Below are 460,116 nucleotides of genomic sequence, written 5' to 3' on the forward strand. Positions count from 1 at the left end.
CGCCAGGAACTTCTCCGCCTTTTCGGGCGAAACCGCGATGAGCAGCTCATAATCGCCGCCGCCGGCGAGAATGGCGTCCTGGACCTTCGGGTCGGCTGCAAGCGCGGCGCGCACAGATGACGACAACGGGATCACATCAAACTTCAGCGCGAGACCAAGCGGCCCGGCGAGGCGGGTCAAATCTTTCACCAGCCCATCGGAAATATCGAGCGCAGCCCGGGCATGGGTGCGAACGGCGGCTGCAAGCGCCGAACGCGGCCGCGGGCGAAGATACCGATCGAGCAGGAACTCGCGATCGGATTCCGACAACCGATCTTTGAACAGTGACGGCTCGCGGCGGAGCGCCAGCCCGAGGGCCGCGTCTCCGATCGTGCCTGTAATGAAAACATGATCTCCCGCTTTGCTTCCATGCCGGGGAACGAAGGCGCCGGATGGAACCGACCCGATGATCGTTATCCCGATCGACAACGGCCCCGGCGTTCGGTCCGTATCGCCACCGATCAGCTTGCAACCGAATTCCGTCTGCGCCGCGCGCAAACCCTTTGCAAAGTCTGCGATCCAGGCTCGTTCCGGCGCCTCGGGCAATGCAAGCGTCAAGAGATACGCCAAAGGCTCAGCGCCCTTTGCCGCCATATCGGAAACGTTGCAGGCGAGCGCTTTCCGCGCGATGTCGGCTGGCCGGTCGTCGGGAAAAAAGTGGACGCCTGCGATGATCGGATCGCTGCTGAAAACCAGATCGATGCCGGGCGCATGCGGAATGACCGCTGCGTCGTCTCTCAACCCAAACGCCCCGGGCATGCCTTCGGCAAGAGGCACGAGATAGGTCTGGATCAGCTCGGTTTCGCTCTCGACCCGGGGGCCGTTCTTATCTCGCTCGAAGGGCGTCCCCGGCATATCGGTCGCCTTGAGGTTAGGCGCCGCCTTGCGAAGGCGTTGCAGGTTTTCTTTCAAATTCGCTGGTTCTGAGCCGCCGCGCGAGCTTGTCGAGGATACCGTTGACCACGCGAGGTTCGTCTTCATCGAAAAAAACGCGGGCAACATTGACGTATTCACTGATCGCGACACGCGCCGGAACATCGTAACGATCGACGAGTTCGGCAACACCGCCCCGCAGTATAGCCCTTAGAATCGAGTCGACGCGCACCAGCCGCCAGCCGGCCGCAAGCTGCTCGTCGATCATCGGATCGATCTCGCGCTGGCGGCGCACGACGGCGCGCAAGATGTCAGCGAAAAATACGCGGTCTGCTCCGGCCAGCATTTCGTCACGGTTTTCGCCAGACAGACGTTCGTTCAGGAACTCCGCGATCACATCGTTGAGGTCCGTACCCGCGAGGTCCATTTGGTACAATGCTTGAACCGCGGCGATACGGGCCGCTGTGCGCGCCGTAATCTCGCTGGGGCCCGGCTTCTCCTTGGCCGTCATGCGGACGCTCCCCAGAAGGCGCGCTTCGTCTCGATGAGGCGCGCGCAGGCACGCACGGCATCGCCGCCCTTGCCTTTGATGCCGCCTTCGGCACGCGCGATGGCTTGCTCACGCGTATCGACCGTCAGAATCGCATTGCCGACCGGAACCTCGTTGCGCACGGCGATATCCATCAGCCAGTGGTTGGCGTTATCGCAAACGATATCGTAGTGGCCGGTTTCGCCCCGGATCACGCAGCCAAGCGCCACGGCACCGTCGAACGTCGTGCGTCCGGCTGCGCGCGCCGCCGCCGCGGCACCGAGAACCTGCGGTATCTCCAATGCTCCCGGAACGACGATGCGCTCATAAGTCATGCCGTGTCGTTCGCACTCGGCGACGGCACCTTCCCCAAGCAGATCGGAAATATCCTCGTAAAAACGCGCCTCGATGATGAGGATGTGCGCACGAATATGATGCGCACTCTGTTCATCGTTAGGTGCGCCTTGCGATTTCTGGACCATGTCGGTGCTACTCGATTTTGCGTGTGCCGGTGACGTGCAAGCCGAAGGCCTCGAGGCCGACGTAGACGTGCTGCGGCGACGTCGACAGCAACACCATGTCCTTGACGCCAAGATCGGACAGGATTTGAGAACCTATGCCGATCTCGACCTGCCGCCGCTCTTTGTTCAGATCCTGTCCCGAGCCCGGATCTTGACGTCTCAACACCCACTCCGACACGGACTTCGGCCGCAAATCGCGAATGAGAACGATAATGCCGCGTCCTTCGGCTTCGATGGCTCGCATGGCCTGGTCGACCGCCGTGCCTTCCTGCCCATGGCCGCCAACGCTCAAAACGTCGGAGAGCACGTTGACGGCGTGAACACGCACGAGAACCGGACCGCTCTTGGCAACGTCGCCTTTGACAAGCGCCAGATGCTCTCCAGGCTCAACCGTTGTCTCATACACATAAAGGTCGAAGGCGCCGGCTGCCGTCTCGACGGGCGTCTTGGCGATGCGCTTGACGATGCGCTCGTTCTTCAGGCGATAGGCAATCAGATCTTCGATCGATCCGATCTTGAGACCGTGCGTCTTGGCGAAGAGCGCGAGATCGGGCATGCGCGCCATCTTGCCGTCCTCGTTCATCACCTCGCAGATGACGGCAGCGGGGTTGAGGCCCGCCAGCCTCGCAAGGTCGATCGACGCTTCGGTATGCCCGGCGCGGATGAGGACGCCACCTTCGCGAGCGATCAGCGGAAAGACGTGGCCCGGCGAGACGATATCGTCGGCGCTCTTCGTCGGGTTGACCGCGGTCGCGATTGTGCGTGCGCGGTCGAAGGCCGAGATCCCGGTCGAGATACCCTCGCGCGCCTCGATCGAGGCCGTGAAAGCCGTGCGATTGCGCGAGCCGTTATTGCGAACCATGTAATCCAAGTTGAGCTCGCTGGCGCGCGCCTGCGTCAGCGACAGGCAGATGAGGCCGCGGCCGTACTTGGCCATGAAGTTGATGACGTCCGGCGTCGCCATCTGCGCCGGGATTATGAGATCGCCTTCGTTCTCGCGATCTTCTGCATCAACGAGAATGACAACCCGGCCATTCTCCATTTCCTCCACGATCTCCTCGATCGGCGACAGCACGCTGCCGCTTTGGGAGGCCGGAAGATTTGATGAGACCGACATCAGATACGAAACTCCATGAGGCGTGCAACGTAGCGAGCAAAAACGTCCACTTCGAGGTTCACTAAATCGCCGGGGTTTTTGCCGCCCCATGTCGTGACCGTCAAGCTGTGCGGAATGAGATTAACGCCGAAGCGGTCTTCCGAAACCTCATTCACGGTCAGAGACGTGCCATCGAGCGCGACGGACCCCTTGGGCGCAATATAGCGCGATAAATGCTCCGGCGCTTCGAAAAGGAAGCGTTTGCTGGCTCCGTCCTGAGTGATGCTGACGATCTTGGCAACCCCGTCGACATGGCCGGAGACGATATGGCCGCCAAGCTCGTCGCCGACCTTCAGCGACCGCTCCAAATTGACACGGCTGCCCGCGATCCAGTTGGAGAGCGTCGTTTTTGCGAGCGTCTCGTTGGAAACGTCGACAGAAAACTCGGCGCCATCAGCGAGCGGTTTTATCGACGTCGCGGTCAAACAAACGCCGTTGCAGCAGATCGAGATGCCGGCGTCTTCCGGCCGTAGCGCGTAGGCCGTGCGCAGCGTGAATTTGCCGTCCGACTTGCCGATGATTTCACCGACATCCGTGATCAATCCGGTAAACATCGCCTAGCGTCCTTCCTTTGCGTCACGCGCGGTGAAGCCGCCACATGGTATCGCTGCCCATCGGCCGCCGGTCGACGAGCGAAAGCGCCACAGGGCCGAGCCGACGGGCGACAGCATCCATCGCCTTCTTATCGGCGGGCGTACCGGCCATGTAGAGGATGACCTCATCGACGAGCGACGCGTCCGCAAACGAGCGCCATATCCGAGGCCCGCCTTCAACAAGGAGGCGCGTGATGCCGCGGCCGACAAGCGCTTCCATGATGGCAGGTAGCCACAGGTCTCCTCCGACGATCGGGATATCGTGAATTTCAACGCCGTGGGAGATCAATTGCACGCGCTTCTGCGGATCGCTTTCCGGCGCCGTCATCAGCCAGGTCGGAATGCCGGCCGCGCTTCGAACGAGCTTGGCGCCAGTCGGAATGTCGAGAGCGTGCGACAGGATGATCCGTGCGGGCGAGCGATCGAGGAGGCCCGGTAAGCGGCAGGTCAATTCCGGATCGTCGTCACGTACCGTGGCGCTGCCGACGAGGATGGCATCGAAATGCGCCCTGAGCAGCATTCCATGCACGCGAGCCGTTTCGCCGGTCACCCAGATCGGCGATACACCGTTGCCGCGCGCGATCTCTCCGGCAGGATCAAGCGCAAGCTTGAGCGTAGTGAAAGGCCGTCGCTCGGTGATGCGGACAATATGCCCGCGCGTAATCCTGCGGGCTTCAGCGGCTCCCACGCCCCTGACGACTTCTAGCCCGGCTTCGCGCAGGCGGTCGAGACCGCGGCCGGAGACGCGCGGATCGGGATCTTCAATTGCGACGACGGCGCGTTTCAGTCCGGCCGCGACGATCGCGTCGGCGCATGGTCCTGTCCGGCCGTAGTGCGAACAGGGCTCAAGCGTCACGTAGATCGTGGCGCCGCGCACCCGTTGGCCGGCTGCCGCGATGGCAACCGTCTCGGCGTGTGGCCGTCCACCCGGCGCAGTCACGCCGCGCGCAAGGATCTCACCGGTCGTCTCGTCCGCGATGACGGCGCCGACGGAAGGGTTCGGCGCCGTCGCGCCAAGTCCACGCCCGGCCATGCGGAGCGCAATTGCCATCATCTCGGCGTCGAATGCGCTGCTCTTCGGCTCCGCCATTGGTCTCAGTGCTTTTTCTGGATCGCCGCTTCGTCGCGACCGGAACCGAAGCGCTCGTCGCTGTCGAGTGGGTCGAGCGTGTCGGCCGCGAGTTCGCGAAGCACCGCGTGAAAATCGGCGGCGTCGCGAAAGTCGCGATAGACCGACGCGAAGCGGACGTAGGCAACGGGATCGAGTTCGCGCAGGGCCGCCATGACGAGTTCCCCTATCTCGGCGGACGTAATCTCGGTTTCACCCGAGCTTTCGAGCTGGCGGACGAGCCCTGACACGAGACGGTCGATTCGCTCCGGCTCGATCGGGCGCTTTCGCAGAGCCACCGAGATTGATTTCGAGAGTTTGTCGCGATCGAACAGCACTTTGCGCCCAGAGCGTTTGACGACGGTCAACTCTCGGAGCTGAACGCGCTCGAACGTCGTAAATCGGCCGCCGCAGTCGGAGCAAACGCGACGCCTCCTGATGGCGGCGTTTTCATCCGACGGCCGGCTGTCCTTGACCTGGCTATCCTCGCTTCCGCAGAACGGACAGCGCATGCGAATTGCTCCTCGTTTCCGTGCCTGGATCGTATAGCATGCGGGTTGCGCGTTATCCTTTACGGAAGCGCGCTTGTGAACCAGATTCGCATGGGCGAATTGACCATGGCGCCCCAAAACTCGGCCTTAGGTTAGCGATTGTTGATGCGTTCGCGCTTTTCGAATTCCTCGCGTGCTTCCTCAACTTCGGCGATATGCGCCTCGACCCACGAATCGAGCTTGCGGATCGCATCCGCGAGAGAGCGACCGAGGTCCGTGAGTTCGTATTCGACGCGCGGAGGCACCTCGAGGTAATCGATACGCCGCACAAGCCCGTTGCTCTCAAGCGTTCGCAGCGTCTGCGTCAACATTTTCTGCGAGACGCCCTCGATCAGACGCATCAGATCGCCGTTACGCATCGGGCCACGCCGCAGGGCGGGCATGATGAGAAGCGTCCATTTGTCCGCCACGAGCGCCAATAGAGCCCGGGACGGACAGGCTTCCGCATAGACGTTCGCAGCGAGCGGGCCGCCCCGCTTCTCCGCGTCTTCCTTGAACCGCTGCAGGGGATTCGTGGCAGGCATCGCAGTCAGCCATAGTTACTGAAAGGTGCGTACTTTACCGATAGTTACCTACATTATAAGCGGCACGGGAGGACCGCAAGAGTGGAGACCAACTCATGACGAACATCGCCGTGGTTTATCATTCCGGATACGGCCATACGGCCGTTGTTGCCGAGCACGTGACGAAAGGCGCAGGAGGTGTCTTGGGAACGGCGGCACGGCTTTACAAAGCCGACGACCTTGCCACGCCCGATGCCGGGCCGTGGGCCGAACTTGCCGCCGCCAATGCCATCATCTTTGGAGCGCCGACCTACATGGGCTCCGCGTCGGCCGGCATGAAACAATTCATGGACGCGTCATCGAAGGCTTGGGGCGAACAGGCATGGAAGAACAAGATCGCCGCGGGCTTTACGAATTCGGCCAGTTGGTCGGGCGATAAGCTTTCCACGCTTTCGCAGCTTGCCGTTTTTGCCGCTCAGCACGGGATGGTCTGGATCGGCACAGGAATGATGCCGGGCTACAATACGAAAGCCGGGTCGCCCGACAGCATCAATCGGCTAGGCTCTACTCTTGGCCTCATGACCCAAGCAAACTTCGACGAGGGTGCGGACGTGGCGCCGCCGCCGCAGGACAGAAAGACGGCGGAACTCTTCGGCGCTCACATTGCCGAAGCCGCCGCGCGCTGGACGAAGGGCGCGTGAAGGCAACCAGAAACGACAAGGGCCGCATGGCTGCAGCCAAGCGGCCCTCACAATGACTTTTATGCAGTTGCCGGGTTAGGCGTAGATCGGAAAGCGATCGCAAAGGGCCGTTGCCTTCGCCTTGACGGCTTCTTCGACGGCACCGTTGCCCTCTTCCCCGTTCTTCGCCAAGCCGTCGAGAACTTCGGAAATAAGACGGCCGATCTCCTGGAACTCGGCGACGCCAAAGCCGCGCGTCGTACCGGCGGGCGAACCGAGGCGGATGCCGGACGTCACCATCGGCTTTTCGGGGTCGAACGGAATGCCGTTCTTGTTGCAGGTGATGTGCGCCCGGCCCAGGGACTTCTCGGCCTTATTGCCGGTGATCTTCTTCGGGCGAAGATCAACCAGGATCAAGTGCGTATCGGTGCCACCCGAGACGAGCGCAAAGCCGTTCTGCACCATGACCTCACCCAATGCCCGGGCATTGTCCATTACGTTCTTGATGTAGACTTTGTACTCGGGGCGCAGCGCCTCACCGAAGGCAACGGCCTTGGCGGCGATGACATGCATCAGCGGGCCGCCTTGGATGCCGGGGAAGATCGCCGAGTTGATCTTCTTGGCGATCTCTTCGTCGTTCGTGAGAATCATGCCGCCGCGCGGACCGCGCAGTGTCTTGTGCGTCGTCGTCGTGACGACGTGGGCGTGCGGGAACGGGCTCGGAATGAGGCCGGCCGCCACGAGACCGGCGAAGTGCGCCATGTCGACGAGGAAGGTCGCGCCGACTTCGTCCGCAATGGCGCGGAAGGCGGCGAAATCGATCTTCCTCGGATACGCCGAACCGCCGGCGATGATGATGCGCGGCTTGTGCTCATGCGCCAGCTTCTTCACCTCGTCCATGTCGATGAGGTGCGTGTCAGGCTTGACCATGTAGTGCACGGCCTTGAACCACTTGCCCGACTGGTTGACCGGCGCGCCGTGGGTCAAGTGGCCGCCGGCTGCGAGCGACAGGCCGAGGATCGTGTCGCCGGGTTTGGCGAGCGCATTGAAGACGCCCTGGTTCGCCTGGCTGCCGGAGTTCGGCTGCACGTTCGCAAAGCCACAGTTGAACAGCTTCTTGGCGCGGTCGATGGCGATCTCTTCGGCGATATCGACGAACTGGCAGCCGCCGTAATAGCGCTTGCCCGGATAGCCTTCTGCATACTTGTTCGTCAGCACCGAGCCCGCGGCGTCGAGGACGGCCTGCGAGACGATGTTCTCGGAAGCGATGAGCTCGATCTCATGCTGCTGGCGGCCAAACTCTTTCTGGATGGCGCTGAAAATTTCGGGATCCGTTTCCGAAACGTGCGCCTTGAAGAAACGCGACGTCTGCGAAGTTCCAGCGGCCGGTGCGGTCGACATAGGCTTTCCTCTGAAAAGGGATGATTTTTTAGAATTCGGGCATCCCGGGCGATGGTCTCAGTCACCCGCATGCTTTAGACCATAGTACGAGGCAGGGAGCCGGCACTCAACTCCCCGATTGGGTAACTCGGTTCCCCAAAGGGTAATTTGGCCCGCGTAATAAAGGCGCGGGAAGCAGCCGGTTTGCGCGGCCAAGCCGGACCTCTGTGGCCCGCTCGCAGTTTCGCCAAGCTTAGCAATGGTCCCGCGGACTATTTGCGAATTGACCGAATGGCCGTCGCGGTCGATGACCCCTACGGCCACCGGCTATTCAGCGGCCGCGAGGCTTTCCATCAGCGCCATCGGACACTGCGACCAGAGTTCCGTCAATGCATTGACGAGATGCTCCATGTCGGCGTTCGTATGCTGCGGTGACGGCGTCAGTCGCAACCGTTCGGTGCCGCGCGGAACGGTTGGATAGTTGATCGGTTGGACATAGATGCCGTAACGGTCGAGCAGCACGTCCGTCAGCGCCTTGCAGCGGACTGGATCGGCAACGAGCACCGGCACAATGTGGCTCGGACCCGACATTACAGGGATGTCGGCCGCGGTCAGCATACGTTTCAGCGTCCGTGCACGCTCCTGATGGCGTTCGCGTTCGATGGAACTTGATTTCAGGTGGCGGATTGAGGCTACGGCACCGGCGACCACAGCAGGCGCAAGCGACGTCGTGAAGATGAAGCCCGGAGCGTAGGATCTGATCGCGTCGCAGATCGTGCGCGAGGCAGCGATGTAGCCACCCATGACGCCGAAGCCTTTGGCGAGCGTGCCGTTGATGATGTCGATGCGGTGCATGACGCCATCGCGTTCGGCGACGCCGCCGCCGCGCGGCCCATAGAGACCGACGGCATGGACCTCGTCGAGATACGTCAACGCGTTGTACTTGACTGCGAGATCACAGATGGCGCCGATCGGAGCGATGTGCCCGTCCATCGAGTAGACGCTCTCGAAGGCGATGATCTTCGGCGTCTCGCGCGGAACCTTCTTCAACTGCGCTTCGAGATCGGCGAGATCGTTATGCTGGAAAATATGCTTCGGGCCGCGGCCGTTGCGAATGCCCGCGATCATCGACGCATGGTTCTTCTCGTCCGAGAAGATGATGCAGCCTGGAAGAAGCTGGGCGAGCGTCGAGAGCGCCGCTTCGTTGGCGACAAAGGCCGATGTGAAGACAAGCGCGCCTTCCTTGCCGTGCAGATCGGCAAGCTCGTGCTCAAGCTCAACGTGATAATGAGTTGTGCCAGCTATATTGCGTGTGCCGCCGGAGCCGGCACCGACGAGGTCGATGGCTTCGTGCATCGCCGCGAGCACGGCCGGATGCTGGCCCATGCCTAGGTAGTCGTTCGAGCACCAGACGGTAATAGGTCGCGCGGCCTCGCCCTTCAGTACGTCGGCTCTCGGAAATGCGCCCCGGCGGCGCTTCACATCCGCGAAAACACGGTACCGACCCTCACGCTTGACGGCCTCGACGGCGTCAGCGAGCTTCTGCTCGTATGTCATCAGAAGGTTTCCGCTCCCAAAAAGCACAGCGTTCATTATTTTAGAACCTTTATGACTTGGCTCGACCACGAGTGCCAGTGCTCATTCGTCGCGCACATACGGAAATTGCGGCCTCGCATGGGCGTCCCCCGTGATTTCCTCTTTTGAATTCGGCCTTTCATGCCCCGCCGGGAAATGTCGTCGCTCCCCTGCAGCCTCGCGAAGATACCCAGAAAACAATGCCGATTCCAGGCCGGACCGCGAGCGACTCGCGGCTCGGATCTCGCCGAGACGCCGGCCCGGATCCTAGGTGACCATCGGGCGGAACTAATCACAGATTTTCGTGAGCTTGCGCGGCGCCATATCGACGTGAAAATGGTTGCGATGATCGGCATTGGCCTCCGGCCCAAGCGTCGTGCCGAAGAGATGGCATGCGGCGGCGTGAGCCTCATGCAGGAACGCCCGATCCTCGGTGCCGGGTCCGGACGCAGTCTCCTTGCTCACGGTTACCGGGGCCTTCCGCCGCGATTTTCCAGCGCGGGCTTTGTCGGGGCCGGGCGCCGGACCACCCAATCGCGCGGGCTCGCCGGCATTGGAAGCCATCTTCCCGGCACCGATCGACGCTCCCGGCAGCGTCACGGTTACTTTCGGCACGCCATCGACGATCGTCGAGCGCGCCAGCCCGGCGGCAGGGGCACCGAGATTGGAAGTCGTCGGGGCAACCGGCGGAGCGGCGGCTGCCGGCTTACCGCTGCTTGCGAGATTCGTCTGCTGGGCCTTCTCGGCCGCAACCATCTCGGCGGCCCGCTTTTCCGCGACAGCCTTTTCTTCCGCTATCTCGGCCAGTTCCCTTTGCGTCGTTCCCCAGTCGTCCAACACGGAAACCGATTTGGCGGACGCCGTCACGAAAGCCCCGATATCGATGGCATTCGCCAATCCATGCTCACTGAGCTTGGTCGCCTTGCGGCCGTAGGCATTGCGGCAGGAGTAGTCGCTCATCGTCTCGATCTTGATAATCGGCGCACCGAAATGCTTTCGGGCCAGCGGCTGCAAATCGTTTTCAAGCCAATTGACCAGGACTTCCGCAAGATCGCAGCGAACAACGGGCGGCGGTGAAAACGAGACCTCTGGATTTTGCCCGATGCTGATCAGCTCGATTGGCGCAGGCGCACCGCAAGCTCCCTCCTTGATCGGTTCATGCGCAGCATACACTGCATGGATACGCTGCAAGATGACGGCGCAATGGGCTTTTGCGTCCGCGATTTCCGCATCAGTCCAATTCTCGGCAGCCTTTTGCTTGGCACCTGGGTCGGAACCGTTCATCGAATTCGATGGGTGCTTTTGCGATTGGTCGGCAGTACCGTTGGCATTTGCGGCCTTATCGGCGCTTGTGGATTGCGCGCTCTCAGCGGGTGCCGGAGGCGCCAGCTTGTGCTTTTTCACCTTGGCTGCTGCTGTATCCATTATAAGCAGCGAGATGGCCGCTGTGGCTGCGAGGACGATTGCAGTCCGGCCAAGGTTGGTCACTGGCTTATTCCTTCTCGGCGTATCTCGACACGAAGGGACGAACAAATACTTGACGAATCCGGGGTGAGAAGACAAGCGCACCGCATAAAGCGGGGCGCATTCTCGCGCTTGATGCTGCATGCGTGTCATTCGCGCAAATGTGGCGAAACACGCTGGAACACGCCATACTTGGCAACAGATTTTGTCGAAGAAGCGCCAAAACATCGGATTCGCAGTGAACGAACAGCAAGCACAGACAGTGACGGCAGCAGCAAATACTCAGGATCTGAAAATCGTCGCCGAGCGAACGCAGGCGCTGCGCTCGTTCGTGCTCAACCGGCCGCAGGCGCTTAATGCATTCGACGACGAGATGTGCCGGGTTCTGAGCGATGCGCTCCCGCGCATCGCGCGCGATCCGGACACTTATATCGTCGCGCTCCTTTCCAGCAGCCCAAAGGCCTTCTGTGCCGGTGGCGATGTCGTGGCGCTGACGACCGAGGCCGAACGCGACATCGAGGGCGCCAAAGCAATCATGCGCAGAGAATATGCGCTCGATTGGCTGCTCGAATGTTTTTCGAAGCCGGCCGTCTCCTTCATCGACGGCGTGTGCATGGGATCGGGGGCAGGCTTGACGGCCTACAACACACACCGCGTTGCAGGCGAAAATTACAAGTGGGCGATGCCGGAGGTGAAGATCGGTCTTTTTCCGGATGTCGGCATCGCAAATGTCTTGGCGCGCTTGCCGTGGCCGATCGGGCTTTATCTCGGACTGACCGGGCGCACCGTCAGACGCGACGACGCGCAATGGCTCGGGCTCGTGACGCATTGCATCGCCGCATCGGAATTCTCCGGAATTCGCGCCAAGCTCGCGGATGCGACACCCGTCGACCCACTTCTCGATGGTTTGAGTGAGCCTCAATCGAAGGGCGCGCTACAAAAGGATTTGGGACTGATCCGGGACCACTTTTCGCACGCAACACTCAAAGAGATTTTCCAATCTCTTGCGAATGCGCAATCGGCGGGCTGCGAATGGGCGCGGAATACGCTTTCAGGACTTCGCAAAAACTCACCCGTATCGCTCGCAATAACCGACCGGCATATCCGCAACGCGCTCACGCTCGACATTCGCGAGACGCTGATTGAGGATTATCGCCTAGCCGTTCGCTGCCTCGAAGGTGCAGATTTCGCCGAAGGCGTGAGAGCGCTTTTGCGCGACAAAGATGGCGCGCCGAAGTGGTCGCCCGCGCAATTCGAGGATATTACGGCGAGTATCGTCGAAAAATATTTCTTGCCGCTCGGCGAAGATGAGCTCGACCTGCCGCTCCGGTCGGAAATGCAGGCCGCACGTGTCTGACCATTGAACCGCGATTTCAAATAATTTTATTCGGCGCGTTATCTCAATATTGACCATGCGCACAAAGTCAGGCGGCGGTTAGTTAAAATACCGTTCCGAATCCGGTACGGAACTGTTCTTTTACTATATCTATTTAGGCGAAATTCAGGGCTTCGCGTTATCTATTTGTCAAAACCCGGGGCAAACCGGGAGGCGTCAAACAATGTGAGGCAGCGTTATGAGTCTAGCGTATGAAGTGGTGCGCCCGCGCGCACCGGTACAGGAAGAAGGCTTTCGCGGCGAATATTTGCAGGCTCTGCGCCTGATCGAGCGACTTCATCGTCTTCTTCTCGACGTCATCAAGGACGAGTTCGATCGCCAGGGCGGCGCGGAACTCAATAGCGTCCAGGCCTTGTTGCTCTACAATATCGGCGAAAGCGAATTGACGGCCGGAGAGTTGAAGACGCGGGGCTACTATCTGGGCTCCAACGTCTCTTACAATCTGAAGAAGCTCGTCGACATGGGCTACATCCACTACAAGCGGTCGGATACCGACCGTCGGTCGGTGCGCGTCAGCTTGACCGAAAAAGGCCTTGAAGCTCGCGACGTCGTCAGCAAGCTTTATCTGCGTCAGCTCGGCTCCGTCCAAACGGTCGGCGAGGTATCAGGCGACGACGTCAAGGGTTTGAACAAAGCTCTCGTTCGCCTCGAACGCTTCTGGTCGGACCAGATCCGCTATCGCCTCTAGGACAACGCTTCACTGCTTCCTCAAAAAAGGAAGCCATTCGCGATCTTTGCGGGCCGCCCTGGAGAGCCCAGGGCGGCTTTTTTGCGCGTTCGGAGCCAAAATGTTGCCTGCAAGGCGCGCCGACCTCGAAACTCGTTGATCAAACTGAGAAATTGTCTCGTACCGGACACGAAGCGGCCCTAGAGTGCTTGCGCGCCGCCGGCAGCTCAGCCGGATGACGGCTCATTAACCAAACGCGCAGCCGCATTTTCAATGTACAAGCGCGGCAGAGGGTCAAGTCGCAGGATAAATCCAGACGGGGCGGGGATGATCGTGCACCGGTCTACAGAAGCAATGGACTTCGCGCAGCGCGCAGGGCGAGCATTTCTCGCCACCATGCTGGCGCTCGCTTTTATCATCGCATCAGGCGCGGGGTGCCTTGGATTCGGACGGGCGGCCGCGCAAAGCACGGCCTGGATTCAATTCGGACCCGTCGGCAATGGTCCAGGAACGACGAACACCTACGATCCGGATTTCGTTCGCGAGTGGGAAGCCAACCCGCCGAAAGGCTACGCAACGCTTTCGAAAGCCAACATCGCCGCAACGAAGAACGCGATCCAGCGCTATACGAACATCGTCGCCCAAGGCGGTTGGCCGCAACTGCCGGAGCCACCGAACAAGACTCCGCGCGACAGCCTCCTGCAGTATGGGATCACCGATCCCGCCGTCGGCCTGCTGCGCAAGAGGCTCGCGGCGTCGGGCGACCTGTCAGACAGCGATACGTCGTCAACGTATTTCGATATGAGCGTCGACAAGGCCCTGAAGAGATTTCAGGCGTCGAATGGCCTGACACCGACCGGCATTGCCGACAAGCGCACGATCGTTGCGCTCAACGTCCCTGCCGATGCGCGGCTGAAACAATTGAAGGCCAACGTCAGCCGCCTTGGGGAATTCGTGCCCAAGGCCGGCAAGAAATACGTGGTGGTCAACATTCCGGCTGCGCAGGTCGAAGCCGTCCAGAACGGCCAGATCGTAGCGCGCTACGCCGCCGTTGTCGGCAAGGCCGACCGGCCGACTCCTCTACTGCACACGCCGATCACCGATCTGAGCTTCAACCCGGTCTGGCGCCTGCCGCCGACGGTCATCTCTGAAGACCTCATTCCACGCGGGCGTGAAATGCAGGCGAAGGGCCAGAATGTCCTTCTGAAGTTCGGCATCGACGCCTACTCCAACGGCAAGAAGGTCGACCCGACGAAGATCAACTGGGACAACGTCAAACCCGGTACCTACACGTATAGTCAGCAACCGGGAAAAGAAAATCCGCTCGGCTTCCTGAAAATCAACTTTGACAGCGCGCACTCGGTCTACATGCATGACACGCCGTCGGACCGCATCTTCGGACGCAATTTCCGGTCGGCAAGCTCGGGCTGCATCCGCGTGCACAACATCGAGAATCTCGCGGCGTGGCTGCTCGCCGATCAGAGAGGCTGGGACGCCGAGCGCATCGCTTCGATGAAAACGACGGGCGAGCGGCTCGATCTGCGTCTCAAGAGGCCGGTGCAGCTTCTGTTCGTCTATATCAGCGCCTGGGCGACGCCCGACGGCGTCATACAGTTCCGGCGCGACATTTACCAGAAAGACGGTATCGGCGAGATCGCGTCGAATTATTGAATCTGCAAATCGCAGTCCGCGCATTACCCTCGCAATGGGGGTCTGGCGACTGCAATGCCGGTGCGATAACGACGACACTCCTCTAGCCTTGCATTGCCTTGGCGGGCGTGCCCAAACTCGTCGAACCATCCAAACCCTATTCCGCAGGCCTCGATGTCGACTCGTTCACGTCCCCCTTCCCTCGCCGCGCCGAATCAGAAAGCTGCGGGCGCAAGCGGCCGTTTTCCGTCGGTCCGGATGCGCCGCAATCGCAAGGCGCCCTGGACGCGCGAACTCGTCGCCGAGCATCGCCTTTCACCAAGCGACCTCATTTGGCCGATGTTCGTCATCGAAGGTAAAAATAGGCGCGTGCCTGTGGCGTCGATGCCGGGCGTCGAGCGGCTAAGCGTCGACCTGATCGTCGAGGCAGCGAAGGAAGCCGTCGCCCTCGGCATTCCCGCGATCGCACTTTTTCCTTCTACCGATCCGGCGAAACGATCGGATGATGCTAGCGAAGCCTTCAACGCCGACAACCTTGTGTGCCGTGCGACGCGCGCCATCAAAAAAGCGAAGCTCGATCTTGGCGTCATTCTCGATGTGGCGCTCGATCCCTATACCAGCCACGGGCACGACGGCCTCCTTGTCGGCCACGAGATCGTCAACGACGAAACGAATGCGGCGCTGATCAAGCAGTCCCTCGTTCAGGCCGAGGCGGGCGCCGACGTGCTGGCGCCATCCGACATGATGGACGGGCGCATCGGCGCAATTCGCGCAGCACTGGAAGCGTCTGGCTATAAGAATACACAGATCATGTCCTATGCCGCAAAATATGCGAGCGCCTTCTACGGTCCCTTCCGGGACGCCGTCGGATCGGCCGGTTTCCTCAAGGGCGACAAGCGCACCTATCAAATGGACCCCGGAAATACCGACGAAGCATTGCGTGAGGTCGCTCTCGACCTCGAAGAAGGCGCCGACATGGTGATGGTGAAGCCGGGTCTTCCGTACCTCGACATCGTGCGCCGCGTCTCGGAAACGTTCAAAGTGCCGACGTTCGCGTATCAAGTGTCGGGGGAATACGCGATGCTTGCGGGCGCATTCGAGAGAGGCTGGCTCGACGAGAACAAGACGATGCTCGAAAGCCTGCTCGCATTCAAACGCGCGGGAGCAGCCGGCGTGCTGACCTATTTCGCGCCGAAAGCGGCGCGGCTCCTCGGAGCGAAGGACCGCTAACGCCGGACGCGGCGGCGGAATTCCGGGGGCAGGTCGCCGCTGCCGCCATCGGCGGTCGGCGGTGGTGCGGCGGCCGTGGCGCTATTCCCCTGAGCCGGCGCTTGCGCGGGAGCAGGCTTTTGTTCGGCGACCGATCGAAGCGGCTTTTCGCAGCCTGTCAGCCACACGTCGTATGTGGGGTGCTCAAGGCCGTAGATGCCGGGGCTTTCCGCAAACATCCAACCCGTAAAAATTCGCTTTTCAGTACCGTCGAGCTGCGTTTCGTCGACCTCGACGAAAGTCGTCGTTTTCGGCTCCTCCGTCGGCGGACGCGAATAGCAGGCGCGCGGCGTTACTCTCAGCGCGCCGAATTCGACCGTTTTGTTGAGTTCGACCTCGAACTTCGAAATGCGAGCGGTGACCTTGTCGAGCGCGGAAAATACGGCGACGCGGTTTTCGATGCGATCGGCTTGTGCGGGCGACACCAAGCCCAACATGCATAAGACGGCGCCAAGAACAGACAAGCGCACAGCAAACGCAGCAGCACGACCAGCCCTTTCCGGCACATTCGAGAATGGCGTAAGCGGAGAGCTGTTCAATGCAGTTCCAATCGACGGAGCGTTCGTTCGCGACAGCTAGCTGACGCTAAAACCCGGCGTTTTTCTGATCACCGATCTATTGCGGCCGCCAAGCTTTATAATCCGTGGTCGATTTCGCCCGTTCGCCCTTGCCGAGAATCGAGCCTTTGGGCCGGTAGGCTTGCGCAGTGCCCGTCAGGTTCATCTGGTGACGCTTTTGCCAGTGCTTCGGCTGATAGCGCTCCTCCGTCGGAAGCGTGTCGACGGTATAATGCAGCCAACCGTGCCACTCGGGCGGGACCTGGCTCGGCTCGGAAAGTTTCGCGTACGTGACCCAGCGCGCCGGAACTCCCAGCGGCCCTACTCCGCTTTTCTGGAGATAATAGCGGTTACCGAACTCGTCCTCTCCGACGAGTCGCCCTTTACGCCATGTGAAAAAACGTGTGCCCCAGGTGTTGCCACCCCACCACGAGAAAATTTCACTGAACAAACCCATGGTCGCGGGTTCCTTTCATTCCATTCGGCTGCCTCGACTTAGCTGCACCGCACGCATGATGTCCAGACACCTAGGGGTCGATGTAGCTGAGCAACAGCCGCGGTACGGAATCGCACTAAGCTCACCTGACTCGGGCATCGCCAGAGGCAATATCCTGCCTCTTCCACACGGGCCCATGGCCTCCATCGGGCAGCAAAAACCAACAACATCGGACTTTGCGGCGGCAATACGGGCAAGTTGTCCACGCCACTACATCTAGTATCGGTTGCCGCTGCTACCGCAATATATATTTCAAAATCGATGACGGACGCTACGAATCGTCCTAGCTTTCCACCTGTGCGGCGGTCATGCGACGGCCGCGGCGCTGGTTGTGGACCGCCTGGCGCCGGACCCAATCAAAACGGTGTTGAGGGACGCCGGTTGTGGTTCACGGATTGCGTTCGGTTCACAAAGTCGAAGCACCTTCCTTTTGCGTCTGAGTAGCGCAGCAGCGCTTCAGGCCATCGGCCAGTTTTGGGGTCGGCAAACGCCGGCGTGAAGCGGTTTTGCAGCCGTCGTCGCGGGCGCGGGGAGAGTGTGTCCAAAGTGTAATGAAGTTTTAGTCGGCGTTCGCATTTCCATGCGCAGTTCCGCCCGGATCCATAGATCCGGCGGTTCGGCGATCAGACAACATACGGCGTTCGAACTCGTCTCGCTTACGTACGCCCCGCATGCCATGCAGGGGGTTCTATCCAATGAAGATCACGCGGCGTTTCACCGAAGCCGGCCTCTCTCCTTATGCCTCGATCCAGTTCCGGCGTGCGACGTCCGAGATCAAGAACCCAGACGGCTCCGTCGTCTTCAGTCTCAAAGGCTTCGATGTCCCAGAGCATTTCAGTCAGGTCGCGGCCGACATCCTGGCGCAGAAATATTTCCGCAAGGCCGGCGTCGCCCGCCGCCTGAAGCGATGTGAAGAAACGCAAGTCCCCTCGTGGCTGTGGCGCTCCACCCCGGACGACGCCGCGCTGCAGGATCTGCCGCAAGCCGAGCGCTTCGGCGGCGAAACCGACGCGCGCCAGGTTTTCGATCGCCTTGCCGGCACCTGGACCTACTGGGGCTGGAAGGGCGGCTATTTCTCATCGGAGGAAGACGCACAGGCGTTCTTCGATGAAATCCGCTACATGCTCGCAATGCAGATGGCGGCGCCGAACTCGCCGCAGTGGTTCAACACCGGCCTGCACTGGGCCTATGGCATCGACGGGCCCGGGCAAGGCCACATGTACGTCGATTTCCAGACCGGTGAACTCGTGCACTCGACCTCGGCGTACGAGCATCCGCAGCCGCACGCCTGCTTCATCCAATCGGTTGCCGATGACCTCGTCGGCGACGGCGGCATCATGGACCTCTGGGTCCGTGAGGCGCGCCTCTTCAAATACGGGTCAGGCACCGGCTCGAACTTCTCCTCGCTCCGCGGCGCCAACGAGAAGCTTTCGGGCGGCGGCCGCTCGTCGGGATTGATGAGCTTCTTGAAAATCGGCGACCGGGCTGCAGGGGCAATCAAATCAGGCGGCACGACTCGCCGCGCCGCGAAGATGGTCGTCGTCGATGTCGATCATCCGGACATCGAAGAATACATCACCTGGAAGGTGCGCGAGGAGCAGAAGGTCGCCGCTCTCGTCACCGGCTCGAAGATCTGCCAGAAGCGGCTGAAGGCCGTGATGAAAGCGTGCGTCAATTGCGAGGCGGAAGGTGAAGCCTGCTTCGACCCGCTGAAGAACCCGAAGCTCAAGCAGGCCATCCGCGAAGCCAAGCGCGACGGCGTACCGCAGAACTACATCCTGCGCGTCATCCAGTTCGCGCGGCAGGGATACAATGACATCCAGTTCGACACCTACGATACCGACTGGGACAGCGAAGCCTATCTGACGGTTGCGGGCCAGAACTCGAACAATTCGGTGCGCGTCACCGATGAATTTCTGAACGCGGTCGCGCAAGACAGGGGCTGGAACCTTCTTTCGCGGCTTGGCGGCAAAGTCACCAAGACGATCAAGGCGCGCGATCTCTGGGAACAGATCGGCTACGCGGCCTGGGCTTCGGCCGATCCCGGCATCCAGTTCCACACGACGATCAACGACTGGCACACCTGCCCGCAGTCGGGACCGATCCGCGCGTCCAACCCGTGCTCGGAATACATGTTCCTCGACGACACGGCGTGCAATCTCGCGTCGCTGAACCTCCTGCGCTTCCGCCGCGAGGATAAGTCGTTCGACATCGAATCCTACGAGCACGGCTGCCGGCTGTGGACCATCGTGCTCGAAATCTCGGTGCTCATGGCGCAATTCCCGTCGCGCCGTATCGCCGAGCTTAGCTATCGTTACCGGACGTTGGGCCTCGGCTTCGCGAACATCGGCGGCCTGCTGATGTCGGCCGGCATTCCTTACGACTCGGACGAAGGCCGCGCCATCTGCGGCGCGATTTCCGCGATCATGACGGGTGTCTCATACGCCACGAGCGCCGAGATGGCGGCCGAGCTTGGCGCATTCCCCGGCTATGAACCGAACTCGGCAGATATGCTGCGTGTCATGCGCAATCATCGCCGCGCCGCGCACGGCGAAGCGGAAGGCTTCGAGAAGCTCGCGACCGCGCCCGTGCCGCTCGATCACGCCTCGCTCAAGGATCGCCGCCTCGGCGAAGCGGCGAAGCGGGCCTGGGACCAGGCGCTCGAACTCGGCGAAAATCACGGCTATCGCAACGCGCAGGCGACCGTCGTCGCGCCGACCGGCACGATCGGCCTCGTGATGGACTGCGATACGACGGGCATCGAGCCCGATTTCGCGCTCGTCAAGTTCAAGAAGCTCGCGGGCGGCGGCTACTTCAAGATCATCAACCAGTCCGTGCCGGAAGCGCTGCGCGCACTCGGCTATCGCGAGAGCGAGATCGCGGAGATCGAGGCCTATGCCGTCGGTCACGGCTCGTTGGCGCAGGCGCCGGCGATCAACACGGCAACCCTCAAGGCCAAGGGCTTCACCGACGACGCGCTGGCGAAGATCGAGAAGGGCCTCGCGACTGCCTTCGACATCAAGTTCGTGTTCAACCGCTGGACGCTCGGCGACCAGTTCCTGACCGAGACGCTCGGCGTTCCGGCAGAAAAGCTCAATGACCCGTCGTTCGATATTTTCGCGCACCTCGGTTTTTCGAAGAAGGATGTTGAAGCCGCCAACGAGCACGTCTGCGGAGCGATGACGCTCGAAGGCGCGCCGCATCTCAGGGCCGCGCATCTGCCGGTATTCGATTGCGCAAACCCCTGCGGACGCAAGGGCAAGCGTTATCTCTCGGTCGAGAGCCACATCCGCATGATGGCGGCATCGCAGCCGTTCATCTCGGGCGCGATCTCGAAAACGATCAACATGCCGAACGACGCGACCGTCGAGGACTGCAAGCAGTCCTACATGCTGTCGTGGAAACTGGCGCTCAAGGCCAATGCGCTCTATCGCGACGGCTCGAAGCTGTCGCAGCCCTTGAACAGCCAGGTTCTGGGCGACGACGAAGACGACGCAGCCGATGCTGCGGACGCCCTGATGACGCAGCCGGTTGCTGCGCGTGCGGCGATCATTTCGGAAAAGATCATCGAGAAAATCGTCGAGCGCGTCGTCTACGTCGAGAAGGAGAAGAAGAAGGAGCGCGAGAAACTTCCGAGCCGCCGCAAGAGCTACACGCAAAAGGCGACGGTCGGCGGCCACAAGGTCTACCTGCACACCGGCGAATACGACGATGGGCGCCTCGGCGAAATCTTCATCGACATGCACAAGGAAGGCGCCGCCTTCCGCTCGCTGATGAACAACTTCGCGATTGGCATATCGCTCGGTCTGCAGTACGGCGTGCCGCTTGAGGAATACGTCGAAGCCTTCACGTTCACGCGCTTCGAACCGGCAGGCCTCGTGCAGGGCAACGAGACGATCAAGAACGCGACGTCGATCCTCGACTACATCTTCCGCGAGCTCGCCGTGTCGTATCTCGGCCGTCACGACCTGGCGCACGTCGATCCGCGCGAGATCGTCGGCGGAACGGGCCTTGGCTCAAGCGACAATCAGACGGACGAGCAGTTGGCGCTCGATCTTTCGGAAAGCGTGTCGAAGGTCGTTTCGAAGGGTCTCGTGCGCGGTGCCTCGGTCGTCCGCATCGCGGCGCGCTCAGCGGGCAAGACGTCGATTACCGAGACGTCCGCCAGCGTTACGACTGCGAGCCTCGATATCGGCGCGCGCTCAATCGACTCGACGCTGACGCACGGCGCCAACGCGCTGGCGTTTGGTGAGCATCCGGTCGAGATGCGCGGCGCGCCCGCTGCGGCGACGGCCGCTCCGATGAGCAAGTCCGAGCTCTTCAAGCAGCGTGCAACAGAAGCCAAGCTCCGCGGCTACGAAGGCGTCGCCTGCACCGAGTGCTACAACTTCACGATGGTCCGCAACGGCACCTGCCTGAAGTGCGACACGTGCGGCAGCACGAGCGGGTGCAGCTGAGGAGAAGCACTTGTGTGCTGAAATGCGATGCGAGAGCTTTTAACAAGCGTTTTCAACTCTACCGAGTTTTGGTCGACGATTGTCGGAGCAGTTGTCGGCGGGGGAATTGCTTTCTGCATTCAACTCGTTGCGTTGAAGGACGCGCGGCTTTTGCGAGAAACCTGAACGCAAGAACCGAACAGAAGCTCTCGCCAATGCATTGACGTTCAAACTTGTAAAGATCCATTCTATCACGAATGGAATTAAGAGACATTTTGATGAGTCCAAGTCCAAGGCAGACGCCGATGGGTTCGAGGGGGAACCTTGGCAAATTTTTGTAAGCGTGGCGAACACTCCGGAGCCAATAAGCTTTTCTAGTGAAGAAATGGCATTAGTGCTTTCATTAAAAAATGACGTCATTTTCAACGAACTGATGAACATTGATAATTGCCACGGCGCTTTGCTATCCGCGATCAATGCATTCAATCAATCGAGAGCCAAACTTGAAGAAAGTATCGGAGCAGTAGCAACGGCTATTGACGAACAGGGGCAACAGCTCAGCCACGCTATTCGTGGAAAAGATCTTGATCGCGTACGGCCTAAGATGATTGAGGTCAATGGTCTTGCTGAGGCACTAATGTCCGCAACCAATCTGGAATTGGCCAGGTGCGATTCTGTGCTCTTTGCCTTGAACAAGCTTCTTCGGGAGAAGTGCGGAGTAGCCTACAGAGTTGAGTCTGCTCAGCACAATAGTGCGTCATCCTCGAACGCGTGAGCGCAGCGATGCGCGTTCGGGGATCCAGCGTCAGACTCGGCGCAGCCGTCCGCACTTCCCGCAAGGCGCTTCCCTCGAAGCGCCTTGTTTGTTTTTGCACCTTCGGCGAGTTTTGCGCTGGATCCCCGCGCGTCGTTCGCGATGCTCACTTGCGCGAGGATGACGAAGGGGGCGTAGATGCGCGTCATCAAGCCGGCCGTTTATATTCTTGCAAGCAAGCGGAATGGGACACTTTACATCGGCGTCACCGGCGATCTCGCGTCGCGCGTGTCCGTTCATCAGCAGGATCTGTCGGACGGCTTCACGCGGCGATACGGCATGCACATTCTCGTTCATTACGAACATTTCGACACGATGCCGGAAGCCATCGCGCGAGAAAAACAACTAAAGAAGCTTTTGCGCTCCGCGAAAATCGCGCTGATCGAAACCGACAATCCGGATTGGCGCGATTTGACGTCCGACGTGCAGGCTTGGCGAAGCTAGCCGAGTTTTCGCAAAAACCTCCGCCCTCGCGCCTTTCTTTTTGCGATCAACGTGCGGGCAACGCGCCGCGTAAATCATCATTACGAAGGGTATGGTGCGTTTCACTGTTGACGGCCTTTTGAGTTTCGCAGAGCTTGTCCGCGTCGCGTACTCGGGGGGGACTGTCGTGAAACCGGAAGTTCTCGTTTGGGCTCTGCTCTTCGTCATCGCCGTCGGTCTTGCATACCGCTTCTTCGACCGGACTTTCCGCCGGATGAAGCGCACCGGCGAAGATCCTGCAGCGTTGCTGAAACCGTCTGCCAGGGCTGAGGCTGAACGGACAGCTCCAACTATTGAGGCCCGCAAGCCTGCGCGTTTCTCGGCTGCACCCGTGACGACTACGCCACCCCCTGCGCGGCCCGTTCAGGTCGTAGTTCCTCCACAGGCCGACGAAGCTCCGCCCGCTGTGTTGCCGAGACTAGTCCCTGCCGCTGAGGCGGCCGTCGCCACGCGCGGCCGGACGGTGATCGCAGCGCCTGACGTCAGGGCGACGCTTCCTCCGACTTTCGAGGTACCTGACGTCAGGGCAACGCTTCCACCGACGTTCGCGGCACCTGACGTCAGGGCAACGCTTCCTCCGACTTCCGCTACTATGGTGGCCGATACGGCGCCGTCACTTCAGCCAGCAACGCGGGCGCCTGATGCTGCTTCGGCGATTCCGGCAACGATCAGGCGGAGAGGCACCATGCTGCGCGCTCGCAGGATCGGCCTGGAGACGCCTCCACTCGATCAGCGGATCAAGGAATCGCGATCCCGCAAGCTGCGGCGACGATCAAAGGCGCGGCGCAAGCTCCGCACCCTACCGAAAAAACCGCGCAAGGCGCCGCCGCCACGGCGGATCGGCGCCGATCCCAAAGGCAGTGATGCATTCGCCTCGGCAAAAGCAATGACGAGAATTATCGGCATGCCGCATCAGGCGCTCCGCGTGCGTCGGGCAGCGGGCCGCTAAATTCCGAAAGCAACCGGCCATCAACACTCTGCGGAGCCTTCGACACAATCGCCGAAGCACGTCCACACGTTATCCTCATCCCTCCACATACGCGCACAGCCGGCGGCGGTGCCACTGGTCCATGACGCGCGAATCAGTCCACTTTCCGCCTGTCGAAGTTTGGGGATCGTGGAGTGGGCCATGTCTAAATATGCCGCATATGCCGCGCGGGCGCCGTTGTCCGTCTACCTCCTCGCCGATCACCTCGACAGCGCGCTGGCCGCCGGAGAAGACCTTGTCGCCCGCGGTCACGATTGGCGCGCGCTTGCAGAAGATCCGGGCGAGCCCTCCGAATTTCCGATGCGCCAACGACGGATAGCGGAGGATGTCCGAAGCTTCGAATTGATGCTCATTGCGCGCGTCTTAAAGGCGCGCACGCACGCGTTGTCGCTGGCCGAGGTCGACGATCGCTTTCGCGCAGTCGGCAACCTCTTTGCATCCGGAACTGCGATCCTGCACGACGCCGTGACGGAGTGCGGCGATGCGCGGGGCGAGGATTTTGAGACCGGCGACGATATCGTGTCCTACATTCGGAGCCGCGGTCTGATCGCACCCGATGCCGCGAACGTTCGCGGCGCCGCCGATCTTACGATCGACGACAGTTTCCTGGTCGCCAAGCGTATTGCGCTCGGACCGCTTCTCGACATGACATCGGCGTTCCTCGACGCACTTGACAGTCAGTACGAGCTCTTCGTTGAAGTGGAGCAGCCGGAACGTGCGACGCGGCTCAAGATCGAACTGGACGACAGAGACCGTCTCTCCCTGAACTGACACTCCGTCTCGCCGGTTCAGACCTTGCACGCGGCGGCTGTGTTCACAAGCCAAGCGCTGTTTTCAAAGTCGTCGCGGCTTCCGTCAACCGGACGGCATCCGCCGAGCGCAATACCAGGTCGGCAACCGGCTTACCGTCACGCAAGCGCGGATAACTCCCCATCGCCACATCGCGATAGCGTTGCTGATGCGCGGAAAAAATGTCGGCAATCTCGCTTTCGGGACGATCGACGGCGATCGTGACGGACAACATCTTATCGCCGGTTTCGAGATCGGGCGTGACTGCTTCGAGCATCGCCCGCATGATTTCCGGGACTCCGGCCATCACGATGACATTGCCGATGCGAAAGCCTGGCGCTCCTGACAGCGGATTGACGATCAACGAAGCACCGGCCGGAATCCGCGCCATCCTGAGCCGGGCGGGCGTCAAGGCAAGCCCGCGCCTCGAATAGTTTTCCGCGAGCAGCTTTTCGGCACGCGGGTCGACGTCGATCGGAACGCCACAGGCTTTTGCGATACTGTCGGCGGTGATGTCGTCATGCGTCGGACCAATGCCCCCGGTCGTGAAAAGGTAGTCATAACGTCCCTTGAGAGCATTTACGGCGGCACAGATCTCGGCCTCGTCGTCGGCGACAACGCGTACTTCTTTGAGCCGGATGCCGATGTTCGTCAGATGCTCGGCGATCACGCTGCTGTTCTGATCCTTGGTGCGACCGGACAGAATTTCGTCGCCGATAATCAAGACCGCCGCAGTTACTATGCGTTTGCCGCCCAACGCCCGCTCCTGTCCGATGTATTCCCGTTGCCGTCATAGCACTGCATTTCCCCCTTCGAAATACTTGCTCTCGCGCAGCATTGAGCAGATATGCGGAGCCATGAAATTCGCAACGCCCCTCACACCCGGAAAGCTCATTCAGCGCTACAAGCGTTTTCTCGCGGACGTTTTGACCGCCGGGGGCGTGACAGTGACCGCCACGTGCCCCAATACCGGCTCGATGCTTGGGCTGACGACGCCAGGATCGACGGTCTGGCTTTCGGAAAGCGACAGCCCGACGCGCAAATACCGCCATACCTGGGAAATGATCGAAAACGATCTCGGAGCCGGCCCGCACCTCGTCGGCATTAACACCGGGAAACCAAATGCGCTTGTAGCGGAAGCGATCGAAGCAGGCACGATCACTGAACTCGCGGGGTATCAATCGCTGCGCCGCGAAGTGCGATACGGCGAGAATAGCCGCATCGATCTTTTGCTTTCCGGAGGGCACGATCCACGCCCCTGCTATGTCGAGATCAAGAACGTGCATTTGATGCGGCAGGCGGGCCTCGCCGAATTTCCGGATTGCAAAACCGAACGAGGCGCCAAGCATTTGCGGGAACTTGCGGCCATGGTTGCTCAGGGTCATCGCGCCGTGACGGTGTTTCTCGTGCAGCGGGACGATGCGGAAATCTTCAGACTCGCGAGCGATCTCGATCCGGCATACGCGACAGCGTTTCAAACCGCGGCTGCTGCCGGCGTCGAGATGCTGTGCTATAGGTGCAAGCTGAGCCCAACGGAGATCACCGTCGAACGGCGGCTCGAGATTGCCGATCTGTTATGAACGATGCTCGGCTGGGGTGAAACGAAGTACCCTTCGGCGACGTACTCCTTTTCCAGCGCGCCAATCGCTGCGGCGCAATAAATGCGACCACCAAGGGAAAATGCCATGTACTCCCGCCGTGATTTCTCAAAACTGGGATTGGCCCTGGCCGGCGGCTTCGCCGGACTGAAGGGCGCCTCTACTCTCATCCAACCCAGTCAAGCCGACACGACCCCTGAAACATTCGAAGTGACGAAGACGGAGGAAGAGTGGAAGAAAATTCTCACTCCCGAGCAGTTCCAGGTCCTTCGCAAACACGGAACCGAGCGTCCAGGATCGTCGCCGCTTGACGCGAACGACGCAGCGGGCACGTATGTCTGCGCCGGCTGTGCTTTGGCGCTTTATTCGTCCGACACGAAATTCCACAGCGGCACGGGTTGGCCGAGTTTCTGGAAGCCGTTGGAAAACGCGATCGCGACCGCGCAGGACGACACGTATTCCATGATGCGCACGGAGGTGCATTGCCGACGATGCGGCGGCCATCTAGGACACGTATTCAACGATGGTCCGAAACCCACCGGCCTGCGCTATTGCATGAACGGCGTGGCGCTGAAGTTCGTCCCGAAAGGCGCGGCCTGACCCGCCGCGCGATACCTCAGGCGCTTCGTGCAAGCGCCGTGGCTTCGCTCGCGAGCAGGCTGGCCGTCTCGACTGCCGACAGCGGAGCACCAAGAAGCGCCCCTTGTCCATGCGATACGTTCAGCGCGAGCAAGTGTTGACGCTGCTCGTCCGTTTCAATCCCTTCGGCGACCACGGTGCAATTGAGCCGGTTAGCGAGTTCGGCGATCGAGCGTACGATCAGTTCGCTTTGCGCCGAGTGCCCGAGCTGGCTCACGAACAGCCTGTCGATCTTGATCCGGTTGAACGGGAATTTGACGAGGTAGCCGAGCGATGAGTAGCCCGTTCCGAAATCGTCGAGCGCTATCGATACGCCGATATCCTTCAGGCGCCGGAGAGATTCGATGGTCTCGTGATCGGCATGCATCAGACTTGCCTCCGTGACCTCGATTTCGAGTTCAAGGCGAGGTGCCGGAAAGCCTGTCGCCTTCAACGCCTTCTCGACAGATGCCGCAATGTTTCCGAATCCGACTCGCAGCGATGACATATTGATGCCGACGGGAACGTCGGACGGCCATTGGGCCGCTTGCCGGCATGCTTCCATGATGACCCAATTGCCGATGTCTTCCGCGATACCGATATCGATCGCGGTTGCAAGAAATTGGGCGGGCGTGAGCAATCCGCGAAGAGGATGCCGCCAGCGAACCTGGCACTCGAAACTCGTAATCATGTTCGTTTCGAGATTGCGGATCGGCTGATAGTAAAGCTCAAAGCCGTCGTTCAGGAGGGCGGCTCTAAGCCCAAGCTCAAGAACGCGGTGTTCTTCGGCCGATCGCTGCATATCAGCTTCGAAGATGCAGTACATGCCACGGCCTGCCCCCTTCGCGGCAAACATGGCAAGATCGGCTTGCTTCAGCAGCTGTTCGCCGCCGACACCGCTTTCGGACGCAAGCGCTACGCCGACACATGCGCCGATCTGCACTTTCTGACCTTCGAGGCTGTAGGGCTCGGAAAGCGACATTACGAGACGTTCTGCAAGCGAACTGGCGAAAGCTCGCTCGCAAATATTCTGCGCGACGATTACAAATTCATCGCCGCCGAGGCGGGCGACGAGATCTTCTTGACGCACCAAGTTTCCGATGCGCACCGCGACTGCTTTCAGAAGCGCATCGCCGACGCCATGGCCGAGCGCATCATTGACGGATTTGAAGCGATCGAGATCGATGTAGAATATGCTGTAGGCCATTGTGGCTGATGAGCGGCTATTCAACGCATTCAACCGAGCCATGAAGGCGCGGCGATTGGCGATCCCCGTCAAGCCATCCGTCATCGCGACACGTTCGGTTTTTTCGCGCGCCTCACTCAGGGCTGCGATCGTCTCCTCCAACCGGGCGACGGCCTCGAGTCGCTCAAGGAATAAGCGGCCCGTCGTTGCAATGAGACCGTAGAGGAACACAAGAAAGCTCAAGGCGAGCGCGCCGAGAACCACGTATTGATGGCCGAGGACGAAAATACACTTCAACGCCAGGGGCAAAAGGATGGTCGTGGCATAGATCACGGCAACGGCGGGTATCGGCGCCAGCAGAATGCTGCCGCTCGCCGCCATGCCCACGGCCAGCGCCATCAGGATCAGTTCGCTGTCGCCGTGAAGCACCCCGGCCCAGCGCGACGCCATGATCGCCCAGGGCAAGCCCAGGAGGAGCCCGAATAGCAAAGCGCATTTCGCGTCACGCAGCGGCGATTCCGGACCGGGCGCTGGAGATTGTCGCTTCAAGAAGCCGCGGCGGATGGAACGAATGCCAACGAACGAGCATATGGCGAGCGACATGGCTGCCCAGGCGGCAAGCTCGGCGCCGGGCACGAGGCCGTGAAAGGCAATGACAGCGATCACTACATTTACGGCATAGCCAGCCATCGCCGCGGGGGTAGCACGAGCTAGGCTCGCCAATTGGTCGAGGTGCACGCGGGTCAAGCCCGGCTGCTGAATGGCATGAAGTACGCTGAGCATCCGGCCTCGGCAGATTGGACAGAAAGTGCCATCTTAGGGTGCCGGGCTTAACGATTTGACACATGGAGCATTGAGACGTCGGCTTTCTACGAGGCAGCATTCCTTCCGGAGGCTCAAATAGTTAGCGGAGATAACGGAAATTCCCCCACCTCGACCTTGGCACCGGGCGGGCGGGCGTTTACCGAGGCGACGCGCCTTAAGGTTGCATCACCAATGCCTTCTATTTGCCGTTTGGCGAACGAACTGGGGCTATATTACCCACGGAAGCACCCGGCTTCGGTGGCAAGATCGTCGCGTAGATGGCTAAGGCAACGGCGTCTGCACCGGTTGCGCAACGGATTTACTTTGAAACCGCGTTTTCTGGTTCAGGGTCCGGCGACGCCCAAGCGTTTGCCCCTCGCCCCAATAGGATATGAGGGCGTCTCGTATCGGCAGGCCGATCAATCTGGAAACGAGCAAGAATGAGACTGCTGCGGTCAATCTTTACGCTTCTTGTCATCGGCGCGATCGGCGGCGGCGTCTACTACGTGATGCAGAACGGCACGCCAGGGGGCACCGCTAAATCACGCTTGGCTCGAAACGGCGGAGGTGCAGGGCCCGTCGCCGTCATCGCCAAGAGCGCCGAGACCGCAGATGTGCCCGTCTACCTCGAAGGCGTCGGCTCTGTGCGGGCGCTGAACATGGCGACGGTCCGGGCACAGGTCGACGGCATTCTGCTCAGCGTCAACTTCAAGGAAGGCCAGGACGTCAAGCGCGGCGATGTGCTCGCCAAGATTGATCCGGTCACCTATCAGGCCCAGCTCGACCAGGCCGTCGCGAAGAAGGCGCTCGATGAAGCGTTGCTCGCCAACACGAAACGGGATCTGGAGCGCTACCAGAAAGTTGGCACTCTTGCCGTCTCGCAACAGCAGATCGACACGCAGAAGGCCTTGGCGCAGCAGCAAGAGGCGCAGATCAAATCCGATAGCGCCGCGATCGAGAACGCCACGGCGATCCTCGGCTATACGACGATCGTGGCGCCGTTCGATGGACGCACCGGCATCCGGCTGGTCGATGAAGGCAACCTTGTCCACGCCGGAGACGCGGGCGGCATTGTCGTCATCACCCAGATTCAACCGATCTCCGTTGTCTTCACATTGCCGCAACAAGACCTTCCGGCACTGACCAAGGCCGACGCATCGGGCAAGCTTACGGCTCAGGCGCTCTCAACCGACAGTCAGACCGAACTCGATTCGGGCCTGCTCGAAGTGATCGACAACCAGGTCGACCAGCAGACCGGCACGATCCGTCTCAAGGCGAACTTCCCGAACGATAGGCGTCAGCTTTGGCCCGGGCAATTCGTGAACGTCCGCGTCCTCGTTGATACGCTTAAGAATGTCGTCGTAGCGCCGACAGAGGCTATCCAACGCGGCCCCGACGGCGACTATGTCTATGTCGTCCAGCCCGACAAAACCGTCTCGATGCGGCCGGTCAAGATTTCCCGCCAGGATGAAAAGCAGGCTGTCATCGCGGAGGGCGTCAAGCCTGGCGATACGCTCGTGGTCAGCGGTTTCAGCCGCCTCAAGGACGGAACCAGCGTCTCCGTCAGCGACGGTAAGATACCGCCAGCCGACACCGATGGAGCCGCAAAGCAGCAGCGTCGCCAAGGCGGAAAAGCCGCACACGTCGCCAACGAGGGCCAGCAGTCATCGGCCTCCGCGGCCGGTGTGCCGTTCGTCACAGGTTCAAACAACGATCCGACGCGGACGGTGGACAATACCAAACCCGATACACGACAGGACAGGCGGCATCATAGATCCACCAAGGATAACGGCACATCGCCATGAGCGTTTCGCGGCCCTTTATCGAGCGGCCCATCGCGACATCGCTGTTGGCGCTGGCGACAATCCTCGGCGGTATCCTCGGCTACCTTTCGCTGCCGATCTCATCGCTTCCGCAGGTCGATTTTCCAACGGTCGAGGTCACCACCGAACTTCCGGGCGCGAGCCCGGAGACGATGTCCACTCTCGTCACCGCATCGCTTGAGCGTCAGTTCGGCCAGATCCAATCGCTGTCGACAATGTCGTCGACGAGTTCGTTCGGATTGAGCCGCATTACGCTGCAGTTCAATCTTGATCGCGACATTGACGCGGCGGCGCAGGACGTGCAGGCCGCGATCAATGCCGCTGGCTCGACGCTGCCGAAGAATCTGCCCTATCCGCCTGTCTATTCGAAGGTGAACCCAGCCGATGCGCCGATCGTCACGCTTGCGCTGACATCCAATACGCTGTCGCTCAGATCGCTCTCCGACCTCGCCGATACGTTGCTGGCCCAGCGCTTGAGCTCGGTGTCGGGCGTGGGCCATGTCTCGATTGAAGGCGGCATCAAACCGGCGGTTCGCGTCGAAGCGGACGTGCGGCGGCTGGCGAGCTATGGCCTCAGCATGGCCGATCTCAGTGCCGCGATCAGCGCCGCCAACGTCGCCGGACCGAAAGGCTCGCTCGATGGCGACAAGCAGTCCTTCACCATCGCGGCGAACGATCAGATCGCGGATGCCAAGGCCTATAATGACATCATCGTTGCCTATCGCAACAATGCGCCAGTGCGCGTGAAAGACGTCGCGAAGGTCAGCGACGGCCTGGAAAATACGCGCGTCGGTGGCTGGTACCAGGGCAAACCCGCCGTCATTGTCGATATCCAGCGGCAACCGGGCGCCAACGTCATCGAAACGGTTTCTCGCATCAAGAACGAGCTGCCGCGCGTCGAGCGCAGCATGCCTGCCGGCGTCAATTTTCAAATCGTCAGCGATCGCACCGGCACGATCCGCGCATCCGTCCACGACGTCCAGTTCACGCTCGTTTTAAGTGTCGGGCTTGTCGTGATGGTCGTGCTGCTATTTCTGCGTTCGCTCCGGGCCACGATTATTGCCGGTGTCGCGCTTCCCGTATCTCTCATCGCCACGTTCGGCGTCATGTACTTCTGCGGTTTCAGCGTCGACAACCTATCGCTGATGGCTTTGACGATCGGAACCGGCTTCGTCGTCGACGACGCGATCGTGATGATCGAGAACGTCGTGCGCCATCTCGAAAAAGGCGAGAAGCCGATGAAGGCCGCGCTCGATGGCGCGCGCGAAATCGGCTTCACGGTCATCTCCCTGACGCTATCGCTGATCGCGGTGTTCATTCCGCTGTTGTTCATGACGGGACTCGTCGGACGCATGTTCCGCGAGTTTGCGCTGACGCTTACGATCGCGGTGGTCGTCTCAGCGGTCGTATCGCTGACGCTGACGCCGATGATGTGCTCGCGGCTTCTCAAGGGCGGCAGTCATGACGAAGGCGGTACCCGGCTCGGCCACCTGTTCGCCGGCTTCATGGATCGCGTGATCCAAGGCTACAAGCGCTCGCTGGAATTCGTGCTGCGTCATCAGACGGCAACGCTTTTCGTGGCGTTGCTGACGGTCGTCATCACGATCTGGCTCTACGTCATCATGCCGAAGGGCTTCCTTCCGGACCAGGACACCGGCGCGATTACGGCCGTTGTCGAGGGCGGACCGCAAATTTCGTTTACGGAAATGTCACGGTTGCAAAACGACGTTGCCAAGATTGTTGCCCACGACCCGGATGTGTCGGGCGTCGCCTCGATCGTCGGCATCGGACAGCTCAACGCGACGCAGAATGTCGGCAATCTCAAGATTCTCCTGAAGCTGCGCAGCGAACGCCAATCCAATGTCACGCAGGTAATCCAGCGCCTCAAGCATGAGGTGCGTTCCGTCGCCGGCACGACTGTTCATTTCCAACCCGTGCAGGACGTGCAGATTTCCACTCAGAGCAGCCGCGCGCGCTATCAGTATACGCTTGTGAGCACGGATGCCGCCGAGGTCTCGGAATGGTCGAAGCGGCTGGCGGAGGCGCTCAAGACGTCACCTTATTTGCGCGACGTGTCGTCAGAAGAGGTCGACGGCGGCCTGATTGCTAAAATCACGGTCGATCGCGTTCTCGCCGGCCGGTTCGGCGTTACGATGGCGGCTATCAACGACGCCTTGAGCAATGCCTTCGGGCAGCGCCAAGTCTCGACCATCTACGAACAGGCGAACCAGTATCGCGTGGTGCTCGAGGCGGCGCCCGAATATCGCAGCGACCCGTCGCGACTGAACCGTCTGTATGTTCCCTCGAGAACGACCGGAACGCAGGTTCTGCTGACCTCGGTTGCCTCGATGACCTACGAGACCGCGCCGCTCGCCATCAGTCACCAGGACCAATTCCCCGCGACCACGCTCAGCTTCAATCTTGGTCCGAACGCTTCCCTCAGCGACGCCTTACGGGCCATCGATACCGCCAAGAAGGAGATCAACCTTCCGGCGACCGTCAATGGCACGTTTTACGGCGACGCCGCGGAATTTTCGAAATCTCTGCAGGGCCAGCCCTGGCTCATTCTCGCGGCGATCGTCACGATCTACATCGTGCTCGGCGTACTCTACGAGAGCCTGATCCATCCGTTCACGATTTTGACGACGCTACCGTCGGCGGGCATCGGTGCGGCGCTGGCACTCGAGCTGACGGGGAACGACCTGTCGTTTGTTGCGCTGATCGGCATCATTCTCTTGATGGGTATCGTCAAGAAGAACGCTATCATGATGATCGACTTCGCGCTTGATGCGGAACGCGCGCGCGGCCTGTCTCCCGAAGCGTCGATCATGGAAGCCGCGCTTTTGCGTTTCCGTCCGATCATGATGACGACACTTGCCGCGCTTCTCGGTGCACTACCCTTGGCAGTCGAAAGCGGCACGGGCTCGGAGCTCAGGAACCCGCTCGGCATCACGATCGTCGGCGGGCTTCTGTTGAGCCAGCTTCTCACCCTCTACACGACACCCGTCATCTACCTGACGATGGAGCGGCTCCGCGCGCGCCTCACAGGCAAACGGGCCGACCGGATACCGCAACCTGCTCCGGCGGCCGACAATGCCGACGCTGAGCAAGAGCCGCGCCGTGGCTTCGAAGAAGCGGCCGAGTAATGCCATGAACGTCTCGCGCATCTTTATCGAACGGCCGATCGGGACAGCGCTTCTCGCTGTCGGCGTCTTCCTCGCGGGCGCCATGGCATACGTCTTTCTGCCGGTCGCCAGCATGCCGTCGATGGAATTCCCAACGATCCGGGTCAACGTCACGCGACCCGGCGCCGATCCCGCGACGATGGCCGCGAGCGTCGCGGCGCCGCTCGAGCGACGGCTGGGTGAAATTGCCGGCGTCACCGAAATGACATCGAGGAGCTCGCTCGGCACGACCGCCATCACGATGCAGTTCGAACTATCCCGCAGCGCGGACGGCGCGGGCCGCGACGTGCAGGCGGCGCTGAACGCCGCGACCGCCGATCTTCCGGGCGACCTGCCACAAGTGCCGACATTCAGGAAATACAATCCGTCGGGCGCACCGATCCTGATCCTGGCGCTGACGTCCGACACGATGCCGACGAGCGGCATCTATGACACCGCCGATACCATCATCGGCCAGCGCATTTCACAGGTCGACGGGGTGGCGGATGTTTCGGTCAGCGGCGCCGATCAGCCGGCGACTCGCATCCAGGTCGATCCGGCATTGACGGCCGCGATGGGCGTCAGCTTCGAACAGGTCCGCCAAGCCGTCGAAGCGGCGAACGATCTTTCTCCCATCGGCTCGATCGACGGCGGTTCGCAAAGCATCATCCTCGCGAGCAATCCGCAGATTCTCGATCCGGACGAATATAAAAACATTGTCGTCAAGAATAAGCCGAACGGCGATGTCGTGCGTGTGGGCGATGTGGCCAAAGTCATGCTTGCTACGCGCAACCGGCTGTCTTCCGCACGATTCAATAACAAGCCCGCCGTTCTCCTGATCATCACCAAGACGCCGGAAGCCAACGTCATCGACACGGTCGATCGTGTCAAAGCTTTGTTGCCTCAGCTCAAGCAATGGATTCCGGCAGGTGTCAATATTTCGGTCTTATCGGATCGCACCGGAACTATTCGCGCGTCCGTGCACGATATGCAGCTGACGCTCGGCATTACGATCCTGCTCGTGATGTCTGTCGTCTTTGTTTTTCTGAGGCGCTCGACGCCGACGATTGCGGCAGGCATTACCGTACCGCTGTCGCTTGCCGGCACGTGCGCTGCGATGTGGGCAGCCGGATATTCGATCAACAATCTGACACTGATGGCGTTCGCAGTCGCAGTCGGCTTCGTCGTCGACGACGCCATCGTCATGATCGAAAACGTCTATCGTAACATGGAGCGCGGAATGACGCCGATGCAGGCCGCGCTCGAAGGGGCGCGCCAGATCGGCTTCACGGTCATCTCGATTTCGGTATCTCTGATTGCGGCGTTCATTCCGGTGCTGTTCATGACGGGTATCGCCGGGCGGTTGCTGCATGAGTTCGCGATGACGCTGACGTTTTCGATCGTCATTTCGGCTATCGTGTCATTGACGGCCACGCCGATGATCTGCGCGCATTTCATCAAAAGCGGCGCGGAGCACCGTAAATATCTCGCCGACCGGCTGTTTGAAGGCGCCCTTGGGCTGATCGTCCGCACCTATGCGTTCACGCTCAGGATTGCGCTCCGCCATCAGGCGATCATGCTGACCGTGTTCGTCGCGACCATCGCGCTGACGATCCATTTCTATCAGGTTCTGCCCAAGGGCTATCTGCCCGATGACGACACGGGTCTCATCATCGGCGCGACCGAAGCCAATGCCGACACCTCCTTCGAGAACATGAGCAAGCTCCAGGATCGTGCGTTGAAAATCGTTCTCGCCGATCCGGCGGTCCAGAGCGTCGGCTCATCGATGGGCAGCAGCGGATTCAACCCCACGCTCAATCAGGGCCGCATGTACATCGGCCTCAAACCTCTCGCCGAACGTGACAATGTCTCGACGGCCGAGGTGATCGACCGGCTCCGCAAGCCACTCGGCAAGATTGTCGGATTGGCGACGCGCCTGATGCCGTCACGAGATATCCGTACCGGCGCACGCCAAGGAAAAGCCGACTATCAGTACACGCTTTGGTCCTATGACGATAAGCTTTACGATTGGGTCGCCAAAGCAGTCGCAGCCGTGCGCACGGTGCCGGGCGTCGTCGACGTCAGCTCCGATCGCGAACAAGGTGGCCTTCAGCTCAATGCCGTCATTAATCGCGACACGGCCTCGAAGCTCGACGTCTCGATCGCCGACATCGATACGGCGCTCGCAAACGCCTTCTCGCAGCGCCAGTTTTCGACGATCTACGGCGACCGCAACCAGTATAAGGTCATCATCGAGGTCGATCCAAAGCTCCAACGCGATCCGCGCGACCTCGACCGCATCTACGTGCCGAGCGCCAACGGCACCCTCGTTCCGCTTTCAAGTCTCGTGAAGCTCGAACGGGATATCGCGCCGCTCGTCATCAATCACCAAGGCCCGTTCCCGTCCGTTACGATCAACTACAGCCTACGGCCCGGCGTCAGCATGGACACGAGCCTGCGCGGTATCGAGAAAGCTCTTGGCGAATTGCACATGCCCGAGACGATCCGGGGCGAGCCTGCGGGTGACGCCAAGGCTTTCGCGGAGCAGGCCCGCATGCAAACCCTGCTGATCGTCGCCGCCCTCGTCGCCATCTACATCGTGCTCGGCGTGCTCTACGAAAGCCTTGCGCATCCGCTGACCATCATTTCCACTCTGCCATCAGCAGGGCTTGGCGCTCTGCTCGCGCTGCAGACGGCAAACATGGATCTCTCGGTGATCGCCCTGATCGGCGTCATCTTGCTCATCGGCATCGTCAAGAAAAACGGCATCATGCTCGTCGATTTCGCGCTCAGCGCTGAGCGCGAACGTGGATTGTCGTCGCAGGAGTCGATCTATGAAGCCTGCCTGCAACGCTTCAGGCCGATCCTGATGACGACGCTCGCCGCGCTGCTCGGCGCGGTTCCGCTGGCCGTCGCCATCGGCCCAGGTTCCGATATCCGCCGTCCTCTCGGCATCACGATCATCGGCGGTCTTGTCGTATCGCAGGCGCTGACGCTCTACACGACGCCGGTCATCTATCTGTTGCTCGAAAAGCTGAAGATCAGGGTGTCCCGCTGGCGTGGGAAGGACAGCAGCTCGCCCGTTTCGGCCTGAGCCGGCCGTGGATGAGGCCGGTCGTCATTGTCGTTCTCGGCCGCGCTTAGCGTACCGCACCGAATTTGCGTCGATCGAAAAAGGCGAGTGGCTCGCGGCGTAAAATTACTTTGCAATGGCCCTCGCGGAGCGCAAAAATTTCCGCGGTGGTGGGCTGGATGCGTCCTGGATATCCGCCGTGGCGTTGTTCTCGCCAAGGAGCCGCATGTCCCTTTTTTCGCACCACGACCTTCATCAGTTCATTGCCGACTACGGCTATTGGGCGATCGCGCTGTTCGTCGGCCTCGAAAGCATGGGCATTCCGTTGCCCGGCGAGACGATCCTGATCATTGGGGCGGGCTACGCCGGTAGCCATGGCGGCAGCCTGGCATTAGTGACCTTGAGCGCCGCGCTCGGCGCCATCATCGGCGACAACCTGGGCTATGTCGTCAGCCGCCAGCTCGGCACGAGATTTCTGCAGCGTTACGGATCGAAAATCGGCGTGACTCCGGCGCGCATCAAGCTCGGCCAGTATCTTTTCATGCGCTACGGCGGCAAGGTTGTCTTCGTCGGCCGTTTCATTGCGGTGCTGCGTTTCCTGGCAGCCTTTCTTGCTGGCACCAACCGCATGCTATGGCCCCGGTTCCTCGTTGCGAATGCCGCAGGCGCCATCGTCTGGGCGACGGTGGTTGCCGTTGCCGCCTATTCGCTTGGCCGAGGAATTCATGCGATACGAGGGCCGGTCGGATTGATCACTTTTGCCCTTGCCGTTGCGGCGCTTGTCGCAATCTTTCTTTATCTGCGCCGGAACGAAGCTGCGATGCAGGCAGCGGCAGAGAAAGCCCTGCCCGGTCCTGTTGTCTGAGTGCTTAAATCTTGGATTTCGTTCGTCCTCACTGCTGGCAGCGTCAGCGGACGAGGTTCGGGTTTCTCACCGTCGGATTGCGGAAGAACGGATTATAGTCCTTCTTGATGGGCTTGGGGTACATCGACGTCGTCGACGTTGTCGTCGGCACACCCGGGCCTTGCGGCGCGCTTAGGCTCGGCGGGTTTCTGATAATTGTCGGATTGGGAGGCGCGACGGGACGGCGCCGCACCGTCTGGGCATGCGCCGAAAGCGCGAAGGCCAGTATCGCCGCAATGGCAAGAATCGCTTTCATCACCCCCCGGCCCCCAAAAAGAATCGCGGCTTCCCCTGCCAACGCTAGCAGCGGATATATAGTCTTGAAATCCGTTACCGCCAAATCCGGCGCTTCATCAACACAAACCGGCGGGCCGCATCACTTCCGTCGGTAAAATTGCCTATTTGCATGTCGGGAGCCAATCGATGCCGATCACGCGCCTCACCAAGGTGGTTATGTGTTTTGCCCTCGGGCTCTTCTGTTTGCTGGTCGCGTTCGACAACGTCTTCGACTACGGAACGAACTATACGTTCGTACAGCATGTGCTCAGCATGGACACCACCTTCCCGGAGAACGGTCTCAAATATCGCGCGATCACGAACCCGCTTGCGTGGCAGGCGGCTTATGCCGCTATCATCGCGGCTGAAGGTTTTGCGGGTCTTCTGTTCGTGGCAGGCGGCATCAGGCTTTTACGCTGGCGAAATGCTTCAGCCGCCGACTTCAATCGCGAAAAAGGCTACGCAGTCGCGGGCGGCGCGCTTGCCTTTCTGATCTGGTTCTTCGGATTCACGGTCGTTGGCGGCGAATGGTTCGCCATGTGGGAATCGAAAGTCTGGAATGGACAGGAAGCGGCGTTCCGCTTCTACATAACCGCGCTCGCCGTTTTGATCTTTCTCAATCAGCCCGATAGCGAAATTCCAGACTGATCCTCCGTTGGAACTCGGTGCCATGCAGCTATCAGGCTCGGCGCCTCCGCCGTCGCCCATCAAGGCGACGATGACGTTTCGGATGTTTCCGACGTTCCAGACTTCTCAATGCCTGCATCCGGTGCGAGGCTTGGCACGACGCCGTCCTCCGCTTCGGTTTGCGTCACCGTCCCATACTTTTCAGAGTGGCTCGGCTGGTTGCCGAAGTCATAACCCATTGCCAACAGTGCCAGAATAGCCGCGGCTGCCGCAGCCAGCGGCAGGCGCCGCCATTCGTTATTGGGGCCTGTAATCCGCGGGTCGCCATCACGCATCATCATTGGATGCCCTCCACGAACATTGATTCCGATTAACGGAACAACGGGAGGTTTGGTTCCATCACGGCCTGACGGCGAGAACGTCTACGGCTCGATTCATCTTCGAGCCCAACCTCATCCGACGGCGTCTCCACTTTAAGTTAGCGACTGCTGCGAAGCGTCGCGCCCCCCCATTTCCTTGCGAGCCGGAGCTCCGCAGCAAGCGCCGATTTCGACTCACATCTCGACGATGACGCGTGCATGCCAGGCGATGCCGAATGCGTTCTCGCTTCCCTTCCCATTCGTTCGATTGCGCTTGATTTCATGTTGATAGCGGCATGTTTTCAATCGAGGAGCTGCGCGACTTCTATGACGCATCCATCGTGCTGAAAAAATGCGCATGACCTAGCTTTCTGCAAGCGCAGGCCTATACTTTCTCATACCCCCGCAAACGTTTTCCTAGTAATTTCATCAAGCCGTCTTTTGTCTAAGATCAAGACCAAATATAACGTATCACGATAGATCGAAAACGATAGCGCGAGTGAGCCAATCGATTGGTGATCGTCAATGCAAGTGTCCAGTTCTCGACGCATCTCGGTGTTGTTCGTTACTACATGGGCCTTCACGGCATGTTTCGCAGTCTGGATGATGTTCGGGGTGACGGGCATCCCTATCCGCACGCAACTCGGCCTTGATTCGACCGAGTTCGGCATTCTCACGGCGACGCCGGTTCTCTCCGGCGCAATTTTCCGGCTGCCGCTCGGCATCTGGACCGATCGCTTGGGCGGACGGCGTATTATGTTCGCTCTGCTGATTGGCTGCGCCGTTCCGGTTTGGATTTCGGCCTATGCGACGACACTCTGGCAATTCCTGCTTCTAGGGCTTGCACTCGGGCTCGTAGGCGCCGCGTTCTCGGTTGGAACGCCTTACGTCGCGCGTTTTTTCTCGAAAGAACAGCGCGGCTTCGCAATGGGCTTCTTTGGCGCCGGCACGATCGGGGCCGCGCTCAACATGTTCGTCGCCCCCTCCCTCATCACTGCTTATGGCTGGCAGATGGTGCCAAAGGTCTACGCGGTGGTCTTGATTGTCACAGCTGTGATATTCTGGATATTTTCCGCGCCGGACCCGGCCCGCACTGCAGCGGCGCCTTCCATGGTGAAGCAACTGAGCGTTCTCCGCGACCCGCGCGTCTGGAAATACTGCCAATACTACTCGATCGTGTTTGGGGGGTTCACGGCACTGTCGGTCTGGATGCCGCAGTATTTCAAGTCCGAATATGAGCTTTCGATTGCGCAAGCCGCGCTGCTCGCCGCCTGCTTCGCGCTCCCTGCCGGCGTATTCCGGGCGCTCGGCGGCTGGCTGTCGGATCGCTTCGGAGCCCATGCCGTGACCTGGTGGGTTTTGTGGGTAGCGTGGGTCTGCCTGTTCATCCTCTCCTATCCGAGGACTGACCTGATCGTACACACGATCCACGGCCCGGCAGGATTCTCGATCGCGCTGCCGAGTTGGCTGTTCACTGCACTGCTCTTCATCCTCGGCGTGGCTTTCGCCCTTGGCATGGCGTCGACCTTCAAATACATCGGCGACGACTTTCCGGACAACATGGGCGCAGTCTCGGGCATTGTCGGCATGGTCGGTGGCCTCGGCGGTTTTCTCTTGCCCATCATGTTCGGCGCCATCCTCGACCGGCTCGGTGTCAATTCCAGCTGTTTCATGCTGCTTTACGGCATCGTCTGGGTGTCGCTGATCCTCAATTATCTGACCGAAGTCCGGCGTACCCCCGTGATGGGCGAGACAATGGGAATTGAATTGCTCACCCCGGAAATGCCGCGATAGAATTAGGAAAAGGAGTGGCTACATGAGCCATTTTCTAGAACGCCTCACCTATCTCTCCCGTCGCCGCGAACCTTTCGCGGATGGTCATGGAGAACTTCGCGACGAAGACCGCATGTGGGAGGAAGGCTACCGGCAGCGCTGGCAACACGACAAGATTGTGCGCTCCACCCACGGCGTCAACTGCACCGGCTCGTGCTCGTGGAAGATCTACGTCAAGAGCGGCGTCGTCACCTGGGAGACGCAGCAAACCGACTATCCGCGCACTCGTCCCGGTATGCCCAACCATGAGCCGCGCGGCTGCCCGCGAGGCGCCTCCTACAGCTGGTATCTCTATAGCGCCAGCCGCCTCAAGTATCCGATGGTGCGTGGCCGCCTCGCAAAGGCTTGGCGCGAGGCACGCAGGACGCTCCCACCCGTCCAAGCTTGGGCATCGATCGTCGGCAACGAAAAGATCGCAAAATCCTACAAGGAAATGCGCGGGCGCGGCGGCTTCGTGCGTTCGACCTGGGAGGAAGTGGCCGAGATCATTGCGGCAGCCAACGTCCACACGATCAAGACATGGGGGCCGGACCGCGTCGTCGGCTTCTCGCCTATCCCTGCCATGTCGATGGTATCCTATGCCTCGGGCGCGCGTTATCTCAGTTTGATCGGCGGCACGCTTCTGTCGTTTTACGATTGGTATTGCGACCTGCCGCCATCGAGTCCGCAAACTTGGGGCGAGCAGACAGATGTGCCGGAATCGGCGGACTGGTACAATTCCGGCTACATCATTGCCTGGGGTTCAAACGTCCCGCAGACGCGCACGCCGGACGCACATTTCTTCGTTGAAGCGCGTTACAACGGCACCAAGGTCGTCGCGGTCACTCCGGACTATGCGGAAGTCGCCAAACTTTCCGATCTTTGGCTTCATCCGAAGCAAGGCACAGACGCCGCGCTCGCGATGGCGATGGGCCACGTCGTCCTCAAGGAATTCTTCCTCGATCGCAAGACGCCCTACTTCGAAGATTATTGCCGCCGCCTCACAGATATGCCGATGCTCGTCAAGCTCCGCAAAGACGGCGAACGCTTCGTGCCCGACCGCTATCTTCGGCAGAGCGACTTGCCGGGCGCATCGACCTCGCCGCGCGCCGACTGGAAGACCGTTGCCACAGCTGAGGAAAGCGGCGACCTGATCGTGCCGCAAGGTTCAGTAGGCTATCGCTGGCCGGCTGAAGATGAACGCGCGGGACGTTGGAATCTCGAAGAGAAGGACGGCGAGACGGGCAAGGAAGCCCGTTTGGCGCTCAGCCTCATTGACAGGCGCGATGATGTGCTGTCGGTCGCATTCCCCTATTTCGGCGGAACACTTCACGATCATTTCCCGCAGAACGATCAGGGCGGCGACGTTCTCACACGCAAAGTGCCGGTACGCCGCATCGCGTTGGCGGACGGCGAATCTTACGTTGCGACCGTGTTTGACCTTATGTGCGCCAACTACGGTCTCGACCGCGGTCTCGGCGGCGCGTGCGCCAAAAGCTTCGACGACAACGTGCCCTACACGCCCGCCTGGCAGGAGTCGATTACCGGCGTCCCTGCCGATAAGGCCATTGCTGTCGCGCGCGGCTTTGCCGAGAACGCCGAGAAGACCAAGGGCCGCTCGATGGTGATCATCGGCGCCGGCATGAATCACTGGTACCACCAGGACATGGGCTATCGCAGCATCATCAACTTCCTGATGATGTGCGGCACCGTGGGTGTGTCGGGCGGCGGCTGGGCGCATTACGTCGGCCAGGAAAAGCTGAGGCCGCAGACCGGCTGGACGATGCTCGCCTTTGCCCTCGACTGGGTGCGCCCACCGCGGCACATGAACGGCACTTCGTTTTTCTACGCGCACAGTGATCAGTGGCGTTACGAGAAGCTCAACGTCGACGAGCTGTTGTCGCCGCTTGCCGATCCGGCAGCCTATCGCGGCAGCATCATCGACCTGAATGCGCAGGCCGAGCGTATGGGCTGGTTGCCGTCGGCGCCGCAGCTTGCCGTCAATCCACTGACGCTCGCAGCCGAGGCGGAGCGCTCGGGCGTCGCCGTGAAAGATCACGTTATCGCGGGGCTCAAATCGGGTAAGATCGCGATGTCGTGCGAAGATCCCGACAACCCGACGAACTTCCCGCGCAACCTGTTCATCTGGCGCTCAAACCTGTTTGGATCCTCCGGCAAGGGCCATGAGTATTTCCTGCGCCACTTCCTCGGTACGCGTCATGGTCTGCAGGGCAAGGATCTCGGCGAGATGGGCGGGCAGAAACCCAAGGACGTGGTTTGGCGCGATCCGGTACCGGAGGGCAAGCTCGATCTTGTGGTCACACTCGACTTCCGCATGTCGACGAGCTGTCTCTATTCCGACATCGTGCTGCCGACCGCGACCTGGTACGAGAAGAACGATCTCAACACTTCCGACATGCATCCCTTCATCCATCCGCTGTCGGCGGCGGTGGATCCCGTCTGGGAATCGCGCAGCGATTGGGAAACCTACAAGACGATCGCAAAGCGCTTTTCGGAACTCGCGGCGGATCACCTCGGCGTCGAACGCGATGTCGTGCTGACGCCAATCCAGCACGACACGCCGGCGGAGATCGCTCAGCCATTCGACGTCAAGGACTGGAAGAAGGGCGAATGCGACCTCGTGCCGGGCGTCACCGCACCGCAGATTACGGTGGTCGAGCGCGACTACCCGAACACCTACCGCCGCTTCACCGCACTCGGTCCGCTTGCAGACAAGCTCGGCAACGGCGGCAAGGGCATCTCCTGGAATACCGATGTGGAGGTGAAAGGTCTCGGCGCGCTCAACTATCGGGTCAATGACGGCGGGCCGACACACGGTCGGCCGCGCATAGAAACCGACATCGACGCAGCGGAAACGATCCTCTATCTCGCGCCCGAAACCAACGGCGAAGTTGCGGTGAAGGCATGGGCCGCACTCGGCAAAGCAACGGGGCGCGACCACACCCATCTTGCTGAGACGCGCGAGGATGAAAAGATCCGCTTCCGCGATCTGCAGGCGCAACCGCGCAAGATCATCTCATCGCCTACCTGGTCCGGCATCGAGAGCGAGCATGTCAGCTACACGGCCGGCTACACCAATGTGAATGAGCTGATCCCGTGGCGCACGCTGACCGGCCGACAGCAGTTCTATCAGGATCATCAATGGTTCCGCGACTTCGGCGAGAGTTTCGCGGTTTACCGGCCGCCTATCGACACCCGCACCACCGCAGCCATGCTCGGCAAGAAGCGAAACGGCGAAAAAGAGATCGTGCTCAACTTCATTACCCCGCATCAGAAATGGGGCATCCACTCGACCTACACTGATAACCTCATCATGCTGACGCTGTCGCGCGGCGGTCCGATCGTGTGGATTTCGGAGATCGACGCAAAAGCAGCGGGCATCGTCGACAACGACTGGATCGAGCTCTTCAATCTGAATGGGGCGATCACAGCGCGCGCCGTCGTGAGCCAGCGGGTGAACGAAGGCATGTGTCTGATGTATCACGCGCAGGAAAAGATCGTAAACGTGCCCGGCTCACAGATCACCGGCCAGCGCGGCGGCATCCATAACTCGGTCACCCGTACCGTTCTGAAGCCAACGCACATGGTCGGCGGCTATGCGCAACTTTCCTATGGCTTCAATTATTACGGGACGGTCGGTTCGAACCGCGACGAGTTCGTGGTACTCCGCAAGCTTGCCAAGGTCGAATGGCTTGACCGTTCCAATCCTGTCGATCCGATTGCCGAGGAGGCCGCATCATGAAAATACGTGCGCAAATCGCGATGGTGCTGAACCTCGACAAGTGCATCGGCTGCCATACCTGCTCGATCACCTGCAAGAACGTTTGGACCTCACGGCAGGGGATGGAATACGCTTGGTTCAACAACGTCGAGACCAAACCCGGCATCGGCTATCCCAAAGACTGGGAGAACCAGAAGCGCTGGCAAGGTGGTTGGGAGCGAAAGAAGAACGGCAAGATCGCACCCAAACAGGGGGGACGCCTGTCGATCCTCTCCAAAATCTTCGCCAACCCTAACCTGCCTGAGATTGACGACTATTACGAACCCTTTACCTTCGATTACGAGCATCTTCAGAAGGCGCCCGAGCTGCCGACCTCACCCGTGGCGCGGCCGCTGTCGCTCATTACCGGCCAGCCGATGGAAAAGATCGAATGGGGACCGAACTGGGAGGAAATTCTAGGCGGCGAGTTCGACAAGCGCTCGCAGGACTACAATTTCGAGGCAGTGCAGAAGGACATTTACGGTCAGTTCGAAAATACCTTCATGATGTACCTGCCGCGGCTGTGCGAACACTGCCTCAATCCGAGCTGCGTTGCCTCCTGCCCCTCCGGTTCGATTTACAAGCGCGAGGAGGACGGCATTGTCCTTATTGATCAGGACAAGTGCCGCGGATGGCGCATGTGCGTCTCAGGCTGCCCCTACAAAAAAATCTATTACAATTGGACCTCGGGAAAGGCCGAAAAGTGCATCTTTTGCTATCCCCGCATCGAGTCTGGCCAGCCTACGGTTTGCTCGGAAACCTGCGTCGGACGCATCCGCTATCTCGGCGTGCTGCTCTACGACGCTGACGGCATCGAGCGTGCGGCTTCCGTCGGAGACGAGCAGGATCTCTATGAGGCGCAGCTTAAACTGTTCCTCGACCCCTATGATCCGGAGGTTGTGGCTAAAGCGCGCGCCGATGGCGTTCCGGACGCGTGGCTCGAGGCGGCGAAGCGGTCGCCAGCCTACAAGATGGCCGTCGACTGGAAGATTGCTTTCCCGCTGCACCCTGAGTACCGCACGCTCCCGATGGTCTGGTATGTGCCGCCGCTCTCACCGATCCAATCGCACGCCAACGCTGGTGCGATCGAGGCAAACGGCGAGATTCCGGACGTTCGATCGTTGCGCATTCCCGTCCGTTATCTCGCCAACCTGCTGACCGCCGGCGCGGAGGAGCCGATCATTGCCGCGCTCGAGCGCATGCTCGCGATGCGCGTCTATTTCCGACAGCGCCAACTCGGCGCGGGCGATGGGCAGGCGGTTCTCGATCAAGCAGGACTTTCCGTGGCTCAGGTTGAGGAGATGCACCGCTATCTCTCGATCGCCAACTACGAAGATCGCTTCGTAATCCCGACGAGCCATCGCGAGCAGGCCGAGGATGCCTATGGTCTGAAAGGCTCGTGCGGCTTCACCTTCGGCAACGGCTGCGATTTCGGACCGCCGCATTCAACGTTATTCGGTGGCAAGATGGGCCGCCGCAAGCTCACGCCCATCCGGCCGCTCGATACGTGAGGAGTTGATCATGCTTGTGTTCAAGGCGCTGAGCGCCCTCCTCTCCTACCCGACCGCCGAGCTGCGCGACGCGCTGCCCGAAATCGCAGCCGTCATCGCCGCGTCACCGCTCATCGCGCCAAGTGAGCGCAGTGAACTTCTCAGCCTGGTCGACGAGATAGGCGAGGGCAACCTTCTCGCGGCGGAGGAACGCTATGTAGATCTTTTCGATCGCGGCCGAGCGCTCTCGTTGCACCTTTTTGAGCACTTGCATGGGGACGGTCGCGATCGCGGCGAGGCTATGGTCGAACTGAAGCAGCTTTATGCCGCTGGCGGCTTCGACCTCGCGGCGCGAGAGCTCCCCGACTATCTGCCGGTCGTGCTCGAATATCTCAGCCACAGGGATATAGCAGAGGCGCGCGACATGCTGGCCGACTGCGCACATATCCTTACCGCCATCGGTCGCTCGCTGGTGGCGCGACGCAGCCGCTACGCCGCCGTTATGCAGGCGTTACTGGTCCTGGCCGGCAATGAACCCATTGACGCCACCAAGATTCCGCCGGTCCACGAACGGATCGAAAAACTCGATGAGGATTGGGCCGAGAAACCTGCTTTCGCCGACGCCGAACCTCGGCAAGCTGGATGATCGAAAAGGAGATTGCCATGCTCTCCAACGCATACGTCAATACGCTGCTGTTCGGAGTGTACCCCTACATCTGCCTCGTGGTGCTGCTGATCGGAAGCCTTATCCGCTTCGATCGCGAGCCATACACCTGGAAGAGCGACTCATCGCAGACGCTGCGGAAGCGCGAGCTTCGGCTCGGTTCCAACCTCTTCCATTACGGCGTCATCGTCGTGATCCTCGGCCACTTCGCTGGCTTTCTCGCGCCGCACTGGGCCGTCGACTGGGCGCTGTCGCCGGCTGCACACCAACTTCTTGCCATGGTGGTGGGAGGCATTGCCGGCACCATTGCAATCATTGGTCTGACGATTCTCATCCACCGACGGCTCACGGATCCGCGCATCCGGCTCAACAGTCGCAAGTGGGATATCACCATCACCTTTATGCTGTGGTTGCAGCTCGCGCTTGGACTGCTCACGGTGCCATTGTCGGCCTACCACATGGACGGCGAACTCTTCGAAACGTTATCGAGCTACGTCAAGGGTATCGTCACTCTCGACGGTGGCGCAGCAGCGCTGATGGTCGGGGTGCCGCTAACCTACAAACTTCATATCCTGCTCGGCTTCACGCTGTTCCTCGTCTCACCGTTCACGCGCATGATCCATATCTGGAGCGGCGCCGGCGCTCTCGCCTATCTTTTCCGGCCTTATCAGATCGTGCGCACCCCGAAGACCCGGGCCGAGGAGCCGGTGCGGTCATGATTTTATCGGTCAACGGTATAGCCGTGACAGTCGATCGCGATTCTTCGGCGGAAATGGCGGCCGCACGCGAGCTTCTCAGGCAGCGAGCCATCGATCTTGGTTTGCTCGATGCGGCAACCGACGACAACGCGACAGTCGAGGAGGCGATCGAGACCCTCCTCGACAAAGAGGTGACGACGCCTGTCGCGACGGAGGCGGAGTGCCGCCGCTACTACGAGCAGAACCCCACCGAGTTCGACAGCGGCGATCTAGTCTATGCGCGACATATCCTGTTCCAGGTAACGACGCAGGTAAATGTTCCGGAAATCCGCGCGCGCGCTGAAAAAACGTTGAACGATTTGCTACGTGAACCTGATCGCTTCGAAGAGCTGGCGCGCGAATTATCGAACTGTCCATCAGGACAACATGGCGGCAATCTTGGCCAGCTCGCCCGCGGCGACACCGTGCCAGAATTCGAAAAAGCCCTGTTCCAATTCGGAGCTTCCGGCATCTTGGGAGCGCTTGTCAAAACCCGCTATGGATTTCACATCGTCGCTGTCGATAAGCTGATACCGGGCGAAAAGGTGCCGTTCGAGCTGGTGCACGAGCAGATTGCCGAGCGTCTGCGTTCTAGGGTCGAAGAAAGGGCGTTGCGGCAGTACGTGAGCGTATTGGCAGGGCGCGCAGAGGTGCAAGGCGTAGATCTTGCGGCCAACGCCTCGCCGCTGGTTCAATGAGCGCGGAAAATTCGCTTTGTCGGCCCCGCCCCTGGCTAGGCTGCTGGAATCCATTTTCCCATGACGTAGCCGAAGGCAACGGCATCCGGATTTTTCTTGGCCGATCGCTGCAGCTCTTGCAAAGCTTCAATCTCGACCGAGGCATTACAGGTGCTGCACACCGCCTGCCGGTCAGTTAAACCCTCATGACCGGCGCGGTGTTTCGATAAACGCATCTCGAGATGCATATCGTAGCCGCTTACGAGAAAGACCTTCCTACCCGTAACTTCAACCGTTGGGCACGTCATAGCACCCCCATTAAGCGATTATTCTTACCGCATTTTGATCCGCAAAAATCGTTTTTTGGATAGGACGGCTTGCCTCACCATCGGGACGCAAGGGCGCTCCTTGCGCCATCATCAGCGCAATTCTCAAATCATCCGGTTTTGAAAATTCATCGGTAAAATTTTAACGATCACGAAGCAGAAGCACCACCATCGGCTCTAAGAATTTTCGATGGCAATGTGCGATGCAGCGAGTGAGTACCCTTGACATCGAGATTTATCGGAGCAAGCTCAGCCATTGTGGTGCCGTCGCTTCCAGATAAGCATGTAGCGCATACTGGAAAGTACCATTGGTTGAGAGGATTGGCGTCACATGGCTTAACAGCGAGTGGAGGAAGGATGACACCACCCGAGAGTCACCTTGGACCACGCCTTAGCGCTAGGTCCCGGCTCTGTGGCGAGCTAGCGATCTGATCAAGCCGACGGAGTCGAAATCGTATCAAAAATTGGCAGCTTCATGCGAGGGAGAGATCCAGGATCCGGATTTCAGAGCCTCGCCCTAGAAGTCCAGCTAATCTGGACTGGTCATCCAAGACAACAGCCCCGTTTGATGCAAAGCGCGCAGCGGGGCTTCATCTTGAATTCTCGCAATCAACGAACAGCTCTATCCGCTTCGACGCAAATGGACGCTGGTGAGCCACCATGGAAAATGAAAAATTCAATCTGTCGCTGCGCAAATTTTTGAAACACGTCGGTGTCACATCGCAGCAGGAAGTCGAACGTATCGTTCGCGAACGTCACCTCGAAGGTACGGGCAAGCTCCGGCTAAAAATGGTTCTCACGGCCGAAGGGACCAACCTCAACCACGTTATCGAGGACGAGATTGACCTCGGCTAAGGAAAGCGCGATAGCAGCGGTGGACCTCGGATGAGACCGATCAAATCCAGGTAGGCAGGACGTTGATCTCCACGCGCAGCAACCATTACGGCGAGAGAATGCTGCGGATGCGGATCGCGGTCATACCGGTAACACGATCGGCATCCATCCAGCCGCATTCAGCAGTTCGCTGAATTCCCACCAAGCATTGTCGCATTCGCCAGCTCGGCTTAACGAGAAGACCGACTTCACGCGGTCATCAGGAATTTTGCCTAGACTCAGGTTCTTTCTCGACGCGGAAGATCACTTCGTCATGCCCGCTCTGGTCGCTGTAGAGCGCTAGCGCCATCAGGGCTGTTCCGATCGACGTTGCCAGCAAGATACCGATTATCGTGCCGATAGCGGCGCCTACGCTGACGCCAGAAAAGACACCAAGACCCCACATCACGCCACAGGCCGCGACGGAAACGGCGAGACATAGCGACGAGAAAATCGTGATTGTCCGCATGAGAAAATATCCTTCGAGCGCGGGCATCCAACATAAACAATCATATTACATACATGATTATAGTGCCGCATCAACGGGGTGCGAGCAGACTGCGACAAAGTGGAAACGGAAATTGCTGCTTTGCGACGACCGGAAATTTCGGGATTGAACGCGCTTTCAGAAACTTGGATTGATCGTTGGTTGTCGCGCCTCCTCAGAACGAGCCAAAAAGCGAACCCAGGATAATGACGGCTACCAGCGCAACGACCGCGCCGACGATCGCAACTATTGCGAGGTCGCGATAGCTTTCGCGATGGTTTGTGCCGCATACGGCAAGCAGCGTCACCACGGCACCATTGTGCGGGAGACTATCGAGCGTGCCTGCGCTGATGACCGCAACACGATGCAAAAGCGATGGATCGATGCCGGTTTCCGACGCGAGACGCATATAAGTTTCAGCCAACGCATCGAGCGCAATCGTCAGACCGCCGGAAGCCGAACCTGTCAGGGCGGCCAAAATGTTGGTGGCCGTTGCGAGGGAAACGAGGGGTCCAGATCCGATCGACAGCACCCAGTCGCGGACAACGGCAAATGCCGGGAGCATGGCAACGACGGCGCCGAACCCCACCAAGCTTGCAACGCTGACTGCAGGCAAGACCGACGCATTGGCTCCCGCGTCAATGCTTGCGCGCAAATTCGGCAACCGCTCCCGGTTGAGGATGATGAGAAGTGCCGTTGCGGTCGCGAGCGCCACCACGACCGACCAGACACCCGCAACTGCCGAAAGAGACGTCGATCCCCACTTTTCCTCCGCCAAAAAGGAAAAGCCGAGCCGTGGCAGGACGAGCATAGCCATCAAAAAATTGACGCCCACGACGGTTGCCAACGGCAGAGCCGCCAGCGCTACGGGTGGAAGCACCTCACTTGCCTGACCGTGTTGAAGCTCTGCGGTATCGAACTCGCGCGCACTCGTTGCCCGCTCGCGGATGAACTGGTCGTCTGCAACGTCCTTCACCGGAGGCGTGTGCACGCCATCGTACCCCTCGCCTGCGCGTTCTGCAGCGGCCTGACTGCGCTTCAGCCACCACATGCCGAACGCCAACATGATGCCAGAAGCAATGATGCCGAGAATGGGGGCGGCGAACGGCGTGGTTCCGAAGAACGGCATCGGGATAGCGTTTTGAATTGCCGGAGTCCCAGGCAACGCCGACATCGTAAACGTCGATGTGCCAAGAGCGATCGCGGCGGGCATCAAACGGCGCGGAATGTTGGATGCGCGAAACAGCTCCTGCGCCATCGGCGCCAACACGAAGAAGGCCACGAACAGGCTGACGCCGCCATACGTAACCGCCGCGCCGGCAAGCACGACCGCCAATATGGCATGAGACGGGCCCATCCGTTCGCTCATGTAACGGGATATCGCCCTGACGGAGCCGCTGTCGTCCATCAGCTTGCCGAAAAGCGCTCCGAGCAGAAACAGCGGAAAGAATTGCGCAAGGAACTGCGCTGCACTGCCCATAAACGTCTGGGTCCAATGGGCAAGGAGCGGTTCGCGCGAGAAGGCCGCGGCCACGAGAGCCGCCGCCGGAGCCAAGAGAAGAATGGTCCAGCCGCGATACGACAACCAAATTAAGAGACCGAGACCGACTAGTATTCCCAGCAAACCCATTGCGCAGTACTCGGTTCAAAAGCACATCGAAATTGGCAGTAGGGGCAAGAATTTAGAAAAAAAGAAGAGGCGGACACCCGAACCACAGAACGGGGCTAATCTCCAAAACTGGCGTGAAGTGTGTTCTCATATTACCGGATGACGTCATTTCAATATACGTTTCAATATACGTTCCATTTTTTCCAAGTCGGCGCAATTGACCATCGTACAGCAGTTAATAGGTGGACAACTCTTACGCGCGAATATCTGCTGCGGCGCTCTTCTTTCGGACCATCCTCCGCGGACATGAACCGCGGCGAAAAAAATGAACGCTATCCATAATTAATTGAATGTTCGATGCGGATTGCTATCGTGTGCTGCGATTATGCAGACATAGCGCAGAACGCATGTCTTCACCCTTCACCAGCGTTAAGCCTTGGCCCCGTCTGCTCGCCACACGCAAAGAGGTTCAGCGTGTCCTTCAATCGCGATGTCGTTCTGATCGACCTAGCCTTGCAGGGCGGCGGGTCTCATGGCGCCTTCACCTGGGGCGTGCTCGATAGATTACTCGAAGAACCTGGGCTCAAAATAGAAGCCATATCGGGGACGTCGGCTGGAGCCATGAATGCCGCCGTATTGGCCGACGGCTGGACAGCCGGCGGAGCCGAAGGTGCGCGCGCGGCACTCAACAACTATTGGCGGCGTGTTTCACAAGCGGCGGCATTCAGCCCTCTGCAGCGATCGCCGCTCGACATCATTATGGGACGCTGGGCACTCGACACCTCTCCAGCCTACGTGGCGATGGATTTGATGTCGCGCGTGCTCTCGCCCTACGATCTCAACCCGTTGGGACTCAATCCGCTGCGCGCCATTCTTGACGAATGTATTGACTTCGCGCGTCTGCCAAACTCTCCGATCAAGTTGTTCGTGACGGCGACTAACGTGCGGACGGGCCGCGGGCGCATATTTCGAAACGCTCAAATTACCGCCGATGTGCTACTCGCTTCGGCCTGCCTCCCGACGCTCTTCCAGGCCATCGAAATCGACGGCGAGCCCTACTGGGATGGCGGCTATGCCGGCAATCCGACGATAACTCCACTTGTTCGCGAAAGCGATGCAAACGATACCATCCTCGTGCAGATCAACCCCAGAGAACGGGCCGAAACGCCGCGCACCGCAAACGACATTCTCAACCGACTCAATGAGATCTCGTTCAATTCTCCCTTAATGAAAGAACTGCGCATGATCGCCGTTTTGCGTCAGGTTGCCGATCCAGGCAATGGCGAAGGCGCTCGCTGGGCAAGGATGCGGATGCACCGGATTCTGACCGACATGCTCGCACATCTGGGCGCGTCCTCAAAGCTCAACGCCGAGTGGGCATTTGTTTCTATGTTGAAAGAGCAGGGCCGAAAGAGCGCCAATGAATTTCTTACCGCGCACAGCAATGACATCGGCGTGCGCTCGACTGCCGATCTCGATGTGCTTCTGGCCGAGTGCTGACACGCGTTCATGCAATTTCCCGGAAGACACCCTGGCATTTATTGATGCCTTGGCATTTCGCGGCAACCATTCCCAGATAATTGCTGCATTATCCCACCAGCAGAAGTCCGCCGCCATATGGTCGGCAACCAAGATGCTGTCCCAACTACGTCCGCTGATTGACGAAGACCAGTCAAAGTCGATGGAAGGGCGGCCGTAATCCGAGGCCCTTACTCTCCATGCGGATAGATACTCTGGGCACTTCTAGCGAGTGCGGCCCGTGAGTCCGGGCGGAGGTACATCATATGGCCGCCAGGAAGTAGATCGAGTGACAGCCTGCCCTGCGTGAGTTGGATCGGGAGGCGAGTTATCACATAGCGGCTCGTCATGTAGGGCGTTACGAGATCGGTCATGCCATGCACGACCGCTATCTTTAGGTTCGGGTTGAGCGCTAATCCCTCGCGAAGATCATCGTCGGCGCCAACCGCTTCTGAAGGATCGTCCCGTTCCCAGTTCCATTTTCGACTCACCTCTCTGTTGAGGAGAGCGTACGGTCGTTCCGTCTTGAACTTCAATTCGTCGCGCAGGTAGGCGACAAAGCTCGTCGTTAGCGGCGCAATGATATTCTCAAAGATCGGATCGGTGTCGCGGGTTTTCGGCGCTGACGGGTAAGGATCGGCGCCATCGACGGACCCATCATAGGGACTCGCGACGTCGCCCGTCTCATGATGAATTTCCTTAGTGAAAACGCTCACAGGCACGCGCCCATTCCACCTCGCAACTAACGACTCCGGCAGCCCGATGGTCTTAGCAACGGCGGCATATATGGAAGAGTTCTTGCTAGTGTCGGGGGGAGTTGCCGCAAGCGTCGTAAGATACTCGCCGAGCGCGAACTGCTCTACACTTTGAAGCGCTTCCGGGCTTAGCTTGTCACGTGACTCCAGGGCGACGGCGGCATAAGACGGCAGACGGAATGCCCAGGTCAGAGGGTTGAAATCGTCGTCGTCCAAAAGCGAGAATTTCAACACTGGAGAAATCAGCGTGGCGCCCGTTACCGCGATGCCTTGGTCGGCAGGAAGGTGCTTGATCAGCTTCGCCGTCCGAAATCCCCCGTAGCTTTCACCAGCCAGATAAACGGGCGAGCCGATGCGGTCGTGCTTAGCTAATATGAGCCAGACGCTCTTGCCAAGCGCATCGAGATCTTCGTTAACGCCCCAGAACGCCTTTCCGACGTCCTTGACCGAATTCTTCGCGCGACTGTAGCCGGTTCCCACCGGATCCACGAACACGAGATCGGTAAACGAAAGCCATGAATCAGGATTGCTGATGGCTTTCCCATCCGGCGTAATAGCTGAGCGGCCATTGCCGAAATCGAGCACACGCGGTCCGATGGCTGCCATGTGGAGATAGGCTGAACTCGCGCCAGGACCACCATTGAAAACGAAGGTGATTGGCCTTTTGGTCGGAGGCGTGCCCGAGAGAATATAAGATACGTAGAATATTTCGGCGGTCTTGCCGCCCTGGGCATCGGTCAATGTCACCGATCCTGCCGTGGCCGTATAGTTTATCTGCCCACCCTTATTCAGGATGAGGGTCTGGCTGGTAACCGCGTCTGGCGGCAAGACCGGCTCGGATGTGGATGGCGACTCCGTGGACTGATGAGCTTCCGCCGTCTCCTTGCTAGGCGTTTCGGCGGCCGGCGTTTGGATGATGTGTGCGAGAGCAGAAAACATGAGTCCGGCAACAAGCAGCAAAGACGTCCGTTTGGGTGACATTGAAACACCTCTTCTCCTCATCTATCGCTGGTTTTCTCGAACTAGGTGCACCTGACGCCTCGGGTACGTTCTCATGGTTGCTGGAGAGTACGGCCAACAACATACAAGCTAGTCAAATTGTCCATCGAAGCACGCCCCCTACTATTTCGAACTTATTTCGGAAAAATAGAGCCCTTCCTGTCGGCGGGTCCACCACTGGCCGGTCCGCGCGTGCGTGGCCGGATCGGCAAATCGATAGTCAAAGAGAAGCGCACGCACACGTTTGGGTGGATGATCGGGAAACGGGTTAGAACCCAGCAAGCCGAGAACGGGTGCACTGCCTTCGAGCAGGCGTCGAAGCAACCGTTCGAACCAAGGATTTTGCGCAAAGCTGCCGTAGGCCGCGAACCACATTTGCCAATCAAGCCGCGGCTGATGCGGGATATTCCACGACGGCCGCCGATCGACCGGTCCGGGCTTGTAGCGGAAGTCGTACTCGCGCCAGCTCTGACCGTCGTCCGACCCCTCGATAATGATCTCCGGTCGGTTCATCGTCGTCGTTGCGAACGGCCCATAGGCATTGACGACGAGCCATGGCGAAATCGCTCGGGTTAAGGCACCCACAACGGGCAGACTTGGCAATGCGAGTGCCTGCACGACGCGGTCGACACTAACCGGAACGACCAATAGCGTCAGTATGAGCGCGCAGGCCGTCGCGGCGTTGCCCGGCCGCGGCGCACGATTTTGGACCCATAGGCTCAGCTTTTGAGGAATAGCGTGTCGGATCGCGGCGTCATCGAACAGAAAAACGCAAAGTGCAATCGTCAGCAGGTTGAAAAATCCGTAGTTGCCCGTGAGCAAGATCAGGACTTGAAATGTCAGAATGCACAAAGCTGCCAAAGCACGCAGCCTGCGCGGCAAAAAGATCAGAAACACGAGAATGAGCTCAATGACGAGTGTCGCCGCGGTCCCGGCCGCGAGCATCCAGGGCGGCAGCTGAGCGGCGTACCACGCCAGCGGCGTCGGCAGAGGCTGGGACATGAAATAGTACTTGAGCGCCGTGAGATCATGCCACGTCGGCTGCGCGGAGACTGCTTTCACAATTCCGGACATGAAAAGATAGCGGAAGATGAGCCAGCGGTAGAGCCAGACGACGATGCGCGAACCCGCCGTCAGGAAAATTGCCAGGAAGCCAGATTCGAGCAACAGCAAATCCCACTGGTAGCTCATGAAGATCTGGCCGGCGTAGACGCACGACAGGTAAAGAACGAATAGGCCGACCAGCGCTGCACGGGTCCATATCCTGAACACGACGAGAAGACCCAGAAGAATGCCGAGACCGGTCGCCGCTATAAGCACGGCATCGTTGGCACTCAGCCAGAAGAGCGTCGGCATTCGCCAATAAGCCGACACGCCCCATCCCTGGCGCGCCGCATTCAGATATTCGCCAGCGGGAAGAATGCCACCCTCCCCGACCAATCCCAGGATTTGCACCACTAGGGAAGCGAACGCGATGACGTAAATGGCGCCGAGCAACCGCAGGAACAGCCATGAGACGAGCTCATAGCGTTCGCGCTCCAGGTGTGCTCCCCACAAGATATAAGAAAGCCGGGCAAGCAGTCCTCTGTGCCGTACCAGGAACGCGTAGGCCCATTCGCTCACGGCGGCAAATCCCGGGGCCCGTTCGTACATCCACCACCAGGCGGTGCGCCCCGGCGCGTGACGCAAGGTTCTGTAGGTTGCTGCCGCGGCCGCGTAGATCGTGCCGTCGGGTTCAATGAGTTGAATGGCGCGCGCGAAGCGTTGCCGTGGGATGGCGGGAAAATCCCCGGCCGCCTCTTGGTAAGGCCGGTAGACGACGCGGTCGCCGGTCTGCTGCTTCCAGTAGTCGACCCAATAACGACAGATCCCGCAGTCACCATCGTAAACCAATGTCGCGCGTCGTTCTGCGGGCATGATCGGAGGTCCTTAAGCCTCAATTCAATTGCCGTTCGAGACAGGACTTGGGAACCCCAGTCCTCTGAGTCCGGTTTTCTGAACAACCAGCGGATCTATGTTGGATTCCATGAGTAGCGTCACGTCTAGCAGACCCCTTCGGCAAAGCGAGGCTCCATCGAAGAGATGCAAGCGCGGATCGCCGATCTCGAAGAAAAACTTGCCCAGGCCGACCGCATCATCGTCAGCGCCCTCGCCACGTCCGTCAGCCTTGGCGACATGAGCAAGAAATTACAGTCCGCACATGCTGCCTTGAAGGACGCACTAACCAGCCGCGGCAAGCGCGTCGCTTAGGTTCATAGCCAGCGCGACACGCCCGCTTGCATTTTTGCGGGGGGCCAACCTGGAACCTCCCGATCCTACCCGGTTGCCCCTGACGGTGAGAAACCAGATCGAAGCGGGAACGTTCATTTGTCAGTTCTCCAACCGACGATGAAAAATGCAAAAGCAGACCATGCGCGTTCTCGTTGCCGGCGCTACAGGCGCGGTAGGCAGGCCGCTGGTGTCGGCGCTTGTCGCAGCAGGCTACACCGTGGCGGGAGTTACGCATACCGCCGCCAAGAAGGATATCATTCGGCGCCTTGGCGCAGAGCCGGTTTTGGCCAACGGCCTAGAGGCGGCGCAGGTCCAAGCCGCGGTGGACGCCATCAGGCCGGACGTCATCGTGCACGAGATGACCGATCTCAGCGGCGTCACCGATCTCCGGCACTTCGACCGCAGTTTCGCGAAAAGCAACCTGTTGCGGACGCATGGAACCGATGTCCTGCTCGCTGCGGCGCGCAGGGCTGGCGTCAAGCGTCTCGTCGCCCAGAGCTTCTGCGGATGGCCTTATGCGCGCACTGGCGCCCCCATCAAAACCGAAAAGGACAAATTGGATATCGATCCGCCGGCGGAACTGCGTCCGTCGTTCGACGCCATCTATCATTTGGAGCAGAGCACGATCACGTCTTCGTCGCCTGAGGGGATTGTTCTGCGCTACGGCACGTTCTACGGACCGGCCACCGGCGTGTTCGAACCCGCCATGGTGGAGCAAATTCGTCGGCGCCGCGTGCCGCTGATCGGCGATGGAGCCGGGTGGTGGTCGTTTGTGCATGTGGATGATGCGGCCGCCGCCACGGTTCGGGCGATCGAGCGCGGCGAGGCAGGAAATATCTACAACATCGTGGACGACGAGCCCGCTCAGGTTAGAGAGTGGCTTCCCGAACTCGCGCGCCTGCTCGGCGCCAAGCGGCCGCTGCGCCTTCCGGCCTGGATCGCACGCTTCCTCGCCGGAGATCATGTGGTGGCAATGATGACCGAGGTTCGGGCGGGCTCGAATGCCAAAGCGAGAACAGAACTCCTTTGGGAGCCCGCCCACCCCTCTTGGCGCAAAGGATTCGCCGATATCGCCGCACGTCTGCCCACACAATAATCAGATCGCTCCGCGTCTTTGCGGAGCAGGCGATCAGAGGAAAATTTTGCCCATCGGGCTACAAAAAGGCCCGACGCGTGACCTCGAGCCTTTTCAATGGCCGGGCTTTGATTGGCATCCGGCCTCGTTGGAGGTGGGTGTCCATTACAATGTGTAGTACAGTCCCCCCGCGTCGCTTTGGTTGTGCTGGGAGCTGGGCACCACGATGCCCGACAACGCTACGCCGCCGACGTCGCGGCTGGCTGCGATGTCGCCGAGCGAAAGGATGCCGACCAGCCTCTTGTCGCGGTCCATCACCGGCAATCGCCGCACTTGGATGTCGGCCATGTTGGCCGCGATCTCGTCGAGGTCCTGGTCCTCAAAACAATAGCAGACGCCGTTCGACATGACCGCCCCGACCGGAGTTTCGGGACCGCGCCCCGCCGCGATGGCGCGCACAGCAATGTCCCGGTCGGTGATGATCCCCACCAACCTGTCGTCCTCCGCGACAGGCAGACAACCGGCGTCGAGCTTGTACATAAGTTTCGCCGCTTCGCCGATCGTGTCGAATGGACTTATGAGCGGAACGTCCTGGGTCATGACCTCTCGAACCTGCATTGTGTGCTCTCCTCTCTGACTGATGACATCAACGGGCGCCATCTCAGGAAGCTGCGCGTCGCCTTTTGCTGCCCGGTTGTCCTTGGATGCATTCGGGGCCGTCAAGCACGCTCTTGCAGCTCTTCGTCTCCGTTGCCGCCGACTTCTTCGCTCGCGACTTCGGCAGTCCCATGATTTTATCCTTGCCGCTGAGCACGCTTACGCCGCCGTCCCTGATAGGCTTGGTGCGGATCTGTGCGTGAGGCATGGTCGTCTTTCCTTATCCTGGTGTTTCAAAAATCGGCATAGAGCAGATTCATTTGTTTGGAGTTCGGGTCGAGGTGCCTTCGTGTGTCTGGCCGGCGTCCGTACCGGTGTTGCCGGTGGAGCTTGCATTCGGCGTGCGGTTGGGGGCGGGATTCCCAGGCGTCCGGTCTGACGTCTTTCCGTGGCTTCCCGGTTCAGTATTCAACTGCGGTGCGCTCGATGACAAGGTGTCCGCGACGGCAAATGATGCGCCCATGGATAAAGCCAATGCACTCGCTGCCAGAGCTGCCTTTGTGAGTTTCATCATCATATGAACCTCCCTTTCTTGAGGATTTATGGGGTCTACGGCATTACCCGTGTGTGGTTCCAAAGCTTGCGGCGAACTGCGCAATTATGCAGGCCGCAACGGATCACAATCCCGCGACGGATGCGTAAGAAATGTTGAGTGCGGAACTTCTGAAATTCGTGCGGCGTTGCGCGGCCATGGATGATCTGACTGATGACGCCACGGAGGTCTACTTGTTCAGTAACTCGGAGGAGATGCTGAACGCGGTGACGCGCGACAGGAGCAGTGCAAACCTGCCTCTCCTGCGGGGCCCTTGGGATTTTCAAAAAGAAATCGTTCTCGCAAGAACCCTTCGGTGCGGGTATCGACCCCGAACCAGCGCTGCGCGGCATGCGCTCAGATGGATATTTTATTTGGAAGTCACCCCACATCGAACGAACCCTTCGGCGGCAGCCAATGATGCGCGTGCCTGGGCGAGTGCCTGAATGCCTGTTCATGAAACCGGAACGTTCCCACATCGTTTTTCCGTTGAGGGTGCAAGAGAAACCATGAGAGGAACAGGATGAAGAAAACCGCTCTGTTTTTGATTGCCAGCCTTGGCCTTTTGGCGCCACTCGCCACCGCCGCGTCCGCAGTAGAAGTCGGTATAGGCGACGGCGGCGTGTACGTGGATACTTACCGCCATCGACACTATCGCGGTTATGAGCGTGACTATTATCGTGGCTATGACCGGGATTGCTATTGGCGCCACGGCTATCGCCACTGCCGGTAATGGTTGAGAGTACATTGGCCACCGCGTTGATGAGGCGCGGTGGCCGTTTTTCGTGACTCGAACGTTAATCGGCCCGAGTGCAAATTGATTGGAAGAAACCGCGAGGAAGCCGTTACGATCGCACAGCGGCAGCTCGTGAAGTCTGGAAAGACTTGGTACACTGGCTGTTAGTGCACGCCTTGGACGTGGCCTGCCCGCCATACTTCGAATGCCCGTAGCGAAATTAGAATGCCCGTGACCCGGATTCACAAGGGCTCAAAATTGAATCCCTGCCGCAATTGACGTGCCAGTTTGACTCACGTGGTGGGAATACCTGGCGGGCCCAGAATCTCCATCCCAAATTCACTCGCTACGGATGCCAAGAGATTTTGATCAGGCAAGTGCGTTGAGGGCGGCGGAATAGTCAAAGTCTTGGCGGGCTGCCCGACCGCGCGCATGAACTTCTCGAAGCCGGCAGGCTCCTCAACCCCCAAATACAGCGCTTGCGGCGACCGGACTATGTAAGTGTGCGGAATATCGCGTGGTCCATAGATAAACGATCCTGCCGACACTTCGATAACGCGTCCGCCAACCCAGAATGTCATTTCGCCTTCCAGAATATAAAACCATTCATCCTCGCGGTGGTGAACATGGAGCGGTGAACCTGCGCCTTCGGGTGCGAGAATCTCGAACACCGTGACGCGGCCGTTCGTCATTTCTCCGGCCGCTTTAATGATCGCCAGCGAAGCGACGAACCAAAGGGCCTCACCCTGATTTTTTTCCAAGGCGATCGGACGTGTGGCGGCGCCATCAGAAACCATAAGAAGTCTCCTCGTCGCTGCTCCATGCGATAATTATCGCGAAGCAACGAGAAAGTTCCTGGCCGTCCTGATCGGCCGTCGACGTTTTTGGCCTACGAGCGATTGGCGCTCCAGACACCGGAGCAGAGACCCGAGGGCCCACGACCGGACCACGTACCGCTACCGTGAAGGTAGCTGAAGCGACCGGACCCGTGAGCGATGCGGGGGCCTGCAATCGCTTTCATTCTGGCTCGTCCGGAGCCCGAAACGCGGCCGCCCAACCGGATCGGATAAAAAGCAAACGATCCACCGGTCGAAGAAATGCGGCTGCCGCTTATTGCGAGTCCAACCGCGATAACTCCGCAATGACCGCGGGTCGTCTCGGCGACCATACTCCAGTTTCCGTCCAACCGGCCGGCCGTTGCTGAAGCGGAACCGATGATCGCGGAGGCGGCCGACAGGGCGATGATGCACATGCGATTGCCAAACATGGGAACCTCATAGGCGCGTTTACACAGGTGCCCCCGTCCAATCGGGCCCACCGTAGGGCCACAGTCGCAACTCTCACATCGGTGACCGGTTCCTGCGGTCCTGAAATTTATCCAGCCAATCGGTGCAGTGGTCGTTGTGGGCATCCGTGTGGATCGGCGGCAAGCGCTCCGCATCGGCGCCAGCGATCTCTGCGCGCTGCGGATGAATGATTTGAAGATCCGTGCCGACCATTCTTGCGTCGAGGCAAAGTGCGTAGTGCGGCAGCAGCTTCCGACGAGACGTTGCGGGCATCTAGGAAAGGGTAGCGATTGGCCCTTCTTGACCGCACTTGACTCTAAGAGGCACGATGGTCGAAGTCCAATTCCGCAGCCGTAAACCATCTGCAACGGGAAATTTCAGGCCGGCAGGCGTCTGCTTGAGTCGCGGGCGCGAAATTCTGAACATATGCGTTCGCGTTGGCTCTTTCATAAATCATATAGGGATATATGCTTCTCTCACTTTTATTCTGATGAGAATATCATGAACTCAAACCGGCAATTTGCGGATCTCGCACCTTGGTTGATAGCCGTGTGCGGAATAATTGCACCCGATGTGACGCTTGCGGCTGACGTGAATCTCAAGTGTGAACGCGCGGACGTATTCAATCCGAAATGGAATGCACCGCTCACCTTCAGGTTTTCCGGTGATACGCGCGGTACGCTCGCGGTGTCCGGCGTACTCGGCGAGTTTGCCATCCCAGCCACGCGCAAGCCCCTCACCATCGAACCTGTCATTCATGGGGAATCGATCGACGGAGTTGCCAAAGCCCACGTCGTCCTACCTGCTCTTGCCGACCTCGAGTCGTGCATCGACAGGAAGGCCGGTCAGGCCGCCAAACCGCCCTCCGACGACTATCTCAATGCGCATGCGGCATGCCTGCAAGAACTTGAGCCATCGCCCCAGGGAGTCGATGCCGTGGCCCAGATAAGGCTCGGCATTTCCCACGATCCCGAGGATACGAGCGGCGAGGACGCCTTCGTCGTCTTCAAGATCGAGTACGTCGGTCAAAGCAAAGCCCCGGACGGCAAGATGTTCGTAGAAATGTTTCCTGCAAAGTGCGTGCTAGAGAAGTAAGGCCGGCGTTCAATTCGCGACGTTCTGTGCATCCCGGGCGTTTTGAGCTTTCGCTTCGGAACGTTCAGTGGGCGTCACGCAAACACCGTCACCATCCCAGGCGTCACGCCAGACGTAGCCCGAGCGGCAACCGCCTGAGGCGGTAGCGTTATTCGGACCGTTTTCATTTTGCCGCCACGCAATCTTTCGTTCCGCGCGCGTCACGCAAACGACATCGGACTTGCCGGCATTCCTCGGAACAAAACCCGGTTTGCATCGTGAGGGCGAATTGGCCTGTTCCATGCCGCCGTCACCGCCCGTGCTGCGCAGGCCTTGCAATGCGTTTTGCGCCAGGGCGAGCGCCCGTTCGCCCTTCGTGACGCAGGTCACGTCCCCATCCCACGCCTCGCGCCAGACGTAGCCGGGCCGGCATCCGCCGGATTCGGTCGTATGCTGGGCAGCTTCCGCATTCTGTTTTTGCGTGAGCGCGCGCTCCGTTCGAGTCACGCAAATGAAGTCGTTGTTTTGCGGATCCCGCCAAACAAAACTGCTTTTGCAATTCGTTTTATTCCCATCACCGTCCGCATCCGTATGCTTGGAAGGTTTGGGTTCGGCGACCGGCGGCGGCGTTCCGGCGCCCGCGATACCGTTGCTCCGGCTGGCGCTCTTGATATTCTGCAATTTCGCAGCCGAGCGTTCCGCTGGCGTCACGCAAGTGCCGTCGCCATCCCAGGCGTCGCGCCAGACGAAACCTGATTTACAGCCGCCCGATGGCGTGGTCCTGCTTGCGGCGTTGGCATTCTGCTGCTTGGCAATTGCACGCTCGGTTGGCGTCACGCAGATGCCGTCGCCATCCTTCGCGTCACGCCACACAAAGCCGCTTTTGCAGAGATATACAGGGTTGGGCGGCCTGGGTTTGGCTGGCGGGGGAGCTGGTTGGACAGGAACGGCTACGCCGGCGTACTGGCTGCGCATTGCATCCTTTTGGTTCTGCACCTTGGCTGCCGCCCGCTCCGCCGGCGTGACGCAAACGCCATCACCGTCCCAGGCGTCGCGCCAGACGAAACCCGACTTGCAAGCGCCCGACGGTGTCGTGTGGTTTCTGGCATTGACGTTTTGCGTTTTGGCGGCGGCTCTCTCTTCCGGCGTAACACAAACACCGTCACCGTTCTTAGCGTCGCGGTATACGAAGCCGCTCAAGCATCCGATTTTCGGCGGCGATGCGGCTAGTGCCTCCCTGCCGATCGAGGTGATAAGCATGGCTGGCGCTGTGGCGATGAGTAAAGCTCGGAACATACATCATCCCAAAAAAAACGTTGCTGAGCACTACCTAAGCGGTCGGGAAAAGATCCGTAAAGCTGTGGGAACGAGTGGCGCCAACCATCCGGCGTGAACGATCTTGACAATATAGGTGTTTACCATCTCATTCGAATAAACTGGAATTGTCCACTACCATAGCAATTCAGAAAATTCAGGACAATCCCTTCTCTGTGCGGATGATTTGGAATGCACACGCGGATTGTGTCGGGCCCTAGTCAATTGCGACGCCGGCGGAGCATATGAAGAAAGTGTTGCATCCAAGTGTCGTTTTAGATTGGAGGCGCTTATTTAGTTCGCGCCGCAGCACAATCCGACGGCGCTCCATTTCGATCGTCTTTGCCGCTTTGGTGTCGAGCCTCTTCTCATTCAGCGCGCTTGCCGGTGATGCGTGCGTCGAGGAACAGGAACCGAACGAAAGTCCCGAGACCGCGCAGGCCGTCAGCGGTAACTTCTGTGTCCAGGGCACGATCTCCGATTCCGACCAGTCGATTTTTGCCTGGACAGTCGGTGCGGACGCTGCGAAGCGCCCCTGGACGGTCGACCTCGCCGGGCCTCACGGCCAGCAGACCAGAGTTCAGATCCATCGCCTCGAAGAACCGGCCGATGCCGACAATCCTGCGGTCGTGGGACCGGAGCTGAGCAGTCTGGTGACGCCGGACGGTGCCGATTCAGTTCAACGTTCAAACTTTTTCATCATACCGGGCGTTTGGCTCGTCGGCGTTTCGACGAGCGCCGGTCAAGGGGGCGCGTTCCATGTCTCGTTCCGTGCAGACGACGCATCCGCTGATCAAGCCGCCCCGGCCAGTGCGTCTGCGGAGCAGGCAGTTCAGGTCGCCGGCCAGTTCGCGCTCAAGGGCGTGCTCGTCAACGATAGCTGGTCTTCGTGGCAACTCTCCCCGATCGAGGCACGCAAGCGCTGGCTTTTGACCGCGACGGCACCCATTGGTGCGAACGTGGCGCTCGAACTGCAAAGCCAGGATGGCAAGCCGATCCTGACATCAACGCAGATTGCCGAAGGACGTCTCGAATTGGCCGATATCGGGCTCCCGGCCGGAACCTACCGCATTCACCTGACGAGCAACGATTCCAAATCCTATCCCTTTTCGCTCGCCTCCGCGTCGCAAGGTCCACGCAGCCCGGGTCGGGAAGAGGAGCCGAACGACAGCGTGCTTTCCGCCCGGCCCTTGATGCTCGGGCAGACCATGACCGGCCGCATCGCGCATGCAGGCGATGTCGACACTTATGTCCTGCCGACGACAGCTGCGGGTCAGCTGCTGAGCATTCGGCTCGGTGGACAGAGCCGCGCCATCACCCGATTGTGCATCGGCGGCGCCGACGGCGCAGTCCTTCAATGCCGCGAGGGGGTGATGCCGAGCCTCGACGATATCGTCATCACCGATGCGCATCGCTTCTTCATCGTCTCCGGCGGGCCGAGCCCCGACGCCACGTACGATCTCGCCGCGCATGTCATAGGCCAGCAATCGGCCGACGCGGAGAGCGAGCCAAATGACACGGGTGATTTGGCTAACACGCTCGCCGGACCGTTGATGCGCGGCCGCTTCGTCAACGCCGACACCGACGTCTTCCGTTTCAAGGCAACGGATTCCAAACCCCGCACACTGAAGTTGACGGGTGATGCGGCGACGTCGCTGGAAGTCACCGACATGCAGGCTCAATCGTCGGCGCGGGTGGAGCGCGCGACCGGCACGGACGGGAAGCCCGTTACGGGTCCCTTGCAGCTTTCAAACTTGACGCTCGCACCGGGTGACTATCTCGTCGTCGCGAAGGGCACGGACGGCGCCTATACGCTCGAGACAACCGTCTCTGCGGACGCGGCACCCGCGTCTGGCGCTTCAACAGAACGCGAGCCGAACGATGCGGTCGAGCAGGCGCAAGCCCTCCAAGAAGGAGAGCGCATCGCGGGCGTGATTTCGCCGGATGGTGATGTCGATCAATATCGTGTGTCGATCGTGACGCCCGAGGACATCATTATTCACCTGGACCCGGATCAGGGGTGTCCGGTCGTGTTCGCCTTGAATTGGGATAGCTGGTCGGGGTCGAAGCCGACGGCTACAATCACAGGAAAGAGTTTCGCTTATCCAGCCCGATTGCAACCGGGCGACTACACGATTTCCGTGCAGCACGAGTCGCAGTGTTCGACCGCGAGCCGTTACACGATCGGGTTCGACGCGACAAACCTCGAAGCATTCGGAGACATCGAACCCAACGACGCATTTGCCGGAGCATCTGCGATGCCGCCAAACCTGAAAGTCGAAGGCACGGTCGGGCAGTTTACCGACGGCGACTGGTTCAAGCTGCCGAAGGTTGAGAAGGACACAGGCGTTTCAATCGTCGCTACCGGAGAGGTCGAGGCCGCATTGACGGACGGCAAGCCGACGTCCTCCGCACAGATGGCCCAGCCGACGGTCATTGCGAGCGGCAGCCAGGGAGAGATCGTCAAAGGCACAGTTCCCGCTGGCGCGACCGCGGCGATCCGTGTGAATGGCCGGGGCGCCTATACGCTTGCCGTCACGATGGACGATCGCGCGACGGTCCCGACCGCCGGCGCACCGTCATCTCCTTCGTCCCAGGCAAAAAAGTCCGACGCACCACCAACGGTCGCCGAGCCTGCGCACCCAAGCAACGCTGCACCAAGTGCACTTAAAGCGGAGTTGGCATTCGCAACCGCAGAAATCGCGGCCTACTGGCATCGGGGCCAGAGGGTTCCGGGGAAGCTCAAGGTGATCAACGGCGAGAGCACGCCGGTCGAGGTGACGTTCGCGACGACGGGACTTCGGCCCGGCTGGCGCCTCGATCTACCCCCGACGGCCACCATCGCCGCCAATAGCTCGCTCGACCTGCCCCTCGCGCTCGAAGTGGCGTCCGACCCCTATGCGGCGCGCCCAACGAAGATCACCGTATCGCTGAGCAAGGGTTCGGGCACTCTTGCAAACGCCAGCGCAAGCATGGCAGCGTCAATCTCGGCGCAACCGGTCGGCGATCACCTCGCTTTCGAACTGCCGGATGAACTCCTCGGCGGTTTCAATGTCGCGTGGACCGCGCTAGGCGGAACGCTGCTGTCCCCCCCTGAAGGCGCCAATGATGAAAATGGCCTTTCGAACATCAACGATGGCCTGAGTTCCAATGCAGGGTACATCTTCGATGCGGCGTTGCTGCCCCAGACCACGACGGTTCGTTTCGGCGGCAACAAGACGTGGCCTGTAAGAGGGATCACGATCAATCCGCAAACGCCCGGCGTATGGCCGCCGGAATACATGGCAAACTTCGAGCTTCTTCTTTCTGCTGATGGCGAGACGTTCGAGCGGGTCTTGACTGGCGAAGTCAGCCAAGAACCCCGCGAGCAGTCGTTCGTCCTGCCGAAAGCCATCGAAGCGAAGGCTGCGCAGCTTCGCATTCTCTCCAACCACGATGGCAACCTTGGCCGCGTTGCGGTCAGCGAATGGAAGGTGATCGTTGATCCGCAGGTCGGTATCGGCGCGGAGATCGATATCGCAGACTCGCTTCGGGGCGGGCACGTCGTCTGGTCCGATCCGCTCATCTCGGCGGAAACACCGGTCGTAAAAGGCGTGCTCGAGGAGGGCGGCCCGGGTCCTGTTGTTTCGGTGCCTTCTGGCGTCGCGCCGCAGGTTACGATCGGGTTTCACGAAGATCGCGCCGCACAGATCACGGCGTTGGAATGGATCGACTCGGAACCGGCAAACGGCGCTGCGACGTTTCCCGGGGTCATGATCGACGCCTCGACCGAGACGCCGCTCGGTCCCTGGACAAGGGTCGGCGAATGGAAGCTCGGCGAAGGCAAGCCTTCGACCAAGACGTTCGATAAGCCCATCTGGGCGCGCTTCTTGCGCTTCACATCTGCCAGGAAGGCAGGCGAAGGAGGAGAAACGGTCCAGTTCCCGACGAAGCTGCGCATCCTGGAGCGAGCAAGCAACGCGAATTACCGATCGATTTTGGGCGAGTGGGGACAATACTCGGCCGCAAGCTTCTACGAAAAAACGCTGCCGGCGCCGCCGGTGGCGAAGCCCGAGAGTGACGATAACGACTCACGCGAAAAGGCCGAGCCGCTGGCCATGGATCAGCTCGTCTCGGGCCGGGTCGAAATCGGCCGCGATGAGGACTGGTTCAAGATCCTGCAACCCGAGGGCATGGACCGGCTCACGATCATGCTCGGCGGCGAGCCGACCATCGGAGCCGACATTTCGCTCGTCGATGACGCTGACAAGCCGGTCGTGCTCGTCGACACGGGCGGCACACCGCGCGAGGCGGATTTCGAGGCACGGGTCGTGCCGGGCAAGACATACTATCTGAAGGTCTCGCAACCCCCGCACTCGGTGATGATCGCCTACGACACGTCGGGGAGTCTGCTCGCCTTCATTCCAATTATCTACAACGCCCTCGAGGTGTTTGCTGCGGGAGTTCATCCGGGACAGGAAGCGGTGAACTTCATGCCGTTCGATCGTCCTGCGATGCTGCCGGATTTCAGCGACCAGCCCGCTATCCTGAAGCAGGCTCTCGCGAAAGATAGCCGTGAAAGCACGACCAGCGGCTTGGAGGGTACCTCCATCACCGCCATGCGGAATCTCTCGACGCGGCGAGGAACTCGGGCACTGTTGCTTGTGACCGACGCTGCGAGCTCGACGACCGAGGCGACCACCGATCTATGGAAAATGGTCGAACAGACGCGGCCTCGCATCTTCGCGGCGCACACCGGCTCGTTCGACGATCCCTTGCACGAAAAGCAGACGATGCAAGATCTTAGTCTCGCAAGCGGCGGGCATTATGCGTCGTCTCGGAGCCAGCCTGAGCTTGACGTCGCTTTCGACCGCGTCGCTGCGTGGCTACGCCGACCCGCGGGCTATACGTTGCTCGCCAAGGCCGGGAAGGCTGCGCCGCCGGAGCCCGGCCGCCTGGCCGTCGCCTCTGCCGCAATTCCGGTCAATAGCGAGGCCCCGCCTTCCGAAAAGCGGGAAGGAGGCCTGGAAATCGTCCTCGACGCTTCGGGGAGTATGTTGAAGCACATGGACGGCCGCCGCCGAATCGAGATCGCACGGACATCTTTAGCAAGACTGGTGAAGGATCATCTCAAGCCGGACGACCGCGTTGCGCTGCGAGTCTTCGGGCACGACAAGCCCGGCTCGTGCGAAACCACACTCGTGCAACCGCTCGGTACTCTCGATCCGGACGCGATGACGGCAACAGTGAATGGCATCGTTCCTCAAAACCTGGCGAAGACGCCGATTGCAGCCTCGCTGAGCCAAGTCGAGAGCGACCTCAAGGACGTGACGGGAACCAAGACGGTCATTCTGCTGACGGACGGAGAAGAAACGTGCGGTGGCGATCCGCGCGCTGTCATTTCCACGCTCGCTGCTCACGACATTCAGGTTCGCGTTAACATCGTGGGATTTTCCGTCGACGATCCAATGCTTAAGGGCGAGTTCCGCGAATGGGCTCGAATTGGCCGTGGCCGATATTTCGATGCCGCGAAGGCGCAGGATCTGGACAGCGCAATCGCGGCCGCCGCGGATGTGCCGTTCGCGGCTTACGACAACAATGGCAATGTCGTCGGCCAGGGCACCGTCGATGGCCCGGGAATTGCCGTTCCTGCCGGGCATTATCGCGTTGAGGTCGCGTCGACGCCGCCTCAGATATTCTCTGATGTGATGATCAAGGAAAGAGACGTAACCAGGCTGAGCGCCTCGAAGTAGTATTGCCGTCTGCGTGCCATGCAATCTACGTTTCGGCGCGTTTTTGACCGATGAGGATCTGAAATGCCATCCATACGGTCGAGGTTGAGAAAGGCGCTGACGCTGGTTCTCGCAGCTCAGTTCGCGCAAGCGTGGCCGCTCGCGACGATCGCGGCAACGTCGGTCTCAAACGACGTGACGCGCGCGACGACATACAGCGCTCAGATCGAACGGAGCTTGAACGCCATCGAGGACGGCCGCCGGCAAACGCCGCGCGATCGCTGGGATCCGCAGTACGTCGTGGACACGTATGGGATCGATCCCGCTGCGCTTTTCGCCTTCGTTCGCGACAACGTGACGTGGGTTCCTTATCGAGGATCGCTGAGGGGGCCCGTCGGCGTACTTATGGATCGCAACGCAAACTCCCTCGACATGTCGCTTCTGCTTGCCGACCTCGTGGCGCGGTCCGGACGTCAGGTCAGGCTGGCACACGGGACTTTATCGAACGACACGATCGAAACCCTGTGGCGGCGATTTGAACAAAACGCAGCCGAGACGCGGGCGCGACCGCGCGACGTTGAAGCTGGACTTGGCCAGGCGGTGGAGCCTCCGGCGCAAGAGGCCGTCTCGGCCCCAGTCGCCGCGACGCTTCCTCCATCGAACAAAGCCGCGTCGGCCCCGCCGCCAGCACCAATTCCTGTACCGCCTCCCTCGAAAAAACCTGCCCCCATGCCCGCCGCGGACTCCGGCGGCTCGGCGTTTTCTCCAATGGGTGGCGCTGGCTCAATGTTCGAGCAGCTCACGAAGCCTGATGCTCCTCCCGCCACCAACGCCGAGGCTGCTGAGCTTTACGAACTCGACAAAGCGGCTGCGGAACAGAAACTCGCAGTCGCAGCCTCGTCACGAGCGACCGATGCCAACGAACTGGATCGGCGCACGGTCGAGCAGGGCGACAGGCTGCTCGCGATGTTGAAATCCGAGGCAAGCGAAGCACGCAAGTCGAAGGAAAGCGAGCGAGCCAAAGCGGCGCTGCAAGATCATTGGTGGGTGCAGGTCGAAACGAAGGGCACGTGGATCGACTACGATCCGCTCAACCCTGACGGCTCACCCAACAAATCGATGACGGCGGCACAGGAAACGCTGTCGCCGAATTCCTTACCGCAGGACCAAAAGCATCACGTGCGGTTGCGGGTCATTGCTGAGCGGTTGCGGGATGGAAAGCTCAGTGAAAACTCCATCTTCGAACATGACTTCGATCCGTCTCAGGTCATCGGCAAGCGGATCGCGCTCCGGCATCTGCCGCTGTTGTGGCCATCCGACTGGGACGCGATTACGCCGGACGACGTGCAAGAGAAGCTTTTTGCCGCGTTGCTCACACAGAAAGAATGGATGCCGTCACTGACCGTCGATGGCGAGGGCTTCCAGCAGGCGAGCGTCCTCGACACAGGAGCTCTCAATCCCAACCCGCAGCCGCGCAGCAATCCGTTTCTGTCATTGGCATTCCCGGCAGCCGGAAAGGTCGGCCGCGTCGCCGACCTCTTCGATCAGATGCTGGCCGAGCAGGCGAGCCCGGAAGATCTCGAAAAAGAGAAAGAACCCGGCGAGAAGGCTCGCACCGAGGGCGAGCTGACAGCCGAGTGGCTCGAGTACACAATCGACGTTCCGGGAGAGCAGCCCAAAACGGTTCGGCGCGAAATTTTCGACATACTTGGCCCTGCACTGCGCCAGTCGGGCGAACTGGCCAATTTCCGCCTTGACGAAAAGAAGCGTCTGGCGCGCGCCGGCGGCGAGATGACCGAAACCGATCTCGTCATTCTTCCTTGCTGGCCCGCCGCGACGTATCTTGCCGACAAGACTGCCGAACTGGCCCTGGCGAACAAGTCGGTTCTGAAGGAATTGAGCCGCGATCCTTTCGGCAAGTCACCGCCGAATTCGATCGAGATGTTTTCCAAGATGACCGGGATGGCGGCACCGGCCTATCTCTATTCGGCGCTTCGCTCGGAAGTGCGCGCAACAATCGGTTCGGTATTCATCGACCGTCCGCAGATCGTCGCCCAGCACGGCGTTCTCACGCGTGTCGGCCCCGGCGAATTGACCGCAAAGGCGGCTCTCGATGTGATCGAGAATGGTGTTGGGGCCGATCCTTTCGGTGACGACGCGTTCAAATTGCGCATGCTGCAGGGCGTTGCCGATACGAATGCCGAGGCGATTGCATTGTCGGGCAACGGCGAGAACGTCGGCGAAGCGTTTAAGCTCGCAGGGGCGGCGAGCACGTGGACAATCTTCCGGCGGGAAGACCGAGATAAACTCAAGGCTCTGGGTCTACCGCCCGACCTGACGGCTCGACTGTTGAGCGACCTCGATGCGGGTCACGCCGTTGTGGCCCCTCCACCGAATGCTCCGGAAAAGGAACGCGTTGGATGGTGGCGTGTCGATCTCGCCACCGGCACGACCCTTGGGATGGGCAATCGAGGCTGGGGCCAAGACCTAGTCGAGTATGCGTTTCAACTAACGATCCAGGTGATGATGGCCCAGATCGCCTGCATGGCCTACACGGCTGCCGGAGAGGCGCGGGACTGGGGCCTCAAAAAGCTCGGCATCGACGGTGAGGACGAGCAGCCGCCATCGAAGAATTCGGATGATGACGGACACGAAACGAAGCCAACACGACGAAATCCGGAGACCACTCCGAACGATCGCGAGACCAGGACGCAGCCGAACGATACCCAGCCGCCGACCAATAATAATCAGCCGCCGCGCAACAATACGCCACCGCCTGCCCCAAAGAACACTCCACCGCCGCCGACCGCCGATTCCAACTCCGATACCGGCGGCGGACCGCAGACGACATCCAATCCCAGGCCTGCGCTGCCGTCCGAGCCGAACGACTCTTTGAACACGGAGCCGCGAAAGGACCCGTTCGAAACCGAATTCAAAGAGCTGCCGGGAGTCGGATTGCCGCAAAAACAGGAAGCCGGCCCCAAAAATCCGCAGAAGCCGGACGTTACGCACGTCGAGGTGCCGGCGGCGCAACCTTCCGCGCCACCGCCGGGTAAACGTCCGCCGCCGACGGCGCCGGTTCCAGCTCCAGCGCCCGAGGAAGCTGCTCCGAAGGAGTTCGCTAAGCCAGCGGAGAATGCCGGACGGCTCGATGCGATCCGAAAGCAGACTGATGACCGGAAAGCCGCCGACAGCGCCTATCGCGACGCGATCGTGCGCAGCGAAACCGAACCGAATGCGCAAAACCAGGCGGCGCTGAAAAAGGCTAAGGCCGATTATGATCGCGCACGCTCGCTCGAGGTCGAGGCGTGGCGTCGTGCGGGTGGCAAGGGTTCCCCGCCGGAAGACACGGGACAGCCGGCTCAAAGTCCCTCTGGCGCGGGAGGGATAACGACCCAGTCAATCGATACGCCTGCTACCGTTACGACGGGTAGAAGAGAGCGCCGTGAAGCGCTCCGACTTCTCGCCGCCAACACTGGCGGCGGCGGGACAAACGGCTCACAAAAAACGCAAGAGCAGAAGACCGAGGAGGGTCGCCAGAAGATCAAGCAGTGGGCACGCAACTGCGTCTCCCAGGCGTTGCTCGAATCGATCGCCGGACTGAGTACGTCCTGGATCCAGAGCCGCTTTATCGAAGGCGCAAAAATCCCAACATGGAACGACCGCGCCAAGAGCAGTGGAACCCACGCGCCCTCGCATCTGCCCCCAGGACCGCATAATACGCAGGCGTCGAACACGCAGCCTAATACCCAGCCGCACGGTGAGGACCACGGACCCACGCCGTCGAAAAAGCCGCCGCCCTCGAACCACGACGGTCCGTCCTCGCACAATCCGAATACGCCGCCCACGAAACCGCCGACGAACCCGTCCAACTCCGAAACGCCGCATTCGACGAACGGACCGGACCATGCCGGAGATGCACCACGGCCGAACGCGCCGCCGAAGAAAACGCAGCCTGGAAATTCGGAGGACGCACACGCCGACGGGCCGAACGCGCCGAAACCGGCTGGTGGCAAAGATTTAGGGACTGCCGACACAGCCATGCAGCCGTCTAAGACGCAGCCGATGGAGGGCGCTCCGAAGCCACCGCAGCAAACCCCGCCGCAGCCTTATTCGGACGAGCTTCAAGCCGCGGCGAAGCGCGAGTTCGACGCCTTCAAGGAGCTTCAGAAAGATCCGAAGTCGCCCGAAAAACAACAGGCCTTCCAGGAGGCGCAGCGCGCCGCCGACGAGCACCGCATCGAGGCGACGCGCGCCGAGCGCAATGCCCGCGTCGAAGCCGAAAAGCGCTACGGCGAAGCGGAAGCAGAGTTCGATGCCGCGAAAGCCGCCCGCGATAAGACGCCCGAAACAGACGCGGCGGCCCGCGCCGCGGCTGAAAAGCGCTATCAGGAGGCCTATAACAAACTCGACAAGGCGAACGACGACTACAATCAGGCTCACATGAAGGAGGTCGATGCCTGGAGCAAGGCGGGCGGGATGCGAGCACCTCCGAAAGACGTTCCAGTGAACTCGGCAGCGAACGCCGCGCCCGCGGAGCCGCCGATGGCCTCGCCGAAAGCCGGAACGCTCGACAGGGTCCAGGAGAAGCCCGTATCGCCCGCGCCAAAGTCGGACTTGGGGACGGCGGACACAGCAATGCAGCAGTCGAAGACCCAGCCGATGGACGGAGCGTCGAAGCCGCCGCAACCAGGCAGGGATCTCGGCACGGCCGGCACGGCGATGCAGCCGTCGAAAACGCAGCCAATGGAAGGCGCCCCGAAGCCGCCCCCGCAGGCGGGCAAGACGCAGCCGATGGACGCCGCTCCAAAAGGACAGCAGCAAAACGACGTCAGAAAATTCTCCGACGAGCACAATGCCGCGATGAATCGCGAAATCGAGGCGATGAAGGCCGCACAACGCGATCCGAAGTCACCGGAAAAGCAGCAAGCCTATCAGGATGCAAAGCGTGCAGCGGAGCCCTACAAGATCGAAGCGACGCGTAGCGAGCGTAACGCACGTGTCGAGGCGCAGAAGCAGTACGACGATGCTGTAACGAACTTCAACGCAGCGAAAGCCGCGCGCGACAAGGTCCCGGAGAGCGATACCGCAGCCCGCGCGCAGGCTGAAAAGAAATACCAGGACGCGTACGATCGTGTTGCCAAGGCCGACAGCGCTTACAACGAGGCGCACATGAAGGAGATCGATGCCTGGGCGAAGGCAGGAGGCACCGGCGGCATGCCGCCAAAGGATGTTCCGGGCGCTCCGGCTAACGCGAACGCCGCCGCGCGGCCCGGTGAGGAGACGAGCGGTGCTTCTGCCAACGGCGGAGGCCCCGGCGGCGCCAACGCCACGCTGGCGATGGGCCTGAGCAATCTCGCAAGCACCATTCAAAAGGGACCGTGACTGCGACGACTAGAAACTTTTGCCCCTGGTTCAGCCGATGCTGGTGCGCGTATTTTTCTGGAGCGTCTATCTGATCGTCTTGATAGGCGTGCTCAACGCCGTTTCATGGGTCGATCCGCCGGATCGCTGGAAAATGCTCGCGTTCTTCGGATCCATCCTTATTTTTGTCGCCTGGGCAGCTTTGCGCGGGAAAAACCGTGGGTAGGCCAGGCATCTGCGGATAGTCCGGGTGCAGAGCGCGAGGCACTCGCGCCTGCCACCGTAGCCGGGACGGTTCAACACTTGGGACGGCGCCACGACTGCTGGTGCCCATCCGGACAGGTGATATTGCCCTTGTGGTCGCAGAGCGCCCGGCAGTTCCCGTAAACGCGCCGCGCTTCGGCAACGGGATTTACCGCTTTGAGAAGCGGGGCACACTGCTTATGACAGGGAGCGACCTTGTCAACTGTGGTCGTGCTACCCAAGGGTTCGCAGCAATAGCGTTGCGACCCGGTCGTGCACGACCGCCGCTGTCCGGTGTAGTCCCAACCCTTCGGACACTGACCATCGCAGAACGGTTTCGTACCGAACCACCTGCAGTCTCGCGCCGCGGCTCCGTGCATGGGGAATAGGGTCAGGCAGGCGCCAAGAACCGAAAGTGCAAGCGTCGCAAATGCCGGCGACAAACTTCGGCCACTCATCGCTCGCGTTCCATTCAAAAGCCTACCTGGCTGCGTCCGGAAATGAGGAGCCGCTTTCGCGATTTTATATTCGCGACACGCTGTGATCATACGAGCCGCCCGCGTCTTGTCAACGAGCGCTGTGACTGCCGCTATCGGTTCGACGGCGCTTGATGGTTAAGGCGGCGCCACGCGACTCTGTTGGTGCTGCGGCGCCTCGGACGGCGGCGGCAACGGACCGGGATCGATGCCGCCGGCAAATGCGATCAGGGCCTGGATGCGCGCGTCGACCGATGGGTGCGTCGCGAAAAGATCGGCGAAGCCTGAACGGGGGTTGTCGACGCACAGCTCCATGACCGCCGAGGTCGCGCCCGGAAGTTCGCCGCGGTTTTCAATCTTGCGCAGCGCGGTAATCATAGCGTCGGGGTTTTTCGTCAATTCGACCGAGCCCGCGTCGGCGAGGTATTCGCGGCTCCGCGACAGGGCATAGCGGATGACGATCGAGAGCCCCCAGGCGAGCGCGATTATGAGGACGCCAAACACGATGGCGATGGCGGCGCCGCCACTGCCTTTGCCGCTGCCATCAGACGTCGACCGTTGCGACCGGCTCGAGCGGCCGCCCTGATCCCACAAGAATCGACCACGAAAGAACATCTCAGCGAAGAAACTGATGGCGCCGGCGATAACGACCGCGACGATCATCATTCTCACGTCTCCGTTGCGGATGTGGGTGAGTTCGTGAGCGAGCACAGCCTCCAGTTCAGCGTCGTCGAGGCTCTCTAGCAGCCCCGTCGTTACGGTAATAGCGTATTGACGCTCATTGAGACCGGTCGCGAACGCGTTAAGAGCGGAGGAGGTCATGACTTTCAGGCTCGGCATCGGCACGCCGCGAGAGATGCAAAGGTTTTCGAGGAGATTGTAGAGGCGAGGGTTCTCTGCACGCGCCACCGGGTGGCCACCCGTTAGGGCGTCGATCATGCGCTGGTGATATTTGTACGCGAGCGCGATCCACACCAGCGCCAGAACCGTCGCCATGGGGATGGCGTTCAGCGTGCGCTCCCAGGCGCGCGCAATTAGCCAGGAAGCCGAGGCGTCGTCGAAGGCCGCTTCTGCCAGCAACGCACCGGCAAAGACGAGCAGATAGACGAGGAAGAACAGCGCGCCGATCAGAAAAATCGACCGCCGCCGGTTCGCTTGGATGTGCGTGTATAGCCCGAAGGCTTGCTGCACCGCTCGTACCTATCGTGACGCTGAGCGGCCGCCGCTCGAGACCATCGGGCAGCCAACCGTTGCCCGCTCCTAGAATTTTACCGTGGGAAACCGCTCCATGTCCGCCCGGTTGTCTCCCGCGCTGAAGAACGGCAGCGAATGGAAGCCCAAGGCGGAGGCGAACAAGAGCGCAGGAAAGCGCTGCACAGCCGAGTTGAACTCCTGCGTGGCGCTGTTGAAAAAGCGGCGCGCGGACGCGAGCTTGTTTTCGACATCACCAAGCTCGCCCTGGAGTTGTTGAAACGAGGCGTTGGCCTTAAGATCGGGATACGCTTCACCGAGCGCAAACAATCTACCAAGCGCGCTGGTCAGACCGTTCTCGGCGGTAACCTTCTGTTCGACGCTCGGCGCGGCCACAGCCGCCTGCCTGGCTTTGATTACCGCGTCGAGCGTCTCGCGCTCGTGTGCTGCCGATCCTTTGACCGCTTCAACGAGCGCCGGAATGAGATCGTGGCGTTGTTTCAGTTGGACGTCCACATCAGCGAACGACTGGTTCGCACGCTGACGAAGTGTGACCAGTCCGTTGTAGATCGCGACTGTCCACAACGCGAGCGCCGCGAGAAGTCCAATGATTATCCAGCCTGACGTCATCGTGACCTCGCCCCGTGACCTTGCCCTACGCCTCGCAGTGAAGCGATCTAAGCCGACTGAGTTGAAACTAACGCGACGTCCGTGTGGCGGCAACGGCTTTCACAGTATCCCGCGCTCGTTCAGGTATGGGTCATCGAGACTAGCTGCCCTCGCCAGGGTGAGAAGAACCAGCGACGGAAGCTTGAAACGTCGTTGGTGGCGGCTTCGATGTGATCCGAGCCGACGCCGACGACAAGTCCGGCGGCAAAACCGCGAAAGTGATTGGCGTGAAATCGAGCGCCAAAAGCGCGTCGACTATCGTGCGCCGAGTCGAGGCGCGTTATATCTTGTGTTTGTTCTGAATCCGCACGCTCGCGGATCAATCACGAGCGAATGCCCGTGCTCTTAAGTGAGGAAGCCCAGTTCGAGATGTGGCTATCAGGAACGCCTGCAGAAGCCTTTGCGCTCGCTCGAAGTTTCGACCCAGCGCAAATAAAGATCGTGCAAAGCGGGAAAGACAAAGAAGACCTTTTGGGTCGAACAAACGCCGCGATTGACAACGGCCTCATGCCGCAGTGAAATGCTGATCAAGGGGTCCCGCGACGTCCCCGTGAGGCGACAGCCCAAAGTTCGCGTCCGATCAACCTTCTGATGAAGGAAAGGACGCGCTATGCCGTCACCCACTGAAATCACCGCTTCCCAACTTGCTCGCCTTATCGGCCTGCCCAACAGTCCGCTGCTCATCGATGTGCGGCCGGACGATGCTCTCGTCCGCGATCCGCACCTCATTCCGGGTTCCATTCCGCGACCTCACGTTGAGCCCGAGAGTCTGATCACTACCATCGGCAAACGACCAGCCGTTGTCGTCTGCGAGAACGGCTGCGCCTTGAGCCAAGGCATCGCAGCATGGCTGCGCCATTCCGGTGTAGTGGCTGAAACGCTCGAGGGCGGTGTCGTTGCGTGGCAGAAGGCCGGCCAGCCACTCATCACCACCAAGAATTTGCCGCCGCGCGACAACCATGGACGCACCGTGTGGGTAACGCGTGCGCGTCCCAAGGTTGATCGCATCGCGTGCCCCTGGCTCATCCGGCGCTTCATCGATCCCGAAGCGGTGTTTTTGTTCGTGGCAGCCAATGAAGTGCTGGGCACCGCCGAGCTCTTCTCCGCCACGCCGTTCGATATTCCCGATGTGTTTTGGAGTCATCGGGGCGAGAAATGTTCCTTCGACACGATGCTTGAGGAATTCGGCCTCTCGGTTCCGGCGTTGGATCGCGTCGCCACGATCGTGCGCGGCGCAGACACTGCAAGGCCGGATCTCGCGCCCGAGGCTGCCGGCCTTCTGGCTGCCTCGCTGGGGTTCTCGCGCATGTACCGCGATGACCTCGAACAGCTAACCGCCGCGATGGCGCTCTACGACGCGGTCTACCGCTGGGCGCGCGACGCCACCGACGAAACCCACACCTGGATCGAGGCCACAGGAGCCAAGGCCTGATGGACAAGCTGGTCTCTGAACTCCCCAAAGTAGCATCCTCCCATGATGTGAGCTTCGGGGAGGCCTTTTCGACGTTCGCCCGCATCGGCGTTCTGTCGTTCGGCGGCCCTACGGCGCAAATCGCGCTCATGCACAAGATCATCGTCGAGGAGAAGAAGTGGCTGGATGAGCAGCACTACCTCAACGCCCTGAGCTTCTGCATGCTGCTGCCGGGACCTGAAGCCATGCAGCTCGCCACTTATGTTGGCTGGCGTTTCCACGGCCTCAAAGGTGGCCTCGCGGGCGGGCTGCTGTTCGTGCTCCCGGGCGCCGCCGTCGTTCTGGCGTTGTCCATAATTTACGCCTACTTCGGCAATGTGCCGCTCGTTGATGCGCTGTTCCTCGGCATCAAGGCGGCGGTGCTGGTCATCGTCGTCGAGGCGTTGCTGAGAATTTCCAGACGTGCGCTGAAGCTCCCCGAACACTGGCTGATCGCCGCTGCGTCCTTTGTCTCGATCTTTTTCCTGGCGGCGCCGTTCCCACTGATCGTCTTCGCTGCCGCTCTCCTTGGCTACATTCGCACACACGGGCAAGCGCAGTTGCATCCCATCCCCGTCGGCGCGTCGGAGACTGCCAAGACCATAGCCGTGTGGTTGGTGGTATGGTTTGCACCGCTGCTTGCAATCGTCGGTATCTTCGGCTGCGATCACGTCCTGTCCCATCTCAGCGCCTTCTTTTCCAAGCTCGCCATGGTGACGTTCGGCGGCGCCTACGCGGTGCTGGCCTATATGGCGCAGGACGTGGTGACACGATACGGTTGGCTCGATACCGGTGCGATGATGGATGGGCTCGGCCTTGCCGAGACGACCCCTGGGCCACTGATCCTCGTCACAGAATTCGTCGGCTTCCTTTCCGCATTCCGGCATGGCGGCGAGCCTGTGCTGCTTCAGGGTCTGCTCGGCGCGTTCGTGGCGCTATGGGCGACCTTCGCTCCGTGCTTCCTTTGGATCTTCGCGGGAGCCCCCTACATCGCCTGGATCACGCATCAGCCCCGTTTGCGCGGCGCGCTGACCTGCATCACGGCGGCTGTCGTCGGCGTCATCCTCAACCTCGCGATCTGGTTCGCGCTTCATGTCTTTTTTCGCGACGTCGCTCTTCATCACGCGGGCCCGCTGCAGTTGTGGACGCCATCACTCTCGTCCGTGGATTGGCGCGTGGTCGGCTTGTCGGCCTTGTCGGCATACCTGCTGCTTGGCCGCCAGTGGTCCATCGCCATGACACTGGCGCTTACGTCGGCGGGCGCATTGGCGCTGCACGCAATTTAGGAAACTGCCCTATGGGCACTTGGCACTCACCCATCCTGGCCGCGATTCCTACCGTCTTCTTGGGCCTGTTAAACGCGCATGGAGGCGCGGCGGCGACGCCACTGGATACTTCTCCGCCGCTTGAACTCGAGGCAACAATACCGCTGACCGGCGTTTCCGGGCGCATCGATCATCTCACCATCGATGCCAAGCGACGCCGACTGTTCGTGGCGGAACTCGGCAATAATTCGGTCGATGTCATCGACCTCGACAAAGGGCGGACCGTCGGCCGGATAACAGGATTGCACGAGCCCCAGGGCGTCGGCGTCTCTGGAGACATGCTTGCGGTAGCGAATGGCGGCGATGGCATCGTCTCCCTTTACCGAAGTGACGACCTCTCACCGTTGGGTTCCATACCGCTGGGAAACGATGCCGACGATGTGCGGGTGGACCAAGCCACCGGCAGAATCTTCGTCGGGTTCGGACAAGGCGCGATTGCCGTCATAGATCCGGCCGCCCGTGCCAAAATCGGTGAAATCAAGCTCCCCGCTCATCCTGAAGGATTTCAATTCACACCAGGAGGTGATCGTGGGTATGTCAACGTTCCCGCTGCAAACCAGATCGCGGTTATCTCAGGTGGTCGCCAAATCTCATCGTGGCGCTCACCTGAAAGCCGATCCAACTTTCCCTTGGCGCTTGACGATGACGGAGGCACTGCGGCTGTAGTCTTTCGTAACCCCCCGTACTTGGCATTATTTGATACCCGAAGTGGCGTCCTCCGCGCGCGTGTTGCGACCTGTGCAGACGCGGATGACGCGTACTTTGATGGACGCCGTACGCAAATCTACGTGAGTTGCGGCAGCGGCGTGGTTGACGTGTTCGATGAACGTGAGACGTCGCCAAGGCGTATCGCCGAAATAAAAACGGCGCAAGGCGCGCGCACCTCCCTCTTCGTACCGGAACTGGATCGCCTTTTCGTGGCTGCCCGAAGCGGACGGCTGAATGGCGCGAAGATCCTCGTCTATCGGCCGCAGGATCGAGCGCCCCCAAAAGCAGAGTAGTGAAGGAGTACAACGATGCTGAAAACATCCCTCATCATTGGCGCATGTTTCTTGGCGCTTGCGCCGCATTCCATTGCGCGCGCGGATAACACTGCGAGGCTTGATACCGCCGCCATCGAAGCGGCAACCGGCCTCAAAGGTACGCTCAATAAGAAGGAGAACGTCTTCAAGGTCTCCAAGCCACGAACGGACGTGCCGACTAGCATAGCCGCGTGGAAGATCCCGCCATTCATGGGCCTCACATCTTGGGCGGCATTTACTCCAACTCACGATGGAATGACCGTGATGATGGGTGATACCGTCCTCTTTGAGGACGAGGTCAATCCGGTGATGAGCGTGGCGCTCGATAACGGCCTCGACGTGACGGCTCTTCACAATCACTTCTTCTTCGATCAACCGAAGGTTTACTTCATGCACATCGGGGGCACGGGAGACGCTGCCGCGTTGGCCGCCGCCGTCAAGAAGGTCTACGGCAAGGTCGCGGAAATCCGCACCGCGCATCCCGAGCCCCAAAACGACTTTGAGGGCGGCCACATCGGTTCTCCCAACCACATCTCCGGTGCGCCTTTGGAAAAAATCCTTGGCTATCACGGACAGGCCAAGGACGGCATGTTCAAGGTCGTGATCGGCCGCACAGCCGCGATGCACGACACCTCCATCGGCAATGAGATGGGCATCAACACATGGGCGGCTTTTGCCGGAACCGATGACCAGGCCGTCGTCGATGGCGATTTTGCAATGAAAGAAAGCGAGCTTCAGACAGTACTGAAGGCGATGCGCCACAACGGCATCAACATCGTTGCCATCCACCAGCACATGAGCATGGAGCAACCGCGCATTTTGTTCCTGCATTATTGGGGATTGGGGAAAGCTGAGGAGCTAGCGCAGTCCCTGACGAAAGTTCTGCAGGCACAATCGACGACATCGAATTGAGCATCATTCGATCGTCGCAGCTATAGGAAGATCCGACCAGGGAAGATGGCTAGAACCGGCTATTGGCAGATCATCCGCCATTCGGCTTGATGCGTGTCAGGATCTTCCACCTGCTCCGGAGCGCAAGTTGCGATTCCCGATGGTGGTGTCTGCGGAGTTCGGCAACGAGCATGCAGCCGACGCGCATACTTGAGGCCGATCGGATGGGTCATCGCAGATCGGCTGTGAGCGGCCATCAATACAGAGGCATTCGCAATCGGCGTAAGCGGCCATAGGTTTGCAGAAGTGTAACGCAGCTGCGATGGCCAGTACACCAGGGACTACAGTGATCCGGGTTGGCATCAATGGGCTCAGAGCTGCGCAGTCGAGCCTACGTCGGTATTGGCGGCGTAGCTTGCAATTACTTCGACGAGCTCCCCCTTCTTACGTTTCGGAAGGTTCTGACATGGAATGCTATTTTGCTTCACCACAACTCTAAGATCGTCCATTGACAGCCTTGCGAGTTTTTTTTTGCAGTGAGGCAGCGCCCTCTAGTTTATTGACGACGAGAGGATCAAGCGAGACATCGCTCAATCGGAATCGGATGGCTTCGACCAAGCGCTTGGCTATTGCTGGTTTCTCACCAACGACTTCAATGAGTTCTTGCAGCAGCGCCTGCACTATCTCCACGTCGCGAGCGGACATTTTTTGTGGTCCCCTTCAATACTGTTTTGACCTGAATTGGCTTACGAGCCCTCAGTCCCAAGCGATCCAAGACGGCGGCAGCAAGTGCTTTAAGATCAGCATCCACGGTTCCATATTTTTCGCGCAGCGTAGATCCATGTTCCGGGCTGAAGAGTTCACACTCACCAAATTTCTTGTTCTTCCGGACTTTTAGCTGAGAACTAAAGAGTCCTCTCATTCGGTCGAGCCAACCGCCCGCTGATGCTTCGTACTGCGTAGCAAGAACTAGAGTATCCGGTAGACGCACGTTTAACGCTTGGAGCGTTTGCTGGAGATGCTTTTGCGCTGCGCCAAACATCAGGAATGAAATACCTTGAGGCACCATCGGCACAATAAGGAGATCGGCAGCGCCCAGCGCCGCCTGTACCAACGTCCCAGGAGAGGGCGGTGCATCGATTACAAGGACATCGTATTCATTACCGACCGCCAGGTTTCTGTATGCGTCCATCAATGTCTTCACGAGCGCACGTTCACCAATGACCATCTTTTTTCCGGTGATGTGGTTTTCCGCGGCCAGTGTATCGAATGACCCCATCAGCAAATCGACTTGTCCGTGCCCATGGACCGTTCCACATCTTGGGGTGATGTACATTTGTGGGTCGGGAAAAGAGAACGTCGCCGATCGCGATTTCCCGTATATTTTGGCTTTGTGTCATTGGGATGAGCCCGCATCAGCGGCGCTCAATAGCCGCTTATTCAAGCCTTCCCAAGACACCGATTGCCATGAACCTATTCACCGGATCGTAGCCGAGTATTGCGCCGCGCAGTATCTCGCACGGCGCATTAGCGATCTTTCTGACCCTCTTTCCACTCGCCGCAGTTTTGCGCTTATCGCGCCTAATGGCGTTGTCAGAGATGAATTGCGCGGCCTGCTTGGATGGCTCGCCGCGCTCGGGGATGCGTCACTCCAAAAATCAGTGATCGAACTTGACCCCTACGCAGTCATCGCTAACGGCGACCCGGCTCAACTTGCCTCCCAATCCAAGAGGCTCCTCCTTCAGCGGCTAAAGGCGCTTGCAGCTAGCGATCCCTATTTCCGGCGCGCGGATGTGTGGCGGCCATTTAATGCCTCAGGTTTCTTCACATTAGATACTGTCGATGAGATCAAACTGCTTATTGGCTCACCATCTGATAGCTCGCATCTCCTCCATCTCATCTTGGAGCTTCTGCAAGGCGAGGAAGCAGTCGATAAGTTAGTGCCTGAACTGCGCGGTTTGATGCTCGATCCTGTTCAGGGGCTCACAGCGCGTTTGTTTGCACGGCGCCTTGCGTTTGAAGGGCAAACAGATCGCAATCAGATTTGGGAAACGATCTGTCTTTATCGATGGTCAGAACTCCATGCCGGGCTTGGCTTCACAGAGGGGGATGGAAAAGCCTTAGCAGATTACGGATTTCAAACCGACAATGTTGCCCTATGGAGCAGCTTCACGTACCCGCATGACCGATATACGACAACAAAGGGACCTGACCAATTTCGTGCCAGCCTCGCCTCAATATTGAAGGCGATGCCGACTGAATTAATCGGCTTCATCGATGTCTACGTGTTGGACTTGTCAAAGCAGAAGCATTGAGCCCAATGCCAAGCACGCGAAAGCGCCAGAGTGTCGTGGCGTCCGATGAATTCAGTTCAGATCGCCACGTCGCTCGCCAGCAGGGGAGAAACCCCGTTGTCGATTCATCGGTGCTCCATAGCTAGATCAAGTGCATAAATGCGGCCGAACTGGCTTATACAGTCGAGCCGCCAACTCCCAACGTTCCCGTTGAACCCGATCTGACGAAGTGCATCAAGGCACGGCCTTACCGAAAAGGAACCGTTTGCGAGTGCTTAGATCAGTCCGATTTGGGCGCAAGTAAATCACTCGACGTCGAGCGGATGCGTAGGTTCAAACCCTTCATCAACTAAGAATCAGATTCGATATTGCGTTGCAGTCAGCGTCAGCGCTCTTCATGTGTCGTATGACCGGCAGCTCTAGCGTCTGCCCGCGTAACCTGAATTCTGCAAAGCTCTGAGGCATTTCTCAAGCAGCTGATGGCGATGCGCTCGCATGCACGCTCGGAGTGCTGAACTTGGTGGAGAGGTTACCTTGTACGGACGGCAATAAGCTACGTAGTCGGACGAGCACGCATCCTTCAACGCATCACGCGCTGCCATTGCCACGTTAGGACAGACGAGAAGTGCGACGATCAAGACCATCAACTTCATGGTTGCACTCATAGGTTAGAAGCTAGACGACTCTTAAGCCCAAAAGAAATGGGGTCGCACTTCTGATGCTCTAGCAGTCCTCGCGCAAACCAGCGATCGCGGAATAAACCTATATCCAGCTCAGAGCGAGACTTTAGAGTTGTTTATAGTTTTTATGACGTATGCGAATTAACGCTAAGCCCTTGATTTTGGTGGGTGATGAAGGACTCGAACCTTCGACCCGCTGATTAAGAGTCAGCTGCTCTACCAACTGAGCTAATCACCCGCCGCGGCGCCGTAGCGCCATCTGACATGGCTCCAGGACGTCGAAGGGGCCCGAATGCGGGCCCCGTGGAGGGAGCGCATAGCATCGGCGCGCCGACCTGTCCACCCCCTCGCCGCCAGAGCCCGATCGGGCTCTGGCAAGCGGCTCGCAACTATGGAAAACCGCCCTTTATACGGCCTGCTGGGCCTGCGCCGTTTTTTGCCGCTTCACGATGAGCTTGTTGAGCGCGGCGACGTAAGCGCGCGCCGAAGCAACCAGCGTATCGGGGTCGGCAGAACGCCCGGTCACGATGCGCCCCTCCTCCTCGAGCCGCACGGAAACCTCGGCCTGAGCGTCGGTTCCCTCGGTCACCGCATGCACCTGGTAGAGATCGAGGCGCGCATTGTGAGGCAGAAGCTGTTTGATGGCGTTAAAAGTTGCATCAACAGGTCCATTGCCGATGCTTTGCACCGTTTTCGACTGGCCTTCGATGTCCAGCGTCAGCGTCGCGGACTGCGGTCCCATCGTGCCCGCAATCACCGTCAACGCCGTGACCTTGACGCGGTCGTTCATGTGGGCGACGCCGTCGTCGACGAGGGCTTCGATGTCCTCGTCGTAAACATGCTTCTTCTTGTCGGCGAGTGCCTTGAAGCGATTGAAAGCATCCTCCATCGCGTTGTCGCCGAGATTGTAACCGAGCTCCTTGAGCTTCGATTTGAACGCCGCGCGGCCCGAGTGCTTGCCCATGACGAGCGAGGACTTTCCGACGCCGACCGACTCCGGCGTCATGATCTCGTAGGTCTCGGTATGCTTCAGGACACCGTCCTGGTGGATGCCGCTTTCGTGCGCGAAGGCATTCCGGCCGACGATCGCCTTGTTGTACTGCACGGGAAAATTCGTGACCGCCGAGACGAGCTTTGAAGCGCGCGACAGCATCTCGGTCTTGACGCCGGTGTAATGCGGCAGGAGATCGTGGCGCGTGCGGACCGCCATCACGATTTCTTCGAGCGCGGCATTCCCGGCGCGCTCGCCGAGTCCGTTGATGGTGCATTCGATCTGACGTGCGCCGGCACGGACGCCCGCGAGCGAGTTTGCGACCGCGAGGCCGAGATCGTCGTGGCAGTGGGTCGAAATGACGACCTTGTCCATGCCCGGAACGCGCGTCTTCAGCATCGTGATGAGATCGAAGTATTCCTCCGGCAGCGCATAGCCGACGGTGTCCGGGATATTGATCGTCGTGGCGCCGGCCCTGATCGCCGCCTCGCAGACGCGGCAGAGATAATCGTGCTCGGTACGCGTCGCGTCCATCGCACTCCACTCGACATCGTCGGTATAACCGCGGGCGCGTGTGACGGAGGCGACGACGCGTTCGTACACCTCATCCTGCGAGAGCTGCAATTGATGTTGGCGGTGCAGCGGCGACGTGCCGATGAAGGTATGGATGCGGCTGCGCCTGGCGTGCTTGATCGCCTCGCCTGCGCGGTCGATGTCTGCGAAGTTCGCACGCGCCAACCCGCAGATGACCGAGTGCTTGGCAAGCTTGGCGATCTCCGTCACCGCCTCGAAGTCGCCTTCGGAAGCGATCGGAAAGCCCGCTTCGATGATGTCGACGCCCATATCGTCGAGAAGCTCGGCGACTTGCAGCTTTTCCTCGAACGTCATCGTCGCGCCGGGGCACTGCTCGCCGTCGCGGAGTGTGGTGTCGAAAATGACGATCTTGTCTTCTTCGCGCTTCGGCGCTGCCGGCGCATTGTCGGTAACCGACGTCATGGATTTCTATCCTTTGCCGGGCGACCGCTCGTGGGGGTCGCCGCTTGTCGCTCTACGCTCATTCGAAATGTCGTCCATCCCCTGAGCACAACCCGGCGGACAGCCGAGCTTCATGCGGCCCAGGGGCCCGTAAGCGGCAATAGAAAATCTTTATCGCACCAGGACATGCGTTCCCGCGCGCGCTCAACAGAAGGGGCACGCTGCTCATATGACCAAACCGGGAACGATACCTGTGTCATCGGGTCCTGTGGAACGCCAATCCCCCGCCGGTGTCAAGCCCATCGCGCCTTTAATTGGCCCAAAGCAGCCCCGAAATGCAAGAGCAGGGGAGGTGCGGCGCCTCGACCGGCCAAGCTGCCAGGGCGACCGTTGAGCCACATCAATGGATCGCCCCAGTTTTCCTTCAGACTTATGGTTGCCAATGCTTGGAGATACTTCTCATGAGTTCGATTGCCACGACCCCACCAACTCGCGAAACCTACACGCCGGCTCTCATAGCGATCCATTGGCTGACGGTTCTGCTGATCGCAGCCGTGTTTGCGACGATCGAGCTGCGTGAGTATTTCCCCAAAGGCAGTGAGACCCGCGACCAGCTTAAGGCGCTGCACTTCATGCTCGGCCTAACCGTCTGGCTGTTTGTGCTCGTTCGTCTGGTGCTGAGAAGCCGCGAGCACACCCCTCAGATCGTACCGCCGCCCAGTGCATGGCAGATGGCCGCGGCGCACGTCATGCACGCCCTGCTTTATGCGGTCATGATCGCGATGCCGGTGCTCGGCTGGCTGGTCCTGAGCGGGGAAGGAAAGCCAGTTCCCTTCTTCGGCCTTACGCTGCCGCCCCTCATTGCCGAGAACAAAGACCTGGCCCACCAGATCGAGGATGTGCACGTGTTCATCGGCGATGCGTTCTATTACCTCATTGGCCTTCACGCGCTTGCGGCGCTTGCGCATCACTATCTGACTAAGGACAACACGCTTACCCGGATGCTGCCATACATCCGCTGAGCGAGCGCGTTTCGTCAGAAGATGAGCGTGCCCTCGGCGACCCGGATTGCGTGGCCGCCGATGCGGACCGTCTCGAGCTTGCCGCGCCCGACCGTCATCGTCAGCGTGATGGTGCTCGGGCGTTCCATCTCGATGCCTTGCTCGATGGCGCGCTTATGCGTGCCATCGGGAAGCTCGTCGAATTCATTGACTACGTAGGCGAAGCCCGCTGCAGCCGAGCCTGTGGCCGGATCTTCCGGCACGCCGAGGTCGGGCGCGAACATGCGGGTGTGGAACGCCGACTGCACGCGCACCGACTGGCGCGTATAGAGATAGACACCATGTACGTCGCGGGCGGTGAAAACCTGCGCCCAACGCTGCGGTGCGACCTTCACCTTCGCCATGGCCTCAAGATTGGCAACAGGCACGAACGCGAAGTTGTTCGTTCCCCGCAGCAGCGTCGGCTTATGGTTTTCAAAACCGACCTCGGTCGGGATCAGTCCGACGGCGGCGGAAATTTCCTCAGGCTCAGACAGGCGCTCTAGCGTTTCGGTTGCTTTCGGCGCATCGAACTCGCCATAAGCGGCAGCCTGGGATCGCAACCTGACGCCGACGCGAACGCTGCCGATCTCTTCTTCTAGGGCAATGATCGCGTCCCGCTCGCCGTTGAGAAGCGGGGCTCGGAGCTCAGCAAGCAGCACCGCGGCGCCCAACGTCGGATGACCGGCAAACGCAAGCTCGCGGCTCGGAGTGAAGATACGGATGCGCGCCGTGTGCCCGGCGCTCGTCGGCGTCAGGACGAATACCGTTTCCGAGAGATTGAACTCGCGCGCGATCGTCTGCATGTCGGCGTCGGAGAGATTGTCGGCGTCGAGAACAACCGCCAAAGGGTTGCCGCCGAACGGCCTCTCCGTGAATACGTCCAGGACATAATAAGTAAGCGCCATCGTGCGCCGGTCTCCCCGCTGCCCAGCCAACCCACGCCCTATCAGCGGAGCGGCGGCACCATGCGGCAACGCGCTCCTGCCGCCAAGCACTTTTTGCATCGTTCGCGCATTGATCAGCCGTCGGCCAATATTGCCTCCAACAGCACGCGCATGTAACGCGGTGTCGGAAGGTCCTCGACGTCGTGCAGTCCGGCGATGGGAATGATCGCGTCAAGCTCCGAATTGGGCGAAGCGGCGATGTGCTGCTCGGCGCGGCGAACGAATTCCGCCGTCGTCATCCTGACGCGCAAAGGGACAGCCATCGAAAGCTGCGGCCCCAAGCGTGTCAGATAGAAACCGTCGTCTTTCATCAGTGCCGCAGGATCAATGCCGGTTTCTTCCGTGACCTCGCGGAGGGCCGATCGATCGATATGAATGACGCCTTCGGCATCGACGTCCTGCCCGTCGATGAATCCGGCGGGCGCATATGCCTGGCCGCCGTTGACGTTTCCGGCGCGCTGACGTCCAAGCATGATGCGCCCGTCTTGCGTGCGGATGAGTGCCGAGCCAAATCCATCGAGAACACCTGCGGCAGGAAAGCCCGCCGCCCGCCAATAGAGATAGCTCTTGAAATCCGTCTGCAGCAACGACGCCTTCAGCGCTCGATCAGAGATCGCGACGTCATCGACGAGATATACGATGCCGTTGAAGTAGTTCGGACTGGACCGTTTCGCTTCAACCCAATGCGCGTCGATCTCTCTGGCGTTCTCATCCGCAAACGCCCAGCGCGCGGAACTCACGCGCAACGCGCACGAAGAAAGTCGCGTGACGCCGTCAGGACAGTGGAACCATTTGCTCTCGAACAGGTTCTGCATGGTCAATCAGAGGGGCCAGCCACAATTAAGTCTCGATCTGACTAAAACCGCGAGCGATCATTTTTGAAACAATCCAAATGCTCCAAGCGCTGATATCATGGGAGGTTTTTGCGCGTGCGTGCTACACACAAAATTTTCTCGGCCATCTAATTTGCGAACTTCGGTCATGACGTCGACACGATTCCAATCGCATATCGCAATCACGACAGCGTCGCTGGGGGGCGACAGTCAAGATCTCCCAGCACCTCATTGCCGGTTCTAGTCCTGGTGTTGCATCAGGGTCCATTGCGGCGAGGTGTGAGATGGATCACCTGCCGCCCGATGGAAAAGCCATCGGGCCCACGCAGCAGCCGAGCTGCGTCGGAGCCCCATCATATCCGAGGAAGCCGCGTCAGCGGCAGAATTCGGAAACGGGCGGCAGAGGTCCCCGCTCCTCTGCCGCCCGCGTTAGTCCTGGCCACCCGTCCTGCGTTTTGGGCGACGGCTGGATATGACGTGGACCGCCCGCGCTGCCGCACGTAAACCCTCCCCAAGAGAGCGGCAGTGCGGGTTGGTTCACGGCCTGCTTATTTCCAGAAAATTGGATGTTTTGCATCCTCAAACCGACGTCTAGCCGGCTCGCGATGCGTGAGCCCTGCAAATCAGATTCCCGACAGCCTTTTGAAGGTCCAAGCTGTGGAAAGCGCGGCCGCTGAGACGTAGGCTGCCAATAGAATCCCAGCCCACATTCTATCGCTGCGTGCCACTTCTTTCACGTTACGTCCGTCTTCTCCGCTCCAGCTCGTCGCGATGACAGTACCTTCACGGTCAGCGCGCTGGCTCCTCTGCGTTGCAGAGGCTTATGCGGCGGAAGAGACAAAAACAAATCCGTCCGAAAGAAAGCGGAGGGAGAACACACGAAGCACCTGAACAAAAGATCACGCGGCGGATAGCAATCCGCCGCGTGATTTATTCGATTAGCCCTTATGCGCGTCGAGACGTGCGAAGATCAGTTCTTGCCCTTATCGACGAGCTTGTTCTTGGAGATCCAAGGCATCATGCCGCGAAGCTTGGCGCCGACTTCCTCGATCTGATGGCTGTCGTTCAAGCGTCGCGTCGCCTTGAAGCTCGGCTGGCCGGCTTTGCATTCGAGCATCCAGTCGCGCGTGAAGCGGCCCGACTGAATGTCGGCGAGAACCTTCTTCATCTCGGCCTTCGTTTCCGGCGTGATGATGCGCGGGCCCGTGCGGTACTCGCCATATTCAGCCGTGTTCGAGATCGAGTAGTTCATGTTGGCGATGCCGCCCTCGTAGATGAGGTCGACGATCAACTTCACTTCATGCAGGCATTCGAAGTAAGCCATCTCCGGCGCGTAGCCCGCTTCGACGAGCGTCTCGAAGCCGTTGCGGATCAACTCGACGAGGCCGCCGCAGAGGACCGCCTGCTCGCCGAAGAGGTCCGTTTCGCATTCCTCGCGGAACGTCGTCTCGATGACGCCCGAGCGGCCGCCTCCGATTGCGGAGGCATAAGAGAGAAAGAGATCGTGGGCGTTGCCGCTCTTGTCCTGATGCACCGCGATCAGGCACGGCACGCCGCCGCCCTTCTGATATTCGCCGCGCACCGTGTGGCCGGGGCCTTTCGGCGCCACCATGCCGACGTCGAGATCGTCGCGCGGCTCGATCAGATTGAAATGCACGTTGAGGCCGTGCGCGAACATCAGCGCCGCGCCCTTCTTCATGTTGGCGGCGAGATGGTCCTTGTACATGTCGGCCTGAAGCTCATCCGGCACCAACACCATGATGACGTCGGCCCACTTGGCGGCGTCGGCCACTTCCATGACCTTGAAGCCTTCCTTCTCCGCCTTCTGCGCGGAGGCCGAACCTTTGCGAAGCGCGATCGCAACGTCCTTGACGCCCGAGTCCCGAAGGTTCAGCGCGTGCGCATGGCCCTGGCTGCCGTAGCCGACGACGGCGACTTTCTTCGACTTGATGAGATTGATGTCGGCATCACGATCGTAATAGACGCGCATGGGCGGCCTTTCGGGTTCCCCGGTCGGAATCGACGGTCGGGCTGGGTTGAAGCGGGACGCGATAGATAGCGCCCAGAAATATGGCCGGAACCTACTCAGATCGCCCCGCCGTTTCAACGGGCATCGCGTGCGCGAACGGACGCGGGCGGCGCTCGACGGCGGATTTGAAAGCCCGGAAGGGCCGAGCAATCATTAACTGAAATCTTGTATAGGCCGGGACCTTGCTGGATGCTCCCTACTCAAAAATCTAGTGGCCTCCGGGACCGCGCCCGATGGCGGCGATGCCGGTACGGGATACTTCGGCGAGCCCTAGCTCGATCATGAGATTGAGGAAGGTCTCGATCTTCGACGGCTTGCCTGTCATCTCGAAAACGAAGTGCTCGGTCGAGGTGTCGACGACCCGGGCGCGGAAGATTTCGGCGATGCGCAGCGCCTCGATCCGCTTCTCTCCTTTGCCGACGACCTTGATGAGCGCCAACTCGCGCTCGATGGCATCGCCTTCTTCCGTCAGATCGCGCACGCGGTGCACCGGCACGAGCCGCTCGAGCTGATGCTTGATCTGCTGCAGCACGGCCGGCGTTCCACTCGTAATGACTGTGATCCGCGACAGATGCTTCTCGTGCTCGACCTCGGTCACGGTCAGCGAGTCGATGTTGTAGCCGCGCCCGGCAAAAAGGCCGATGACACGAGCCAGAACGCCCGGCTCGTTGTCGACGAATATCGACAGCGTACGGGAGACGACCTCCTGTTGGCGCGAAGGGCTTGGATAGTGGGATTGTTTCTGCGGCTCGGCCATGGCGATCATCTCGACGTCAGACGTAGCTTTCGATGAGCGTGTGTCCCACCGAATAATCCGGAATTCTCCAAGATTCATTGAATGCACTCGTGCGCCATTCAGTAAAGACCGGATGGGCGAGCATCGTATCCATGTAGGCGCGCGTCGCCTCGCGCACGGGGACGCCATAGGTCTCGAAGCGCGTGACGATCGGGAGGTACATGGCGTCAGCCCCCGTGAAGGTTCCAAAGAGATACGGTCCTCCGCCGCCGAAACGATTGCGGGCTCCGGACCAGATGTCTTCGATGCGGTCGATGTTGGCCTGGAGCGAGTCGGTCAGCGGGGGCGTCGCGAAACGCGCACCCAGATGCATCGGACAGGCTTGGCGCAGGGGCTGGAATCCGCCGTGCATTTCGTTTGCGATTGCGCGAGCGTGGGCGCGCGCCCTGACATCGCGCGGCCAGATGGCCCGATCGGGAAAGGATTCGGCCAGGTACTCGACGATGGCCATGCTCTCCCAGACGACGACGTCGCCGTCGACGAGGACGGGAACTTTGCCAGAAGGAGAGTATTCCAGAAGCCGTTCACGGCTGTCCGGCTGGCGCAGCGGAATGACGATTTCTTCAAACGGAATATCGAAGGCCTTCAGCACCGCCCACGGGCGCAGCGACCACGACGAATAAAGTTTGTTGGCGACGACGAGCTTCAGCATGTTCAGCGTGCATCCTGGGCGTCTGCATCGCCGGGTTTGCGTGGCGGAAACGCGGATTTGATGAAGATCGGCATGCCGTTCTTATCGACGAGCTTGCGGAATGCCTCGGCTTCCTTCGTCGATATGTTGTATTGCTTGAATGCAGCCACGAACCTTTGCCCCATGCCGTTGGCGATATCTTCCGGCGCCGGAACACCCATGCGCACGCGCTCGGCTTGCGGAATTCGTGCGTAGATTCGCGCCAGCACCTGGGAGTGCATGTAATCCTGGGCCATGCAGGACTCGAGGCCTTGCGTATATTTGCTCGACAGCATCTGCGTGCGATAGCAGGCATCGAGAAACTTCAAGACGCCCGCCGAACCCTCGCGCTTATGAAGATCGGCGAGCCGCTTCGCTGCATCCTTGACGTTGGCGACGTGGTCCCACGTCTCCTTGGCGAGCGAAGGAACCGGAGCCGCCGCGACCGCGCCGAATAAGAGCGCGGCCAGAAGACCCCAGAAACCGCAGCGTGTCGCGATGTGTTTCACACCAACACCTTGCCTTCATCACCGATTGCGCGCTCGACGTCTTCATCTGACACGTGTTCGCCGAGCAGCATTTCGTTATGAGCCTTGCCCGATGGGATCATCGGGAAGCAATTGGCGAGCTTCGCCACGTGGCAGTCGAAGATGACCGGCCCCTTCGTATTGATCATCGTCTCGATCGCGTCGTCGAGGTCGGCGGGATGATCGCAGCGCATGCCGGTCCAGCCATACGCATCGGCAAGCTTCACGAAATCCGGAAGGGCTTCCGTATAGCTTTCCGACAGCCGGTTGCCGTGCAGAAGCTGCTGCCATTGGCGCACCATGCCCATGTATTCGTTGTTCATGACGAACACCTTCACGGGCAGCCTGTACTGCACCGCCGTCGAGCACTCCTGAATGTTCATCAGGATCGAAGCGTCGCCCGCCACGTCGACGACGAGCGACCTCGGATGCGCAAGCTGCACGCCGATCGCGGCCGGCAGCCCGTATCCCATCGTTCCAAGTCCGCCCGACGTCATCCAACGGTTTGGCTCCTCGAAGTGGAGGAATTGCGCGGCCCACATCTGGTGCTGGCCGACCTCGGTCGTGAAGTATGTGTCGCGATCCTTCGTCAACTCGTAAAGACGCTGGCACGCATACTGCGGCATGATCATGTCTTTGGAATTTTTGTAGGCAAGCGATTTTTTTGCGCGCCAGCCGTCGATCTGCTTCCACCATGCCTTATGCGCCGCCTTGTCGAGCACCGGCGCTTTGGCTTTCCAGATCTTCAGCATCTCTTCGAGCACATAGGCGCAATCGCCCACGATCGGGATATCGACCTGGATATTCTTGTTGATCGATGAGGGATCGATGTCGACATGGATTTTCTTCGAACCCGGCGAGAATGCGTCGATGCGGCCCGTAATGCGATCATCGAAGCGGGCACCGATGTTGATCATCACATCGCAATCATGCATCGCGAGGTTGGCTTCGTAGGTGCCGTGCATTCCGAGCATGCCGAGCCATTGCTTATCGGAAGCGGGATAGGAGCCAAGCCCCATCAGCGTCGAAGTGATCGGGTAGCCCGTCATGCGCACGAATTCGCGCAGGAGCTGGCTCGCCTTCGGACCCGAGTTGACGACGCCGCCGCCCGTATAGAACACGGGTTTCTTGGCGGCTGCGATGACATCAACGGCTTCGCGCACGGCCGATTGATCCGGCTTCAGGTGCGGACGATAAGTCTTGTGCTGGATGTTGGACGGGCCGACATAATTGCCGGTCGCGAACTGCACGTCCTTCGGGATATCGACGACGACGGGCCCTGGACGGCCGGTACGCGCGATATGAAACGCTTCATGCAGCACGCGCGCCAGATCGTTGACATTCTTCACGAGCGTGTTGTGCTTCGTGCAGGGACGCGTGATGCCGACCGTATCGCACTCCTGAAACGCGTCGTTGCCGATCAAATGCGTCGGCACCTGTCCGGTAATACAGACGAGCGGAATCGAATCCATGAGCGCATCGGTCAGACCCGTCACCGCATTTGTTGCGCCCGGGCCCGAGGTCACCAGACACACGCCGACCTTGCCGGTCGAGCGGGCGTAGCCTTCGGCAGCATGCAGGGCGCCACCTTCCTGGCGAACGAGGATGTGGCGGATCTTCTCCTGCTGAAAAAGCTCGTCGTAGATCGGCAGGACGGCGCCGCCCGGATATCCGAAAATCAGCTCAACGCCCTGGTCCGCGAGCGCCGTCAGAACGATCTCGGCGCCCGTCATCGTACGTGCCATCTGGCAAACTCCTTCACCCGCCCGTCGGCCGGCTCTTTGAAGCCTTTGAAAGTTGCGGAAACGTATGCAAACGCAGCCTAGACCGTCAATGCTAACCCTAAATAAATGCGAAAATATCGCGGCTTTGACTTTCCATATATTGCTTTGTAACGTGTTTCCAAGAAATCATGTAACGTCGATGCCAAGTTTCCTGGCGTTTAATGTATTGGCGCGTCTCAGCCTTGGCGGCCTCGGCTGCAGCGCCCAGCGCGCTCTCGCCCTTGACGACTGACAGGAGCGGCCGAACGCCGATGGCACGCATAGCCGGCAAATCCGGATCGAGTCCCAGGGCCGCGAGCGCGCGCACCTCCTCGATGGCGCCCGCCGCTATCATCCGGTCGAAGCGCGTATCGGCGCGGGCGTAAAGCTCCGCACGGTCGAGCGTCACCAGAAACCGGACGGCCTCGGCTTCATTGACGACCGGCACACCCCGGACCTTCTGCCAGTGCGCGAGCGAGCGGCCCGTCTGCTCGAGCACTTCGAGCGCCCGCACGATGCGCTGCGTATCGGCCGACGCTAGGCGTTCCGCCATTTGAGCGTCGCGCGCCATGAGTTCGCCGTGGAGGTCAGCCGCTCCGCGCCGCTCGGCTTCGGCGCGCCAATGCTCTCGAATTTCGGGATCAATGGGCGGGATCGGCGACAGGCCTTCGATCAAGGCTTTGAAATAGAGCCCAGTACCGCCGACGATGACGGGCCGCTGTCCCGCCTCGCGCGCCTTGGCGATCGCGTCCGTGACATCGGCAATGAAGCGGCCGGTCGAGTAGGCCGCGGCGGCTGGCACGAAGCCGTAAAGCATGTGCGGGACACGCGCCTCTACGTCGGGCTGCGGCCGCGCCGTCAGAATCGAAAGCTCGCGGTAGACCTGCATGCTGTCGGCGTTGATGATGACGCCGCCGACGTACTCGGCGATCGCGAGTGCCAGCGCCGACTTGCCGCTCGCGGTCGGCCCGGCGATCAGGACAGGCGCGGATTTGTTTCTGGCGTCGCTCATGGAAACGCCTCCTAGCGCAGCCAGATAGACTTCACCACAAGGCGAGTTTCAAAAAAGGATCGTATCCGGCCGGGTTTAGTAACTGATCCTGGCGCGCGCTCCGAACACCGCCGCGTGGCCGACTTCCTGTACGGCTCCCGGATTCCAGAAGTACTGGAAGTCCGGCTGCAAGGTGATACCCGGCCTGATATGGGCCGTATAGTTGAGCTCCAGCACGGATTCGAACGTTCTGGAGAAATCGATCTCGTCCGGAGCGTATCGCAAGGCGTCGCTGGATATCTGGCCGTATCCGAAGGCAGCACCGAAGACATCCTTGGAGCGACCCGGCACGAACCCGGAGAACAGGATACCGGTATCGAAATACATGTCCATCAGACTGTGATTTTCAGGACTTCCGGAGACGCGGCCGAAGATGCTGACGCTCTGATTGTCGCCGTTCTTCCAGATCTGCTGATCGACGATCGCATAGAGTCCAGAATCCTGACTGACAGGTTCCTTGGTCCTGAAGTTGAAATAGATGCCGTCGGGGGCGTCGAACTGCCTCCAGCCGCCGACCTTAACCGTTCCCGGCAGGCCGACGTCGTATTTGAAGGCGCCCTCGACGAGCAACAAGGCGCCGTCGCCGAAGCGGAAGTCGACGCCGTGCCTGTTGCTCTTTTGAGGATCCGCGGCATCCGGGTTCGCGGGGCTGCCGTTGAAGATACCCGCCAGAATAGTGAGATTGTCGTTCGGGGTGTAGGCGACGCTAGCACCCATGGACGTCAGCGGATAGGAGGGACCACCCTGCACCATATTGGTCGCCAGAATGCCGGCCCAGCCGAAGGTGCCGTTGAAGAAGACGGCAGACGTATCGCTGATGAAGAACTCGGTGTCGGCAGCAATCGAGCCGAACCTGAATTTCAACTTATCGTCGAGCAGCGACTGTTCGAGCCACAGTTCGTCGAGGCGCAGCGCCTCAAGACCTTCAAGGTTGCTGACCGCAAATGCGCTGCCGGTGTTCGTCGTCGGGCCAATGCCGTGGACGTAGAAGGCGTTGGCGTGAATGGCCGCACCCTTCCAGCCGAAGAGCCTTTCGAGGTCGAGATCGACGTAGCCCTCAACAAGGCCGTTATAGGTCAAGCTGCGCGATACGCCGCCGGAAGCGACGTTGTAATATTCGCCGGTGTAGTTGATGCCGTACCTGATACCCGCGGCCGCCAAAGATGCACGAGCGGCGTCGTACGGTAACTCTTGCGCGATCGATTCTTCCGGAACGCCAGTGTCCGGCTTGTCTTCGGCCCGCGCCCCCGCAGCTGCCCAGAGCGACGCGAGCGCCACTGCCGACACGGCGCCAGCTTTCAACATCGACCTCATTCAACTCCCCCAATGCGCCTCGGCAAGGCACCGACTCAGACACTCAAGCTTCAATATCCGTCCAGGGACGGCAAGCTGCCCCAACGCTGTCATCCGCACAACAAATTAGTTTACCTTATCAGTCAACATTTGAGTGGCGAAATCGGCCGCCGTTGAAACTTCCGGTGGGAAGCTGTTGCCGCCTTGCAATAGAAGCGGGGATGCCGCCCATCCTCATACGCAGCTGGCGCGAAAATTCGCCAATTTGCCGCGGAGAATGGACGGCATTTAGCAGACGCGTACGCAGGCAGATAGCCGCTTATTCCCGCAGTACGCGAGGCAGCTCAAGGCCGGTCCACCGACGCCACCTGTCTGCGATGCGCGGTTTCATGCGTGCCCAAGCCCGCGTCAATTCGAGCTTGACGCGGGTTTTGACCATCCGCCCATAACGCCAAACCCACGACGCGCGAATTTGCGCGAACAGAGCGTCCTTCCACGGCACGAACCAGTCGTAGGCGCGCGCGAACCACGCGATCCGCATCAGGGCCGGCTTGGTCAGGATGAAGATGCGCGCAATCAGCGCGGTCGAAGCCAGCTTGGCTCCCAGGAACAGCAGCGTCGCCGTTGCAAAGTGATTGTTGGCCAATAACCAAACCGCGACGAACTTCAGCGGCAGCAGCAGCGTCGTCGGAAGCGCGATGGTGAAAAGCGCCGCATAGGGCGGCAGGCCTGCGACCCAGCGTTCGACGGCCGCGATGGGAGCGTATTTCGCGAGATGGGCGATGAAGTCCGAAAGCGGCCGCCATCCCCATTCTTCGAACAGGACGATCAGCGCGGCAATGACGTTCAGCGCAGTGATGATCGGCCCCCGCGCGATGGACCAAGCCGTCCGCAGCAGTTCACGAATCACCCACAGCACGATCACGGCTGCGCGCCGGATCGCGAGCCAGGCTCGTTTTGTCATTCCGATGAGATCTTCAGAGTGCAAGCGTTTGTCTTCCGTCAGGCTCAGTCATAGTCCGCAGTCTACCAGCGGCAAGAGCAGCGGGGATAAGTTTCCGCGAACTTTTTCCGAACGGCGGTATTTGCGTGCAGTCGGACCCGTCAATGGGAGCCACATAGGTTAGATCCCCCCGGTCGCGGGGTCACGACGATTGCACGGGCTCAAGCAAAGCGTCGTCTTCTGCGCGCCGTCGCTCACCTGCTTCCTCCAGTGCGAGCGCAAGTTCTTCGCGCGCTTTCTCCGCCTGACGCTGGCGTGCCCACAGACTTGCGTAAAGCCCGTGCTTGGTAATCAACTCGGCGTGCGTTCCCTGTTCGACGATGCGGCCGGCTTCGAGCACCAGGATCGTATCGGCGTGGATGATCGTCGAGAGACGGTGTGCGATGACGACCGTCGTCCGGTCTTTCGAAACGCGATCGAGCGCATCCTGAATTTCCTTTTCCGTATGGCTGTCGAGCGCACTCGTCGCCTCGTCGAGGATCAGGATCGGCGGCGCCTTCAGAATCGTTCGCGCAATGGCGACGCGCTGCTTCTCGCCGCCTGACAATTTGAGGCCGCGCTCGCCGACCATCGTGTCGTAGCCCTCGGGCAGCGTTTTCACGAAATCGTCGATCTGCGCCATCTTGGCGGCGGCGATGACTTCTTCGTCCGTCGCGTCGTGGCGGCCGTATTTGATGTTGTAAAAGATCGTATCGTTGAACAATACGGTATCCTGCGGCACGACACCGATGGCGGCACGCAGCGAAGCCTGCGTGACGTCGCGGATGTCCTGTCCGTCGATCGTGATCCGACCGCTCGTCACATCATAGAAACGCAGCAGCAATCGGCTGATGGTCGATTTTCCAGCGCCCGACGGGCCGACGATCGCCACCATCTTCCCCGCCGGCACCTCGAAGGAAACGTCCTCCAAAATCTGGCGCTCGGGATCGTAGGAAAAGCCGATGTGCTCGAAGCGGATCGTGCCGCCGTCGATTTCGAGAAGCTTCGCGCCCGGCCGGTCCGCAACCTCGGGATTCTGGTCGAGCACTTCCATCATCCGCTCGATGTCGGTCAGGCCCTGCTTGATCTCGCGATAGACCATGCCCATGAAGTTCAGCGGCATGAAGAGCTGCAGCATCAGCAGGTTCACCATCGCGAAGCGTCCGACCGTCGAACTGCCGGCGAGCACATCGTTGGCCGACATGACGAGGCAAATCGTCAGCGCGATGGTGAAGATGATCGCTTGGCCTGAGTTCAAGACGGCGAGGGTCGTGTAGGTTTTGATGCTCGCCTTTTCATACTGCGCCATCGATTTGTCGTAGCGCTCGGCCTCGCGCCGTTCGGCGCCGAAGTATTTCACCGTCTCGTAGTTCAGCAGGCTGTCGACCGCTTTCGTGTTGGCGTCCGTGTCGCTTTCGTTCATTACGCGGCGGATCTTCAGCCGCCAGTCGGTCGCGCGGATCGTGAACCAGAGATAGCAGACGATCATCGTGACGATGGTCACGATGTAGCGCCAGTCGAACTCGAAGGCGCAGACGATGATGATCATGAAAAATTCGACGATGGTCGGGATGAGCGTCATCAGCGCCATGCGGCTGATGTTTTCGATCCCCGTCCGGCCGCGTTCCAGAACGCGCGTCAGTCCGCCCGTCTTGCGTTCGAGATGAAAACGCAGCGACAGCCGATGCATGTGGTCGAAGGTTGCGAGCGCCAACGTCCGGACGGCGTGCATCGCGACGCGTGCGAACATTCCTTCGCGCACCTGCATCAGCAGCGACATCACGATGCGCGCCAGGCCGTAGAAGATGCACGCGAGGATCGGCGCGCCGATCAGCCACGGCAGCGTCTGGTTCGTCGGAACGTGTCCGCCCGTCGCGGCGACAAGGGCGTCGGTCGCCCACTTCAATGTAAACGGAACGCCGACCGTTACCGCCTTCGCCATGACAATCATCACAAGCGAGCCGACGACGGTGCGTTGCAGATCGGGCCGGTCGCGCGGCCAGATATAAGGCCACAGCGCTCTCAGAACCCGTCCCGTTTCGGTCGACGGCCTAAGGCGCGCAAAAAGAAATCCGCGGCCGGCGGCACCGTTGAATTGTCCTTGCTGCATCGCGTTGAAATAAGATCAGTACCCGCGAATGTCCATCATCGGCGGCGCGGAACGAAGATGCGCTGGCAGGGATAAATCAGGTTCGGATTACGAATAATCGAGCGATTGGCGTGATAGAGACGCCAGTAAAGCCGACCTGCCCGGTAATGCCGCCTCGAAATCCGCCATAGGGTGTCGCCGCTCTGAACCGTGTAATGCCCCGGCGGCATGATGCGTCGCCCCGCGAAGCGGCAGCGCGGCGCTCGCCTGATCCAGCGCCTGACGACCGGGCCACGTGCCAATCTGCGGGATGCGACCTTGATCCTGGCCGAGCGAGGCGGCGGCGCTTGTTTGAGGTCGGCGTCCGACTCCACTCCCGAGGTCGTACCGGGAAGTTTCTGCGATTCAGCCGAGCCCGGTTCGGGAACCGGCGGAGGCGCCGCTGAGGCGTCCGGCTGTTGCTGGGTCTTCTCCGCCTCGACAGCTGCCGTGCGCTGACGCTCCTCCGCGGCCTTCTCGGCCGCAAGCTTGGCGCGCTCGTCCTCAAGACGCTTCGCCTCATCCGCCTTACGTTGTGCTTCTGCCGCCTGACGCTGTGCCTCAGCGCGTGCGGCTTCGGCTTCGAGCCGCTCGCGTTCCTGTTTGGCTTCAGCCGCTTTGCGCGCTTCTTCGACTTGCTTTGCTGCCTCGGCTGCTTTGCGCTCGTCCTCGACGCGCTTTGCTTCTTCAGCCGCCTTGCGTGCTTCTTCCTCCCGCTTCGCCTCTGCGGCCTGCCTGGCTTCTTCGGCTTTACGAGCTTCTTCGATCCGTTTCGCTTCCTCGGCCTGTCTCGCCTCCTCGGCCAGCTTGCGTGCTTCTTCTGCGCGCTTTGCTTCCTCGGCAATTTTGCGTTGTTCTTCGGCCCGTTTTGCTTCTTCCGCGGTTTTGCGAAGGTCTGCTGCCTGCTTGGCTTCCTCCGCCTTGCGAGCCTCTTCGATACGTTTCGTCTCCTCGGCAGCCCTGCGCGCTTCCTCAGCCTTTTTGGCTTTCTCGGCCTTCAGCGCTTCTTCCGCGCGTCTCGCAGCCTCTGCGGCTTTCGCGTCCTGGTCTTTCACGTCCTCAAGCTTCCGGGCGATCGAGTCCTTGTCGACAGCCAAACCTCCGGGCACAGGCGTCGAGAGCCGCGGAATGACCGTCGCCTGGAATTCGCGATTGGCGCGCGCCAGCCAATCCTGAACGCGGTCGGCAATCCCGAGACCTTCGACCGGCTTGTCCTCACTGTGAGGTTTCGCAGTTTCGACCGGCGGCGCCGGGTTCGGCTTGATCGTCACGCCACCCGCGTCGGCCATCCTGACGACCGGTCCGGAGACCACCGCGGCGGCGGGGTCGATCCAGGCCGCTTCGACTTCTCCGACCGTCGCAATGTCGTCCTTGAAAAGCTGCGTTGGCAGTAGGGCGGCATCGAGGGGAAACGGCGTCAGAAGCACAACCAGGGCGGTCATGAAGAAGCCTCCCGCCCGCATGACCGCGGCGGCTGTTTTCTGCGTAGAAACGGCTGGTTGTCCGGATTTCATAACAGCGCCTTGCAAGTCGATTATCGAGCTAAGCACACCTCCGCGCCCGGAGCCAATACGGGACAGGAGTTGTTCGCACCCATTGTACCCGTTCGGCCACCCGCTACGCGGCAACGCATCAACCACGCCCCCAAAAAAGCCTCCATCGAAGCGCTGCGATGCTCTGGTGACCTCGGCACCGGCTTCTTAAATTAAGGGAATCGATGACTGAAAGCGGAATGCGAATGAACGGAATCATGAAAACGGCGGTGGATACGCCTGCCGCTGCCACCAAGCTTACCCTGGCGTCTCCCATCCAAGGCGTGTGCGTTTATTGCGGTTCAGGCAAGGGGCTCGATTCGGCTTATGCAGTTGCCGCGAGAAAGCTCGGAAAGGCGTTCGCCGACAACGGCATCCGCCTTGTGTACGGCGGCGGCAGCCTTGGCCTGATGGGCGAGGTTGCCCGCGCGACGCTCGGAGGCGGCGGCAAGGTGACCGGCATCATTCCCGATTTTCTCGGGGCGCGCGAAATGATGCTGAAGGACGTCGACGAGCTGATCGTCGTCGAGAGCATGCACGTGCGCAAGCAGCTGATGTTCGACCGCGCGGATGCGTTCGTTGCGCTACCCGGCGGGATCGGAACGCTCGAAGAGCTCGTCGAGCAGCTTACCTGGTCACAGCTCGGGCGGCATTCGAAACCGATCGTCGTTGCCAACATCAAAGGCTTTTGGGATCCGTTCCTGAAGCTGCTCGAACACATGAAGGGCGAGACGTTCATCCGGGCAGGTCTCGACGTGCACTTCAACGTCGTCGACCAAATCGAGGACGTCGTGCCGACGATCTTTGAGGCTATGGAGAAGCATCGCGCCAACGGAGCCGAGCCTCCGGTCCTGAAGCAGTTCTGAAGGCAGCCTTGCAAGCGGCTGTAGTGGATCTCAATGCCCGAGGCGGTCAGGGTACTGCCGTGGACGGTCCTGTGCCGGATAGCGTAGCGAGCGGCTTGCGATCGCCGGAAGCTTTAGCGCTGCCGTTCGAGGACGCATCGGAAAACACTTGCGCAATGATACCGCTGATTGCGGCGGCACCCGTGCGGTTCAAATGGTTCGTGTCGCGATAGAGCGGTGCACCGTCCTTGCTGTAGTGACACACCTTATCATCGCACAGCGCGCTGTGCGGATAGACGACGCGCACATTTGGAACCGCCTCCAGCCGCTGCAAGACGGGTAGAACGTGGCGCTGTCGATTGAGAAACATCGCAAGCGTCGGTTCCGGCGGCAAAGATTGCCCCCAGGCGTAATGACGAGCGAAGGCTGCGGCTATGTTGTCAGTCTGCTCGGGTATCGGGCCAAGCAGGACGACTTCCCGCCCCTTGGCAGCGATGCGCTTCACCGTTGCCTCAAGCAGCGCGGAAAAGACCGGTGCGTTGTCCGAGCGCGGACCAGGACTTAGAAGAAATACTTCTCTGCCGTCGTTCTCGCCCTCGGCATACATCGCCCATCTCGCGACTATGACGACACGGCGGACGTCCGGCGCCATCACCCGTTTCATCAGTTCGTCGACCGACGTATGGCAATGATTGTTTTTGGGAGCGCCGTAGAATACGGCGTCCGCCAAAGGCGGACAATTGAGATAGCTAGCAATGATGATGGCCCGATCGTGAGCGGCACCGTAGGCCGCGACGCTTGAGAGCAGCGCAGTTGCATGACTGTCGCCCCAAAGAACCGTATCGGCAGCGACGTCCGAAGCGCCGACTAGGCAAGCGGGAGCCGGCCAACCCCTCGCAACGCGATGAGAAGCGCAAGACGGACCCTTGCCCGTACCCCATTCGGCCAGGAGCGGCCGAATGTCATTCGGCCAATTATGAAACCACCCCGGGCGGTTCGTGAGCCAAAACGCGAGAGACGCCAGCAACGCGATCGACAATGCCGCCGAGGCGAAGGCTGATCTCGGCGGATTGCGGAGTCGGCTTTGGCGGAACGGCTGCTCGACAAACCGCCAGGAGAGCGCGCCGAGAGCGGTGCTTGCGGCTGCGAATGCCAGCCCGACCGAAAGATGCCCGGTGGCCTCGCCCTGCCAGACGTCCGGAAAGCGGTAGCGGACGAGCACCATCAGCGGCCAATGCCAAAGATAGATGGAATAAGATACGAGCCCGATGCCGACGGCCGGCGGCAAGGACAGGAAGCGCGCGACCACGGTCGGTGGCGCGCTCGTCTCGCTGCCTGCATAGATCACCAGCACCGCGCCGAGGCAAAGCGGCACGGCGGCGATGCCTGGAAACGGCGTCTGGTTGGTGAAGTAAAAATAGCCGAACAGGATGAGTGCGATGCCCGCCGCCGCCGCCGACTCGCGCAGCACGCGCGACGCGAAGCGAGGAGCCACGCCCAGTGCGAGGAGCACACCCGCGAGCAGCTCCCAGATGCGCGTCGGGGTCACGAAGAAAGCCCGCTCCGGACGGAGATCGACCTGGCGGACGCTGTAGGCGAAAGACAGAAGCGCGATGAGCACGAGAACCGCCACAGCGGCGTCGCGGCGCCAGCGATAGACGACAGCAAGCAACAGCGGAAAGGCGAGGTAAAACTGCTCCTCGACGCTCAGCGACCACGTGTGAAGCAGCGGCTTGCCCGTCGCGGGTCCGTTGAAATAGCCGGTCTCGTGCGCGAAAACGTAGTTCGATGTCGAGGTCGCGACACCGAGCAGACTACGGCCATAGGCCTTGAGGTCGACGGGAAACAGGACTGCCGCCGCGAACAGCGTCGTGACTACCGCCATGACGACAAGCGCAGGCAAAATTCGGCGGATGCGACGGACATAGAATCCGGCGAGAGAAAACGATCCGACATCGAGCTCGGATTTGATGATCCCTGCGATCAGGAAGCCGGAAATCACGAAGAATATATCGACGCCGCCGTATCCGCCGGGTACGCCAAGGCCGAAGTGGTAAGCGACGACGCCTGCAACGGCCAAGCCGCGCAGCCCGTCGATATCGAGGCGATGCGTTTTCGCTGCAAAGCTTCTGGTCTGGACGGTCCCCCGACCCCTGTTCGACATCCTTCATCCTGTATCCGCCGCCTGCCCTCGAAGTTGACACCGCGGCGACGGACATCCCCCCTCAAACGACTCCCATGTGGTAAAATACTCCGCAATAAGCCGCAATTTAGGCTCAGCCGTTGCACTTGCCCTCCTTCCCACTTATCAGCGCGTATGATGAAAACCGATGAGAAAACACTTGCCCCCGTCGCGCGCATTGCGGACGCCGATGTGCCGGGCATGATCGAACGCATGCGCAATGGCGAGCGGCGCGCCATCGCGAGCGTGATTACTGAGCTCGAACGCCTGTCGGCCGCGGCGCCGGCGCTGCTCAGAACGCTGCAGCCGCACCTGGGACACGCTCTCGTCATCGGCTTCACGGGTCCGCCGGGCGCGGGCAAGTCGACGCTCGTCAACGCGATCATCACGCAGCTCAGGAAGCACGGGCGGACCGTCGGCGTCATCGCGGTCGATCCGTCGAGCCCCGTCTCGGGCGGGGCCATTCTCGGCGACCGCATCCGGATGACCGCGGCGCTCGACGACGACGGCGTGTTCGTGCGCTCGCTCGCATCGCGCGGCTACCTCGGCGGTCTGTCGCCAGCGGCCGTGCGCATCATCGACGCGCTCGACGGCGCGGGCTTCGACATCGTACTGCTCGAAACGGTCGGCACGGGGCAGAACGAGATCGACGTTGCCGAAGTTGCCGATATCCGTGTCGTCATCGCGGCACCGGGGCTTGGCGACGACATCCAGGCCATGAAGTCCGGCCTCCTTGAGATCGCGGACGTGATCGTCGTCAACAAGAGCGACCGGCCGGGGGCCGAGCAGACGCTGCAGCAGCTCGTCGGGGCGCTCTCGATCCGTGCGACAATGGCTGAGAAAATTCCGGTCCTGAAGACGAGCGCCATCAACGGCGACGGCGTGCCGAAGCTCATCGAGACGCTGGATCAGCTCGGCGGCAAAGTCCGCACGCAGGAACCGTTGAACCGCAGGCGCCGCCGCGCCCGGTATCTGATCGCGCGCGCAGCTTCCGACATCGTCGCCAACCGCATCAAGGCGGGTGGCAAGGGCAGCCTCGACACGCTTGCCGATTCCGTTCTCTCCGGTACGATGACGCCGCACGCCGCCGCAACGCGCCTGCTCGAAGATTAGCGGCGTCGCGCGTGCTTCAAGCCATCGCAAGCTTGCTGCGCCGGATCGAGTAGCCGAAATAGATGACCAGCCCGACTGCGAGCCAAACGATGAAGCGCAGATGCGTTTCGTAGGGCAGGAAGGCGATCAGTGCGCCGCACGACAAGATACCCAGGAACGGCAGCATGATACCACCCGGCGTCTTGAACGGACGCGGCATGTCCGGGTGCGTGATGCGGAGCGCGATGACGCCTCCGCAGACGAGAACGAAAGCCGCCAGCGTGCCGATGTTGACGAGTTCCGCAAGGACTCCGAGCGGGATGAAACCGGCCATGATCGCCATCACGGTGCCGGTAATAACGGTCGTCCGCACGGGCGTGTGGGTTCGCGGATTGACTGCCTCGAAGAATGCGGGAAGCAGGCCGTCGCGCGAAACGCCGACGATGATGCGCGTCAAGGCATAATAAAGGACGAGCATCACGGTCGTCAGTCCGGCGACGACGCCGGTCGCGACGAGACCTGCGGCCGTGTTGTAGCCAATACGCAGCAACGCTTCCGATGCGGGCGATGGGACGTTCAGGACGCTGTAGGGCACGATGCCGGTCATCAACGCGGAGACGATGACGTAGATGAGCGTGCAAAAGATCAGCGCTGCAAGAATCCCGATCGGGACGTCGCGCTGCGGTTGATAGGCTTCCTCGACCGCCGTCGATACCGCGTCGAAGCCGACGTATGCAAAAAACACGATCGAGGCGCCTGCGAGAACCCCTATGGGCCTGCTGCCGTCGTGGCTGAACCACCCGAACGGCAGGAACGGCGACCAGTTGTCCGGATTGACGTTGAAGACAGCGACGCCGATGAAGATGGCAATCGCGATGAGCTTGATGACCACGGCCGCTGCATTGATGCGGGCGCTTTCCTTGACGCCTATGATCAGCAAAAGCATCAGAAGCAGGATAATGCTGGCCGCCGGCAGATTGATGATGCCGCCGGCACCGGCGCCCTTCACGTCTGGGGCATTCGGATCAAAGCCGAACCATTGCAGTGCACCTCCAAGGTGCTCGTTCCACGCCAGCGCGCTCGGGCCTCGCGTCAGGGCATCCGGCAGTCCGATGCCCATCGACGTCAGAGCGTTGTTGAAATAGCCGGACCAGCCGTTGGCGACGGCTGCGACCGAGACGCCGTATTCGAGGATCAGGTCCCAGGCGATGATCCAGGCGATGAGCTCGCCGAAAGCCGCGTAGCTGTAGCCGTAGGCGCTGCCGCAACCGCCGACGCTCGACGCCAATTCGGCATAAGACAGGGCGGCAAAGCCACAGGCGATCCCAGCGACGATGAAGGAGAGCACTACTCCGGGTCCCGATTGGACCGCAGCAGCGTGCCCGGTCAGCACGAAAATGCCCGTGCCGATGATGGCACCGACCCCGAGCAACGTGAGATCGAGCGCACTCAGGCATCGCTTCAGCCCGAACTCGGAATTATCGTAGGCGACGGCCTTTTTTCGAAAAAGATTGGCCATGTTTGCGCGCTCCCCTAATCCCTTCGCATTGCCTGGTACCGGCTGAGCGCCTTTTGGAACGCCGGCCGGTGCTGCGCCCTCCCGGCATCCCCCCGTAGATTCTGCGCGAGGGGAGCTTCGCGCAGCCATTAACGGATGTCCACAACTCGAGTGCTTACGATTGGGGCTGCGCCTAGAACCTGGGCATTCCCGCCCAATCGGGAAGCTGCCCGAGACAGCCCGTCCACTTGCCCGAGGCCGCCAAACCCGATAGCCACTTTTGAAGAGTTCAAAAACGCGCCGCTTCGCGGAGCGCTCCGAGGCGGCAGGGGAGGTTCAACGATGTCGGATGAGGCAATCGTCGCTCAAACGGGCCCGTACCAAGTCGAGCTGACAGAGGGTCAAGAGTACTGGTATTGCCGCTGCGGACGCTCGAAGACACAGCCGTTCTGCGACGGCTCGCACGAAGGCACAAGCTTCGTGCCCCTACAGTTCACCGTCGATCACACGGGAACTTTCAATATTTGCGGCTGCAAAGCGACCGACGACGAGCCGTTCTGCGACGGCACCCACAACGTTCTCTGACGCTCTCCACCACTTCGGCCCCGTTCACGACAACCCTGACCGGTTGCCATGATGCCGGTCAATCGGAGAACCCCAGAAGGCGACGCCCGGCTTGAGCCGAGCCACGCAGATTATTCCGTGCGCGCCGGAGTTCGAATGGAATGTATCAACGCCCTTGCGAGGCGTGCATGCATTCCGTCAGCAGACGTTTTTCCAGTCTCGACAGCTCGTCCGGTACAGCCTGCCCCGAGCGTCGAAATTCGGTAATCCGCTTTTTAACGAGTGCGTAGCATTGGCGAGGATCGTCGTCCGACTGTTCCATCTGGTGGACCAGCTCAGCGAAGTCGCCGCTGCCCATCTGTTGTGCCATATCCCTAGTGTCTCCCGCTCCATTTCCAGAAAGGCATTTCGAGGTTCCCAACTCCTCGACATTCCTTTCGACTCACTAGTCTTCAATTTAGGCGCGCCGATCCGCGAATTAAATGCGGTATTAAAGTGAATGATCGACGAATTGAGCGACTGTGACCTAGCTGCCGTGAATACAAGCTGAACGGACGACGGCAGTCCCCTGCGCCCAACGCGCGCATCTACCCAAGCGTTCGTGGCGGCAGGCTGGCGAGAATTGGATCCTGCTTTCACAAATTATTGCAGAGCATTAGCTGCGGAGCAGCGCACGGCCGCTCGCTGCGGACATCTATAATTCACCGAAAATCGGCTCAATTGATTGATGCACCGTTGCCGCTCTGCTACGCCTCCCGCGCCGCATCAAGGATTTACCTCTCATGATCCCACGCTACTCCCGTAAAGAAATGACCTCGATCTGGGACCCCGAAACGCGCTTTCGGATCTGGTTCGAGATCGAAGCACACGCTGCAACGGCAAGCGCCGAAATCGGCCTTATTCCGAAGGATGCGGCAAAAAAAATATGGGAAAAGGGCTCGGCCGCGGCATTCGACGTGGCGCGAATTGACGAAATAGAGGCCGTAACTAAACACGACGTTATTGCATTTTTGACGCACCTTGCGGAATTCGTCGGCCCCGAAGCTCGTTTCGTCCACCAGGGCATGACGTCATCCGACGTCCTCGATACCTGCCTCAACGTCCAGCTTGTGCGCGCCGCCGATATCATTATCGGCGACATCGATCGTCTGCTGGCGGCGCTTAAGACGCGTGCTTACGAATTCAAGGACACGGTCACGATCGGGCGCAGCCACGGCATCCACGCCGAGCCAACGACGTTCGGCCTCAAGCTCGCTTTTGCCTATGCCGAGTTTCAGCGCGCCCGGGGGCGCATGGTCGCCGCACGGAAGGAAGTCGCGACGTGTGCCATTTCCGGTGCCGTCGGCACATTCGCGAACATCGATCCGCGCATCGAGATGTACGTCGCACAAAAGATGGGGCTGACGCCTGAACCCGTCTCTACGCAGATCATTCCCCGCGACCGCCACGCCATGTACTTCGCGACGCTCGGGGTCGTCGCCTCGAGCATCGAGCGCCTTGCGATTGAAATCCGCCACCTGCAAAGAACGGAAGTTCTCGAAGCTGAAGAGTATTTCTCGCCGGGACAAAAAGGCTCGTCGGCGATGCCGCACAAGCGCAATCCCGTCCTTTCCGAGAACGTGACCGGTCTCGCCCGACTCGTCCGGGGTTACGCACTACCCGCGATGGAAAACGTGGCGCTGTGGCACGAACGCGACATCTCGCACTCGAGCGTCGAGCGGATGATCGGTCCCGACGCGACGGTGACTCTGGACTTCGCGCTGAACCGGCTCGCCGGGATCATCGAGAAGCTCGTGGTCTATCCCGAGAACATGAAGAAGAACCTCGACAAGCTAGGTGGCCTTCATAATTCCCAACGCGTGCTGCTGGCGCTGACCCAAGCCGGTGTCAGCCGCGAGGATGCCTACGCCCTCGTGCAGCGGAACGCGATGAAAACCTGGGAACAGGGCAAGGACTTCCTCGTCGAACTCAAGAACGACAAGGACGTCACGGCCAAAGTCCCGGCCGCAAAGCTCGAGGCGATGTTCGATCTCGATTATCACACCGCTCACGTCGACACGATCTTCAAGCGCGTCTTCGAGACAGGCTGAGGCGCGGCGCACGCTGATTTCCGTCGGCGCGTCCGCCCGGCAACGTCATCCAAGGTTTACCGAAATGTAGTGGAAGCGACACACCGATGTCATGTCGGCTGACGAGTTTGCGGGCCGATAGGGAGCGGTGGGGGCTGTTGCTATGTTGGCGCCGAAAGTCAGTTTCGGGCCGGAGGGCCATTGGGATGCTTACGAAACGGCGGAGCATCCTGCCGTTTCTGCCCATGCCATGATCAGAGGAGCGCTCTCAGTTGGCGCGGCTGCCCTCCTTCTGTTTCTCGTCGTACCTGGTCTCGATACGGCGGTCACGCGCGTCTTCTATGACGGCACACATCACTTCATCGGCAATAGCTCGCCGGTGTTTCGCACATCCCGCGACGTGTTCAATATCGTCCTTTATCTAACGTGCGCCGCGACCGTTATCGGACTCTTCGTGGCCTGGCGGTCAGCCGGGCCGTGTCTCGGGCTCGTGTTCAATAAATGGTTGTTCCTGGCGCTTTGCCTGATCATCGGGCCCCTCGTCGTGTCCAATATCGGGCTCAAGGACCATTGGGGCCGCGCGCGTCCGCGGGACGTCATTGAGTTCGGTGGCGCTAAAGCGTTCACGCCGGTCTTTCCGCCTTCAAACCAATGCGACTACAATTGCTCGTTCGTATCGGGCGAAGCATCGTCCATTTACGTCATATTTTTCGCGGCGGTATTCCTGTTGAGACGGCACGCTCGAAGGATGATTGCACTCGGTATCATCTTCGGCAGTCTCTCCGGGCTGACGCGCATTGCCCAGGGCGGGCATTTCCTTTCCGACGTCGTATTTGCAGGAGTTTTCATGGCGCTGACGGTCGCGTGCCTTCAGCTCCTTTTCGAGACAATCCGGGAAGCGGACGGCGCGGAGATCGCGGAGCCCGCGGCGTGACGCGATGTTTCCAGTCTGCCCCAACTGTGTTGATCTTCCAGGCGGTCGAGCGTAATCGGACGCACCACCGGCGTGCAGAGACCGCAGGCACAAGGACACGATCATGACGCCGCGGCCCAGACCGGACACATTCTCGACAACCGACGTCCGCGGTCCGACCCACGATGCGCCGGTCGGACGGCCGCGTCTTTCGATCGTCGTGCCAACCTACTGCGAAGCCGAGAACGTCGCTCCAACGATCACTGCCATCGATGCCGCGCTTACCGGTATTTCGTGGGAGATCATCTTTGTCGATGACGACAGCCCCGACGGGACGGTCGAAACCGTCCGGTCGTTCGGTGAGCATGACGGCCGCGTGCGCGTCATCCGACGCATCGGACGGCGCGGACTTGCGGGCGCGGTCATCGAGGGCATGCTCGCGTCCGCCGCCGATACGGTGGCCGTGATCGACGCCGATCTGCAGCACGATGAAAAGCTGCTGCCGAAGATGCTCGAAAACATCGAAGCGGACCAGGCGGATCTCGTCATTGCAACACGCTACGCGCAATCGGGCGCTGCGGATGCCGGTTTCTCGAAGCTTCGCCAAAACGCCAGCACGTTCGCGACGCGCCTGACGAACCTGCTGCTCAGAACCAACGTCAGCGATCCGATGAGCGGCTTTTTCATGATCCGGCGCGATGCAATCGACAAAATCGCACCCAACCTGACGACGGGCGGATTCAAACTGCTGCTTGATATTCTCGCCTCGGCGCCGGCAGGGCTGAAGATCGCCGAGGTGCCGTATCAATTCCGTCCGCGTCAACTCGGAAAGTCGAAGCTCGATGCCCTTGTGATCGCCGATTTCCTCGGACTGCTGCTTTCCAAGCTTTCGGGCAACAGCATCTCGCCGCGCTTCTTCCTGTTCGCGTTCGTCGGCGCCACGGGCCTCGTCGTGCACCTCGCAACGCTCAGGGCCGCTCTGACCACGACACACATTCCATTCAACGCGGCGCAGCTCGCCGCGGCCTTCGTTGCGATGACGTCCAACTTTTTTCTCAACAACGCGCTGACGTTCCGCGACCGGCGCTTGACCGGCATCGGGGCGTTCAAAGGTCTGCTGTCGTTCTATCTTGTCTGCAGCGTCGGAACGCTCGCGAACGTCGGCGTCGCGGAGCTCATTTACCTGCGCGATGCAAGCTGGTGGCGCGCCGGCATCGCAGGCGCCTTGATGGCCGCGGTGTTCAACTATGCGGTCAGCTCCATGCTGACATGGAGAAAATAGTGCGGGATCTGCTCGACGGCTCGTCCGGCATTTCGGCGGCAGATGTCACGCGCGATGATCGCGCCGACAATGTCCTGATCGCAGCGGCCCTCGGCCTCTTTGTTATTCACGTTGTCATGGCGGCCGTGATGGGGCTCGTCGACGACGAGGCCTACTATCGCATCTGGTCGCTTGCGCCTTCGCTCTCCTATTACGACCACCCGCCGATGATCGCCTGGATGATCGGCGCAGGGCGCGTGCTTCTCGGCGATACGACTCTCGGCGTGCGGCTCGTCGCGCCTTTCTGCTATCTCGTCGGCGCGCTGGTACTTTGGCGTACGGCCGCTCTGTTCTACGGGCGGGAAGTCGCACGGACTGCAGTCTGGATTCTGCTCGCGATGCCGCTGCTTGCCGTCGGCGGCATTCTGATGACTCCCGATCTGCCGTCCGTGCTGTTTGCGGGACTGGTTCTTTGGGCGCTTGCCGAACTCGACCATTCGAAAAACGCAAACTGGTGGCTGGCGGCCGGCGTGTTCGCAGGGCTCGGCCTCTTGTCGAAATATACCAACCTGTTTCTCGGCGCGACGATCGTGCTCTGGCTGATTGCGACGCCGGAAAATCGCAGATGGTTCCGATTCCCGCAGCTCTGGATCGGCGGCTTCATCGCCGTGCTCGCGGCGATGCCGGTCGTCGTCTGGAATGCCGAGCACGATTGGGCATCGTTCACCAAGCAGTTCGGCCGCGTCGGCCATAGCGGTACGCTCGGCGCGCCGATCTACTTCGTTGAATTCATCGGCACGTTCCTGGCGCTGGCAAGCCCGATCATCGCCGTGCTGGCGATTACCGGACTGGCCCGCGTGGCACGCTCCACATTGCGCAACCGCAGGAGCGGCGATCTCCTGCTTACGGCCGCCATACTGCCGATGCTCGTTTACTTCGCCGTCCACGCGCTTCATGACCGCGTGGACGGCAACTGGCCCGCGCCCATTTATCCGCCGCTCGCAATTTGCGCGGCGCTCGCCATTCACGCGATCATGCCGGAGCAACGGCGCAAGGCAGTGTTTGCGTCGGCGCTTGCGTTCGGCTTTCTCGTGACGGGAGCGATCTATGCCGACGCGCTGCATCCGCTCCCCTTGTCGGCGCGCATGAAAGCCCCGACCGAGCAGATGCACGGATGGAACGAGCTTGGCGATGCGATCGAGCAGAAACGCGTCGAAGCGGGAGCAAGCTGGGTGGCGACGTCAAGCTATGCCACGACGGGTCAGGTGGCGTTCGCGCTCAACGGGCGCAGCGACGTCGCACAGCTCGACCAGCGCATCCGCTACGAGTTTCTGCCGCCCCTGCCCCCGGCTCTACTTCAGAAGCCGGTGCTTTACGTAGAACTCCAGCGGCGAGTCGATCTTCCGCTGCTCAAATCGAAGTTCCGTAACGTCGCTGAGGTCGGAACGCTTACGCGCAAGAACGGCACCCCAGCGGGCGCGACCTATAGGCTTTTCCTCGCGTCCGATCCGCTCGCGCCGCCGCTTTGAGCAAAGAAGCTTACGCCGCTTCCTTATTCAGGCGGCTTTCGGCGAGCTTTGTCAGCTTGTCGTCGGCGCCGTACTCTTCCTTCAACGTCTTTTCAAGGATTGTCGCGACGTCCTTATGGCCGAGCAGTTTGGCCCACGACACCAGCGTGCCATAGCGCGTAATCTCATAGTGCTCGGCGGCCTGTCCCGCCGCGATCATCGCCGCGTCGCGCGCGTCGGCATCCTTGATGTGGGACATCAGCGCTTCGCCTTCTTTCAGAATGCCCTTGATCGCCGGACATTCGGTCGCCTGAGACTTGCGGCCCAAGGTTTTGAACACTTCATCGAGCCGAGTGATATGTTCCTTGGTTTCCTCGCAATGTCCCATGAAGACCTTTGCCAATGCGGCCGAGTCGCAAGCCTTCGCCATTTTCGGGAGCATCTTCACGAGCTTGTTCTCAGCGTAATAGACGTCTTCGAGGGTGTGATTGAACAGGTCTTCGAGATTAGCGATCTTCATGGGGCGCTCCTGCCGCGACGGGGGTTGTTGATTGATGCCAAAGGGCAACGCGACCTAAGTTCCGCGGTTCCACGAGGACCGCTCAAAACAGCGTCCACCTCTTCCCTAGCTTTCAGGGCTCGGCTAAGCACGTCGCCGATGAAAACATCCGAAATCGACATTCTCCTCGTGCCGGGTTGGCAGAACTCCGGCGACGATCACTGGCAATCCCGCTGGGAGAGGAACCTCAAGACGGCGCGCCGCGTCATCCAGGAAGACTGGGACAACCCAAACGTTGAAGCATGGGGCGACCGCATGGCGAAGTTCGCGAGCGGGGCGACGCAGCCGGTCGTTGCCGTCGCCCATTCGCTCGGCGTGCCGGCCCTCGTCTATGCGGCCGACAAATTGAAGCGCAGCGGCGTCATCGGCGCTTTTCTTGTGGCGCCCGCCGACGTCGACTATGCGCAATTCTGGCCGGATACCGGTGGCAAACGGTGGCCGCCCGAGAAAGGTGCCGGCGGATTCGAGACAATGCCGGAACGGCGTCTGCCCTTTCCCGCGCATCTCGTTGTCGCCAACAACGATCTCTATTGCAGTTACGCACGCGCCGAACACTTGGCCGACAAGTGGGGCGCAACGCTGAGCGACGCCGGCGAGAGCGGCCATATCAACATCGCCTCTGGCCACGGTCCCTGGCCAGAGGGCTTGCTGCAGTTCGGGCAGTTTCTGAAAAAGCTCGGGTAGGCTGGAGACGTGGATGGCCGCCGCGGGGGGCGGCCATGTCGCCACGGGAACGGGGCGTTGCAAACACCCCGCGTGACGCTCAACCCTTCGCCGACTCGAGGTCGACGACGGCCTTGGCAAGGGCGTTGGCCATGACCGAGCGGATTTCAGTGTCGTCGACGGCGATGCCTTTCGCTGTGAGATCGGCTTTCACCTTGCGAAACACATCCTCATCGCCCTTCTCGGCGAGATCGGCCTTGCGCACGTCTTTGACGTACGCTTCGAGCGCATCTCCAGTGAGTCCGAGCTTCGCTCCCGCCCACTCCGCGACAGCTTTATTGCGGCGGCTCTCGGCTTTGAATTTCAGCTCCGAATCGAGAGCGAATTTCTTCTCGAATCCCTCCTCGCGCTTGTCGAACGTCGTCATCTCTCAGTATCTCCCTTAGCTCCCGGGCCGGCCGCCGAATTGCAACCTCCGGATGTGATCATTTGAGAACACGCTCCGCGGACGCGTGTTGTATAGTTCCAGGGAAGTCCGCCGTTCACCAGAAATAGGGGGCACCCCGAATGAAATCAACAGGTTGGCCGCCACCCTCCTAAAAGCGCTGCGGCTCATGGTCTACATTGTGCCGCCTCCCGCGTTCGGCTAGTCTCCGGCCTAGGCTTTCGAGCGTGAAAAGGCGCACGGCTCCTTCCCCGACATGCAGAAAACAAGTTGGAAAATCAAGGCGTCAGCGTCTGACTACGAACTCGTGAGAAAATTCCCATCTACGTATGAGTGAGAGCAAGCTGTTGATCCTCAGAGGTCCAGGAATGAACAAGCGTCGGCGCATCTACGAGGGCAAAGCAAAGGTCCTCTACGAGGGTCCCGAACCGGGGACGCTCATCCAGCATTTCAAGGACGACGCAACCGCATTCAACGCGAAGAAGCACGCGCTGATTGAGGGCAAGGGCGTTTTGAACAACCGTATCTCCGAGTACATTTTTATGAAACTCGGAGAGATCGCCGTTCCGACGCATTTCATCAAGCGTCTCAACATGCGCGAGCAGCTGATCCGCGAAGTCGAGATCATTCCGCTCGAGGTCGTCGTCCGGAACGTTGCAGCAGGCTCGCTGTCGACGCGACTCGGACTTGAGGAAGGCTCGCAGCTCCCGCGCTCGATCATCGAGTTCTATTACAAGAAGGACGAACTCAACGACCCGATGGTGTCGGAAGAGCACATCACGGCTTTCGGATGGGCGACGCCGCAAGAGATCGATGAGATCATGCAGCTCGCGCTCAGGATCAACGACTTCCTCGTCGGCCTTTTCCTCGGAATCGGTATCCGGCTTGTCGACTTCAAGGTCGAGTTCGGCCGTCTCTACGACAACGAGCAGGTCCGCATCGTGCTGGCAGACGAGATCAGCCCGGATTGTTGCCGGCTGTGGGACGCGCAGTCGGGCGACAAGCTCGACAAGGATCGTTTCCGTCGCGATCTCGGCGGCGTGCTCGAAGCCTATCAGGAGGTCGCCCGGCGTCTCGGCGTTTTGACTGAAAATCCGCGGCCGCGTGGCGCGGGCCCGGTGCTCGTCGCGTCGAATCCCGTTAACGGAAAACCGAACTGAGGGATTAGGGACTGGGGGATTAGGGACGAAGACTCTATTCCCTAATCCCTAAAACCTAATCCTTAGAGCGAAGCGAATGAAAGCCCGCATCAAGATCACGTTGAAGAACGGCGTCCTCGATCCGCAGGGCAAGGCCATCGAAGGCGCCGTGAAAGGCCTCGGCATTTCCGGCGTCAGCGATGTACGCCAGGGCAAATACGTCGAAGTCGATTTGGCCGAGAGCGATCCGGACAAGGCACGCGCCATCGTCGAGCGGATGTGCAAGGACCTGCTCGCCAACATGGTCATCGAGAACTACAGCTACGAGATCGGCTGATCGATGCGCGCCGGGCTAGGTATCGCGCTAGCCGTCGCCGCGCTTGGGTCCAGCCAAGCGCTCTCCGCACCCGCTGCTGCTCCTCCTCCTCCGGACCTCGATTGCAGCCTGGGATTCGTCGCGCTTCATAACTGGTCGGCTTGGCTGCCCGGCGCCCAGCGCGAAAGCGGCGACAACCGGGACGTCATTACGTTCGCCAATCCCGACGTGTGGCGCGTCGAAATCAGGTTCACCAGGCCAGGCGAACCGGCGCACCCTGCCGTCACCCTTCGCAAGTTCGTGAAGCAGGTTACAGGCATCTGGACCGCGCAGAGCAAGGCCTGTGGCTATGGCGATCAGGCGCAATTCGATGCCCTGATGGCCGCGTTGAAGGCCGAAGATACACGCCTCACGAACGACTCGCGCGAGGACGTCGAACGCCGGAAGCGCGAGCGCTCGCCGCTTTCGCCAGTGCCGTGACCGGCCCGGCATTTTGCTTCTTTTCATTCCCTCCGCAGGCGAGTTGCCGCGAACGTCGGAAAGTGCGCTGATACTTCGATAGCAAGGCGGCTACATCACGCCGGACATTACCCCCACCCCTGACCCCTCCCCGCAAGGGGGAGGGGAAATAGGGCGGCGAACGCGTCTGCTGTTTCACTCGTCCCTGCAAGGAGGAAGGAATAGAGCGGCGAAAGGTCTGCTGCTTCTCCTCTTCCTGCAGAAGAGGAGAGCGGCGCGCGCGGCCGCGACGGGGCGGCGAGTGGACTTACGGGGCGAGTCTCGCTACCTGATACCTGTCAAGTATAAGTGGACTGAGCCGTGGCCATGGCGCTCGCGGCTGACAACCCGAGTTCTGAAAATGCTCCGCGCTTCCGTCATCGTCTTTCCGGGTTCGAATTGCGATCGCGACGTCAAAACGGCGATCGAGCGGGTGACCGGATTTGCGCCGAAGATGGTGTGGCACGGAGATGCCAGCGTGCCCTCGTCCGACGTCATCGTGCTGCCGGGCGGTTTCTCCTACGGCGACTATCTGCGCTGCGGGGCAATGGCTGCGCACTCGCCGATCATGAAGGACGTCGTCGCCAAGGCGAAGGCCGGAACGCCGGTCATCGGCATCTGCAACGGCTTCCAGATCCTGTGCGAGTCTGGGCTGCTACCCGGTGCACTGTTGCGCAACGCGTCGCTGCACTTCATCTGCCGAGACGTATTTCTGAAAGTCGAGAACGACCAGACGTTCTTCACGAAATGCTATCGCAAGGGCGAGGTTATCAAGGTTCCGATCGCGCACGGCGAAGGCAACTACTTTGCCGACAGCGAGACGCTGGATCGGCTCGAAGGCGATGGGCGCGTTGCGTTCCGGTACTCGGATGCATCTGGCACCGTGTCGCCGGAGACATGCCCGAACGGCGCCCAGCGTAACATTGCTGGCATCGTCAACGAAACGGGCCGCGTGCTCGGCATGATGCCCCATCCCGAGCGCCTCTATGAAACGGCGCTCGGCGGCACCGATGGCCGCCGCGTGTTCGAAAGCATTCTGCTTTCGACGCTCGAAGCCGCGGCGTAATCAAACTCTATCCGCGTCGACGCCAGTTGCCGAGCCGGGCAGGCCGACGGCGATTGTGATCTTTCGGTGGCATTTGCGAAACGCCCCTTGTCGGCGCGCAAAGCAAACCTAAATCAATTTGGATTGCGGGGCCGGGCCCCTCTGGCAGAACCAATGATGGCTCTGCGATGTCGGACCGCATCGGGTATGCCCGGTGCTTTTTTTCATGCCATCGCCGGACATGCCGCCAACTTCCGACCGGAGGAATGGATGTCCCGTCGTTTTATCACCCTGCTTGAGCGTTCCGCAGAAATTCGCCAATTGATCGAACGCGAAGAGAACTCGGCAGCGCCACGCTCGGTGCGGCTCATGCGGCTCAAGACATTGCAGTTGCAGCTATCCGAGAGTCTTCGCGAATTATCCGCCAAGCAGCTGATTGCAATGGCCTCGGCGCCCAGCTTCAAGCCGAAAGTCGTGTTTCGCGATGTCCGCTCTGCGCCGACCCTGTCGCGCGGCTGGCTTTCCGCATAACGAACTGCCGCCAAAGCGGACGGATGCAGTTGCATTCCGTCCGCAGCGGGGCCGGTCCTTCGAATCGGCGTTCATCGCATGGCCCTCTTGCGAAGACGCAACCACCACCGGTCGGTGCCCACGCGAGCCCGGTTTATCCGGCAACGCGTTGGCGAAAAACCGGGCAACAAAAAAGGGACCGCGAGGTCCCCTTCTTCGTGCAGTCGAACACGCCGCTGTTTAGCGGGCGTTCCCACGCTGCCGGCCGGAGCGAACATCCGCGGCGGGCGCGGACGAGAGCGCGTTCAGCACAGCAACAACGAGGGCCTTCATAACATCACCTTTGTTCAGCTCACCGGCGCGCCACACTACCCGCCGGCTCCCGGGATAAAGCCCCCGGGCCGCTTCGTTCTACAGTGTAGATATATGACGCGCCGCACGTCCGCCAGTGCGGCGTTTGGCTGCCGCCCATGCGTGCCGTGCAAGGCGTCAAATATTTTGCTAAGCAATTAATTTCATTAACGAATATATTCGTTAACGGCATTAAAAAAGGAAGGGAGCATGAGGTGGCTCCCTTCCTTGTTCGAACGACTTGCAAGCGTGGACTTGGAAGCGCCGAAACAACCCCGCTGCTAATGTTATTTCGCAGCTGCGTTATAGGCGACTCTCTGGACAAGTTGCATGGTCATTGCGGTCGCATCTGGGGCGCAACGGAAGACTGCCGAGCCCTCAAGCGCATCGACACTGCCGGATGCGCCTTCGCCGATCGTGAGATTGACGCGAACCGGCTCGGAAAACGATTTCTCATTGCCCGAGTAGGCATCCGACAACATCAGGGTTAGCCTGCAGGCGTGATCATCGTTCGTGTAATAGCCGACCGCGCGCTTTGAACCGACTGCGAAGGTGATGCCTTTCAAAGGCTTTATATGATAGGCAGCCGACTCGCCCGCCGAAGCTCCTGCAGCTCCGGAGAGCATGGCCAAACCAGAAATAAGCGTAACGCTTGCGAGTTTCGCGAAAGTCGTCATGACAGGATCTCCACTGTCCAAGAGCGCCGAGTTCAAGCCCGCGCACGATTGTCTGGGCATGACGTCTGCGCTGGATACGTAGATAAGCCCCTGACCCGCAGTGGAAAATCTATATTATTGCAATGCGGTAATGCTGATTGTGCAGCGCGGAACGGTCACAGCCCGAACGGGTGGGACCATTGTGTCACACTCATTGCGGGTGAACCGTCATCATGGCCCTGACCATCGAAACTCCGGGAACGGCTCATGAAGCAACTCGCTCGTCTTCACGTCGGCGTCGAGCACGCCATCGCCGAGGAGATCAAGTCCATGGATCACATGCACATGGACCGTTCGGGCACGGACATCGGCTCGTTCGCAAACGCCTCCTCGTCTGAAGCGTTAAAGGCGGCCAACCAAAAGATGTACGAGAACATGGGGCAATGTCTTTCACCGGCGATGCGGACGTCGATTTCGTAAAGGGCATGATCCGGCATCATCAGGGTGCGATAGAGACATGGCGAAGGTCGAACTCGCGTTTGGCAAGGACACCGAAATCCGCAGACTTGCGGGCGACGTCATCAAGGCCCAAGAGGCTGAGATTGCCGCCATGAACACATGGCTCGCGAAGCACGCGAAATAACCCCGCCCGCGCCTTGCGGCCGGCTCCCCGCAAGGCGCCAACCAAAAGAGCGACGTTTGGCCGTTGGGGGCCTCTGGCCGGAAGGGCGACAAACGCGAGCCAAGCCCATATAAGCGAACGCAATTCCAGCGCCCGACGAGATCCCGATGACTGAAACGACGACGCGAAAGATCACGCCCGAGATCGTTGCCGAGCATGGCCTCAAGCCGGACGAATACCAGCGGCTGCTCGAAATCCTCGGACGCGAGCCGTCGATCTGCGAACTCGGCATCTTCTCCGTCATGTGGAGCGAGCACTGCTCCTACAAATCCTCGCGCGTCTGGCTCAAGACGCTGCCGACATCCGGCGAAAAAGTCATCCAGGGACCGGGCGAGAACGCGGGCGTCGTCGATCTCGGCGACGGCGACGCGGTCGTCTTCAAGATGGAGAGCCACAACCACCCCTCCTACATCGAGCCGTTCCAGGGTGCTGCGACCGGCGTCGGCGGCATCATGCGCGATGTGTTCACGATGGGCGCACGCCCCGTCGCCAACATGAATGCGCTGCGCTTCGGCGCGCCGGATCATCCGAAGACGCGCCATCTCGTCGGCGGCGTCGTCGCGGGCATCGCGCACTATGGCAACTGCACGGGCGTGCCGACGATCGGTGGAGAAACAAATTTCGACGAAGGCTACAACAACAACATCCTCGTCAACGCGATGTGCGTCGGCCTCGCGAAGACCGACAAGATTTTCTACTCGGCGGCGAAGGGCGTCGGGCTGCCGGTCGTCTATGTCGGCTCCAAAACGGGCCGCGACGGCATCCACGGCGCCACGATGGCGTCGGCCGAGTTCGACGAAAAATCGGATGAGAAACGCCCGACCGTGCAGGTCGGCGATCCATTCACCGAAAAGCTGCTGATCGAAGCCTGCCTCGAACTGATGGCGACGGACTCGATCATCGCCATTCAGGATATGGGCGCGGCAGGACTCACCTCATCGACCTCAGAGATGGCGGACAAGGGCGGCGTCGGAATCGAACTCGATCTCGATCTCGTGCCCCAGCGCGAAACCGGCATGACGGCATACGAGATGATGCTGTCGGAAAGCCAGGAACGCATGCTGATGATCCTGAAGCCCGAGCGCGAAGAGGATGCGAAAGCGATCTTCACGAAGTGGGGCCTCGACTTCGCCGTCATCGGACATACGACCGATACGCAGCGGATGATCATCAAACACAAGGGCAACGTCGAAGCCGATCTTCCGGTGCCCGTGCTCGCGAACTCGGCGCCGATGTACAATCGACCCTATATCGAACCGAAGAGGCCCGCGAAGATTTTGCCCGAGTGGGTGCCCGCGCCGAACTCGATCCTCGGCACGCTGAAAGACATGATGGGCGGACATCATCTCGCGTCGCGCCGCTGGATCTGGGAACAGTACGATCACATGGTCATGGGCGACACCGTAGGCCGCCCCGGCGGCGACGCCGGCGTCGTGCGTGTGCACGGTACGCGGAAGGCAATCGCAGTCGCCTGCGATGTGACGCCCCGCTACGTTACCGCCGATCCTGAAGAAGGCACCAAGCAGGCCGTCGTCGAAACGTGGCGCAATTTGACCGCGACGGGCGCCGATCCGCTTGCCATCACCGACAACATGAACTTCGCGAACCCCGAGCGGCCCGAGATCATGGGCCAGTTCGTCGCCAGCGTGCGCGGCATGGGCGAGGCTTGCCGTGTGCTCGACTATCCGGTCGTGTCGGGCAACGTCTCGCTTTACAACGAGACGAACGGCGCCGGAATTCCGCCGACACCTGCGATCGGCGGCGTCGGGCTTATTCCAGATGCGTCGAAGCTTGCGGACATCCGTCTCAAGACCGAAGGCAACGTGCTGATCGTGATCGGGCGCGAGGAAGGCCATCTCGGCCAGTCGCTCTATCAGCAGCATGCGACGGGCAAGTTCGAGGGCGCGCCGCCGCCGGTCGACCTCGAAGCCGAGGTCAAAGCCGGGCGTCTCATTCGTGCGCTGATTCGTGAAGGGCGGGCGCTGGCCGTACACGATTGCGCGGACGGCGGGCTGCTCGTCGCGATTGCCGAGATGGCGCTCGCCGGCGGCAAGCATGGCCTGTCGCGCGAAGCGTCGGGAATCGGCGTCGAGCTTTACGCCTACGAAGGCAAGCTGCCGCCGCACGCGGTCTGGTTTGGGGAGGATCAGGGTCGCTACGTCGTCGAGGTGACGCCGCAGAAGGCCGAAGAAGTTCTGGAACGTGCGCGCCTGCTCGAGCTTCCGGCGCGCATCGTCGGCCGCGTCGGCGGCGATGCGATCAATCTGAAAGGCGAAACGGCTCTGCCGCTTACCGAACTGCGTGCCGCGCACGAAGGCTTCCTGCCGAAGCTGATGGGGGCTTGAATACTGATAGGCTAGTCCTGCTCGCCACGTCATGGCCGCCCTCCGAGGCGACCATCCAGGGCAACGCGACGGGGACCGGCGCAATTTGCTCTGGATGGCCGGGTCGAGCCCGGCATGGAGTTGAGAAGGAAGGGACCGCCATGCCTCGCTTGCCAACAGCAATTATCATTGCTGCAGCTATCGCAGTAAGCGGGGCTGTCCTCGCAAACAAACCCGCACTCGCACAAACGCAAGGATCGACCATGACCACCACATCGTCCGGCCTCCAATTCGAAGACACCGTCATCGGCACCGGCGCGGCACCTCAAACCGGGCAGACGTGCGTGATGCACTACACCGGCTGGCTTTATCAGGACGGCAAGAAGGGCGCGAAGTTCGACTCGTCGGTCGATCGCGGCAAACCATTTGAATTTCCGCTCGGCATGGGGCGCGTCATCAAGGGCTGGGACGAAGGCATCGCGTCGATGAAGATCGGCGGCAAGCGCACGCTGATCATTCCGCCCGCATTGGGATACGGCGCACGCGGCGCCGGTAGCGTCATCCCGCCAAACGCGACGCTGATGTTCGACGTCGAGCTGCTCGGCGTGAAATAGACAACCCCTCCGTCATGGCCGCCCTCCGAGGTGGCCATCCAGAACAGCACGATGAAGTTTTCCGTTTGGCACTGGATGGCCGGGTCAAGCCCGGCCATGACGTGGGAATGAAAATTCATACGTCGCGAAAAACCGCATCTGCTTTGTACTGAATAAATGAACTGCGTTCCGGATCAGAGAAGGCGTTCGCTTTCTCTGATCCCGACTTCAATTTCCTGCACTACGATCGTCGCAGGCGTTGCGTCACTTACGCGCGCCCGGATTGTCCATCATTTCCTTGCTGGAGATGGATCCGCTGTCCGGCTTTGCATTCGGAGTTGCCGTCATTCCCGTGGTATCGCCGTTCACGCCCGGCTGATTTTGCATCTGCTTTTCGGTCAGACTGCCGGAATCGGGCTTCGCCGTCGCACTTACAGTGCTACCGCCCATGGTGCCAGGATGATCGTGCATGGCTTTTGCCGTAATGCTGCCGTTGTCATCGGCAAATGCGATTGATGTCGACAGGACAAGCATCGTCGCTGCCAGAAATGGCTTAATCATGGAACGTCTCCGTATGGAATAGAGTTGAATTTTGTCGCTGCGAGGTAAGAGGATCACCCCGAAACGGCGATCCCTCAAACTCACAGAGGCGTCTACGGCGAGCGCTTCGCGTTCGTTTCACCGCCGACAAAATTCATTCCGATTAAATTTGGAGCGCTTCCTTAATGCTCTTTGTGCGGACCAAGGCGTCATTGCCCACTTCGCACCTGTTCCCTCCGAAACAGCGCCACTGCGCGAGAGCAAGCATAGCAATCGGATTACTATAAAAGGATCGTGTCATGCGCCGAGTTACAGTCATCGCATCCGCATTCGCCGTTTCGAGCTTGATTTCGGCGGCGATCGCAAGCGCGTCTGCCGCTTCCGATCCGACCGGCATCTGGATCAACGATACCGGCCGCGGCGCAATCGAGATCAAACCATGCGGTAACGCGCTTTGCGGCAACGTCGTCTGGGTAAAGGATACGGCCGACGCAAAGGGCTGCGGCAAGCAGATTATCGGCAACGTGGCGCCAGTCGGCGGCGGACGCTGGGATAACGGCTGGATCTATTCGCCCGAGAGAGGCCGCAAATATAACGTCGAGCTGAAGCCGCTCGCCGATGGCACTCTGCGCGTCACGGGCTATGCGGGTCTGAGGTTCCTGTCGAAGACGATGATCTGGACGCGCGCGCCTGCAGACCTCCAGCTCTGCGGCCAGCCTGAAAATCAGATCGAAGCGAAAGCGAGCCAACCGGCAGGCGCCAAACTCGATGCAAATTCGGCTGCAGCGGCATCAGCCGCCGGAACAGGCTCGACTGCATCCGCTGATGCAAACGCAAATTCGAAGCCGGCTGCGAATCCACAAGTCGCGATCGTCGCACCACCTCCGGCGCCCTCACCGAATACAACGCCAACGGATAAGCCCGCCGCGAAGGCGGCGAACGGCGATACAGCCTCGCCTGCACCGGGAACCGGCGCGAGCGATGCCTCAAAGCCCCAATCCGGGCCTCCTGCCGCAGCATCGCAGGATGCAAAACCTGATTCGCCGCAGAAAGATGAAGAGACGGCATCCGCCGACGATGGTGCCGGATCCGAACTCGAGCAGAAGCTCAACGGCCTCGGGCTTGGAAAAGTGTTCACGAAAACCAAGTCAGGGAAATGCAAGCTCGATTTGCCCTGGGTCAAGCTTACGGTCGATTGCGAACATTAAAAAAGTCAGGCGGCGCCGAGCGTGCATCCCTCATCTCGACGCCTCCAAAGCGCCCGTTGTCACTCCCTGCTGCGGGCACAAAAACGCGGTGGCAGAACCTCTGCCACCGCGTCAAATTCGAAGGAGACCGCCTTAGATGAGGTCAATCTCGGCCGGAAGGTACGAGGTAACTTCGAGGCCAACTTCCTGCTCACGAACGGCAGGCTTCGTCCAGGTCTTCATGGTGTCCTCCATTAGACTTCAGGAACATTACGTCCCTTACATTCAAATTTAACGATGCCGGTCGATAACGTCCAATCGCAATCGCGTGAGAATTTGATCAGAATATCTTATCACGAGCCTTGCTTCCGCTGATACGACGCGGCATAGATTCCGCGATTGCTTATATGTGCAAACATCTACCTCCCGGAGGCCACGAATGCCGATGCCCGCCCCTGAAATTGAGCGGCTGATCAAAGCGCGATTCCCGGACGCCAGGATCGAGCTTCGGGACCTTGCCGGCGACGACAACCACTGGGCGGCGCACGTCGTCTCGGCGGCGTTCAAGGGCAAAAGTCGCGTACAACAGCACCAAATGGTCTACGATGCGCTCGGGGGACGCGTTGGAGACATCCTGCATGCCCTGCAACTCACAACCGCAGTGTCCGCTGATTGACTTCGCCGGGCGTCTCGCTCACATCTCGCTTGAAATGGGGCGCCGAGGCGGCTGCCCCAGTACTCTTAGGAACCCAAGACATGGCTTCTGACCCAGTTCAGCAGAAAATCACCGATACGATCACCAGCAACGACGTCGTACTGTTCATGAAAGGCTCGAAGCAGTTTCCGCAGTGCGGGTTTTCCGCGACAGCCGTGAAGATCCTCGAGCATCTTGGCGTGCCGTTCAAGGATGTGAACGTGCTCGACGATCAGAGCATTCGCGAGGGCATCAAGGCGTTCTCGAACTGGCCGACCATTCCGCAGCTTTACGTCAAGGGCGAGTTCGTGGGCGGCTGCGATATCATGCGCGAAATGTATTCGGCCGGCGAATTGCATGACCTGATCTGCGCGAAAGGCATCCCGCACGCCCATCATCACGCCTGAGCTCAGACATTCGCGCAACGTTTCAAGGCGGGCCGATTTCCGGTCCGCCTTTTTTGTTTGCTCAAGCGTGCGGCGGTGTGGCGGACGCGGGCGTTGCGTTGCCCTTGCGCGACCGTCGCCATTCCTCGAAGCGTTGGATGACCACGAACATCGACGGCACGAAGATCACCGCAAGGCATGTCGAGGCGATCATGCCGCTGAAAACGGTGATGCCGATCGACTTCCGCGCGGAAGCGCCGGCGCCCGTAGCAAAAACAAGAGGCGCGACGCCAAGGATGAACGCGAACGATGTCATCAGGATCGGCCGGAAACGCGCTTTCGCCGCCTCGACAGCGGAGTCCATGATGGACTTGCCTTCCGCCCTCAGCTCGCGCGCGACCTCGACGATCAGAATGGCGTTCTTCGCAGAGAGCGCGATCAGCAGCACGAGGCCGATCTGAACATAGAGATTGTTGTCGATGCGCAGACCGAGCATGACGGCAACCGGACCGATCAGCGACAGCGGCACTGCAAACAGCACTGCGAGCGGCGTGTACCAACTCTCGTACTGGCCAGCGAGCACGAGGTAGACGAGCAGCATCGCCAGCGCGAAGACGTAATAAATCTGGCCGCCGACGAGCTTTTCCTGGAACGACAGCGCCGTCCATGACGAGCCGACCCCCGGTGGCAGCGTCTTATCGGCGACTTCGTCCATCAGCCGCATCGTGTCGCCGGATGAAAACCCTTTCGCCGGGACGCCGACAATCGAAGCCGATGGATAAAGGTTATACAGACTGATCAGCGACGGCCCGACGGTCGGCGTGATCGTGAGCACGGTGCCGAGCGGAATCATGTCGCCGTTCTGATTGCGGACCTTGAGGTTCAAGACTTCATCGGGCGTCATGCGGAAATTGGCGTCGCCCTGGACATAAATTTGAAAGACGCGGCCAAACTTGTTGAACTGATCGACGTAGCTCGATCCGAGGTAGGTCGCGAGCGTCTGGAATACCTGATCGGTCGTCAGCAGCAGCGTCTGCACTTTCTCGCGATCGATCGTGACCTTGTATTGTGGCGCCGCCGCGCGAAACGGCGTCGAGACGCGCTGGATGGCCGATTGGCTGCTTGCCGCGTGGATCACGGCATTGGTCGAGCTTTCGAGCTTGCCAAGGTCGAAGCTGCCGTCGCGAAGCTCGATCTGCATCGTGAAGCCGCCGGCGTTGCCGATACCCTGGATGGGCGGCGGCGGCAACACCATGACACTGCCATCCTCGATGGAAGACATCTTGGCGTTGAGGCCGGTATAGAGCGACAGGAGATCCTCGCCTTTGCCGCGCTCGCTCCAGTCTTTCAGCATGATGTAGGCGACGCCTGCGTTGGCAAGCGAGGCGCTGTTGTCGAGTGGCGAGATACCGGCAATCGTGATGACACGCTCGACGCCCGGGACGGCGCGCGCGATCTGCTCGACCTGCTCCAGCGATTTCTGCGTGCGACCCAGCGAAGCGCCGTCAGGCAGTTGCACGGCAGCGAGGAGGTATCCCTGGTCCTCGATCGGCAGGAAGCCCGTCGCGACGCGCGTCATGCCATAGATCGAGCCGCCGATGATCGCCGCCGCGATCAAGGCCATCAGACCGCTATGGTGCACCATTGCGCCGATCAGGCCGGTGTACCTGCGCTCCAGCCGCTCGTAGACGGCATTGAAGCCGCGGTAGAAAAAGTTCCGCTTTTCGGGCGGCACGGGACGGCGCAGCCACAACGCACACTGCGTCGGCTTCAGCGTCGCGGCGTTGATGGCACTGATCAAAGCCGTCGCGGCGATGACGAGTGCGAACTGCGCGTACATCTGACCGGTCAGTCCCGGCAAGAAAGATGCCGGCAGAAACACAGCCATCAGCACCAGCGTGATACCGATGATCGGACCCATCAGGGCGTTCATTGCGGCGATGGCCGCATCGTGCCCGGACATGCCCTTTTCGATGTTGTGAGCGGCGCCTTCGACGACGACGATCGCGTCGTCGACGACGATGCCGATGGCGAGCACGATGGCGAACAAGGTCGAAAGGTTGATCGAGAAGCCGAGCGCCGCCATTGCCGCAAAGGCGCCGATAATCGTCACCGGTACGGTCGTGGCGGGCACCAGCATGGCGCGCCAATCCTGCAGGAAGACCAGGATGACGATGAGCACCAGGATCGCGGCCTCGAAGAGTGTCTTGTAAACCTCGTCGATCGCCTGCTGCACGAAAATCGTCGTGTCGAACGGAATCGAATAGGCGACGCTTTGCGGGAATTCTTTCGCTAACGTCTGCATCTTCCTGGAAACTTCGCGCGCCACATCGAGTGCGTTGGCGCCCGGCGTCTGGAAGATCGCAAGGCCCGCAGCCTGCTTGCCGTTGAGATTGAAGACCTGAGCATAGGTCTGCGCACCAAGCTCGACACGCCCGACATCGCGCAAGCGCGTCAGGTCGCCGTTGGTGCCGGTCTTGACGATGACGTTGGCGAACTCGCTCGCATCGTTGAAACGGCTCGAGACGTCGAGCGTATATTGAAACGATTGGTCGCCCGCCGCCGGGGGCATGCCGATCTGACCGGCGGTCACCTGCTCGCTCTGCTGCTGCAGCGCGTTGATGACGTCCTGGGCATTGAGGCCGCGCGCCTGCATCTTCTCGGGATCGAGCCAGACGCGCATCGAATACTGTCCGGCGCCGAAGACGTTGACGTTGCCGACGCCGGGCAAGCGCGCGATCTCGTCCTTCAAGCGGATGGTCGCGTAGTTGCTGAGATAGAGGCTGTCGAACTTGTCGTCGGGAGACGTCAACGTCACGATCTGCAGGATCGAGGTCGATTTCTTCTGGACGACGACGCCCTGCACCTGGACCGATTGCGGCAGCGAAGCCATCGCGGCGGAGACGCGGTTCTGCACCAGAATCTGCGCGTTATCGAGGTTCGTGCCGATGTCGAACGTGACCGTCAGCGTATAGGTGCCGTCGGAGCCCGAATACGACTGCATATAGATCATGTTCTCGACGCCGTTCACCTGCTGCTCGATCGGCAGCGCGACGGTATCGACGACGGTGCGGGCGCTGGCGCCCGGGTAGCGTGTCGTCACCTGAACCGTCGGCGGAACGACATCCGGATATTGCGCGACGGGCAGCCGGAGCACCGAGACCGCGCCGATCACGACCATCAGGATCGCAATGACGTTTGCGAGAACCGGCCGCTCGATGAAAAATTTCGAGATCATGGGGCGGCTTCCGGCGGCGCTGCGATGGTCTTGGCGACGGGCTCGATCTTCTCGCCGGGCACAACCGACATCAAGCCCGAGATGACGACACGATCTTCTGGCTTCAGCCCTTTTTCGATGACGCGCAGGTCGCCGACCTGCTGGCCGAGCATGACCTTGCGTTGCTCAAGCTCGTCGTCCTTGTTGGCGACGAGGACGTAGCGCCCGCTCTGATCGCTGCCGATGACGCGATCCGGGACGAGCAGCATGTTCGGCTCTTCGGCTCTCGGCACGCGGACACGCACGAAATAGCCGGGCAACAGCGCGCGATCTTGGTTCGGCAAGACGCCGCGCACCATCAATGTTCCGGTCGCGGCCGTGACGCTCGGCGCGGCGTAATCGAGCGTTCCCTTGTGGGGATAGCCCTGCTCGCTCTGCAGTCCGACCTCGATGGGGACTTTCTTCAGATCGTCACGCGTCAGGCCGTTGGCGCGCATGCTCGACCTGATGTCCTGCACATCCGTCTCGCTCACGGCGAAATTCACGTAGATCGGATCGAGCTGGACGATGGTGGCGAGCGTCGTCGGACTTCCGGCGCCGACGAGCTGGCCCAGCGAAACCTCGCGCGAGGTCACGATGCCGTCGAACGGGGCTTTGACCTCCGTATAGCTCAGGTTGAGCTTGGCCTGCTCGATATCGACGTCGGACTGCTTCTGCTTGGCAACCGCTGCGTCCTTGGCGGCCGTGGCCTGATCGAGCGTCGCTTGGCTTGCGATGTTCTTCGCAGCAAGATCGACCTGTCGTTTGTAATCAGCCTCTGCCTTCTTCGTATCGGCAACGGCGCTCGATTGGCCAGCCTCGGCCTGCTCGAGCGAAAGCTGATAGGGTTTTTGCTCGATGATGAACAAGACGTCGCCGGCTTTCACCAGGTCGCCGTCGTTATATTTGATGGCCTGGATGAAGCCCTGAACGCGCGCGACCAGCGTCGTGCTGTTCACCGCCGCGGTGTTGCCCGTCGCATCGAGGTAGCGCGTGACCGTCTGCTTCAGAGGCTGGGCGACTTCGATCTTCGGAGGCGGCGGAGGAACGAACGCGTTCTTCTCACCGCAGGCCGACAGCATCAGCGCCAACGCCAGACCGCACGCCGTCCCGATACCGATTTTGCGTAGGCGCAGCGAAACCGCCATTGAGTTTCGTTTTGCGCCGGCATCTGCCGACGCTCGCGACTGCGTATCGCCACCCATGTGGAGCCCTGCCAGAGTTTGTAAGCGAATGAGACGTCCCGTGCGAACCGCAAGTTATGTCATTCCCGAGATATCGTACAAGCGCCCGTCGTCGTAATTTCGACTCCGATGCAAGCGCGAGCGCAATGTCGTCGCAAAGAGGAAACAACGAGGTGGTGAATATTCGGTAGCGCTCGGACGCGTTAAGATCGCGTGCCGTTCGCGCCGAATGCATGCAGCTACATTTGGCCAGGACCGCCAGCGAATGTCGGGCTGGCATCGGGATCGCCCTTGAAGGCGTAGTTTATCGTCGCGGGCGGTTCGGTCTGGCCACGCCTGCCGCTATACGGTCCCCAGCCTCCACCGTTACCGACACGGCGAGCAGTCTTCGTCGCCATATCGTGCGATGCGTTGCCCACAGTTGCAGAGGCAGCCCGCGCAGTCGACGCGCCTGACCAAAGCGCGCCCTGCGGCGATAGGGGCTCATTCGAGCAGCCCGACATCAATAATGCGGCCGAGCAGATCAGCGAAAGGGATGCGGGATTCAAGTTACGACTTCGCAGCAAGCACCGTGCTCCGGCGCATTCCATGACGAACGTCGAAGCTCCGGAAATTGCCACCACCTGCGTGCCCTCGCAAAATCCCGCTTCATATACGGACATTGACTGCCTGATGGAAGCGGAGAAGACACGGTAAAATGCGAGCCGGAAAAGCGGGAACCGATCCTGGGTAGATCCAACTGCTCTCCCAAGTGCGGCAACTCCGTCCAAATTTATGCTCATTGCCGGTGTTGCCTAGGCAGAGCGTCTCGGAGATGACTTTCCAGCGATTTGGGCGAGGCCAACCATGAGGCTCAGCGGACGGCGATTTTTTCTGTCGCTTACGATCCTGACCGCAAGCGTCTGCCTCGCGCTTGGCATCACGCTACCGATCCTGAAGCTCACGAGCTTCGGGTTCTGGACAACGGAACATTCGCTTCTTTCCACCGTCCAGGTTCTGCTCCACGACGGGCAGACGTTCCTGGGCCTGATCGTCGTCGTTTTCTCAATCCTGCTGCCGATCACGAAGCTTCTGTATCTGCTGCTTGTCTCGACGTTGCCGCCTGCCGAGATCGTGCGTCACCATCAGCGGCTCAGAGCACTCGAATGGCTCGGCAAATGGTCGATGCACGATGTGCTCGTACTCGCCCTGACGATCTTCTTCATCAAGAGCCAAGGCGTCTACGATGCGTCGAGCCTCAATGGCGTCTACTTCTTCACGGCGGCAGTCGTTCTGATGATCCTTTCTTATGCGTGGATCAGGACGGACGGCATGGCGGCGGCGCCGGAGATCGTTCCCGTCCTGCCGGAACCGGACGTCGGAACCGCCCAGCGCTCGTCCGGCTGGCGGAATTTCGGCTTGAGCTTTCTGATCATTCTCGCGACGGTCTTTTTCGCGCTCGGCATCATCATGCCGACGATCCGCTTCACGACGATCTATGTCTGGACGAATGAGCATTCCATTCTGACGATCATGTTCGCGCTGTTCGAGAACCAGGAATATTTTCTCGCGGGCGTCGTGTTCGCCGTTTCGGTGTTCTTCCCGTTCCTGAAGCTTTTCTATCTGCTGACGCTGATCACCTCGCACGATATGCCGGCGGACTTTCGCAAGCGCTCGATCGCGACGATGGAGTGGCTCGGACGCTATTCGATGACCGACGTGATGGTGCTGGCGCTGATGATCTTCTACGTCAATTCGTCGGGCTATACGGAAGCGCGCGTGCTGCCGGGCGTCTACTTCTTCGCGGCGTCGGCGTTGATGACGATGCTCGCCTATGGCTGGGCGAACGTCGATCCGCCGGTATTGCGACGGCGGCCGAGGCCTGCGATTGGCGGAAACCCGGCGATCTCGATCGCGCCCGATGCGCGTCCGCGACGGCGGCGGCTGGCCTGATCTCCCTCTCCCCGTTCCCTGTACTTCGAATGGGGAGAGGGTTGGGGTGAGGGGTAGCACAACATCTGAAGCAAGCGGCCGCCCCTCACACTAACCCTCTCCCCGCAAGCGGGGAGAGGGGATGAAGGGCTGCGATCGCAAATAAAAAGGCCGCTCGAAAGCGGCCTTTGAATTCGGAAAGTCTTCGGCCGCAGGCCGAGAGCCCGACCGGGCGACGGCGCAAGCGCCGCCCCCCGCGGAGCTGGCCCGCGCAAGGCGCGGCATAGCCAGCGCGAGCGAACTAACGCGAATAGAATTCGACGACGAGGTTCGGCTCCATCTGAACCGGATAGGGCACGTCCGAGAGCGCCGGAATGCGCGTCAGCGATGCCGTCATCTTGTTGTGATCGGCGTTGACGTAATCCGGCACGTCGCGCTCGGCGCTCTTGATGGCCTCGAGGACCAGCGCAAGCTGCTTCGCCTTTTCCTTCACCTCGACGACGTCGCCAATGCGCAGGCGATAGCTCGGAATGGTCACGCGCTTGCCGTTGACCGTCACGTGGCCGTGGCTGACGAACTGGCGCGCTGCGAACACGGTCGGGACGAACTTGGCGCGGTAGACAAGCGCGTCGAGACGGCGCTCAAGAAGGCCGATCAGGAGTTCCGAGGTCGAACCCTTGAGGCGGGACGCCTCATCATAGGCAGCGCGGAACTGGCGTTCCGAAATCGAACCGTAATAGCCCTTGAGCTTCTGCTTGGCTTTGAGCTGCTGGCCGAAGTCGGACAGCTTGCCGGAGCGGCGCTCGCCATGCTGGCCGGGACGGCTCTCGCGGCGATTGAGCGGGCTCTTCGGGCGGCCCCAGATGTTCTCGCCGAGGCGGCGGTCGATCTTATGCTTGGCGCGAATGCGCTTGGTCATCTTCTAGCACTCCATGAGTTGAGGCCCCGCAGGCCGGAATGACCGGCGCGGCCGTGGAGCGCCCCCTCCTCTACCCTCGTCAGAGGGCCGACAGGCATGGACCTTCGACAGTCCCGCCACGGGTGCGCGGAAATCAAACGCGGGCCTGAGGGCCCGCGCGGAATGGTTGATAGTGGCGACCGGCCGTCCCGTCAACGACCTATTCGCCGCTATTTCTTCTCGACGGCCGTCTCGCTGACCGAGCCGGTGGCCGTCGGGGCACCCTGGGCCTTCGGCTTGTCTTTATAGAGGTCTGCGATCGCGCTGACCGGAGGACTTGCCGCGACATAAGCCGTAATCAGCTCCTTAACCTTCTTTTTCTGCTCGTCGGTGCAGGTCTGGGCCGGCTCTTTCTTTTCATCGACGACAACTTCTTTGTCGCCCTGCTTCTCAACCAGCCGGATACGGCCGGTCAGCAGCATGACCGTCGTGAGGTGAAGCTGGCTGATGTAGACCATCTGCTGCGGCGTCCACTTCTTCTTCACCTCCTCGCGCCGCATCAGCGCCCGGTGGTTCTGAATCTGGTCGTCGCGAAGATCGCAAATCTGAGCGTGAGCCGAGAGACGGCCAGCCTTGATAACTTCGCGCGCAACGTCCAGCGGCACAAGGACCTGATCCTTCTTCGTCTTATCGATGACGATGACGGTCCCGTCCGGCTTGGAGAACTGTTGAGGCGTCAGCGACCAAGCATATTCCATGAACGATTTGACTGCATGTTCACTGAGATCCTGCGCGCCGGCCGACGCCACACTCCCCACAAGCGCCAGCGCAGCTACGCCCGCCAACACCACCCCCGCCCTAATGTTCATCAACATCTCCAGTTGAGCCTCATTCTTTTACCGGTTTCCGTCGAAAGCCGTCCGACGCGGCCTATCGATGCCACGTTGCATATCGCCAGTATGCCTTTTCCCTTGGCATCGCTCAGCCCAAAACATGTCCAGATCAAGGCGTCTCACTGGGCCCCTTTCCGAGCCTTTCCTTTGCCCTGTGCGAGCGTGGCAACTATGCCACGAAGCGTGCGAACTTCCTGTTCTGTCGCATTCATTCGTGTCAACAACGTACGGAGGTTTTGCGCCACGACGGCTTTACGATGAGCCGGATTGAAAAAGCCGTTGGCCTCTAATTCCCGCTCCAAATGCTCAAATAGACCAACGAGTTCTTCTTTCGTCGCGGGCCGGTCGCGGCCCATGTAAAGACCTTCGTTCAACGGCTTCTCGTAGGTTGTGACACGGCCAAGACTGCGGCCCGCGTCGCCGCGCATCCATTCGTAACCCAGAAGCAGCACCGCCTGCGCAAGGTTAAGAGACGCAAAGCGCGAGTTCACCGGAATCATGATCAGGGCGTCGGCGTTGGCGACCTCGCTCGTCTCCAGCCCATTGCGCTCGCGCCCGAAAAGGATGCCGCAGCGTTCGCCGCGAGCGATCCGGGTTCGAACTTCGGCGATTGCCTGCTCGGGCGTCAGGACCGGCTTTCGCATATCCCGCTGTCGAGCGGTTGTAGCGCCCACCCAATTCAGGTCGGCGATGCTGTCTTCGAGCTTCTCGAAGGGGCGGGCATCGTCGATCACGTAATTGGCGCCGGAAGCCGCAATGCGCGCCTTCTCGTTCGGCCATCCGTCGCGCGGGTTGACGAGGCGGAGGTCGTCGAGACCGAAGTTGGCGCAGGCGCGCGCCACCATGCCGATGTTATCGGCGAGCTGCGGCTCCATCAGAATGACAGACGGCGTCTCGCCTTCTCCGGCAACCGGCTCGCCTTTCATGTGAGCCCGGCGAAGTCCGTGACGCAGCTTGCGAATGACGCGTCGGGCCCAGAACCAGTAATTCTCGCCCGACCATTGCTTGGCGAGCGATTCCAGGCATGGCGTCTTGATCGTTTCCGTTCCCTCGCCCTTCAGGCGCACGCGCCCGTCGCCGACGACGATCTCTTTTTTACTCAGGATGAATTGATCGAGCGTCTCGATGCCCTGCGCTTCGGTGCGCCGTTTGCAGCCGGGACACGTCACACGGTCTTCGATGCACTTGAGACCGGCGCAATATTGCAGCACCGGTTCGAGCGTGAGGCGCGTCAACCCGGGGATGGCGAGGGTTTCAAGACCCTGATCGATCGAGACCGAATGGCACGCATGCACGACTTCCGCGACGCGCGTATCGCGAGCCCCAAGCACGGGTTCGCCTCCGGGGCCTATGCGCACACTGGCGGCCGTCCCGCGGTTTTCGGATTCGATACCGGCGTTCAAATCATTCTCCGTCTCGCACAGGCCACGTCCGGTCATACTATAGAACAACGCGCCACGATCTCCTGGGGCTTTCGCCCTTGCTAAACAAATGGGCGGCGCTTGCCCAGTCTTTGGTCTAAGCCCCGCAGGGCTTGAATCGTCTGGCGAACTGCCGCACGACTGCGGCGAAGGTTCGCTTCGCTGGCGCGCCACAGACCATTAAGGTCCCCCAAATTCGATCACCCTCCACTTTCTCCTGCGAGATCATCCCATGCAAAAAATCAAGGTTGAAGGCACCGTCGTCGAGCTCGACGGCGACGAGATGACCCGCATCATCTGGAAGCTAATCAAAGACAAGCTCATTCACCCTTATCTCGACCTCAACATCGCGTACTACGACCTCAGTATCGAGAACCGCGACAAGACGGACGATCAGGTGACGATCGACGCCGGTAACGCCATCAAGACGCACGGCGTCGGCATCAAGTGCGCGACGATCACGCCCGACGAGGCACGCGTCAAAGAATTCAACCTCAAGGAGATGTGGAAGAGCCCGAACGGCACGGTCCGCAACATCCTCGGCGGCGTCATCTTCCGCGAGCCGATCATCTGCAAGAACGTACCCCGGCTCGTGCCGGGCTGGACCGAGCCGATCGTCGTCGGGCGCCACGCCTACGGCGACATCTACCGCGCCACCGATTTCAGATTTCCCGGCAAGGGCAAGCTGACGATCAAGTTCACGGGCGACGACGGCGCGGTGATCGAAAAGGAAGTTTTCGACGCGCCGGGCTCCGGCATTGCTATGGCAATGTACAATCTCGACGATTCCATCCGCGATTTCGCGCGGGCGTCGCTGAACTACGGCATTGCGCGAAACTATCCCGTCTATCTTTCAACCAAGAACACGATCGCGAAGATTTACGACGGACGTTTCAAGGACATCTTCCAGGACATCTTCGACAAAGAATTCAAGGACGAATTCGCGAAGCGCAAGATCACCTACGAGCACCGCCTGATCGACGACATGGTGGCGAGTTCGCTCAAATGGTCGGGCGGCTATGTCTGGGCGTGCAAGAACTACGACGGCGACGTGCAGTCCGATACCGTCGCGCAGGGCTTCGGCTCGCTCGGCCTGATGACGAGCGTTTTGATGTCTCCCGACGGCAAGACTGTCGAAGCGGAAGCCGCGCACGGCACAGTCACACGCCATTACCGCGAGCATCAGAAGGGCAAAGAAACGTCGACGAACTCGATCGCGTCGATTTTCGCGTGGACCCGCGGGCTCGCCCATCGTGCCAAGCTCGACGGCAACGAGGCGCTGTCGAATTTCTGCAGGACGCTCGAACGGGTCTGCATTGCGACCGTCGAGTCCGGCTTCATGACGAAGGATCTGGCGCTGCTCGTCGGACCCGATCAGAAGTGGCTTTCGACGACCGGCTTCCTCGACAAGGTCGACGAGAACCTCAAAGCTACAATGGTGAAGGCGTAATCAGCGCGAGGGCGACTGTTCTTGGTTGCGCGTGGCGACTCGCGTTCCGCGAGCCGGCTGCCACGCGCAGCAGCAGAACTATTTCTTCTGTGCCGCGATCCTCTGATCGACCTCGGCCTGCATCTTGGCCGTCATGACGTTGAAGTCATTCTGTAGCTTGGCGCAGGCTTCCTTGTCGCCGTCGCAAACGACCGACATCGTGATGACGAGGTTGTCGCCTTGCTGGACAGGCTTGCGGCAGACGGCGGCGGGATGAGCCGGATTCCCCTTCACCGTGAACGTATACATTACGGAGCTGTTCTTATCGTCGTCGCTGTAGGCGACGTACTGATCGCTCTTGTAGATGCGCTTCAAGCCAGGCTTCGCCGAATAGCGTTCGATCAACTCTTCCGCTTTTCCAGACGGGTCGCCGCAGAAGGCTTGCGCAGCGACAACGGTCGGCCCCGACGAAGGCATCGGCGTCGGTGCGATCTTCACGAGCGGATCATTGGCCAGCGCCGGAAGCGTCATTGCCAGAAGCGCTGCGGTGAACGGAGCGACAAAACCCAAAGAACGCGTGCGATGCATATGCGATCAATCCCCAGCAGGAAGAATGCCGGGCCTATATACCCAAACTTCCCGACCGTCATCAGTGAATTCCCGGCAAGGTAACGACGCGGCGCGCCGAACGGATTTACCGCGCGAGTTCATCGATTCCCGGAGAGCAGCTAGGCAGACAAGCTCTCAGCTTGCGAGGCGGGCTTCGATGGCTTTCAGCGCATCACCGGCTTTGGCGCCGTCGGGACCGCCGGCCTGCGCCATGTCGGGCCGGCCGCCGCCGCCCTTGCCGCCTAATGCCTCGGCGCCTGCCTTCACGAGATCGACGGCGCTCCACGTCTTGATCAGGTCGTCCGTCACGCCGACGGCGAGGCCCGCCTTGCCGTCCTCAGTTACGCCGACGACCGCGACGATGCCGGAGCCGACCTGTTTCTTGCCATCGTCGATCAGGCCACGGAGGTCTTTCGGATTGAGACCCTGCACGGTGCGCGCGAGCAGCTTGACCTTGCCGACGCTGCGGATCGCATCGCCGCCGTCAATCGCGCCCTTGCCGCCACCACCAAGGGCCAGCTGGCGCTTGGCGTCGGCCAACTGCTTTTCGAGAACCTTGCGTTCCTCGACGAGATGTTTCAGCCGCTCAAGCAGGTCTTCGGGTCGCGTCTTCAAGATGCCTGCGGCTTCGCGGACGCGCGCATCCTGCTCGTCGAGATAAGCGCGCGCGCCTTCACCCGTCAGCGCTTCGATACGGCGGACGCCGGCCGCGCTGCCGCTTTCGGCAACGATGCGGACGAGGCCGATGTCGCCAGTGCGCGAGACGTGCGTACCGCCGCAAAGTTCAACCGACCATGCCTTGTTGGCGCCGGGGCGCGTCGAGCCCATCGAGACGACGCGAACCTCGTCCCCATATTTTTCACCGAAGAGCGCCATGGCGCCCGAGGCGCGTGCTTCATCGAGCGCCATCAGCCGCGTCACGACCGGGGTGTTTTCGAGGAGCACTGCGTTCGCCATGTCCTCGACGGCCTTGATCTCGTCAGCCGACATCGGCTTGGTGTGTGAGAAGTCGAAACGCAACCGATCGGGGGAGACGAGCGAGCCCTTCTGCGCGACATGCGTGCCGAGCACTTGCCGCAGGGCTTCATGCAGAAGGTGCGTCGCGGAGTGATTGGCGCGCGTCGCGGACCGGCGCGCGTGATCGACTTCAAGCTCGACGGCATCGCCAGCCTTGAAGTTGGCGGACTCGACCTTGCCGAAATGCACGAACAGATCGCCCAGCTTCTTTTGCGTATCCGTGACGCGGAAGAGCGCGCCCTTCGGCCCCTTGATGACGCCTTGATCGCCGACCTGGCCGCCGCTCTCGCCGTAGAAGGGCGTCTGGTTGAGGATGAGCGCGCCTTCGTCGCCCGCCTTCAACTCCTTCGTCTCTTTGCCGCCCGAGACAAGCGCCGCGACGATACCTTCCGCCGTCTCGGTATCGTAGCCTAGGAATTCGGTCGCGCCGACCTTGTCCTTGATCTCGAACCAGAGGCCTTCGGTTGCCGCTTCGCCTGAGCCTTTCCAGGCGGCTTTCGCAGCTTCCTTCTGCTTTTTCATCGCGACGTCGAAGGCCTTGGTATCGACGGTGATGCCACGCGGTTTGAGAGCATCTTCGGTCAGGTCGAGCGGGAAGCCGTAGGTGTCATAGAGCTTGAACGCGACGTCGCCGGGGAAGACCGCGCCCTTCTTCATGCTCGCGGAGCTTTCGCCCAGGAGCTTCAGGCCGTTGTCGAGCGTCTTTTTGAATTTCGTCTCTTCGAGCTTCAGCGTTTCGGTGATGAGCGGCTGGGCCCGCACGAGCTCAGGATAAGCGTCTCCCATCTCGCGCACGAGCGACGGCACGAGATGATACATCAACGGCTCGACGCAACCGATCTGCGCTGCATAGCGCATTGCGCGGCGCATGATGCGGCGAAGGACGTAGCCACGGCCTTCGTTCGAGGGCAGCACGCCATCGGCGATCAGGAAGCTCGTCGACCGCAAGTGGTCGGCGATAACGCGGCGGGCAACTTTCAGGAACTCGGGGCTGGCTTCGCCCCCCGTTTCCTTGGCGCCGACTTTGGCGGCTTCCTGCCGGATCGACTGGATCAGGTTTTCGAAAAGGTCGATCTCGTAGTTGTCGTGCTTGCCCTGCAGCACGGCCGCGATGCGTTCGAGGCCCATGCCGGTATCGATCGAGGGGCGCGGGAGATCGACGCGATCGCCGGGACCACGCTGCTCGAATTGCATGAACACGAGATTCCAGATCTCGATGAAGCGATCACCTTCCGACTCCGCCGAGCCGGGCGGTCCGCCCGGAATTTTGTCGCCGTGATCGAAAAAGATTTCAGAGCACGGACCGCAGGGGCCCGTATCGCCCATCTGCCAGAAGTTGTCGCTCGATGCGATGCGGATGATCCTGTCGTCGGAGAAGCCCGTAACCTTCTTCCAGATCGCGTAGGCTTCCTCGTCGGTGTGATAGATCGTGACGAGCAGCCGCTTCTTGTCGAGACCGAACTCTTTGGTCAGCAGATTCCAGGCAAGCTCGATGGCGCGGTCTTTGAAGTAATCGCCGAACGAGAAGTTGCCGAGCATCTCGAAGAACGTGTGGTGGCGCGCGGTGTAGCCGACGTTATCGAGGTCGTTGTGCTTGCCGCCTGCGCGCACGCACTTCTGCGAGGACGCAGCGCGCGGAATGGCACGCGTCTCCTGACCGGTGAAGACGTTCTTGAACTGCACCATGCCGGCGTTGGTGAACATCAGCGTCGGATCGTTGCGCGGCACGAGCGGCGACGACGGCACGATCTCATGGCCGTTCTTGCCGAAGTAGTCGAGAAACGAAGAGCGGATTGCGCTGACGCCAGCCATAGGGTTCTTTCAAGCCTTTTCGCGGACATAACCGCTTCGGAAACGCCTTCCGGAACGGCTCAAGGCCGCCGTTGTAGCGGCGGCCCTGGAGAGTGTCCAGAAACGGCAGGTGAGACTCAAATGCCAGTCCTACAGCACGGATAGTGGCCCCATCCCGTCACGCCCGCAAAAGTGGCATGACGGCCGTGGCCGGCATGCGCATCCGTCCGAGGATGACGATCACGCATGGCAAAGTGCGATGATTTTGCCGATCTTGCTCCTGGTGTTCACCCCACCCCTAACCCCTCCCCGTCAAGGGGAGGGGAATTCATCGCGGCGACGCGCGACGGGATTTGAGACTCGCCGTAGACGCGATAACGAGCCTCCAGCAGTTTCACGCTGGCTCCTCAAACGGCTTGCGGGCTCGCCGTTGGAGGATGACGGTATTTTCCAGTGTCGCTCCTCATCAGCGTTTGCCCTTGGCGACCTTCTTGGTGTCCTCGTCGGGGAGGACGCCGTCCTCATCCGGCTGCTCGCCGTCATCTTCGCCCGCGTCGGGGTTGGCCAGCATCTTTTCGACGATAAGGCCGGCACTAGCGCGGATGGCGTTTTCGATCTCGTTGGCGATCCTCGGGTTTTCCTTGAGATACGTCTTGGCGTTCTCACGGCCCTGACCGATGCGGTCGCCGTTGTACGACAGCCAGGCGCCGGATTTCTCGACAATGCCAGCCTTGACGCCGATGTCGATCAACTCGCCGACTTTCGAGACGCCCTCACCGTACATGATGTCGAACTCGACCTGCTTGAAGGGCGGCGCGACCTTGTTCTTGACGACCTTGACGCGGGTCTGGTTGCCGACCGTCTCCTCGCGCTCCTTGATCTGGCCGATGCGGCGGATGTCGAGGCGGACGGAAGCATAAAACTTCAGCGCATTGCCGCCCGTCGTCGTCTCCGGGTTGCCGAACATGATGCCGATCTTCATGCGGATCTGGTTGATGAAGATGACCATGCACTTCGATTTCGAGATCGATCCGGTGAGCTTACGCAGCGCCTGGCTCATCAGGCGCGCCTGAAGGCCCGGCAGGCTGTCGCCCATCTCGCCTTCGAGCTCGGCCTTCGGCGTCAGGGCAGCAACCGAGTCGACGACCAGCACGTCGATGGCGCCGGAACGGACGAGCGTATCGGCGATCTCGAGCGCCTGCTCGCCGGTATCGGGCTGCGAAATCAAAAGATCCTCGACCTTGACGCCGAGCTTTTTCGCATAACCCGGGTCGATCGCGTGTTCGGCGTCAACAAACGCACAGATGCCGCCGCGTTTCTGCGCTTCGGCCACGACGTGCAGCGCAAGCGTCGTCTTGCCCGAGCTTTCGGGCCCGTAAATCTCGATGATGCGGCCTTTGGGCAGGCCGCCGATGCCGAGGGCGATATCCAGCCCGAGCGAGCCGGTCGGGATCGCTTCGATATCGACCTTCTCGTTGGCGCCCAAACGCATGATCGACCCCTTGCCGAAGTTCTTGTCGATCTGCTGCAGCGCATGTTCGAGCGCCTGCTTCTTATCCATTTTGCCCCCTTCGAGCACAGTCCAATCCGGCCGTTCCATCGTCGTCATCCTCAATATGGCAAGCGCCCAGCGCCTTCAATTAATCATATGTGTACATGATTTGTTCCAACTCGGTCAATCACGTTTTGTTCTCGTTGTGCCTGAATAAGTGCAACTTATGGGGGAGACATAGGAGAGCTGGGCTATCGCTCCCCATACGGCATCAGCGCCGGACGATTTCAGAAAACCAAGACGAGGTATTTGGACATGAGCGCATCAAGCGGCCGTTTCGGAATCCGTATCGGTGAAGCCCTGGTCGCGGGCGGCCCCCCAGGCACCGCGGCGGAACCGGAAGTCGCGATCGGCGAAATGGACGGTCCCTTCGGCACGGCATTCGCGACGCTTCTCGGCGACCAGACCAAGGGCCACAGCAAGGTGCTGTCGCTGCTCAACACCGACGTCATGGTGCGTCCGCCGACGCTCTGCGTCAGCAAGGTGACGGTCGAGAACGAGCGCTACACGAATATCCTGATGGGCACTGTGCAGTACGCGACATCGATGGGCGTGCTCGATGCCGTGCGCTCCGGCGACCTGCCGCGGGACAAGGTCGATGATCTCGGCATCATCGTCTCGGTATGGCTCAATCCGTCGGTCGCCACGATCGAGAAGCTCGACCACAAGATCCTGTTCGACATTCATCGCAAGGCGACGGCGCTCGCCATTCACAAGGCGATGACCTATCAGCCGACGATCGACTGGCTGCTCGAGAACCAGGACAAGGTCATTCACAGGTATTTCGAGAAGGGTCTCAAGGGCGAGATCTGAGATATAGCGCCATCATTTGCGGAGACGCCTGCCATGTTCCCCTCCCCCCTTGCGGGGAGGGGGGAATTGGGTGCGGTGGTCATCCAAACGTTTTCAAGGAAAATCTGAGTCTGTTCGTCATCCTCGGACGGACGAGCCTGCGAGGCCGTTCGGGGATCCAGCGCAAGAGTCGTCGAAGACGCAATATTGAGCCTTCGGCGAGTCTTACGCTGGATCCCCGGCTTTCGCATACGCTCAGCCGAGGATGACGGTCACACGACCTACTTCGCCAGTTCTTCCTTCACCTTCGCGGCGAGCTGCGGCAGCGAGAACGGCTTCGGCAGGAATGCGAAGTTGTCGGAGCCCATGCTCTCGCGGAAGGCTTCGTTCGGATAGCCCGAAACGAAGATGACCTTGATCGACGGGTTGCGCTTCCTGAGTTCCTTGAAGAGCGCAGGCCCATCCATTTCCGGCATGACGACGTCGGACACGACGATGTCGATCTTGCCCTCGTTCGCAGCCATGATTTCGAGCGCTTCAACGCCGTCGGTCGCTTCGAGAACCTGATAGCCCTGGCGCTTCAAGGCGCGCACGGCGAACTGGCGCACCTCGACCTCGTCCTCGACCAGCAGCACGCGACCGGTGCCCGTCAGATCGGTTGCGCTCAGTTCCTTCCTGGCGGAGGCCATCGTTTGCGGACGCACCGCTCCTGCCTCGTCGCTGTCCTCGACGACGTAGCGCGGCAGGAAGATCTTGAAGGTCGTGCCTTTGCCGAGCTCGCTTTCAGGGAAAATGAAACCGCCCGATTGCTTGACGATGCCGTAGACGGACGCCAGCCCGAGGCCCGTGCCTTTGCCGATGCCCTTCGTCGTAAAGAATGGCTCGAAGATCTTCGCCATCACCTCGGGGCTCATGCCGGTGCCGGTGTCGGAGATTTCGAGCAGCACGTATTCGCCCGGCGTAAAGCCTGCGACTGCGCTCATGCGCTGGCTTTCGCGCTCGGTGACGTTCTGCGTGCGGATCGTCAGCTTGCCGCCGTCCGGCATCGCGTCGCGGGCGTTGCGCGCGAGGTTGAGAATGACCTGATAGAGCTGGTTGCTGTCGGCGCGGACATACCAGAGGTCGCGGCCGGCCTGGAACCGAAGGTCGATCTTTTCACGCACTTGCGTTTTCAGCATGGCGCGCATTTCCGACGCCAATTCGTTGATATCGAACACCGATACCTGCTGCGTCTGCTTGCGCGAAAAGCCGAGCAAACCGGCGACGAGGTTTGCTGCACGGTTCGCCGCCGATTGGATGTTCTTGATGTCCTTGTAGGACGGATCGCTTGGACGGTGCGTCTGCAGCAGCAGATCGGAAAAGCCGATGATGGCCGTCAGCACGTTGTTGAAGTCGTGGGCGATGCCGCCGGCCAGATTGCCGACCGCTTCCATCTTCTGGGCCTGAGCAACGCGGTTTTCGAGCTGCTTCTGCTCGGTCGCGTCGATGACATAGAGCGCTGCGGCGGCCCCACCCGACACGGCAGCGAGCGGCGACATGAAAACGCGGCACGTAAACTGCTTCTGATCGCCTGAAGTGATCTCGATCGGCTGCACGTTGCCGCGCCCGGCCAGGACTTCGGCAAGACCTTCTTCGATGCGTGCGCGCTCATCGGCATCGCCGGTTCGCCCCAGGGCTTGCGACGCCAGCACATCCTGCGCGGGACGGCCATCGAGCACGAGGCGCATGAATGCAGCGTTGCAGCTCGCGATCCGCCCCTCCCCGTCGATGGTTGCAATGCCGAACGGTGCCGACTGGAAGAATTGAGACGCGCGAACGTCCTGGTGCGAGCGATCGCCGAGCCCAGCCGTCAGCCGGTTAATCGCCGTGATCGTGAAGCCTTCATCCGGTTGATTGCCGGCGGGCTCGACGAGAAGCGTCAGCGGCACCATGCGCCCGTCCTGGCGCGTCAGATCGAGATCGACGACGCGCTGGTCGGCTTCCGGTATCTCGGCCATGTGCTCAAGAAGCCGAGCGCCATCGCCGCCTGCCAGCTCCGCCAAGCGAAGATGGTGCGTTCTGAGCGAACCGACCGGATATCCGAGCCACTGCTCGAACGCGGCGTTGACGTGCAGGATGGTGCCGTCGCCGGCGATCGACATGAATCCGGCCGGCATCGTATCGAACGCGGCGAGCGCCGCTTCGAGACCGCCGATGCGCTGCGCCTCGTGCGCTTTCTCTTTTGAAACATTCTTGATCCGCCAAAGAGCGAGACGCTGCCGGGTGGGGCTTCCGTCGAGATCGCGGCCTGTCGATGCAAAGGGGTGCACGGAAATTCTGGCCCAGGTCGGGCGCTGGCTCGGGCCCGGCCGCAGCTTCACGTCCTCGCTGCGCTTCTCGCCACGCTCGGCGGCGCGCGTCAGGCGAAAGAGGGCTTGCGTCGCTTCGGGCTCGCCGCTCATCACGGCTTCAAGCGCTGCGAACGGTCCTGCCTCGTTTCGGCCGAACATATCATCAAGCGCCGCATTGGCGTAAACGACCGTTCCATCGAGGTGGGCGAGGATTTGCGGCTCATCGCTGGCATCGGCGGCAGCTTTGAGCAAATCGCCAGCCGCGATGCGGGCGCCAATGCGAATGTGTCCGGCGGCAACACCGAAAATCAGGAACATGCCGAGCATCGCCAGAACCGCGATGACGGTCAGCAGAAACGGCTCGCCGGAGCTGCTCGCAAGCAGGCCGAAAACCAAGGCGCCCGCCGCCGCAACGATTAATGCTATAGGGAGGAACCCGCCGAACCCTTCCGCTGTGTTCAGCGGATCGATCGGCGCGGCATCGATCCTCAACGCCTCGCGATCCTTCATGGGCTCGGAATCTAGCTGATTCTCGATGGCCGGGGCGTCAGACTGGAGCATGGGAACTGGAACTCAAACGCAACTGCAACTGTGCCGCAACGAGTCGGCGCTTTTCTGTTGGCTAAGACTTCCCTCAAGAGAGTTAACATGCGGTCAACTCGAGTGTATCGATCGCTCCCTCTTGCAAGATTTCGATACGGCAGCATTCAGGCAAACCAAGCGCGAGGCAGGCATGCAAACTTATATTTTCTGGACGTTGCTGTTGGCTGTGCTGGCGCTCGCGAGCGCAGGCATTACGGTTTTCGTGCGCGCTTATTTGAACGGGACCAGCCCGTCCGCGGTGCTGTTCCGGCCGAAAGGCGAGCGCCGCCTCGAGGTCGTCGACCACGCCAATGTCGACAGCCGCAGAAGGCTGCTTCTGATCCGGCGCGACGGCGTCGAGCATCTCATCATGACCGGCGGGCCTGTCGACGTTGTCATAGAGACCGGCATTACGCCGCCGACGGCTCCGCCGCCTGCAGAAATCGCACCAGCGCGCGATCGTGGCGTTTTCCGGCGTCCACCGATGTTCGGCCGCAGTGGCCAGCGGTCCCCTGAGTCGGATGTCGGCCCTCAGTTTTAGGGATTGGTGACGAGGGATTGAGGATTGAGGCGAGCAGCGACGCCGCACACCTCGATCATGGCTGCAGGGCAGCGGGCAACATCACGAAATTTCCACGCGACTCTAGATGGCCGGGTCAAGCCCGGCCATGGAGCGGTGGTACTGTCGGCTTAAGCCGCCGTCGTTTCCATCGATGCCAGACGTCCCCTCTTCACGTCATGGCCGCCCTCCGAGGCGGCCATCCAGGACCGCACGATGAATGATCGTTTCTTCATCTACGTCATGACCGACAAGCGCAACGGAACTATCGGCGTCACAAGTAATCTTGCACCCAGAACCCGGGAGCATTGCGAAGGAACGTTGAAGGCCTCACTTCGCGGTATGGTCTGAAGATGCTGGTGTATTACGAGGTTTCCAATTCCATTTCGCTTGCCATACAGCGAGTGACGAGTCTCAAGCGATGGCCGCGCCGATGGAAGCTCGCACTCATAGAAAAAGATAATCCGCAATAGAAGGATTTGGCTGAAGAAGCTGCGTGGCGATATCTCAAAAGCTGCCCTGGATGGCCGGGTCAAGCCCGGCCATGGAGTGTAGGAGCGGGGGAGTGTAGGAGCCGGTTTAATTCAGCCAGCGGCATGGCGCGCTTCAAAGATCGGGCACAAGCATGTCGTGATCGCGACGGCGGCCATTCACGACACGTTTTCCGAATTTTATTGTGACCGCGCGGCACGGAACAATTGAAAAGTCCAAGCCTCATCAGGCTCACTTTTCTATCGCGAACCTCGTCAGCGCCCGAGTCGTATTAGCGCGGGTCTTCGACGTCGCCGAAGTCGGCCATCGTCAGCTTGCGCAGATCGAGCGGCTTGACGGCGCTGGCGACCCCATTGTGGCGAGCGAACTTTGTCGCGCGGACGGATACGTTTCGTGCCGCGGGGGCATTCCACATGGCCGGGCTTGCCATTGCATCCACGTAGGGGAACGTCTTAACCCACGATGCCGACGACAGCACGGCACTTGCCATCGTCGCTACAGCTGCTGTCGACAGCATTGACGAGACAGTAATCGACACGAGCGTTACCCCTCTTCAGACACGCGAGCTGCGGTGAGAGGAGTGTCGGCCTAATCCATTAATGGCCCGTAAAGTCGTGGCGCGAAATGGGGCGGCGGACCGCAAATAATAGCGCCGTCGCCTGCCTATTCCTCGCGGTAGACGCGTTCGCGGCGTTCGTGGCGCTCCTGCGCCTCGACCGAGAGCGTAGCGATGGGGCGGGCATCGAGCCGCTTCAGACCGATCGGCTCGCCGGTATCCTCGCAATAGCCGTACGTGCCGTCCTCGATCCGGCCGAGTGCCGCGTCGATCTTCGCAATCAGCTTGCGCTGGCGATCGCGCGTCCTGAGCTCGGTTGCGCGGTCCGTCTCGGACGTCGCGCGATCGGCAAGGTCTGCGTGCTGGGTCGAATCCTCATGCAGGATGGCGAGCGTTTCGCGCGTCTGACGCAGAATTTCGTCTTTCCAGTCGAGCAGCCGCTTACGGAAATAAGCCTTGTGCATGTCGTTCATGAAAGGCTCGCCATCCGACGGTTTGTAGCCCGGAGGAAGAACGATATCTGCAATCTTTACGCGCGGAGCCATCTTCTTGTTCGTACCCTCTGACTTCTTCGATGCCGGTTTCGGCGCTGCGGCCTGCCGCGCTGCGACGCCCGGTGCGGCAGGCTTCTGAACTGCCGGCTTGGCGGCGGTCGCGGTCTTCTCCTTGGAAGACTTGACCGGCGCCGGTTTTACTGCGGACTTTGCCGTTTTCTTTTTATCTGCGGCAGGCTTGCTTGCCGACGTTTTGCTGGCCTTCGCCGAGTGAGCAGCCTTGGCAACAGCCTTCTTGTCGGCGGATTTTCCCTTCGCCGCTTTTCCCGCGATCGTCTTGCTCATCGTCCGCCTCTCCTGAGGCTTATGCGCTCGAGCTGATAATCGTCACCGAAGGAGTCTGATCCGCAAAGAATCGAGCCCGTTTCCGGCCGACCCTTATCTATTCGGAGGCGGCCTTGAGTCAAGCACGTGCAGCGGCCAATCTGCGATCGCGACCGTCTTAATTATTATAACAATAACAGTAACTTGGCGAGAAAGCGAGGTCTACGCGCCAGCGCCTCTCAAGGATAGTTTCCCGCCGGTCGTGCGCTTCGGTCATCTTGCTCGTCATTTCGGGCGCCCCTTAGACTGAAAGAACGCAAACCCGAGGTCACAGCATTTCATGAAATTCGAGGGCACCTCCTCCTACGTCGCGACCGACGATTTGAAGATCGCAGTCAATGCCGCCATCCGGCTCGAACGCCCGCTTCTCATCAAGGGCGAGCCCGGGACAGGCAAATCGGTTCTCGCCGCCGAAGTTGCAAGAGTCCTCGGCGCGCCTTTGATCGAATGGCACATCAAATCGACGACGAAGGCGCAGCAAGGCCTTTACGAGTACGATGCGGTTTCGCGATTGCGTGACGGCCAGCTCGGCGATGAGCGCGTCAAGAACATCGCGAACTACATCAAGCGCGGCAAACTCTGGGATGCCTTCACGGCGGCCGAACGTTCGGTGCTGCTGATCGATGAGATCGACAAGGCCGACATCGAGTTTCCGAACGACCTTCTGCAAGAACTCGATCGCATGGAGTTCTTCGTCTACGAGACGGGCGAGACGGTGAAGGCCACAACGCGCCCAATCGTGCTCATCACGTCGAATAACGAAAAAGAACTGCCCGACGCGTTTCTCCGGCGCTGCTTTTTCCACTTCATCAAATTCCCGGATGCGGAGACGATGCGGCGCATCGTGGACGTGCATTTTCCGGGGCTCAAAAACCGGCTCGTCGGCGATGCGCTTCGGATTTTCTATGAATTGCGCGACGTACCGGGCCTCAAGAAGAAACCGTCGACATCGGAATTGCTCGACTGGCTGAAACTGCTTCTGCATGAGGATATCGATCCCGCCCTCATCCGCGAAAGCGATCCCAGGAAGCTCGTGCCACCGCTTGCGGGAGCTTTGATCAAGAACGAGCAGGACGTGCATTTGCTCGAGCGCCTGGCGTTCATGACGCGCCGGCGCAAGGAATAGCGTTCTCCATCTTCTCGCAATTGATCGCCTACTGATTATGGCAGCGGACTTCTCGCATCTGCGAAATCGCCAATCCTTTGCGTATAAAATTCAGAACTTTGTTCAGTCGCGTTTCTACAATCTGCGGCAACCAGCTTGATTTCGGCCAGAGGTTGCGCCTCTATGGCTCTATTCCTACTTTTCGAGACCATCGGAATATTTTTGCGGCTAGGGAGATGTGTGATGAGAAAGTTTCTAATTGCGTTGGCGGTGCTCGGCGCACTCGGCAGCGCGGCCTGCGATAGTCAGAAAAAGGCTGATACCGCTGCGGATAAAGCTACCACCGACCAGCCCGCGGCGGACAAGGCTGATGCCGAGAAACCCGCTGCTGAAACGCCCGCAACACCGGCACCGGCGCCCAGCGATAGCTCGACAACGACCACACCGCCGGCCAACGATAGTTCGACGACACAGCCAAGCCCGGCACCAGCACCGGCGCCCTAGGTATTTCCAGGCGTTACCGTCCGGCTCATTCGTTACAGGCTTGAAGAAGGTAGGCTATTCGGCGTAGCCGCCCTTTAGCTGCCTCTTGTGCGTTTTTGTCGCGAACGGTAACCACCATTCGGTGAAATGCTGGGCATATACGGGATCGCTGCGGAAACTCCGTTACCGCAGCGATTTGGTGTGCCAAGGTTGGCTCGCCTGGCTTTGCGGTGATGCGACCGCGATCTGATTCATCTGCGGCGCTTGCCGCAATCACTCCCCCATAAGAAAGCTTGGACGTTGTATGTGTGGCATCTTCGGTATCATCGATCTTAAAGGGCGCCGCACGGTTCCTGCTTCCGTGCTCAGACGCGCCGCCGATACGATGCACCACCGCGGCCCCGACGAGGACGGCTATCTGCAACGACCCGGCCTCGGCTTCGCGTCGCGCCGGCTCAGCATCGTCGGATTGGCCGATGGCCAACAGCCGATGTTCAACGAGGACAAGAGCGTCTCGGTCGTCTTCAACGGCGAAATCTACGACCACGACGACTGGCGCCGCGAGCTGACGGCGCAAGGGCACACGCTCAGGACGCATTGCGATACCGAAATTCTTCCGCACATGTGGGAAGAATATCGCGAAGACATGTTCGCGAAGCTCAACGGCCAGTTTGCATTCACGCTGTTCGACGAGCGCAAGCAGAAGTTCATTCTGGCGCGCGATCGTTTCGGTATCTGTCCGCTCTACTGGACACGCACGACACGCTTCGGAACCGACTGGCTGATTTTCGGGTCCGAGATCAAGACGCTGCTCGCGACCGGCATGATCGAGCCGAAGCCCGACCGGCGCGGCATCGATGCCGTTTTCAATTTCCTCGCTGTGGCGGGACCGTTCAGCTGCTTTGACGGCATCAACATCCTGCCGCCCGGCACGTTCCTGAAGATCGCACGCGAGCGCCCCGGAGAGACGGCCAAAATCAGCGAGCACACATATTGGTCGATGGACTTTCCCGATAAGGGAATGGAAGCGCGCGGACAGGATGAGCAGACGCTCGTCAAGGAGTTCGAAAGCGTTCTCTACGCAGCCGTGAAGCGGCGTCTCCGAGCCGATGTCCCCGTCGCATCGTATTTAAGCGGCGGCGTCGATTCCAGCACCGTCGTAGCGATGGCGCGGGACATTCTCGGCGCGGCGCCCGCGACCTTCACCGTCAAAATTCGCGATCCGAAGCTCGACGAGACCGAGCAGGCGGCGCAAATCTCAAGGCATCTCAATGCCGATCCCTATATCGTACCGTGCGGTTCAGAAGAGATCGTCTCGAACTATCAACGGCTGCTGGTCGCGACGGAAGCGCCGGTGACCGATACGTCGTGCACGGCGCTGATGCTGCTCGCGGGGAAAGTCCACGACGAAGGCTTCAAAGTTGCATTGACCGGCGAAGGCTCTGACGAATGGCTTGCCGGTTACCCCTGGTACAAGATCGATCGCGTGTTCGAGTGGCTCGGCGCCGTTTCCGGCGGCGCGCTCCATACGGCGGTTAAGAAGCGTTTTTTCAACTGGCTCGGCTGCGGCGAGGATGCCGTTGCATACCTCGAAAAATGCATTCCGACGGCCGGCGGACCGCATGCATTCCAACGCTTCTATGATCTGCTCGGCGCGTCGCGCTTCCGCTTTTACAGCCCCGACATGCTGAGCGACCTTGCCGATCACGATCCATATACGGATTTCGCGCCGGATCTCGGACGCGCCGAGCGCTGGCATCCGGTCAATCGCGCCATCTACTGGGCGGGCCGCATTCATCTTCCGGGACAGCTTCTGAGCCTCAAGGGCGATCGCATCGCGATGAGCCAGTCGGTCGAGATGCGCTATCCGTTCCTCGACAACAACGTCTTCGATTTCCTCTCCGGACTCGATCCGAATTGGAAGATCAAAGGACTCAAGGAAAAATATCTGCTCAGGCGCGTCGCCGAGAAATGGCTGCCGAAGCAGGTTGCGTGGCGGCCGAAGGCCATGTTCCGCGCGCCTCTCGACGGATTCTTCCTGCAGCAGCGGCTACCTTATGTCGACGAACTCCTGAGTGAAGCGTCGCTCAAGAAGTCGGGATATTTCGACCCTCAGGCCGTCGCGCTCTGGCGGACAAAGTACCGCGAACTGTCACCGCGGTTTTACCAGCGGAGCTCGATGGAGCTGGGACTCGTCGCCGTGCTTGCGACGCAGCTCTGGCATCACACCTTCATCGACCCGTCACTTGCGAGCCTTCCCGACTGGCGCACGCTCGCAGGCGTCGATAAAGATACGCGCGATCTGGGTTTCGCAATGCAAATGCCGGAGAGCGCCGCCGTCTGACGGTGTTCAACCGCCGTCCTTCGCACCATAGGCGGCCATAAACATCGTAACGGCCGACGTTACGACTTTGTCCATCTCCTGCGCGGTCGGCCGGTCTGTGATCGCACCATAAAGGCGCGGGCGGAAAATGAGCGACTGTACAAGTTCCAGGAACTGTGCCGCGGCCAAGTGGGAGTCCGGCACATTCAATCGACCCGCCGCGACGTGCTGATCGATAAACGCGGCCAGCGCGACGGTCATTCGCTTCGGTCCGGCCTCGAAAAACTCGGTTCCGATTTCCGGCATCCGCTCGGCAACGCCGATGACGATGCGATGGGCCGCAACGACAAAAGGCTCCGAGAGAAGCCGCATCATTTCGGTTCCGAAGTGAAGCAGCGTCTCCCTCGGCGGCTTTTCCGGATCGAGAAGCGCGATCAGCTCGGAAATATTGCGATCGCGGCGTTCGGCGCAGATCGACGTGAACAGATGCTCTTTGTCCTGAAAGTAGACATAGAGCGTCGCCTTCGAGACCCTCGCCTCGTGCGCCACGTCGTTCATGCTTGAAGCATCAAATCCCAGCGTCGAGAAGACGCGTCCGGCCCCTTCCAAAATCTGACGGCGCTTTTGCGGATCTGTACCCGCCGCAGGCCGGCCGCCGCGACGTTCCGACGTCTCCGGGGATGCTGAGGGTGATTCCATGGTTTTGATCCTACACGAGCCTTACCCGGCCCTGTTTGTTTAAAAGGGAAAATAGGTGAACCGAACGGTTCAGTTTTCTCTTGATATCGACCTTCGGAGGGTTTATGTCAAGCCTCAATATGAACCGTACAGTTCAGTTTGAATCTATCTTGATTAAGGACTACGGCCATGGCGAGAGAGGCATTGAACAGAATTCTCGCGACATCCCCGGATGACGGACCGCACGGCTCGGAGCCCGTGTCGACGGAAGAAGCGCGTCTGCATACCGTCACGGGTGCACCAAAAACCTCAAAAATCACTTCGGTGAATTCCGATTTCGCACCGCGCGCCGACTCCGGTGAGCCGGCCACGGCCCGCGAGCGCACGAGCGCGACGGCAGCGGCCAGCACGGAAACGACGAAGCCCCCATCCCGCAGAAAACCGGCCTTCATCGGCATCGGCGCCCTCGCCCTTCTGGCTGGCGTCTGGTTTGCCTATCACTACATCACCGTCGGCCGCTTCATCGTCTCGACGGACGACGCGTACGTCGGCGTCCATATGTCGATGATCTCGCCGAAGGTTTCCGCCTATGTCACCGACGTGCCGGTGACGGACAACCAGTTCGTCAAGGAAGGCGACGTTCTCGTCCGTCTCGATGACGGCGACTATCGGCTGGCGCTCAGTCAGGCGAAATCCAAGCTCGCGACGCAGAACGCCGCCATTGCGACGTTCGACGCGCAGATCAAGGCGGCCGAGGCCGCGTCGGCGCAGGCCCGCGCACAGCTTGAGTCCGCGAAGGCCAACGTCGTCAAGACCGAAGCCGACTATCAACGCACGAATGCGCTGACTGCAAAGGACTACTCGACGAAGGCTTCGCTTGATGCGGCGATCGCGGCGCGCGATTCGGCACGCGCGCAGGTCAAAGCCGATGAAGCCGCGATCCAGTCGGCCGATGCCAACATCACGCTTCTCCATGCCCAGCGCACACAGACGACGGAGGTCGCGAAGGAATTGCAGGTCGCTGTCGATCAGGCGGCGCGCGATCTGTCGTTCACGGTCATCCGCGCGCCGTTCGATGGCGTCATCGGCAACAGAAGCGTGCAGGTCGGCGACTACGTGACACCCGCCAAGCGCCTCGCTGCCGTCGTGCCGCTCGATAAGGTCTACGTCGACGCCAACCTCAAAGAGACACAGCTCGCGCCTGTCGTCGTCGGGCAGGAAGCCGACGTCGAAGTCGACGCGCTCGACGGCGCCGTGCTGAAGGGCAAGGTCGTCAGCGTTGCGCCCGCGTCGGGATCGCAGTTCTCGCTGCTGCCGCCTGAAAACGCGACCGGCAACTTCACGAAGATCGTGCAGCGCGTGCCGGTGCGCATCGAGGTGCCGGCTTCGGAAGCGAAGGGGCGGTTGCGTCCGGGATTGTCGGTCGTCGTCGACATCGACACGCGCACGACGCCCAAGACCCCGGTGCAACAGGCATCGAACTAATCCTGGAGATCGCGTTACCTTGAGGTGACCGGCGATGAGCAGATCAAAGATACCGACTTTCAATCCTCAATCCGACGTTCCGCCGGGTACGCTCGCGTGGATCGGCGTCACGCCGCGCCAGCTCGCGGGCTTCCTCGCGATGGTGTTCGGCATGTTCATGGCGATCCTCGACATTCAGATCGTGTCGGCGTCGCTGTCGGAAATCCAGGCCGGGCTTTCGGCAAGCTCGGATGAAATTCCGTGGGTGCAGACCGCCTATCTCATCGCCGAGGTCGTGATGATCCCGCTATCCGGATTCCTGGCACGGGCACTCTCGACGCGCGTTCTCTTTCTTTCGGCAGCCACCGGGTTCACCGCCGCCAGCGCGCTCTGCGCCACGGCGACGTCGATCGACCAGATGATCGTTTATCGGGCGCTGCAGGGCTTTATCGGCGGCGGCATGATCCCGAGCGTGTTTGCGGTCGCGTTCTCGCTCTTTCCGCCATCGAAGCGAAATATCGTGTCCCCGATCATCGGTCTTGTCGCAACTCTGGCGCCGACGATCGGCCCAACGGTCGGCGGCTATCTGAGCGATGCCTATTCCTGGCACTGGCTGTTCCTCGTCAACGTGGTGCCCGGCATTCTCGTCGCCGTCGCCGTGTACTTCCTCGTCGATTTCGACAAGCCCGATCATTCGCTCTTCGGCCGCTTCGATTTCGCAGGCCTCGCCGGCATGGCCGTCATGCTCGGCTCGCTCGAATACGTGCTTGAAGAAGGTCCGCGCTACGATTGGTTCGACGATCAGACCATCGCGACGTTCGCCGTTTTCACCGTCCTCGGCGCGCTCTTGTTCTTCTGGCGTGCGGCGACGGCAAAAGAGCCGATTGTCGAGCTCCGGGCGTTCCGCGATCGCAACTTCGCGTTCGGCTCGGCCTTCAGCTTCACGATGGGCATCGGCCTTTATGGCCTGACTTATCTCTATCCGGTCTATCTCGCGCAAGTCCGCGGCTACGATGCGCTGATGATCGGCGAGACGATGTTCGTGACGGGCGTCGCGATGTTCCTGACAGCACCGATCAGCGGGCGGCTGGCTAGCATTCTCGATCCGCGCGTGATGATGCTGATCGGCTTCACGGGCTTTGCGGTCGGAACGTATTTGACGACCAACATCACGTCCGATTGGGATTTTTGGGAACTCTTCATTCCGCAAATCCTGCGCGGCTCATCGCTCATGCTGTGCATGGTGCCGATCAACAATCTGTCGCTCGGGACGCTGCCGCCGGAGCAGCTCAAGAATGCTTCAGGCTTGTTCAACCTGACGCGAAACCTCGGCGGCGCGGTCGGCCTCGCGATGATCAATACGATTCTCAACAAGCGCCTCGACCTGCATCTCGAACGCCTGCACGAAAGCGTGTCGTGGGGCCGCGCGGTTGCGGAAGACCAGCTTCACAGCATGCAGCAATCCATGACGCAGGTTCTTCCCAATGGCGATATGTCGGCGCTGAAGCAGCTCGCGATGCTCGTTCGCACGCAAGCCAATGTGCTGTCGTTCGCCGACGTCTTTCTCGTTCTTACGCTGCTCTTTGCAAGCGCCGGCATCTTCACATTGATGATGCACAAGCCTTCGGCCATCCCTGCCGGCGCTGGAGGGCATTAGGCAGGTACACAGTTCCCTCTCCCGTTTCCTGCACTCCGAACGGGAGAGACCTGGAGTGAGGGGCGCCGTGCCTCCCCGTCGCGGCGTCCCTCACCCGCTTTGCCATTCACGACAAATAAGCGTCATGCCGGACTGAAACGCCCTACACGCGCGCCAAGGTGAACTGTCGGCGCGGGATATTCTCTCATCCAAGACGCGAGCGTTAACGGGAATTTGACTCTGTATGACGGCGGATCGCGAGCGGCGCGTGCTGTTCCGCTTGCGCTCGGCAACGATCTGACGCATTGCAACATCGCACGACTGACAACCAGATATCTGAAGCTACCTCGTCCACCGCCTTTCCCCCCAACTGGCCGATCGACGAACATGGCGAAGCAGAAACTCAATCGCGAGAAGAATGTGCTCGTGCTGCAAGGCGGCGGGGCACTCGGCGCTTATCAAGCCGGCGCCTACGAAGCTCTTTCCGAGTCAGGCATCGAACCCGACTGGGTGGCGGGCATCTCGATCGGGGCCATCAACGCCGCCATTATCGCCGGCAATCGGCCGGAGCATCGCGGGCCCCGCCTGAGAAAGTTCTGGGATATCGTCTCAAGCCGCCTGACGCTTGCGCCGATTGCGACCGACGACAACTCGCGCAAGCTCTTCAACGAAACGAGCGCCGCACTCGTCGCTTCGACGGGCGCACCGGGATTTTTCACGCCGCGTTATCCGCCGGCAATCTTCAATTTTCCCGGCACGATGGATGCTATCAGCCTCTACGATACATATCCGCTCAAGGAGACGCTGCTCGAGCTTGTCGATTTCGATTTTCTGAACTCGAGCACCGTTCAGTACAGCATCGGCGCCGTCGAAGTCGACACGGGCAATCTCAAATATTTCGACAGCCGGCGCGATACCATCACGCCCGAGCACATCATGGCATCGGGCGCTCTGCCGCCGGGTTTTCCGCCGGTTAAAATCGACGGCAAGCTCTATTGGGACGGTGGCATCGTTTCGAATACGCCGCTGCAATACATTATCGACGGCGGCCTGCCGCGCGACGACATGTGTATTTTTCAGATCGATCTTTTCAGCGCCCGGGGCACGATTCCGAAGACACTCTTCGATGTGCAGTCGCGCGAAAAGGAGATCCGCTATTCAAGCCGCACGAGGCTCAACACCGATTTCTTCAAAATCCTGCAGAGCTTGCGCCGGGCGGTGCGTCACATCGATGGCGTTCTGCCGGAGGAAATCAAATCGAGTTTCGACTGGAAGCTTTTATCCAGATTCAGTTGTAACGCCGCCATCACGATCGTGCATCTCATTCACCGGCGTGCGGCCTATTCCACGCAATCGAACGACTATGAATTCTCGCGCTACACCGTAAACGAGCACTGGCAGGCCGGGCGCGCCGACGTCGAAAGCACGCTCACTAGTGCGGCGTGGAAAAATCGAGAGATGCCGAAGGACGGCGTGCTCGTGCTCGATTGCACCAAAGAGCTCCAGCCACCCCCCATGGAGACGCGAAAATGAAAATCGCCGACGTCCGAAAAGCCGCCTATGCGATGCCCCTGACCAGCCCGGCGTTTCCTCCCGGGCCCTATCGCTTCGTCGATCGAGAATATCTGATCATCACCTATCGCACCGACAAGGATGCTCTTGAAAGAGTCGTTCCAGAACCGCTCACCTTCGATGACCCGATCGTCAAGTACGAATTCATCCGCATGCCGGATTCGACGGGCTTCGGCGACTATACGGAATCGGGACAAGTCATTCCGGTCCAATTCAACGGCGTTGCAGGCGGATACACGCATGCGATGTTCCTGAACGATGGCCCGCCGATCTATGGCGGCCGCGAGCTTTGGGGTTTTCCGAAGAAATACGCGCAGCCGTTGCTCGGGCCTGACAAGGACACGTTCGTCGGCACGCTCGACTATGGAAGCGTCCGCGTTGCGACCGGCACGATGGGTTACAAGCACAAAGCACTCGATCTCAAGGCGGTCGCCAAGTCGCTCGCGATCCCGAACTACCTTCTGAAAATCATCCCGCACGTCGACGGCAGTCCGCGCATTCTAGAGCTTGTCGACTACCGGCTCGAAGACGTCGTCATCAAGGGCGCGTGGAGCGGCCCGGCGGCGCTCGACCTCAGGCCGCACGCCTTGGCGCCCATCGCAGAGTTGCCGGTGCGCGAAGTCATCTCGGCGACCCACATCCTCGCCGACCTCACTCTCGGCCTCGGCAAGGTCGTCTACGATTATCTCGATCCGAAGAAGGAGCGCGCGTCATGAAACTCGACGGCAAAGTCGCCCTGGTCACGGGCGCAGCAAGCGGCATCGGCCATCAGATTGCGCGACGCTATGTCGAAGCCGGCGGACGCGTCGCCATCGCCGATCTCAACCTCGATGCTGCCAAAGCGGCGGCGAAAGAGCTTGGCGGCGAGACGGATGCGATCGCCGTTGCGATGGACGTCACGAAAGAAGACGAAGTCAACGCGGGCGTCGAGACAACCGTTTCCGCGTTCGGCAAAGTCGACATTCTCGTGTCGAACGCCGGCATCCAGATCGTGCATCCGATCGAGGACTTCCCCTTTTCGGATTGGAAGAAGCTCCTCGCGATCCACCTCGACGGCGCGTTCCTGACGACGAAGGCTTGCGTCAAGCACATGTACAAGCAGGGCTCCGGGGTCCTCATCTACATGGGTTCCGTGCACAGTCACGAAGCGTCGCCGTTGAAGTCCGCCTACGTCACGGCGAAGCACGGGCTTCTCGGTCTCACACGCACGATGGCCAAGGAAGGCGCCAAGCACGGTGTCCGCTCAAACATCATTTGCCCGGGCTTCGTAAGGACCCCACTCGTCGACAAACAGATTCCCGAGCAGGCGCATGAGCTCGGCATCACGGAAGAGCGCGTCGTCAAGGAAGTGATGCTCGGCGAGACCGTCGACAAGCAATTCACTATGACGACCGACATCGCCGAGGTGGCGCTGTTCCTCGCCGCATTCAAGACCAACGCGCTGACGGGCGAGAGCATTCTTGTCAGCCACGGCTGGCATATGGTGTGAACCGATCGCGCCTAGTAGGCGAGCGTACCGAACAGGCGGACATTGGCGCCGGGCTGCAGGGCCTCGTCCTTCTTGAACGATGCACTATTGCGGATGTCATCGTTCAGGAGGTTTTCGCCCTTGAGCCCGATGATCAGCTTCGGCGCGACGGCACCATCGCCGTTCAGCGCCATCGTGTAGCTCACCTCAGCATTGACCAGCGTATAACCCGCAGTCGGCGTTTCGTGCGGCGCGATCTCGTCCTGGTTGAAGGCGTAGAGTGAGGTGAACCTCGCCTGCCATGCATCGTCACGATAGTAGAGACCGCCGCCGATGCGATGCGGCGGCATGCGCGGCACGTATTCGCCATCGGAAAACTCCGCGTGCACGAAGTCGTATTGTCCGGACACGCCCCATATGCCGCGCCAGATGTGCGCGATGTCATATTCGGCCGCAAGCTCCACACCATAGAACGTCGCATCTCTTTGATTGAAGATGACCTCGTCGAGGTCGCCGCTCACGCCGCACGAGTCGATCGTGTCGTCGCACTTCCGGCCCGTGAGATCGCGGAAGATGTAGCCGTCGAATTTCGTATAGTGGGCGGAGGTGTCGAAGCGCCAACGGCCGACGGCTTTGTTGAAACCGAGCTCGATCGACTTCGATGTTTCGATCCCGATGTTCGGGTTGCCGATCTCGAAGGTTCCCGTCGCGTCGTGAGCACCCTTGGAGAACAACTCCTGAGCGACGGGCGCGCGTTCCGCATACTGCCCCGTCAGCCGTGCGACGACACCGGCCGGCAGATCGTACAGCAGCCCGAGGCTCGCGCTTTTCGGATCGAAAGCTTTGTTCTGCGACACAAGGTTCGACGACATCGGATCGGCGATGTCGTCGTACATCTTGCCATGAACGTCATCGTGCTCGATGCGAAACCCTGCCTGCAGGTGCAGCGGCTTCGTGATATGCAGGTCTTCGAACAGATAGCCGCCGATGCTGTCCGTCGTATTCGGCTCTAGCAGGCTGTCGCCCTCGAAGCTCACTCCAACGAGCTTGCGGTTGCTGACCTGTATGCCTGCAGTGCTCGTCAGAGCGCCGACAGCGGTCATGACGGGCACCGATTCCACTTCGAGGCGGCCTTCGGTGTATTTGTTCGTGAACCGCGAGCCGACGGTATCGGCGTTCTTGTCGGCGTCGAAATCGAGTTCGTTATGAGCATAGTTGTCCCAACCGAACCAAGCGCGTACCGCAGCGATGCCGAGTTCGGGCGTCCGCCATTCACCCCGGGCGGTGATCTTGTCCTGACCCATGTCGATGCGCGATTTCTCTTCCGCGGATTCGATTCTCGGAATGGCGTAGAGACTATCGAAGCGGGTGTAGCTCACGCCGAAGAAGCCATCGTGCCAGACGTAGGAGCCGCCAACCGAGGCGCCGTGGCTATCCACGAACGAATTCTCCTGCCGACCCTCGGGCGTATCGTAATCGCTGGCGTGGCGATCAAAGCCATCGGCGTGCATGACGAAGCCCTCTGATCCGGCCGTCACCTTGAAAGCGCCGTCGCTGCCGTCGTCGACCGAACTCAGACCGCCCATGATTTGCGCGGCAAACCTGCCCTCCGGCATGTATGTCGGGATGCGCTGATTTTCGGCACTGACGATGCCGCCGATGGCCTGCGAGCCGTAACGCACGGTCGCTGGACCGCGAGTGACGGTGACGCTATCAGCACTATAGGGATCGATCGGATAGGCATGGTCTTCGCTGATGTCGGAGACGTCGCCGGTCGCGACGCCGTTCTCCTGAATGCGCACGCGGTTATTGTCGAGGCCACGAATGATCGGACGGTTTGCGCCCGGCGCGAATGTCGATCCGCCGACGCCGGGCTGCCGATCGAGCGTGTCGGTGATCGTCGCGCCGTGGGTCGGCAGGATATCGCGCGCTGTCGTGATGGTCGTCGCGGCCGTACTCGTTTGCGAGCTGATCAGCGTGCCGGGCGGCGGCAGAAGCGTGGCCGCCGATAGAGCGCCATCGCCGCCGCTTTGCTGAGACGGTGTTGCCGGGATAGCCACAGGCTTTGCAGCGGCGGTCTTCTCGTCTCCCGACGGCGCATTCTTCTTTGCAACACGTTGTTTCTTTTTCGATGACGGCGGCTTCTTCGGCGCGATAACGACCACCGGCGGCAAAGCCGCTGCCGAAGATCCCGAACCCGATTGCGCCGCCTGACCGGTCGACGACAGCGGATGCGTCTGTTCCGTCTGCTGCGTCTGAGCCTCCTGCCCCACAGCCTGAGTTGCGGACCCCAAAACCACGGCAGCCGCCGTCAACCCGATGCACGCGCGCATTATTTCCATTTCCCCAACGACTTTTTCCCGAATGCGGCAGACCAAAATGCCATTCAAGCAATTTCGTATATTATAACATATTATTTATGTCGAGCGGCCTGCGTCTCGGCGCCCGGCCGCGTGACTTTCGGGCGACAGTTCCTGATGGGAAAAGGCGGCGCGGCGGCAGATTCCCCCACCGCAAGAAAATCGTGTGAACAGCGCCTGATCCCGTACGTTGTGACGACTCGCGGATGCGCTAAGCCTGCGCCCCAATTTTGAGCCAAGCGGTCGCTAGAAAGCTCCGCCGCAGCAAGCGCAGGACGCTTGAGATTTGAAATCAGGCACGCAGTTGCGACGGCCGATACGACAGCAATCGAGGGACTGACCACATGACATTCATGCTGTCCAATGGGCGCTCGTATCGTCTCGGCGTGGCCCTGACCGCGGCGCTCATTTCAAGCGCAGGATTTAACAGCGGGCCCTGCTGGGCCAAGCACAAATCCCAACTCACTATCCCAAGCGACCCGTGCGCCAAAATGAATGGCTATATGACCAAACGCGTCAACGACATGAAGGGTCTCAAGAAAACCATCGACAAGGAGCAGTCCGTTCCCAATACGGTCGCGGGCATCTTCGATCTGATGCAAGGCAAGCCCTACGTCGATCAACCCAAGACTCAAAAGCTTGCGGAGATGCGCCGCGAAGCCAACGACCTCAACGAGACCATGCGGGCCTCCGGTTGCACTGCCGTCAATATCGATGAGGAAATGGCCAAACCCGAAATCCCGACACTTCCCACTCCGACGCGAAAGGGTAAGGGAAAGGGGCAGGGAGAAGGGCTGGAAGCGGATATCCCGCTCCGATCCAACCGTTAACCTTTTGTTTACCCGAAGCACCTTGAACTCTCCCGGTAACTGTTTCTTGCCACCGGGCTGACCATCGTGAACCTTCCCCGACTTCTCGTCGTGACTGGGGTGCTCGCGGCAACGGCGTCCGTTGTTCCGGACGACGTCGCGGCCCAGAGCCTCACGATCGAAGAAACGATTTCCGTCCAATCCACATGGACGAGCGGATACATGGGCCTCGGCGGCGGCTTGGCGAAAGCGATGCCGAAGCACAGCGCTAAAAAGACTGTCTCGACGGTGCCGGAGCGACAGGGTGCGCGCCGGCCGGCAGCCCGCGTTGCGCGCCGCGCCTATGACCTCCGCACACCGATCGCGCTCGTTGCGGAAACGCTCGATCATACGGGCGAGAATATCGCGACGCTTGGGGCTCACGCCAAGTCGCGATGACCTTCACTCTCCGAGACTATCAGCCGTCTCGCGCCGAGCGGGCATTCGCGGCTCGACCGGGGAACGCGGTGACAACGATCGATTAACCGGAATGCCTCTCCCGCCTCCCCGTTTTCTATCGCCCAGGCTACGATTATGCCGATCGTGGTCGCGCCGGAGTTGGGTCATGCGGAACGCGGTAGCCTTTTTCGTTTTCGTGATGGCGCTCGGTTTCCTGTCGGCATCTCCCGGCGGTGCGTACGCCGGCTTACCGCTACCTGCTCTCGAACAAGATCGCGGACCGATTGTTGCGGTCAATCATCGATACGATGACATCTACGACGACGAGGACGATCTCGACGACCAGCCGCCACCGCGGCGTGCCGATCCCTATCCTCCGCCCCCGGACGCAGCTCCCGCTGTTGAATTTCTCCCGCCTCCGCGACCTGCGAATTGCGGCGAGTTCCGGTATTGGAATGGCGAATACTGCGCCGATGCGCGCGATCAGCCACCGTACACCGGACCGCGATGGTGACCCTCGCACCATTGTGAAGATCGCATCGAGGATGCACGCATCGGCCTAGGCCGAATGACTTAAGGCGGAATAAACCTGCATTTGCCGCATTATTGACCGGCGCGCTCAGGAGTGTCCGCAGAGAAGCAGCTTCGGCGAAGTGCCTCACGGCTGACACAAAGGGTCGGCGCGATGCCGCTGTGCCGAGTTTTCGAGCGCCTATTTGGCGCACCCGAACAAAACTGCGCCGAGCCGACGAAAATATAATTGCCCGCGCGGTATTTCCGCGAGCATTTCGAACCTTACATATCTACTGCCGTGCGATTTCGGCGTGGCGCATAACGGCGAAGGACCGCTACCATGGATTCACAGGAGCAACATCTCATAGAGGATCTGTTCGCGCGCTTAAGGAGCGCGAGCAGCGCAACCAAAGACCGGGACGCGGAGCAGCTTATCAGAGATCTCGTCTCCCGCTTTCCCGACGCCCCCTACTATCTGACGCAAAGTGTTCTCGTGCAGCAGCAGGCCCTCGACCGCGCCGACGCGCGGATAAGGGACCTCGAAGCATCGACCCAAGACAGGCGATTCAGCGAGCAGCGTGGCTCAACGAGTTTTCTCGGCGGGTCATCGGTGCCCCAGACAGGCCGCCGCTACGCCGATGCTCCCTCCGAAGCTCCCCGGCCGAGCGACAGCCCGTGGGCGCAGCAGCCATCGAGGACAGGCAGCTTTCTTGGTTCTGCGCTATCGACAGCAACAGGCGTCGCAGGCGGCATGTTCCTCGCCGACAGCATTCGCAGCCTTTTCGGTGGCGGCGGCCTTTTTCAGGGCGGCACGGCTTCCGCCGATCAAACCCAGGCGAAACTCGATCGTGCACAAGACGAAGCACAAGACGCAAAAGACGATGCCGAGCAGGCTCGCAAGGATCTCGCCGCCGACGATGCCGCCCTCGACGACATGCAGGACGAGCAGGATGACGGCTGGTCCGATGACGATGGCAGCATGGACGTGTGACCGAGGACGAAGCCCGCAGGCGATGCCTTAATGCCGACTTCGAAGGTATGGTGGACCCGGTTGGGATCGGGCCACCCTTTGATTAGAAGGCATGCACGGAGCCGGTAAATTTAATTCGTATTCTGACAGTTCAGAAAGCGTCTGCGGAACGAAGATTCAAATCCTAAGCCGGGGCGTCAGAACGCGAATTCTGGAGAAGCCGGCGAGCCGCCGCTTTTATGCGTGGTTCGCAATTGCTAGGGGCACACTCCGGACGGGATTACGATGCATCCAGCAGCGATACACCTTTGCGACCCGAAATGAGGACAGTACCGTCGCGTATCGCAGTCCCATGATGCCGCCAGTGAAATGACGTCTGACAATATAATATTTGTAGAAGTTCATTGGGAACTCTACGAGCAGGCGTGCGAATGTCAGGGAACGGTTCCGCGGACGTGCATGCGCCGCCGCAAGCGACATGCGCTCGTCAAGCTTCGTCCTCATGTGGTCGAAGGACCGGATGGAGTAGTGGTGGATGGGAGCCTTGAGGCGCCCGACGCTGTGGCCATCCGTTACGACTGAGTCATGGACGCAGGAATCCCGGAACCTGACCACGCTGCGATCGTACAGCCGCGCGTACCAGTTATCACGGGCCCACATCCGGGGTTTGTTCTGGCCCGGATAGACGATGTGGATGGGCATGCCGTACGCAACGTTTGCCGGTGCTCCAGAACGAAGTAGCGTAATGATTTCGCGCCGAAGGTCGGCGGGCACGACTTCATCGGCGTCCAGGTTCAACACCCAGTCATGCCGACATTGCTCTTCGGCGAACCTCTTCTGTCCTCCGAACCCGAGCCAGGGCTGCACGATGACGCGCGCTCCTTCGGCTCGGGCAATGGCGATCGTTCCATCCGAACTGCCGCTGTCAACGACAACGACCTCATCGACCCACGACCTGACAGACCGGATCGTTCTGGCGATCCGATCAGCTTCGTTTTTCGCGATAATGAAGCACGACAGAGGCAGCTTACGCATACACCAAGTTTCTCCGAAGAAACGCAAACCGGGCAGACGAGCGATTAGCAGATGCCCCATCCATCGCCCCGCTATGGTTAAAATTTTATGGCCCTTTCCGCGCGGTTCAATTTGAAATTGGACGCAGTAGCCCAAGCGCTACAGCACCTTTTATTCGAGAGCCCACAAAGAGCTAACCTGCTCTTGTCTCATAGGTTTCGTGCAGACAGCTCTCGCAAGAGGTGCTGTTTAAGGAGCGGCATCCGAGTTGCTTATCCACAGTTTTTCAAAGGGCGTGCGCGATACAAAGCCCCTCGATCTAGTTTCGCCGTAAGCGCCCAGAGATTGTACAGGTCGGCAAGCCCGATTGCCTGCTGAGAAAAGCCGGCGCCTATTAAGGCTTTCATCGATCTTGATGCGAACCGCCTGCAAGGTGCGAGAGTCGCCGCCTGATCGGCGCCGAATGGAATTGCTTTATTCGAGCGGCGTAGACGGCTTCGTTTCCAGGAAAAACCGCCAGACAGTTGCCAAGCCCGCGAGCGCGATGGCGGACATGGTGAAGAATGCCGCCGGGGCACCTGCCCCGTCGGCGATGTCACCGGTCAGTGTCGTGCTCGCTGCGGCGCCGAGGCCCATTGCGACTCCGACGACGCCGAGCGCCAGATTGAAGTGTGCGGTTTGCGAGGTCAGGTCTGCGACGCAGACAGCCACCAGGATACCGATGATTGCCGCCGCTACGCCGTCGAGGATCTGAATCATGACAAAGGCATAAGGATCGCGGCAAAAGCCGAACGCGAAGGATCTGGCGGCAAGGACGGCGAAGGCGGCGAGTAGCAACGGCTTCCGGCCGTGGATGTCGGCTTGCAATCCGACCCACGCTGAGCCTGCCGTCACGATGAGCTGAGGGATGATCATGCACAGCGCAACGAGCAGCGTCGCCGACTGCTCCGAGCGCATCGTTATGATGTTCGCGGCGAGCGGCATAAGGCCGGCGTTGGCGCAATGAAACAGGAAGACGCTGACCACCAGCACGATGATATCGCGCCTGCCGAGAAGTTCGCGCAGCGCGAGCACGACCGAGTCAGGCTCATTGCGCCGACGCAGCCGGGGCTCGTGGTGTAAATCGCGGGAGGAGATCAACGCGAGCGCCAAGAGCCCGGGGATGGTCATCACGGCCGCGATCAGAAATACCGCACGGCTGGAGAGATAGTAGCCGCCGACCCCCATCACGAACACGGCGAAGATGCTTCCAGCAGACGCGAACTGCGCATTGCGGCCAAGCCGCGCGCCAAGGTGCGCATGGCCGACGAGACCCAGGCTTATCGCTATAAGCGCCGGACCGACCAGAACGCTGGCGCCGATGTGAACGATCTGCGCCAGTAGCGTGAAGAGGAAGCGCGGAGAGATCGCGATCGCTAGCGCACTAAGGCCGATTCCAGCGACGGCGAAAGCAACGATCTGCTTTTTCTGCGGCGTCGCATCGATCACCGCGCCCGCCGGAATCTGCCCTGCGAGGCCGAGGAGACTTCCGACGGTCAGCAGCAGCCCGATGTCGGCATTTGCCCATTTCTCACTCGTCAGATAGACGACCATAAAGGGTCCGAAACCCGTCTGCACGTCCGCCAGGAAGAAAGAAAACCAATCAAGACCGCGACGGCTCGATTTGCTCGGGCCTCCTGGGACACGGGTTGAGGCTCTGGTTGGATCGGGCGCGGGCATATGCTGTCACCGAGACCCTTCCGCGCGCATGCTCACTCTTTCTCTTTTCGTGCTGGAGGCGGATGCGCGGATTTCGGCACCGCGCCGACGATGACGATGGGTTCGCCCGAACGATATTCGGGGGCGACCCGAAGCTGGTCCTTGCTCATATCGAGCACCGCACTCAACGCGGATTTGCCCTGAACGAAATGAAGCGCCGACCAGGCGACGGCAATCTTCCGAACGCCGACTCCCAGGAAGCCCCCAAGGTCGATGACTGCGGCGCGCACGCTGCCGTCAGCTTCAACAAGCACGTCCGTTATGCTGCCGAGCGTTTCGCCCGAGGATGTATGAATTTCCTTCCCCATGATGCTTTCGAGATGCTCGTTATCGACAAGCACTGCTGGCGTTTCCGTCTTCGCGGGAGGAGGATTTGGCAGCTTTTGCGCCGCGCGCTGATCTATGGTGGGGGGCTTGTCTTGCGGTTGGGCGTCTCGCGTATCGGCATGCGCGATCGCATCGCAGCTTCCGGCGCATAGCAGCGCGGCGATCAAAGCCCGTAAAGTGCCTCCGCTCATGTCGAAAGATCTCGAACCGCACTCCCGTGCCTTGCCCGGCGCCAATAGGAGAATACCCATCCATTGCGGGAACGTTCCGGGTGGCGGCAAAAAAGAAGGCACCAGCTTTTTCTTCGATACCGACCGATATTCGCAATCGGCAACGGCGGCGCCCGGCGATAGAATCACGGCGCCCACACGAGCAATACGCAAACCCTCCGCATCAATCCACGATAACGCGGGGGAAATTGCGGCACGATCGATGTACCGGATCGCGCCCGGCGATTTTCGCCGAAGAACGGAAAACAGCTAACGCCTTGATAAACATGGTGAGCCCGGTTGGGATCGAACCAACGACCCTCTGATTAAAAGTCAGATGCTCTACCGCTGAGCTACGGGCCCCCGAAGCGGTCCGGTTACCTGCCTTTTCGACGGAGCGCAAGTCTCGGGTCGCTTTGCGCGCGAAGATGATTGTATGCGGGGGCCGCAGAGTGGTGGCTTCGGGACAGATTTACGCACCTTACCGGCATTTCGAGCCCCGGACCAAACCCGAGCGCCGCGTGTAGTTGCGTCGCTTCGCGGTCGTGTGCGGCGTCGCCATAGCGATTGTGCGGCGATATGGTCAGGGTATCCAGACACGCTTACGCTTACAGACTCCGCTAACACTCTTTCCCCGCCAAGGTGCTCTGAGGCTCCGGTTTTCCCCGGGCGCCATAGCCTTGGCTTAGGATCATATCCGTTTCATTTGCGGCGCACCCATGCCTGACCGCCTAAAGGCCGTTCTCTTGATGTGCACGGCCGTCTCGCTCTTTTCGTGCCTCGACGCGACGGCGAAATATCTCGGCAGCTCCCAGGGCATTCCCACGTCGGAGATCGTGTGGGCGCGCTTCCTTGGTCAAGCCCTGCTGATGGTGGTGATCTGCGGGCCGCGCGCGGTTCCGGGCTGGTTCAAAACCCGGAGGCTTGGCCTGCAGCTTTTGCGGTCGCTTTTCATGGTGGCGACGACAGCATTCAACTTTCTCGCGGTCCAATACCTGCGCCTCGACCAGACGATCTCGATTGCGTTTCTGGCGCCGCTCGTCGTCGCGGCGCTGGCCGGGCCGCTGCTCGGGGAGTATGTGGGCTGGCGCCGTGCGATAGCGATCGTTTCGGGGTTTCTCGGCGTTCTGATCGTCGTCCGCCCCGGCTTCGTCGAATTTCATCCGGCGTTTTTGGCGTCGCTCGTCGCGATGACGGCCTATGCGCTGTTCATGATCGTGACGCGCAAACTCTCCGGCATCGATCCGCCGCTCGTTACGCTCTTCTATGCATTGATCGTAGGCGTCGTTGCGGGCGGATTTTTCGCAATTCCGGAATGGGTTTGGCCAACGGCGCCTTTCGATTGGCTACTGCTGCTGGCGACTGGCGCGCTCGGCGGACTAGGTCACTACCTGCTGATCCACGCCTACGGACTGGCACCGGCGTCGTCCGTCTCGCCGTTCCTCTATTTCCAGCTCATGAGCATGATCGCTCTGGAGTACGTCGTCTTCGGCGACACACCTGATCGTTGGACGCTGATCGGCTCCGGCGTCGTCATCGCATCGGGCATCTATCTCGTGCATCGCGAACGCATCGCACACCGCGAGAGCAAGGACGCGGCTATGGAGCAGCAGGCTGCCGTATGATTTGTGTTTTCGTCGCTTCGGCCCATTCTGCAAACCGGCCGTTCGCGATGGCTTCGCGCATCGCCGCCATCAACTCCTGATAGAAGACGGTGTTGACCCACGACAGGATCATCGCGCCGAGGAATTCGCCGGACTTGATCAGGTGATGCACGTAGGCCCGCGAATAATCGCGCGCGGCGGGGCATGAGCTCAGCTCATCGATCGGGGATGAATCTTCCGCGTATTTGGCGTTGCGCATGTTCAGCGCGCCGTTCCATGTAAACGCGTAACCGTGGCGGCCATTGCGGGTCGGCATGACGCAATCGAACATATCGACGCCGAGGCGAACCGACTCGATCAGGTCGAGCGGCGTGCCGACACCCATCAGATAGCGCGGTTTATCGCCGGGAAGTGCCGGAAGCGTTTCACCGAGCGTCGCGACCATCGCCTCGTGGCCTTCGCCAACCGCAAGACCGCCGACGGCGTAGCCAGGAAAATCCATCGCAACGAGCGCTTCCGCCGAGCGGCGGCGCAGTTCCGGATCGGTGCCGCCCTGCACGATGCCGAACAGTGCTTGGCCTCGATGCGCGCCGCCTGCCACGAGTTGCGCTTCAAAGGCGCGCTTCGAGCGTTCGGCCCAGCGCAGCGACAATTCCATCGCGCGCTCAACCTCGCGGCGCTCGGCCGGAAGCTCGATGCATTCGTCGAACTGCATCTGGATGTCGGAACCGAGCAGGCATTGGATTTCTATCGAGCGCTCGGGCGAGAGCATGTGACGCGAGCCGTCGAGATGCGACTGGAACGCGACGCCATCTTCCGTGATCTTGCGGATCTTGCCGAGGCTCATCACCTGGAAGCCGCCGGAGTCGGTCAGGATCGGCCCGTCCCAGCGCATGAACTTGTGCAGTCCGCCGAGCCGCGCAATGCGTTCGGCGCCCGGGCGCAGCATCAGGTGATAGGTATTGCCGAGGATGATGTCGGCGCCGGCGTCACCCACCTGCTCGGGATAAAGCGCCTTGACCGTCGCGACGGTCCCGACCGGCATGAACGCGGGCGTGCTGATCACGCCGCGCGGCGTCACGATCTCACCGAGCCGCGCCAAGCCGTCAGTTGTCTTGAGATGGAAGGCGAAGTGTTCGCCCAGTGAGAGTCTACTTTCCACGTCCGCCTTCATAAATCTTGCAGCGACCTTTCCTTCACCCCACCCCTACCCCCTCCCCGTCAAGGGGAGGGGGATTAAAGGAGGCACGAGGGCACTACAAATGGATTCAGCGAATGACATAGCGTGCTGAGCCAGATTTGGATGGGCCGCCCGTGGGGAGGGGAATTGAGGCGAGACGCTCCAGGTCCGACAGAACACACGTTGCAATCCAATTTACCGCCGACATCATCCTTTTCGCAGACCCACGTAGACATTCATACGGCATCATCGATGCGGTTTCTTAAACCCCTCCCCCTTGCGGGGAGGGGCTAGGGGTGGGGGTTTTCAGTTCTTGGATAATTGTATCCATTACACCGTCCACGTTTCTGAATACGTCGTCGTTTAAAAACCGCACAACGCGGAACCCCTGCTGGACGAGATATTGCTGCCGATCGCTGTCCTGCAATGTCTCACTTTCCGTACCGTGCGTTGCTCCATCGACCTCAACGATCAGGCGCTTCGCGAAACAAACAAAGTCGACGATGAAGCGATCGATGGGAGCTTGCTGACGGAATTTGAAACCCGCCTGCTTGAGTTCACGAAATCTCGACCATAGCTCGCGTTCGGCGCCGGTCCTGTTTTTCCGGAGACTTCTCGCGACCTCATTGGCCATTGCAGATGTTCGCCATTCACCCGACGCACGCCCCTTTTCCCTCACGACGAGGGGACCTTCGCCGGGAATAGCAGGCTGGCGTCGCCGTAGGAATAGAAACGGTAGCCAGAGTGAATGGCATGGGCATAGGCGGCGCGCATGGTGCCGAGTCCGGAGAAGGCCGCGACGAGCATGAACAGCGTCGAGCGCGGCAGGTGGAAGTTGGTCATCAGCACGTCGACGGCTTTGAAGCGGTAGCCGGGCGTGATGAAGATCGACGTTTCGCCCGACCAGGGCGCGATGGTTCCATTCTCGCTCGCGGCGCTTTCGAGAAGCCTCAGCGACGTCGTGCCGACGGCGACGATACGGCCGCCTCGCGCGCGCGTTTCGTTGAGCGCCGCCGCGGTCGCCGCCGAGACCTCGCCCCACTCGCTGTGCATGGCGTGTCCGTCGGTATCGTCGGTCTTCACAGGAAGAAAGGTTCCCGGACCGACGTGCAGCGTCACGAAATGGCGGGAGATTCCACGCGCGTCGAGTGCCGCCAATAGCTCCGGCGTGAAGTGCAGCCCTGCGGTCGGGGCGGCGACAGCGCCATCCTTCTTCGCATAAACGGTCTGGTAGCTTTGGCGGTCGCGATCGTCGGCGCCGCGCTTTAGCGCGATATACGGCGGCAGCGGCATCATCCCAACGGTGCGGATCGCGTCGTCGAGCACGTCGCCCGAAAAATCGAACGCCAGTTCAACCTCACCGGCCTCGCCTTTTGCCGAAACCGTCGCATCGAGCGCGCCTAGATAGCAGCTTTCGCCCGAGTGGCCGAAGTGGACGCGATCGCCGACCTCGAGACGTTTTGCGGGACGTGCGAAGGCGCGCCAGGAACTTTCGTTGACTTGCTTGGTCAAATTGAAATCGACTTTCGCCTGTGTCTCGCCGCGAATGCGCATGCCTGCCAGCGCCGCCGGAATGACGCGCGTGTCGTTGAAGACGAGCGCATCGCCCGGATTAAGCAAGCTCGGAAGATCGCGCACGCTCTTGTCGGCAAGATCGGCATCGTCATGCGCGCAGCCGCCCTTGACCGGATGCACGACCAGCAGGCGCGCCGAATCCCGCGGCTCGGCGGGGCGCAGTGCGATGGCGTTATCGGGCAGCTCGAAATCGAAAAGGTCGGTGCGCATTGCGACGTGTCCGCTCCGCCCGGCTCAGGATTGACGCCGGGCGCTGGCGATTGCGAGAACTGCTACGATGAGCCAACTCACGATCATCAGCGTGCCACCCGTCGGCGCGAGCATCTGGAACGAGGCATTGCCGTTCAGCGTGTGAAACGCAATCTCGCCAGCAAACAGCGATGCACCCGCAAGCATCAACAGGGCGACACCAAGCCAAAAACACGGCCGTGCGGCTCTGAAAGCGATCCCAACGATCCCGACAGCCGCGACGGCGTGAAGGGTCAGCATCATCGCCGCCATCGTGAGTACGGGGCTTTCAAATTTATGCGTCGCGGCAGCGGCGAGCGCAACTCCTGCGGCACCGGCCAGACCTGCCCAAGCAAGAATAAGAAAAGGCGCGCCGCAAAGCGCGCCTTTCGAAGCGTCACAAGCGTCCGCCATCACGCCGCATCCGCGGCGACGCGAACCTTGATCATCTTGTCCGGGTTCGCAGGAGGCTCGCCGCGATTGATCTTGTCGACGTTCTCCATGCCGGAGATGACCTTGCCCCAGACCGTATATTGCTTGTCGAGGAACGTCGCGTCGTCGAAGACAATGAAGAACTGGCTGTTCGCGGAATTCGGGTTCTGCGCGCGCGCCATCGAGCAGACGCCGCGGACGTGCGGCTCGGCGTTGAACTCGGCGGGCAGGTTCGGAAGCTTCGAGCTGCCCGTGCCACGGCCCTGCGGGCAGCCGGTCTGCGCCATGAAGCCGTCGATGACGCGATGGAAAACGATGCCATCGTAGAAGCCTTCGCGCGCCAGCGTCTTGATGCGCTCGACGTGCTTCGGCGCGAGATCGGGGCGAAGCTCGATCACGACCGGGCCTTTGCTCGTTTCGATGATGAGCGTGTTCTCGGGGTCTTTGTAGTCAGCCACTTCGGAGTTCCTTTCTGGTTTCTTTCTCTCTCCCCGCGAGCGGGGAGAGGGTCAGGGTGAGGGGCCGCTTATTCAGAGCGAGTTGCCGCCCCTCACCCCAACCCTCTCCCCATTCCAAGCGCAGAGGAATGGGGAGAGGGAGATTTGCTACTCCACGTAAACTTTCACCATCGTATCGGGATCCGCGACCGTGCCCGAGCCCGGCTCGCCGCGCTTGATCTTGTCGACGTTCTCCATGCCGGAAATGACCTGACCCCAGACAGTATACTGTCCCGTCAGACCGGAGCAGCCGTCGTCGGTGAAGCAGATGAAGAACTGGCTGTTGGCGGAATTCGGGTCCTGCGTGCGCGCTGCGCCGACGGTGCCGCGCTTATAGGGCTCCCGCGAGAATTCAGCGGGCAGATCGGGAAGCTTCGAGCCACCCATGCCGGTGCCTGTCGGATCGCCCGTCTGCGCCATGAAGCCATCGATCACGCGATGCCACTTGATGCCGTTATAGAAGCCCTGGCTCGCCAGCGTCTTGACTCGCTCGACGTGCTTCGGCGCGAGATCAGGGCGAAGCTGGATGACGACCTTGCCGGTCTTCAGCTCAATGACGAGTTTGTCGCCCGCGGCACGCGCAGGATTGCCAGCGAGAAACGTCATCGCGAACACGGACGCGACGGCAAGGTATAGAAAGCGGGTCATGGCGCTCCTCATGATGTCTTGGAGGTTTTCAGAGGCCGGCGGGTGCCGCTCTGTCGTTGCGGCGGGCAGTGTTGTCGCCCTTATGGCGATTTGACGGCCTGATCGCAACCCTTGGGAGGCCTGACCCTGCGTTTCCGCGGCTAAGGTCGCGATTTCATGCCGCGCGAGCGGCTGAGCGGCTGCGAGATTTGCGGAGGCGTCTCCGGCTGCTTGCGGCATTCCGGCAGAGCGTCGAGCGTCACGAGAAAGCGCGGCATGTCGTGCACGATGCCCGCCGGCAAAACTTGAACGCCCTCGCGCACGAGACGTGCGAACTGCTGATCGCGATGCGGCCCACGGCCGATGGCGCCGCCTTTCGCGACGACGCGGTGCCAGGGCACGAGATCGCGCTCGTCCTCGGTCAGATGCGCCAAGCGCGATTGGACGAGCGCGGGCGGCTCGCCGAGCTTTTTCGCCAGAATGTCGAACGTCGTGACGCGGCCGGTCGGAACGGTGCGCACGAGCGTCAATAGATCGGCTCTCTTCGACATAACGGTGAACGTAGCGAAACTCACTTAGACTTGGCGGACTTGGCCTTGAGGCGCTTCAGGACGTCGTTCGAAACGAAGGGCGAAGGATCGCCCCCCATCGAGACGACCGCGCGGACGAGGTTTGCCGCGATGTGGCGCACGCGCGGGGAAGCCGCGACATAGACCGTCTGGATGCCCGGCGCCATCTCGCCGTTCATGCCAGCCATTTGCATTTCATAATCGAAGTCCGTTCCGTCGCGCAGGCCGCGAATGATGACCGAAGCGCCGTGTGCTGCCGCAGCATCGACCACGAGCCCGGAGAACGTCACGACGGCAATCTCGGTTTTCGTGGCGTGCGCGATGGGGCGAACCTCGTCTTCCAGCATCGCGATGCGATCGTCAGTCGTGAACATCGGCGCCTTCCCTGGATTGACGCCGATGCCGATGACCAATTTGTCGAGCAGGCCCGCCGCCCGCCATATGACGTCGGTGTGCCCGAGGGTCACGGGGTCGAAGGAACCGGAATAAAAGCCTATGCGGGTCATACGCGCCTTTCGCTGCTCAATGGCTCCTCTGAATAGCGGCGCAGCCGATCCTTGCCCAGAGGATAGCGCACACTTTCGGATTAGTATGAACAACAGCGCATCCATAAAGCCTTTGGAACGCGCCCGGCGGGGCGGCGCAGCGCGTAACTCTAAATATGGCGCAAATAAAATGAGGCCCAGGTTCACCGGGCCTCAAGGTTCACGATTGCATCGTCGAAGGTGCGCGAGCGCTATTTGAGCGGCACCGCGGCCGAACGAGTTCCAAAGATATCGGACATGTTAAACCGGTATCCAAGGCCGACCGACACGATGAGCGGGTCGACCGTTACGTCTGCCTTGGCGGTATCTTTCCAAGACACATCCGTGTCGAGCCAGACCTTCTTGATGTCGGCGTTGAAGTACCAGCCCTGGCCGAGTTCCACATCGACGCCGGCCTGCAGCGCGAAGCCCCAGGAATCGTCGAGCTTGATTTTCGCTCCGCCGAGATCGCTTTTTCCGCCATCGAAATAGTGAATATATTGGACGCCCGCGCCAACGTAAGGCTTGAAGCCGCCAACCGGATCGAAGTGATACTGGAGCGTGACAATTGGCGGGAAGGCCCAGAAGCTCCCAAGATCCACTCCATTCAAAGACCCGCGGCCCTCGGCTTCAAAACGTGCAAAGCAGCAGAAAAGCTCCGCAGCAACGTTCTTGGTGAAGAAATGCGTCAGCGTCAGCGTCGGGATCACCTCGGTGCTGACGTCGGCATCGGCTGCCGGATCGATGTTGACCTTCGCGCTCGAGTCCGGAACGACGACGGTGCCTTGCACGCGCACCAGAGTGTCCCCACCATAATTTCCAGCTCCGGCCGGAGCTGCGGTTATTGATAATCCAAGCGCAAGAAGCACGCCGATCGCTTCTCTCTGCATTGACCAGTCCCCTTTTGCTTTCTGCCGGCGAATCTTGAGCGACTCGACGGGCCTATCGAGGGGGTTATCGATGCGCGTCGGCAGTATGCATATGGCGATGCTGCGCCGATTTCTGACGGAGATCAGACCTATGACGCGCTAATCGCGCGCGTGTCGTACGCGACACGGATTTATTGATTCAAGTCAAGGGCATGGCTGGCGGGCCGATAACAAACTTCCAAACGGAAGTGAGCCACATCACCATGTCATCTTACGAATCCGCAGCCAAAATCCGCGACCGCGTGCAATCGGGCATGGGGTTAAATGTGCTCGCGCGGCTGCAAGAACGTGCGCAGTTCGTCCGCTTCGGCAACCGGTGTGCCGCCACCTCTCTCGGCGCAGGTTTCGTTTATATCGTCGCGAAGGGTGTCGTCGGCATCGAGAGCGCCGCGCATCCCGATATCCGCGCCGTCACGGCGCTGCTCTATCCAGGCGACGTTCTCATCCCGGAGCTTCAGGCACTGCCCGATCTGGAGCTGACGTCCCAGCATTCTGCGGTATTCTGGAAGCTGACGATGACGGCGCTGGCCGAGGAAGCCGCGAAAGACCCACAACTCTGGCAGGCGGTCTTTTTGCGTCCGCTGGCGCAGCATGCGCGATCGCAGCTGCATATCGCGACCATGTCCGGACTAAATTCGGAAGAGCGGATCGCGGCCTTTCTCATCGAGATCGGGGTGCGCATCGGAATGCAGGCAGGCGGATCGATTTCCGTCGAGCTGCCGCTCACGCGCTACGGTATCGCAGATTATCTCTCGCTCAATGCCGACACGGTCTCGCGCATCCTGTCATCGCTCGTCAGCGAGGGGATCGTCAAACGCCGGGGCAGGTTCCAGATTCTAATCCGCGACTGGCGGGCACTCACTGCCAAATGTCCATTGAGCGAAGCGATCATCCTGCTGCACGGCGCAGGATAATCTCTGCTCGCTCGCTGACGGCTTCGCGATACTCGTCGGGCTCATCGGTGATGCGCGCAGCGGGAATAGACGGCGCAACCTATACGAGATCAAGTCGTCGCCGGTTCTTTGGAAGACGTCTTAACCGGACCCTTGATCAGTGCCGAGACGAGCGGCCACTTCCGCAAGACCGCCAATGCGCGCCGGCCTTCGCGCGTGCGGTTCCAGGGCTCCAGCGGGGGTATCCGGTCCGTCGCACGATAATAACGCTTGGCGAGGCTCAGGCTTACGATTGCGACTGCAGCCCCGGCGTAAATGTCGATGATGTAGTGGCCGCCGACCGGGACGGTTGAGACCAGCATCAGGACATTCAGCAAAATGCCGAACACGCCGATCACCGGCACGCTGCTCCAGGCGAACGCGAACAGGATCGCGGAGGCTGCGTGATAGCTTGGAAACTCGACGATGCCGCTGAACACCATCTCACGCGATCCGGCGCGCAGACCTTCGATGAACTTTGGCTGTTCCCAAGGCATGACATTGATCGCGTCGGGGAAATCGGCGGGCGTAAAATGGAAGTACCAATAGGGCCCCATCGCGGGAATGAGGAAAAATCCGAACATCGTGATGGCCAGCGTGATGGCCGATGCGGTGATCATCAGGCGCAAGCGTTCGGGATCGGCGAATGTCAACGCCAGCAGCAGCAACGCGGGCTGCCAGATGTTGCTGCCATAGACCGCGCACAGCACGCGTGAAAGCTCGGGGTGAGCACGGAACCAGAACGCTATTGCGACCCAATCAATCCCCATCCGCCGGTCGATCTCCGCCAACGCCGCATCCTGCAGGGGCATCGCCATGGCGGCCAAGATCGAGCACAGCGGAGGAACGACGAGGAAGGTCGCCGCGATGATCGCCGCAATCTCTAAAATCAAAGCCGGTCGGAGCCAGCCGGCGCCGGTCAATCCTACGGCGATCGCCAGCAGAATGGCGACCTGGGCGGCGATCAAAAACGGCGCATAGTGAAAACCCATCGCAAGACATAGGACCGCGAGCAGCACGGCGCATGCGATCATGATCATCCAGGCGAGCCGGCTCGAACGCTCCCATAGCTCGGGGAGGCCGACACGAAGGCAGACCAACACCCCTTCCCACATCGGTTTCGGAAGCGTGGCGAAAGACGCAATACTCATCGGGACAGCCCCACTACTCAACGGGGCCGTTCTGCCAGAGAAGCCTGAAAGTCGCGTTAAAGACGGGGGCGGCTTCCCTTCGTCTCTAAAATATACTCAAATCAATGTCTTATATCCGATGGAGCCATCGCGAAACTTTAGCTTTCGCCGTTGCCGTTCTGCTCCTCGTCGGAGTCTTCCTCGGTGATGCGCTCGACGGAGACGACTTTCTCCTCGGCTTCCGTCTTGAAGATGCGCACGCCTTGGGTGTTGCGCCCCGCGATCCGGATGCCGTCGACCGGGCAGCGAATCAACTGGCCACCGTCGGTGACGAGCATGATCTGGTCCTTTTCGTCGATCGGGAAGGACGCTAGCAGGCGGCCGTTGCGCTCGTTGACGACCATCGCAACGATGCCCTTGCCACCGCGGCCAGAGGTCCGGAATTCGAACGACGACGACCGCTTGCCGAAGCCCTTGCTCGAAACCGTCAACACGAACTGCTCGCCTGCCTGCATCGCTGCGAACCGTTCGGCACTGAGCGTCACGGCGTCGGCGCTGACATCCTCTGCGTCGGCATCGGCGACCGTCTCGACGTCCTCGGTTTCTTCCGAGCGGCGCAGGGCGTTCGCCTGCTTCAGGTAGGCGGCGCGCTCTTCGGCCGAGGCTTCGAAGTGATTGAGGATCGCCATCGAGATGACCTCGTCGCCGTCGCCGAGCCTGATGCCCCGCACGCCGGTCGAGTCGCGGCCCTTGAAGAGACGGACTTCGTCGCCGATGAGGAAGCGGATGCACTGGCCGTCGGCGCTCGTCAGCAGTACATCCTGATCGGGCTTGGCGATCGCGACCTGCACGATGCTGTCGCCTTCGTCGAGCTTCATCGCGATCTTGCCGTTGCGATGGATATTCTCAAAATCAGCCAGCGCGTTGCGCCGTACGTTGCCCGAGCGCGTCGCGAAGACCAGCTCCAGGTCACCCCAGGTCGAGGAATCCTCCGGCAACGGAAGAATCGACGTGATCGCCTCGCCCTCGGAGAGCGGCAACAGGTTGACGAGCGCCTTGCCGGGAGACTGCGGCGATGCGGGCGGCAAGCGCCAGACCTTCATGCGGTAGCACATGCCGCGCGAAGAGAAGAACAGCACCGGCGTGTGCGTCGACGTCACGAAGAGCTGCGTGACGAAATCCTCGTCCCGCGTCGACATTCCGGAGCGACCCTTGCCGCCGCGCCGCTGCGCCCGATAGGCGGCGAGCGGCACGCGCTTGATGTAGCCCTTGTGGCTGACGGTGACGACGCAATCCTCGCGCTGGATCAGATCCTCGTCCTCGACCTCGCCTTCGATATCGACGATCTCGGTCTTGCGCGGTGTCGCGAACTCGTCCTTGATCGCCTGAAGCTCGCCCTTGACGATCTCGACGACGCGGGCGCGCGACGCCAGGATCGCAAGGTATTCGCGGATTTCGGTTGCGATCTTGTTCAATTCATCGGCGATTTCGTCCCGGCCGAGAGCGGTCAGGCGAGCGAGGCGCAATTCCAGAATGGCTTTCGCCTGCTCTTCCGAAAGCCGGTAGGCCCCTGCTTCCGACACAGTATGGCGCGGATCGGCGATCAGCTCGATCAACGGGATCATGTCCTTCGCCGGCCAATCGCGGATCATCAACTGCTCTTTGGCTTCGGCAGGCGATGACGAATAGCGGATGAGCTTGATCACCTCGTCGATGTTGGCAACGGCGATTGCCAGACCGACAAGGACGTGAGCCCGGTCGCGTGCCTTGCTCAACAGATGCTTGATGCGCCGTGTGACGACGTCCTGGCGGAAGCTCGTAAACGCCGAGATGAAGTCCTTCAGCGTCAGGCTTTCCGGGCGGCCGCCGTTGATCGCCAGCATGTTGGCGCCGAACGTCGTCTGCAGATCGGAATACTTGTAGAGGTTATTCAGAACGACATCGGCGACCGCATCGCGCTTCAACTCGATGACGATGCGGATGCCTTCGCGGTTCGATTCGTCCCAGAGGTCGGAAATACCTTCGATCTTCTTGTCGCGTACAAGATCTGCGATCTTCTCGATCAGCGTACGCTTGTTCACCTGATAGGGAATTTCGGTGACGACGAGCGCTTCACGGTCCTTGCGAATGTTCTCGACCGTCACGCGCGCACGCATGATGATCGAGCCGCGCCCCTTGTGATAGGCGGAAAGAATGCCGCCGCGGCCTAGAATGAGACCCGCGGTCGGGAAATCCGGGCCTTGGACGATCTGCGAAAGTTCATCGATGCCGATTTCCGGATTGTCGAGATCGGCGATGCACGCATCGATGACCTCACCTAGGTTATGCGGCGGAATGTTCGTCGCCATGCCGACGGCGATGCCGCCGGCGCCGTTGACGAGCAGGTTCGGGAACTTCGCAGGCAGAACCGACGGCTCCTGAATGGTGCCGTCGTAGTTGTCGCGATAATCGACCGTATCGTTGTCGAGATCGTCGAGAAGGAAGCTCGCGATCTTGGCGAGGCGCGATTCCGTGTAGCGTTCGGCTGCAGGCGGATCACCGTCGATCGAGCCGAAGTTTCCCTGCCCGTCGACGAGCGGCACGCGCATCGAGAAGTCCTGCGCGAGGCGGACGAGCGCGTCGTAGATCGCGAGGTTGCCGTGCGGGTGATATTTGCCCATCACCTCGCCGACGATGCGCGCCGACTTGACATATTTCTTGTTCCAGTCGAGCCCAAGCTCATTCATCGCGAACAGGATGCGGCGATGCACGGGCTTCAGGCCGTCGCGTACATCGGGCAGCGCGCGCGAGATGATGACGCTCATCGCGTAGTCGAGATACGACTTCTTCATCTCCTCCGAGATGGAGACGGGGCGTATGTCGCTCGGCTCGCGGCCAGCCGGTCTTTCGTCGTCGCTATTGTCGGTCAAAGTCTCATCTTTCTTGGAGGCAAATCGCGGCTGCAGCGCAGATCGGCGCTGGCGCGGGAAGATGGCTTGAAGCATAGCGGAAACGCCGCCGAAATACTATCGGCGCGGCGACATGACGCGAATTCCAACAGGAAAATTTATTCTTTTGATTCAGCGTGTTGCACGGCGCAACGAACCGGCGGGGGTCGCCAGGGTGACTTCATGCGGACATACTCGAAAGCTACTGCCTTGGGCGTGCAGATTCGGGATTTTCGCGGGTCCCGTTTCTACCGGCGGCGCGGCGCCGCGATCAGCCCGTGCGTCACCTGAGAAGGACCACTAAATGACCCCCAGACTCTTCGCACTCGCTTTCCTCACGCTTGCCGTCGGCGCGATTCCGGCGCTCGCTGACGATATCTTTCTCACCGAACAGAAGCCGACGGAATATCTTGCGAAGGACCGCCTCATCGGCGTCAACGTCCACGACGGCGACGGCAAAGTGATCGGCGACATCGAGGATCTCGTTGTCGACAGCGACAACAAAATCGTCGGCGCGATCATCGGTATCGGCGGTCTCCTTGGCGTCGGAGAAAAGAAGGTTGCCGTCAGCCTGCCGTCGCTCAGCATCGAATCGACGGACAAAGGCGTCGTGATCACGATGCCCGCGGCGACGAAGGATGCGTTGACCGCGGCTCCCGCCTACAAGCGCGCGAACCCGCCAAAGGGCTGGCTGCAACGCGCTGCCGAGAAGGGCGAAGAGATCCGCGACAAGTCCGGCCCCGCTTACGAGAAAGCGAAAGCGGCGGCGAAGGACGCCTACGAGTCCGCGAAGGAAAAAGCCGGCCCTGCGCTTGAGAAGGCAAAGCAAGCGGCACAGCCGGCCGCGCCTGCCGACGCACCTAAGAACTGACGCGCAAAGCGGAAATTTCGCTTATCCCGGTTGCATTTACCCCGGCGCGGAACGGCGCCGGGGTTTTTTGCGTTCTTTTTCCATAGGCCGTTGCCCACGGAATTCACGAAATTCCTGGATGATGAATAAAGGATATTTCAATGCATATATTGGTCGTAGCCGCGGCGCTATTGCTGTCGGCGTCGCTTTCCGAAGCAGCTTCCGCGGCGGAGGATGTGTCGGGCGAGCAGCTTTTCAATAACAACTGCCGCACCTGTCACTCGTGGAAGGAAGGCGATAACCGCCTTGGCCCGAGTCTGCATGGTGTCGTCGGTCGCAAAGCCGGTTCGGTCAATGGATTCAATTATTCGCAATCGATGAAGCAAGCGAACCTGACGTGGGATGAAGGTACGCTCGACAAGTTCATCACCAATCCGGACGGTGTCGTTCAAAACAACAACATGAAGCCATTCACCGGAGTTGGCGATCAGGCGACCCGGCAGAAGATCATCGAGTTTCTGAAGTCGAAATAATCAAGTGCGTTACCTGAAATTCACCATGCCCACTCAAAAATAGCATGCATTTCCTCGCATGCCGGGTGAGCACGAATATCGCTATCGATGAAGCGGCAGACTTCGTCGGCGCGGGAAGGATGCCGCAGAAGCGTCTCGGCCGAAACATTCATCCCGCTCTCACGCGCAACTTTCGCGATCTCCACCGCGCGGCAATAGCGCGTCGACACCCACGATCCGCGTACAAGCTGAAAGTTACCGTCACATCGCGCTGCGTAACCCACGGATGGGATCAAGGCGAGACCAATGACGAGGATCAGGCGCAGGCGGTTCATGGCGTTCTCCAACCCTTCGTCTTGACGGCGCGCCGCAGCCCAATCGATTGGCTATGGGCTTTATGTTTCTCCCGGCATCGTGGCAAGATACGATGACACATTGGTGAAGGGGGAGAACGTGGAAGCCGGGGGATCAAAAGCAGTCGTTCTGATTGCGCTAGGGTGCAACCTTGGGATTGCGGCGGCGAAGTTCGTCGCGGCGGCGTGGACATATTCCTCGGCCATGCTGTCGGAAGCGATCCACTCCCTCGTCGATACGGCCAACCAGGGCCTGCTGCTTTTCGGTCTCGCGCGCGCCAAGCGCCCGGCCGACGATCAGCATCCGTTCGGCTACGGCAAGGAAATCTACTTCTGGAGTTTCATCGTCGCGATGGTGCTGTTCTCACTCGGCGCCGGGGTCGCGATCTACGAGGGCATTCAGAAGGTGCTCGATCCGCATCCTTTGCAGAACGTCGCGGTGCTTTACGCGGTGCTTGGTGTCGCGATGTGCCTCGAAGGCTATTCGATGATAAAGGCTGTCCGCGAATTCAAGGCACGGCCCGAATCGCGTCACGGATTTATCGAGGCGCTGCGGCGGTCGAAGGACCCGAGCCTCTTTGCGATCGTGCTTGAAGATCTCGCTGCGCTCACAGGATTGACAATCGCGCTCGTCGGCACGCTTGTCGCGCATCTCGGGGGGTTCGATAAAGCCGACGGCATCGCATCGATTTTCATCGGGCTCGTTCTGGCAGCCGTTGCCGCCTTCATGTCGACGGAGGTCAAATCGCTGATCGTCGGCGAGGCGGCATCGCGCGTCGTGCAGGTGGGGCTTCGCGAGATCGTCGCGAGCGAGATTGGCGCCGGCGGGCCAATCCGCAGAATCAACGACATCCGCACGATGCATCTTGGACCGCACGATGTGCTCGTCACGGCGAGCGTCGATTTCCTGGATGGCGTCAGCGCCAGGACCGTCGAGGACGTGACGGGTCGGCTGCAGAGCACGATCAAGGCGCGCTTTCCCGAAGTGCGCCACCTCTTTATCGAGGTGCAATCGGAAGACACGTTCAAACCCGCCGCGGTGACGCTGCACTAAGGCCGGTAATTACCTTCGTCACCCTCGAATGGACGAGCCTGCGAGAGAGCATTCGGGGGTCCAGCGCAAAAAGTGCCGAAGGCTCAATTTTGCGTCTTGGACGAGCCTTGCGCTGGATCCCCGGCCTTCGACGCAGCTTTGCTGCGCTCGGCTGAGGATGACGCTAGCGCCTGGCGGCCGGCTCGCAGAACGCGAGTCGCCAAGCGCAAATCAGAATGGAATTTCGTCGTCGAGGGCTTTGTCGAAGCTGCCCTTGGAGCCGCCGCCGGTCTTCGCGACGCGCCGCGGTTCGCCCCCGCCCGCACCCTGGCCGAAGCCGCCGTCGGTTCCGTAATCGGGCCCGCTCTCCTGCATGCCGACCGACGATCCGCGACCGCCAGCGGCGCCATCGAGCATCGTCAACGTGCCGTTGAAGCCCTGCAGCACGACTTCGGTCGAGTACTTCTCGGCGCCCGACTGGTCCGTCCATTTGCGCGTCTGCAGCGCGCCTTCGATGTAAAGCTTCGAGCCTTTCTTCACATACTGCTCGACGACCTTGCATAGCGGCTCGCTGAAAATGACGACGCGATGCCACTCCGTCTTTTCCTTGCGCTCGCCCGTCTGCTTGTCGCGCCACGTCTCGCTCGTCGCCAAGCTCAGGTTGGCAATCGGCCGCCCGTCCTGCGTGCGGCGAATTTCGGGGTCCTTGCCGACGTTGCCGACCAGAATGACCTTGTTGACCGAACCTGCCATGCGCAGATCTCCTTGAAACTTGGTTGAACTTCGGACACCCGTGCGCCCGCGCGGCCATCGTCTAAAAGAACGCGCTGCCGAAGCTTTGGTTGTATCGACGGCGCTGCCGCAGAATCTCCAAGCGACATTAGAGGCTAGACGCTGGAGCTGCCGCAGATCATTTGCTGTTGTCCACGTCTTTGCTCGCCGCCATGTTCTCTTAATGTTCTAACATAGAGAGGCGGCAGCAACAGCGCAAGGGAATTCCATGCCGATCCCCTTTCCACGCGGCGGGCGCCGCTTGACTGGCGAAGGCTATCGGCTAAGGCGATTGTCTCGATTCATATGCGCGCCTGCCGCGCCGCACCGGAGCATCAAAGCCGCAGATGGCTCACTATAATTGTTTGAAATGCCCGGGGTACTGTTGTTCGTATCCGGTCATCGCGCTCAACAAGCGCGACCTCGAACGCCTCGCCAAATATTTCAAGCTGACGTTCAACACGGCGAAGAAGCGCTTCACGCGCGAAGGCCACGGCCACAAATATCTGATGCGCCGCAAGGGCGACAAACATTATGGGCGCATCTGCCAGTTCTTCGATACGAAGGAGCGGCGCTGCACGATCTACAAGGCGCGCCCGCACGCCTGCCGCGAATATCCCGGCCACGGGCGCTGCGGCTACTATGATTTTCTGATGCACGAGCGCCGCTGCCAGAACGACGATACATTCGTCGCCATCACCAATCACAAGGACTGAGGGTGGCTTCCGCCCACTCGACGACAGCCGTGCCTGGCGGCCGACTCGCGGAACGCGAGTCGCCAAGCACAATTAAAAAAGCGAAACCCCGCCGCATCCTCGGATGCGCGCGGGGCCCACTAACCTTCGATGGCTTGCCCAGACTAAAACCGGGCTTTTGATGCGAGGCTCTGGTTCACCTTCACGGCAACCGCCCTCGTAAGATAGATCCAAATTGTAAAACCGACAGCTGTCATGGGCGCGGCCAAATTCTCGAGAGCGCCCGTCAAGCTGCTGACCTCGTGAACGTGAATCCTCGAGGTCCCGTCACATAGTCCGGTGGAGTCATCTCCTTCCTCGATTGTTTCGCCCTGTCACGCCTGCCGCCTTTTCCATCAGGCCCATGGACCCTTACACGCCGCATGCGCCTGACAGCTCGCCTCATCTATCACTGCTCATCGACCCCATCGGTCGAGACGCCTGTGTGATCGACAGCAACAGCAGCACCGTCACAAATTAAATCTGTGCCTCAAATGCAGTGTCGTCAAGACGTCATCTACGCGAGCGCGATCAAAAATATCGCACGGATTTACATTGGCTCTATGCGATATCCTCTGTCGTGCCGCGTTTTTTTTGCGCTATCGAACGGCAGTCAGCGAAACGATAAAAAAGGTAACATTCGTCATGTCTCCTCACACGACCGGAAGCTGTCTCTGCAAAGGCGTGGTTTTCGAAGTCGACGGAAAACTCAGTCCAGTCCTTGCATGTCATTGCTCGCAATGTGCGAAAACCAGCGGGAATTTTGCTGCTATGACCAGCTGCGCGAACGATAATCTCAAAATTCTTTCCGACGAGACATTACGCTGGTTTCAATCGTCGGAAACGGTCGAACGAGGTTTTTGCAATCGCTGCGGCGGCAATCTGTTTTGGAAGCAAACAGGCAGCAGCGACATTTACATTACTGCAGGCACGCTCGACAAACCTACCGGCCTCAAGATTGCCGAGCACATCTTCGTCGCCTCGAAATCGGATTTTTACGATCTCACCGACGGACTGCCGCAGAAAGACGAATGGTGACGGGATTTACTCCCGTCACGCGAGATCGCTCATTTGATCGGACATGCCTTGTCGCACGGTACCGTTTCGCTCTTCTCGACGGAACCGCGGAAAATCGACACCGTCTCGCGTACGCATTGGCCGCCCGATTGCACGACACGAATGACGTTGTCGCCCAGTTTAGCCTGGCAAAGAACGGACATGTCTTGCGCCACGTCAAATGCTTGGCCAGCGTTTGCTGCATCCTCTGACGCGAGTGCGCGCGGCACGACAAGATCGAGCAGGCTTGCCGTGTGCGCCGACATCGGCTTCGGTAGGCGGTCGAAGGCAATCCACTCGTAGTTCACCTGGCCATTCGGTCCGTTGATGCGGATCGAGATATCGCCGGTCTTCTGGCAACTGCCGACTTCGACGCGCGCGTTGCCTTGCGCGACGAGCGCGCGATAGTCGATCTTGCAGCCGAAATTTTTTTCGAGCAGCGCCGCCTGCGCAAGGCGATGATCGACCTGATTGAACGGCACGTCATTCTTCCAAGAGAAGTAGAGATTGCGCGCGGTCGGGATTGCGGCCGCGACCGACACGGCGAGCACGAGCAGCTTGATGAGCGTCAGCGTGCGGTTCACCGGGTGCGCGGGGTGCGAAATATTCAGCAGAGACGGAGCGTCGCTCATTGCCAGTGCCCTCATTGATAAACATGCCCGCAAAATTGTCCGAGACCCATAGTCTGGCGTCAAGGCTGAATGGCGTCGATTTGCTGACAGGCGTGTGAACGCGGAGACTACGGAACAGCGTTCTGCGATGCCAAGTTCCAGCTGAGCTGCAGGGTGTTTCACCCGCCTTCTCATACCCCCACCCCTAACCCCTCCCCGCAAGGGGGAGGGGGAGGGGAATAGAGCGGCATACGCTCGGTGGGACCTCATCCCTCCCCGCAAAGCGGAATGAGTGAGACATTTCCCGCGTAAACAGCATTGCATTGCTGTTTTGCCTTCCACTTCTCCACTCCTGCAAGAGGGAGGGGAATCTAGGCTTTCCCCGTCCTCGCGCATGGCTGAAATCCCACTTCCCCGGCAGGAAAGGAAAGCAGGGGGACCTCTCTGCGAGGCAAGCGAAGAAGATCTTCCACTTCTCTTCCTCCCCTCGACGGGGAGGGGTCGGGGGTGGGGTGAAGGGCTTGGCGGATGCCTGGAGACATGCTGCGACCGGCGCGCTCCGGCTGGGGCCCGTCTCGCCGCCGATATCGCTCCCGAAGCATTACCCGCCCCTAAACCCCTCTCCGCAAGGGGGAGGTGATTGTAGAGCCGCGTATTCAAGTCCGTCTCCGCCCCCAAACGGGAAGGGGAATTAGAGAGTGGATGTTTGATGCAACCTCCCCCTCCCCTCGACGGGGAGGGGTCGGAGGTGGCGTGATAGGCATGGCGAGTTTGGGAGGCATCCTGCAAACTCCGCTGGCCTGCGGCGCAAACCCTTGAAAAGCCGGGCATCCCACATCATTTTCGGCGCTCGCGTGGGGTCGCATTGCCCCAGCCCATGCCCTTCGGGTAGACCGTTGCCCATGAAATCACCGACAAAAAAGCCGGGCACCCGCACCGGTTCCGAATTGATGAAGACGATCCACGTGCGTGGCGCGCGTGAACACAATCTGAAAAACGTCGATCTCGAAATTCCGCGCGACGCGCTCGTCGTGTTCACGGGCCTCTCGGGCTCCGGCAAGTCGTCTCTCGCCTTTGATACGATCTACGCCGAAGGGCAACGGCGCTACGTCGAAAGTCTGTCGGCATATGCTCGGCAGTTCCTCGAGATGATGCAGAAGCCGGACGTCGATCACATCGATGGTCTGTCGCCCGCCATCTCGATCGAGCAGAAAACGACGTCGAAGAACCCGCGCTCGACGGTCGGCACGGTCACCGAGATTTACGACTATCTGCGTCTGCTGTTCGCGCGCGTCGGCGTTCCCTATTCGCCCGCCACGGGCCTGCCGATCGAAAGCCAGACCGTTTCGCAGATGGTCGATCGCGTGCTGGCGCTGCCCGAGGGCACGCGGCTGCTGCTTCTGTCGCCGGTCGTGCGCGGGCGCAAGGGTGAGTACCGGAAGGAAATCGCCGAGTGGCAGAAGAAGGGCTACCAGCGCCTCAAGATCAACGGCACCGTCTACGATATCGGTGACGCGCCGAAGCTCGACAAGAAATACAAGCACGACATCGACGTCGTCGTCGACCGCATCGTGGTGAAGAAGGATCTTGCGACGCGGCTTGCGGATTCGTTCGAGCAAGCGCTGAAGCTGTCGGACGGTCTCGCGATCGCGGAGTTCGTCGACAAGCCTCTCAACGTTCCCTCTCCCCGCAAGCGGGGAGAGGGTCAGGGTGAGGGGCAGCAACATACTGCGAAACGAGCGGCCGCCCCTCACCCCAACCCTCTCCCCATGAAGGATGGGGAGAGGGAGCAACGCGCCGTTTTGCAAAACAAGAACGAGACGCATGAGCGGATCATGTTCTCGCAGCGCTTCGCGTGCCCCGTCTCGGGCTTTACGATCGATGAGATCGAACCGCGGCTCTTTTCGTTCAACGCGCCCGCGGGTGCCTGCCCGATCTGCGACGGACTCGGATCGGAACTGCGGTTCGAGCCGGACCTCGTCGTGCCGGACTCTTCGCTCAGTCTGGAGAAAGGCGCGATCTATCCGTGGGCGAAGACCGGCGTGTCGTCGCCCTATTACGAGCAGACGCTCGAGTCGCTCGCCAAGCACTACAAAGTCTCGATGAAGACGCCGTGGGAGCGGCTGCCGAAGCACGTCCAGCTCGCGATCCTCTACGGATCGGGCGACGAGGACGTCGTCTTCACCTACTGGGACGGCACGCGCAATTATTCGACCGAGAAACCGTTCGAGGGCGTCATTGGCAACATCGCGCGGCGTTTCAAGGAAACGGACAGCGACTGGGTGCGCGAGGAGCTGTCGCGCTATCAGGCGGCGCATCCGTGCGAGGCGTGCGGCGGCTATCGTTTGAAGCCGCAGGCGCTGGCGGTGAAGATCGGCGGCAAGCACATCGGCGAGGTCTGCGATCTCTCGATCAAGGCTGCCAATGAATGGTTTTCCGAAGTTCCGAAAAGCTTCACCAAGCAGCAGTCGGAAATTGCGACGCGCATTCTCAAGGAAATCCGTGACCGGCTCAAATTTCTGAACGACGTCGGCTTGCAATACCTGACGCTGTCGCGCTCGTCCGGCACGCTGTCGGGCGGGGAATCGCAGCGCATCCGCCTCGCGTCGCAGATCGGCTCCGGCCTGACGGGCGTGCTCTACGTGCTCGACGAGCCGTCGATCGGCTTGCATCAGCGCGATAACGACCGCCTGCTCGACACGCTCAAGCACCTCAGAGACATCGGCAACACCGTCATCGTCGTCGAGCACGACGAGGATGCGATCATGACGGCCGATCACGTGGTCGACATCGGTCCGGGCGCTGGCGTGCACGGCGGCAAGATCATCGCGCAGGGCACGCCGGCCGACATCATGGACTCGCCTGAAAGCCTCACCGGCGAATATCTGTCGGGCGTCCGCTACGTGCCGATCCCGAAAAAGCGCCGCGTGCCCGATCCGTCGCGCATGCTGACCGTCACCGGCGCGCGCTCGAACAACCTCAAAGACGTCACGGCGTCGATCCCGGTCGGGCTTCTGACGTGCATCACGGGCGTCTCGGGCGGCGGGAAATCGACGCTGCTGATCGACACGATCTTCAAGGCGGTGGCGAGGAAGCTCAACAACGCCAAGGATCATCCGGGCGAGTACGACAAGATCACCGGCATCGAGAATTTCGACAAGATCATCGACATCGATCAATCGCCCATTGGTCGAACCCCGCGCTCGAACCCGGCGACGTACACGGGCGCCTTCACGCCGATCCGCGAATGGTTCGCGGGGCTGCCGGAAGCCAAGACGCGCGGCTACGAGCCGGGCCGCTTCTCGTTCAACGTCAAGGGCGGGCGCTGCGAAGTCTGCCAGGGCGACGGCGTCATCAAGATCGAGATGCACTTCCTGCCCGACGTCTACGTGACGTGCGAGGAATGCAAGGGCAAGCGCTACAATCGCGAGACGCTCGCCGTCACCTTCAAGGAGAAATCGATCGCCGACGTGCTCGACATGACGGTCGAGGAAGGCGCCGAGTTCTTCAAGGCCGTGCCGTCGATCCGCGACAAGCTCGAGACGCTGGCGCGCGTGGGCTTGGGTTACATCCACATCGGCCAGCAGGCGACGACGCTGTCGGGCGGCGAAGCGCAGCGCATCAAGCTGTCGAAGGAACTGTCACGGCGCGCGACGGGGCGCACGCTCTACATCCTCGACGAGCCGACGACGGGGCTACACTTCCACGACGTCGCGAAGCTGCTCGAAGTGCTGCACGAGCTTGCCGACGCGGGCAACACGGTCGTCGTCATCGAGCACAATCTCGAAGTGATCAAGACCGCCGACTGGATCATCGATCTCGGCCCCGAAGGCGGCGACGGCGGCGGCACCATCGTCGCGGCTGGCGCGCCCGAGGATATCGTGGGGGTTAAGGAGAGCTACACCGGGCAGTACCTGAAGCCGGTGCTGACGCGCAGACCGAAGCCCGCGAGCAAGAAGCAGGCGGCGGAGTAACGCGCCGAGCGGCCAGATTTTTGATTGCGCCGGGCGAGCTTTTTGATTGCACACGGCGACTCCCCTGCGGGGAGCCGGCCGCCGTGTGCGAACAAAAACTAAACGGAATGTCCTAGTTTAAGGTAGCCATACTAAATGGCGGGTGCGCCGCATGACCACCCGCCACCGTTATCAATCAATTGTAGACGTCATCCAAAGGCATCTCGTAGGTATCGCCAAACTTCGGCGTACCGCGATTTAGCATTCGCATAAATTGGGTATCGTTCGCGGCGGCGTCCATGTAGGCCATCACTTTGATAAGGTGCGCCTTCAATTCAGGAAGGCCGTAGTCTTCTGTCGCATGTTGATGGTGCTTGTTCTTTCGATAGCCTGCCGGAAGCCGCGGATTGATCTTGTCGAGCTTCCGTCTCGCGCATGGAACAAGGCGATCATACACGATGTCATTGACCCAGTGCCCGACGAATGCCGGACGGTTGAGTGCCACGTAACTGGGGTAGCCCTTGACTTTGATGAGCTTGACCCAGAATTCATCCGGGAACGTCTTTGCCCACTTGCGCGCATGGTCTTGAAGGTATTTGTCGAGAATGTCAGCAACTCGCTGCCCCTCGATAGTCTTCCAGTACCCGGACTCCTGGTAGATGATCGAATCTAGCGTTGTGTTCGCTAGGGCGATGAGCATGTCCTGTGCGCGTTGCGCGAGAAACTTCTGCGTCTCGGTGAGTTTAGCTTTCAGGATCGCGCGCAGAATTTCGATGAACGTGCTAGTCTCGATGCCGTGAACCGTCACACCGGGTCCGCCAGATTCGGACCCGGTACCCAAGTATTTGAAAACAATAGGGTTATCTATCTTTTTTCTAAGATTTTCGTCGATTTCGGACCCGATGTTTTGGCGCGACAAAGTTCGCCAGAGAGCGCTTCCGCCTTCTGACTTGAGGCCGAGCGCGCTTGCAGCGGCGCGCTTGCTGAGCACACAACGCGGTTGCCGTTGCTGTTCGCCATCCATCTCGTCCAGGATGTATCCGTCCACATCTGGACCAAGCTGCGTGATCGTCGCTTTGTAGTGTGAGGTAATTGTCATGGCGTGACTCCAATGGCCCGCTCGATTGTGAGATCGAAGACGTTTGCCGTTTCGCGGTGATTGAAGCGATACGAGAATTCATTGATGTACGCAGGCAGATGACGCAACGAGACCTTGTGGTACTGGCCGACGATGCCCCTTTTCAGAAGCGCCCAAAACGACTCGATTGAATTTGTGTGCGAGCCGTCGTCGGCCACGTACCAGACCTTATGGTTGACCGTCTGGTGGGGCATGAACGTCTTGATGCCAACGTATCCCTGATACTCGTCTGTGATGAGGATCGAGTTCGCCGTATCGACATTACGGCGAACCAGCGCGGAGATACCTTTGGCACGCAGGTTTTTCTTGCTGACCACTTGCGTCCGAACCTTGCCACCGCGCTCGATCATGCCGACGACGGCGGGCTTCTTGGTCCCGCGCCCGCGAGGATTGCTACCGCCGCCCTGGCCACCTGACCCAATATTGCCCTTGCGCGGTTTTCCTCCGATGTACGTTTCGTCCATTTCGATCATGCCGGTTAGCAGGTCGCGATGATCGCGCTGCTCCATTGCTTTGCGGATTTGCATCGCCATCCGCCATCCGGTGTTCTTGTTGACTTCCAGATCGCGCGCGATCTGCCGTGCTGAAAGACCTTTCTTGGCATTAAGGACGAGCGCCACGGCCAAGAACCACTTTTGAAGCGGCAAGTGCGTGTGATGGAAAATTGTGCCCACCGTAACGCTGAAGGAGGTTTTGCAGTTGTTGCAGTGGTGCCTCTGTTCAGACGGCATTGGGGATACGCGGCTAGACTGGCAGTACGGGCAGACGGGTACGCCGCGCCAACGCACAGACTCAAGGTAGGCAACGCAAGCCTCTTGCGTTGGGTATTTCTGGAAAATTTGGATCAGGTTCATGGCTACCGCCTGCTAGGACGGTAGCACAATGACAGACTCTACCCGTGGTGTCAACTACCTTAAACTAGGACATTCCGAAACTAAATCTGCCAATCCGGCGGTGATGACCGGCAGGCTTCGAACAGCGACGCTTCCGGACAGAAACAGGGCGCGCCTCTGCCGGGCTGGCGCGCATCGAGCCATGCCAGGCACTCGCGTGCAGTTGCAGTTGAGGCATTTCCTACGCGCTTCGACGATAGCGGCGCCCGCTCCGCAGCGGACGAGCTTGCCTCTATCGACGTTGAGTTGATTGATCATTTCCGACAAACGGCTCGCCTGCCGCTCGACCTGCCTCTGCGTGGAGCAATCCATCACGCACACTCCTTGGGCTTTTATTATTTTCAGTATGCGAGTCCGCTAAGCACGGATTGCGAGGTGGGGTGTTGATGCAGGTCAAGGTGGGCGACGAGGTATCGTCGTCGTGGGGGCAGCCCGAGGACATCGTGAAGGCAAAAGAGAGCTTCACCGGGCGGTATCTGAAGCCGGTGCTGACGCGCAGACCCAAGCCCGCGAATAATCTGACTCTGCAGAGCGCATGTCGCCCTAGCCCCACCGCCTGTTGATAGCGCGTCAAATTCTTTTCTCGGACCTAGCGAATCACTTTAGGCAACGGCCGTTGGTCTACCTTCGACCTGAAAGCGAAGCGACGACGTCACCTTCAAGGCTACCACCGGAAGCGCTGCTCCGGGCGTGTGTACGACCGCCATCGGCAGGTTCATCCGACATAGGTTCGGTAACCGGTCAGACGGTCGACGCGAGCCCGCTAAGCGCGGAGCCAGCGGATAGCCGTGCACAGGCATGACAGAGCGCCGGGAAGATCCAGCTGTCATGCCTGTTGACACCGCAAAGTACCCACGGCCGAGCAAGCATTTCACTATCGCGACCGCAAATCGTATCTGGGAGGCGAGCAGAGACGCTTCGCGCAATCCAGGCGTCGCTGGAATTGACGGCGTGTCAGCTACTCAATTTTCTCAAAACTTACAAAACAACCTGCGCATCCTATCTCGATCAGTTATCGCAGGATCATTTCGATTCAAAAATTTGCGCCCTTTTTTTCCGCCTAAAAAAAACGGTGGACATCGCGTGATATGCGTACCAACGGTGGCTGACCGGCTTGTTCAACGAATGATCGTCGAAAGCCTGACCACAAACGACAGATTCCGACTGGTGAACGACGCCAGTTACGGCTTCATCCGAGGACGGAGCGTCAGAGACGCTGTTGCAAAAGCGATCGCAACAAGGACCAACTACGAATGGGTCCTAAAGACTGACATTGAGTCTTACTTTGACCGCATCAGTCGCGATGAGCTTGCCGACAAGATAAAGAGAAAACTCGGCCAACACAGCTTAGTGCCCTTACTGCTTCAGGCGATCAGGTGTGAAGTTCGGACGAAATCTCACAGAGATCGAGACAAGCTTGCTGCATCGGGCGTCGTGCATGGACAAGGGCTGAGACAAGGCATGCCTCTTTCACCGTTGCTGTCCAATCTTGTCCTCGGCAATTTTGATAGGAAGGTTCAAAAGGCGGGCTTTCGCTTTCTTCGTTACGCAGACGATCTTATTGTATTTGGTGCAAGCAAGTCTGAAGTTGAAGCGGCGTTTGGATTAATCGTGTCAGAGTTGGAGAAGCTAGGTCACACCGTTCCCGAACCGGGCGAAAAATCAAAAACCCAGTACGTCTGCCCGCAGAAGCCGGTGGAATTTTTGGGAGTTGATATTTTCTTCAAAGGTGAGGCTAACTCATACGTTTGCAGGATACCCAAAAACGTTAAATTGCAGATTCTCACCGATATTTCGGAAGAATACGCTTATGCAAATATCGTCAAACGGTTCGGCGATTTGGGAGCACTAGCGCGATCCCTGTCTGGTGTTCCCGCTGCATATCGAAACGCATACAGCCACGCTGACGATTGGCCTGCATTTGAGCCTCAGCTGAGAAAGGAGTGCAGCCGTGCATTCCTCGGGGTCTATGAAGCGATATTTGGCAAACAAGCTATATCAGGTCTCGAGGCCAAAGCGCGTGCCTTCCTGGGTATCAAAGATATACAATTCGACTGAAGCGTGCTTTCGGAGGAACCCCGCCTCGATCACCTCAAAAAAACTTATCCCCTTCCTATTATCCTCCCCCATAATCCCCTCACCCATCCGGCAAGGGCATTGTGCGAGGCGTCGCGCGGGGCTCGGGTGGGGCAGCCCGACCCGCTCGCGTCACGCGCGCGATGCGGACAAGGCGACCGGCCAAGTCCGCACGGCATGAGAGAAACCGTGTGCGGAATATCCCGCTTCCTTAAGTGGCCTGACCGGAACCCTGTTCTCGGTCTGTCACGGAGCGGACCGGTTCCGAGACCACTCATTGCGAACACCTACGCCGCGGAACCCGTCCGCTTCGTGCTTTTTAGTTGGCGTCAACGACTCCGCTCCGCGGAGCCGGCCGTTGGCGCATGCCCGGTGCGTCTTTCTTTTTTGCACACGGCGACTCTCCTTCGGGGAGCCGGCCGCCGCCGCGTGTGCGTCGAAGAAAACCCTCCCCTTGACGGGGAGGGTCGAGCCGAAGGCGAGGGGTGGGGTGAAGCTGCATGCAGAGTGTTTTTTGTTTGGCGCAACCGACTCGCCTCCGGCGAGCCGGCCGGTTGCGCCGCCGAAGTCGCCCCCACCCCAACTCCTCCCCGCGAGGGGGAGGGGAAGTGCTTTTTGTTTGCGCGTCGTCATCCTCGGCCGAGCGTGGCGAAGCCGCGTCGAAGGCCGGGGATCCAGCGCAAGGCTCGTCGAAGACGCAAAATTGAGCCTTCGGCACTCCTTACGCTGGATCCTCTTATTTCGCGGGCGCATGGCGCCTCGCGTTCCGCGAGCCGGCCGCCGTGCGCGAGGTTAATCCGTGGGCGTTGTTTTGGATTTGTGCTTATTTTGGCGTCGCTCGTAACGGACCGCTAAAGGCTTCACCCGCTTAATCCGATTCATTTTCGAGGAGGACGCGCGATGCTCTCACGACGGCACTTCTGCTGCAGCGGCCTGATTGCCGGCAGCCTTCTGACCCTCGACCGTGCGTTCGCCGCCGATCAGTGCGAAGTGCTGACCCGAGACCGGCAGGCGGCTCTCAGCCCCGACGACGCGCTCGCGAAACTCAAAGCGGGGAACGAGCGCTTCGTCTCGCGCGACGTGCAGAACTGCGATCTCATCGCGCAAGTGCACGCGACGTCCGCGGGGCAGTTTCCCTCCGCCATCATTGTCGGCTGCATCGATTCCCGCGTGCCGCCGGAACTCGTTTTCGATCAGCGCATCGGTGACATCTTCAGCGCGCGCGTCGCCGGCAACATCATGAACGACGATATTGTCGGCAGCTCGGAGTACGCGACGAAGATTGCGGGCGCGAAGCTGATCGTCGTCCTCGGCCACAGCGAATGCGGCGCGGTCAAGGGCGCAATCGATGGCGCGGAGCTTGGCGAGCTCACGCAGCTTCTCGCGAAGATCAAGCCGGCGATCGAGGCCTGCGAAGACGTGCCGGGCGATCACACCTCGAAGAACAAGAAGTTCGTGCAGCAGGTGGCGATCGCCAATGCCAAGCTCGCGGCCGAGAACCTGACGAAGACGAGCGAGGTGCTTCGCGATCTCGTTGCCGCCAAGCGGCTCAGCATCGTCTCGGCGATGCACGACGTCGCGACGGGGCGCGTGACGTTCCTGGGGTGATGGACCTGGAGTGATGGAGCACGGGACCGGCTCGCGTAATGCCAAGCCGTCGGTGCGCAAAAAAATGCGGCAGACCGCTCGGTCCGCCGCCTTGTGCTTGCATCCGGCGCGCCGATCAGTATCGGCCGGGGCTGTAATAACCGCCCGGACCGATGTAAATGCGCATTCCGGGGCCGTAACGTCCGTAGTCGAAGTCGCGAACGTAGCGATCGCGGTAGTCGGCGTTGCCGCCGTAACGGCGGAGGTTCTCGAGATCCTGCCGGTTCAGGTAATAGCCGGCGCGCTCCTTGGTGCGGGCGCCCTCGACGTCGGCGATCGCGTCCGCCTGCACCACCGGCGCGACAAACGCCACGGCCAATGCGGCGCTCGCGGCAGCGGTCCAAATCCTTTTCATGACACGACTCCTCGGCTGCGCGTTGCACATCTCGGCTTATCAACGCTATCATATATAGGAGTAAAATGCGCTGAGGCCGGGGTGGGCTCCCGAAACGGACCACGGCGTGGTTAAGGCATCCTCAATCGCGCAAGACCGAGCGGATCTGATCCTCGTACTGCTTCACGGCCTCGAGGGCTCGGGCCTTCATCACGGGATCGGATTTCTGGGCGGTAGTGAAGCCCTCGATGGCGGCACGCGCATTGTTGACGATCTGGCCGGCGGCGCCTTGCGGGTTCATCTCGCGGCTCGCGATCTTCTGCAAAAGCTGTGTAAGGATGACGCCGGTGGCGAGTGATAACCCCGATAGCTCGGATATCTCGCGCTTCATGTCCGCGATGACTTGGTCCGTCGTGTTCGATTCAGCCATGGTTCCAACTCCGTGCAGCAAGATTTCCGGGCGGTTGCTAGTACGACGGCGGCAAGCGCGCAAGGTCCGGTTGCGCCTTGCGACCCTGCTTCGCGGAGCGCGGCCGCGAGGCACGGCGAGCAGCCGAGGCTTCCTAGGCTTCCATAAAAAGGGATAGGCTACCCGCAAATCTTTAAACGGAGAGTCCGATACAAATGCCAACGGTCCTCATAACCGGGACTTCATCCGGGTTCGGGCTTGTCACGACGGTCGAGCTTGCGAAGCGCGGCTGGAACGTCGTTGCGACAATGCGTGATCTCGGCAAGCGCACGGAGCTCGATCGCGCCGTCGCGGCGGCGAACGCCGGAAAGCTCGTCCGCGTGGAGCAACTGGACGTCACCGATCCGCAATCGATCGACCGGGCAATTGCGGCCGTCGACTTGCAGGGGCGGCCGCTGGATGCGGTCGTACACAACGCGGGCGTTGCGGTGGGCGGTGCATTCGAGGACCTGACAGACGCTCAGGTCCGGCGCGTCATGGACGTCAACTATTTCGGCGTTCTGGCGCTGACGCAGCGACTGCTCCCGGCGCTCAGAGCGCAGCGGCGCGGACGCATCGTCATCGTCTCGAGCGAAGCCGCCTTCGCCGGACAGCCTGCAAATTCGCCCTACTGCGCATCGAAATGGGCCATCGAAGGTTGGGCCGAGTCCGTCGCGTATGAGCTTGAGCCTTTCGGCATCGAAATCGTTCTCATCGAACCCGGCGCCTACCGCACCAATATCTGGGAAAGCTCACCGCGCGTCCTGCCGGAGACGAGCGCTTATTGGCCCCTGCTGCGTCACCTCGAAGTCACCATCGAAACCTACGTCGCGAAGTTGGCGCGAGACCCGGTCGAGGTCGCCAAGGCAATCGCAAATGCGCTGGACGCGCCCCGCCCGCGCTTTCGCACCGCTGTCGGACCGGCCGCGAGATTCTTGCATCTCGCGCGCGGCAAGCTACCGTCGCGCGTCGTGCGCAAGATCTTCGGCCGCTTTTTTGCACTCAACAAAGTGCGGTGGTGAACCGCAAGAATAATGCAACGGACCGCGCGTCACGCTCACTGGCAGAATGCGGATTTGCCAAGATGCAGGAGCTTCATATGACGGTCGATTACGGGATCGGAGCAGGCGTTCTGATTGCGACGGCGGCCACGGATGCCGCCTATGTCATGTTCACGGCATCCGTCGTCGCCAAGCGACCGCTTGCGGCTGCAAACTGGAGTGGCATCTGGTACATGCTCTCGTCGTTCGCGGTCATCAGCTATACGAATAATTGGATTTACGTAGGATTTGCGATCGTCGGCTCGTGGATCGGCGCCTATCTCACGCTCAAATACTTTCATCGCGAACCGAGCCATCCGCCGGCGCCGCTCCAGCCGAAGGCTTGAGTCCAAATGCGCCTCCATGCCTGTGTTGACAGTCGCTGCCTTTCATTCATCCGACACCAGACGATCTAGCGCCAAAAGCGTACGAAGCGTATGAATGTGACCTGACAACGTTTTTCCGGGGATTGCCATGACAGGAATTGCGGGTCGGTTTTTTACGAGTGCAATAATCTACATCATACTCGGCATGACGCTCGGTCTTGTGATGGGCATGACGAAAGATCATACGCAAATGCCGACGCATGCGCATATTCTGGTCATCGGCTGGGTGACGTTTGCGATCTATGGATTTTTCTATCACACGTTTCCGGATACAGCCGCGAGTCGATTGGCGAACGTGCACTTCTGGCTAGCCGAGATCAGCCTTGTCGTTTTGCTCGCCGGGCTCCTGATGATTTTCGGCGGGCGCGCCGAAACAGGCGATCCCTTCGCCGCTATCGGTTCCTTCGGCGTGCTGGTTTCGACGATCCTGTTTGCCGTTATCGCATGGCCGGTCGTGCGAAGCTGAAGAACGCCCGCTTTTAGCTCGTTCGGAGGCGCGGGGATTGACGCGAGCCCGAGGCATGGAACTCTGTCGCGTCACAGCGCGCCGGTCTGACGGCGAAGAGGCAGAGACCGGCGACGAAGATCAGCAAGCTCGCCGCTTGGAACGTCGTCGCGAACGGCACCTGCTGTTCTTTCAACATGCCGCCGACGTACGTCATCGCGCCGCCCGCCGTTGTGCCTACGAAGTTCAGCAATCCATAGGCGGTTGCACGGTGACGAAAGTCCGTCACCGTGCATGCAGCCGGCATCAGGTTTGCGTCGAGGAATCCTTGCGACATGCCGGCAACAAGCACGCATGCTAGAATGACTGGAATGTATTCGACTGCGCCGACAGCAAACAGACACGGCGCTGCAATCATGAAACCGATCGCGGGAACGAGCGCACGGGCACGTTCATTCCAACGGGACCACCAGTCGGAAATATTGCTCGCGATCAGCATGCCGCCGAATGCGGCGCCATTGAAGGCCATCGGGCCGTAAACGCCGGCCCATGCCTGACTGACGCCAAGCTCGGAGCGGAAGAACTCCGGCAGCCAGTTCCGGACCGGCCAATATGCGGCTCCGTTCAGCAGATTCATTGCGAGGAGGAACAGGAAGCCCCGTGTCGTCAGCAGCGATTTGAAAGCTCCGGACAGCAGGGGCGCGGATGTTGAGATCTCTGCAGAAACGATCTCGGCCGGCGCAGCTTTGTCTGAAGTGCGCGGAAAGAAAATCATCAGCACGAGAGCGTAGGCGACGCCGATGGCGCCCATCGCGACAAATCCGGTTCGCCAACCGAACATCTCAGCGAAAGCGCCGCCGAGACCGCCCAGAACGGAGCCGGCATAAACGCCGCTCAGGTGCAGGCCCGTGGCACGGCTGCGCGTCGGTCCCCGGTGGTATTCAACGATCAAAGCGACCGCCGCCGGCATGTAGAACGCTTCGCTGACTCCGAGCATCGCGCGGGCCGCGAGCATACCTTCGAACGACGTCACGATACCGGTGACCAGCGTCGCTGCAGACCAGATCAGGAGACTTGCGATGATGACGGGGCGCTTGCCGACGCGATCGGCAATATAGCCCGCGACCGGCGAGCACACGCCGTAGATCCAAAGGAAAACCGATGAGAGAAGCCCAAAGCGCTCGTCGCCGATCTGGAGGTCGCCCTTGATCGGTCCGGGCATGGTCACGACGAGTTGCCGGTCGAGATAGTTGAGAGTCGCGACGACCCACAGCAGGCCGACAATCGCCCATGCCCCCCGGCTCAAGCGCTCAGCCCGATGCATTCGTTCCCCCTTGGCCCTTAGAGCGCCTACCGCAGCTTATAGCAATTTTCAAAAACACGCGGCGTACGCGTCACGTCATATCCGGCAAGGCACTGCACCAGATAAGGTTGAGCAGAATTCTTGAAGAGAATAAACGTCGAGCGATTGTCGGAGTTGCTCGAATATCCTGCGACTTCCCAGCCGGATTTCAAAAGCTGCTCTATTGAGCCGGCGGGCTCGTCCGTTAGGGGCTCCGCATATGCGGCGACGCCCGTCACCGACACGAGCATTGCGAGAACTGCAACGCGGCAACAGGCGATCAACGACGTCATCATGCGTCTCCCTCGCTATCTGCGGGCGATATTAAACGCCGGTAGACAACGACGCGAGGAAGATCGTCTTCCGGGACGTATCAAATGGCGAGTATACGCCTGTCATGCCCGTCGGAGGCCTGGGGCGCGGGCATATTGAAGCCGATCATCATCGCAACGGCGACCTGCCAAGGCAGCAGCAAAACAAGGCCGCTATCGAAATAATTTACCGCCGGAAAGAGCAGACCGAAAAGCGCGCCGGTCACGGTGACTGCAGCGGCTACCGAGCTACGCCGAAGTGCCCCTACGTTAAGAGCGATGCCGGCCCATGTAATGATGGCGCCTACGGCTCCCGCAGCGAGGCCTGTCAGGTATGACTTGTACGCTGTCGCGATTGCGATCGATTGGGGCCACGGCCGGTCAATCTGTATCGTGAGGTTGACTGCGGCTTCCCAGGCGAACCACGTGATGAGAACCGTCATCGTCGATGCGGCCAGAGATGCTTGTCCCCAGCGCCATACCGCGAAGCCCATCACGAAACCGAACCATAGTCCGGTCAATACCATGTAGGCACCGGGGCTTGGAGCGTCGCCATAGCCGGCGCCGACGATGGTCGCGCCGAGACTGCCGGAGACCGCACCGAGCGCTGCAAGGGCCGGGACGGGATGCAGATCATTACTCGTCATGGGCGTCCATCCGAAGCAATAGAGTAGAGTGTGCCCCGATGGCGCCCTGCGACGATGGCCGCACAATGGTCGAAGAGCGGAACGTAATGCTACTTCGGCGCAAATCCCGATATTTGCGAGCAGAGCACACCTGAATTTTCTCTACCCATCGCGGTACGCGCACGGCGCTCGTTCGGCGACGTGTGGATTTGAAGTGACATCAACTCAAAAGGAAGCAGCAACCGGCTGCTCCACGGAACAAGTCGGAGTTTTGCAACGTTGACGGTCAGCATGTTCACGTAGGCAGTCGCAATCCTCAAATCGGGAGGTACGGACGATGAAAATTGCGGTTCTCGGACTCTGTCTTGCAGCTTTGGCCCTTGGTGCGTGCCGTCGCGAGACTCCTGAATATACGCCGATGAAGCTCAGCGCCACGTCGGGCACGACACAGGCCTCAGGTCAGCACTAATCGTGCCCTCGCAGACCCAAAGCCACTTTTCCTGATACCGACAAGGCAAGGACGAAGCGCTCATCGAGAGTGCTTCGCCCATTTCGAATTTTCTCAATCGTATATGTACGTCACCAAGAACGTCCGGTCGGCCAAATTAGAGCCTGCCGGAGGGATCGGGTAACTTGTCTGCTGAGCCGCGAAAACGACATCCTGATTGAGGCTCGAATTTTTTGCGCCGGACAGCAACCTCACTTCGACGACATTGCCTGATTCCGATAGTAGAATCCTGATCGTGACGCGGCCGGTGACATCCATCAGCTGCGGCATCGTCTGTTGCAGAGCTCTGATCACGCCGCGCGCGAATGCATCGTTCAACCCGGATCGCGTAATGCCGGGCGGACGCTGTAATCCGGCAGAACGGCCGCCACCGAATGACGGCTGCATCAGATTTTTCGGCGTCGACAGGTCAAGCGACGCCATCTTCTTCTGCGACTTCTTCGGTGCTGACTTAGCCGCGGACTTGGTCGTCTCGGTCTTGGGCTTGGGCTCCGGCTTATCCTCGCTCTTCATGTTCGCAGGGTTTTCGTCCTGCAAGGACAGGAGATCGGGGGCGTCATCTAGCGCCTTCGGATCCTCTTCCTTGGCGACCTTCTGCTCCGGCTTGTCAGCGGGCTTGGCATCGTCGGGCTGCGGAGCAGGCTCAGACTTCGTCTGCTGGTCCTGGGGCTTCGGAGGCTCCGGCTCAGGCGGCTGAGGCTGTTCCTGTTTCGCCTGGGGCGTTGGAGGCGGTTGCTCGGGTTGCGGCTGTTGGGCTGGTTGCGGCGGCGGACCAGGCGGCGGTTGCGGTTCCTCCGCGACTGTCGCCCTGCTCTCCAGATCGGCTTCCGTTACGAGAGATACGCTGATGGCATTATCGGCGCCGCTCGGATCGCCAAGCCGCTTAGGCTTGCTCGCGATAGCACCTACAAAAAGCGACGCGTGAAGCACGGCTGCGCACGCCAACGCAATCCAGAAATTGCGTTCACGTTTGTTGCTCCCGCTCCACCGCGCAAAACCGGCGGTTGTGAGATCAGCAGTCTGATCCATTCCCCTCCGTGCCCATCCAGCCGGATCGGCCCAATTCAAAAGATTACCCGGTTGCCCTCACGCGGGCCAGAAGTGATAAAGAAGCGGCGGAAACCGCTGCGATATTGCTGTGGTTATCGCCTCTGTATGCGCTGTGAGGTCGCGGATATGCAGCGATTCGCGCCTCCCGCATGCGGTTCCACTGAAGCGACCGGCAATTTTCCGCTACCGGATATAGTCGCAAATGGGAGCCCTCGATGCCCCGCCGACACAGCGATCTCATGCACCCGCCAGAAAAAAGTGGCAAAAGCGCGAAAAGCGGCAAAATTCGAGCCGGCATTGGCGGCTGGACGTTCGAACCGTGGCGCGGCGTCTTTTATCCCGACAATCTCGCGCAGGCCAAAGAACTCAGCTACGCAAGCCGCCATCTGCCGGTGATCGAGGTCAACGGGACTTACTACAGCACGCAGAAGCCTCCGACTTTTGCTCGTTGGGCCTCGGAGACGCCGGACGACTTCATCTTCACGCTCAAGGGACCGCGCTATGCCACGAACAGGCGCGAGCTTGCGGGAGCCGGCGATTCAATTACGCGATTCCTAGACTCCGGCATCATCGAGCTGGGCGACAAGCTCGGTCCTCTACTCTGGCAGTTCGCACCGACGAAAAAATTCGACGAAGCCGACTTCGCCGCATTTCTCGAACTGCTTCCGGAAAAATTCGATGGACGGGGGCTGCTTCACGCCATCGAAGTGCGGCATGATTCGTTTTCGACGCCTGCGTTCATCGACCTCGCGCGGAAGAAGTCCGTGGCGGTCGTGTTTGCCGACCATGCGAAATATCCCGCCATTGCCGATGTGACGGGCGATTTCGTTTACGCGCGGCTACAGACGGGCAAGGACGATATTCCGACGGCCTATCCGCCCAAGGCGCTCGATGAATGGGCCGCGCGGGCAAAGGTCTGGGCTGAAGGCGGCGTGCCCAAAGACCTGCCGATCGTCGACGTAGACGCGAAAATAAAAAGGACAGCGCGCGACACTTTCGTGTTCTTCATCCACGAAGGCAAGGTTCGTGCGCCCCACGCGGCGATGGCTTTCATGGAACGGATTACGCGCCCGTCGCGCGCTTAATTGTCGTTCTGGCGTTTGACGCGCACGCGTTGTTTCCGAAGCGTGCGCTGCTGAAGTGGGTGGGCATCGATGATCTGCGAATCCGGATATTGACCGCTCGGCGCTCCCCATATCCGGATCAAGTCGGCGTCGTACTCGCTGACGAGACCGGCCCGGTAGTTGCCGCGCGCATGCTCAACATCGAAGATCGTCTGAGCCTGCGCCATACCCGAATAGAGACCTGCCACCGCGGCTGTGATTATAAGAAGACCGATGCGCCTCACCGACTGCTCCCATTTTCGACGCTGCACCCGCTGATCAAGTGCGAAACTCTCCGCAATCACGCGGACGGCTTAGCGCTTCTCGCTCTTGCGACCGCATGAACGAAGTTCCGAATCCGCCTCAGTATTCCGAGCAGACGCGGGCGCGAAGCCTGCGGCTGTAGTAGCAGGTGCCACCGTAATCGTAACCGTAGTCGTCTAAATAATAGTCATCGAAGTAAGGGCAACCACCCCAGTACGCGAAGTAGGTAGGGATAACCGCGACCGCAATGCATCGATCGGGCCCTACCCCGGGGCCCGAAAGTATGGCCCCGTTTTGCCGCGCGAAGGATTCATGCAAATTTCGCGGAACATCCGGGCATTCGGATAGCGTCACAGACAGCATAAGGCCGGAGAGTTCTGTCGCCTTCTGCTTGCCACGTTGCTGCGGCGAATCTGTTAAAGATGAACAAGAATAGGGGTTCGATGCTCTTTGAGCGCGCCCTGTCTCCTTGCTGCATCAAACGACGGAGCGAACCATGTCGGACCGGACACAACTCGCAATAGGCCGCAACTCCATTTCGGTTCCGCGCTTGACAAAGCGGGCGGTCGAAGCAGGTGTCGCTACGGCTCTCACCTCGTGCGTGGCGCTCGTCATTCTCGTCTTGAACAACGTGCTGACCGGCCGCGGAGGCTGGATGAACGGATTCGACGTTTGGCTTTCGTACATGCGCCAGCCAGCAATCCTGGGTACGATGATCCTGACGGCGTTGGTCACGTCGCTGTTCCTGGCTTGGCAGCGAGGCCGCGGCGCACGCTAAATTCGATCCGATCTCCGACTGCAAACGAAAAAGGCGAGGCCAATGCCTCGCCGTCGACTTTTTTGGGTTATGATCGGGCTACGATCAGCCGATCGAACTATCAGCTCTTCAGCGCTGTATTGCACTTGCTGTAATAACCGCCGCCCTTTTGAATCCATTTCATGCCGCCATTGCTGTTGGTGGCCTTATTCGCTTTGTATTGGTCGAGACAGGTGTGCATGCGTGCTTTGCCGGCGGATTCTTTTGCATATTTCGGATCGACCGATTTCGGAAATACAGCGCCGCCCGCCGTCGTCGTTGCTGGTTTGCTGTCAGACTTTGTTTCCGTCGCGGCTTCCGCTCCGGCGCATTCCGTCTTTCGGAATTCGTTCCATGATTTGCCGTTCAATGTGCCGGCTGTTTTTGCAGCTTGGTATTTTGCACTGCATTCTTTGCTCGTGAGGGCCGAGCTCGGTCCGGCAGTGACGAAAGCGACGGCTCCGAGTGCAGCTGCGGACAGGAAAATGCGAGAGATCATCTGTAGTCTCCATTAGACGGCGACCGCGCTCGGCGAGTCGGACGCGCGTTGGCGGACATGCCGTGTTATTTTACTCCTAACGGACTTTCCGGCAAAGATATAAGCTTATGTAAGGGTTGCCGAAACACGAAAGACTTGTACTTACGAAAAAGTATACGCGGTCGTTCAATATCGAGTTTCGCGGAACTCGCGGAATACAATCGAAATCCGGACAGATTCATGTTCGCGTCGACACATCCAACCGGCCTTCGGCTCTTGATTTACGTAGCCGCCGTGCTCGCCCCGCCGGGCTTTGCGGCAGCGGCTCCCGCGGTAGAAGCCACGGATGCGGCGCGCTCTGCCGTCGCCCAAATGACGCCGCACGACGTCGGCTCTCGCTATGGACAAGCACTCGGAGCTATCGAAATCTGTCCGGGTACGCAGACAACGGTCAAGGTGCCGGCCCTCAATACCCTTTATACAGGGGCCGAACTTCAGGCGTTCCAAACGCAGGCGTTCAGGATTTACAATGCCTGGATCAAGCTCAAGCAGTGCGCGATGGTCGACGATCCGAGCGAGTGCAAGGTCGTGATCGAGGAGAGTTGTGCTGCTGCGATCACCGAGATCGGGCCTTCGGGAACTGTTTTCCCTGGTTTGCTCGAAGGGCCGGGCCGTTAAGGTTGCCGACGTTCCTTCCCGGCCTCAAAAAGGTTCTTATCTCGCCCTGAAACGAAGCGGAGATCACACATTTCGAAATCGTTTGCGCCGCTCGGGGTTGCCCGCTATGGCCCCTGGCGAACATGGAGCGGAAGATGGCGGACATATCGAAATTACAGATCGGCTTGCGTGGATCGGCAAGCGCACTCGTGGTCGAGCAACGTCTCGCTCCCGCTGTCGGCAGCGGCAGCGCGCCGGTGTTTGCCAGCCCTATGCTCATTGCATTGATGGAAGCGGCGGCGGTCGATTGCATCGAGGCGCAATTGCCTGAAGGACATCAAAGCCTCGGCGTGCATCTCGATGTGACACACTCCTCGCCGACGCCGCTCGGTTTTAACGTCACGGCGACCGCAACGCTCAAATCCATCGATGGCCGCAAATTGACGTTCGACGTCATCGCAAATGACGGTATCGAACAGATCGGGTCGGGCTCTCACACCCGCGTCGTAGTTGATACGGCGCGTTTCATGGCTCGCCTAACCGCCAAATCTCTGCAACAGACCTAACAAAATTCCGGCGGCCCTTGAGGCACCGGAATCGGGAAGTATGCTTGCTGAACATTGGCGTCTGCTTCTGGAGCTTCCAACCCATGCGACCGAGTCTTTTCTCTGCCGCGGCCATCCTCTTACTCGTCGTCGGACACCCCGCCGAAGCTGCCGACTGCACGGCGAACGATTTTGCGGAGGCTGTCGACCAATCCGCAGCAAGCCTGCGCGCCTTGACGCTTGATGCTCAACCCAAAATTCAAGACCGCCTTCGCCGATATAAGGCGGCGAAGAAGCTTTCCAACGAAAACTACGAGGAGACCGCACTTGACGCGGTCAGAGATTCAACGCTCGACGATCTCGATAAGAAAAGTGCCGATCTGCTGCTGACCGTCGACTCCCTCGGCCGGGTTCCCGATGGCGCGGTGCCCGACTGCTCCAAGCTCGCGCAGGTGAAGACGGCGGCGGCGGAACTCAATAAGGTCATCAAGACAAAGTCGGATTACATGATACGGCGCCTCGACGAGAAAATTGCCGAAGCAGAGCGCCAAGGACCGACGACGAAGCCTGAGGCAGCCACACAATCTGCCGATACGGAGAAACCCGCAAAGCCAGCAACCGCACCTCCTAAACGCATTGAAACCGCCCCGCATTCGGTAAAGCCTCCTCCGGCTTCGTCAACGTGGACAGCCGATACGAAACCCGACGATGCCTACAAAAGGCCGAGCCTCGCGATGCGCGAGCAAGGCGGCAATGTCATGCCTCCGCCCATGCAGCAGGACGGGTATTCGATCGACGAGATCCGCGAGGCGACGCGTGGATTCTTCGGCACGATTTCGACCAATCTCGCGAGCGTCATCGAGCACGCCTTCAAGGAAATGGGGCGCCCAACCGCGTATGTGCTCGGGACTGAGGGTGGCGGCGCATTCTTCGCCGGCCTTCGCTTCGGAAAGGGCACGCTTTACATGCGAAACGAGCGAGACGTGCGCGAGGTCTATTGGCACGGCCCGTCCGTCGGCACCGATTTGGGCGCTTCGGGATCGCGGACCCTGTTCCTCATCTACCGTATGAGGAGTTCCGACGACCTCTACCGCAACTTCACAGGTATCGACGGATCCGCCTACTTTGTCGGCGGTGTCGGCCTGACGCTGCTCAAAGGCGGACCCGTGATCATGGCACCGATCCGGTCTGGCGTCGGCATGCGGCTCGGCGCCAACCTCGGCTACGTTCGCTTCACACCGCAGCCGACATGGAATCCATTCTGACCTCCAACGAAAAAGGCCCGGCCGATGCCGAGCCTTCCAAACCCTGACGACAGGATGGCTCAGTAGCCGCTGGCATAACCCGAGTATGCGCGTCGCCGCACCGGCCGATAGACATATTCGCCGTTCTTGCGACGATAAGCCTTCATCAGCTTGCCATCTACATAAACGTAGCCCTTGCGAGCTTTCTTGCGCGTAAAGCTTGGATCATAAGCAGAGTCATACCCGCTATCGCCCCAGAACCAGCTAGCCTGGCTGTCGGCGTATCTTGACTTGCGATCTTCATTGCGGCTGGCAATCTCGGCGCCGCCTCTCCAATTCGGGCGGCCGTGGATGCTGACACGTGTCCTGCCGAGGCCGTGCCGCTGCACGAGATTGTAAAAGGTCGCGGCATTCCCCGGTGCAAGTCGAATGCAACCGTGCGAAGCTGGACTGCCGAGGTACTTCGTGTGATAGGTCCCATGCACGGCGACGCCGCCGTTGATGAATACGGCATTTGGCATCGGCGCCATATCGTATTTGCGCGAATACCACATCTTTGCCGTCCACTGCGGACGGAAATTGCCTGTCGGCGTTGCGTACGCAGCAACACCGGACGATATAGGCCAGCTGTAGCGGGTCTCGCCGTCGACCTTGACCGTCATTTTCTGGCGCGTGAGATCGATCGAAGCCGTGAGCGTCGGCGGTAACGGCTTCGGCTTCACCGCAGGTTCAGCCGGGGCTTCCGATTTCGCCGCGCCTTGTTCCGCCGCCGGCGTAGCGGATGCGTCCATGGCGCCAACGGTCTTTTCGCTTGTTTCGACGTCCTGAGCTGCAACAGGAACGGCCGGCAAAACAGCGAATAGCAACGCTGCCAATATACGTGCACGCAACATAACTCTCTCCCTACGCAATACGCGGAGCCCGCATATCTGTATCATAAGATGAAGGAAGCGAAATCGTTCGTGATATTGGGAATATTCTAAACCAGATCCTTACGAGCGACGCGTTGCGCATGCGTCTCTTAATTCGCTTATTCCGGAATGGCTTTGCGATCACTCGATACACAAAAACCACATTCATCAGCTGGAATTCGCTATTCGTTCATAAGCCGCAAACGGGCGAGCGCATGGCGGCCCTGTTCTTCCGATAAGAATTCAGTTTCCGAACAAAAGATCAAAAATCGATTTGGGCTTGGCGTAGCGCCGCTGGCGAGAATCCCGAGATGACTGAGGGGCGCCAAACGGCGAATCCCAAGGCGCCAATCCCTGCCCGCCCTGTCCAGCATCATAACGCCTTTGTGCGCCTGCTCCGACTACAGCCACCGCAATGGGGCGGAGCTGGTATTCGTCGGTCACGCCGTCAACGCTCGCGACTTGCAGGTGATCGCCGTCCCACGTCCAGGTTGCCACGCGCGCGCCCTGCTTATTTGGCTGAATCGCGATAACCTTTGCAGCCGCAATGTCGACGATGGCCGCGAGTTCGGTATCTTCAGGACCGTTCTTGCCCGCAACACTACCGCCTGAGAAGCGCAGGATACCGTAGCTCGCGTAAGGCGGGGCCTTGACCTCCCATTCAAGAAGCTTCGGCAAACCCTCGCCGATCATTTCCAGCGGCACGCGAATCTGACCGTAGTCGTCGCTCACGGCAAAGTACGTCTTGCCGTGCAGAACGACATGCCACTTGGGAATATCGAGCGCCGGTTGCGGTTTGTCATCGCCATCATCAACCGGCGCTCCCAATCGTTTCAGAGCGTCGGCTGCGAATTGCCAGCTCGGCTTCAACTGCAGCACATGCCTCAGATCGGCGATCGCGGTATCGGCGTGGCCACTCGCCTCCGCAATCTCGCCGCGAGCCCATAGCGCCTCCGGAGAATTCGGATCGAGCTTGATCGCCGTTTCGACGTCCCTGGCGCCGATATCCGGCTGGTTGTTCTGCTTGTAGACGACAGCACGGAACGCATAGGCGACCGGAGAACGCGGATCGAGTTCAATGGCACGGTTCAAATCCGCATAAGCATCATCGGGGGCTTCCGCGAGGCTGTTGGCGAGGCCGCGGCCTTCGAATGCCGCGCTCGATTTTCCGTCGAGTTCAATTGCGTGAGAAAAGTCTTTGAGCGCAGACGCGGTATTTCCGTTCAGCAAATAAGCGTAACCGCGAACGACATAAAGTTCCGTGTTGTTCACATCAAAGGCGACGGCGCGGGACAAATCCTCGATAGCCTCATCCCGCTGGCCGATGGTCATGCGTGCCTCGGCGCGATTACGGTAGGCAGAAGCGAACCGCGCGTCGGCACTGACGGCACGCGAAAAATCGCGAATGGCGGCATGAGGTTTGTCGGTTGCCAGATATGCGAGGCCGCGGCCGGACAACGGCGGCGCGCTCGCCGGCATCAACTCTATCGATTTCGTGAAGTCGCGAATTGCAACATCCGGCTTTCCAAGCCTCATCTCGGCATTGGCGCGATTGGAATAGGCGGCTGCATACCCGGGCGCGAGCACGAGCGCACGGTCGAAATCCTTCATCGCTTCGTCAAGCTGGCCAACGGCAACAAGCAGGTTGCCGCGATTGTTGTAGGCGACGGGATACTCGGGAAACAGCTCGACGGCGCGATTGTAGTCTTCGAGTGCGAGCTTGGTTTGACCAAGGCGGGCACTGGCGACCGCGCGATCATTCAGGATCGTGGCTCGGCGGTCATTGGCGAGCCCCGTATCGCGCAGCGCTTCCGTGTAGGCCGCAACCGCCGTCGCAACGTCGCCGCGAACCATCTCGGCGGCGCCCTGCTCGGCGGCCGAAGGTTGCGGAACGCCTTCGGCGGCTATCGCTCCGCCTGCGGTGACAGCTGAAGCAACGAGTATCTGCGCGAGGCGTGTAGGCCGCAGCATTCCTGTCGTTCACCTTTCCTGCCCGGACATCAATCGATTCGCCGTAACGTCTTCTTAAAATGCCATTATGGCCCGGCAAGGAGCAATCGCGAACAGCCCGCGGCAGTCGGCCCATTTGACTATAGGTAGGGCGGGCATGACGCTGCAAGTTCTCGTTTCGGAGACCGTTCTGATGAACCTCTGGGTGAGGCTTTTGTGGCTCCTGCTGACGGCGCAACGGCGTGGGCTTCTGAGCCTGCCCCGCGAGTCGTCCATGCTGAATTTTCGCGTGTGGCCGCACGATCTCGATCTTTCGCTTCACATGAACAACGGCCGCTATCTCACGCTGATGGACCTCGGGCGTCTTGACATCATGGTCAGGTCGGGTCTCTGGCGCGAGGTGCTGCGCCATAAATGGACGCCGATTGCGAGCGCCATCACGATTCGCTTCCAGCGTGAGCTGCGTCTATTCCAGAAATTCCGGCTCGACACCAAGCTGCTCTGCTGGGACGCGAGCCTTGTTGTGATGGAGCAGATCTTCATCGTCGACGGAGGACCGCGCGACGGTCAGGTCGCTGCACGGGCTCTGTTCAAGGGCGGGCTTTACGATCGCAAGGAACGAAAATTCATCGAGATCGCGCGGCTGATGGCGCTTCTTGGCGTCTTAGAGACGAGCCCACCCGCGACCACCGAAGTCGAGGCGTTCCTGCATGCCGACGATCAGTTGAAGCAAACCGGGCGTGTTTAGTGCTGCGCCCGGCTGTGAAGATCGGCGAGAATGCGCGGCAGCATTTCGGGCAAGTCCTCGGCGATCAGACCAATGCCGAACTGGCTGGCGCATTCGCCATGCAGCCAAACCGCTGCGCACGCGGCTTCGAAAGCCGGCATGCGCTGTGCCAGAAGACCGAGGACGAAGCCAGCAAGCACGTCGCCCGATCCGGCCGTTGCGAGCCAAGGGGGAGCATTGGCGTTGATCGCCGCGCGGCCGCCCGGTTCAGCTATCACCGTGTCGGTGCCTTTGAGGATTACGATCGCACCGGATTGCTCGGCGGCGTGCCGTGCACGGTCAAGTTTCGAGCCTTCCACCGCACCGAAGAGGCGCTTGAACTCTCCGTCATGCGGCGTCATCACGACCGGGGCGGCGCGACCCTTTATAGCTGTAAACAATGCGGCGGGGCTTATTTCGCTTTGGCCGTTTCGGGCCAGGAAGCCCATTCCGGCTTCCGAACGGGCAGGATTTTTATTGCCGTCGGCAAACGATGTCAGCGCATCGGCGTCGAGCACGACGGCCGCCTGCGATTTCAATATCGAGAGCACGTCTTCGGCGGTTTCGGGGCCGACCGATGCTCCAGGGCCGATGAGCACCGCATTCCTGCGAACATCCTGGAGGAACTCAGCGAGCGCTCCGCTGCCCTGAACACTTCGGACCATGATGGCCGTGACATGCGCGGCATTGACAGCCGTCGACGCAGCGCTTCCGACCATCGTCACAAGTCCGGCACCGACGCGCAGCGCCCCACGTGCACCAAGTCGCGTCGCGCCCGTCTGTTGCGGCGGTCCCGAGACGACGATGGCATGGCCACGATCGTACTTGTGTCCCCCATCCCGCGGCCAGGGATATGACCGGAGCCAGAGAGAGGTTAGATTTTCGTGGACGGCAGGCTTCAGTGTCTGAAGCACGGACTCGGGAATACCGATCGGTACGACGATTACCTCGCCGCAAAGATCGCGCCCGGGCATCAACAGATGGCCCGGCTTCTTGCGGAAAAACGTGACAGTCTTGCACGCCCGAATAACCGGCCCGGCGCTTTCGCCCGTCGTTCCATTCAATCCGCTCGGAACATCGACGGCGATAACCGGAAGGCCGCTCGCGTTCACGGCGTCAACCAATTCGGCAGCGGCACCGTCAAGCGGGCGTGACAGTCCGGCGCCGAACAGCGCATCGATCACGACATTCATGCTCTGCAGCGCGTCCGGCGTCGCGGGGCGGATCGGCAGCGGCCAGCGGCGCGCCATCTCCGCCGCATCGCCTTTCAACGCTGCGCGCTCGCCAAGAAGAAAGAGGCGGACGTCGAAGCCTCGATCGCGCAAATGCCGGGCCGCAACGAAACCGTCGCCGCCGTTGTTACCAGGTCCGCAGAGGACGGCGATCCGAGCGCTCGGTCGGGCCAGATCGGCGGCAAGCTTCAGCGCCGCCTCGGCGACAGCGCGGCCCGCATTCTCCATCAGATCGAGGCTCGGGACGCTTCCTGCCGCGGCCAGGCGGTCGGCTTCAGCCATCTCCGAGGTCGACAAAAGCTCGTTCATGCAGCGACCTCGATCCCGATTGCACTCCTGTCTTGCCTGCGCTCCATCACTTGCCGCCTGAAATTCAAGCAGACAGCACTTTTTTTAGGCGTATAAGACGAACGTGGCTTGACCTCAGCTCTGAACAGATGAGCCAAGCTACTGATATATCTGGCATTCACTACCGATGCCGAGAATGGCACGGCCCCTGCTAGCCATTCGGCCATTGGGCAGGTGCGGGTCGCCATCAACATGCTGTCCATCATCCAAGGGGCCAAAATGAAGAAGATTGAAGCGATCATAAAGCCCTTCAAGCTCGATGAAGTAAAAGAAGCGCTACAGGAAATCGGCTTGCAAGGCATCACCGTGATCGAAGCCAAAGGGTTCGGTCGCCAGAAAGGCCATACCGAACTCTATCGCGGCGCCGAGTATGTCGTGGATTTCCTGCCCAAAGTAAAAATCGAGGTCGTGTTGAGCGACGACATGCTCGACAAGGCCGTCGAGGCCATTCAAAAGGCCGCCAAGACGGGCCGCATCGGCGACGGCAAGATCTTCATTTCGACCGTCGAGGACGCCATCCGCATCCGAACCGGCGAATCCGGCCGCGACGCGATCTGAAACCGAACGAGCAATACCCGATTTGAAGAGATCAATCGGCCAATTCGGCTCGCGCGAGCTGTAACGCATTACGAGACAGGGGAGTGTCTATGAAGAACGCAAGTGACGTCCTTAAATTCATCAAGGACAAGGAAGCCAAGTTCGTGGATTTCAGGTTCACGGACACTAAAGGCAAAATGCAGCACGTGACTGCGGACGTCAGTTGCATTGACGACAGCGTGTTCAGCGACGGCTATGCCTTCGACGGCTCGTCGATCGCAGGTTGGAAGTCGATCGAAGCGTCCGACATGACGTTGATGCCCGATCCGACCTCGGCACACGTCGACCCATTCTTCGCGCAGACGACGGTTGCGCTCTTCTGTGACGTTCTCGAGCCTTCGACGGGCCAGCCCTATGAACGCGACCCGCGCTCGATCGCCAAGAAGGCGGAGGCCTACATGATGTCGCTCGGCCTCGGCGACAAAGTCTACTTCGGCCCGGAAGCCGAGTTCTTCATCTTCGACGACGTCAGATTTTCGACCGACATGTACTCGGTCGGGTTCAAGGTCGACTCGAGCGAGCTGCCGACAAATTCGTCAGCCGATATCGAGATGGGCAACCTCGGCCACCGTCCGCGCGTCAAGGGCGGCTATTTCCCGGTTCCGCCGATCGACAGCTGCCAGGACATCCGCTCCGAGATGCTCTCTGTGATGTCGGAGATGGGCGTTGCCGTCGAAAAGCACCACCACGAAGTCGCTGCCGCCCAGCACGAACTCGGCGTCAAATTCGGCCCGATGATCACGATGGCCGACCATATGCAGATCTACAAATACGTCGTGCACAACGTGTCTCAGGCCTACGGCAAAACGGCGACGTTCATGCCGAAGCCGATATTCGGCGACAACGGATCGGGTATGCACGTCCACCAGTCGATCTGGAAGGGCGGACAGCCGATGTTCGCCGGCGACAAGTATGCCGACCTCTCGCAGATGTGCCTCTACTACATCGGCGGCATCCTGAAACACGCCAAGGCCATCAACGCCTTCACGAACCCGCTGACGAACTCCTACAAGCGTCTCGTCCCCGGTTATGAAGCGCCGGTGCTGCTCGCCTATTCGGCGCGCAATCGTTCGGCATCGTGCCGCATCCCGCACGTTTCGAACCCGAAGGCGAAGCGCATCGAAGTTCGCTTCCCGGATCCGGGTGCCAACCCCTACTTCGCATTTACCGCGATGCTGATGGCGGGCCTCGACGGCATCCAGAACAAGATCGATCCGGGTCCCGCCATGGACAAGAACCTCTACGATCTGCCGCCGGCGGAACTCGCTAAGATCCCGACCGTTGCCGCATCGCTGCGCGAAGCACTCGACAGCCTCGATAAGGATCGCGATTTCCTCAAGGCGGGCGGCGTCATGAACGACGACATGATCGACGCGTACATCGCGCTGCGTATGGAAGAGAACATGCGCTACGAGATGACGCCACATCCGGTCGAGTACGACATGTACTATTCGGTCTGAGGCGACCAACGGTCAGGCACTACTTCAAGGGCGGTCGCAGTGGCCGCCCTTTTTTCATTGGCGCAGGAGCATCAGTAGTAGAGCAGCACGCCGGCGCAGATCGCAATCAGGGCGTAATAGAAAAACTGGCGCTCGCGGACGAGAAACCAGGTCACAACGCGGCGCGGAATATCTGCCCAGTTGTAACGACCGAGCGAGCCGAGCATCAGGCCAAAAACCAGCCCCAGCATCACCGAATTGAATTGCAGGCCCTCTGTCAGGTTTTTCACGCTATCGGGAGCGTGACCCGAAACCCAGGGCAATACGGCGATGAGGACCGCGGCCGTCATCGCGCCGAAGGCCAGCACCGAGAAAAACGACAGGACCGCTCGCATCATGACACATACCTTGCGTCGGGTTGAGCCGATGCGCGACATCGGCGCCGTTTCGACCTTCGCAAGCTAACGCGCTGGCGCAAACAATCTGTTAACCACGTCCGGCCTGACACCGTTCGCGCTTTTCCAGGACGATGACAGCTATGGTGCAGATGACCATCAGACCGGTCATGATCGCGACGAACCCGATCACAGGCGATATGGTCATCGCGACGCCTGCAGCGAACGGACCGATGATCGAGCCAGCCTGATACATGACAAGAAAGGCAGCGTTGGCGGCAGCAAGGTCCGCGGGGCGAATGCGCTCACCGATGACCGCAAGACCGAGCGTGTAGAAACCCAGGATGACGCCGCCAAGGAGAAACGCGAGAACACTTGCGGCGCTCGGGACTGTCAGTGCAACCGGCATCATCATCACAAGAGCGATGAAGGCCACGGCGACGGCGATCGTCAGGGCAAATCGCGAGACCTTGTCGGAGAGCCAGCCAATCGGGAATTGAAGCATAATTCCGCCGGCCGTCATCGTGCTCAAGAGGTTCAGCGCTTCGTCCTGCGAAAGCCCTGCGGAAAGCGCGACATTCGGAATGAGCGACAGATTGCTGATTTCGGCGAACCCTCCGATGAAGGCTGCCGCCATCGCGGCGGGCGCGAGCCCGAAGGTCGATGCCAGATCGCGCGATCCATCATGGCAGAACTCAGGGGCGAGTTGGCGCGCAAGCAAGATCGGCAGGCTCGCCACCGCCGACCCAACTGTCCCCACGATAAACGGCCATGGCCCAACCAATCCAAGAGTCTGGAGGACGAACGGCCCGATGGCGAAGCCCGAGAAGAACACGATCGCATAGACGGCGATGACGCGACCGCGCGTCGCCTCCTTGGAAACCGAATTGATCCATGTCTCTCCCGCAAGCCACGGGAGCGCAAAGCCGACGCTCATCAGCAATCGGATAACCAACCAAGCCCAGGGCGACTGAAATGCGTAGAGCGCCATAAATCCGGCTGCGCCCACGAGGCATCCAAATGCGATGGCGGTGACCGGGCCGAGCCTCGTGACGACGCGCGGCAATATCGGAAGCACCAGCAGCACGGCGATCGCCGGGACCGAACCTGCGAGTCCGATCATCCATTTGGGCTGGCTCCAGGCTTCGAATGTCAGCGCCGTCAACGGGAAACCGATGCCGAATGAAAGGCCGACGCCAAACGCCGTTGCAGTGACTGCTGCAAGGCTCAGGAGACGCTGGCGGGATGTCAGGCCAAGCTCGTTGGTGAGTGTCATCCGCTTCCCTTAGCGGTCCAGAAGCGAACTGTCTCTATTGCCAAAGGTCACCATGGGTGTCGTGCGACCGCTATGACAACCGGCGCGCGTCCTCGATCGCTGCGGACAGGGCATTAGCAAAGAAGGATAAGTCTTTCTCGCGGCCGCACGAAACCCGAATGCAATGATCGATGCCCTTGGCGACCGGTTTACGAACGAAAACGTCGCGTTCGAGGAGCCCCTTCAGCACGCCCTCGGCGAAGGCGCCGTCGCGGCCACAGTCGATTGCGACGAAGTTTGCACCGGATGGGAGCGAGGAAAGGCCGTGTTCCGATGCAATAGCAGCGATGTGATCGCGCGCGGAAGCAATCGAGCCGACGGCGTTACGCAGATATTCCTGGTCGAGGAGCGCGGCCAGCGCGCCGATTTGCCCGACGCGGTTGATGCCATAATGATTGCGGACCTTGTCGAAGGCTTCGATCACGCTTTTTTCACCGATGGCGTAGCCGATGCGGGCACCAGCCAGCCCGTATGCCTTCGAAAACGTCCGATAGTGCACGACCTGCGGATTCGCAACGTCGATCGGCGGCGCTGTTCCCGGCGGCGCGGTGTCGACGTAGGCTTCGTCTAGGATCAAAAGAGTTTCGGACGGGAGCGCGCCGATGAAACTCTTCAGATCATCTGCCGACCACCAGCTCCCTATCGGATTGTTCGGGTTGGAGACGTAAAGCAGGCGGGCCGACTTGGCCTTCGCAGCTTCGATGAGGCGCGGAACGTCCTCGCGCATATCCTGCATCGGGATGAGATTGAGCGTCCCGCCGTGAGCACGGACATGGAAATTGAATGTCGGGTAAGCGCCGTCGGTCGTCACGACATGTGCGCCCGGCGTCAAAAACAGCGTGCACGTTAAACCGAGCAGCCCGTCAATGCCTTCACCGACCACTACGTTCTCGATTGCAATGCCGTGATGCGCCGCAATTGCCGCGCGCAGCTCGAAATTCTCGGGGTCGGAATACTTCCAGTTTTCGCCGGATGCCTCGCGCATCGCCGCGACAGCTTTCGGAGATGGCCCGAAGACGCTCTCGTTGGCGCCGAGCCGGGCGACAAAGGGCCGTCCGCGGGCGCGCTCCAGCGCCTCGGGCCCGACAAAGGGCACAAGCTTCGGTAGCGACGCGATGGTTGGCGTGAAAGGCGGGCGAGCCATTGCTTCTATGCTGGTTGATTTCAGAGGAGGCCGAGATCGGCGAGCTTCTTTCGCATCTCGGCCGGCATGACCGCAACCTGGTCTCGTTTTCCGATTTTGAGGTCCGGCGGCGCATCGTCCCCATCGAGATAGCGCCAGCCCTGGAACGCACGACGCGGTGTCGGGCGGACCGGAATGAGCGGCGGCGCCAGCACGAGGTGACAGCATGGGGTGCCGTCCTCCCGCGTGCCGTCATCGAGACTGACGAGCTTCTGGCGGACGAGGATGGTTCCGCGGATCACCCAGTAGAGCGAGCCGCCGTCGAGCAACTCGTCGCGCCTTTTCGGGAACTGATACGTCGGATGATAGACGCAGGCTTTGCCATCGCGCGTCTTGCACTGACGATTCTCCCGCTGCCATGCCGCGAGGTCTTCAATCGAGGTGGCGCCAACGCAGAGCTTGACGAGATGCAGGGTCATGCCAGTAGTTGTGCTCCCGCGATGGTCAAAGGGCAACTCGCCCATCCACAAGCTTATCAGGGCTTCGGCCCGTGCTTAGGGTTTGGCTGTGCACGTTCCAGCATATTGGGCGAACATCGGCTGACCGAAGAGCCCAAAATGCCGCGAATGAACGGCCGGATACGTCCCCGTCGCCGAATCGCGGTCATAGATGGTGGTGAGATTCAGGAAGCCTTCGTTCACGACTTCCAGGAACGTGTTTGCGTTCAGCGCGCGCACAATCTTGAGCGTGTTGGCGGATTTGCCATCGAGGATGAGCGTTGCCGATTGCTTGTCGAGATCGATGTTACCGATTTCGAAGGCAAGGTCCTTCGGCGGCTCCGACCGGAATTTCCCCGCTTCGTACGTCCAGGAATATCCGGCGTTGAAATCGCAGGCAAAATGGGTCGGTCCACGCTCGTCAGCCCGCGACGTCGGGCCCGCCGCACCGACGACCAGCGCCAGCAGCGCCATGCGCACAATCGACATGGAGCGTTTCCCTCCGAAACGGGCGGCAGGACTGAGCCGCAGCTACTGCTCAAGATGCTCCTATTGAAATCGAGGCGTGCAAGCAAGGCAAGTCTGGCAGCACGAAAGCGGCAATGCGTTGGCGTACGCCAAGTTTGCCATTAGCCCGCCCCGGAATCATGTTGAGATCGCTTTCAAGCGCTTATTGGAGGGCGAATGCGTTTTCTCACTTCACTCAGCCTGATTGCCGTTGCCCTTCCTCTGACTCTGGCGGCGGGGACTGGTAGCTCGTCGATCATTGCCAGCGCCTATGCAAAAAGCTCGCGACACGACACCGGACACGGCGTGGGCTATCAAGCTCCGGTCGACGACAAAAAACTCAACTGCAAGCAGCTTTCCGGACGGGTCCAGGTTCTGATCCTGCAACTCCGTGGATACGGCGACCGGAAACAGGCGTCGGGCCTGTCGCGTGGCCTGCAGTCGGCTTTCTCCGCAACGGTCGGAACGACGGCCACCGGTGCCGATCCGGCAGGCCAGCATGCGGCGGATCTCCAGAGGCTCCAGGATTATAATCAGCGCCTCGTCGCGTCGGGTTGCAACAGCTACGACCTGGACTATGAGCTCAAGCAAAGCGATCCGCTGGTTTCGCCGGCCGCACGGATACCGCCGCCCAGGAAAGCCAAGGTACCATCCGCTGCGCCTCAAAAGAAGCAACCCTGACCCGAACGGGCACGCAATCCGGGGGGTCCCTATGGCCAGAGATCTGGTCGCCAGCCTTGGCTGGCGTTCGCTGCATTTGGCTGTAGATTACCTGGATGACCGAACAGAACGCCGACGAGGCTTTAACAGAGCGTGCAAACAGTTTTCCTTGGCCACCCGTCCTCCTGATCGTCTTGATCGCTGCGGCGGCGCTCGCAGCGCGCATGTGGCCACTTCCATGGCCGGGACTCAATGACAGCCCCGCACATTGGATCGGCCTCGGTTTCGGCCTTGCCGGAGTTGGTCTGATCGTCTGGGCCATCAGAACGCTTACTAAGAGCGGCACGACATATCTTCCTGCCGGAACCGCCAGCGTGCTCGTCACCACCGGACCTTTCGTCCGTTTCCGAAACCCGATTTATCTCGGCGATGTGCTGGTACTGCTTGGAACCGCCGAAATCACCAAATCGATCTGGTTCGTCGTCGCGGCACTGATCTTCGGGGTTCTGGTCACGATCCTGCAGATCCTGCCGGAGGAACGTCATCTCGAACGCCAATTCGGAGACGCGTACCTCGATTACAAAGCGCGGACACGGCGCTGGATTTAATGCAGACTCCCGATGAGCACCGACTATGCAGAAATGGAGCGGGACTTCGTCGCAAGCCTCAAAGAGGATACCGGCCGGGATCTGGCCGGCTGGATGGTTGCGATCAAGGAATGCGGTCATAGCGATCGCAATGCCATTATCGACTGGCTACGACATCAAGGATTTCAATTCTCCTGGGCTTCCTGGCTCGAGCGCATCCATCACAACGGCGGGCGGCTGATCTATGCCGACGACATCGGCAATGTTCCGCCGTCGGCACGTCTGAGGCCGCCGGATGTAACGGCGCACGATCCGCATCCCTTCCAAAACGTCCAGGGAGCGTCGCCGCCATCGATCGTGACGAAACCGGCGCCGCCTCGCCGCGACATCGAGCGATTGCTCGCCGATGCCAAGGGCTTACGCCCGCTTGCCGATCTCGTGCTGCGCGAAGTCGGTCGCACCGTTCCCGACGTCGCATTCCATGCCAAGGGCTCCTTTATCGCCATCGGAGCACCGCAGACATTCGCCGCGCTCCTGCCCTCGCCCAAGGCGCTCCGCCTCTACGCGAATTTCGGGACGGCCGGCGTCCACCGCGCGGAGCCTGCCGACGCGGTTAACAAATCTGCTTCAACATTTCCCGACGTTCTCGTTCTCGACGATGCGCGAAGCATCGACGAGGATTTTCTGAGATTGATCCGGATTGCCGCGCGGCTGTAGCTTTGCGGCGTTTCAATGCATTCTGATTTGTTGCATCAGCGATGCTGGCGTGCACCATTGATTCGCCAGAATTTTCAGCACCAGTAAAGCCGACGGAGGCGTCCATGTCGGTTCCGCGACGGCCCGCGACGGCCCTGTGTTTCGCGCTTATTGCAATCTTGAGCGTTCCGACCGGCGCCGCCGCGCAGGCGGCCAAGCGCGACGCCATTGCCGATTGGCTGAAAGCCCGCGAAACAAGCACGCCGTCGCCGATCGATCCGGCGGCCAAGGGCACTGCTCTAAGCCCGGAAGCCGCCGCGGCCAAAGCTGCAGCGCAAGACCCGCGCGACGGTGATCCGCAATACGAGCAAGCCAAGGCACTGATGGCGGCGGTCGATGCAGTGCTCAAGGACGCCGCCGATACGCGTGCTGGCGCGAGCAAGCTCCCGAGCCGCGACGACTACATCATTCCGCCGTTCTGGAAAGAGACCCGCGAAGACCGCAACGCCAAGGTTCGCGACCTTCTCAATGCGGCGCTCGGCATCGTAACGAACGCGCCGGTCGTCGACGTCCAGAAGAAGCTCGATGTGCTGCACCACAACATCCGCGACATCGAAGACCAGAACGTCAAGCTGAAGGAAAAGCAGCTTGTCGCGCCGAAGGAGGCGAACTTCCCCGGTATCCTTACGGATACGGTCGATTCGATCGAAGCGCAGATCGAAGAAAACAACAAACGCATCGCCGCGAACCGCGACGAGATCAAAAAGGAAAAAGGGGAGATCGCAGCGGCGCTCAAAGCAGCTGGTGTCGAACTCCAGCCCGAACAGGTCGATCTGCTGCTCGACAGCGTGCTCTCAGGCGACCTTATCCGGCTCGTCGCGGTGTTTAACGCCGCCAAGATGATCGACGGGCAACTCGCGAAGCTCATCGGCTCGACCGGCGACAACATGGGTGCGGCACGCCGCTATTTCGCGATGCATGCGGCTCTGTTCGCCATGCTCGTGCAGGCCCAGGATGCAACGATCGCCAAGATCGATACGCAGTATCTGCCGAAGCTCGAAGCCATCATCGCAGACATCGCGGCTGCGCGACGTCGGACGGCCGACCTCTTGAAAGCCGAGAATCGTCCGGATCAGCAACGGGCACTCGAATCGAATCGCGACAGCCAGAAAATTGCCGATGACGCCGCGCAAAGCTACCGGCGCTATCTGCAGCAACAACGCGAACAGATCGCAAAAGCGCGGCTCAAGGCGTCGTACGACCTGAAAATCGCCGACAATACTTACGAAACGGTCGAAGCCAGCGTTCAGCTTCGCGACCTGATGCGTGAAAGCTCCGCATCGTTCGAGGCTATTCAAAAGCTCGAATCACCAAGCCTCGAGCAGATCTTCAAAAGCGACGAGTTGCGCAAGGAATTCGAGGATCTGACCCGCAAGCTCGATGCGCCAGCGAGTTGAAGCGGTATCAACACCCGCCCGGTCGTTGGGCTTCTGTTTGCGGCGCGCATCGACTATGTTCGTGGCGAGAACTAGTGCGATAGTTCCGAAAGCGGGCACTTCGATGATGGCATTTCACGGACGCATTCCAGAGAGCGCTGCGGCGACGAAGACGTTTGACGCGCTTCGGATCGAGGGTCGCGTTCTGACGACCCCATCGCGCACCATCCCTATCGCGAACATCTCGACCATCACCGTCGGCACCCATGTCCCGCCGAAGCCTGTCATCCTCTATTGGGGTCTCGCGGTACTTTTTCTGGTGATGACTTTCGGATCAATGCGGCCGGATCTGTCGTTCGGCCCCCTGGCACCAACGGGAGCCAGCGTCGTCCTCGGTTTCATTACGCTCGCCTTTGCGGGTCTCGCGTTAAGGCCGCAAGACAAGACGCCGTACCTGCTGATCTCGTCGAACGATGGCGTGCTGTCGCGCTTCACCGCTCCCGACAGAGCGATCCTCAATGAAGTTCGCGGCATTCTGACCGAGAAGATCAATCGGGGAGATGACTCGTTGGTTTTCTCGATTAATTTTGAAAACGGGCAGATCGAGAACCTCGCAACGGGCATGACCAGCCTTCCCTCACAACGCAGCTCCAACGGGGCTTCGCACGCACAGGCCGCTGTAGCCGCACCTGCCGAGCGGATTTCGACACAGAATGGCGTTCCACGTACGCGGCCGCCGGTTCCCGATACGCCTCGCGGCGCACCGCGACAGATCCGGACGCAGCCAGCCCTGCCCTCGCCTGTTAACGGGGCCTCGCCGACAGCCAGCACATTCGTCGACTACAGCACGGTGCTCTCCGCAATCGTTGAAATGCACCGCTTCTATGCGCGTCAGCCAAACACGCAGCATCTCGAACAACGGCTCTCCGAACTCGAATTGTTGATGCGCGCGGGAACGCCAACGCCCACGCAAAAGGCGCGCTTGCGAGAGCTTTCGAACGACATGTCGCAAATTCTGCAAGCCTACCCGCAGGCAGTCGAACTCTTCGACCATATCGGTAGCCTGCTTCCTGGTGGGCCGCACTAGCGCCCTCGACATTCGGAGCGACCGCGGGTGCAGGCTGTCGCGTCCTCTTGGCTCATTATCCTGCGGCGTATCTGACGCACCTGTCACACGTCGCGGCTATTGGGTCACAGGGCAGGGCGGGATAGCGGCGAAAGTGCCTTGCGTTTGTTGAACGTTCATATTCGCCCCCCTACAAGTCCCCGGTTCAGACGGGAAACAAGTAGGAACACATGCGGCAAGCTTCCCTGCACGTCCTGGCCGTTGCGGCGCTGCTATCTGTGGCGGCCATTCCCCCACTTTACGCCGAGATAGAACCAGGCGGCGCGGTCAAGGCCGATACCTGCGCGGATGATGGGAAGACGCTCGGCGTGTCGCGAACTGTCGAAGTCGACACGAATGGTGGCGCCAACATCGGCGGCGACCGGAAGAACGCCACGCACTTTCTGAATGACGGCGAAGTCGTGCTGACGTTCGACGATGGTCCGGCGAAAGCCAGTACGAGAGCCATTCTGAAGGCGCTTGCCGATCAGTGCACGAAGGCAACGTTCTTCATGGTCGGACAGATGGCGCTCTCGGACCCTGCAATGGTTCGCGAGGTTGCCGCGGGCGGAAATACGATCGGAACCCATACCTGGTCGCACAAGAACATGCGTTTCGCCAATGCCAAAGCTCTCGACCAGCAGATCGAAAGCGCCATTTCGACGGTATCGAAAGCAAACGGAGCACCGATCGCACCTCTCTTTCGCTTCCCCTATCTCAGTTCCAGCCGTCAGGCCGATGCTTATCTTGAGAGCCGGAATATCGGTGCCGTCTGGGTCGACGTCGACTCGAAGGACTACCTGACGCGCGATCCCGAAGTCGTCAAAAAGCGCATCCTCGCGCAACTCGCGACGACCAAGAAGGGCATTATCCTGATGCACGACATCCACGCCTGGACCGCCACGATGCTGCCGGGCTTACTTGCCGAACTTCACGACAAAGGTTTCAAGGTCGTGCACATGGTCGCGAAAGCGCCGGTCGAGACTATCGCATCCTACGATGCCGCAGCAGAGAAGGCGATCGCAGCCAAGACCGCCGCCAAGGCCGCCGATCCGATGGCACAGCGTTCGCTCGTGTGGACGATGACGCCGCCACCTTCGGCAAAGCACAAGGTGTGGAAGCACGTCAAAAAGGTTCAGGCCAAGCCGTCGATTGTCGAAGGAACACCCACGACGTCGCCCGCTCCGTCTGCAGACCGGAATTCCGGCAAAACGAAAGACGAAAATCAGCTCTGGCAGTTCAACCTTTTCAACTGAGGGTCAGCATCGGCGAACTGAGCGGTCGCGCGCCATCATCGTAACGGCGATTTGTTGCGCGGGGATATTCGCCATCGAGCGGCCAACTCGCGTGACGGGTACCAACAATCGTGGCTTCCCACACTCTCATAAAGGCGCGCGAATGGCTGCGCGAAAGCGCTCAAACCGCCCTTAGAGGGACTGATGAGACCTGGAAGGCGGGGGGCTTCCGGGATGACCAATGGCCTGGCGAGCCATTTGGTGCGGTTGAAAGGACTCGAACCTTCACGCCGTTTCCAGCGCTACCACCTCAAGGTAGTGCGTCTACCAATTCCGCCACAACCGCATGCCGGACCCTTGGACCCGGCTATCGCAAAGATCGGAGCCACCGAAGCGGTTCCATCCGCGAAGACGCCGACGTAACAGAGCGATCTGGCGAACGCAAGCGCCAGATTGGCTTTACAGCGCTTCCTAACGACATACGCTCACGAATGGGGACCGGCAAATGGCTCACGCGCCGTAATCAGGAGCGTACATTCTTCCGGACATACCAAAGCAGACTGGCGATCGATCTCTGACTGCCATAAATAATAACTATGTTTATTGGCGATTCCATCGCCGGCTCCGGCCCCGTGCCCGCAGTTGATTGGGCGATCAGCGATCGTCCAATTGAATATCCTTTTGCGCTTGAGGTCATGCGCAGGCGTGCTGCGGCAATCCGCGACAACCGGTCTCGCGAGCTCATCTGGCTGCTGGAGCACCCCCCGCTCTACACGGGCGGCACCGGAGCGAAAGACGCTGATCTTCTCAATGCCTCGGCGCTACCGACCTATCGCACGGGTCGCGGAGGCCAGTTCACCTATCATGGGCCGGGCCAGAGGGTCGTCTATGTGATGCTCGACCTCAGGGCGCGGGGTTTCGACATTCGCGCGTTCGTAACTCAGCTCGAAGCTTGGGTGGTCGGCGCCCTGGCTCAGTTCAACGTCACCGGCGAGACGCGGCGGGATCGGGTTGGCGTCTGGGTCAAGAGGCCGTCAGCGACCGGAGTTGTCGAAGAGAAGATTGCGGCCATCGGTCTGCGCGTCAGTCGCGGGGTCTCGAGTCATGGCTTGAGCATCAACGTCGATCCGGACCTCTCCCACTACGGCGGAATCGTTCCATGCGGCATCCGCGATTACGGTGTCACCAGCCTGGCGAGCCTGGGCTTGCCGGTGACATATTATGATGTCGACGTTGCACTGAGGACAAATTTCGAGCGCGCGTTCGGGGCGACGAAGCGCGTCGAGCCGCCAGAGACCGACACCGGGCATGCCGGCGCGGGGGATTCACTAAGCTGCTGAACTGAGAAAAGAAAAGGCGCCTGCATCCTATGGGATACAAGCGCCCGATGCACTTGCCGCAATCTTCTCTCTAGTTATTTCGATCTCCGTTATTCGAGGCGCTGCCACCGGTCGGCGCTACCTCGCTATTCGAAGAATCGTAATAGAGAAAACCCCCTTCGACTGAGACGCTTTCCGAGCCTTGAAGCTCGTACTCGTCTTTCGAATTGTCGTTGAGGCGGATGATGCAGCCCTTCCGACAGACCCCATCGATAACCTTGCCGGTCGGCAAAACCTCGTCTTGGCGAGAGGAGCCCTCAGTGATGGTGAGCTTGACGTCCTTATCACTGCGGTTGGTAATCGTGGCTGCGGAAGCAGCCGAGGTCATAAGAAGAGCTGCGATCGTGCGAACCGTATGAGCCGGAAGGTCGGTACGGCCGCTCCTGCGATCACGGCAGAAAGTCATTACTTCTTTTTCTTCTTAGCTGCCTTTTTGGCAGGAGCTTTCTTGGCGGCTTTCTTTGCAGCTTTAGCCATTTTAGATCGTCCTTCCGTTTTAATCGTAGACAGACGAGTGCGCCTGTCGACCCGACTCGAGTCGAGTCATTTTGACATTGATAAACTTCAAGACAATGCACAAACGAAATTTGATGTTTGGTGATATCGAAAATGTCGATAGATGAGTTTTTATCTCAGATGTGAAGTTCGAACCCGATGGACGTCAATCTCGCTCGCACATTTCTGATTGTTGCTGAGACGGGCAGCTTCGTCGATGCCGCGCGCAAGCTCAACATTACCCAGTCGACCGTCTCTGCGCGAATCAAAGGTCTCGAAGAGCTGCTCGGGCGACCACTCTTTACGCGCTCGAAATCCGGCGTCGAGCTGACGGCAGCAGGGGAGCTGTTTCAGAAGCATGCGCTGGCGCTCGTGCGCGTCTGGCAGCAGGCGCAGCTTCAAGTTTCCCTTGCAGATCAGCACCCGGAGCACATTTCGGTCGGGGCACCGCTCAGTTTATGGAGTGGATTCCTGCTAAAATGGGCATCAGGGCTGAGAGTACAGATCCCTGGCATTGCGGTTTCGGCAACGGCCAGCGCCTCGGCACAGTTGAGCCAGCGTCTGATCGAGGGGACGCTGGATCTCGCCGTCATGTATCGCCCGTCGCTACCTCCGGGCCTCACAATCGAACATCTGTTCGATGAGGAATTCGTCCTCATATCGTCCGCGAAAACCGGCGGACGACGCACGGTCAGCGATTATCTGCTTGTCGATTGGGGAATCGATTTCGTGCAGGACCATGCTGCGGCTTTCCCCGAGCACGCGAATCCCGCCATCAGCCTCGATCTCGGGCCGATGGGGCTCGATTACCTGCTTGCCAATGAATGTTCCGGCTATTTTCCGGTCCGCATGGTGAGAAAACTCATCGCACGTGGCCGGGTAAGGGAGCCGAAACGGGCCCGCAAGTTCGTTTATCCCGTCTACATGGTCTATCCGGAGACCCGGAACGAGGAAGCCTTTGAACCAATCCTCCGCGGGCTGCGGCGCGCCGCAGCCAAGTTCAATTAGCTGCAGACGAGACTGCTGACCGGCGTTTATTTTCAGGCAAACTCGAGAATCACCGCATCGACGGCAAGGCTATCGCCCGGTTTGGCGCTGACCTTCTTTACCTTGCCATCGCGCTCGGCCTTGAGAATGTTCTCCATCTTCATGGCTTCGACGATCGCCAGCGCATCGCCGGCCTTCACGTCCTGGCCTTCCGTGACGTTGATTGTCTTCACGAGACCGGGCATCGGGCACAGCAGATATTTCGACATATCCGCCGCGACCTTGACCGGCATCAGAGCTGCAAGCTCCGCCTCACGGGTCGTGTAAACGTAGGTTGGCGCCTGCATCCCGCGATAGGACAGAAGCATGCCGTTCGCGATCGGGCGGACCTGCACGGCCACGTCGGTACCTTCCACGGTGCCGTGCCAGACTGGCTCGCCTGGCCACCAGTCTGAGGTGATTTCCAGAGTCTTCGCCGGCTGACCGGCGTCGTTCAAGATCGAGATATAATAGGGCCCAGGGATCGTTCCCATCGCCTCAAGCTGGACGGTCGCGTCCCCAACCTTAACGACCCGGCGCTTGGCGAAGCTGATCGATCGGCCTGCCATTTGATGTGTGATGTCGCGGCGGCGCGCATTGCCGAGGTGATCGATGGCACCCGCGACGGCAGCGAGTGTCGTCAGATCGGCACCCTCGGGTACGCGAGGTTCGAAGCCGTCGGGGAATTCTTCTTTAATGAAGCCCGTCGACAGGTTTCCCGAACGCCAACGCGGGTGCTGCATCATGGCGGCCAGGAACGGCATGTTGTGCTGGATGCCGTCAATATAGAAAGCATCGAGCGCTGCCGCCTGTGCCTCGATCGCGGCGGCGCGGGTCGGCGCATGGGTCACGAGCTTGGCGATCATGGGATCGTAGAACATCGAGATCTCGCCGCCTTCGAAGACGCCGGTGTCGTTGCGCACCGTCACGCCGTCCCTCTTGCCCTCCGCCGGCGGGCGATACTTCACGAGGCGGCCGATTGACGGCAGGAAGTTGCGAAACGGATCTTCGGCGTAGACGCGGCTTTCGACGGCCCAGCCCTTCAGCGCGATATCAGCCTGCTTGAAGGGAAGCTTTTCGCCGGCGGCGACGCGGATCATCTGCTCGACAAGATCAATGCCCGTCACGAGCTCGGTGACCGGATGTTCCACCTGCAGGCGTGTGTTCATTTCAAGAAAGTAGAACGAGCGATCTTGACCCGCGACGAACTCTACCGTGCCGGCGCTGTCATAGCCGACCGCCTTCGACAGCGCGACGGCCTGTTCGCCCATGGCCTTGCGGGTCTTTTCGTCGAGCAACGGCGACGGGGCTTCCTCGAGAACCTTCTGATTGCGGCGCTGGATCGAGCATTCTCGCTCGCCGAGATAGACAACGTTGCCGTGCTTATCGCCCAATACCTGAATTTCGATGTGGCGGGGATTCTCGATGAACTTCTCGATGAAGCAGCGATCGTCTCCGAACGACGACTTCGCCTCGGAACGCGCGAGCTGGAACCCTTCCTCGGCTTCCTTGGCGTTGTAGGCGATCCGCATGCCCTTGCCGCCGCCGCCGGCGGAGGCCTTGATCATGACCGGATAGCCGATCTCATTGGCGATCTTGACGGCGTGCTTGGCGTCGCTGATCTCGCCGAGGTAGCCGGGGACGGTCGAGACCTTGGCGGCAGCAGCCGCCTTCTTGCTCTCGATCTTATCGCCCATCGCCGCGATCGCCCTGGCGTTCGGACCGATGAAGACAATCCGATTCTTCTGAAGGGTGAGCGGGAACGCCTCGCGCTCCGACAAAAATCCATAACCGGGGTGGACCGCCTCGGCGCCCGTCGATTTGCAGGCCTCGATGATCTTGTCCATGAGAAGGTAGGATTGAGCTGCGGGCGCCGGACCGATGTGGACGGCTTCGTCGGCCATATCGACGTGAAGTGCGTCGCGATCGGCGTCCGAATAGACCGCCACCGTCTTGATGCCCATCTTGCGCGCCGACTTGATGACGCGACAGGCGATTTCGCCGCGGTTAGCGATCAGGATCTTCTTAAACATCGGCCGTCCCCGGTCCTTCCCGTGATTGTTCGTATCGCTGCTTATGGGAATGCAATGAGCCGTTCTAGTGTGTGGCGGGAACGACGTAAACATGGCAAGGCGGCCCTGGACCCTACGGCCCTGCGATCACCTGCCGCATAATGGATTTGGCCAAGACTTTGGCCGAGCGGGCACTCAGGCCGCGTGGACGAGCCGGGCCACAGCCTCGCTCAGAGAGGGATGGATTTTCGGGCTTTCCTGTTCGAGATACTTCACCAGCGCTGTTTCGCTGGGGCTCAAACGCCCGTCGCGGCCCAAGCGGCTGACCAGCCAAGTCGCCTCGACCTCCGTGATCTCTTCGTTGGTGATGATTTCGATCCGCTGGTGCTCAAGCCGCGCCAAGGCGCGCTCCTCCGGCGTCTGGTCATGATAGGCGTCCTGGATCGACGCTAGGTTCGATCGAACCATCGAGAGGAGTGCGGCGAGCACCGAAGTTTGCTTTTCCGGCTCATGCAGGCTGGCCTCCTGGCGAAGCGCTTCCTCGCGGGAGGGAACACGGTAACCGGACGCCGCCATCATCACGTTCGCGATCGCCTTGACGAAAAAATCGGTCCAAACAGGATTGGGCTTCTGATCCGCGACCGCTTCATCGATATCGAACAGGACGTCGGCCTCGGCGCGCGTGACCGCGACGTGCCCGTCGCCACCAAACGCGTAGATCATGCGGCGGAGCAGATCGACTTCGCCTTCCGTAATGATGCCCGGAGCAAGCGATTTGCCGTTCCGCAGCGGCCCATCTCCATAAATGACCGCCGCCTTGACCTGCTCGAGCGCAAACTTGACGAGACTGACGGGCGCCCAGCGCGCCTTGTCGAGAACATTCACCAGCAGCTCGAGTTCGGTCTTGCTGTCGACGCGGCCGTCACGCGAGATGCGCTCAATCAGCCAATGGGCGTTGTCCGCCGTCAGATAACCCTGCGGCCGCTCCTGAAAGACGAGATAGTCGGTGATGGCCTCGACGAAGAAGTCAGCCCAATCGGCCGGCTGCTCGCGACAGGCGTCGTTGATGTCGAAGAGAAGCGCAGCCTCTTCGGCGGTTACGATGCCGTCCTCATAAAATACCTGCCTCAAGGCGCGTAAATCCGAACCTTCGAGGCTTCCGCGTTTTACAAATTCCCCAATCGGAAGCGACTGCAACCCACTCATCGGTAACCCAACCCCAAGCGCCGACAACTGCGGGTCAGAGTAGGGTCCTATACTTAATCTCCTGTTAAAGGCTGCACGAAATTTACACAGGCCTTAGGGCCCGATGAATCTCTTGGGAGATCGTGTCACATAAAGTATCGAGGACCGCAGCGGAAGCTGCGATCCTCGTTCATACCCGCCGCGCTCCCGCAAGCGCAGCAGGAAACATGTCGAGCGTACTGTTGGAATGCTATTTCCGCCACCGCTGATGAACCGTTGCTGAAGGATACCAGGAGAGCGCAGCATTTCCTGTTTGTAATGTCTGCACTGCGCGAAACGGCAAAGCCAACGCGCCGTCTAGACAGGTCTCGCCAAAATTATAACCCGTCCGGCGGGGGGCTACCGGACGGGCCGTTCCGGCCATTTACGTTGTCAGTATCGGAGCACGAACGCAAAAGACCAGTGGGTGGGCCTCGCAGAGGGGGAGCCTCCGCAAAGCGATGGCTGCTGCGTATCGGCGATACGATTGATCATCTCGCGCGCAGTCGACCTTCAAACGCACGTGCACCGAGTTTCCGTCGCCGAATTCGAAAAGTGCATCCAATAGCGAGGATCATTCTGCGAGATGAGATAGCAATCGTGCGCGCGGCTGTGGCAAACTTTGGCCTCGCGGGAGTAGAACGCGCGTCTCGAGGAAATGCCCTGTCAGCGCGAAGCCAAGCCGGACATCATGCCCGGTCACGACGCCCGATCTATGCCTGGTCAGGAATGCCGGAAGCGGGAGCAGCTTGTCCCTGTACGGTTCGCCTGCAGATGCAGACACCGCGCGTCCCGTTCGTGGCGACACATAGATCAACTGATCGTTGCTGCCGGTCGCTGCGCATTGGCTGAGATCCAAACCAAATCCCAACTCCTCGAGCAACGCCAACTCCCAGCGAACGAGGAGCGCCGGCCATACCGTAGCATCGTTCAAGAACCCCAACACAAAGAGGGTTATTTCATATAGGTTCGGATGCGGATCGCGCTCGGGCAGCAAGCGAGTCAATGTCGTGATCGTCGAGAGCGCCGCAAGAGCTGCTGCATCGTCCAGCGTCTCGGCCGCAAAGGCGCGGCGCATTTCGATGGTCACATGCCCGAGCTGATCGGCGAGACGCGCCTTCCAGGTTGCGTCGACGTGATTGCCGGCTTGCAACACGGGGCGAAGACGCCGCGACCGGCCGCCGTGAACGAGGCCCAGATGGCGGCCATGCACACGCGTCCACAGCTCTATGACCGCCGCCGTTTCGCCGTGCGGCTTGGCCGATAGAATGATGCCTTCATCCGTCCATTGCATAATTCAACGATCGTCGGAGCGCCTCACGACTTCGGAAACGGCAGGCCCATCTCGCGATAGCGTTCAGGGTCGCTTTCCCAATTCTCGCGCACTTTGACGAAGAGGAACAGATGGATGCGGTGGCCTGCCATTTCCTCGATCGCGCGGCGGGCGGCGCTTGAAATCTGCTTGATGGTCGCGCCATTCTTGCCGAGGACGATTTTTTTCTGCCCATCGCGCTCGACATAAATCGTCTGTTCGATGCGGGCCGATCCGTCCTTCAGCGTCTTCCAGCTCATCGTCTCGACGGTTGTCGTGTAGGGAAGCTCCTGGTGCAGATAGCGGTAGATGCACTCGCGCGTCATCTCGGCGGCCTGCGTGCGCATCGGGACGTCGGTCACGTCGTCTTCCGCATAGTGCCAAGGCCCTAACGGGACAACCCCCGCAAGATAGGACCGAAGATCGGCAACGCCTTTGCCTTCCAGCGCCGAAACCATGAAGATCCGGTCGAAGGCCAGTTCCTGATCGAGCCGTTTCGCCAGCGCCAGCAGCTTGGTCTTGTCCTCGACGTGATCGATCTTGTTCAGAACGGCGACGCGTTTCATCTGCGCCAACTTCAATCGCTCGACGATCCGCATCACATCGTCGTCGGGGCCGGCGGCGGCATCGATAACCAGCAGAACGGCGTCAGCGTCTTCGAGACCGCTCCACGCCGCATCGATCATGGCGCGGTCAAGCCGCCGCTTCGGATTGAAGATCCCGGCGGTATCGAGAAACACGATCTGGCTCTGACCTTCGACGGCGATGCCGCGGATAGGAGCCCGCGTCGTCTGCACCTTGTGCGAGACGATTGCGACCTTGGTTCCTACGAGAGCGTTTACAAGTGTCGACTTACCGGCGTTCGTCGGCCCAAGCACGGTGACAAATCCACAGCGGCGTTCGCCAGTTCCGGACGATCTCTGCGCCTCATCAGACGTCGCCAAGACGGCCTCCTTCGCCCTCGCGGGTCAGAAGCGCCGTCGCTGCGGCTTGCTCCGCGATGCGTTTCGATGCGCCTTCGCCTTGAGCTGGTGCGCGCCCGGCGATGATGACCTCGGCGGTGAAGCGCGGTGCATGATCCGGCCCTTTGCGCGACACGACCGTGTATTTCGGCAATGCCAAACCCTGGCCTTGCGCCCACTCCTGGAGCGCCGATTTAGCATCGACCGCGACTTCCGGCACAGGCTCCGACTGCTCCTGCCAAAGTTTGCGAACGACGGTGCGCGCCTTCTCGAAACCCACGTCGATGAAAACGGCACCGAGCAGGGCCTCTGCAGCGTCGGCAAGAATCGTCGTCTTGTCGCGCCCACCGCTGTCGGCTTCGCTTTCCGACAGAATGAGGTGTGCGCCGAGACCAATGTTGCGCGCGACCTTGGCGCATGCTTCGCCGCGCACCAGCCGGTTATAGCGGCGGGCGAGTTCGCCTTCGCTCGCTTCGGGATATTGTTGATTCAGGATCTCAGCGATTGCGAGACCGAGCACGCGATCACCAATGAATTCCAGGCGTTCGTTGTCGAAGCGCGCAATTTTTCCGCCGCGAACGCTCGCGTGCGTCAATGCCCGCTCCAAAAGGCCAGGGTCCTTGAAGCGGTGCCCGAGCTTGGTTTCAAGCTCTTTAAATTTCCGAGGTCTCAACATGCGACTGTGCCGGTAGCCGTTTACCGCACGAGATGGAAGAACCTGTTCCAGCGGATGTCAAATGGCCATGTCCAAGGCGACCACCAACGGAAGGCATCCGGATCATCAACATCGGCGGAAAAGAAGATGATCTCGGCTCGTCCTATGAAGTTCTCGAATGGAACATATCCGACTCCATAGCGAGCCGATTGTACCCGGCTGTCCGTGGAGTTGTCGCGGTTATCACCCATCATAAAGTAATTGCCCGGCGGGACCTTATAGACGCCGGTATTGTCGTAGGGCCCGTCCGGATCGCTGTCGAGCACCTTGTATTTTACGCCGTTTGGAAGCGTTTCCTCATAGACGGGAATGGTACGCTCGCGGCCTTCTTCACGTGTCGTGAAGGTACCCGCGGGGACCTTTGGCACAGCCTGCCCGTTGATAAAGAGCTGACCGTTCTTCATCTGAATTTCATCGCCCGGAAGACCAATGACGCGCTTGATATAATCCGTTGAATTATCTCGCGGCAGTTTAAATACGGCAACGTCGCCTCGCGTCGGTTCCGAGCCCAGAATGCGCCCCGAGAACAGGTTCGGGCTGAATGGGAACGAAAACCGGCTGTAGCCGTAGGAAAGCTTCGATACGAAGAGGTAATCGCCGACGAGCAGCGTCTCCTTCATAGAGCCCGATGGAATATTGAATGGCTGATAGAAGAAGATGCGAACGAGCATCGCGATTGCGAGCGCTTCGACGACGATGATGATGGTTTCCGACCAACTCGATCCCGACGTCTTGGTACCAATGCTCATCCAGGAGGCTCCCTCTGCGCCGCCGAGCGGCATCGGCCGGGCTCGCTTTGTGTCAGCGGATCGCTATAGCGAGTTTGCCTATAGCCCGCAATGAAACGTACCAACATGACAAAAACGTAAGTAAAAACAGTAAGTCGCACCTTCGAAGCATCCTTTCGAGGGGATTCCGCCTCGACCGCAGCCGGGAGCGGCGCCACCCCGGTGAAGCTTCAGTCCGATGAGTTGTCCCTACTCGCAAGTGCGGAAATAACGACGAATGCTTCGGCTAGCGGATATTCGTCGGTCAACGTGACGTCGATGCGGGCCGTAAAACCTTTGGGCGTCAGCTGTGCCAGATGGCGCGCAGCGCCGCCTGTGAGCGCGAGTGTCGGCCGGCCGCTCGGCGTATTGACGACGCCGATATCGCGAAAATGAACGCCGCTAGTGAAGCCCGTCCCCAGCGCTTTGGTTGCGGCTTCCTTGGCGGCGAAGCGCTTGGCAAAAGTGTGGGCCGGGTGCACCCGGGATAATGCTTTCCTTCGCTCTTCGTCAGTGAAAACGCGAAGCAAAAAGCGGTCGCCATAACGCTCAATCGATTTTTCGATACGGCGAATATCACAAAGATCGTTGCCGATGCCGAGGATCATCAACTGGACCGCCCCAGGCAAGCAGCGTCTTCGCGCGCCTCATCCATCAGCAGGCGCATGCGTCTGACGGCTCCCGACAGCCCGCCGAAGATCGCCTCCCCGATCAGGAAGTGCCCAATGTTGAGTTCGACAATCTCCGGCATCTGAGCGATGGGCTTGACCGTGTTGTAAGTCAATCCATGCCCCGCGTGAACTTCCAGTCCGGCAGATGCGGCAGCCCGAGCCGCGGTCGCGTGGCGCTCGATTTCGCTCGCAACTCCAGCGGCGTCATGCTCAAGCGCCAAATTGCAGTATCGGCCCGTGTGAAGTTCGACGATATCCGCACCAACCGCCGCAGCCGCTTCAATGGTCTTGATATCCGGTTCGATAAAGAGGGAAACGCGAATACCGGCATCGCGAAGTCTGGCGATGAACGGCTTCAGCGTTTTGACGCTGCCTCGCACGTCGAGACCGCCTTCCGTCGTCCTTTCCTCGCGACGCTCCGGCACGAGGCAGCAGGCATTCGGAACATGACGAATCGCGATGCGGAGCATCTCGTCCGTCGCGGCCATTTCGAGATTGAGGGGCCGTGTCAACTCGTTCTTGAGGCGCGTTATATCGGTGTCCGAGATGTGGCGGCGATCTTCGCGAAGATGAGCCGTGATGCCGTCGGCGCCGCCTTCAATCGCAAGATGCGCGGCACGAAGGGGGTCGGGATGCACGCCGCCACGCGCATTGCGCAAGGTTGCGACATGATCGATGTTGACGCCAAGGCGTAGCGGAGCGCGACGCATTGCGTCGGTTGCAGACTTCACAAGTTTATCGAGAGCAGGCACGATCTTCGGCCATCAAGGTGTCATTAGGGAGGACCGGCATCTGCCGGTTAGTGCGCCCTGCGCCGCTTTTGAAAAACGCGCACGGCCTGGCGGGTAGGATAGTAGCTAAAGACGGCCGCGATCAAGCCGACGAGCAGCCCGCCGATGACCATCGGCTCGACAATCGGCGACAAGCTAACGACGGCAGTGTCGAGCGAACGCGAAGGCGCCATCAGCGTCGCGCTGAGCGCATTGGCGGTTTGGACGAAATGCTCGGCCGCATAGGCGGGATCGTCGCCCAGCACCCAGACGCCCGCAACGTACGAGGCGCTCCAGATCGCGGGCCAGCTCAACGGATTGCCGACGAATGTTCCTAGCAGTGCGGCAGGGATACTGACACGCAGCAGAAACGCGAGCGCGCCAGCGAGCGCCATCTGAAAGCCGAGAAATGGCGTGCACGCCGCAAAGACCCCCGCCGCGCACCCGAGCGCCACTTCGTGCGGTGTCGCGCGGAGCCTAAGAATACGCCGCCAATAGTAGAAGAGGTGCCTTCGCAAAGGCACCAACTTCAGCGCCCACCTGCCGGCAACATCCGAAACAACTGACAACTTATCCCGCAAACCGCGATGAACCATCGTACGCCTTGTGCCGGCTCTCCTACATGCCCGAAATTATGCGCAGATTAAGCTACTCGAAAAGACGTTCAACCTTGGCGACAGAGGATTTCGCCCTGAGGCCGGCGATTATGTGGTCCAAATGCACCAAATCGAAGACCTCGAGCTCGATATGCATAACGGTGAAGTCTGCCGCCCGTTTCGCCATCTTGATATTGTCAATATTGCCGCCGGTTTCCCCGATAATCTTGGCGATTTCGGCCAGCGAGCCCGGGGCGTTGACGGCTGTTACGCTGATTCGCGCAGGAAATCGTTGAGGGTGCTCGGGATCGACGTCCCATGTGGCATCAATCCAGTGCGCTTCCTCGTACTCTTTGAGGCGCGGCGAATGGATCTGAAATACCCGAATGCCCTCGCCGGGCGCCATGACACCGACGATTCGGTCGCCGGGAACGGCACCGCCCGGCTCGAAGCGGACAGGCAGCTCCTGGCTCGGACCACCAATTGAAATCGTTGCAGTATTGTCTATTTCGGCAGTGCGGAATTTCAGACTCTTGATTTTCTCGATGTTGAACCAGCCGTCCTGCGCTCGCGCGCGGCCAAACCTGCGGCTCGGCTTGTAACCTTCTTCGACCGGGCTTCCGCCCACCTGGGGCACAATCGCAGCGAGTATATCGGGCAACGCGACGTCATTGCGGCCGACCGCCGCAAGAAGCTCATCGGCCGATTTGAACCCCATCTTGGGAGCGGCGGCCTTTATTTTTTCTTCCGAGTAATCGATCTCCATGCCCGCCAGCGTCGAGCCGACGAGTTGCCGGCCAAGTTCGATGAAACGTTTCCTCTCAGCTTCGCGCGCCGCGCGCCGTATCGCGGCGCGCGCCCGGCCGGTGATCGCGAAGGCTTCCCAGGCAGCGGAGCGCACGTGGTTCTTCGAGGTTTCGATCACAACTTCGTCGCCGTTGCGCAAGTGCGTATCGATGGGCACATGGCGGCCGTTGATGTAGGCCGCGATGGCTTCGTTGCCGATATCGGTGTGGACAGCGTAGGCAAAATCGAGCGGCGTCGCCCCGCGCGGCAATGCAATGAGGCGCCCCTTCGGGGTAAAGCAGAAAACCTGATCGTGAAAAAGCTCGAGCTTGGTGTGCTCAAGGAATTCCTCGGGATTAGCCGCTTCGAGCAGCGACGAGATCATCGCCCTGAGGCGTCCGTAGGGGCTGTCGTCGGCGTCTTCGTCGACGTCGTGGCCGTTCGCCTGATACTGCTTCTCTTTATATAACGCATGAGCCGCAATGCCGAACTCGGCGGTATGCTGCATCTCATGCGTCCGGATTTGCAGCTCGACACGCTGATGGCGAGGCCCATAGACCGTCGTGTGGATGGACTGATAGTTGTTGCGCTTCGGCGCCGAAATGTAGTCCTTAAAGCGGCCGGGCACCGTGCTCCAGGTCGTATGGACGATGCCGAGGATGCGATAGCAATCCTCGATCGAATCAACGATGACGCGGAAACCGTAGATGTCGGAGAGCTGTTCCAGACTGATCTGCTTGTTCTCCATCTTACGCCAAATAGCGTAAGGTTTTTTCTCGCGTCCCGTCGCTTCTGCGCTGATGCCGGCATCGGCGCACTTGCGCGCGATCGCCTGTCGAATTTCCTCGACAAGACCGCGATTGGGCTGACGCATTTCCGCCAGTCTTTCCGTCACGGCCTCATAGGCTTCCGGATGCAGCCAGCGAAAGGCGTGGTCCTCAAGCTCCTCGCGTAGCGCCTGCATGCCCATCATGCCCGCCAGCGGCGCATAGATATCGAGCGTTTCCTCGGAATTGCGCCGACGGCTTTCGGGCTTCATGTGCTCGAGGGTGCGCATATTGTGAAGCCGGTCCGCAAGCTTCACGAGCAGCACACGAATGTCGGTCGAAATCGCAATCAGGAGTTTGCGGAAATTTTCAGCCTGCTCCGCTTTCTTGGAAACGAGATCGAGGCGCTTTATCTTGGTCAGACCGTCGACGAGGCTGCCGATCTCCGGTCCGAACATCTGGTCGATCTCTGCCCGGGTGGCGTCGGTATCCTCAATGACGTCGTGCAGGAGTGCCGTCGCGATCGTCGCATCGTCGAGCTTCAGCTCGGTCAGGATCGCGGCGACTTCGAGAGGATGCGAGAAATAGGGCGCGCCCGACGCGCGCTTCTGATTGCCGTGCGCCTTCATAGCATAGACGTAGGCGCGATTGAGCAGCGCCTCGTCGGCTTTCGGATCGTATTTGAGAACCCGCTCGACGAGTTCGTATTGCCGCATCATGACCCGCCGCACTCCTTCCGGGCGCAAGCGTAACCGAATCTCCGATTCAGATTAAAGCCAATCGACGTGCGGCAGCGCGACGGAACGAGCCCCGCCACCGGACTTTAGCGCGAGCGGTCCCGCGGATCGCGATCGCGTTCACGCTCCCGCGGACCTGCACCCGATCCGATGTTTGCGGAGGGCTCAAGCGGGGTCATGCTTTCGAGACCACGCAGAAGCTGCTCTTCCGTCATCACGTCAACCTGCGTATCTGTCGACAGGTCATCGCGGCCGAGCATCGGTGCGCGGCGATCCGGCGGCAGAAGCGGGGCGGCGACGGCTTCTGGCTCGTCGACCTCGGTGTTCTTCTGGATCGAGGAGATCAACGTCTCGCGCATATCGTCGGGCGAGAGGGTCCGCTCGGCGATCTCACGCAAGGCAATGACCGGATTCTTGTCATCGTCAGGCGCGATCGTGATGGCGCTGCCATTCGTAATGGCGCGAGCCCTGTGAGCTGCCAGGAGAACTAGCTCAAAACGATTAGGAATTTTGTCGACGCAATCTTCGACGGTAACGCGAGCCATGAGGGCTGACCTTCCCTTGGTTAACTATCGGCTGCTCAATTGAATTGGGGCGCAGACAATCGCTCGGACCGCTTCACAGCGCCACGTTGGTGCTTCTTTCGCATGTTGATGGGTGGAAAGCAAGTTTCCTGGAACGGAGTCATTGTACGCGTCGTTTAAGTCACCGTTGCGTCACTTTGGATTTCAAGCCACATTGCTCAGACTATTTGATCAGACTATTTGTCACAATTGTTAATCGTTGCAACGATCTGTTATCCCTTTGTCTACGCTGTAGAAGCACCTTCACATCCTCCGCCCATCGCGGCGATTGTTAAGAAAGAGAGTAGCTTTCTCTCATCATTGCCCCCCGGCGACGTTGTTGGACATCGTTTGGTATTCAAGTGGCATCAAGGACCAGCCATGCATTTTTATCCGACAGAACGTATCGCGTTGTTCATCGATGGGGCCAATCTCTATGCGACCGCCAAGTCGCTTGGGTTCGATATCGATTACAAGCGTCTGCTCGGCCTTTTCCGACAGAAGGGGCAGCTTGTAAGGGCGCTTTACTACACGGCACTGGCTGAGGAGCAGGAATATTCATCTATTCGCCCGCTTATCGACTGGCTGGACTACAACGGCTTTTCTATGGTGACGAAGCCGACGAAAGAATTCACCGACGCGACGGGCCGCCGCAAAGTCAAAGGCAACATGGACATCGAGCTTACAGTCGATGCCATGCGACTTGCCGATGCTCTCGACCATATCGTGATTTTCTCGGGCGACGGAGATTTCCGCAGCCTCGTTGCTGCCCTTCAGCAAAAGGGGAAGCGCGTTAGTGTCATTTCGACATTACAGACGCAGCCGCCGATGGTTGCTGACGAATTGCGTCGGCAGGCCGATCAGTTCGTCGATCTCGCCGACCTTGAAGATCAGATCGGCAGGGCTCAGAACGGCCGCGGCCCGCGTGAAGGGGCACGGAATTATCAAGGCCGCGGATCGGCGCAATCGCCGCGTGATTCAAGCTATTTCGGAGACGACGACCTCGCCGAAGAGGAAGTCTGAGCGGCTCTCTCGGAAGGCCTTTGATCCATGGCGGGCGCGCTGACGGCTGACGCTATCGGGCCTGAGGCTCCCGTTAAATGTGGCCGCTGCCCGCGTCTTGTCGCCTATCGCCACGACAACGAAGCCAAAGAGCCGTCATGGTTCAACGGCGCAGTTCCGTCGTTCGGCGATGCCGATTGCCGCCTTTTGATCGTCGGCTTGGCGCCCGGCCGCAACGGAGCCAATCGGACGGGCAGGCCTTTCACCGGCGACTATGCCGGCGACCTTCTCTACGCGACACTTCTCGCTTACGGCTTCGCGCGCGGCAGCTATCAAGCGCGCGTCGACGATGGTCTTGAGCTCGTCGACTGCATGATCACCAATGCGGTTCGCTGCGTACCTCCCGAAAACAAGCCGGAACCGGTAGAGATTGCGACCTGCCGCCCCTATTTCCAGTCGCGCCTCGGCCATCTACCGCATATGAAAATCATACTGGCGCTCGGACGCATCGCCCACGATCAGGTTTTAACGACGCTTGCGAAGCGCAAGACGCTCTTTCCGTTTGCGCATGGGGCGCGTCACGAGATTGGGTCGAACCGCATCCTGTTCGATAGCTTTCATTGCTCGCGCTACAATACGAACACGGGCCGGCTGACGCCCGCCATGTTCCGGGCCGTGTTTGAAGATATCAGGCGCGAGCCCGATTGAGTGATAGCAACAGTTCGCGGGCATGCGTCGCGGGCAGATACACTGGATAGATGGCGCGATAAACAACGCCATTCCTTACGATCATCGTCAGCCGCTTGAGGTACGTAACGCCACCCGTTTCGAAGCGCGGCAGATTCAAAGCGTCCGCAAATGCGAAATTTTCGTCGCTGAGCAGGAGGTAGGGTATTCCCGCGCGAACCGCGAACTCATGCTGCAGGGCGTGCGGTTGCGCGCTCAGTCCGAAAACTTCATACCCGAGCAGTTCGAACTCGGCATAACAATCGCGGAAGCCTTCCGCCTCAGGAGTTGAGCCGTGGGCGCCGGGAATCGTGTCCCAATCCGGGGGATTTGGCGCGCCAGGCGTCCCCGTCATTGGATAAACGAAGACGATCGCCCTCTCCTGATAACGAGCAAGATTCACGTCCGCGCCGCGCGTCGCAGGCAACGAAACATCAGGCAAACGCGTGCCGGCTATGAGGTGCTTTGCGCCACCATCATCGATGGGCGCGGGCCAGGGCCAATGGTCGTTCGCCTCGGATTTCTTCGACACAGCTCAGCCTCGTTCGCGCATCAGCCGCGCCTTTTGCCGGTTCCAGTCGCGCTTGGCCGCATCCTGACGTTTGTCCGACTGGTTCTTGCCCTGCGCGAGACCAACCTTAACTTTCGCCCGACCCTTGGCATTGAAATAAAGTTCGAGCGGAACGAGCGTCATGCCCTTGCGCTCGACGGCAATCGCGATCTTGTGGATCTCACTCGCATGCATCAGCAGCCTGCGTTTGCGGCGCGGCTCGTGCGGGAACATCGCGGCGCCAGGATATTCCGCAATGTAGCTGTTGATCAGCCAGACTCCTTGATCCTCAACGGACGCATAGCTTTCGGCGATGTTCGACTGCCCCCTCCGCAATGACTTCACCTCCGATCCGAGCAACTCGATACCTGCTTCCCAGCTGTCGGTGATGAAGTATTCGTGCCGTGCCTTCCGGTTCTCGGCGACAAGCGTGCTGCCGTCGTCGCGTTTCGCGGCCATCGTTCAACAAGCTCCAGGCGCGTTTACTCGGCTGCTCTAGCGCCGATCAGGTCGAGTTGATGCAGCACCTGATCGACAGCCTTGCGCGCGGATTCCGAAATCGGGACCATCGGCAGCCGCATTTCGCCCGTGCCGAAACCCAGTCTCGATACTGCGTATTTCACCGGTCCCGGATTGCTTTCGATAAACATGACCTCGTGCAGCGGCATCAGGCGATCCTGCAATGCCAGCGCTTTTTTGAAATCTCCAGCGAGACACGCATTCTGGAACTCGGCGCAGAGACGCGGCGCGACGTTCGACGCAACGGAAATGCATCCTGAGCCGCCGTGCGCCATGAAACCAAGTGCCGTTGCGTCTTCTCCCGAGAGCTGACAGAAATCTGGACCAAGAGCCGCGCGCGTTTGCGAAGGCCGCGCGAGATTGGCCGTCGCGTCCTTCACGCCGACGACGTTCTTCAGCTCGTAGCAACGCGCCATCGTCTGAACCGACATGTCGACGACTGACCGGCCAGGAATATTATAAATGACGATCGGAATGTTGATCGCATCGTTGATGGCCTTGAAGTGCTGATAGAGCCCTTCCTGGCTCGGCTTGTTATAGTACGGCGTCACGATCAGAACCGCATCGGCTCCAACCTTTTCGGCGTACTGCGACAGCTCGACTGCTTCATCCGTCGAGTTGGAGCCGGTTCCGGCGATGACCGGCACACGTTTTCTTGCCGTTGTGACGCAAAGCTCTATGACGCGCTTGTGCTCATCGAAGTCGAGAGTCGGGCTCTCACCGGTCGTTCCGACCGGAACGAGGCCGTGTGTGCCTTCTGCGATCTGCCACTCTACAAACCGCGTGTAGGTCGCTTCATCGACCTTGCCGTTTCTGAAAGGCGTGATGAGCGCCGTGATCGAACCTTTAAACATGCATGCGCCTTGATTTGATTTCTGGAGCCGGGTCCGTCCAGAAGGGCCGACGTGTCTCGGTTGTAGACATCTACTGATAAACTTGTCCTAAAAGGTCCCCTTCAACCCGAGCCACGGTCTTGCCGCACGGACGTGCCACGTCGTCCGGCCAAGTGCTTGCGTCCGCGGCCATCCCACCGCTTAATACGACCGGACGAACACTTTTAGGTGCAAGCTCAACGACATTAGGCGCTCGTTAAGCTTGCCGCAAGATCGTGCAGCCGTGCGTCCCACCGAATGAGAAACGATGCCTCTAAATCCTGTCGTGGCAACGCCAAATCTCTTTCGTGCCGGTGCTTTGAGGAGCGTCGCGGCATGCTGGCTCACCGCCGTGGCGCTTGTCACGGGATCGCCTGTTTTCGCCGACTCACCCCTGCGCGAAGTCCCTGCTCCGCGCCCCCTTCCCGAGGAGCAGAGGCAGCTTGAAAAGCTCGGCTCGGCGCTTGCACCCCTTTTGTCGGCAGAGCCATCCGCCAACGACGTCAAAAACCTGCAAGAGGCTGTCGCGGCCGTCGGTGCTCAGGATGTCGGTCGCTTCAACACTGCGAAAAGCAGCATTTCAGACCCTATTGCACGGAAGCTTGCCGATTGGATACGGCTCCGCGCCGGGCTTGGAGACCCGGCGGAATACGAGACTTTTCTGAAAGACGATCCTCTCTGGCCCTCCCGCGCAATGCTCATTCAACGGCTGGAAGAGGCGCTCTTTATGAAAGGCGGCAGCTCGAGGGCGATCAAAAGCTATTTCGCAAGCGAGGGACCGCAGACCGGCGCCGGCTACGCGGCCCTCGCATCCGCCTATCTCGCGGAAGGCAATACCGCCAAAGCGCGATCTCTTGCCGCTAAAACATGGCGGGAGTTGACGCTTCCGCCGACGTTGGAGAACGGCTTTGTTGCGCGCTTCGGCAAGCTCTTGACGGCTGACGACCACAAATGGCGTTTCGATCGGCTTGTGACGGACGATGTCCGCTATGCGGATAATCGCGCCGCGCGGGTCGCTGCTGCGCGCCGCCTCATTCCGCTTCTGCCGCAGTCGGAACGGAAAAAGGCGACCGCCCGGCTGGCCGTTTTCGACAAGGCTGCGAACGCCCATGTGTTGATGAGCGCGCTCGACAAGCATGGGGAAGGCGATGCCGGACTGATCTTCCATCGCGCCCAGATGCTGCGCAAGGCCGGGAAGATCGAGGAAGCGAGCGACCTCATTCTTTCCGTCCCTGCTGACCCTAAAAAGATCGCGGAGCTTGACGAGTGGTGGGCGGAGCGCCGCGAGCTGGCTTATGGCGCGCTGAAGCTTGGCAAAATGAAGCTCGCCTACCGGCTTACCAGAGACGCCGGCCCGCTGACGGTCAATCCGCTCAAAGAACAGACATTCATGGCGGGGTGGATTGCCTTTCGCTATCTGAACAATATCGATGCGGCTGAAAAACATTTTCGCGCCATGGCAGCGGCCGCCGACGGGCCGCTCAGCAATGCGAAAGCGCAGTATTGGCTTGGGCGCGTGGCGGATGCGCGCGGCGACAAGGCCGGTGCCGCGAAGCACTATCGGCTTGCCGCACAGAATACAGATACCTTCCATGGTCTGCTTGCCATGCAGATGCTGCAGCCGGGGCGCACGTCGCTCGAAATCAAGCCGCCCACCTACCCGTCGCCTGAACAAATCCGAAAGTTCATGTCAGACGACGCGACAAAGGCTTTGATTTTGGCAGCTAAGGCTAAGCTCTCACGTCTTTACACGCGGAGTTTCCTCGTCGCCCTGCATTCCGCAACGTCCAGCGAAGCCGAAGCCGGGATGGTGGCTTACGTCGCACGCGCGATTGGTGATCCGCAGATGTCGTTGCGTATCGGGAAGGTCGCTGTCGCCAAGGGACAGAACCTGTTGACGTACGCTTATCCCGTCACGGCCTTCCCTGGCTATAAGCCGCTGCGCAAGCCGCCCGAGCTCGCCCTTCTGCTCGGCCTTGCGCGCCAAGAGACCGAGTTTGACTCGCAGATCGTCTCCGGCGCCGGAGCCAAGGGTCTTCTCCAGCTCATGCCGGGCACGGCGCGCCATGTCTGCCGCGATTACAAAATCAAATGCCAGATTCCGCGGCTGCTCTCCGATACACGCTACAACGTCACCTTGGCATCAGCCTATATCGCCGACCGCATGGATGACTTCGACGGTTCGTATGTGCTGGGGCTGACGGGCTACAATGCCGGCCCCGGGCGCGCTCGGCAATGGATCAGCGAAAACGGTGATCCCCGCGATCCACGAGTCGATACCGTTGATTGGATCGAACGCATCCCGATCACCGAGACACGCGATTATGTCACCAAGGTTCTGGCGAACATCCAAATTTACCGTGCGCGCCTCGGCGACACGAAGAACGCGCTACGCCTGCAGCAGGATCTCGTCCGGGCACCGGACCATCCGAAGACTCGGGACAGCAGTCAAACGCACACAAGCACAGCCAGCGACAACGAGGGCTAAGGAGGCTACACGAACATGCCGGCAGCCGCGCAAGGATATGAAGAGATCTATTTCACATCCCAGGACGGCCTGCGCCTCTATGGCCGCCATTACCCGGCACTCAACCCCAGTGGAGCGCGGCCGGTCGTCTGCCTCGCCGGGCTCACCCGAAACAGTCGCGACTTTCACACGATTGCGCTGGCGCTCAGCGGCGGCGGCGTGCGGCAGCGCGACGTCTTCACGCTCGACACACGTGGGCGCGGCTTCTCGCAATATGACGACGACTGGAAGAACTATGCCGTTCCGATCGAAATGCAGGACGTGATCGACTACATGATCATGCTCGGCCTTCGTGATGCAGGTATCATCGGCACGTCACGCGGCGGGCTTATCACCATGGTGCTCGCGGCCGTACAGCCTTCGCTGGTCGGCGCGGTTGTCCTCAACGACATCGGTCCCGTCATCGAAATGGACGGGCTTGCGCGCATCTCGGGCTACGTCGGACGCGTCCCCGTGCCCAAGAGTTGGGCCGATGCCACGCGCATCGTCCGCGACCTGACGCGCCGCGATTTTCCGAAACTTTCGGATGCCGATGCCGAGGCCATCGCGCGTCAGCAGTTCAATGAGAAAAACGGCAAACCGATTAGCGGTTACGACGCGAAACTCGCCAAATGCCTTTCGGTGCTTGACGGTCCGATGCCGAAGCTCTGGCCGCAATTCGAAGCCTTGAAGCGCGTGCCGCTGCTTGTCGTGCGCGGCGGTAATTCGGATCTTTTATCCGAAGAAACTGTCGAAGAAATGCGGCGGCGCCATCCGCGCATGACGTCGGTCACAGCGCCGAACGAGGGGCATGCGCCACTTCTGCGCGATGAACCGACGATCTCCGCCATCGCTTCATTCTTCGCCCAAACGGATGAAGCTAACGACGGCAGGCGTTATGGCGTGCTGAGCCGCAGCGGCTTCAGTCACGTTTCGCGGCTCGTATCGACTTCGCCGCGATCGACGCGGCGGGAAAATTCCGTCTGACCGCCGTTCAGCAGAATACGCGCCTGCTCGACCCAACCCTCGCGCTCGATGCGACCTTTGAATTCGAGCACTTGACTGACACGATCGATCTCGCCGCGCGTCCAGTTGGCAATCTGTTCGTAGCGCGAGATGCCCATGGCATTGAGCCGCTTCTCGATCAGGACACCGACACCGCGGATGCGCTTCAGGTCGTCATGCGGACCTTGGCTTGCCGCCGGCATTGGCCTCGGCGGCTCCGGCTCGCCATCGGCAGAAATTTGCGCTGCGGCCGCCTCTTTCTCCTTGATTGCGTCGGACAGCTTTGCCGGCATTGAAATCTTCGGGTCGACCTTCGCGAGCGGCGAGATCGGCTCGATGGGTTTCAGGCCCCGCGTGACGCTTGCCGACGCCGCAGCGATTGCAGCGGCCGCCGCTGCTGCCATTTCCGCCACCGAGCGGCCTTGGATTGCGGCGGCTACACCGGAGAGCTGCGTCTCCGCTCGCTTATCGGCAAGGGTCGGCGTAATGTCTTTTTCCGCATTATCTTCTTCCTTTGCGGACTGAACGGCAGGCGAGGATTGCAGCTTGTCTGCCGCGACCTCCGTCTCGGACGCTTGCGCGGCGAGCAATCCGGCGATCTGGGTGCCGGGCTTTTCGACAGGGGTCGCAGCCTTTTGTGCTGCCACGCGGTTTCGCGAATAGTAGGTCTCGCCGCCCTTCGCCAGGATCTGCGCCTGCTCGACCCATTGTTCTCGATCGATACGCCCGGGAATGTCGAGCAGCCGACTGATGCGCTTGACGTCGGCCGAACTCCACGCGGCGATGTGCTCGAAGCTGTCGATTCCTTCCGCCTTGAGCCGTTGCTCGATATCAGCATCAATCGCACGGATGCGCTGAAAATCGTCGCCGCCTTCGGTCAGTTGCCGGATGACGGGCGTGGGCACGACCACCGGCGCCTCGGACGCTGGCTCTTCAGTGTGCGGCGGTTCCTCGACTTCGGGCCGTTCATCATCCGCGTCGACGACTTGTGCAGGCTCGTCAACGTGGTCTTCGATCTCTTCGTAAGCAATTTCTTCCGGTTCTTCGACGACGCTTAACGGAGCAGACTCCTCGTCTTTCAACGGTTCAGGTTTCGGTTCGGGCGCCGGCCTTTTCGCGAACGAACTTATGGATGCGGCGGCGGCCGCTTTGGCGGCTGCGACGGCAGCAGCCGCCGCGGATGTCGTCGCGTCGCTCAACCTCGTCGTCAGTCTTGCCGGCTTTTCGCGCAGCTCGACGACGGGTTCAGGCGTAGGCTCGCACTCGACATCAGCAATCCGTGGCGCAGGCTCGTACGGTTCGGGCTCCGGCTCGATGACAACCGGTTGAACCGGTGGCGGCGGAATCTCGGGTTCCGGCTCAGGCGGCGGCCCATAGGTTCCAGGCTGGTAAGCTCCGGTCACGGGCTTCAAAACAGCGGGGCGAATTTCCGGGATCGCCTTTCTCGGCATGCCTTCGTTCGGGTCCGGCCCCATCAGCGCGCGCTCGAAACGAGACGGATCGATGAGTTTCGGCATCGGGCGCGGCTCGGGACGGCGGATCACATCAATCCTTGGCTGCACAGGATCAATGGGACGCGGAACGACAGGCGGCGCAACGGGCCTCGGCGACACAGGCCGCTGAGCGACGGCGCCGACGGGCGGGTAAAGCGGAGCCTCGACGTCTGCCGGAACGCCAGCGTAAACGGGTGCCATAGTGCGCGACCCCATGATCGCGCGCTTTATCGTGCACGCAATGAACGCGCCTAAAAAATATGACGCGAGCAAAAGCAGGAATGTCTGCAGGAGCAGATACGTCATGTCCGGACCGGCTCCGCCCTGTGGCCAACCATGAATGCCGATACTTTCCTCACGGCTTTTCCTCTCGGCATGAGATCCAGCCGGTTATAAGTCCGAGAGCGAACGCCAGTCCGATCCACCAAATGAGTTTCACAAACAAATAATCCATGAACCCGATCCTCGAAGCGAACGCGTTTGCTCAATTGACTTTGACATTGAATTCAATGCGACGGTTTTTTGCCCTGCCAGCTTCAGTTGCGTTATCGGCAATCGGACGGGTCGCGCCGTAACCGATCGTCGACAGGCGCAGGGCGCTGACCCCGTTCTGAATGAGAAAATCCGCGACGGCGCGGGCTCGGCGATCGGAGAGCCTCTGGTTACGCTCGTCGGTTCCTTCCGCGTCCGTATGGCCTTCGATTTCGATGCTAAAGGCGGGACATTCGTTGGCGACTTCGACGAGATCCCGCAAAGTTTGCGTGCTGTCGGCGGTCAGATCCGCCTTGGCCCGCTCGAAGTTGATCGTCCCTTTTGCGGATGTCTGGCGCATCAGCGTCTGGCAGCTGTCGGCGGCTTTTTCATCGGCGGTCATCACGGTAATTGCATCCCGGGCTTTGTAGCCAGGCGGCAGATCTGTCGAGAGGACGCTTCGAATTTCGTTCGCAACGCGGTCGCTCTCTGCGGCGCCTTCGATCATCACGTCCTTAGCGGAGATCGAAACATCGCCGCGCCGAAGTCGCGCGAGTTGCCCTAGCGCGACACGCGTTGCAGACAACCACGGTTCGGGCGCAGCGCCGACAATCTTCATCTGATCCGTAATGCTTTCGCCGGGATAGATCTGTTGCGCCGTCTCGATAACGTGCACGCGGGACGGATCGTCAGGCGCATCGCCTTCCAGCGTAATCATGCCGTTCGGCGCGCGTGTCGCTTTCCAGGAGAGGTCCGTCTTCATCTTTCCCGTGAACGCGACGTTGACTGTCGTTTCGCAGGTTTGTCCGGCCGCGGCCTTGACGTCTCCTGGAACCGATTGCGATGTGGCGTAATCGTCTGTCTCACCGGAAAGCTCGAGCTTACGATCGGAAAGCAGCGACTTTCCCTTCGTCAGTCGAGACAGCGACGCGAGGCCTGCAACGACGCATTGCTGCCAGCCTTCGGGCGCTCCGGGCGCTACCTGCGTCTTGTCGTTTACGGTGCGCGCTGGAAACCGTGCCTTAACGGCGTCGACAAGCGCGGCTCTCGCGGCTTCGCTTGGGGTCATGCCGATGACGTCGACTGATGTGCCGGTATTCACGACACCCATGACGTACCCGGAGCCCGCCGGAAACAGATCGGGCTTCGGATAACGGATGCGATCGACGATCTTGAAATTCTGCGGCACATCGAGTTTCAGGGATCGTCGCACCGCCGCCGCGACCTGCTCGTCGGCGGCTTCGCCGGAAAACGTCAGATCTCTGCCGCTGAATGCCACGTCTCCCGATTTGAGCTGAGCAAGCTGCTCAAGCGCAATGACGACTGCCTTTTCCCATCCGTCGGGTGCACCGTCAGCAATATCAGTGCGGTCGGAAAAGGACATCTTGCCAAATAGAGATCTCGCGCGCGCGACAAGCCTGTCACGCGCATCGTCACCAGGCGCATAGCCCTCGATCACGAATCCGTCGCCGCCTTTCCGAGCGTTCCAGACGTAGGGCCGCACCATCGGCAAAGCGATTCTTTCTTCCGCGAGCCCCACGCGCGCCGGTCGCTTCTTCTCGAGCGCCGCCCTTGCCTGACGATACGCCTCGGAGGTCGCGGCTTCGCCGCGCATCGACAGATCGAGCGCCGCGAGTTCGGCTTCGCCACGCTTCAATCCGGAGAGAGTTTTCAAACTGAATTCGGCACCCGCGAGCCAGGCATCGGGATCAACCGAGCCGCGAGCGAGACGCATGCCGTCGGTGACGGTCGCGGACGGAAATGCGGTTTTAGCCGTGTCGAGCAGGGATCGGCGCGCGTGTTCCGAGGGGACGTCGCCGGTGAGCCGAAGCCGGCCGGAGCCATCGGACGCCGCCGACCACCGATAGTTTGCGACGCGCTCAATAAGCCCAGATCGGTTGTATGCAACACGCACGCCCCAGACGTTGCGGGCATACCCCGCTGCCAGCATCGGGCCGCGTTCCTCGGGCGCCTTACCCGTCAGGACGACATCGCGACCGACGACGTGCGGTGTCGCCCAGGTGAGCCCGGCGCGCTTCAGTGCTTCCGCAGTTCGCCGTGCGAGATCATTTTCGATATCCTCGTGCTGAAACTGCACGGCCACCCAACTCAGCGCCGCAATCGGGACAAGGCCCAACAGCCAATAAGAGGGATTGCAGCGCATTCGCACGCGACTCCGAAACAAAATGCAACGCGGAGCCACGACTATGCAGTCAACGCTCCACAAACAAGGAGAGCGATGTGCAAACCGCCCAACCCATGGCTAGACTTTGATCCGAGCGCATCCCCGGTAGCGAGTATAAACGAGTGCCGGTGCCATTCCAAGCCAAGCGGTGGTGGCGCCATCTTCTGCTAACGCACTGAAATTAAGTGGTATTTTTGTCTATTTTGTGCCGATTCGAGACTGTGCCCACTCTGTGTGGCAGACCAGTCATGTTGACGTGCCTTCACGGCAACTGCATGGCACTAATCGGCAGGCCCTTAAATGGCTCGAACCAACGGAAACTCCGTGACCGTCAGGCCAGCATCGCGCAACGCACGCCGCAGGTCGTTTCGAGATGGCTCAACACTCCCGGCGGAAACCGCAATGAGCCGAACGACGTGCGCGCCGCCTTTCGCCGCTTCGGCGATGCGATCGAGGGGGTCCTTTATGCCGGGGGCGATAGGGTATCGCTGAGCTTCACGGCGCGCAAAATCGAGAGTCGCGGGCGGTACGTCATCGTCGAAGAAAATAATGTCGGCGGTGCGAAGCACCCTCAATGCGCCGAGCGTCAACATTTCGGCGTTCTCTCCGACATCGATGATTGCGACGGACTGCGGCGCTCCGTCAGGTGAGCGCAGGAGCCCATCGAAATCGGTCTCACGCGGTGCGCGCTTCGCCTCGCGCATCGCGAGTTCAGCGAAGCGGGTCCAGAATCCGCGCCTCGCTCCAGGCGTCGCACCCAATTGACCGCCTCTGCTTCTCCAGATCTTCGCTGCCTCCACCCAACGCTTCAAACCATCCGGCAGAAGCGCTTCCACGAGGGAGCGGATCGTTTGGGCAAGAACGGGAGCGGCTCCGTCTGTCGATATCGCCAGGACAAGCGGCGAGCGATTGACGATCGCACCGAACTGGAAATCGCAAAATGCCGGACGATCTATGACATTGACCGGCACGCCCGCCGCTCGCGCGGCAGCTGCGAAAGCTGCAGCATCGACATCATCCTCGCTGGCACCGATTGCCATCGCGGCCTCGTCAAGATCGGCGGGTGTCCACGATCTGTGCATGAGCTTGACCGATCCATTCGGGGGTTCGGAAGCGAGAGCGTCGAATCCATCGGCAAAGGCGTCTGCATAGACTTCCACATGGGCGCCTGTGGCGGCAAGAAGCTCGGCTTTCCAAAGGGCCGGTTCGCTGCCGCCGACGACGATTGCGCGCTTGCCGGCGAGCTTGAAAAAAACGGGCAACGTCGCGAGCGCCTGCATTCGCTCCGGCCGCGTCCGCGTGCTTTTTTTCCGAGCTTTTTTTACTTCGGATATCGACATGTCTCTGACTTCAATGTGTCTTGGCCGTTCGGGTACGGGCGCGAACAATTCGGAGCGGCGATAAGCGCCACTGCAAAACAATCATACACGATGAGGCCAAGCGGGTACCCAGGAGGAATTTGCGGTCCTGCCCGGGGCATTGGCCTGATAAACGAAGCGAGTATATACGGCCTTCGTCGCGCACTATTTACGGTGGCCAATGGCCCAAACGTAGCTCGCAACCGCCTCCAAATCGCCGTTCGAGAGCGTGACTCCGCCCATCGGAGGCATCGCTCCTGGATGCTGTTTCGGCTCAGGCACGCCGTTCTTAATGGTGTTGGCTATGGCCGCCAGGCTACCGTCACTCCAAAGCCAGGTGCCGCTGTCGAGCGCCGGACCGACAGGCGTTCCGATCCCGTCGGCGCCATGACAGCCGGAACAGGTCGCGCCGGCCGCCTCACCGTGGAAGATCTTCTTGCCAAGTGCAACTTGGTCAGCGGTTGCCCCCTGCGGAATGGGAAGAGCGGCCTCTTTTCCGGCATCGGGATGAACGCCTTCGGGGGCGACGCTTCGGGCGATGCCTTCGCCTCTCCCGTTGGTGCCGCGGCCGCTTCGACCCCGACGTTTGGATCGCCGACGAAGGTGATGCGCCAGACGCGTCCGGCTTTATCGTCGGTCACGTAGAGTGCGCCATCGGGCCCAACGGCCAGACCTGAAGGACGATGAGCGGCGCGTCCCGGATCCTTATGCGCGCCAGCGAAGCCGTCCGCGAAGACGACGTAGTCGCCAGATGGCTTGCCGTCGGAAAGCGGCTGGAACACCACATTGTAGCCCGCTTGCGGCGATGGGGCCCGGTTCCACGATCCGTGGAAGGCGATGAAGGCGCCATCCGCATAGGCTTTCGGGAACTGAGACCCCTTATAAATCTTAAGATCGTTCGGTGCCCAGTGCGCAGGGAACGCCGCGACCGGTCCTTCTGCTTTATCGCAGTCGCCGATTTTCTTGCCGCCGTCGCCACCGTATTCCGGAGCTAGGACCAACTTCTTCTGCGCTGGATCGTAATAGCACTTGGGCCAGCCGTACCACGCATCCTTCTTGACGATCATGACTTCTTCGGCCGGCAGCTCGAAGCCCTGCGCGGCCGTATAAAGCTCCGGCCAGTTCTCATGCAGCTGGTCGCGGCCGTGCTGGGTTGAATAGAAGCGGCCGGCCGCATCGAAATCAAAGCCTTCGGGATTGCGAATACCGGAAGCATAACGCTCCTTCGCCGAGAAAACCTGTCCCGGCTTATTCGCATCGTAGCGCCAAATTCCAGCGCGCGTTTCCATCTCGGTGCAAGGATCATTACCCGGCGAGTGCGGCATGCGATTTTTCACTTCGCATGTGTTTGTCGCCGACCCCACCGAGACGAACAGGTTGCCATCACCATCGATCGCGATGGGATGCATCGGATGATCGCCGGTGATCGGCATTCCGCTCAGTATCGTCTCAGACTTCGCATCCGGAGCCGGCGCGCCTTTGCTCACGTCGTAGCGCACGATCTGATCGTTGATCTCGGCATAGAGCCAGTTCTTATAGAGGGCTATGCCCGTGCCACCGTGGCCGCCTTGGGCGAAAGTCGGGCCAAAGCGTGAGACAATATCCGCGTGACCCGTTCCTTTCGAGTCCTTCAGCGCAACCAGGAACCCACCTTCGTGCGGCGTATCGTTGTTGTAGTAAACGCCGCTCCAAGTATTAAGATAGAGCGTCCCATCCGGCGCGACGACGGCTTGACGCGCGTGCCCGATCTGATCTGCAAAGATCGTGGCGCAAAAGCCTTTGGGCAAAGTAATGCCCGCCTCGGATGCCGGACAGCCTTTTTCCTGGCTGTGCACAGAAGGGGCGCTCGCCGACTGAACCGCAAACAGTGCCGCGCCGACAAATGCGATATGCGCACCACGGCTGAACAAGCGAATGGTCATCTAGTAACTCCTTGCCTCATTCGTTCGAACGTGTCGGAGATTTTCGCCGCAGCCGATCATCGACCTGCAGAAATTCCGACTACCCTGAACGGGAGATGCGGAGGGCCGCTTTTCGAATCGAAAAGGTGCGCGAGCTGACCTTCGGGCACCCAATAGGTATTCCCCACGAGCGCAACAGACGTCGGTCCGGCAAGGCCATCCTTGATGGTTTCGACATCGACCTCATCGCCTTTGACGGTCAGGCGATCGATGCTGCCGCTACCTTCCGCCATGATGAATGTCTGCGCGCCGGTCGGACGCAAACCATCGGCGAGCTTCAGCGGACGCGATGCCTTGAGCTTCGTAATCTTACCTGGTGCACCGTCTTTTACGTCGACGCGGAAGAACTCGGCGTTGGTGTAGGTGTTGACGTAGAGGTTGCCATCGCTTCCAAAGGAGATGCCATCAAGACCTGCGCCTTCCTTGGGCTGGTTGAAGTCAGCGCTCTCAAGCCAGACTTCTAGCTCGGAGGCTCCGGGTTTCAACCGCAGGATTTGTGGAGATGACGAGTTGGTGACGAAGATCGATCCGTCTGGCGCGATTGCGAAATCATTGCAAAAGCTGCCTTCCTTTGGAAGTGCGACGCTGAGTTTGCCTTCCCCTGTCGCCAGATCGAAGCCTTTGACGAAGCTCCCCTTGACGGAACTCGGACCCGACACGCCGAGCCCTGAAACGTCGTTTGAGCAAACGAGAAGAAGCCCAGCCTTCTGATCGACGAGAACGCCGAGAGTCGAGCGACTATCGAACGCGCCGGGTTTGATCCATTCTTCGGCGGTCGTCGCTCCGGGCTTTATGCGATATATGCCGCCGGCCGAAAGACCACTTACGTAAAGGGTTCCATCGGCTGCGGCCGCGATGCTCTCCGGGTAGACGCTATTCCCTGGTAGCGCGACTTCGCTCAATTCTCCTGCGGTCGCGGCCGCCGAGATCAAGAGGCTGCCAGCCAACGCCCATGCCGCCGCTCTAAATAGATGTTGCTTCTCGATTATCATTCGCCATTCGCTCCCAATTCCAACGCGGCCGAGCATTGCCGCGTGACAGAGCGAACGGCAATGCACGATCACGCGTATCAGCCATAACGATATGGCTATTAAGACACTAAATGCGTCATACGCTTTTTAGTTGCACGGGGATTCCTGCGGAGTTCCTGTCAGAAACCGAATTCCATACCGGGCATCGACGGGTGGACATCTCAACTCTGCTCCGCATAAACTTCGCGCCGGATTTTTCAGGCTAGACAGTTAAGGCCTTAGCGCAGAGTCACCATGCTTCTGGGGAGAAGCGCGAGCGATTGTTTTCTGGGGGATTATTGATGTTCGTATTTCCAGGCTCACGGCGGCGAAGCCTCTTCCACGAAACGTACTTTATTCTTGCCTTGCTACTCGGCGCAACGTGGCTTGGCGCCTCAGAGGGAAGTGCACAGCGGGCCGGAAAGCGCGGCGATATCCTTCCAGCAGTCACTTTATCCGATGTCAAAATCGAGCGCATGAACGAACGCGTTGCAGCAGTGGGCTCAGGCCGCGCCCGTCAGCAAGTTACTTTGACAACGCGCGTCGCGGGCGTCATCGATCAGGTGCTCTTCGAGGGCGGTCAGCTCGTTGAGGCCAATCAGGCGCTTGTCAAGCTCAATGCCGATACGGAGGCAATCGCGGTCGAGACCGCCCAAGCGCAACGCGCGCAAGCTGCTGATACGGTCGCGCGCTACAAACAGCTCAATGAAGGAACCATCACAAAAGTTGCCGTTGCGGAGGCCGATACAGCCCTCAAAGTTGCAGATGCCAATTTGCGTAAAGCGAAAGACGAGCTTGATCGCATGACGATCAAGGCGCCCTTCAAAGGCATCATGGGACTTTCGACGCTTGAAGCGGGCGATTATCTCGCAGTTGGTTCGCCGATCGCAACAATCGACGACCGGTCGACGATCCTGATCGAGTTCACGGTGCCGGAAGCCGTGGCAAGCTCAATGAAAGTCGGCATCCCAGTTCGCGCAAATCTCATCACTCGTTCGGGAGAAATCATAGACGGCAAGATTCAAGCGGTTGGGACGCGTATCGATCCCGTCTCCCGCACATTGGTGGTACGCGCCGAAATTCCCAATCCCGATCTGGGGCTGATCCCCGGGTCGACATTCTCGATCTCGGTACAGCTTCCGGGCCAGGACAGTCCGGTCGTTCCTTCGCTCGCGATCCAATGGGACCGACAAGGCGCTTTCGTCTGGCGCGTCACCGATCAAAACGCCGTCGAGCGCGTGAACGCCGCGATTCTCGATCGCAACGGCGATCGCGTCTACATCGACGCCAAGCTCAAAGCCGGCGATAAAATCGTGGGGGAAGGCGGCAGCTCGCTCCGCGACGGACAGACAGTCAGACCGCAAAGCTCCTGACAAGACCACGCGACAAAGCCATTACCCAGCATACAAGGAGCGCTTGCGATGACCGCGCCTGAGAATGACCGCGCTGCCGATGACGGCGGGTGGGTCGGTATTTTTGTTCGTCGCCCGATCCTCGCACTTGTGTTTAACCTGCTGGTCATCATTGCCGGATTTGCAGCTTACCAGGGCATCGAGGTGCGCGAACTGCCGGATGTCGATCGGCCGGTCGTTACCGTCCGCGCCGACTATACGGGTGCAACGCCCGAAAGCATCGACTCGCAGGTGACGGCCGTCATCGAAAGCGCTGTGTCGCGGGTCCAGGGCGTAACGAGCATCTCCTCGACGTCGTCATTCGGCTCGACGCGCGTGACGATCGAATTTTCGAGCAATACGAATCTCGATACCGCAGCTATGGATGTCCGCGATGCCGTCGCCGGTATCGTCAATCAGCTTCCCAAAGACATGGAGGACGAGCCCCGCGTCGTCAAAGCGGACGACGATGCGACGCCCGTCATCCAGATGTCGGTTTCATCCTCGAAGATGTCGGAAGGCGAGCTAACGGATCTCGTTAATAATGTCATCGAAGACAAGCTCGCAGCGGTCGAAGGCGTCGCCGCCGCGAATTCCTATGGCCTGCGTGCGAGAACGATCGAAGTTCGCGTCAATCAGGTGGCGCTCGCGGCCCGAGGCCTGAGCCTCGATGACTTGATTACCGCGATCGGCAAGGCGGCTGTCACCACGCCATCGGGTGCGCTTGAAAATACGTCTCAGCAACTTCTCGTTCGCGCCGAAGCGCCCATTTCGACGCCTGACGACGTAAGCGCGCTCGAGATCAATTCGCAGACGAAGGTGAAAGACGTCGCATTCGTTCGATGGGGCTTCGAGGACGCCACCGCGCTCACGCGCATCGACGGCAAAGCCGCGATCGGCATCGACATCATTCGCCAGGCGCAGGCTAATACCATCGATATTTCGAACGGCGTGCGCGCCGCCGTCGAGGACTTGCGCAAGACTCTTCCAAAGGATGTCACCCTCACGATTACCTCGGATGACGCAATCTTCATCCGGGAGTCGGTGCGCGAGGTCGTCATCAGTCTTCTGCTTGCCAACGCCATCGTCATCCTGATCATCCTGGCATTCCTGCGCTCGTTTCGAGCGACCATCGCGCCGGCCATATCAATCCCGGTATCGTTGATCGGTACACTTGCCGCCATCTGGGCGGCGGGCTTTTCCATCAATCTACTGACGCTTCTGGCACTTGTCGTCGCGACTGGACTCGTTGTCGACGATGCCATCGTCGTCATCGAGAATATCGCCCGGCACCGATTGTTGGGTGCCGGTCCAAGGGCGGCTGCCGTTCTTGGCACAAAGGAAATCGTCTTCGCGGTCCTGGCGACGACGGCGACGCTCGCCGCTGTCTTCATTCCGGTTTCGTTCATGCCCGGAATCGTCGGCAGCTTGTTTTCGGAATTCGGTTTCGTTCTGGCTTTCTCGGTAACGATTTCGGCGGCCGTCGCTCTTACGGTATGTCCGATGCTCGCATCAAAATTCGGAACGGGCGGCGAAGGCCAGGAGAGTCACGACGGCTTTCTCACCAATCTCTATATGGGCATCGTCGAGATTTGCCTGAAGCTCCGCTGGCTGTTCGTATTGCTTTGCCTTGCTTTCGGAGTGCTCGGCTGGTTTGCATTTCAATCCCTGAAGCAAGAAATAACGCCGTCTGAGGACCGCGGGATCATCAAGATCCGTTTGAATGCACAGCAAGGCAGCAATCTCGACTACATGGCAAAGCTCACCCAGAAGGTTGAGGACCTGCTTGTACCCTATCGGCAGAGGGGCGAAGTCACGAACGTCCTAAGCTCGATCGGCAATGGCGGCGTCAACCGTGCGATGGTTGTGGCGACGCTGGCCGACTGGTCAGAGCGCGAGCGGACACAACAGCAAATTCAGGCCGAGTTACAGAAGAAGCTTTCGGACGTTGTGGGCCTCCAGGTTCAAACGCAGACAGCGAACAGCTTGAACATCCGCGGCGGCGGCCAGGGCCTTCGCTTTGCGATCGTCGGTCCGAACTACGATCAACTTTCGGATACGGCCGTCGCGCTTGTCAACAAGATGCAGGCGTTGCCGGATTTCCGCAGTGTCCGCATGGACTACGACACGACGCAACCCCAACTCTCGGTCCGCATCAATCGCGAAGCAGCGACCAAGCTCGGCGTGCCCATCACCACGATCACGAGCTTGATCAATGCGATGATCGATTACCAGAAAGCCGCCGATCTCTTCATCGGCGACGACATCGTGGAAATTCAGGTCAAGGCCGGAGGCCGCCCGATTAACGATCCGGCGGATCTCGAGAACCTGTTCGTAAAAACAGCCGACGGATCTTTCGTGACGCTCTCGTCGCTGGTCACGATCAAAGAAGTTGCAATCGCTCCGACGCTTGGACGCGAGAACCGACAGCGCTCTGTCGGAATCACAGCGAGCCTCGGCGACGGCGTCGTTCTCGGAGACGCCGTCAAGGAAATGCGCACCGTCGCAGCAACCGTTCTGCAGCCGAACATGTCGATCACGTTGCTTGGCGAAGCAAAGACCTTGGCGGAGACGACGCAGAATACGTCGATCGTCTTTGGCATCGCGCTTTTCGTCGTTTTTCTCGTCCTCGCGGCGCAGTTTGAAAGCATCACGAGCGCGCTCGTAATTCTCTTTACAGTGCCGTTCGGCCTTGCGGCCGCAGCACTCGCGATCACGCTCACGGGCGGTACGCTCAACGTCTATAGCCAGATCGGCTTGGTCCTGGTCGTCGGAGTCATGGCCAAGAACGGCATTCTGATCGTCGAATTCGCCAACATCCGCCGCGACGAGGGCGCGACGGTCGATGCCGCCATTCGCGACGCAGCACGCACCCGATTGAGGCCGGTCATGATGACGATATCGGCTGCCGTTCTCGGCGCGCTGCCGCTAATCCTTGCTCATGGCGCCGGTGCCGAATCTCGCCTGGCTCTCGGCTGGGTCATTATCGGCGGCCTCGGCTTCGCGACGCTCTTCACACTATTCCTGATCCCGGTCGCCTATCGCATTCTGGCACCCTGGTCGAAACCGAGAGTGGAAGAAACTCGGCGTCTGATCGACGAGTTACGAACCGCACCGAGATAAGACTAGAGAAAACCGACGTTGTATTCAAAGGCTCTATCGCGTTGGCGCAAACCGCAACGATTTCCGTTTCAGAGCGTTATTGACAGAAGCGGGACCGATGTTTCTCGCCTAGGCTGATAAGAGGACGCATATGAGAAAGTGCATCAACTCGATTGCTGCTCTTGGAACGGCGCTCGCCATGATCGCAACCATTCCTGCGGCCGAGGCCAGCCCGCGGCATTATCGAGGCAAGCATTATTCCTATAATGGTCATCACGGCCATTATGGGGGTTATCACCATCGCGGGCGCGGATATTGGCATAATGGACGCTGGATCGCGCTCGGCGTCGGCGCAGCTATCGCGGCCGGCGCAGCGGGCGCCTACTACGATCGCGATTGCTATTGGCGGCATGGCTACCGCTATTGCGACTAGAATCCGATGCGGGACGGATAGGCCCCGGTTCTCGACAGAGGCCGGGGCTTTCTCGTGCTTCTTTCATGTCAACTGCTACTGAAAGGAGGGCTTCTTGATAGGCGCTTCGCGCTCCGCTTTTCACCGTTCAAGCCTTGGGCAACGGCCGACACATCAGATGTTCAGATCGCGAGTTTGGACTCGCGCTCCGTCCAATAAAGATCAGCGAGACGGTCGAGAAGCTTGTTGGGTAGCGGATGCGTGATAATTTCCGACTGCAGATAATCGCCGAGGCGAATGGTGGTGGGCATCGCCTGGGCCGCGACCGGCTGGAACTCTCCAGAGTTGCTGGAAACTCCAAACATCGAGTCTCGCGCAATCTGCGACATGGCCATCGACCATATCCATACTGCCATCCAGGGATGCATCGTAACTCCTTAAACGGGTGTGTGATTGAGAATAGCGAAGACAATCAGAAGCAGAACGGCAGCGCCGAGCAGGCCCGACGGCCCGTAACCCCATTCAAGGCTATAAGGCCAGCGCGGCAATGTACCGAGTACAGCAACCAGAAGAATGACCAACAATATCGTCGATAGGGTCATTGCGATTATCTCTCCAACAACTTGTCTCTCCAATGTCCGCACACACCGCTTTGTTCCCAGTTGTGTCGGCTATGCGGCTCAATGATCGCCGAGCAGAATTGAACAGGCGAATAAAAATCGGGATTTTCTGAACTCGCAGAAACCCTTCCGATGCACAGCGCCTAGCTGCGGCTGCGATCACTTTATGCGCTGGTCAAATTGGAACTGTCCCTGACTTAAAACGTTTTTGTTAGCATCTATGTCGCGCAATAGAGGAGGATGCAGTGAATTGGGATCGTATCGAAGGCAATTGGAAGCAGCTCAGTGGGAAAGTCAAAGAGAAGTGGGGTCAGCTGACCGACGATGATCTGACTCGCGTCAACGGAAATCGTGAGCAGCTCGAAGGCGTGCTCCAGCAGCGTTACGGTTACGCCAAAGACAAGGCGAAAGAGGAAATCGACAGATGGTCGAATAGCCTCTAGTCGGCACTTTCCCCCCAAGTTTTTGTAAGAAGGGCCCGGAGTCCGGGCCTTTCTTTTGTGGGTCAAACGGGCGACATTCCCTACGGCTTGCGAATCTTGCTAGCGATTCTCTCCGACGGTGGGAGAACAGCTATGGCAGAGATATTTTTCGCCGAAATGATTGCCGAATCGGAAGTCGATCACGCGACGTCGCGTTTGGAAGTCGCGCTCTCAGATGCCGCCGGGCGCGTACAGAAATTGAGCCTGGGCCCCGATGCCGTCGCCGCGCTCGTCGCAATCGCGTCCCAAGCACCGCGCTCGAACGCGTCCTCACCCGATCGGCTCACGAAGCTTCCGAAGTGCTACGCTGTCGGACATGGACGCCACGAACCAGTCGTCATGCTCCGATTTGAAGACGAGCCTGCCTACGGCCTTAGCGTGACGCAAGCCGAGCATCTCGCAGAGGCGCTATTGGAAGAGGCCGAGGCCGTTGCCGATACGAAGTACTGTATGCGCCAATAATGTGCTGCGCGCGCCTTGAACCCGCTGGGCAAGAGTGCCGAGTGGCCAGACCGGCGCATATGTCAAAAGGCATAGGCTTGATGGATAGTTGGCCGATTCATGTCTCGCAACCAACCGGCATCTCGCCCAATATCCTTTCTGCCAGGGCTCTCTAGGCCTCGGCAATCTCCTAGCTGGTGTAGCCCCGGCGGCATGTCCGCCGGGGTATTTCGTTGTTGAACAACCCGCACCGAACAATCCTATCGCATCGACTGCGATGGCTGCTCTCGGTCGGGTTGTCGGGTGAATGCTACTCGATGTTCAACACACCTCCCCGCCGCCCCCAGGTTAACGGGGAGGTGCACGGAACGCCGATACTGGCATCGCATTCCGTTGATCGCTCGCTTGTGCGCGCTTGCGTTGGACAGTTTCAAGGTCAGGTTCCGAATGCGGCCGAGTTGCGACTGCCAAGAAATCGTGATCAAGATTTCGATCGGTTACGACCTCTATTTATTCGTTCAACGCACGGGTCCGGAACCTGATGGCCGCCTACGCCGTTACCCTGCGTAGCAAAATTGGGAGTTCGTCATGCGTAAAAGGGCAATCAATCAAGTTTATGATGTGCTCAAGGCCGTCTACGATCTTGAAAAGGAATTGAAGAAGGGAGAGTTGTCTGCGGGGATCAACCGCGAAGACTGCTCAGAACATTTGAAGCAGGCGCGACACGAACTGCATCAGGTTCTGGACGAAGTGTATGCGTCGGATTTCCGTGCGCCAAAGGCCGCGTAATTTTCACCAGCCGGAGGCGCAAGACGTGGTGCACGCCAGCGAGAGTGCGATTGCAATCTGCCTATCGCGGCTGGACAGCCTCATCCAATCCGTCGGCCGTCTTCAAAGGGCACATGCGTCTCGCGGCACCAAGCCTTCGAACGAGCGATCTTTTCATGAGATCCGCCTCGCGAAAGCAGCTATTGAGGCCGACTATCAGGCGTTGAAGACGAAGCTCAATGAGGTTCGAGCCAGTCTCGCAAACGATGAGCAGCGCGCCAAATCGGAACGGCGGCGGATGCTTATGGAGAAGGTTTTCTCACGGTAAGCGGCGAACCGCCGGGCGATGCGGGTACCCAGACGGATTTCTGCACGACGTCTTACTTTGTCCTACTTTCGACATACCGATGTCGGTTGCCAGATAAGTTGCTCATTCCGCGCAACGATTCCGGTCAGGCGATGAAGAATCGCGCCGTGGCGATTCTGCAAATCCGTCAAATCCGCTATCGCTCGCTGCTTCCTCACGTCGGGCCAGGGCATCGTGGCCATCGAATAGATCTCGATAGAAAGCTCATTGATCACCTCACTATGCCAGAAGATGGCGTCCTCTACGGTATGTGCGTCAAGCGCCCGCTCGCAGCATTTCTGCAAGTGAGTTGCAGTGTCGTGGCTCCCTTGGGGCAGGGAGGCAGCTATTTCCGTTGGTCCTTGCCAGCGAGATTTGAAAATAAACGTGCTCAGAAACGCCCTGAAATCCTTGGCGCGCCAATTCCAGAAGCCCTTAAAAGGCGGTTCGGACCGGCTAGGTTTTGAAGATCGAGCGTCGGAATACATCGGACGGGCCTCCCATTCGTCTGACCAACGCTAGACGCTCGTCCCGCAAGGATGGTTCCCGGAAGGCCCGGCCTAATGCGCATTGCGGGGGCCATGCGACGAATCGATCCCAGCCACCGCCGCAGATGCAGGATAAATAGCCGGGCGCATCATATCCGTCGCATATACTAAACCGTGCGCTCCCCTCCGGTTGCCATTGAATTAAAGGCAACTTTTATTGCCCAGGGCGAATTGCGATCAGAAGCCGAACGAGGCCCGCATGCAGGATGCACCCCCCAAGATGCTGCAAGGACAAAAGAATTCGAAAATGCAGCAAGGACAGAAATCCTTACCCAAAGCGAATCCGACTTCTACGGTGCACCCTCCCGCGCCGCAGAGCCGAGGTCTATTGAGGAGTTGGCCGGCGCTCGCCGGGCTTCTCGCAACTCTCGCGATCATCGCGGCCGGCTACGCCTACTGGCACTATTCGGTGCTCCATCCTTCGACCGACAATGCCTATGTCCAAGCCAATATAGTGCCAATCGCTCCGCTGACGTCAGGGCTCGTGACCGAGGTCAACGCCAAGGAATTTGCAACCGTCAAAGCGGGCGATGTTCTAGTGCGACTCGATCCTGCGCCGTTCGAAGCTGCGCTCAAAGCGGCGGAAGCGAAGCTGACGCTTGCACAGCAGCAGGCGACCGGCCCAGCGGCGCAATCTCCCGCAGCCAAGGCCAACATCTATCAGGCGCAGGCTGGCGCCGATCAGGCACGCCTCGAACTCGATCATGCAACGATTAAGGCCCCTGTCGATGGGATCATTGGCAAGGTGCGCGTCCGCCCTGGGTCGATTGCCAAAGCCGGCATGAGTCTATTCCCATTAATCGATACTTCGAAATGGTGGGTCGACGCGAACTTCAAGGAAACGGACCTTGCGCGCATCGAAGCGGGTCAGAAAGCCACGATAACGATCGACCTCTTTCCGTCGCATGAGTTCAGCGGCGAAGTGGAAGCCGTGAGCCCCGCCAGCGGTGCCGCGTTTTCACTGCTGCCGGCCGAAAACTCAACGGGGAACTGGGTGAAGACAACGCAGCGGTTTCCCGTCCGCGTCGCGCTCACGTTGAAGCCGGGTGATCCCGAAATGCGCATCGGCGCATCGGCATCCGTCACCGTCGATACCACCAGCAAGGGTTCCGGCAGTGGCGCTCAGTGATACCGCCTCTGAAAGTACGGTCAGCAAAGTTCTAACTGCGACTGCCGTGCTTCTCGCGGTCCTGATGGTCATTCTCGACATGACCGTCGTCAATGTCGCGTTGCCGCATATGATGGGCGCACTTGGCGCGACGCCGGATCAGATCACCTGGGTTTTGACGTCCTACATCGTTGCCGAAGCGATTGTCATTCCGACGAGCGGCTTCCTTGCCGAGCGGTTCGGGCGAAAGCGCGTCATTTTCGTGAGCGTCGCCGGCTTCGTGGTTGCGTCGATGCTTTGCGGCCAATCGCAAACCCTGGCCCAGATGGTGGTCTTTCGTCTTCTCCAGGGCGCGTTTGGCGCGAGCGTCGTACCGCTCTCGCAAGCCATCATGGTCGATACGTTCGAAGCCCGGAATCGCGGGAAAGCCATGGCCATTTGGGGCATCGGCATTCTGCTCGGTCCTATCATGGGGCCGACGGTCGGTGGTTTCATCACGGACCATCTCGGGTGGCGATGGGTCTACTACATCAACGTGCCCATCGGACTCATCAATCTGGCGATGATCCTTGCTTTTTTGAAGCAAACGCCGCGATCGCGAGCGGTTGCGGATTGGATCGGCGCATTGCTGCTCGCCATCGGCGTCGGCAGTCTGCAAATGCTGCTCGACCGCGGAAACGGCGACGATTGGCTGCAATCGAATTTCATCATCACTTTGATCTTCGTCTCGGCGTTCTGCCTCATCGCATTCGCCGTGCGAAGTTACAAGCGGCCCGATGCCATCCTGCGCCTCAGCCTTTTGCGAGACCACAATCTCGCAACAGCAACGTTCATGATCATGGCTTTCGGCGTCGGAATGCTCAGCACGATTGCCCTGCAGCCTTTGTTTCTCGAGCACCTGCTCGGCTATCCTGCGAGCACGGCCGGCCTCGTCATGGCACCGCGCGGAATCGCGGTCGCGATGGGCATGGTCTTCGTGGCTACGACCATCAATCGCTTCGAGCCGCGGTGGCTTGTTCTCATCGGACTGACGCTCGCCTCCATCGGCACTTACGTAACGACCTGGTATAACCTCGATGTCGACATGTTCTGGATTATCGCGCCGGGAATCGTGCAAGGGCTGGGCATGGGAATGATCTTCGTTCCACTCTCGACGCTCGCGTACCAAACCCTGCCGCAAGAGGCATCGGACCAAGCCGCCGGCATCTTCAATCTCGCTCGCACGATCGGTGGATCAATCGGAATCGCGGTTGCTGCTACAGTGCTGACGCGAGAAAGCCACGCCAATTGGCAAAGCCTCGGTGCAGGAATCAATCCCTATAATCCGGCTCTTACGTCTTGGCTGGATACGACGGGCCTCAGCATGTCCGATCCACATACGCTGCAAATGCTGGCGATGGAGCTGACGCGGCAATCGACGATGATCGGATTCATTGAGGCGTTCGGATTTGTGACATTGAGCTTCCTGGTGCTGATTCCGCTCGTGCTTCTTCTGAGGAAGCAACAAGGCGATGGCCCGAGGCGCTCACCGATCTAGGTACGGCTTGGCAACTTGGTTTCACACGGGTCGAGCTTTTGGCGAACCGCCAAGAGGTTTCGGATTTCCGTCTCGACGAGCGCGTGATCATACGGCTTCTTGAGATGCGGCCCCTTCGCACAAAGCTCGCCGGCCTGCTCGGCCGCTCGGCGCGGCGTGCCTGCCAGAATTATTTTGGTACGAGGGCGGTTTTCGTGAACCCATTTGGCAACGGCAAAACCACCTGTCCCAGACTCCAACTCGACATCCGTCAAAACGACATCGACCGGTAAGTCCAGCTGATTGAGCACGGTCAGAGCTTCGCTGCTGCCTGCAGCCTCGATCACGCGATAGCCACAGCGACGCAGATAAGCGGCAATCGGCATGCGGACAAGGACGTCATCCTCAACAACGAGTACCGCGGCATTGCTTTTTTTTATCTCGAGTTCGGTCACATGGACCTAACGACTTCCCTAACCGGACTGTTCCGTCCGCGGCAACAACTTTCGCACCCTGGCTATCAGATCTGCAGTCAGAACGGGTTTAGAAAAAACGGCATCGAACGCTCGATCCATTCCGCTTTCAATGTTGGCCGATGCGATCGCGACTTTGATACGCGGGGCATGCCGCCGTATCCAATTTGCGAGTTCGACACCGTCGATGCGGCCTGGCATGCGAATATCGGTCACAACCAGCGCAATATCGGGCGTGGTGTTCAGGACGCTCAAGGCTTCGTCCGCGTTCGACGCCTCGACTACGGTGAACCCCGCCCGACGAAGATCATCCGCCATTGCAAGACGGATCAATATTTCGTCCTCAACCAGCAGTATACGGGCCTTGGGTGAGCCCCCCCTCTTTTTTGCAAGAGCCGCGTCGGCCATTTACTCCCTCACCCCCCATTTCAGGTTTTAGGATTCTAGGTGGGTAAGTCAGTAAATGCTTCGAGTGGGTCGATGGTTCCATCGCCCAGCCTGTTATTTAGCGAGGATAAAAAACCCTTCTCGGTCCATGCTCACGGGCGTGATTTTGTGACTATGTGTTAAAATCCTGTCCATCCATGGCTTCCCGTCACGCCGCCGAAGATCGCGACAAGTGCCAGTACGAGAAGTAGCCAGTGTGCCCGCTCGAGCCAAGGGAACGCAAGATCAGGCCGTGCGCTCGCCCAGTGGTGGAAACGACGATGGAGAATAAACGGCTCAGCGATAAATAGCACGAAGGCGAACAGCAGCCAGACGCCCACCATCGCGTGCATCCACCAGAATTCGGCAGAGGTAAACCGGTCCCAGACATCGAGCCGGGCCACCATATAAAGGCCGCTCAGGCCGACGATCAGGACGGCGGTGCGCGCTATCCAGATGAAACGGTGCTCTATTGCGCCAAACGCTTTCAGGCGATCAGGGCCCAGATCGCCGCGGCGCACGGCAGGCAAAACGACACTGGTTGCCATTGCAACGCCGCCAATCCAGATCACAACAGCGAGGACATGGAGTGCGCGGGCTAGGATCACATCATTCATTCTGCCACAGCCGTTTACGGCACAGATCGCTGCATCCTATGCAGATCCCGCCCTCGACAATTTGCGTTGGCGCAAAACCCTCCCCAGACCGGGGAGAAGCGGCTAGGGTGGCGCTATGAAACCAGGCCCTCAATTCTCGCGCAACGACCTATCCTCGCTCGCACTATTCGAAGGACTTTCAGCATCCGTCCTCGACGAGGTGATCGCGGTGACCCGTTGCCGCGCGATGGCTCGGGATACCCGTATCTTCAACCAGGGCGATGGACACGTCCGAGCGCATCTTCTGGTGGAAGGCAGCGTCCGCATCTCGCAAACCGGAAGCGATGGCGGACAGATCGTCGTCCGCTTCATCGGTCCGGGTGAGATGTTCGGCGCGGTGGCTCTATTCACCGATGGCAAATATCCAGCTGACGCGGACACGCTAACCGATGCAATCGAGTTTAGCTGGAGCGAGGCCGATCTCCTCAAGCTGATGAGCGCCCATTCGCAGATCGCAATCAATGCGCTCAAGATCGTCGGCAAGCGCATCCAGGAAGCTCAAAATCGGCTGCGGGAACTTTCGACGCAGCCGGTAGAGCGCCGTGTTGCGCACACTCTTCTACGGCTTTCCCGCCAGGCCGGGCGCGACACTCCCGACGGCGTGAAGATCGGTTTTCCGCTGCGGCGCAAGGACATCGCCGACATCTGTGGGACGACGCTTTTTTCGGTTAGCCGTCTCCTGACGACTTGGGAGAAGGCGGGCTGGCTCGCTACGCGTGATCAGCACCTGACGATCGCCAAGATTTCAGAGATCCAGCGGGTAGGCGACAACGACCGTACCTGAACTCGACCTGCGGTTTGCGGAGCAACAAAGCATCTCGACAGGGTTGCGCGTATTCATGGCGTCGAGAAATATTCAGTGGACGCGGAGAAGGGGCATTGCGGTGGAAATGACGGCCGTGGCCGGCAAGAGCAATACGGTGATTTGGACGATTGCATTTCGTCCTTTGTTTCTCGCTGCCAGCCTGTGGTCGGCGCTGGCGCTGGCTCTTTGGGTATTCGTCCTCATAGAAGGTTTGACGTTACCTAGCCGTTTTGCACCCATGGACTGGCACGTGCACGAGATGCTGTTCGGATTCATTTCGGCAGCCATCGCGGGATTCCTTTTGACGGCAATCCCAAACTGGACAGGGCGTGCACCGATCCGTGGACAGCCGCTTATCGGACTTGTCTTGCTTTGGATTGCGGGCCGAATTGCATGTTTCACGTCCGCATCGCTACCGGTCTGGCTCGGCGTCGCCATCGATTCCGTGTTTCTTCTTGCACTTTGTCTTGTCGTGGCTCGCGAGATTCTGCTTGCCGGTAATCGCCGCAATCTCATCATGCCGGTTCCGATCGCCGTGCTTTTGGTAGCGAACGTCCTGACCCACCTCGAGGCTCTGGGTGTCGGTGTACCGGCAGGTATCGGGCGGCGCCTCGGCATCTCGGCCGTGATCTTTCTCATGTCCGTAATCGCAGGGAGAATCATTCCAGCCTTCACGCGCAACTGGCTGTCAGTGCGCAAAGCCAAGAAGCTCCCGGCTCCCGCCGGACGGTTCGATCTCCTTGCAATCGCGTCTCTCGCGCTCGGTCTTCTGGGCTGGGTGTTTTTCCCGGTCTCTGCCGTATCCGGCGCAATTCTTCTGGCTGCCGCGGTTCTCAACGCTTGGCGGTTAGCGCGCTGGCGCGGACTCGCGACTGCATCCGAACCGCTCTTGGCGATCCTTCATGTGGGCTATCTCTGGATCGTGATCGGCGCAGGACTGCTCGGTGCCAGCATAGTAGGCACCCACGTTCCGGGACCTGCGGCAATCCACGCACTAACTGCGGGTGCAATGGGAACGATGGTGCTTGCCGTGATGAGCCGGGTTTCGCTCGGCCATACCGGGCGAACTCTCCATGCCGACGTCATCACGACTACAGCATATGCCTCGATTACGCTTGCGACCTTAACGAGAATAGCGGCGGCGTGTCTGCCTTCGCACTATCTCCCGCTCATTACGCTTTCCGGCGTTCTGTGGATTGCGAGTTTTCTGATTTTCGCCGTCTACTACGGTCCAATGCTCGTTTCGCCTCGGATCGATGCGTTACGCTGAAAGCGCAAAATTGTTCACTGCGCCGAACTGAACTTGTGCGACTACGTCCTCGGCAGACGTAGCGCTCACTTTTCGCGCATGAAGCGCAGCGCTGCATTGGCATCTTTCCGTCGACGATCGGCGGCTAAAACGATCTTGGTGACGTCGCTTCTTTCATCGAACTCGCGTTTACCCGTCCGCCTCTTCTGTATGATGGCGAGTGCGGACACCGCGACGAATGCAAGGCCCGCAACGATCCAAACAGTCATCCTCAGCCTCCGGTTGATGGCAGAAAACGTGTCGACTCAAATGGCGTTCCGAGCCAGAGATTGCCGACGTCTTGGCTTGCCATCAAGCGTCTGTCGACCGGCGCCAATGTTGGATCGACACGAACGAGAAGTTAACATCGGACGATGTTTTTGCCTCGTCCGGCGCTTCGTTTTCGGTTGAGCGCCCGTTCACAAGGAATTTCCGGATGTCGCAAAAGACGCGCGCGACCGAAATGCTGGATATCAGCGCCGTCGCGTATTCATTGCATTCGTATGACTACAATCCGGGTGCCGACCGTATTGGCGTTCAGGCAGCGGTTGCGCTCGGTGTGCCGGCGGGTCAAGTCCTCAAGACACTCATGGTCGTGATCGACAACAAACCAGCGTGTGCTGTCGTGCCTTCCGATTGCGAGTTGTCGATGAAGAAACTGGCTGCGGCGCTCGGAGGCAAATCTGCGCAGATGATGAAGCCGGCCGACGCTGAGCGCATCACCGGCTTCAAAGTTGGTGGCATTAGTCCGTTCGGCCAAAAACGCGATGTGCCGACGGTGCTGGAAGAGCGGGCTCTTGTTCTGGAGTCCGTGTTCGTCAATGGCGGTCAGCGCGGACTCCAGATCAAGCTCGACCCGAAGCGGATCGTCCTCGTTCTTAATGCCAAGGTGGCCTCGCTGATCGCCTCGGCGTAAGGCCGAATACGATCAGCGCGATCGCATGCATCATCTTCGATACGTTCGCGTTATCCGCTGATCCGTGAAGCACACGGCCGCGCGATGACGACGCATTTCGCGGTCATTAACGCGTTCTTCGCGCAATCCCAGCGAAGGTTTGACGCGCGATCGAAGTTCGAGAAGACCCGGCCATATTGGTTTTCCGCGGCTGCTTCCCAGTTGTCCACTGCGGCCTGACGAGCCCGCGCACTGCCCTCACCGAACAATCCTTTGCCTGTCGCAACACCTTCGAGGGCTGGCTTGCACACTCCGCGCCTATTCCAGCGTGCATCGGCATCGGTCGTCTGTGCTGCCATGCCGAGACCGATAAGAAGTGCAACAAAAAGCTGTCGATACATGGAAGATACTCCCCCGTTTTACGCGTCCGGGGATAGCTCCATGCTCGGATTGCGGTGTCAATTTGAGAATGCGCACACGTGAAAGAATTTGGTGTATTGCGGCGAACAAGTCACCGCTGACTGGGCTGCTGCCGTAACGCGGAGCGGTAAAGCAGGCGGGTCCACGCGACGGATCCGCCGCAGAATGCCGACATCCAAAAGCGGTCGGTCGACTGATGCGTTCGGCGGTTATGCGGCCCGGGGCGGGTCGGTGTCATCGTCACCCGGCGTCGACCTTTTCAAAGCGGCATTTCGCCGATCGGCAAAAGCCAAGACGCGTGGCGTGTCCGCCGGCTGCTCAACGGTGATGACGGTAAGCTTATGCTGTTTACCATCACGCGCAGTCCATGTGATTGACTGCCCGGCTGCGAGACCAATGAGGGCCACGCCGATCGGTGTCAGGACGGAGATCCTATCCTGGGAAATATCCGCTTCACCTGGAAAGACCAATTTCACCCGTCGTTGCTGCGCAGAATCCGATCGAAATTCGACGATCGAGCCCATGCGCACGACGTTGGCGGGAACAGAGCCGGCATGGACGATCTCAGCTCTGCCCATCTCGCTTTCAAGCTCTTGGGCAACGTCGGGAAATCGATCGAACGCCCCCAATGCGAGATCGGTCAGACGCTTAAAGTCAATATCGCTCACGACAATGCGCGGCTTCGAAACGCTTTCATTCAATTGGACCATGTCTCTCTCCTGCGCTGACGTGCAGACAGCGCGAAACCGCACCGGACTGGTAACTCGATGTTTATTGTGGGACGCCTCTGCGAGGCTGCGCTCCGCGATGGCTAGGCACGTACCCCCCGGGCTCGGGGCGCGCAAGGCCGAGCACCAGGGGCTACGCTTCCGCGAGCCGATGAATCCGAAGAAATGTGGCGCGAACTTTAGACATGCCTATAAATTGGGCGCTCGCCAATTTTTGTCAAGTCGGACCACATCGGCACAGACCGCACCGTCGAGGCAAATATAAATGCTCTTAAGGTCACGGAGTTGCGGACGATCTCTTGGTCATGCAGTCACGCGTGATGAATCGCCGGATGCGGGTTGAGCGTTGTCCGAGGCTGGCCCGTACAAATTCCTCGCACGGCTGACTTTGCCAGACTTGTCTGGCAGGATCCGATCGACCAGCTCGACCTCAAGTTTGACCACGTCGGAAATGCCTTCGCGCGCAAGCGACTGGTTAATGTAGGAGCGCAATCGCTCGGCCGAGAGCTGCTTTCCGGGTTGTGCGGCCGCGCGCAAGACGAACGTGTTGATCTCCGTCTGGAGAATTTGGTGTTCGGCAAGATTCGTTTCGTTGTCGAGGGCCGCTAGAAAAACATAAATGGGCAAGTCGCGGCTTTGCCCGTCGACTTCGATCCAAAGCCGATCTTTCGCACGGCCCCCGACGAACTCAATCAGCGGCAGCAGATTGCCACATGCGCAAGGGCGCGCACTCATCGTTACCATGTCATCGATCTCATAGCGGATGATCGGCTGAATGAGATTGTAGAGATTGGTTAGAAGAACCTTGCTTCCCGGCGTGCCGTTCGGCACTGGCTGATTATTGGCGTCAACGATCTCCAGAATGGCGAGATCACTGTTGAGATGGCTCCCACGGCACATGGGACAACCGCAACTGAGAGCCATGCATTCGGCCATGCTGTAGCTGTTGGTGACGTGAACGCCAAAGGCACTTTCTATGCGCTCAGCGACGGCGGGAGGAAGCGGCTCGCTCATGCTGTTCATCTGCTCGAGCTTACCGCCTTCGCGAAGTTTCAGCCGCCCGGCTTCCTGCTCGCGCGCCAGATACTCCAGCGAACTCGTGTAGCCGGTAATGAACGACGGCTGAAAATCATTGAGCCGCTGCACGATCTCCTCTATCGGATCGAATACCGACATACGCTGCAGTTTTAGATACGGCCGCGCAACGCGCGGAAAATAATTGAAAAACGTACTGCTTGGATAGAAACCCGGGCGCTGCGTTATGATGACCATTCGCGCCGGATTAACGAGCCTCCCGAGGTGCGGCAGAAATTTGCGTTTGACTTTATTGCCGCGTGCGAACTGCGCGGCAAAGCTCGTGATGATGGCGTGCTTGTCCTGCACGACCAGAGCCGGCTGACCCTGGCTGCCAGACGTGTGGCAGAGCGCATATTTGCCTTTGTAATAAACACCGAGATTTGCGTGGTCGGAAATGAACGCCTCGATATCCGAACGTCGAAGCGTCCTGTCGGTGAAAACATTATCGAGATCTGCCATCATCTCGGGCTTGCTGAGCGTCGGCAGATCCTCGATCGCGCAGGTTTCGAGATCGATGCCCTGCAATCGGCGACGGTAGAAAGGAGAGTTGTCGCGCGCGTAGCGAAGAAGATGGCGGAACCGCTGCTCCCTGAGTTCCATCGTCCGGTCAACATCGCCGGCGCGAGGGGGTATGAGTTTGTGCAGCTTCGTGCTGAGTTCCAGCAACTCCGAGGCCGCAGCCAAAACGCCCATCAGGGAAGACCTCTCAAGATGAATTTATCGTAGGGATACTACGAGTCAGGTTCGTTGGTCTTGCGACGAACGCGCCGAGATTGACAGATAGCTATCGCAATTGCATGCGATTGCTCAAACGGAGTGAATTTGGAAACATTCTCGGGTTCTTGCTCGTCTACGTGCGAACACAATTGTCGAGGCGCAAGCCTCTGGCCAAGGGAAAGTTTTTTCGAAAAGCGCGGCCTTGCCACGCCAGGAAACAAAGAGATCTACCCAAGTGGTCTGGACTTGGAACGGGGAGTCGCACGCAGCAGTTGACCGGGCAAAGGAGATCCAGATGGCACATTCTCTTGCCCATGATGATGCTTTCGCGCCCACGGCGCAGGATCGTGCTGGCGGACGGCCTCGCGACGCGGACTTTCGGGAACATCTGAGCACTTATCGCGGCTTCGTGAAGGGCGTGATGCTTTTCGCCGGTCACGCACTGGCGATCCTTATCCTCCTTTACTACTTCCTGATGTGAGGCGTCGGCGTTTGAAGCTGCAAATTTCGGAACGCGTGACGCTAGAAGCGGAACCGGATCGGGACGACAAGCGTTAGCGACAACCGGGTCTGCGGCAATTTGAGTCTCATGATATGCACAAGTCTCTTGCAAAGCACCGCCTGCACCGGATCGACCCAAATGGGTCAGATGGCTACTTTCTGTTTATCGCACTGATATCGGCGTTCGTGCTTTCGACGCTGGCCATCATCGTCGGATTAGCATTTGCACTGATGGCCTGACGAGCCGGCGCGCAGAGGCGGCTAACCCATCAAGCAGAATGCGAAGGGTTGGATTTTTGTCTCAATAGAAGAATGGGTTTTGGAGCCAATGAAAACGTTGGTTCAGGAAGCGAAGATCTTTTCCGCAAGGAAGCACAGTCATCAGACGCGGAAGCACGATACCGCCCCTTACACCGCGCACCTCGATGGCGTCGTTGCCATTCTGACGCGTCACGGCGTTACGCACCCCATAATCTTAGCGGCTGCATATCTGCACGATACGGTCGAGAAAACTGACACGAGCGTCGGTGAGATTATCGATCTGTTCGGCACAGATGTTGCGCGGCTGGTCTACTGGCTGACGGATGATGACCGTGGCAATCGAAAAGTGCGCAAGCTGATGTCGGCCTGGCGTCTTTCGCGGGCTCCGTGGGAAGTCAAGCTTATCAAGCTTGCCGATCTTATCGATAACACCCAATACATCGTCGAACACGACGCCGGCTCCGCGCCCGCCTACATCCTCGAGAAAAAGCAGACAATGTGGATGATGGCCGATGAGGAAGGAGAACGGATCATGCGCCTTCCTCTTTTCCGAGAGGCGATGCGAAATGCCGCGCCGGGTGTCTCCGACGCAGAGCACAGGGTTGGATGAACGGTCCTTTTTGCCACGCCCCCACTTTATCCGTGTGCTGTGATTAGATGTTCGGCAGCCGGAGCTAATACGCCACTTTACGAAGGTTGATTTCCAATAGGCTGGCCGACTAACATCCACCGCTTTTCAACTCACACTGCACGCGCTTTGAGAAATGCAAAGACCTTCGCGAAAAAACCGGGTGCTGGCAAAGATCGCGGCGCACATAGCAACGGGGCTTATTCGGACGGTGAAGGCAACGTCCAGGACAGTCCACGAACCGCCCGATCTGATAGAGAGACTGCGCGCGCAGGCGCCCTTCATCATGGCCATGTGGCATGGTCAATTTATGATGCTCGCGGACCTCAACACGCGAGAATTCGATGTCTCTGCCATGGTTGCGCGTCATGGGGACGCTGAAGTCATGGCGCACGTTCTAGCGGAGTTCGGCATCTCTGCCATTCGTGGCGCAGGCGCCGGCCGAAGGAAGCGGAACCGCGGCGGCGTCTACGCGCTCAGGGCCGCTCATCATGCTCTCGAACGGGGAACGATCGTTGCGATGACCGCGGACGTTCCCTCGTCGAAACCACGCGTCGCCGGAGAAGGCATCGTCACTCTCGCCCGCCTCTCGGGGCGACCGATCATTCCTGTCGCGGCCGCAACGTCCCGCTATGCCGTGCTCAATACCTGGAGCAAGATGACAGTCAACCTGCCCTTCTCGACACTTGCAGTCGTTGCAGGCGATCCGATTTTCGTCTCATCCGACGCAGATGAAGCAGCCCTCGAAAACGCGCGCGCGAATGTCGAAAAATCGTTGAATACCGTCACCGCTCGCGCTTACGAATTGGCCAGGGAAGCCAAACTACGGCCCCAAAAAGCTCAACGCAGCGCCACTCCACAACGCTCCCGACAATAGCGCCGCCTCCCAGCCTCGCTCGCTACTCTGCCGCAACCGGGTAGGCTGCTTTCGCCTGCTCGATCTGGCGGAGTCGCGTTTCTTCTGCGCCGATGTAATTCCGCGTCCGTGGGACGGTGTCGAGCTTCCTTGCAAGCTGAATTTGAAACACCATAAGTCCGCCGTAACGGAAGCCGGCTTCGGCAGATGCTAAATAGAACTCCCACATGCGACAGAACCTGTCGTCAAGAACGGCTTCCGCCTCAGCACGATGGCTGAGGAAGCGGGTTCGCCACGCGGCGAGCGTGTCGGCATAGTGAAGCCTGAGGATCTCAATATCCGTAACAATCAGTCCCGACTTCTCGATCGAAGGCAGAACCTCCGCCAGCGAGGGCACATGGCTTCCCGGGAAAATGTATTTCTCAAACCACGGATTCGTCGGGCTCTTGCCATCAAGTCGACCGATGGAATGCAAAAGTGCGATTCCGTCATCCTTCAGACTACGCCGAACGACCCCGAAGAACGTGTCATAATCGCGGGCCCCAACGTGCTCGAACATGCCGACGGATACGACGCGATCAAACGAACGATCGAGCGCCCGGTAGTCCTGCAGGTGGAAGTGCACGTGATCTCCGAGCTTCCTTTCGCTCGCCCGGCGTTCGGAAACTTTGAGTTGTTCGGGTGAAAGCGTCAGACCGGTAACTTCCGCTCCGCAAACGTCCGATAAATAGAGCGCCAAGCCGCCCCATCCGCTGCCGATATCGAGAACGGATGCTCCATCCGGAACAAGAAGCTTCGCCGCGATGTGCCGTTTCTTTGCAAGCTGCGCCTCTTCGAGGGTCTCTTTCTGAGATTCGAAATATCCACACGAATACTGCCGGTCGGAGTCCAAGAAGAGTGAATAGATGCGGTCGTCGATGTCGTAGTGATGATGAACATTGTGCCGCGCAAGTCTTTCGGAATTGCGCTGCCGCCATCCGTCGAATGCAGTCCGCAAGGCATGACGAACTCGTCCGAGTTGCGGCGGCGATAAAGCGTCGAGATTGTGCCCAAGCAGCTCGAGGACGTCATAGATCGAGCCGCCCGACACACGCAGGCGCCCGTCCGTATAAAGCTCGCCGAAAGCCAACTCGGGATTCAAGAAGAGCTCTCGCCCAGCCCGCCTGTCCGCGAACATGATCGTAAGCGGAAGCCCAGTACCGTCGCCCGCTTCCAGACGTTCGCCGTTGGGCAACTCAAGGGCAAGCGACCCCTGTCGAATACAGCTATTGAGTAGGGATTGAAGCGCGAACTTCATGTTGACCGCCTCAGCACGTAATGCTGCGCTGCGTAACTAACTCCGCGCGGCGCCTTCGAGTTCCACGGCTGGCCGCAACGTCATAGGAACCTAGCGTCTGAGAGTTCGTTTTCCAAGGGCTATAGCCGGGCCAGGAGTGCCCCTTGGCGATGGTAAATCGATTATGACGACGACAAAGAAAAAGAAAGGGCACGGGCGCGCACAGGCCAGACGACAGTTTAGCAGCCGAAGCCGCACCAAGCGCTGGTCGGCGGAAGTCACTCGCACCAGCGACGCGCTAGATCTCGAATCGAGCGTATTCAAAAAACGTAGACCAGAAGACATTGCGAAGTCGCTGAAGCGCTCTGCCGAACGCAGCCGCAGACGCAAGGGCACGCCGTTCCAATCCGCAATGTCGATGCTGACATTCTACATCAACCGGGCCGGGAAGAATTTGTCTACGAGCCGCCGCCATACGCTTGATCGTGCGAAAGGAGAGCTGCGCAAAGCCTTCGGACGCTCGCCCTAGTTCGTGCAGGGGAGAAAACGCCGATACGTTGATGTAGCGAGTCAGGGCAATCCTGATTTCGGCAAGATATCCCGATGGCGGGCGCCTGCGCCGTGCGCCGTCTTTTCCCAATGGAAGGGCCTGAAAATCAAGTCGACGACCGCACAATAGGCTGCCCATGACATGGCCAGCCAATAGATGGGCAGCCATACAGCAGACCAAAGCCTGCGCACCGAGCCCAGCGCCGTGACGATAGTCAGCAGCCACGCTGCACCATATCCGATTGCGAGGTGCCCGCCGCAAACCCAACGAAGAAGCGAGTTCGCCGGCATCAACTCACCGCCCGTGAGGGCTGCGTCCGCAAGCAAAATATAGAACCAGGGATGCACGAGAAATGATAAAATCATGCCGCCAATCATCACCTGAAAGCCCATGAACTGCCAGGTTCCGAGGTCGCGCCAAAGCTTCCGAGGATGACGCATGTGGACCAGATAAGTTTGTATCCAGCCTTTGATCCATCGGGTGCGCTGTCCGCGCCACGTACGCCAGAATGCCGGTGCCTCCTCAAGCGTCGCCGATTGAATGACCGTGACGTCATACCCCAACCGCGCAATTCGAATACCGAGGTCTGCGTCCTCCGTCACGTTGAATGGGTCCCATCCACCGCACTTCAACAGCAGATCGCGCCGAAAGTGATTTGACGTGCCGCCGAGCGGGATCGGCAGCTTGAGATAGGCAAGCGCCGGCAGCAGCCCCCTGAACAGCGCCGCATATTCAAGGGCAAATTGCCGACTCAAGAACGATTGGTTTGCATTGTAGATCGCAAGTTGTGCCTGCACGCAGGCCAACCGCGGTCCACCTTCAATGAATGCGTCCGCCGCCCGTCGAAGCTGATCGCGGTCGGGTACGTCCTCGGCATCATAGACGGTCACGAGAATTCCCCGGGCATCCTGCAATGCGTAGTTCAGCGCACGGGGCTTCGTCCTCGGCTGACCGGCGGGAACTGTCAAGATACGCATGTTCCGAGCAAGGCCCGCCCTGAGCAAGGCATGCCGCGTCGGTTGGTCTTGTTCCTCGGTTATGAACAGGATTTCAAGGCGGTCCGGGGGATAATCGAGCCACCGCATAGCCGCGACCAAATCCGGTATGACCGCCACCTCCTGGTAAACTGGAATCAGCACGGAGAATGTTGGAAGCCGAGTATCGAAGCGGCGATCGCCGACGGGCGCACGCCTGAATTTGGGTTGCCGCTTGAGCACGTGCCAAACGGCCACCAATCGTACGATAGCGATCAGCAGAAACGGCAGAGCCAGCGTCAGCGACCACAGGATGAAACCCGACTCATCGAGCAATATGAGCGCAGCCGTGAAAATCGCAGGCACGCCCAGCATGACCGTCTGCTGCCAGACCGGAAACGGGGTTGCTGCCGAAAAATCCGGCGCGCGGCGGCGGAGATCATTCACTGCGCGATCGAGCCGCTCAATCGCGCGTAAGAAGGGTTCCCAAGGGACCGAAGGGCGCGACTCGGCGTGAGACGGCTTATGCCGTCGCCTTGGACGCGGCGTCTCGTTTCGGCGCGCGGACATGAATGCCCCCATGCCGGTTCTGAACTCTACATTCTTCCGGCCGGGAGTGGAGTATATGCTCTAGTTTAGAACCAGCAACAAGACTATGACTTCGCATCTCATTTTCGTCGCGAGCGAAATCATATACTGCTGTGCAAATGAAAATCGGATCGCATGCATATCGACTGCTTGCCGTGCTGCTAGCGATAGCGCTTGCAGACTTTAGTAGCTTAGCGCTCGCACAGAATGCAAAAACACTCCCATCGCTTGCCGATACACAAACCACTCCTCAGAAGACCGACACCACCCCACGTCGCGTCGTCATTCGTTTTCTCACGGACAGCGATTTTCCGCCCTTCGACTTCTACGACGAGGATGGCGTGCTCGTCGGCTTCAACATCGATCTCGCGCGCGCGATCTGTCTCGAACTCAACACGTCGTGCGATATCAAGGCGCGGCCGTGGGATGAGCTTTTCGGGGGGCTGAAGAACGGCGAGGCCGACGCTGTTATCGCGGCGCACCGGGTAACGGCGGGCGCGCTGAAAGACGTCGACTTCACGGACCGGTATTTCCATACACCAGGCCGGTTTGCGGGGCGCAAGGATTCGCCCAAGGTCGAGATGACACCCAGCGGGCTCGACGGCCAGCGCATCGCAGTGGCCCAGGGTACGGCGCACGAAGCCTTCCTCAAGACGTTCTTTCGCGACAGTCCTCTGGTCGTTTTCGAAAATGCCGATCTTGCACGCGAAGCGCTTGCGGCGGGCAAAGCCGACTTTCTCTTCGACGATGGCATATCGCTCGCGTTCTGGCTGAACGGCACGCTCTCGCGGCAGTGCTGCGAGATGCGTGGCGGCCCTTATCTCGAACCGAAGTTCTTCGGCGACGGCATAGCTATTGCCGTTCCGAAGAACGATCCCCAAATCAGGCTTCTGCTGAATAAAGGTCTCGACCGGGTACGCGCTTCCGGCCGCTTCGAGGAGCTTGTGCAGCGCTACTTTCCGGTCAGAATCTATTGATATTAAGCGTTGCATGACGCTGGTACCGGAAAAGCAACCTAAATACGATGATCCGCCTCAATCGTAGCTGCCGGCAAGCTAGTATGGTGGACGATGGTCCGTAGCTTCGTCGCCGCACTCACAGGTCTTGGCTTCCTCGCAACGCTGCTGGCGCTGCCGCCGGAGCTTGCCGATGCGCGATCCTATCGAAGCCACGTGATTGCAAAACAGAAGACATATTGGGCGCGATATAAAGCAAGACATCGGGCTGCCACGAGAGGCCGTCGCAAGGCGCACCTGGGCGTACAATCACAGGCTGCCGTGACCCCCGGTGCGCCGCTACCGCCGAAACGACCTCTGAAACTTCTGACACGCGCCGAAATTCTCGCCTCCGATCCGGCGCGCCTCGAACGTCTGGGACGGCGCATCATCGTCGGGTTCGAGCGCTTCGATGAAGTGAGGCCGCTCGTCGAGAAGCGGGCCATCGCTGGTGTCTTCATCACCGATCATAACGTCCGCGGCCGCAGGGCCGATGACGTCGCGAAGGACATTCGGAGCCTTCAGGACATTCGTAAAGCGCAGGGTCTTCCTCGCTTGTTCGTCGCCGCCGATCAGGAGGGCGGATATGTCTCTCGGCTGTCACCGCCGCTCAAACAGCAACCGTCCCTCGGCACGCTTGTGGCTAAACTAAAAACCGACGCCGAACGGGAAAAATCAGTCCGCGACTATGCCGAGGTACAGGCGCACGAACTCGAGCGTCTCGGCATCACAATGAATTTCGGGCCGGTTGTTGATCTGCGGCTAGGCTCGCCGCGTCGTGACGATGGCGAAACTCAGCTCTACTGGCGCGCCATCGACAGCGATCCCTATCTCGTTGCCCAGGTCGCGGGCTGGTATTGCGACACGCTGACGAAATTCAACATCATCTGCACGCTCAAGCATTTTCCCGGCCTCGGACGCGTCGCGCGCGACACCCACGTGGTTACGGGGGACGTATCGGCAAGCACCGCGCAGCTTGAACTCAGCGACTGGGTTCCATTCCGCCGCTTGATGGGAAAGCCCGGCATAGCGACGATGGTTGGCCATGTCCGCGTCACCGCCGCCGATAAAGTGACGCCCGCTTCCTACTCCGACACAGTCATCAATTCATTCATCAGGGCCCGCACGGACGGCGATGTCCTGTTGATCACCGACGACCTCGGAATGGGCGCCGTGACACGCTCGAAGGACGGCCTCGGCGGCGTCGCGGTCAAGGCCATCAACGCCGGCGTCGATCTCGTGCTTCTCTCCGACGCCGCCAAATACTACGACACGGTGATGTCGGCATTGATAGAAGCCGATGCCAGCAATGAAATCGATCAGGCGCGTCAGATCGAGGCACGCGAGCGGCTTTCGAAGTACGTCTTCGTGGATGATTCTGAGCCTCCGTATGCTCCACCGCAGCAGGCGCAAAAGGAGCCTCAGCACGCGCCGCCGGAAAATTAATCGGCGGCGGTCGTTTGCGCCCCTGTTCCCTAGGGAACAGCCCCTAGTCCTCAACACTGCCAATTTTACCGCTTGCACGGGCTCCGATACGTGCACGCCGAGGACCCGACCATGCTCGACTTCGCCCACGGATTTCTGATGCGCAGCGCCGTGATGGTGCCCGCGCTGATGATCGTCAGCATCGGCGCCTGGTCCGCCCTGCGTAAACTACAAATGATGCGGCTCGACGAGCCGTTCGATGCAGCCGACATGCGCACTTGGCCGCTCGCCTACGCAATGGCCGATGCGGCTATTTTCGGTCTGGTGTTTTCGGCAATCGTCTCGGCTCTGGGCGACGGGCAGCTTACGGCGGCGGTGGGTGGCGGCGGCGCTGCCCTCGTCGCGATCGGTGCAGTTCCGCTTCTCATTGCGAAATGGAGAAGATGAAACGGCCGGCCTGCGGGCCGAGCCGGACGTCATACCCTATCAAAACGATGCAATCGGCTCGTTGCGATTCTGACCGCCCGCGATACGCGACGTCCGACAAAAATCCGACAGAACGAACGACTTCAATCAGATACGGCGTAAGGACACCGACTGAATGGCCCATTTGGAGAAATGAAGCCAGATGACCAGGTTCCTATCGCGGCGTCAGGCACTGAGAAGCATCCTCGCCGCGCCTGCCTCGGCCATTCTGGCGGAGAGGGCGCACGCCGCTGAGGTGACGCCGGCCGCCGCCGATCAACCGCCCGGCCAGTGCCGCCTGCTGCCCCAGGCCGTGGAAGGTCCGTACTACTTTGACCCGAAGCTCGTCCGTTCCGATATCGCGGAAGGCCGGCCCGGAATTCGATTGCGGCTCGAACTGCGTATCATCGAAAGTGGCACGTGCGCGCCGATCCCTAACGCGCGTGTCGACGTTTGGCACGCCGACGCGCAAGGCATCTATTCCGGTTACTCCGGCCAAGGCCCCAACTATGACACATCCACGAAAGGCGAGAGCTTCCTGCGCGGTACGCAGATGACCGACGAAGATGGCCGCGTCAAATTCAAGTCGATCTATCCGGGATGGTATCCGGGGCGCACGCCGCATATTCACGTCAAAGTCTTCATCGGCGAAACACGGGTCGCGACGGCCCAGGTCTATTTTCCGGATGAATTCAGCGCCCGCATCTACACGACGTACGAGCCTTACAATCTGCGGTCCATCTCCGACACGACCAACGACGAGGACAGCATTTTCCGCGATGGCGAGCGCGATGGGGGCGGCACCGTTCTCGCGGTGAACCAGGACGGCGACACGGTTTCCGCGGGGCTGCTCATCGGCGTCGACCAGACCGGCGAGGCCGCGAACTACGCCGAACGCGGATTTCTCCGGCGCATGCTCGGTCTTTGAACGACGCCCCGCGAGAGGCAGCACGGCTAACCACGCTTGACTCGCGATTGTCCGCATGGCGATTGATTGGGGGAATTAGATTCGGATCGCGGCTCGGAGACATAAGGCGATGGATACGAAATCACTCATCATCGGCGTGCTCTTGGTCACCGTCGGCGTGCTGAGCTACCTCCTCTACGACGCCAACCAAACCAAAGTAAAAGTCGACCTGCCCGGGATTAAGATCGAGGGGCGGTGAAGCCGCAAGCTAAATCGGCCCAAATTATCTATCCCTAGATTAGCGCTTGTAGACTTCGAACTGCCTCCGCAATTGATCGACAGACGTTGTCATGATTTCCCAGAATATCTCGCAACCCCTCGCTGTTGGGTGCGACTGAGATTTCATCAAATGTCTCAGCGCCAATACCTTGAAGTCCTGCTCGAACGCGCACTGTCTTGGGCATAACCGCGATATATTTGTACGCTTCTATCGTTGGCTTCAACGCGCTCGCACCCAACAATCCTAGAGTGTCAAGGTTTGCGTTAAACAGTTTTGAAGTTTCTGCCTTTTCGATCGAATGGCCGCCGTTGCGATTTGAGCGACTTAAGTTTCTGAGAACCTCTAGCCGATTTCCGATCACATTTGCCACACCTTCAAGTTCTGTAGACAATGCAATCGCAAGCTGACTCCTGCGCTTCTTTTGCTCCTCGGCAGCCTTAATTCTTTCATGCCGAGCGGTGAAAAAATACGTCAAGAATGCCCCCAAAGCGCCGACTAGAAACGGACTTACTGTCTGAAATAGCGTAACGCTATTGGCGGACGAATTCGCTATTGGTTGAGCAGCACCAATCCCCAAGGAGGGTTCCTCAATAAAAAGACCAACCAGAATGAGACAAAAAAATAATGATCTATGCATTTCCTCTCAGCCCCCGCACTTCCTCCCTCACCATCACATCCGCAATAATCCGATCCAGCAGCAGGCACGTCCGCTTCCATAAATCGGAACCCTTGCGATAATCCGCGGCAGCGTAGAAATCACAGCGGCCCGCCTTGAAAAGCTCGACGCATTTCGCGTCGCTCTCGTCCGGCCCGTGCACGGCAATCGCCTGCCCGCCGTTCTTTTTCAGAAGCGCCATTGACGGCACGTCCGTGTCGCCGTCGCCGAAATAGATGAAATTCGAAAACGGGATCGGCCTGAGCGCCTCGGACATGTGCGCGTTGATGCTCTGGCTCAGATCCTCGAGCCCCTTGTTGATGCGGAACAGGAACTGCGTCTTGCCGGTGTCGGAGATGACGCGCTTCGGAAACGGCAGGTCGTAGGCGTCGAACCAGTATTCGCTTGCGAACACGTTGGCGAAGTGCGGATAGATCTTCGTACCCTCGATGATCTCGGTCAGCCCCGACGAGATCAGGTAATGCTTGACCGTAATGCCGCTGTCGCCCGCGCGTTTCTTCACGTAGGCATGCATCGCATCGAACCAAGCCGTCACGCCCGGATAAAGATCCACCTGCTTGCCTTGCGCGACGAGATCGGCGCGGTCGATGCGAACGCCCTTCTCCTTCGCCTTCTTGTAGAGCAGGTGCATGTAGGTGATCAGCGCATCGGCACGCTCGGCCTTCGAGACGCGCGAGCACTCGTCCCAGAACGCTTTCGGATCGATGCCGAGCTTCGGCAGGAACGCATATTCCTGCATCGGCTTCGGCGACAGCGTGCCGTCGAAGTCATAAACGAGGGCTATGATTTTTTTGTCGGGCGAAGGGTCTTTCTTTGGCGCTGGCGACTCGCGTTCCGCGAGCCGGCCGCCAGCGCCGGACTTGTTGCGAACGCCTCGCGATTTAAAACGGCTTTCTTGCTCGACCATCGGCCGCCTCTCTCCGCCTACGACTTGTAGAGGGGAAAGAAGCGTGATTCGGGTGGCGTTAGTAAGCCGCGCGGCTCAGCTTTCCGACCGACCGGCGCAGATTTTCCCGTACGCCGGAAGCGTCAGTGCTTGCACCCCGGTCCATGGACATGGCCCGGCTCACCATGCGCGGCGCCATGATCGTGGTCATGGTCATGCCCGCAGCCGCACGAGTCTCCGTGTTCGTGGTGGTGATGGTGGTGGCTGTGATCATGGCCGCAGCCGCATGAGTCGCCATGTTCGTGGTGGTGATGGTGGTGGCTGTGATCATGGCCGCAGCCGCATGAGTCGCCATGTTCGTGGTGGTGGTGCGCTTCGGGATCGACGAGCGCTGCGCCAAGTTTACGCTCGATTGCAATCGCCATTTCGCGCGGACTGTCCTTATCCTCGATCAGCAGACCCATCACTTCCGCACCAAGGCGCATGTCGCCGACCGCGCCAAGATAGTGCCGCCTGAGACGACCCTGGCGGTCGAAGATCAGCAGCGCGGGCGTACCCTGCAGCTCGTAGGCCGTCATCGTTTCGGGCAGCTCCTCGCCATTCGGTTTGTCGAGCGCCACAGGAATCGTGATCCCGTTTTCCTTGAGATAGGCCTCAACTTTCTCCGGCGTCTGCTCAGCGAATTTCTCGAACGGCATGTGCAGGGCGAAGACGGCGACCTCGTCCTCCTCGAACGCACGGCGCAACCGCATCGCCTGCGGCAATCCGAACGTTTGTGAGCCCGGGCATTGAAGTTGCCAGATCGCGATTACCACGACCTTGCCCTTCTCGGCTTTCAGAGTGCGCTTCTTGTCGGAATTGAGCCAGCGCTGCGCGATGATCTCAGGCGGGTGTTCGGGATTGAACATCGAATGATCCTTGAATGGCTTTGACGATACATAGCATCCCGAAGGTCACCCTTCAGCCATGCCTTCAGTCACAGTTTCCGGATTTTTGAGGACCTGCAGGCTCCGCGTTGGCCCGGCACGCAAACTTCGCCGGGATTTTGCAAGGCTGACCGACATCCATATCGTAGATGCGGAAATGCACCGGGCATCCGCGCATGACGTTGTAGGCTGAAACGCAGCCGCTCGGCGTCGGTAACGAGGGCCGCGAACTGGCCGTCAGCGCCATGTTCATCCGATTGATCCAGCGGTCTTCGACGATCAGCAGATTCGCACCATTGGCCCCGACCTCGTTTGCGATGGTTTCCGGAACCTGCCGGTCCGGCGAGACCCCAAGGAGGAAACGGCTCGACGGCTCGCGAAAGCCGACAAGATCGACCGTGTTTGCCGGGCAGCCCGCAATGGCGCGCTTGATCTCAGTCGATGGCCAAATCTTGTCGATCGACGGCAGCACTAAGCCGAGCAGCGTCATCGCGAACAGAGCCAACGCCGCGACTCCGATCGTGGCCCAGCCGCGTAGCAACCCTTCGTGCACGAGACGCCCGCTCCAGACGAACAGTGACGCGATGATCGCGATCAGGACGGCGGGCACGACACCCGGAAGCTCGTGCGCAAAACCGTAGACCGCCGCGAATACCGCGAGAGGTATCGCCGCGAGCGCTGTGGGCCATACGAATATGCCCCCTTCCGGCCGCTTACCGCCGCCCGTCTCACTGACAACGACCGACGCAACCGCAAGCGCCAATGCCGGAAACATCGTCTGCACCATGTAGGTGCCAGGCTTCGACGACAAGGCTTCGAGATAGACGAGATATCCAATCACCCAAGCGAGCAGAAAGCGTGGCAATCTCTGGTCGCGTGTGGCCCAAAAGCGTTTGAATGCCGTGCCGAGCAGCGCTATGCCCGGAAGAAATCCGAGCAGCAGCGCCAGAACAAACGTTCCCGGAAACGCGCGCAGCTTCATGTCCTGCGCGCCACCGAGCGCCGCCAGGAATTCGCGCCAATTCATTCCCGCGAACGGCGTGCCATCCTGATGCGCGCGCACGAGCAGCCACGGAGCGGCGATCGCGAGCGCTACCGGAATCCCGACAAGCGGCCGCAGACGTTTCAGCCATGAAAAATCACGATCGAACGCATAAAGCGCGATCAGCGTCGCGAAAACGAGAATGGGCACAAGCAGCGCATTGATGAGCATCCCGGAGCCGACGGCCGCCCAGAAAAGCAGCGCCAACACCGTCTCGCCACGTTTCGAGAATCGCCGCGGATGTCGGACAAGCGCGTCCGAGGGTGTCAGGGGCCCGGCCGTCGTATAGAACCAGGCCAGCGTCAGCATCGCGACCGTGGCGGGAAATAGGGACAATCCCTCCGCGATTGCAAGTTGCGATACGAGCACTGTCAGAGGCGCCACCGCAAACAATGCAGCAGCGATCAACGCCGCCTCCGCACCGACGATGGCACTTCCGAGCCAGAACAGCGCCAACACCGCCAACGTCACAAAAATCAGGGAGGGTACGCGATAGACTCGGATGTCGCGGGCATGCGCTTCTCCCGCAAGCGACCGGCTCAGTCCTTGTGCCCAGAACGTGCCGATCGGACGATATTGATGCACGACTGTGCCGAAGCGCGGATCGGTCCAGTCACCCTGCGCAACCATATTGCGCGTCGTCTCGGCATAGATGGCTTCGGTACGATCGACGGCCGGAAGGCGAACAAAACCCGGCAAGTAAACGGCGAGACACAACAGTAGGAGCGCCATCGATGCTGCTTGCGGCCGCGACGCGAGCGCGGCCCATCCCTCCGTTAACGAGCGGCGACGCTCCACCACAATCTTCTCCCAAATCTTGACAGGCTTTTCGATCCGGGGTGTTTGCGCATCCTGAACCGAAAAACGCAAGAGGCGCATCTATCGCATGGCAGAAAAACCGTCCGACCGCGCCGGCAAACGCGCGCGCCTGATCGAACTCATCAAAGTGCGGTCGTTCCAGGAAGGACCGGCGTTCAAGCTCGCCTCCGGCAAGACCTCGCCGTTCTACTTCAACATGAAGCCGACGATGCTCGACAGCGAGGGGGCTTATCTCATTGCATCCCTTATCCTCGATGAGATCGAAGGCGTCGACGCCGACCTGATCGGTGGGCTCGAAATGGGCGCCGTGCCGATTGCGTCGAGCGTCGCGGCAATTGCCTACACGCGCGGACGCAAGCTGCCCGCATTCTTCGTCAGGAAGCAGGCGAAGGAACACGGCACGCGCGCGCTCGTCGAGGGCCTTGCCAAAACCGAACGTATGGCAGGCAGGAAAGTCATCATCGTCGAAGACGTGACGACAACCGGCGGCTCGGCGCTTAAAGCTGCTGAAGCGTTGAAAGCGGAAGGCGCGACGGTCGTTCGCGTCATCACCATCGTCGACCGGCTCGACGGCGCGATGCAGATTTTCTCCGACGCCGGCTTCGCGTTCACGCCACTCCTGACGCTCGAAGACTTCCGCAGCAAATAGTCACGTAGTCACGACCGCTTCTGCTGAATGCTGCAATGAAGCGGCTTCACCCCATGTGCTTCGTCAGGAAGTCGCGCACGCGGCCCCACGCAAGCTCGGCGGACTTGCGATCGTGCACGGAGCGTTGCTCGTTCATGAAGGCGTGACTTGCATCGTAGCGATACGCCTCAAATGTCTTGCCTGCGGCCTTCATGCCCTTCTCGAATTCGTTAGCCTTTTCGGGCGTGACGAAATCGTCCTCGTTCGCGAAATGCGCCTGCACCGGGACCCTGACGTCGGCCGGTTTGACAACAGTCTCTGGCGGCAAACCATAGAAAGCGATGGCGGCAGAAAATTCCGGCACTCGCACGGCCCCGAGCACGGCAACCGCGCCGCCCATGCAGAAGCCGCAAACGGCAACCTTGGGGCTCGAAACCAAGAGATATTGCGCGGCGCCCCGTACGAGTTGATCGGTCGCTTCAAGAAAATTCAGCGAATTCATCTCACGACCCGCAGCCTCGGTATCGTGATAGGGTATCACCGCACCGGCATAAAGATCCGGGGCTAAGGCATCATAGCCAGCCAGCGCAAAGCGGTCGCAGATGCCCTTGATCTGGTCCTGCAGTCCCCACCATTCCTGAATGACGACGACACCCGGCGCGTTGGCCTCGGCCGACTTCGCGAGATAGCCCTCGCCAGTCTTGCCGTCAGGGCGCATGAATGAAATTCGAGTACCCATTGCCTCTGTCTCCGTTCTGCTGCGTCATCCCGCGGCATGTGTATGCGCCACAACGCCGATGATCAACGCTTTGCGAGCCGAAGGTTTTTCCAGTCAAGCTACCCGCATTCACGTCATGGCCGCCCTCCGAGGCGGCCATCCAGAGCAACTCGTTCGATAAATGCGGGCTTTGCCCTGGATGGCCGGATCAAGCCCGGCCATGGAGTGGATATGGGCTCATTCCGCAGCCACCGGCCTGCCGACTGACGGCCCCGCACTGACAACGTCGGCGTCAACGTGGCGGGCGAACTTCGCGAAGTTCTCGTGGAACATTGCCGCGAGCTTGGCCGCTGCCTCATCGTAGGCTTTCGGATTAGCCCAGGTTTCGCGCGGCGTCATGACTTTGGAATCGATCCCCGCAGGCGCCAGCGGCACTTCGAAGCCGAAGACCGGATCAACGCGCATCGCCTGCTCCTTGAGCGCGCCGGAAAGCGCCGCATCGAGGAGCCCGCGCGTGACCTTGATCGGCATGCGCGTTCCCTCGCCGTACTTGCCGCCGGTCCATCCGGTATTGACGAGCCAGCAATCGACATTGTGATCGGCAATCAACTGACGCAGCAGGTTGCCGTAAACGCTCGGATGGCGCGGCATGAACGGTGCGCCGAAGCACGTCGAGAAGGTCGGCGTCGGCTCGTTGCCCATGCCCTTCTCGGTCCCCGCGACCTTCGCCGTAAAGCCCGAGAGAAAATGATACATCGCCTGACTCGGCGTCAGCTTCGCGATGGGCGGCAGTACGCCGAAAGCATCGGCCGTCAGCATCACGATATTCTTCGGATGGCCTGCGGTACCGGTCGGGCTGGCGTTGGTAATGGCATCAAGCGGATAAGCCGAGCGCGCGTTTTCAGCGAGCCGGTTGTCATCGAAATCGGGAACCCGTGTCACCGGATCGATGACGACGTTTTCAAGCACGGTCGCGAAACGGTTCGATGCCTGCCAGATCTCGGGCTCGGCTGTTTTAGACAGGTGGATCGTTTTTGCGTAGCATCCGCCCTCGAAATTGAAGATGCCCTTATCCGACCAGCCATGCTCGTCGTCTCCCAGCAGCTCCCGTCTCGGGTCGGCCGAAAGCGTTGTCTTTCCGGTTCCGGAAAGGCCGAAGAAAACCGCCGAATTGCCATCCTTGCCGACGTTCGCCGAGCAGTGCATCGGCATCACGCCTTTCGCCGGCAAGAGGTAATTCAGGAATGAGAATACGCTTTTCTTGATCTCGCCCGCGTAACTCGTACCCCCGATCAGAACGATGCGCCTGGAGAAATTGCACGCGATGACCGTTTCGGTCCGCGTGCCGTGATAGAGCGGCGCAGCACGGAAACTCGGCAGAACGACGACAGTGAATTCGGGAACGAAGCTATCGAGCTCCGACGATTCCGGGCGGCGGAGCAGATGCCTGATAAAGAGCGCGTGCCAAGCATATTCCGTTACGATGCGTGTGTTGAGGCGATGATCCGAATCCGCTCCTGCAAAGAGATCCTCGACGAAAATCTCCTTATGGTGCGCAAACGCTATGAAATCCGCAAGCAGCCGTTCGAACGCCTCCTCCGACATTGCCTTGGCGTTGTCCCACCAGATTGCCTGGTCCGTTTCGCAATCGCGGACGATGTACTTGTCTTCGGCGGAGCGTCCGGTGTGCTGTCCCGTTTCGACGACGACGGCACCGCTTGCTGCGAGACACCCCTCGTCCCGTCGGATGACGGCTTCGATCAGCTCGGCCTCGCGCATATTGCGACGTATCTTTTGACTTGGCGCGATCGGAAACAATTGGATGGTCATTACGGAGTGTACCCCTGCCGATCCGAGCGCGGCGATCTGCCGGTCGGATGTAAATTTCGCAATTACGCAGTCTCAAACCGCATCAATGATGCGCATACTGCAGGCCCTTTAAGGCGGATCAGCTGCTTAAAAAACGAAGACGGTAAGCTCAAGCTGTGCGATGGTCCTAGCCGTTCTGCCGCACGATAGAATTCGTAACACTATGTTACCGCTAAAAATATTCGAAGATTGCATGTCGAGCAACAGCCGCGAGGAATCAAGTAATCAGGTGACCACGGCAAAATTTTGCGCAAGAATTTCTTCGGCGTTGCTTGCAGTTGCGACTTAGGTCGCATATTCAGGTGGCATTCAGCCTCCGGCGTCCATTGGACGTAGCGCCACAATTGGTCCACCATGCCGCCATAAGCGCCAGATGCAGCGCGGGGCGAGGGCCCTCCGCACCTCGGGGCTTGAGAGGAAAATATGAAGGAAAAGAGCACCATCGCACTCGTCGACGACGAGCGGAACATTCTGACGTCACTAAGAATGGCCCTGGAAGCGGAAGGCTATAAGGTCCGCACCTACGGTGACGGCGTATCGGCGCTCGAGGCCCTGACAGAAGAGCCCGCTGATCTCGGCATCTTCGACATCAAGATGCCGCGCATGGACGGGATGGAACTGTTGCGCCGGGTCCGACAGCAATCGGCAATGCCGGTGATCTTTCTCACTTCCAAGGACGAGGAGATCGACGAGCTCTTCGGGCTCAAGATGGGTGCCGACGATTACATCGCAAAACCTTTCTCCCAGCGCCTGATCGTCGAGCGCGTGAAAGCGGTTCTGCGCCGCGTTTCGCCGAAGGACGGAACAACGGTCGAGGATGAAGCCAAGCGAGTCCTCGAGCGCGGCAAGCTCAAGCTCGATCCGGAACGCCACACCTGTCATTGGGACAGCAAGCCCGTCACGCTGACGGTTACGGAATTCCTCATTCTGCAGGCGCTCGCGACACGGCCGGGCGTGGTGAAGACACGCGACGCACTGATGGACGCCGCTTACGACGATCAGGTCTATGTCGACGACCGCACGATCGACAGCCACATCAAGCGCCTGCGCAAGAAATTCAAGCAGGTCGATGACGATTTCGATGTGATAGAGACGCTCTACGGCGTCGGCTACCGTTTCAAAGAATAGTGGGCACGCCGCCGTCAATGGGGATTGGATGGCGCTCGACAGCAACGACATAGCCGTTAGCGCAGCGCTACCCGGCGCAACCGCGAACACACCGCAGCCGTCCGCAGTCGAAGCCGGACCACGCTTCGACGCACGTCGACTTCTGATGGCGGCGCTGATCGGTGCGGGCAGGCTGATCTCGCGCGGCTGGATCGCACGGTCCATCGGGAAGAACTTGAGGCGACGCATTCTGCTCGCCAACCTGCTCGGCCTCGCGGGCCTCCTGTTTGCGATGCTCTACCTCAGCCTGCATCACGGCTGGCTGCTGGATGCCAAGGTCGACGTCGTCAAGACGGTGTCGCGCATCACGTCCGAGGCGATTGCCTATCGTGCCGTCAACGAGCGGGCGATCTTCGATCCTAACCGGCTGCCCGAAAAGACGACGACGTGGGCACAACGCGACGACGCTTTTGCCGCCTTCGAATTGCCGATCGATCCGCACCAGGCCGCCGTCGTATTGAGAAAACTCGTCGGGCCTGCAAGCCTGAAGGCACGCATCTATTCGACCAAAGGAACGCTGATCCTCAACAGCGAAACCTTGTTTTCCGACGATCCAAAATCCAATGCCGGTGCGGATAACAGCCAAACTCCTCGACTTAGGAACTTTTGGACACGTCTGAACTACTGGGTGATCAACAAAGAACTGAAAGTCTATCGCGAGCTTGGCACAGCAAACGGCTTCCTCTATCCCGAGGTAAAGAACGCCGCGCAACGCGGCATCGAAACGCCGATCCTTTTGCTCAACAAGCGTGGCCAGCAGATCGTGTCGATGGCCGAACCCATCAAACGCGGCAATAAGATCCTCGGCGTACTCCTCGTTTCGACAAAACCCGGCGACATCGATGACGTGCTATGGGACGAACGCTGGCTGATCCTTCAGATTGCGGCCATGGCACTGCTCGTTGCCATTGGCAGTTCATTGGTGCTCGAAAGAACGGTCGCGGTGCCGATGCGGCGACTCTCGGAAGCCGCCTACGACGTGACGCAGAATATCTCTGCGCGTCAGGAACTGCCGGATCTGACGGAACGCCGCGATGAAGTCGGTCAGACGAGCCGCGCGTTCGTCGCGATGACCAACGCGCTCTACCGGCGAATCGAGGGGAGCGAAAGATTTGCGGCCGACGTGGCGCATGAACTGAAAAATCCTCTGGCCGCGGCGCGATCGACCGCCGAGGCCCTCGCCTACGCCAAATCCGACTCCGATCGAACGGAACTCGTCCAAGAGATTCAAAGCGAGCTCAAACGCTTGAACCGACTAATCAATGACATTTCCAGCACATCAAGGCTCGACGCGGAATTGGCGCGCCAGCATATGGAAACGGTCGATGTGCGCGGTGTACTCGAGAACGTCAATGGCCTCTTCACGGACATGCTCGCCGACGACACTCGGAAGATCGACTTGATTATCGATCCGGCACCTTCGTCATCATACAAAGTGCGCGGCAACGATGGGCGGCTTGGGCAAGTCTTCACGAACCTGATCGACAACGCGCTGTCGTTTTCACCGGAAGGCGGCAAAGTGACCATCCGCGCGAAGCCCAACGCAACCAAGATCGAGATCACTGTCGAGGACGAGGGGCCCGGAATACCGCCCGACAAGCTCGGCCAGATCTTCGACCGATTCTATAGCGACCGCCCGCAGACGGATGCCAAGCGCGGAAAGAATTCGGGGTTGGGACTTTCAATCTCGCGCGAGATCGTGGTTAGCCATCATGGCGAAATATTCGCTGAGAACCGATCGCAAAACGGCTCGCCGCCAATGAACGGCGCACGTTTCACCGTGCGCCTCCCACTGATCGTCAACATTGGAGACGGGCTTGCCAGGCGAAGCTGATCGCATTCACGCGACGGCTATTGCGGTCGGTGGCCGTGGCGTGCTGATCCGCGGCCCTTCCGGAGCGGGAAAATCTGACCTTGCGCTAAGATGTCTGGCATTCGGTCCCTCAACACTTCTGCGCGATACAGTAAAGCTCGTCGCCGATGATCAAGTCATCTTGAGGAACGATCGCTCGCGAACCTTGCACCGCCTCATCGCGTCGGCTCCCGCGACATTACGCGGCAAGATCGAAGTCCGCGGCGTCGGCATCCTTGAGGTTGCCGTCGAGGATGAGGCGGAAATCGCGCTGGTTGCGGATCTCGCGCGCGAAAGCCCCGTCGAACGATATCCGGACCCTTGGCCGATGATTGTAATATCCGGAGTCGAAATTCCCCTGATCCGACTTTTGCCTTTTGAGAACTCGGCGCCACTGAAAATATTCGCGGCACTTGACATGGTGAGCCTGCCACGTATCGAAGGTAAGGACTAACTCCTCCTAGAAATCTCTTGCGCAGCCAGCGAACACTTGCCACTTTCCGCGCCATATGGCGAAGCATGTCGAGCTGTCGCTGAATGAGAATTTTAACGGCCGGCGCTCATGATCGGACTTGTCATCGTCACGCATGGCGGCCTTGCCCAGGAATTCCGCAACGCGCTGGAGCATGTTGTCGGCGCTCAACCGGCACTTGAGACGATCGCGATCGGCCCCGACGACGATATGGAAGCGCGCCGCGTCGATATTCTAAATGCCGTGCGCCATGTTGACGAGGGCGATGGCGTCATCATTCTAACGGACATGTTCGGCGGCACGCCCTCCAATCTCGCCATCTCGGTGATGGATGAAACGAAGGCTGAGGTCATCGCCGGCATCAGTCTTCCGATCCTGGTCAAGCTGGCCAGCGTTCGCGGCGAAGTACCGTTGCCCGAGGCTGTGATCATGGCGCGAGACGCAGGCAAGAAATACATCAAAGTCGCGAGCCAAGAGCTCTCCGGCGGCTGACGGCGCGAGAAAAAGATGCCTGAACTCTCCAACAGCCTGAGACCCGAAGCCGTCGTCACCATACGCAATGTCAAGGGATTGCACGCACGCGCGTCGGCGAAGTTCGTCAAATGTGCGGAGCGGTACGACGCCACGGTAACGGTGACGCATCACGGTCAATCGGTCGGCGGAACCTCGATCATGGGTCTGATGATGCTGGCCGCCAGTCCCGGCTCAGAACTGCATATCGTTGCGATCGGCCCTCAAGGTCCGGAAGCGCTTCAGGCGCTGGTGCGCCTCGTCGAAGCCGGTTTCGACGAGGAATGTGTCGGAGACGCGTAAGGACCAGCGAAAGCCGGCACCGAAACAAAAAGGGACGCACATCGGCGTCCCTTTTTGTTTTTTGCCTCGTACGGCTCGGTATTACTGTGACAGATAAAGCGTCGAGATCTTCAGTGCGATATCACGGAACGCGGCTTTCAAAGCGTCACCCGTGGTCGAGTTGTAGAAGTGTGCAGCGTCCGTCGCACACGATGAAAGAGTGTTGATTGCAAGCTGGCTGTCGCCGAGTTGAAAGCCGACCGTATAAATTTCGATACCTTTGGCTTTCATGCCATCGCACTGAGAAACGGCCTGCGCGCTCGCGCAAACACCATTAGCCGCATTTGGACAATACGTCAGTGAATTCGAACCGTCCGAAACGCCGTTGGTCGTATATTGCGTGTTATACTCGCCGTCGGTCATCAAGACCGCGATCTTCCTCAAATTGTCTGTACCATACTCCGCTGGCTTACTCGATGAAGACCAAAGGGACGCCCAGTTCGGTGAGAGCATGTACCAAGCCCAAGCCGTCCCTATATGGCCCGCCGTGCTACCCGTAGCGCTCAACCCGGAGATCTTGTCGAGCAGAGTCTGCTTCACGCTGGTCAGCGGAAGCGCCTCTGCAGATGAATCGAGATTGCACGTCGGGCTGTAGGTCGTGGTGGTTCTGCGGTTTTTCCTGCTGGTCGTAGCCTTATTGTGCACCATGACGTATTGCCCAGAGCTCGGGGCAGCATCGGTGTATTTCTCTGATCCGGTGCGCTCCACTACGCACGGGTCTGACGTGTCACTGTTGCCGGTAGCTTTGACGAAGGCAGCGGCTGGAAGGCGGACGTCGTAAGCAAATGGGACGATTGCAACTTTGGACGTGTATTTGCTCTGATCCGCCCAGACGACAATGTTGATCAGGTCGCTGGCCGCGGACTTCATGTCGGTGAGCTTCTGGCCGCTCATCGAGCCAGTAATATCGAGCATCATGCTGATTTCGAGATTGAGTTCGGCATTCCCACCGACAGCAAGAACAGCCTTCGAATAGTCAGACCCATCCTTGCGCAAGATCGGCAACGAACTCGTGCCTGCAAGCCCCATAAACGGCGTCGTGATCGTCGCGTTGCCGGTCGTCACCATCGCGGTGGCATTGTCCGAGATCGCAAAGTTGATGGTGTCGTTCGTCAGTGAGAGACGATTTTTCGTCGCTTGCGCATAATAGGCTTGCGCGACCTTGAGGGCTGCATCCTGATTGCCGCCATTCGTCTGCAAAGCGCGCGCACCGGCGAGGACGGCCGCGTCGGTCGCTGCGATGGTCTGGCTGCGCGCGTTGACGAAGCGCCCGTAATCGACCGCGAGACCGATCATCGCGAACAGGACGAGAGCCATCAACCCGAAGAGAATTGCGACGTCGCCGCGCGCATCGCCGGCGAATCTCTGAACGGCGCGAGCGGCCGCGGCCTTAAATACAAGAATAGCGGCACGCGGCTTTCGTGCCGGCCACCGCGACCCACCACCGATTTCCATCGCCGCCTCCAGAGCGTTTTACTTTCGCGGAGGCTAATGACGAAGTTATTTAAGACGAATTAATTCGAAAATACACCATTATAGTGAGCTTAACACGATATCTCTGCAATAAATACAATTTATTTCAAATATAATTTTGTGAATTAATGTAGAATATACTATTAATATTTACATAACTTCGAAATTTATTTTCATATACTTGGAAAATTTGCGCCCGACCAGAGGGCAAAGCTCGCTCGGCAATTACTTACAATTGTGACCCAGACGAAGGTTGTGCTATGAGCGAGCACCAACCGAGTCGGGGGAATGAATGGGCAACCTGGGCGCTTGGCTTTGGAAGAAATTCACCGAAGCAACGGTTAACCTCATCATCACATCCGGAATCACGTCTTTCGCCATCACCCTATGGGCTGCGACGCGCAGTTCGGCGCCCGACATGACAAGTCTTGGCTGGCTGATTGTCGGAGTGCTTTTAGCATTCGCGATCGTGATTTTGTTCGGCCTCGCGGGATGGGCACGTCAAAAATGGGGGCGCACCAACGCGCCGCCCTCGACTGCAGCGGCAGCGACACCGTTAGCGACCATGCTCCGGATTCAAACCTATTCAGATGCGAGGCTGCCGACACGGCGTCAGCAGGAAAATATCTGGAGGTGGTATACTTTAAGCAATCGCATTCGGGGTAGGGACGCTAACGGTACCGAAACCGATATTGCGATTCAGTTCTTTGTGTTTCTCGTATTTGAGACGCCCGTCGCAGTAGGGCAGGTTCTTGTCTCGTCACCGGATATGCAACTGCCGTCTCATGAAGTGAAAGACTCTGGACCTAGGCACGCCATCATCGTGTTTAACGGTGGCGTCAGTGCCGGAGAAATTGAAGTTAGGGTAGCTCCGCCGTAACTACCTAACTCTTCTTGTCGAGCTTCTTTCGGCAGAACGACGCGATCAGCTGAACTTCAATTCCTTATATTCCTTCAAGAGACGCTTCGCGTGATCACGCGCCTTTTCCCCCTTGACGCTCCCCAAGGTTTTCAACAGCGGCCAACCATTAAAAAGAATGAATTCGTCAAGCTTCGCTTCCATTTCGGCCATCGGCACGGTGAGGTTTTGGCGATGTTGGTCCTCGAAGTACCGCAGGATCATTTCGATCACGCGATATTTCGTCTTCTGTTCGTCGGGAAGAAGGTAGTTTGTTCCAACCGTCACGTCCTTCTGCGTCGGCACACCGCGTTTGCCGGTGTGATACGTCAAACCCATGTCAGGCTTTGTCACGTCGGCGCGGCTCATAATCAATTCCGCTGATGTCATGGGTTTGCGATCTGCGGTGGCAACCCAAAGCATCTTATTCTCGATTGATGCGAAGAAGTGCTCTGCCGCTTCGCCAGAGCCTTTGTAATCCGGGCAAAGAGTGCACAACCGCTTTACCTCGCGATATGCATTCGCGCCAGACGCTCGAATTTCGTCGACGATATCGCGCAGCTCGGCGACCAAACCGGGATCGTCTGGCTCTTTGAGCCGGCGCTTGTCGATAACGAAGCCCTTGGTAGCAAACTGAACTAAAAGCGCAGTCGCCCACTTGCGAAACAGCACACCCGCAGCGGAGTTGACGCGGTAGCCGACGTAGAACGCAACATCCAGAGTGTAATGTAGGGTTTCGCGTCTGACATCGCGATTCCCCTCTTTTTGAACTACCGGAAATTTTCCGGTAGTTGCCGCCTGCAACTCGCCATCTGCGACAAACTTTTTAATGTGATCGCCGACGGTGTCGGTATCCACACCGAACATTTGCGCAAGTTGCTTCTGGGTAAACCACGGCTGATCGCCAGAATACCGAAGCTCGTGGTGGACGCCTTGATCATCCACGTAAATGAGGAATCGATCACCTGTGTCGTCCTCGATGAGATGGACTGGGCCATCTCCGTCAGTGACTGCGACGCCTTTGCCCGGTAACTCCGAAGGCCACACTTGCGCAAAGCGCCCAAGTGCTTCGTCAAATTCCATGTCAAGCTTTAGGGGCTTTTCGTAGGTCTTCTTTGGTCTGGTCATACGTCAGCGCCTTATAGGTCAATCGTCCATCGACTTGCGACAGGAGATCATTGACGCGCTCACCCTCTTCCATATCGCGGCGGTTGTACCGATAGCACATTTCGCCGAGATAGCGATCCAGGTGCTTGAATGAAACGTGATGATGAATCCCATAAATCTGGCGCTTGAATAGGCTCCAAGCGCCTTCGATGCCGTTCGTGTGAATGTAGAAATAGCGCGAGAACTCGCCCGCGCTGTGGTTGACGCTGTGGACGGTGTATGGCCCGTCAAGCTCACGATAGCTTGAATGCTCGTCCGTCATCAGCGTTGCGCCATCCTTGACGTTGTCGAACACACGACCGCGCACGGTGCGACCTTGGAGATTGGCAATCGTTGCAGCCCGTAGGTCGCCCTTGCGCTCCAGCATTCCGAACACGATTGCTTTCGGCTTCGGACCTTTCTTGCGGTCTGCTGCGTGGCGGTTCTGTTCTTTGCCACCGAAATAGCTTTCGTCGATCTCAACCTGTCCCTTTAAAGGGCGGTTGAAAGACCTCGTTCTAGCGGCATAGCGCAAGCGATGAAGAACGAACCACGCCGTTTTCTGCGTGATCTGTAAATCCTTGGCGAGCTGCGTGCTGGCGATACCTTTCTTGTGGCTCGTGATCAGCCAGATCGCGGCGAACCATTTGCGCAGCGGCAGTTTCGTATCCTCGAAAATCGTGCCTACCTTGATCGAAAAGCGCTGACGGCAGTCGTGGCACTTGTGCGTCCGCTTATCGGAGAAGTGCATAACCCGCTTGGAGTTGCAGTAGGGGCAGAAAGCGCCGTCACGCCAGCGGATCGCACGGAGGTGATCGATTGCAGCTTGCTCATCCGGAAAGGCTTCGAAGAACTGATAAAGGCTTTTGATCTCGCGCTTCATGACCCGTGCCCTCCGTCTGCCATTCTATATAGCGCGAATCGGTGTTTGGGTCAAGCACGTATATAATTGCCGCTCGCTCTATCCGCGACGGCACATAAAGACTTGTTTATATGTTGTTGCGTGCCCCAGCCGAGTTCGGTATAGGGAGCGCCGACCGACCCAAAAATAATGCGTATGCGACATTTTGCGGAGGGTTCACTCGTCACCGTGCGCGCTCTGGGCGTCCGGTCCCGAACCACCGCGTTGAGGAGCACACATGAGTTCGAAATTCACGGACTACATCGTCAAGGATCTGAGCCTGGCGGAGTGGGGACGCAAGGAAATCTCAATCGCCGAAACAGAAATGCCGGGCCTGATGGCAACCCGCGAGGAGTTCGGCACCAAGAAGCCACTGAAAGGCGCGCGCATCGCTGGCTCGCTCCACATGACGATCCAGACCGCGGTGCTGATCGAGACGCTCGCGGCCCTTGGCGCCGACATCCGCTGGGTCTCCTGCAACATCTATTCAACCCAGGACCATGCCGCTGCCGCGATTGCCGCAGCCGGCATCCCTGTCTTCGCCTGGAAGGGCGAAAGCCTCATCGAATACTGGGATTACACGCGCAAGCTCTTTGAATGGGGCGACGGCGGCGTGCCGAACATGATCCTCGACGATGGCGGCGACGCGACGCTGTTCGTCCATCTGGGGCTCCGCGCCGAGAACGGCGATACGGATTTCCTCGACAAGGGAGGCTCGGAAGAAGAACAGGTTCTCTTCGCGCTCATCAAGAAGACGCTGAAGGAAAAGCCCAAAGGCTGGTTCGCAACCATCGCGACAAACATCAAGGGTGTCTCGGAAGAAACGACGACTGGTGTCCACCGCCTCTACGAGATGCAAAAGGATGGTACGCTGCTGTTCCCGGCGATCAACGTCAACGACAGCGTCACGAAATCGAAATTCGACAACCTTTACGGCTGCCGCGAAAGCCTCGTCGACGGCATCCGCCGCGGCACCGACGTGATGATGGCCGGCAAGATCGCCATGGTTGCGGGCTTCGGCGATGTGGGCAAAGGCTCTGCGGCGTCGTTGAGGAACGCCGGCTGCCGCGTCATGGTCTCCGAGATCGATCCCATCTGCGCGCTGCAGGCGGCGATGGAAGGCTATGAAGTCGTGACGATGGAAGCTGCAGCGCCGCGCGCCGACATCTTCGTGACTGCGACCGGCAATAAGGACATCATCACGGTCGACCACATGCGCGCAATGAAAGACCGCGCCATCGTCTGCAACATTGGCCACTTCGATAATGAGATCCAAGTCGCGGGTCTCAAAAACTTCAAGTGGAACAATATCAAGCCGCAGGTCGACGAGATCGAGTTCCCGACAGGCCGCCGCATCATCCTGCTGTCCGAGGGGCGCCTCGTAAACCTCGGCAATGCCATGGGGCATCCGTCGTTCGTCATGTCGGCGTCCTTCACAAACCAGACGCTGGCCCAGATCGAGCTCTTCACGAACCACGGCAAGTACCACAAGAAGGTCTACACGTTGCCTAAGCACCTCGACGAGAAGGTCGCCATGCTGCACCTCTCCAAAATCGGCGCGACACTCACCAAGCTCCGACCCGATCAGGCGGCCTACATCGGCGTCAAGCCGGAGGGCCCCTTCAAGTCCGATCACTACCGTTACTAGCGCGCGGCCGATGCCGCACTATTGCGCCTGAGTATGGAAGGGGCTTTAGCGGAAGCCCCTTTGTCATTTACCTGCGGCCATCCGGGCCCCTTGAACGCGGCTCCGGAGAAACACTTCAACGCCGTTTCGGCCTAACGCGTTGACCGCGCTGGCGATACCGCGCACCGCGCCCCATACTCATGATGATTCGTACTGCGTCGGTCGAAGCGATAAAGCGCATGTGCAGCCCGCCTGGGGCGCGCGGGCGCTTATGCGGCTGCAATGGGACGGATGCGCCTTTCATATCCCCAAGACCCGAAACTGACCACACGCCTGCAGTTGGCGCTGCTGCTCATCGCGGCTATGGCCTGCGTTGCGACTATGCTCGCGAGTTTTGTGGACAGGCACAATATCGGGTCGGTGGAGTTCGATCTCCGCCATATCTGGCTGATCTTGGCGATTGCCGGCGGCGGTCTTACGGCCATCGCCGTCATCTGGCGCATGGGCAGCGTCGCCCGGCGCGAGGCGCGAACGGCGAAAACCGAAAGTGCGCAGCTCCGCCGCAACCTTGCCGCCGCCGACGCGATCATTCGTGCCGAACCGCAAGTCCTGGTGTTCTGGGAGCAAGGCCAGGCGGTCCGCATCGTTTCCCATACGCTGGCGAACGTCCCTGGGTTGCCGGAGCATCACGCGGAAATCCTCCGCTTCGGCCAGTGGCTGGAAACTACGTCTGCTCATTCTCTGAAAGCCGCCCTCGACAAACTCTTCGTCAACGGCCGCTCGTTCAGCGTCATCCTGAAGACGATCGCCGGAGGTATCATCGAAGCCGAGGGGCGGGCGGCGGGCGGCCGTGCGGTTCTGCGTCTCAAGGAAGTTTCCGGCTACAAGCTTGAGATCGCCCGCATAGAAGACCAGCACGCAATGCTTGCGCGCGATATTCGATCGAGCCGCGCACTTCTGAATACGTTGCCGATGCCAGTTTGGTTGCGCGGTGTCGACAATCGCCTGATCTGGGTCAACGCCGCGTACGTCCAGGCCGTCGACGCAAAGAGCGAAATCGAAGTTCTCGAACACCAAATCGAGCTGCTTGAAGCGCGGCAGCGCAAATCCGTTTCACGGGCACTCGCTGCGGGCCAAACCTACAAATCCCGCATTCATCTGGTCTCCGGCGGCGAACGCAAGGCTCACGAGGTCATCGTGCTACCGGTCGATGGGATGACTGCCGGCGCGGCCATCGACGTTACCGATATTGAAAGCGCGCAGGGAGAGCTTGAACGGCAAAGCTCGGCCTATGACCGCACGCTTGACCGCGTCGAAACGGCCGTCGCGATTTTCAGCCCCGACCACAAACTCGCCTTCTACAATGCAGCTTTCGCGAAACTCTGGTCGCTCGATACCGACTGGCTCTCGTCCCACCCAAGCGACAGCGTCATTCTCGATCGGCTTCGCGAAATCGGCGTGCTTGAACCGGTCGTCAATCACCGCGATTGGAAAGTTCAGGTGCTGGCGTGCTACCAGACGGGAACTCCGCTCGACGACACATGGAATCTGACCGACGGCCGCATTCTTCACGTCATGGCCGAACAACGCCCCGACGGTGGCGTGACGTTCCTGTTCGCCGACGAGACCGAACGTCTGGCACTCGAAAGCCGCTACAATGCTTTGATCGACGTGCAGCGCGAAACACTCGACAGCCTCAAGGAAGGCGTCGCTGTGTTCGGCACCAATGGTCGCCTGAAGCTATTCAACAGAGCCTTCTGCAGTATCTGGCAGATGCAGCCAAAGAGGCTGGCCGAACTGCCGCACGTCGGCGAAGTCATCGCCGCGGCCCAGACGCTGCACCCTGACAACGATGCGTGGCTCAGGATCGGACGCGCCGTCACAGCCTTCCTCGACGAACGCGAGACCTTTGCGGGTCAGATGATGCGCGATGACGGCGTCGTCATAGACTATGCCCTGATGCCGCTTCCGGACGGTGCTACTCTTCTGACATTTGCCGATGTGACTGACGCCAAGCGCGCTGAGCGCGCCCTCGTCGAGCGCAACGAGGCCCTCGTCGCCGCCGACCGTCTAAAAATGAACTTCATCGGCCATATCTCTTACGAGCTTCGTACGCCGCTCCAGACCATCATCGGTTTTACACAGCTCATGGCCGATCCGGCATTCGGAGATTTGACCGCCAAGCAGCGCGAATATCTTGCTGACATCATGTCATCGTCGACAACGCTGCAAACCATCATCAATGATATTCTTGATCTTGCGACCATTGACGCCGGTGTCCTGCAGTTAAAGCCGACACCTGTTGGCGTGCGCGCGCTCATCGACGCGGCCATCCTCGGCATTCGCGAGCGTGCCGTACGAAACCGCCTGACAATCGAAATTGCGATTGCGGACGAGGTTACGGAGTTTGTAGCCGACGAAGCCCGCATGCGCCAGGTTCTATATTACCTGCTTTCGAACGCCGTCGGATTCTCGAAGATCAATGGCACGGTGCGGCTTTCCTGCTGGAGCGAGGATGGCACAATCATTTTCAGAGTCGAAGATGATGGTGTCGGCATTCCGAAAGACCGAATTGGACGCATTTTCGACCGCTTCGAAAGTCAAAGCCACGGCTCCGATCATCGGGGCGCGGGCCTCGGCCTTTCTATCGTCAAAAGCCTGGTGGAATTGCACGGCGGCACGATAGAAGTCTTTTCCGAGGAAAACCGGGGCACCCGCGTAATCATCCGGATACCGAAGCGCCCGGCCGCTCCAACGGGCGATGGCTCGGCGTGGCTGGCAAGTGGCGGACGGGCAGCATAAGTTCCAGGTGTTATGAGTTCATTCCAGTTCCGCGATCTGTCCGAAAACGACGTTATCCGTCTTGCCGACGAGATGGCTTTTTTCCTGCAGCCCGGCGACACGCTTTGTCTCGAAGGCGATCTCGGAGCCGGCAAATCGACGTTCGCACGCGCCTTGATACGGACGCTTTCCGGCGACCCCGCTCTCGACGTTCCGAGCCCGACCTTCACGTTGACGCAAAGCTATGAGACACCACGCTTCGACGTCGCGCATTTCGACCTTTATCGCCTCACCGACCCAGAAGAACTCGACGAACTTGGACTTGAGACGGCGCTGAACCGCGGTATTGCCGTGATCGAGTGGCCGTCGCGCGGCGCCGATCGCATACCTCCGGAGCATATCACGCTATTGCTCGAAGAAGGCGACAGCGAAAGCCGGAGAACGATCACGGTAAAAGCCGTATCTTCGCTCGCAGAGCGACTTCAGCGCTTCGCGGTAATCCGAAAGTTCGTTGAAGCGACAGGCTGGGGCGGCCCTGAGACGCGACTCGTCTATCTTCAAGGCGACGCGTCGCCTCGCCGTTATGCGCGCTTGACCAAGACGGACGGCGCTCGCGCACTTCTGGTCGATTCACCACGCCGTCCCGACGGACCGCCGATTCACGATGGAAAATCCTACAGCGCCATCGCGCACCTCGCGGAAGACGTGACGGCGTTCGTCGCCATCGCCAATGCGCTGCGCGAGGCCGGCGTTTCGACACCGGAGATCCTCGCCGAAGATCTCGATCAGGGTTTGCTGATCGTCGAGGATTTTGGCGATAAGGTTTTCGGCCCGGAGGTTCAACGCGGCGCCGACCAAAAATCTCTGTGGCTGCGCGCCACCGACGCGTTGATCACGCTACAGGCCGTTCCGCCTCCGCAAAACATGAACCTTTCCGACGGTACGGCCTTCACACTGCCGGACGCCGACCAAGGCGTGCTTGAGATCGAGACGCAACTGCTGCTCGACTGGTACTGGCCCGCGCTTCACGGCCACCCGGCACCCAAGACAGCGCGCGACGAATTCACTGACGAATGGCGCGGCACCTTCGCCCGCGTATTGAAACAACCGCAGACGTGGCTCCTGCGTGACTACCACTCGCCGAACCTGATCGCGCTCGATGACCGCGTGCCGCCGCGCGATGTCGGCATCATCGATTTCCAGGATGCGATGCGCGGTCCTGCCGCCTACGATCTCGTGTCGCTGCTGCAGGACGCGCGAATCGACGTGCCGGAAGTTCTCGAAAAAAACCTGCTTGACCACTATATCGCCGCCATGACGAAACGTGACACGGCATTCGATGCCCAGGAATTCCGTTTCGCCTATGCGGCTCTCGGGGCCCAGCGCAACACGAAAATCCTCGGAATTTTTGCGCGGCTCGCGATGCGCGACGGCAAGCGGCAATACCTCGCCCACCTGCCAAGGATCTGGGGGTATCTCCAGCGCAACCTGCGGCATGAGGGTCTGCAGGCGCTTTCGGCGTGGTATGACCGGAACCTGCCTCCGAAGCTCCGCGCGCAACCATTGACGATCTAACGAATTCCGGAGATTTGCCGATGACCTCCACGAAGCGCCCGACCAGCGCCTTTGTGTTAGCCGCCGGAAAAGGCGAGAGGATGCGGCCCCTGACGGAGAAACACCCGAAGCCGCTCGTCTCAGTCGGCGGAAAGCCACTGATCGATCAGGTTCTCGACCGTCTATGGGCTGCCGGAGTGGCTGAGGCAGTCGTCAATGTCCATTATCTCGCCGATCAGATCGAAGACCATCTCCGAAGTCGAAAAAATCCAAAGATCACCATCTCCGATGAACGCGGCGCGTTGCTCGATACAGGGGGCGGAGTGGCGAAGGCGCTTCCGAAACTCGGGCGAGATCCGTTCCTGATCCACAATTCAGATTCGATCTGGATCGAAGGCATGGGATCAAATCTCGACCGGCTGATCGACGCCTGGGACGAAACGACGATGGATAGCCTGATGCTGGTCGCGCCAATCGCGACGAGCATCGGTTACGACGGTCCCGGTGATTTCCAGATGGACACGACGGGACGGTTGACACGCCAGTCCGGTGCGCGCCTGGCACCTTTCGTCTTTGCCGGCGTCTCGATTGCACATCCGCGGCTCTTCGACGGCGCGCCGAAGGGCCCATTCTCCCTCAACAAGCTCTGGAACGGCGCCATCGAGAAAGGACGCCTTTATGGCATGCGGCTCGAAGGCATTTGGATGCACGTCGGAACGCCGAACGCCATAGCCGAGGCAGAAAATGCCATCGCGAATTCCATGACTGCTGGCGCGACGCTTCCGGGAGAAGACTGATGGCCGCCAATGTCTTCACGCTTCCGCCCGGCGTGCCATTCCTGAAGGCTCTTGCACGTGCCATCCTGAACGGCGACCTTCCGGCGCCCGGCGGCGCCGCGCCCGATTTTCTAAGGCTACCGAACATCACATTGCTGCTGCCGACACGGCGTGCAATGCGCGCGGCGCGCGAAGCCTTCCTGTCGGCGGCAAACGCACCCGCCATCATCATGCCTCGCATCCGACCGATCTCGGAAGGAGAAGACGATCTTTCGTTGATCTCGAGTCTCGCAGGCGATGGTCTGTCCAGCATCGCGGCGCTCGAACAACCACCGGCTATAGACCCTCTCGACCGGACGCTGGTCCTGATGCAGCTCGTCAGCCATTGGCGTGAGACAATGGCGCAGTCGGAGTCCGACCGCAGCTCGGGCTCGACGCCCGCCCAGGCTGCCCGACTCGCCGCCGAGCTCGGCAAGCTCATGGATGACATCGAGCGCGAGAACGTTTCGCTATCGGGCATTAAAAACCTGGTTCCGGAAACCTACGCCGAGCACTGGCAAAAGACCGTGGATTTCCTGAAGATCGTCACCGAGTTTTGGCCCGCGCATCTCGCCGCCAACGGCATCACCTCACCCGAAACTCGCCGCAATGCCCTGATCCTCGCCGAAGCGAAGCGTATCGCGAACCTCAAACGCGACGAGGTCGTCATCGTTGCCGGCGTAACGGGCTCGATTCCGGCCACCGTCGAATTGATGCGCGCCGTCGCGGCACGATCTTCCGGCGCCATCGTGCTTCCTGCTCTCGATCAAGCGCTCGATGAGCCAAGCTGGAAGGCAATCGTTCCGAACCATCCCGAACATCCGCAGTTTGGCTTGAAGAAACTTCTGGACGGCCTGGGCGTCGAACGTGGCGCGGTGCGTACGTTGCCTGGAACCGAGCTCGATATCACGGGCCGGGCGCGGACAGCCTTCATCAGCGAAGCCATGCGTCCATCATCCTCGACCGATAAATGGCATCGCTACACGGCGACGGCCGACAAAGAGCAACTCGAGAACGCGCTTGCCGATATCTCGCTGATCGAAGCTCCGTCGGCGCAGGACGAAGCCGAGACCGTTGCATTGATTTTGCGTGAAGCCGTCGAAACGCCAGGGCAGACCGCGGCTCTCGTCTCGCCGGACCGCCTCCTTGCGCGGCGCGTTGCGATCCGGCTCGAAGCCTGGGGCATCCGCGTTGACGACAGCGCCGGGCGGCCCTTCACGAAAACAGTGCCCGGCGCCTTCCTTGCCCTCATCGTCGGTGCTGTCGTGAGTGATTTTGCACCCGCCGAGACGATGGCATTGCTGCGCCATCCGCTCTGCAGATTGAATTTCAATCCATTCGACATTCGGAAATTTGCACGTGCACTTGAAATCAGCGCCTTTCGCACGCCGTACCTCGGCCATGGCGTCGAAGGCATTCGAGCGGCGCTGGAGACAGCCGAACGCGATCGCGCGGAAAGAAAACGCATGCACCCCGCCGCGCGGCGGCTCTGGCCTCAGGACTGCGACGGCGCGCGCGAGCTGGTGACCCGGTTGGCTACTGCCTTCCAGCCCTTGACTGATCTCTACGCCACGAGCGGCGACCGGCCCCTATCGGCATTCGTGCGCGCTCACGCCAAAACAGCCGAAGCCCTCGCAGCGCTACCTGACGACGACGCGGCAGCCGCAAATGCAAACCCACTCTGGCAAGGAGAAGCCGGAGAAGCCGCGTCGCGCTTTTTCGCGAAGCTTTTAGACCCTGAAACACCGCCGGTCGAAATCCGCGCCGACGATTATGCCGATCTTTACGCGACGCTGCTGGCGCGAGAGAACGTGCGCGAGCGCACGGCTGTTCATCCGCGCATCTCCATCTGGGGACCGTTCGAAGCGCGCCTGCAGCAACCGGATGTTCTGATCCTCGGTTCTCTCAACGAAGGTACGTGGCCGGAAGCTGCGGAGCCCGGAGCATGGCTCAATCGCCCGATGCGGCGCGATCTGGGGTTGCCGTCTCCCGAAGAGGAGATCGGCCGAGCCGCACACGACTTCACATCGCTGCTCGGGGCAAAAACGATCTACTTGACGCGCGCCGAAAAGGTCGATGGCGTGCCGACCGTCCCGTCCCGCTGGCTGATGCGAACGAAAGCCCTGCTCAAGGGCATGGATCTCGAAAGCGTACTCGATGCCGATAAACCTTGGCTCGCCTGGGCCCGCGCGCGTGATCGTATTGATTTGAGCAAACGCATCGCCATAAAGCCGCCGGAACCGAGACCTGCGGTGGCGCTGCGACCGCGCCGAATGAGCGTCACTGATATCGAACGCTGGATCGCAAATCCTTATGCGACCTACGCGCGTCATATCCTGAAACTCGAACCGCTGCCGCCGCTCGGAGCATCGCCGGATGCGAGTCTACGCGGAGGGCTCGTCCACGACGTGCTCTCGCGTTTTGCAAACGCATTCCCTGACCGTCTACCGGTCGATCCCCTTGCCGAACTTGAAAAGATCGCGTCCCATGTTCTGGAAAGTTACACCGGGAACGCACGCATCGCTGCCTTCTGGATGCCACGACTGAAGCGGTTTCTCTCATGGTTTGCGGAAGGCGAAGACAAACGGCGCGACGGCGTTCGCAAAGTCATCGCTGAGATATCTGGAAGCCTCGTGCTGGCGCCGACGCTAGAACCCTTCACGCTCACTGCACGCGCCGATCGTATCGACGACAAGGGTTCCGCCGTCGTCATCACCGATTACAAGACTGGTGCGATACCAAAGCAGGACTGGGTGCTGGACGGGCGCTCGCCTCAGCTTCCCCTCGAAGCCGCCATCGCGCTTGGAGAAGCCGGATTTCCAAATCTCGCGGGCCGCTCCGTCGAGTCCCTTCGCTATATTCGCGCCTCAGGCGGCGAACCGGCGGGCGAAGAACGCGCGATCAAATCAGACGACATCGGAGCACTCGCGGAAGAAGCTCGCAAGGGCCTCGAACGCCTGATTGCCGAATTCGACAACCCGGCGACGCCTTACCGTGCGCTTCGACGTCCGAGCTATAATTATGACTACGATGCCTACGCACAGCTGGCGCGCGTCGCCGAATGGTCCGCCCATATCGACGAGGAGGCGGCATCGTGAACCTCGAAACAAAACGACTTTCACTTGACGCATTGCGCCAGGATACCGACCGGCATCAGAGAAACGCGGCCGATCCCTTGGCATCCGCGTGGGTCAAAGCCAACGCCGGAACCGGCAAGACGCACGTTCTGACGTTGCGCGTATTGCGCTTGCTGCTCGCCGGAACGTCACCGGAAAAAATTCTCTGCCTCACCTATACCAAAGCTGCCGCCGCTGAGATGTCGCGCCGTGTTTTCGACCGCCTCGCCGGCTGGGTTACAGCCGATGATGCGACGCTCGAAAAAGAAATTGGCAAAGTCACTGGCGGCGAAGTTTCGCGCGAAATGCTGGAGTTGGCCCGGCGTCTCTTCGCCAATGCCATCGAGACGCCGGGCGGCCTCAAGGTTCAGACGATTCATGCTTTCGCTGAGCGCCTGCTTCAGCGATTTCCGCTCGAATCCGGTGTGCCGCCGGATTTCAAAATTCTCGACGATGCCTCTGCCAAGGAATTGAAAGCACGTGTCATCGAGCAGACGCTGCTGGACGCCACCTCGGCGTCAGAAGCGCCGCTCGGCCGCGCCCTTGACGTTATCGTCCGTTACGCGACGGACGCGCAGTTCGAGAAGCTGATCAGCAATGCCGTCGAGGAACGCCGCTGGCTCGACGTTGCACACCGGCGCAAGCCCGGCAGCAGTGTGACGCTGGAAGACGTGTCGGCGATCGAAACGTATCTTCGCCGCAGCTTAGGCGTTCGTGCCGCAATCGCTGTTGAAGATCTTCACAAGGAATGTGCGTGTGTTCTGTCCGACAACGACCTGCGGGAACTTACAGTCCACCTCGCGACGGGCAAGGCAAGCGATACAGGTTATGTGCCGACGTTGCAGATGGCTGCCGAACTGGCGGATGCTCAGCGCCGCTCCGAAGCCCTGTCGGGCTACTTTCTGACCGCAGGCGGCGACCCACGCAAAACACTGATGACCAAGGCGCTGTCATCCGACAAGCCTGGGCTAAACGATCGCTGCCTGGCTGCGCAGCAAAGATTCGTTGCGTTGACGAGCGAGCTTAAGGCTTTGACACTCATTGAATGCTCTATGGCGCTCTGCGCCTTTGCGGGCATCATTCTGCAACGCTACACCGAAGCGCGACGCAGCGCGGGCGCCCTCGACTTCGATGATTTAATTCTGAAAACCAAATCTCTGCTCGAAGGCGAAGGCGGCCAGGCACAGTGGGTGCTCTATAAACTCGATGGCGGCCTGGATCATATTCTCGTTGATGAAGCGCAGGATACGAGCCCAGAGCAATGGGAAATCGTCAAAGCGCTGGCGCACGAATTTTTTGCCGGAGCAGGCACGCGTGACGGTTCACCTCGCACGGTCTTTGCCGTTGGAGATGAAAAGCAATCGATCTATTCGTTCCAGGGCGCCGATCCGAAGATGTTCGCGGACGCAGGCACTCGTTTCGCGGCCCTCGCGCGCGATGCCGGGCTTGTCTGGAAGCCGATCGAACTTACGATGTCGTTCCGCACCGTGACGCCCGTTCTTGCCGCCGTCGACGCGGTGTTTGCAGACGCCGAAAAGACGCCCGGTCTAACGGCCGGAGGGCCGCCGCCGAAGCACAACGCTATTCGCCTGGGCCATGCCGGTCTTGTCGAGATGTGGCCGACGGAGAAGCCGGACGAACTCGCAGCCGCCGATCCGTGGGCGCCGTTGTCTGACACGAGCGAGCGTTCGCCCGCCAATCGTCTCGCCGAACGTATCGCGGACACCATCAGAGGATGGCTCGATCGCGGCGAACGACTGGCTTCCCAAGGTCGTGAGATCCGCGCAGGCGATATCCTGATCCTGGTGCGTAAACGCAATCCGTTTGCGGTGCCGATGGTCGCCGCATTGAAACGACGTGGCATCGCCGTAGCAGGCTCGGACCGGATCGCGCTGACCGATCAGATCGCCGTTCAGGACCTGATGGCACTCGGGGACTTCTTGATCCTGCCGGAAGACGATCTCGCGCTGGCGACCGTTCTGAAAGGCCCGATCTTCAACTTCGACGACGACGACCTGCTCGCCATCGCGCCGGGACGGCAAAACAAAACGCTGTGGTCGGCGCTGCTCGACAACACGGAAGCGAAACCTGCTTATAAGGCCGCCGCAGAAACCCTGAAGCGCTGGCGCGCCAAGGCCGACTTCACGCCACCCTTCGAATTTTTTTCGAGTGTGCTCGATCGCGACGGCGCCCGCGAGAAGATGCTGCACCGCCTCGGCCCGGAAGCCGCCGACGTGATAGACGAATTTCTCGATCTCGCACTGAGCTACGATGACGGCACCCCACCTTCGCTCACTCAATTTCTTGCCGAGTTGCGCGCCATTGAACCCGAGGTGAAACGCGATATGGACCACGGTCGCGATGAAGTCCGCGTCATGACCGTACACGGCGCAAAAGGACTCGAAGCTCCGATCGTGTTTCTTCCCGACACCTGCACAACGGCGTCCGGTGACATCTCGGCCGCGAGCCTTGTCAGGCTATCCCATCTTCCGCGACCTGATCACATCCCGGAACCTGTCGTCTGGACCGTCAAGGGGACGTCACGGATCGAGGCCGTATCCGAAGCGCGCCGCCGCCGCGAAGCCCGCGAGCACGAGGAGCGTAACCGCCTTCTCTACGTCGCGATGACGCGCGCCCGCGACCGGCTTTACATCGCAGGCTTCGAGGGCAAAAAAGGCCGGGCCGATTTCTGCTGGTACGAAGCGATATCGGAAGCGCTTCTTCCGGTTGCGCGGGAAATCGATACTGGCGACGGCAGAAAAGTCTGGCGCATTGAAACAACGCAAACTGCCGAAGCTGAAAGGCCGCGAGGCGAAAAAGCACGGCAACTCGAAAATATGGAAAGACCTTCCTTCGCGTTACAGCGCGCGCAGCCGGAGCCGAAACTTTCCATTCCGCTCGCGCCATCGCGTCTGGAGCCCTACGCACCGGACGCCGAAGGCGAACCTATCGTGTCTGCCAAACCGGATGCAGCGACGACATATGATGCGCCGTCGCCGCTCGCTGGAAATGCCGAGCATCGCTTCCTACGCGGAACGCTGACGCATGCGTTGCTGCAGCATCTGCCTGCCGTGGCGGTAAGTGACCGTGAACCGATTGCGGCAGCCTTTGTCGCCAAACGCGGCGCGATACTTCCGCGAAAAGCGCGCGCTGGCATCGTCCATGAGACACTGGCGATCCTATCGTCGTCGGACTTCGCTCCGCTGTTTGGACCTAATAGCATTGCCGAGGTTCCGATTGCCGCAGTTATTCCGCGCCCGCAAGGCTCCGGCCCGGCGCTCGACCTGTCCGGCCAGATCGACCGACTCGCGGTAACGAAGGACGAGGTGCTGATCGTAGACTACAAGACGAACCGGCCGCCTCCGTCGGACGTTCGATTTGTCGCGGATGCCTATCTTTACCAGCTTGCAGCCTACAGGCTGGCTCTCGGCGAGATTTATCCGGGTCGCCGGGTACGGGCCGCCCTGCTCTGGACCGATGGACCGCGCCTGATGGAAATCCCGCGGGACGTGCTCGACAGCTACCAGTCCCGGCTTTGGAGCTTAGACATTCAAAGTCTTGACGGTCTGTAACGGAGTACCTACCTCTGGGGTCGGTTTTTGAGCAACGCGCGAGCGATGCTGAGGGTCCCGGCTCCCATCCCCCGGTCCGGAAATGGAGAAATATCAATGGCTAATGCAGTAACAGACGCAAGCTTCGATGATGAAGTCCTAAAGTCGAATGAGCCGGTTCTCGTCGACTTCCACGCTGTGTGGTGCGGGCCCTGCAAAGCCATGGCTCCCGCGCTGGATCAGGTCGCGAAAGAGATGACGGGCAAGGTCAAGGTCGTCAAAGTCGACGTCGATGAGAACCCGCGCGTCACCGGCACCTACGGTATCCGCGCCATGCCGACGTTGCTGATCTTCAAGGGCGGCAAGGTCGCGGCACAACATACCGGCGCGATCGTGCAAAAGAAGAAACTCGAAGACTGGATCAATTCAAGCGTCGCAGCCGCCGTATAATTGCTCGCGGCTCTTACGGAATAAGGAAGACCCCGTGCGGAACGGGGTCTTTTCTTTTGCGGAGCTCCAGACGTCTTTGAGACTAATTCGCGATGTCGTCCACGCTTGGAACGACGACTGCGAAAATGTCGTGCAGAGCCGTCAGGCTCGCTTCGTGCAAGTCTTTGGCTAACGTAACGCCGCCCGTCGGGCTCGGCAGCGACCGCGTCGCCGTGGCATTGCCGACGACGGTCGCGCGATAGCCGTGATTGAAAGCCGCCCGTGCCGTCGAGTTGACGCAGACATGCGTCATGAAGCCGACGAGCGCGACGTCTTCGACGCCATAACCTTTGAGCAGCTCGTCGAGGTTCGTCTTCTCAAATGAGCTTGGATAATTCTTTACGACGACAGGCTCGCCGTCGCGCGGCTTCACGACGTCCGCGATGGCCCCAATGCGATTGTTCACATCATAAGGAGAGCCGGCGCCAGCATCGTGCTGGATATGGATGACCGGTCGCCCTGCATTGCGATAGCGGGCAAGAAGCGTCTCGCATTGGACGAGCGCCGGTTCGACGCCCTCAAGCTGCATGATGCCCTCGCGATAAGTGTTCTGGCAATCGATGAGGACCAGAGCAGATTTGCCAACAGTCGTCGGTGTGTTGCCCAGCCCCGTGATCTCGCGAAGGGTCTTCGAAGCAGACATTCGGCACTTCCTTGATGATTTGCTTTTTCTTTATCAAACTCAGCTTTGCCCACCACTAAACCGGCGGATGCTCGGCACCTGTCGGCGGCGGTCCAAGTGCATCGAGTTCATCACTCTCGGCGTCGGTAAAGACGCGCGACCTCGTCAGAAAGCGCACGCCTTCGGGCGACTCGACAGAAAACCCAGAGCCGCGCCCCGGTACGACATCAATGATCAGATGCGTATGTTGCCAATATTCGAATTGCGATCGGCCCATGTAGAACGGCTGGCCGGCGATCTCGCCCATATAGACGTCCTGCGCGCCGACTTTGAATTCCTTGCGCGGATAGCACATCGGCGAACTGCCGTCGCAGCAGCCTCCCGACTGATGGAAAAGCAACGGCCCGTGAAGTCCTTCAAGCTTCTTAATAAGGTCCAGTGCCGTCTGAGTGCATGAAACTCGTGACGCCGTAGTCTTCGGCTTTTCTGGTGTTACAACGGACATGCGTATCCTCCGACAATGCATCGTGTATCGTGCCGAACCCTCCAGAACCGACTGGAGCGAGATCATCGGCGTCGACCCACACTAATTCTTCTCTTCCTTGATATGATCCGAGCAGGCCTTCTCTGCAACCGGCATTAAGGAGAAGCGTTTCCCCGGCGCCGCGGCAATCGAAAAACCGATAGCGGGACCGGCAGCAACATCCAGGACGTATGCTTGGGCACGGCACGCGATGCTGCCCTCCCGATCTTCCATCTCATAGATCGGAATGCCCTCAACCTCGCCGAGCAGATGATCGCGCTCTCCGAGCCGCAATGCCTGTGCCGGAAGACAGATTGGATATTGCCGCCCTCCAACTCGGCCGCCGCTCGTGTGGAACATCAGCGGTCCGTGCTCCTTCGCCAGGCGTAGCAACGCAGCGCATGCTTCAGGAGTGGCTGAGATTCGCACTGAGGGCATTCGAACCTCTCTCGGTGCAGTTACGGATGGATATGGCGATCCAAAACCAAAGAGACAAAACGAAAGCGGGGCGCATCCGCTTGCCGAATGCGCCCCGCTCAAAGCTCTCACCTGCGAAAGCCTCAGAAGAAGCCGAGCGCCTTCGGGCTGTAGCTGACGAGCAGGTTCTTCGTCTGCTGATAGTGATCGAGCATCATCTTGTGCGTTTCGCGGCCGATACCCGACATCTTGTAGCCACCGAACGCAGCATGCGCAGGATAGGCGTGATAGCAGTTGGTCCAGACGCGGCCGGCCTGGATGCCTCGGCCTATGCGATAGGCGCGCGTGCCGTTGCGGGTCCAGACGCCTGATCCGAGACCATAGAGCGTGTCGTTGGCGATCGCGAGCGCTTCCGCATCGTCCTCGAAGGTCGTGACCGCAAGGACGGGTCCAAAAATTTCTTCCTGGAAGACGCGCATCTTGTTGTGGCCTTCAAGAACCGTCGGTTCGACGTAATAGCCCGACGATAGCTCGCCGCCGAGGTTGGCGCGCTTGCCGCCCGTCAACACGCGCGCACCCTCGCCCTTGCCGATCTCGATGTAACTCAAAATCTTCTCAAGCTGATCGTTCGAGGCCTGAGCGCCGATCATCGTGGTGGCATCCATCGGATGGCCCTGTTTGATCTTCACGACACGCTGCAAAGCCCGTTCCATGAATTTCTCATAAATCGAACGCTGGATCAGCGCGCGGCTCGGGCAGGTGCAAACTTCACCCTGGTTCAGGGCGAACATCGTGAAGCCTTCGAGGCACTTGTCGAAGTATTCGTCGTCCGCGTCCATCACGTCCGCGAAGAAGATGTTCGGCGACTTGCCGCCGAGCTCCAGCGTGCACGGGATTATGTTTTCCGATGCATACTGCATGATCAAGCGGCCGGTCGTCGTCTCGCCGGTGAAGGCGATCTTCGCGATGCGCTTGTTCTGAGCGAGGGGCTTACCCGCTTCGACGCCAAAGCCATTGACGACATTGAGGACGCCTTCGGGAAGAAGATCGCCGATGATGTCCATCAGAACCATGATCGACATCGGCGTCTGCTCGGCAGGTTTCAGGATCACGCAGTTGCCAGCGGCAAGCGCAGGCGCGAGCTTCCAAACCGCCATCAACAGCGGGAAGTTCCATGGAATGATCTGGCCGACGACACCGAGCGGTTCATGGAAATGATACGCGATCGTATCGTGATCGATCTCGGAAATCGAACCTTCCTGTGCTCGCAGGCAGCCAGCGAAATAACGGAAATGATCGACCGCGAGCGGCAAGTCGGCGTGCGTTGTCTCGCGGATCGGCTTGCCGTTGTCGATCGTCTCGACGAGCGCCAGAACGTCCAGGTTCTCTTCCATCCTCGTCGCGATCTTCGCCAGGACGCGAGCCCGCGCTGCCGGAGAAGTGTTGCCCCAGGACTCACGGACTTTGTGAGCGGCATCAAGAGCTAGTTCGATGTCCTCAGCTGTCGAGCGCGCAATTTCGCAAACGGGCTGACCGGTAATCGGAGTGACGTTCGTAAAATACTGTCCACGAACAGGGGCGACCCACTTGCCTCCGATGAAGTTGTCGTAGCGAGCCTTGATGACTTGCCGGCCTTTAAGTTTATCCATCGCAACATGCTGCATCGCAGATCTCCTCCGATTGATTGTTTGCTTTGGGGCAGCTTCTTGGGCGAAGTGATAACCCAGGCGCGCCTTGTCAAGCCATAGCGGCGGTCTTGTTCATTAGTAGGGCCAGCCATACGCCAGCAGTCGCCACAGCGCCGCGGTCCGAAAAGATCAGCACCCGCTCACTCCACATTAGGACGCTTTACGCCAGCGCGTAAGCAGTTCGCTAAGCGACGCTATTGTGACGGCTGCTGGAGAGAAAGAACATGGCCTGCAAGATAGAGTGAACCGCAAATCAAGACCCGCTTCGGCCCCTTGGGCAGTGCAGCAATCGTTTGCAGCGCATCAATCACGTTTTCGCGATCCGTTGCCTGCATTCCCGCTGCCCGCGCAATCTCAGCGAGATTTTCCTGGGTATGAGGTGCCTCATGCGCGCCCGGGATCGGCACGGTGTAGATGGCACGGACAAGGCCCCGGAAGGGCGCCAGGAAGCCAAGCGCATCCTTCTGCCCCATCATGCCGACCACAAGGTAGACGGGCTTCGGGGATTTCTCATCAAGGGCTGCAAGCGTGTCGGCAATCACGTCGCCAGCCGCGGGATTGTGGCCGCCATCGAGCCAAAGCTCGGCCTCGTCCCCGAGAATTTTTGGCAACGGACCGGAGGATAGCCGCTGCATCCGGGCCGACCACTCGACCGTCCTGAGCCCGATTTCGATGGCTCTCTCATCAAGCCTCAACGAGGGAGTCCGTTCGCCGAGAACAAGGGCCGCGGCAACCGCGGTTCCGGCATTGCCGATTTGATGTCTGCCGACGAGCGCCGGCAGCGGTAGATCGAGCAGATGGCCGTCACGTTGAACGACCAGGCGGCCTGTCTGTTCATAGGCATCGAAATCGCGGCCCCAGATAGTCAAATCCGCGCCGACCACCCGCGCGCGCGCTTCGATGACGGACAGGACCTCATTCGATTGCTGCGAAATGACACCAGCAACGCCGCGTTTCAGAATGCCTGCCTTTTCTGCCGCGATCTTACTGAGGGTGGGCCCGAGCTTCTCGGCGTGATCCATCGAGATCGGCGTGATGACGGTCAGTGCCGGCTCGGCAATGACGTTTGTTGCATCGAGGCGACCGCCGAGACCGACTTCAAGCAGCAGAATGTCGGCGGGGCGTTCGGCGAATGCAAGAAATGCCGCCGCCGTCGTAATCTCGAACTGGGTGATATCTTCGCCGTCATTCACGGCCTGCACCCGCATCAAAACATCGACGAGGGAGTCTTCGTCGATCGCTCGTGCCATACCGTCAGGGCCAGCGAGCACGATGCGCTCGTGGAAGCGCACGAGATGCGGCGACGTATAGACATGAACGCGCTTCCCCGCCGCCTCCATGAACGCGCGGAGGTATGCGGTGATGGACCCTTTGCCATTCGTGCCGGCAATATGGACGACGGGAGGCAGCTTGCGCTCCGGATGTCCGAGCTTGGCGAGCAAGCGTTCGACGCGGCCGAGAGACAAGTCGATGAGCTTCGGATGGAGAAGCATCAGATCGCCAAGCAGCGCGTCGCTCGACGGACGTGTCTTCGACGGGATCATGATGATGGCGCTGCCGTGCTGTTGGATGTTTGCCTGATCAGGCGCCGTGAGGCGCGTCTTTGACGTTTGGAGCTGACGCAGAAGCGGCGTCGTCGCGCCTCTTATCGGCCTTCCCCGGTTCGAAACGCTGGCTGTTCGGAACGACTTCCGGCTCGACGACAGCGCCCGTCTCTCGTGCAGCCGTCTCCACCACCTTGCTGTCGACCGTGGCGCCGTTCATGTACGGCTTGCCGTTCATCTTGTGCGCGTCTTTGGCTTTCGCCACCTGCGCGCCGCTCATCAGAAGTCTGCAGACACGCGATAATGTTTCGCGCAGTTGATGCCTATGCACGACCATGTCGACCATGCCGTGCGAAAGCAGATATTCGGCACGCTGGAAGCCATCCGGCAACTGCTCGCGGATTGTCTGCTGAATGACGCGCGGGCCTGCAAAACAAATAAGTGCTCCGGGCTCCGCGATATGGATGTCTCCGAGCATTGCGTAAGACGCCGTAACGCCACCCGTCGTCGGATCGGTGAGCACGACGATATAAGGCAGTCGGGCGTCTTTGAGGCGCTGGACTGCTATCGTGGTGCGCGGCATCTGCATCAACGACAGGATGCCTTCCTGCATGCGCGCGCCGCCGGATGCCGCGAAAAGAATAAAGGGCGACTTCAACTCAACTGCGCGCAGCATACCGGTGATAAGCGCTTCGCCCGCGGCCATGCCGAGCGAGCCGGCCATGAAGCGGAAGTCTTGTACGGCAGCGACGACGGACTGGCCGTCGAGCAGGCCCTCGCCGACGAGAACGGCATCTTCGAGCTTCGTCGTCGCCTTGGCATCCTTCAGCCGGTCCGTGTATTTTCGCCCGTCGCGGAACTTGAGCGGATCCTGCTGAACGCTCGGAACGGAGACGACGCGATAGTCGCCGCCGTCGAACAGATGGTGGAGCCGCTGCGGCGAATCCATCCGCATGTGATAATTGGAACCGGGAACGACGAATTGGTTGGCCTCGAGGTCTTTGTAAAAGACCATCTCTCCCGTCTCTGGGCACTTCACCCAGAGATTGTCCGGCACCTCACGCTTTGCTGTCGACAACAGCCCGCTAATCTTCGGGCGGACAACGTTGTTGATCCAATTCACTCGGGTAGGCTCCTCGTAGTCCGCTGCAGCATGCATACCGCCTTCGCGTGCGGGCACGATGGCAAGCTCTCGGCCGGCGGCTTCAATTTAGCGCCACACCTTCGGCCTGCGCTAGGGCACTGCACAAAAATGGGGGCGCAGCGGCGGCCTTCCAATAGAGCCAATCGCCCCGGGGTACTAGTAGGCGCGCAATGCTGAACTTAACTCTTTTACCAATTCCAGCACATCTTTGGTCGTCTTGGATGTCGCTTCGCCCTTTGCCCCCAGGGATTTTTCGATCCTCGAGACGAGTGCGGAGCCCACAACCACGCCATCTGCCGTCTGGCCAAGAGCGCGGGCCTGCTCGCCCGATTTAACACCAAATCCTACAACCACAGGCAGCGGCGTCGCGCTTTTAATCGCGCCAACGTGTTTCTGAACATCGTTTACTTCTGGAGCGGCAGCCCCTGTAATCCCAGTGATCGAGACATAGTAAACGAAACCGGAAGTATTGCTGAGCACCGCAGGCAGGCGCGCCTTGTCGGTTGTCGGAGTTGCCAGCCGGATGAAGTTGAGGCCAGCTCGAAGTGCAGGCAAGCAAAGCTCCTCGTCCGCCTCGGGCGGCACATCGACGACGATCAGGCCGTCAACACCGGCAGCCTTGGCATCCGCGATGAAGCGTCCGTTGCCGTAGACATAAATCGGGTTGTAGTAACCCATCAGCACGATCGGCGTTGCCGCGTCCTTGGCGCGGAAATCGCGCACCATTTGCAGCGTCTTGACCATCGTCTGGCCGCCCTTGAGCGCCCGCTGCGACGAGGCCTGGATCGCCGGGCCGTCTGCCATCGGGTCCGAGAACGGCATGCCAAGTTCGATGACGTCAGCTCCGGCATCCGCAAGTCCGCCCAGGATCGCCTTGCTCGTTTCAGGATCGGGATCGCCGGCCGTGATGAAGGTGATCAGCGCCGGACGCTTCTCTTTCTTCAGTGCCGCAAAGCGCGCATCGATGCGAGTGGTTTTGGTCATGGCTGCAGTTACGCCCTCTCCCCGCCGGCGGGGAGAGGGTTGGGGTGAGGGGCGGCAGCTTGCTCGATCTTCAGTTCCGCCTTGCAGTTTAGCTCTGCCATGATCGTATCCAGCACACCGCTCAAGTTGGTTCGTACATTTTCATTCGACACGCGCATAACTTGGTATCCTGATCGTGCCAAGTATGTTTCGCGGGCACGATCCTCGATCTGCTCCTCCGCCGCTCCGTGCGTCGCACCGTCGACCTCTACCACCAGCTTCAATTCGCGATAGACAAAATCAGCGAAATAGTCACCTATCGGCTCCTGACGGACGAACTTGAACCCGCCAAGCGATCGATTGCGCAAGGCCTGCCACAAGCTCTGCTCGGCGGCAACGTCCTTTGACCTCAGCACGCGAGCGCGATTGGTTACCCAGGGCTTTGAACGTCTCATTGTCCCACGGCCGCCCCTCACCCTAGCCCTCTCCCCGCGAAGAACGGGGAGAGGGGATTTAAATTTTCATGCCGAGGTGCTTGGCGACGGTGAAAAGGTCTTTATCGCCGCGGCCCGATACGTTCACCACGAGCAGATTGTCTTTCGGCAGCTTCGGCGCGAGCTTCATCACATGTGCCAAAGCGTGGCTCGGCTCCAGCGCTGGAATGATGCCTTCGAGCCGCGTGCAGACCTGCAGCGCTTCGAGCGCTTCCTTGTCCGTCACCGCGACATAGGTCACGCGGCCAATGTCTTTCAGCCATGAATGCTCCGGTCCGACGCCCGGATAATCGAGCCCGGCCGAAATCGAATGGCCTTCGAGGATTTGTCCGTCGCCATCCTGCAGGAGATAGGTCCGGTTTCCATGCAGCACGCCGGGAGAGCCGCCGTTCATCGACGCAGCATGACCATTCTCAACATTCAATCCATGTCCGCCTGCTTCTACGCCGTAAATCGCAACGTCCTTATCGTCGAGGAATGGATGGAAGATGCCGATCGCATTCGAGCCGCCGCCGATGCATGCAACGATCGTATCGGGCAATCGGCCTTCCGCTTCCATCATCTGCGTACGGACCTCGTTACCGATGATCGCCTGAAAATCGCGAACCATTGCCGGATAAGGATGCGGACCGGCCGCCGTACCGATCAGATAATAGGTGTCGCGAACATTCGTTACCCAGTCGCGCAGTGCTTCGTTCATCGCGTCTTTGAGCGTGCCGGCACCGGATGTCACCGGATTGAGTTTGGCGCCGAGAAGCGCCATGCGCGCGACGTTCGGCGACTGACGCTCGACATCCGTCGCGCCCATGTAGATTTCGCACGGTATGCCGTACTTGGCACAGACGGTCGCGACGGCGACACCGTGCTGTCCAGCGCCCGTCTCGGCGATGATGCGCGTCTTGCCCATACGCCGCGCCAGCAGGATTTGCCCAAGACAATTGTTGATCTTGTGCGAGCCCGTGTGGTTGAGTTCTTCGCGCTTGAAATAGATCTTCGCACCGCTAAGCTCGGCGCTCATCCGCTCGGCGTAATAGAGCGGGCTCGGGCGGCCGCCGTAATGCTTGTTGAGCGACTGAAGCTCGCGCTGAAATTCAGGGTCGGTCTTCGCCGCATTATAAGCGCGCTCGAGATCAAGGATCAGCGGCATCAAGGTTTCGGCGACGAAACGGCCTCCGAAGATACCGAAGAAACCTTTGTCGTCCGGGCCTGTCGCGTAGCTGTTGAGCTTCGCTTCTTCGACCTTCTTTTGCGTCGTCACCATCGATCTACCTAAGCCGCGAAACAGCATTTAATCCTGTCAGCTCTGATTAGCCGTCTTTACGGCCTGAAGAAAGCGGCGGATCAAATCCGCGTCTTTGACCCCGGGCGCGGTTTCAACACCCGACGAAACATCGACCGACTGTGGACATGTCGCGCGAATGGCCTCCTGAACATTGTCGGGGGTGAGCCCGCCCGACAGCATGAATGGGATATCTCGCGAAACGGCATCAAGAACCGCCCAATCAAAGGCCTGTCCGTGCCCTCCGGGACGGGTCGCGCCAGAAGGCGCCTTGGCATCGAACAGGATCAAGTCCGCAACTTTCGTATAGGTCTTGGCGAGCGCCGCGTCTTCCGAAGTTCTGACCGGCATTGCCTTGATTATCTTACATCCGAACTTCTCTTTCACCTCAACAACGCGCTCCGGCGTTTCGCTCCCATGAAGCTGGAGGAAATCCGGCGCAATCTCTTTCGCGATCTCATCGAGCACTGCGTCCGTCGCATCGACCGTCAGCGCAACAATATCGCCCCTGCCGCGGGCCTGCTCAGCAAGGCGCCGTGCCGCCGCAATTTCAAGGTGCCGGGGGCTCGGCGCGAAAAAGACGAAACCGACATAATCTGCGCCCCCGTCAATGGCAGCCGCCAACGCTTCGCGCGTATTGAGCCCGCAAATCTTGGTTTTTGTCGTCATAGGCGAGCCGTTATGCCGGCTTGCCCGTCAAACGGCGCTTTTGCCAGCGTTTCAAAGCGATGAATGTCCAAACACCTTCCACCAGCCCAAACGGCCAAGCGCCCTGCAGGAAGCCGTAAATCGACCCCATCGCGCAGGCGACCGCAAAACCTAGAATGCACCAAGGGCTGTTATCCTCGAAGGCGTAGAACAGCAACATCAGAGATACGGCCACGAGACCGAAGAGCGTCAATGCATCGAATGTCATCGAACGCTCACGGCATCAACGACTTGCGATGGCAAGATCGGTTCCCGTCGCAGCTTTCGCCTCGCGTTCGCGCGTCAACCGATCAGCTTCCGCTTGCCAACGCTGGGCGCGCTGGCCTTGCGCGCGGGCGGTCTGCCGCCAACGGCTTTGCCCCATCCACGTTGCAACGCCACCGAGGATAACGCCGATGACAAGCGCGCCGAGAAGATAGGCATAAAACGGCATTTCGATCGAAAGCGCCGGATTCTCCGGTTTGAAGGGATCGAGGATCAACGAAACCGGCTGCCGATTGGACACGGCGATGGCAACGAGAATAACCCCAATCGGGAACGCAATAAAAAGCGCCAAAATACGCCTAAACACGATCGTACCTCGCTATTTCGTCTCGCGACGCTACATCGGATGTTGGCCGTTGAGCGCATTCAGACGATCGCGAAGCTCCTTGCCGGTTTTAAAAAACGGCACGAACTTTTCGGCAACCGCCACCGTCGTCCCCGTGCGCGGATTGCGCCCTTGGCGCGACGCCCGATGCTTTACGGTGAAGGCGCCGAAACCGCGAAGCTCGACACGATCGCCACGCGACAGCGCATCAACGATTTCATCGAAGATGACGTTGATGATGCGCTCCACATCGCGATGATAAAGGTGCGGATTTGCAGTCGCGATTTTTTGAACAAGCTCCGATTTGATCACGTCTCGCTCCCCAGCAACAGCGATCATTTCTCCTTATTTTTCAGAAGGGTGCCAAACTGAAAGCAGACCGTCAAGACCGAGCGTTGAAATCGAGCGATCTTGAGCGAGGAAATTTACGAGTTCCCCGGCGCCCGAACCGAGAAGCACCCCGGCGACCCGGGCCGACATCCAGGCGAAGCCATAGGAGTTCGACGACTGCGGCTTCCAATCGACGAGTTTGGCGTTCTGAGGCACGTTTTTCTCATCTTTCAGCCATTTGACGGCCTCGTCCTCACCGCCGATCTGGTCGACGAGCTTGGCCTGCAGCGCCTCGCGCCCTGAGAAAATCCGCCCATCCAAAAGCCCGGGAATGTCAGCCGCCTTGACGCCGCGGCGGGTCTCAACAAGGTTCACGAACCACTTGAATCCATCATTCACCATGCCCTGGGCAACCTGCTTGCCACCTTCGTCCAGAGGCTCAAACGGCGACGGAGAGGCCTTGAGCGGTCCGCTCTTTACCTCGTTCACCTTGACGCCGACCTTGTCCAGAAGCTGCACGAACTCGGGCCACTGGACGATGACGCCGACGGAACCGGTGATCGAGTTGCCGCGGGCCACAATGTGGTCGGTCGCAAGACCGGCAATATAAGCCGCGGACGCCGCAACCGTGCCGAATTGAGCGACGATCGGTTTCTTGGCCGCGACAGCACGCAATCCTTCATAAAGCGCTTCGCCGCCCGTCGTCGTGCCGCCGGGACTGTTCACATAAAGCAGAACGCCGGCGACACTGTTGTCGTCGGCAATGTCCTTAAGCATTTTAAGCTGATCGCGGTCTTCCGTGATCGTGCCTTCGATCGTGATGCGCGCGATCTGCTTTTCGCCAGTAAGCGTCGCGAGCTTGTCGCCGCCGAGCGTCAGCACGCCGATTGCAATCAAGATTGCGGCAAGGCCGGCTGCGCGCCAGAACGTGACCGACCGGCGAAGCCGGCGACGATCCAAAACTGTTTCCGTTTCAAGCATGGGGGAGTGCCTTTCCGTCAACGGATCGCGCCCTCGCATCGTGGAAAAAGTTCGAGAGGCGCTCTAAGGGGCGAAAGGTAGGCAAGGTTCGGGCCGCGGGCAACCGAGACGTCTGCGGCCTCTCGGATAAAAGTTAAGCGCGCGACAAAGATTGCCGCGCGCCTTGCGCGTATTGCGTTGAAGGAACAACGATCACTCGCCGTCTTCGGCTCCCTCGCGCTTCTTGATGGCGGCCTTGAAGATATCGCCGAGCGAGGCGCCCGAATCCGACGATCCGTACTGCGCCACCGCCTGCTTCTCTTCGGCAAGTTCAAGAGCCTTGATCGAAACGGCGATACGGCGTGCTGCCTTATCGACCGAGACAACGGCCGCATCGACCTTGTCGCCGACGTTGAACCGCTCGGGACGCTGCTCGGAACGATCACGCGAGAGATCGCCGCGCTTGACGAACGATGTCAGCTCACTGTCGGCAATCTTTACCTCGATGCCGGCATCGCTGACCGACGTCACCGTGCACGTCACGGCGTCGCCCTTCTTGTATTTCGCCATGGCGTCGGCGGGATCGCCCGCAAGCTGCTTGATGCCAAGCGAAATGCGCTCCTTTGCGCCGTCGACGTCGAGCACGACAGCTTTGACGTTGTCGCCCTTCTTGTAGTCCTTGATGACCTCGTCGCCCGGCTTCTGCCAGTCGAGATCGGAGAGATGGACCATGCCGTCGATGCCGTTGTCGAGCCCGATGAACAGGCCGAACTCGGTGATGTTGCGGATCGGACCTTCGACGACCGAGCCCTTCGGATGCGCGGTCAGGAACCCATCCCACGGATTTTCCTGCGTCTGCTTCAGGCCGAGCGAGATACGGCGCTTCTGCGGATCGACCTCGAGAACCTGAACCTCGACCTGCTGGCTCGTCGAAACGATCTTGCCGGGGTGCGTGTTCTTCTTCGTCCAGCTCATTTCCGAGACATGGATCAGGCCTTCGACGCCCGGCTCCAGTTCGACGAACGCTCCGTAGTCCGCGATGTTCGTCACGGCTCCCTTGACGCGCGCGCCGACCGGATACTTCGCCTCGATCGACGACCACGGATCGGATTGCAGTTGCTTCATGCCGAGCGAGATACGCTGCGTTTCGGGGTTGATGCGGATGATCTGCACCTTCACCGTATCGCCGACGTTCAGGATCTCGGACGGATGATTGACGCGGCGCCATGCCATGTCGGTGACATGCAGCAGGCCGTCGATGCCCCCGAGATCGATGAACGCACCGTAGTCGGTGATGTTCTTGACGAGGCCGTCGATGATCTGACCCTCGGCGAGGCGCGCCACAATCTCCGTGCGCTGCTCGGCACGGCTCTCTTCCAGCACCGAACGGCGCGAGACGACGATGTTGCCGCGACGGCGATCCATCTTGAGGATCTGGAACGGCTGCGGCTGATGCATCAGCGGTCCGATATCGCGCACGGGACGGATATCGACTTGCGAGCCCGGAAGGAACGCAACCGCACCGTCGAGATCGACGGTGAAACCGCCCTTCACCTTATTGAAGATGACGCCCGTCACCTTCTCGCCCTTCTCATAGAGACGTTCCAGGCGCGTCCAGCTCTCTTCGCGGCGAGCCTTGTCGCGCGACAGCACCGCTTCACCGAGCGCATTTTCGACGCGCTCCAGGTACACTTCGACGGTATCACCGACCTTGAGATCGCCCGGCTTGCCGCCGATGCCGAATTCCTTCATCGCGACCCGGCCTTCCATCTTCAGGCCGACGTCAATGATCGCCATGTCTTTCTCGATGCCGACGATCTTGCCCTTTACGACGGAGCCCTCGAACAGGTCATCCTTGGCAAGGCTTTCGGCGAGCAGCGCGGCAAAATCCTCGCGCGACGGATTCAATTCTTTTGAAGCAACTTCAGCTGACATTCGGTCTCCTTCGTCTAAGACGGAAACCCCGAGCGCATGCGCACGGGGCGATGTTGGGATGAAATGTGGAGGACGCCAAAGCTGCCGGCCCGCGCACCGCGCGAAGCCAAACCTTGGGCGTCGGATGTTCTGGATGTGTGATGCTGCCGTGATGGGCGTCAGCCCTGCCGGTCAGAATTCGGGCCTGCTTACAGGCCCAACCGGCTGATCTTCCTCATGACCAATCCGACGGCGGCGTCGAATGCGCGAAGGTATAGCGGAGGTGGTAGCCCTACGCAAGAGGCATCCGGCAGGTGCAAGGCGGTCGATTCTTCGGCCTGCGAAGGTGCACAATCGCCGATTGGCCGTTTCCCGGCAAACCCAAAGACAGTCGCGGGCAGTGCCCCGGAAGCGCCGCGGCCATACCGCTCTCGAATTCGCCGAGTTGGTTCGGCGCGTTGATGAAGAGATAGTACCGCTCCGACCCGTCCGCGCATGGTATCGAGCGTCGCGAGTTGAACTAGGGAGATGCGTATGACGACGCTGGTCGTGTCCGCCGCATCGGCGATACCTAGCGCCGCAAGCGGCAGCGGCACTAACTGCGATAGCGCGAAAACGACGGTTGCCACGCCGAATACGATGACGGCCTGGAACATCCTCATGCCGGCGCCGCTGGAGATCGGGTGGTGCGCGAGATAGGCCGTCATCGTCGGCGCGCCTACAGCGGGCGCGGCGCGAAGCACGCCAAACACATACTGACGTAGAGGCACTACGGACGGCTTGCATAAAACTCGTCGGGTTCATTTCGCGAAGTAATTTGGCAATGGGTCTGAATCACTGCAAAGTGGTTCGCCTATCGAGGGAACCACGTCCGCCACGCCGGCGTTAAGGCAAGGGTAATTCCAAGGAGACGGATATGAAGAAGGTCGCGGTTTTCGCGGCGGTTGTGCTTGCGCTTTCGACAGGCTCGGCGTTTGCCGTCAGCCAAGCGGTGAAGGATGCATGCAGCGCGGACTATGTCGCTTATTGCGGCAAGTTCAAGGTTGGTACAGCGGCGCTCAAGTCGTGCATGCGCGAACATCGGCACATGTTGGGGGCAGGCTGCATCAAAGCTCTCGGCCAATCGAGCGAAGTCACCGCTGAGGACATTGCTCAGTACAAGCGAGAGAATGGGAAGTAGCCCATAGACGCCCTTCGGGGTGTCTATTCGTTTCGCCTACTTCGCTACTTTTGCCGCGATCAGCGCGAGGACGGCTGCAAACGTTTGCTCGGCATCTAAATTGGTCGTGTCGAGGTGAAGGGCATCGGCGGCCGCTTCAAGCGGCGCAATAGTCCGGCCGCTGTCGCGAGCATCGCGGCGACGCAGATCTTCAAGCACGGTTTCATAGGGAATGGCCTCGCCGCGACCCTGATGCTCGAGGTAGCGGCGATGTGCACGTGCCTCGTCCGAGGCTGTGACAAAGATCTTGATGTGCGCGTCCGGGCAAACGACAGTCCCTATGTCACGCCCATCCAGAACCGCGCCGCGCGCACCGCTTCGCGCAAAGTTGCGCTGGTAGTCAAGCAACGCTGCACGAACAGCCGGGATCTTGGCGACGATCGATGCCTTGTCGCCCGCAAGAGGTCCCCGCAAGCCGGGGTCGCCCAAGGTCTGCGCATCGATCGACTGAGCGGCAACGACCGCCGCAGCCGCATCTTCGAGTTGCCCGCTTTTTGCTTCCACGTCGCGGGCAACCGCTCGATAAAGAAGCCCCGTGTCGAGGTAGGGCACCCCAAGATGCTCGGCAAGTTTCTTTGCAACTGTTCCTTTGCCAGACGCCGCAGGCCCGTCGATTGCGATGATCAATCGAGAACTCATTGATCCGGCGCCTCTTGATATCTGGCACCGAGCGTTTCCATCAGTCCGCGGAACTCGGGAAAGCTCGTCGCGATCATCGTGGTATCGTCGACAGAGATCGGCCTTTCACTCGCGAGCCCTGCCGTCAGAAATGCCATTGCAATACGATGATCGAGATGCGTCGCGACGCAGCCCCCCCCTTTCATCCGCTGTTTCCCTTCGACGATCAGGCTATCGCCGTCGATGCGCACCGCTACGCCGTTGGCTTCCAGCCCCGCCGCGGTCGCCTGCAACCGGTCGCTTTCCTTGACCTTGAGTTCCGCAAGCCCATCCATTTGCGTCGTGCCCTTCGCGAACGCCGAAATCGCCGCAAGCACCGGATATTCGTCGATCATCGACGGCGCGCGTTCGGCAGGCACACGGACGCCCTTCATCTCCGACGCGCGAACCCGAATGTCGGCTATGGGCTCGCCTCCCTCCTCGCGTTCGTTGAGCAGCGTGACGTCTCCGCCCATTTCTTGCAGCGTGGTGTAGAGCCCGGTTCGAGTCGGATTGACCAGCACGCCTTCGATCGTCACGTCGGAACCAGGCACGATCAGCGCAGCCGCCACCAGGAACGCCGCCGACGATGGGTCGCCCGGAACTAGAATATCTCGTCCGGCAAGCTCGGCATCGCCTCTGACGGTAATGTGCCGCCCACCTTCCTTTTCGACCACTCGGACATCAGCCCCGAAATGGCGAAGCATGCGCTCGGTGTGGTCGCGCGTCGCCTCGTGCTCGATGACGGTCGTCTCACCCGCCGCATGGAGACCGGCAAGCAGAACAGCGCTTTTGACCTGTGCTGACGGCACCGGCAGCGGATAGACGATCGGAATGAGCTCGCTGGTTCCGCGCAGCGTCAACGGCAGAGTTTCCTTGCCGGGCTCGAGAACCTGCAATCCCATTTGCATCAGCGGCCCCAGGACGCGCCGCATCGGCCGCCGCGACAATGATGCGTCGCCGGTCATCTGAACCGTGATCGGATGTCCCGCGATGACGCCCATCATTAGGCGTGCGCCCGTTCCGGAATTGCCGAAATCGAGCGGCGCTGCAGGTTGACGAAGGCCACCGGGCCCTCGACCCTTCACCTCCCACACGTCACCGCGCTTTTCAGTGGCGGCGCCCAAGGCTGAGACGGCACGGGCGGTATTGACGACATCCTCCGCCTGCAAGAGGCCGCGAATGCGAGTCGTGCCGGTCGCCAATGCCCCAAAAATCAGGGCTCTGTGCGAGATCGATTTATCTCCGGGGAGCCGAACGCGGCCGCGCAATGGAGATGCGCGCATCACGGCAAGGGGCTTCGCAGTCGAGGCTTTCAAGATCGAAAATCCAGGCTAAAGGACAACCGGCGTGCTAATCTGGCGCAGGAATTGCGGGCGATATGGGCCTGCACCGCAACGCCCTGTCAACGCTAGTGTCACGGCGGGGTCAAGGTGTCTTGACGCACGCCAGACGATCTCCACTTTTCGTTTTGACAGCCCGCATCGGCTATGGCAGACGGGCTCCCTCAATTCCTGAGTTTCGAGGCCCATTATGGCGACCAAGCAAGCGCGCGGGACGAAGCGTACCTGCCAGAGCTGCGACGAGCGGTTCTACGATCTCGACCGCGACCCTATCGTTTGCCCGTTCTGCGGCAGCAAATATGTGATTGCCTCATCGCCCGCCGCACTGGCCGCGCTCCAGGCTGAGCAGCGCGACCTAGCGGCCAAGAAGGCAAAGAAGCCAGTTCAATCGGACGACGAAGGCGAATTGCCGGCAGTCGAGGGCGAGGAGGCGCTCGCCGACGTCGAATCCGACGACACCGGCGGCGCCGATGACGATGAAACCTTCCTCGAGGAAGAAGAGGAAGAGGGCGGCGATGTTTCCAACATCATCGGCGGCCCAGCGGGTGAAGGCGACGAAGAGCCCTAAACCCGAACAAACGTTCTTGATGTTTCCGCCTGAACGACTTATCAGGCGGGTTCTGCGCGGCGGATGATAGAGTTCCCGCGCTCCCAACGGATTGGGGCCATAGCTCAGCTGGGAGAGCGCTTGCATGGCATGCAAGAGGTCAGCGGTTCGATCCCGCTTGGCTCCACCAGCCTTCGCCCTGCGGAGGCTCTGTGCACTCGCATAGCGAGATAAGCCGTAGAGACGGCTCTCATTTGCAAAAAATCCGAAACGGCTGACCTGCGCGGACTTTTTCTATAGTCTTCCCCGCGACCGATATGCGCAGCCGGTCTGCGCCAAAAAATCTTGGGAGCCAAGGGGGAGCAGAACCGATGACGGACATCCGCGCCAAGATCGCCTGGGCAGGTATCGCAATCCTGGGCGCCATATCCCTCGGCATCGTCGCCCTCTCGCGTGGCGAGACGATCAACGCCGCCTGGCTCGTCCTCGCGGCGATCTGCTCATATCTGATCGCCTACCGCTTCTATGCTCTGTTCATCGCCGAGCGCGTCTTGCGTCTCGATCCAACCCGCCCGACCCCGGCACAGCGGTTCAATGATGGGCTCGACTACTGCCCGACCGACCGCACCGTCCTTTTCGGCCATCACTTCGCGGCAATCGCGGGAGCCGGTCCCCTCGTCGGCCCCGTGCTCGCGGCACAGATGGGCTATCTGCCGGGAACGCTCTGGCTGATTGTCGGCGTCGTATTCGCAGGCGCCGTGCAGGATTTTATCGTGCTCTGGGCTTCGACGCGCCGCGACGGTCGCTCGATGGGCGACATGATCCGATCCGAGCTTGGCGAGCTTGCAGGCACGGTCGCGATGATCGGCGTACTTCTGATCATGGTCATTCTGCTGGCCGTGCTGGCCCTGGTCGTCGTCAAGGCGCTGAAACAAAGTCCGTGGGCGACGTTCACGGTGATGATGACGATCCCGATCGGCCTTCTGATGGGCGTCTACGGCCGCTACATCCGGCCCGGTCGAATCGGCGAGATGTCGCTGATCGGCTTCGCGTTATTGATGCTCTCGCTCGTCTACGGCCGCCACGTCGCGGAAGACCCGGTGCTCGGGCCGATGTTCGATTACTCGGGCGAACAGCTTTCGATGATGCTGATCGCCTATGGTTTTGTCGCGTCCGTTCTGCCCGTCTGGACGCTGCTTGCGCCGCGCGACTATCTCTCGACGTTTCTGAAAATCGGCACAATTGCTGGCCTCGCACTCGGCATATTCTTCGTGCTGCCGGATTTGAAAATGCCCGCCCTGACGAAATTCGTCGACGGCACGGGCCCGGTCTTCGCCGGCAATCTCTTCCCATTCCTGTTCATCACCATCGCGTGCGGAGCGGTGTCCGGCTTTCACGCGCTCGTCTCGTCGGGCACAACGCCGAAGATGCTCGATAACGAGGCCAACGCCCGGTTCATCGGCTACGGCGCCATGCTGATGGAGAGCTTTGTCGCGATCATGGCCCTTGTTGCCGCGACGACGCTGGAGCCCGGCCTCTACTTCGCGCTGAACAGCCCCACAGCCATCATCGGCACGACGCCTGAAACCGCCGCCGCCGCGATTTCAAGCTGGGGCTTCACCATGACGCCAGACATGCTGAAAGAAGCCGCGACGAATGTCGGCGAGAGCACCATTCTCTCGCGCACCGGCGGCGCTCCGACGCTGGCTGTCGGCATGGCGGAAATCCTGTCGAATGCCATCGGGGGCAAAGCGATGATGGCCTTCTGGTACCACTTCGCAATTCTGTTCGAGGCACTGTTTATCCTGACGACGATCGACGCCGGAACGCGCGTGGCGCGCTTCATGATTCAGGATTTGATCGGATCGTTCGCGCCAGTGTTTCGCGACACCCGCTCATGGCTGGCGAACGTTGTCGCGACGACCGTCGCCGTCGCCGGCTGGGGCTACTTCCTGTACCAGGGCGTCGTTGATCCGCTCGGCGGCATCAACACGCTCTGGCCGCTGTTCGGCATCGCCAATCAAATGCTCGCCTGCATCGCCCTCATCCTATGTACCGTGGTGCTCTTCAAGATGAAGCGCGAACGCTACGCGTGGGTGACGATCCTGCCCGCGACGTGGGTCGCGATCTGCACATTGACAGCAGGCTGGCAGAAGATCTTCAGCGACAATCCGGCGATTGGTTTCCTGGCACACGCGGAGAAGTTCGGCGCTGCCTCGAACTCCGAACAGCTCCTAGCGCCCGCCAAGTCGATGGCCGACATGAGCCGCATCGTCTTCAACGACTACATCAACGCAACGCTGACGGCTTTGCTGATCGCGCTCGTCGTCGCGATGATCGGATTCGCCTTGGCGGCAATCTCCAAGGCGCTCGCCGATCCGAACATTTCGGCCCATGAAACTGGAATCGTACCGGCGGAATAATCCATGCGGAAACCCGATACATCCTTGTTCTTCGTAGTCCGCAACGCCGTGGCCAGGACGGCACGGCTGATGGTCGGCGTCCCCGATTACGAGGCTTATGTTGCGCACCGGCGTCAGGTCCATCCGGGAGAACCCGTGATGACCTACGAAGACTTCTTCCGCGAGCGTCAGTCGAGCCGCTATGGCGAGAACGGCGGGAAAATCAGCCGCTGCTGCTGATTGGCACCGCATTTTATCGCTTCCGTTCGGTCGCAGTTGATTGCATGTGCAGTGACCGCTACGAGGTGCCCGCATGGCACCTCCTCTTCTGACGCTCAAAGACATCCACCTGACGTTCGGCGGCACACCGTTGCTCGAAGGCGCGGAGCTGACCGCCGCGCCCGGCGACCGCATCTGTCTTGTCGGGCGCAACGGCTCCGGCAAATCGACGCTGCTGAAAGTTGCAGCCGGCCTCGTGACACCAGATCGCGGCGAGCGCTTCTCACATCCCGGTGCCAGAATTCGCTATCTGCCGCAGGAAGCCGATTTCAACGGTTACGACACGGTCCGCGCCTACGTCGAAGCTGGGCTTGGGCCGGCCGACGATCCCTACGCCGCGGAATACCTGATCGGTGAGCTTGGACTCTCGGGCGACGATAATCCCGAGCAGCTGTCTGGCGGCGAGGCACGCCGCGCGGCGCTCGCTCGCGTTCTCGTGGCAAAGCCGGACATCCTGCTGCTCGACGAGCCGACGAACCATCTCGACCTTACCGCTATCGAATGGCTCGAAACGACGCTGCAGGCGAGCAGATCGGCACTCCTTCTCATCAGCCATGATCGTCGCTTTTTGGAAACGCTGTCGCGCGCCACCGTCTGGCTGGATCGCGGAAAGACGCGCCGCTTGGAGCAGGGCTTCGCCGCCTTCGAGGATTGGCGAGACAAGGTCCTCGAAGAAGAAGAAATCGAACGGCATAAGCTCGACCGCAAAATCGTACGCGAAGATCAGTGGATGCATGGCGGTGTCACGGGCCGTCGCAAGCGCAACGTCCGCCGCGTTCGCGAATTGAAGGCGATGCGCCAGGAGGTTCGCGATCGGCGCTACGCCGTCGGCAGTGTTCGCCTCGATGCCGCCGAGGGCAGTCTTTCCGGCAAGCTCGTGGTCGAAACGTCTGGCGTCTCCAAAAGCTACGATGGCCGCGATATCGTTTCTGATCTCAATCTACGTGTAATGCGCGGCGACCGACTCGGAATCGTCGGCCCGAACGGAGCCGGCAAGACGACACTGATCAAGCTCCTGACCGGACAGATCATCCCCGACAGCGGAACGATACGCCACGGGGCCAATCTCGAGATCGTAGCGCTCGACCAGAGGCGCGACGAACTCAATCCGAATTGGACGGTCTCCGATGCACTGACCGGCGGCCGCGGCGACCAGGTCGTCATCAACGGCAAAGCGCGCCACGTTGCGAGCTACATGAAGGATTTTCTCTTTTTGCCGGAGCAGCGGCTGTCGCCGATCCGGGTCTTATCAGGAGGTGAGCGCGCCAGGCTGATGCTCGCACGCGCGCTGGCGAAGCCTTCGAACGTGCTGGTTCTCGACGAGCCGACGAACGATCTCGATCTTGAAACGCTCGATCTGCTGCAGGAGCTATTGTCCGATTATCCAGGCACGCTGCTGCTCGTCAGCCACGACCGTGACTTTCTCGATCGCATCGTGACGAGCGTACTTGCCCCGACAGGCAATGGCCGCTGGACCGAATATGCCGGCGGCTATTCGGACATGCTTGCCCAGCGCAAGGGCGACGATCTGAAAAAGGCATCGAAAGCCGAGAGCGCACCGGCGGTCCGCAAATCGGCGGACGATGTCGCGGCGGTCGCTCCAAGCGCCCCGAAAACCAAACTCTCCTACAAAGAGAAGCACGCGCTTTCGGTGCTGCCGGATGAAATCGCCAAGCTCGAAACGGAAATCACAACCCTGTCGGCAAAGCTCGCCGATGCCGGGCTCTATGCGCGCGACCGTACGGCATTCGAGAAAGCAAACGCGCGCCTTGCGGACGCCCAGCGCCAGCTCGAAGACGCCGAGACGCAATGGCTGGAGCTTGAAGAAAAGCGCGCTGCAATCGAAGGCGCTGGATAATCGTCTGTATAATCGTATCGTGAAAATGGATGCCTTAAAAACAAAAGCGGCGGCCGATATGTTGGCCACCGCTTGACGCTCGACCGTTAGGTCAACACCATCCGAATTCAGATGACGTCGATTTCCGCCGGAAGATAGCTGGTCACTTCGAGACCAACTTCCTGCTCGCGAACTTCAGGCTTCGACCACGTCTTCATGGTTTCCTCCAAGAGTGTCAGTCAAAAGCTTCACTACGGCGCCCTGTCTAAGTGCAATATTCAATAAATGCCAATCGAATTTGCGATATGACCCCATAAGCGAGGCTAATAACAATATAACACTTTATTTTCCGGCAAATGCGGAGGCCGGGCGCTTTTACTAATGCTGCGCCGCCCACTGATCCTTGACCTCATCACAACGTCTGGACACGAAATCGTTAACTTCATCGACGATCGTACCTGAAAGCAGATTGACAGTGTTGTCGGCAGCCGTCGCCGTCCACATTGCGCTTTTGATAAGTGTGGGCGCTTCAACCTTGCCCCAGTTCGCATGTGCCTTCGTCGCCTTGCCGTTCTCGAACGTAACTTTCGGCGTGAGATCGAACTTGAACTCCGTCACGCCCTTCTTCTCGCTCACGATCGTACACGTTACCGTGTGCTTCTGAAATTCGATCTCGACCTTCGGCTCCATCATGGCTCGCGCAAGATCGTCGCGTTTGATGCTGAGGTCTGTTGAGCAATGAGCGCCGTCATACGGCCAAGTAACCTTCAGTTTACCGACGAGCTTGACGAGCTGCTCCTTACGCCAGCTCTTGATGACGTGACAGGCGATGTCGCCGGAGGCATCTTTCGTGCGCAATGCCTTGCAAATGTCGACCTTGCACGCCTTGCGAGCCTCCTTCTCGGCGATCTCTTGCGGTGTGAGGTTGACGTCGACCGAACTATCGGCGGTTGCTTCGGCGGCGAATGCAGCTCCGGCCGGCCCGGCCATCACTCCGAGCATAAAAAGGATGGCGTACGCCTTCGTCGTATTCATTGAAATCCCCCGGCTGACGGCCTGTTTAACGACGGCTTTCATGTCGCCGCAGACGGGCGGGACTAAGGCGGATCGCCCCGCCACGGCCCGTTGTAACCCTGCGACCTAAGAGTTGCCTCAGCAGCTTGAAGACAGACGGTGCTTTCCCATATCTTTGTTCAAATGGTCCCTAGGCAGAAATGCTGGGGCTGGAAGGGGCGGCCGAAACGGCGCTCCGATAGATGACGGTCGCTTAGCAAAGGGCCCTCGTATGACACGCATGACAACGCTCTCGAACCCGCTTTTGCTGGGCTTTGAGGAAATCGAAAGACTGATCGATCGAGCCGCCAAGGGCGGTGGCGACGGTTATCCTCCCTATAACATCGAGAGGGTCGCACCGAATGGCGAAGATGCCGGACTTCTTCGAATCACGCTCGCGGTCGCCGGCTTTTCTCGCGAAGATCTTGAGATAACGCTCGAGGACAAGCAACTGACGATCCGAGGCAAACAGCAGGACGACAAAACCCGCGATTACCTTTACCGAGGCATCGCGGCGCGGCAGTTCTCGCGAACCTTCGTCCTCGCCGACGGTATCGAAGTTAAGAGCGCGGATCTGGCGAACGGCCTTTTGGCCATCGATCTGCAACGGTTGGAGCCCGAGCGACTCGTTAGACGAATAGAGATCGGATCGCCTGGGCGGATCAAAAGCCGATCGTAGAGAGTCTTTCGCGTCACAGCCCCCGCGACCGAATCGTCGGAGGATTGGGGTACACGAGCAGTCCGGCCGGCCTGAGAAAACGGCCACAATTTCCGGATATGCGATTGGAGCCCGGCCTCGCCACTAGGAGGAAGAGCGTCATGAATAACAAGACCACCGCAAAAAACACAGTTGACCACATTGTAGCGCCCGTCATGACCGAGCTGGAACTCGCGCGTCTTGGCGGCGGTGAGGTCGCCTATATCAAGACGCTGACCTCAGACGAGGCGCTGACCATGTTTCCACAGATCGAAGGCTTGCCGAAGGGCATCCCGCTGTTTTCGCTGCACGCTGCCGATGGCACACCGATCGCGCTGACGGATACGCTGCAGGCCGCTATCGGCCATGCACACGAGGATGAATTGGCCATCGCGCCTCTCAATTAGGCGTACGCGACTTTTTTTCCTCCTTCGATCAACAAGAAGCGAGCCGCTCGGACACGGAGCGGCTCGGCGTTTATTTGGCTCCCGATTAGACACGGTAGCTCGCGTACTGGCCCTTCGGATTGAAGCGTTCCAAGTATCCAGGAACGATCGCATCAATCGAAGCGAGCTGCGGCAACCCCAACGAAGCGATGGTACGCTTCTCGCGCTTGGCGGCTTCCGACACGACGTTATCGAGTTTCAGCAGTCGCAACTGGTCGACCGTGATCGGGCGCACCGAGTTGGGCAACGGCCAAGTCAAAAGGGCCTGGAACCGCATTAACCAGAACGGCACTGGCAAAAGCAGCCGCCGCCGGCCAGTGTACCGCAGAGTCGCTTCGAGAATATCGCGGAACGTAACGACCTGAGGACCACCGAGTTCGTAGATCGTGCCCGGCTTACCAGCACCAGCTGCTACGTTTGCAGCCGCCTCCCCGACATCTCCTACAAAGATCGGTTGGAACTTGGTTCGCCCCCCACCGACCAAGGGCAGAACCGGACTGATACGCGCGAGCGCCGCAAACCGGTTGAAGAACTGGTCTTCGGGCCCAAACACAATTGACGGCCTGAGAATGATCGCGGACGGGAATTCCGCGAGCACGGCGGCTTCGCCTTCGGCCTTCGTCACAGCGTAGCGCGAGTTCGAATGCTGGTCGGCGCCAATTGCCGAGACATGAATTAGTCGCTGTGCGCCTGCTTCCCGCGCCGCTTTCGCGACACGGCGCGCACCTTCGACATGAACAGCTTCGAACGTCTGGGCGCCGACGGGCGCAAGAATACCGACTGAATTTATGACGGTTTCGGCTCCGTCGACGGCACGCACAATCGAGTCGGCAAATCGTAAATTGGACTGCACGGCGTGGATCTGGCCGACGACGCCCATGGGTTGCAGATAGCCTGCAAGGTCGGGCCTGCGGACGGCGGCGCGAACCCGGTATTCCCGGCGCGCCAAGCTCCAGACGATCTGACGTCCGACGAACCCGCCCCCCCCGAAGACCGTCGCAAGTTTGTCGGTTCCCGCCATGTCTCACCTCGTTTTTCGCCGCAGGCTGCTCGCCTTGGAGGTCTACCGGGGCGAAGCGGCGCTGTGAAGCCGAAGGATCAAGTTCCGGCTGAGCATTTGCGTCGCGCCATGGGGCGACCGCCCTGCGCAATTGACTTCCGCCCGCGCACAATCTACGTGACACCGCGAAGCCCAGATGGCGGAATTGGTAGACGCACTAGTTTCAGGTTCGTGCATCCGATACCCCATCTAGTGTCAACGATCTTCAAGGCTTGAAAATTATCGCATTTCCCTGAAAGGACTTGTGACAATTTTGATCGTTGCGTGTAGTCACTAGTTTTCGTGACAAGTAGCTCTTGTGACAAAAATCGGTGACAAATTTGGAGAAGAGGTAGGGTAACGGGGACGTTGAACCCCTGTAAAATGGCCTCCGAAAAGAGTGCCATTTGGTGCGCACTAGAAGTGAGAACTAGCGCGGCACTTTTTATCTAGCGAGCATGGTGGAATTGGTAGACACACCGTCTTCAGGTGGCGGCGGCGCAAGCCGTGGGGGTTCAAATCCCTCTGCTCGCACCACCCTAAAATCACATTCAGGTACTAGCGCTCACAAGGCGTGGAGGTTCGAGTCCTCTTCTGGGCACCAAAATCATATGATATATCAACAACTTAAAACGTTGAATTACGTTAAATTGAGAAGGGACTCCATTTTTGCGTAAAGAGAAAGATAAAATACTCGCAAGAAATGTCCTTGATCGATCATTCTTCGAGGTTCCACGGGTCGGAAATTTGCGATTTTAGACCTTCAGGCGAGTGGCAGACCTCGCAGGGCCGTTGAAAGATGTACGCGGCTTTCAACGACCGCCCTCGCTATGACGCGCGAGAGTCTCAATCGCATCTAGAATTTCACAACTTTCGCAAAAATGTTCTCAGCGCCCTGAACCAGCGGATCGAACGCGTCGGTCTTGGCGGCGGCCCATGTCATCCAGTCATCGAGGCTGTGGCCAGCGATTTCAACCGTTCCATCGGTGATCGTTTTGGACAGCGCGCGCAGAAAATGACGGACCAGGACTGCCTTCCAATGCCGCTCAGCCATCTCCACAAGAGCTTCAAATGTCCTCGGATCGGAGCGCGCGGTGGAGCTGTCGTCTGCCAGAGCCTCAAGTCGTTTCAATCCGTCGAGCACGCGCAGAAGCTTTGCGTCGAGCGCGGACTTAAATTTCTCGCGAATGGCGCGCGCGACAGCGCGCGCAACGGCCACAATACCAGCGGCGATTTCAGGGATGCGATCCTCGAGGAGGATAGGATCGTCCAACCATTCTGAGTGCACGGCGGGTTCATCCACGTTTGGGTCGTAAATCACAAACCTCAGCTTGGTTTTGGCGTTACGTGAATATCGATCTATCGGGCCAAGCGAAGCAAAAAAGATCATCCCCTGATATACAAAATGGAATTCGGGGTAGCCGAAGGAGCCTGGCACGACGCCATCCTTCTCGACCGCGAAAAAGATGCGGCTGAGAAGCCGATGCTGGCGGAAGTCCAGATTGTTAAAACCCCAGACGTGTGGGCCCTTGCCGCGATCGAACAGGTCTCGCGCGCGTGCGTGTTCTATTGCCCACTTGAGCACCAGCGGGTGGCGATCTGTCATCTGGCTTCGCTCATTGCTTCGTTCGCGAGCGAAAGGGGTCCCTTTTGACATGACGCTGGAACGCCATCGGGCAATATAGTAAACTCAATGCACTGATGGTTTTGCGCGTCGCATTGGTTTGTGAGCCGCGCGCAGTCAAAAGGGACCCCATTTGATACTGTGAGCTGCGCGCGGTTTTCCGCGCCCGAGAGCAGCTTGCGAATTGAAAGGCATGTTGATCGGTTACGCGCGCGTCTCGACGGAGGACCAGAACCTCGCCATGCAACTCGACGCTCTGAGGGCCGCGGGTTGCGAGCAGATATTCCGCGACGAGGGCGTCAGCGGCAGCGAAACCGATCGGGCCGAACTCAATAAGGCGCTAGCAGCGCTCGCCGCCGGCGATGTGCTCGTCGTTTGGAAACTCGACCGGCTGGGGCGCAGTCTCGCGCACCTCATGCAGATCGTCACACGCCTCGGAGCCGAAGCCGTGGGGTTCCGCTCCCTTTCCGAAGCCATCGATACGACGACTGCGAGCGGGCGTCTGCTGTTCCACGTCGTCGGCGCCATCGCCGAGTTCGAGCGGAATCTCATCAGCGAGCGAACGAGCGCCGGTATGGCTGCAGCCAAGGCGCGTGGCCAGCATCTCGGCCGCGAGAGAAAGCTGACGGAGGCAGACGTGCGATGGGCCTACCATGCGATCACATCCGGTATGATGACGCCCAGGGCGGCCGCCGCGTCGTTGGGCGTGTCGATTTCAACGCTGTATCGTTCGCTGCGGCGGCGGGATCCTGGCTCCGGAGTCACGATCGATGCATACGATTAGCACCACGTAGGTGAGTTCTGCTGCCTCCCCAAGATGACTTGGAGCCTGCTGAAGAATGGAGCTAAGATCATGGTCTCCCAACGAACGACAAAGAGGAAGACAAGCAAGGTGGACGACACCAAGCCTGAGCGAATCGATGTGCAAGTCACGACGCACCAGAAGGCGCTGTTCGCTCGCGCTGCCAAATTGAGCGACCAGACATTGACGGACTTCATCATTGCCGCGCTCAACGCTGCAGCTGCACGCGTGGTGCGGGACCACGAGGTCATGTCGCTGTCAGCTGAGGATAGCGCCGCATTCGCTGCTGCGCTTCTCAGACCTGCCGCCCCTGGCCGGCATTTGCGTAAGGCCGCTATGCGCTACAAAAAGGGCGCGTAGCCCTGTGCAAGACCGAAGAAGTGGACCGGCGGAATGCATGGCGGGACGTTCAGAGTAGTTTGTATATGAATATTGCCCTGACAGGGCCAAAACTCCATACAGAATCACCTAGCGAGCGACCTTTACTAGGTTAGATACTGTGGGTTGCAGCTCTGGGTGCGTCCGGCCGCGGGTGAAGAGTGACCGACGTTGCTTTATCCCACAAGCGGACTCTCGGCCGATTGAACTGCCCTCGCCCGAGCCAATCACGGTCACAACCGCTTTTGAATGATCTGCGGACCTTCTTTCAGATGTACCGTTGCAAACCATTCTGAAGCGGTCCTGTCGGGCAGAGCCCCCGTACTCTGCCTGCGCTAGACGGCTAGATGTCGATCTTCTCCGCGATCTCAATCGCGTCATCGACCTCGCCGAGGTAGCGCACAGTGCTCTCGATCTTCGAATGTCCGAGCAAGAGTTGGACCGCGCGAAGGTTTCCCGTTCGTCTGTAGATTAAAACGGCCTTCGTACGCCGTAGCGAATGCGTGCCGAACTTCGCAGGGTCGAGGCCGATACAGGCGACCCAATCCTGAACGAGCCGAGCATGCTGACGAGTCGTCAGCCCGCGAGTGGCTCGGTCCATCGCGTAGCCGCTGGGTGCCACATCATCGACGCGCGCGGCAACGACGTCGCAGCCGCGAAGCTCACTATCGATCGCCAGGTTGAAGAGGGCTAGATCGCGGGTCTTGCCCTGCATCTGAAGCTTCGTTCGGATCGACCAGACGTGGCTCGGTCTTAGCGGCGGCTTGGCACCGATTATCTTACCTTTATTCCACGGGGTACGTGACGTCCGCTTTTCAACAGTGAATGCTTGTTCCTTTTCCATGGCTTGTCTCCTTGTTCGAGAGACAAACAAACATGCATCCGTTCAACCCATCTCACTGATCCGATGTCTGGTTCTGGTGACTATCTTCGCCGGGTTGGTGTGCAACCGGCACTTTTGACCCAATGCGGACGTTCTCCCGGCCGATTCATCGACAGTGCTCAGACCGGATTTCCAATCTCGTACTCCAACGCCGTGCTGCGTGTTCCGATGACCTCCGACGCTTTGCGTGACCTCCATTGACGCAACTCGTGTTATATGAAGAGCAACCAGTTCGAACCGACGACCAAGACTCCTGAGGTAAAATGCCCATGTTCGATTCTGCCACGAAATCGTCGCGATACAGCATTTCCCGCTCGACCAACGAGAGGAACCGGCATCTCATCTTCGAGCAAGGCGGCTTCGATGAACTGCCTGAGAGCATCCGCCGTCATACGTCGTGGCAGTACCTGAAGAGCGGCGAGTTTAAGAATCTTCGTCCGGATTATTTCAAGGCGCTTACGGACATAGGCTATATCATCGTCGAGCAAACGGCCGGGGTGTTTTCGGCGGAGACTTGAGTCTCGGTGATCAGCGCCTGCCGAACGGCCCGTATGGATTATTGCGCACGCGCGTGCGCGACGTAGCTCGCGAGGCGCGCAGATTTGATATCGCCTCGCTCTAGGGCGGCGCGCACCGCGCAACCCGGCTCACAGTCATGCCTGCAATTGCGAAATCGACACCGGCTCGCCAAGGCTTCGATATCGTCGAAATTCAACTCGACGTTGTCTTCGCTCTTCCAAAGCTCCAACCCTCGCATTCCTGGCGTGTCGATGAGGGAGCCTCCTTGCGGACGGATAAACAACTGGCGATGTGTTGTCGTATGCCGGCCTCGGCTATCGTGAGCACGGACTTCCTGCGTCGCCTGCTCCGCATATCCCGTTAGCTTGTTCGTCAGTGTTGACTTACCAACGCCCGATGAACCGATGAGGCCTACGGTCTGATTACCTTCGAAATACCGTTCGATATCGGATATGCCGCCGCCGGAGCGGGCGCTGATCGCATGAACTGGGACGCCCGGAGCAAATGCGACGATCTGATCGACTACACTGTGCACCTCGTCAGGGATGTCCGCCTTGTTGAGAAGAATGACCGGGGCGGCGGCGCTGCCGCGCACCAACGCCAATAGTCGCTCGATCCGTGGCAGATTAAAATCGCCATCCGGAGCGGTGACAATGAACACGACGTCGACGTTCGCCGCCAAAAGCTGAGGGCGCTGCTCGCCCGATGCTTTGCGGATCAAAGCGCTGGTGCGACGAAGGACTTCCTCGATCGTAGCGGCGCCATCGCCCGCCGCCGGGCGTAGAGCCACGAAGTCACCCACACCTGCGAGGTCGGAGCGCTGAATAGCAGCGTTGCGCAGACGTCCGGTCATTGCGGCGGACAGCTCAACAGAATTGGTAGCGACCCTGAAGTGGCTGCGATGTTCGCTGACGATACGGCCCGGAATCAGTCCGTTTGCGGCATGCACACCGAATTCCGTCTGCCGCTGGCCGCTCCAACCCACTGCGTCCAATGACATATCTCGTTCCTCAGCCGACGAGCGTGCTCGCCTGGGCGATCATCATTAGCACTTAAGCGAATAGAGTGCTAAAAGAATGATCCGTGCATTTGAGGCGCGTCGTCTGTCGACGCTCCAAGGTCGCACACCAGCCAAAAATCAGAAGATTTGAGGATTTCAATGAAATTCCGGCCCTTGCACGACCGCATCGTTGTTAAACGGCTCGAAGAAGACGGCAAGAGCGCAGGCGGCATCATCATCCCAGATACCGCCAAGGAAAAGCCGGCGCGAGGCGAAGTCTTAGCCGTCGGTCCCGGTGCGCGCGATGAGAGCGGCAAGATCAACGTGCCCGACGTCAAGCTCGGCGACATCGTGCTGTTCGGCAAGTGGTCGGGTGCCGAGGTCAAGATCGACGGTGTCGATCTGCTTATAATGAAAGAGAGCGACATCCTCGGCGTGGTCGAGGGCAGCACCAAGGTCAAGGCTGCAGCCTAGACCTATCGACGCCCATCCCCCCAATCCCGGAGTTGCTCACCATGCCCTCTAAAGACATCAAATTCGGTCAAGACGCGCGCGATCGCTTGCTGCGCGGCGTCGACATTCTTGCCAACGCGGTGAAGGTCACGCTCGGACCCAAGGGCCGTAACGTCGTGCTCGACAAGTCCTACGGCGCCCCGCGCATCACCAAGGATGGCGTGACGGTTGCCAAGGAAATCGAGCTCGCGGACAAATTCGAGAATATGGGCGCGCAAATGCTCAAAGCGGTCGCGTCGAAGACGTCCGACATCGCCGGTGACGGAACAACGACAGCAACTGTGCTTGCCCAGGCGATCATCAGAGAAGGTGCCAAGTCGGTTGCGGCGGGTGCCAATCCGATGGACCTACGGCGCGGCATCGATCAGGCGGTTACTGCTGTCGTCGAGGAGCTGAAGTCGAAGGCCAAGAAGGTCACGTCCAACGAAGAGATCGCTCAGGTAGGTACAATTTCCTCGAACGGCGATAAAGAGATCGGCGCCAAAATCGCAGAAGCTATGAAACGCGTCGGCAACGAAGGCGTGATCACGGTCGAAGAGAGCAAGAGCCTCGAAACGGAGCTCGATGTTGTCGAAGGTATGCAGTTCGATCGCGGTTATCTCTCGCCCTACTTTATCACCAACACCGAAAAGATGATCGTGGAGCTCGAGGAACCTTACATCCTCATCCACGAAAAGAAGCTCGGCGGCCTGCAGGCCCTTCTGCCGCTGCTTGAAGCGGTCGTGCAGACAAGCAAGCCGCTTCTCATTATCGCCGAGGACGTCGAAGGCGAGGCGCTCGCCACCCTTGTCGTCAATAAGCTGCGCGGCGGGCTCAAGGTTGCTGCCGTCAAGGCTCCCGGGTTCGGTGACAGGCGCAAAGCCATGCTCGAAGATATCGCCGTGGTCACCGGCGGCAGCGTGGTTTCAGAGGATCTCGGCATTAAGCTCGAGAATGTGACGCTCGATATGCTTGGCCGCGCCAAGAAGGTCACGATCGACAAGGAAGACACCACGATCATCGACGGTGTCGGCAAGAAGCCGGATATTGAGGCCCGCGTAAATCAGATCAAGGCGCAGATCGAAGATACGACATCGGACTACGACAAGGAGAAGCTGCAGGAGCGTCTGGCGAAGCTGGCCGGCGGCGTCGCTGTTATCAAAGTCGGCGGCGGTAGCGAGGTGGAGGTCAAGGAGCGCAAGGACCGCGTCGACGACGCCCTTCACGCGACCCGCGCTGCTGTTGAAGAAGGTATCGTGCCCGGCGGAGGTGTCGCTTTACTCAGAGCTATCCAGTCGCTCGACGCGCTCAAGTCCGGTAACCAGGATCAAAACACAGGCGTATCGATTGTACGAAAAGCGCTGCAGGCTCCGGCACGGCAGATCTTCACCAACGCCGGCGAGGACGGTTCGGTGATTGTCGGTAAGATCTTCGATAACCCATCGTATGCATTCGGCTTCAACGCTCAGTCCGGCGCTTATGGCGATCTCGTCTCGCAGGGCGTAATCGACCCCGCTAAAGTCGTGCGCTGCGCACTGCAGGACGCGGCTTCCGTCGCCGGTCTTCTCATCACGACCGAGGCCATGATCGCTGATTTGCCGGAGAAGGACACCGATCATGCCTCATCGCCGATGGGCGGCGGCGGGATGGGTTTCTAGCGACGGCTCGCGATTCTCAGATGCCGGCCGCGTGAGTTTTGTTACGACCGGCACTCTCTGCCAGAGATCGTCTATTTCAGCTGGAGGATATAGCGATGGCTTCAATATCCGCTGGGCCAAGGCGCGGTGATATCAAGCGCGGATGGCAATCATGACGGAACGAACAACTCGATCATCGGTGAGTTTCGCTTACCCTTTTCACCTCAGCGGAATTGAGGGAATCTATCCGTCGGGCACGTACGCAATTGAAGTGTCCGAAGAGACTATAGAAGGCGTGTCGTTCGTCGCATACCGGCGTATACAGACCACCATCGATTTGCCTTCGAACACCGCGTACATGTCGCGGCAAGTCGTTGAAATTGAACCCGCCGATCTGGAAGAAGCGTTGGCGCGAGATTTGGAGACAGGCAATGGCAAATCCTAGAGTGCCGATTTCAAAATTCAAAGTCGGACAAACGGTCGACTTTTCTCCCTCGTTGCGGGGGCTTCCTGCATCGCCGAGGCTCTACAAGGTCACGCGAGTACTACCCACTGAAGGTCGCGAGCGTCTTTACCGCATAAAGACGATTGCCGAAGCATTCGAGCGCGTGGCACGTGAGAGCGAGTTGCTGGCGGCAGCCGGGACCCCAAGAACTCCGCTGTCTTCTAACTGATAGCGTAGGGCGATGATGAACGGCTGCAACGAGGGAGGCGAAAGATAACGGATGATCCATTGGAAGCCCATCGGAGAGCACGTCGAGCCCAACTGGTTGAAACTCGGGACCGCCTTGGCCCCAGTGCTTTTCTGGCGCCCCAAGAAAGGAGCGACACTTGGCTACATTCGTGACGGCGAGCTTTTTGATGCGAAGTGGGTCTATGTCTGTGACTCAACCAAGGTGTCGGATTTTTCCACGGTAAACGGCCCAGACGACAGCGTCATAGATCTGGACGCCCATCGGGCCGAAGCCTGATGTTGCGCTAGAGACCACAAATATTGAAGCGCCAGCAAATGGAGTGCGCGATCTTTCGCGTCTCAAACGATTTGTGCTTGCCGACTTGATACGCCATTGAGCGTGAATAGACTCACAGAGCATCTTATGCGGTCCGTGCTCTCATCCGGGAAACCCGTGGCCTTGTCGGCTGCTGGCCGTGTCTTTGCAAACCATCGAGAGCACCTTGGAGCATCGAAGCAACACCATTTCTTTCACGCTCCGCTCGGCCGCCTCGATAGCCTCAACTGCATCGTCGGAGAGCACGCTCTGGTGGAACCTGTCATCGGGCTCGAGTGCAGGTTCGTCTCCGAACAAAACTTAAGAAAACTTAGCGGCTCTCGGAAAGCAGTCGAAGCGAACGATCTGGGCAGACGTTATTATTGAATTTGCTGGCTAAAGCCCGTTTGCCGCGAGTTTAGAGAGATGTCTAGGTACCAGGTGTATCTTTGCTAGGTGACTGCGCGTATGGTTCCCACATCACCGGCCTGCATTTCCGGGCGTCGGTGGCTGAGAGTTGCGCTTTGCTCCCGCCTATTTAACCTGTGGGACAGCGATGAAGTTTCCCCCCGATCGCTATGACGACCACCAGACAAGTGTTCTCCAGGCCGCGCATAGCGCTGCCTGCAAAGAGCTATGCATTGGCGAAATGGACAACGAAAGCCGTGAACACGTATCCGCGATGATGATCGCGTTTGCGAGAGACGGACATATTGAAATCGAAAAACTTAAGGCTTTTGCGGTCCAACAATTTAAAAGTTGGCGTTTTCCCGAAGCTCATCGCTTGGATGAATAATAGAAAAATAGTCATTGTAGGAGGCTGATCGTGAACGAACGAACGACGCGCAAGTCGGTTACATTTCTGCATCCGTTCTCGCTCGCAGCCATCGATGAAATACTGGAGCCGGGCACCTACATCGTCGAAACGTTCGAAGAAGTTATCGAAGGACTGTCGTTTGTCGCCTACCGGCGCGTATCGACAACGATAGTCACGGCTGCCGAGGGATACGGCCCGGGTGCTCGACAAGTCATAACTATAGACCCGAACGATCTCGAAGCTGCCCAGGAACATGACGCGCAGATCGAACTTTCCACGGGACCACTGGCCCACTTAGTCGCGCGATAAAGACCGATAAACCGTCAGGCGGCGATGCGATCGCAGGCGATTGAACTACTGTGATGAATGCGCTTGGCGCCGAGGCGCTAAACCTGGTGGATGCTAAAAAGACCCCACGCAACCCACGCTCGATCATCTTTCAGTTTTTCTGCTTATGGCCCGTAGCGCCATGAGGCTGACGGCGGCTTTCAGACCATCGCGACAGAATGCGAACGGCTGAAGGTCGATCGACGGTCGATGCCAAGAGCGGGCTGTGACGAGGTTTCGTCATCGTGCCTAGCCGCTTTCGGCGACGTCCGCTTTCCGAGCAAATCCGGGCGAGTTCCTTATCCAGCTGAAAGTCGATTTTGACCCAAAATCGGAAATCGCGAGAGCGGCGAAGGTATTCGTGATGAGATACTCTGCTTGGTGACATGAACGGCGCTGCGGTTAGAGCTTTTTGAAACGGTCTACCCTTGTAATTGTCGGAACAGGGATTATGTAAGGTACATCGGTTTTGGCGTCTTACGCCGTTTGCCCAGTCATCATGGGCGCTCATAGACAAAATCCAAACATCGACGATCATGATCAACCGCGCGCAAGCGTTGCTGATTTCCATTTCTCAAACGAAAGAAAACTATGCAAGTTGGTACCGTTAAATTCTACAACGATCAAAAAGGCTTCGGCTTTATCGCGCCAGACAACGGTGGTCCGGACGTGTTTGTCCACGCTACCGCTCTTGAACGCGCGGGGCTGCGAAACCTCGCCGAAGGTCAGAAGGTCTCATTCGACACTGAGAAGGACAGTCGTTCGGGGAAGATGGCCGTTGGGACCATCGCCGCGGTCTAAGCGCTGTTTGGTGTTGACCACGGATGTACTGGCAACGCCTTAGGCTTGACGCCCCGCTACTGGATGCCAGTGGCGGGGCTTGCCTTTCGCGGGGGGGGCGCACGCGAAAAGCGGCGTCTTTGATGGAGCTGCATTATCGGAAATCGAGAGGCTCTTGGCGTTATCGGCAGTACTGCCGTCGGCAGCGACAGTGCGCGCATTCGCGTTGCAACTGTCGATGATCTTGCGGCGATTGCTACATGCTTAGATCTGGCGTTCGCGTCGTTTAACGAATTTGAAGACAGCGAAGATGCCCCACTACCCGACGACCTAAAATCGCGAATTATTGAGGGTTCGGTCCGTCTGATCTGCAATGGGACGCAGGTCCTTGGCTACATCTCGTTCTGGCCCGCTGCCCATCAGATGTTCATAGACACACTGGCTGTATTGCCGACGCATCACCGGCAAGGACTTGGCAGCAAATTACTAGCGTTTGCGGATGTGGAAACTTTGCGGCTCGGTTTCAAAGCTGTAACCCTGTTTACCAAAGCCAGAATGACGGGCAACTCGCAGTTCTATCAAAGCCGGGGCTATCGAGAGACCGGGCGTTGTGACGATGACGGGTTTTGCCGGGTATTCTACACAAAGACCTTTCAACCGCGGTAATGGCAGAGGCAGTGCTCTATGCGCCGTCGTTTCCGTACATTGTTTTTCGGACACGTGTATTACGCCCGACCCAACGCTTGAGAAGCGGATAAGACTTGCGTTTTGAATGTCGACCCAGCCGAATTGGGGTTCTGAATCGATGTCTCCTCCTGGCCCTAAGCGCCAACAGGCTGACGGCGGCTTTCAGACCATCGTGATAGAATGCGAACGGCTGATGATCGATCGACGGTCGATCCCAGAAGCGGCCCTAAGCAACTGCAGCATGAGCCGGTGACCGATGGCTGTGCTGCCGAGAAAGCTGCCGAGGACGACCCAGGCTGTAATGCGCCGCACATGGTCGAATTGTCCCAATTGCTGACATTGCACTTTCATTATCGGTGATGCGTGGAATCCTCGCGACGATGTCCGCTAGGTGAGTGATTGCGTAATCACCAGTTCGAACGTCAACCTACAAGCGCGCGAGGAAATCCCGGAACTCCGGCGACAATTCCTGTCTCGTTGCGGCCTCAGCAGCGAGCAGAATTTTTGCGGCAAGGCCGAGGCCACCTTCGGTGCTTTCGCACGCCTGCTCGATGGCGAGGCACGTCCGCATGGGCATGCGGAGCTCGAACCGCCGCGCCGTCGTCATTTCGCGCCAGGTTTCAACCACCCACCGACCGACGGAAGCGGATACCGCCCCTTTCAGTTCGTTCTGTCTCGTCGAATCGACGATGCGACACTGCGCTTCGAGAAGCTGACTAGGCGACAGCTTCTCCCGCCGGGTCGCCAGCAGAGCCAACCTCGAAGTAATCAAGACCTGCGATCCATCGTTGATCATGCTCCGGCCCGACAGCGCGTCAACCAGAGGGCCAAAGGCAGGCACATCCGAAAGCGTGCTCGACAGTTGCTGGCCAAGTTCTGCCAAAAGCTGTCCCTGCTTGTTGCAGACTGCCTGGACTGCAAAGGCAATCACGGCATTCTGAATGCTGGAGACCACTATGGCGTCGGAATAATCCGCGGCCACCAATTCACGCAGTCTTCCGCGCGCAAGCAGTCGATTACCATTGCCCGGTTTGCCTGCAGCGTCCCTCAAGGCCAGCATCGACGCCGCGTAGGGCTTCAGTTCCTGGACGAAGCGCGACAGATCCAGACGACGCACACTCTGCTCGATGCGCTCCTTCGCCATCAAACTTTCGCAATTGAGAATCCGTCGCTCCGACGGCCAGCCGTCGATCTCCTTCGTGATCGAGCCCTTCTCAGTGTGTCTCAGCTCCAGCAGGGCCAGCTTGTACCAGTCGACCTCGATCGGATGCGGCTTGCGCCCTTGCAGAGCTTCGATCGGCTCCAGGCGGCTACAAATACCGAGCGAAACCTCGAACTTCTTCCGGCCGGCCTCATCCACTGCCGATAGCCACTGATCGATATTGCCGACGACCCCGCCGACGAGAAGACGGGCACAGTGCTCCAGATCGCTTCGGTCAAGGTGATAGGGCTCGATCCGCGCGAGTGCCTCTTTCAGCGTCGAGACCGCGTTCTCCACATGGCCATGGTTCGCCTGAGCCCAGGCCAAATCCGCCAACAGTCCGGTCGCCATGATCGTCATTTCGTCGCCGCCTCGCGACGCCGCGTCAATTGCCCGCCGATAGTAGTCGATCGACGAGCTCCAGTTACCCAGCCGCGCTGCGCTGATGGCGGCTTCGCGCATCGCAAACGCCTGCTCCACGAGGTCATCGGGCGGTAATTGCTCGGCGATGGCCGCGTAGAGCTTGCTCGCCTCCTCGTTTCGGCCAGCGCGGTGCAGAACCTTGGCTCTCTGACGGGTCAGCTCGATATGCGGCCCGAAGCACCTCTCGCCTTCATCGAGAACAGTCATGGCGGCCCGCTCGTCGAGTCCGTACTCATCCAGGATGACCGAGTGGGCTACGAGGCAATCGATCGCGAGGGACCGCTTTCCCCACCTCCCGGCGCGAGTCGCCATGTCGGCGTAGAGCAACGCGGCGACCTTCGGGTCGAACCCCTCGCGCTTCTGGTCGGCAAACCAGGCATTGCCGGTGAACAGCCGGAAATTCGCGAGCTTGCCCTCAAATCCAGCCAGCAGGTCATTGCGTTCGGCGGCCGGCAGGTCGTCCAGTTCCTTGAACACCGAATGCAACGACGCCACTGTCGGATTCTTGATCGCGTTCATCACGAAGAGGGCCTGATGCATCGCCAGACCCTCCGCGTCGTCCAATTGTTCGGCTCGTGCCTGCGCCTCTGCCAGTACCCGGCCCTTACCGCTTCTCAGCAATTCTTTCACGCGCAGAGTCAGCTGTAGCCAGTTTGGAACCCGTTCCGGCAGGCGTTGCTCGCTCAAGCCCGCCCACAGTGCGATCATTTCGAATCCAGACCCGAGTTCTGAAATCTCGAGTGCGGCGGCTTCCTTGATCCCTTGGGCAAAGCATTCATTGACTTGCTTCCACTCTTCGAACTCGACGAGAACGTGGAACTGTGCGAACCGCAACAGCACGCTCAGGTACGGATTAGTGTCGAAGAGGGGCCGATCAATCCGCAGGTACTTGAGGGCCATCAATTCATGTGCGACGTAGCGCTTTTTCGATTCCTCGACCGTTATCGGAAGGGCCGCCAGCATCATCAGCCCCGGCTCGTGAGCGCTGGCGAAGGCATGCAGAAATGCCGTCGAGAGCAGATTGCCCGTCATCGGCCGCCGTGAAATCAGGTTGTTGACAATCGCGTGCTGTACCGATCTGAACTCCAACGCCGGGACGACATCCCTTGCCGCTCCCGACAGCAACGGTGACAGTCGATAGTAGCCCCGGCCCAGGTCCTCGATCCACGGGCCGATCAGCCAGTCGAGTGCCTCTCCGGGCTGTGTGAGGCTCGGAGCCAGCTTGCCAAGCTCGAGTGCCAGCGGCCGATCGAAATACCCGCCGATCACGCTCAGCCGATACAGCAGACCGCGCGACCGCTCGTCGACCTCGTTCTGGAGCCGCCGCCGTGCAGCTGTACGCTCGTCCTCAGCGCCCCTAGCCGGCAGTCTTGGATCGATTCCCGCCAAACGATCGGTCGTCGGCCAACCTTGTCGCGCGAGGCGTTTCAGTCGTGCGTGCACGAGCTGGGGGTTTCCACTGCCGCAGACAGTGTGAGTGACCGGTCCCCAGATTTCCGCGTCGCCGCCGAGTGCGGCAACCAGTTGACCCACGTCCGCCTCGTTGAGGTTGGAGGCCCGCACCACCGCATCGCCGCTGGCAAAAGACAAGAGTCGGTCCGACGGCAAGCGGCTGCAGGTCACCACGACAAGGCAATCACTCACTCGCGCGGCGTCAAACACCAGGCTCAGCGCATCCTCGATTTCCGCGTCCAGCTGGACCGGCAGGTCGTCAAGAATCACGCCCGCCGTCCCGCTTCGGATCTGGCCCAGGCACTGCCCCATCCTGAGCCGCGCTTCGTCCGCTTCAGCGCCGCGTAGATCGATCAGCGGCCACTTCCCGCCAAGCCGACGCGCCAGAAGACGGGCCAAGGTGGATTTGCCGAGCCCGGTTCCGCTTTGCAGGACCAGCCAGCCATGCTCTGTCAGCTTTGCTCTAAGATCATCGACGAGCGCTGTTCGCTCAGCGACAGGCAAGGGCAACGGTCGATCGCCAGCGTCGAATATGCGGTCTGGCGATTGCACCCTTGCGTCACCGACTTGGCCGGCCAGCAGTTGCCGCAGAACCGGGTTGGGCACGGGCGTACACGTCCCGGATTCGATGATCCCATCGAGCTCGACGGAATCCAGGACGCGATCGGCGCCTTTCGATGCGATCTCAAGTATCCGCGCCAGCAGCGGATCGAGAATGGCGGTCAATTCGGCAACGTTCGTCCCCGCGACAAGCGATCGACCGCGTTGGACCAGTTTGGCCTCCACCTGCCGCCGCAAATCATGGAGTGATGGCTGATCCACATCCCAGTGTATCCGCCGGAGCAGATGCTCTCGCACGTCGGCGTCGCTCGCCCCTTCCAGGAATTGCCTGAGTTCGGTCGATAACGGGAGGGTCAGCAAGAGTGCCCTGAGCGGGCCAACATTGCCACCTTGTCGGGCGGCAGTGCGCCAGTAGGCCAGGCCCGGCACATTGCCCGGCAACTCAGACTGCTGCTCGCGTCCGATAATCGACGTGGTCAGGTAGCGAAGCGACACATGGCGATTGGGGTTCTTCTGCTTGAGAGCCCAGAAATTTCTTAGAGCCTCAACGACTGGCCTCGAGCGTAGTGTAATGCTATCGGCAGTCCTCCGAACCTGAACCGCTTCAAGGCATTCCCTTACCGCGGTTGCGTAATCCTCGGCTACTTCCACATGCAGGCTCGCACCCGGCTCCAGATCAATCCAGGCGAGTGCCGTGCACATCAGCTGATAGGCATACCCGCCGATAGCATGAATGGCTGCTCGCGCCTCGTTGTCCGAGACGGGCGCGCCCATTTTCGGTAGCGGCGACCTAGATTCGTTCATGGGAGATCATACCAGCTTCGCCGGGTGTCCGCTGTTGGGGGTGAGCGACCGGGTCACAACGATGATCTTGTTGCGGATGAGAACCGCAGAGCGACGGCAGCTTTCTCGGCTTCTCGAAGTTGCCGCAAGGTCCCAATAGCTGCCGTCGCACGTACTGAGGTATCGCGTTATATGTCGATCTTTTCCGCAATCTCGATCGCATCATCAACCTCGATGCCGAGATAGCGAACCGTGCTTTCGATCTTTGAGTGCCCGAGCAGGAGTTGGACTGCCCGCAGATTGCCAGTTCTTCGGTAAATCAGCACGGCCTCGGTTCGCCGCAGTGAATGCGTGCCGAACTTAGCCGGATCGAGGCCAATGCTGGCCACCCATTCCTGCACGAGCCGGGCGTACTGGCGAGTAGTCAGCCCCTTCTGTCGCCACGACCAGCGGAGAGGAACTGGCCCGGTTTGCGTCCAGTCAGGCGCAGGTACTCGTTGATCGCCTGACGCGTCTGGTCGGTCAGCTCGAACCGAACCAGCCTTCCGGTCTTCTTCTGCAGCAGATGAAGGACGCGACCATGATCAAGTTTGTTCTCGCGAGTTCGGCGGCATTAGCACTCGCGACTGCCGCGCCTGCTTTGGCTCAGGTTTTGGCGGATCAGTATCGGCACAATCAAAACGGTAGCAGCACTTTCGACAGCATCGACCCGACACGGACGGATCCCGGAAGTGCGCGCGATCGCTATGAGCCCGCTCCACACAGAAGGCATTCGGCCTCGAATGGGGCGAGTACTGGAGAAAGCGGCCACTTTGACTCCGGCCCCAATGATCCACCTCCGCCTTACACGCCGCAAAGAGAAGGTGGTCGATAGTCTGACGCTGCAACGCGGTTGGAGATCAACACTGCTTGACGTCAGCCGAACAGGTATTGCGGTGACGTGTCAGCGGTAGGCCCAAAGTTCCGGGCATGCGGCGGCCGCGGCCTTTCTCGGCAACAAGGTGCCGCAAAGCGAGATCTAGGCGGGCATCCTTCCGCGGCGTGGGTCGTTCTTCGGGAACGAACCTGGATCGGCTGCCGTTAGAAATAGGAGCGCTATGCTGTTGATGTGTGGCGTTTGCGAAGGGCCCGCTATGCACGTGGAATTGTGCGGCGGGTCTTTGCCGCCTACCAATCTCCACATCCCTCTGCCGCGCAGCCGAGGCTAGATACACGCCGAGTTTGTGCGACCAATTCGACAAGCCGCGGGGCCGTTGACACCGGCGTCCAGTACGTTTGAGGAAAGCCGAAAGAAATGCTGCAAAATGGATTAGAAAAAATGGATAAGCGGGCTGGTGCCGTGAGTTTGTCTTGGCGTGTTTTTGCATTGGTTACGTCCGGCGCCATCACCGCAAAATTGCTTATGAGTAGGATTGGGGGATTGTTCGGAAAGGGCTCCCATCCCGAAGATGCAGCGAAGTGATCCTGTTTCCGGCGCTTGGTGCCGCCGCGCTGCATGGGGTAGGTAGTTTCCGACCCTCGTTCCGCACCACACATTCTGAAATGTTCGCAATACCCAGAAAGCGAGCGCGACGTCGAACCGGGCTATCAGATGAATTTGATGAGTCAAAACCAGCGTCCGCGTCCGTAGAGCTGCCCTCCAAAGGACGCCGAGAACCGTTGCCGGCCTCTGGCAGAGCAGCCGAGTAAAAGCTCATACGGACATGTCCGTATTGATCAGATAACCGCTCGCGCAGACGAAATGTCCACCGCCGTCCTGCTGTGACGGTCGCTGGGAGCTGGACTTTGCAGTCGTCTGCGCGCGGAACTAATCCATTTCGCGAAATCGTTATGATCCACCAATCTCAAATGGAGAATAAAATGACACGACTAGCCATAAACGTCCTAACTGCCGGAGTTCTCGCTGCCGCGAGCATCGCGACAATCCCAGCCTTCGCAGCAGACAATATGCAGACGGCGGAAGAATTGCGTACGAGTAAGCTCGTCGGCTCGAAGGTCTACAATAACGCCAACCAGAACATCGGCAGCATCGACGACATTATTCTGAAACCAGATGGTTCAATGGATGAGGTTGTCTTAAGTGTAGGCGGCTTCTTGGGAATGGGCGATAAATACGTAGCCGTGCCGTTCAGCAATCTGAAGATCACCCGTGATGGCAGCAGCTTTAAGATCGTCACCGACGGGACCAAGGACTCGCTGAAGGCTTTGCCAGCTTATCAATTCTTCAAGTCGTAGGTTATTGTGGTTCGCTATCGATCTCGGAATAGGATGCCGATGCGTCGGCGACAAATTCCAGATCAGAAGCGTCATTTTTCTCGTTTGCTCTGGTCTTTTTTTGCTGGATGCCCGAAGGCAACGCGGATAATTCCCTGCAATGTCCCCGCTGCGGCGCGAGGACCGACATGCGCACCGACATAGCATGCGAGCGAGGTACCGCACCGACTTTTCCTTTGCACGGCGAGTTGAACCCATGCAGTTCGCGGGTAGGCAATTGTCCTTATGCGGAACGAACGCACATCGAGAGTGGTTGAAACACGGGAGGCCCGATTTCCCGGTCTCTGATTCGAGGACATCATGCACAAGTTTTACAAAGCCCTAACGGTAAGCGCTGCGACATTGGCTCTGATCACAGGCGGGGTGACGTTGGCATTCGCCGCGCCGTCAACTTCAGCTACGGCCGGTCCAACTGCTGGGACAAGTACAGGATCAAGTACGGGTGACAGCGGTGCTAGCAGCCAAGGAGCAAAAACTTCCGATCGTACTCCGGGGGATGCGACGCCGCAGCGTACGCCAAACGCAACTGCCACCGGAGCGGTTGGCACGGATGTCGGCAATACTTCGGGCGGCACGTCTGATCGGACTCCGGCCAATCATTATATCCCTCCGAGCAACTGAACTAGCGACGTTGAATCCACGCCAGATCTATTTGGTCTGGCGTTCGACCCGCGCTTTGACTGCGCTCTCTCTTAGAGTCTTATTTCGGTGCCCTATATTGGATCTCAATGCAAATGAACCCGACGTCCAGTTACCCGAGGCCCTATCTCGAAACCCTTTCCTACCGTCCCCGTTTACCAGCCTGAATTGCGTGTTCCAGGGCTTGAAGAAACTGAGATCTGTCGCATGGTGTGAATGCCGGATTGAATCCTCGGCTCCCACCAGTTTCACGCAAGTGCTTTTGCATTTCCCGCATCGCAAGCGCCATGCCGATGTTCGCCTCGCTGAAAGGCTTGCCCGTCGGCCCTATGCACTGAGCTCCAACCCTCAGACACCGTGCGGCAAGTAAAATATCTGCCGTTATCGCGATATCGGACGCAGTAACACGCTCCGCGATCCAATCATCGGCGGCATCAGGCTTGTCATTGACCACAATGCGTTTGATCAGCGGACTTTCGTCAAGCCGCATCCAGCTGTTCGAGACCATATGGATGGTAAGGCCATGACGCTCCGCTACTCGGACGATCTCAGCCTTCACGGGACACGCGTCAGCATCGACGTAAATTTGCATGCCTTGCATCTTTCTATGGCCGCACAGCCTGTTGTCTCGTGCAGAAGCGCAGTAATCGAAGTTATTCCGTGCGGATTTGCAACGATTCTCGCTGTTTGCTCATTATAACTTTATGGCGCAGGCGTGGAGAGTTTGCTTATGGACTTCGAAGATGGCGGCAAATTAGGCATCGATTTGGCCGCGCTTTACATGCGACTCCGAGACGAACTCGGCCACGACCATAGTGGCATGGACCCCAACGACAGAACGCGCGCGCCCATAGCAATGGCGATTTTGGCCTATGCCGATACGGGTATCGCCAACGTTCATGACATCGAAGTTTCTGTAAGAAGAGTATTCAGGCTCCCCGGCCAAACGATCAATCGACCCCCTTTTAGGAGTTTCATATCGGGCAACCGTGCTTAACACGCCGTGGGCATGAGGATTTGTAATGACTGTTCCCTTGTGTGAGTACGCAACACGGAAAGACCAGACAGCTTTGCATTTTAGGTATTTTCCGAGTCTCGCTTGTGAGCCGCGTCTTCGCTTCAATCACCTTGATCCCCGGTTCAATCCCTCGCCGGTCGGTCACTATGGATGATGCTAGCTCTTCCCGGGAGCAGGCGTCGGCGCTCTCTTGGCACCCCCAAACAGCGCTTCCATATGCGGCGGCACCAGGTCTCCCTGGCTTGGTGCTGCTTTCGAACGAGTGGTGCTTTTGTCATGAGTGTCTACGTTAAAAAAATCATCGAAAGGCGTCGGCTATTTGCCGGAGACGACGCTTTGTTTGGAGTTAACCCTGTCGGGCGGAAGCTCGCGCATGCTGTCACGCGTGCCTTTCTTTTGGTCGCTCTCGTGTTGATCGCAAACTCGACGAATGCTCATGCTGACGCTTCAGCAGATTGCAACAATGGGACCAATGCGGCGCGGCGGATCCGCGCGTGCACTCAAGTCATTGAGAGCACGATGATTAGCGACTCCATATCCATGGCCTATATGAACCGAGGCATCGCCAGGGCGGAACGGCATGAGCCTTCGAAAGCGCTGGCAGACTTCAGCTCTTCTATAGCTGCTAATTCCAGCAATGGTGTTGCATATTATAATCGAGGCAACGTGTACTTTGACTTGCAAAAGCTTCGGCAAGCGCGTGCGGACTATTCCAAAGCCATCGAATTCGAACCGGACATGGTGTTTGCATTTCTGAACCGTGGACTGGTCAACGAAAAGCTTGGCGATCACGCCTCCAGCTTCTCAGATTACCAGGCGGCTTTGGGTCTCGATCCAACGCTGGCCGCAGCATCGGCTGGTTTAAAGAGGCTCGAAGCGTTGCCGGTTAGCGTAAGCAGTCCAAAGCCGCAGTGAACGCTTCTTGAGCCGGCATTTTCTCAAATCAAGGGATGTTAAACCAGTGTGGGAATATCATAAGAGCGCCCGACATCAGGCGGTAATAGATGAAATGAAGGTGGCTGCTGATCGTTCAGCCGCGCAAGCTAAGGCTGCGGCAATAAAGCTGGGGCGCGAGCGCGATGCCAAGCTGGCTCTCACCGAACACGAAATGAAGAGGGTCGCCACTCTCGCCAAAACCAAACGTCTGCGCGCCGAACGATTGGCATTGGCTGCCGAGGTTCAGTCCAAGACTTTACCCTCAAAAACAACTTCCTCCCGGCGCCGATCAAAATAATCAGATATTCGAATGGCTTTGGTTCGCCGCTGCTAAGGCGCGTACCCGGTTCGCGTGGCTTTCGATTCAGATATTGTAAGGAGATCTACAATCCAAGTTCATTTTCAAACGAAGGATTTATTCCATGGCACTCAACTTTCCAAATCCGACCCGAAGCTATGACACCAAGCATCACTGCGTGCGTTTTTGGGGTTACGATGGAGCTTTCGAAGTCAGCTTCACGGTGGAACAGGGCGTGTTCGATAGAATCAGCTCGTCCCCAACGGGAGACGAATCCGGAACTCTGAAGGTTTTTGACAAGTATCGCGACAAGATTCTTACAGCTGCCCGCCGCGTTTATCGCGGTCGCCAAGTGGGAGCTTACACCTTGATCTCGGCTGACTTCTGAAGCGGGCTGCAACGCGGCCCCTTTCAGCTTCATGTGCATGTTCCGAAGCCATGAGCAAACGATCAGGCTGTTGCTTCGACGCCCGAAGCAAGTTGCATCGCTCGAGCGAGGTCTGAAGCAAAGAAAGGCTTCTGAATCACCACGGCATCGGGCCTTAGCGCTTTAACGCCGGAAACATCGCCGCTGACAAACACGTGTGGCACCTGCCGTGTGAGCAAGATTTTTGTCATGGCTGAGATTCCGCTGCCGTCTCGCAATCTTGCGTCAACGATCATCATGTCCGGCTCGTATCGGGCGGCGGCCGCGACTGCGCCGGCTTCTGTGCTCTCGGTTGCACAGATCGTGTGACCCATGTCCTCGAGAACCTGTGTGTACAGCATTGCGATCAGCACCTCGTCTTCCACTAGGAGGACACTTAGCGGTTTCATCTCGCATCATCTCCCGCGCCGCCTTCGTTCATCCAGATCTGAATGCGATCGAGCAGATCCCAATTCCCGGGCCGCACGCTTGCTGTTGAGGTGCGCTGACTGAGGCAGCGCTTTTCATGTTGAACTGGCTCGGCCGGCGCCACACTGTCTTCGTCAGATGGCGCCTGAGCCCAAAGAAATTTGTTCATGTTTTCCTGCAGACGACCAGGACCAATGGCCTCGGTAGTCGGACTCGATTGACGAGCCGAACATCATCGTTCGACCTAACGCCTCGGCTCTTGGGCTGGAAGGTTCGGAAACTACTCAAATGCCAGGCTAAAGCGGGGCACGGTCCAGAACGGGTGGCCCTGGTGTGCGGATTCCGCACGGACAATTAAAAGCTTCGGTGCGTAGAGCGTGATATACCAAATCTCGGCGTCTGTCGGGGGGCAAGCCTCTCAAGGATATTTACCCCATGCCCATGGATCGCCCCAAGAAACCTGATGCGACGCGATCGCCAATAGGTTCGAAACCGCCAGCAGCACGCGGTCCACCCCTAGAGCCGCATGTTTTTCCTGTCGTTGGCATAGGTGCGTCTGCCGGCGGTCTGGATGCCTGCCGAAAACTTGTGGATGCGATTGCGTCAGACAGCGGTATGGCATTCATTCTTGTCCAGCATCTCGATCCCACTCATGAGAGCATGATGGTGGATCTGTTGGCCGATCATACCGCGATGCCGGTACGACAAGCGACCGACGGTATGCCGATCGAGCGCAACCACCTCTACATCATTCCTCCGGGAAGCTATCTGACCGTCGGCGGCGGCGCACTTCACCTCTCGCGGCCCAATGTACGCCATGGCGCTCGTTTGCCATTCGACTTCTTGCTTCACTCGATGGCCGCTGAATTCGGAACGCGGGCCATCGGCGTCGTTCTTTCTGGAACGGGGGCCGACGGTAGCCTCGGGCTCAAAGCCATCAAAGAACAAGGCGGTTTCGTAATAGCGCAGGATCCGGATGAGGCGAGCTATGACGGCATGCCTCGTAGCGCCATCCAGACCGGCTCGGTCGACGCGGTTTTAACGATAGTGGAGATTGCCAACGCTCTTGCAGATCGCGGACGACGAATTTCCAACGGGCCGACGACGCCGCTTGCGAAGGATTCCACCCCGGATTGCCTATCGGAGATTATCGATCTCTTACGCGCCAAGACTGTCCATGATTTTACGCTCTATAAGAAGGGAACGCTGCAGCGCAGGATCGATCGACGCATGGCCATGTCTGCGATCGACGCGAACAACACGAGTAAGTATCTTGAGATTTTGCGTAGCGATGCAAACGAGATTGATCTTCTCGCTAAAGATCTCCTGATCAATGTAACGAGTTTTTTCCGCGATCCGGAGGTATTCGATTTTCTCGCGCAAGATACCATCCCCGAACTGATCCGTGATCACCATGAGGAACAGCCCCTGCGCATCTGGATTACCGGTTGCAGTACGGGTGAAGAGACCTACTCGCTAGCCATGCTGTTCCGCGAGGCAATCGCCGTCGCAGATAGAAATATCAAACTTCAGGTCTTCGCGTCCGATGTCGATCGGGATGCGGTCGCCGTGGCGCGGGAGGGTCTTTATCCTGAGACCATAGCGACCGACGTATCTCCGAAGCGGCTTGCCCGTTTTTTCTCGAAGGAAGATCATAACTACCGGGTGCAGCCGACATTGCGCGGCTCGGTGGTCTTCACCGTGCAGGATGTATTGGCCGATCCGCCATTCTCGCGTCTCGATTTGGTATCGTGCCGAAATCTTCTGATCTATTTGCGGCCAGAAGCGCAAGCGAAGGTCATTTCGGCTTTTCATTTCGCCTTGCGCGAAGGCGGCCTCCTGCTTCTCGGGAGTTCTGAAACAGTGGGCAATGCCGCAGACCGTTTCGCTACCGTATCGAAGGCGGCACGACTTTATCGGCATATCGGGCGCAGCCGGAGGGGAGACTTCGGATTTTCACGAAGCGCCAGTAACGTACAGCTTCCATTGCGGTTGACGGAAGTTCCACCTCCGTCGCGCCAAGCGGCATTAGCCGAACTGTGTCGGCAGATGGTGATGGAGGCTTATGCCCCGGCCGCGGTGTTGATCAATCGCAAGTATGAATGCCTCTATTATCTTGGCCCGACGGATCGCTATCTAAAGGTGGCGACGGGACGCCCGATACACGATCTGCTGGCTATGGCACGCGACGGCTTGCGAACAAAACTTCGCTCCGTCATTCAACGTGCGATTCAACAAAATACACGCGTCACCGTGTCTGGCGGCCAAGTCGGCATCAACGCGGACTCGCAGCCCTTCAGCATTGCCGTGCAACCAATACAGAGCGAAGGCGAGGACTTACTGCTCGTCTGCTTCATAGACGAGCCGAAGCAGAAAGGCAGGCTCGATGCACAGCATGTCTCTGAGAAACCGGCTCGGGTCAGTGAGCTGGAGCTGGAACTCGAAGCCACCCGGACGGAGCTTGAGGGCGCCATCCACAATCTCGAGATTTCTTCCGAAGAGCAGAAGGCCGTCAATGAAGAGGCCTTGTCCGCCAATGAAGAATTTCAATCGACCAACGAAGAGCTTTTGACCTCGAAAGAGGAATTGCAGTCCTTGAACGAGGAGTTGACCGCTCTCAATACTCAACTGCAGGAGACTTTGGAGCGGCAACGCACGACATCAAACGATTTGCAGAATATCCTCTACAGTACGGATGTCGCGACGCTCTTTCTCGATACTCATCTCAACATCCGCTTTTTTACGCCGGCGACCAAATCTTTGTTCAATGTCATTCCGGGAGATATCGGCAGGCCACTCGCCGACCTCAGTTCGCTTGCCTCCGACAACTTGCTTCTCGCTGACGCGCGAACCGTGCTTGATACTCTCGAACCGCTGGAAGGGGAAATCAAAGCGCACAACGGCGCTTGGTATAGCCGACGCATCCTGCCCTACCGCACCCAGGACAATGGCATCGAAGGGGTCGTCATTACGTTCGTCGACATTTCCGAGCGCAAGCAGGCATCGGCAGCGCTAGAGGCGGCAAAGCATCAGGCTGAACTTGCCAATATCGCGAAGTCGCGATTTCTTGCTGTGGCGAGCCACGATCTCCGCCAGCCGCTTCAATCGCTCGCTTTGATCCAGGGATTGTTGAGCAAAATTGTAGAGGGAGAAAAGGCGCAGAAACTTGTTGGTCGAATCGAAGAAACACTTTCTGCAATGTCAGGCATGCTGAACTCTCTACTCGATATCAATCAGATCGAGGCCGGCATTGTCCGCCCACAAATTGTGAGGTTTCCGATCAACGATCTTCTCCGCCGTTTGAATGATGAGTTTACCTACCACGCGCAATCTCAAAACATAGAGCTTCGCATCGTTTCGTCGGGCGCATCGATCGATAGCGATCCCCGCCTTCTCGAACAAATGATACGAAATTTAATTGGAAACGCGCTGAAATACACGCACCAGGGCAAAGTTTTGCTGGGGTGCCGCCGGCAGAAGGACGTGCTGTGGATCGAGGTCTGGGATACCGGTATCGGCATTCCGGAAAAGGATTACAAAGCGATCTTCGGTGAATTTCAGCAACTCGACAACGCTGCGCGCGAACGGAGCCGCGGGCTCGGTCTTGGCCTGTCGATCGTTCAGCGTCTCGGAGATCTCCTTGGCCATAAGATCAGCGTTCGCTCCAAGCCGGGCAGGGGGTCTGTCTTCCGCATCGAGGTTGCCGGCCGTCTCGGCAAGACGGCATCCGAGCCAAATCTCACCCAATCGCCGGATAACGTTCCGACAGCGCAACAGCCACATCGTCTGGGTGGGATCCTGGTGGTGGAAGACGATCCTGAACTCCGTGAGCTCCTGGAAGTTCTTCTTGAGAACGAACACCATCATCTAGCAACCGCGCCGGACGGCGTTGCGGCGCTGGCGCTATTGGAGCGCGGCGCGATCCGGCCGGATATCATTCTAACCGACTTCAACCTTCCAGCCGGGTTGAACGGACTCCAGTTTGCGGAAAAGGTACGCGAGAGATTTCAGCTCGAGATTCCTGTGATTATTTTAACCGGCGATATCTCGACAGAGACTCTCCGCGATATCGCGCTTCAGAACTGTATTCAGCTTAGCAAGCCCGTGAACGTAAATGAGCTGACGACGCTCATACAAGGGTTGCTGCCGGTTGCGAGTTCGCCGGCGCGTCCGCCCCCGGCCGATCGTTCTGATGCAGCCGTCACCGCAGAGGCACCCGTCATCTTCGTTGTCGATGATGATGACGACGTCCGACACGCCATTCGAGCTGTGCTTGAGGATGATGGCAAGGTCGTGGAAGACTATGCGTCTTGTAATGCGTTTCTTGAAGCCTATCGCGCGGGCCGAGAAGCGTGCCTCTTGGTGGATGCCTATCTTCCTGGGATGAGCGGATTGGAATTGCTCGGACAGCTCCGTAACGCTGGTCATCGATTGCCTGCGATCATGATGACCGGCGATAGCGATGTCCAGATCGCGGTACAAGCCATGAGGGCGGGAGCTTCAGATTTCATTGAGAAGCCGGTCGGGCGCACCGAGCTGCTCGATAGTGTTGCGCGTGCGCTCGAACAATCGCGAGATACAAACAAGCTGACCGCGTGGCAGGAAGCAGCAGCGCACAACATTGCGGGTCTCACGCAACGACAGCGCCAAATCATGGATCTCGTGCTCGCGGGTCATCCGAGCAAGAACATTGCAGCCGATCTCGGCATCAGCCAGCGCACCGTGGAAAACCATCGGGCATCGATTATGGCTCGAACAGGCGCGAAATCGTTGCCCGCACTGGCGCGCTTGGCAGTCGCTGCTGCCAAGACAAGTCCGGACTTGGGCAAGACCACATTTGATTCCTGACAACCAGAGCGTCGTGCCAATAGCAGCACAATTTCTAACGCAGCGGTGTCGGCGAATGGTCTACGTATATTCCGAGTCTCGCACGCGGTCCGAGGCACGTCCCTTATAAAGACGATCTACCGTGGTTTCGCGTAGGTAGGTCCAAATGGGAGATGTCACCTCATCCCCCGCGAGGGACATCGCCTTCACGTCAAGGCAACAAACCCATGATCGGCGGCATCAAGTCTCCTAGGCTTGGTGCCGCGTAGCACACCGTTCCCGTTGTTTCCAACTTTAGAACGAAGCACATGACCATCCCGGATTGCAAACTCCTCCGCCGCGATCAGCTTCTTACTATGAAAGCCGCGCTGGCTCTTGCCTGCGTTGAACTCGGTATTAGTGATGCCGATCGATCCAAGCGGGAGACGGTCGCAATTCTTATGGCGCCGTTGGCCAAAAAGGGCCACGCGAGTATCGAGGAAATGAAGACCTTTGCAGTGGATCAGTTTTCTAAGCTCAAATCGCATTGAGCATAGCTTAACAGTCGATCGAGATGACGCCGACGGAGGGTCATGAACAGCCTATTCGCTTGTCCGAGGTCGAGTCTCAGTCGTGGACGTCGTCGACCTGGGTACCAAAATCAAACGTAAGACAGGAGGAAATAGAGACCATCCACGCGACGACGCGTTAAGTGGTGGCGTCTCATACTTGCACTCACTTCACTGCTGTACGGCCAGCAGAGGAACATTTCCTCTCAGCGAGCGGTTACCTCTTCACAATGCAGAACGCATTCAGTTGGGCTTTCGCTTGGCTGCTCTGCACGGAGACCACCATGGACACGAACACCCTCCTGATTATCCTTCTCATTATCGTCATCTTGGGCGGTGGCGGGCTGTACGGACGAGGCCGCTGGTTTTAAGCTATCAAACTTGTCTGATAACCCGCTTCTATATCGCGCGAGCCACCAGGGCATTGCGAACGCTCAAAATGATTGATCGCGTATGCCTTCAATTCCAGCGTATCGTTGCGTACACCACAAGCGTTTCTCATAATGAGAAAGGCGAGGCGCTCCCGCTGTTCTAAATCCTCTGGCTGAATGCCAAGATCTGCGCACGCTAAGTTCAGTGCGTCTTGCAGGATGTTGATCTGATCGTTGGTATAAAAGCCCATGTCTCTCTCCACACATTATACAGGCGAGATCTAATCGAGACTTTCAGTCACCGAAGCTGGGTGTCTGCCGGTGATGCCAACATTAACTTCTGTGTGGTGCGGAACGAGAGTCGGAAACTACCTAGTAGTCCCTATCGTTTCAGGAACAGAACTAACTCTCGGAAACGGCTACGAATAAATCCGGCTTATTGAACGCTCAAAAAAATTATATAACGGTGGCAGCGGACCATTGTGACGCCCAATTTGTCAATTTCACGAATAAATGACAGGCGAATTCACGACACCGGTCGCTGAACAACTCAGCGCTGGCCGAATAAATGAAACCCGACCTCCATAAGAGGTCGGGCAAACCAATAGACAACGGAGAGTCCGGTTCAATACCGGCAAATCCTTCGGCCGCGACGATAGTAGCAGCTGTCATAGTCATCGTATGCGTCCCCCAAAAAGATGCCGGCACCGTAGCCGATCCCTCTACCTCGCCAGTGACCACCGTGCCCATGACCACCAGCTCTGCCACGACCGCGAAAATTTCCGGCTACGTGGCCACTCGAGCGACCGCTGGATGCATGGCCATGACCACCGCCTCCACGCGCGGAGGCGCCATGTCCTCCACCACCTCCCGATCGGGCATCGGCAATGGGTACGAGCGTTGCGAAAGACAATGCCGCACCAAGCGCAGCGAGTGCGCCGACATATTTTCTCATTTGTTCCTCTTTTTGTTGGGGGTCGCGGTCATTACCGCCAAGACCCGCAGTGACCCTCATCGGCCACACATGTAGAGGTAACGCCGCCACGCACGAGGAGTTGCCTGCGCCGTCATCGCCGTCGTCAGCAAATCCGCCGTAAATGCTAGGTCGAGACGACCGCTAAGTAGATTCCGATCCCAACATCGCTCTTTGCAAAACACGTTGTGCGGCTAACCGGGCCGATGTTCCCCTCCGGTCGCTGCTATTGGAAGGCGGTCCGACGGCAGCGTACCGGTTCAGGTTTGGCACGCTTGCGTGATTAGGATAGCTAGCGTCATTTCATATGGGGCGATTGCGGATGAACTCACCGGGAATGAATTAATCGCATAGGCGTTGCGCGTTCGGCAGCGCCTTGATCCAGACTTTGCAGCCGCGACTCTTCTTCGGCAATGTATGTCCTCGTACGCGGAACCGTGTCGATTTTCTTGGCCAGCTGCATTTGAAAGACCATCAGGCCGCCGTGGCGAAAACCAGCTTCGGCGCCGGCAAGATAGAATTCCCACATACGGCAGAACCTTTCCCCGAGGATGGTCGTGGCTTCAGCTCTGTGAGCAAAGAATCTATCCCTCCACGCGGCAAGCGTATCGGCGTAGTGCAGCCTCAGGATCTCGATATCGGTGACGATGAGTCCGGACTTCTCAACGGCAGGAAGAACCTCCCCCAGCGAGGGGATGTGGCCCCCTGGGAATATGTATTTTGCGATCCATGGGTTTGTTGCGCTTTGCCCGTCCAGCCGCCCGATTGAATGTAGCAAGGCGATGCCGTCAGGCTTGAGGCTTCCGCTGATCACCTTAAAGAAGGTGTCGTAATTGCGCCGACCGACATGTTCGAACATACCAACCGAGACGACGCGGTCGAACGTGTCGGATTGGGCGCGGTAGTCCTGAAGCCGGAAGCAGACGTGCGATTTCAGGCCTTTTTCATCGGCACGCCGCTCCGCCACCTTGAGTTGCTCGGTAGATAGGGTCAAACCGGTTACGTGGGCCTTATAGAGGTCTGCGAGATAGAGCGCCAATCCCCCCCAACCACTGCCGATGTCGAGCACTGATGCGCCTGTTGGAACAAGCAATTTTGCGGCGATATGCCGTTTTTTGGCGAGTTGTGCCTGCTCGAGATTCTGACGTTCGGATTCAAAATATGCGCAGGAGTATTGTCGGTCTGGATCAAGAAACAGGGAATAAATGCGATCGTCGATATCATAATGATGGTGGACGTTACACCTCGCGAGCCTCTCGGAATTACCGCGCCTCCACCGGTCGAACACCGTTCGAACCGCGTGTCGCCAACGCCCGATTTGAGGCGGTGTCAAACTTGGCAGATTACGGCCAAGCAGATCGAGAAGATCGTAAATCGTGCCGCCAGATACGGTCAATCGACCGTCGGTATAAAGCTCACCGAGCGCCAGCTCGGGATTTAGAAGTAGCTCGCGTACGGCGCGCATATCTTTGAGCCGGATCGTAAGCGGCGCACCCGAGCCGTCGCCAGCAGTCAGATGCTCACCAGCGGGAAGCTCAAGGGTCAACGACCCGTGTAGGATGCTGTGATTAATAAGGGATCGAAGGGCAATGATCATCGTAGTGCGCCGGAACAGCCAAATACAGAACCTGTCAAGCTGCAATTTTGTTCCGCACATGAATTTGGTACTGGAGGTAGATTGACCAAAGACTCCATCATTGAACGATATCTCAGCATCGAACTCGATGACGCGATTGAGATCGTGGAGAAGATCGATGGCGAAAAGAGGAGGATCTATCAAGCGGAGCGACGACCTTGTTGCCGGCGTGGCTGTCGGTATCGTTGAAATCGGCATCCGGTATTCGTTGCTCTCAGCTTCGATCGTCGTCGTCCGGTCAGCGTCGACAACCGGACGATTCCGGCGAGCTGCTGCGTGTAGAATGATGGTCCGCAAATTGGCCTGAGGAGAAAACCGCAATGTCTGGCACGGATTGAATTGCGGAAGCTATTCATTCGACATCGTCAAACCGAGCACTGTCGAGCCGAAGTCCGCTTTCTCGGCGGAACTGCCATCGGTCACCGCGTAATGCTGCGTTCGCTCAAGTCTGCTCCTGGGATGTTTCATAGCGTCTCCAGAAGTTCGTTTCGAAGGACTTTTGCCCTCTTGATCGCCTGTCCACTAGGAACTGAAGGCGACGCGACGCACTGCACGACAGCGCACAAGGGAGGCGCGCCACCGCGAGTGCCTGGAGGCCGTCCGCAACGAGGTAACAGACGCCTTTCAGGAGGTGCAGCGGAACGCTTGTCTGAAGCGCCGCGCCGGCCGCCGCCTGCCCCGGGGCGCCCTGGCTTGCTTTTGTGCCGGATGGAAGGCCGGGGGTATGATATGATTGATGGAACGGAGATGAGTCCCGTCAGGGAATTCGGAAAAATGTAGAGCATAGGGTAGAGCATAGCTGCACAACGCCGGATAAATCTCTCATTTTTTCAACGTATTAGCAGGCTAATTTCTGCGCAATTGAGTCCTCTTCTGGCACCAAGCTTGATTTTCGTCCGAGCCGCTTTTACGGTGCCATCGGAAAAGATCGCAGCAAAGCGGTGACCGCGCTCTAACGCTTACCGCTTCGCGCGGTGGCCGCCCCGGACCCGGTCCTAAATCACGCCGTCGCCGGCTCAAGCGGCGCTACATCGGCGGCGGCCTGCGCCGCGGCCTGATCGCGTATCAGTTGGCGCACCAGAAGCGCTTCATCGTCGCGGCACCCCCACTGCTCGAAATAGACCAGATCCTCGATCGGCATGCGTGGTAACCAGCCAGCGGACTCAAGCTCCGGCTTGGCATAAAAATGGCTCACGTAGCCAACGCACAGGTAAGCAATCGGTGTGATGCCTTTGGGAATGCCCAGCGCTTGCTGCAGCGCCGCCTGCTGAAAGATGCTGACCCAACCCACGCCAAGGCCCTCGGCGCGCGCGGCGAGCCACAGGTTCTGCACAGCGCAGACGCTGCTGTAGAGATCCATCGTCTTCATGTGCGTACGTCCGATGACGACGGGGCCGGTGCGACTACGATCACAGGTGATGCAAATGCCGACCGGCGATTCGAGAATGCCCTCAAGCTTGAGCGTTTTGTAGGTCGCGCGCTTCTCCCCCTCGAACATCTCGGCTGCCTCGGTGTGCGCGCGGACGAAAGCCGAATGCACCCTGCGCTTGACGTCTGCGGAGCGCACGACAAGGAAATTCCACGGCTGCATGAAGCCGACCGAAGGCGCATAGTGGGCGGCGGTGATAATGCGGCTCAAGACCGCATCCGACACGGGCTTGGGCAAGAACTGTCCCCGCACGTCGCGGCGTAAGAAGATCGTACGGTAAATGGCATCGCGCGCTTTTTGAGCGAACGCGTGGATGTCCTGAGTGGCGGCTTCGATAGACATGGTGGTCCCCTTGTTCAAAGTGAGCGCCCCACCTGGCCTTGTGGGGTGCAGACTTTTCAGGCCGGTCTTCTGACTCGGAATCGACTGCTGCCGGCGTCTTCCCGGTTTTCACCAGTGACTTATGTCGACAACATCCTCCTCACAGCGTTGGGCACGTGGCGGAGTTGCACCGCCTTCCCGATTCTCCCCTCGCTCACGCGGCGGGGCACCTGAAGAAGCGGCATGATCAGCGACCGGAGCACAATTGTCAAAGGCCCGGCTGGCGGGCCACCTCCGACACATACTTTTCGGGCAAGATGACGTAATTAGATTCATGGGAAGGCAGCGCTGCCGGTCGAATTGACCAAATTCGTAAGTTCGAGTTTGTAATGACTCAGCCCACCGCAAAGCGGGGCCGTGCTCTAATAGGGTTTCCCAAGAGGAGACCGTGAAATTGTTCCACATCAGGCAGCGCCGGTGTTGAGAGCAACTCAAGTCCTCCAACCGCCACTGCCTGATCGCCGGCAACTTCAACGTCATCGTCACTGACCATTTACGCAAAAAAGCTAATTGCCCAACAGCCTATGCTCAATAAGCCAAGCCACTGAGCGCGTCCAAGACTCATCTGTATCGCCTCTCAAATCCGTCTGGACATTGAGAATGATTTTTCCGGTTCGCGTATCGCGAATTTGAAACACCACCGTATGCACAAGAACGCTCAATTTTTGGATGGTGCCGAGGAACGATTGATCAGCTCCGAGTTTTAAGGCGATGTCTGCATCGCAGCCATTACAATTGCGCAACCAATGCTCCTTAACCTTGTCCTCGCTTCCGGCTGGTCCGGTATCAACCAGCTGATAACGCCCAGACTGTTCGATGAGGCGACGTGCCAGTTTGGTAACAAGTTTCAGCCGTGCAGTTTCGGTCGGACTCTCCCCTGCGATCGGGCCGCCAGCGCTAAAATCCGCTAATTCAAAATCAAAAACCGCAAGCTTAGGCGGAGAGGATTCTGCAGCCTGTCCTGAGGATGTCAGCGCGAGAAAAAACGCGATCGCAAAGAAACGTACACTTTGCTTCTGGTTGAATTTTTGAATGTCCATATTGCTACTCCCTGATCTTTCGGGGAGATGCTAATCGGACATGCTCGCTGTTGGCTTCGGGCGCTTTCACATAAGAGACTGGGCAGATTTCACAAAATCCTTGCCAGCCCTCTTTCCGTACTCTGCACCTCGTTCGTCCAAAGCCCCGGCCGCGCTCGATCGGGCAAATCCCACAATTTCGGCCTGCAGCGCGCCTTAACCTCGGAAGCTGCTATAGATGTGGCCATTATCCAACTTCTGGTGGATCACAAGGATGCAGAGGGCATCTCTCAACCTCAAGGCCGCAGTCGTACGGCGTGTTGCCTTAGGAGCATTCATTTGCGCATGCACTTCAATGTTTATGATGCTGTGGACCATCGAGCGGGAAGCTCGGCATGAGTTGGAAGCAAAGGCTTTGGCGGTCCAAAGCACGCTCCAGCTTCAGTTGGTCCGAATTGAAAATGGCTTTGACAAGCGGAGCCACTTTCCAGACTGGGAGCTTGTGGATGATGTCGCGTCGGAACCAGGATTGTGCATCCATTATTTAAGCACTTCCCGAAGCGTGCTGAGCACAAACTGCAAAGGAACTGTGTCCGCCGCTGTGTCTCCGCCCTGGTGGTTTAAACGTCTCTATATGCGGATTTTCGCGAGCGAGAGCTCCGTCGAAGCCAAGCTGACCAACAAGGACGGTCCTGCCGGATTGGTGACTCTTACCAGTGCGCCCGCCACGGTAGCGATGCGAGGTTGGCGCGCCATGGTCGACATAATGTGGTGGAGCGTGATCCCCGTGCTGCTGCTTTGTGGACTAGTCTATCTCGTGATCGATCATGCCTTCCGACCTACTGCAACGATCCTATCGGGGCTTGACCGCTTGGCCACTGGCGACTTTAGTCACCGCTTACCTGAATTCGCGTTGATCGAGCTTCAGCACATCGGTGAGCACATCAATAGAATGGCTGCCGAATTGGAGCGAAGCGCTTCCGAACGTACGATTCTCGCACGCCAGCTGATCGTCGCCCAAGAGGATGAGAGACGTTACTTGGCACGAGAACTTCATGACGAGTTAGGACAGCGCCTGGCTGCCCTGAATGCCGTTGCGGCGTCGATCGAGGTCACAGCAGAGCGTACCTGTCCAACGCTCCTTGGCGAGGCGCAAAGCCTTTCCACGATCGCGTCGGAACTTATGACGGATCTGCGCGGCGCGCTCGCTCGTCTCAGGCCAACCATCATCAAAGAAGTCGGGTTAATCTCGAGTCTCGAGTCACTCGTGGCGAGTTGGAACGTACGTTTGGCTGGCCGCACGCGGTTGAGACTGGAAAGTGATGGAAATTTCACTCAACTCTCAGAGGCCGTCGCGGCTAACCTCTATCGTATCGCACAAGAGGGACTAACCAATGCCGCCAAACATGCAGACGCACAGACTGTAGTGGTCAAACTGCAGCGCTCCGCACAGAATAACGCCAACGAAGGCAATGGTGTTTCTTTGACGATCGCTGACGATGGCAGAGGCTGCGAACCCAAAAAGTCGATGATAACCGGATCTGGTTTGCTCGGGATACGAGAGCGAGTGACTCTCTTGGGAGGCTCATTCGAGTTGCAGAGCCGGGTTCTAAAGGGGACGAGACTGTCAGTTTCTGTGCCCGAGTTATTGACACAAGGCTCGCAATGCCCAGCAAAGTGAGAGTGATGTTCGTCGACGATCATGCGATCGTGCTTGAAGGGTATCGCCGGCTGATCGAAAAGATTCCGGATATTGAAGTCGTTGCCGAAGCAATGGACGGCCACACGGCGTTTCAGACCTATAAAGCAGTTCGACCGGATGTGGTAACCGTGGACATCTCAATGCCGGGTCGTGGTGGCATTGATCTCATTCGCTGCCTTCGGCTGTGGGACCCGAACGCTCGCATCGTCGTGTTCACGATGCATCGCAACGCAAGCGTTGCCGTGCACGCCTTTCATGCTGGCGCTAGGGGCTACGTTACCAAGAGCAGCAAACCGATGCTGCTCATTGAAGCAATCAGAGCAGCGTCATTGGGAGGCAAGTTCATATCCCCTGACATAAGCGAAGATCTGGCTCTTGAACGTGTGGATGGAGAGAGATCGATCTTCCAATCGCTATCAACGCGGGAGTTTGAAGTCTTGCAGCAGCTGCTTGATGCAAGATCGCATGACGCAATCGCTTCCGCTTTAAGCCTCAGTCCGAAAACGATTGCCAACTATCACTATGCGATCAAACAAAAGCTGGGCGTCGAATCCGACATCGAGCTTGCTTATTTGTGCCTAAGAGAGAAGCTGACGTTTCCAACGACGTCGAAACTCGACTGAATGGAATTTCAGGCACTCACACAAAAAGCGCGCCACCTCGACCAACAAAATTAGCCGCAACAATTGGTTATGGCGACGACGAGCAGGAAGCTCCACGTCGTCGGCTACAATGTGCAAAGTGCCGTCGAGACCAAGCTGATCAGTGACACGATCAAGCCGGCCGTCGACACCGGCTGCGCATCCAGGAACCGAAGGCATGAGGTTTTTATTCCGCATGAGTCGAGCCGGGCACTACGGGCAGCCCGATAGGTGGCAAATGCGGCACGCTTTCCGGTTCCTTTCGGGAGAACCAGCTTGCAGCAGGCCGATTCTGTTGTCGAGGGTCACGCGCTCAACTAGTTTCCGGACCGGGATGAGTCATTTTCTGGAGGGGCAAATGCGTTCTTTGAAATTAAGCTTAGCCGCCGCGGCGGCCTTCTGCGCACTTTCGGCAACGGCACAGGCTGATTGCGTCAAGGTGGGAGCGGTCGGTGAAGCTATGACCCACGATATCGCCGTGCTCTTCTCGACGCACGGCCTTGCAAACATCATCTATGGGCAGGGCCGCGTGGGCAAGGGCCCGGTCCACACGAAATGCGAAGACGGCTCAACTATAACGACGTGTCACTCCTCGCAGATGGCGTGCAAAGTGACGACACCCAAAACCTGCTTAGGCGCTTGGCTTTGCTTCCCCGCGTGACCCGTTGCTCGGCGGAAGTGAGTAGCGCGGCTCCGGAAGAGGGCTTCGATCCCCTTTAGGGACGCTTCGTCTCCTGGGTCGAAAGAAGATTGCAGGCCAGCGGTAAAGCTCATCGCGTTGGCCCCACTGGTTTTGACCCAGAGCGCGCTTGGCGACGTCGCCGAGGTTAAAGATGCGGGCTGCCAATCAATGTGGAGGCTCTGCAGTTCGGTCGGAAGAATTGCCTGAGACCGGGGAGAGACTCTGATTGCTGTATGTTGGTGTCTGCGCGAACTCTGCCGGCACATCCAGCATCCGCGCAGCATACCACACCGACCAAGCAACCACGAAAAGTGACAGTACCCATACCCAGACAGGGATCGACGAGCGCGCTTCAGCGCGACGTGGATCAAACGGATCATCCGCACTGAAAGCATCGACCGTGAAGCGGATATTGCCGCGTCGCGTCGAATGCGGCTGTAGGCCCGAGACAATGATCCCGGGTCCATTGTGGACCATAAACGGAATTTCCTTGACGCCCTCGCCCCCGCTTTCGCCACGCGCCAGGATGGTCAGCACATGCGGTCCATCTGCGAGTCCGGTCGTATCCAGGGCCACATCTGTCGGTAGCTCTCGATCGACGATCGGCTGCGCTCCGCCATCGAGATAGACCCGCACGCGCGGCTTTTCCATAAATTGCAACTCAGTCCCCATTGTCATCGCGCAGGATATCGTATTTCGGGTGCTGGCGGCTGGTTTCTCCAGGCCACAACAACATTTTGAACATGGCTACGAAACATCCGATCGTAATGGCGCCGGATGCCGCGATGATCATGAGATTGCCGAGCAGCGGCCCTGTCATATGGTGTTCCATGATGCTCTCCGCTCACTTTCCCTTGGCGCGTATAGCTGCCACTTCCTTGTCGGTAATGTGCTTGCCGTGGTTACCCCACGAACTACGTTCATAATTGATGATGTTCGCGATGTCGGCATCGTTGAGCGTGCCCCCGAAATTGGGCATCTCGCTATCGTATTTGACGCCACCCACCGTCGCCCCTTTGAGGCCGAACAAGACGGTATGGATATGCGTGGCCGGATCTGCATCATTGACCGCCGCATCTCCTTTGAGGGGGGGAAATGCACCGGGCAAACCCTCGCCCGTTTCCTGATGACAAACGGAGCAATGGGTACTGAAGAGCTGTTGCCCTTTTTTCGCGTCGTAGCCGGCGGCAGACCCACCGTTAGCAGCAACGGCCGTAGACTCTTTTGAAGAAGACTCCGAGGAGGCACCCGCGTGATCGCCGCCTGCTGCCACTTTGCTGTTGGGCCATGGCGTTTGCTTCAATGATAAAAGATACGCCAACAATGCCTGTGCCTGATGGCTCGGAATCACCACGCCATGGCTCGGCGCATATTCCTTTGGCAACGGCACGGAGTTGACACCCTGCGGCGCCTTATCCACGACATCGAACATCCAGGAAAACGAGGGCATGATCGACTGTGGCACCACCGCTCGGGGATTATAGAGGTGAATGTACTGCCATACGGAACTCGGCTGTCGCGCGCCGATATTGGTAAGATCCGGACCAGTGCGTTCCGAGCCGAGCAATTCCGGCGTCTGATATGCGAAATCTCCGGGAGCGGAGGGCCGCCCGAAAACCTTGTCTTGCTCGAGCGGGCGCACCTGCTGGGTGTGGCAATAGCTACAGCCGTTGGCGACGTAAACGTCGCGTCCCTCGGCTTCAAGCGGCGAAATCGGCTTGATGCCCGGACCAGACGGTGTTCGAGAGAGAGCGATGCCCGGCAGAACACCCATCATCAAAGCTAGCCCTGCATAGACCAATGTCGAGCCGCCGGCGATCAGAACAATCTTGTTCATGCCGTGCGCCCTCTAGCCGCCACTTGTTCGGGCGCGGTTTGGCGGAGTCTGATGCCCACCGTCATGCCCCAGATGTTCCAGGCGAACACCAGATGGCTCAGAAACATGAGCACGCCGCCGACGCCGCGCCAGACATAAAACGGCTGCATGTCGATCACCGATTGAATGAACGGCAATCCATGTTCCCAGTCCAACCCTTGGATGGTGCCACCGATGGACAGGGAAAGGACGTAGATGACAACCCCAACCAGGGCCATCCAGAAGTGCAGCGCCAAACCAAGTTGACTGGGAGATTTGCCTGTCGCCGCAGGCAACAATGCATAGACGCCGCCCCAAATGGCGAAATTGACGAAGCCATACATGGTGAGGTGCGAATGGCCGACGGTGTAGTTGGTCAAATGCCAGATCGCTTGCAATGAGCGGAACGCCTCGAACGTTCCTTGGGTCGAGCCGAGCAGATAACCGAGCACGCCCACGAAGATGAACATCAGCGGGTAAGAGTGGCGCAACTCACCATACGATCCGCGCATGGTCAGCAGGAAATTGGCACTGCCCCCCAGCACCGGAACGAGCATGGCCACGCTGAAGACAATGGCTGTGGTTTGCAACCACCAGGGAAGCGGGCTGAACAAGAAATGATGTGCGCCGATAATCGGGTAAAATACCAGATTGGTCCAGAACGCAAAGATGCCGAGCGCATAGGAGTAGATCGGGCGACTGAGCAGCTTGGGCAGCGCGTAGTAGAAGATGCCAAGCGCGAGCGGCGTGAACCACATGCCGACCGCGTTATGCATGTAGAAACCGGATACCGCAACCTGCCCGAGCCCGTATTGGTACCAGGGAAGAATCGCCACCACCGCGATGATGCACGTCCAGAGTACGCCACCCATCGTATACCAGTTGGAAAGATAGATGTCGTCCGTGCTTCGTTGCGCCACCGTGGCGAGCAAATTCCAGGCTGTAACCAGCAGAGCCGCGAGGAAGATCAGCCGCACGGGCCACGGCCACTCGCGGTATTCGAGATCTCCAGCGTTGTAGCCGAGGAAAAGGGCGACGGTTCCAACGAACGCCGCGATGTTGAACAACCACAATCCGAGCCACGCCAATCGCGCACTAAAGAGCGGGGTGCGACTGCTGCGGGCGGCGACGTAATAGGCAAGACCGACGAGGGCGATGCTGGCCCAACCGTAAAACGTTCCATTTGTGTGGATCGGACGCAGGCGTCCGAAGGTGAGCCATTCTCCGGGGCCAAACTCTGGCGCACCGAATTTGTAGGCGAGCAGGATTCCGACGAACGTCGCAAAAATTAGCCACACAGTCGCCGAGACCGTGTAGCCCATAAAGACGCGGGCTAACGCTTCGTCATCGTTTTTCGAAATCTTCACTGGATGTGCTGGCGCCGTTTGAGGCATGGCCGGTTCGCACCTCCTGCGCTGAACGTGCAGCGCCGCAGCCAGCATCATCTTCAAAGATATATTGTCAATACATGTTTCTGCGATCGATGGTCGCCTGCGTGGAATTGAACTCGATGATCAGATTTCGATTGCGAGGCGTTGTTCTGAGCGCCGCGATGTTCAAGACGTCGCTTATAAGGGAACAACAAATCTCAACAGGCTCACGTCCATTTGATCGCGCAAAGCGTCTGCAGATCATAAGATAGATCCGCCTTGTATCTTATGACGAGCAGCGCCTCACGCCCCCAGGCGGACGTGCTTTTGTAGAAATTTCCCGACTTACGGGAAGCATCCCGACAGCCTCATCCCTTATGAAGGCGAGGATCGGACATGATCGGTAAATCGAATGCGTATATAATGTGGTTCCTCGCATTACCCCTTCTTGCGTTGTTGATCTCGGCCGCGCCGACTCTCGCGGCCGACCACTTCATTGCCAAGTTGCAGCCGCTCAATGCCGATAAAATCGGAACATCGGCGAACGGAACGGCGGACTTCAAGATTGCAAATGGCACGCTCATCACCACGATTGATTTGAGCGGTCTGCCACCGGACATGATGCACCTTCAGCATTTCCACGGTTTCGCGGATGGCAAGGACGCGGTTTGCCCGACGGCCGCAGCCGACACCAACAAGGATGGATACATCGATCTCCTGGAGACGGAGCCGATGGCCGGAACCACCATGGTCCCGTTCGATGCGCATCCCGCAGCCCTTGAGATTGCGAACGACTCATTCCCCAAGGCGGACAAAAACGGTGTTGCGCACTATTCGGATAGTGAATCGGTCGCTGCTCTTGAAACGGCGCTGAAGGATAAGTTCAAGACCGGGCTCGAACTCGATAAGCGTGTTGTCTTCATTCACGGCATTGCAAACACCGCCGCTTTGCCGGATTCGGTGAAGTCTCTTCCGGGCGCACCTGCCCAGGTCACGATCCCGATCGCATGCGGAAAGATCGAAGCAGCGAAGTAAACTTCTCCGCCCTTTCCTCGCCGTCACGCACCTACGGTGGCTTATGCTGAATGTCGGCGCGGCATAGGCTACCCGTAGCCGTCCATGACGAACCGGCAACAATCCTGCATAGAAACTGGGCGTATCCCCTTATCGTATACGCATTCTTCCAATAGCTTGACTGAGTACCCTCACGGTTCGCCCGTTCGGCGCGGCACTGCGCATCTTCCTGCTCCTCGTGGGGCTCGTCGCGCTAACTGAGGCAACCAACGCCGCATGCAGCACCCCCACGGGCGCGGCGGGAGACACGATCTACTCCCACAACGTCTTCGATGTTGACCGGGCACGGACGGAGGCGAAACTCAAGGCCGCCAACGACAACATCGGCAGCTTGCAACACGGGGTGAAGTTGTTGCAGGAGGAGGTCCGAGAATTGAAGCAAGCCTGGCGGTGACGCCGGCATGTGGAGGGAGATCCGGTATGGAGCGGCTGGCCGCGTTCAGCGACGGCGTGATCGCGATCATCATCACCATCATGGTTTTGGAACTCAAGGTTCCAGAAAGCGCCGACCTGGAATCCCTCGGGCGCCTGGTGCCCATGTTTCTGAGCTACGTGCTGAGTTTTATCTACGTCGCGATCTATTGGAACAATCACTACCAGCTGCTCAGGACCTGCAAGAACATCGACGGAGCGATTATGTGGGCGAATGCCCATCTCCTATTCTGGCTGTCCCTCATTCCGTTCGCCACGGCATGGATGGGCGAAAATCATTACCTCGCCGTTCCGACAGCCCTCTACGGGGTCGCGCTGTTTATGCCGGCCGTGGCCTGGTACATCCTCCAGCGGGCGATTATCCGGCGTCACGGCGAGACCCACGTCTTGGCCAAGGCGGTTGGTTCCGATTGGAAGGGGAAGACGTCGATCGTGCTCTACCTCACCGCCGTCGCTGCCGCATTCTGGCATTCCTCAATTTCGCATGCCATCTACGTAGCCGTCGCGGCGATGTGGCTCATTCCCGACCGGCGCATCGGCCGGGCCATGGAGGATGAAAGCACTTTTTGATTGGATAACTTGACGGAGGACAGTGGTCGCATGCGGATTTTGCGCGGACGGCTTTCGATGATGGTGAGTGTCTCGTCCTTCGTAAACGGACTGGGCTGCAGCATCGACGCTCCTCCGATGCGACATCCGGAAGGGGAGTCATCAGCGTTCCGCTGAACTAGTTGCGGGCGCGTTCTGGAACTCGGCCGTGATCTCTTTTAGTTCGGCGGTAAACTCGAAGCATTTTATTTCACCTTTGACAGCGATGACTTCATCATTATTCTCGTTTTTCCGAGCAAGATGGACATGGCAGCCACCGCCATCGTCGCCCAAGCCGGCGGCACGGTAGAGTCTCGGGTCACAGTCCGCTAAGCGTCAGCCGCTGACTTGGCGCACACTTGGATAAGGCTTGTTCTTCCATTGCAAAAGGACATGGTGGTGGGCTCGGCTAGCGCCGATGAACCAACTCGTTCGATATCGGCTAATAGAATTTTTCCCTTGATAGATCGAGATCAGCGACGAGCTATCAGAACACAATTGTTAACGGTCTTATCGTGCATTGATCGCCCGTTGCTGGCTGCAAGGTATGCTTGATGCCCGCAAAGACACAGTGCGACGGAACTCAGAGGAAGCACAATGAAAGTCGTCATCATCGGGGGCAGTGGCCTCATCGGCCGTAAGCTTGGGGCGATTCTGAAATCCCAAGGCCACGACGTTGTGAGCGCATCGCCATCGACAGGCGTCGATAGCGTTTCCGGCAAAGGCGTAACGGAGGCGCTGACCGGCGCCGATGTCCTCGTTGACGTCAGCAACTCGCCGTCGTTCGAAGAGCACGCCGTCCTCGAATTCTTCCGCCACTCAACGGAGAATCTGCTGCACGCGGCCAAAGCAGCAGGCGTGGCGCATTACATCGCTCTTTCTGTCGTCGGCGCTGATCGCATCCGCGACAGCGCCTACCTCCGCGCCAAGCGCGTGCAGGAAGAGCTCATAGAGGCAGCCACCATCCCTTACTCGATCCTGCGGGCGACCCAGTTCTTTGAGTTTCTCGATGCGATCGCACAAGCTGGAACCGAAGAAGGCATCATTCATCTATCGCCATCCAAGTTTCAGCCCGTTGCAGCCGACGATGTAGCCGCCACCCTCGCGAATATTGCAGCCGCCGCACCGAAGAACAGCGCAGTTGAGCTCGCCGGTCCTGAAGCATCGAGTTTGGCAGAGTTCGTCCGGTCATACCTTTCGTCGAAAGGTGACCCGCGTAAGGTGATTCCCGATCCTGACGCCAAATACTTTGGTGCCATTCTCGACAAGGATGGATTGGCTCCAGTCGCGCAGTTCATACCCGGGTCCATTCGATTTGCCGATTGGGTACGAGCCTCGTGATGCATCACAACTTTAGAGAAGGAGGAGCACCATGAAGAAGACTGCACTGCTGGTCACGGCTGCTGCCGCTCTGCTCGCGACGAGCGCCGTCGCTCAAGAGAAGATCGCTCCGGGAGCGAACGTATCCGTCGTCTTTGATCAGAAGTTGCCCAATGTACCTGACAAAAGCATGCGCGTCGTGCTCGTCGAATACGCACCGGGTGCCGGATCGGTGTCTCATCGTCACCCGCAGTCGGCCTTCATTTACGCGCGCGTGTTGGAAGGAGCAATTCGCAGCAAAGTGAACGACGGTCCCGAGCGTGTGTATCAGGTTGGCGAGAGCTGGACCGAGAAGCCGGGTGATCATCACCAGGTCAGTCACAATGCCAGCGACACGGAACCGGCCAAGCTTCTAGCTATCTTCGTGGTCGACACGAATGATCATAAGATCGTCATCCCGGATAAATGAGTGTGCCGTCAGGTAGTGGTGGCACTCTACGCCTGTCACAGGTGGGCACATTATGCGCAAAAAGAGCGGGCCTGCTTTCGCGGTCCGGTCATGTCCGGCGGGTGAATCGCTCATGAACGTGCCGCGTAACGTTTGAACAAATCGGCCAGGAGCGGTCATTGCAAAGTGAGGCTAGACAGGAAGGCTAAAGCTCTATAGAACAAAAGAAGAACAAATTATTTGATCTTCTTCTTTCGCCATGTCGTCACCCTGGGTTTCCGCAGTCAATGCATCGATTCTTCTTCGCGAGGTGGTCGCCGGGGCGGGCCATGCTGGGGCTGCTGTCGGCTTCGGTCTGGCGCTGGCGGCGCAGACGACGAGGGCAGCAGCGTCGCGCGATGCCATGCTGTTGTGGGTGCGTGAAGCCGTCGCCGTAGTGGAAACCGGAGACGTCTATGGTCCTGGACTGATCGCTCTCGGGCTGTCTCCCAATAACTGCATCGTCGTCGAGGCGCGCACACCCGCCGATGCCCTGCGCGCTACTCTTGAAGGGGCGCGTTGCGCGGCGCTGAGTGTCGTCATCCTGGAAACGGTCGCTCCCATCGATCTGACGGCCAGCCGAAGATTGAAACTGGCTGCGGAGAAGTCCGGTGTCGAGATCGTGCTCATTCGATACGGCGGCCGCATCGCGCCCAATGCCGCGCAAATCCGCTGGCGTGTGCAGGGTATGCCTCAATCGAAGCCGGACGGCACACGGCGGCCGACCTTCAAGGCGGTTGTGCTGAAAAGCTCGTCGGGTCTCGACGGAAGAAATTGCATCGTGGAGTGGGATCATGAACGACGATGCTTCGTGCAGACGGTATCTGTGTCTGTGGATGCCGTTCCTGTCGTCGGATCGTTGGCAGCATGAAAACCGAAGTGACGACGGCCGTCCGATGGTTTTCGTTGCCAAAGCGAAGGGTGTTTCGCAGCTGGCGGCCGTCGATGCGCATGCCCGGTCGCTTGGCCTGCAAGCCGGTATGGCGCTTGCCGATGCGCGGGCACGTCTTCCTCGCATCCGTGCGATCGCTGCCAATCCCTTGGCGGATGCGGCTTTCATCGCACATCTTGCCGATCTGGCTGTAGCTTTTACGCCATCGGTTGCCCTGGATCCGCCGGACGGTCTCGCGCTCGACATCACGGGATGCAGTCATCTCTTTGCAGGAGAGGCGATGCTTGCCGTACGCCTGCAGAAGGTTTTGCATGCCGCCGGCATCTCGGCCGCAAAACTTGCAATCGCTCCAACACCCGACATGGCGCGCGCTCTGGCGCGCTTCTCTCCCGTCAATCCCTGCTTTGCCGAAGACGATACGCTCGTGCGTGCGCTGCCCGTCGCGGCGCTCGAATGCGCTGAAGAAGATGCAACGGCCTTGCGGCGCGCCGGCCTGAAGACCATCGCCGAAATCGCCGACCGGCCATCGCTGCTGTTCGCCGCGCGTTTCACATCGGCGTTCACGGCAAAACTCGCTCGCGTGCTCGGCGAAGAGGACAGGCGCATCTCTCCTCTCCGTGAACCGGTTCCTTACAGAGCCGAATTGCGCTGCGCCGAACCCGTCGCCAGTCACGATGTCATCGCGGGCATGCTTGCCGATCTGGCCGCGTCCGTCTGCGATCAGTTGGCTGCGCGAAGCGTCGGGGGACGCATCTTCGAAGGTATGTTTTTGCGGGCAGATGGCGCCGTCCGCCGCATCCGCGTCGAAACCAGCCGCCCGACGCGCGATCCCAAGGTCATCTTGCGCCTCTACCGCGATCGTCTCGATGCGCTTGCCGATCCTCTCGATCCTGGTTTCGGCTTCGATCTGATCTGCTTCGAAGCAGTGCGAGTCGAGCCGTGGATGGAGAGCCAAGGCACATTCAATGCGCAGGACGACCAGAAAGATAAGGTCGCTCAGCTTGTCGACCGGCTGAGCACCATGTTCGGACGCGAGCGCGTGATGCGATTGCAGCCGATCGATAGCCATATCCCGGAACGAGCGCAGACCGTGGTTCCAGCGACATTTCCTGCGCCCCCGCACGAGTGGGAGCATGGCGCGATCTGCAGCACGGCGGGTTTGCGTCCACCGCTGATCTATGCGCGTCCACACCCGATCGATGTCGAAGCCGGTGACAACAATAGGCCGGAAAGCATCCGCTGGCGTCGCGTCACGCATCGCATTGCGAATGCGAACGGCCCCGAGCGGATTGCCGAAGAATGGTGGCGCCCGCCGTCAGGTTATGGCACGCGCGACTACTATCGCGTCGAAAGCTCGAATGGGCACCGCTTCTGGATTTTTCGGGCGGCCGCAACAGCGATCGGCGAACGGCAGAGATGGTTTCTGCATGGAGTTTTTCCATGACGTCCTATGCCGAACTCGCCACGACCACGAATTTCTCATTTCTGCGCGGGGCCTCTCATCCCGAGGATCTTGTCGTGCGGGCCGTTCTTCTTGGGTACACGGGAATCGGTATCGCTGATTGCAACACGCTTGCGGGCGTCGTCAGGGCTTACGGCGCTTTGCAAGACTTGCGGCGCGACGGATTGCCTGCGCCGCAAAAAGTCCGCGAAGGTTCCAGTCCTGGCGAGTACGCTTGGATTGAAGATGCCAAGTCGGGCGATTGGGCCGACATTCCGGAAGCCGTCAAAGCTCGCGCAAAGAGCTTCAAGCTGCTCGTCGGCGTACGTCTTGTATTCATCGACGGCACGCCGGACATTATCGCTTATCCGGAAAATCGCACGGGCTGGGCACGGCTCTGCCGCCTGCTCACGCAAGGAAAGCTCCAGGCAAAAAAAGGCGAATGCAATCTTCGGCGCGAGGACTTGCTGTCCGACTGCGCGGGCCTCCTTCTTATTGTCATTCCGCCGCCAGCGCTCGATGGCCTCGAAACACATCTTCACGCCGTCGCAAAGGCCGCGCCCGGAAATGTCTGGCTTGGAGCCGCCCTGCATTTGAAAGGAGATGACCGCCACGTTCTGCACCGGCTGAGCGGCGTTGCAGCCTCTACGAACGTGCCGCTGATTGCCGTCAATGACGTGCTGTACGACACGCCAGAGCAACGGCCGGTCCAGGATATTTTGACGTGCATCCGTGAAGGTCTGCGTATCGAGATGGCTGGCACGCGGCTCGAAGCCAACGCCGAGCGCCACCTTAAGCCGCCTGCGGACATGGCACAGCTTTTCCGCGACTGTCCATCCGCCATCGCCGCTACGCAGGATCTGCTTCAGCGCGTCTCCTTTTCTCTCGGCGATCTCAAGTATGAGTATCCCGACGAGCCTGTGCCGTCCGGCTGGACTTCGCAAGGATGGCTCGATCATTTGACCTGGAAGAAAGCGCACGTGCGCTATCCGGATGGTGTCCCGGACAAGGTGCGGCAACAATTAGAAGATGAACTGAAGCTCATCACCCAGCTCGATTACGCACCGTACTTCCTTACGGTCTATGACGTCGTTCGCTACGCCAAGGAAAAGGGCATTCTTTGTCAGGGGCGCGGCTCGGCCGCGAATTCCGCCGTCTGCTATGTGCTCGGCATCACATCGGTCGATCCGGAGCAGCATAACCTGCTCTTTGCACGTTTCATTTCGAACGAGCGACGCGAGCCCCCGGACATTGACGTCGATTTCGAGCACCAACGGCGCGAGGAAGTCATACAATACATCTATAAGCGCTATGGCCGCGAGCGTGCGGGGCTGGTCGCAACCGTGATCCGCTATCGCCCGCGCAGCGCCATCCGGGAGGTCGGCAAAGCTCTCGGTCTGAGCGAAGATATCACCAGCCGCATCGCGGGGACCGTGTGGGGAAGCGGGGGTTCGAAACTGTCCGAAGCGCATCTCCGGCAAGCCGGCATTGACCATCGCAATCCGGTCATCAGCCAAGCCATCGCGTTTGCGACGCGCATCCTCGGTTTTCCGCGCCATCTCTCCCAGCATGTCGGCGGCTTCGTGCTGGCGCGCGGACGGCTGGATGAGATCGTCCCTATCGGCAATGCCGCGATGGACAAGCGGACTTTCATCGAATGGGACAAGGACGACATCGACGTTCTCCGCCTGATGAAAGTCGACGTTCTCGCACTGGGCATGCTGACATGCATTCGCAAGGCGTTCGACCTGATCCGCACGCACGAAGGCGAGAACTTCGATCTTGCCGCCCTTCCTGCCGAACAGCAGGATGTCTACGAAATGCTTCAGAAAGGCGATTCGATCGGCGTCTTTCAGGTCGAGAGCCGAGCACAGATCAACATGCTGCCGCGCCTGAAACCGAAGGAGTTTTACGATCTCGTCATCCAGGTCGCGATCGTGCGGCCGGGACCGATCCAAGGCGACATGGTGCACCCCTATTTGCGCCGCCGGAAAAATCGGCAAGAGGTGACGTTTCCTCATCCGAATCCTCCGCACGATCCGAACGAACTTCACAACGTGCTGTCGCGCACGCTCGGCGTTCCGCTCTTTCAAGAGCAGGCGATGCAGCTCGCCATGGTGGCGGCCAAATTCACCGACGCCGAAGCCAATCAGCTTCGCCGCGCGATGGCAACGTTCCGCAACGCCGGCACGATCCATAAATTCGAGTCGATGCTCGTCGAGCGTATGGTCGAACGCGGCTATGATCGTGATTTCGCACAGCGCTGCTTCGAGCAGATCAAAGGCTTCGGCGAATATGGCTTTCCGGAAAGCCACGCAGCCGCGTTTGCCAGACTCGTCTATATCTCCGCGTTCATCAAACGTCGCTATCCGGCCGCCTTTGCCTGTGCGCTCCTGAATTCGCAACCCATGGGATTTTATGCTCCGGCGCAGATCGTGCGCGACGCGCGCGACCACGGCGTCGACGTCTATCCGATTGATGTCAATGCGAGCGATTGGGACAACACGTTATGTGCAGGCGCTGACGGTAGAACGGCGCTGCGTCTCGGTTTCCGGCAAATCGACGGATTGTCGGAGACGTGGTGCAAACGACTGATCGATCTGCGCCGGAACGGATATGCCGACCTCGATAGTCTGGCGCGGCGCACACGCCTGCCGCAGCGGGCGCTTCGCTTGCTTGCCGATGCCGATTGCTTCCGCTCCGTTGGCATCCATCGCCGGGATGCGTTGTGGGCGGCGCGACGTTTGCCGGAAGCAGACAAGTTGCCGTTGTTCGCAGCTGCGCGCGAACCGGACCTAGGCGAGGAACCCGATGCACAGTTGTCGCCAATGTCGCTTGGCGAAAACATCGCAGTGGACTACCAGACCACCCGATTGTCGCTCAAAGGCCATCCGATGGAATGGCTGCGCGCTATATTCCGGAGCGAAGGCATTGCCTCCTGTGCCGAGCTTACGACTCAGTGTGACGGCAGCCGAGGACGAGTTGCAGGCGTCGTGCTCGTGCGTCAGCGGCCGGGCAAGGGGAATGCCATCTTTATAACTTTGGAGGACGAGACGGGAATTACGAACGCGGTGCTTTGGATGCGCACGTTCGAGAAGTTCCGCAAGGAGGTTATGGGCGGCCGGCTGCTGCTGATCGAAGGCAAGGTGCAGCGTAGTCCCGAAAACGTCATCCATCTCATGGCGGCGCGCATCATCGACCGGACGGCGGAGCTTGCGCGCCTTTCGGACACGCATAAGCCGACGATAGAGTTGTCGAGCGCCGACGAATTCCTGCATCCGCAGGCCTCACGCACCCATCATCCCCGCAACGTCCGCATTCTGCCGGGATCGCGGGACTTTCATTGATCCGCTTCAAGAGCGCCCTACTAAAGCAACTCGGAGTTGCAGTCCCGCTTCGGGTCATTCGCGACTGGCGATATGCAGCTGCGCGCCAGCCGTCGAATTTCAATTCGTGAATCCAATCCGGGTCCACCGGCACAGACGTCGCCAGCGCGGACGCCATCGACGCAATAAAAGAAAATCGCCCCTTCGCCTTCAGGCAAAAGCATCGGGATGCGTCTCTCAATCCTCGCTGTTACAAAATTTCGTCAATCCGCCGGTAAATTCGGCTTTGGTCGGGCTGACGGCGGGACAACAGCCATCTAAGATGCAGGCACTCGTTTGGTCCGCCGCGCCGGCACCTTCAAGGACGGAATGCGCGTAGGGCTATTGGAGGTGGCCAATGTCCTATGTCCAGACAACCGATACGACGTGCCGCACCTGCAGCGGCACGGGTTTCATCTTTCGCGGACAGACGATGAGGCATGAAATCCAGCGCATGCGGAACGGCGTCACCAAGAAGGAAATCTACTTCTCCCGCCTGAGGAACCTTTGTCCGGAGTGCATGGGCTCCGGTGTCACCCTTCCGCGCGAGGTTCAGCGCACGCCGTGGGAACTGGCGTTTCAAATCGTCAGTTCCAAGTGATGTGCCAATAGCGAAACTGTATGCCTGTGGTCACTTCCGAAGCCCGTGCCGCATGTCTGCGTACCGCGCTTGCAGTTGTTCCCACGTGCTGTCGCCGGATGCGGTGAACTTCGCTCGGTTCATCACGAGGTCATGGCAAGTTTAACCAGACAATCTCCATGCGCCACACGAGAAGTTCGCAGCAGTGTTATTGCAGCCGAGGCTGCGAGAAACTTCCAGACTTCGAGGTGGCGCCTTCGCGCCCATGTCGCGCCCAGCCAGAACCCGGCGAGGTGAAGGGTGACGAGTTCGCGACTGTATATTCCGAGTTGGCGATGTAGATCTGCGCCCACCACCCCATCGCCGGACCTTGAGCGTGTTGTAGCAAGGGACTGTGAAGTTATAGGTCCCCGCCATGGCGTAGAACGAGGCCAAGAGGACGTCGCCTCCTGGCCTCGTGCGAGTTTTGCTCGTGCATGAAGCCTCAACCCGCCAACTGGAAGAACCAGTTAGCGATGAGGACGACACAAACGCCGGCCAGCAACACGAGATAGGGCAGGATGCCGGCCTTGCGCGCTTGAATGCTATTGGCGGTGAGGTTCAGGTCGTCGAGCATGTGCTGCGGGAACTGGCCCCGGTCCTGAACGTAGTGGCGGAAGATAAAGACGGGAATGATCAGCGCCGCCGCGATCGCCGCCGAGGTCAGCGCCATCGGGTTCCAGACCTTCGCGCCGGCCCCCATGAACGCCGCATTGACGAAGGAGAACAAAGTGCCAAGCGCAAGGAGGAGCGTCGGCGCCTTGAACGGCCGCGTAATATGGCCGTTGTCGATGCGATGCAGCCAGCCGGAGTTCAGGTTCAGGAAGTTGAAGATGATGTAGCAGCAGTTCGAGACCGCGAGGATGAAGAAGAAGCTCGTCGCATCGGCCGCGGCGATCGCAAGCAGGCCGAGATTGAAGATGAGGTCCGTCCACATCGCATGGGTCGGTGCGCCGTGACTATTGACATGGTCGAGGTAGCGGGGAAGCCAGCCGTCGACGGAACCCTGATACAAAGTACGCGACGAGCCTGCCATCGCCGTCATGATCGACAGCATCAGGGCAAGGATCATCAACATGACCATGATGTTGACGAGGAAGCCGCTGCCCCCGACCATCTTTGCCATCGCGTCGGCAACGCCGGAACCATCGACGATCGGCCCGGCGAGCATGCCGTCGAGGCCAAGGACGCCCTGGAACGTGAAAGGCACCAGCGTATAGAGCAGCAGGCAAAGGAGACCGGAATAGAAGATCGCCTTGAACGTATCGGTCTTCGGATCCTTGAATTCACTGGTGTAGCAAATGGCCGTCTCGAACGCATACGTCGACCACGCCGCAATGAACATGCCTCCGAGGACCAGGGTCCAACCGTTGATGTCCCATGGACCCGTCTCGGGAAGGGCGGCCGCCTTCAACGGTGCGAGCGGGGAATAATTCGACCAGTCGATCTGGCCGGTGAGGATCGGCACCACGCCGACGATCAGCATCGGGACGATCACGAGCAACCCGATGTATTTCTGGACATTCGCGGTGCCCAGAATACCGCGATGCTGAATGGCGAAGGTGATGAGCATAAGCACCGCACCGATGAAGAACACGGCATTGAGCGAGAAGGTCACCGGACCGAGGCTCTGTGAGAACAGGGTCCAGGTGCGTATGGTCGGCGTCAGCGCACTGACGCCGTCCAGCGCCAGCAGGGCGCTGATGGCATCGGTGGCCGTCTTTCCGGAGTTGGCTGCCAGCCATTCGGCGACCCGCGGACTATCGGCCGTGATCGATCCCGCATGGGCCTGCGCCCAAGCCAGCACCTGTGGAGAATCTGCAGCGGGGATCGGCCCGATGGCATTCAAGATGTAGGCGGCGGCAATGGAGCATCCGAGCGAAAGAACGGGCGTCCACGCCAGCCAATTGCACCACACCGAAAGCGGCGCGATGATCTTTGAATAGCGGACCCAGGCCGCAGCGCCATAAATGGATGCGCCGCCCGATTTGTTCGGAAACAAACCGGCGATCTCGGCATACGTGAACGATTGAACGAATCCCATCACCATCGAGGCCGCCCACACGACGAAGGCAACCTTGCCCGTCATGCCTGCAATGCCGCCAATCGAGAACAGCACCAGCGCCGGCACGCCACTGGCAACCCAGAACGCGCCCCTCCAATCGATGGATCGAACCAGTTCCTTCGGGACCTGTCCTCCCGAAATGTCTGCGACTTCAACCGTCATGATTTCCCTCCGCTGAATTGATCTTTTCTATTTGCGTCGAAATGAGCGTTTCTAGGCTTCAGCTTGCCGAGCAAACCCTCATTAGTGCTCCTTCATTTTTCTGCTTTAGGTAGGTCTTGTGGTGATCAGTTGAATTGGGCTTCGAGCTCCTTCGCGAATTCGAAGAGATCCATGCAGACGCCGTAGGTCGCGACGTTGAAGATCGGCGCTTCGGGATCGGTGTTGATGGCGATGATGGTGTCGATGTGCTTCATGCCGTAGAGATGCTGGACGGCGCCCGAGATGCCGAGCGCGACGTAGACCTTGCAGGCGCTCGCGACCTTGCCGGATTGGCCGACCTGATGCGGCTTCGGCAGCCAGCCGGAATCGACGATCGGGCGCGAGCAGCCGAAGGTGAATCCGAGCCGCCCGGCGAGTTGCTCGAAGCGCGGCAGGTTATCTTTCTCCTGGATGCCGCGGCCCACCGAGAGAATGTATTCCGCTTTCGAGATGTCGATGTCCGACTGCGGCGCCTCGATGTAGCCGGTATGCTGCATGCTCTCGGCGGCCTTGCCGAGATCGGGCTCGAACGTCGTCCGCTGCGCATTGCCCTTGGCGTCGGGAACCGGATAGGTCGCGCCGCGCAACGCCAGGACGACGATCTTGCGCTCCGGGAATGCGACTTCGAGGTTGACCTTGTTGCCGTAGGCGCCGCGCGTCGCGACAACCCCGTTGGCGTCGGCGGAAAGCGCCAGCACGTCGCTCGCAAAGCCGGCGCCGAGCCGGGCCGCAACGGCCGCGGCACACGCCATGCCGTTGACGGTGTGCCCGAGCAAGATCAGCTCGGGGGTGTATTTTTTGCCGAGTTCGAGAACGCATTCTTCGTAGATATGCGGATCGAAGTGATCGGCCGGCGCCTTGACCGACACGATCTCGTCGACACCGGCGAGGTCGAGCGAGTCGGCGATTGCGGCAATGTCGTTGCCAATCACGGCAACGACGACGGGGCCGCCAAGCGCCGCCTTGACCGATTGCGCGGCGCCGATCGCTTCCCGCGTGATGTCGCGAACCACGCCGTTCAGGTGTTCGGCAACGATGAGGATTCCCGCCATGGTCAGCCCTTCTTTTCACGAATGAGGTTGGCGATGAATTTCGCGATTTCTGCCGGCGTGCCGGTCAGCATTTCGGCTTTCGACTGCGCGGGGATGTACATCCGCTTGACGACGTAGCCGCCGCTGCCGTCGACGACGCCGGCGCCGTCGACGACGACGAGCGGCTTCTGTTTCGCCTGCTTGACCATCTTCATGGTCGCGAAGCGCGGCGTGTTGATGCCCGTCTGAATGGCGACGACGGCGGGCGCCTTGAGATCGAAATTATGCCGCAGGCCGCCTTCGAGCTCGCGCGTCAGCTTCAGCGGACCCTTGCCGTCCCACTCGAATCCGACGACGACGGCGGCGTGCGGGAGCCCGAGAATGCGCGCCAGTGCCGTGCCCGTAGCGCCGTGCGCCTGATCGCCCGATTGCACGCCGGAGAAGATGAGATCGGGATCCTCCGCCTTGGCGACACCGGCAATGGCCCGCGCAATGGTGATGGGATCGGCATTGGCCAGGGACTCGTCCCAGATCCTGACGGCGCGATGCGCGCCTTTCGCCAGGGCTTTGAGCAACGAGGCATCGGCATCGCCATCGCCGACGGTGACCGCCACGACCTCGCCGCCTCCCATTTTTTCGACGCAGCGCAGAGCTTCCTCAAGGGCCGCGTCGTCCCACTCGTTGAGAGAGAACTCCATGAACTCGCGCCGCACGTCGCGACCGTCTTCGGTGAAGCCGTATTCGTCACCGAGCTTGGCGACGTTCTTGACCGTGACGAGGATGCGCAGACCGGTCTTCGGCGGCGCCTGGTAGTTGGCAAAGGTCGCCGGCGTGACGGGCTTCAGCCCATCCCACGAGACAGGCGTAAGTTTCTGCTCGACGGCAGGCGCTGACGGCGCGGCTTCGGCGATTTTTGCGTCCTGTTTCGGCGCGACGTCGGCCGGGGCCTGCTCTTTTTGGACCGGCGCGGCGGCGGCCGGGACGGACTGCTCGGCAGCCGCCGGTGGAGCCAGAGCCGCAGGGGCCGCAACAGCCGGGAGACTCGCGAGGCGCGCCTTCAGCACCGCATCGAGCTTCGCGGCGACCGCGTCCGAAATATGCGTGGCGATCGCGTTGACGAGGCGGTCCGCGAGCGGCGGCAGATCCTGCAGCTTGAGCGACTTCAGCTCGATGGCTTCGGCGACGAGCTCGGCCAGATCCTGGACGACAAAATCCTTCTCGTGCCCGCCGGTCTTCCGAGCATCTTCAAACATGGTCAAGTCCTTTGGACAGCAGGTGACGAAGATATCGATGTCGAGCGCCGCCGCTTCGTGCACGCGGTTCTCGGAGGGCTTCTGCGTGCCGGGCGTATCGGGGATCCAGATGCGCCCGCCGCCGGCGCCGCAGCAGAATGAGTTGTCGCGATTGCGCGGCATTTCGATCAGCTCGCAGCCAATCAGCTCCAGCACCTTGCGCGGCGCATCGTAGCCGCCGTTCAAGCGGCCGAGATGGCACGGGTCGTGGAAGGTGACGCGCTTGTTGAGCGGCGTCCTGACCTTGAGCCGGCCGCTGCCGAGCAGGTCGGCAAGGACGCTCGAATAGTGCTCGATCGGCGCCACCTTGCCGAACGCGGGATATTCGTTCTTGATCGTGTTGTAGCTGTGCGGATCGGTCGTAATGATGCGTTTGAACGGCTTGGCCGCCTGCATCTGTTCGATGTTGTGGGTGGCGAGTTCCTCGTAGAGCCCTTCTTCCCCGACGCGCCGCACGTCATTGCCCGCAGTCTTCTCGCCCTCATGCAGCAGCGCGAAGTCTTCCCGCGCCGCCTTGAGGATCCGCGCGACGGTCTGGCTGACCTTCTGGTTGCGCGGATCGAACGAGGCGTAGTCGCCGACGAACCATAGCGTATCGGCGGCATCCTCGCGGATGTCCTTGACGCGGAATTCGAGCGCCTTCGTCCACTGCGAGCGCTTGCGCGAATTTTCGCCGAAGCTGTTTCCGGTGTCGCCGATCTGGATGATCGTATTGCGCAGCAAGGGGTCCATCGTGCCTTGCTCGACCAGGTGCCGGCGCATGCGCACGATCAACGACGGATGCTCGATGCCCACCGGGCAGATTTCCTGACAGGCGCCGCACGTCCGGCAGGCCCAAAGCGTTTCGGGCGCAATGACGCCGCCGACAAGGTCGATCGCCGAGGTCGGGCAGCCTCGCGCCTCGTCGTTGTATTCGCGGAGATCGAGGATGAAGTCGCGCGGGCTGAGCGGATATCCGGCCGTGCGCGCCGGACAGGCTTCATGGCAACGGCCGCACTTGGTGCAGGCGTCGAGATGCAGCATGTCCTTCCATGTAAAGTCGTCGATAGAGGAAATGCCGGCCTTTTCGGCATCCTTCGGCTCGCCCGGCAGAAGCGCCAGGGGCTGCTTGTTGCGGAAGATCAGCGATCCGACCGCCGCAATGACGTGCTTCGCCTTGTACCAGGGTATCGCGGCCGTGAACGTCAGCGCCAGGATGCCGTGCATCCACCAGTTCGCATGCCGGATGGCGGCGGCTGTCTCCTCCGTCAGGCCGGCATTGGTCAGCGTTTTCGAAAGCGCAAAGCCGATCGGCGACCACGCCGCCCACGCCGGCTTATCGACGATCAGACCGCAGGCTTCCTGCAAAAAGCCGGTGCACTCGATGATCAGAAGCGTGACGACGAAAATCCAGTCTTCGATCCGCCAGCCCTGGGCCACGGCGCGAAGCTCCGTTTCGCCCCGGTAGCTGCGCACGTAGTCGAGCTTCCTGGGCCGAATGAACGCGCGGCGAACGATCATGTAGATGAGGCCGAAGATCAGGGCGAGATGGCCGAGATCCAGCAGCAGGCTCATGATGAGATAGAACTTGCCCTTGACGAAGGTGATGCCCGTCAGAGGTTTGACAATGTCGATTTCGAGGAAATAGAGCGTCGTCGCGATCGTGCCGAAGAGATAACCGTAGAAAATGCCCTTGTGCGCGAGGCCCGCAGCGAGATCCCGCCTCCGAAGCGTGCGATGCGAGAAAATATCCTTGAGGCCGCGGACGACGCGGCCGTAAAGCTCCAGCGGTTCGACAAGCGATTTGCCGCGCGCATATTTTGCGATGTGGGCGTACGCGCCATACAGGAAGACCAAGATCGATGCCGTGCCGAGCATGTAGAACATGATCAGCTGCTGCGTCGTGATGCCCCAAAATATCTCGCGCGATTCCACCGGAATATTCCTATTGATCCATGGCTGCTGCCATGGCCAGTTCCTCACTTCGAATGAATGCTTGCCGCCGCTGACGCGGATCGCCTTCGCGACGTCTCCATCGCCGTCTGTGTTTTTCGTCGACTTGATCAGATCACAGGGGATGTGCGTCGGCAGAGCCGTCGATGGATGGCGCAGTCACCTGCGCCACGCCAATCTCCGACAGACATCAGGGATCTTGCTGTCTTGCACGCTCCGAGATCGAGAGCCGTTCGACGTTGCCACTGACGGCGGAACGGCTCGGGATGTCAGGCGATCCGGATCGCGAAGATCTTGCGAATTCTCTCTTCGGTTTTCCAGGTGCCGACGAAACCGGCGTCGATCTGGAAGCTGTCGCCGGCCGAGAACTGCGCCGTCTTGCCGGTGCCGTCCTCCGTCAGCGTCACCTTGCCTTCGAACAGGTGGATCAGTTCGTCGGCCTTGTAGGTGACGTGGTAGGTCCCCGGCATCGCTTCCCAGAAGCCGGTGAGGAATTTTCCGTCGGCCGTCTTGTTCTCGATCCAGGTTTTCATGGACGGTGTGCCGGCGACCGGCTTCCAGCCGTCGAGGTCGGCGGTGATGGGTGTCGATTTGGGAGCGGTGTATTTTCCGAATGCGGTGATGGTCATCGTCTGATCCTCATTCTTTGATGCGTTTGTCTCTGCGATCGGGAGCGGAGGAGCGCTAGACGCGCCACTCCAGATCCGGGTTTTCATTCGGGTTATAGGCCGTGCCCCAGGCGCGCTGTTCGCGCTTGTAGGGCTTCTGGTGCTGCGGATCGGGGTCTTCGATCTCGCGCGCCAGGCGGTGGCCATCGAAGGTGGCATCCGCGATGATGCGCGGGGACTCGGCATCGCCAATGACGAAGACATTGCTGATGCCGTTTGCCGCCCATTCGTCCTTTCTGGCCTTCAGCTCACGATAGAGGCTGTCCTCGGACCGGCGTGACGTGACGAGGATCACCGTATCGCACTCATGCCATTCGTGGCTGGAGTTCTCGTTGCGCGGCAGCTGGCCTGCACCCTTGTAGGACCGCTTGTAGCCCTCGCCCCAGATGTTGAAGAGCTCGACACGGCCCTTCTCGACGCGGGAGCAGCCCATTTCGCCCAGAACCTTGATGCCGAGCTCGTGGATGAGACGCTGCATGTTCGCACCCTCGAGGGTGTACTCCATGTAGGCGCCGAGCCCGCCCACCGTGGCCACCGTCACGTCGTGGCCTGCGCGTGCGAACTTTTCCGCAAGACTCGGGGCCATGTAGTAGGGATCGTAGTTGATGATCATCACCCGTTTGCCGACGGCCTTTTTACCCTCGAACACCTGCTCGGGAGTCAGGACATGAGGCAGGCTCGCGTCCGCCCCGGGGATCGGCTCATGGGTGCGATGATTGACGCCCGTCGTGCTCCACTTGGCGCCCGTGGCGATGACGACGCGCGAGGCGCCATACTGCAGGACGTCATCCGCCGTCATCGGCTTCTGCTTGAGCGCGATCTGGCAATCGGGGTTCTTTTTGATGAGCTTTTCAAGCTGGGTCTGGCGATAGTCGCGATGGAAGCTCCACTCGCCCAAGCCCGGCAGCGTCGCCACGTCGTTGACGTAGCCGCCGGTCTTTTCGCGCGTGTCGACCAGGTGAACGGTATAGCCGCGCTCCATCAGGACGCGGGCGCATTCCGAACCCGCAGGACCGGCGCCGACGATCAGCACGTCGTGCTCGGACTTGGCGGGCTCGAACTTCTCCGGATGCCAGCCGCGGCGGTATTCCTCGCCCGCCGTTGCGTTCTGCGTGCAGATGAACGGCACGCCGCCCATTTCCCAACGCGAGATGCAGACGTTGCAGCCGATGCAGGTGCGGATGTCGTCGATGCGGCCCTCGTCGATCTTGCGCGGCAGCCACGGATCGGCGATCGACGGACGGGCGGCGCCGATGATGTCGATGATGCCCGCCTTGACGACCTGCAGCATCTTTTCGGGATCGTAGTAGCGGCCGACGCCGACGACGGGCTTGCTCGTTGCCTGCTTGATGTGGCGGATCCAGTCGTTCTCGTGCGCAATCGGATAAAAGCGCGAGGGGCCCGCGTCTTCGCCCCACTCGGCGATGTCGCCGATGTTGACGTCCCAGAGATCGAGATAGGGCGAGGCCAGCTCGATGAAGCGCAAGCCATCCTCGGTGAGCTCGACACCCTTGGTTCCGTACAGCGTGTCGGTCGCACAGCGCGTGACGAGCGCGACGTCGTCGTTGACGGCGCGGCGGATCTTCTCGAGCGTCTCGACCCAGAAGCGGGCGCGGTTCTCGAAGCTGCCGCCGTATTTGTCGGTGCGCCGGTTGTAATAAGGGTTGAGCCACTGCATCGGGCCATAGGCGTGCGCGCCGTAGACGTTCACCAGGTCGAAGCCGGTGTCGCGGGCACGCAGCGCCGCGTCGACGTACTGCTGCTGCAAGCGGTGCAACTCGTCCGTGTCGGCTTCGTGATTGTAGGTGAAGCCCGGGCAACCGGGAACGGTCGCGAACTCCGAGTTATACTGGCTGGGTCCGCGGGAGATCGTCCGCGATTCAATGCCGGGCGCGTGCGGGCCGCCGTAAAAGAGCTCGCAGCCGGCGAGCGATCCGTGGCTGTGCACGTGGTCGACCATGGCGCGCAGGTTGCGCATGTCGCCCTGGTCCCAGATGCGCGCCGTAATACGCAGCGTGTCGTCGCATTCCGGATGGATCGAGCATTGTTCCGTATTCACCGCACCCCAGCCGCCCTCGGCCTTGATGCCGCGATGCGCCATGTTCATGCCGGGTGAGTTCGTGCCCGCCCCGTTACAGTGCGGCACCTGGTAAAAGCGGTTGCGTATCGTCTTGGAGCCGAGCTTCAGGGGCGTGAAGAGGATATCGAAGCGTGGGTCTCTGGCCATTTCTTATGACTCCTTGGTTCTCCCGAGAACCAAGGATTGGCTATGGCGCGACGCCTTTCGTCTATTGCCACGACCGATTACTCCATAGGGGGTAGAATCGTGCTGCACGTGCGAAGCGTGCCAAGGCGCACGGTCGGCGTTCTGCTGGCCTAGGACTTCGATCGCCGCCAGTGCTTCGTAGCGGCTCGGCGCACACTTACTACCATCTGCGTGAGATGATGGCCGAGACAGAAATGGAGTTGGCCGTCGTAAAAAGAAAGGCCGGCATCATGCCGGCCAGGACATAGTGCAGATGTGAGTGTGAGACCAAGCGCTTCCTTGTTTGCCGATTTCCATGACGTTCGCAATACGGCTTCTCCGCAGGCTAAGCAGAGCTTTCGTGATCGCCACGATGCGCACGCTGAAACAGGGGCTCCATACTTTTTACGTCTTACGTCAAACGCTGATTCAGGGGCACCTGCTCCCGCTGAGCGGTTCGCCTCTCGCAAGGCAAACCAAGCACCATTCGAGAGGCCGGAGCCTAGGGGACGGGAAAAGTAGTTGCCAGCAGGAGGTCGGTTATTTTCTGGCGAGCAGATCGCGGATGTCGGTGAGGATCTTCACTTCCGCACTGGGTTCCGCCGGTTTCTCGACAGCCTTTTCCTTCTTCATCAGCCTGTTCATAGCCTGGATAACCATGAACAGCACGCCCGCGATGATGAGGAAATTGAGGAGCGCGGTGATGAATGCTCCATAGCCGAGCACGGCTCCTTCCTTTTTGGCGTCCGCATAGGCAACGCCGGTGTGGACTTTCTCGGAAAGCGGCAAGTAGTAGTTCGAGAAATCGAGGCCGCCTGTCACGGCTCCGATAATCGGCATGATGATGTCGCCCACAAGCGACGACACGATGGCGCCGAAGGCGACGCCGATAACCACACCGACCGCGAGGTCAACGACATTGCCGCGAAGCACGAATTTCTTGAATTCTTCAAGCATGAGATTCGTCCTTTTGCCCACGATGAGAAGCGAACATAGATCATGAAGTTGGCCGAAGCCGCAACAGGTATGGCATTCTGGCCGCCGCACGCGTACCGGAATTGATTGGGGCAACCGAAGGCCGCCCTCGTCCGCTTATGGGTCATCCAGCAGGGGGACCTATAATGGCGATATCCGCCCGGCCACGCCTTAAGGACAAAACGAAACCGTGACCCCGCCGCAGGCTGATCTTTATAGGGGACTCGGAGCGTCGTATATCCGATCGATACTGTCAGTCGAAAGGCCGATCGATGCGAGTTCGAAGCCTATGAACACTCCCGCCGTAGCGAAATCTTTTTCTGCCAGCCAATCTGTTGGACAGGCTGAATTTGAGCCTCACGGAGGCGATATTGATACCGTTTCCAAAAGATATCCGAACGCACCACGGCCATGGATAGACCTTTCGACCGGAATTAATCCGTTCGCCTATCCAATCCCGCCGCTCCCTGCCGACGTTTGGTCGAGACTTCCTCTGCGGGAGGAGGATGCTGAACTGCGCTGCAAGGCTGCTCACCGCCATGGTGCCGTCGATCTGGACCACGTGGTCTCAGCGCCGGGGACCCAGTCACTCATACAAGTCATTCCGCGCCTCAAAGAGCCGACTGACGTTGCGATCATCGGCCCGACCTATCGCGAACACATACGCTGTTGGGCGAGAATGGGTCATGCCGTTCGCGTAATCGGGGAGCTGGACGAGATCGATAATGCGAACGTTGTCGTAATCGTGAACCCAAATAATCCAACGGGGCGGCATTACGAACCGCGTCAATTGCTGAGTGTCGCTGAAGACATGGCCCGCAGGCAAGGCCTTCTCCTGGTCGACGAGGCTTTCGCAGATTTTCTTGGAGCCGATCAAAGTCTCGGCCCGCTGCAGCCGCCTTCAACCATCATTCTAAGATCATTCGGAAAGACCTACGGTCTCGCGGGTCTGCGCCTCGGCTTCGCAATTGCCGAGCCTGGAGTGGCGTCGGTGCTGAGGTCGTGGATTGGTCCCTGGGCAGTTTCAGGTCCGGCGATCGCTATTGGTTGCCGCGCTCTTGAAGATACCGGCTGGCTGATCAGCGCGCGGGATCGCCTGGCCAATTGCGCCCGGCGTCTGGATGGGCTGCTAGCGGTTGCGAAATGCAACATTGTTGGGGCTACGCCTCTTTTTCGTCTCGCCGAACATCCGCGAGCGGAAAGCGTTGCGCATACCCTGGCGCATGCCGGGATTCATGTTCGCCAATTTCCTGATCAGAGAACTTGGTTACGCTTCGGCATTCCGTCCGACGCAGCGTTGCAGCGCCTGGAAGCTGCGCTCTCGACCTTGCCTGATGCCACATAGAAGCAACGGCCGTCGGTTATCGTGATTATTAAAGCAGGCTACGTTCGCAGGAAGTGGTCTGCAGCCTGGCATACCATAGCGTAACGCGCGAGCACGGTTCGAAAGCCTAGAGGCAAATCTCAGCTACATAGGCAAGCGCAAAAATTTGCTCGCGCCGGCCGAAGTGGCGCGCTTTCGCAGCCTCGTGTCGAGAGAAACATTTGAAGATGTGGTGAGCCCGTGACCCAACCCTAATGGCTTCCCAATTCATGATAGCGTCTGGGCTCGAAAACAACACTGCTGATCTCGGTCAAAAATTTTTGCTGGAATGCGCGGCTGATCTCCTCGTAACCTTGGGACGGCTGGACGAATGCCCCTCGCCCGCCGATAACGTGATCTTTGAACCAGTGGTCGAGCGTCGTTTCCACGCCCGGATCGTGCGATAAGGGGCGTAAGCCGAAACCCGGCGCGCGATAGGCGCCTGCACCGACCACATCATTCTCTCCGCTTACGATGATTGGCAAGCCGTTGATGGTGACGCCGCGCCGGACAAGGCGATCACGTGCATCATCGATAGCCGCCGGTTCTGCGCAGTTGTCGATGCCGTCGCCGGATATATCCAAAATCGTACGCGTAGCAGTGAACGGCAAATCATCGAGCATGCCCCCGTCGACGATGCGCATCATGCGCGCCATGCAGGTATATTCGCCTGCGCGATGCGTCTGCCGGCGGATGAGGCCCGAGAACGTCAATGCATTTTGTTCATTGGATATGATCTGCCACGGAATTGTCGTTTCCACGCCGTCAGCCCATACGATAAACTGGACTGCGATACGTCCGTAGGGGCCTGAGATAATTGCGTCTGCGACGGCTTTGTTTTCGAGCGCTTGAGCCATCCCTTCAATTTGAAGGCGATAGCGATCTTTATCGACTGATTGCGAAATATCGACTGCGAGGATCAGGGCAGCGTCGACATGGAACGGCTCTGAACTTCGAAGCGCGCCGAACCTGCCGTCGCACAGAATAGCGAGCACCAGCGAAGCGGCTTTGAGAGCGTTCAGCATGAACGATTCGGTTCGCTTCATTTCACCATATCTCGCGTAGCGACCAAGCCTCGGATGCCGTCTGAGAAACAATCCGCCTAATTGCTTGTCGGCCTCACATAAAAAAAAGGCAAGTCCGAAGACCTGCCTTCTGAATGAAGCTTGCGTGGCAGTAAAAAGTTTAGTTGGAGGCTGTTTTCTTCGGAATCTTGAAGGTCCAAACCATCCCGCCCTGGTTCAGGTGTTGAACGGTTTTTGCAACTTCACCACCCCAGAGCGGAACTGCACCGCCCCAACCCGATATGACCGAGATCATCTGTTCGCCGTCTTGTTCCCAGGTGATCGGCGGGGCGACGATGCCCGAGCCGGTATTGAAGTGCCAAAGCTCTTTCCCGTCCTTGGCGTCGACAACTTTAAGATCGCCCTCCGGCGTTCCGTAGACGACGAGGCCGCCGCCGGTTGTCAGAACGCCGCCCCACAGCGGAGCCTTGTTGTTGATCTGCCAGACGATCTTGCCCGTTGCAGGATCGACTGCCTTCAACGCACCGATGTGATCTTCGAAGATCGGTTTGATCGTGAAACCAGCACCGAGATACGCAGCACCCTTCTTGTACGTAACCGGCTCGTTGTGGATGTCCATGCCCCACTCATTGGACGGAACATAGAACAGCTTTGTGTCCGGGCTATAAGCCATCGGCTGCTGGTTTTTGCCGCCAAGGAAGCTCGGCACAGCGAACACCGACTTGCCCTGTTTGCCGTCCTTGGAGTCTTTTGGATCGCCTGGGCGGTTGTCCGCGACGAATTTCGGACGACCGTTCTCATCGAGACCAGTAGCCCACGTGATCTTCTCGACGAACGGGAAACCACGGATGAATTTTCCGTTCTCACGGTTGAGCACGTAGAAGAACCCGTTGCGGTCTGCGGTCGCGACAGCCTTGGTGCCATCGAGATCGAACGACACGACTTCGTTCACGCCGTCGAAGTCCCAGCCATCGTTGGGTGTCGTCTGGAAACCCCATTTGATGTTGCCGGTCTCGGGATCGATCGCAAGTCGCGAGCACGACCAGCGGTTGTCGCCCGGCCGCATGTGGCTGTTCCAGGGCGCAGGGTTGCCTGTGCCGACGAAGATCGTATTGGTCTCGGCGTCATAGGTGCCCCCTAGCCACGTCGCGCCGCCACCCGTCTTCCAGAGATCGCCCTTCCAGGTTTCGTTCTTCTTACCCGTCATGGTCGACTCAGAGCCATTGAGCGTGCCCATATGGCCTTCGATCGTGGGACGCGTCCAGACGAGTTCGCCGTTGTCGGCTTTGCGCGCATCGATGCGGCCGACGATACCGAATTCACCGCCAGACACGCCGGTAATGATCAGAGGTCCGAACGTCTTAGTGGGAACGATCAGAGGCGGAGCCGTGTAGGAATAGCCACCCTTGAAATCGTCGATTTCCTTCATCCAGACGACCTTGCCGGTCTTCTGATTGAGAGCGACAAGCTTGGCGTCCAGCGTGCCGAAAATCACTTTGTCGCCGATGAGTGCGGCGCCGCGATTGACGACGTCGCAGCAAGGGAGAATGCCTTCCGGAAGGCGAGCGTCGTATTCCCAGATCTCGTGTCCGGTTTTAGTATCGATCGCCCACACGCGGCTGTAAGAGCCGGTGACGTACATGATCCCGTCTTTGACAAGGGCTTGAGATTCCTGGCCGCGCATTTTCTCGCCGCCGAGCGACATTGCCCAGGCGGGAACCAAGCTCGCGGCGTTGTCTTTATTTATTTCATTGAGTGGGCTGTAGCGTTGCCCCTGACCGCCAAGACCGGCAGTCACGACATCCTGCGTGGTCTTCGCATCATTGAGAATATCGTCGATTGATACGTCGGCTTGTACAGCCGTCGTTATGCCCAACGACAGTGCAAAGGCACTCGTCGTTGCCAACCATCTCCAGGTTTTCATTAAGACCTCCCTTTATGGGTTTGTGTTTCCTCGCAATTTTTATTTGCGTTTCCTTGGTATTTTCCCTCGCACGGGTTGTTATTCGTCTTCATGTCGGGAATTTCTGGAAAGCGCGGGAAACCTACATTGCTGGCAGGTCAGGAATAGTTGGCAATTGGTCTATTCATCCAAAGTCTAGCGTGTAGTCGATAGACTATTATCTCTCGTCAATGCGCGGCCAGCGCGATGCCTCTAGTTGCGGGTAGAGATGCATGACCGAGCGCTCGTATTCATAGCGCGCAAGTGCAATGCTCTCGGTCCAATCCGGAAGTGGGAGGGCCATCGCTTCGGAAATGTCCAAACCGCGATCGAAGGCATCGCCGATGATGCTTGCGATCGCCTCAAGCCATTGAGACGTCTGAGTAGTACCGCGGCTACCGCTCTCCGCCGGACCGTGCCCCGGCACGATCATCGCATTTGGAATCGCTGAAATATTCGCCAAGCTGATGCGCCAACGTTCGATATCGGCGTGCGGCGTGGTCGGGGCGCGGTCGAGGAAGACCAGATCGCCAGCAAAAAGTATGCCGGTCTTCTCGTCGAACAGCGCAAGATCGGACGGCGTATGCCCGCGCATCGCGATGGGCCGTAAGCGACGACCGCCGAAGTCTTCGGGCTCGCTATTGACGACCGACTTCGGCAGCACCAGCTCCGTACCGCGCATCCAATCGCCAGCGGCACGGTACATCGAATCGGAAAATGCATTTCCGTATTCCTTCATGCCGTCGATCGTGCCCTGGGTCGCGGCCAGGGTTGCCGGATCGAAAGCCTGATTGCCGAACATGTGGTCGGGATGGAAATGCGTGAGATAGACCCGAACGACGGGCTTGCCCGTCAGCTCCTTGGCGAGCGCCATCAACGCTTCGCCAAAACGGCGTGACGGGCCTGTATCGATCAGAATCGCGCCTTCCTTCGAATCCAGAATTGCAACGTTGGCGATGGCGCCGCCGTTCCGCTCATTGATCGCTTCGTCCGACCCACGCGTAACCCACACGCCGTCAGTCAGTTTCCGAGGCTTGAGATCGTAGTGGTGAGGCTCTGCCCTGCCTGGCGGGCAACAACAGAATAACGATAATGCACTTGCTCCGAGCAAGAGGGATTGACGGCGTGTCAGGATCGGCTTCATGGCGCGTTCAATGACCCTTCGCGCTGATCGTCATGGCTCTGGCGCCAGGGTGCAGCCAGATTGGCCCGATAGATCGTGCCGTTGTTGTCGCGGCTGTCGATGTCGAGTCCTTGATCCTGGCGGGGCAGATCGACCACAAGAGTCAAGGTCGGGTTTTGGCTGACCGGCTCGTGCATCGCGAGGCGCGCCAGCGTGGCGCCCGCCGGCTCTTTAGCTTCGACCTTTTCGATGTAATAGGCGGGCGTGTTGTCCCGTCCAAGACCCGTATCCATCGGATGACTGATACGGAAACGGGCTCGCACGCTGCCGTCCTTTTCCTGCCATAGGCGACCTTGCGTTTCGCCCAGGGTGTCAAACCAGGAAACGCCTCCGTTATCCTTGGGCGGTGCCGTACAGCCCCCACCTGCCGCATTCAAAAACACGCCGCCGACGTGCCAGACGCCATCCTCGGTCAGCGCCGCCGCCCTAACCGGAGTCGCCTGCTCGATCTTCATGCGGAATGCAACGAACGCTTTCGCCTTTATCGGTTCGAGTTCCAGCGCGAGCTGAATCGGATTGAGATCGGCAAATACGATCAGCTTTTTAACGCCGTCGAGCATGCGCGCATCCGCGGTAATCGGCACTTGCGCCTGATTCTCGACGATAGGCGGTACGCTGACCTTTACGCGGTCGTCGAAAATCACTGCGGCTTGGCCAAAATACCGCTCAGATAGCATCTCCCACATAGGAGAATTGAAGGCGTCCTTGAGGACCTCGGCACGCGCTGGCATTGCCGCCAAGAGCATCAGTGCAGTCAGTCGAATGATATAAGGGGATCGACTCACCATATGTTGGCATCGCCGTTTAGTTCTGTTGGTTGGATACACCGTCATCGATTGGCGGTTGAATGTACGTGACGCCATATGACCTAAAGATCTCTGCGAGTTTGCCGCTGGCCTTCAGTTTGTCGAGACTCGCTTGCACCGCGTAGCCGAGATCGCGGCTATTCTCTTTCCATGCCATGCCAACAACCCACTGATTGCGTACGATGCCGTCCATTCCAGGTTCGGCAATACGGGGTGTGACACCAATATCGTGGAGCAAAGCCTCGACGCGAGCGCGCTGCCCCATAAGAGCGGCAATTTCCTTGCTCTTGAATTCCTGCGCGCCGTCTTCCGCCCTTACGTGATGGACAATATTGTCGATCAACGCGCCATCCTCGAATCTCATTAGAAAATAATCTGAGACAGTGCCCAGCTGCACGCCGATCTTCATCCTTTTGAAAACATCGAAGGTCGGATTAGGCCCGGTGCGATCGATGTCAATAGCAACGGCGATACGCTCCTGGAAATACGGGTTGCCGATCACTGCCTCAGGATTGCGGACGGCGAACTCGCGATCGATCGGAACGTGCATCATCAAATCGCCGACGCCGCCGCCCGTCAGAGGGCCCTTCCACACATTTACGCGCAGATCATCGTCGCCTTTCTCGCCGGGCATCCGGAGGATGACTTCCGACTTCACTCCCAACTCATTGGCGACTGCATTGGCAATATCGACGTCGATGCCCCGAGGCTTACCGTTATCGTCCCACGAAAACGGAGCGTTATCGAGATAGGCAATCACACGCAGAATACCGCTGCCGACGACCTCGTCCAGAGGTCGTGCGGCAGCGCCCCCCGACAACATCCCGATCGCGATTCCCAAGGCGCATGCCAATCGAATGGCCGATCGAGACGTAAAAATGCGAAACATGTGGGAACCTATTCTTCGTGCTTGGACTCGAGATAAGCGCGGATAGCCCACATTGCTTCCTGTGAGAAGATTCCTTCGAATGCCGGCATAATCGTAGTGCCTTCTGCATTCTTCTTGCCATGACGGATGCGCTCCAGAAACCATTCGTCGCCGGTTTTTCCCGTCTCAAGATAGCGCAAGTCAGGGGCTATGCCGCCGGAGATCACCTCAAGACCATGGCAGCGCGCGCAGTTCTGATTGTAGCCAGAAGCTCCGATAGCGATTGCTTTTGGGTCACCCCGATACGGATTTTCGCTCAGCCAATCTTTCCCAATCTGCTTCAGCTCGGAAGCATCGATCGGTTGCGGCGTCACGTTGCCATGAGCAAACGCGACATTATCAATGAGTGTCGCAACAGCCAATGCAATGGCCACCGCCATCGCCACACGTGATAACGACATATTCAAGCTCCCTAGGCGTCCTACCAACGTTTCCTAATTTTTTTCTCTGATATACGGGGAGCGTTGCCGCCGACGAATTGCTCTTTAGTTCAGGGCGGCAGCATTACCGGCGTATATGCCTGGCCGGGCCTACGAACGTCGTATTGCGTATAGCTCGTTAAGCGAGAAGGTATCGGCGTGCCGTCTTAGAAGCAGTTTGAAGTCGATCAGGATCTTCCCAAGAACCGTATACATTGGCGCAGGAGAGGTCGAGGATGGGACGACGAGCTCTACTCGCGTGCTGTTTTTTGTTTATGCCGATGCATGCCGCGATTGCCGACGAAATCTACGTTACCAACGAAAAGGACAATACGGTCTCAGTTATCGACGCGCGTACGCTCAATGTTGTCCGCACGCTTAATGTTGGCAAACGGCCACGCGGAATAACGTTTTCCCGCGATTTTACGAAGTTTTTCGTTTGCGCCAGCGATAGCAACTCCGTCCAGGTGTACGACGCAACGACCGGGACAATGCTGCACGATTTGCCGTCAGGTGCGGACCCCGAACAGTTCGCACTCTCGCACGACGGTCGGCTTCTCTATATCGCGAACGAAGATAATGCCGTCACGACCGTCGTCGACGTTGGGACGCGGCAGGTCGTCAAGCAGATCGACGTCGGGATCGAGCCTGAAGGCATGGCCGTCTCACCGGACGACAAAATAGCCGTCACGACCTCTGAAACGACCAACATGGTCCACATTATCGATACCGCGACCTTCGACGTGCTCGCGAATATCCTGGTGGATCAACGGCCACGATATGCGCAATTCACGCCGGATGGCGCCAAGCTTTGGGTATCTTCAGAGATCGGTGGCACGGTGTCGATCATCGACGTTGCCAAGCGCGAGATGGAAAAGAAAATTACGTTTGCCATTCCAGGCGTTCGGCGCGACAGCATTCAGCCCGTTGGAATTCGCATGACACGCGATGCGAAGACCGCATTCGTTGCTCTCGGTCCTGCAAACCGCGTCGCAGTCGTCGACGTTGCAACGGCAAAGGTGAAGTCCTACGTGCTCGTCGGTCAGCGAGTCTGGCATCTGGAGCTATCACCGAAGGACGATTTATTGTTCACGACCAACGGTGTCTCGAATGACGTCACCGTGGTCGATACAGCAAGTTTGCGCGCACTAAAATCTGTTAAGGTCGGCCGTTATCCTTGGGGCGTAGCGATCCGTGCGACTCCCGAGCATACTGCCGGCAGCGCTACGCTCGAAAGCAAGACACAAACAGAAACTCGCTGAGACCATGTGGAAACTCGTGGCTCTGCTGCTCGCTTGGTCCGTGGCGGGTGTTTCTATGAGCTTGGCCGACGAAGCAGTGTTTGATCCAGTCACAGGCTATCGCATTGCACGCTATCGCTCGCCGACGCCTGAAGGCGTTCCTGGCGGTAAGCGGATCATGGCCGCTGACGTTCCCGAACTCATTGCTGCCCGCCAGGCTGTTCTCGTCGACGTCATGCCGTCGGAAGGTGGGCGACCGAATTCTGAAACCGGTCAATGGCATTTACTGAAGCCCCACCTCAATATTGCCGGATCCACATGGCTCGCGGACGTCGGACAAGGCGTGCTTACTCCGGACCAGTTCAAGTATTTCGCGGACAACCTCGCGAGGCTCACTCATGGTGACCGGTCTCGCGCCATCATATTTTATTGCAAGGCCGACTGCTGGATGTCGTGGAACGCCGTCCGCCGCGCCGCAGCCTTGGGTTACCAGAATGTTTATTGGCTAAGTGAAGGCATCGACGGTTGGAGCGATTGGGGAGGTGACCTTGTCGACGCCAAGCCCGAGCCTGTTCTGCCAGTCCATCAAGACTCGTCGGACATGAATGCTAAGCAGTAGTGTTCAAATTTTCCACGAGACGCCGCTCCCGACGACGATCAACAGGATTATCTGAGACTATCTCTTTCGGTTTGTGGGAGACGAAGCAACAATTGCGCGCTCCGCAAGCGTGCGGAGGAAGGGCATCGTTCTTGCAAAATGGTGCGCCAGGTCCGGCTCATGCCGCAGGCATACGTGAGGCCCTACGTGAAAGCGACTATGCGGACGCCGAAGCAATCTGCGAAGCGGTCGCCCGCCCGAACATGGCTCCGTCTCTGGGTTTCGTGCCGGACGAACGGCATCTAGGCCGAAAAACCTAGGATTTTTGAGGGCCGAGAGGGCGTTCTGGCGGAGGATGGGAAACCGGATGCAACACTGCTGCTCAGGTTCCTGCGCATCGGATCGTACTCTGGCCTGCCCCACGAGCGGTATTAATAAGTAATACTTCTTGCAACATCGTGCCGCGGACCCCATGTTGGACCCATGGAGGATGACATGGCTGAAATAGAACGACTGAGTATCGCACTCCCCACCCCCATGGCTGACACCGTGCGCCAAGCAGTGGAAGCAGGGGAATACGCTTCGACGAGCGAGGTTGTCCGCGACGCGCTCCGGCTCTGGGAGAGCCGGCGGCAACTGCGTGAGCGCGACGTGGAACTTCTCCGTCAGCGTTGGGATGCGGGCAAAGCCAGCGGCATTGCAGGACCGCTCAATATGAAGGCGCTCATTGCCGACGAGCGGGCCAAGGATGCCAAGAAAGCTCGCAAGCGTGGTTGAGGTCGTTACCTCACGGCGCGCCGAAGAAGAACTGCGGGAAATCTGGCGCTACATTGCTGCGGACAGTCCTGATGCAGCCGACCGCGTGCTGTTGCGGATCGACGCAAAGCTTAGCGCGTTGCGCGAATTCCCCGATATTGGCACTATGCGCGACGACATTCGGCCGGGCGTGAGAATGCTGGTGGAGGGGAACTACTTGCTGCTCTACGAGCACAACGAGGCAGATAGCATCATCGAGCTGGTCTCGGTCGTAGACGGACGACGCGACCTGAGCGAGTGGCTTTAGCATGAGGTTGTCAGGCCGTGTCATCAGTGACACGATTTAGGTTCTTGAGGTTTGGCGATCTCCCCCCATGGGCTGGACGCACCGGAGCGGCCCATCAGAACACACGCCTTACACAGGCCCTGGGACGAGCCCATCGAAGCGCACGCGCATCGCGTGGCCACGCCAGAGCGGTTCCGGCGGAATGACGTGATCTGGATCGAAGGCATCCTCGGCGCTGGCCAACGACACTGATGCGAAGTGCCCGATCGTGCTGACTGAAGCACAATGCTCGGCCAGACGCTGCCAATCTGCCGGCGGGCTTGCCTCAAGCGCCGGATAGCGCACTGCCCTGACCACCACCCATTCCGGTCCGCTATCGCCAACGAACCAGATGGCGGGATCGACTTGCGGATGCCCCGTCCACGACATCAGTTTCTTGCCGGCACTTTTCAGGTCATCGCGCACAACCTGAACCGCGGCATCATGGACTTCCCAATCCGTCATCTCGATGCGTTCATCACTCACAAGCGCGACTGGGTCGATGGCTAAGCCTGTGTGCGCATCGATTAATCCCCACCCGCCGGCTTCAGGTAACCAGTTTCCGGCGCGAAGCCGCATCGGCATGAGACAGGGATACCCGTTGCAGCCTTCGGCAATGCGCAGCAGACCCTCTCGGCTAGCGGGAACGTCCAACTCGCTGTCCACGTCCTCGATCCGAACGAAGAAGAGTTGATTGCCGAGACGGAACGATAGGTGCTCAAGGTAGGGTGGCACCAGCGCCGCCTTCAGCCAGCTTATCGGTCCTTGTGCTTGTGCCGCGATGTGCCGCCCGGCGGCCTGCCAGCACCGTGCAAACTGGTCGGACACTTCGTGCATCTGAATATCGTACATAGCAACAAAGCTCCTCGTGATCTTCGTCGAAGGGGTCAGACCGCCGTATTCAGAGCTAGGACGTGCAAAGCATTTGTGTCCGAATCCAAATCGATTGCCGCGTTGATCACCATCGCTGCAAAGTCCCAAATCCAAGCGGTATCCGCGATAACGATATCGTCGTCGTAGGAGAACGCGTCGAGCAAGGCACGGGCGCAGAAATACCCCGTCTGAGCGACGACATCGATTTCTTGGTGGCCGGCATAGAATGCAGTTGTCGAGGCGTGGGCGCTGGCGCCATAAGCGCTCGACTCAAGCGTGGGCATTGGCGACGGTGCCCCTGCCGCCCGGCAACGAGCCGCATCCGCTGCACCGATCGTATGTTGTGCCGCCGCCGGCGCAAGCACGCCGCTCGCGACATCGGCCGCCATCTGCTCAAAACCGGCACGGCGCAAAGCACACGGCGCAATGTGTTCGATCGCCAGTCGGGCGAAAAACGCAGCGCTGCGGCGCTCGATTTTGTCAGCCTCGCTGTCCTGCGGAGCCGGCCCAGTCGCCGGACGGTAATCCCAATCGTAGATGTTCGGCGTGCCTGTTTGAATAAACTCCGCTTCGATCATCTGACGCAGCGGCGGGAAATCGGTCTCGTCCGCAAAGTGCCAGTGATCGAACAAGCCCTGGGCGAAAGTCGTGACAGTGCGGCTATGGGCGAATGGCTTGAGGACGATCGGCATTTCGCGCGCCGCTCCGAGGGCACCAAATCCGCCCAGCGCCCACAGCCCGCCGGCAACGCCGGAGGTTATAAATGTCCGGCGATTCAAGGCTGATTGGCTCACCGCTTCCCCCTAAATCCCAATTTTCAATCTTAGCATTTCCGACGGGAAAAATGCACTGAAAACCGTCTATCATTGCGTGATTCCGGAGCTGCCAACATACTGAACTAGAATGAAAAACTACGACGCCACACCTTGATGGCGTGCGTCGCCTCAGCGCCTTGTGAAAAGCTGCTTCCCCACGTTTTTGATCGCCACGGTGCAGTCAGCCCGCGCCGCCCCGCGAGACACACCGCCTATACTCTGACGGGGTGACAAGAAGTGTCACGCTAGCGTGTCCGTGGTAAGCCTGTTGGAACGTAGCTCGAGTTCCCCGCATGTCCTTTGTCAAAGCCGAACAGCTGATCGACCTCGCGACAATGGCCGCGGCGCGCCATACCGGCATCACGCTTGACGACGTTGAAAACCGCTTTTCCGTGTCGAAGCGCACCGCGCAGCGGATGCTGCACACTCTGGAGATGAAATTCTCGGAAACGATTACGAGTCTCGACGATAGTGGGCGCAAGCGTTGGCGCCTGCCGGCCGCCCCGCTGCGCGATCTCCTGACGCTCCTACCCGACGAGTTGGCCGCACTCGATCTGGCGGTCGAGACGATGAAGCGGTCGGGGCTAACGATCGAGGCTGAGCAACTGCTGACGCTGCGGGAGAAAGTCATGGCGCTTGTGCCGCGCGCCAAGGCCGCCCGGCTCGAAACCGATCACGAGGCGTTGCTGGAAGCACAAGGACTCGCTGCGCGCCCCGGCCCGCGGCCAAAGATTGATCGCAAGATCGCGGCGGCGATCGCCGAGGCCATCAAGGCCTGCCTTATTCTGGAAGTGACGTACCAAGCACGCAATGAATCGCAGGCGACCGTGCGGCGGCTGGCACCTTATGGGCTCTTGACGGGTATCCGCCGCTACCTCGTGGCTCGACCGGCCGATGACAAGGAGACCCTCGTCAGGCTGTACGTGATGGAACGTATCTCAGACGCCAAGGCGACGAGCGAGCGCTTCGCGCGCGATCCATCCTTCAACCTGAAGGCCTTTGCGCACCGCTCGTTCGGTGTGTTCCAGAACCCGCAAGAGTATGGCGAGGTGGTCTGGCGGTTCTCGCCCCGCGCCGCCGCGCATGCCCGCGGCTTTGAGTTCCATCCCAGCCAGCAGGCCGAGGACCAGCCAGACGGATCGCTGATCGTGCGCTTCAAGGCGTCGGGGCATCTAGAAATGGCTTGGTACCTCTACATGTGGGGCGCCGAGGTTGAGATCTTGGAGCCGGCCGCGCTGCGCGAGATGGTCGCCGATCACCGGCGCACTGATTTCCCTGGACTGCCGTAGCGGCAGGAATATGGCCGCCAAGCTGGCACATGACAGTTTCTGTCATGCGAGTGGCGCTATATGCAATTCTTGAGATGAACTGTTGCTGCGTAGACGGATGTCTAGCACGCTTGGTTCTAGGTTTAGCGGAGGCGGGGGGCTTTCGAGATGAACGACACAATTTCCGCTCTCGAAAAACCACGCTGGACGAGGGACTTCCTGCGGTTCCTGCCGCTAAAGAGCCAGTTCGTATTGTCCGGCAATGTGCGGGATCGCTTTCCGCGGATGACTCCGCAAGGCGAGGTGACAATCCTGCCGCTTGTTGCCTACCTCGGTGCGGAGCTGGTCGAAGCCGGCATCGTGCGGGTCATCGCCTACGATCCGGCGCGTGGGTTCCGTCTGCCGCCGATCGTCGGGCGCGACCCCAAGACCGACCAGGCTTACTTCGCCGATCAAGGGATCACCTTCGACAGCGCAGGTTGTGCCCCCGCATCGATCGAGCGCTTTTTCGAGCTGTCGACCAAGCTCGTTACAACAGCGCTAGAGCCCACGGCGGTGATTGCGGACTTCGCCGCACGCATGATCGTCCACCCGGAACGGCTGATCGACAATGAACACCGTGGCTTTACCGGCGCGCTGGTCTCAGGCCTCACGGTCGAGCCCAAGGTCCATCCCAAGACGCGTCAGCCCTATTACAACCCTCTGATTGAGATCGTCGAGAAAGAAGGCGATCTGCCGGACTGGCTTGTCGTCAACAACCCGCGGCTGCGGCACATCCCGCTGCCCAAGCCCGACCATGTCGTCCGCCGCGCGGTCATCTCCAAGCTCTCGCGCTCCCTCAACTCGTCTGGGGAAGCGGACCCGGACGCCATCAAGAAAGCCGAGCAGGCCTTTGTCGACGGGACGGAGGGATTGCTCGTCGTCGATATTGCGAACATCGTGCAGCTCTCGCGCACCGAAGGCCTGGCCGTCACCGACGCGGCCGAGGCCGTGCGACGCTACAAGCTCGGCGTCACCGAGGACGTCTGGCGCAAGATCGATCGCGCAAAGCTCAAGGGTGCCGAACAATACGTTCAGGCCCGCGTACGCGGGCAGGATCATGCGGTCCAGCACATGCTCGACATCGTGAAGCGGGCAGCGACCGGCATTGGTGGCCGGCGCGGCGGGCGCCCACGCGGCGTGGCGTTCCTGGCAGGCCCAACTGGCGTCGGCAAGACAGAACTCGCAAAAACGATCACGAGCCTGCTGTTTGGGGACGAGAGCGCCTACATCCGCTTCGACATGAGCGAATTCTCCGCCGAGCATGCCGATCAAAGGCTCATCGGTGCGCCGCCTGGCTACATCGGCTACGACACGGGCGGCGAACTCACCAACGCCATTCGGCAAAAGCCTTTTTCCGTCGTTCTGTTCGACGAGATCGAGAAGGCGCATCCGCGCATCCTCGATAAGTTCCTGCAGATCCTCGACGACGGTGTGCTGACCTCGGGGCGCGGCGAGCGCGTCTATTTCTCGGAAAGCCTGATCATCTTCACGTCGAACCTCGGCATGACACGGGTCCTGCCCGATGGAACGCGCGTGGCGAATGCCGCCTCGGACGAGCCGCTCGATGAGGTCCGCCACAAGGTGCGGTCCGAGATCGAGCGGCACTTCAAGCTGGAGATTTCCCGGCCCGAGATCCTGAATCGCATCGGCGAGAATGTCATCGTCTTCGATTTCATCCGGCCATCAGTTGCGCGTGAAATCCTTGAGCTGATGGTTGATCGCGTCATCGATGATGTGCGGTCTGAGCAGCAGCTCACGCTGTCGTTCACGACCGATGCCAGCTCACGCTTGGAAGAACTTTGCCTGCGTGATCTCTCGAATGGAGGCCGCGGCATTCGCAACCAAGTCGAGGTGCATCTCGTCAACCCGTTGGCGCGCACGCTCTTTGCTCTCGACCCCCAGCCGGGAACGGCCGTTACCATCACCGACGTCACGAACGAGCGTGGAATTACGACGCTCACACTGGCGCAATAGGATATTTTTGAGACGGGATCGATTTTTCGATGAGTACTGAGGTGGGACTTTCGCGGGTGCATTTTCCGATCAGTGCGCTCGGACCTGGACGACGCATCGGGATCTGGTTCCAGGGCTGCTCGATCCGCTGTCCTGATTGCATGAGCCGCGACACCTGGGTGACAGCTCGGCGCAAGATCACCGTTGATGCGCTGCTTGAAAGCATCGCACCATGGCTTAGCGAGGCCGACGGTGTGACCATCTCCGGGGGCGAACCGTTCGAGCAGCCGGAAGCGCTACTTGCGCTTCTTCAGGGCTTGCGCGTGGCCGGTGGACTTCCCGTACTCACCTACTCGGGCTTCGCCTACGAGTTCCTGCGAGATCGGCATCATCAAACGCTGTCCATGCTCGATGTGCTGATCTCCGAGCCGTTCGAATCCACGATGGCCGTCAGTGCTCCTCTCTTTGGCTCAGCCAACCAGCGCGTCACCTGTCTGACCGAGCGCGGTACGGAACTGTGGCGACGGGCTGAAGCGGAGTGGTCCGAACGGGGCGGCAAGCTCGACCTCATTGCGGAGTCTGACGGTTCTATTTGGCTCGCCGGTGTTCCGGGGCCGGGCGATCTCGATCGCCTGGGACATCGTCTGGGCGGAGCCGGGATCAAGGCGCTGACCTCTGCTGGGCGCCTAGGGGGAACGATATGACTTTGTACGTTCGCGTTTGTCCCGCTTGCGGACATGGGCGCCCGCTCGACGAAGACGAATGCAACCACATTTTGGAAAGTGGTGAGGCCTGCCGCTTTCCTCTGCTGGATATCCACCCAATGCCGGCTGGCCAAAGGCCCGCCGAACAGGTCGGGCCGATTGAACCTGTGGAGCGCGCGGAAGCCACTGCGAGCGGGACAAGTCAAGAGCCGCCCGTAGATGGAGCAGATGGATTGTGCCCGAACGGCCATGCCGTCGAGCCTGACGATGTGCTGTGCCTGACCTGCGGCGCGAGGCTTGGTGCTAACCAAGAGCCGAGATCGCCAGACAAATCGGCAAGAACCATTGGCGATTGGCAAATTGTCGCCGAACTACCGCCTGCCACGACAGACGCTGACCTCTACCTCGCTCGCCGTGAGCACGACGAGACCGTTCATGTCCTGCGTCACTTCCAGACCGGCCTGGAACCAAATCAAAGTCTTTACGCCGTTCTCCAGAGTCTCGACCGTCGCGACGTCGGGAGGCTCATTGCGCACGGGCGTTTCGAGGGCCGAGCATATGAGGTTTGGGAGCATGTCGAAGGCCGGACTCTGGGTGAGTTCCGCCACAAGGTCATTCATGATCCCGATGCAATTGAGCAGGTCGCGGTTGCGTTGATCAAGACACTTGTGGCGTTCGAACAGCGTGGGCTCAGGCACGGCAATCTGCAACCGTCGGTCATTCGGGTCCGGTCGGAAGACCCTCTGACCCTTTGCGTGACCGACTTCGCATCCGCGCGAATTGCCGAGTTCGATGTCGAGGCGAGCCGGTTCCGGCAAACCAGCCGTTACATGGCCCCGGAATCTGTGGCGGAAGCCTCGACTGCTGCATCGGATTGGTGGAGTCTCGGCATCATTCTCCTTGAGATGCTGACGGATGGCCGATGCTTCGAAGGCGTGCATGATCGCGCCTTTCTGCTCCATCTTGTCGCGCGTGGCGTTGCGCTGCCGGAAGGACTTAATGCGCGGTGGCGCAACCTTCTCGAGGGTCTGCTAACGCGGAACCATGAAAGCCGCTGGCGAGCAGAGCAGGCCCTCAGGTGGACTGATGGCGAAAACGACATCGCAACGGAGTATGAGCACGGGGGCACCACGAGCAGCGGGCCAGCGATCCCCTTCGCGGATCGCCGGATTACCTCGCCCGCCGAGTTCACGTTCGTGGCAGCCGAAGACGCGAATTGGGCGGACGCGCAGGCGGCGCTCGACCACGGCCGTATCGCCAGTTGGCTCGACGACTTCGAAAAGACACCGGTACCCCTCAACACCATCAGGAATCTTACAAGCGATCAGCGGTTGAAGGAACTGAACAGCGATTTCCCGCTCGCACTCGCACTTGCAGCTCTCAATTCGAACCTGCCGTTATGCATCAGAGGTGAATTCGTCACGCCGAGGGCTTTGCTTTCTGAGCCCGAAGCCGGAATCAAATGGCTCGCACGTGAGCCCATCGCCTATTTGCGTCGCCTGAAGAGGCCAAGTGATCATTGGCTCATTTTGCTCGCGGATAGAGCTCAGCGTGTTCGATCGCGTGCCAGAGATGCCCACATCACGCTCGATGACATTGAATTGTCAGTTCTCCAACTCGCGACCTCCACAGCCGCGCTCGAACAGCGATGGAGCGGCAAGCGCGGACTATTTCCGGACAGCGATAACCCTATTCTCGCAAGTCTCATCGATCGGCGAAATCTGAACGACGAGGACCTGCTGCTCTTAGCGGCCGCGTCCATAGAGAACTTCAAGCCCGCCGAAGAGATTCTGAGGGAAGCTGAGCGGCTGGCAAAAGAAGCGGGGGTAACGGAGTTCGACCGGCAAAGCGCGATCAAGGAGCTGACGCGGCCCCGACGAGACCTCGCCGATGAGCTCGAAGCACGCGTGCCGGGTTTCGAGCGCTGCGGGCGAGAAGCGATCGACGGCTGGATGGATACCTATCGGGCCGCGAACCGCCGCATGCCCCTTTCGCGGCTTCTGGTCGTTTCGGCCATCCCCGCCTCGGATTGGGCTGAGCCGCCGCATCAAGACTACGTTCGAAATGTCGTCAGCTTCCTCGAGCGGCAAGTACTTGCAGGCATCCAACGAGGTCCGCTGGTTCAGATGCGTGCAACAGCCAGCGTCCTCGACGTGACGGGGCTTGGCAGGGTCAACCTGCAAGAACGCATTCTTGATGCGATCGTGAGCCGCGCCGACGCTGCGGTCGACCTGCCTAGAGACGCAGTGCCTGCAAACCTCATCGACAAGCTTCGGGCCATTGAATCAAAGGCTCGAACGTATCTCCGCGATACCGGCCTTGACGCCCTCTTCCTGGCGTTCCCGATCCTGACACTCAAACTCAAGAACGACGACGGTGAGAAAACGCGAATTGCTCCCGTCTTCCTCTGGCCGATCACGCTCGCGGTCCAGCGGGGGGCAGCCGGATCGGTGTCGATCGGGTTCGACCCGACACGCGAGGTTCAACTCAATCCGGCGCTGGAGACCATCCTGGGACCCGAAGCGGCGGCTCGTTGGCAAGACTGGGCGAATGATCGACTTCGTGACGGCTTCGACAGTCACACAACGGTTCTGAGGGCAGTCGCCGAGCTTGTGGAGGGCCGCGCCGAAGAGAAACTTGTCCCACTGCCGCAGGCGAAGGCGATCAAGGCGGTGAACAAGCTTGCCATGCACGCCAGTGGCGCAATCTTCCTCGCCGAATTCTCGAGCCAGGCGATCGCAAATGATCTCCGGCAGCTTCAGCAGAAGCCGCTCGAAGGCACGGCACTCGAATGTTTATTGCGCCTGAGCACGCCAGACAAACAGCCAGAGCTTGGCAAGGTCTCTCACCTCGATCGCTTCACGACACTTGAGGCTGATCCCTCACAGGAAGAGGCCGTGTTCCGCGCCCGCCATGCGCCAGGCCTCGTTGTGCAAGGGCCTCCGGGAACCGGCAAGAGCCAGACCATTGTCAATATCATCACGGACTGCATCGGCCGCGGTGAGAGCGTGCTCGTCGTTTGCGAGAAGAAGGCGGCGCTCGATGTCGTGCAGAAGCGGCTTGCAGCGGAAAAGATCGACCATCGTGCGTTCCGGATCGAGAACACGCAGAGCGATCGCGTCACAGTGCTGAACCAATTGCGAGAGCAGGTTCCTCACATTCTCGATGCGCGAACGGTGCCAGGGGCCAACGCGCTTGCGCGACGAAGCCAGATCGCGACGCAGTTTGATGCGCTCGAAGCAGATCTCGACGCCTATCACGAAGCACTCCATGTGACCGACGACCGTCTGGACCTCACTTATCGCGAGGTGCTCGCGATCATTGCTCAGAACGATGCACGCGTGGCAGATCTCTCGGTGCCGGGGCTCAGAGCACTCCTAGGCCCTTTGAGTGCAGGTGAGCTGGAGATCGTCATCAGCGACTGCTCCGGCCTTGTCGACGTCTGGCTCAAAGGCGGGATTGCGCATTCGGCACTCGAATTCCTGCGCCCGTTCGCCACTGACGCCGCGCTCGCGGCGCACATCTCCAATGACCTTACCGATCTTCGAGCTGCCGATGAGACGCGCGTCATGGCTATCACTGGGCGTAAGAGGCTCGATGCTGATCTCCAGGGCATTTTGTGCTCCGACGCCGATGCGCTCGGCCGATGGCTCGATGAGAATCAACAAGCATTGGAGACGATCCCGCCTGAGGTGCTGGAGCGTGCCAATCGCTGGCGCAGTTTTTTCGCACCAGATGGCCAGCATCTGGGCGACGCAGAGGCCGGCCGGAAGCGGCTCGCAGACCTGATCGAGCGGCTCGATTGGCTCGCCATGCCCGGCCCTGCGAGCCTCTTTTATTCTTCGGTTCGCGAATGGACGCCAGAAGAGCTTGGTGCCCTCTCCGGCGCTCTGCCGGCACTCCGCTCGGTGCCCGGTCTGTTCTCCTTCCTCAATCTTCCTCGGCTGTTGAGGCGCCGGGCGGCAAAGTCCGTGCTTTTGGGCCGTGGTGCCGCAACGGACCAAGTCGCCTGTCTCGCGCACGCGGAGGCTGCGCAGTTCGAGACGACCTTGAGGTCCACCCTCCGGGAACTTGAAGAAATCGGCGCCGCTTTCGGCGAGAGGCTCGGCTGCCCAGCAGATCGCACTCAGATGCTGGAGGTGGCGCGATCTCTGGCAGGTCACCTGAACGACTTCCGGGATCTCGCAGATCGCCTCGAAGCAGCTCCTGTTGCGGGTCTGTGGCCGCACGTTGAACGGTTCGCCAGCGAGATCAGCACGAGCCGCCGGGACACACGCATACCACCGCTCGCCCCCCTCCTGACCGCGCTCGATTGCGCAAGAGCTGTGGCGGCCTCCAATGCGCTGACCCTGAAAGGTGTGGAGCGTGTCGCCCGCTATCTTACAGAGGAGGCACTGGACGGTATCAAAAGGTCCATCAGGATCGAATCGTCGCTCCCGTTCAATTGGCAGGCGGTCCACGAGGCGATGCCGGCTTTGGTGCCGCTTCAGACCTTCCGGCTTCGTCAGGCCCAGTTGTCGCCGGTGGCCCGTGCGGTGTTTGTCGAACTAGAGCCGGTCGCCGACGCGCTCCGTTCCTATGCAAGCCCGTGCGATACGGTTGCTGCCCTGATGCGCCGTGAGGCGGCGGCCGCCTGGAAGGGCGAAATCGAAACCCGTCACCCGCAATTGCAGCGGATCAGAACTCAGCTCGAGTCCGATATCGCAAAGCTTGAGTCCCTCGATAGCCAGATGCGGGATGTCAACAGGCGCTACCTCGCGCATATCGGCCCTAATGGCATCCGGGGCACTCAGGATTGGTCGCGGATCTGGTCGATCGGCGGCGTCAACGCTCAGCGCCTGCGCCAGATCTTTGAAAAGGGGCGCAGCCTTGGCCTCTTGAAACTACGGCCTGTCTGGCTCGTCAACCCTGACGTGGCAAGCCGCATGCTTCCCCTCGAGTCTGGGCTGTTCGACGTGGTGATTTTCGACGAGGCTTCGCAGATGCGTGTGGTGAACGCTCTGCCGGCGCTCTACAGGGCGAAGCGCGCCATCATTAGTGGCGACGAGAAACAGTTGCCGCCAACCAATTTCTTCGGGACGCGGGCCGAGGCCAGTAGCCCAGCCGACGATGACACGGATGATCCCTGGTCGAATGTTGATGGAGATCCGGTCGAAGACGGCGCAGATGCGGAAGCGAACGTCGGGTCGATCGACCCGCGGGAGTTGGCGGCAAGCGAACGCCATATCAAGGACTGTGAGGATCTCCTTACATTAGCGACGGGCTTGCTACCGCCGGCAAGCCTCGACATCCATTATCGGTCTGCCTACCGCGAACTGATCGCCTTCTCGAACGCGGCCTACTACGGCGGCAAACTCAATGTCCCCGTGCGCCGGCCAGTCGATGACGTGAAGCGCGCAAAGCCGATTGAGATTCACCGTGTGGACGGACTCTACCGGGACCAGACGAACGCGGACGAGGCCGGTGCCATCGTCAATCTGCTTGGCGAGCTTTGGGCCTCGTTACCAACACCGCCCACGGTCGGTGTTGTCACCTTCAACATGAAGCAGGCCGAGCTGATCGAGGCACGGGTTCGCCAGCGCGCCGACGAGGATCGCAAGTTCGCGCGCTCACTGGACCGGGAACGGACGCGCTCGGCGGATGGCGAGGACGTCAGCTTCTTTGTCAAGAACCTGGAGAACGTCCAGGGCGACGAGCGCGACTGGATTGTGTTCTCGACAACCTTCGGGCGGGATGAGAACAGCGTCTTCAAGCGTGTATTCGGCGTCCTCAACCAACAAGGAGGTGAACGCCGGTTGAACGTCGCCGTAACGCGCGCCAAGCAGAAGGTCGTGTTGGTGACTTCCATGCCCACCGCCGAGATATCGAGTTTCATCGGCCAACGTCGAGCGCCGACAATGGCACGCGACTACCTCCAGGCGTATATGCGATACGCTGAACTCGTTCATGACGGTGAGTTCGAGGCCGCACAAAGCATCCTCGGCGCATTCGACAGCGTGCCACGCTATGGAGGGCCGCATTTGGATCTCCAGTCCGATGCGTTGGTCCTTCAGGCCCTCGATGCTCTCCACCGAGACGGGTTCGACGCCTCCCTGATGCCCCCAGAGGATGCCTTTAGTCTCGACATTGCCGTTACCCATCCCGAGACAGGGCTTTATGCGCTCGGCATCGAGTTCGACAGTCCGCGCCACCACCTGCTCCGCCAAGCCCGAGCGCGGGAAGTGTGGCGCCCAAAATTGCTCGCCCGCTCGGGCCTCAGTCTTCACCGAATCCAATCATCCGCGTGGGTGCAGGACCAAGCTCGCGAACGCGAGCGTCTGATCCTTGCCGCCCGCACGGCGATAGCCAGGGCCAGAGCCGCATGAGCAAACTCGTTTGGGTGAACTACAAGATCTCGGATGCCGAAGAGCGCGAGACTCGCCGCAAGATCGCTCTGATCCGTTCCATGCTGGAGCGCTGCGCGCGGCTGCAGCAAGAACTCGCAAAGCTCGAGCCGGTCGCGGGCGAGAACTGGAGCGAGATGCTCAACCGCTATCGCAAGCTTGTCGATGCGAACAAGTGGAACGATTTTGTCGATGACTACAACCGGCTCTACGACGAGCTTCCGGAGGTAGAGCGCCGGCTCGAAAAGGAACTGACGGAAGCCAAGTCGAAAAGGCTGCGCCTCGAATTGACGGCGGCAACGCTCTTGGCATCAGCAGCAACGACGAGCGAGCGAATGGAGCTTGAGGCAATCTCAAAAAGGGCCGATGGCCTTTATGCCGGCAAGTTTCAGGAAGCACAGGCAAAGATCGAGCAGATCATTCGGCAACGCATCAAGACACCGCTTGATGTCGCCGATCCAGCATTGACCAACGATCAGATCGCGCTTGCGCGAGACCTTCTGGCGGCGTCTCCAACGGGGAGCTCGACGGTTCTGACGAAAGGCGGTCTTGGAGAGCCGGGACAAGCACCGTATGGCGCCGATGCGATGGACGCTGCGACTCCGCCCGGGCGCATAATCCAGCTTTCGGAAAAGCTGTCACGGCTCGATTCCGACCTCGTGTCGGTCAGCGATCTCGTCGCCCGGCTGCAGGAACTGCCGGCAAAGAGCCTCACCGAGCGCGACCTGCTCATCGACTCGATCGAACTCGAGGCGCAGGACCGCCTCAACATGGCAAAGCGGAAAAGAGAGATCGACGCGGTTATTGATAATGGTCTTGCCTGGTTGACCCCATTCCAGTCGCTCAGCGCTGAGACCCTCCGCGAGCGGCTGACGGTCGCCGCCAGTGGGGGTGACCTTGCGGCGGCGCGCAGTGCATCCGACGACGCTCGGGCGTGGGCGGAAGCCGAGGGTAAGCGCCGGGATGGCGAGCGCATTCGCTCCGTGCTTCTGAGCGAGCTGCAAGAACTCGGCTATGAGGTCAATCTGCAGGGCTCCGCCTGGGACGAGGGGAGCCGCATCACGATCCAGAAGCCCTCTGAGCCGAACTACGACGTGCAGCTCAGCGCTGCGCCCGGCGGCGCCATCCAGTCGAAAGTGCGTGCCTACGATCATCTTGGCCGCAGCTCCGGCGTTAATCGCCGTGATGTCGAAGTCGAACAAGGCTGGTGCGATGAGCTCGCGCGAGTGAACAAACTGCTTGCGCAGCGTGGACTGATCGCAGAGATCGTTCATCAGGAGGGTCCCGGATCGAGCGAGCAGAAGCCCTTGCCGGCGCGAACGGAGCGTGACGTCCATTCGACCACGGCAAGGCCAATCGAGCGGAAGGCGTGAGGCCGGCAATACCCTCAGACGGGCCGGAGTGAGGCACAAACGGGAACATTCAGATGCGAGTATCTCCCTTCGGACTTTCCAAGTCGAAGATCACCGCGTTCGAGCAGTGCCCTAAAAGGCTATGGCTGTCGGTTCACCGTCCGGAACTCGCCGAGCGGGACGAGGCCACAAACGCCCGACTGGCCGCCGGCCACGAGGTCTGAGCCATTGCCTGCGCCCTGCTGCCGGATGGCGTAATGGTCGAGGCTGTTCCGGACCTGTCGGCGGCGCTGGCCGCAACGTCCGCCTTGCTCGATAGCGGCGAGCGCCGACCGATATTCGAGGCAACGCGGCAGTCCGATGGCGTCCTGGTGCGCATTGACGTGCCTGAGCCGGACGACATCGGTGGTTGGCGTATGGCGGAGGTGAAGAGCACGACAGCGGTGAAGGACTATCACGTCGGAGACCTTGCAACGCAGATATGGGTCGCGCGTCAGGCTGGCGTGCTGATCAGCAGCGCAGCCATTCGGCATATCGATAGCGGTTTTGTGCTTGAGCGGGCTGGCGTCTTCGACGGCCTGTTCGCGGATGCAGAGCTATTGACCGAGGTCAAACCGATTGTCGCCGAGCGCAGCGATGTTGTCGCCGCGGCTCGGACCACGCTGGCCGGCCCAGAGCCGGACATTGCGCCGGGGCCGCAGTGCGAAACTCCATTTGCATGTGAATTCGCTCAGCATTGCCATTCTGGTCTCCCGCCCGGACCGGAATGGCCGGTAACGGTTCTTGCCCCACGGGGGCGGCAAACGTTGGCTCGAGCAAGGCATCGACGACCTGCTGGCGGTGAATGCCGACGATCTAACCAGCCCAGTTCACAAACGTGTCCATCAAGCCACCGTATCCGGTGAAGCTTATCATGACGTCACCGGCGCGCGTCGGGATGTGGCCGATTGGCAATTCCCGCGCAACTGGCTCGACTTCGAAACGATCGCTTTTGCCGTGCCGCGCTGGATCGGGACACGACCCTACCAACAGATTCCCTTTCAATTCTCGGCGCATGTTGAGACCGCCGACGGGGAGATCGGACACCGGGAATTCCTGAACTTGGATGGCACGGATCCCCGTCGGCCATGCGCCGAAGCGCTAGTTGCGATGATCCCGGCAACGGGCGCGGTCATTGGATATAATGCCAGCTTCGAGAAGCGCTGCATCCTCGAACTCGCCGAGGCTTTTCCTGATCTCGCCAGTGAGCTTCGCGGCATCGCTGCACGCGTGGTCGACCTGCTGCCAGTCGCGCGAGCACACTGGTATCATCGCGATCAACGGGGCAGCTGGTCGATCAAAGCCGTACTGCCGACGATTGCGGCCGATCTGGACTACGCCGGCCTGGACGTGAAGGACGGCAGCGAAGCCCAAAGCGCCTACATGGAAGCCACAGACCCTGGCACGACTGTTCAAAGACGAGCCGCTATCGATGCTGCGCTGCGCGCCTATTGCAAGCGAGATACCGAGGCAATGATCGTGCTGGCTCGTCGGCTTTGCGCCGGTCCGGATTGACCAGAAGCACATCGGACTCAGGAGTTAGAAGCAGCGCTCATTAGCGGAAGTGACTCATCTTTTATCCGGGCGCAACGGCCAGCTGCTCTTCATCGCCGGCGTGTCGGTCAGGAAGCGGAGGACCGCACCGATGATGCCGATTACCGTGACGGCGATGCCCGCCTTTTCCGAGCCGAGCAGATCGACCCAGTCCGCCGCCTGAAGCACACCGAGCACGGCAAGGGCCGCGTTGAAGGCGAGCGTCTTCCACCCCTTGAGCATGAGAACCTCCAAAGATAAGCGCCGCATTCGCGGCAGGGCGCATGAGCCGGTTCGCGCCGCAGACGACAGCACCGGACGCGCCGCCGCCCGCGGGCGAAAAAGATCAGGCTTCATTCATTGAGAGTGCGCCGGTCACTTCGAGATGGATCGGCCGAACGTTGGCGGGCTGCACGCGATAGATTGGCCGGCGCACGGCATTGAGGCGGGCTTTCGCAAACCATTGAGCGAGCCGCCGCTGTTGTTGTCGCCCTGCTTGACGTAGCCCAGGGCAAAGTCGTTGCCCGGCATGTGCGGAAAGCCGCCAAAGTTGATGACGTTGGCGAAGCGGTTGCGGCAGGTCTCAAAGCGCTTGTCGCAGCCGGCGGTGATGGCGAACGTGTCGCCGGCTTCAATCGGCCGCGGCATGGGCAGGAACAGCGACAGCCGCACATTCGGCGTACCTTGCGCATGCGCCTTCACCTCGATCGCAAGTCCTCGAGCTGCTGGTGCAGCGTCGGATCGGTCGCCTCATCGATCGCGCGGCCGAGGGCATCCACGGCGTTGGATGCAGTGCGCGCCACAAAATCCCAGGCACGGCCAAGGGCGGTCGTCGTCTCAGCCGCATCGATCAGCGATGGCGCAAGACCATCGAAGAGCCGTTTCTGGGCGCCCGTCAGATCGTTCTGCGCCGCGAGCGTCTTGATGAGGAGCCGCGTCCGGTCGTCATAGCCGCCGACCTTGGCGTTCAAGAGATCGACGCCCTTGCCCGGATCGGCGAAGGCCTCAGTGAGCTCCTTGGTGGCCGTCTCAAGGTCCTGGCCGGTGGCCGCGGCGTAGTTCTTCGCCGCGACAATCAGATCGCCGAATTGATCGATGCCGATCCGCCCCGAGCGGAGAAACGCCACCTCCATGTCGCGCGCTGCCGCAACCGAAACCCGCCCCGCCGTTACGGCGCTGTCCGCAATCCGGTTGAGTTGGTCGACGGTGGCCCCTGCGGCACGACCGATGCCCGCGGTCGCAACCTGCAGTTCCTTCTGCGCCGTAATCGTGCTGTTGTACGCATAGAGCGCGGTCCCGCCCACGGCGGCGAGACCGGCGACGAGCGCCACTGTCGGCGAGATGAGCCCGGCAACGACGCGGCCGAGTTCCTTGAGGACACCGCCGACACCGAGGCCCGAGCCCGCAAAAATCTGCGCGATCTGGGTGCCCTGCTGGGCCAGGATCGTGAGCGGGCGTTGTCCGCTTGCCAGGCCCACGACCACGTCGTTGATCTGATAGCCGAGGTTGAGGATCTGATAGTTTGCAAGGCGCGCGCCGTCGCCGACGCCCTTCAACGCCTTCGCGGTGGCGTCGAAGCGCGTGGGCGCCAGCTGATGAGCGGCCGCCTGCTCCCCAGCCGAAATCGCGCCCGCCTTGACGAGAGCATTGGCCTCGGCGATCTCGGTATTGAGTTTCGCCTGCGCCGCACCCAGCGGATCAATCTGCGCCCGTAGCGCTTGTGTTCGCCGTGCGAGGTCTTCGCTCGCTCGTGCCGCGTCCTCGAAGACTCTGGCCGAGTCACGTGCCGAACCGGCGCCCGATGGGCCGACTCCCAACACCGCGTTGAACTTGCGCTGCGCCTCATCCGCGCTGGCCGCCTGCCGCGCCGCCTGCGCCAGGCGCTGAAGACGCTGCGTCTCGCGGTCGGTTGCGGCACCGGCGGCATCGACGGCCGCCGCGGTCTTGTTGAAGGCGGCCTCAGCCGAAGCAGGCCGCCGTCGGCATCGAACGCATAGGCGCGGCCGGACTCAAGAAGCTCGAATCCGCTCTCCTCTCCCCGGTAGACGAGGCGCTCGCCCACTCGGCCGCCCACGCGGAAAACGAGATTGAGAGCGTCTGGGCCAAAACGCGATACCTGGACGACCTCCGCTATCCCGGCTGGATCAAGGCCGCGCAGGCGGGCTCCAGGTTTTATGTCCTCAAAATTGTGCATCACGATTTCCACCCCTTGCGAGGATAAATCGTCGATTGCGCTGCGGAAGACAACGAAAACTCGGAGGTCTCAGCCGGCCTTTCTCATGCCGCCGCCAACGGCCACCGCGCGGCGTCGAGCCCCCCAAGTGCGGATGCGGTCATTGCGAACAGAAAGGAATGGTAGCGAAACGCGTCGCAACGCGTGGTTGGAACTCAGTCTCTTTCGCTGCTGCGGCCGTCTATCGAACAGCGTAGAGCGAAGGGAAAGGTTAAAGCATTGAGCGGCTTACATTTCCATCGCCGTACCGAATGGGCCGCAGTCCACAGGTCCGGAGAAAAACGGCGGAGAGAGAGCCAAATTCAGCCGACGCGCGGCAACCGCAGTTCAGAGGTCAGCTGCTTAAGCCCGCGTTTCCTGGGAATTTTGGGGGCGAACTGGGGAGCGGAGAATGTTCGGCTGGGTAGAACTGGCGGAGACGGAGGGATTCGAACCCTCGATACGCCTTTAAAGCGTATGACGATTTAGCAAACCGTTGCCTTCAGCCACTCGGCCACGTCTCCCCAAATCAGCGGGTCGGAACCCTATAGAGGCGAGCCCGCCGCAATGCAAGCAACAGGCCCCTTGTTTCCAGGACCTTTCCCGTCCAGGCCAACGTTGCCCTATTCGCCGCCGCAAAGTCGTCCTAGTGTCCTGAAATCAATGTGTCTCTCAGCGGGATGGGGGCCGCGGTGACGATCGCGATGAAATCATGTCTCTACGTCGCATCGCTTGTGCTGTTGTCCGGCACGGCGGGGGCAGCGGAGATTTGCGTCAAGTGCACTGGCCCGGATGCGAGCTACGATTGTGTCGTCAACGGCTCAGCTCCGGCCGATACGGTCACGAAGCTCTTCTGCATTACGACACTGGCGAAAGTCGGTCCGCACGCAAGCTGTGCCATTGACCGCAGCAGCGTTTCTCCGTGTCAAGGAGAGCGGAAAGAGTTCACAACTCCTGTGCGTATTGACGGGCCCTTCGGTGGCGCACCGCAACGGGACGCGAGCACGAGCGCTCCCGAGGTATCTCCCAACGGCGTAGCGCCGGTAACCGGCCAAGAACACGGCCATGAGCAGCCGCCCCCGCAAGCTGCGGGCGACTCACCGCCGAAGACCGTGCAGGAGATGGTTGAAAAGAGCCCGGTTTCCGCGAGCCTCGCTGAGACGCAAAAGACCGCGGGTAATGCAGCGAAGTCGGCCGGCACCGCTCTCGAAAAAGCAGGCTCCGCAGTCGGATCTGCAGCGAAGACGTCGTGGAAGTGCCTCTCCTCGTTCTTCTCGAACTGCTGAGAATCCGCTGCCGCTACGAGCAACCGCCCGCAGCACGCTGCCCGCTCAGTGGACCGAGGAGAGCCACTCGCGCGCGAGTTTTTGCGCCCTGATGATTTCAGTCTTGCTCATATCCCGAGCGAGTTCAAGCCGATACCGCTTGGCTTCGCCATTGCCACGCAGCGCCGAGATATTGAACCACTTGTGAGCTTCGACGAGATCGATCGTCCCGTCGCGTCCCGTGCAAAAGCTGAGGCCGAGTTCAAAGAGCGCGTCATGGTGACCGCCTTGAGCTGCGTATTCCCCAATCTCACGCGAGGACATGTCCATACGCGACATTTTAGTTCTCTCCAATGAGCGCCACAACGCTGGCGAGGGTTTGCGATGGCATCGAGCCTTGTCGACATCTCGCCTTCGCGGCGCGCAATCAGAATTGCAGCGGATGGATGAAATCTCGTAAAAAGCTCCGCAAAATTGCTGTAATACTTAGGGAAACTTCGTTTCATCGCGGACAAAATTCGGCGAAAAACGGCACATTTCGTCCGAAATGCGGCACGCGGTTACGAGCCCTTAACGGCGGTTGCTATCTTTGGCTAACCATGTTTTGAATCCGCCGATGAGGCGGGTCCTCCGTCACGCGGGGCGGCGAGACATTCAGCCGGGGTTCAGCCTCTGTTTGGTAACCATGATCGCGTTGACGTGAAACGTCTTCGCCGAGGGGGTTCGGAGGTCCGGGATGGCATGTTCCGGACGAGGGATATGAAGCAGACATTCGTTTGCCGTACGCTTGCGCTTGCGAGTTTTCTGGCGTTTGCGGGCTGTGCTCAGGATAGTGGTTCCCGGCCGTCCTATATTGGGCTTTCGGACTTGACTGCCGCAGAGGCCAGCGCCCTGGCCGCGCCGGCGGAGGCACCGTCGGATGCAACGCGCTACGTGCAGTCGAACAAGGTCCTCAGTGCGATGGCATTCCAGCGCGTCACTGGCCGCACAATCGACCCTGAGCGTCTGAGCGGGCACGAGTAAGTTTTTTTACGCTTGCTTGTTGCGCGAAACCTGAGGCTTCCTCAACGCCAATCCTCTTGCGACTGAGGGGCGTTCCGCGATGCGCGAGAGCCAACCTTCGATGTTCGGAAATTTTCGAATGTCCTGGCCTAGCTCGGGCCAGACACGTGTCCACGTAAAATTCGCGATATCGGCAATCGAATACGCACCTGCAATATATTGGCGACCTTGCAGACGCTTTTCGAGGATGCCGAAGAGACGCTCCACCTCTTTCGTGTAGCGATTGATTGCATAAGGGATCTTTTCAGGCGCTGAGTACCGGAAATGCTCGCATTGCCCTGCCATGGGACCGAGCCCGCCGACGTGCCAGAATACCCACTGATCTATCTCGGCCTTGGCGCGTTCGCTTGAGGGGTAAAACGCACCGAACTTGCGGCCGAGGTATTGGAGAATGGCGCCGGATTCAAAAAGCGACAGCGGTTGCCCATCCGGGCCATCCGGATCGACGATGGCCGGGATACGGTTATTCGGCGAGACGGCGAGGAACTCTGGCGCGAACTGCTCGCCTTTATTGATATCTATGAACTCGGCGCGATACGGCGCACCCAGCTCTTCGAGCATGATCGAAATTTTGTATCCGTTCGGCGTCGACCAGAAGTAAAGCGTGATCGTCTCGTCCAGTCCGTCGTCCTGCATGTCCGTCCTTATGGAACGAGAATGATGGACCCAGCCGTGCGGCGCGCGGCAAGATCGCGATGGGCTTTGTCCGCTGCTCTCAAAGCGTAACGATGGTTGACCGCTATCTTTATTTTCCCTGCCAACACCATTGCGAACAACTCTGCCGCGTTCTGCTCAAGATCCTCCCGCTTCGCGGTATAGGCAAAAAGCGACGGGCGCGTGGCGAAAAGCGAACCCTTCAGGGCCGTTAGCTCGAAAGGAGGAACAGGACCCGACGAGTTGCCGAATGAGACCCACAGCCCCTTCGGTTTCAGACAATCGAGCGATTTCGGAAATGTGTCCTTGCCGACGGAATCATAGACGACGTCGCAGCCTGCGCCATTCGTCAGCTCGCTGACGCGCGCGACGAAATCCTCGCGCTTGGTATTGATCGTGTGCGTGCAGCCGTAAGACCTTGCGAGTTCAGCTTTCTCGTCTGTGCTCACCGTCCCGATGATCGTCGCTCCAAGCGCTCGAGCCCACTGGCAAACGATCAATCCAACCCCACCCGCCGCGGCATGAAATAGCATGATCGTTTCAGGGCCGACCTTGTAAGTTTCGCGCAGCAGATACCGGGCCGTCATACCCTGGAGCATCATCGCGGCGGCTGCATCGTAGGAGATGCCGTCCGGGAGCTTAATGAGCTTGTCTGCCGGAACGCGCCTGACCTCGGCATAAGCTCCCGGAACGCTTCCATAAGCGGCTCTGTCCCCGACCTTGAAGTCTTCGACCTTGGGGCCGACCGCGATCACCTCGCCCGCTCCCTCGGAGCCGAGAATCGCCGGCAGGCTCGGCAACTTGTAGAGCCCATCACGTTGGTAGATATCGATGAAGTTGACTCCAACGGCGTGTTGCTTGAGCAAAACCTCGCCTGGCCCCGGCGGGCCAACTTCGACATCCTCGTATGTCAAGACCTCAGGCCCGCCATAGGCGTGAACTCGCACCGCATACGCCATATCGTGGCTCCTTTTGTGCAGGATCTTCGGTCGGTGGCAGCCTGCAGGCGAATCTCCTCCGGCGCCAACTGGCAATTCGCCGCTTCATGGCGTATTCGCCACGAGTCTGCCATGCTGACTTTCTACGGCCGTTCGAAACGATAATCTGGAATTTGCTTTGAAAATTTTCCAACCTCCCTTGTCCGATTTCAGAAACCTTCGGCTGCTTGCGGCCCTCGTTTCATGTATCGAACTTGCAGGCTGTGCCGGTGCCCCGGATCCGGCATTCGGCCAGCAGCGGGGCTTGAAGTGCGTCGACGACAGCAACGTCTGCATCAGCCAGCGTAAAATGGTCTACGATTCCTACATGACGGATAAAACGCGCGCCTGGATGAAGCAGCCAGCCGGACCTCACGAATATGCTTCCGGCGTTCGCCTCATGGCCTACAGCAAGATGCGAAAGGATCTGTCGTGTGAAGAGCTTGCCCGCGCCAAGGAAGAAGCTGACCGTGGTCCTTCATCTCTCAGCGGCGGCGCTTATGTCGGGCTCACGTCGGCACAAGTGGCGCGCGGTGCGATGCTCTCGCGGGAGGTGTCGCACGAGCTTGCGAGCGAAATCGCACGGCGCTGTCGCTAGAGCTCCGATCCTTGAAGAAACATTTCGGTCCCCTATGTGGCCGAGGCGGCGCACGATAAAACACCAATATCCGCACCTCACCCGCTTCAACGCGAAAGCATTTTCATGAACGTTCAGGATTTCGTCGATACCATCGTTGCGTTCGTTCGGGCCAACGAAGGTTGGACAGGACCTGTTGCATTCCTTGTCGCATTTCTCGAAAGCTTTTGCTTTCTCTCGATCCTCTGGCCAGGAACCGCAATTTTGATCGGCATATCGGCGCTTCTCGCCAGGAGCGGCGTCGAGATGAGCATTCTCGGTCCGGCTATCGTTTGGGCTGGCGTCGGCGGTTCGCTAGGCTACGCAGCTTCGTATTGGATCGGGTTCTATTATAAAGACGGCATCCGGGAACTCTGGCCGTTCAGTCGTAACCCCGCAATGGTCGATCGAGGCCAAGCCTTTTTCCAAAGGTGGGGCGCAATCGGCGTCTTCCTTGGCCACTTTTTCGGACCCGTGCGAGCCATCATTCCGGTCGTCGCCGGCATGTACGCAGTGCCGCAGTGGCAGTTTCAACTCGCGAACGTGTCATCGGCGTTCATTTGGGCTGCAGGTGTTATTGCGCCCACCTATTTCGGGCTGAACTATTTACTCGGATGAAACGTGGCGACCGCCTGTTGCGAACAACGGTACAGCGGGAGCTTGCGTCCATAAAGCCGATCCCGTAGAGGAGCGGTTCGATGTTGCGCCGACACCGGCGCTTTCGCAAACCAGCTACGGCCGAGGCCCATCCATGTCAAAGACGTCTCTCAAGAACATCCAGAAGCAGAAAAAGAAGGCTGGCCGCACCATCCCGCGACCGGCACAGTCGCGAATCCAGGGCAATACCGCAGGTGTCAGGAAGCGTCTGAAGAAGCTTGCCGGGAAAGCGCGCGCCACGAAGGCTTCCGCCTAACAGCGGAACCACTTGAATATCTGGATCTGGTCAGGCTCCGCCTTAGACCCGGCTGTGCCTGACCGATTGAAATGGCCATAACGCCATGGCTTAGTTGGCGCACGCCAAGTGAACGCATTACCGACTTCCGAGACGTTCTATCCCCCGACGGTGCAGCCGCCCGACCGAGCGCTGTCATTGCCGCGCTTCTTTGCGCGCTTTATCCGAAATCCGCTGCAAGCGTTGCCGCGGTCTGTCTATAGCGAGCCCATCGTCGCGTACGGCAAGAAACGTCCGCTCGTCACGTGGGTCACCGATCCTGAGCTTATCGAGCGCATCCTTCTCAGAGACGTCGAGCGATTTCCGAAGACGCCTCTCGACCGCCGCGTGCTGACGCCCATGCTGGGTAATGGCATCCTGACGGCCGAAGGCGACAGTTGGCGCTGGCAGCGAAAAATCGCGAGCCCAATGTTTCGCTATGCCGAGCTGCTGAGCTACGTGCCGACTATGGTCGAGGCCGCCGAGCAGCTTCTGGAGACATGGAAGCCGCGCGGCCAAAAATTTACGACCGATGTCGAAGAAGCGATGACGGAAACGACGTTTTCCGTCATCGCGCGCACGGTGCTGGCGGGGATCGACGAGAACGAGGCCGGTGCGGTCAAACGTTCGGCGCGCATCTATCTCGATCGTATTTCATGGGAGGTTGCGGCTGCGATTCTGCATTTGCCCGCAACGATGTGGCATCCAGGCAAAGCTAACATGCGATCCTCCGCCCGGGAGGTTCGTGCGATCGTACAGCACCTGCTCGCACAATGTCGCAAGGCGCGCGGCCCCAATGGCGATCTCGTGGCGCGCATGATCGCCGCTCGCCATCCGACGACCGGAGAGCAGATGTCGGACACAGCGATCGTCGACAATCTGACGACGTTTCTATTTGCGGGCCACGAGACGACCGCCAAGGCTTTGACCTGGACCCTTTATCTGCTCGCGCGCTCGCCTCAATGGCAGGATCGCCTGCGACATGAGGTGCAGCATGCGATCCTTTCCTCTCAACGCGTCGGACCGGGCACCATCGAGCGCTTGCCTCTGACATTGCGCGTCCTGAAAGAAGCTCTGCGCCTCTACCCTCCGGCGCCGGTCATGACGCGGCTGGCGAAGGAGGACACCGACCTCGCGGGCACACATGTGTCGAGGGGATCTCTCATCGTCATTCCGATTTTCGTGCTGCATCGCCACCGCCGTCTGTGGGACGATCCGGACCGCTTCGATCCGGACCGGTTTCTGCCGGAAAACGAAGCGAAATATCCGCGCACGCAATTCATGCCATTCGGCTACGGTCCGCGCATCTGCGTCGGCTCGTCTTTCGCGCTGATCGAAGCAACCGCAATTCTTGCAACTTTATTGCAAAGCGCCCGTTTCGAATGGGATGGCCGTCACGTGCCCGAACCCATCAGCCGCGTGACACTCAGGCCGAAGGGCGGAATGCCGTTGATCGTCAAGGCACTCTAACGCCCAACAACCGTTTTGGACGTTAGCGTTCCGTTTACCGAGATTAGCAGCCGGCAAATTTTCATTTCGCATTTCGCGTATCCGCGTGAGCGGGATCGCAAACACTCGGTGCTATGTTTTGTCGCATTACAATTGCTGCCTCCAAAGGAGAGGCCAATGACAACGACAAAATTGCTTTATGCAGTAGCCGCAATCATTCCAGGCGGTTTTATCCTGCTCGCATGCTTTGGAATTCTGCACGTCGTCAGGGTCGGCCTTCAGGAACGCAGGCAACGGCAGGTGGCGGGATTTCCCGCCTGAGCACGCGGCTCCTTGCCGGGTGAGCGTTAGATCCCGAGCTTGGCCTTCAGGATCTCATTGACCGCCGCAGGATTGGCTTTGCCGCCTGTTGCCTTCATGACCTGACCGACGAACCATCCAAGCATCGAAGGCTTAGCTTTCGCCTGCTCGACCTTGTCGGGATTGGAAGCGATGATCGCGTCGACCGCCTTTTCGATGGCGCCGGTATCGGTCACCTGCTTCATGCCGCGCTTGTCGACGATCTCGGCAGGGTCTCCGCCTTCCATCCAGACGATCTCGAAAAGATCCTTTGCGATCTTTCCCGAAATTGCATTCGATGAAATGAGATCGACGATGGCGCCGAGCTGCTGAGCCGACATGGGGCAAGTCTCGATGTCCTTGCCTTCCTTGTTCAGGCGGCCGAAGAGCTCGTTGATGACCCAGTTCGCCGCGAGCTTGCCGTCACGGCCGTTGGCGACGCTCTCGAAGTAATCGGCCGACGAGCGCTCGGCCACGAGCACGTCGGCGTCGTAGGCCGATAAACCGAATGCTTTCATGAAGCGCGCGCGCTTTTCATCAGGAAGCTCCGGCAACTCCGATTTGAGACCTTCTACGTAATCCTGCGTCAGTTCGAGCGGCAACAGGTCGGGATCAGGGAAGTAGCGATAGTCGTGCGCTTCTTCCTTCGAGCGCATCGAGCGCGTTTCGCCCTTTGCGGAATCGAACAGCCGCGTTTCCTGATCGATGGTGCCGCCATCCTCGATGATATCGATCTGGCGGCGGGCTTCCGCTTCGATCGCCTGCCCGATGAAACGAATTGAGTTGACGTTTTTGATTTCGCATCGCGTGCCGAGCTTATCGCCAGGCTTGCGGACCGACACGTTGACGTCAGCGCGCAGGTTGCCTTTCTCCATGTCGCCATCGCAGGTACCGAGGTAACGGAGGATGCTGCGCAGTTTCGTGACGTAGGCCTGAGCCTGCTTCGACGATCTGAGATCGGGTTTCGAGACGATCTCCATCAGCGCGACGCCCGAGCGATTGAGGTCGACGTAGGAATAATCCGGGTGCTGGTCGTGCAGCGATTTTCCTGCATCCTGTTCGAGGTGCAAGCGCTCGATGCCGACCCTCATTGTTTCGCCGTCGGCGTCGATCTCGACCTCGCCTTCGCCGACCACGGGTTGTTTATACTGCGAGATCTGATAGCCCTGCGGCAGATCCGGATAAAAGTAGTTCTTGCGATCGAAGACGCTCTTCAAATTGATCTCAGCCTTGAGACCGAGACCGGTGCGGATCGCCTGCGCGACGCACTCCTTGTTGATGACGGGGAGCATTCCCGGCATCGCCGCATCGACCAGCGAGACATGGCTGTTCGGCTCAGCGCCGAATGCTGTCGAAGCGCCGGAAAACAGCTTCGCGTTCGAAGCGACCTGAGCGTGAACCTCCATGCCGATGATGACTTCCCAATCGCCGGTGGCGCCCGCGATAAGGTTGTTCGGTTTGGATTTCACAGCGACTTTCTGAGAACTCATCCGTCGTCTCCAGTCTCACGCAGCGCCATCGCGATCAACGGCCTGCGAGACAATTTCTAATCGGGTTTGCGCTTCATCAGGTAACCTGCGCCCGCATAGACGAAGCCGGCAACAAGCGAGATGATGAAAACACCCACAACCGAGCGCCCAAGCGTCGGCGCATCCCATAATCGGAAGAAGGTCGCCACGTAGAGCACGGCGACACCGGCAACCGCGCCGGCAAAGGCTGCGATCATCAGCTTGCTCTTGTCGTCAGCTCGTTGGCCCATCATGAACGCGACGACAATCGTCGCCGGATTGAGAATTCCGTAAAGCAGAACCTCGACCAACGGTACGGTCTGTTCGAAGTCAGGCACTGCCGTTATCTCCGCTTTTTGCTTTGGCGGCTTCCTGCGCCTGCCGAAGCTTCTCTTCTTCGAACTGGACGAACCAGCCGATCATGTTGCGCCATTGAGCGCCGACCATATCGATCATTTCCGGCGGCATGTTCTTGTCAGCCGCCCGCGCCTTGACGCGATCGATGACCTGTTGGATGCGCCACTGAACGACGGCGCCTTCCTGCGTCGTCATTTTCAGCTGCCAGGCGCGATCGACATATCCGTACCGCTCGGCAATGAGATCGACGAGCGCCGCATCGATGCGGTCGATCTCGCTACGCACTTGGGACATGTCGGCGCATTCCCACGGCCGTTTCGGATCCATCGTCTCTAACCCTTCGTCCACCACTTGGCCGGCACGGCAAACCGGCCTGCCGCATCTTCAATCACTTGAGCCGTCCGGAACAGCGTCTCCTCGTCGAACGGCTTGCCGATGAGCTGCAGACCGAGCGGCGTACCTTGAGAGGACAGCCCAGCCGGAACCGACATGCCGGGCAGACCGGCCATGTTCACCGTGACCGTGAAGATATCCTCGAGATACATCGCCAACGGATCGCCGGTCTTTTCTCCAAACGCGAATGCGGGCGACGGCGTCGTCGGCGTCAGCACTACATCGACCTTGTCCCAAGCTTGGTCGAAGTCGCGCTTGATCAGGGTGCGCACCTTCTGAGCCTTGAGATAATAAGCGTCGTAATATCCGGCGGACAGCACATAGGTGCCGATCAGGATGCGGCGGCGAACTTCTTTGCCGAACCCGGCAGCGCGCGTTTTTTCGTAGGTGTCCGTCAGATTATCGCCGTTGATGCGGAGACCGTAACGCATGCCATCGTAGCGTGCGAGGTTCGAAGAGCATTCGGCCGGTGCGACGATGTAATATGCAGGCAGCGCGTATTTCGTGTGCGGCAAAGAAATCTCATGGATCGTCGCTCCGGCGGCCTTCAGCCACGCGATGCCTTCATCCCATAGTTTCTGAATTTCGGGCGACATGCCCTCGACGCGATATTCCTTTGGCACGCCGACGCGCAATCCCTTGACGCCTTTGCCGACCGCGGCTTCGTAGTCAGGAACCGGTGCATCGACCGATGTCGTGTCCTTCGAATCGTGACTCGCCATCGTTTTCAGCATGATTGCCGCGTCGCGGACTGTCTTGGCGATCGGACCGGCCTGATCGAGCGACGAGGCGAACGCGACAATGCCCCAGCGCGAGCAGCGTCCGTATGTGGGCTTCATACCGACGGTACCTGTCAGCGCGGCGGGCTGGCGGATCGAGCCGCCCGTATCGGTTGCTGTCGCGGCAAGGCAAAGATCGGCCGCAACGGCGGCAGACGAGCCACCGGACGAGCCGCCAGGAACGAGCTTATCTTCCGAGAGCTTGCCATCCGCACCTTTGCGGCGCCATGGGCTCACGACGTTGCCGAAGGCACTCGTCTCGTTCGACGAGCCCATCGCGAACTCGTCGTTATTGAGTTTACCGAGCATGACGGCGCCGGCATCCCAGAGATTTTGTCCGACCGTCGATTCATATGGCGGCTTGAAATCGTCGAGGATCTTCGAGCACGCCGTCGTGCGGATGCCATTCGTGCAGAAGAGGTCCTTGTTGCCGATCGGAAGCCCTTCGAGGGGGCGCGCCTGACCGGCGGCAATCCGCTTGTCGCTTTCCTTCGCCTGTGCACGCGCATGCTCGGGAGTCTGCAGCACGTAGGCGTTAAGCGCCGGGTTCGCCGCATCGATTGCTGAAAGGAATGCATCCGTCAGCTCAAGCGCAGAAAAGGACTTTTTCTTGAGGCCGTCACGGGCCTCGGCCATCGTCAGCTTGGTAAGATCCGTCACCGGTCAACAGTCCCTTTCAATCCTTTGCAGCGCTCATAGACGAGCGCCTCGTCTCCGCTTGCGACCTTGATGCGATTGGCATCGAGCCGGGTGAATGTCACCGTCTCCTCGTATTCCTCGGCACCCTCGGAGCATTGCATCTTTGCTTCGAAAGTGTTCGGCGCCGTCTCGCGGATGGACTCGAAGCTGCAGCTGCCTTCCCAACTTCTGGTCCCTTGCCGCGTCAATTTCAGCGGATAGGTCGAGATGTTGGGCGCCGCCTTGCCGCTCTCGATGTCCTTGAGCTTCTTGCATCCGGTCGTCGGCGAATAGGTACCGTCGCCGATGAATGCGCCATCCACATTCGACTCGGCGCACTCCCCCGCCACCGAGACGACGCACAAGCATGCCGCGAGAAGCAGGATGCGGAGCATCTCCCTACTCCACGATCTTCGGCACGACGAAGTAATGGTCTTCCGCGAGCGGCGCATTCGCCGTTACCGCGTCGGCAATGTCTCCATCGGTCACGACATCGTCCCGCATCGTCAGCTTCTGAGCGACGACCCGCGTCATCGGCTCGACGGCTGACGTATCGACCTCGTCGAGTTGCTTTACCCAATCGAGAATACCGGAAAGTTCTTTTTCCAGACCCTTGGCCTCAGCATCGCTGATCCTGATCCTGGCGAGGCGCGCGATTCGGCGAACGGTCGCTTCGTCGACCTGCATTTGGGATTCCTTCGAAAAGCTCGGAGAAGGTTCTTCGCTGCTCTCTTACCCGTCCCGGTGCCTCCGAGGCAACCGGGCCGGCACGTTCTTGCGCGGAGACGCCACGGACGGGGCTAAGAGCCTTGTTTTCCTCCGCTTTTGCAGTGTCCATGGGCTTGCGGCGCTGCTACTGCCTAGGCGAGCTTAAATTCGGAGCATATGGCGACCTTCATGAGCCAGTCCGCTTCCCCGGCAACGCCCGGGCGCACCACGGAAGACCCACAAGAATTTATTGCAGCCGCGGCTTCCTCCGGCCGCCTGATTGGCATCGACGGCGGCACGAAGACGCTCGGGCTCGCACTCTCGGACGTCACGCGGACGATCGCCTCGGCGCTCGAAACGATCAGGCGGACGAAGTTCAGTGTCGACGCCGCCAGACTCCTGGCACTCGCCGACGCGCATGGTGTCGCGGGCTTGGTGCTGGGTCTGCCGCGCAATCTCGACGGAACAGAGGGCCCGCGCGCTCAGGCGACGCGGGCTCTGGCGCGCAATCTTAACAAGCTCAGCCCGCTTCCAATTCTGCTTTGGGACGAGCGCCTGACGACAGTCGAGGCCGAGCGCATGCTGATCGATGCCGACCAAAGCCGTAAACGCCGAGGCGAGGTTATCGACAAGCTCGCAGCCACGATTATCCTGCAGGGCGCCCTTGACCGCCTCGGTCGACAGCGCTGAAGAGGCTCGCCGGGGTCTTCTCCCCGGAAAGCATCCACCTACCGTTAAGGGATTCCGACTACGTCGACTGACCGCGCTTGCGGGCGCCCCAGACTCCGCCTATAGAAACCGCTTTAATGACATCCAAACCAAACTCGAATGCGCTGAAGGTTTTTCCGCGCCGACATTTGCTGACCTGCGAAGGGCTGTCGGCGAATGAGATCAATTTTGTGCTCGATCTTGCCGACAAGGCTGCCGATCACATCCGGCAGAACGGCAAGAAGCGCGATGTCCTTGCCGGTCGGACGCTGATCAATCTCTTCTTTGAATCCTCGACCCGGACGCAGGCCTCCTTCGAAATGGCCGGCAAGCGCCTCGGCGCCGACGTGATGAACATGAACGTTGCCACCTCGTCGGTCACGAAGGGCGAAACTCTGATCGACACGGCGGTTACGCTGAACGCCATGCGTCCCGACATCATCGTCGTCCGGCATCATGCTGCGGGCGCCGTTGAACTTCTGTCGCAAAAGGTCGACTGCTCGGTCATCAACGCGGGCGACGGCGCGCACCAGCATCCGACGCAAGCCCTGCTCGACGCGCTGACGATCCGGCGCGCCAAGGGCCGCGTCGCCGGACTTACCGTCGCGATCTGCGGGGACATCCTGCATTCACGCGTGGCGCGGTCGAACATCGACGTCCTGAATGCGCTTGGCGCCCGTGTTCGTCTGGTCGCGCCCTCGACACTGCTCCCCTCGTCACCGGAGCGCCTCGGGGTCGAGGTTTTCACCGATATGTGGAAGGGTATCGACGGCGTGGACGTGGTGATGATGCTGCGTCTGCAGCGCGAGCGGATGGATGCCTCCTACGTTCCGTCGAGCCGCGAGTTCTTCCATTTCTTCGGGCTCGATCACGAGAAGCTCGCACGCGCCAAGCCCGACGCACTCGTGATGCATCCAGGGCCGATGAACCGCGGCGTCGAGATCGCATCCACGGTCGCCGATCATTCGCGCAGCGTCATCCGCGAGCAGGTCGAGATGGGCGTTGCGGTGCGTATGGCCGTGCTTGAAGCGCTCTCCGCGCATCTGCCGAGCTTCAAGGACGTCGCCTGATGAGCAAAGCCATCGAGAAGCCCAAAAACGTCGGCAAGGCGACGGTCTTCATCAATGCCCGCCTGATCGATCCAGCGTCCAATCGCGACGAACCTGGCGGATTGCTCGTCAAAGACGGCATTATCGCGGATATAGGCGGACATCTGCGCCGCAATGCTCCGGACGGCGCGGCGGTCATCGACTGCAAAGGCCATGTCCTCGCCCCTGGCTTGATCGACGCCCAGGTGTTTACCGGCGAACCCGGATACGAGCACCGCGAAACGTTGAAGACCGCGAGCCACGCCGCGGCCGCCGGCGGCGTCACGACGATCGTCGTCATGCCCGAGACCAATCCGGTGATCGATCAGGTCTCGTTGGTCGATTTCATTCAACGCCGCGCCCGCGACAATGCCCTCGTCCATGTCCACACAATGGCTGCAATGACGAAGGGCCTCAAAGGCGAAGAAATGACCGAGATCGGCCTCCTGAAGCGCGCCGGAGCCATCGCGTTCTCGAACGGCAAATCCAGCATCGTCAATACGCGCGTGATGCGCAACGTGCTGAGCTACGCCAAGGACTTCAACGCCCTCGTCGTTCATCATACGGAAGACCCCTATCTCTCAGGTAACGGCGCGATGAACTCCGGTGAGGTTGCCGCCCGCCTCGGGCTTCCGGGAACCTCAAAGATCGCCGAGACGATCATCCTCGAACGCGATGTCCGTATCGTTGAAATGACGGGCGGGCGTTATCATGCAGCGACCATCAGCTGTCAGGATAGCCTTGATGTCGTGAAGGCCGCGAAAGCGAAAAAGCTTCCGGTGACGTGCGGCGTGTCAATCAATCACCTGACGCTGAACGAAAACGACATCGGCTCCTATCGCACGTTCTTCAAGGTCCGTCCGCCTCTGCGCCGGGAAGAGGACCGTGTGGCGATGGTTCAGGCCTTGGCCAACGGCGATGTCGACGTTATCGTTTCCAGTCATGATCCGCAGGACGCGGACACAAAGCGACGCCCCTTCGCAGAAGCTGCAGATGGGGCTGTCGGTCTCGAGACGCTGCTCTCAGCGGCGCTGCGTCTCGTGCATTCCGGTGATGTGACGCTTGCGGCAATGCTCAAGGCACTGACCATCAATCCAGCGCGGCTGCTCGGTCTGCACAGCGGACGGCTCGCGAAGGGCGCCATCGCCGATCTCGTGCTTTTCGATCCCGGCGAGCCGTGGGTCGTTAACAAGGATGTTTTGCGCTCGCGCTCGAAAAACACGCCGTTCGATGAAGCGAAGATGCAAGGCCGCGTGCTTCGAACAGTTGTTGCCGGCGAAACGGTCTACGAATACGCTGGGATCGAACGCACGTAAGAACCCTCCCTGAGCGGCCGAACAACGGACATCGCGCGAAGCATGGACTCATCGTCCCCCCCTGAGCTGCTGATTGCATTCGGCCTCGGGTACCTATTGGGGGCTATTCCGTTCGGCCTGCTGCTGACGCATCTCGCGGGCCTCGGTGACGTCCGCCAGATCGGCTCCGGCAATATCGGTGCAACGAACGTACTGCGGACGGGCCACAGAGGCCTTGCGGCGGCGACACTTCTTCTCGACGCCGCGAAAGGAGCTGCTGCGGTCCTGATCGCGAATTACTGCTTTGGACAGACGGCAGCGGCGATCGCCGGCTTGGGCGCTTTACTCGGCCATATCTTTCCGGTCTGGCTGAAGTTTAAAGGCGGGAAGGGTGTTGCGACCTTCCTCGGCGTGCTGAGTGCAATGGCATGGGAAGTGGCGGCGATTTTCGCGATTGTCTGGCTCGCCGTGGCCGCCGTAACCCGGATATCCTCGCTATCGGCGATGGTCGCAACAGTCGCTGTTCCGATCGGTGCCTGGGTTCTCGGCTACAATCAGGTTGCCGCCGTGTCGGTGCTGATGGCCGCAATCATCCTTATCAAGCATCGCGGAAACATCCGCAGGCTTCTGGCAGGCGAGGAGCCTAAGATCGGTGCCAAAGCCTGAACAGTCTCACCTTTTCAGACCTGCACCTTTGCCTACGGCGGCGCTTTCCGATGCGGAGCGTCTGGCGTGTCTGAGACTCATACGGTCCGAGAACGTCGGGCCGGTCACGTTTCGCGAACTGATCAACCATTTCGGCGGCGCGCAGAACGCGCTTGAGGCGCTACCGGAGCTCTCACGGCGTGGCGGCGCCGGGCGGCCCATCCGTCTCAGTTCACGCGCCGAGGCCGAGCAAGAGCTCGAAAAAGCCTGTCGTTGCGACGCAGTCCCCCTGTTCACGATCGAACCGGGATATCCTGCCGTGCTTGCACGTAGCGATGCGCCACCGCCGATGCTTTACGTGAAGGGCCGCCGCGAATTTCTGAACGCACCGGCCATTGCGATCGTTGGATCGCGCCAGTGCTCGGCAGCGGGCGTGCAGTTGACGCGGCGTTTTGCGAGCGAGTTGGGACAAGCTGGCCTCGTCGTCGTGTCAGGCCTTGCGCGCGGGATCGACCGCGCCGCGCATGAGGCCTCGCTTGCGTACGGGACAATCGCGGTTCTTGCCGGAGGGATCGATTGGGTCTACCCGCGCGAACATGCCGACCTCCAACGCTCCATCGGTGAGGATGGGTGTCTGGTCACGGATCGCCCGCCCGGCTTCAATCCGCGCGAACGGGATTTCCCGCGGCGCAACCGCATCATCGCCGGGCTCGCCTATGGCGTCGTTATCGTCGAAGCAGCCCTGCGTTCGGGGACGCTGACGACGGCGCGCTATGCCAACGACCTTGGTCGCGAGGTCTTTGCGCTACCCGGCCATCCGCTCGACCCGCGCGCCGAAGGCACCAATCGTCTGATCAAACAGGGTGCAACGCTCGTCACCGAACCAAGCGAAGTTGTCGAAATCCTGCGGCCGATCGTTGGTCCCGAGACTTGTTGCAAACCTTCTGGCGAGTCGAGTTTCGCGCCGCTGGTTGCGTCGGGTCAGCCCGGCCCGCAGCCAGCTGGGTCGCCGCCCGACCTCCGGCGCGGATCGGGGCGCCCCGAGGAAATGGCAGCCGTTCTGGCAGCGCTAGGTCCCGCGCCTATTGCGATCGATGCGATCGTGCGGGCCACCGGCATCACCGTGCAAAGCGTCCACATTGCTCTTCTGGAACTCGATCTGGCTGGGCGGATCGAGCGCCAAGGTCTTAGTCTCGTAGCATTGAAAAGCCCATAACAAGCTTATCCCTTCAGCGATTCTGCTATTGCTTCGGCACGGGATTGCGCGATCAGGTCCGGTAGTCTTGTGCACCTTTCGCGCTCGGCGAGCGTCTGCAGCTCGCTCAATAGATCGGCAAGATATTCAAGGCGCTCGCGCCTTTCCGGGTCGGGCGAATGAGCGCGCGCTTGGGCCTCGGGCATCCCTTCCAGTTTCCTTACGTCGAGCCTCGTCAGAATGATGAACGGTGGGTTAGCTCATTCTTCCGGAGGTTGCAATATTCATATTTTCCTATCGCAGGTCGTAATCCGCCGCTATTTGACACCGCTGCGGCGATCAACCATGTTCCCGGCCCGCCGCGTGAAAACCGATGTAAGCGGCAGATTCTCGACCTGGCTCGGAGGCCAGACGGTCCAGGAGCGAAAACACCACATGAACGTCGTTATCGTCGAATCCGCCGCTAAGGCCAAGACGATCAACAAGTATTTGGGGTCTGGCTACAAGGTCATAGCGTCTTACGGACATGTCCGTGACCTCCCCGCCAAGGACGGCTCGGTGGAGCCCGACCACGATTTTGCAATGCACTGGGAGGTCGACGGCAAATCCCAGAAGATCATGCGCGAGATCGCTGAGGCGCTCAAAAAGGCCGACAAACTGATCCTCGCAACCGACCCTGACCGCGAAGGCGAAGCGATCTCCTGGCACATCCTGGAGATTCTCAATCACAAGAAGGCGCTCAAGAAAGGCACCGAGGTCGAGCGCGTCGCCTTCAACGCCATCACCAAGCAGTCAATCCTCGCCGCGCTGAAAGAGCCACGCAAGATCGACGAACCGCTCGTTGATGCCTACCTTGCGCGCCGGGCGCTCGACTATCTCGTCGGCTTTACGCTGTCGCCTGTGCTTTGGCGCAAGCTGCCGGGCGCGCGTTCCGCCGGGCGTGTCCAATCGGTGGCGCTGAGGCTCGTCTGCGACCGCGAAGCCGAGATCGAAGCGTTCAAGACCGAAGAATACTGGACGATTGAAGCTTTGCTCACGACGAGCAAGGGCGAAGACATCAAAACACGCCTCGTCGCAATCGAAGGATCGACGCTCAAAAAGCTTGATATCAAGGACGAAGCCTCGGCGACCGCGATCAAGGCGGCGCTCGAAGGCCGCGATTTCCGCATCGCGTCGATCGAGAAGAAAGCCGCCAAACGCAATCCCTATCCGCCGTTTACCACCTCGACCTTGCAGATGGACGCATCGCGCAAGCTCGGCTTCTCAGCCAAGCAGACGATGCAGATCGCACAACGTCTTTATGAAGGCGTCGACATCGGCGGCGAGACGGTCGGCCTCATCACATACATGCGAACGGACGGCGTTCAGATCGTGCCTGAAGCCGTAAGCCATATCCGCGATGTCATCTCAGCCGAGTACGGCAAGCAGTACACACCGTTCGCGCGCGAATACAAAACCAAGGCCAAGAACGCGCAGGAAGCGCATGAAGCGATCCGCCCAACCGATCCGCGCCGGAAGTCCGATCAGGTCCGCAAGTATCTCGAAAAGGACCAGGCGGCGCTTTACGACTTGATCTGGAAACGCACGATCGCGAGCCAGATGGCGCCCGCCGATATCGAGCAGACCGCGGTCGAGATCGAAACCAAAGGCAGCGACGGCAAAACTTATGGTCTGCGTGCCAACGGCTCGGTGCTACAGTTCGATGGCTTCCTCAGGGTCTACGAGGAAGGCCGCGATGACCGCTTCCGCTACATCGAGAAAGGCAAGGACGATCCGGAAGGCGAGGACGAAGACCGCCGACTGCCGCCTCTCGCCGAAGGCGACCATCTCAAGGACAAGGAAATCAGCGCGGACCAGCACTTTACCCAGCCGCCGCCGCGCTTTTCGGAAGCGACGCTCGTCAAACGCATGGAAGAGCTCGGCATCGGCCGACCTTCGACTTACGCATCGACGATGGCGGTGCTTGTCGACCGTGACTACGTGCGGATCGAGAAGAAGCGCCTAATCCCGGAGGACAAAGGCCGCCTCGTCATCGCGTTCCTCGAAAGCTTTTTCAAGCGTTACGTGGAATACGATTTCACGGCGGACCTCGAAGAAAAGCTCGACCTCATCTCCAATAACGAGCTTGCATATAAAGAGGTGCTTCGCGATTTCTGGCGGCAGTTCATCGCGTCGGTCGGCGACATCAAGGATCTGCGCGTCGGCGACGTCCTCGAAGCCCTGAACGAGATGCTCGGGCCGCACGTCTTCCCGGACAAGGGAGACGGCAGCGACCCGCGTCTTTGTCCGAAGTGCGGACAGGGGCGACTCAGCCTGAAAATTTCAGGCAAGTACGGCGCGTTCATCGGCTGCGGAAATTACCCGGACTGCAATTACACGCGCCAGCTGACGCCGAGCGACAACGGCGAAGATACGCTCGACGGCAAAGTGCTCGGCTACAACGACGACGGCCTCGCCGTCACTCTGCGCACCGGCCGCTTCGGCCCTTACCTTCAACTCGGTGAAGCCGAAGGAGATGAAAAGCCGAAACGCTCCAGCATTCCGAGGGGCATCGACGCCGCCACACTGGATTTCGAGAAGGCGATGCAGCTGCTGTCGCTGCCGCGTGACGTCGGCGAGCATCCGACGGAAGGCGGCATGGTCACTGCAGGTCTCGGCCGCTACGGACCGTTCATCCTGCATGAGCACGACGGTGCCAAGACCTACGTCAATCTCGAAAGCATCGAGGACGTCTTTACGGTCGGTCTCAATCGAGCCGTAACGCTGCTCGCCGAAAAGCGCGCCGGCGGCGGCAAAAGCCGCTTCCAGCGCAGCGCTCCCAAGGTGCTGAAAGAGCTGGGCGAGCATCCGAGCGAGGGCGGCCCCGTACAGGTGCTTGAGGGCCGCTACGGTCCTTACGTGACCCATAATAAAGTCAACGCCACGGTACCTCGCGGCAAGGACCCCGCTTCTCTGACGCTCGATGAAGCTGTTGCTCTCATTGCAGAGCGTATCGCCAACGGTGGTGGCAAGAAATCGAAGGCGTCGCGATCGGCAAAGCCGAAGGTGGCCAAGGCCGCGAAACCCGCCAAGGAGGAAGCTGCTCCCGCCGCAAAACGACCAGCCAAACAAGCTGCTGCGAAGAAAGCAGCCCCGGCGAAGAAGGCAGCGGCCAAACCGGCAGCCAAGAAACTCGCAAAGGCCAAAGCCTGAAGCAGAAATCACGAGGGAAGACGCCAGTCGGCAAACCGCATGCCGCAACGCGCGTTGCCGCCGACCGCGGTCTGCCGAGCAAAGAGCAGATCCTTGAATTCCTGAATACCGCGCAGGGGAAGGCCGGGAAGCGCGAGATCGCGCGGGCGTTCGGCGTTTCGGGCGGCGCACGCATCGCGCTCAAGCGCATTCTCTCCGAGATGGCGGCCGAAGGCACGCTCGCGGGCGACAAGAAACATCTCAGAGAAAAAGGAAAGCTGCCGCCGGTCACAACGCTCGAAATCACGGGCCGCGACGACGACGGCGACTTAATCGCAAAGCCGCTGCAATGGGACGAAGAAGACGGCAAACGGCCGACCGTGCGTCTGGCCCTTTCGACGCGCACTTCTGATAACGACATCGGCATCGGCGACCGGGTTCTCGCGAAGCTCACGAAACTGCCGCGCGGCAGCGGCGGCGCCTCGTATGAAGCGACACCGATCAAGAAGCTGCCCAAGGACAAGCGCCGGCTGCTTGGCATTTTCCGGGCCTCAAAGCGCGGCGGCGGTACAATCGAGCCGATCGACCGCAAGGAACTGAAAAGCTGGCCGATCCTACCTGACGACGCAGGCGGTGCGGGTGACGGCGATCTCGTGCGCTTCGAACTCGTCCGGCGCGGGAGATTTGCGACACCCCGCGCTGAGATCGTCGAAAGCCTCGGCAATCCCGACGACCAGCGGCAGATTTCGCTGATCGCGATTCATGCGCACGGCATTCCGGAGGACTTTCCGGAAAGCGTGCTGAAGGAATGCGAAACACTTTCTCCGCCGACGATGGACGGGCGCGCCGACCTACGCGCAATCCCGCTTCTGACGATCGATCCCGTCGACGCGCGCGACCATGACGACGCCGTGCATGCCGAGTCCGACAGTGATCCCAAGAATGAGGGCGGCTTCATAGTTACGGTCGCGATTGCCGATGTCGCGCACTACATCCGGCCCGGCTCCAAGATCGACCGCGAGGCGCAACTGCGCGGCAACTCGGTTTATTTTCCGGATCGCGTCGTGCCGATGCTGCCGGAAAAGATTTCAAACGACCTTTGTTCGCTGCGCGAGGGCGAAGAGCGCGCCTGCCTCGCCGTGCACATGGTTTTCGACCGGCACGGCGAGAAGCGGCGTCATAAGTTCGTCCGCGCGATGATGCGGTCGGCCGCCAAGCTCTCCTATCAGGAAGCGCAGACGGCAATCGACGGGCAGCCTTCGGAGAAATGCGAACCATTGATGGATCGCGCTCTGAAGCCGCTTTGGGCCGCGTACAAGGCGGTTGCGGTCGCGCGCGACAAGCGCGGACCTCTAGACCTCGACCTGCCGGAACGCAGAATCGTTCTCGACGACAAAGGCCAAGTCGCGCAGGTCGTCACGCCGGAGCGGCTCGAAGCGCACCGCCTGATCGAGGAGTTCATGATCCAGGCGAACGTCGCGGCCGCCGAGACGCTCGAAGAAAAGCGACTGCCGCTCGTCTACCGGGTGCACGACGCGCCGAGCGCGGAGAAGCTGAAGGGCCTTCGGGACTTTCTCGAAACCCTCGACATGAAAGTTCCACACGCAGGCGCCCTGAGGCCGGAAGCTTTCAACAAAGTTCTCGAACAGGCAAAATCGCTGCCGGTGCCGGATCTCATCAGCGAAGTGATCCTGCGCTCGCAATCGCAGGCAGAATACGCACCGAAGAATATCGGCCACTTCGGATTGAACCTCGTGCGGTATGCGCACTTTACCTCGCCCATCCGCCGCTATGCCGACCTCATCGTTCACCGCGCGCTGATCCGTGCCTTGGGTCTCGGACCCGATGGTCTGACGGATGAAGAAATCCCGCGGCTGGCCAGCGTCGCGAAGACAATTTCCGATACCGAGCGGCGCGCGATGTCGGCGGAACGCGAAACGACGGATCGCCTCATCGCCGCCCATCTTGCCGATCGCGTCGGCGCGACGTTCCCCGCGCGCATTGCAGGTGTGACGCGCTCGGGGCTGTTCGTGCGGCTCGAGGACACCGGTGCCGACGGCTATATCCCGATTTCGAGCCTGGGCGACGATTATTATCACCATATCGAGGGTGCGCACGCGCTCGTCGGCGCACGGACCGGGGCCGGATATCGTCTCGGAGATACCGTCGAAGTGCGGCTGCTCGAAGCCATTCCCTCGGCCGGAGCATTGCGCTTTGAAATGCTGACGCCCGCAACCCGTGGAAATTTTGGGGCGCTCAGGGCCGGCTCGCGCGGGCTTCCCAGAAAAAGATTCGGCAAATTCCAGCGCCGTCGATAACGTCGCAGAAACGGCCTATGTCTTGACCCAGCCACTCGAACCGCCCATCACGATGACCATGTCCGATTTTGTACCCGAAGCGACGTCCGCCGACGATCTCCCACACAGGGACATCTGGCAATCGTTGAAGCGCGGCTGGCGGCAGAAGTGCCCTTCCTGCGGCGATGGGCGGATTTACGGAAAATTTCTCAAAGTCAACGGCGTGTGCTCGAGCTGCGGCACCGAATTGTTTCATCACCGCGCCGACGATGCACCGCCTTATTTCGTAATGACGATCAGCGGGCACGTCATCGTCAGCGGTATTCTGATTACCGAACGGATGTTCTCGCCGCCGACATGGGTCGAGCTTGCGGTCTGGCTACCCGTGACGGTGCTGCTCAGCCTCTGGCTTCTGCCGCGCGTCAAGGGCGCGCTCATCGGATACCAATGGGCGCTGCGCATGCATGGTTTCGGCAATCCGGCATTCGATAGTGATAATTTGGCCCAACTCCCACCGTCCTCCAGCGAAACCGTATCTTAAATCGATCGCGGTTGCGCAATGACGGAAACGCTTTCATCCGCTGAGGCCGCAAGTCAAAGCGGGATACGCGACGCGGCATGCGTCGTCGTCATCGACCATTCCAAACCGGAACCGACGCTGCTGATGGGCCGGCGTCACGCTGATCAGGTTTTCCTCCCGGACAAATGGGTTTTCCCGGGCGGACGTGTCGATGCTGCCGACCGGACCCTGGCTCATACCTTCGACGGTCCCTATCTCCCGCACGATCTTGCTCCCGAATTACGTCCGTTCGCGTTGGCGGCGGTGCGCGAACTCTGCGAAGAAACGGGAATGCTCATCGGCAGCGACGCGACTGAACATCATCATAATGAACGCTGGCCGGCGTTCACTGCTGCGGGATACGCGCCAGCCCCAGTCCATCTTTACCCGCTGGCGCGTGCCATAACACCGCCCGGACGCGTCCGCCGCTACGACACATGGTTTTTTACGGCATCACGTTCGGCGGTCGCGAACATGCAATCGACGCCGGATGGCGAGCTGTTGGATCTCAATTGGTTTACGCTCGACGACGCGCGCAAACTTGATCTCCCGAACATCACGCGACTCGTGCTGGACGACGTTTCGATGCGCCTTCAAAGCACATCGCAAACGACGGATTTCAACGGTGGTGAACTGCCGTTCTATTATGCGGATGCCTGCGGCCTTCAGCGCACCCTGATCTCGTGCACGATGCCGCAGCGTACACCTTGACAGAGAAAATCCCGCGCGTATGTTGCGCCCTCTGCGGCCGACCAGGGTCGGCCTTTTTTTCTTCCTAAGCGTGATCCATGGCAAAGCCCATTACTCAGAAGATTAAGTTGTTGTCGTCAGCCGGAACGGGCTTCTTCTATGTCACGAAGAAGAACCCACGCACATCGACCGAAAAGCTTGTTTTTAAGAAGTACGATCCTGTTGCTCGTAAGCACGTCGAGTTCAAGGAAACAAAGATTAAGTAGTTTGGCGTGCGGGTTTTATCCGCACCGACCTACTCGGAATCCAGGTTTTGAGATTGATAGAGCCACTGGCCGCATAAAGTGGCCAGGGCTGAAAGCAAACTCGGCAGCGGGGTAAATCGTTCCGAGACAGCTTCGCGACCCTGGCCACAACCGGGTGAAGTTCAAAGAGGGCGTTGTTCCTCACCCAGCTTCACGATCGACCCTCTGCAACCGTTCGAGGAGGCCACTCGTGTGGTCACTCGGATCGATCCATCCCCGTCCTACCAGGCTATGCGGCGGGCCCAGCAGATCGGGAACTTAGAACGCCATCGAGCCATAAACGGGCAAGACGACGCAAAGGCTTCGATTTCTCGTGGCCCCCCTTGTCAATCGGCTATTTGGTGCCAGATAACGGTGCAGAAAGCAAGAACTGCTTTACCTGTTGCTAAACGGCAACGATTCGCAACTGTATTGCGCCAATGCCCGATTAATATCCTGGGAATATACGCTTTTTTCTTGACGCTCCGTCACGCGCGGCGCCCAGAGATCCCTGAACGCGCACGATCCGAAATACTTCCGCGAGGACTTAGGCAGCGTCGGAAACGACCCGGTTCCGGCCGCGGCGCTTGGCCGTGTAGAGCGCGTTGTCGGCGCGTTTGAACATGGATTCGGGTGTATCTTGCGGGCTTTCGAGCGTCCCGATGCCGACGCTCGCTGTTACACGAACGCTCTGGGCACGATCGATTGCAAATTCGTCGGCAGCAACGCAGGCGCGCAAACGTTCGCCAATCTGATAGGCGCGTTCAAGATCGGTATCCGGCATGATAATGACGAACTCTTCGCCTCCGAGACGGCAGGCGAGATCGACGCCCCGCGTGTTGCGCTTCAGACGCACCGAAAATTCTTTCAGCACCGCATCGCCCGCATCGTGGCCGTAAGTGTCGTTGACCGCTTTGAAATGATCGATGTCCGCAACCAGCATCGATAGGCTACGGCCCGTACGGATGGCTTCGGAGACGAGTGTCCTGAGATGGCCCTCCAAATAGCGCCTGTTGTGCAGCCCGGTTAGCGAGTCGGTGACCGACAGCTCGACGCTTTCCGCCAGCCGGTGCCTCAAAAAATCCGAGTGCCGCTTGCGCTTGATCTGCGTTTTGACGCGAGCGAGCAGCTCATGCCGATCAATCGGGCGCATCAGATAGTCGTTCACGCCCATATCGAGCCCGCGCAGCAAGCGCGCTTCATCACCGGGCTCCACCAGCATGATGATCGGCAAGTGCCGCGTGCGCTCGACGGAGCGCACTTGCGAGCACAGTCTCAGCCCGTCGGCGCTTTGCAATGACAGGCTGACAACCAGCAAATCAAAATTGCTTTCCGTGAGCTTGGTCAATGCCGCATGTATGTCGCGCTCCGCAAAGGCGTCATTGGCTTTCGAAAGCACCTCAAGCAGGCGTGCGGCCGAGCGCGGATGGTCATCCACAAGCAGAACCCGGCCGGAACGCGCCGACAGGGCGCGGGCATAGGAGCCGTCGTCGGGGATTCCCATGTCCCTGCCCGTCGAGGCCCGCATCATCATCTCGTCGTTGAGCATTTTGAGGCGCGCAAGGTTTTTAACGCGCGTCACCAAAGCAATATCGTCGACGGGCTTCGTCAGGAAATCATCCGCACCGCTTTCGAGGCCCTGCACCTTATCGGTGGGCTGGTCGAGCGCGGTGACCATCACGACCGGGATGTGATGGGTGGCGTGGCTCGCCTTGATGCGGCGGCAGGTTTCAAACCCATCCATTCCAGGCATCATGACATCAAGCAGCACGACGTCGACGCTTTCGCGTTCCAACAGGTCGAGCGCCTGCTGACCGCTATTCGCCGTCAACACCTCAAAGTACTCGGCTTGCAGCCGCGCCTCGAGTAGCTTCACGTTAGCGAGAATGTCATCGACGACGAGTACGCGGGCGGTCATGGAGCTTTTACGATTTCGATGGACCTATGAACTTGCGGACGGTCTCAAGAAAGGTCATCACCGAAATCGGCTTAGAGACATAGGCTTCACAGCCGCCTGACCTGATCCGCTCCTCGTCACCCTTCATTGCAAACGCCGTAACGGCCACGATCGGAATCAGGCAGAGTTCGTCGTCGTCCTTGAGCCATTTTGTGACCTCGAGTCCGGAGACCTCTGGGAGCTGAATGTCCATCAGAATAAGATCGGGGCGATGCTTGCGCGCCAGTTCCAGAGCTTCGAAGCCATTACGGGTCTGGATCGTCTTATAGCCGTGCGCCAGGAGCAGATCGTTGAAGAGCTTCATGTTGAGCTCGTTGTCCTCGACGATCAGGACCGACTGTGCCGCCAGCCGCGCTTCGGCCCCGCGGCGCTCGACGTTGGTTCTGGTTTCCTGGTACGTCATGGCAACCGCCCACACTCCCTAAGGCAGTTTGTGCACCGATTCTCGGCTAACCCATTGACCTACTTTGACGCCAAAAGGCGTAACCAACAGTTAACGGCAGCGCCGCAAGCAGAACCGTCATGTCACGGCTGAAACCCGAGCGAATCACATCGGACAATGCAGAGGCCATCGCATTAGAGGCGTTGGGCTTTCTGGCGGACGATCCGCAGCGCCTGTCGCGCTTTCTGTCGCTGACAGGCATGGAGCCGGTACACTTGCGCGCAACGGCAAAAACCCGGGAATTTCAAGATGCCGTGCTCGAATACATGCTGGGCGATGAGAGCCTTCTGCTGATGTTCTGCCAGGACGCCGGCATCGACCCCATGGCCATTGCATCAGCCCATGCATTGCTGAACGGGAACCGCTAAACGCCGCAAAACGTCGAGCCGAGTTGCATCGACCCGCGCGTCCCTAGTCCAAGCGAAAGGCTTAGTGGACGCTGGCCGATGCCGGACACTTGCCCGGATCGAGAAACGTCAGCTCCTTGAGCTCACCCTTGATCGCGAACTCACCGTAGTCGATCTTCAGATCGCTCGTTACGCCGTCCTCGAAATAGCGAAACGACAGCTCGTAGGCCGGAAGCTGATCTTCCTGGTCCTTGCCGGCATCGAAATAGCTGATTGACATCGGCCACGACGGAACGCCTGCCAACTTGTCGGCGCCTTTGAAGGTCGGCGACAGCGGCTTGGCACCCGGCGCATACTCGTTCCCGATGGCGGTACTCGTCAGGTAATATTTTTCGCCCTTCTCGGAGCCATCATAGAGATTGGCAGTGAACAGCTTCACGCCATTCTTCGCCGCTTGGACGAGCGTCGATGCGTGCTGCATCGGGAAATAGATATCGTTCGGCAGCGACACGCGCTTCTTTGAAGGCTTGACGAGATCGACGCCGACGACAGGCGTCGAACCTTTCGATCGCGCAGCGTCGCCCTGGCTCGCGTCCGCCAGCTCATCATTCTGGTACTGGGTCGATGAAAATCTGAGCTTCTTGCCATCGGCGTCTTCCCAGCTCGAATTCCTGAGATCGCTGAGCGTTTCGGTTCCTTCCTGATTGGTCATCACCGTTACGAAGCGCATGTTCTGCGTGTAGCCGTCGCACTGGGAACCGTTCAGCTCATAGACCATCCGGCCTGAAACGCCCGACACGCCGGCTCCGGCTGTCGAGTCGGCAAGCGAGAGTTCATAGACTGCGCGGTGCGGCGCAAAATGCACCGGCTCATCGGCCGAGGCCGGATAGCTCCATGCTAAGCCGATGAGAACTGCGAACGCGCTCCGGGTGCTGACTTCAAACCGGCTGGTCATGGACGTTCGCTCACTTTCCCGAGAGGGCGGTGTTTCATAGTCCTCCAATCTAATGGGTCAATAAAGGCATTGCAAAGAGGCGGTTCGGCGGCCCAATCTCACCTCCGAAAGCTGGGAAATCTGGTGTAAAGCGATGTCGGATGTGGAACAGCGCCTTGCGGATCTGGGTCTGAAACTACCGGAAGCTCCGCAACCCGTCGCGAATTATGTGCCTCACATTGTGTCCGGCAATCAATTGTTTATATCGGGACAGATCGCAAAGGACGATGCGGGACGCGTGTTAACCGGCCTGCTCGGAGCGGATGTGTCGATCGAGGACGGTCGCACGGCTGCCCGGTACGCAGCGCTCAGTCTTCTGGCGCAGGCTAAGGCCGCGCTCGGCAGCCTTGATCGCGTCGTCCAGGTTTTGCGGGTGACCGGGTTTGTTGCCTCGGCACCGGGCTTTTACGAGCAGCCGGCGGTGATCAACGGTGCTTCGGACCTGCTCGTCGCCGCCCTTGGCGACGCGGGACGGCATACGCGATCTGCCGTCGGTGTCGCAAACCTCCCGCTCAACACCTGCGTCGAAATCGACGCCATTCTGAAAATCCGCTGAGCCATGCTGGACCGCACAGCATTCCTACGTCCGATTGCGCATCGTGGATTACATAATGCCAAGCGCGGCATCGTCGAAAATACCGCCCCCGCTTTTGAGGCGGCAATCGCGATAGGCTACGGCATCGAGTGCGACGTGCGTCCGGCGGCCGAAGGCCTGCCGGTCGTATTCCACGACGAAGCGCTGGCGCGCCTCGTCGCGGGGCGCGGGCCGGTCGCCAAGGTCACGGAACGGCAGCTTCAATCGCTTCGCCACCGCGTCGGTGGCGCGCCGATCCTCAAGTTTACGGAATTGCTCGAAGTAGTTTCGGGATGCGTTCCCTTGCTCGTCGAGATCAAGAGCGAATGGCAGCCGCCGCAGAAATCGTTTCTCGGTAAGCTTGCAGCGGCGGCATCAGCCTATCGCGGGCCGATCGCGCTGATGTCGTTCGATCCCGCAATCATGACCGTCATTCGAACCCTCGCGCCGAACGTGCCCCGCGGCGTGATATCGGGCAGCTACATCGGTTCCGGATGGTGGTCGCGAAAGATCAGTGCGAAACGCGCGGCGGCGCTGCGTGATCTGCTGGAGTCTGGCCCTGTCGCGCCGGATTTTTATGCCTACGATGTGAACGCGCTCCCGACGCCGGTCACGGAATACGCGCGGCTGGTGCAAGGTCTTCCACTGTTCACGTGGACGGTTCGGACTGCGAAACAACGGCGAATTGCGGCGAATTCGGCCGATGCGATGATTTTCGAGAGTTTCGAGCCCTAGCCTCGCGGGCCTGCCAAATTGCCGCTCTCCGCTGGACATCCTGAACGCGCACCTGATCTGCCCTTGAGCCGCTTTGATCTTCAAGTAAGGCATTGCATAAACTCGTTTCGCTCGGTTCAATTCGCTTAGCTCATGCCGACCTCGTCCGACGCTGTCGTGAAATTCGTGCCATCGATTGCAGCCGTCGACGGACGGCAATGGGACGCTTGTGCAAATCCCCATCCAAAGGTTTTCAATCCGTTTGTCTCGCATGCGTTTCTGAAGGCGCTTGAAGACTCGCGCTCGGTCGGCCGTGGAAGCGGCTGGCTGCCGCGCCATCTCATCCTTGAAAACGAAGACGGCTCGATCGCTGCGGCGGCACCCGCCTACATCAAATCCCACAGCCAGGGCGAATACGTATTCGATCACGGATGGGCCGAAGCCTACGAGCAAGCCGGTGGGCGCTATTATCCGAAGCTGCAGATTGCCGTTCCGTTCACGCCAGTTCCAGGTCCGCGGCTGTTGGTCAAGCCAGGCCCGCGCGCCTGCGCGGACGAGCAGCTTCTCGCCACAGCGGCAATCGAGATCGCGCGCCAGGGCGGGCTTTCGTCCGTGCATCTGACGTTTCTCTCGGCCGATGCCGCCGAGCGTCTGCGAGCGCTTGGCTTCCTGACGCGCACCGGGCAACAGTTTCATTGGCAAAATCGCGACTATGAATCATTCGACGACTTCCTCGCGAGCCTCGCCTCGCGCAAACGCAAAACGATCCGGAAAGAGCGCGAAGCCGCCATCGCGCCGGGAATCGAGATCGAGCACGTCACCGGCAGCGGCATCACCGAAGCGCACTGGGATGCGATGTTTGAGTTCTACATGGACACGGGCAATCGCAAGTGGGGAAGGCCGTACCTCAACCGTGCGTTTTTCTCGGAGCTTGGACGGGCGATGCCGGATAGCTGCCTGCTCGTCCTCGCGAAGCGTAGCGGCCGCCATATCGCAGGGGCTTTGAACCTCATCGGCGGCGATTGTCTTTATGGACGTTATTGGGGCGCCACCGAGCACCATCCATCTCTGCACTTTGAGGTCTGCTACTATCAGGCGATTGATTTTGCCATCCGCCAGAAGCTGGCGCGCGTCGAGGCGGGCGCCCAGGGCGAGCACAAGCTGGCACGCGGCTACCTTCCCGTCGAGACTTATTCGGCCCACTGGCTTTCGGATCCGGGCCTTCATCGCGCCGTCGAGCGCTTCCTGATCAAGGAGCGCGAGATGGTTACGCAATATACTGCCGACTTGACCGAGCTTGGTCCCTATCGCAAAGACGAAGCCTAAGGCGCGTGCGGATTAGGCCGGACGTGCGATAGCAAGCGCGAGCGAGCCTCATCATGTCCTATGATCCAAACAACATCTTCGCGAAGATCCTGCGCGGCGAAATCCCCTCCCATAAGGTCTACGAAAATGCCGATGCCATCGTCTTCATGGATGTGATGCCGCAATCGCCGGGGCACGCGCTCATCCTGCCGAAGGCACCGTCTCGCAATCTGCTCGACGCCGACCCGGCCGTGCTCGCCAAGATCATTCCGCTCGTGCAGAAGGTGGCGGTCGCGGCCAAATCGGCGTTCAATGCCGACGGCGTCAGCATTGCGCAGTTCAACGAGGCTGCAGGCGGGCAGACCGTCTTCCACCTGCACTTTCACATCATTCCGCGTTACGAGGGCCAGCCGCTCAAAACGCACGCCCGCAACATGGAGGACAACGCCGTTCTCGCCGCAAATGCCGAAAAGCTGAAGGCAGCGCTCGCCGGATAGCCAAGGAACTTCGCTCGGCTTTGGAGCTTTCGTCTGATACGCTGGCGCAGTTCGGCGTAGCGGGAGTTTACGCTCATGGCCTTGATCCTTGTAATCGGCGCAAGCCGCGGTATCGGCCTCGAAACGGTGAAGGCTGCCCTCGCAGCGGGACATAAGGTGCGGGCCTTTGCACGATCGGCACCGACAATTGACATTTCCAATCCGAACCTGACGAAGATCACTGGCGACGCGCGCGTGCGAGGCGAGGTTGCGGCCGCCGTTCAAGGCGTCGATGCCGTGATCCATACCGTCGGGATCGCAAGCCTGTCGGAACTGATATTCGGGACGACGCTATTTTCGGATTCGACGCGCGTACTTGTCGATTCCATGCAAGGCGCCAGTGTTCGGCGCTTGATGATGCTGACCGGCGCAGGCGCCGGAAACAGTCGCGGCCGCATCAACTTCCTCTATGACAATGTGATTTTCCCGCTCTTGATGCAGCGCACCTATAACGACAAGGATTTGGCCGAAGACATCGCGATGAAAAGCGGCCTCGACTGGACGATTGTCCGGCCCGGCCTATTAACGAACAGGCCAGCAACGGGACGATACAAAATCTTGAACGAGGCAAAGGACTGGTGCGGCGGATTCATCTCGCGTGCCGACGTGGCGGATTTTTTGGTCAAGCACGTCGACGATGCAACGCTGTTTGGAAAAGCGCCACTCCTGATCGACTGATTGCTGCAAAAAGAAAAGAGCGCAGCTGGTGTGCCGCGCTCTTTCTCATTCCTCATTGCGCCTTTGTCCGCGCAACTACTCTTCTTTCTTTTTGCGCGGCACGCTCGGCACTGCGCCAGTTTCCTTCGGCTTGTCGCCCTTTTCCTTTGGTCCGGGCAGCGCCTTCTTCGGCGTTGCATCGGCGAGCACGGGCTGCGGACCGTCGTCGTCCGTCTCCTCATCCTCGGGCGACCTGACCCGCTTTGACGGATCGAGAGGCAGGAAATCGAACGCCAGCTCGCGGTCGGGACCTTTGCCCTTCACCAGCACCTTGACCGTGCCACCGTTTTCGAGCTTGCCGAAGAGCAGTTCTTCCGCCAGTGGCTTCTTGATGTGCTCCTGGATGACGCGCGCCAACGGCCGGGCACCGAACTTCTCGTCGTAACCCTTTTCGGCCAGCCAACGCGTCGCCTCGTCGGACAGCTCGATCGACACGCTACGGTCGGCGAGTTGCGCCTCAAGCTGGAAGATGAACTTCTCAACGACCTGCGCGATGATCTCCGGCGAGAGGCCCGAGAACGGCACGATGGCGTCGAGACGGTTGCGGAACTCGGGCGTGAACAGCTTTGTCACCGCTTCGGTATCCTCGCCCTCGCGCTTCTGCCGATTAAAGCCCATCGGCGGCCGAGCCATGTCGGAGGCGCCCGCGTTCGTCGTCATGATCAGCACGACGTTACGGAAATCGACCGACTTACCATTGTGGTCCGTCAGCTTGCCGTGATCCATCACCTGCAACAGGATGTTGAACAGGTCAGGGTGCGCCTTCTCAATCTCGTCGAGCAGCAGAACGCAGTGCGGATGCTGATCGACGCCATCGGTCAAGAGGCCGCCCTGATCGAAGCCGACGTATCCTGGAGGCGCGCCGATCAGGCGCGAAACCGTGTGCTTCTCCATGTATTCCGACATATCGAAGCGCAAGAGCTCGACGCCCATCAGATTGGCGAGCTGCTTTGCAACCTCGGTCTTGCCGACGCCGGTCGGGCCGGAGAACAGGTAGCAGCCGATCGGCTTCTCCGGTTCGCGGAGGCCTGCGCGGGCCAGCTTAATGGCGCTCGACAGAGCTTCGATTGCCTTGTCCTGGCCAAATACCAGCCGCTTCAAGTCGCGATCGATATGGGCGATGACTTCCGCATCGTTCTTGGTGACGGTCTTCGGCGGGATACGAGCCATCACCGCGACCGTCGCCTCGATCTCCTTGGTCGTGATCTTCCGCTTGCGCCTGCCTTCCGGCAGCAGCATCTGCGACGCGCCCGTCTCGTCGATCACGTCGATCGCCTTGTCGGGAAGCTTGCGGTCGTGGATGTACTTGGCCGACAGATCGACCGCCGCCTTGATCGCTTCGTTCGTATACTTGACCTTATGATAGTCCTCAAAGACGGACTTCAGACCTTTGAGGATTTCGATCGTATCTTCGATCGTCGGCTCCTTCACGTCGATCTTCTGGAAGCGGCGAACGAGGGCGCGGTCCTTTTCGAAGTGTTGGCGATATTCCTTGTAGGTCGTCGAACCGATGCAGCGAAGCGTGCCTGACTGGAGCGCCGGCTTCAGTAAGTTCGACGCATCCATCGCGCCGCCAGAGGTCGCGCCGGCGCCGATAACGGTATGGATCTCGTCGATGAAAAGCACAGCACCCGGAAAGGCTTCGATCTCCTTCATCACGGCTTTGAGGCGTTCCTCGAAGTCGCCGCGATACCGCGTGCCGGCGAGCAGGGCGCCCATATCGAGTGCAAAGATCGTTGCGCCCTTCAAGACGTCCGGAACCTGACCGCTGACAATCTTGCGTGCCAAGCCTTCGGCAATGGCCGTTTTGCCGACGCCCGGGTCACCGACAAAAAGCGGATTGTTTTTCTGGCGGCGGCAGAGCACCTGCACGGTGCGCATGACTTCCTGCTCGCGGCCGATCAGCGGATCGATCTTGCCGTCGCGCGCCTTCTTGTTGAGGTTCACGCAATAGGTATTCAGTGCGTCACCGGGCTTTCTCTCTTCGCCCTCAGCCGCCGAAACGTCGTCATCGACGCCACGGACCGTGCGCGGCTCGAACATGCCAGGACGTTTCGCGATGCCGTGCGCAATATATTGAACAGCGTCAAACCGCGTCATTTCCTGCTCTTGCAGGAAATAAGCGGCATGGCTCTCCCGCTCGGAAAAAATGCCGACGAGTACGTTGGCGCCGGTCACTTCCTCTCGGCCAGACGTCTGCACGTGAACGATGGCGCGCTGCACAACCCGCTGGAACGAGTTCGTCGGGTGAGCATCCCGCGCCGACTTCGAAACGATCGGTTTGAGCTCAGTATCCAGGTACTCGATCAGGCGGGCCCGCAGCTGCTCAAGATCGACCGAGCAGGCGCGCATGACGGCCGCTGCATCGCGATCGTCAACGAGCGCCAGCAACAGGTGCTCGAGTGTTGCAAACTCATGGTGGCGCACATTCGCGTATTGCACCGCGCGGTGCAGCGAAGCCTCGAGATTCTTGGAGAGCGATGTCAATCGAGTCCTACTCTTTCTCCATGGTGCACTGTAAAGGGTGGCCATGTTGCCGTGAAAAGTCCATGACCTGCGTCACCTTGGTTTCAGCGACCTCGTACGTGTAGACACCACAAATTCCGACGCCTTTGTGGTGAACATGCAGCATGATGCGCGTCGCGTCTTCCTGTCCTTTGTTGAAGAAGCGCTGCAGAACAAGAACGACGAACTCCATTGGCGTGAAGTCGTCGTTGAGAAGGAGAACCTTGTAGAGGCTCGGTTTCTTCGTTTTCGGCCTGGTTTTGGTGACGATGCCCGTCTTGGAATCGCCATCACGGTCATCGCGACCCGGGTCGTTCGGCGGGTCGTTGCTTCCTGCCAGCCGGATTGGTACAGACATGGACAATCTTCTCGTCGTCATCTCCCGCCTCAAGGAAGTCCCGAATCCCTCTCTCCTCCGGAATCTAATCGCCAATA

At 59.7% G+C, this 460,116-nt stretch carries 423 protein-coding genes, 6 tRNA genes, 5 pseudogenes and 1 riboswitch (1 of these 435 cut by a window edge); of the genes and pseudogenes, 218 read left to right on the forward strand and 216 right to left on the reverse strand.

Annotated features, from left to right (window positions below; translation table 11 throughout):
- The 8 genes from thiL to HYPDE_RS09900 form a co-directional block, all read right to left on the reverse strand.
- Window positions 1-894, reverse strand: the 5' portion of a protein-coding gene (gene thiL, locus HYPDE_RS09865; protein WP_051112072.1) for a thiamine-phosphate kinase. It extends 132 nt beyond the left edge of the window; only the first 894 of its 1,026 coding nucleotides appear in the window; the start codon lies at window positions 892-894; its stop codon lies beyond the left edge, outside the window.
- A 16-nt stretch (window positions 895-910) separates the two neighbouring features.
- Window positions 911-1,423, reverse strand: coding sequence for a transcription antitermination factor NusB (nusB, locus tag HYPDE_RS09870; RefSeq protein ID WP_015598294.1), 513 nt, complete (start codon window positions 1,421-1,423; stop codon window positions 911-913).
- A complete protein-coding gene (ribH, locus tag HYPDE_RS09875; protein WP_015598295.1) occupies window positions 1,420-1,923 on the reverse strand; it encodes a 6,7-dimethyl-8-ribityllumazine synthase in 504 nt (167 codons plus the stop codon). The genes nusB and ribH overlap by 4 nt, the downstream gene beginning before the upstream one ends.
- 7 nt (window positions 1,924-1,930) lie before the next feature.
- On the reverse strand, window positions 1,931-3,079 hold the full coding sequence (ribB, locus tag HYPDE_RS09880) for a 3,4-dihydroxy-2-butanone-4-phosphate synthase (protein ID WP_015598296.1): 1,149 nt from the start codon (window positions 3,077-3,079) through the stop codon (window positions 1,931-1,933).
- On the reverse strand, window positions 3,079-3,672 hold the full coding sequence (locus tag HYPDE_RS09885; protein WP_041320301.1) for a riboflavin synthase: 594 nt from the start codon (window positions 3,670-3,672) through the stop codon (window positions 3,079-3,081). The genes ribB and HYPDE_RS09885 overlap by 1 nt, the downstream gene beginning before the upstream one ends.
- Before the next feature lie 22 nt (window positions 3,673-3,694).
- On the reverse strand, window positions 3,695-4,801 hold the full coding sequence (gene ribD, locus HYPDE_RS09890) for a bifunctional diaminohydroxyphosphoribosylaminopyrimidine deaminase/5-amino-6-(5-phosphoribosylamino)uracil reductase RibD (protein ID WP_015598298.1): 1,107 nt from the start codon (window positions 4,799-4,801) through the stop codon (window positions 3,695-3,697).
- Window positions 4,802-4,806: 5 nt separating this feature from the next.
- The gene (gene nrdR, locus HYPDE_RS09895; protein WP_041321102.1) at window positions 4,807-5,331 is read right to left on the reverse strand and encodes a transcriptional regulator NrdR; all 525 of its coding nucleotides are present in this window, start codon (window positions 5,329-5,331) and stop codon (window positions 4,807-4,809) included.
- A gap of 131 nt (window positions 5,332-5,462) precedes the next feature.
- A complete protein-coding gene (locus HYPDE_RS09900) occupies window positions 5,463-5,894 on the reverse strand; it encodes a winged helix-turn-helix transcriptional regulator (RefSeq protein ID WP_015598300.1) in 432 nt (143 codons plus the stop codon).
- Window positions 5,895-5,989: 95 nt separating this feature from the next.
- Between HYPDE_RS09900 and HYPDE_RS09905 the strand changes: the two genes are divergently transcribed.
- Entirely contained in the window at window positions 5,990-6,574 is a 585-nt protein-coding gene (locus tag HYPDE_RS09905) for a flavodoxin family protein (protein ID WP_015598301.1), read from the forward strand.
- A 75-nt stretch (window positions 6,575-6,649) separates the two neighbouring features.
- Here HYPDE_RS09905 and glyA read toward each other — a convergent pair whose 3' ends face one another.
- The 3 genes from glyA to HYPDE_RS09920 all read right to left on the reverse strand — a co-directional run bounded on the left by glyA (window position 6,650) and on the right by HYPDE_RS09920 (window position 10,996).
- Window positions 6,650-7,954 carry a serine hydroxymethyltransferase gene (gene glyA, locus HYPDE_RS09910; RefSeq protein WP_015598302.1) on the reverse strand — a complete coding sequence of 435 codons (1,305 nt, stop codon included), beginning with the start codon at window positions 7,952-7,954 and terminating at the stop codon, window positions 6,650-6,652.
- A gap of 306 nt (window positions 7,955-8,260) precedes the next feature.
- The gene (hemA, locus tag HYPDE_RS09915) at window positions 8,261-9,490 is read right to left on the reverse strand and encodes a 5-aminolevulinate synthase (protein ID WP_015598304.1); all 1,230 of its coding nucleotides are present in this window, start codon (window positions 9,488-9,490) and stop codon (window positions 8,261-8,263) included.
- Between the two features lie 306 nt (window positions 9,491-9,796).
- Window positions 9,797-10,996, reverse strand: coding sequence for an extensin family protein (locus tag HYPDE_RS09920; protein ID WP_041320303.1), 1,200 nt, complete (start codon window positions 10,994-10,996; stop codon window positions 9,797-9,799).
- A 238-nt stretch (window positions 10,997-11,234) separates the two neighbouring features.
- Between HYPDE_RS09920 and HYPDE_RS09925 the strand changes: the two genes are divergently transcribed.
- From HYPDE_RS09925 to hemB, 4 genes are all read left to right on the forward strand, one after another.
- On the forward strand, window positions 11,235-12,329 hold the full coding sequence (locus HYPDE_RS09925) for an enoyl-CoA hydratase/isomerase family protein (protein ID WP_244437589.1): 1,095 nt from the start codon (window positions 11,235-11,237) through the stop codon (window positions 12,327-12,329).
- Between the two features lie 217 nt (window positions 12,330-12,546).
- Window positions 12,547-13,056, forward strand: a complete 510-nt coding sequence (gene ldtR, locus HYPDE_RS09930; RefSeq protein ID WP_041320305.1) for a transcriptional regulator LdtR — start codon at window positions 12,547-12,549, stop codon at window positions 13,054-13,056.
- 306 nt (window positions 13,057-13,362) lie between these two features.
- Window positions 13,363-14,706, forward strand: a complete 1,344-nt coding sequence (locus HYPDE_RS09935; RefSeq protein WP_015598308.1) for a L,D-transpeptidase family protein — start codon at window positions 13,363-13,365, stop codon at window positions 14,704-14,706.
- A gap of 153 nt (window positions 14,707-14,859) precedes the next feature.
- Window positions 14,860-15,915, forward strand: a complete 1,056-nt coding sequence (gene hemB / locus HYPDE_RS09940; RefSeq protein WP_015598309.1) for a porphobilinogen synthase — start codon at window positions 14,860-14,862, stop codon at window positions 15,913-15,915.
- Here hemB and HYPDE_RS09945 read toward each other — a convergent pair.
- Window positions 15,912-16,391 (reverse strand): DUF2155 domain-containing protein, encoded by a 480-nt coding sequence (locus HYPDE_RS09945; protein ID WP_015598310.1) that lies wholly within the window; start codon window positions 16,389-16,391, stop codon window positions 15,912-15,914. The two genes, hemB and HYPDE_RS09945, sit on opposite strands and share 4 nt — an antisense overlap.
- Before the next feature lie 178 nt (window positions 16,392-16,569).
- Complete coding sequence (locus HYPDE_RS09950) at window positions 16,570-16,968, reverse strand: NADH:ubiquinone oxidoreductase subunit NDUFA12 (RefSeq protein ID WP_015598311.1); 399 nt, start codon at window positions 16,966-16,968, stop codon at window positions 16,570-16,572.
- Between the two features lie 734 nt (window positions 16,969-17,702).
- Here HYPDE_RS09950 and HYPDE_RS09955 point away from each other — a divergent pair.
- From HYPDE_RS09955 to HYPDE_RS09980, 5 genes are all read left to right on the forward strand, one after another.
- The gene (locus HYPDE_RS09955) at window positions 17,703-21,464 is read left to right on the forward strand and encodes a vitamin B12-dependent ribonucleotide reductase (RefSeq protein WP_015598312.1); all 3,762 of its coding nucleotides are present in this window, start codon (window positions 17,703-17,705) and stop codon (window positions 21,462-21,464) included.
- Window positions 21,465-21,663: 199 nt separating this feature from the next.
- A complete protein-coding gene (locus tag HYPDE_RS09960; protein ID WP_015598313.1) occupies window positions 21,664-22,218 on the forward strand; it encodes a hypothetical protein in 555 nt (184 codons plus the stop codon).
- A 177-nt stretch (window positions 22,219-22,395) separates the two neighbouring features.
- A complete protein-coding gene (locus tag HYPDE_RS09970) occupies window positions 22,396-22,701 on the forward strand; it encodes a GIY-YIG nuclease family protein (protein WP_015598315.1) in 306 nt (101 codons plus the stop codon).
- A gap of 91 nt (window positions 22,702-22,792) precedes the next feature.
- A complete protein-coding gene (locus HYPDE_RS09975) occupies window positions 22,793-23,689 on the forward strand; it encodes a hypothetical protein (protein ID WP_015598316.1) in 897 nt (298 codons plus the stop codon).
- Between the two features lie 180 nt (window positions 23,690-23,869).
- The gene (locus HYPDE_RS09980) at window positions 23,870-24,499 is read left to right on the forward strand and encodes a hypothetical protein (RefSeq protein ID WP_015598317.1); all 630 of its coding nucleotides are present in this window, start codon (window positions 23,870-23,872) and stop codon (window positions 24,497-24,499) included.
- 43 nt (window positions 24,500-24,542) lie between these two features.
- Here the strand turns inward: HYPDE_RS09980 and HYPDE_RS09985 are convergent, their stop codons facing one another.
- Window positions 24,543-25,274 (reverse strand): competence/damage-inducible protein A, encoded by a 732-nt coding sequence (locus HYPDE_RS09985; RefSeq protein WP_015598318.1) that lies wholly within the window; start codon window positions 25,272-25,274, stop codon window positions 24,543-24,545.
- 100 nt (window positions 25,275-25,374) lie between these two features.
- Between HYPDE_RS09985 and sfsA the strand changes: the two genes are divergently transcribed.
- Both sfsA and msrB read left to right on the forward strand, forming a co-directional pair.
- The gene (gene sfsA / locus HYPDE_RS09990; protein WP_015598319.1) at window positions 25,375-26,097 is read left to right on the forward strand and encodes a DNA/RNA nuclease SfsA; all 723 of its coding nucleotides are present in this window, start codon (window positions 25,375-25,377) and stop codon (window positions 26,095-26,097) included.
- Between the two features lie 105 nt (window positions 26,098-26,202).
- Window positions 26,203-26,715: a peptide-methionine (R)-S-oxide reductase MsrB gene (gene msrB, locus HYPDE_RS09995; RefSeq protein WP_041320308.1), complete on the forward strand. Its 513-nt coding sequence runs from the start codon at window positions 26,203-26,205 to the stop codon at window positions 26,713-26,715.
- Window positions 26,716-26,731: 16 nt separating this feature from the next.
- Here msrB and HYPDE_RS10000 read toward each other — a convergent pair whose 3' ends face one another.
- The gene (locus HYPDE_RS10000; protein WP_015598321.1) at window positions 26,732-28,702 is read right to left on the reverse strand and encodes a putative bifunctional diguanylate cyclase/phosphodiesterase; all 1,971 of its coding nucleotides are present in this window, start codon (window positions 28,700-28,702) and stop codon (window positions 26,732-26,734) included.
- Between the two features lie 461 nt (window positions 28,703-29,163).
- Here HYPDE_RS10000 and HYPDE_RS10005 point away from each other — a divergent pair, with 461 nt between their 5' ends.
- The 4 genes from HYPDE_RS10005 to HYPDE_RS10020 all read left to right on the forward strand — a co-directional run bounded on the left by HYPDE_RS10005 (window position 29,164) and on the right by HYPDE_RS10020 (window position 37,648).
- Window positions 29,164-30,528 (forward strand): efflux RND transporter periplasmic adaptor subunit, encoded by a 1,365-nt coding sequence (locus HYPDE_RS10005; RefSeq protein ID WP_015598322.1) that lies wholly within the window; start codon window positions 29,164-29,166, stop codon window positions 30,526-30,528.
- Entirely contained in the window at window positions 30,525-33,692 is a 3,168-nt protein-coding gene (locus HYPDE_RS10010; protein ID WP_015598323.1) for an efflux RND transporter permease subunit, read from the forward strand. The genes HYPDE_RS10005 and HYPDE_RS10010 overlap by 4 nt, the downstream gene beginning before the upstream one ends.
- A gap of 4 nt (window positions 33,693-33,696) precedes the next feature.
- Window positions 33,697-36,804, forward strand: a complete 3,108-nt coding sequence (locus tag HYPDE_RS10015; RefSeq protein WP_041321106.1) for an efflux RND transporter permease subunit — start codon at window positions 33,697-33,699, stop codon at window positions 36,802-36,804.
- 205 nt (window positions 36,805-37,009) lie between these two features.
- Window positions 37,010-37,648 (forward strand): DedA family protein, encoded by a 639-nt coding sequence (locus tag HYPDE_RS10020; RefSeq protein WP_041321107.1) that lies wholly within the window; start codon window positions 37,010-37,012, stop codon window positions 37,646-37,648.
- Window positions 37,649-37,691: 43 nt separating this feature from the next.
- Here the strand turns inward: HYPDE_RS10020 and HYPDE_RS10025 are convergent, their stop codons facing one another.
- Window positions 37,692-37,943 (reverse strand): hypothetical protein, encoded by a 252-nt coding sequence (locus HYPDE_RS10025; protein ID WP_244437593.1) that lies wholly within the window; start codon window positions 37,941-37,943, stop codon window positions 37,692-37,694.
- Window positions 37,944-38,110: 167 nt separating this feature from the next.
- Here HYPDE_RS10025 and HYPDE_RS10030 point away from each other — a divergent pair, with 167 nt between their 5' ends.
- The gene (locus HYPDE_RS10030; RefSeq protein ID WP_015598327.1) at window positions 38,111-38,611 is read left to right on the forward strand and encodes a DUF2165 family protein; all 501 of its coding nucleotides are present in this window, start codon (window positions 38,111-38,113) and stop codon (window positions 38,609-38,611) included.
- Between the two features lie 59 nt (window positions 38,612-38,670).
- On the opposite strand, the gene HYPDE_RS10035 is transcribed toward HYPDE_RS10030, so the two are convergent.
- Window positions 38,671-38,931, reverse strand: coding sequence for a hypothetical protein (locus tag HYPDE_RS10035; protein WP_015598328.1), 261 nt, complete (start codon window positions 38,929-38,931; stop codon window positions 38,671-38,673).
- Between the two features lie 573 nt (window positions 38,932-39,504).
- Between HYPDE_RS10035 and HYPDE_RS10040 the strand changes: the two genes are divergently transcribed.
- From HYPDE_RS10040 to HYPDE_RS10065, 6 genes are read left to right on the forward strand one after another with little or no spacing between them, the layout of a single operon-like run.
- Complete coding sequence (locus tag HYPDE_RS10040; protein ID WP_244437595.1) at window positions 39,505-40,743, forward strand: MFS transporter; 1,239 nt, start codon at window positions 39,505-39,507, stop codon at window positions 40,741-40,743.
- A gap of 22 nt (window positions 40,744-40,765) precedes the next feature.
- On the forward strand, window positions 40,766-44,524 hold the full coding sequence (locus HYPDE_RS10045; protein ID WP_015598330.1) for a nitrate reductase subunit alpha: 3,759 nt from the start codon (window positions 40,766-40,768) through the stop codon (window positions 44,522-44,524).
- Window positions 44,521-46,053 (forward strand): nitrate reductase subunit beta, encoded by a 1,533-nt coding sequence (gene narH, locus HYPDE_RS10050; protein ID WP_015598331.1) that lies wholly within the window; start codon window positions 44,521-44,523, stop codon window positions 46,051-46,053. Before HYPDE_RS10045 ends, narH begins: the two co-directional genes overlap by 4 nt.
- A 10-nt stretch (window positions 46,054-46,063) precedes the next feature.
- A complete protein-coding gene (narJ, locus tag HYPDE_RS10055; RefSeq protein WP_041320310.1) occupies window positions 46,064-46,678 on the forward strand; it encodes a nitrate reductase molybdenum cofactor assembly chaperone in 615 nt (204 codons plus the stop codon).
- A 17-nt stretch (window positions 46,679-46,695) separates the two neighbouring features.
- A complete protein-coding gene (gene narI, locus HYPDE_RS10060) occupies window positions 46,696-47,415 on the forward strand; it encodes a respiratory nitrate reductase subunit gamma (protein WP_041321112.1) in 720 nt (239 codons plus the stop codon).
- Entirely contained in the window at window positions 47,412-48,131 is a 720-nt protein-coding gene (locus tag HYPDE_RS10065; RefSeq protein WP_015598334.1) for a peptidylprolyl isomerase, read from the forward strand. The genes narI and HYPDE_RS10065 overlap by 4 nt, the downstream gene beginning before the upstream one ends.
- A gap of 35 nt (window positions 48,132-48,166) precedes the next feature.
- Here HYPDE_RS10065 and HYPDE_RS10070 read toward each other — a convergent pair whose 3' ends face one another.
- Entirely contained in the window at window positions 48,167-48,358 is a 192-nt protein-coding gene (locus HYPDE_RS10070) for a hypothetical protein (protein ID WP_144061239.1), read from the reverse strand.
- Window positions 48,359-49,096: 738 nt separating this feature from the next.
- Between HYPDE_RS10070 and HYPDE_RS10075 the strand changes: the two genes are divergently transcribed.
- Window positions 49,097-49,291, forward strand: a complete 195-nt coding sequence (locus tag HYPDE_RS10075; protein WP_015598336.1) for a DUF6494 family protein — start codon at window positions 49,097-49,099, stop codon at window positions 49,289-49,291.
- A 238-nt stretch (window positions 49,292-49,529) separates the two neighbouring features.
- On the opposite strand, the gene HYPDE_RS10080 is transcribed toward HYPDE_RS10075, so the two are convergent.
- Window positions 49,530-49,778: a hypothetical protein gene (locus HYPDE_RS10080; protein WP_144061240.1), complete on the reverse strand. Its 249-nt coding sequence runs from the start codon at window positions 49,776-49,778 to the stop codon at window positions 49,530-49,532.
- Window positions 49,779-49,971: 193 nt separating this feature from the next.
- A complete protein-coding gene (locus tag HYPDE_RS10085; RefSeq protein WP_015598338.1) occupies window positions 49,972-51,426 on the reverse strand; it encodes a GntP family permease in 1,455 nt (484 codons plus the stop codon).
- A 453-nt stretch (window positions 51,427-51,879) separates the two neighbouring features.
- On the opposite strand from HYPDE_RS10085, the gene HYPDE_RS10090 reads away from it, so the two are divergent.
- The gene (locus tag HYPDE_RS10090; RefSeq protein WP_015598339.1) at window positions 51,880-52,905 is read left to right on the forward strand and encodes a patatin-like phospholipase family protein; all 1,026 of its coding nucleotides are present in this window, start codon (window positions 51,880-51,882) and stop codon (window positions 52,903-52,905) included.
- A gap of 209 nt (window positions 52,906-53,114) precedes the next feature.
- On the opposite strand, the gene HYPDE_RS10100 is transcribed toward HYPDE_RS10090, so the two are convergent.
- Both HYPDE_RS10100 and HYPDE_RS10105 read right to left on the reverse strand, forming a co-directional pair.
- Window positions 53,115-54,659: a S10 family peptidase gene (locus tag HYPDE_RS10100; protein ID WP_015598340.1), complete on the reverse strand. Its 1,545-nt coding sequence runs from the start codon at window positions 54,657-54,659 to the stop codon at window positions 53,115-53,117.
- Between the two features lie 141 nt (window positions 54,660-54,800).
- Window positions 54,801-56,594, reverse strand: a complete 1,794-nt coding sequence (locus tag HYPDE_RS10105) for a lipase maturation factor family protein (RefSeq protein WP_015598341.1) — start codon at window positions 56,592-56,594, stop codon at window positions 54,801-54,803.
- A gap of 165 nt (window positions 56,595-56,759) precedes the next feature.
- Between HYPDE_RS10105 and HYPDE_RS19345 the strand changes: the two genes are divergently transcribed.
- Together HYPDE_RS19345 and HYPDE_RS10110 are read left to right on the forward strand one after the other, a co-directional pair.
- Window positions 56,760-56,927 (forward strand): hypothetical protein, encoded by a 168-nt coding sequence (locus HYPDE_RS19345; protein ID WP_187290818.1) that lies wholly within the window; start codon window positions 56,760-56,762, stop codon window positions 56,925-56,927.
- A gap of 145 nt (window positions 56,928-57,072) precedes the next feature.
- Window positions 57,073-58,044 carry an NAD-dependent epimerase/dehydratase family protein gene (locus HYPDE_RS10110; protein ID WP_015596591.1) on the forward strand — a complete coding sequence of 324 codons (972 nt, stop codon included), beginning with the start codon at window positions 57,073-57,075 and terminating at the stop codon, window positions 58,042-58,044.
- Window positions 58,045-58,188: 144 nt separating this feature from the next.
- On the opposite strand, the gene HYPDE_RS10115 is transcribed toward HYPDE_RS10110, so the two are convergent.
- Together HYPDE_RS10115 and HYPDE_RS10120 are read right to left on the reverse strand one after the other, a co-directional pair.
- Complete coding sequence (locus tag HYPDE_RS10115) at window positions 58,189-58,641, reverse strand: CBS domain-containing protein (protein WP_015598342.1); 453 nt, start codon at window positions 58,639-58,641, stop codon at window positions 58,189-58,191.
- Between the two features lie 43 nt (window positions 58,642-58,684).
- Window positions 58,685-58,888: a hypothetical protein gene (locus HYPDE_RS10120; RefSeq protein ID WP_015598343.1), complete on the reverse strand. Its 204-nt coding sequence runs from the start codon at window positions 58,886-58,888 to the stop codon at window positions 58,685-58,687.
- On the opposite strand from HYPDE_RS10120, the gene HYPDE_RS10125 reads away from it, so the two are divergent.
- Together HYPDE_RS10125 and HYPDE_RS19110 are read left to right on the forward strand one after the other, a co-directional pair.
- On the forward strand, window positions 58,887-59,201 hold the full coding sequence (locus tag HYPDE_RS10125; protein WP_015598344.1) for a hypothetical protein: 315 nt from the start codon (window positions 58,887-58,889) through the stop codon (window positions 59,199-59,201). The two genes, HYPDE_RS10120 and HYPDE_RS10125, sit on opposite strands and share 2 nt — an antisense overlap.
- Window positions 59,202-59,735: 534 nt before the next feature.
- On the forward strand, window positions 59,736-59,945 hold the full coding sequence (locus tag HYPDE_RS19110) for a hypothetical protein (RefSeq protein WP_015598346.1): 210 nt from the start codon (window positions 59,736-59,738) through the stop codon (window positions 59,943-59,945).
- 296 nt (window positions 59,946-60,241) lie between these two features.
- Here the strand turns inward: HYPDE_RS19110 and HYPDE_RS10135 are convergent, their stop codons facing one another.
- From HYPDE_RS10135 to HYPDE_RS19350, 3 genes are all read right to left on the reverse strand, one after another.
- Complete coding sequence (locus HYPDE_RS10135) at window positions 60,242-60,745, reverse strand: quercetin 2,3-dioxygenase (RefSeq protein WP_015598347.1); 504 nt, start codon at window positions 60,743-60,745, stop codon at window positions 60,242-60,244.
- Between the two features lie 92 nt (window positions 60,746-60,837).
- Complete coding sequence (locus tag HYPDE_RS10140; protein ID WP_015598348.1) at window positions 60,838-61,215, reverse strand: hypothetical protein; 378 nt, start codon at window positions 61,213-61,215, stop codon at window positions 60,838-60,840.
- Between the two features lie 73 nt (window positions 61,216-61,288).
- Window positions 61,289-61,447, reverse strand: coding sequence for a hypothetical protein (locus tag HYPDE_RS19350; RefSeq protein ID WP_187290819.1), 159 nt, complete (start codon window positions 61,445-61,447; stop codon window positions 61,289-61,291).
- A 288-nt stretch (window positions 61,448-61,735) separates the two neighbouring features.
- Here HYPDE_RS19350 and HYPDE_RS10150 point away from each other — a divergent pair, with 288 nt between their 5' ends.
- Complete coding sequence (locus tag HYPDE_RS10150; RefSeq protein ID WP_015598350.1) at window positions 61,736-62,329, forward strand: hypothetical protein; 594 nt, start codon at window positions 61,736-61,738, stop codon at window positions 62,327-62,329.
- 9 nt (window positions 62,330-62,338) lie between these two features.
- Here the strand turns inward: HYPDE_RS10150 and HYPDE_RS18480 are convergent, their stop codons facing one another.
- Complete coding sequence (locus HYPDE_RS18480; protein WP_187290820.1) at window positions 62,339-63,508, reverse strand: hypothetical protein; 1,170 nt, start codon at window positions 63,506-63,508, stop codon at window positions 62,339-62,341.
- Between the two features lie 467 nt (window positions 63,509-63,975).
- Here HYPDE_RS18480 and HYPDE_RS10170 point away from each other — a divergent pair, with 467 nt between their 5' ends.
- From HYPDE_RS10170 to HYPDE_RS19355, 3 genes are all read left to right on the forward strand, one after another.
- Window positions 63,976-69,354 (forward strand): vWA domain-containing protein, encoded by a 5,379-nt coding sequence (locus tag HYPDE_RS10170; protein WP_187290821.1) that lies wholly within the window; start codon window positions 63,976-63,978, stop codon window positions 69,352-69,354.
- A 63-nt stretch (window positions 69,355-69,417) separates the two neighbouring features.
- A complete protein-coding gene (locus HYPDE_RS10175) occupies window positions 69,418-74,718 on the forward strand; it encodes a hypothetical protein (RefSeq protein WP_144061241.1) in 5,301 nt (1,766 codons plus the stop codon).
- Window positions 74,719-74,755: 37 nt separating this feature from the next.
- On the forward strand, window positions 74,756-74,923 hold the full coding sequence (locus HYPDE_RS19355) for a hypothetical protein (protein WP_187290822.1): 168 nt from the start codon (window positions 74,756-74,758) through the stop codon (window positions 74,921-74,923).
- 631 nt (window positions 74,924-75,554) lie between these two features.
- Here HYPDE_RS19355 and HYPDE_RS10180 read toward each other — a convergent pair.
- Window positions 75,555-76,607: a M48 family metallopeptidase gene (locus tag HYPDE_RS10180; RefSeq protein WP_015598356.1), complete on the reverse strand. Its 1,053-nt coding sequence runs from the start codon at window positions 76,605-76,607 to the stop codon at window positions 75,555-75,557.
- Window positions 76,608-76,676: 69 nt separating this feature from the next.
- Window positions 76,677-77,237 carry a LemA family protein gene (locus HYPDE_RS10185; RefSeq protein WP_015598357.1) on the reverse strand — a complete coding sequence of 187 codons (561 nt, stop codon included), beginning with the start codon at window positions 77,235-77,237 and terminating at the stop codon, window positions 76,677-76,679.
- Window positions 77,238-77,886: 649 nt separating this feature from the next.
- Between HYPDE_RS10185 and HYPDE_RS10195 the strand changes: the two genes are divergently transcribed.
- Genes HYPDE_RS10195 through HYPDE_RS10210 form a run of 4 tightly spaced genes read left to right on the forward strand, consistent with a single transcriptional unit; the run spans window position 77,887 to window position 81,985 of the window.
- Window positions 77,887-78,708 (forward strand): chromate resistance protein ChrB domain-containing protein, encoded by an 822-nt coding sequence (locus HYPDE_RS10195; protein ID WP_015598360.1) that lies wholly within the window; start codon window positions 77,887-77,889, stop codon window positions 78,706-78,708.
- Entirely contained in the window at window positions 78,708-80,012 is a 1,305-nt protein-coding gene (gene chrA / locus HYPDE_RS10200; protein ID WP_015598361.1) for a chromate efflux transporter, read from the forward strand. Before HYPDE_RS10195 ends, chrA begins: the two co-directional genes overlap by 1 nt.
- Window positions 80,013-80,023: 11 nt before the next feature.
- Window positions 80,024-81,052, forward strand: coding sequence for a YncE family protein (locus tag HYPDE_RS10205; RefSeq protein ID WP_015598362.1), 1,029 nt, complete (start codon window positions 80,024-80,026; stop codon window positions 81,050-81,052).
- Between the two features lie 15 nt (window positions 81,053-81,067).
- Window positions 81,068-81,985, forward strand: coding sequence for a DUF1259 domain-containing protein (locus HYPDE_RS10210; RefSeq protein WP_015598363.1), 918 nt, complete (start codon window positions 81,068-81,070; stop codon window positions 81,983-81,985).
- Between the two features lie 631 nt (window positions 81,986-82,616).
- On the opposite strand, the gene HYPDE_RS10215 is transcribed toward HYPDE_RS10210, so the two are convergent.
- On the reverse strand, window positions 82,617-83,300 hold the full coding sequence (locus HYPDE_RS10215) for a ParA family protein (protein ID WP_015598365.1): 684 nt from the start codon (window positions 83,298-83,300) through the stop codon (window positions 82,617-82,619).
- Between HYPDE_RS10215 and HYPDE_RS18485 the strand changes: the two genes are divergently transcribed.
- The gene (locus tag HYPDE_RS18485; RefSeq protein WP_187290823.1) at window positions 83,185-84,279 is read left to right on the forward strand and encodes a hypothetical protein; all 1,095 of its coding nucleotides are present in this window, start codon (window positions 83,185-83,187) and stop codon (window positions 84,277-84,279) included. The two genes, HYPDE_RS10215 and HYPDE_RS18485, sit on opposite strands and share 116 nt — an antisense overlap.
- Window positions 84,280-85,100: 821 nt before the next feature.
- Here the strand turns inward: HYPDE_RS18485 and HYPDE_RS10225 are convergent.
- Together HYPDE_RS10225 and HYPDE_RS10230 are read right to left on the reverse strand one after the other, a co-directional pair.
- Window positions 85,101-85,176: transfer RNA gene (locus HYPDE_RS10225), tRNA-Lys, on the reverse strand.
- A gap of 168 nt (window positions 85,177-85,344) precedes the next feature.
- Window positions 85,345-86,925: a 2-isopropylmalate synthase gene (locus HYPDE_RS10230; protein ID WP_015598367.1), complete on the reverse strand. Its 1,581-nt coding sequence runs from the start codon at window positions 86,923-86,925 to the stop codon at window positions 85,345-85,347.
- 440 nt (window positions 86,926-87,365) lie between these two features.
- On the opposite strand from HYPDE_RS10230, the gene HYPDE_RS10235 reads away from it, so the two are divergent.
- Window positions 87,366-87,926, forward strand: coding sequence for a cytochrome b (locus tag HYPDE_RS10235; protein WP_015598368.1), 561 nt, complete (start codon window positions 87,366-87,368; stop codon window positions 87,924-87,926).
- Between the two features lie 14 nt (window positions 87,927-87,940).
- On the opposite strand, the gene HYPDE_RS10240 is transcribed toward HYPDE_RS10235, so the two are convergent.
- From HYPDE_RS10240 to HYPDE_RS10300, 12 genes are all read right to left on the reverse strand, one after another.
- Window positions 87,941-88,852: a PhzF family phenazine biosynthesis protein gene (locus HYPDE_RS10240; RefSeq protein ID WP_041320326.1), complete on the reverse strand. Its 912-nt coding sequence runs from the start codon at window positions 88,850-88,852 to the stop codon at window positions 87,941-87,943.
- 113 nt (window positions 88,853-88,965) lie between these two features.
- Complete coding sequence (locus HYPDE_RS10245; protein ID WP_144061373.1) at window positions 88,966-89,706, reverse strand: NUDIX hydrolase; 741 nt, start codon at window positions 89,704-89,706, stop codon at window positions 88,966-88,968.
- Window positions 89,707-90,694: 988 nt separating this feature from the next.
- On the reverse strand, window positions 90,695-91,714 hold the full coding sequence (ilvC, locus tag HYPDE_RS10250; RefSeq protein WP_015598372.1) for a ketol-acid reductoisomerase: 1,020 nt from the start codon (window positions 91,712-91,714) through the stop codon (window positions 90,695-90,697).
- Between the two features lie 247 nt (window positions 91,715-91,961).
- Window positions 91,962-92,519, reverse strand: a complete 558-nt coding sequence (gene ilvN / locus HYPDE_RS10260) for an acetolactate synthase small subunit (RefSeq protein ID WP_015598374.1) — start codon at window positions 92,517-92,519, stop codon at window positions 91,962-91,964.
- Between the two features lie 7 nt (window positions 92,520-92,526).
- On the reverse strand, window positions 92,527-93,201 hold the full coding sequence (locus HYPDE_RS10265) for a glutathione S-transferase family protein (protein ID WP_015598375.1): 675 nt from the start codon (window positions 93,199-93,201) through the stop codon (window positions 92,527-92,529).
- 2 nt (window positions 93,202-93,203) lie between these two features.
- On the reverse strand, window positions 93,204-93,728 hold the full coding sequence (locus HYPDE_RS10270) for a hypothetical protein (RefSeq protein WP_015598376.1): 525 nt from the start codon (window positions 93,726-93,728) through the stop codon (window positions 93,204-93,206).
- Window positions 93,725-95,491, reverse strand: a complete 1,767-nt coding sequence (locus HYPDE_RS10275) for an acetolactate synthase 3 large subunit (RefSeq protein ID WP_015598377.1) — start codon at window positions 95,489-95,491, stop codon at window positions 93,725-93,727. The genes HYPDE_RS10270 and HYPDE_RS10275 overlap by 4 nt, the downstream gene beginning before the upstream one ends.
- Before the next feature lie 97 nt (window positions 95,492-95,588).
- The gene (miaA, locus tag HYPDE_RS10280; RefSeq protein ID WP_015598378.1) at window positions 95,589-96,521 is read right to left on the reverse strand and encodes a tRNA (adenosine(37)-N6)-dimethylallyltransferase MiaA; all 933 of its coding nucleotides are present in this window, start codon (window positions 96,519-96,521) and stop codon (window positions 95,589-95,591) included.
- 75 nt (window positions 96,522-96,596) lie between these two features.
- Window positions 96,597-97,874, reverse strand: coding sequence for a carbohydrate porin (locus HYPDE_RS10285; protein WP_015598379.1), 1,278 nt, complete (start codon window positions 97,872-97,874; stop codon window positions 96,597-96,599).
- 298 nt (window positions 97,875-98,172) lie between these two features.
- Window positions 98,173-98,817 carry a hypothetical protein gene (locus HYPDE_RS10290; protein ID WP_051111992.1) on the reverse strand — a complete coding sequence of 215 codons (645 nt, stop codon included), beginning with the start codon at window positions 98,815-98,817 and terminating at the stop codon, window positions 98,173-98,175.
- Between the two features lie 181 nt (window positions 98,818-98,998).
- Window positions 98,999-100,945: an ABCB family ABC transporter ATP-binding protein/permease gene (locus tag HYPDE_RS10295; RefSeq protein ID WP_015598381.1), complete on the reverse strand. Its 1,947-nt coding sequence runs from the start codon at window positions 100,943-100,945 to the stop codon at window positions 98,999-99,001.
- A gap of 35 nt (window positions 100,946-100,980) precedes the next feature.
- Window positions 100,981-102,405 (reverse strand): LysM peptidoglycan-binding domain-containing protein, encoded by a 1,425-nt coding sequence (locus HYPDE_RS10300; RefSeq protein ID WP_244437597.1) that lies wholly within the window; start codon window positions 102,403-102,405, stop codon window positions 100,981-100,983.
- Between the two features lie 308 nt (window positions 102,406-102,713).
- On the opposite strand from HYPDE_RS10300, the gene HYPDE_RS10305 reads away from it, so the two are divergent.
- Window positions 102,714-103,361, forward strand: coding sequence for a TIGR00730 family Rossman fold protein (locus HYPDE_RS10305; RefSeq protein WP_244437599.1), 648 nt, complete (start codon window positions 102,714-102,716; stop codon window positions 103,359-103,361).
- Between the two features lie 46 nt (window positions 103,362-103,407).
- On the opposite strand, the gene HYPDE_RS10310 is transcribed toward HYPDE_RS10305, so the two are convergent.
- Window positions 103,408-105,504: an acyltransferase family protein gene (locus tag HYPDE_RS10310; protein WP_015598384.1), complete on the reverse strand. Its 2,097-nt coding sequence runs from the start codon at window positions 105,502-105,504 to the stop codon at window positions 103,408-103,410.
- Window positions 105,505-105,657: 153 nt separating this feature from the next.
- Between HYPDE_RS10310 and meaB the strand changes: the two genes are divergently transcribed.
- Window positions 105,658-106,635 carry a methylmalonyl Co-A mutase-associated GTPase MeaB gene (meaB, locus tag HYPDE_RS10315; RefSeq protein ID WP_015598385.1) on the forward strand — a complete coding sequence of 326 codons (978 nt, stop codon included), beginning with the start codon at window positions 105,658-105,660 and terminating at the stop codon, window positions 106,633-106,635.
- Window positions 106,636-106,651: 16 nt separating this feature from the next.
- Here meaB and HYPDE_RS10320 read toward each other — a convergent pair whose 3' ends face one another.
- Window positions 106,652-108,133, reverse strand: a complete 1,482-nt coding sequence (locus HYPDE_RS10320) for an APC family permease (protein ID WP_041320329.1) — start codon at window positions 108,131-108,133, stop codon at window positions 106,652-106,654.
- A gap of 321 nt (window positions 108,134-108,454) precedes the next feature.
- Here HYPDE_RS10320 and HYPDE_RS10325 point away from each other — a divergent pair, with 321 nt between their 5' ends.
- Window positions 108,455-108,697 carry a CDGSH iron-sulfur domain-containing protein gene (locus HYPDE_RS10325; RefSeq protein ID WP_015598388.1) on the forward strand — a complete coding sequence of 81 codons (243 nt, stop codon included), beginning with the start codon at window positions 108,455-108,457 and terminating at the stop codon, window positions 108,695-108,697.
- 145 nt (window positions 108,698-108,842) lie between these two features.
- On the opposite strand, the gene HYPDE_RS10330 is transcribed toward HYPDE_RS10325, so the two are convergent.
- Entirely contained in the window at window positions 108,843-109,046 is a 204-nt protein-coding gene (locus HYPDE_RS10330) for a hypothetical protein (RefSeq protein WP_015598389.1), read from the reverse strand.
- 412 nt (window positions 109,047-109,458) lie between these two features.
- On the opposite strand from HYPDE_RS10330, the gene purB reads away from it, so the two are divergent.
- From purB to HYPDE_RS10350, 4 genes are all read left to right on the forward strand, one after another.
- Window positions 109,459-110,766 carry an adenylosuccinate lyase gene (gene purB, locus HYPDE_RS10335; protein ID WP_015598390.1) on the forward strand — a complete coding sequence of 436 codons (1,308 nt, stop codon included), beginning with the start codon at window positions 109,459-109,461 and terminating at the stop codon, window positions 110,764-110,766.
- Between the two features lie 142 nt (window positions 110,767-110,908).
- Window positions 110,909-111,679, forward strand: a complete 771-nt coding sequence (locus HYPDE_RS10340; RefSeq protein WP_015598391.1) for a phosphatase PAP2 family protein — start codon at window positions 110,909-110,911, stop codon at window positions 111,677-111,679.
- A gap of 103 nt (window positions 111,680-111,782) precedes the next feature.
- Window positions 111,783-112,940 carry a glycosyltransferase family 2 protein gene (locus HYPDE_RS10345; RefSeq protein WP_015598392.1) on the forward strand — a complete coding sequence of 386 codons (1,158 nt, stop codon included), beginning with the start codon at window positions 111,783-111,785 and terminating at the stop codon, window positions 112,938-112,940.
- A complete protein-coding gene (locus HYPDE_RS10350; protein WP_015598393.1) occupies window positions 112,940-114,448 on the forward strand; it encodes an ArnT family glycosyltransferase in 1,509 nt (502 codons plus the stop codon). The genes HYPDE_RS10345 and HYPDE_RS10350 overlap by 1 nt, the downstream gene beginning before the upstream one ends.
- A 10-nt stretch (window positions 114,449-114,458) precedes the next feature.
- Here HYPDE_RS10350 and HYPDE_RS10355 read toward each other — a convergent pair whose 3' ends face one another.
- Window positions 114,459-114,947, reverse strand: coding sequence for a ferritin-like domain-containing protein (locus HYPDE_RS10355; RefSeq protein WP_015598394.1), 489 nt, complete (start codon window positions 114,945-114,947; stop codon window positions 114,459-114,461).
- A gap of 138 nt (window positions 114,948-115,085) precedes the next feature.
- On the opposite strand from HYPDE_RS10355, the gene HYPDE_RS10360 reads away from it, so the two are divergent.
- A complete protein-coding gene (locus HYPDE_RS10360; protein ID WP_015598395.1) occupies window positions 115,086-115,670 on the forward strand; it encodes an RBBP9/YdeN family alpha/beta hydrolase in 585 nt (194 codons plus the stop codon).
- 79 nt (window positions 115,671-115,749) lie between these two features.
- On the opposite strand, the gene HYPDE_RS10365 is transcribed toward HYPDE_RS10360, so the two are convergent.
- Window positions 115,750-116,076 (reverse strand): DUF1476 domain-containing protein, encoded by a 327-nt coding sequence (locus HYPDE_RS10365; protein ID WP_015598396.1) that lies wholly within the window; start codon window positions 116,074-116,076, stop codon window positions 115,750-115,752.
- A gap of 386 nt (window positions 116,077-116,462) precedes the next feature.
- Between HYPDE_RS10365 and purC the strand changes: the two genes are divergently transcribed.
- The 5 genes from purC to HYPDE_RS19610 all read left to right on the forward strand — a co-directional run bounded on the left by purC (window position 116,463) and on the right by HYPDE_RS19610 (window position 119,623).
- Window positions 116,463-117,254, forward strand: coding sequence for a phosphoribosylaminoimidazolesuccinocarboxamide synthase (gene purC, locus HYPDE_RS10370; protein ID WP_015598397.1), 792 nt, complete (start codon window positions 116,463-116,465; stop codon window positions 117,252-117,254).
- A gap of 76 nt (window positions 117,255-117,330) precedes the next feature.
- A complete protein-coding gene (gene purS / locus HYPDE_RS10375) occupies window positions 117,331-117,570 on the forward strand; it encodes a phosphoribosylformylglycinamidine synthase subunit PurS (protein WP_015598398.1) in 240 nt (79 codons plus the stop codon).
- 3 nt (window positions 117,571-117,573) lie between these two features.
- On the forward strand, window positions 117,574-118,029 hold the full coding sequence (locus tag HYPDE_RS10380; protein ID WP_015598399.1) for a hypothetical protein: 456 nt from the start codon (window positions 117,574-117,576) through the stop codon (window positions 118,027-118,029).
- Between the two features lie 379 nt (window positions 118,030-118,408).
- Window positions 118,409-119,113, forward strand: a complete 705-nt coding sequence (purQ, locus tag HYPDE_RS10385; RefSeq protein ID WP_015598400.1) for a phosphoribosylformylglycinamidine synthase subunit PurQ — start codon at window positions 118,409-118,411, stop codon at window positions 119,111-119,113.
- A gap of 87 nt (window positions 119,114-119,200) precedes the next feature.
- On the forward strand, window positions 119,201-119,623 hold the full coding sequence (locus tag HYPDE_RS19610) for a hypothetical protein (protein WP_244437600.1): 423 nt from the start codon (window positions 119,201-119,203) through the stop codon (window positions 119,621-119,623).
- 617 nt (window positions 119,624-120,240) lie between these two features.
- Here HYPDE_RS19610 and HYPDE_RS10395 read toward each other — a convergent pair.
- Window positions 120,241-120,630, reverse strand: a complete 390-nt coding sequence (locus HYPDE_RS10395; RefSeq protein ID WP_015598403.1) for a hypothetical protein — start codon at window positions 120,628-120,630, stop codon at window positions 120,241-120,243.
- A gap of 324 nt (window positions 120,631-120,954) precedes the next feature.
- On the opposite strand from HYPDE_RS10395, the pseudogene copM reads away from it, so the two are divergent.
- The 3 genes and pseudogenes from copM (at window position 120,955) to HYPDE_RS10410 (ending at window position 124,229) form a co-directional block, all read left to right on the forward strand.
- Window positions 120,955-121,252, forward strand: a pseudogene (gene copM / locus HYPDE_RS19615) (CopM family metallochaperone).
- Window positions 121,253-121,398: 146 nt separating this feature from the next.
- Entirely contained in the window at window positions 121,399-123,636 is a 2,238-nt protein-coding gene (gene purL / locus HYPDE_RS10405; RefSeq protein ID WP_015598406.1) for a phosphoribosylformylglycinamidine synthase subunit PurL, read from the forward strand.
- Between the two features lie 140 nt (window positions 123,637-123,776).
- Window positions 123,777-124,229 (forward strand): FKBP-type peptidyl-prolyl cis-trans isomerase, encoded by a 453-nt coding sequence (locus HYPDE_RS10410; protein WP_081625111.1) that lies wholly within the window; start codon window positions 123,777-123,779, stop codon window positions 124,227-124,229.
- 243 nt (window positions 124,230-124,472) lie between these two features.
- On the opposite strand, the gene HYPDE_RS10415 is transcribed toward HYPDE_RS10410, so the two are convergent.
- Window positions 124,473-124,769 carry a hypothetical protein gene (locus HYPDE_RS10415; RefSeq protein ID WP_015598408.1) on the reverse strand — a complete coding sequence of 99 codons (297 nt, stop codon included), beginning with the start codon at window positions 124,767-124,769 and terminating at the stop codon, window positions 124,473-124,475.
- Window positions 124,770-125,047: 278 nt separating this feature from the next.
- Here HYPDE_RS10415 and HYPDE_RS10420 point away from each other — a divergent pair, with 278 nt between their 5' ends.
- A complete protein-coding gene (locus HYPDE_RS10420) occupies window positions 125,048-125,956 on the forward strand; it encodes a DUF2147 domain-containing protein (protein ID WP_015598410.1) in 909 nt (302 codons plus the stop codon).
- A gap of 132 nt (window positions 125,957-126,088) precedes the next feature.
- On the opposite strand, the gene pqqA (HYPDE_RS10425) is transcribed toward HYPDE_RS10420, so the two are convergent.
- The gene (gene pqqA / locus HYPDE_RS10425) at window positions 126,089-126,178 is read right to left on the reverse strand and encodes a pyrroloquinoline quinone precursor peptide PqqA (RefSeq protein WP_015598411.1); all 90 of its coding nucleotides are present in this window, start codon (window positions 126,176-126,178) and stop codon (window positions 126,089-126,091) included.
- Window positions 126,179-126,374: 196 nt separating this feature from the next.
- On the opposite strand from pqqA (HYPDE_RS10425), the gene HYPDE_RS10430 reads away from it, so the two are divergent.
- Both HYPDE_RS10430 and grxD read left to right on the forward strand, forming a co-directional pair.
- Window positions 126,375-126,611: a BolA/IbaG family iron-sulfur metabolism protein gene (locus tag HYPDE_RS10430; RefSeq protein WP_015598412.1), complete on the forward strand. Its 237-nt coding sequence runs from the start codon at window positions 126,375-126,377 to the stop codon at window positions 126,609-126,611.
- 80 nt (window positions 126,612-126,691) lie between these two features.
- The gene (gene grxD / locus HYPDE_RS10435; protein ID WP_041320332.1) at window positions 126,692-127,036 is read left to right on the forward strand and encodes a Grx4 family monothiol glutaredoxin; all 345 of its coding nucleotides are present in this window, start codon (window positions 126,692-126,694) and stop codon (window positions 127,034-127,036) included.
- A gap of 61 nt (window positions 127,037-127,097) precedes the next feature.
- Here the strand turns inward: grxD and HYPDE_RS10440 are convergent, their stop codons facing one another.
- The gene (locus HYPDE_RS10440; RefSeq protein ID WP_015598414.1) at window positions 127,098-130,253 is read right to left on the reverse strand and encodes an efflux RND transporter permease subunit; all 3,156 of its coding nucleotides are present in this window, start codon (window positions 130,251-130,253) and stop codon (window positions 127,098-127,100) included.
- Window positions 130,250-131,419 (reverse strand): efflux RND transporter periplasmic adaptor subunit, encoded by a 1,170-nt coding sequence (locus tag HYPDE_RS10445; protein ID WP_051112073.1) that lies wholly within the window; start codon window positions 131,417-131,419, stop codon window positions 130,250-130,252. Before HYPDE_RS10445 ends, HYPDE_RS10440 begins: the two co-directional genes overlap by 4 nt.
- An 882-nt stretch (window positions 131,420-132,301) precedes the next feature.
- Between HYPDE_RS10445 and HYPDE_RS10455 the strand changes: the two genes are divergently transcribed.
- Window positions 132,302-133,387: a paraquat-inducible protein A gene (locus HYPDE_RS10455; RefSeq protein WP_015598417.1), complete on the forward strand. Its 1,086-nt coding sequence runs from the start codon at window positions 132,302-132,304 to the stop codon at window positions 133,385-133,387.
- Window positions 133,388-133,667: 280 nt separating this feature from the next.
- On the opposite strand, the gene rpsD is transcribed toward HYPDE_RS10455, so the two are convergent.
- From rpsD to HYPDE_RS18495, 3 genes are all read right to left on the reverse strand, one after another.
- Window positions 133,668-134,285, reverse strand: a complete 618-nt coding sequence (gene rpsD, locus HYPDE_RS10460) for a 30S ribosomal protein S4 (protein ID WP_015598418.1) — start codon at window positions 134,283-134,285, stop codon at window positions 133,668-133,670.
- Window positions 134,286-134,494: 209 nt separating this feature from the next.
- Window positions 134,495-135,133 carry a hypothetical protein gene (locus tag HYPDE_RS10465; RefSeq protein WP_041321131.1) on the reverse strand — a complete coding sequence of 213 codons (639 nt, stop codon included), beginning with the start codon at window positions 135,131-135,133 and terminating at the stop codon, window positions 134,495-134,497.
- Between the two features lie 143 nt (window positions 135,134-135,276).
- Complete coding sequence (locus tag HYPDE_RS18495) at window positions 135,277-136,560, reverse strand: RNA methyltransferase (RefSeq protein ID WP_144061243.1); 1,284 nt, start codon at window positions 136,558-136,560, stop codon at window positions 135,277-135,279.
- A 250-nt stretch (window positions 136,561-136,810) separates the two neighbouring features.
- Between HYPDE_RS18495 and HYPDE_RS10475 the strand changes: the two genes are divergently transcribed.
- Window positions 136,811-138,028: an NADP-dependent isocitrate dehydrogenase gene (locus HYPDE_RS10475; RefSeq protein WP_015598421.1), complete on the forward strand. Its 1,218-nt coding sequence runs from the start codon at window positions 136,811-136,813 to the stop codon at window positions 138,026-138,028.
- Between the two features lie 78 nt (window positions 138,029-138,106).
- Here HYPDE_RS10475 and HYPDE_RS10480 read toward each other — a convergent pair whose 3' ends face one another.
- From HYPDE_RS10480 to recA, 3 genes are all read right to left on the reverse strand, one after another.
- Window positions 138,107-138,595, reverse strand: coding sequence for a hypothetical protein (locus HYPDE_RS10480; protein ID WP_015598422.1), 489 nt, complete (start codon window positions 138,593-138,595; stop codon window positions 138,107-138,109).
- 156 nt (window positions 138,596-138,751) lie between these two features.
- Complete coding sequence (gene alaS, locus HYPDE_RS10485; protein WP_015598423.1) at window positions 138,752-141,445, reverse strand: alanine--tRNA ligase; 2,694 nt, start codon at window positions 141,443-141,445, stop codon at window positions 138,752-138,754.
- A 445-nt stretch (window positions 141,446-141,890) separates the two neighbouring features.
- A complete protein-coding gene (recA, locus tag HYPDE_RS10490; RefSeq protein ID WP_041321135.1) occupies window positions 141,891-143,024 on the reverse strand; it encodes a recombinase RecA in 1,134 nt (377 codons plus the stop codon).
- A gap of 207 nt (window positions 143,025-143,231) precedes the next feature.
- Here recA and fae point away from each other — a divergent pair, with 207 nt between their 5' ends.
- Window positions 143,232-143,789 carry a formaldehyde-activating enzyme gene (gene fae, locus HYPDE_RS10495; RefSeq protein WP_015598425.1) on the forward strand — a complete coding sequence of 186 codons (558 nt, stop codon included), beginning with the start codon at window positions 143,232-143,234 and terminating at the stop codon, window positions 143,787-143,789.
- A 260-nt stretch (window positions 143,790-144,049) separates the two neighbouring features.
- Here fae and HYPDE_RS10500 read toward each other — a convergent pair whose 3' ends face one another.
- A complete protein-coding gene (locus HYPDE_RS10500; RefSeq protein WP_015598426.1) occupies window positions 144,050-146,659 on the reverse strand; it encodes a hybrid sensor histidine kinase/response regulator in 2,610 nt (869 codons plus the stop codon).
- A gap of 172 nt (window positions 146,660-146,831) precedes the next feature.
- On the opposite strand from HYPDE_RS10500, the gene HYPDE_RS10505 reads away from it, so the two are divergent.
- Entirely contained in the window at window positions 146,832-147,221 is a 390-nt protein-coding gene (locus HYPDE_RS10505) for a flagellar biosynthetic protein FliO (RefSeq protein ID WP_041321137.1), read from the forward strand.
- 781 nt (window positions 147,222-148,002) lie between these two features.
- Here HYPDE_RS10505 and HYPDE_RS10510 read toward each other — a convergent pair.
- Together HYPDE_RS10510 and dksA are read right to left on the reverse strand one after the other, a co-directional pair.
- Window positions 148,003-148,269, reverse strand: coding sequence for a hypothetical protein (locus tag HYPDE_RS10510; protein ID WP_144061244.1), 267 nt, complete (start codon window positions 148,267-148,269; stop codon window positions 148,003-148,005).
- A gap of 125 nt (window positions 148,270-148,394) precedes the next feature.
- The gene (gene dksA / locus HYPDE_RS10515; RefSeq protein ID WP_041321138.1) at window positions 148,395-148,814 is read right to left on the reverse strand and encodes an RNA polymerase-binding protein DksA; all 420 of its coding nucleotides are present in this window, start codon (window positions 148,812-148,814) and stop codon (window positions 148,395-148,397) included.
- A gap of 631 nt (window positions 148,815-149,445) precedes the next feature.
- Here dksA and HYPDE_RS10520 point away from each other — a divergent pair.
- From HYPDE_RS10520 to asnB, 3 genes are all read left to right on the forward strand, one after another.
- Window positions 149,446-150,291 carry an AAA family ATPase gene (locus HYPDE_RS10520; RefSeq protein ID WP_015598431.1) on the forward strand — a complete coding sequence of 282 codons (846 nt, stop codon included), beginning with the start codon at window positions 149,446-149,448 and terminating at the stop codon, window positions 150,289-150,291.
- 222 nt (window positions 150,292-150,513) lie between these two features.
- A complete protein-coding gene (locus tag HYPDE_RS10525; protein WP_015598432.1) occupies window positions 150,514-150,774 on the forward strand; it encodes a hypothetical protein in 261 nt (86 codons plus the stop codon).
- 283 nt (window positions 150,775-151,057) lie between these two features.
- Window positions 151,058-153,097 carry an asparagine synthase (glutamine-hydrolyzing) gene (asnB, locus tag HYPDE_RS10530; RefSeq protein WP_015598433.1) on the forward strand — a complete coding sequence of 680 codons (2,040 nt, stop codon included), beginning with the start codon at window positions 151,058-151,060 and terminating at the stop codon, window positions 153,095-153,097.
- Window positions 153,098-153,103: 6 nt separating this feature from the next.
- Here the strand turns inward: asnB and HYPDE_RS10535 are convergent, their stop codons facing one another.
- Window positions 153,104-153,775: a TetR/AcrR family transcriptional regulator gene (locus HYPDE_RS10535; RefSeq protein WP_015598434.1), complete on the reverse strand. Its 672-nt coding sequence runs from the start codon at window positions 153,773-153,775 to the stop codon at window positions 153,104-153,106.
- Window positions 153,776-153,943: 168 nt separating this feature from the next.
- Between HYPDE_RS10535 and HYPDE_RS10540 the strand changes: the two genes are divergently transcribed.
- From HYPDE_RS10540 to HYPDE_RS10560, 5 genes are all read left to right on the forward strand, one after another.
- Complete coding sequence (locus HYPDE_RS10540) at window positions 153,944-155,239, forward strand: HlyD family secretion protein (RefSeq protein ID WP_081625112.1); 1,296 nt, start codon at window positions 153,944-153,946, stop codon at window positions 155,237-155,239.
- A 34-nt stretch (window positions 155,240-155,273) separates the two neighbouring features.
- Complete coding sequence (locus HYPDE_RS10545) at window positions 155,274-156,875, forward strand: DHA2 family efflux MFS transporter permease subunit (protein ID WP_015598436.1); 1,602 nt, start codon at window positions 155,274-155,276, stop codon at window positions 156,873-156,875.
- A gap of 366 nt (window positions 156,876-157,241) precedes the next feature.
- Window positions 157,242-158,387: a patatin-like phospholipase family protein gene (locus HYPDE_RS10550; RefSeq protein ID WP_041320338.1), complete on the forward strand. Its 1,146-nt coding sequence runs from the start codon at window positions 157,242-157,244 to the stop codon at window positions 158,385-158,387.
- Window positions 158,384-159,142: an acetoacetate decarboxylase gene (locus tag HYPDE_RS10555; protein WP_015598438.1), complete on the forward strand. Its 759-nt coding sequence runs from the start codon at window positions 158,384-158,386 to the stop codon at window positions 159,140-159,142. The genes HYPDE_RS10550 and HYPDE_RS10555 overlap by 4 nt, the downstream gene beginning before the upstream one ends.
- A complete protein-coding gene (locus HYPDE_RS10560) occupies window positions 159,139-159,915 on the forward strand; it encodes a 3-hydroxybutyrate dehydrogenase (protein WP_015598439.1) in 777 nt (258 codons plus the stop codon). Before HYPDE_RS10555 ends, HYPDE_RS10560 begins: the two co-directional genes overlap by 4 nt.
- A gap of 11 nt (window positions 159,916-159,926) precedes the next feature.
- Here HYPDE_RS10560 and HYPDE_RS10565 read toward each other — a convergent pair whose 3' ends face one another.
- Complete coding sequence (locus tag HYPDE_RS10565) at window positions 159,927-162,227, reverse strand: TonB-dependent receptor (protein ID WP_015598440.1); 2,301 nt, start codon at window positions 162,225-162,227, stop codon at window positions 159,927-159,929.
- 371 nt (window positions 162,228-162,598) lie between these two features.
- Here HYPDE_RS10565 and HYPDE_RS10570 point away from each other — a divergent pair, with 371 nt between their 5' ends.
- The 4 genes from HYPDE_RS10570 to HYPDE_RS10585 all read left to right on the forward strand — a co-directional run bounded on the left by HYPDE_RS10570 (window position 162,599) and on the right by HYPDE_RS10585 (window position 165,005).
- Entirely contained in the window at window positions 162,599-163,084 is a 486-nt protein-coding gene (locus HYPDE_RS10570; protein WP_015598442.1) for a hypothetical protein, read from the forward strand.
- A gap of 66 nt (window positions 163,085-163,150) precedes the next feature.
- Window positions 163,151-163,501: a hypothetical protein gene (locus HYPDE_RS10575; RefSeq protein WP_015598443.1), complete on the forward strand. Its 351-nt coding sequence runs from the start codon at window positions 163,151-163,153 to the stop codon at window positions 163,499-163,501.
- Window positions 163,502-163,667: 166 nt separating this feature from the next.
- The gene (locus HYPDE_RS10580; protein ID WP_015598444.1) at window positions 163,668-164,015 is read left to right on the forward strand and encodes a hypothetical protein; all 348 of its coding nucleotides are present in this window, start codon (window positions 163,668-163,670) and stop codon (window positions 164,013-164,015) included.
- A 339-nt stretch (window positions 164,016-164,354) separates the two neighbouring features.
- Window positions 164,355-165,005, forward strand: a complete 651-nt coding sequence (locus HYPDE_RS10585) for a DUF2076 domain-containing protein (protein WP_015598445.1) — start codon at window positions 164,355-164,357, stop codon at window positions 165,003-165,005.
- Between the two features lie 216 nt (window positions 165,006-165,221).
- Here the strand turns inward: HYPDE_RS10585 and HYPDE_RS10590 are convergent, their stop codons facing one another.
- The 4 genes from HYPDE_RS10590 to HYPDE_RS10605 all read right to left on the reverse strand — a co-directional run bounded on the left by HYPDE_RS10590 (window position 165,222) and on the right by HYPDE_RS10605 (window position 168,655).
- Window positions 165,222-166,019, reverse strand: a complete 798-nt coding sequence (locus tag HYPDE_RS10590; RefSeq protein ID WP_015598446.1) for a glycosyltransferase family 2 protein — start codon at window positions 166,017-166,019, stop codon at window positions 165,222-165,224.
- A gap of 453 nt (window positions 166,020-166,472) precedes the next feature.
- The gene (locus HYPDE_RS10595; RefSeq protein ID WP_015598447.1) at window positions 166,473-167,717 is read right to left on the reverse strand and encodes an MFS transporter; all 1,245 of its coding nucleotides are present in this window, start codon (window positions 167,715-167,717) and stop codon (window positions 166,473-166,475) included.
- A gap of 32 nt (window positions 167,718-167,749) precedes the next feature.
- Window positions 167,750-168,274, reverse strand: coding sequence for a PRC-barrel domain-containing protein (locus tag HYPDE_RS18500; RefSeq protein ID WP_187290825.1), 525 nt, complete (start codon window positions 168,272-168,274; stop codon window positions 167,750-167,752).
- A 306-nt stretch (window positions 168,275-168,580) separates the two neighbouring features.
- Window positions 168,581-168,655: transfer RNA gene (locus tag HYPDE_RS10605), tRNA-Lys, on the reverse strand.
- Between the two features lie 356 nt (window positions 168,656-169,011).
- On the opposite strand from HYPDE_RS10605, the gene HYPDE_RS10610 reads away from it, so the two are divergent.
- Window positions 169,012-169,917: a DMT family transporter gene (locus tag HYPDE_RS10610; RefSeq protein WP_015598449.1), complete on the forward strand. Its 906-nt coding sequence runs from the start codon at window positions 169,012-169,014 to the stop codon at window positions 169,915-169,917.
- Here the strand turns inward: HYPDE_RS10610 and tgt are convergent.
- From tgt to HYPDE_RS10655, 9 genes are all read right to left on the reverse strand, one after another.
- Window positions 169,892-171,040, reverse strand: a complete 1,149-nt coding sequence (gene tgt / locus HYPDE_RS10615) for a tRNA guanosine(34) transglycosylase Tgt (RefSeq protein ID WP_041321141.1) — start codon at window positions 171,038-171,040, stop codon at window positions 169,892-169,894. The genes HYPDE_RS10610 and tgt overlap by 26 nt on opposite strands.
- A gap of 298 nt (window positions 171,041-171,338) precedes the next feature.
- Window positions 171,339-171,710: an endonuclease domain-containing protein gene (locus tag HYPDE_RS10620; RefSeq protein ID WP_041320341.1), complete on the reverse strand. Its 372-nt coding sequence runs from the start codon at window positions 171,708-171,710 to the stop codon at window positions 171,339-171,341.
- Between the two features lie 41 nt (window positions 171,711-171,751).
- Entirely contained in the window at window positions 171,752-172,861 is a 1,110-nt protein-coding gene (queA, locus tag HYPDE_RS10625) for a tRNA preQ1(34) S-adenosylmethionine ribosyltransferase-isomerase QueA (RefSeq protein ID WP_015598452.1), read from the reverse strand.
- A 24-nt stretch (window positions 172,862-172,885) separates the two neighbouring features.
- Window positions 172,886-173,293 (reverse strand): DUF423 domain-containing protein, encoded by a 408-nt coding sequence (locus HYPDE_RS10630; RefSeq protein WP_015598453.1) that lies wholly within the window; start codon window positions 173,291-173,293, stop codon window positions 172,886-172,888.
- The gene (locus HYPDE_RS10635; protein ID WP_015598454.1) at window positions 173,293-173,769 is read right to left on the reverse strand and encodes a peptidylprolyl isomerase; all 477 of its coding nucleotides are present in this window, start codon (window positions 173,767-173,769) and stop codon (window positions 173,293-173,295) included. The genes HYPDE_RS10630 and HYPDE_RS10635 overlap by 1 nt, the downstream gene beginning before the upstream one ends.
- A gap of 147 nt (window positions 173,770-173,916) precedes the next feature.
- Window positions 173,917-174,456 carry a peptidylprolyl isomerase gene (locus HYPDE_RS10640; protein ID WP_041320344.1) on the reverse strand — a complete coding sequence of 180 codons (540 nt, stop codon included), beginning with the start codon at window positions 174,454-174,456 and terminating at the stop codon, window positions 173,917-173,919.
- A 140-nt stretch (window positions 174,457-174,596) separates the two neighbouring features.
- The gene (locus HYPDE_RS10645) at window positions 174,597-174,986 is read right to left on the reverse strand and encodes an MGMT family protein (protein ID WP_041320346.1); all 390 of its coding nucleotides are present in this window, start codon (window positions 174,984-174,986) and stop codon (window positions 174,597-174,599) included.
- A 20-nt stretch (window positions 174,987-175,006) separates the two neighbouring features.
- Window positions 175,007-175,510, reverse strand: coding sequence for a pantetheine-phosphate adenylyltransferase (coaD, locus tag HYPDE_RS10650; protein WP_041320349.1), 504 nt, complete (start codon window positions 175,508-175,510; stop codon window positions 175,007-175,009).
- 230 nt (window positions 175,511-175,740) lie between these two features.
- Window positions 175,741-176,418, reverse strand: coding sequence for an OmpW/AlkL family protein (locus tag HYPDE_RS10655; protein ID WP_015598458.1), 678 nt, complete (start codon window positions 176,416-176,418; stop codon window positions 175,741-175,743).
- 242 nt (window positions 176,419-176,660) lie between these two features.
- On the opposite strand from HYPDE_RS10655, the gene HYPDE_RS10660 reads away from it, so the two are divergent.
- On the forward strand, window positions 176,661-177,371 hold the full coding sequence (locus tag HYPDE_RS10660; RefSeq protein ID WP_041321144.1) for a Crp/Fnr family transcriptional regulator: 711 nt from the start codon (window positions 176,661-176,663) through the stop codon (window positions 177,369-177,371).
- A gap of 89 nt (window positions 177,372-177,460) precedes the next feature.
- Here the strand turns inward: HYPDE_RS10660 and HYPDE_RS10665 are convergent, their stop codons facing one another.
- Together HYPDE_RS10665 and gyrA are read right to left on the reverse strand one after the other, a co-directional pair.
- Window positions 177,461-178,540: a phosphatase PAP2 family protein gene (locus HYPDE_RS10665; RefSeq protein WP_015598460.1), complete on the reverse strand. Its 1,080-nt coding sequence runs from the start codon at window positions 178,538-178,540 to the stop codon at window positions 177,461-177,463.
- Window positions 178,541-178,677: 137 nt separating this feature from the next.
- Window positions 178,678-181,503 (reverse strand): DNA gyrase subunit A, encoded by a 2,826-nt coding sequence (gyrA, locus tag HYPDE_RS10670; protein WP_015598461.1) that lies wholly within the window; start codon window positions 181,501-181,503, stop codon window positions 178,678-178,680.
- 247 nt (window positions 181,504-181,750) lie between these two features.
- Between gyrA and HYPDE_RS18505 the strand changes: the two genes are divergently transcribed.
- On the forward strand, window positions 181,751-182,317 hold the full coding sequence (locus tag HYPDE_RS18505; protein WP_015598463.1) for a PRC-barrel domain-containing protein: 567 nt from the start codon (window positions 181,751-181,753) through the stop codon (window positions 182,315-182,317).
- A 140-nt stretch (window positions 182,318-182,457) separates the two neighbouring features.
- On the forward strand, window positions 182,458-182,829 hold the full coding sequence (locus HYPDE_RS10680) for a c-type cytochrome (protein ID WP_041320352.1): 372 nt from the start codon (window positions 182,458-182,460) through the stop codon (window positions 182,827-182,829).
- 20 nt (window positions 182,830-182,849) lie between these two features.
- Here HYPDE_RS10680 and HYPDE_RS10685 read toward each other — a convergent pair whose 3' ends face one another.
- Window positions 182,850-183,143, reverse strand: a complete 294-nt coding sequence (locus tag HYPDE_RS10685; RefSeq protein ID WP_041321150.1) for a hypothetical protein — start codon at window positions 183,141-183,143, stop codon at window positions 182,850-182,852.
- A gap of 118 nt (window positions 183,144-183,261) precedes the next feature.
- Here HYPDE_RS10685 and HYPDE_RS10690 point away from each other — a divergent pair, with 118 nt between their 5' ends.
- Window positions 183,262-184,215: a cation diffusion facilitator family transporter gene (locus HYPDE_RS10690; protein WP_015598466.1), complete on the forward strand. Its 954-nt coding sequence runs from the start codon at window positions 183,262-183,264 to the stop codon at window positions 184,213-184,215.
- A 210-nt stretch (window positions 184,216-184,425) separates the two neighbouring features.
- Here HYPDE_RS10690 and HYPDE_RS10695 read toward each other — a convergent pair whose 3' ends face one another.
- A complete protein-coding gene (locus HYPDE_RS10695; protein WP_015598467.1) occupies window positions 184,426-184,947 on the reverse strand; it encodes a single-stranded DNA-binding protein in 522 nt (173 codons plus the stop codon).
- 365 nt (window positions 184,948-185,312) lie between these two features.
- Here HYPDE_RS10695 and HYPDE_RS10700 point away from each other — a divergent pair, with 365 nt between their 5' ends.
- A complete protein-coding gene (locus HYPDE_RS10700) occupies window positions 185,313-185,681 on the forward strand; it encodes a YkgJ family cysteine cluster protein (protein ID WP_041320353.1) in 369 nt (122 codons plus the stop codon).
- Window positions 185,682-186,344: 663 nt separating this feature from the next.
- Window positions 186,345-186,737 (forward strand): GFA family protein, encoded by a 393-nt coding sequence (locus HYPDE_RS10705; RefSeq protein ID WP_041321151.1) that lies wholly within the window; start codon window positions 186,345-186,347, stop codon window positions 186,735-186,737.
- A 29-nt stretch (window positions 186,738-186,766) separates the two neighbouring features.
- Here the strand turns inward: HYPDE_RS10705 and HYPDE_RS10710 are convergent, their stop codons facing one another.
- The gene (locus HYPDE_RS10710) at window positions 186,767-187,387 is read right to left on the reverse strand and encodes a hypothetical protein (RefSeq protein ID WP_015598470.1); all 621 of its coding nucleotides are present in this window, start codon (window positions 187,385-187,387) and stop codon (window positions 186,767-186,769) included.
- A gap of 881 nt (window positions 187,388-188,268) precedes the next feature.
- On the opposite strand from HYPDE_RS10710, the gene uvrA reads away from it, so the two are divergent.
- A complete protein-coding gene (gene uvrA / locus HYPDE_RS10715) occupies window positions 188,269-191,340 on the forward strand; it encodes an excinuclease ABC subunit UvrA (RefSeq protein WP_015598471.1) in 3,072 nt (1,023 codons plus the stop codon).
- A gap of 175 nt (window positions 191,341-191,515) precedes the next feature.
- Here uvrA and HYPDE_RS18510 read toward each other — a convergent pair whose 3' ends face one another.
- From HYPDE_RS18510 to HYPDE_RS19835, 3 genes and pseudogenes are all read right to left on the reverse strand, one after another.
- Complete coding sequence (locus tag HYPDE_RS18510; protein WP_015598054.1) at window positions 191,516-192,418, reverse strand: P63C domain-containing protein; 903 nt, start codon at window positions 192,416-192,418, stop codon at window positions 191,516-191,518.
- Window positions 192,415-193,131 carry an IS1595 family transposase gene (locus tag HYPDE_RS10725; RefSeq protein ID WP_015598053.1) on the reverse strand — a complete coding sequence of 239 codons (717 nt, stop codon included), beginning with the start codon at window positions 193,129-193,131 and terminating at the stop codon, window positions 192,415-192,417. The genes HYPDE_RS18510 and HYPDE_RS10725 overlap by 4 nt, the downstream gene beginning before the upstream one ends.
- 27 nt (window positions 193,132-193,158) lie before the next feature.
- Window positions 193,159-193,311, reverse strand: a pseudogene (locus HYPDE_RS19835) (transposase); the annotation flags it as partial.
- A gap of 867 nt (window positions 193,312-194,178) precedes the next feature.
- Between HYPDE_RS19835 and HYPDE_RS10730 the strand changes: the two are divergent.
- Both HYPDE_RS10730 and HYPDE_RS10740 read left to right on the forward strand, forming a co-directional pair.
- The gene (locus HYPDE_RS10730) at window positions 194,179-195,408 is read left to right on the forward strand and encodes a reverse transcriptase domain-containing protein (RefSeq protein ID WP_187290826.1); all 1,230 of its coding nucleotides are present in this window, start codon (window positions 194,179-194,181) and stop codon (window positions 195,406-195,408) included.
- Window positions 195,409-196,326: 918 nt separating this feature from the next.
- Window positions 196,327-197,034, forward strand: a complete 708-nt coding sequence (locus tag HYPDE_RS10740) for a carbonic anhydrase family protein (protein ID WP_015598477.1) — start codon at window positions 196,327-196,329, stop codon at window positions 197,032-197,034.
- A 115-nt stretch (window positions 197,035-197,149) separates the two neighbouring features.
- Here HYPDE_RS10740 and HYPDE_RS10745 read toward each other — a convergent pair whose 3' ends face one another.
- Entirely contained in the window at window positions 197,150-197,428 is a 279-nt protein-coding gene (locus tag HYPDE_RS10745; protein WP_015598478.1) for a hypothetical protein, read from the reverse strand.
- A 121-nt stretch (window positions 197,429-197,549) separates the two neighbouring features.
- Complete coding sequence (locus HYPDE_RS10750; RefSeq protein WP_041320360.1) at window positions 197,550-197,837, reverse strand: hypothetical protein; 288 nt, start codon at window positions 197,835-197,837, stop codon at window positions 197,550-197,552.
- 194 nt (window positions 197,838-198,031) lie between these two features.
- On the opposite strand from HYPDE_RS10750, the gene HYPDE_RS10755 reads away from it, so the two are divergent.
- The 3 genes from HYPDE_RS10755 (at window position 198,032) to HYPDE_RS10765 (ending at window position 199,747) form a co-directional block, all read left to right on the forward strand.
- Window positions 198,032-198,877, forward strand: coding sequence for an SDR family oxidoreductase (locus tag HYPDE_RS10755; protein ID WP_015598480.1), 846 nt, complete (start codon window positions 198,032-198,034; stop codon window positions 198,875-198,877).
- A 77-nt stretch (window positions 198,878-198,954) separates the two neighbouring features.
- Window positions 198,955-199,242 carry a hypothetical protein gene (locus HYPDE_RS10760; RefSeq protein WP_144061377.1) on the forward strand — a complete coding sequence of 96 codons (288 nt, stop codon included), beginning with the start codon at window positions 198,955-198,957 and terminating at the stop codon, window positions 199,240-199,242.
- 127 nt (window positions 199,243-199,369) lie between these two features.
- Complete coding sequence (locus HYPDE_RS10765; RefSeq protein ID WP_015598482.1) at window positions 199,370-199,747, forward strand: hypothetical protein; 378 nt, start codon at window positions 199,370-199,372, stop codon at window positions 199,745-199,747.
- Window positions 199,748-199,760: 13 nt separating this feature from the next.
- Here the strand turns inward: HYPDE_RS10765 and HYPDE_RS10770 are convergent, their stop codons facing one another.
- The 3 genes from HYPDE_RS10770 to HYPDE_RS10780 all read right to left on the reverse strand — a co-directional run bounded on the left by HYPDE_RS10770 (window position 199,761) and on the right by HYPDE_RS10780 (window position 202,026).
- Window positions 199,761-201,050 (reverse strand): MFS transporter, encoded by a 1,290-nt coding sequence (locus HYPDE_RS10770; RefSeq protein ID WP_015598483.1) that lies wholly within the window; start codon window positions 201,048-201,050, stop codon window positions 199,761-199,763.
- A 26-nt stretch (window positions 201,051-201,076) separates the two neighbouring features.
- On the reverse strand, window positions 201,077-201,364 hold the full coding sequence (locus tag HYPDE_RS10775; RefSeq protein WP_015598484.1) for a hypothetical protein: 288 nt from the start codon (window positions 201,362-201,364) through the stop codon (window positions 201,077-201,079).
- Window positions 201,365-201,441: 77 nt separating this feature from the next.
- Entirely contained in the window at window positions 201,442-202,026 is a 585-nt protein-coding gene (locus HYPDE_RS10780; RefSeq protein WP_015598485.1) for a hypothetical protein, read from the reverse strand.
- A gap of 316 nt (window positions 202,027-202,342) precedes the next feature.
- Here HYPDE_RS10780 and HYPDE_RS19700 point away from each other — a divergent pair, with 316 nt between their 5' ends.
- Window positions 202,343-202,474, forward strand: a complete 132-nt coding sequence (locus HYPDE_RS19700) for a hypothetical protein (RefSeq protein WP_015598487.1) — start codon at window positions 202,343-202,345, stop codon at window positions 202,472-202,474.
- A gap of 93 nt (window positions 202,475-202,567) precedes the next feature.
- Here HYPDE_RS19700 and HYPDE_RS10790 read toward each other — a convergent pair whose 3' ends face one another.
- Window positions 202,568-203,542: an energy transducer TonB family protein gene (locus HYPDE_RS10790; protein WP_015598488.1), complete on the reverse strand. Its 975-nt coding sequence runs from the start codon at window positions 203,540-203,542 to the stop codon at window positions 202,568-202,570.
- A gap of 236 nt (window positions 203,543-203,778) precedes the next feature.
- Between HYPDE_RS10790 and HYPDE_RS10795 the strand changes: the two genes are divergently transcribed.
- Entirely contained in the window at window positions 203,779-204,648 is an 870-nt protein-coding gene (locus tag HYPDE_RS10795) for a DUF72 domain-containing protein (RefSeq protein ID WP_015598489.1), read from the forward strand.
- Here HYPDE_RS10795 and HYPDE_RS10800 read toward each other — a convergent pair.
- Complete coding sequence (locus HYPDE_RS10800; RefSeq protein WP_144061246.1) at window positions 204,645-204,911, reverse strand: peptidase M48; 267 nt, start codon at window positions 204,909-204,911, stop codon at window positions 204,645-204,647. The two genes, HYPDE_RS10795 and HYPDE_RS10800, sit on opposite strands and share 4 nt — an antisense overlap.
- A 515-nt stretch (window positions 204,912-205,426) precedes the next feature.
- Here HYPDE_RS10800 and HYPDE_RS10805 point away from each other — a divergent pair.
- Window positions 205,427-205,708, forward strand: a complete 282-nt coding sequence (locus tag HYPDE_RS10805) for a hypothetical protein (protein WP_041320362.1) — start codon at window positions 205,427-205,429, stop codon at window positions 205,706-205,708.
- A 100-nt stretch (window positions 205,709-205,808) separates the two neighbouring features.
- On the opposite strand, the gene HYPDE_RS10810 is transcribed toward HYPDE_RS10805, so the two are convergent.
- Window positions 205,809-206,225 carry a hypothetical protein gene (locus HYPDE_RS10810; RefSeq protein ID WP_015598493.1) on the reverse strand — a complete coding sequence of 139 codons (417 nt, stop codon included), beginning with the start codon at window positions 206,223-206,225 and terminating at the stop codon, window positions 205,809-205,811.
- 219 nt (window positions 206,226-206,444) lie between these two features.
- Between HYPDE_RS10810 and HYPDE_RS10815 the strand changes: the two genes are divergently transcribed.
- From HYPDE_RS10815 to HYPDE_RS10825, 3 genes are all read left to right on the forward strand, one after another.
- Window positions 206,445-206,882 (forward strand): hypothetical protein, encoded by a 438-nt coding sequence (locus HYPDE_RS10815; RefSeq protein WP_015598494.1) that lies wholly within the window; start codon window positions 206,445-206,447, stop codon window positions 206,880-206,882.
- Between the two features lie 134 nt (window positions 206,883-207,016).
- A complete protein-coding gene (locus tag HYPDE_RS10820) occupies window positions 207,017-207,427 on the forward strand; it encodes a thioesterase family protein (protein ID WP_041321155.1) in 411 nt (136 codons plus the stop codon).
- A gap of 83 nt (window positions 207,428-207,510) precedes the next feature.
- Window positions 207,511-208,671, forward strand: coding sequence for an EipA family protein (locus tag HYPDE_RS10825; RefSeq protein WP_015598496.1), 1,161 nt, complete (start codon window positions 207,511-207,513; stop codon window positions 208,669-208,671).
- 59 nt (window positions 208,672-208,730) lie between these two features.
- Here the strand turns inward: HYPDE_RS10825 and HYPDE_RS10830 are convergent, their stop codons facing one another.
- Window positions 208,731-209,543, reverse strand: coding sequence for a L,D-transpeptidase (locus tag HYPDE_RS10830; RefSeq protein WP_015598497.1), 813 nt, complete (start codon window positions 209,541-209,543; stop codon window positions 208,731-208,733).
- A 261-nt stretch (window positions 209,544-209,804) separates the two neighbouring features.
- Window positions 209,805-211,532, reverse strand: coding sequence for a tetratricopeptide repeat protein (locus tag HYPDE_RS10835; protein WP_015598498.1), 1,728 nt, complete (start codon window positions 211,530-211,532; stop codon window positions 209,805-209,807).
- Window positions 211,533-211,668: 136 nt separating this feature from the next.
- Between HYPDE_RS10835 and HYPDE_RS10840 the strand changes: the two genes are divergently transcribed.
- The gene (locus tag HYPDE_RS10840) at window positions 211,669-212,259 is read left to right on the forward strand and encodes a thioesterase family protein (RefSeq protein WP_015598499.1); all 591 of its coding nucleotides are present in this window, start codon (window positions 211,669-211,671) and stop codon (window positions 212,257-212,259) included.
- Here the strand turns inward: HYPDE_RS10840 and HYPDE_RS10845 are convergent.
- Entirely contained in the window at window positions 212,256-213,818 is a 1,563-nt protein-coding gene (locus tag HYPDE_RS10845) for an NAD(P)H-hydrate dehydratase (protein WP_015598500.1), read from the reverse strand. The two genes, HYPDE_RS10840 and HYPDE_RS10845, sit on opposite strands and share 4 nt — an antisense overlap.
- A 258-nt stretch (window positions 213,819-214,076) precedes the next feature.
- Here HYPDE_RS10845 and HYPDE_RS10850 point away from each other — a divergent pair, with 258 nt between their 5' ends.
- Both HYPDE_RS10850 and glnA read left to right on the forward strand, forming a co-directional pair.
- Window positions 214,077-214,415, forward strand: a complete 339-nt coding sequence (locus HYPDE_RS10850) for a P-II family nitrogen regulator (RefSeq protein WP_015598502.1) — start codon at window positions 214,077-214,079, stop codon at window positions 214,413-214,415.
- An 89-nt stretch (window positions 214,416-214,504) separates the two neighbouring features.
- Window positions 214,505-215,914 carry a type I glutamate--ammonia ligase gene (glnA, locus tag HYPDE_RS10855; RefSeq protein ID WP_015598503.1) on the forward strand — a complete coding sequence of 470 codons (1,410 nt, stop codon included), beginning with the start codon at window positions 214,505-214,507 and terminating at the stop codon, window positions 215,912-215,914.
- A 71-nt stretch (window positions 215,915-215,985) separates the two neighbouring features.
- Here glnA and HYPDE_RS10860 read toward each other — a convergent pair whose 3' ends face one another.
- The 5 genes from HYPDE_RS10860 to HYPDE_RS10880 form a co-directional block, all read right to left on the reverse strand.
- Entirely contained in the window at window positions 215,986-216,330 is a 345-nt protein-coding gene (locus HYPDE_RS10860) for a hypothetical protein (protein WP_015598504.1), read from the reverse strand.
- A gap of 49 nt (window positions 216,331-216,379) precedes the next feature.
- Complete coding sequence (locus HYPDE_RS10865; protein WP_015598505.1) at window positions 216,380-217,564, reverse strand: MFS transporter; 1,185 nt, start codon at window positions 217,562-217,564, stop codon at window positions 216,380-216,382.
- A 70-nt stretch (window positions 217,565-217,634) separates the two neighbouring features.
- Window positions 217,635-218,747 carry a pyridoxal phosphate-dependent aminotransferase gene (locus tag HYPDE_RS10870; RefSeq protein WP_015598506.1) on the reverse strand — a complete coding sequence of 371 codons (1,113 nt, stop codon included), beginning with the start codon at window positions 218,745-218,747 and terminating at the stop codon, window positions 217,635-217,637.
- Between the two features lie 20 nt (window positions 218,748-218,767).
- Window positions 218,768-219,205: a DUF1489 family protein gene (locus HYPDE_RS10875; RefSeq protein ID WP_015598507.1), complete on the reverse strand. Its 438-nt coding sequence runs from the start codon at window positions 219,203-219,205 to the stop codon at window positions 218,768-218,770.
- A gap of 75 nt (window positions 219,206-219,280) precedes the next feature.
- Window positions 219,281-219,712, reverse strand: coding sequence for a hypothetical protein (locus HYPDE_RS10880; RefSeq protein WP_015598508.1), 432 nt, complete (start codon window positions 219,710-219,712; stop codon window positions 219,281-219,283).
- Between the two features lie 195 nt (window positions 219,713-219,907).
- On the opposite strand from HYPDE_RS10880, the gene HYPDE_RS10885 reads away from it, so the two are divergent.
- The 6 genes from HYPDE_RS10885 to HYPDE_RS10910 all read left to right on the forward strand — a co-directional run bounded on the left by HYPDE_RS10885 (window position 219,908) and on the right by HYPDE_RS10910 (window position 225,470).
- Entirely contained in the window at window positions 219,908-220,411 is a 504-nt protein-coding gene (locus HYPDE_RS10885) for a hypothetical protein (RefSeq protein WP_015598509.1), read from the forward strand.
- A gap of 95 nt (window positions 220,412-220,506) precedes the next feature.
- Window positions 220,507-220,998, forward strand: a complete 492-nt coding sequence (locus HYPDE_RS10890; RefSeq protein WP_015598510.1) for a methyltransferase family protein — start codon at window positions 220,507-220,509, stop codon at window positions 220,996-220,998.
- Window positions 220,999-221,010: 12 nt separating this feature from the next.
- Window positions 221,011-221,694, forward strand: a complete 684-nt coding sequence (locus tag HYPDE_RS10895) for a hypothetical protein (protein WP_015598511.1) — start codon at window positions 221,011-221,013, stop codon at window positions 221,692-221,694.
- A gap of 104 nt (window positions 221,695-221,798) precedes the next feature.
- Complete coding sequence (locus tag HYPDE_RS10900; protein ID WP_015598512.1) at window positions 221,799-223,130, forward strand: hypothetical protein; 1,332 nt, start codon at window positions 221,799-221,801, stop codon at window positions 223,128-223,130.
- A gap of 103 nt (window positions 223,131-223,233) precedes the next feature.
- Complete coding sequence (locus HYPDE_RS10905) at window positions 223,234-224,196, forward strand: DUF6232 family protein (RefSeq protein WP_244437605.1); 963 nt, start codon at window positions 223,234-223,236, stop codon at window positions 224,194-224,196.
- 209 nt (window positions 224,197-224,405) lie between these two features.
- The gene (locus HYPDE_RS10910) at window positions 224,406-225,470 is read left to right on the forward strand and encodes a polysaccharide deacetylase family protein (RefSeq protein ID WP_015598515.1); all 1,065 of its coding nucleotides are present in this window, start codon (window positions 224,406-224,408) and stop codon (window positions 225,468-225,470) included.
- A 238-nt stretch (window positions 225,471-225,708) separates the two neighbouring features.
- Here HYPDE_RS10910 and HYPDE_RS10915 read toward each other — a convergent pair.
- A tRNA-Leu gene (locus tag HYPDE_RS10915) sits at window positions 225,709-225,795 on the reverse strand.
- 250 nt (window positions 225,796-226,045) lie between these two features.
- Between HYPDE_RS10915 and lipB the strand changes: the two genes are divergently transcribed.
- Window positions 226,046-226,789: a lipoyl(octanoyl) transferase LipB gene (lipB, locus tag HYPDE_RS10920; protein WP_015598516.1), complete on the forward strand. Its 744-nt coding sequence runs from the start codon at window positions 226,046-226,048 to the stop codon at window positions 226,787-226,789.
- Between the two features lie 70 nt (window positions 226,790-226,859).
- Here lipB and HYPDE_RS10925 read toward each other — a convergent pair whose 3' ends face one another.
- Window positions 226,860-227,156, reverse strand: coding sequence for a hypothetical protein (locus HYPDE_RS10925; RefSeq protein ID WP_244437606.1), 297 nt, complete (start codon window positions 227,154-227,156; stop codon window positions 226,860-226,862).
- 27 nt (window positions 227,157-227,183) lie between these two features.
- Here HYPDE_RS10925 and HYPDE_RS19360 point away from each other — a divergent pair, with 27 nt between their 5' ends.
- Together HYPDE_RS19360 and HYPDE_RS10930 are read left to right on the forward strand one after the other, a co-directional pair.
- Window positions 227,184-227,429 carry a hypothetical protein gene (locus HYPDE_RS19360; RefSeq protein ID WP_187290887.1) on the forward strand — a complete coding sequence of 82 codons (246 nt, stop codon included), beginning with the start codon at window positions 227,184-227,186 and terminating at the stop codon, window positions 227,427-227,429.
- 53 nt (window positions 227,430-227,482) lie between these two features.
- A complete protein-coding gene (locus HYPDE_RS10930) occupies window positions 227,483-228,331 on the forward strand; it encodes a LysR family transcriptional regulator (RefSeq protein ID WP_015598518.1) in 849 nt (282 codons plus the stop codon).
- 32 nt (window positions 228,332-228,363) lie between these two features.
- Here the strand turns inward: HYPDE_RS10930 and HYPDE_RS10935 are convergent, their stop codons facing one another.
- From HYPDE_RS10935 to rpoZ, 11 genes are all read right to left on the reverse strand, one after another.
- Entirely contained in the window at window positions 228,364-230,382 is a 2,019-nt protein-coding gene (locus HYPDE_RS10935; protein WP_015598519.1) for an acetyl-CoA carboxylase biotin carboxylase subunit, read from the reverse strand.
- Between the two features lie 174 nt (window positions 230,383-230,556).
- Window positions 230,557-231,567, reverse strand: a complete 1,011-nt coding sequence (locus HYPDE_RS10940; RefSeq protein WP_015598520.1) for a hypothetical protein — start codon at window positions 231,565-231,567, stop codon at window positions 230,557-230,559.
- A gap of 592 nt (window positions 231,568-232,159) precedes the next feature.
- Entirely contained in the window at window positions 232,160-232,879 is a 720-nt protein-coding gene (gene recO, locus HYPDE_RS10945) for a DNA repair protein RecO (protein WP_015598521.1), read from the reverse strand.
- Window positions 232,880-232,902: 23 nt separating this feature from the next.
- The gene (gene era, locus HYPDE_RS10950; RefSeq protein WP_015598522.1) at window positions 232,903-233,841 is read right to left on the reverse strand and encodes a GTPase Era; all 939 of its coding nucleotides are present in this window, start codon (window positions 233,839-233,841) and stop codon (window positions 232,903-232,905) included.
- Window positions 233,828-234,535 carry a ribonuclease III gene (gene rnc, locus HYPDE_RS10955; RefSeq protein WP_015598523.1) on the reverse strand — a complete coding sequence of 236 codons (708 nt, stop codon included), beginning with the start codon at window positions 234,533-234,535 and terminating at the stop codon, window positions 233,828-233,830. Before rnc ends, era begins: the two co-directional genes overlap by 14 nt.
- 20 nt (window positions 234,536-234,555) lie before the next feature.
- The gene (gene lepB / locus HYPDE_RS10960) at window positions 234,556-235,323 is read right to left on the reverse strand and encodes a signal peptidase I (RefSeq protein ID WP_051112074.1); all 768 of its coding nucleotides are present in this window, start codon (window positions 235,321-235,323) and stop codon (window positions 234,556-234,558) included.
- Between the two features lie 209 nt (window positions 235,324-235,532).
- Entirely contained in the window at window positions 235,533-235,949 is a 417-nt protein-coding gene (acpS, locus tag HYPDE_RS10965) for a holo-ACP synthase (protein WP_015598525.1), read from the reverse strand.
- On the reverse strand, window positions 235,949-236,764 hold the full coding sequence (locus tag HYPDE_RS10970; protein ID WP_015598526.1) for a pyridoxine 5'-phosphate synthase: 816 nt from the start codon (window positions 236,762-236,764) through the stop codon (window positions 235,949-235,951). Before HYPDE_RS10970 ends, acpS begins: the two co-directional genes overlap by 1 nt.
- 47 nt (window positions 236,765-236,811) lie before the next feature.
- The gene (locus tag HYPDE_RS10975; protein ID WP_244437828.1) at window positions 236,812-237,306 is read right to left on the reverse strand and encodes a DUF2062 domain-containing protein; all 495 of its coding nucleotides are present in this window, start codon (window positions 237,304-237,306) and stop codon (window positions 236,812-236,814) included.
- A 124-nt stretch (window positions 237,307-237,430) separates the two neighbouring features.
- Entirely contained in the window at window positions 237,431-239,650 is a 2,220-nt protein-coding gene (locus tag HYPDE_RS10980; protein WP_041320366.1) for a RelA/SpoT family protein, read from the reverse strand.
- Window positions 239,651-239,754: 104 nt separating this feature from the next.
- Complete coding sequence (gene rpoZ, locus HYPDE_RS10985) at window positions 239,755-240,213, reverse strand: DNA-directed RNA polymerase subunit omega (protein WP_015598529.1); 459 nt, start codon at window positions 240,211-240,213, stop codon at window positions 239,755-239,757.
- A gap of 399 nt (window positions 240,214-240,612) precedes the next feature.
- On the opposite strand from rpoZ, the gene HYPDE_RS10990 reads away from it, so the two are divergent.
- Complete coding sequence (locus HYPDE_RS10990; RefSeq protein ID WP_041320368.1) at window positions 240,613-241,254, forward strand: NYN domain-containing protein; 642 nt, start codon at window positions 240,613-240,615, stop codon at window positions 241,252-241,254.
- 27 nt (window positions 241,255-241,281) lie between these two features.
- Window positions 241,282-241,941 (forward strand): uracil-DNA glycosylase, encoded by a 660-nt coding sequence (locus HYPDE_RS10995; RefSeq protein ID WP_015598531.1) that lies wholly within the window; start codon window positions 241,282-241,284, stop codon window positions 241,939-241,941.
- On the opposite strand, the gene HYPDE_RS11000 is transcribed toward HYPDE_RS10995, so the two are convergent.
- The 3 genes from HYPDE_RS11000 to dapA are packed head-to-tail and all read right to left on the reverse strand — an operon-like array spanning window position 241,922 to window position 243,882.
- Window positions 241,922-242,491 carry a peroxiredoxin gene (locus HYPDE_RS11000; RefSeq protein WP_015598532.1) on the reverse strand — a complete coding sequence of 190 codons (570 nt, stop codon included), beginning with the start codon at window positions 242,489-242,491 and terminating at the stop codon, window positions 241,922-241,924. The genes HYPDE_RS10995 and HYPDE_RS11000 overlap by 20 nt on opposite strands.
- A 3-nt stretch (window positions 242,492-242,494) precedes the next feature.
- A complete protein-coding gene (gene smpB, locus HYPDE_RS11005) occupies window positions 242,495-242,968 on the reverse strand; it encodes an SsrA-binding protein SmpB (protein WP_015598533.1) in 474 nt (157 codons plus the stop codon).
- A gap of 23 nt (window positions 242,969-242,991) precedes the next feature.
- Complete coding sequence (gene dapA, locus HYPDE_RS11010) at window positions 242,992-243,882, reverse strand: 4-hydroxy-tetrahydrodipicolinate synthase (RefSeq protein ID WP_015598534.1); 891 nt, start codon at window positions 243,880-243,882, stop codon at window positions 242,992-242,994.
- A gap of 286 nt (window positions 243,883-244,168) precedes the next feature.
- Between dapA and HYPDE_RS11015 the strand changes: the two genes are divergently transcribed.
- Together HYPDE_RS11015 and HYPDE_RS11020 are read left to right on the forward strand one after the other, a co-directional pair.
- Window positions 244,169-246,388, forward strand: a complete 2,220-nt coding sequence (locus HYPDE_RS11015; protein WP_041320370.1) for a transglycosylase SLT domain-containing protein — start codon at window positions 244,169-244,171, stop codon at window positions 246,386-246,388.
- A gap of 15 nt (window positions 246,389-246,403) precedes the next feature.
- Window positions 246,404-247,393 (forward strand): alpha/beta fold hydrolase, encoded by a 990-nt coding sequence (locus HYPDE_RS11020; protein ID WP_015598537.1) that lies wholly within the window; start codon window positions 246,404-246,406, stop codon window positions 247,391-247,393.
- Here HYPDE_RS11020 and HYPDE_RS11025 read toward each other — a convergent pair.
- The 6 genes and pseudogenes from HYPDE_RS11025 to HYPDE_RS11045 form a co-directional block, all read right to left on the reverse strand.
- Entirely contained in the window at window positions 247,333-249,210 is a 1,878-nt protein-coding gene (locus HYPDE_RS11025) for a hypothetical protein (RefSeq protein ID WP_015598538.1), read from the reverse strand. The two genes, HYPDE_RS11020 and HYPDE_RS11025, sit on opposite strands and share 61 nt — an antisense overlap.
- A gap of 178 nt (window positions 249,211-249,388) precedes the next feature.
- A complete protein-coding gene (locus HYPDE_RS11030; protein ID WP_015598539.1) occupies window positions 249,389-251,539 on the reverse strand; it encodes an OmpA family protein in 2,151 nt (716 codons plus the stop codon).
- Window positions 251,540-251,856: 317 nt separating this feature from the next.
- On the reverse strand, window positions 251,857-252,900 hold the full coding sequence (locus HYPDE_RS11035) for an NAD(P)-dependent oxidoreductase (protein ID WP_041320372.1): 1,044 nt from the start codon (window positions 252,898-252,900) through the stop codon (window positions 251,857-251,859).
- 183 nt (window positions 252,901-253,083) lie between these two features.
- Window positions 253,084-253,305: pseudogene (locus tag HYPDE_RS19840) on the reverse strand (glucose dehydrogenase); the annotation flags it as partial.
- The gene (locus tag HYPDE_RS19845; RefSeq protein WP_015598541.1) at window positions 253,221-254,840 is read right to left on the reverse strand and encodes a PQQ-dependent sugar dehydrogenase; all 1,620 of its coding nucleotides are present in this window, start codon (window positions 254,838-254,840) and stop codon (window positions 253,221-253,223) included. The pseudogene HYPDE_RS19840 and the gene HYPDE_RS19845, both read right to left, overlap by 85 nt.
- A 56-nt stretch (window positions 254,841-254,896) precedes the next feature.
- On the reverse strand, window positions 254,897-255,871 hold the full coding sequence (locus HYPDE_RS11045; RefSeq protein WP_051112075.1) for a Vgb family protein: 975 nt from the start codon (window positions 255,869-255,871) through the stop codon (window positions 254,897-254,899).
- Window positions 255,872-256,191: 320 nt separating this feature from the next.
- Here HYPDE_RS11045 and HYPDE_RS11050 point away from each other — a divergent pair, with 320 nt between their 5' ends.
- The 3 genes from HYPDE_RS11050 (at window position 256,192) to HYPDE_RS11060 (ending at window position 260,815) form a co-directional block, all read left to right on the forward strand.
- A complete protein-coding gene (locus tag HYPDE_RS11050) occupies window positions 256,192-257,262 on the forward strand; it encodes an efflux RND transporter periplasmic adaptor subunit (protein WP_015598543.1) in 1,071 nt (356 codons plus the stop codon).
- Window positions 257,263-257,310: 48 nt separating this feature from the next.
- A complete protein-coding gene (locus tag HYPDE_RS11055) occupies window positions 257,311-260,403 on the forward strand; it encodes an efflux RND transporter permease subunit (protein WP_015598544.1) in 3,093 nt (1,030 codons plus the stop codon).
- Window positions 260,404-260,533: 130 nt separating this feature from the next.
- On the forward strand, window positions 260,534-260,815 hold the full coding sequence (locus tag HYPDE_RS11060; RefSeq protein WP_015598545.1) for a hypothetical protein: 282 nt from the start codon (window positions 260,534-260,536) through the stop codon (window positions 260,813-260,815).
- 161 nt (window positions 260,816-260,976) lie between these two features.
- Here the strand turns inward: HYPDE_RS11060 and HYPDE_RS11065 are convergent, their stop codons facing one another.
- Both HYPDE_RS11065 and HYPDE_RS18790 read right to left on the reverse strand, forming a co-directional pair.
- Window positions 260,977-261,189 (reverse strand): hypothetical protein, encoded by a 213-nt coding sequence (locus tag HYPDE_RS11065; RefSeq protein ID WP_015598546.1) that lies wholly within the window; start codon window positions 261,187-261,189, stop codon window positions 260,977-260,979.
- A 42-nt stretch (window positions 261,190-261,231) separates the two neighbouring features.
- Window positions 261,232-261,396 (reverse strand): DUF3309 family protein, encoded by a 165-nt coding sequence (locus HYPDE_RS18790; protein WP_015598547.1) that lies wholly within the window; start codon window positions 261,394-261,396, stop codon window positions 261,232-261,234.
- 263 nt (window positions 261,397-261,659) lie between these two features.
- Between HYPDE_RS18790 and HYPDE_RS11070 the strand changes: the two genes are divergently transcribed.
- The 4 genes from HYPDE_RS11070 to HYPDE_RS11085 all read left to right on the forward strand — a co-directional run bounded on the left by HYPDE_RS11070 (window position 261,660) and on the right by HYPDE_RS11085 (window position 263,433).
- Complete coding sequence (locus HYPDE_RS11070) at window positions 261,660-261,857, forward strand: CsbD family protein (RefSeq protein ID WP_015598548.1); 198 nt, start codon at window positions 261,660-261,662, stop codon at window positions 261,855-261,857.
- Window positions 261,858-261,989: 132 nt separating this feature from the next.
- Window positions 261,990-262,358, forward strand: coding sequence for a hypothetical protein (locus HYPDE_RS11075; protein ID WP_015598549.1), 369 nt, complete (start codon window positions 261,990-261,992; stop codon window positions 262,356-262,358).
- A 567-nt stretch (window positions 262,359-262,925) separates the two neighbouring features.
- Window positions 262,926-263,126 carry a hypothetical protein gene (locus HYPDE_RS11080; RefSeq protein ID WP_015598550.1) on the forward strand — a complete coding sequence of 67 codons (201 nt, stop codon included), beginning with the start codon at window positions 262,926-262,928 and terminating at the stop codon, window positions 263,124-263,126.
- Window positions 263,127-263,151: 25 nt separating this feature from the next.
- Window positions 263,152-263,433: a hypothetical protein gene (locus HYPDE_RS11085; protein ID WP_015598551.1), complete on the forward strand. Its 282-nt coding sequence runs from the start codon at window positions 263,152-263,154 to the stop codon at window positions 263,431-263,433.
- A 62-nt stretch (window positions 263,434-263,495) separates the two neighbouring features.
- Here HYPDE_RS11085 and HYPDE_RS19130 read toward each other — a convergent pair whose 3' ends face one another.
- Complete coding sequence (locus HYPDE_RS19130) at window positions 263,496-263,939, reverse strand: hypothetical protein (RefSeq protein ID WP_144061248.1); 444 nt, start codon at window positions 263,937-263,939, stop codon at window positions 263,496-263,498.
- A gap of 259 nt (window positions 263,940-264,198) precedes the next feature.
- Here HYPDE_RS19130 and HYPDE_RS11095 point away from each other — a divergent pair, with 259 nt between their 5' ends.
- Both HYPDE_RS11095 and HYPDE_RS11100 read left to right on the forward strand, forming a co-directional pair.
- A complete protein-coding gene (locus tag HYPDE_RS11095; RefSeq protein ID WP_051111994.1) occupies window positions 264,199-265,128 on the forward strand; it encodes an HlyD family secretion protein in 930 nt (309 codons plus the stop codon).
- The gene (locus HYPDE_RS11100) at window positions 265,115-266,644 is read left to right on the forward strand and encodes a DHA2 family efflux MFS transporter permease subunit (protein ID WP_015598554.1); all 1,530 of its coding nucleotides are present in this window, start codon (window positions 265,115-265,117) and stop codon (window positions 266,642-266,644) included. The genes HYPDE_RS11095 and HYPDE_RS11100 overlap by 14 nt, the downstream gene beginning before the upstream one ends.
- Here HYPDE_RS11100 and HYPDE_RS11105 read toward each other — a convergent pair.
- The 3 genes from HYPDE_RS11105 to HYPDE_RS11115 form a co-directional block, all read right to left on the reverse strand.
- Window positions 266,641-267,078, reverse strand: coding sequence for a response regulator (locus HYPDE_RS11105; RefSeq protein ID WP_015598555.1), 438 nt, complete (start codon window positions 267,076-267,078; stop codon window positions 266,641-266,643). The two genes, HYPDE_RS11100 and HYPDE_RS11105, sit on opposite strands and share 4 nt — an antisense overlap.
- Before the next feature lie 18 nt (window positions 267,079-267,096).
- The gene (locus tag HYPDE_RS18795; protein WP_015598556.1) at window positions 267,097-267,504 is read right to left on the reverse strand and encodes a response regulator; all 408 of its coding nucleotides are present in this window, start codon (window positions 267,502-267,504) and stop codon (window positions 267,097-267,099) included.
- A gap of 158 nt (window positions 267,505-267,662) precedes the next feature.
- On the reverse strand, window positions 267,663-268,139 hold the full coding sequence (locus HYPDE_RS11115; RefSeq protein WP_015598557.1) for a membrane protein: 477 nt from the start codon (window positions 268,137-268,139) through the stop codon (window positions 267,663-267,665).
- A gap of 115 nt (window positions 268,140-268,254) precedes the next feature.
- On the opposite strand from HYPDE_RS11115, the gene HYPDE_RS11120 reads away from it, so the two are divergent.
- Window positions 268,255-268,962, forward strand: a complete 708-nt coding sequence (locus HYPDE_RS11120; protein ID WP_015598558.1) for a Crp/Fnr family transcriptional regulator — start codon at window positions 268,255-268,257, stop codon at window positions 268,960-268,962.
- 106 nt (window positions 268,963-269,068) lie between these two features.
- Window positions 269,069-270,253, forward strand: coding sequence for an NnrS family protein (locus HYPDE_RS11125; protein WP_041320380.1), 1,185 nt, complete (start codon window positions 269,069-269,071; stop codon window positions 270,251-270,253).
- 65 nt (window positions 270,254-270,318) lie between these two features.
- Here HYPDE_RS11125 and HYPDE_RS11130 read toward each other — a convergent pair whose 3' ends face one another.
- Window positions 270,319-270,501, reverse strand: coding sequence for a hypothetical protein (locus HYPDE_RS11130; RefSeq protein WP_015598560.1), 183 nt, complete (start codon window positions 270,499-270,501; stop codon window positions 270,319-270,321).
- Window positions 270,502-270,707: 206 nt separating this feature from the next.
- Between HYPDE_RS11130 and ybaK the strand changes: the two genes are divergently transcribed.
- The gene (gene ybaK, locus HYPDE_RS11135; RefSeq protein ID WP_015598561.1) at window positions 270,708-271,187 is read left to right on the forward strand and encodes a Cys-tRNA(Pro) deacylase; all 480 of its coding nucleotides are present in this window, start codon (window positions 270,708-270,710) and stop codon (window positions 271,185-271,187) included.
- A gap of 50 nt (window positions 271,188-271,237) precedes the next feature.
- Here ybaK and HYPDE_RS11140 read toward each other — a convergent pair whose 3' ends face one another.
- From HYPDE_RS11140 to HYPDE_RS11150, 3 genes are all read right to left on the reverse strand, one after another.
- A complete protein-coding gene (locus tag HYPDE_RS11140; RefSeq protein ID WP_015598562.1) occupies window positions 271,238-271,567 on the reverse strand; it encodes a hypothetical protein in 330 nt (109 codons plus the stop codon).
- Between the two features lie 228 nt (window positions 271,568-271,795).
- Window positions 271,796-272,296: a nucleoside diphosphate kinase regulator gene (rnk, locus tag HYPDE_RS11145; protein ID WP_015598563.1), complete on the reverse strand. Its 501-nt coding sequence runs from the start codon at window positions 272,294-272,296 to the stop codon at window positions 271,796-271,798.
- A gap of 321 nt (window positions 272,297-272,617) precedes the next feature.
- Window positions 272,618-274,084, reverse strand: coding sequence for a phenylacetate--CoA ligase family protein (locus HYPDE_RS11150; protein ID WP_015598564.1), 1,467 nt, complete (start codon window positions 274,082-274,084; stop codon window positions 272,618-272,620).
- Window positions 274,085-274,403: 319 nt separating this feature from the next.
- On the opposite strand from HYPDE_RS11150, the gene HYPDE_RS11155 reads away from it, so the two are divergent.
- The 4 genes from HYPDE_RS11155 (at window position 274,404) to HYPDE_RS11165 (ending at window position 276,375) form a co-directional block, all read left to right on the forward strand.
- Complete coding sequence (locus HYPDE_RS11155; protein WP_144061249.1) at window positions 274,404-274,589, forward strand: aa3-type cytochrome c oxidase subunit IV; 186 nt, start codon at window positions 274,404-274,406, stop codon at window positions 274,587-274,589.
- A gap of 113 nt (window positions 274,590-274,702) precedes the next feature.
- Window positions 274,703-274,849, forward strand: coding sequence for a hypothetical protein (locus HYPDE_RS19365; protein WP_015598566.1), 147 nt, complete (start codon window positions 274,703-274,705; stop codon window positions 274,847-274,849).
- Between the two features lie 88 nt (window positions 274,850-274,937).
- Window positions 274,938-275,480, forward strand: coding sequence for an HD domain-containing protein (locus HYPDE_RS11160; RefSeq protein ID WP_015598567.1), 543 nt, complete (start codon window positions 274,938-274,940; stop codon window positions 275,478-275,480).
- Between the two features lie 181 nt (window positions 275,481-275,661).
- Window positions 275,662-276,375 (forward strand): lysophospholipid acyltransferase family protein, encoded by a 714-nt coding sequence (locus HYPDE_RS11165; RefSeq protein WP_015598568.1) that lies wholly within the window; start codon window positions 275,662-275,664, stop codon window positions 276,373-276,375.
- A 22-nt stretch (window positions 276,376-276,397) separates the two neighbouring features.
- Here the strand turns inward: HYPDE_RS11165 and HYPDE_RS11170 are convergent, their stop codons facing one another.
- Entirely contained in the window at window positions 276,398-277,651 is a 1,254-nt protein-coding gene (locus tag HYPDE_RS11170; protein ID WP_015598569.1) for an SAM-dependent methyltransferase, read from the reverse strand.
- 163 nt (window positions 277,652-277,814) lie between these two features.
- Between HYPDE_RS11170 and HYPDE_RS11175 the strand changes: the two genes are divergently transcribed.
- Complete coding sequence (locus HYPDE_RS11175) at window positions 277,815-278,159, forward strand: DUF3175 domain-containing protein (protein WP_015598570.1); 345 nt, start codon at window positions 277,815-277,817, stop codon at window positions 278,157-278,159.
- Window positions 278,160-278,200: 41 nt separating this feature from the next.
- Here the strand turns inward: HYPDE_RS11175 and HYPDE_RS11180 are convergent, their stop codons facing one another.
- Complete coding sequence (locus HYPDE_RS11180) at window positions 278,201-279,724, reverse strand: glycosyltransferase (RefSeq protein WP_144061250.1); 1,524 nt, start codon at window positions 279,722-279,724, stop codon at window positions 278,201-278,203.
- Window positions 279,725-279,861: 137 nt separating this feature from the next.
- On the opposite strand from HYPDE_RS11180, the gene HYPDE_RS11185 reads away from it, so the two are divergent.
- From HYPDE_RS11185 to HYPDE_RS19705, 5 genes are all read left to right on the forward strand, one after another.
- The gene (locus HYPDE_RS11185) at window positions 279,862-280,719 is read left to right on the forward strand and encodes a transporter substrate-binding domain-containing protein (protein WP_015598572.1); all 858 of its coding nucleotides are present in this window, start codon (window positions 279,862-279,864) and stop codon (window positions 280,717-280,719) included.
- 93 nt (window positions 280,720-280,812) lie between these two features.
- A complete protein-coding gene (locus tag HYPDE_RS11190) occupies window positions 280,813-282,183 on the forward strand; it encodes a glycoside hydrolase family 3 N-terminal domain-containing protein (protein ID WP_015598573.1) in 1,371 nt (456 codons plus the stop codon).
- Window positions 282,184-282,294: 111 nt separating this feature from the next.
- The gene (locus HYPDE_RS11195; RefSeq protein WP_041321176.1) at window positions 282,295-282,609 is read left to right on the forward strand and encodes a hypothetical protein; all 315 of its coding nucleotides are present in this window, start codon (window positions 282,295-282,297) and stop codon (window positions 282,607-282,609) included.
- Window positions 282,610-282,790: 181 nt separating this feature from the next.
- Complete coding sequence (locus tag HYPDE_RS11205; protein WP_015598576.1) at window positions 282,791-283,555, forward strand: intradiol ring-cleavage dioxygenase; 765 nt, start codon at window positions 282,791-282,793, stop codon at window positions 283,553-283,555.
- A 109-nt stretch (window positions 283,556-283,664) separates the two neighbouring features.
- On the forward strand, window positions 283,665-283,793 hold the full coding sequence (locus tag HYPDE_RS19705) for a hypothetical protein (protein WP_015598577.1): 129 nt from the start codon (window positions 283,665-283,667) through the stop codon (window positions 283,791-283,793).
- A gap of 34 nt (window positions 283,794-283,827) precedes the next feature.
- Here HYPDE_RS19705 and HYPDE_RS11210 read toward each other — a convergent pair whose 3' ends face one another.
- The 4 genes from HYPDE_RS11210 to HYPDE_RS11225 form a co-directional block, all read right to left on the reverse strand.
- Window positions 283,828-284,451, reverse strand: coding sequence for a hypothetical protein (locus HYPDE_RS11210; RefSeq protein WP_015598578.1), 624 nt, complete (start codon window positions 284,449-284,451; stop codon window positions 283,828-283,830).
- Window positions 284,444-285,397 (reverse strand): HAD family hydrolase, encoded by a 954-nt coding sequence (locus HYPDE_RS11215; RefSeq protein WP_015598579.1) that lies wholly within the window; start codon window positions 285,395-285,397, stop codon window positions 284,444-284,446. The genes HYPDE_RS11210 and HYPDE_RS11215 overlap by 8 nt, the downstream gene beginning before the upstream one ends.
- Window positions 285,398-285,519: 122 nt before the next feature.
- A complete protein-coding gene (locus HYPDE_RS11220; protein WP_015598580.1) occupies window positions 285,520-286,284 on the reverse strand; it encodes a TlpA disulfide reductase family protein in 765 nt (254 codons plus the stop codon).
- Window positions 286,285-286,348: 64 nt separating this feature from the next.
- Complete coding sequence (locus HYPDE_RS11225; protein WP_015598581.1) at window positions 286,349-288,223, reverse strand: ArnT family glycosyltransferase; 1,875 nt, start codon at window positions 288,221-288,223, stop codon at window positions 286,349-286,351.
- 7 nt (window positions 288,224-288,230) lie between these two features.
- Here HYPDE_RS11225 and pyrE point away from each other — a divergent pair, with 7 nt between their 5' ends.
- Window positions 288,231-288,812 carry an orotate phosphoribosyltransferase gene (gene pyrE / locus HYPDE_RS11230; protein ID WP_015598582.1) on the forward strand — a complete coding sequence of 194 codons (582 nt, stop codon included), beginning with the start codon at window positions 288,231-288,233 and terminating at the stop codon, window positions 288,810-288,812.
- 46 nt (window positions 288,813-288,858) lie between these two features.
- Here pyrE and HYPDE_RS11235 read toward each other — a convergent pair whose 3' ends face one another.
- Window positions 288,859-289,530 carry a dienelactone hydrolase family protein gene (locus tag HYPDE_RS11235; protein WP_041320390.1) on the reverse strand — a complete coding sequence of 224 codons (672 nt, stop codon included), beginning with the start codon at window positions 289,528-289,530 and terminating at the stop codon, window positions 288,859-288,861.
- Window positions 289,531-289,746: 216 nt separating this feature from the next.
- Window positions 289,747-291,339: a phosphoenolpyruvate carboxykinase gene (locus tag HYPDE_RS11240; protein ID WP_015598584.1), complete on the reverse strand. Its 1,593-nt coding sequence runs from the start codon at window positions 291,337-291,339 to the stop codon at window positions 289,747-289,749.
- 462 nt (window positions 291,340-291,801) lie between these two features.
- Between HYPDE_RS11240 and HYPDE_RS11245 the strand changes: the two genes are divergently transcribed.
- From HYPDE_RS11245 to HYPDE_RS11265, 5 genes are all read left to right on the forward strand, one after another.
- Window positions 291,802-292,506, forward strand: coding sequence for a response regulator transcription factor (locus HYPDE_RS11245; protein ID WP_015598585.1), 705 nt, complete (start codon window positions 291,802-291,804; stop codon window positions 292,504-292,506).
- A gap of 28 nt (window positions 292,507-292,534) precedes the next feature.
- The gene (locus HYPDE_RS11250) at window positions 292,535-294,379 is read left to right on the forward strand and encodes a stimulus-sensing domain-containing protein (RefSeq protein WP_015598586.1); all 1,845 of its coding nucleotides are present in this window, start codon (window positions 292,535-292,537) and stop codon (window positions 294,377-294,379) included.
- A complete protein-coding gene (locus HYPDE_RS11255) occupies window positions 294,363-294,851 on the forward strand; it encodes an HPr kinase/phosphorylase (RefSeq protein WP_041321180.1) in 489 nt (162 codons plus the stop codon). Before HYPDE_RS11250 ends, HYPDE_RS11255 begins: the two co-directional genes overlap by 17 nt.
- Before the next feature lie 108 nt (window positions 294,852-294,959).
- A complete protein-coding gene (locus HYPDE_RS11260; RefSeq protein WP_015598588.1) occupies window positions 294,960-295,361 on the forward strand; it encodes a PTS sugar transporter subunit IIA in 402 nt (133 codons plus the stop codon).
- A 15-nt stretch (window positions 295,362-295,376) separates the two neighbouring features.
- On the forward strand, window positions 295,377-295,682 hold the full coding sequence (locus tag HYPDE_RS11265; protein ID WP_015598589.1) for an HPr family phosphocarrier protein: 306 nt from the start codon (window positions 295,377-295,379) through the stop codon (window positions 295,680-295,682).
- Between the two features lie 81 nt (window positions 295,683-295,763).
- Here HYPDE_RS11265 and HYPDE_RS11270 read toward each other — a convergent pair whose 3' ends face one another.
- Window positions 295,764-297,176, reverse strand: a complete 1,413-nt coding sequence (locus HYPDE_RS11270) for a TadE/TadG family type IV pilus assembly protein (RefSeq protein WP_015598590.1) — start codon at window positions 297,174-297,176, stop codon at window positions 295,764-295,766.
- Between the two features lie 310 nt (window positions 297,177-297,486).
- Between HYPDE_RS11270 and HYPDE_RS11275 the strand changes: the two genes are divergently transcribed.
- Window positions 297,487-298,074, forward strand: a complete 588-nt coding sequence (locus HYPDE_RS11275) for a hypothetical protein (protein ID WP_015598591.1) — start codon at window positions 297,487-297,489, stop codon at window positions 298,072-298,074.
- A 45-nt stretch (window positions 298,075-298,119) separates the two neighbouring features.
- Here the strand turns inward: HYPDE_RS11275 and rhuM are convergent, their stop codons facing one another.
- Together rhuM and HYPDE_RS11285 are read right to left on the reverse strand one after the other, a co-directional pair.
- Entirely contained in the window at window positions 298,120-299,220 is a 1,101-nt protein-coding gene (gene rhuM, locus HYPDE_RS11280) for a RhuM family protein (protein WP_015598592.1), read from the reverse strand.
- The gene (locus tag HYPDE_RS11285) at window positions 299,177-300,121 is read right to left on the reverse strand and encodes an IS1595 family transposase (protein ID WP_015598593.1); all 945 of its coding nucleotides are present in this window, start codon (window positions 300,119-300,121) and stop codon (window positions 299,177-299,179) included. The genes rhuM and HYPDE_RS11285 overlap by 44 nt, the downstream gene beginning before the upstream one ends.
- Before the next feature lie 256 nt (window positions 300,122-300,377).
- Between HYPDE_RS11285 and ahcY the strand changes: the two genes are divergently transcribed.
- The 7 genes from ahcY to trxA all read left to right on the forward strand — a co-directional run bounded on the left by ahcY (window position 300,378) and on the right by trxA (window position 314,033).
- On the forward strand, window positions 300,378-301,787 hold the full coding sequence (gene ahcY, locus HYPDE_RS11290; RefSeq protein WP_015598594.1) for an adenosylhomocysteinase: 1,410 nt from the start codon (window positions 300,378-300,380) through the stop codon (window positions 301,785-301,787).
- A gap of 261 nt (window positions 301,788-302,048) precedes the next feature.
- Entirely contained in the window at window positions 302,049-304,568 is a 2,520-nt protein-coding gene (locus HYPDE_RS11295) for a sensor histidine kinase (RefSeq protein WP_015598595.1), read from the forward strand.
- Window positions 304,569-304,580: 12 nt separating this feature from the next.
- Window positions 304,581-306,122: a bifunctional tRNA (adenosine(37)-N6)-threonylcarbamoyltransferase complex ATPase subunit type 1 TsaE/phosphotransferase gene (locus tag HYPDE_RS11300; RefSeq protein WP_015598596.1), complete on the forward strand. Its 1,542-nt coding sequence runs from the start codon at window positions 304,581-304,583 to the stop codon at window positions 306,120-306,122.
- 20 nt (window positions 306,123-306,142) lie between these two features.
- Window positions 306,143-306,898 carry a nucleotidyltransferase family protein gene (locus HYPDE_RS11305; RefSeq protein ID WP_015598597.1) on the forward strand — a complete coding sequence of 252 codons (756 nt, stop codon included), beginning with the start codon at window positions 306,143-306,145 and terminating at the stop codon, window positions 306,896-306,898.
- Complete coding sequence (gene addB / locus HYPDE_RS11310) at window positions 306,898-310,014, forward strand: double-strand break repair protein AddB (RefSeq protein ID WP_015598598.1); 3,117 nt, start codon at window positions 306,898-306,900, stop codon at window positions 310,012-310,014. The genes HYPDE_RS11305 and addB overlap by 1 nt, the downstream gene beginning before the upstream one ends.
- Window positions 310,011-313,604, forward strand: a complete 3,594-nt coding sequence (addA, locus tag HYPDE_RS11315) for a double-strand break repair helicase AddA (RefSeq protein ID WP_041320395.1) — start codon at window positions 310,011-310,013, stop codon at window positions 313,602-313,604. The genes addB and addA overlap by 4 nt, the downstream gene beginning before the upstream one ends.
- Before the next feature lie 96 nt (window positions 313,605-313,700).
- Entirely contained in the window at window positions 313,701-314,033 is a 333-nt protein-coding gene (gene trxA, locus HYPDE_RS11320) for a thioredoxin (protein ID WP_015598600.1), read from the forward strand.
- A gap of 82 nt (window positions 314,034-314,115) precedes the next feature.
- On the opposite strand, the gene HYPDE_RS11325 is transcribed toward trxA, so the two are convergent.
- From HYPDE_RS11325 to HYPDE_RS18800, 16 genes and pseudogenes are all read right to left on the reverse strand, one after another.
- On the reverse strand, window positions 314,116-314,715 hold the full coding sequence (locus HYPDE_RS11325; protein WP_015598601.1) for a cysteine hydrolase family protein: 600 nt from the start codon (window positions 314,713-314,715) through the stop codon (window positions 314,116-314,118).
- A 55-nt stretch (window positions 314,716-314,770) separates the two neighbouring features.
- Window positions 314,771-315,199 carry a DUF779 domain-containing protein gene (locus tag HYPDE_RS11330; protein ID WP_041320398.1) on the reverse strand — a complete coding sequence of 143 codons (429 nt, stop codon included), beginning with the start codon at window positions 315,197-315,199 and terminating at the stop codon, window positions 314,771-314,773.
- 81 nt (window positions 315,200-315,280) lie between these two features.
- Complete coding sequence (locus HYPDE_RS11335) at window positions 315,281-315,655, reverse strand: DUF779 domain-containing protein (protein ID WP_041320401.1); 375 nt, start codon at window positions 315,653-315,655, stop codon at window positions 315,281-315,283.
- A gap of 122 nt (window positions 315,656-315,777) precedes the next feature.
- Window positions 315,778-317,298 (reverse strand): aldehyde dehydrogenase, encoded by a 1,521-nt coding sequence (gene adh / locus HYPDE_RS11340; protein ID WP_015598604.1) that lies wholly within the window; start codon window positions 317,296-317,298, stop codon window positions 315,778-315,780.
- 218 nt (window positions 317,299-317,516) lie between these two features.
- Window positions 317,517-318,866, reverse strand: coding sequence for a bifunctional folylpolyglutamate synthase/dihydrofolate synthase (locus HYPDE_RS11345; protein ID WP_015598605.1), 1,350 nt, complete (start codon window positions 318,864-318,866; stop codon window positions 317,517-317,519).
- A 37-nt stretch (window positions 318,867-318,903) separates the two neighbouring features.
- The gene (gene accD / locus HYPDE_RS11350) at window positions 318,904-319,989 is read right to left on the reverse strand and encodes an acetyl-CoA carboxylase, carboxyltransferase subunit beta (protein WP_041321185.1); all 1,086 of its coding nucleotides are present in this window, start codon (window positions 319,987-319,989) and stop codon (window positions 318,904-318,906) included.
- A gap of 177 nt (window positions 319,990-320,166) precedes the next feature.
- Window positions 320,167-320,994, reverse strand: a complete 828-nt coding sequence (gene trpA, locus HYPDE_RS11355) for a tryptophan synthase subunit alpha (RefSeq protein WP_015598607.1) — start codon at window positions 320,992-320,994, stop codon at window positions 320,167-320,169.
- 8 nt (window positions 320,995-321,002) lie between these two features.
- Window positions 321,003-321,428, reverse strand: a complete 426-nt coding sequence (locus tag HYPDE_RS11360; protein WP_015598608.1) for an endonuclease domain-containing protein — start codon at window positions 321,426-321,428, stop codon at window positions 321,003-321,005.
- A 58-nt stretch (window positions 321,429-321,486) separates the two neighbouring features.
- Complete coding sequence (gene trpB, locus HYPDE_RS11365) at window positions 321,487-322,728, reverse strand: tryptophan synthase subunit beta (RefSeq protein ID WP_015598609.1); 1,242 nt, start codon at window positions 322,726-322,728, stop codon at window positions 321,487-321,489.
- A 36-nt stretch (window positions 322,729-322,764) separates the two neighbouring features.
- The gene (locus tag HYPDE_RS11370) at window positions 322,765-323,415 is read right to left on the reverse strand and encodes a phosphoribosylanthranilate isomerase (protein WP_015598610.1); all 651 of its coding nucleotides are present in this window, start codon (window positions 323,413-323,415) and stop codon (window positions 322,765-322,767) included.
- A gap of 10 nt (window positions 323,416-323,425) precedes the next feature.
- Window positions 323,426-323,662 (reverse strand): hypothetical protein, encoded by a 237-nt coding sequence (locus HYPDE_RS11375; RefSeq protein ID WP_015598611.1) that lies wholly within the window; start codon window positions 323,660-323,662, stop codon window positions 323,426-323,428.
- Between the two features lie 15 nt (window positions 323,663-323,677).
- On the reverse strand, window positions 323,678-324,025 hold the full coding sequence (locus HYPDE_RS11380) for a lipopolysaccharide assembly protein LapA domain-containing protein (protein WP_041320403.1): 348 nt from the start codon (window positions 324,023-324,025) through the stop codon (window positions 323,678-323,680).
- Window positions 324,026-324,055: 30 nt separating this feature from the next.
- Window positions 324,056-324,355, reverse strand: a complete 300-nt coding sequence (ihfB, locus tag HYPDE_RS11385; protein WP_041321187.1) for an integration host factor subunit beta — start codon at window positions 324,353-324,355, stop codon at window positions 324,056-324,058.
- A gap of 33 nt (window positions 324,356-324,388) precedes the next feature.
- Window positions 324,389-325,354 carry a signal peptide peptidase SppA gene (gene sppA, locus HYPDE_RS11390; RefSeq protein ID WP_041320405.1) on the reverse strand — a complete coding sequence of 322 codons (966 nt, stop codon included), beginning with the start codon at window positions 325,352-325,354 and terminating at the stop codon, window positions 324,389-324,391.
- A gap of 192 nt (window positions 325,355-325,546) precedes the next feature.
- Window positions 325,547-327,268 carry a 30S ribosomal protein S1 gene (gene rpsA, locus HYPDE_RS11395; RefSeq protein ID WP_015598615.1) on the reverse strand — a complete coding sequence of 574 codons (1,722 nt, stop codon included), beginning with the start codon at window positions 327,266-327,268 and terminating at the stop codon, window positions 325,547-325,549.
- A gap of 271 nt (window positions 327,269-327,539) precedes the next feature.
- A pseudogene (locus tag HYPDE_RS18800) lies at window positions 327,540-327,993 on the reverse strand (MFS transporter); the annotation flags it as partial.
- 170 nt (window positions 327,994-328,163) lie between these two features.
- Here HYPDE_RS18800 and HYPDE_RS11405 point away from each other — a divergent pair.
- Window positions 328,164-328,427, forward strand: coding sequence for a hypothetical protein (locus tag HYPDE_RS11405; RefSeq protein ID WP_015598617.1), 264 nt, complete (start codon window positions 328,164-328,166; stop codon window positions 328,425-328,427).
- A gap of 36 nt (window positions 328,428-328,463) precedes the next feature.
- Here the strand turns inward: HYPDE_RS11405 and cmk are convergent, their stop codons facing one another.
- Window positions 328,464-329,093, reverse strand: a complete 630-nt coding sequence (gene cmk / locus HYPDE_RS11410) for a (d)CMP kinase (RefSeq protein ID WP_015598618.1) — start codon at window positions 329,091-329,093, stop codon at window positions 328,464-328,466.
- An 8-nt stretch (window positions 329,094-329,101) separates the two neighbouring features.
- A complete protein-coding gene (aroA, locus tag HYPDE_RS11415) occupies window positions 329,102-330,442 on the reverse strand; it encodes a 3-phosphoshikimate 1-carboxyvinyltransferase (RefSeq protein ID WP_015598619.1) in 1,341 nt (446 codons plus the stop codon).
- A 214-nt stretch (window positions 330,443-330,656) separates the two neighbouring features.
- Here aroA and HYPDE_RS11420 point away from each other — a divergent pair, with 214 nt between their 5' ends.
- The 5 genes from HYPDE_RS11420 to HYPDE_RS11440 all read left to right on the forward strand — a co-directional run bounded on the left by HYPDE_RS11420 (window position 330,657) and on the right by HYPDE_RS11440 (window position 335,552).
- Complete coding sequence (locus tag HYPDE_RS11420) at window positions 330,657-331,034, forward strand: TIGR02300 family protein (RefSeq protein ID WP_015598620.1); 378 nt, start codon at window positions 330,657-330,659, stop codon at window positions 331,032-331,034.
- A gap of 93 nt (window positions 331,035-331,127) precedes the next feature.
- Window positions 331,128-331,203, forward strand: a tRNA-Ala gene (locus HYPDE_RS11425).
- Between the two features lie 181 nt (window positions 331,204-331,384).
- Window positions 331,385-333,436, forward strand: a complete 2,052-nt coding sequence (locus HYPDE_RS11430; protein ID WP_015598621.1) for a carbon starvation CstA family protein — start codon at window positions 331,385-331,387, stop codon at window positions 333,434-333,436.
- A 3-nt stretch (window positions 333,437-333,439) separates the two neighbouring features.
- Complete coding sequence (locus HYPDE_RS11435; protein ID WP_015598622.1) at window positions 333,440-333,655, forward strand: YbdD/YjiX family protein; 216 nt, start codon at window positions 333,440-333,442, stop codon at window positions 333,653-333,655.
- 73 nt (window positions 333,656-333,728) lie between these two features.
- Entirely contained in the window at window positions 333,729-335,552 is a 1,824-nt protein-coding gene (locus HYPDE_RS11440; RefSeq protein ID WP_015598623.1) for an ABC-F family ATP-binding cassette domain-containing protein, read from the forward strand.
- A gap of 107 nt (window positions 335,553-335,659) precedes the next feature.
- Here HYPDE_RS11440 and pqqA (HYPDE_RS11445) read toward each other — a convergent pair whose 3' ends face one another.
- Both pqqA (HYPDE_RS11445) and HYPDE_RS11450 read right to left on the reverse strand, forming a co-directional pair.
- Window positions 335,660-335,749, reverse strand: coding sequence for a pyrroloquinoline quinone precursor peptide PqqA (gene pqqA, locus HYPDE_RS11445; protein WP_015598624.1), 90 nt, complete (start codon window positions 335,747-335,749; stop codon window positions 335,660-335,662).
- Between the two features lie 160 nt (window positions 335,750-335,909).
- The gene (locus HYPDE_RS11450; RefSeq protein ID WP_144061252.1) at window positions 335,910-336,566 is read right to left on the reverse strand and encodes a hypothetical protein; all 657 of its coding nucleotides are present in this window, start codon (window positions 336,564-336,566) and stop codon (window positions 335,910-335,912) included.
- A gap of 250 nt (window positions 336,567-336,816) precedes the next feature.
- On the opposite strand from HYPDE_RS11450, the gene HYPDE_RS11455 reads away from it, so the two are divergent.
- Window positions 336,817-337,263: an Hsp20 family protein gene (locus HYPDE_RS11455; protein WP_015598626.1), complete on the forward strand. Its 447-nt coding sequence runs from the start codon at window positions 336,817-336,819 to the stop codon at window positions 337,261-337,263.
- Between the two features lie 140 nt (window positions 337,264-337,403).
- Window positions 337,404-337,688, forward strand: a complete 285-nt coding sequence (locus HYPDE_RS11460) for a DUF1150 domain-containing protein (protein ID WP_015598627.1) — start codon at window positions 337,404-337,406, stop codon at window positions 337,686-337,688.
- Between the two features lie 85 nt (window positions 337,689-337,773).
- On the opposite strand, the gene HYPDE_RS11465 is transcribed toward HYPDE_RS11460, so the two are convergent.
- Window positions 337,774-338,748 (reverse strand): complex I NDUFA9 subunit family protein, encoded by a 975-nt coding sequence (locus tag HYPDE_RS11465; RefSeq protein ID WP_015598628.1) that lies wholly within the window; start codon window positions 338,746-338,748, stop codon window positions 337,774-337,776.
- Window positions 338,749-339,218: 470 nt separating this feature from the next.
- Here HYPDE_RS11465 and HYPDE_RS11470 point away from each other — a divergent pair.
- A tRNA-Leu gene (locus HYPDE_RS11470) sits at window positions 339,219-339,303 on the forward strand.
- A gap of 319 nt (window positions 339,304-339,622) precedes the next feature.
- On the opposite strand, the gene HYPDE_RS11475 is transcribed toward HYPDE_RS11470, so the two are convergent.
- The gene (locus HYPDE_RS11475) at window positions 339,623-340,372 is read right to left on the reverse strand and encodes a hypothetical protein (protein ID WP_144061253.1); all 750 of its coding nucleotides are present in this window, start codon (window positions 340,370-340,372) and stop codon (window positions 339,623-339,625) included.
- Window positions 340,373-340,583: 211 nt separating this feature from the next.
- On the opposite strand from HYPDE_RS11475, the gene HYPDE_RS11480 reads away from it, so the two are divergent.
- Window positions 340,584-341,174 carry a recombinase family protein gene (locus tag HYPDE_RS11480; RefSeq protein WP_051111995.1) on the forward strand — a complete coding sequence of 197 codons (591 nt, stop codon included), beginning with the start codon at window positions 340,584-340,586 and terminating at the stop codon, window positions 341,172-341,174.
- Between the two features lie 69 nt (window positions 341,175-341,243).
- Complete coding sequence (locus HYPDE_RS11485; RefSeq protein WP_015598631.1) at window positions 341,244-341,552, forward strand: DUF1778 domain-containing protein; 309 nt, start codon at window positions 341,244-341,246, stop codon at window positions 341,550-341,552.
- Window positions 341,553-341,913: 361 nt separating this feature from the next.
- On the opposite strand, the gene HYPDE_RS11490 is transcribed toward HYPDE_RS11485, so the two are convergent.
- On the reverse strand, window positions 341,914-342,414 hold the full coding sequence (locus HYPDE_RS11490) for a tyrosine-type recombinase/integrase (RefSeq protein ID WP_015598632.1): 501 nt from the start codon (window positions 342,412-342,414) through the stop codon (window positions 341,914-341,916).
- A gap of 308 nt (window positions 342,415-342,722) precedes the next feature.
- Between HYPDE_RS11490 and HYPDE_RS11495 the strand changes: the two genes are divergently transcribed.
- Entirely contained in the window at window positions 342,723-342,971 is a 249-nt protein-coding gene (locus HYPDE_RS11495) for a hypothetical protein (RefSeq protein ID WP_015598633.1), read from the forward strand.
- A 38-nt stretch (window positions 342,972-343,009) separates the two neighbouring features.
- Here HYPDE_RS11495 and rsgA read toward each other — a convergent pair whose 3' ends face one another.
- Complete coding sequence (gene rsgA, locus HYPDE_RS11500) at window positions 343,010-343,972, reverse strand: ribosome small subunit-dependent GTPase A (RefSeq protein ID WP_081625113.1); 963 nt, start codon at window positions 343,970-343,972, stop codon at window positions 343,010-343,012.
- A 159-nt stretch (window positions 343,973-344,131) separates the two neighbouring features.
- Here rsgA and HYPDE_RS11505 point away from each other — a divergent pair, with 159 nt between their 5' ends.
- The 8 genes from HYPDE_RS11505 (at window position 344,132) to HYPDE_RS19850 (ending at window position 349,680) form a co-directional block, all read left to right on the forward strand.
- Complete coding sequence (locus HYPDE_RS11505; RefSeq protein WP_015598635.1) at window positions 344,132-344,446, forward strand: co-chaperone GroES; 315 nt, start codon at window positions 344,132-344,134, stop codon at window positions 344,444-344,446.
- A 41-nt stretch (window positions 344,447-344,487) separates the two neighbouring features.
- Window positions 344,488-346,122 carry a chaperonin GroEL gene (gene groL, locus HYPDE_RS11510; RefSeq protein ID WP_015598636.1) on the forward strand — a complete coding sequence of 545 codons (1,635 nt, stop codon included), beginning with the start codon at window positions 344,488-344,490 and terminating at the stop codon, window positions 346,120-346,122.
- Between the two features lie 151 nt (window positions 346,123-346,273).
- Window positions 346,274-346,546, forward strand: a complete 273-nt coding sequence (locus tag HYPDE_RS11515) for a hypothetical protein (RefSeq protein ID WP_144061255.1) — start codon at window positions 346,274-346,276, stop codon at window positions 346,544-346,546.
- A 280-nt stretch (window positions 346,547-346,826) separates the two neighbouring features.
- A complete protein-coding gene (locus HYPDE_RS11520; protein WP_015598639.1) occupies window positions 346,827-347,072 on the forward strand; it encodes a hypothetical protein in 246 nt (81 codons plus the stop codon).
- A 574-nt stretch (window positions 347,073-347,646) separates the two neighbouring features.
- Window positions 347,647-347,886, forward strand: coding sequence for a hypothetical protein (locus HYPDE_RS11530; RefSeq protein WP_041320413.1), 240 nt, complete (start codon window positions 347,647-347,649; stop codon window positions 347,884-347,886).
- A gap of 30 nt (window positions 347,887-347,916) precedes the next feature.
- Complete coding sequence (locus HYPDE_RS11535; protein WP_015598642.1) at window positions 347,917-348,216, forward strand: hypothetical protein; 300 nt, start codon at window positions 347,917-347,919, stop codon at window positions 348,214-348,216.
- A 609-nt stretch (window positions 348,217-348,825) separates the two neighbouring features.
- The gene (locus HYPDE_RS11540) at window positions 348,826-349,035 is read left to right on the forward strand and encodes a cold-shock protein (RefSeq protein WP_015598643.1); all 210 of its coding nucleotides are present in this window, start codon (window positions 348,826-348,828) and stop codon (window positions 349,033-349,035) included.
- Window positions 349,036-349,284: 249 nt separating this feature from the next.
- On the forward strand, window positions 349,285-349,680 hold the full coding sequence (locus HYPDE_RS19850) for a GNAT family N-acetyltransferase (protein WP_432263867.1): 396 nt from the start codon (window positions 349,285-349,287) through the stop codon (window positions 349,678-349,680).
- A 448-nt stretch (window positions 349,681-350,128) separates the two neighbouring features.
- Here the strand turns inward: HYPDE_RS19850 and HYPDE_RS11555 are convergent, their stop codons facing one another.
- Window positions 350,129-353,176, reverse strand: a complete 3,048-nt coding sequence (locus HYPDE_RS11555) for a tetratricopeptide repeat protein (RefSeq protein ID WP_144061256.1) — start codon at window positions 353,174-353,176, stop codon at window positions 350,129-350,131.
- Between the two features lie 45 nt (window positions 353,177-353,221).
- Here HYPDE_RS11555 and HYPDE_RS19135 point away from each other — a divergent pair, with 45 nt between their 5' ends.
- Window positions 353,222-353,587: a hypothetical protein gene (locus HYPDE_RS19135; protein ID WP_144061257.1), complete on the forward strand. Its 366-nt coding sequence runs from the start codon at window positions 353,222-353,224 to the stop codon at window positions 353,585-353,587.
- 722 nt (window positions 353,588-354,309) lie between these two features.
- Here the strand turns inward: HYPDE_RS19135 and HYPDE_RS19740 are convergent.
- Entirely contained in the window at window positions 354,310-354,510 is a 201-nt protein-coding gene (locus tag HYPDE_RS19740) for a tyrosine-type recombinase/integrase (RefSeq protein WP_015598645.1), read from the reverse strand.
- 1,471 nt (window positions 354,511-355,981) lie between these two features.
- On the opposite strand from HYPDE_RS19740, the gene HYPDE_RS11565 reads away from it, so the two are divergent.
- Entirely contained in the window at window positions 355,982-356,356 is a 375-nt protein-coding gene (locus HYPDE_RS11565) for a PRC-barrel domain-containing protein (RefSeq protein WP_041321201.1), read from the forward strand.
- Between the two features lie 820 nt (window positions 356,357-357,176).
- On the opposite strand, the gene HYPDE_RS11575 is transcribed toward HYPDE_RS11565, so the two are convergent.
- Window positions 357,177-357,635, reverse strand: coding sequence for a YaiI/YqxD family protein (locus HYPDE_RS11575; RefSeq protein ID WP_015598650.1), 459 nt, complete (start codon window positions 357,633-357,635; stop codon window positions 357,177-357,179).
- Window positions 357,636-357,764: 129 nt separating this feature from the next.
- On the opposite strand from HYPDE_RS11575, the gene HYPDE_RS11580 reads away from it, so the two are divergent.
- The 4 genes from HYPDE_RS11580 (at window position 357,765) to HYPDE_RS11595 (ending at window position 359,674) form a co-directional block, all read left to right on the forward strand.
- A complete protein-coding gene (locus HYPDE_RS11580) occupies window positions 357,765-358,031 on the forward strand; it encodes a hypothetical protein (protein WP_015598651.1) in 267 nt (88 codons plus the stop codon).
- 297 nt (window positions 358,032-358,328) lie between these two features.
- Complete coding sequence (locus tag HYPDE_RS11585) at window positions 358,329-358,967, forward strand: tetratricopeptide repeat protein (RefSeq protein WP_015598652.1); 639 nt, start codon at window positions 358,329-358,331, stop codon at window positions 358,965-358,967.
- A gap of 94 nt (window positions 358,968-359,061) precedes the next feature.
- Window positions 359,062-359,286, forward strand: a complete 225-nt coding sequence (locus tag HYPDE_RS11590) for a hypothetical protein (protein ID WP_015598653.1) — start codon at window positions 359,062-359,064, stop codon at window positions 359,284-359,286.
- A 124-nt stretch (window positions 359,287-359,410) separates the two neighbouring features.
- A complete protein-coding gene (locus HYPDE_RS11595) occupies window positions 359,411-359,674 on the forward strand; it encodes a DUF1488 domain-containing protein (protein ID WP_041320423.1) in 264 nt (87 codons plus the stop codon).
- Between the two features lie 62 nt (window positions 359,675-359,736).
- Here the strand turns inward: HYPDE_RS11595 and HYPDE_RS11600 are convergent, their stop codons facing one another.
- On the reverse strand, window positions 359,737-360,102 hold the full coding sequence (locus HYPDE_RS11600; protein WP_015598655.1) for a response regulator: 366 nt from the start codon (window positions 360,100-360,102) through the stop codon (window positions 359,737-359,739).
- A complete protein-coding gene (locus tag HYPDE_RS19490) occupies window positions 360,099-360,290 on the reverse strand; it encodes a hypothetical protein (protein ID WP_041320425.1) in 192 nt (63 codons plus the stop codon). Before HYPDE_RS19490 ends, HYPDE_RS11600 begins: the two co-directional genes overlap by 4 nt.
- A 272-nt stretch (window positions 360,291-360,562) precedes the next feature.
- On the opposite strand from HYPDE_RS19490, the gene HYPDE_RS11610 reads away from it, so the two are divergent.
- Window positions 360,563-364,969, forward strand: a complete 4,407-nt coding sequence (locus HYPDE_RS11610) for a chemotaxis protein CheB (protein ID WP_015598656.1) — start codon at window positions 360,563-360,565, stop codon at window positions 364,967-364,969.
- A 287-nt stretch (window positions 364,970-365,256) separates the two neighbouring features.
- Window positions 365,257-365,478, forward strand: a complete 222-nt coding sequence (locus HYPDE_RS11615) for a hypothetical protein (RefSeq protein ID WP_015598657.1) — start codon at window positions 365,257-365,259, stop codon at window positions 365,476-365,478.
- Between the two features lie 385 nt (window positions 365,479-365,863).
- Here HYPDE_RS11615 and HYPDE_RS11620 read toward each other — a convergent pair whose 3' ends face one another.
- The 4 genes from HYPDE_RS11620 to HYPDE_RS11635 all read right to left on the reverse strand — a co-directional run bounded on the left by HYPDE_RS11620 (window position 365,864) and on the right by HYPDE_RS11635 (window position 371,326).
- Window positions 365,864-366,118 (reverse strand): hypothetical protein, encoded by a 255-nt coding sequence (locus tag HYPDE_RS11620; protein WP_015598658.1) that lies wholly within the window; start codon window positions 366,116-366,118, stop codon window positions 365,864-365,866.
- Window positions 366,119-367,168: 1,050 nt separating this feature from the next.
- Window positions 367,169-368,437: an SAM-dependent methyltransferase gene (locus tag HYPDE_RS11625; protein WP_041321207.1), complete on the reverse strand. Its 1,269-nt coding sequence runs from the start codon at window positions 368,435-368,437 to the stop codon at window positions 367,169-367,171.
- Window positions 368,438-369,476: 1,039 nt separating this feature from the next.
- Window positions 369,477-370,247 carry a 5,6-dimethylbenzimidazole synthase gene (gene bluB / locus HYPDE_RS11630; RefSeq protein WP_041320429.1) on the reverse strand — a complete coding sequence of 257 codons (771 nt, stop codon included), beginning with the start codon at window positions 370,245-370,247 and terminating at the stop codon, window positions 369,477-369,479.
- Between the two features lie 42 nt (window positions 370,248-370,289).
- Window positions 370,290-370,475: riboswitch (cobalamin riboswitch) on the reverse strand.
- A gap of 317 nt (window positions 370,476-370,792) precedes the next feature.
- Window positions 370,793-371,326: a DUF3280 domain-containing protein gene (locus HYPDE_RS11635; RefSeq protein WP_015598663.1), complete on the reverse strand. Its 534-nt coding sequence runs from the start codon at window positions 371,324-371,326 to the stop codon at window positions 370,793-370,795.
- 334 nt (window positions 371,327-371,660) lie between these two features.
- On the opposite strand from HYPDE_RS11635, the gene HYPDE_RS11640 reads away from it, so the two are divergent.
- Both HYPDE_RS11640 and HYPDE_RS11645 read left to right on the forward strand, forming a co-directional pair.
- Window positions 371,661-372,986: a HAMP domain-containing sensor histidine kinase gene (locus tag HYPDE_RS11640; protein ID WP_015598664.1), complete on the forward strand. Its 1,326-nt coding sequence runs from the start codon at window positions 371,661-371,663 to the stop codon at window positions 372,984-372,986.
- Complete coding sequence (locus tag HYPDE_RS11645; protein ID WP_244437611.1) at window positions 372,971-373,630, forward strand: response regulator; 660 nt, start codon at window positions 372,971-372,973, stop codon at window positions 373,628-373,630. Before HYPDE_RS11640 ends, HYPDE_RS11645 begins: the two co-directional genes overlap by 16 nt.
- Before the next feature lie 865 nt (window positions 373,631-374,495).
- On the opposite strand, the gene HYPDE_RS11660 is transcribed toward HYPDE_RS11645, so the two are convergent.
- The 4 genes from HYPDE_RS11660 to HYPDE_RS11670 are packed head-to-tail and all read right to left on the reverse strand — an operon-like array spanning window position 374,496 to window position 377,579.
- Window positions 374,496-374,981, reverse strand: a complete 486-nt coding sequence (locus HYPDE_RS11660) for a hypothetical protein (protein ID WP_015598668.1) — start codon at window positions 374,979-374,981, stop codon at window positions 374,496-374,498.
- A gap of 10 nt (window positions 374,982-374,991) precedes the next feature.
- Window positions 374,992-375,162, reverse strand: coding sequence for a hypothetical protein (locus HYPDE_RS19370; protein ID WP_187290827.1), 171 nt, complete (start codon window positions 375,160-375,162; stop codon window positions 374,992-374,994).
- A 12-nt stretch (window positions 375,163-375,174) separates the two neighbouring features.
- Entirely contained in the window at window positions 375,175-376,167 is a 993-nt protein-coding gene (locus tag HYPDE_RS11665) for a cbb3-type cytochrome c oxidase subunit II (RefSeq protein WP_015598669.1), read from the reverse strand.
- Window positions 376,164-377,579, reverse strand: coding sequence for a cbb3-type cytochrome c oxidase subunit I (locus tag HYPDE_RS11670; protein ID WP_051112077.1), 1,416 nt, complete (start codon window positions 377,577-377,579; stop codon window positions 376,164-376,166). Before HYPDE_RS11670 ends, HYPDE_RS11665 begins: the two co-directional genes overlap by 4 nt.
- A gap of 372 nt (window positions 377,580-377,951) precedes the next feature.
- Between HYPDE_RS11670 and HYPDE_RS11675 the strand changes: the two genes are divergently transcribed.
- The 9 genes and pseudogenes from HYPDE_RS11675 to HYPDE_RS11720 all read left to right on the forward strand — a co-directional run bounded on the left by HYPDE_RS11675 (window position 377,952) and on the right by HYPDE_RS11720 (window position 387,755).
- Complete coding sequence (locus tag HYPDE_RS11675) at window positions 377,952-378,590, forward strand: hypothetical protein (RefSeq protein WP_015598671.1); 639 nt, start codon at window positions 377,952-377,954, stop codon at window positions 378,588-378,590.
- Window positions 378,591-379,049: 459 nt separating this feature from the next.
- A complete protein-coding gene (locus HYPDE_RS11685) occupies window positions 379,050-379,631 on the forward strand; it encodes a TMEM175 family protein (protein ID WP_015598673.1) in 582 nt (193 codons plus the stop codon).
- Between the two features lie 213 nt (window positions 379,632-379,844).
- Window positions 379,845-379,982 (forward strand): annotated as a pseudogene (locus HYPDE_RS19855) (hypothetical protein); the annotation flags it as partial.
- Between the two features lie 264 nt (window positions 379,983-380,246).
- A complete protein-coding gene (locus tag HYPDE_RS11690) occupies window positions 380,247-380,990 on the forward strand; it encodes an SDR family oxidoreductase (protein WP_015598675.1) in 744 nt (247 codons plus the stop codon).
- 31 nt (window positions 380,991-381,021) lie between these two features.
- Window positions 381,022-381,438 carry a cupin domain-containing protein gene (locus HYPDE_RS11695; RefSeq protein ID WP_015598676.1) on the forward strand — a complete coding sequence of 139 codons (417 nt, stop codon included), beginning with the start codon at window positions 381,022-381,024 and terminating at the stop codon, window positions 381,436-381,438.
- 238 nt (window positions 381,439-381,676) lie between these two features.
- A complete protein-coding gene (locus HYPDE_RS11700) occupies window positions 381,677-382,327 on the forward strand; it encodes an ImuA family protein (protein ID WP_015598677.1) in 651 nt (216 codons plus the stop codon).
- Window positions 382,251-383,792 (forward strand): Y-family DNA polymerase, encoded by a 1,542-nt coding sequence (locus HYPDE_RS11705; RefSeq protein ID WP_244437613.1) that lies wholly within the window; start codon window positions 382,251-382,253, stop codon window positions 383,790-383,792. Before HYPDE_RS11700 ends, HYPDE_RS11705 begins: the two co-directional genes overlap by 77 nt.
- Window positions 383,789-387,136 (forward strand): error-prone DNA polymerase, encoded by a 3,348-nt coding sequence (locus HYPDE_RS11710; RefSeq protein WP_015598679.1) that lies wholly within the window; start codon window positions 383,789-383,791, stop codon window positions 387,134-387,136. Before HYPDE_RS11705 ends, HYPDE_RS11710 begins: the two co-directional genes overlap by 4 nt.
- A 376-nt stretch (window positions 387,137-387,512) precedes the next feature.
- Complete coding sequence (locus HYPDE_RS11720; RefSeq protein ID WP_015598681.1) at window positions 387,513-387,755, forward strand: hypothetical protein; 243 nt, start codon at window positions 387,513-387,515, stop codon at window positions 387,753-387,755.
- Between the two features lie 463 nt (window positions 387,756-388,218).
- Here HYPDE_RS11720 and HYPDE_RS11725 read toward each other — a convergent pair whose 3' ends face one another.
- The 6 genes from HYPDE_RS11725 to mscL form a co-directional block, all read right to left on the reverse strand.
- Window positions 388,219-390,000: an APC family permease gene (locus HYPDE_RS11725; protein WP_015598683.1), complete on the reverse strand. Its 1,782-nt coding sequence runs from the start codon at window positions 389,998-390,000 to the stop codon at window positions 388,219-388,221.
- A gap of 125 nt (window positions 390,001-390,125) precedes the next feature.
- Window positions 390,126-391,091: an electron transfer flavoprotein subunit alpha/FixB family protein gene (locus HYPDE_RS11730; protein WP_015596769.1), complete on the reverse strand. Its 966-nt coding sequence runs from the start codon at window positions 391,089-391,091 to the stop codon at window positions 390,126-390,128.
- A 2-nt stretch (window positions 391,092-391,093) separates the two neighbouring features.
- Complete coding sequence (locus tag HYPDE_RS11735) at window positions 391,094-394,276, reverse strand: heterodisulfide reductase-related iron-sulfur binding cluster (RefSeq protein WP_015596768.1); 3,183 nt, start codon at window positions 394,274-394,276, stop codon at window positions 391,094-391,096.
- Between the two features lie 287 nt (window positions 394,277-394,563).
- The gene (locus HYPDE_RS11740) at window positions 394,564-394,923 is read right to left on the reverse strand and encodes a cupin domain-containing protein (protein WP_041319870.1); all 360 of its coding nucleotides are present in this window, start codon (window positions 394,921-394,923) and stop codon (window positions 394,564-394,566) included.
- A 55-nt stretch (window positions 394,924-394,978) separates the two neighbouring features.
- Window positions 394,979-397,189, reverse strand: a complete 2,211-nt coding sequence (locus HYPDE_RS11745) for an FAD-dependent oxidoreductase (RefSeq protein WP_015596871.1) — start codon at window positions 397,187-397,189, stop codon at window positions 394,979-394,981.
- Between the two features lie 558 nt (window positions 397,190-397,747).
- Window positions 397,748-398,164, reverse strand: coding sequence for a large conductance mechanosensitive channel protein MscL (gene mscL, locus HYPDE_RS11750; protein ID WP_015598684.1), 417 nt, complete (start codon window positions 398,162-398,164; stop codon window positions 397,748-397,750).
- Window positions 398,165-398,471: 307 nt separating this feature from the next.
- On the opposite strand from mscL, the gene cobD reads away from it, so the two are divergent.
- The gene (gene cobD / locus HYPDE_RS11755) at window positions 398,472-399,527 is read left to right on the forward strand and encodes a threonine-phosphate decarboxylase CobD (RefSeq protein ID WP_041320434.1); all 1,056 of its coding nucleotides are present in this window, start codon (window positions 398,472-398,474) and stop codon (window positions 399,525-399,527) included.
- 230 nt (window positions 399,528-399,757) lie between these two features.
- On the opposite strand, the gene HYPDE_RS11760 is transcribed toward cobD, so the two are convergent.
- The 6 genes from HYPDE_RS11760 to pedF all read right to left on the reverse strand — a co-directional run bounded on the left by HYPDE_RS11760 (window position 399,758) and on the right by pedF (window position 405,830).
- Complete coding sequence (locus HYPDE_RS11760; protein ID WP_015598686.1) at window positions 399,758-400,591, reverse strand: DUF1194 domain-containing protein; 834 nt, start codon at window positions 400,589-400,591, stop codon at window positions 399,758-399,760.
- Window positions 400,592-400,730: 139 nt separating this feature from the next.
- Window positions 400,731-402,494 (reverse strand): PQQ-dependent methanol/ethanol family dehydrogenase, encoded by a 1,764-nt coding sequence (locus tag HYPDE_RS11765; protein WP_041320436.1) that lies wholly within the window; start codon window positions 402,492-402,494, stop codon window positions 400,731-400,733.
- A 196-nt stretch (window positions 402,495-402,690) separates the two neighbouring features.
- Window positions 402,691-403,656 (reverse strand): quinoprotein relay system zinc metallohydrolase 1, encoded by a 966-nt coding sequence (locus HYPDE_RS11770; protein ID WP_015598688.1) that lies wholly within the window; start codon window positions 403,654-403,656, stop codon window positions 402,691-402,693.
- The gene (locus HYPDE_RS11775; RefSeq protein ID WP_015598689.1) at window positions 403,653-404,483 is read right to left on the reverse strand and encodes a quinoprotein dehydrogenase-associated SoxYZ-like carrier; all 831 of its coding nucleotides are present in this window, start codon (window positions 404,481-404,483) and stop codon (window positions 403,653-403,655) included. The genes HYPDE_RS11770 and HYPDE_RS11775 overlap by 4 nt, the downstream gene beginning before the upstream one ends.
- A 16-nt stretch (window positions 404,484-404,499) precedes the next feature.
- Window positions 404,500-405,390 (reverse strand): substrate-binding periplasmic protein, encoded by an 891-nt coding sequence (locus tag HYPDE_RS11780; protein WP_051111997.1) that lies wholly within the window; start codon window positions 405,388-405,390, stop codon window positions 404,500-404,502.
- An 8-nt stretch (window positions 405,391-405,398) separates the two neighbouring features.
- Window positions 405,399-405,830 (reverse strand): cytochrome c-550 PedF, encoded by a 432-nt coding sequence (pedF, locus tag HYPDE_RS11785; RefSeq protein WP_081625118.1) that lies wholly within the window; start codon window positions 405,828-405,830, stop codon window positions 405,399-405,401.
- 254 nt (window positions 405,831-406,084) lie between these two features.
- Between pedF and HYPDE_RS11790 the strand changes: the two genes are divergently transcribed.
- The 4 genes from HYPDE_RS11790 to HYPDE_RS11805 all read left to right on the forward strand — a co-directional run bounded on the left by HYPDE_RS11790 (window position 406,085) and on the right by HYPDE_RS11805 (window position 408,750).
- Window positions 406,085-407,110: a PQQ-dependent catabolism-associated beta-propeller protein gene (locus HYPDE_RS11790; protein ID WP_041320440.1), complete on the forward strand. Its 1,026-nt coding sequence runs from the start codon at window positions 406,085-406,087 to the stop codon at window positions 407,108-407,110.
- A gap of 4 nt (window positions 407,111-407,114) precedes the next feature.
- A complete protein-coding gene (locus tag HYPDE_RS11795; protein WP_015598693.1) occupies window positions 407,115-407,708 on the forward strand; it encodes a rhodanese-like domain-containing protein in 594 nt (197 codons plus the stop codon).
- 474 nt (window positions 407,709-408,182) lie between these two features.
- Complete coding sequence (locus tag HYPDE_RS11800) at window positions 408,183-408,464, forward strand: type II toxin-antitoxin system ParD family antitoxin (RefSeq protein ID WP_041321217.1); 282 nt, start codon at window positions 408,183-408,185, stop codon at window positions 408,462-408,464.
- A complete protein-coding gene (locus tag HYPDE_RS11805) occupies window positions 408,436-408,750 on the forward strand; it encodes a type II toxin-antitoxin system RelE/ParE family toxin (protein ID WP_041320442.1) in 315 nt (104 codons plus the stop codon). The genes HYPDE_RS11800 and HYPDE_RS11805 overlap by 29 nt, the downstream gene beginning before the upstream one ends.
- 108 nt (window positions 408,751-408,858) lie before the next feature.
- Here the strand turns inward: HYPDE_RS11805 and HYPDE_RS19375 are convergent, their stop codons facing one another.
- The gene (locus HYPDE_RS19375; RefSeq protein ID WP_015598697.1) at window positions 408,859-409,620 is read right to left on the reverse strand and encodes a hypothetical protein; all 762 of its coding nucleotides are present in this window, start codon (window positions 409,618-409,620) and stop codon (window positions 408,859-408,861) included.
- A gap of 35 nt (window positions 409,621-409,655) precedes the next feature.
- Window positions 409,656-410,435 (reverse strand): hypothetical protein, encoded by a 780-nt coding sequence (locus tag HYPDE_RS11815; protein ID WP_144061259.1) that lies wholly within the window; start codon window positions 410,433-410,435, stop codon window positions 409,656-409,658.
- Window positions 410,436-410,791: 356 nt separating this feature from the next.
- Between HYPDE_RS11815 and HYPDE_RS11820 the strand changes: the two genes are divergently transcribed.
- From HYPDE_RS11820 to HYPDE_RS11840, 5 genes are all read left to right on the forward strand, one after another.
- Window positions 410,792-411,745: a helix-turn-helix transcriptional regulator gene (locus HYPDE_RS11820; RefSeq protein WP_201764371.1), complete on the forward strand. Its 954-nt coding sequence runs from the start codon at window positions 410,792-410,794 to the stop codon at window positions 411,743-411,745.
- Between the two features lie 147 nt (window positions 411,746-411,892).
- On the forward strand, window positions 411,893-413,740 hold the full coding sequence (locus tag HYPDE_RS11825) for an AAA family ATPase (protein ID WP_015598700.1): 1,848 nt from the start codon (window positions 411,893-411,895) through the stop codon (window positions 413,738-413,740).
- A 29-nt stretch (window positions 413,741-413,769) separates the two neighbouring features.
- Window positions 413,770-414,423 (forward strand): 4Fe-4S single cluster domain-containing protein, encoded by a 654-nt coding sequence (locus HYPDE_RS11830; RefSeq protein WP_081625119.1) that lies wholly within the window; start codon window positions 413,770-413,772, stop codon window positions 414,421-414,423.
- 233 nt (window positions 414,424-414,656) lie between these two features.
- The gene (locus HYPDE_RS11835) at window positions 414,657-420,788 is read left to right on the forward strand and encodes an AAA domain-containing protein (protein ID WP_187290828.1); all 6,132 of its coding nucleotides are present in this window, start codon (window positions 414,657-414,659) and stop codon (window positions 420,786-420,788) included.
- Window positions 420,785-422,179, forward strand: a complete 1,395-nt coding sequence (locus tag HYPDE_RS11840) for a hypothetical protein (RefSeq protein ID WP_015598703.1) — start codon at window positions 420,785-420,787, stop codon at window positions 422,177-422,179. Before HYPDE_RS11835 ends, HYPDE_RS11840 begins: the two co-directional genes overlap by 4 nt.
- Before the next feature lie 119 nt (window positions 422,180-422,298).
- On the opposite strand, the gene HYPDE_RS19460 is transcribed toward HYPDE_RS11840, so the two are convergent.
- A complete protein-coding gene (locus HYPDE_RS19460) occupies window positions 422,299-422,616 on the reverse strand; it encodes a hypothetical protein (protein WP_201764372.1) in 318 nt (105 codons plus the stop codon).
- 325 nt (window positions 422,617-422,941) lie between these two features.
- On the opposite strand from HYPDE_RS19460, the gene HYPDE_RS19465 reads away from it, so the two are divergent.
- Window positions 422,942-423,712, forward strand: coding sequence for a DUF2779 domain-containing protein (locus tag HYPDE_RS19465; RefSeq protein WP_015598704.1), 771 nt, complete (start codon window positions 422,942-422,944; stop codon window positions 423,710-423,712).
- A gap of 54 nt (window positions 423,713-423,766) precedes the next feature.
- Here the strand turns inward: HYPDE_RS19465 and HYPDE_RS19160 are convergent, their stop codons facing one another.
- From HYPDE_RS19160 to HYPDE_RS11870, 4 genes are all read right to left on the reverse strand, one after another.
- A complete protein-coding gene (locus tag HYPDE_RS19160) occupies window positions 423,767-423,973 on the reverse strand; it encodes a hypothetical protein (protein ID WP_144061260.1) in 207 nt (68 codons plus the stop codon).
- A 132-nt stretch (window positions 423,974-424,105) separates the two neighbouring features.
- Window positions 424,106-424,432 carry a phage BR0599 family protein gene (locus HYPDE_RS11860; protein WP_015598706.1) on the reverse strand — a complete coding sequence of 109 codons (327 nt, stop codon included), beginning with the start codon at window positions 424,430-424,432 and terminating at the stop codon, window positions 424,106-424,108.
- Window positions 424,429-425,550, reverse strand: a complete 1,122-nt coding sequence (locus HYPDE_RS11865) for a phage tail length tape measure family protein (RefSeq protein WP_187290829.1) — start codon at window positions 425,548-425,550, stop codon at window positions 424,429-424,431. Before HYPDE_RS11865 ends, HYPDE_RS11860 begins: the two co-directional genes overlap by 4 nt.
- Before the next feature lie 823 nt (window positions 425,551-426,373).
- Window positions 426,374-426,466: transfer RNA gene (locus tag HYPDE_RS11870), tRNA-Ser, on the reverse strand.
- A gap of 168 nt (window positions 426,467-426,634) precedes the next feature.
- On the opposite strand from HYPDE_RS11870, the gene HYPDE_RS11875 reads away from it, so the two are divergent.
- On the forward strand, window positions 426,635-427,228 hold the full coding sequence (locus HYPDE_RS11875) for a hypothetical protein (protein ID WP_144061261.1): 594 nt from the start codon (window positions 426,635-426,637) through the stop codon (window positions 427,226-427,228).
- 45 nt (window positions 427,229-427,273) lie between these two features.
- Here HYPDE_RS11875 and HYPDE_RS11880 read toward each other — a convergent pair whose 3' ends face one another.
- Window positions 427,274-427,546, reverse strand: a complete 273-nt coding sequence (locus HYPDE_RS11880) for a sel1 repeat family protein (RefSeq protein WP_244437618.1) — start codon at window positions 427,544-427,546, stop codon at window positions 427,274-427,276.
- Between the two features lie 420 nt (window positions 427,547-427,966).
- On the opposite strand from HYPDE_RS11880, the gene HYPDE_RS11885 reads away from it, so the two are divergent.
- Window positions 427,967-428,230, forward strand: coding sequence for a hypothetical protein (locus HYPDE_RS11885; protein WP_244437619.1), 264 nt, complete (start codon window positions 427,967-427,969; stop codon window positions 428,228-428,230).
- Window positions 428,231-428,236: 6 nt separating this feature from the next.
- Here HYPDE_RS11885 and HYPDE_RS11890 read toward each other — a convergent pair whose 3' ends face one another.
- The gene (locus HYPDE_RS11890) at window positions 428,237-428,905 is read right to left on the reverse strand and encodes a glutathione S-transferase N-terminal domain-containing protein (RefSeq protein WP_015598711.1); all 669 of its coding nucleotides are present in this window, start codon (window positions 428,903-428,905) and stop codon (window positions 428,237-428,239) included.
- Window positions 428,906-428,913: 8 nt separating this feature from the next.
- Window positions 428,914-429,882 carry a quinone oxidoreductase family protein gene (locus HYPDE_RS11895; protein ID WP_041320450.1) on the reverse strand — a complete coding sequence of 323 codons (969 nt, stop codon included), beginning with the start codon at window positions 429,880-429,882 and terminating at the stop codon, window positions 428,914-428,916.
- A 178-nt stretch (window positions 429,883-430,060) separates the two neighbouring features.
- Here HYPDE_RS11895 and HYPDE_RS11900 point away from each other — a divergent pair, with 178 nt between their 5' ends.
- From HYPDE_RS11900 to HYPDE_RS19385, 5 genes are all read left to right on the forward strand, one after another.
- Entirely contained in the window at window positions 430,061-430,498 is a 438-nt protein-coding gene (locus HYPDE_RS11900) for a hypothetical protein (RefSeq protein WP_015598713.1), read from the forward strand.
- Window positions 430,499-430,603: 105 nt separating this feature from the next.
- The gene (locus HYPDE_RS11905; RefSeq protein ID WP_041321230.1) at window positions 430,604-431,134 is read left to right on the forward strand and encodes a DedA family protein; all 531 of its coding nucleotides are present in this window, start codon (window positions 430,604-430,606) and stop codon (window positions 431,132-431,134) included.
- Between the two features lie 133 nt (window positions 431,135-431,267).
- A complete protein-coding gene (locus HYPDE_RS19380; RefSeq protein WP_015598715.1) occupies window positions 431,268-431,429 on the forward strand; it encodes a hypothetical protein in 162 nt (53 codons plus the stop codon).
- 108 nt (window positions 431,430-431,537) lie between these two features.
- Window positions 431,538-432,917 carry a cytochrome P450 gene (locus tag HYPDE_RS11910; RefSeq protein ID WP_015598716.1) on the forward strand — a complete coding sequence of 460 codons (1,380 nt, stop codon included), beginning with the start codon at window positions 431,538-431,540 and terminating at the stop codon, window positions 432,915-432,917.
- A 156-nt stretch (window positions 432,918-433,073) separates the two neighbouring features.
- The gene (locus tag HYPDE_RS19385) at window positions 433,074-433,217 is read left to right on the forward strand and encodes a hypothetical protein (RefSeq protein WP_015598717.1); all 144 of its coding nucleotides are present in this window, start codon (window positions 433,074-433,076) and stop codon (window positions 433,215-433,217) included.
- A 26-nt stretch (window positions 433,218-433,243) separates the two neighbouring features.
- Here HYPDE_RS19385 and gatB read toward each other — a convergent pair whose 3' ends face one another.
- Genes gatB through gatC form a run of 6 tightly spaced genes read right to left on the reverse strand, consistent with a single transcriptional unit; the run spans window position 433,244 to window position 437,637 of the window.
- The gene (gene gatB, locus HYPDE_RS11915) at window positions 433,244-434,725 is read right to left on the reverse strand and encodes an Asp-tRNA(Asn)/Glu-tRNA(Gln) amidotransferase subunit GatB (RefSeq protein WP_015598718.1); all 1,482 of its coding nucleotides are present in this window, start codon (window positions 434,723-434,725) and stop codon (window positions 433,244-433,246) included.
- A gap of 56 nt (window positions 434,726-434,781) precedes the next feature.
- Window positions 434,782-435,081, reverse strand: a complete 300-nt coding sequence (locus HYPDE_RS11920; protein ID WP_015598719.1) for a hypothetical protein — start codon at window positions 435,079-435,081, stop codon at window positions 434,782-434,784.
- Complete coding sequence (locus HYPDE_RS11925; RefSeq protein WP_244437621.1) at window positions 435,074-435,394, reverse strand: chorismate mutase; 321 nt, start codon at window positions 435,392-435,394, stop codon at window positions 435,074-435,076. Before HYPDE_RS11925 ends, HYPDE_RS11920 begins: the two co-directional genes overlap by 8 nt.
- Window positions 435,395-435,432: 38 nt before the next feature.
- On the reverse strand, window positions 435,433-436,932 hold the full coding sequence (gene gatA / locus HYPDE_RS11930; protein WP_015598721.1) for an Asp-tRNA(Asn)/Glu-tRNA(Gln) amidotransferase subunit GatA: 1,500 nt from the start codon (window positions 436,930-436,932) through the stop codon (window positions 435,433-435,435).
- The gene (locus HYPDE_RS11935; protein WP_015598722.1) at window positions 436,929-437,345 is read right to left on the reverse strand and encodes a hypothetical protein; all 417 of its coding nucleotides are present in this window, start codon (window positions 437,343-437,345) and stop codon (window positions 436,929-436,931) included. Before HYPDE_RS11935 ends, gatA begins: the two co-directional genes overlap by 4 nt.
- Window positions 437,346-437,349: 4 nt before the next feature.
- Window positions 437,350-437,637, reverse strand: coding sequence for an Asp-tRNA(Asn)/Glu-tRNA(Gln) amidotransferase subunit GatC (gene gatC, locus HYPDE_RS11940; protein ID WP_015598723.1), 288 nt, complete (start codon window positions 437,635-437,637; stop codon window positions 437,350-437,352).
- A gap of 210 nt (window positions 437,638-437,847) precedes the next feature.
- On the opposite strand from gatC, the gene ruvX reads away from it, so the two are divergent.
- The 10 genes from ruvX (at window position 437,848) to rpmG (ending at window position 449,572) form a co-directional block, all read left to right on the forward strand.
- Window positions 437,848-438,348, forward strand: a complete 501-nt coding sequence (gene ruvX, locus HYPDE_RS11945; RefSeq protein ID WP_041321235.1) for a Holliday junction resolvase RuvX — start codon at window positions 437,848-437,850, stop codon at window positions 438,346-438,348.
- A 116-nt stretch (window positions 438,349-438,464) separates the two neighbouring features.
- Entirely contained in the window at window positions 438,465-439,436 is a 972-nt protein-coding gene (locus HYPDE_RS11950; RefSeq protein ID WP_015598725.1) for an aspartate carbamoyltransferase catalytic subunit, read from the forward strand.
- Window positions 439,436-440,770: a dihydroorotase gene (locus HYPDE_RS11955; RefSeq protein WP_015598726.1), complete on the forward strand. Its 1,335-nt coding sequence runs from the start codon at window positions 439,436-439,438 to the stop codon at window positions 440,768-440,770. Before HYPDE_RS11950 ends, HYPDE_RS11955 begins: the two co-directional genes overlap by 1 nt.
- 42 nt (window positions 440,771-440,812) lie before the next feature.
- The gene (gene plsY, locus HYPDE_RS11960; protein ID WP_015598727.1) at window positions 440,813-441,415 is read left to right on the forward strand and encodes a glycerol-3-phosphate 1-O-acyltransferase PlsY; all 603 of its coding nucleotides are present in this window, start codon (window positions 440,813-440,815) and stop codon (window positions 441,413-441,415) included.
- Window positions 441,402-442,610: a DNA-processing protein DprA gene (dprA, locus tag HYPDE_RS11965; protein WP_015598728.1), complete on the forward strand. Its 1,209-nt coding sequence runs from the start codon at window positions 441,402-441,404 to the stop codon at window positions 442,608-442,610. The genes plsY and dprA overlap by 14 nt, the downstream gene beginning before the upstream one ends.
- A gap of 414 nt (window positions 442,611-443,024) precedes the next feature.
- A complete protein-coding gene (topA, locus tag HYPDE_RS11975) occupies window positions 443,025-445,781 on the forward strand; it encodes a type I DNA topoisomerase (RefSeq protein ID WP_041321243.1) in 2,757 nt (918 codons plus the stop codon).
- Window positions 445,778-448,078: a ribonuclease R gene (gene rnr, locus HYPDE_RS11980; RefSeq protein WP_081625123.1), complete on the forward strand. Its 2,301-nt coding sequence runs from the start codon at window positions 445,778-445,780 to the stop codon at window positions 448,076-448,078. The genes topA and rnr overlap by 4 nt, the downstream gene beginning before the upstream one ends.
- A 22-nt stretch (window positions 448,079-448,100) precedes the next feature.
- On the forward strand, window positions 448,101-448,598 hold the full coding sequence (locus HYPDE_RS11985; RefSeq protein ID WP_348226055.1) for a DUF983 domain-containing protein: 498 nt from the start codon (window positions 448,101-448,103) through the stop codon (window positions 448,596-448,598).
- A gap of 18 nt (window positions 448,599-448,616) precedes the next feature.
- The gene (locus HYPDE_RS11990) at window positions 448,617-449,327 is read left to right on the forward strand and encodes an NUDIX hydrolase (protein ID WP_015598734.1); all 711 of its coding nucleotides are present in this window, start codon (window positions 448,617-448,619) and stop codon (window positions 449,325-449,327) included.
- A 77-nt stretch (window positions 449,328-449,404) separates the two neighbouring features.
- A complete protein-coding gene (rpmG, locus tag HYPDE_RS11995; protein ID WP_015598735.1) occupies window positions 449,405-449,572 on the forward strand; it encodes a 50S ribosomal protein L33 in 168 nt (55 codons plus the stop codon).
- A gap of 565 nt (window positions 449,573-450,137) precedes the next feature.
- On the opposite strand, the gene HYPDE_RS12000 is transcribed toward rpmG, so the two are convergent.
- Complete coding sequence (locus HYPDE_RS12000) at window positions 450,138-451,508, reverse strand: PleD family two-component system response regulator (RefSeq protein ID WP_015598736.1); 1,371 nt, start codon at window positions 451,506-451,508, stop codon at window positions 450,138-450,140.
- 7 nt (window positions 451,509-451,515) lie between these two features.
- Window positions 451,516-451,950, reverse strand: a complete 435-nt coding sequence (locus HYPDE_RS12005) for a response regulator (RefSeq protein WP_081625162.1) — start codon at window positions 451,948-451,950, stop codon at window positions 451,516-451,518.
- Window positions 451,951-452,069: 119 nt separating this feature from the next.
- On the opposite strand from HYPDE_RS12005, the gene HYPDE_RS12010 reads away from it, so the two are divergent.
- Complete coding sequence (locus HYPDE_RS12010) at window positions 452,070-452,357, forward strand: DUF3572 domain-containing protein (RefSeq protein WP_015598738.1); 288 nt, start codon at window positions 452,070-452,072, stop codon at window positions 452,355-452,357.
- 61 nt (window positions 452,358-452,418) lie between these two features.
- On the opposite strand, the gene HYPDE_RS12015 is transcribed toward HYPDE_RS12010, so the two are convergent.
- On the reverse strand, window positions 452,419-453,291 hold the full coding sequence (locus HYPDE_RS12015; protein ID WP_015598739.1) for a cell envelope integrity EipB family protein: 873 nt from the start codon (window positions 453,289-453,291) through the stop codon (window positions 452,419-452,421).
- Window positions 453,292-453,424: 133 nt separating this feature from the next.
- Here HYPDE_RS12015 and HYPDE_RS12020 point away from each other — a divergent pair, with 133 nt between their 5' ends.
- The 5 genes from HYPDE_RS12020 to HYPDE_RS12040 all read left to right on the forward strand — a co-directional run bounded on the left by HYPDE_RS12020 (window position 453,425) and on the right by HYPDE_RS12040 (window position 457,137).
- Window positions 453,425-453,886 (forward strand): RidA family protein, encoded by a 462-nt coding sequence (locus HYPDE_RS12020; protein WP_015598740.1) that lies wholly within the window; start codon window positions 453,425-453,427, stop codon window positions 453,884-453,886.
- Window positions 453,887-453,889: 3 nt separating this feature from the next.
- On the forward strand, window positions 453,890-454,639 hold the full coding sequence (locus HYPDE_RS12025) for a glycerophosphodiester phosphodiesterase family protein (protein WP_015598741.1): 750 nt from the start codon (window positions 453,890-453,892) through the stop codon (window positions 454,637-454,639).
- 132 nt (window positions 454,640-454,771) lie between these two features.
- Complete coding sequence (locus HYPDE_RS12030) at window positions 454,772-455,944, forward strand: GNAT family N-acetyltransferase (RefSeq protein ID WP_015598742.1); 1,173 nt, start codon at window positions 454,772-454,774, stop codon at window positions 455,942-455,944.
- 53 nt (window positions 455,945-455,997) lie between these two features.
- Complete coding sequence (locus HYPDE_RS12035; RefSeq protein WP_015598743.1) at window positions 455,998-456,420, forward strand: HIT family protein; 423 nt, start codon at window positions 455,998-456,000, stop codon at window positions 456,418-456,420.
- A gap of 75 nt (window positions 456,421-456,495) precedes the next feature.
- The gene (locus HYPDE_RS12040) at window positions 456,496-457,137 is read left to right on the forward strand and encodes an NAD(P)-dependent oxidoreductase (RefSeq protein WP_015598744.1); all 642 of its coding nucleotides are present in this window, start codon (window positions 456,496-456,498) and stop codon (window positions 457,135-457,137) included.
- A 75-nt stretch (window positions 457,138-457,212) separates the two neighbouring features.
- Here HYPDE_RS12040 and clpA read toward each other — a convergent pair whose 3' ends face one another.
- A complete protein-coding gene (clpA, locus tag HYPDE_RS12045; RefSeq protein ID WP_015598745.1) occupies window positions 457,213-459,663 on the reverse strand; it encodes an ATP-dependent Clp protease ATP-binding subunit ClpA in 2,451 nt (816 codons plus the stop codon).
- A 7-nt stretch (window positions 459,664-459,670) separates the two neighbouring features.
- A complete protein-coding gene (gene clpS / locus HYPDE_RS12050; RefSeq protein WP_015598746.1) occupies window positions 459,671-460,039 on the reverse strand; it encodes an ATP-dependent Clp protease adapter ClpS in 369 nt (122 codons plus the stop codon).
- Window positions 460,040-460,116 lie beyond the last annotated feature (77 nt).

It is taken from the genome of Hyphomicrobium denitrificans 1NES1 (genome assembly GCF_000230975.2).
Taxonomy (GTDB): domain Bacteria; phylum Pseudomonadota; class Alphaproteobacteria; order Rhizobiales; family Hyphomicrobiaceae; genus Hyphomicrobium_B; species Hyphomicrobium_B denitrificans_A.

Coding starts and splice junctions, on each gene's coding strand:
- HYPDE_RS12030 (WP_015598742.1), top strand. CDS start 454,772: ATGCCGACCTCGTCCGACGCTGTCGTGAAATTCGTGCCATCGATTGCA.
- HYPDE_RS09980 (WP_015598317.1), top strand. CDS start 23,870: ATGTCTAAATATGCCGCATATGCCGCGCGGGCGCCGTTGTCCGTCTAC.
- HYPDE_RS10880 (WP_015598508.1), bottom strand. CDS start 219,712: ATGTCGATTGTGCGCATGGCGCTGCTGGCGCTGGTCGTCGGTGCGGCG.
- HYPDE_RS09935 (WP_015598308.1), top strand. CDS start 13,363: ATGATCGTGCACCGGTCTACAGAAGCAATGGACTTCGCGCAGCGCGCA.
- HYPDE_RS10415 (WP_015598408.1), bottom strand. CDS start 124,769: ATGATTAAGCCATTTCTGGCAGCGACGATGCTTGTCCTGTCGACATCA.
- HYPDE_RS10710 (WP_015598470.1), bottom strand. CDS start 187,387: ATGAGCGACGCTCCGTCTCTGCTGAATATTTCGCACCCCGCGCACCCG.
- HYPDE_RS11890 (WP_015598711.1), bottom strand. CDS start 428,905: ATGCAGGACGACGGACTGGACGAGACGATCACGCTTTACTTCTGGTCG.
- HYPDE_RS10740 (WP_015598477.1), top strand. CDS start 196,327: ATGCTCTCACGACGGCACTTCTGCTGCAGCGGCCTGATTGCCGGCAGC.
- ahcY (WP_015598594.1), top strand. CDS start 300,378: ATGAGTTCGAAATTCACGGACTACATCGTCAAGGATCTGAGCCTGGCG.
- HYPDE_RS11050 (WP_015598543.1), top strand. CDS start 256,192: ATGTTCGTATTTCCAGGCTCACGGCGGCGAAGCCTCTTCCACGAAACG.
- HYPDE_RS10905 (WP_244437605.1), top strand. CDS start 223,234: ATGATGGCATTTCACGGACGCATTCCAGAGAGCGCTGCGGCGACGAAG.
- HYPDE_RS11250 (WP_015598586.1), top strand. CDS start 292,535: ATGGCGCTCGACAGCAACGACATAGCCGTTAGCGCAGCGCTACCCGGC.
- HYPDE_RS19375 (WP_015598697.1), bottom strand. CDS start 409,620: ATGTACGATATTCAGATGCACGAAGTGTCCGACCAGTTTGCACGGTGC.
- HYPDE_RS11660 (WP_015598668.1), bottom strand. CDS start 374,981: ATGGAAAAGCCGCGCGTGCGGGTCTATCTCGATGGCGGAGCGCAGCCG.
- HYPDE_RS10035 (WP_015598328.1), bottom strand. CDS start 38,931: ATGATGATGCGTGATGGCGACCCGCGGATTACAGGCCCCAATAACGAA.
- HYPDE_RS11905 (WP_041321230.1), top strand. CDS start 430,604: ATGAACGTTCAGGATTTCGTCGATACCATCGTTGCGTTCGTTCGGGCC.
- HYPDE_RS10620 (WP_041320341.1), bottom strand. CDS start 171,710: ATGGCCAATGAGGTCGCGAGAAGTCTCCGGAAAAACAGGACCGGCGCC.
- HYPDE_RS18500 (WP_187290825.1), bottom strand. CDS start 168,274: ATGAGCGGAGGCACTTTACGGGCTTTGATCGCCGCGCTGCTATGCGCC.
- HYPDE_RS10355 (WP_015598394.1), bottom strand. CDS start 114,947: ATGAAGATCGCTAATCTCGAAGACCTGTTCAATCACACCCTCGAAGAC.
- HYPDE_RS18505 (WP_015598463.1), top strand. CDS start 181,751: ATGACCCCCAGACTCTTCGCACTCGCTTTCCTCACGCTTGCCGTCGGC.
- HYPDE_RS11175 (WP_015598570.1), top strand. CDS start 277,815: ATGACGACGACAAAGAAAAAGAAAGGGCACGGGCGCGCACAGGCCAGA.
- HYPDE_RS10075 (WP_015598336.1), top strand. CDS start 49,097: ATGGAAAATGAAAAATTCAATCTGTCGCTGCGCAAATTTTTGAAACAC.
- HYPDE_RS11300 (WP_015598596.1), top strand. CDS start 304,581: ATGAGTTCATTCCAGTTCCGCGATCTGTCCGAAAACGACGTTATCCGT.
- HYPDE_RS11760 (WP_015598686.1), bottom strand. CDS start 400,591: ATGAAGCGAACCGAATCGTTCATGCTGAACGCTCTCAAAGCCGCTTCG.
- nusB (WP_015598294.1), bottom strand. CDS start 1,423: ATGACGGCCAAGGAGAAGCCGGGCCCCAGCGAGATTACGGCGCGCACA.
- HYPDE_RS10875 (WP_015598507.1), bottom strand. CDS start 219,205: ATGACCCTGCATCTCGTCAAGCTCTGCGTTGGCGCCACCTCGATTGAA.
- HYPDE_RS11180 (WP_144061250.1), bottom strand. CDS start 279,724: ATGTCCGCGCGCCGAAACGAGACGCCGCGTCCAAGGCGACGGCATAAG.
- HYPDE_RS19350 (WP_187290819.1), bottom strand. CDS start 61,447: ATGGTCGGCACGGATCTTCAAATCATTCATCCGCAGCGCGCAGAGATC.
- HYPDE_RS10535 (WP_015598434.1), bottom strand. CDS start 153,775: ATGGAATCACCCTCAGCATCCCCGGAGACGTCGGAACGTCGCGGCGGC.
- dapA (WP_015598534.1), bottom strand. CDS start 243,882: ATGTTTAAAGGTTCGATCACGGCGCTCATCACGCCTTTCAGAAACGGC.
- HYPDE_RS10925 (WP_244437606.1), bottom strand. CDS start 227,156: ATGACCTCGGCTGCTTCCGCAGCCACGATTACCAACCGCAGTGATAAG.
- HYPDE_RS11620 (WP_015598658.1), bottom strand. CDS start 366,118: ATGGGCTTTTATACCAACGATCAGATCAACATCCTGCAAGACGCACTG.
- HYPDE_RS09975 (WP_015598316.1), top strand. CDS start 22,793: ATGGTGCGTTTCACTGTTGACGGCCTTTTGAGTTTCGCAGAGCTTGTC.
- HYPDE_RS11515 (WP_144061255.1), top strand. CDS start 346,274: ATGACGGAACGAACAACTCGATCATCGGTGAGTTTCGCTTACCCTTTT.
- HYPDE_RS11440 (WP_015598623.1), top strand. CDS start 333,729: ATGGCACCTCCTCTTCTGACGCTCAAAGACATCCACCTGACGTTCGGC.
- HYPDE_RS10505 (WP_041321137.1), top strand. CDS start 146,832: ATGCAAACTTATATTTTCTGGACGTTGCTGTTGGCTGTGCTGGCGCTC.
- lepB (WP_051112074.1), bottom strand. CDS start 235,323: ATGAGCATTGGTACCAAGACGTCGGGATCGAGTTGGTCGGAAACCATC.
- HYPDE_RS10320 (WP_041320329.1), bottom strand. CDS start 108,133: ATGGCCAATCTTTTTCGAAAAAAGGCCGTCGCCTACGATAATTCCGAG.
- HYPDE_RS11790 (WP_041320440.1), top strand. CDS start 406,085: ATGGGACGACGAGCTCTACTCGCGTGCTGTTTTTTGTTTATGCCGATG.
- HYPDE_RS10540 (WP_081625112.1), top strand. CDS start 153,944: ATGGCGAGAGAGGCATTGAACAGAATTCTCGCGACATCCCCGGATGAC.
- HYPDE_RS19370 (WP_187290827.1), bottom strand. CDS start 375,162: ATGGAACACCATATGACAGGGCCGCTGCTCGGCAATCTCATGATCATC.
- HYPDE_RS11935 (WP_015598722.1), bottom strand. CDS start 437,345: ATGCTCCGCATCCTGCTTCTCGCGGCATGCTTGTGCGTCGTCTCGGTG.
- narI (WP_041321112.1), top strand. CDS start 46,696: ATGCTCTCCAACGCATACGTCAATACGCTGCTGTTCGGAGTGTACCCC.
- HYPDE_RS11065 (WP_015598546.1), bottom strand. CDS start 261,189: ATGGCCATGTCGCAGATTGCGCGAGACTCGATGTTTGGAGTTTCCAGC.
- HYPDE_RS10480 (WP_015598422.1), bottom strand. CDS start 138,595: ATGCATCGCACGCGTTCTTTGGGTTTTGTCGCTCCGTTCACCGCAGCG.
- rpsA (WP_015598615.1), bottom strand. CDS start 327,268: ATGTCAGCTGAAGTTGCTTCAAAAGAATTGAATCCGTCGCGCGAGGAT.
- HYPDE_RS11950 (WP_015598725.1), top strand. CDS start 438,465: ATGACATCCAAACCAAACTCGAATGCGCTGAAGGTTTTTCCGCGCCGA.
- HYPDE_RS11990 (WP_015598734.1), top strand. CDS start 448,617: ATGACGGAAACGCTTTCATCCGCTGAGGCCGCAAGTCAAAGCGGGATA.
- HYPDE_RS10900 (WP_015598512.1), top strand. CDS start 221,799: ATGTCGGTTCCGCGACGGCCCGCGACGGCCCTGTGTTTCGCGCTTATT.
- HYPDE_RS19365 (WP_015598566.1), top strand. CDS start 274,703: ATGCACAAGTCTCTTGCAAAGCACCGCCTGCACCGGATCGACCCAAAT.
- HYPDE_RS10195 (WP_015598360.1), top strand. CDS start 77,887: ATGCCGTCACCCACTGAAATCACCGCTTCCCAACTTGCTCGCCTTATC.
- HYPDE_RS19160 (WP_144061260.1), bottom strand. CDS start 423,973: ATGCTCAAGGGGTGGAAGACGCTCGCCTTCAACGCGGCCCTTGCCGTG.
- HYPDE_RS18485 (WP_187290823.1), top strand. CDS start 83,185: ATGACCATCTTTTTTCCGGTGATGTGGTTTTCCGCGGCCAGTGTATCG.
- HYPDE_RS10545 (WP_015598436.1), top strand. CDS start 155,274: ATGAGCAGATCAAAGATACCGACTTTCAATCCTCAATCCGACGTTCCG.
- HYPDE_RS11825 (WP_015598700.1), top strand. CDS start 411,893: ATGAACGACACAATTTCCGCTCTCGAAAAACCACGCTGGACGAGGGAC.
- HYPDE_RS11130 (WP_015598560.1), bottom strand. CDS start 270,501: ATGACTGTTTGGATCGTTGCGGGCCTTGCATTCGTCGCGGTGTCCGCA.
- HYPDE_RS10940 (WP_015598520.1), bottom strand. CDS start 231,567: ATGAGTGGGTTGCAGTCGCTTCCGATTGGGGAATTTGTAAAACGCGGA.
- acpS (WP_015598525.1), bottom strand. CDS start 235,949: ATGATCCTCGGCATCGGCAACGATCTTTGTGATATTCGCCGTATCGAA.
- HYPDE_RS11155 (WP_144061249.1), top strand. CDS start 274,404: ATGGCACATTCTCTTGCCCATGATGATGCTTTCGCGCCCACGGCGCAG.
- pqqA (WP_015598624.1), bottom strand. CDS start 335,749: ATGAAGACGTGGTCGAAGCCTGAAGTTCGCGAGCAGGAAGTTGGTCTC.
- HYPDE_RS11370 (WP_015598610.1), bottom strand. CDS start 323,415: ATGACGACAAAAACCAAGATTTGCGGGCTCAATACGCGCGAAGCGTTG.
- HYPDE_RS11245 (WP_015598585.1), top strand. CDS start 291,802: ATGAAGGAAAAGAGCACCATCGCACTCGTCGACGACGAGCGGAACATT.
- HYPDE_RS10265 (WP_015598375.1), bottom strand. CDS start 93,201: ATGCTGAAGCTCGTCGTCGCCAACAAACTTTATTCGTCGTGGTCGCTG.
- HYPDE_RS11220 (WP_015598580.1), bottom strand. CDS start 286,284: ATGTTCAATCCCGAACACCCGCCTGAGATCATCGCGCAGCGCTGGCTC.
- HYPDE_RS18510 (WP_015598054.1), bottom strand. CDS start 192,418: ATGACAATTACCTCACACTACAAAGCGACGATCACGCAGCTTGGTCCA.
- HYPDE_RS11215 (WP_015598579.1), bottom strand. CDS start 285,397: ATGGTCGAGCAAGAAAGCCGTTTTAAATCGCGAGGCGTTCGCAACAAG.
- HYPDE_RS18795 (WP_015598556.1), bottom strand. CDS start 267,504: ATGGCCGACGCGGCTCTTGCAAAAAAGAGGGGGGGCTCACCCAAGGCC.
- HYPDE_RS10930 (WP_015598518.1), top strand. CDS start 227,483: ATGGACGTCAATCTCGCTCGCACATTTCTGATTGTTGCTGAGACGGGC.
- HYPDE_RS10995 (WP_015598531.1), top strand. CDS start 241,282: ATGGCGGGCGCGCTGACGGCTGACGCTATCGGGCCTGAGGCTCCCGTT.
- HYPDE_RS10295 (WP_015598381.1), bottom strand. CDS start 100,945: ATGCAGCAAGGACAATTCAACGGTGCCGCCGGCCGCGGATTTCTTTTT.
- HYPDE_RS11675 (WP_015598671.1), top strand. CDS start 377,952: ATGATCGGTAAATCGAATGCGTATATAATGTGGTTCCTCGCATTACCC.
- HYPDE_RS10730 (WP_187290826.1), top strand. CDS start 194,179: ATGCCTGTTGACACCGCAAAGTACCCACGGCCGAGCAAGCATTTCACT.
- HYPDE_RS11080 (WP_015598550.1), top strand. CDS start 262,926: ATGCGTAAAAGGGCAATCAATCAAGTTTATGATGTGCTCAAGGCCGTC.
- HYPDE_RS10410 (WP_081625111.1), top strand. CDS start 123,777: ATGCCTCGCTTGCCAACAGCAATTATCATTGCTGCAGCTATCGCAGTA.
- HYPDE_RS10310 (WP_015598384.1), bottom strand. CDS start 105,504: ATGTCGAACAGGGGTCGGGGGACCGTCCAGACCAGAAGCTTTGCAGCG.
- HYPDE_RS11805 (WP_041320442.1), top strand. CDS start 408,436: ATGCCAAGAAAGCTCGCAAGCGTGGTTGAGGTCGTTACCTCACGGCGC.
- HYPDE_RS10745 (WP_015598478.1), bottom strand. CDS start 197,428: ATGAAAAGGATTTGGACCGCTGCCGCGAGCGCCGCATTGGCCGTGGCG.
- HYPDE_RS11295 (WP_015598595.1), top strand. CDS start 302,049: ATGGGACGGATGCGCCTTTCATATCCCCAAGACCCGAAACTGACCACA.
- HYPDE_RS11420 (WP_015598620.1), top strand. CDS start 330,657: ATGGCGACCAAGCAAGCGCGCGGGACGAAGCGTACCTGCCAGAGCTGC.
- HYPDE_RS11670 (WP_051112077.1), bottom strand. CDS start 377,579: ATGCCTCAAACGGCGCCAGCACATCCAGTGAAGATTTCGAAAAACGAT.
- HYPDE_RS10285 (WP_015598379.1), bottom strand. CDS start 97,874: ATGAGGTCGATGTTGAAAGCTGGCGCCGTGTCGGCAGTGGCGCTCGCG.
- HYPDE_RS12005 (WP_081625162.1), bottom strand. CDS start 451,950: ATGACGTACCAGGAAACCAGAACCAACGTCGAGCGCCGCGGGGCCGAA.
- gatB (WP_015598718.1), bottom strand. CDS start 434,725: ATGAGTTCTCAGAAAGTCGCTGTGAAATCCAAACCGAACAACCTTATC.
- HYPDE_RS11885 (WP_244437619.1), top strand. CDS start 427,967: ATGAAGCAGACATTCGTTTGCCGTACGCTTGCGCTTGCGAGTTTTCTG.
- ilvN (WP_015598374.1), bottom strand. CDS start 92,519: ATGATCGCCATGGCCGAGCCGCAGAAACAATCCCACTATCCAAGCCCT.
- ilvC (WP_015598372.1), bottom strand. CDS start 91,714: ATGCGCGTCTATTACGATCGTGATGCCGACATCAATCTCATCAAGTCG.
- trpB (WP_015598609.1), bottom strand. CDS start 322,728: ATGGTGACGACGCAAAAGAAGGTCGAAGAAGCGAAGCTCAACAGCTAC.
- narJ (WP_041320310.1), top strand. CDS start 46,064: ATGCTTGTGTTCAAGGCGCTGAGCGCCCTCCTCTCCTACCCGACCGCC.
- HYPDE_RS11695 (WP_015598676.1), top strand. CDS start 381,022: ATGAAGAAGACTGCACTGCTGGTCACGGCTGCTGCCGCTCTGCTCGCG.
- HYPDE_RS10300 (WP_244437597.1), bottom strand. CDS start 102,405: ATGACCGCCCTGGTTGTGCTTCTGACGCCGTTTCCCCTCGATGCCGCC.
- HYPDE_RS11345 (WP_015598605.1), bottom strand. CDS start 318,866: ATGATCCCGTCGAAGACACGTCCGTCGAGCGACGCGCTGCTTGGCGAT.
- HYPDE_RS10360 (WP_015598395.1), top strand. CDS start 115,086: ATGAAAACATCCGAAATCGACATTCTCCTCGTGCCGGGTTGGCAGAAC.
- plsY (WP_015598727.1), top strand. CDS start 440,813: ATGGACTCATCGTCCCCCCCTGAGCTGCTGATTGCATTCGGCCTCGGG.
- HYPDE_RS10080 (WP_144061240.1), bottom strand. CDS start 49,778: ATGCGGACAATCACGATTTTCTCGTCGCTATGTCTCGCCGTTTCCGTC.
- HYPDE_RS11725 (WP_015598683.1), bottom strand. CDS start 390,000: ATGACGGTTGAAGTCGCAGACATTTCGGGAGGACAGGTCCCGAAGGAA.
- HYPDE_RS09885 (WP_041320301.1), bottom strand. CDS start 3,672: ATGTTTACCGGATTGATCACGGATGTCGGTGAAATCATCGGCAAGTCG.
- HYPDE_RS10065 (WP_015598334.1), top strand. CDS start 47,412: ATGATTTTATCGGTCAACGGTATAGCCGTGACAGTCGATCGCGATTCT.
- lipB (WP_015598516.1), top strand. CDS start 226,046: ATGTTTATTGGCGATTCCATCGCCGGCTCCGGCCCCGTGCCCGCAGTT.
- HYPDE_RS11120 (WP_015598558.1), top strand. CDS start 268,255: ATGAAACCAGGCCCTCAATTCTCGCGCAACGACCTATCCTCGCTCGCA.
- HYPDE_RS10595 (WP_015598447.1), bottom strand. CDS start 167,717: ATGCCCGCGCCCGATCCAACCAGAGCCTCAACCCGTGTCCCAGGAGGC.
- ldtR (WP_041320305.1), top strand. CDS start 12,547: ATGAGTCTAGCGTATGAAGTGGTGCGCCCGCGCGCACCGGTACAGGAA.
- HYPDE_RS10580 (WP_015598444.1), top strand. CDS start 163,668: ATGCGGAACGCGGTAGCCTTTTTCGTTTTCGTGATGGCGCTCGGTTTC.
- HYPDE_RS10610 (WP_015598449.1), top strand. CDS start 169,012: ATGCCTGACCGCCTAAAGGCCGTTCTCTTGATGTGCACGGCCGTCTCG.
- HYPDE_RS10555 (WP_015598438.1), top strand. CDS start 158,384: ATGAAAATCGCCGACGTCCGAAAAGCCGCCTATGCGATGCCCCTGACC.
- HYPDE_RS11795 (WP_015598693.1), top strand. CDS start 407,115: ATGTGGAAACTCGTGGCTCTGCTGCTCGCTTGGTCCGTGGCGGGTGTT.
- rsgA (WP_081625113.1), bottom strand. CDS start 343,972: ATGTCATTGGACGCAGTGGGTTGGAGCGGCCAGCGGCAGACGGAATTC.
- HYPDE_RS10025 (WP_244437593.1), bottom strand. CDS start 37,943: ATGAAAGCGATTCTTGCCATTGCGGCGATACTGGCCTTCGCGCTTTCG.
- HYPDE_RS10780 (WP_015598485.1), bottom strand. CDS start 202,026: ATGACGAGTAATGATCTGCATCCCGTCCCGGCCCTTGCAGCGCTCGGT.
- HYPDE_RS10520 (WP_015598431.1), top strand. CDS start 149,446: ATGAAATTCGAGGGCACCTCCTCCTACGTCGCGACCGACGATTTGAAG.
- HYPDE_RS11745 (WP_015596871.1), bottom strand. CDS start 397,189: ATGGCCAGAGACCCACGCTTCGATATCCTCTTCACGCCCCTGAAGCTC.
- HYPDE_RS10380 (WP_015598399.1), top strand. CDS start 117,574: ATGCGCGCCGGGCTAGGTATCGCGCTAGCCGTCGCCGCGCTTGGGTCC.
- HYPDE_RS19110 (WP_015598346.1), top strand. CDS start 59,736: ATGAAGAAAACCGCTCTGTTTTTGATTGCCAGCCTTGGCCTTTTGGCG.
- HYPDE_RS11095 (WP_051111994.1), top strand. CDS start 264,199: ATGCAGGATGCACCCCCCAAGATGCTGCAAGGACAAAAGAATTCGAAA.
- HYPDE_RS09950 (WP_015598311.1), bottom strand. CDS start 16,968: ATGGGTTTGTTCAGTGAAATTTTCTCGTGGTGGGGTGGCAACACCTGG.
- glyA (WP_015598302.1), bottom strand. CDS start 7,954: ATGTCGACCGCACCGGCCGCTGGAACTTCGCAGACGTCGCGTTTCTTC.
- HYPDE_RS10440 (WP_015598414.1), bottom strand. CDS start 130,253: ATGATCTCGAAATTTTTCATCGAGCGGCCGGTTCTCGCAAACGTCATT.
- HYPDE_RS11775 (WP_015598689.1), bottom strand. CDS start 404,483: ATGGTGAGTCGATCCCCTTATATCATTCGACTGACTGCACTGATGCTC.
- rpsD (WP_015598418.1), bottom strand. CDS start 134,285: ATGACCAAGCGCATTCGCGCCAAGCATAAGATCGACCGCCGCCTCGGC.
- HYPDE_RS10150 (WP_015598350.1), top strand. CDS start 61,736: ATGAACTCAAACCGGCAATTTGCGGATCTCGCACCTTGGTTGATAGCC.
- HYPDE_RS10840 (WP_015598499.1), top strand. CDS start 211,669: ATGACGCTGCAAGTTCTCGTTTCGGAGACCGTTCTGATGAACCTCTGG.
- HYPDE_RS10820 (WP_041321155.1), top strand. CDS start 207,017: ATGGCGGACATATCGAAATTACAGATCGGCTTGCGTGGATCGGCAAGC.
- HYPDE_RS11820 (WP_201764371.1), top strand. CDS start 410,792: ATGGCCGCGGCGCGCCATACCGGCATCACGCTTGACGACGTTGAAAAC.
- HYPDE_RS10140 (WP_015598348.1), bottom strand. CDS start 61,215: ATGTTTGGCAATCGCATGTGCATCATCGCCCTGTCGGCCGCCTCCGCG.
- HYPDE_RS11325 (WP_015598601.1), bottom strand. CDS start 314,715: ATGTCTGCTTCGAAGACCCTTCGCGAGATCACGGGGCTGGGCAACACA.
- HYPDE_RS11505 (WP_015598635.1), top strand. CDS start 344,132: ATGAAATTCCGGCCCTTGCACGACCGCATCGTTGTTAAACGGCTCGAA.
- meaB (WP_015598385.1), top strand. CDS start 105,658: ATGATGAAAACCGATGAGAAAACACTTGCCCCCGTCGCGCGCATTGCG.
- HYPDE_RS10830 (WP_015598497.1), bottom strand. CDS start 209,543: ATGTTGCGTGCACGTATATTGGCAGCGTTGCTATTCGCTGTTTTGCCG.
- purC (WP_015598397.1), top strand. CDS start 116,463: ATGAACAAGCGTCGGCGCATCTACGAGGGCAAAGCAAAGGTCCTCTAC.
- HYPDE_RS10345 (WP_015598392.1), top strand. CDS start 111,783: ATGACGCCGCGGCCCAGACCGGACACATTCTCGACAACCGACGTCCGC.
- smpB (WP_015598533.1), bottom strand. CDS start 242,968: ATGGCCGCGAAACGCGACGACGGCAGCACGCTTGTCGCCGAGAACCGG.
- HYPDE_RS09900 (WP_015598300.1), bottom strand. CDS start 5,894: ATGCCTGCCACGAATCCCCTGCAGCGGTTCAAGGAAGACGCGGAGAAG.
- HYPDE_RS11225 (WP_015598581.1), bottom strand. CDS start 288,223: ATGCGCCTCTTGCGTTTTTCGGTTCAGGATGCGCAAACACCCCGGATC.
- HYPDE_RS11585 (WP_015598652.1), top strand. CDS start 358,329: ATGAGTGTCTACGTTAAAAAAATCATCGAAAGGCGTCGGCTATTTGCC.
- HYPDE_RS11490 (WP_015598632.1), bottom strand. CDS start 342,414: ATGGAAAAGGAACAAGCATTCACTGTTGAAAAGCGGACGTCACGTACC.
- HYPDE_RS11285 (WP_015598593.1), bottom strand. CDS start 300,121: ATGAAGCGCGAGATCAAAAGCCTTTATCAGTTCTTCGAAGCCTTTCCG.
- HYPDE_RS10085 (WP_015598338.1), bottom strand. CDS start 51,426: ATGGGTTTGCTGGGAATACTAGTCGGTCTCGGTCTCTTAATTTGGTTG.
- HYPDE_RS10445 (WP_051112073.1), bottom strand. CDS start 131,419: ATGGCGGTTTCGCTGCGCCTACGCAAAATCGGTATCGGGACGGCGTGC.
- HYPDE_RS11665 (WP_015598669.1), bottom strand. CDS start 376,167: ATGAACAAGATTGTTCTGATCGCCGGCGGCTCGACATTGGTCTATGCA.
- HYPDE_RS11520 (WP_015598639.1), top strand. CDS start 346,827: ATGATCCATTGGAAGCCCATCGGAGAGCACGTCGAGCCCAACTGGTTG.
- HYPDE_RS11700 (WP_015598677.1), top strand. CDS start 381,677: ATGTCGTCACCCTGGGTTTCCGCAGTCAATGCATCGATTCTTCTTCGC.
- ybaK (WP_015598561.1), top strand. CDS start 270,708: ATGTCGCAAAAGACGCGCGCGACCGAAATGCTGGATATCAGCGCCGTC.
- HYPDE_RS10395 (WP_015598403.1), bottom strand. CDS start 120,630: ATGACGACTTTCGCGAAACTCGCAAGCGTTACGCTTATTTCTGGTTTG.
- HYPDE_RS11705 (WP_244437613.1), top strand. CDS start 382,251: ATGAACGACGATGCTTCGTGCAGACGGTATCTGTGTCTGTGGATGCCG.
- HYPDE_RS10850 (WP_015598502.1), top strand. CDS start 214,077: ATGAAGAAGATTGAAGCGATCATAAAGCCCTTCAAGCTCGATGAAGTA.
- HYPDE_RS11195 (WP_041321176.1), top strand. CDS start 282,295: ATGCTCGACTTCGCCCACGGATTTCTGATGCGCAGCGCCGTGATGGTG.
- HYPDE_RS12000 (WP_015598736.1), bottom strand. CDS start 451,508: ATGACCGCCCGCGTACTCGTCGTCGATGACATTCTCGCTAACGTGAAG.
- HYPDE_RS11770 (WP_015598688.1), bottom strand. CDS start 403,656: ATGAAGCCGATCCTGACACGCCGTCAATCCCTCTTGCTCGGAGCAAGT.
- HYPDE_RS10630 (WP_015598453.1), bottom strand. CDS start 173,293: ATGGCGGACGCTTGTGACGCTTCGAAAGGCGCGCTTTGCGGCGCGCCT.
- HYPDE_RS10020 (WP_041321107.1), top strand. CDS start 37,010: ATGTCCCTTTTTTCGCACCACGACCTTCATCAGTTCATTGCCGACTAC.
- purL (WP_015598406.1), top strand. CDS start 121,399: ATGACTGAAACGACGACGCGAAAGATCACGCCCGAGATCGTTGCCGAG.
- HYPDE_RS10815 (WP_015598494.1), top strand. CDS start 206,445: ATGTTCGCGTCGACACATCCAACCGGCCTTCGGCTCTTGATTTACGTA.
- HYPDE_RS11360 (WP_015598608.1), bottom strand. CDS start 321,428: ATGAGACGTTCAAAGCCCTGGGTAACCAATCGCGCTCGCGTGCTGAGG.
- HYPDE_RS10550 (WP_041320338.1), top strand. CDS start 157,242: ATGGCGAAGCAGAAACTCAATCGCGAGAAGAATGTGCTCGTGCTGCAA.
- HYPDE_RS10290 (WP_051111992.1), bottom strand. CDS start 98,817: ATGACAAAACGAGCCTGGCTCGCGATCCGGCGCGCAGCCGTGATCGTG.
- HYPDE_RS11575 (WP_015598650.1), bottom strand. CDS start 357,635: ATGCAAGGCATGCAAATTTACGTCGATGCTGACGCGTGTCCCGTGAAG.
- HYPDE_RS11115 (WP_015598557.1), bottom strand. CDS start 268,139: ATGAATGATGTGATCCTAGCCCGCGCACTCCATGTCCTCGCTGTTGTG.
- HYPDE_RS11460 (WP_015598627.1), top strand. CDS start 337,404: ATGAATAACAAGACCACCGCAAAAAACACAGTTGACCACATTGTAGCG.
- HYPDE_RS10680 (WP_041320352.1), top strand. CDS start 182,458: ATGCATATATTGGTCGTAGCCGCGGCGCTATTGCTGTCGGCGTCGCTT.
- HYPDE_RS10365 (WP_015598396.1), bottom strand. CDS start 116,076: ATGACGACGTTCGACAAGCGCGAGGAGGGATTCGAGAAGAAATTCGCT.
- gatC (WP_015598723.1), bottom strand. CDS start 437,637: ATGCAGGTCGACGAAGCGACCGTTCGCCGAATCGCGCGCCTCGCCAGG.
- glnA (WP_015598503.1), top strand. CDS start 214,505: ATGAAGAACGCAAGTGACGTCCTTAAATTCATCAAGGACAAGGAAGCC.
- HYPDE_RS09955 (WP_015598312.1), top strand. CDS start 17,703: ATGAAGATCACGCGGCGTTTCACCGAAGCCGGCCTCTCTCCTTATGCC.
- HYPDE_RS11610 (WP_015598656.1), top strand. CDS start 360,563: ATGGATCGCCCCAAGAAACCTGATGCGACGCGATCGCCAATAGGTTCG.
- HYPDE_RS19135 (WP_144061257.1), top strand. CDS start 353,222: ATGCTCTGTCAGCTTTGCTCTAAGATCATCGACGAGCGCTGTTCGCTC.
- hemB (WP_015598309.1), top strand. CDS start 14,860: ATGTCGACTCGTTCACGTCCCCCTTCCCTCGCCGCGCCGAATCAGAAA.
- ruvX (WP_041321235.1), top strand. CDS start 437,848: ATGAGCCAGTCCGCTTCCCCGGCAACGCCCGGGCGCACCACGGAAGAC.
- HYPDE_RS10990 (WP_041320368.1), top strand. CDS start 240,613: ATGCATTTTTATCCGACAGAACGTATCGCGTTGTTCATCGATGGGGCC.
- HYPDE_RS10015 (WP_041321106.1), top strand. CDS start 33,697: ATGAACGTCTCGCGCATCTTTATCGAACGGCCGATCGGGACAGCGCTT.
- HYPDE_RS11495 (WP_015598633.1), top strand. CDS start 342,723: ATGTTCGATTCTGCCACGAAATCGTCGCGATACAGCATTTCCCGCTCG.
- hemA (WP_015598304.1), bottom strand. CDS start 9,490: ATGACATACGAGCAGAAGCTCGCTGACGCCGTCGAGGCCGTCAAGCGT.
- HYPDE_RS10100 (WP_015598340.1), bottom strand. CDS start 54,659: ATGTCACCCAAACGGACGTCTTTGCTGCTTGTTGCCGGACTCATGTTT.
- HYPDE_RS19380 (WP_015598715.1), top strand. CDS start 431,268: ATGTCAAAGACGTCTCTCAAGAACATCCAGAAGCAGAAAAAGAAGGCT.
- HYPDE_RS10005 (WP_015598322.1), top strand. CDS start 29,164: ATGAGACTGCTGCGGTCAATCTTTACGCTTCTTGTCATCGGCGCGATC.
- HYPDE_RS11740 (WP_041319870.1), bottom strand. CDS start 394,923: ATGACCATCACCGCATTCGGAAAATACACCGCTCCCAAATCGACACCC.
- HYPDE_RS11530 (WP_041320413.1), top strand. CDS start 347,647: ATGAAGTTTCCCCCCGATCGCTATGACGACCACCAGACAAGTGTTCTC.
- HYPDE_RS19130 (WP_144061248.1), bottom strand. CDS start 263,939: ATGTATTCCGACGCTCGATCTTCAAAACCTAGCCGGTCCGAACCGCCT.
- HYPDE_RS10810 (WP_015598493.1), bottom strand. CDS start 206,225: ATGATCTCTCGCATTTTCCTGTCCGCAGCTGCACTCGGAGCCGTCGCT.
- HYPDE_RS10845 (WP_015598500.1), bottom strand. CDS start 213,818: ATGAACGAGCTTTTGTCGACCTCGGAGATGGCTGAAGCCGACCGCCTG.
- HYPDE_RS10325 (WP_015598388.1), top strand. CDS start 108,455: ATGTCGGATGAGGCAATCGTCGCTCAAACGGGCCCGTACCAAGTCGAG.
- HYPDE_RS11235 (WP_041320390.1), bottom strand. CDS start 289,530: ATGGGTACTCGAATTTCATTCATGCGCCCTGACGGCAAGACTGGCGAG.
- HYPDE_RS11160 (WP_015598567.1), top strand. CDS start 274,938: ATGAAAACGTTGGTTCAGGAAGCGAAGATCTTTTCCGCAAGGAAGCAC.
- HYPDE_RS10070 (WP_144061239.1), bottom strand. CDS start 48,358: ATGCATCTCGAGATGCGTTTATCGAAACACCGCGCCGGTCATGAGGGT.
- purS (WP_015598398.1), top strand. CDS start 117,331: ATGAAAGCCCGCATCAAGATCACGTTGAAGAACGGCGTCCTCGATCCG.
- HYPDE_RS10215 (WP_015598365.1), bottom strand. CDS start 83,300: ATGTACATCACCCCAAGATGTGGAACGGTCCATGGGCACGGACAAGTC.
- HYPDE_RS10750 (WP_041320360.1), bottom strand. CDS start 197,837: ATGGCTGAATCGAACACGACGGACCAAGTCATCGCGGACATGAAGCGC.
- cobD (WP_041320434.1), top strand. CDS start 398,472: ATGAACACTCCCGCCGTAGCGAAATCTTTTTCTGCCAGCCAATCTGTT.
- HYPDE_RS11405 (WP_015598617.1), top strand. CDS start 328,164: ATGAAGAAGGTCGCGGTTTTCGCGGCGGTTGTGCTTGCGCTTTCGACA.
- HYPDE_RS11185 (WP_015598572.1), top strand. CDS start 279,862: ATGAAAATCGGATCGCATGCATATCGACTGCTTGCCGTGCTGCTAGCG.
- rpmG (WP_015598735.1), top strand. CDS start 449,405: ATGGCAAAGCCCATTACTCAGAAGATTAAGTTGTTGTCGTCAGCCGGA.
- HYPDE_RS10665 (WP_015598460.1), bottom strand. CDS start 178,540: ATGAGTATTGCGTCTTTCGCCACGCTTCCGAAACCGATGTGGGAAGGG.
- HYPDE_RS11765 (WP_041320436.1), bottom strand. CDS start 402,494: ATGAAAACCTGGAGATGGTTGGCAACGACGAGTGCCTTTGCACTGTCG.
- grxD (WP_041320332.1), top strand. CDS start 126,692: ATGGCTTCTGACCCAGTTCAGCAGAAAATCACCGATACGATCACCAGC.
- HYPDE_RS11540 (WP_015598643.1), top strand. CDS start 348,826: ATGCAAGTTGGTACCGTTAAATTCTACAACGATCAAAAAGGCTTCGGC.
- HYPDE_RS11475 (WP_144061253.1), bottom strand. CDS start 340,372: ATGACAGATCGCCACCCGCTGGTGCTCAAGTGGGCAATAGAACACGCA.
- HYPDE_RS12035 (WP_015598743.1), top strand. CDS start 455,998: ATGTCCTATGATCCAAACAACATCTTCGCGAAGATCCTGCGCGGCGAA.
- HYPDE_RS10910 (WP_015598515.1), top strand. CDS start 224,406: ATGCGGCAAGCTTCCCTGCACGTCCTGGCCGTTGCGGCGCTGCTATCT.
- purB (WP_015598390.1), top strand. CDS start 109,459: ATGATCCCACGCTACTCCCGTAAAGAAATGACCTCGATCTGGGACCCC.
- nrdR (WP_041321102.1), bottom strand. CDS start 5,331: ATGCGCTGTCCGTTCTGCGGAAGCGAGGATAGCCAGGTCAAGGACAGC.
- rhuM (WP_015598592.1), bottom strand. CDS start 299,220: ATGACCAGACCAAAGAAGACCTACGAAAAGCCCCTAAAGCTTGACATG.
- purQ (WP_015598400.1), top strand. CDS start 118,409: ATGCTCCGCGCTTCCGTCATCGTCTTTCCGGGTTCGAATTGCGATCGC.
- HYPDE_RS11895 (WP_041320450.1), bottom strand. CDS start 429,882: ATGGCGTATGCGGTGCGAGTTCACGCCTATGGCGGGCCTGAGGTCTTG.
- HYPDE_RS10455 (WP_015598417.1), top strand. CDS start 132,302: ATGAGGCTCAGCGGACGGCGATTTTTTCTGTCGCTTACGATCCTGACC.
- HYPDE_RS10695 (WP_015598467.1), bottom strand. CDS start 184,947: ATGGCAGGTTCGGTCAACAAGGTCATTCTGGTCGGCAACGTCGGCAAG.
- gyrA (WP_015598461.1), bottom strand. CDS start 181,503: ATGCTTCAAGCCATCTTCCCGCGCCAGCGCCGATCTGCGCTGCAGCCG.
- HYPDE_RS11645 (WP_244437611.1), top strand. CDS start 372,971: ATGCCCAGCAAAGTGAGAGTGATGTTCGTCGACGATCATGCGATCGTG.
- HYPDE_RS10980 (WP_041320366.1), bottom strand. CDS start 239,650: ATGATGCGGCAATACGAACTCGTCGAGCGGGTTCTCAAATACGATCCG.
- HYPDE_RS11430 (WP_015598621.1), top strand. CDS start 331,385: ATGACGGACATCCGCGCCAAGATCGCCTGGGCAGGTATCGCAATCCTG.
- HYPDE_RS11170 (WP_015598569.1), bottom strand. CDS start 277,651: ATGAAGTTCGCGCTTCAATCCCTACTCAATAGCTGTATTCGACAGGGG.
- mscL (WP_015598684.1), bottom strand. CDS start 398,164: ATGCTTGAAGAATTCAAGAAATTCGTGCTTCGCGGCAATGTCGTTGAC.
- HYPDE_RS11690 (WP_015598675.1), top strand. CDS start 380,247: ATGAAAGTCGTCATCATCGGGGGCAGTGGCCTCATCGGCCGTAAGCTT.
- HYPDE_RS10640 (WP_041320344.1), bottom strand. CDS start 174,456: ATGACCCGCTTTCTATACCTTGCCGTCGCGTCCGTGTTCGCGATGACG.
- HYPDE_RS12010 (WP_015598738.1), top strand. CDS start 452,070: ATGTCACGGCTGAAACCCGAGCGAATCACATCGGACAATGCAGAGGCC.
- HYPDE_RS11565 (WP_041321201.1), top strand. CDS start 355,982: ATGACACGACTAGCCATAAACGTCCTAACTGCCGGAGTTCTCGCTGCC.
- rpoZ (WP_015598529.1), bottom strand. CDS start 240,213: ATGGCTCGCGTTACCGTCGAAGATTGCGTCGACAAAATTCCTAATCGT.
- HYPDE_RS11140 (WP_015598562.1), bottom strand. CDS start 271,567: ATGTATCGACAGCTTTTTGTTGCACTTCTTATCGGTCTCGGCATGGCA.
- pyrE (WP_015598582.1), top strand. CDS start 288,231: ATGGCAGAAAAACCGTCCGACCGCGCCGGCAAACGCGCGCGCCTGATC.
- HYPDE_RS09970 (WP_015598315.1), top strand. CDS start 22,396: ATGCGCGTCATCAAGCCGGCCGTTTATATTCTTGCAAGCAAGCGGAAT.
- HYPDE_RS10275 (WP_015598377.1), bottom strand. CDS start 95,491: ATGGCACGTACGATGACGGGCGCCGAGATCGTTCTGACGGCGCTCGCG.
- HYPDE_RS10645 (WP_041320346.1), bottom strand. CDS start 174,986: ATGTCGAAGAGAGCCGATCTATTGACGCTCGTGCGCACCGTTCCGACC.
- HYPDE_RS10420 (WP_015598410.1), top strand. CDS start 125,048: ATGCGCCGAGTTACAGTCATCGCATCCGCATTCGCCGTTTCGAGCTTG.
- HYPDE_RS11025 (WP_015598538.1), bottom strand. CDS start 249,210: ATGACGTATCTGCTCCTGCAGACATTCCTGCTTTTGCTCGCGTCATAT.
- adh (WP_015598604.1), bottom strand. CDS start 317,298: ATGCAGCATGTTGCGATGGATAAACTTAAAGGCCGGCAAGTCATCAAG.
- HYPDE_RS11710 (WP_015598679.1), top strand. CDS start 383,789: ATGACGTCCTATGCCGAACTCGCCACGACCACGAATTTCTCATTTCTG.
- HYPDE_RS10125 (WP_015598344.1), top strand. CDS start 58,887: ATGGTCGTCTTTCCTTATCCTGGTGTTTCAAAAATCGGCATAGAGCAG.
- groL (WP_015598636.1), top strand. CDS start 344,488: ATGCCCTCTAAAGACATCAAATTCGGTCAAGACGCGCGCGATCGCTTG.
- HYPDE_RS11260 (WP_015598588.1), top strand. CDS start 294,960: ATGATCGGACTTGTCATCGTCACGCATGGCGGCCTTGCCCAGGAATTC.
- HYPDE_RS11030 (WP_015598539.1), bottom strand. CDS start 251,539: ATGCGCTGCAATCCCTCTTATTGGCTGTTGGGCCTTGTCCCGATTGCG.
- HYPDE_RS11590 (WP_015598653.1), top strand. CDS start 359,062: ATGAAGGTGGCTGCTGATCGTTCAGCCGCGCAAGCTAAGGCTGCGGCA.
- HYPDE_RS10235 (WP_015598368.1), top strand. CDS start 87,366: ATGAGTTCGATTGCCACGACCCCACCAACTCGCGAAACCTACACGCCG.
- HYPDE_RS10865 (WP_015598505.1), bottom strand. CDS start 217,564: ATGACACTCACCAACGAGCTTGGCCTGACATCCCGCCAGCGTCTCCTG.
- HYPDE_RS10000 (WP_015598321.1), bottom strand. CDS start 28,702: ATGCTCAGCGTACTTCATGCCATTCAGCAGCCGGGCTTGACCCGCGTG.
- HYPDE_RS11035 (WP_041320372.1), bottom strand. CDS start 252,900: ATGTCGATATCCGAAGTAAAAAAAGCTCGGAAAAAAAGCACGCGGACG.
- trpA (WP_015598607.1), bottom strand. CDS start 320,994: ATGACCAAAACCACTCGCATCGATGCGCGCTTTGCGGCACTGAAGAAA.
- HYPDE_RS11060 (WP_015598545.1), top strand. CDS start 260,534: ATGAGAAAGTGCATCAACTCGATTGCTGCTCTTGGAACGGCGCTCGCC.
- HYPDE_RS10305 (WP_244437599.1), top strand. CDS start 102,714: ATGAAAACGGCGGTGGATACGCCTGCCGCTGCCACCAAGCTTACCCTG.
- HYPDE_RS11455 (WP_015598626.1), top strand. CDS start 336,817: ATGACACGCATGACAACGCTCTCGAACCCGCTTTTGCTGGGCTTTGAG.
- HYPDE_RS19355 (WP_187290822.1), top strand. CDS start 74,756: ATGCTGGTGCGCGTATTTTTCTGGAGCGTCTATCTGATCGTCTTGATA.
- alaS (WP_015598423.1), bottom strand. CDS start 141,445: ATGGCTGGCGTCAGCGCAATCCGCTCTTCGTTTCTCGACTACTTCGGC.
- HYPDE_RS10465 (WP_041321131.1), bottom strand. CDS start 135,133: ATGAACATTAGGGCGGGGGTGGTGTTGGCGGGCGTAGCTGCGCTGGCG.
- HYPDE_RS19345 (WP_187290818.1), top strand. CDS start 56,760: ATGCAAGCGCGGATCGCCGATCTCGAAGAAAAACTTGCCCAGGCCGAC.
- HYPDE_RS10805 (WP_041320362.1), top strand. CDS start 205,427: ATGTCGGACCGGACACAACTCGCAATAGGCCGCAACTCCATTTCGGTT.
- HYPDE_RS11020 (WP_015598537.1), top strand. CDS start 246,404: ATGCCGGCAGCCGCGCAAGGATATGAAGAGATCTATTTCACATCCCAG.
- HYPDE_RS11800 (WP_041321217.1), top strand. CDS start 408,183: ATGGCTGAAATAGAACGACTGAGTATCGCACTCCCCACCCCCATGGCT.
- sfsA (WP_015598319.1), top strand. CDS start 25,375: ATGAAATTCGCAACGCCCCTCACACCCGGAAAGCTCATTCAGCGCTAC.
- HYPDE_RS10430 (WP_015598412.1), top strand. CDS start 126,375: ATGCCGATGCCCGCCCCTGAAATTGAGCGGCTGATCAAAGCGCGATTC.
- HYPDE_RS10500 (WP_015598426.1), bottom strand. CDS start 146,659: ATGCTCCAGTCTGACGCCCCGGCCATCGAGAATCAGCTAGATTCCGAG.
- HYPDE_RS19490 (WP_041320425.1), bottom strand. CDS start 360,290: ATGAACAAATTTCTTTGGGCTCAGGCGCCATCTGACGAAGACAGTGTG.
- HYPDE_RS10705 (WP_041321151.1), top strand. CDS start 186,345: ATGTCTCCTCACACGACCGGAAGCTGTCTCTGCAAAGGCGTGGTTTTC.
- rnk (WP_015598563.1), bottom strand. CDS start 272,296: ATGGTCCAATTGAATGAAAGCGTTTCGAAGCCGCGCATTGTCGTGAGC.
- HYPDE_RS11485 (WP_015598631.1), top strand. CDS start 341,244: ATGGTCTCCCAACGAACGACAAAGAGGAAGACAAGCAAGGTGGACGAC.
- HYPDE_RS10790 (WP_015598488.1), bottom strand. CDS start 203,542: ATGGATCAGACTGCTGATCTCACAACCGCCGGTTTTGCGCGGTGGAGC.
- bluB (WP_041320429.1), bottom strand. CDS start 370,247: ATGTCTATCGAAGCCGCCACTCAGGACATCCACGCGTTCGCTCAAAAA.
- HYPDE_RS11075 (WP_015598549.1), top strand. CDS start 261,990: ATGGCAGAGATATTTTTCGCCGAAATGATTGCCGAATCGGAAGTCGAT.
- topA (WP_041321243.1), top strand. CDS start 443,025: ATGAACGTCGTTATCGTCGAATCCGCCGCTAAGGCCAAGACGATCAAC.
- HYPDE_RS10775 (WP_015598484.1), bottom strand. CDS start 201,364: ATGATGACGTCGTTGATCGCCTGTTGCCGCGTTGCAGTTCTCGCAATG.
- HYPDE_RS10885 (WP_015598509.1), top strand. CDS start 219,908: ATGCGTTTTCTCACTTCACTCAGCCTGATTGCCGTTGCCCTTCCTCTG.
- HYPDE_RS10895 (WP_015598511.1), top strand. CDS start 221,011: ATGAGCACCGACTATGCAGAAATGGAGCGGGACTTCGTCGCAAGCCTC.
- uvrA (WP_015598471.1), top strand. CDS start 188,269: ATGAAATCACCGACAAAAAAGCCGGGCACCCGCACCGGTTCCGAATTG.
- HYPDE_RS10210 (WP_015598363.1), top strand. CDS start 81,068: ATGCTGAAAACATCCCTCATCATTGGCGCATGTTTCTTGGCGCTTGCG.
- sppA (WP_041320405.1), bottom strand. CDS start 325,354: ATGCTTGAAACGGAAACAGTTTTGGATCGTCGCCGGCTTCGCCGGTCG.
- HYPDE_RS11150 (WP_015598564.1), bottom strand. CDS start 274,084: ATGGGCGTTTTGGCTGCGGCCTCGGAGTTGCTGGAACTCAGCACGAAG.
- HYPDE_RS11730 (WP_015596769.1), bottom strand. CDS start 391,091: ATGGCGGGAATCCTCATCGTTGCCGAACACCTGAACGGCGTGGTTCGC.
- HYPDE_RS10240 (WP_041320326.1), bottom strand. CDS start 88,852: ATGGCGCTTACTTATTATGTCCTGGACGTATTCACGGAGAGGCCGTTC.
- HYPDE_RS11600 (WP_015598655.1), bottom strand. CDS start 360,102: ATGAAACCGCTAAGTGTCCTCCTAGTGGAAGACGAGGTGCTGATCGCA.
- HYPDE_RS10655 (WP_015598458.1), bottom strand. CDS start 176,418: ATGCAGAGAGAAGCGATCGGCGTGCTTCTTGCGCTTGGATTATCAATA.
- HYPDE_RS11435 (WP_015598622.1), top strand. CDS start 333,440: ATGCGGAAACCCGATACATCCTTGTTCTTCGTAGTCCGCAACGCCGTG.
- HYPDE_RS10585 (WP_015598445.1), top strand. CDS start 164,355: ATGGATTCACAGGAGCAACATCTCATAGAGGATCTGTTCGCGCGCTTA.
- addB (WP_015598598.1), top strand. CDS start 306,898: ATGGCCGCCAATGTCTTCACGCTTCCGCCCGGCGTGCCATTCCTGAAG.
- HYPDE_RS11375 (WP_015598611.1), bottom strand. CDS start 323,662: ATGACATTCGATGCATTGACGCTCTTCGGTCTCGTGGCCGTATCTCTG.
- HYPDE_RS11640 (WP_015598664.1), top strand. CDS start 371,661: ATGTTTATGATGCTGTGGACCATCGAGCGGGAAGCTCGGCATGAGTTG.
- HYPDE_RS11450 (WP_144061252.1), bottom strand. CDS start 336,566: ATGAATACGACGAAGGCGTACGCCATCCTTTTTATGCTCGGAGTGATG.
- HYPDE_RS11720 (WP_015598681.1), top strand. CDS start 387,513: ATGTCCTATGTCCAGACAACCGATACGACGTGCCGCACCTGCAGCGGC.
- rnc (WP_015598523.1), bottom strand. CDS start 234,535: ATGTTGAGACCTCGGAAATTTAAAGAGCTTGAAACCAAGCTCGGGCAC.
- pqqA (WP_015598411.1), bottom strand. CDS start 126,178: ATGAAGACCTGGACGAAGCCTGCCGTTCGTGAGCAGGAAGTTGGCCTC.
- HYPDE_RS11465 (WP_015598628.1), bottom strand. CDS start 338,748: ATGGCGGGAACCGACAAACTTGCGACGGTCTTCGGGGGGGGCGGGTTC.
- HYPDE_RS11635 (WP_015598663.1), bottom strand. CDS start 371,326: ATGGACATTCAAAAATTCAACCAGAAGCAAAGTGTACGTTTCTTTGCG.
- HYPDE_RS11830 (WP_081625119.1), top strand. CDS start 413,770: ATGAGTACTGAGGTGGGACTTTCGCGGGTGCATTTTCCGATCAGTGCG.
- HYPDE_RS11270 (WP_015598590.1), bottom strand. CDS start 297,176: ATGGAAATCGGTGGTGGGTCGCGGTGGCCGGCACGAAAGCCGCGTGCC.
- HYPDE_RS11055 (WP_015598544.1), top strand. CDS start 257,311: ATGACCGCGCCTGAGAATGACCGCGCTGCCGATGACGGCGGGTGGGTC.
- pedF (WP_081625118.1), bottom strand. CDS start 405,830: ATGTCGTTATCACGTGTGGCGATGGCGGTGGCCATTGCATTGGCTGTT.
- HYPDE_RS19385 (WP_015598717.1), top strand. CDS start 433,074: ATGACAACGACAAAATTGCTTTATGCAGTAGCCGCAATCATTCCAGGC.
- HYPDE_RS12025 (WP_015598741.1), top strand. CDS start 453,890: ATGCTGGACCGCACAGCATTCCTACGTCCGATTGCGCATCGTGGATTA.
- HYPDE_RS10110 (WP_015596591.1), top strand. CDS start 57,073: ATGCAAAAGCAGACCATGCGCGTTCTCGTTGCCGGCGCTACAGGCGCG.
- HYPDE_RS10685 (WP_041321150.1), bottom strand. CDS start 183,143: ATGAACCGCCTGCGCCTGATCCTCGTCATTGGTCTCGCCTTGATCCCA.
- ribB (WP_015598296.1), bottom strand. CDS start 3,079: ATGTCGGTCTCATCAAATCTTCCGGCCTCCCAAAGCGGCAGCGTGCTG.
- HYPDE_RS11580 (WP_015598651.1), top strand. CDS start 357,765: ATGGACTTCGAAGATGGCGGCAAATTAGGCATCGATTTGGCCGCGCTT.
- HYPDE_RS12015 (WP_015598739.1), bottom strand. CDS start 453,291: ATGACCAGCCGGTTTGAAGTCAGCACCCGGAGCGCGTTCGCAGTTCTC.
- HYPDE_RS11125 (WP_041320380.1), top strand. CDS start 269,069: ATGACGGCCGTGGCCGGCAAGAGCAATACGGTGATTTGGACGATTGCA.
- HYPDE_RS09905 (WP_015598301.1), top strand. CDS start 5,990: ATGACGAACATCGCCGTGGTTTATCATTCCGGATACGGCCATACGGCC.
- HYPDE_RS11305 (WP_015598597.1), top strand. CDS start 306,143: ATGACCTCCACGAAGCGCCCGACCAGCGCCTTTGTGTTAGCCGCCGGA.
- HYPDE_RS10835 (WP_015598498.1), bottom strand. CDS start 211,532: ATGCTGCGGCCTACACGCCTCGCGCAGATACTCGTTGCTTCAGCTGTC.
- HYPDE_RS10660 (WP_041321144.1), top strand. CDS start 176,661: ATGTCATCTTACGAATCCGCAGCCAAAATCCGCGACCGCGTGCAATCG.
- HYPDE_RS11265 (WP_015598589.1), top strand. CDS start 295,377: ATGCCTGAACTCTCCAACAGCCTGAGACCCGAAGCCGTCGTCACCATA.
- HYPDE_RS10475 (WP_015598421.1), top strand. CDS start 136,811: ATGCAAAAAATCAAGGTTGAAGGCACCGTCGTCGAGCTCGACGGCGAC.
- HYPDE_RS11240 (WP_015598584.1), bottom strand. CDS start 291,339: ATGACCATCCAATTGTTTCCGATCGCGCCAAGTCAAAAGATACGTCGC.
- HYPDE_RS11780 (WP_051111997.1), bottom strand. CDS start 405,390: ATGTTTCGCATTTTTACGTCTCGATCGGCCATTCGATTGGCATGCGCC.
- HYPDE_RS12020 (WP_015598740.1), top strand. CDS start 453,425: ATGTCGGATGTGGAACAGCGCCTTGCGGATCTGGGTCTGAAACTACCG.
- HYPDE_RS10700 (WP_041320353.1), top strand. CDS start 185,313: ATGGCTCACTATAATTGTTTGAAATGCCCGGGGTACTGTTGTTCGTAT.
- miaA (WP_015598378.1), bottom strand. CDS start 96,521: ATGAGCGACGCCAGAAACAAATCCGCGCCTGTCCTGATCGCCGGGCCG.
- HYPDE_RS12040 (WP_015598744.1), top strand. CDS start 456,496: ATGGCCTTGATCCTTGTAATCGGCGCAAGCCGCGGTATCGGCCTCGAA.
- HYPDE_RS10205 (WP_015598362.1), top strand. CDS start 80,024: ATGGGCACTTGGCACTCACCCATCCTGGCCGCGATTCCTACCGTCTTC.
- trxA (WP_015598600.1), top strand. CDS start 313,701: ATGGCTAATGCAGTAACAGACGCAAGCTTCGATGATGAAGTCCTAAAG.
- HYPDE_RS10590 (WP_015598446.1), bottom strand. CDS start 166,019: ATGCGTAAGCTGCCTCTGTCGTGCTTCATTATCGCGAAAAACGAAGCT.
- HYPDE_RS10010 (WP_015598323.1), top strand. CDS start 30,525: ATGAGCGTTTCGCGGCCCTTTATCGAGCGGCCCATCGCGACATCGCTG.
- HYPDE_RS11880 (WP_244437618.1), bottom strand. CDS start 427,546: ATGTCGCGTATGGACATGTCCTCGCGTGAGATTGGGGAATACGCAGCT.
- HYPDE_RS11925 (WP_244437621.1), bottom strand. CDS start 435,394: ATGTCCCAAGTGCGTAGCGAGATCGACCGCATCGATGCGGCGCTCGTC.
- HYPDE_RS10565 (WP_015598440.1), bottom strand. CDS start 162,227: ATGCGCGCGTGCATCGGGTTGACGGCGGCTGCCGTGGTTTTGGGGTCC.
- HYPDE_RS10760 (WP_144061377.1), top strand. CDS start 198,955: ATGACGGTCGATTACGGGATCGGAGCAGGCGTTCTGATTGCGACGGCG.
- HYPDE_RS11625 (WP_041321207.1), bottom strand. CDS start 368,437: ATGATCATTGCCCTTCGATCCCTTATTAATCACAGCATCCTACACGGG.
- HYPDE_RS10120 (WP_015598343.1), bottom strand. CDS start 58,888: ATGCCTCACGCACAGATCCGCACCAAGCCTATCAGGGACGGCGGCGTA.
- HYPDE_RS10935 (WP_015598519.1), bottom strand. CDS start 230,382: ATGTTTAAGAAGATCCTGATCGCTAACCGCGGCGAAATCGCCTGTCGC.
- recA (WP_041321135.1), bottom strand. CDS start 143,024: ATGGAACGGCCGGATTGGACTGTGCTCGAAGGGGGCAAAATGGATAAG.
- HYPDE_RS19845 (WP_015598541.1), bottom strand. CDS start 254,840: ATGACCATTCGCTTGTTCAGCCGTGGTGCGCATATCGCATTTGTCGGC.
- HYPDE_RS10870 (WP_015598506.1), bottom strand. CDS start 218,747: ATGGCTCGCCCGCCTTTCACGCCAACCATCGCGTCGCTACCGAAGCTT.
- HYPDE_RS11685 (WP_015598673.1), top strand. CDS start 379,050: ATGGAGCGGCTGGCCGCGTTCAGCGACGGCGTGATCGCGATCATCATC.
- HYPDE_RS10795 (WP_015598489.1), top strand. CDS start 203,779: ATGCCCCGCCGACACAGCGATCTCATGCACCCGCCAGAAAAAAGTGGC.
- HYPDE_RS19700 (WP_015598487.1), top strand. CDS start 202,343: ATGAAAATTGCGGTTCTCGGACTCTGTCTTGCAGCTTTGGCCCTTGGT.
- HYPDE_RS11045 (WP_051112075.1), bottom strand. CDS start 255,871: ATGATAATCGAGAAGCAACATCTATTTAGAGCGGCGGCATGGGCGTTG.
- recO (WP_015598521.1), bottom strand. CDS start 232,879: ATGCAATGGACGGATGAAGGCATCATTCTATCGGCCAAGCCGCACGGC.
- narH (WP_015598331.1), top strand. CDS start 44,521: ATGAAAATACGTGCGCAAATCGCGATGGTGCTGAACCTCGACAAGTGC.
- HYPDE_RS10340 (WP_015598391.1), top strand. CDS start 110,909: ATGTTGGCGCCGAAAGTCAGTTTCGGGCCGGAGGGCCATTGGGATGCT.
- HYPDE_RS10890 (WP_015598510.1), top strand. CDS start 220,507: ATGACCGAACAGAACGCCGACGAGGCTTTAACAGAGCGTGCAAACAGT.
- clpS (WP_015598746.1), bottom strand. CDS start 460,039: ATGTCTGTACCAATCCGGCTGGCAGGAAGCAACGACCCGCCGAACGAC.
- HYPDE_RS19360 (WP_187290887.1), top strand. CDS start 227,184: ATGAGCCGGAAGGTCGGTACGGCCGCTCCTGCGATCACGGCAGAAAGT.
- HYPDE_RS11190 (WP_015598573.1), top strand. CDS start 280,813: ATGGTCCGTAGCTTCGTCGCCGCACTCACAGGTCTTGGCTTCCTCGCA.
- HYPDE_RS19705 (WP_015598577.1), top strand. CDS start 283,665: ATGGATACGAAATCACTCATCATCGGCGTGCTCTTGGTCACCGTCGGC.
- ribH (WP_015598295.1), bottom strand. CDS start 1,923: ATGGTCCAGAAATCGCAAGGCGCACCTAACGATGAACAGAGTGCGCAT.
- HYPDE_RS10560 (WP_015598439.1), top strand. CDS start 159,139: ATGAAACTCGACGGCAAAGTCGCCCTGGTCACGGGCGCAGCAAGCGGC.
- HYPDE_RS11615 (WP_015598657.1), top strand. CDS start 365,257: ATGACCATCCCGGATTGCAAACTCCTCCGCCGCGATCAGCTTCTTACT.
- HYPDE_RS09945 (WP_015598310.1), bottom strand. CDS start 16,391: ATGTTGGGCTTGGTGTCGCCCGCACAAGCCGATCGCATCGAAAACCGC.
- HYPDE_RS10030 (WP_015598327.1), top strand. CDS start 38,111: ATGCCGATCACGCGCCTCACCAAGGTGGTTATGTGTTTTGCCCTCGGG.
- ribD (WP_015598298.1), bottom strand. CDS start 4,801: ATGGCGGAGCCGAAGAGCAGCGCATTCGACGCCGAGATGATGGCAATT.
- HYPDE_RS11015 (WP_041320370.1), top strand. CDS start 244,169: ATGCCTCTAAATCCTGTCGTGGCAACGCCAAATCTCTTTCGTGCCGGT.
- fae (WP_015598425.1), top strand. CDS start 143,232: ATGAGCGCATCAAGCGGCCGTTTCGGAATCCGTATCGGTGAAGCCCTG.
- HYPDE_RS10525 (WP_015598432.1), top strand. CDS start 150,514: ATGAGAAAGTTTCTAATTGCGTTGGCGGTGCTCGGCGCACTCGGCAGC.
- HYPDE_RS11275 (WP_015598591.1), top strand. CDS start 297,487: ATGGGCAACCTGGGCGCTTGGCTTTGGAAGAAATTCACCGAAGCAACG.
- HYPDE_RS11335 (WP_041320401.1), bottom strand. CDS start 315,655: ATGCCCTCAGTGCGAATCTCAGCCACTCCTGAAGCATGCGCTGCGTTG.
- HYPDE_RS10115 (WP_015598342.1), bottom strand. CDS start 58,641: ATGCAGGTTCGAGAGGTCATGACCCAGGACGTTCCGCTCATAAGTCCA.
- HYPDE_RS10860 (WP_015598504.1), bottom strand. CDS start 216,330: ATGTCGCGCATCGGCTCAACCCGACGCAAGGTATGTGTCATGATGCGA.
- HYPDE_RS11480 (WP_051111995.1), top strand. CDS start 340,584: ATGTTGATCGGTTACGCGCGCGTCTCGACGGAGGACCAGAACCTCGCC.
- HYPDE_RS10755 (WP_015598480.1), top strand. CDS start 198,032: ATGCCAACGGTCCTCATAACCGGGACTTCATCCGGGTTCGGGCTTGTC.
- HYPDE_RS10245 (WP_144061373.1), bottom strand. CDS start 89,706: ATGCAGAACCTGTTCGAGAGCAAATGGTTCCACTGTCCTGACGGCGTC.
- HYPDE_RS11595 (WP_041320423.1), top strand. CDS start 359,411: ATGGCACTCAACTTTCCAAATCCGACCCGAAGCTATGACACCAAGCAT.
- HYPDE_RS10135 (WP_015598347.1), bottom strand. CDS start 60,745: ATGGTTTCTGATGGCGCCGCCACACGTCCGATCGCCTTGGAAAAAAAT.
- HYPDE_RS11955 (WP_015598726.1), top strand. CDS start 439,436: ATGAGCAAAGCCATCGAGAAGCCCAAAAACGTCGGCAAGGCGACGGTC.
- HYPDE_RS10230 (WP_015598367.1), bottom strand. CDS start 86,925: ATGACGTCGGTTACCGACAATGCGCCGGCAGCGCCGAAGCGCGAAGAA.
- chrA (WP_015598361.1), top strand. CDS start 78,708: ATGGACAAGCTGGTCTCTGAACTCCCCAAAGTAGCATCCTCCCATGAT.
- queA (WP_015598452.1), bottom strand. CDS start 172,861: ATGCGCACCGACCTTTTCGATTTCGAGCTGCCCGATAACGCCATCGCA.
- HYPDE_RS10825 (WP_015598496.1), top strand. CDS start 207,511: ATGCGACCGAGTCTTTTCTCTGCCGCGGCCATCCTCTTACTCGTCGTC.
- HYPDE_RS10045 (WP_015598330.1), top strand. CDS start 40,766: ATGAGCCATTTTCTAGAACGCCTCACCTATCTCTCCCGTCGCCGCGAA.
- HYPDE_RS18790 (WP_015598547.1), bottom strand. CDS start 261,396: ATGACCCTATCGACGATATTGTTGGTCATTCTTCTGGTTGCTGTACTC.
- HYPDE_RS10105 (WP_015598341.1), bottom strand. CDS start 56,594: ATGCCCGCAGAACGACGCGCGACATTGGTTTACGATGGTGACTGCGGG.
- msrB (WP_041320308.1), top strand. CDS start 26,203: ATGTACTCCCGCCGTGATTTCTCAAAACTGGGATTGGCCCTGGCCGGC.
- HYPDE_RS10770 (WP_015598483.1), bottom strand. CDS start 201,050: ATGCATCGGGCTGAGCGCTTGAGCCGGGGGGCATGGGCGATTGTCGGC.
- HYPDE_RS10185 (WP_015598357.1), bottom strand. CDS start 77,237: ATGACGTCAGGCTGGATAATCATTGGACTTCTCGCGGCGCTCGCGTTG.
- HYPDE_RS10570 (WP_015598442.1), top strand. CDS start 162,599: ATGACATTCATGCTGTCCAATGGGCGCTCGTATCGTCTCGGCGTGGCC.
- coaD (WP_041320349.1), bottom strand. CDS start 175,510: ATGACCCGCATAGGCTTTTATTCCGGTTCCTTCGACCCCGTGACCCTC.
- HYPDE_RS10330 (WP_015598389.1), bottom strand. CDS start 109,046: ATGGCACAACAGATGGGCAGCGGCGACTTCGCTGAGCTGGTCCACCAG.
- HYPDE_RS10175 (WP_144061241.1), top strand. CDS start 69,418: ATGCCATCCATACGGTCGAGGTTGAGAAAGGCGCTGACGCTGGTTCTC.
- HYPDE_RS11330 (WP_041320398.1), bottom strand. CDS start 315,199: ATGTCCGTTGTAACACCAGAAAAGCCGAAGACTACGGCGTCACGAGTT.
- HYPDE_RS11840 (WP_015598703.1), top strand. CDS start 420,785: ATGAGCAAACTCGTTTGGGTGAACTACAAGATCTCGGATGCCGAAGAG.
- HYPDE_RS11210 (WP_015598578.1), bottom strand. CDS start 284,451: ATGCATAGATCATTATTTTTTTGTCTCATTCTGGTTGGTCTTTTTATT.
- asnB (WP_015598433.1), top strand. CDS start 151,058: ATGTGTGGCATCTTCGGTATCATCGATCTTAAAGGGCGCCGCACGGTT.
- HYPDE_RS11205 (WP_015598576.1), top strand. CDS start 282,791: ATGACCAGGTTCCTATCGCGGCGTCAGGCACTGAGAAGCATCCTCGCC.
- HYPDE_RS10765 (WP_015598482.1), top strand. CDS start 199,370: ATGACAGGAATTGCGGGTCGGTTTTTTACGAGTGCAATAATCTACATC.